Source organism: Thermocoleostomius sinensis A174 (assembly GCF_026802175.1).
GTDB classification, from domain to species: Bacteria; Cyanobacteriota; Cyanobacteriia; order Elainellales; family Elainellaceae; genus Thermocoleostomius; species Thermocoleostomius sinensis.
Window position 1 is genome coordinate 1,957,561 of the sequence record NZ_CP113797.1, and the last position, 461,373, is coordinate 2,418,933.

General features: G+C 48.8%; 397 protein-coding genes, 2 tRNA genes, 2 pseudogenes and 1 CRISPR repeat array (2 of these 402 cut by a window edge). Of the genes and pseudogenes, 208 read left to right on the forward strand and 193 right to left on the reverse strand.

Annotation, left to right across the window (positions count from 1 at the left end):
* From OXH18_RS08470 to OXH18_RS08485, 4 genes are all read left to right on the forward strand, one after another.
* Window positions 1-483 carry the end of an S-(hydroxymethyl)glutathione dehydrogenase/class III alcohol dehydrogenase gene (locus OXH18_RS08470; protein ID WP_268612086.1) on the forward strand. 630 nt of this gene lie to the left of the window's left edge, so the window shows 483 of its 1,113 coding nt (coding positions 631-1,113); its start codon lies beyond the left edge, outside the window; the stop codon is at window positions 481-483.
* Window positions 484-497: 14 nt separating this feature from the next.
* Window positions 498-1,349: an S-formylglutathione hydrolase gene (gene fghA, locus OXH18_RS08475; RefSeq protein ID WP_268612087.1), complete on the forward strand. Its 852-nt coding sequence runs from the start codon at window positions 498-500 to the stop codon at window positions 1,347-1,349.
* 117 nt (window positions 1,350-1,466) lie between these two features.
* Complete coding sequence (gene purS, locus OXH18_RS08480) at window positions 1,467-1,736, forward strand: phosphoribosylformylglycinamidine synthase subunit PurS (RefSeq protein ID WP_268612089.1); 270 nt, start codon at window positions 1,467-1,469, stop codon at window positions 1,734-1,736.
* 111 nt (window positions 1,737-1,847) lie between these two features.
* Window positions 1,848-3,098 (forward strand): cysteine desulfurase-like protein, encoded by a 1,251-nt coding sequence (locus OXH18_RS08485; protein WP_268612090.1) that lies wholly within the window; start codon window positions 1,848-1,850, stop codon window positions 3,096-3,098.
* A gap of 34 nt (window positions 3,099-3,132) precedes the next feature.
* On the opposite strand, the gene OXH18_RS08490 is transcribed toward OXH18_RS08485, so the two are convergent.
* Entirely contained in the window at window positions 3,133-3,690 is a 558-nt protein-coding gene (locus OXH18_RS08490; RefSeq protein ID WP_268613148.1) for a DedA family protein, read from the reverse strand.
* A gap of 709 nt (window positions 3,691-4,399) precedes the next feature.
* Here OXH18_RS08490 and OXH18_RS08495 point away from each other — a divergent pair.
* Complete coding sequence (locus OXH18_RS08495; RefSeq protein WP_268612091.1) at window positions 4,400-4,906, forward strand: hypothetical protein; 507 nt, start codon at window positions 4,400-4,402, stop codon at window positions 4,904-4,906.
* 81 nt (window positions 4,907-4,987) lie between these two features.
* On the opposite strand, the gene OXH18_RS08500 is transcribed toward OXH18_RS08495, so the two are convergent.
* The 5 genes and pseudogenes from OXH18_RS08500 to OXH18_RS25485 all read right to left on the reverse strand — a co-directional run bounded on the left by OXH18_RS08500 (window position 4,988) and on the right by OXH18_RS25485 (window position 7,092).
* Window positions 4,988-5,869 (reverse strand): LysR family transcriptional regulator, encoded by an 882-nt coding sequence (locus OXH18_RS08500; protein ID WP_315874691.1) that lies wholly within the window; start codon window positions 5,867-5,869, stop codon window positions 4,988-4,990.
* A 147-nt stretch (window positions 5,870-6,016) separates the two neighbouring features.
* Window positions 6,017-6,217 (reverse strand): hypothetical protein, encoded by a 201-nt coding sequence (locus OXH18_RS08505; RefSeq protein WP_268612094.1) that lies wholly within the window; start codon window positions 6,215-6,217, stop codon window positions 6,017-6,019.
* 183 nt (window positions 6,218-6,400) lie between these two features.
* Window positions 6,401-6,607, reverse strand: coding sequence for a hypothetical protein (locus OXH18_RS08510; protein WP_268613266.1), 207 nt, complete (start codon window positions 6,605-6,607; stop codon window positions 6,401-6,403).
* Window positions 6,558-6,817, reverse strand: a pseudogene (locus tag OXH18_RS08515) (tyrosine-type recombinase/integrase); the annotation flags it as partial. The pseudogene OXH18_RS08515 and the gene OXH18_RS08510, both read right to left, overlap by 50 nt.
* A complete protein-coding gene (locus OXH18_RS25485; protein WP_390904355.1) occupies window positions 6,763-7,092 on the reverse strand; it encodes a phage integrase N-terminal SAM-like domain-containing protein in 330 nt (109 codons plus the stop codon). The gene OXH18_RS25485 and the pseudogene OXH18_RS08515, both read right to left, overlap by 55 nt.
* A 267-nt stretch (window positions 7,093-7,359) precedes the next feature.
* On the opposite strand from OXH18_RS25485, the gene OXH18_RS08520 reads away from it, so the two are divergent.
* The 4 genes from OXH18_RS08520 (at window position 7,360) to OXH18_RS08535 (ending at window position 9,481) form a co-directional block, all read left to right on the forward strand.
* Window positions 7,360-8,151: an HNH endonuclease gene (locus OXH18_RS08520; RefSeq protein WP_268610731.1), complete on the forward strand. Its 792-nt coding sequence runs from the start codon at window positions 7,360-7,362 to the stop codon at window positions 8,149-8,151.
* Window positions 8,152-8,279: 128 nt separating this feature from the next.
* A complete protein-coding gene (locus tag OXH18_RS08525; protein ID WP_268612095.1) occupies window positions 8,280-9,014 on the forward strand; it encodes a peptidoglycan-binding domain-containing protein in 735 nt (244 codons plus the stop codon).
* A gap of 57 nt (window positions 9,015-9,071) precedes the next feature.
* Window positions 9,072-9,275, forward strand: a complete 204-nt coding sequence (locus OXH18_RS08530) for a type II toxin-antitoxin system HicB family antitoxin (RefSeq protein WP_268612096.1) — start codon at window positions 9,072-9,074, stop codon at window positions 9,273-9,275.
* A complete protein-coding gene (locus tag OXH18_RS08535) occupies window positions 9,272-9,481 on the forward strand; it encodes a type II toxin-antitoxin system HicA family toxin (protein ID WP_268612097.1) in 210 nt (69 codons plus the stop codon). The genes OXH18_RS08530 and OXH18_RS08535 overlap by 4 nt, the downstream gene beginning before the upstream one ends.
* Window positions 9,482-9,734: 253 nt before the next feature.
* On the opposite strand, the gene OXH18_RS08540 is transcribed toward OXH18_RS08535, so the two are convergent.
* Entirely contained in the window at window positions 9,735-10,991 is a 1,257-nt protein-coding gene (locus tag OXH18_RS08540; RefSeq protein WP_268608000.1) for an IS110 family RNA-guided transposase, read from the reverse strand.
* A 471-nt stretch (window positions 10,992-11,462) separates the two neighbouring features.
* Between OXH18_RS08540 and OXH18_RS08545 the strand changes: the two are divergent.
* Window positions 11,463-11,969: pseudogene (locus OXH18_RS08545) on the forward strand (Swt1 family HEPN domain-containing protein).
* Between the two features lie 203 nt (window positions 11,970-12,172).
* On the opposite strand, the gene OXH18_RS08550 reads toward OXH18_RS08545, so the two are convergent.
* The 6 genes from OXH18_RS08550 to OXH18_RS08575 form a co-directional block, all read right to left on the reverse strand.
* Window positions 12,173-12,550 (reverse strand): response regulator, encoded by a 378-nt coding sequence (locus tag OXH18_RS08550; protein WP_268612098.1) that lies wholly within the window; start codon window positions 12,548-12,550, stop codon window positions 12,173-12,175.
* Complete coding sequence (locus tag OXH18_RS08555; protein ID WP_268612099.1) at window positions 12,543-17,492, reverse strand: PAS domain S-box protein; 4,950 nt, start codon at window positions 17,490-17,492, stop codon at window positions 12,543-12,545. Before OXH18_RS08555 ends, OXH18_RS08550 begins: the two co-directional genes overlap by 8 nt.
* Before the next feature lie 4 nt (window positions 17,493-17,496).
* Window positions 17,497-18,072 carry a winged helix-turn-helix domain-containing protein gene (locus OXH18_RS08560; RefSeq protein ID WP_315874692.1) on the reverse strand — a complete coding sequence of 192 codons (576 nt, stop codon included), beginning with the start codon at window positions 18,070-18,072 and terminating at the stop codon, window positions 17,497-17,499.
* The gene (locus OXH18_RS08565; protein ID WP_268612100.1) at window positions 17,973-18,545 is read right to left on the reverse strand and encodes a response regulator transcription factor; all 573 of its coding nucleotides are present in this window, start codon (window positions 18,543-18,545) and stop codon (window positions 17,973-17,975) included. Before OXH18_RS08565 ends, OXH18_RS08560 begins: the two co-directional genes overlap by 100 nt.
* 630 nt (window positions 18,546-19,175) lie before the next feature.
* Entirely contained in the window at window positions 19,176-21,998 is a 2,823-nt protein-coding gene (locus OXH18_RS08570; protein ID WP_268612101.1) for a cyclic nucleotide-binding domain-containing protein, read from the reverse strand.
* 99 nt (window positions 21,999-22,097) lie between these two features.
* Entirely contained in the window at window positions 22,098-22,631 is a 534-nt protein-coding gene (locus OXH18_RS08575; RefSeq protein ID WP_268612102.1) for an META domain-containing protein, read from the reverse strand.
* Between the two features lie 443 nt (window positions 22,632-23,074).
* Here OXH18_RS08575 and OXH18_RS08580 point away from each other — a divergent pair, with 443 nt between their 5' ends.
* Together OXH18_RS08580 and OXH18_RS08585 are read left to right on the forward strand one after the other, a co-directional pair.
* On the forward strand, window positions 23,075-24,295 hold the full coding sequence (locus OXH18_RS08580; RefSeq protein ID WP_268612103.1) for an acetate kinase: 1,221 nt from the start codon (window positions 23,075-23,077) through the stop codon (window positions 24,293-24,295).
* A gap of 42 nt (window positions 24,296-24,337) precedes the next feature.
* Window positions 24,338-25,924 carry a metallophosphoesterase family protein gene (locus OXH18_RS08585; protein ID WP_268612105.1) on the forward strand — a complete coding sequence of 529 codons (1,587 nt, stop codon included), beginning with the start codon at window positions 24,338-24,340 and terminating at the stop codon, window positions 25,922-25,924.
* Window positions 25,925-26,092: 168 nt separating this feature from the next.
* Here OXH18_RS08585 and OXH18_RS08590 read toward each other — a convergent pair whose 3' ends face one another.
* Entirely contained in the window at window positions 26,093-27,538 is a 1,446-nt protein-coding gene (locus tag OXH18_RS08590) for a uracil-xanthine permease family protein (RefSeq protein WP_268612106.1), read from the reverse strand.
* A gap of 623 nt (window positions 27,539-28,161) precedes the next feature.
* Between OXH18_RS08590 and OXH18_RS08595 the strand changes: the two genes are divergently transcribed.
* The 3 genes from OXH18_RS08595 to OXH18_RS08605 all read left to right on the forward strand — a co-directional run bounded on the left by OXH18_RS08595 (window position 28,162) and on the right by OXH18_RS08605 (window position 30,558).
* Window positions 28,162-28,983: an antibiotic biosynthesis monooxygenase gene (locus tag OXH18_RS08595; RefSeq protein WP_268612107.1), complete on the forward strand. Its 822-nt coding sequence runs from the start codon at window positions 28,162-28,164 to the stop codon at window positions 28,981-28,983.
* An 82-nt stretch (window positions 28,984-29,065) separates the two neighbouring features.
* Window positions 29,066-29,881, forward strand: coding sequence for a YoaK family protein (locus OXH18_RS08600; protein ID WP_268612109.1), 816 nt, complete (start codon window positions 29,066-29,068; stop codon window positions 29,879-29,881).
* Between the two features lie 50 nt (window positions 29,882-29,931).
* Entirely contained in the window at window positions 29,932-30,558 is a 627-nt protein-coding gene (locus OXH18_RS08605; RefSeq protein WP_268612111.1) for a hypothetical protein, read from the forward strand.
* Between the two features lie 95 nt (window positions 30,559-30,653).
* Here OXH18_RS08605 and OXH18_RS08610 read toward each other — a convergent pair whose 3' ends face one another.
* The 3 genes from OXH18_RS08610 to OXH18_RS08620 all read right to left on the reverse strand — a co-directional run bounded on the left by OXH18_RS08610 (window position 30,654) and on the right by OXH18_RS08620 (window position 33,087).
* Window positions 30,654-31,490, reverse strand: a complete 837-nt coding sequence (locus OXH18_RS08610; protein WP_268612112.1) for a hypothetical protein — start codon at window positions 31,488-31,490, stop codon at window positions 30,654-30,656.
* A gap of 108 nt (window positions 31,491-31,598) precedes the next feature.
* Entirely contained in the window at window positions 31,599-31,850 is a 252-nt protein-coding gene (locus OXH18_RS08615; protein ID WP_268612113.1) for a hypothetical protein, read from the reverse strand.
* Window positions 31,851-32,208: 358 nt separating this feature from the next.
* Window positions 32,209-33,087: an AraC family transcriptional regulator gene (locus tag OXH18_RS08620; protein WP_315874641.1), complete on the reverse strand. Its 879-nt coding sequence runs from the start codon at window positions 33,085-33,087 to the stop codon at window positions 32,209-32,211.
* Window positions 33,088-33,399: 312 nt separating this feature from the next.
* On the opposite strand from OXH18_RS08620, the gene OXH18_RS08625 reads away from it, so the two are divergent.
* Window positions 33,400-34,209, forward strand: a complete 810-nt coding sequence (locus OXH18_RS08625) for a DUF928 domain-containing protein (RefSeq protein WP_268612115.1) — start codon at window positions 33,400-33,402, stop codon at window positions 34,207-34,209.
* Between the two features lie 99 nt (window positions 34,210-34,308).
* On the opposite strand, the gene OXH18_RS08630 is transcribed toward OXH18_RS08625, so the two are convergent.
* Window positions 34,309-35,682, reverse strand: a complete 1,374-nt coding sequence (locus tag OXH18_RS08630; protein WP_268612116.1) for a GH1 family beta-glucosidase — start codon at window positions 35,680-35,682, stop codon at window positions 34,309-34,311.
* 162 nt (window positions 35,683-35,844) lie between these two features.
* On the opposite strand from OXH18_RS08630, the gene OXH18_RS08635 reads away from it, so the two are divergent.
* The 3 genes from OXH18_RS08635 (at window position 35,845) to OXH18_RS08645 (ending at window position 38,478) form a co-directional block, all read left to right on the forward strand.
* Window positions 35,845-36,747 (forward strand): DMT family transporter, encoded by a 903-nt coding sequence (locus OXH18_RS08635; RefSeq protein WP_268612118.1) that lies wholly within the window; start codon window positions 35,845-35,847, stop codon window positions 36,745-36,747.
* Window positions 36,748-36,876: 129 nt separating this feature from the next.
* Window positions 36,877-37,140: a hypothetical protein gene (locus OXH18_RS08640; RefSeq protein ID WP_268612119.1), complete on the forward strand. Its 264-nt coding sequence runs from the start codon at window positions 36,877-36,879 to the stop codon at window positions 37,138-37,140.
* Window positions 37,141-37,350: 210 nt separating this feature from the next.
* Window positions 37,351-38,478 carry a HetZ-related protein 2 gene (locus OXH18_RS08645; protein WP_268612120.1) on the forward strand — a complete coding sequence of 376 codons (1,128 nt, stop codon included), beginning with the start codon at window positions 37,351-37,353 and terminating at the stop codon, window positions 38,476-38,478.
* Window positions 38,479-38,507: 29 nt separating this feature from the next.
* Here OXH18_RS08645 and OXH18_RS08650 read toward each other — a convergent pair whose 3' ends face one another.
* Window positions 38,508-39,041 carry a tetratricopeptide repeat protein gene (locus tag OXH18_RS08650; RefSeq protein WP_268612121.1) on the reverse strand — a complete coding sequence of 178 codons (534 nt, stop codon included), beginning with the start codon at window positions 39,039-39,041 and terminating at the stop codon, window positions 38,508-38,510.
* Between the two features lie 423 nt (window positions 39,042-39,464).
* On the opposite strand from OXH18_RS08650, the gene OXH18_RS08655 reads away from it, so the two are divergent.
* A complete protein-coding gene (locus tag OXH18_RS08655) occupies window positions 39,465-40,841 on the forward strand; it encodes a serine/threonine-protein kinase (protein ID WP_268612122.1) in 1,377 nt (458 codons plus the stop codon).
* A gap of 8 nt (window positions 40,842-40,849) precedes the next feature.
* Here OXH18_RS08655 and OXH18_RS08660 read toward each other — a convergent pair whose 3' ends face one another.
* Complete coding sequence (locus OXH18_RS08660; RefSeq protein WP_315874642.1) at window positions 40,850-41,761, reverse strand: c-type heme family protein; 912 nt, start codon at window positions 41,759-41,761, stop codon at window positions 40,850-40,852.
* A 222-nt stretch (window positions 41,762-41,983) separates the two neighbouring features.
* Between OXH18_RS08660 and OXH18_RS08665 the strand changes: the two genes are divergently transcribed.
* Window positions 41,984-42,889 carry a phosphate/phosphite/phosphonate ABC transporter substrate-binding protein gene (locus OXH18_RS08665; RefSeq protein ID WP_268612124.1) on the forward strand — a complete coding sequence of 302 codons (906 nt, stop codon included), beginning with the start codon at window positions 41,984-41,986 and terminating at the stop codon, window positions 42,887-42,889.
* A 14-nt stretch (window positions 42,890-42,903) separates the two neighbouring features.
* Here OXH18_RS08665 and OXH18_RS08670 read toward each other — a convergent pair whose 3' ends face one another.
* Together OXH18_RS08670 and OXH18_RS08675 are read right to left on the reverse strand one after the other, a co-directional pair.
* Entirely contained in the window at window positions 42,904-43,611 is a 708-nt protein-coding gene (locus OXH18_RS08670) for a class I SAM-dependent methyltransferase (protein WP_268612125.1), read from the reverse strand.
* 45 nt (window positions 43,612-43,656) lie between these two features.
* Window positions 43,657-44,538: a glycosyltransferase family 2 protein gene (locus OXH18_RS08675; RefSeq protein ID WP_268612126.1), complete on the reverse strand. Its 882-nt coding sequence runs from the start codon at window positions 44,536-44,538 to the stop codon at window positions 43,657-43,659.
* 139 nt (window positions 44,539-44,677) lie between these two features.
* On the opposite strand from OXH18_RS08675, the gene OXH18_RS08680 reads away from it, so the two are divergent.
* From OXH18_RS08680 to aspS, 3 genes are all read left to right on the forward strand, one after another.
* Window positions 44,678-46,498, forward strand: coding sequence for a hypothetical protein (locus OXH18_RS08680; RefSeq protein WP_268612127.1), 1,821 nt, complete (start codon window positions 44,678-44,680; stop codon window positions 46,496-46,498).
* Window positions 46,470-47,354 (forward strand): alpha/beta hydrolase, encoded by an 885-nt coding sequence (locus OXH18_RS08685; RefSeq protein ID WP_268612130.1) that lies wholly within the window; start codon window positions 46,470-46,472, stop codon window positions 47,352-47,354. Before OXH18_RS08680 ends, OXH18_RS08685 begins: the two co-directional genes overlap by 29 nt.
* 170 nt (window positions 47,355-47,524) lie before the next feature.
* The gene (gene aspS, locus OXH18_RS08690) at window positions 47,525-49,312 is read left to right on the forward strand and encodes an aspartate--tRNA ligase (RefSeq protein WP_268612132.1); all 1,788 of its coding nucleotides are present in this window, start codon (window positions 47,525-47,527) and stop codon (window positions 49,310-49,312) included.
* 754 nt (window positions 49,313-50,066) lie between these two features.
* Here aspS and OXH18_RS08695 read toward each other — a convergent pair.
* The 5 genes from OXH18_RS08695 to OXH18_RS08715 all read right to left on the reverse strand — a co-directional run bounded on the left by OXH18_RS08695 (window position 50,067) and on the right by OXH18_RS08715 (window position 55,010).
* Complete coding sequence (locus OXH18_RS08695) at window positions 50,067-50,264, reverse strand: hypothetical protein (RefSeq protein ID WP_268612133.1); 198 nt, start codon at window positions 50,262-50,264, stop codon at window positions 50,067-50,069.
* A gap of 253 nt (window positions 50,265-50,517) precedes the next feature.
* On the reverse strand, window positions 50,518-50,691 hold the full coding sequence (locus tag OXH18_RS08700; protein ID WP_268612134.1) for a hypothetical protein: 174 nt from the start codon (window positions 50,689-50,691) through the stop codon (window positions 50,518-50,520).
* A 931-nt stretch (window positions 50,692-51,622) separates the two neighbouring features.
* Complete coding sequence (locus tag OXH18_RS08705) at window positions 51,623-52,420, reverse strand: hypothetical protein (protein ID WP_268612135.1); 798 nt, start codon at window positions 52,418-52,420, stop codon at window positions 51,623-51,625.
* Window positions 52,417-53,505, reverse strand: coding sequence for a hypothetical protein (locus tag OXH18_RS08710; protein ID WP_268612136.1), 1,089 nt, complete (start codon window positions 53,503-53,505; stop codon window positions 52,417-52,419). The genes OXH18_RS08705 and OXH18_RS08710 overlap by 4 nt, the downstream gene beginning before the upstream one ends.
* Complete coding sequence (locus tag OXH18_RS08715) at window positions 53,502-55,010, reverse strand: hypothetical protein (protein WP_268612137.1); 1,509 nt, start codon at window positions 55,008-55,010, stop codon at window positions 53,502-53,504. Before OXH18_RS08715 ends, OXH18_RS08710 begins: the two co-directional genes overlap by 4 nt.
* A gap of 49 nt (window positions 55,011-55,059) precedes the next feature.
* On the opposite strand from OXH18_RS08715, the gene OXH18_RS08720 reads away from it, so the two are divergent.
* From OXH18_RS08720 to OXH18_RS08730, 3 genes are all read left to right on the forward strand, one after another.
* Window positions 55,060-57,120, forward strand: coding sequence for a hypothetical protein (locus tag OXH18_RS08720; RefSeq protein ID WP_268612138.1), 2,061 nt, complete (start codon window positions 55,060-55,062; stop codon window positions 57,118-57,120).
* A gap of 3 nt (window positions 57,121-57,123) precedes the next feature.
* Window positions 57,124-59,550 carry a glycosyltransferase family 2 protein gene (locus tag OXH18_RS08725; RefSeq protein WP_268612139.1) on the forward strand — a complete coding sequence of 809 codons (2,427 nt, stop codon included), beginning with the start codon at window positions 57,124-57,126 and terminating at the stop codon, window positions 59,548-59,550.
* A gap of 589 nt (window positions 59,551-60,139) precedes the next feature.
* On the forward strand, window positions 60,140-61,117 hold the full coding sequence (locus OXH18_RS08730; RefSeq protein ID WP_268612140.1) for a hypothetical protein: 978 nt from the start codon (window positions 60,140-60,142) through the stop codon (window positions 61,115-61,117).
* A 7-nt stretch (window positions 61,118-61,124) separates the two neighbouring features.
* Here the strand turns inward: OXH18_RS08730 and OXH18_RS08735 are convergent, their stop codons facing one another.
* Entirely contained in the window at window positions 61,125-61,910 is a 786-nt protein-coding gene (locus OXH18_RS08735) for a hypothetical protein (protein ID WP_268612141.1), read from the reverse strand.
* A 546-nt stretch (window positions 61,911-62,456) separates the two neighbouring features.
* Here OXH18_RS08735 and OXH18_RS08740 point away from each other — a divergent pair.
* The 6 genes from OXH18_RS08740 (at window position 62,457) to OXH18_RS08765 (ending at window position 74,483) form a co-directional block, all read left to right on the forward strand.
* Complete coding sequence (locus OXH18_RS08740; protein ID WP_268612142.1) at window positions 62,457-64,130, forward strand: carbohydrate porin; 1,674 nt, start codon at window positions 62,457-62,459, stop codon at window positions 64,128-64,130.
* A 64-nt stretch (window positions 64,131-64,194) separates the two neighbouring features.
* On the forward strand, window positions 64,195-66,507 hold the full coding sequence (locus tag OXH18_RS08745; protein ID WP_268612143.1) for a tetratricopeptide repeat protein: 2,313 nt from the start codon (window positions 64,195-64,197) through the stop codon (window positions 66,505-66,507).
* 16 nt (window positions 66,508-66,523) lie between these two features.
* Window positions 66,524-67,807, forward strand: a complete 1,284-nt coding sequence (locus OXH18_RS08750; RefSeq protein WP_268612144.1) for a glycosyl hydrolase family 8 — start codon at window positions 66,524-66,526, stop codon at window positions 67,805-67,807.
* A 225-nt stretch (window positions 67,808-68,032) separates the two neighbouring features.
* On the forward strand, window positions 68,033-70,390 hold the full coding sequence (locus tag OXH18_RS08755; RefSeq protein ID WP_268612145.1) for a cellulose biosynthesis cyclic di-GMP-binding regulatory protein BcsB: 2,358 nt from the start codon (window positions 68,033-68,035) through the stop codon (window positions 70,388-70,390).
* A gap of 41 nt (window positions 70,391-70,431) precedes the next feature.
* On the forward strand, window positions 70,432-73,044 hold the full coding sequence (bcsA, locus tag OXH18_RS08760; RefSeq protein ID WP_268612146.1) for a UDP-forming cellulose synthase catalytic subunit: 2,613 nt from the start codon (window positions 70,432-70,434) through the stop codon (window positions 73,042-73,044).
* Window positions 73,045-73,235: 191 nt separating this feature from the next.
* Complete coding sequence (locus OXH18_RS08765; RefSeq protein WP_268612147.1) at window positions 73,236-74,483, forward strand: PQQ-dependent sugar dehydrogenase; 1,248 nt, start codon at window positions 73,236-73,238, stop codon at window positions 74,481-74,483.
* Between the two features lie 148 nt (window positions 74,484-74,631).
* On the opposite strand, the gene nadC is transcribed toward OXH18_RS08765, so the two are convergent.
* Window positions 74,632-75,486 carry a carboxylating nicotinate-nucleotide diphosphorylase gene (gene nadC / locus OXH18_RS08770; RefSeq protein ID WP_268612148.1) on the reverse strand — a complete coding sequence of 285 codons (855 nt, stop codon included), beginning with the start codon at window positions 75,484-75,486 and terminating at the stop codon, window positions 74,632-74,634.
* Between the two features lie 204 nt (window positions 75,487-75,690).
* Between nadC and OXH18_RS08775 the strand changes: the two genes are divergently transcribed.
* The 4 genes from OXH18_RS08775 to OXH18_RS08790 all read left to right on the forward strand — a co-directional run bounded on the left by OXH18_RS08775 (window position 75,691) and on the right by OXH18_RS08790 (window position 79,949).
* A complete protein-coding gene (locus OXH18_RS08775; RefSeq protein WP_268612149.1) occupies window positions 75,691-77,199 on the forward strand; it encodes a UDP-N-acetylmuramoyl-L-alanyl-D-glutamate--2,6-diaminopimelate ligase in 1,509 nt (502 codons plus the stop codon).
* Between the two features lie 168 nt (window positions 77,200-77,367).
* Window positions 77,368-78,024, forward strand: a complete 657-nt coding sequence (locus OXH18_RS08780; RefSeq protein ID WP_268612151.1) for a response regulator transcription factor — start codon at window positions 77,368-77,370, stop codon at window positions 78,022-78,024.
* A gap of 790 nt (window positions 78,025-78,814) precedes the next feature.
* On the forward strand, window positions 78,815-79,186 hold the full coding sequence (locus OXH18_RS08785; RefSeq protein ID WP_268612153.1) for a PadR family transcriptional regulator: 372 nt from the start codon (window positions 78,815-78,817) through the stop codon (window positions 79,184-79,186).
* A 214-nt stretch (window positions 79,187-79,400) separates the two neighbouring features.
* Window positions 79,401-79,949 carry a cofactor assembly of complex C subunit B gene (locus OXH18_RS08790; protein WP_268612154.1) on the forward strand — a complete coding sequence of 183 codons (549 nt, stop codon included), beginning with the start codon at window positions 79,401-79,403 and terminating at the stop codon, window positions 79,947-79,949.
* 13 nt (window positions 79,950-79,962) lie between these two features.
* Here OXH18_RS08790 and OXH18_RS08795 read toward each other — a convergent pair whose 3' ends face one another.
* Genes OXH18_RS08795 through OXH18_RS08805 form a run of 3 tightly spaced genes read right to left on the reverse strand, consistent with a single transcriptional unit; the run spans window position 79,963 to window position 83,359 of the window.
* A complete protein-coding gene (locus OXH18_RS08795; protein ID WP_268612156.1) occupies window positions 79,963-81,177 on the reverse strand; it encodes a thiolase family protein in 1,215 nt (404 codons plus the stop codon).
* Between the two features lie 52 nt (window positions 81,178-81,229).
* Window positions 81,230-82,807, reverse strand: a complete 1,578-nt coding sequence (locus OXH18_RS08800; protein WP_268612157.1) for an AMP-binding protein — start codon at window positions 82,805-82,807, stop codon at window positions 81,230-81,232.
* Between the two features lie 18 nt (window positions 82,808-82,825).
* On the reverse strand, window positions 82,826-83,359 hold the full coding sequence (locus OXH18_RS08805; protein WP_268612158.1) for a biotin transporter BioY: 534 nt from the start codon (window positions 83,357-83,359) through the stop codon (window positions 82,826-82,828).
* Between the two features lie 480 nt (window positions 83,360-83,839).
* Here OXH18_RS08805 and OXH18_RS08810 point away from each other — a divergent pair, with 480 nt between their 5' ends.
* The 4 genes from OXH18_RS08810 (at window position 83,840) to OXH18_RS08825 (ending at window position 88,909) form a co-directional block, all read left to right on the forward strand.
* Window positions 83,840-84,790, forward strand: coding sequence for an ABC transporter substrate-binding protein (locus OXH18_RS08810; protein WP_268612159.1), 951 nt, complete (start codon window positions 83,840-83,842; stop codon window positions 84,788-84,790).
* Between the two features lie 74 nt (window positions 84,791-84,864).
* Entirely contained in the window at window positions 84,865-86,646 is a 1,782-nt protein-coding gene (locus OXH18_RS08815) for a sensor histidine kinase (RefSeq protein WP_268612160.1), read from the forward strand.
* 110 nt (window positions 86,647-86,756) lie between these two features.
* Complete coding sequence (locus tag OXH18_RS08820; RefSeq protein WP_268612161.1) at window positions 86,757-87,713, forward strand: arsenic resistance protein; 957 nt, start codon at window positions 86,757-86,759, stop codon at window positions 87,711-87,713.
* Between the two features lie 5 nt (window positions 87,714-87,718).
* On the forward strand, window positions 87,719-88,909 hold the full coding sequence (locus OXH18_RS08825; protein ID WP_268612162.1) for a substrate-binding domain-containing protein: 1,191 nt from the start codon (window positions 87,719-87,721) through the stop codon (window positions 88,907-88,909).
* Here the strand turns inward: OXH18_RS08825 and cruG are convergent.
* Window positions 88,904-90,103 (reverse strand): 2'-O-glycosyltransferase CruG, encoded by a 1,200-nt coding sequence (cruG, locus tag OXH18_RS08830; protein ID WP_268612163.1) that lies wholly within the window; start codon window positions 90,101-90,103, stop codon window positions 88,904-88,906. The two genes, OXH18_RS08825 and cruG, sit on opposite strands and share 6 nt — an antisense overlap.
* Before the next feature lie 8 nt (window positions 90,104-90,111).
* A complete protein-coding gene (gene cruF, locus OXH18_RS08835; protein ID WP_268612164.1) occupies window positions 90,112-91,053 on the reverse strand; it encodes a gamma-carotene 1'-hydroxylase CruF in 942 nt (313 codons plus the stop codon).
* Between the two features lie 249 nt (window positions 91,054-91,302).
* Between cruF and OXH18_RS08840 the strand changes: the two genes are divergently transcribed.
* The 7 genes from OXH18_RS08840 to proB all read left to right on the forward strand — a co-directional run bounded on the left by OXH18_RS08840 (window position 91,303) and on the right by proB (window position 98,392).
* A complete protein-coding gene (locus OXH18_RS08840; RefSeq protein WP_315874693.1) occupies window positions 91,303-92,469 on the forward strand; it encodes a F420-0:Gamma-glutamyl ligase in 1,167 nt (388 codons plus the stop codon).
* A 19-nt stretch (window positions 92,470-92,488) separates the two neighbouring features.
* Window positions 92,489-93,688 (forward strand): GNAT family N-acetyltransferase, encoded by a 1,200-nt coding sequence (locus OXH18_RS08845; protein WP_268612166.1) that lies wholly within the window; start codon window positions 92,489-92,491, stop codon window positions 93,686-93,688.
* Between the two features lie 11 nt (window positions 93,689-93,699).
* Window positions 93,700-94,236, forward strand: a complete 537-nt coding sequence (gene ruvX / locus OXH18_RS08850) for a Holliday junction resolvase RuvX (protein ID WP_268612168.1) — start codon at window positions 93,700-93,702, stop codon at window positions 94,234-94,236.
* A gap of 148 nt (window positions 94,237-94,384) precedes the next feature.
* Window positions 94,385-94,996, forward strand: coding sequence for a DUF3727 domain-containing protein (locus tag OXH18_RS08855; protein WP_268612170.1), 612 nt, complete (start codon window positions 94,385-94,387; stop codon window positions 94,994-94,996).
* A 51-nt stretch (window positions 94,997-95,047) separates the two neighbouring features.
* Window positions 95,048-96,154 carry an endolytic transglycosylase MltG gene (gene mltG / locus OXH18_RS08860; RefSeq protein ID WP_268612171.1) on the forward strand — a complete coding sequence of 369 codons (1,107 nt, stop codon included), beginning with the start codon at window positions 95,048-95,050 and terminating at the stop codon, window positions 96,152-96,154.
* Between the two features lie 247 nt (window positions 96,155-96,401).
* Window positions 96,402-96,965, forward strand: coding sequence for a YqeG family HAD IIIA-type phosphatase (locus OXH18_RS08865; protein ID WP_268612173.1), 564 nt, complete (start codon window positions 96,402-96,404; stop codon window positions 96,963-96,965).
* Window positions 96,966-97,282: 317 nt separating this feature from the next.
* Window positions 97,283-98,392, forward strand: a complete 1,110-nt coding sequence (proB, locus tag OXH18_RS08870) for a glutamate 5-kinase (protein WP_268612174.1) — start codon at window positions 97,283-97,285, stop codon at window positions 98,390-98,392.
* A 5-nt stretch (window positions 98,393-98,397) separates the two neighbouring features.
* Here the strand turns inward: proB and OXH18_RS08875 are convergent, their stop codons facing one another.
* Both OXH18_RS08875 and OXH18_RS08880 read right to left on the reverse strand, forming a co-directional pair.
* Complete coding sequence (locus OXH18_RS08875) at window positions 98,398-99,183, reverse strand: hypothetical protein (RefSeq protein WP_268612175.1); 786 nt, start codon at window positions 99,181-99,183, stop codon at window positions 98,398-98,400.
* A gap of 51 nt (window positions 99,184-99,234) precedes the next feature.
* A complete protein-coding gene (locus OXH18_RS08880) occupies window positions 99,235-99,762 on the reverse strand; it encodes a GIY-YIG nuclease family protein (RefSeq protein ID WP_268612177.1) in 528 nt (175 codons plus the stop codon).
* A 338-nt stretch (window positions 99,763-100,100) separates the two neighbouring features.
* Between OXH18_RS08880 and OXH18_RS08885 the strand changes: the two genes are divergently transcribed.
* Window positions 100,101-101,186, forward strand: coding sequence for a DUF1517 domain-containing protein (locus tag OXH18_RS08885; protein ID WP_268612178.1), 1,086 nt, complete (start codon window positions 100,101-100,103; stop codon window positions 101,184-101,186).
* A gap of 27 nt (window positions 101,187-101,213) precedes the next feature.
* Here the strand turns inward: OXH18_RS08885 and OXH18_RS08890 are convergent, their stop codons facing one another.
* Window positions 101,214-102,551: a sensor histidine kinase gene (locus OXH18_RS08890; protein ID WP_268612180.1), complete on the reverse strand. Its 1,338-nt coding sequence runs from the start codon at window positions 102,549-102,551 to the stop codon at window positions 101,214-101,216.
* A gap of 8 nt (window positions 102,552-102,559) precedes the next feature.
* Complete coding sequence (rppA, locus tag OXH18_RS08895) at window positions 102,560-103,264, reverse strand: two-component system response regulator RppA (RefSeq protein WP_268612181.1); 705 nt, start codon at window positions 103,262-103,264, stop codon at window positions 102,560-102,562.
* Window positions 103,265-103,339: 75 nt separating this feature from the next.
* Here rppA and OXH18_RS08900 point away from each other — a divergent pair, with 75 nt between their 5' ends.
* Window positions 103,340-103,729: a hypothetical protein gene (locus OXH18_RS08900; RefSeq protein ID WP_268612183.1), complete on the forward strand. Its 390-nt coding sequence runs from the start codon at window positions 103,340-103,342 to the stop codon at window positions 103,727-103,729.
* Window positions 103,730-103,732: 3 nt separating this feature from the next.
* Here the strand turns inward: OXH18_RS08900 and OXH18_RS08905 are convergent, their stop codons facing one another.
* The 4 genes from OXH18_RS08905 to minC form a co-directional block, all read right to left on the reverse strand.
* Window positions 103,733-104,605: an SDR family oxidoreductase gene (locus OXH18_RS08905; protein ID WP_268612185.1), complete on the reverse strand. Its 873-nt coding sequence runs from the start codon at window positions 104,603-104,605 to the stop codon at window positions 103,733-103,735.
* Window positions 104,606-104,700: 95 nt separating this feature from the next.
* Window positions 104,701-105,180 (reverse strand): cell division topological specificity factor MinE, encoded by a 480-nt coding sequence (minE, locus tag OXH18_RS08910; RefSeq protein WP_268612187.1) that lies wholly within the window; start codon window positions 105,178-105,180, stop codon window positions 104,701-104,703.
* A gap of 137 nt (window positions 105,181-105,317) precedes the next feature.
* Window positions 105,318-106,121, reverse strand: a complete 804-nt coding sequence (gene minD / locus OXH18_RS08915) for a septum site-determining protein MinD (protein ID WP_268612188.1) — start codon at window positions 106,119-106,121, stop codon at window positions 105,318-105,320.
* Between the two features lie 95 nt (window positions 106,122-106,216).
* Window positions 106,217-106,969 (reverse strand): septum site-determining protein MinC, encoded by a 753-nt coding sequence (gene minC / locus OXH18_RS08920; protein WP_268612189.1) that lies wholly within the window; start codon window positions 106,967-106,969, stop codon window positions 106,217-106,219.
* A 637-nt stretch (window positions 106,970-107,606) separates the two neighbouring features.
* On the opposite strand from minC, the gene ftsH3 reads away from it, so the two are divergent.
* The 4 genes from ftsH3 to OXH18_RS08940 all read left to right on the forward strand — a co-directional run bounded on the left by ftsH3 (window position 107,607) and on the right by OXH18_RS08940 (window position 112,797).
* Window positions 107,607-109,448, forward strand: coding sequence for an ATP-dependent zinc metalloprotease FtsH3 (gene ftsH3 / locus OXH18_RS08925; protein WP_268612190.1), 1,842 nt, complete (start codon window positions 107,607-107,609; stop codon window positions 109,446-109,448).
* 254 nt (window positions 109,449-109,702) lie between these two features.
* Window positions 109,703-110,581 carry a zinc metalloprotease HtpX gene (locus OXH18_RS08930; RefSeq protein ID WP_268612191.1) on the forward strand — a complete coding sequence of 293 codons (879 nt, stop codon included), beginning with the start codon at window positions 109,703-109,705 and terminating at the stop codon, window positions 110,579-110,581.
* Window positions 110,582-110,639: 58 nt separating this feature from the next.
* Entirely contained in the window at window positions 110,640-111,047 is a 408-nt protein-coding gene (locus OXH18_RS08935; protein WP_268612193.1) for a hypothetical protein, read from the forward strand.
* 85 nt (window positions 111,048-111,132) lie between these two features.
* A complete protein-coding gene (locus OXH18_RS08940; protein ID WP_268612194.1) occupies window positions 111,133-112,797 on the forward strand; it encodes a glycosyltransferase family 39 protein in 1,665 nt (554 codons plus the stop codon).
* 20 nt (window positions 112,798-112,817) lie between these two features.
* Here the strand turns inward: OXH18_RS08940 and OXH18_RS08945 are convergent, their stop codons facing one another.
* Entirely contained in the window at window positions 112,818-114,761 is a 1,944-nt protein-coding gene (locus tag OXH18_RS08945) for a heavy metal translocating P-type ATPase (protein ID WP_268612195.1), read from the reverse strand.
* A gap of 80 nt (window positions 114,762-114,841) precedes the next feature.
* Here OXH18_RS08945 and OXH18_RS08950 point away from each other — a divergent pair, with 80 nt between their 5' ends.
* Entirely contained in the window at window positions 114,842-115,933 is a 1,092-nt protein-coding gene (locus tag OXH18_RS08950; protein WP_268612196.1) for a precorrin-8X methylmutase, read from the forward strand.
* A 21-nt stretch (window positions 115,934-115,954) separates the two neighbouring features.
* Here OXH18_RS08950 and OXH18_RS08955 read toward each other — a convergent pair whose 3' ends face one another.
* Window positions 115,955-116,143, reverse strand: coding sequence for a hypothetical protein (locus OXH18_RS08955; protein WP_268612197.1), 189 nt, complete (start codon window positions 116,141-116,143; stop codon window positions 115,955-115,957).
* A 290-nt stretch (window positions 116,144-116,433) separates the two neighbouring features.
* On the opposite strand from OXH18_RS08955, the gene OXH18_RS08960 reads away from it, so the two are divergent.
* Together OXH18_RS08960 and OXH18_RS08965 are read left to right on the forward strand one after the other, a co-directional pair.
* Window positions 116,434-116,913 carry a tellurite resistance TerB family protein gene (locus tag OXH18_RS08960; RefSeq protein ID WP_268612199.1) on the forward strand — a complete coding sequence of 160 codons (480 nt, stop codon included), beginning with the start codon at window positions 116,434-116,436 and terminating at the stop codon, window positions 116,911-116,913.
* A gap of 559 nt (window positions 116,914-117,472) precedes the next feature.
* A complete protein-coding gene (locus tag OXH18_RS08965; protein WP_268612200.1) occupies window positions 117,473-117,883 on the forward strand; it encodes a hypothetical protein in 411 nt (136 codons plus the stop codon).
* Window positions 117,884-117,924: 41 nt separating this feature from the next.
* Here OXH18_RS08965 and OXH18_RS08970 read toward each other — a convergent pair whose 3' ends face one another.
* A complete protein-coding gene (locus tag OXH18_RS08970) occupies window positions 117,925-119,088 on the reverse strand; it encodes an ABC transporter ATP-binding protein (RefSeq protein WP_268612202.1) in 1,164 nt (387 codons plus the stop codon).
* A gap of 276 nt (window positions 119,089-119,364) precedes the next feature.
* On the opposite strand from OXH18_RS08970, the gene OXH18_RS08975 reads away from it, so the two are divergent.
* Together OXH18_RS08975 and OXH18_RS08980 are read left to right on the forward strand one after the other, a co-directional pair.
* A complete protein-coding gene (locus tag OXH18_RS08975) occupies window positions 119,365-120,966 on the forward strand; it encodes an ABC transporter permease (RefSeq protein ID WP_268613150.1) in 1,602 nt (533 codons plus the stop codon).
* A gap of 74 nt (window positions 120,967-121,040) precedes the next feature.
* Window positions 121,041-121,541 carry a pentapeptide repeat-containing protein gene (locus OXH18_RS08980; protein ID WP_268612204.1) on the forward strand — a complete coding sequence of 167 codons (501 nt, stop codon included), beginning with the start codon at window positions 121,041-121,043 and terminating at the stop codon, window positions 121,539-121,541.
* A gap of 20 nt (window positions 121,542-121,561) precedes the next feature.
* Here the strand turns inward: OXH18_RS08980 and OXH18_RS08985 are convergent, their stop codons facing one another.
* Entirely contained in the window at window positions 121,562-121,999 is a 438-nt protein-coding gene (locus OXH18_RS08985; protein ID WP_268612206.1) for a hypothetical protein, read from the reverse strand.
* A gap of 315 nt (window positions 122,000-122,314) precedes the next feature.
* Between OXH18_RS08985 and OXH18_RS08990 the strand changes: the two genes are divergently transcribed.
* On the forward strand, window positions 122,315-122,986 hold the full coding sequence (locus tag OXH18_RS08990) for a Fe2+-dependent dioxygenase (RefSeq protein ID WP_268612207.1): 672 nt from the start codon (window positions 122,315-122,317) through the stop codon (window positions 122,984-122,986).
* A gap of 172 nt (window positions 122,987-123,158) precedes the next feature.
* On the opposite strand, the gene OXH18_RS08995 is transcribed toward OXH18_RS08990, so the two are convergent.
* Window positions 123,159-124,235, reverse strand: coding sequence for a Fe(3+) ABC transporter substrate-binding protein (locus OXH18_RS08995; RefSeq protein WP_268612208.1), 1,077 nt, complete (start codon window positions 124,233-124,235; stop codon window positions 123,159-123,161).
* 238 nt (window positions 124,236-124,473) lie between these two features.
* Window positions 124,474-124,641: a hypothetical protein gene (locus OXH18_RS09000; protein ID WP_268612209.1), complete on the reverse strand. Its 168-nt coding sequence runs from the start codon at window positions 124,639-124,641 to the stop codon at window positions 124,474-124,476.
* Between the two features lie 180 nt (window positions 124,642-124,821).
* On the opposite strand from OXH18_RS09000, the gene fba reads away from it, so the two are divergent.
* The 3 genes from fba to OXH18_RS09015 all read left to right on the forward strand — a co-directional run bounded on the left by fba (window position 124,822) and on the right by OXH18_RS09015 (window position 127,183).
* Window positions 124,822-125,901, forward strand: a complete 1,080-nt coding sequence (gene fba, locus OXH18_RS09005; RefSeq protein WP_268612210.1) for a class II fructose-bisphosphate aldolase — start codon at window positions 124,822-124,824, stop codon at window positions 125,899-125,901.
* 119 nt (window positions 125,902-126,020) lie between these two features.
* Complete coding sequence (locus OXH18_RS09010; protein ID WP_268612211.1) at window positions 126,021-126,218, forward strand: hypothetical protein; 198 nt, start codon at window positions 126,021-126,023, stop codon at window positions 126,216-126,218.
* 131 nt (window positions 126,219-126,349) lie between these two features.
* A complete protein-coding gene (locus tag OXH18_RS09015; RefSeq protein ID WP_268612212.1) occupies window positions 126,350-127,183 on the forward strand; it encodes a sulfite exporter TauE/SafE family protein in 834 nt (277 codons plus the stop codon).
* Here the strand turns inward: OXH18_RS09015 and def are convergent.
* Window positions 127,127-127,708: a peptide deformylase gene (gene def, locus OXH18_RS09020; protein ID WP_268612213.1), complete on the reverse strand. Its 582-nt coding sequence runs from the start codon at window positions 127,706-127,708 to the stop codon at window positions 127,127-127,129. The genes OXH18_RS09015 and def overlap by 57 nt on opposite strands.
* Window positions 127,709-127,827: 119 nt before the next feature.
* Between def and OXH18_RS09025 the strand changes: the two genes are divergently transcribed.
* Window positions 127,828-128,490, forward strand: coding sequence for a molybdenum cofactor guanylyltransferase (locus OXH18_RS09025; RefSeq protein ID WP_268612214.1), 663 nt, complete (start codon window positions 127,828-127,830; stop codon window positions 128,488-128,490).
* 121 nt (window positions 128,491-128,611) lie between these two features.
* Here the strand turns inward: OXH18_RS09025 and OXH18_RS09030 are convergent, their stop codons facing one another.
* The 4 genes from OXH18_RS09030 to OXH18_RS09045 form a co-directional block, all read right to left on the reverse strand.
* Complete coding sequence (locus OXH18_RS09030; protein ID WP_268612216.1) at window positions 128,612-129,070, reverse strand: universal stress protein; 459 nt, start codon at window positions 129,068-129,070, stop codon at window positions 128,612-128,614.
* Window positions 129,071-129,340: 270 nt separating this feature from the next.
* On the reverse strand, window positions 129,341-130,612 hold the full coding sequence (locus tag OXH18_RS09035) for an HlyD family secretion protein (RefSeq protein ID WP_268612217.1): 1,272 nt from the start codon (window positions 130,610-130,612) through the stop codon (window positions 129,341-129,343).
* A 151-nt stretch (window positions 130,613-130,763) separates the two neighbouring features.
* Complete coding sequence (locus OXH18_RS09040) at window positions 130,764-131,588, reverse strand: cobyrinic acid a,c-diamide synthase (RefSeq protein ID WP_268612219.1); 825 nt, start codon at window positions 131,586-131,588, stop codon at window positions 130,764-130,766.
* A gap of 294 nt (window positions 131,589-131,882) precedes the next feature.
* Window positions 131,883-131,955 (reverse strand) — tRNA-Arg (locus tag OXH18_RS09045).
* 225 nt (window positions 131,956-132,180) lie between these two features.
* On the opposite strand from OXH18_RS09045, the gene OXH18_RS09050 reads away from it, so the two are divergent.
* From OXH18_RS09050 to OXH18_RS09065, 4 genes are all read left to right on the forward strand, one after another.
* Window positions 132,181-132,849, forward strand: a complete 669-nt coding sequence (locus OXH18_RS09050) for an Npun_F0813 family protein (RefSeq protein WP_268612220.1) — start codon at window positions 132,181-132,183, stop codon at window positions 132,847-132,849.
* Between the two features lie 110 nt (window positions 132,850-132,959).
* Entirely contained in the window at window positions 132,960-133,997 is a 1,038-nt protein-coding gene (locus tag OXH18_RS09055) for a hypothetical protein (protein WP_268612221.1), read from the forward strand.
* A gap of 159 nt (window positions 133,998-134,156) precedes the next feature.
* Window positions 134,157-135,173, forward strand: coding sequence for a helix-turn-helix domain-containing protein (locus OXH18_RS09060; protein ID WP_268612223.1), 1,017 nt, complete (start codon window positions 134,157-134,159; stop codon window positions 135,171-135,173).
* A gap of 169 nt (window positions 135,174-135,342) precedes the next feature.
* Complete coding sequence (locus OXH18_RS09065; protein WP_268612225.1) at window positions 135,343-135,864, forward strand: hypothetical protein; 522 nt, start codon at window positions 135,343-135,345, stop codon at window positions 135,862-135,864.
* 28 nt (window positions 135,865-135,892) lie between these two features.
* On the opposite strand, the gene OXH18_RS09070 is transcribed toward OXH18_RS09065, so the two are convergent.
* The 5 genes from OXH18_RS09070 to OXH18_RS09090 all read right to left on the reverse strand — a co-directional run bounded on the left by OXH18_RS09070 (window position 135,893) and on the right by OXH18_RS09090 (window position 140,212).
* Window positions 135,893-137,374, reverse strand: a complete 1,482-nt coding sequence (locus tag OXH18_RS09070) for a CoA-acylating methylmalonate-semialdehyde dehydrogenase (RefSeq protein ID WP_268612227.1) — start codon at window positions 137,372-137,374, stop codon at window positions 135,893-135,895.
* Window positions 137,375-137,549: 175 nt separating this feature from the next.
* Complete coding sequence (locus OXH18_RS09075; protein ID WP_268612228.1) at window positions 137,550-137,720, reverse strand: chlorophyll a/b-binding protein; 171 nt, start codon at window positions 137,718-137,720, stop codon at window positions 137,550-137,552.
* A gap of 88 nt (window positions 137,721-137,808) precedes the next feature.
* Complete coding sequence (locus OXH18_RS09080) at window positions 137,809-138,234, reverse strand: hypothetical protein (RefSeq protein WP_268612229.1); 426 nt, start codon at window positions 138,232-138,234, stop codon at window positions 137,809-137,811.
* A 368-nt stretch (window positions 138,235-138,602) separates the two neighbouring features.
* Window positions 138,603-138,857 (reverse strand): hypothetical protein, encoded by a 255-nt coding sequence (locus OXH18_RS09085; RefSeq protein ID WP_268612230.1) that lies wholly within the window; start codon window positions 138,855-138,857, stop codon window positions 138,603-138,605.
* A 182-nt stretch (window positions 138,858-139,039) separates the two neighbouring features.
* A complete protein-coding gene (locus tag OXH18_RS09090) occupies window positions 139,040-140,212 on the reverse strand; it encodes a M20 family metallopeptidase (protein WP_268612232.1) in 1,173 nt (390 codons plus the stop codon).
* A 209-nt stretch (window positions 140,213-140,421) separates the two neighbouring features.
* On the opposite strand from OXH18_RS09090, the gene OXH18_RS09095 reads away from it, so the two are divergent.
* Complete coding sequence (locus tag OXH18_RS09095) at window positions 140,422-141,153, forward strand: hypothetical protein (protein ID WP_268612234.1); 732 nt, start codon at window positions 140,422-140,424, stop codon at window positions 141,151-141,153.
* 163 nt (window positions 141,154-141,316) lie between these two features.
* Here OXH18_RS09095 and OXH18_RS09100 read toward each other — a convergent pair whose 3' ends face one another.
* Window positions 141,317-141,661 carry a BON domain-containing protein gene (locus OXH18_RS09100; RefSeq protein WP_268612235.1) on the reverse strand — a complete coding sequence of 115 codons (345 nt, stop codon included), beginning with the start codon at window positions 141,659-141,661 and terminating at the stop codon, window positions 141,317-141,319.
* Window positions 141,662-141,916: 255 nt separating this feature from the next.
* On the opposite strand from OXH18_RS09100, the gene OXH18_RS09105 reads away from it, so the two are divergent.
* The gene (locus tag OXH18_RS09105) at window positions 141,917-143,557 is read left to right on the forward strand and encodes a CTP synthase (RefSeq protein WP_268612237.1); all 1,641 of its coding nucleotides are present in this window, start codon (window positions 141,917-141,919) and stop codon (window positions 143,555-143,557) included.
* A gap of 628 nt (window positions 143,558-144,185) precedes the next feature.
* Here OXH18_RS09105 and OXH18_RS09110 read toward each other — a convergent pair.
* The gene (locus tag OXH18_RS09110; protein ID WP_315874694.1) at window positions 144,186-144,455 is read right to left on the reverse strand and encodes a Mo-dependent nitrogenase C-terminal domain-containing protein; all 270 of its coding nucleotides are present in this window, start codon (window positions 144,453-144,455) and stop codon (window positions 144,186-144,188) included.
* A gap of 532 nt (window positions 144,456-144,987) precedes the next feature.
* Between OXH18_RS09110 and OXH18_RS09115 the strand changes: the two genes are divergently transcribed.
* Window positions 144,988-145,521, forward strand: coding sequence for a hypothetical protein (locus tag OXH18_RS09115; RefSeq protein ID WP_268612241.1), 534 nt, complete (start codon window positions 144,988-144,990; stop codon window positions 145,519-145,521).
* 234 nt (window positions 145,522-145,755) lie between these two features.
* Here OXH18_RS09115 and OXH18_RS09120 read toward each other — a convergent pair whose 3' ends face one another.
* Window positions 145,756-146,115 (reverse strand): cupin domain-containing protein, encoded by a 360-nt coding sequence (locus OXH18_RS09120; RefSeq protein WP_268612243.1) that lies wholly within the window; start codon window positions 146,113-146,115, stop codon window positions 145,756-145,758.
* A 208-nt stretch (window positions 146,116-146,323) separates the two neighbouring features.
* Here OXH18_RS09120 and OXH18_RS09125 point away from each other — a divergent pair, with 208 nt between their 5' ends.
* Window positions 146,324-147,256, forward strand: coding sequence for a methylenetetrahydrofolate reductase (locus OXH18_RS09125; RefSeq protein ID WP_390904356.1), 933 nt, complete (start codon window positions 146,324-146,326; stop codon window positions 147,254-147,256).
* A 294-nt stretch (window positions 147,257-147,550) separates the two neighbouring features.
* On the opposite strand, the gene OXH18_RS09130 is transcribed toward OXH18_RS09125, so the two are convergent.
* On the reverse strand, window positions 147,551-148,093 hold the full coding sequence (locus OXH18_RS09130) for a DUF6335 family protein (protein ID WP_268612245.1): 543 nt from the start codon (window positions 148,091-148,093) through the stop codon (window positions 147,551-147,553).
* A gap of 241 nt (window positions 148,094-148,334) precedes the next feature.
* Between OXH18_RS09130 and OXH18_RS09135 the strand changes: the two genes are divergently transcribed.
* On the forward strand, window positions 148,335-149,945 hold the full coding sequence (locus tag OXH18_RS09135; RefSeq protein ID WP_268612246.1) for a cation:proton antiporter: 1,611 nt from the start codon (window positions 148,335-148,337) through the stop codon (window positions 149,943-149,945).
* Window positions 149,946-150,057: 112 nt separating this feature from the next.
* Here OXH18_RS09135 and OXH18_RS09140 read toward each other — a convergent pair whose 3' ends face one another.
* The 3 genes from OXH18_RS09140 to OXH18_RS09150 all read right to left on the reverse strand — a co-directional run bounded on the left by OXH18_RS09140 (window position 150,058) and on the right by OXH18_RS09150 (window position 153,163).
* Window positions 150,058-150,768, reverse strand: a complete 711-nt coding sequence (locus OXH18_RS09140) for a potassium channel family protein (protein WP_268612247.1) — start codon at window positions 150,766-150,768, stop codon at window positions 150,058-150,060.
* Between the two features lie 108 nt (window positions 150,769-150,876).
* The gene (locus OXH18_RS09145; protein WP_268612248.1) at window positions 150,877-151,389 is read right to left on the reverse strand and encodes a DUF4112 domain-containing protein; all 513 of its coding nucleotides are present in this window, start codon (window positions 151,387-151,389) and stop codon (window positions 150,877-150,879) included.
* A gap of 121 nt (window positions 151,390-151,510) precedes the next feature.
* A complete protein-coding gene (locus OXH18_RS09150; RefSeq protein WP_268612250.1) occupies window positions 151,511-153,163 on the reverse strand; it encodes a calcium-binding protein in 1,653 nt (550 codons plus the stop codon).
* A gap of 322 nt (window positions 153,164-153,485) precedes the next feature.
* Here OXH18_RS09150 and OXH18_RS09155 point away from each other — a divergent pair, with 322 nt between their 5' ends.
* Window positions 153,486-154,784 carry a cytochrome P450 gene (locus OXH18_RS09155; protein WP_268612251.1) on the forward strand — a complete coding sequence of 433 codons (1,299 nt, stop codon included), beginning with the start codon at window positions 153,486-153,488 and terminating at the stop codon, window positions 154,782-154,784.
* 74 nt (window positions 154,785-154,858) lie between these two features.
* Entirely contained in the window at window positions 154,859-155,245 is a 387-nt protein-coding gene (locus OXH18_RS09160) for a nuclear transport factor 2 family protein (RefSeq protein ID WP_268612253.1), read from the forward strand.
* Window positions 155,246-155,256: 11 nt separating this feature from the next.
* Here the strand turns inward: OXH18_RS09160 and OXH18_RS09165 are convergent, their stop codons facing one another.
* A complete protein-coding gene (locus OXH18_RS09165) occupies window positions 155,257-157,023 on the reverse strand; it encodes a lipase family protein (protein WP_268612255.1) in 1,767 nt (588 codons plus the stop codon).
* Between the two features lie 210 nt (window positions 157,024-157,233).
* Here OXH18_RS09165 and OXH18_RS09170 point away from each other — a divergent pair, with 210 nt between their 5' ends.
* Entirely contained in the window at window positions 157,234-157,716 is a 483-nt protein-coding gene (locus tag OXH18_RS09170; protein ID WP_268612257.1) for a hypothetical protein, read from the forward strand.
* An 11-nt stretch (window positions 157,717-157,727) separates the two neighbouring features.
* Here OXH18_RS09170 and lgt read toward each other — a convergent pair whose 3' ends face one another.
* Together lgt and OXH18_RS09180 are read right to left on the reverse strand one after the other, a co-directional pair.
* Window positions 157,728-158,588 carry a prolipoprotein diacylglyceryl transferase gene (gene lgt / locus OXH18_RS09175; RefSeq protein ID WP_268612259.1) on the reverse strand — a complete coding sequence of 287 codons (861 nt, stop codon included), beginning with the start codon at window positions 158,586-158,588 and terminating at the stop codon, window positions 157,728-157,730.
* 126 nt (window positions 158,589-158,714) lie between these two features.
* Window positions 158,715-160,271, reverse strand: a complete 1,557-nt coding sequence (locus OXH18_RS09180; protein WP_268612261.1) for a sulfatase — start codon at window positions 160,269-160,271, stop codon at window positions 158,715-158,717.
* Window positions 160,272-160,810: 539 nt separating this feature from the next.
* Between OXH18_RS09180 and OXH18_RS09185 the strand changes: the two genes are divergently transcribed.
* The 6 genes from OXH18_RS09185 (at window position 160,811) to OXH18_RS09210 (ending at window position 166,811) form a co-directional block, all read left to right on the forward strand.
* A complete protein-coding gene (locus OXH18_RS09185) occupies window positions 160,811-161,935 on the forward strand; it encodes an ABC transporter ATP-binding protein (RefSeq protein ID WP_268612263.1) in 1,125 nt (374 codons plus the stop codon).
* 32 nt (window positions 161,936-161,967) lie between these two features.
* A complete protein-coding gene (locus OXH18_RS09190; protein ID WP_268612265.1) occupies window positions 161,968-163,134 on the forward strand; it encodes an ABC transporter substrate-binding protein in 1,167 nt (388 codons plus the stop codon).
* Window positions 163,135-163,300: 166 nt separating this feature from the next.
* Entirely contained in the window at window positions 163,301-164,476 is a 1,176-nt protein-coding gene (locus OXH18_RS09195; RefSeq protein ID WP_268612267.1) for an ABC transporter substrate-binding protein, read from the forward strand.
* A gap of 5 nt (window positions 164,477-164,481) precedes the next feature.
* The gene (locus tag OXH18_RS09200) at window positions 164,482-165,396 is read left to right on the forward strand and encodes an ABC transporter permease (RefSeq protein WP_268612269.1); all 915 of its coding nucleotides are present in this window, start codon (window positions 164,482-164,484) and stop codon (window positions 165,394-165,396) included.
* A 269-nt stretch (window positions 165,397-165,665) separates the two neighbouring features.
* Window positions 165,666-166,472, forward strand: coding sequence for an ABC transporter permease (locus tag OXH18_RS09205; RefSeq protein WP_268612271.1), 807 nt, complete (start codon window positions 165,666-165,668; stop codon window positions 166,470-166,472).
* 117 nt (window positions 166,473-166,589) lie between these two features.
* Entirely contained in the window at window positions 166,590-166,811 is a 222-nt protein-coding gene (locus OXH18_RS09210; protein ID WP_268612273.1) for a hypothetical protein, read from the forward strand.
* A 126-nt stretch (window positions 166,812-166,937) separates the two neighbouring features.
* On the opposite strand, the gene OXH18_RS09215 is transcribed toward OXH18_RS09210, so the two are convergent.
* From OXH18_RS09215 to OXH18_RS09225, 3 genes are all read right to left on the reverse strand, one after another.
* Window positions 166,938-169,034: a helix-turn-helix domain-containing protein gene (locus OXH18_RS09215; protein WP_268612274.1), complete on the reverse strand. Its 2,097-nt coding sequence runs from the start codon at window positions 169,032-169,034 to the stop codon at window positions 166,938-166,940.
* 65 nt (window positions 169,035-169,099) lie between these two features.
* On the reverse strand, window positions 169,100-169,390 hold the full coding sequence (locus OXH18_RS09220; RefSeq protein ID WP_268612276.1) for a cupin domain-containing protein: 291 nt from the start codon (window positions 169,388-169,390) through the stop codon (window positions 169,100-169,102).
* Window positions 169,391-169,437: 47 nt separating this feature from the next.
* Complete coding sequence (locus OXH18_RS09225; RefSeq protein WP_315874695.1) at window positions 169,438-170,274, reverse strand: NAD(P)-dependent oxidoreductase; 837 nt, start codon at window positions 170,272-170,274, stop codon at window positions 169,438-169,440.
* Between the two features lie 441 nt (window positions 170,275-170,715).
* On the opposite strand from OXH18_RS09225, the gene OXH18_RS09230 reads away from it, so the two are divergent.
* Both OXH18_RS09230 and OXH18_RS09235 read left to right on the forward strand, forming a co-directional pair.
* Entirely contained in the window at window positions 170,716-172,020 is a 1,305-nt protein-coding gene (locus OXH18_RS09230) for an urease accessory protein UreH domain-containing protein (protein ID WP_268612280.1), read from the forward strand.
* A 14-nt stretch (window positions 172,021-172,034) separates the two neighbouring features.
* Window positions 172,035-172,664, forward strand: coding sequence for a hypothetical protein (locus OXH18_RS09235; protein WP_268612282.1), 630 nt, complete (start codon window positions 172,035-172,037; stop codon window positions 172,662-172,664).
* Window positions 172,665-172,811: 147 nt separating this feature from the next.
* On the opposite strand, the gene OXH18_RS09240 is transcribed toward OXH18_RS09235, so the two are convergent.
* From OXH18_RS09240 to OXH18_RS09255, 4 genes are all read right to left on the reverse strand, one after another.
* Complete coding sequence (locus tag OXH18_RS09240) at window positions 172,812-173,387, reverse strand: phycobiliprotein lyase (protein ID WP_268612284.1); 576 nt, start codon at window positions 173,385-173,387, stop codon at window positions 172,812-172,814.
* 134 nt (window positions 173,388-173,521) lie between these two features.
* Window positions 173,522-175,228 (reverse strand): hypothetical protein, encoded by a 1,707-nt coding sequence (locus OXH18_RS09245; protein ID WP_268612286.1) that lies wholly within the window; start codon window positions 175,226-175,228, stop codon window positions 173,522-173,524.
* Window positions 175,229-175,256: 28 nt separating this feature from the next.
* Window positions 175,257-177,056 (reverse strand): hypothetical protein, encoded by a 1,800-nt coding sequence (locus OXH18_RS09250; RefSeq protein ID WP_449369402.1) that lies wholly within the window; start codon window positions 177,054-177,056, stop codon window positions 175,257-175,259.
* Window positions 177,057-177,118: 62 nt separating this feature from the next.
* Entirely contained in the window at window positions 177,119-177,592 is a 474-nt protein-coding gene (locus OXH18_RS09255) for a hypothetical protein (RefSeq protein ID WP_315874696.1), read from the reverse strand.
* Window positions 177,593-177,975: 383 nt separating this feature from the next.
* On the opposite strand from OXH18_RS09255, the gene OXH18_RS09260 reads away from it, so the two are divergent.
* The 7 genes from OXH18_RS09260 to OXH18_RS09290 all read left to right on the forward strand — a co-directional run bounded on the left by OXH18_RS09260 (window position 177,976) and on the right by OXH18_RS09290 (window position 181,729).
* Window positions 177,976-178,116 carry a hypothetical protein gene (locus OXH18_RS09260; RefSeq protein ID WP_268612293.1) on the forward strand — a complete coding sequence of 47 codons (141 nt, stop codon included), beginning with the start codon at window positions 177,976-177,978 and terminating at the stop codon, window positions 178,114-178,116.
* A 289-nt stretch (window positions 178,117-178,405) separates the two neighbouring features.
* Window positions 178,406-178,918, forward strand: a complete 513-nt coding sequence (fldA, locus tag OXH18_RS09265) for a flavodoxin FldA (RefSeq protein ID WP_268612295.1) — start codon at window positions 178,406-178,408, stop codon at window positions 178,916-178,918.
* A gap of 161 nt (window positions 178,919-179,079) precedes the next feature.
* Complete coding sequence (locus tag OXH18_RS09270) at window positions 179,080-179,565, forward strand: DoxX family protein (RefSeq protein WP_268612297.1); 486 nt, start codon at window positions 179,080-179,082, stop codon at window positions 179,563-179,565.
* 75 nt (window positions 179,566-179,640) lie between these two features.
* Window positions 179,641-180,153, forward strand: a complete 513-nt coding sequence (gene fldA / locus OXH18_RS09275; protein ID WP_268612299.1) for a flavodoxin FldA — start codon at window positions 179,641-179,643, stop codon at window positions 180,151-180,153.
* 37 nt (window positions 180,154-180,190) lie between these two features.
* Window positions 180,191-180,496, forward strand: a complete 306-nt coding sequence (locus OXH18_RS09280; protein WP_268612301.1) for a hypothetical protein — start codon at window positions 180,191-180,193, stop codon at window positions 180,494-180,496.
* Window positions 180,497-180,508: 12 nt separating this feature from the next.
* On the forward strand, window positions 180,509-181,033 hold the full coding sequence (locus OXH18_RS09285) for a DUF2753 family protein (RefSeq protein WP_268612304.1): 525 nt from the start codon (window positions 180,509-180,511) through the stop codon (window positions 181,031-181,033).
* 78 nt (window positions 181,034-181,111) lie between these two features.
* Window positions 181,112-181,729 carry a superoxide dismutase gene (locus OXH18_RS09290; RefSeq protein WP_268612306.1) on the forward strand — a complete coding sequence of 206 codons (618 nt, stop codon included), beginning with the start codon at window positions 181,112-181,114 and terminating at the stop codon, window positions 181,727-181,729.
* Between the two features lie 198 nt (window positions 181,730-181,927).
* Here OXH18_RS09290 and OXH18_RS09295 read toward each other — a convergent pair whose 3' ends face one another.
* Window positions 181,928-183,574: a S8 family serine peptidase gene (locus OXH18_RS09295; RefSeq protein WP_268612308.1), complete on the reverse strand. Its 1,647-nt coding sequence runs from the start codon at window positions 183,572-183,574 to the stop codon at window positions 181,928-181,930.
* 173 nt (window positions 183,575-183,747) lie between these two features.
* On the opposite strand from OXH18_RS09295, the gene rpe reads away from it, so the two are divergent.
* Window positions 183,748-184,449 (forward strand): ribulose-phosphate 3-epimerase, encoded by a 702-nt coding sequence (rpe, locus tag OXH18_RS09300; protein ID WP_268612310.1) that lies wholly within the window; start codon window positions 183,748-183,750, stop codon window positions 184,447-184,449.
* A 188-nt stretch (window positions 184,450-184,637) separates the two neighbouring features.
* Window positions 184,638-185,204, forward strand: coding sequence for an NADPH-dependent FMN reductase (locus OXH18_RS09305; protein ID WP_268612312.1), 567 nt, complete (start codon window positions 184,638-184,640; stop codon window positions 185,202-185,204).
* A 51-nt stretch (window positions 185,205-185,255) separates the two neighbouring features.
* Here OXH18_RS09305 and ilvA read toward each other — a convergent pair whose 3' ends face one another.
* Window positions 185,256-186,767 carry a threonine ammonia-lyase, biosynthetic gene (ilvA, locus tag OXH18_RS09310; RefSeq protein WP_268612313.1) on the reverse strand — a complete coding sequence of 504 codons (1,512 nt, stop codon included), beginning with the start codon at window positions 186,765-186,767 and terminating at the stop codon, window positions 185,256-185,258.
* Between the two features lie 187 nt (window positions 186,768-186,954).
* On the opposite strand from ilvA, the gene thrS reads away from it, so the two are divergent.
* Genes thrS through OXH18_RS09325 form a run of 3 tightly spaced genes read left to right on the forward strand, consistent with a single transcriptional unit; the run spans window position 186,955 to window position 190,618 of the window.
* Entirely contained in the window at window positions 186,955-188,763 is a 1,809-nt protein-coding gene (thrS, locus tag OXH18_RS09315; protein ID WP_268612316.1) for a threonine--tRNA ligase, read from the forward strand.
* A 59-nt stretch (window positions 188,764-188,822) separates the two neighbouring features.
* Complete coding sequence (locus OXH18_RS09320) at window positions 188,823-189,899, forward strand: AI-2E family transporter (protein ID WP_268612318.1); 1,077 nt, start codon at window positions 188,823-188,825, stop codon at window positions 189,897-189,899.
* 59 nt (window positions 189,900-189,958) lie between these two features.
* Window positions 189,959-190,618 carry a hypothetical protein gene (locus tag OXH18_RS09325; RefSeq protein ID WP_268612320.1) on the forward strand — a complete coding sequence of 220 codons (660 nt, stop codon included), beginning with the start codon at window positions 189,959-189,961 and terminating at the stop codon, window positions 190,616-190,618.
* A 31-nt stretch (window positions 190,619-190,649) separates the two neighbouring features.
* On the opposite strand, the gene OXH18_RS09330 is transcribed toward OXH18_RS09325, so the two are convergent.
* Window positions 190,650-190,862, reverse strand: a complete 213-nt coding sequence (locus tag OXH18_RS09330; RefSeq protein ID WP_268612322.1) for a hypothetical protein — start codon at window positions 190,860-190,862, stop codon at window positions 190,650-190,652.
* An 850-nt stretch (window positions 190,863-191,712) separates the two neighbouring features.
* On the opposite strand from OXH18_RS09330, the gene gltB reads away from it, so the two are divergent.
* Complete coding sequence (gltB, locus tag OXH18_RS09335) at window positions 191,713-196,323, forward strand: glutamate synthase large subunit (protein ID WP_268612324.1); 4,611 nt, start codon at window positions 191,713-191,715, stop codon at window positions 196,321-196,323.
* A gap of 111 nt (window positions 196,324-196,434) precedes the next feature.
* Here gltB and OXH18_RS09340 read toward each other — a convergent pair whose 3' ends face one another.
* The gene (locus tag OXH18_RS09340; protein WP_268612326.1) at window positions 196,435-196,803 is read right to left on the reverse strand and encodes a four helix bundle protein; all 369 of its coding nucleotides are present in this window, start codon (window positions 196,801-196,803) and stop codon (window positions 196,435-196,437) included.
* A 90-nt stretch (window positions 196,804-196,893) separates the two neighbouring features.
* Between OXH18_RS09340 and gltD the strand changes: the two genes are divergently transcribed.
* Together gltD and OXH18_RS09350 are read left to right on the forward strand one after the other, a co-directional pair.
* Window positions 196,894-198,378 (forward strand): glutamate synthase small subunit, encoded by a 1,485-nt coding sequence (gltD, locus tag OXH18_RS09345; protein WP_268612328.1) that lies wholly within the window; start codon window positions 196,894-196,896, stop codon window positions 198,376-198,378.
* Between the two features lie 58 nt (window positions 198,379-198,436).
* Complete coding sequence (locus OXH18_RS09350; RefSeq protein WP_268612329.1) at window positions 198,437-199,495, forward strand: DUF1517 domain-containing protein; 1,059 nt, start codon at window positions 198,437-198,439, stop codon at window positions 199,493-199,495.
* On the opposite strand, the gene OXH18_RS09355 is transcribed toward OXH18_RS09350, so the two are convergent.
* Window positions 199,492-200,421: a DUF4432 family protein gene (locus OXH18_RS09355; protein ID WP_268612332.1), complete on the reverse strand. Its 930-nt coding sequence runs from the start codon at window positions 200,419-200,421 to the stop codon at window positions 199,492-199,494. The genes OXH18_RS09350 and OXH18_RS09355 overlap by 4 nt on opposite strands.
* Before the next feature lie 179 nt (window positions 200,422-200,600).
* On the opposite strand from OXH18_RS09355, the gene zds reads away from it, so the two are divergent.
* Window positions 200,601-202,067, forward strand: a complete 1,467-nt coding sequence (gene zds, locus OXH18_RS09360) for a 9,9'-di-cis-zeta-carotene desaturase (protein WP_268612333.1) — start codon at window positions 200,601-200,603, stop codon at window positions 202,065-202,067.
* A 71-nt stretch (window positions 202,068-202,138) separates the two neighbouring features.
* On the opposite strand, the gene OXH18_RS09365 is transcribed toward zds, so the two are convergent.
* The 3 genes from OXH18_RS09365 to OXH18_RS09375 form a co-directional block, all read right to left on the reverse strand.
* Window positions 202,139-203,164: an ABC transporter ATP-binding protein gene (locus tag OXH18_RS09365; RefSeq protein ID WP_268612335.1), complete on the reverse strand. Its 1,026-nt coding sequence runs from the start codon at window positions 203,162-203,164 to the stop codon at window positions 202,139-202,141.
* A gap of 351 nt (window positions 203,165-203,515) precedes the next feature.
* Window positions 203,516-204,493 (reverse strand): heme o synthase, encoded by a 978-nt coding sequence (locus OXH18_RS09370; protein WP_268612337.1) that lies wholly within the window; start codon window positions 204,491-204,493, stop codon window positions 203,516-203,518.
* Between the two features lie 93 nt (window positions 204,494-204,586).
* The gene (locus OXH18_RS09375) at window positions 204,587-205,552 is read right to left on the reverse strand and encodes a COX15/CtaA family protein (protein ID WP_268612339.1); all 966 of its coding nucleotides are present in this window, start codon (window positions 205,550-205,552) and stop codon (window positions 204,587-204,589) included.
* Between the two features lie 646 nt (window positions 205,553-206,198).
* Between OXH18_RS09375 and apcB the strand changes: the two genes are divergently transcribed.
* Window positions 206,199-206,708 (forward strand): allophycocyanin subunit beta, encoded by a 510-nt coding sequence (apcB, locus tag OXH18_RS09380; RefSeq protein ID WP_268612341.1) that lies wholly within the window; start codon window positions 206,199-206,201, stop codon window positions 206,706-206,708.
* Between the two features lie 122 nt (window positions 206,709-206,830).
* Here the strand turns inward: apcB and OXH18_RS09385 are convergent, their stop codons facing one another.
* The 3 genes from OXH18_RS09385 to OXH18_RS09395 all read right to left on the reverse strand — a co-directional run bounded on the left by OXH18_RS09385 (window position 206,831) and on the right by OXH18_RS09395 (window position 211,823).
* On the reverse strand, window positions 206,831-207,802 hold the full coding sequence (locus OXH18_RS09385; RefSeq protein ID WP_268612343.1) for an ABC transporter substrate-binding protein: 972 nt from the start codon (window positions 207,800-207,802) through the stop codon (window positions 206,831-206,833).
* A gap of 109 nt (window positions 207,803-207,911) precedes the next feature.
* Complete coding sequence (locus OXH18_RS09390; RefSeq protein WP_268612345.1) at window positions 207,912-210,494, reverse strand: TonB-dependent siderophore receptor; 2,583 nt, start codon at window positions 210,492-210,494, stop codon at window positions 207,912-207,914.
* A gap of 270 nt (window positions 210,495-210,764) precedes the next feature.
* Window positions 210,765-211,823 (reverse strand): helix-turn-helix domain-containing protein, encoded by a 1,059-nt coding sequence (locus tag OXH18_RS09395; protein ID WP_268612348.1) that lies wholly within the window; start codon window positions 211,821-211,823, stop codon window positions 210,765-210,767.
* A 199-nt stretch (window positions 211,824-212,022) separates the two neighbouring features.
* On the opposite strand from OXH18_RS09395, the gene ilvD reads away from it, so the two are divergent.
* From ilvD to OXH18_RS09420, 5 genes are all read left to right on the forward strand, one after another.
* Window positions 212,023-213,708: a dihydroxy-acid dehydratase gene (gene ilvD, locus OXH18_RS09400; RefSeq protein ID WP_268612351.1), complete on the forward strand. Its 1,686-nt coding sequence runs from the start codon at window positions 212,023-212,025 to the stop codon at window positions 213,706-213,708.
* Between the two features lie 218 nt (window positions 213,709-213,926).
* The gene (locus tag OXH18_RS09405) at window positions 213,927-214,826 is read left to right on the forward strand and encodes a S1 RNA-binding domain-containing protein (protein WP_315874643.1); all 900 of its coding nucleotides are present in this window, start codon (window positions 213,927-213,929) and stop codon (window positions 214,824-214,826) included.
* Window positions 214,827-214,862: 36 nt separating this feature from the next.
* Window positions 214,863-215,663, forward strand: a complete 801-nt coding sequence (locus OXH18_RS09410) for an SDR family NAD(P)-dependent oxidoreductase (protein WP_268612356.1) — start codon at window positions 214,863-214,865, stop codon at window positions 215,661-215,663.
* Window positions 215,664-215,950: 287 nt separating this feature from the next.
* Entirely contained in the window at window positions 215,951-216,442 is a 492-nt protein-coding gene (locus OXH18_RS09415; RefSeq protein ID WP_268612357.1) for a VOC family protein, read from the forward strand.
* A 593-nt stretch (window positions 216,443-217,035) separates the two neighbouring features.
* Complete coding sequence (locus OXH18_RS09420) at window positions 217,036-217,257, forward strand: hypothetical protein (protein WP_268612358.1); 222 nt, start codon at window positions 217,036-217,038, stop codon at window positions 217,255-217,257.
* Between the two features lie 17 nt (window positions 217,258-217,274).
* On the opposite strand, the gene OXH18_RS09425 is transcribed toward OXH18_RS09420, so the two are convergent.
* Entirely contained in the window at window positions 217,275-217,799 is a 525-nt protein-coding gene (locus tag OXH18_RS09425; RefSeq protein WP_268612359.1) for a response regulator, read from the reverse strand.
* A gap of 661 nt (window positions 217,800-218,460) precedes the next feature.
* On the opposite strand from OXH18_RS09425, the gene cobW reads away from it, so the two are divergent.
* On the forward strand, window positions 218,461-219,495 hold the full coding sequence (cobW, locus tag OXH18_RS09430) for a cobalamin biosynthesis protein CobW (protein WP_268612361.1): 1,035 nt from the start codon (window positions 218,461-218,463) through the stop codon (window positions 219,493-219,495).
* 64 nt (window positions 219,496-219,559) lie between these two features.
* Here cobW and OXH18_RS09435 read toward each other — a convergent pair whose 3' ends face one another.
* The gene (locus tag OXH18_RS09435; RefSeq protein ID WP_268612362.1) at window positions 219,560-221,281 is read right to left on the reverse strand and encodes a sensor histidine kinase; all 1,722 of its coding nucleotides are present in this window, start codon (window positions 221,279-221,281) and stop codon (window positions 219,560-219,562) included.
* A 633-nt stretch (window positions 221,282-221,914) separates the two neighbouring features.
* Here OXH18_RS09435 and OXH18_RS09440 point away from each other — a divergent pair.
* The 11 genes from OXH18_RS09440 to tsaB all read left to right on the forward strand — a co-directional run bounded on the left by OXH18_RS09440 (window position 221,915) and on the right by tsaB (window position 232,773).
* Window positions 221,915-225,682 carry a DUF4347 domain-containing protein gene (locus OXH18_RS09440; RefSeq protein WP_268612363.1) on the forward strand — a complete coding sequence of 1,256 codons (3,768 nt, stop codon included), beginning with the start codon at window positions 221,915-221,917 and terminating at the stop codon, window positions 225,680-225,682.
* A 287-nt stretch (window positions 225,683-225,969) separates the two neighbouring features.
* Window positions 225,970-227,565, forward strand: coding sequence for a gamma-glutamyltransferase family protein (locus OXH18_RS09445; RefSeq protein WP_268612365.1), 1,596 nt, complete (start codon window positions 225,970-225,972; stop codon window positions 227,563-227,565).
* 110 nt (window positions 227,566-227,675) lie between these two features.
* Window positions 227,676-228,041, forward strand: coding sequence for a 50S ribosomal protein L19 (gene rplS / locus OXH18_RS09450; RefSeq protein WP_268613152.1), 366 nt, complete (start codon window positions 227,676-227,678; stop codon window positions 228,039-228,041).
* Between the two features lie 176 nt (window positions 228,042-228,217).
* Window positions 228,218-228,290, forward strand: a tRNA-Trp gene (locus tag OXH18_RS09455).
* A gap of 101 nt (window positions 228,291-228,391) precedes the next feature.
* Window positions 228,392-228,667, forward strand: a complete 276-nt coding sequence (gene secE / locus OXH18_RS09460; RefSeq protein WP_268612366.1) for a preprotein translocase subunit SecE — start codon at window positions 228,392-228,394, stop codon at window positions 228,665-228,667.
* Window positions 228,667-229,299: a transcription termination/antitermination protein NusG gene (gene nusG / locus OXH18_RS09465; protein ID WP_268612367.1), complete on the forward strand. Its 633-nt coding sequence runs from the start codon at window positions 228,667-228,669 to the stop codon at window positions 229,297-229,299. The genes secE and nusG overlap by 1 nt, the downstream gene beginning before the upstream one ends.
* Before the next feature lie 7 nt (window positions 229,300-229,306).
* On the forward strand, window positions 229,307-229,732 hold the full coding sequence (gene rplK / locus OXH18_RS09470; protein WP_268612368.1) for a 50S ribosomal protein L11: 426 nt from the start codon (window positions 229,307-229,309) through the stop codon (window positions 229,730-229,732).
* Between the two features lie 139 nt (window positions 229,733-229,871).
* Window positions 229,872-230,588 carry a 50S ribosomal protein L1 gene (gene rplA / locus OXH18_RS09475; protein ID WP_268612369.1) on the forward strand — a complete coding sequence of 239 codons (717 nt, stop codon included), beginning with the start codon at window positions 229,872-229,874 and terminating at the stop codon, window positions 230,586-230,588.
* 289 nt (window positions 230,589-230,877) lie between these two features.
* The gene (gene rplJ / locus OXH18_RS09480; protein ID WP_268612370.1) at window positions 230,878-231,417 is read left to right on the forward strand and encodes a 50S ribosomal protein L10; all 540 of its coding nucleotides are present in this window, start codon (window positions 230,878-230,880) and stop codon (window positions 231,415-231,417) included.
* Window positions 231,418-231,541: 124 nt separating this feature from the next.
* Entirely contained in the window at window positions 231,542-231,937 is a 396-nt protein-coding gene (gene rplL, locus OXH18_RS09485) for a 50S ribosomal protein L7/L12 (protein WP_268612371.1), read from the forward strand.
* A 152-nt stretch (window positions 231,938-232,089) separates the two neighbouring features.
* Window positions 232,090-232,773 carry a tRNA (adenosine(37)-N6)-threonylcarbamoyltransferase complex dimerization subunit type 1 TsaB gene (tsaB, locus tag OXH18_RS09490; protein WP_268612372.1) on the forward strand — a complete coding sequence of 228 codons (684 nt, stop codon included), beginning with the start codon at window positions 232,090-232,092 and terminating at the stop codon, window positions 232,771-232,773.
* 76 nt (window positions 232,774-232,849) lie between these two features.
* Here tsaB and OXH18_RS09495 read toward each other — a convergent pair whose 3' ends face one another.
* From OXH18_RS09495 to OXH18_RS09505, 3 genes are all read right to left on the reverse strand, one after another.
* Entirely contained in the window at window positions 232,850-233,545 is a 696-nt protein-coding gene (locus OXH18_RS09495) for an HAD family hydrolase (RefSeq protein WP_268612373.1), read from the reverse strand.
* A 90-nt stretch (window positions 233,546-233,635) separates the two neighbouring features.
* Window positions 233,636-233,986 (reverse strand): phenylpyruvate tautomerase MIF-related protein, encoded by a 351-nt coding sequence (locus OXH18_RS09500; RefSeq protein ID WP_268612374.1) that lies wholly within the window; start codon window positions 233,984-233,986, stop codon window positions 233,636-233,638.
* A 75-nt stretch (window positions 233,987-234,061) separates the two neighbouring features.
* Entirely contained in the window at window positions 234,062-234,541 is a 480-nt protein-coding gene (locus tag OXH18_RS09505; RefSeq protein WP_268612375.1) for a flavin reductase family protein, read from the reverse strand.
* A 234-nt stretch (window positions 234,542-234,775) separates the two neighbouring features.
* Between OXH18_RS09505 and OXH18_RS09510 the strand changes: the two genes are divergently transcribed.
* Window positions 234,776-235,183, forward strand: a complete 408-nt coding sequence (locus OXH18_RS09510) for a Fur family transcriptional regulator (RefSeq protein ID WP_268612377.1) — start codon at window positions 234,776-234,778, stop codon at window positions 235,181-235,183.
* 8 nt (window positions 235,184-235,191) lie between these two features.
* On the opposite strand, the gene OXH18_RS09515 is transcribed toward OXH18_RS09510, so the two are convergent.
* A complete protein-coding gene (locus OXH18_RS09515; protein ID WP_268612379.1) occupies window positions 235,192-236,088 on the reverse strand; it encodes a CoB--CoM heterodisulfide reductase iron-sulfur subunit B family protein in 897 nt (298 codons plus the stop codon).
* A 239-nt stretch (window positions 236,089-236,327) separates the two neighbouring features.
* Between OXH18_RS09515 and OXH18_RS09520 the strand changes: the two genes are divergently transcribed.
* Complete coding sequence (locus OXH18_RS09520) at window positions 236,328-236,648, forward strand: hypothetical protein (RefSeq protein WP_268612381.1); 321 nt, start codon at window positions 236,328-236,330, stop codon at window positions 236,646-236,648.
* Between the two features lie 52 nt (window positions 236,649-236,700).
* On the opposite strand, the gene OXH18_RS09525 is transcribed toward OXH18_RS09520, so the two are convergent.
* The 9 genes from OXH18_RS09525 to OXH18_RS09565 form a co-directional block, all read right to left on the reverse strand.
* Window positions 236,701-236,826, reverse strand: coding sequence for a hypothetical protein (locus OXH18_RS09525; protein ID WP_268612382.1), 126 nt, complete (start codon window positions 236,824-236,826; stop codon window positions 236,701-236,703).
* Between the two features lie 3 nt (window positions 236,827-236,829).
* Window positions 236,830-237,114 carry a Uma2 family endonuclease gene (locus OXH18_RS09530; RefSeq protein WP_268612383.1) on the reverse strand — a complete coding sequence of 95 codons (285 nt, stop codon included), beginning with the start codon at window positions 237,112-237,114 and terminating at the stop codon, window positions 236,830-236,832.
* Window positions 237,111-237,299, reverse strand: coding sequence for a hypothetical protein (locus OXH18_RS09535; RefSeq protein WP_268612385.1), 189 nt, complete (start codon window positions 237,297-237,299; stop codon window positions 237,111-237,113). Before OXH18_RS09535 ends, OXH18_RS09530 begins: the two co-directional genes overlap by 4 nt.
* Before the next feature lie 24 nt (window positions 237,300-237,323).
* On the reverse strand, window positions 237,324-238,544 hold the full coding sequence (locus OXH18_RS09540) for a class I SAM-dependent methyltransferase (RefSeq protein ID WP_268612386.1): 1,221 nt from the start codon (window positions 238,542-238,544) through the stop codon (window positions 237,324-237,326).
* A 57-nt stretch (window positions 238,545-238,601) separates the two neighbouring features.
* Window positions 238,602-239,456, reverse strand: a complete 855-nt coding sequence (locus tag OXH18_RS09545) for a hypothetical protein (protein ID WP_268612387.1) — start codon at window positions 239,454-239,456, stop codon at window positions 238,602-238,604.
* A 52-nt stretch (window positions 239,457-239,508) separates the two neighbouring features.
* Window positions 239,509-240,477: a M28 family peptidase gene (locus tag OXH18_RS09550; RefSeq protein WP_268612388.1), complete on the reverse strand. Its 969-nt coding sequence runs from the start codon at window positions 240,475-240,477 to the stop codon at window positions 239,509-239,511.
* A 267-nt stretch (window positions 240,478-240,744) separates the two neighbouring features.
* The gene (locus OXH18_RS09555; RefSeq protein ID WP_268612389.1) at window positions 240,745-243,573 is read right to left on the reverse strand and encodes an AAA family ATPase; all 2,829 of its coding nucleotides are present in this window, start codon (window positions 243,571-243,573) and stop codon (window positions 240,745-240,747) included.
* A gap of 27 nt (window positions 243,574-243,600) precedes the next feature.
* On the reverse strand, window positions 243,601-244,911 hold the full coding sequence (locus OXH18_RS09560) for an ATP-binding protein (protein WP_268612390.1): 1,311 nt from the start codon (window positions 244,909-244,911) through the stop codon (window positions 243,601-243,603).
* A gap of 129 nt (window positions 244,912-245,040) precedes the next feature.
* The gene (locus OXH18_RS09565; RefSeq protein WP_268612392.1) at window positions 245,041-246,144 is read right to left on the reverse strand and encodes a sensor histidine kinase; all 1,104 of its coding nucleotides are present in this window, start codon (window positions 246,142-246,144) and stop codon (window positions 245,041-245,043) included.
* 318 nt (window positions 246,145-246,462) lie between these two features.
* Here OXH18_RS09565 and glgA point away from each other — a divergent pair, with 318 nt between their 5' ends.
* Window positions 246,463-247,938 carry a glycogen synthase GlgA gene (gene glgA / locus OXH18_RS09570; protein ID WP_268612394.1) on the forward strand — a complete coding sequence of 492 codons (1,476 nt, stop codon included), beginning with the start codon at window positions 246,463-246,465 and terminating at the stop codon, window positions 247,936-247,938.
* Between the two features lie 108 nt (window positions 247,939-248,046).
* Here glgA and OXH18_RS09575 read toward each other — a convergent pair whose 3' ends face one another.
* The 5 genes from OXH18_RS09575 to OXH18_RS09595 all read right to left on the reverse strand — a co-directional run bounded on the left by OXH18_RS09575 (window position 248,047) and on the right by OXH18_RS09595 (window position 255,154).
* Window positions 248,047-250,284, reverse strand: coding sequence for a type IV pilus secretin family protein (locus OXH18_RS09575; protein WP_268612396.1), 2,238 nt, complete (start codon window positions 250,282-250,284; stop codon window positions 248,047-248,049).
* Window positions 250,285-250,438: 154 nt separating this feature from the next.
* Window positions 250,439-251,248 carry a GspMb/PilO family protein gene (locus OXH18_RS09580; protein WP_268612398.1) on the reverse strand — a complete coding sequence of 270 codons (810 nt, stop codon included), beginning with the start codon at window positions 251,246-251,248 and terminating at the stop codon, window positions 250,439-250,441.
* Window positions 251,245-252,048 carry a PilN domain-containing protein gene (locus OXH18_RS09585; protein ID WP_268612400.1) on the reverse strand — a complete coding sequence of 268 codons (804 nt, stop codon included), beginning with the start codon at window positions 252,046-252,048 and terminating at the stop codon, window positions 251,245-251,247. The genes OXH18_RS09580 and OXH18_RS09585 overlap by 4 nt, the downstream gene beginning before the upstream one ends.
* Before the next feature lie 10 nt (window positions 252,049-252,058).
* Window positions 252,059-253,183: a type IV pilus assembly protein PilM gene (gene pilM, locus OXH18_RS09590; protein ID WP_268612401.1), complete on the reverse strand. Its 1,125-nt coding sequence runs from the start codon at window positions 253,181-253,183 to the stop codon at window positions 252,059-252,061.
* A gap of 717 nt (window positions 253,184-253,900) precedes the next feature.
* Window positions 253,901-255,154 carry an FIST signal transduction protein gene (locus OXH18_RS09595; RefSeq protein ID WP_268612402.1) on the reverse strand — a complete coding sequence of 418 codons (1,254 nt, stop codon included), beginning with the start codon at window positions 255,152-255,154 and terminating at the stop codon, window positions 253,901-253,903.
* Between the two features lie 451 nt (window positions 255,155-255,605).
* Here OXH18_RS09595 and OXH18_RS09600 point away from each other — a divergent pair, with 451 nt between their 5' ends.
* Window positions 255,606-255,833 carry a Calvin cycle protein CP12 gene (locus OXH18_RS09600; protein WP_268612403.1) on the forward strand — a complete coding sequence of 76 codons (228 nt, stop codon included), beginning with the start codon at window positions 255,606-255,608 and terminating at the stop codon, window positions 255,831-255,833.
* Between the two features lie 290 nt (window positions 255,834-256,123).
* The gene (gene tsaE, locus OXH18_RS09605; RefSeq protein ID WP_268612404.1) at window positions 256,124-256,615 is read left to right on the forward strand and encodes a tRNA (adenosine(37)-N6)-threonylcarbamoyltransferase complex ATPase subunit type 1 TsaE; all 492 of its coding nucleotides are present in this window, start codon (window positions 256,124-256,126) and stop codon (window positions 256,613-256,615) included.
* Window positions 256,616-256,682: 67 nt separating this feature from the next.
* Here the strand turns inward: tsaE and OXH18_RS09610 are convergent, their stop codons facing one another.
* Together OXH18_RS09610 and OXH18_RS09615 are read right to left on the reverse strand one after the other, a co-directional pair.
* The gene (locus OXH18_RS09610) at window positions 256,683-257,378 is read right to left on the reverse strand and encodes an SDR family NAD(P)-dependent oxidoreductase (RefSeq protein ID WP_268612405.1); all 696 of its coding nucleotides are present in this window, start codon (window positions 257,376-257,378) and stop codon (window positions 256,683-256,685) included.
* Window positions 257,379-257,396: 18 nt separating this feature from the next.
* Window positions 257,397-258,077 (reverse strand): GNAT family N-acetyltransferase, encoded by a 681-nt coding sequence (locus tag OXH18_RS09615; RefSeq protein WP_268612406.1) that lies wholly within the window; start codon window positions 258,075-258,077, stop codon window positions 257,397-257,399.
* A 153-nt stretch (window positions 258,078-258,230) separates the two neighbouring features.
* On the opposite strand from OXH18_RS09615, the gene OXH18_RS09620 reads away from it, so the two are divergent.
* The 6 genes from OXH18_RS09620 to OXH18_RS09645 all read left to right on the forward strand — a co-directional run bounded on the left by OXH18_RS09620 (window position 258,231) and on the right by OXH18_RS09645 (window position 265,256).
* Complete coding sequence (locus tag OXH18_RS09620) at window positions 258,231-258,836, forward strand: TetR/AcrR family transcriptional regulator (RefSeq protein ID WP_268612408.1); 606 nt, start codon at window positions 258,231-258,233, stop codon at window positions 258,834-258,836.
* A 200-nt stretch (window positions 258,837-259,036) separates the two neighbouring features.
* Complete coding sequence (locus OXH18_RS09625) at window positions 259,037-260,572, forward strand: phytoene desaturase family protein (RefSeq protein ID WP_268612410.1); 1,536 nt, start codon at window positions 259,037-259,039, stop codon at window positions 260,570-260,572.
* 191 nt (window positions 260,573-260,763) lie between these two features.
* Window positions 260,764-261,627, forward strand: a complete 864-nt coding sequence (locus tag OXH18_RS09630) for a sigma-70 family RNA polymerase sigma factor (RefSeq protein ID WP_268612412.1) — start codon at window positions 260,764-260,766, stop codon at window positions 261,625-261,627.
* A gap of 524 nt (window positions 261,628-262,151) precedes the next feature.
* Window positions 262,152-262,727, forward strand: a complete 576-nt coding sequence (locus OXH18_RS09635) for an FHA domain-containing protein (RefSeq protein WP_268612414.1) — start codon at window positions 262,152-262,154, stop codon at window positions 262,725-262,727.
* Window positions 262,728-262,786: 59 nt separating this feature from the next.
* Window positions 262,787-264,751 (forward strand): FHA domain-containing protein, encoded by a 1,965-nt coding sequence (locus OXH18_RS09640; protein WP_268612416.1) that lies wholly within the window; start codon window positions 262,787-262,789, stop codon window positions 264,749-264,751.
* An 88-nt stretch (window positions 264,752-264,839) separates the two neighbouring features.
* On the forward strand, window positions 264,840-265,256 hold the full coding sequence (locus OXH18_RS09645) for a hypothetical protein (protein ID WP_268612418.1): 417 nt from the start codon (window positions 264,840-264,842) through the stop codon (window positions 265,254-265,256).
* A 198-nt stretch (window positions 265,257-265,454) separates the two neighbouring features.
* Here the strand turns inward: OXH18_RS09645 and OXH18_RS09650 are convergent, their stop codons facing one another.
* Both OXH18_RS09650 and OXH18_RS09655 read right to left on the reverse strand, forming a co-directional pair.
* Window positions 265,455-268,004, reverse strand: a complete 2,550-nt coding sequence (locus OXH18_RS09650; protein ID WP_268612420.1) for a glycogen/starch/alpha-glucan phosphorylase — start codon at window positions 268,002-268,004, stop codon at window positions 265,455-265,457.
* A 600-nt stretch (window positions 268,005-268,604) separates the two neighbouring features.
* Window positions 268,605-269,189 carry a DUF2854 domain-containing protein gene (locus tag OXH18_RS09655; RefSeq protein WP_268612422.1) on the reverse strand — a complete coding sequence of 195 codons (585 nt, stop codon included), beginning with the start codon at window positions 269,187-269,189 and terminating at the stop codon, window positions 268,605-268,607.
* A gap of 57 nt (window positions 269,190-269,246) precedes the next feature.
* Here OXH18_RS09655 and OXH18_RS09660 point away from each other — a divergent pair, with 57 nt between their 5' ends.
* The 4 genes from OXH18_RS09660 (at window position 269,247) to OXH18_RS09675 (ending at window position 271,381) form a co-directional block, all read left to right on the forward strand.
* Window positions 269,247-269,435: a hypothetical protein gene (locus OXH18_RS09660; RefSeq protein ID WP_268612423.1), complete on the forward strand. Its 189-nt coding sequence runs from the start codon at window positions 269,247-269,249 to the stop codon at window positions 269,433-269,435.
* A 112-nt stretch (window positions 269,436-269,547) separates the two neighbouring features.
* Window positions 269,548-269,886, forward strand: coding sequence for a 2Fe-2S iron-sulfur cluster-binding protein (locus OXH18_RS09665; protein ID WP_268612424.1), 339 nt, complete (start codon window positions 269,548-269,550; stop codon window positions 269,884-269,886).
* 107 nt (window positions 269,887-269,993) lie between these two features.
* The gene (locus OXH18_RS09670) at window positions 269,994-270,227 is read left to right on the forward strand and encodes a hypothetical protein (RefSeq protein WP_268612425.1); all 234 of its coding nucleotides are present in this window, start codon (window positions 269,994-269,996) and stop codon (window positions 270,225-270,227) included.
* A gap of 101 nt (window positions 270,228-270,328) precedes the next feature.
* Window positions 270,329-271,381 (forward strand): DUF3326 domain-containing protein, encoded by a 1,053-nt coding sequence (locus OXH18_RS09675; protein ID WP_268612428.1) that lies wholly within the window; start codon window positions 270,329-270,331, stop codon window positions 271,379-271,381.
* A 35-nt stretch (window positions 271,382-271,416) separates the two neighbouring features.
* Here OXH18_RS09675 and OXH18_RS09680 read toward each other — a convergent pair whose 3' ends face one another.
* Window positions 271,417-271,602: a hypothetical protein gene (locus OXH18_RS09680; RefSeq protein WP_268612430.1), complete on the reverse strand. Its 186-nt coding sequence runs from the start codon at window positions 271,600-271,602 to the stop codon at window positions 271,417-271,419.
* A gap of 80 nt (window positions 271,603-271,682) precedes the next feature.
* On the reverse strand, window positions 271,683-272,192 hold the full coding sequence (locus tag OXH18_RS09685; protein ID WP_268612434.1) for a GrpB family protein: 510 nt from the start codon (window positions 272,190-272,192) through the stop codon (window positions 271,683-271,685).
* A gap of 214 nt (window positions 272,193-272,406) precedes the next feature.
* Here OXH18_RS09685 and OXH18_RS09690 point away from each other — a divergent pair, with 214 nt between their 5' ends.
* Window positions 272,407-273,870 (forward strand): 1-acyl-sn-glycerol-3-phosphate acyltransferase, encoded by a 1,464-nt coding sequence (locus tag OXH18_RS09690; protein ID WP_268612437.1) that lies wholly within the window; start codon window positions 272,407-272,409, stop codon window positions 273,868-273,870.
* A gap of 238 nt (window positions 273,871-274,108) precedes the next feature.
* On the opposite strand, the gene OXH18_RS09695 is transcribed toward OXH18_RS09690, so the two are convergent.
* From OXH18_RS09695 to OXH18_RS09710, 4 genes are all read right to left on the reverse strand, one after another.
* Window positions 274,109-275,365: an SH3 domain-containing protein gene (locus OXH18_RS09695; RefSeq protein WP_268612441.1), complete on the reverse strand. Its 1,257-nt coding sequence runs from the start codon at window positions 275,363-275,365 to the stop codon at window positions 274,109-274,111.
* Window positions 275,366-275,596: 231 nt separating this feature from the next.
* Window positions 275,597-276,001: an ExbD/TolR family protein gene (locus OXH18_RS09700; protein ID WP_268612443.1), complete on the reverse strand. Its 405-nt coding sequence runs from the start codon at window positions 275,999-276,001 to the stop codon at window positions 275,597-275,599.
* The gene (locus OXH18_RS09705) at window positions 275,985-276,632 is read right to left on the reverse strand and encodes a MotA/TolQ/ExbB proton channel family protein (protein WP_268612444.1); all 648 of its coding nucleotides are present in this window, start codon (window positions 276,630-276,632) and stop codon (window positions 275,985-275,987) included. The genes OXH18_RS09700 and OXH18_RS09705 overlap by 17 nt, the downstream gene beginning before the upstream one ends.
* Window positions 276,633-276,818: 186 nt before the next feature.
* The gene (locus tag OXH18_RS09710) at window positions 276,819-277,610 is read right to left on the reverse strand and encodes an LmeA family phospholipid-binding protein (RefSeq protein ID WP_315874644.1); all 792 of its coding nucleotides are present in this window, start codon (window positions 277,608-277,610) and stop codon (window positions 276,819-276,821) included.
* Between the two features lie 308 nt (window positions 277,611-277,918).
* Here OXH18_RS09710 and OXH18_RS09715 point away from each other — a divergent pair, with 308 nt between their 5' ends.
* The 6 genes from OXH18_RS09715 (at window position 277,919) to OXH18_RS09740 (ending at window position 282,819) form a co-directional block, all read left to right on the forward strand.
* On the forward strand, window positions 277,919-278,836 hold the full coding sequence (locus OXH18_RS09715; protein WP_268613153.1) for an NAD(+) kinase: 918 nt from the start codon (window positions 277,919-277,921) through the stop codon (window positions 278,834-278,836).
* 175 nt (window positions 278,837-279,011) lie between these two features.
* Window positions 279,012-279,701, forward strand: a complete 690-nt coding sequence (nblR, locus tag OXH18_RS09720; RefSeq protein ID WP_268612448.1) for a response regulator transcription factor NblR — start codon at window positions 279,012-279,014, stop codon at window positions 279,699-279,701.
* A gap of 109 nt (window positions 279,702-279,810) precedes the next feature.
* Window positions 279,811-280,425, forward strand: a complete 615-nt coding sequence (locus OXH18_RS09725) for a DUF192 domain-containing protein (RefSeq protein WP_268612450.1) — start codon at window positions 279,811-279,813, stop codon at window positions 280,423-280,425.
* Between the two features lie 716 nt (window positions 280,426-281,141).
* Window positions 281,142-281,342 (forward strand): DUF2949 domain-containing protein, encoded by a 201-nt coding sequence (locus tag OXH18_RS09730; RefSeq protein ID WP_268612452.1) that lies wholly within the window; start codon window positions 281,142-281,144, stop codon window positions 281,340-281,342.
* 399 nt (window positions 281,343-281,741) lie between these two features.
* Entirely contained in the window at window positions 281,742-282,380 is a 639-nt protein-coding gene (locus OXH18_RS09735) for a lysophospholipid acyltransferase family protein (RefSeq protein WP_315874698.1), read from the forward strand.
* 145 nt (window positions 282,381-282,525) lie between these two features.
* Entirely contained in the window at window positions 282,526-282,819 is a 294-nt protein-coding gene (locus tag OXH18_RS09740; RefSeq protein ID WP_268612456.1) for a DUF2288 domain-containing protein, read from the forward strand.
* 664 nt (window positions 282,820-283,483) lie between these two features.
* Here OXH18_RS09740 and OXH18_RS09745 read toward each other — a convergent pair.
* Window positions 283,484-286,015: a glycogen/starch/alpha-glucan phosphorylase gene (locus tag OXH18_RS09745; RefSeq protein ID WP_268612458.1), complete on the reverse strand. Its 2,532-nt coding sequence runs from the start codon at window positions 286,013-286,015 to the stop codon at window positions 283,484-283,486.
* A 430-nt stretch (window positions 286,016-286,445) separates the two neighbouring features.
* Here OXH18_RS09745 and OXH18_RS09750 point away from each other — a divergent pair, with 430 nt between their 5' ends.
* The 3 genes from OXH18_RS09750 (at window position 286,446) to ftsY (ending at window position 289,443) form a co-directional block, all read left to right on the forward strand.
* Window positions 286,446-287,066 carry a hypothetical protein gene (locus OXH18_RS09750; protein ID WP_268612460.1) on the forward strand — a complete coding sequence of 207 codons (621 nt, stop codon included), beginning with the start codon at window positions 286,446-286,448 and terminating at the stop codon, window positions 287,064-287,066.
* 54 nt (window positions 287,067-287,120) lie between these two features.
* Window positions 287,121-287,750 (forward strand): transcription antitermination factor NusB, encoded by a 630-nt coding sequence (gene nusB, locus OXH18_RS09755; protein ID WP_268612462.1) that lies wholly within the window; start codon window positions 287,121-287,123, stop codon window positions 287,748-287,750.
* Window positions 287,751-287,889: 139 nt separating this feature from the next.
* Window positions 287,890-289,443 (forward strand): signal recognition particle-docking protein FtsY, encoded by a 1,554-nt coding sequence (ftsY, locus tag OXH18_RS09760; RefSeq protein WP_268612464.1) that lies wholly within the window; start codon window positions 287,890-287,892, stop codon window positions 289,441-289,443.
* Window positions 289,444-289,568: 125 nt separating this feature from the next.
* Here the strand turns inward: ftsY and OXH18_RS09765 are convergent, their stop codons facing one another.
* The 3 genes from OXH18_RS09765 to OXH18_RS09775 all read right to left on the reverse strand — a co-directional run bounded on the left by OXH18_RS09765 (window position 289,569) and on the right by OXH18_RS09775 (window position 292,296).
* Window positions 289,569-290,240, reverse strand: a complete 672-nt coding sequence (locus tag OXH18_RS09765) for a hypothetical protein (RefSeq protein WP_268612466.1) — start codon at window positions 290,238-290,240, stop codon at window positions 289,569-289,571.
* Between the two features lie 407 nt (window positions 290,241-290,647).
* Window positions 290,648-291,412 (reverse strand): hypothetical protein, encoded by a 765-nt coding sequence (locus tag OXH18_RS09770; RefSeq protein ID WP_268612468.1) that lies wholly within the window; start codon window positions 291,410-291,412, stop codon window positions 290,648-290,650.
* A 203-nt stretch (window positions 291,413-291,615) separates the two neighbouring features.
* Window positions 291,616-292,296, reverse strand: a complete 681-nt coding sequence (locus OXH18_RS09775; protein WP_268612470.1) for a hypothetical protein — start codon at window positions 292,294-292,296, stop codon at window positions 291,616-291,618.
* Window positions 292,297-292,589: 293 nt separating this feature from the next.
* On the opposite strand from OXH18_RS09775, the gene OXH18_RS09780 reads away from it, so the two are divergent.
* Entirely contained in the window at window positions 292,590-292,880 is a 291-nt protein-coding gene (locus tag OXH18_RS09780; protein ID WP_268612472.1) for a hypothetical protein, read from the forward strand.
* Between the two features lie 44 nt (window positions 292,881-292,924).
* On the opposite strand, the gene OXH18_RS09785 is transcribed toward OXH18_RS09780, so the two are convergent.
* The gene (locus OXH18_RS09785) at window positions 292,925-294,295 is read right to left on the reverse strand and encodes an 8-oxoguanine deaminase (protein ID WP_268612474.1); all 1,371 of its coding nucleotides are present in this window, start codon (window positions 294,293-294,295) and stop codon (window positions 292,925-292,927) included.
* A gap of 232 nt (window positions 294,296-294,527) precedes the next feature.
* Between OXH18_RS09785 and OXH18_RS09790 the strand changes: the two genes are divergently transcribed.
* A complete protein-coding gene (locus OXH18_RS09790) occupies window positions 294,528-294,962 on the forward strand; it encodes a gamma-glutamyl-gamma-aminobutyrate hydrolase family protein (RefSeq protein WP_268612476.1) in 435 nt (144 codons plus the stop codon).
* 168 nt (window positions 294,963-295,130) lie between these two features.
* On the opposite strand, the gene bicA is transcribed toward OXH18_RS09790, so the two are convergent.
* The 3 genes from bicA to purD form a co-directional block, all read right to left on the reverse strand.
* Window positions 295,131-296,816: a bicarbonate transporter BicA gene (gene bicA, locus OXH18_RS09795; protein ID WP_268612477.1), complete on the reverse strand. Its 1,686-nt coding sequence runs from the start codon at window positions 296,814-296,816 to the stop codon at window positions 295,131-295,133.
* A gap of 322 nt (window positions 296,817-297,138) precedes the next feature.
* A complete protein-coding gene (nblS, locus tag OXH18_RS09800) occupies window positions 297,139-299,082 on the reverse strand; it encodes a two-component system sensor histidine kinase NblS (protein ID WP_390904390.1) in 1,944 nt (647 codons plus the stop codon).
* A 399-nt stretch (window positions 299,083-299,481) separates the two neighbouring features.
* A complete protein-coding gene (purD, locus tag OXH18_RS09805; RefSeq protein ID WP_268612480.1) occupies window positions 299,482-300,756 on the reverse strand; it encodes a phosphoribosylamine--glycine ligase in 1,275 nt (424 codons plus the stop codon).
* Window positions 300,757-301,228: 472 nt separating this feature from the next.
* On the opposite strand from purD, the gene OXH18_RS09810 reads away from it, so the two are divergent.
* Window positions 301,229-302,542 (forward strand): tetratricopeptide repeat protein, encoded by a 1,314-nt coding sequence (locus OXH18_RS09810; RefSeq protein WP_268612481.1) that lies wholly within the window; start codon window positions 301,229-301,231, stop codon window positions 302,540-302,542.
* Window positions 302,543-302,584: 42 nt separating this feature from the next.
* Here the strand turns inward: OXH18_RS09810 and OXH18_RS09815 are convergent, their stop codons facing one another.
* A complete protein-coding gene (locus tag OXH18_RS09815; protein WP_268612483.1) occupies window positions 302,585-302,761 on the reverse strand; it encodes a hypothetical protein in 177 nt (58 codons plus the stop codon).
* 253 nt (window positions 302,762-303,014) lie between these two features.
* Here OXH18_RS09815 and OXH18_RS09820 point away from each other — a divergent pair, with 253 nt between their 5' ends.
* From OXH18_RS09820 to OXH18_RS09830, 3 genes are all read left to right on the forward strand, one after another.
* A complete protein-coding gene (locus tag OXH18_RS09820) occupies window positions 303,015-303,374 on the forward strand; it encodes a rhodanese-like domain-containing protein (RefSeq protein WP_268612485.1) in 360 nt (119 codons plus the stop codon).
* A 212-nt stretch (window positions 303,375-303,586) separates the two neighbouring features.
* Window positions 303,587-304,678, forward strand: coding sequence for a heat-inducible transcriptional repressor HrcA (hrcA, locus tag OXH18_RS09825; protein ID WP_268612487.1), 1,092 nt, complete (start codon window positions 303,587-303,589; stop codon window positions 304,676-304,678).
* A 67-nt stretch (window positions 304,679-304,745) separates the two neighbouring features.
* Window positions 304,746-305,681 carry an FTR1 family iron permease gene (locus OXH18_RS09830; protein WP_268612489.1) on the forward strand — a complete coding sequence of 312 codons (936 nt, stop codon included), beginning with the start codon at window positions 304,746-304,748 and terminating at the stop codon, window positions 305,679-305,681.
* A 162-nt stretch (window positions 305,682-305,843) separates the two neighbouring features.
* Here OXH18_RS09830 and cysC read toward each other — a convergent pair whose 3' ends face one another.
* A complete protein-coding gene (cysC, locus tag OXH18_RS09835) occupies window positions 305,844-306,404 on the reverse strand; it encodes an adenylyl-sulfate kinase (RefSeq protein WP_268612491.1) in 561 nt (186 codons plus the stop codon).
* A 385-nt stretch (window positions 306,405-306,789) separates the two neighbouring features.
* Between cysC and OXH18_RS09840 the strand changes: the two genes are divergently transcribed.
* Both OXH18_RS09840 and OXH18_RS09845 read left to right on the forward strand, forming a co-directional pair.
* Window positions 306,790-307,641 carry a hypothetical protein gene (locus OXH18_RS09840; protein ID WP_268612493.1) on the forward strand — a complete coding sequence of 284 codons (852 nt, stop codon included), beginning with the start codon at window positions 306,790-306,792 and terminating at the stop codon, window positions 307,639-307,641.
* Window positions 307,642-307,721: 80 nt separating this feature from the next.
* Window positions 307,722-309,035, forward strand: a complete 1,314-nt coding sequence (locus tag OXH18_RS09845) for a M16 family metallopeptidase (RefSeq protein ID WP_268612495.1) — start codon at window positions 307,722-307,724, stop codon at window positions 309,033-309,035.
* An 87-nt stretch (window positions 309,036-309,122) separates the two neighbouring features.
* On the opposite strand, the gene OXH18_RS09850 is transcribed toward OXH18_RS09845, so the two are convergent.
* On the reverse strand, window positions 309,123-309,482 hold the full coding sequence (locus OXH18_RS09850) for a hypothetical protein (protein WP_268612497.1): 360 nt from the start codon (window positions 309,480-309,482) through the stop codon (window positions 309,123-309,125).
* A gap of 559 nt (window positions 309,483-310,041) precedes the next feature.
* Here OXH18_RS09850 and OXH18_RS09855 point away from each other — a divergent pair.
* Both OXH18_RS09855 and OXH18_RS09860 read left to right on the forward strand, forming a co-directional pair.
* On the forward strand, window positions 310,042-310,482 hold the full coding sequence (locus OXH18_RS09855; RefSeq protein ID WP_268612499.1) for a DUF1824 family protein: 441 nt from the start codon (window positions 310,042-310,044) through the stop codon (window positions 310,480-310,482).
* Between the two features lie 27 nt (window positions 310,483-310,509).
* Complete coding sequence (locus tag OXH18_RS09860) at window positions 310,510-311,064, forward strand: thermonuclease family protein (RefSeq protein ID WP_268612500.1); 555 nt, start codon at window positions 310,510-310,512, stop codon at window positions 311,062-311,064.
* A 94-nt stretch (window positions 311,065-311,158) separates the two neighbouring features.
* On the opposite strand, the gene OXH18_RS09865 is transcribed toward OXH18_RS09860, so the two are convergent.
* Entirely contained in the window at window positions 311,159-312,034 is an 876-nt protein-coding gene (locus OXH18_RS09865; RefSeq protein ID WP_268612502.1) for an MBL fold metallo-hydrolase, read from the reverse strand.
* A 193-nt stretch (window positions 312,035-312,227) separates the two neighbouring features.
* Here OXH18_RS09865 and OXH18_RS09870 point away from each other — a divergent pair, with 193 nt between their 5' ends.
* On the forward strand, window positions 312,228-312,782 hold the full coding sequence (locus tag OXH18_RS09870; RefSeq protein ID WP_268612504.1) for a sensor histidine kinase: 555 nt from the start codon (window positions 312,228-312,230) through the stop codon (window positions 312,780-312,782).
* Window positions 312,783-312,886: 104 nt separating this feature from the next.
* The gene (locus OXH18_RS09875; protein ID WP_268612505.1) at window positions 312,887-313,441 is read left to right on the forward strand and encodes a pyridoxamine 5'-phosphate oxidase family protein; all 555 of its coding nucleotides are present in this window, start codon (window positions 312,887-312,889) and stop codon (window positions 313,439-313,441) included.
* A gap of 23 nt (window positions 313,442-313,464) precedes the next feature.
* Here OXH18_RS09875 and OXH18_RS09880 read toward each other — a convergent pair whose 3' ends face one another.
* Window positions 313,465-313,647 (reverse strand): hypothetical protein, encoded by a 183-nt coding sequence (locus OXH18_RS09880; protein WP_268612507.1) that lies wholly within the window; start codon window positions 313,645-313,647, stop codon window positions 313,465-313,467.
* Between the two features lie 439 nt (window positions 313,648-314,086).
* On the opposite strand from OXH18_RS09880, the gene OXH18_RS09885 reads away from it, so the two are divergent.
* The gene (locus tag OXH18_RS09885) at window positions 314,087-317,293 is read left to right on the forward strand and encodes a hypothetical protein (RefSeq protein WP_268612509.1); all 3,207 of its coding nucleotides are present in this window, start codon (window positions 314,087-314,089) and stop codon (window positions 317,291-317,293) included.
* Window positions 317,294-317,359: 66 nt separating this feature from the next.
* A complete protein-coding gene (locus tag OXH18_RS09890; RefSeq protein WP_268612511.1) occupies window positions 317,360-318,577 on the forward strand; it encodes a sensor histidine kinase in 1,218 nt (405 codons plus the stop codon).
* 460 nt (window positions 318,578-319,037) lie between these two features.
* On the opposite strand, the gene OXH18_RS09895 is transcribed toward OXH18_RS09890, so the two are convergent.
* The 6 genes from OXH18_RS09895 to OXH18_RS09920 all read right to left on the reverse strand — a co-directional run bounded on the left by OXH18_RS09895 (window position 319,038) and on the right by OXH18_RS09920 (window position 326,051).
* On the reverse strand, window positions 319,038-320,333 hold the full coding sequence (locus OXH18_RS09895) for a valine--pyruvate transaminase (protein WP_268612513.1): 1,296 nt from the start codon (window positions 320,331-320,333) through the stop codon (window positions 319,038-319,040).
* A 104-nt stretch (window positions 320,334-320,437) separates the two neighbouring features.
* Window positions 320,438-321,823 carry a chromosomal replication initiator protein DnaA gene (dnaA, locus tag OXH18_RS09900; RefSeq protein ID WP_390904358.1) on the reverse strand — a complete coding sequence of 462 codons (1,386 nt, stop codon included), beginning with the start codon at window positions 321,821-321,823 and terminating at the stop codon, window positions 320,438-320,440.
* 420 nt (window positions 321,824-322,243) lie between these two features.
* A complete protein-coding gene (gene rnhA, locus OXH18_RS09905) occupies window positions 322,244-323,173 on the reverse strand; it encodes a ribonuclease HI (protein ID WP_268612515.1) in 930 nt (309 codons plus the stop codon).
* Window positions 323,174-323,392: 219 nt separating this feature from the next.
* Complete coding sequence (locus tag OXH18_RS09910; RefSeq protein WP_268612517.1) at window positions 323,393-324,415, reverse strand: spore photoproduct lyase family protein; 1,023 nt, start codon at window positions 324,413-324,415, stop codon at window positions 323,393-323,395.
* Window positions 324,416-324,814: 399 nt separating this feature from the next.
* Window positions 324,815-325,546, reverse strand: coding sequence for an alpha/beta fold hydrolase (locus OXH18_RS09915; protein ID WP_268612518.1), 732 nt, complete (start codon window positions 325,544-325,546; stop codon window positions 324,815-324,817).
* Window positions 325,547-325,595: 49 nt separating this feature from the next.
* On the reverse strand, window positions 325,596-326,051 hold the full coding sequence (locus OXH18_RS09920) for an SRPBCC family protein (RefSeq protein ID WP_268612520.1): 456 nt from the start codon (window positions 326,049-326,051) through the stop codon (window positions 325,596-325,598).
* Between the two features lie 144 nt (window positions 326,052-326,195).
* Between OXH18_RS09920 and OXH18_RS09925 the strand changes: the two genes are divergently transcribed.
* A complete protein-coding gene (locus OXH18_RS09925; RefSeq protein WP_268612521.1) occupies window positions 326,196-326,792 on the forward strand; it encodes a DUF2808 domain-containing protein in 597 nt (198 codons plus the stop codon).
* Between the two features lie 90 nt (window positions 326,793-326,882).
* Here the strand turns inward: OXH18_RS09925 and OXH18_RS09930 are convergent, their stop codons facing one another.
* From OXH18_RS09930 to OXH18_RS09955, 6 genes are all read right to left on the reverse strand, one after another.
* The gene (locus OXH18_RS09930; protein WP_268612523.1) at window positions 326,883-327,146 is read right to left on the reverse strand and encodes a DUF3146 family protein; all 264 of its coding nucleotides are present in this window, start codon (window positions 327,144-327,146) and stop codon (window positions 326,883-326,885) included.
* Window positions 327,136-327,459, reverse strand: a complete 324-nt coding sequence (locus OXH18_RS09935) for a hypothetical protein (RefSeq protein ID WP_268612525.1) — start codon at window positions 327,457-327,459, stop codon at window positions 327,136-327,138. The genes OXH18_RS09930 and OXH18_RS09935 overlap by 11 nt, the downstream gene beginning before the upstream one ends.
* 83 nt (window positions 327,460-327,542) lie before the next feature.
* A complete protein-coding gene (locus OXH18_RS09940; RefSeq protein WP_268612527.1) occupies window positions 327,543-329,150 on the reverse strand; it encodes an MFS transporter in 1,608 nt (535 codons plus the stop codon).
* A 207-nt stretch (window positions 329,151-329,357) separates the two neighbouring features.
* Window positions 329,358-331,319: a 1,4-alpha-glucan branching protein GlgB gene (gene glgB / locus OXH18_RS09945; RefSeq protein WP_268612529.1), complete on the reverse strand. Its 1,962-nt coding sequence runs from the start codon at window positions 331,317-331,319 to the stop codon at window positions 329,358-329,360.
* Window positions 331,320-331,400: 81 nt separating this feature from the next.
* A complete protein-coding gene (locus tag OXH18_RS09950; protein ID WP_268612530.1) occupies window positions 331,401-332,198 on the reverse strand; it encodes an SDR family NAD(P)-dependent oxidoreductase in 798 nt (265 codons plus the stop codon).
* Between the two features lie 115 nt (window positions 332,199-332,313).
* Window positions 332,314-334,236, reverse strand: coding sequence for an acetate--CoA ligase family protein (locus OXH18_RS09955; RefSeq protein WP_268612533.1), 1,923 nt, complete (start codon window positions 334,234-334,236; stop codon window positions 332,314-332,316).
* Window positions 334,237-334,491: 255 nt separating this feature from the next.
* Between OXH18_RS09955 and OXH18_RS09960 the strand changes: the two genes are divergently transcribed.
* Together OXH18_RS09960 and OXH18_RS09965 are read left to right on the forward strand one after the other, a co-directional pair.
* Complete coding sequence (locus tag OXH18_RS09960) at window positions 334,492-334,725, forward strand: hypothetical protein (RefSeq protein ID WP_268612535.1); 234 nt, start codon at window positions 334,492-334,494, stop codon at window positions 334,723-334,725.
* Between the two features lie 164 nt (window positions 334,726-334,889).
* A complete protein-coding gene (locus OXH18_RS09965; RefSeq protein ID WP_268612537.1) occupies window positions 334,890-335,789 on the forward strand; it encodes a cyanophycinase in 900 nt (299 codons plus the stop codon).
* Here OXH18_RS09965 and mnmH read toward each other — a convergent pair.
* The 10 genes from mnmH to OXH18_RS10015 all read right to left on the reverse strand — a co-directional run bounded on the left by mnmH (window position 335,786) and on the right by OXH18_RS10015 (window position 346,465).
* Window positions 335,786-336,841 carry a tRNA 2-selenouridine(34) synthase MnmH gene (gene mnmH / locus OXH18_RS09970; protein ID WP_268612539.1) on the reverse strand — a complete coding sequence of 352 codons (1,056 nt, stop codon included), beginning with the start codon at window positions 336,839-336,841 and terminating at the stop codon, window positions 335,786-335,788. The two genes, OXH18_RS09965 and mnmH, sit on opposite strands and share 4 nt — an antisense overlap.
* Before the next feature lie 105 nt (window positions 336,842-336,946).
* Window positions 336,947-339,289, reverse strand: a complete 2,343-nt coding sequence (selD, locus tag OXH18_RS09975) for a selenide, water dikinase SelD (protein WP_268612541.1) — start codon at window positions 339,287-339,289, stop codon at window positions 336,947-336,949.
* 47 nt (window positions 339,290-339,336) lie between these two features.
* Window positions 339,337-339,765, reverse strand: a complete 429-nt coding sequence (locus OXH18_RS09980) for an FKBP-type peptidyl-prolyl cis-trans isomerase (protein WP_268612543.1) — start codon at window positions 339,763-339,765, stop codon at window positions 339,337-339,339.
* Between the two features lie 114 nt (window positions 339,766-339,879).
* Window positions 339,880-341,448: a B12-binding domain-containing radical SAM protein gene (locus OXH18_RS09985; RefSeq protein ID WP_268612545.1), complete on the reverse strand. Its 1,569-nt coding sequence runs from the start codon at window positions 341,446-341,448 to the stop codon at window positions 339,880-339,882.
* A gap of 468 nt (window positions 341,449-341,916) precedes the next feature.
* Window positions 341,917-342,681, reverse strand: coding sequence for a carbon dioxide-concentrating mechanism protein CcmK (locus OXH18_RS09990; protein ID WP_268612547.1), 765 nt, complete (start codon window positions 342,679-342,681; stop codon window positions 341,917-341,919).
* A gap of 164 nt (window positions 342,682-342,845) precedes the next feature.
* Window positions 342,846-343,481: an LbetaH domain-containing protein gene (locus OXH18_RS09995; protein WP_268612549.1), complete on the reverse strand. Its 636-nt coding sequence runs from the start codon at window positions 343,479-343,481 to the stop codon at window positions 342,846-342,848.
* 120 nt (window positions 343,482-343,601) lie between these two features.
* Window positions 343,602-345,356, reverse strand: a complete 1,755-nt coding sequence (locus OXH18_RS10000) for a ribulose bisphosphate carboxylase small subunit (RefSeq protein WP_268612551.1) — start codon at window positions 345,354-345,356, stop codon at window positions 343,602-343,604.
* A gap of 47 nt (window positions 345,357-345,403) precedes the next feature.
* On the reverse strand, window positions 345,404-345,706 hold the full coding sequence (locus OXH18_RS10005) for a EutN/CcmL family microcompartment protein (protein WP_268612553.1): 303 nt from the start codon (window positions 345,704-345,706) through the stop codon (window positions 345,404-345,406).
* Between the two features lie 16 nt (window positions 345,707-345,722).
* Window positions 345,723-346,064 carry a carbon dioxide-concentrating mechanism protein CcmK gene (locus OXH18_RS10010; RefSeq protein ID WP_106173690.1) on the reverse strand — a complete coding sequence of 114 codons (342 nt, stop codon included), beginning with the start codon at window positions 346,062-346,064 and terminating at the stop codon, window positions 345,723-345,725.
* 92 nt (window positions 346,065-346,156) lie between these two features.
* Window positions 346,157-346,465 (reverse strand): carbon dioxide-concentrating mechanism protein CcmK, encoded by a 309-nt coding sequence (locus OXH18_RS10015; RefSeq protein ID WP_268612560.1) that lies wholly within the window; start codon window positions 346,463-346,465, stop codon window positions 346,157-346,159.
* A 926-nt stretch (window positions 346,466-347,391) separates the two neighbouring features.
* On the opposite strand from OXH18_RS10015, the gene OXH18_RS10020 reads away from it, so the two are divergent.
* The 3 genes from OXH18_RS10020 to OXH18_RS10030 all read left to right on the forward strand — a co-directional run bounded on the left by OXH18_RS10020 (window position 347,392) and on the right by OXH18_RS10030 (window position 352,126).
* Window positions 347,392-349,260 (forward strand): NAD(P)H-quinone oxidoreductase subunit F, encoded by a 1,869-nt coding sequence (locus OXH18_RS10020; RefSeq protein ID WP_268612562.1) that lies wholly within the window; start codon window positions 347,392-347,394, stop codon window positions 349,258-349,260.
* A gap of 107 nt (window positions 349,261-349,367) precedes the next feature.
* Entirely contained in the window at window positions 349,368-350,915 is a 1,548-nt protein-coding gene (locus tag OXH18_RS10025; protein WP_268612564.1) for an NADH-quinone oxidoreductase subunit M, read from the forward strand.
* An 86-nt stretch (window positions 350,916-351,001) separates the two neighbouring features.
* Window positions 351,002-352,126 (forward strand): CO2 hydration protein, encoded by a 1,125-nt coding sequence (locus tag OXH18_RS10030; protein ID WP_268612566.1) that lies wholly within the window; start codon window positions 351,002-351,004, stop codon window positions 352,124-352,126.
* A 64-nt stretch (window positions 352,127-352,190) separates the two neighbouring features.
* On the opposite strand, the gene OXH18_RS10035 is transcribed toward OXH18_RS10030, so the two are convergent.
* Together OXH18_RS10035 and petH are read right to left on the reverse strand one after the other, a co-directional pair.
* On the reverse strand, window positions 352,191-352,391 hold the full coding sequence (locus tag OXH18_RS10035; RefSeq protein WP_268612568.1) for a hypothetical protein: 201 nt from the start codon (window positions 352,389-352,391) through the stop codon (window positions 352,191-352,193).
* A 382-nt stretch (window positions 352,392-352,773) separates the two neighbouring features.
* Complete coding sequence (petH, locus tag OXH18_RS10040) at window positions 352,774-354,006, reverse strand: ferredoxin--NADP reductase (RefSeq protein ID WP_268612570.1); 1,233 nt, start codon at window positions 354,004-354,006, stop codon at window positions 352,774-352,776.
* Between the two features lie 804 nt (window positions 354,007-354,810).
* On the opposite strand from petH, the gene OXH18_RS10045 reads away from it, so the two are divergent.
* Window positions 354,811-355,824 carry a phosphoribulokinase gene (locus OXH18_RS10045; RefSeq protein ID WP_268612572.1) on the forward strand — a complete coding sequence of 338 codons (1,014 nt, stop codon included), beginning with the start codon at window positions 354,811-354,813 and terminating at the stop codon, window positions 355,822-355,824.
* Between the two features lie 215 nt (window positions 355,825-356,039).
* Here OXH18_RS10045 and OXH18_RS10050 read toward each other — a convergent pair whose 3' ends face one another.
* From OXH18_RS10050 to purC, 7 genes are all read right to left on the reverse strand, one after another.
* The gene (locus OXH18_RS10050) at window positions 356,040-356,477 is read right to left on the reverse strand and encodes a CAAD domain-containing protein (RefSeq protein WP_268612574.1); all 438 of its coding nucleotides are present in this window, start codon (window positions 356,475-356,477) and stop codon (window positions 356,040-356,042) included.
* A 241-nt stretch (window positions 356,478-356,718) separates the two neighbouring features.
* A complete protein-coding gene (gene lpxB / locus OXH18_RS10055) occupies window positions 356,719-357,900 on the reverse strand; it encodes a lipid-A-disaccharide synthase (RefSeq protein WP_268612576.1) in 1,182 nt (393 codons plus the stop codon).
* 3 nt (window positions 357,901-357,903) lie between these two features.
* Window positions 357,904-358,737 (reverse strand): acyl-ACP--UDP-N-acetylglucosamine O-acyltransferase, encoded by an 834-nt coding sequence (gene lpxA / locus OXH18_RS10060; RefSeq protein WP_268612578.1) that lies wholly within the window; start codon window positions 358,735-358,737, stop codon window positions 357,904-357,906.
* 99 nt (window positions 358,738-358,836) lie between these two features.
* Window positions 358,837-359,367, reverse strand: coding sequence for a 3-hydroxyacyl-ACP dehydratase FabZ (gene fabZ / locus OXH18_RS10065; protein WP_268612580.1), 531 nt, complete (start codon window positions 359,365-359,367; stop codon window positions 358,837-358,839).
* A gap of 42 nt (window positions 359,368-359,409) precedes the next feature.
* Complete coding sequence (lpxC, locus tag OXH18_RS10070) at window positions 359,410-360,246, reverse strand: UDP-3-O-acyl-N-acetylglucosamine deacetylase (protein WP_268613156.1); 837 nt, start codon at window positions 360,244-360,246, stop codon at window positions 359,410-359,412.
* Window positions 360,247-360,514: 268 nt separating this feature from the next.
* Window positions 360,515-362,953, reverse strand: coding sequence for a BamA/TamA family outer membrane protein (locus OXH18_RS10075; RefSeq protein WP_268612582.1), 2,439 nt, complete (start codon window positions 362,951-362,953; stop codon window positions 360,515-360,517).
* A gap of 138 nt (window positions 362,954-363,091) precedes the next feature.
* Window positions 363,092-363,844: a phosphoribosylaminoimidazolesuccinocarboxamide synthase gene (purC, locus tag OXH18_RS10080; protein WP_268612584.1), complete on the reverse strand. Its 753-nt coding sequence runs from the start codon at window positions 363,842-363,844 to the stop codon at window positions 363,092-363,094.
* Window positions 363,845-364,516: 672 nt separating this feature from the next.
* Between purC and OXH18_RS10085 the strand changes: the two genes are divergently transcribed.
* Together OXH18_RS10085 and OXH18_RS10090 are read left to right on the forward strand one after the other, a co-directional pair.
* Window positions 364,517-364,858, forward strand: a complete 342-nt coding sequence (locus OXH18_RS10085) for a hypothetical protein (RefSeq protein WP_268612586.1) — start codon at window positions 364,517-364,519, stop codon at window positions 364,856-364,858.
* 193 nt (window positions 364,859-365,051) lie between these two features.
* Complete coding sequence (locus OXH18_RS10090; RefSeq protein ID WP_268612588.1) at window positions 365,052-366,524, forward strand: AAA-like domain-containing protein; 1,473 nt, start codon at window positions 365,052-365,054, stop codon at window positions 366,522-366,524.
* Between the two features lie 69 nt (window positions 366,525-366,593).
* Here the strand turns inward: OXH18_RS10090 and OXH18_RS10095 are convergent, their stop codons facing one another.
* Both OXH18_RS10095 and OXH18_RS10100 read right to left on the reverse strand, forming a co-directional pair.
* Complete coding sequence (locus tag OXH18_RS10095; RefSeq protein ID WP_268612589.1) at window positions 366,594-367,313, reverse strand: phosphate ABC transporter permease; 720 nt, start codon at window positions 367,311-367,313, stop codon at window positions 366,594-366,596.
* A 426-nt stretch (window positions 367,314-367,739) separates the two neighbouring features.
* The gene (locus OXH18_RS10100) at window positions 367,740-370,727 is read right to left on the reverse strand and encodes a glycerol-3-phosphate acyltransferase (RefSeq protein ID WP_268612591.1); all 2,988 of its coding nucleotides are present in this window, start codon (window positions 370,725-370,727) and stop codon (window positions 367,740-367,742) included.
* A gap of 355 nt (window positions 370,728-371,082) precedes the next feature.
* On the opposite strand from OXH18_RS10100, the gene OXH18_RS10105 reads away from it, so the two are divergent.
* The gene (locus OXH18_RS10105) at window positions 371,083-371,409 is read left to right on the forward strand and encodes a hypothetical protein (RefSeq protein WP_268612593.1); all 327 of its coding nucleotides are present in this window, start codon (window positions 371,083-371,085) and stop codon (window positions 371,407-371,409) included.
* A 92-nt stretch (window positions 371,410-371,501) separates the two neighbouring features.
* Here the strand turns inward: OXH18_RS10105 and psbA are convergent, their stop codons facing one another.
* The gene (gene psbA / locus OXH18_RS10110; protein ID WP_268612594.1) at window positions 371,502-372,584 is read right to left on the reverse strand and encodes a photosystem II q(b) protein; all 1,083 of its coding nucleotides are present in this window, start codon (window positions 372,582-372,584) and stop codon (window positions 371,502-371,504) included.
* A 257-nt stretch (window positions 372,585-372,841) separates the two neighbouring features.
* Here psbA and OXH18_RS10115 point away from each other — a divergent pair, with 257 nt between their 5' ends.
* Together OXH18_RS10115 and OXH18_RS10120 are read left to right on the forward strand one after the other, a co-directional pair.
* A complete protein-coding gene (locus tag OXH18_RS10115) occupies window positions 372,842-373,306 on the forward strand; it encodes a hypothetical protein (RefSeq protein WP_268612596.1) in 465 nt (154 codons plus the stop codon).
* A gap of 66 nt (window positions 373,307-373,372) precedes the next feature.
* Window positions 373,373-374,368 carry a glycosyltransferase gene (locus tag OXH18_RS10120; RefSeq protein WP_268612598.1) on the forward strand — a complete coding sequence of 332 codons (996 nt, stop codon included), beginning with the start codon at window positions 373,373-373,375 and terminating at the stop codon, window positions 374,366-374,368.
* A gap of 308 nt (window positions 374,369-374,676) precedes the next feature.
* Here OXH18_RS10120 and OXH18_RS10125 read toward each other — a convergent pair whose 3' ends face one another.
* A complete protein-coding gene (locus tag OXH18_RS10125) occupies window positions 374,677-375,438 on the reverse strand; it encodes a hypothetical protein (protein WP_268612600.1) in 762 nt (253 codons plus the stop codon).
* Window positions 375,439-375,567: 129 nt separating this feature from the next.
* Window positions 375,568-375,951: a NirD/YgiW/YdeI family stress tolerance protein gene (locus OXH18_RS10130; protein ID WP_268612602.1), complete on the reverse strand. Its 384-nt coding sequence runs from the start codon at window positions 375,949-375,951 to the stop codon at window positions 375,568-375,570.
* A gap of 473 nt (window positions 375,952-376,424) precedes the next feature.
* Between OXH18_RS10130 and OXH18_RS10135 the strand changes: the two genes are divergently transcribed.
* Entirely contained in the window at window positions 376,425-377,318 is an 894-nt protein-coding gene (locus tag OXH18_RS10135; protein WP_268612604.1) for a PEP-CTERM sorting domain-containing protein, read from the forward strand.
* A gap of 59 nt (window positions 377,319-377,377) precedes the next feature.
* On the opposite strand, the gene OXH18_RS10140 is transcribed toward OXH18_RS10135, so the two are convergent.
* The 4 genes from OXH18_RS10140 to psbU all read right to left on the reverse strand — a co-directional run bounded on the left by OXH18_RS10140 (window position 377,378) and on the right by psbU (window position 382,309).
* Window positions 377,378-378,814 carry a TldD/PmbA family protein gene (locus tag OXH18_RS10140; RefSeq protein WP_268612606.1) on the reverse strand — a complete coding sequence of 479 codons (1,437 nt, stop codon included), beginning with the start codon at window positions 378,812-378,814 and terminating at the stop codon, window positions 377,378-377,380.
* Window positions 378,815-379,184: 370 nt separating this feature from the next.
* Complete coding sequence (cobO, locus tag OXH18_RS10145) at window positions 379,185-379,871, reverse strand: cob(I)yrinic acid a,c-diamide adenosyltransferase (RefSeq protein ID WP_315874645.1); 687 nt, start codon at window positions 379,869-379,871, stop codon at window positions 379,185-379,187.
* A 48-nt stretch (window positions 379,872-379,919) separates the two neighbouring features.
* The gene (gene nadB, locus OXH18_RS10150) at window positions 379,920-381,632 is read right to left on the reverse strand and encodes an L-aspartate oxidase (protein WP_290428449.1); all 1,713 of its coding nucleotides are present in this window, start codon (window positions 381,630-381,632) and stop codon (window positions 379,920-379,922) included.
* Between the two features lie 248 nt (window positions 381,633-381,880).
* Window positions 381,881-382,309, reverse strand: a complete 429-nt coding sequence (gene psbU / locus OXH18_RS10155; RefSeq protein WP_268612608.1) for a photosystem II complex extrinsic protein PsbU — start codon at window positions 382,307-382,309, stop codon at window positions 381,881-381,883.
* A gap of 196 nt (window positions 382,310-382,505) precedes the next feature.
* Here psbU and OXH18_RS10160 point away from each other — a divergent pair, with 196 nt between their 5' ends.
* Window positions 382,506-383,321 (forward strand): LmeA family phospholipid-binding protein, encoded by an 816-nt coding sequence (locus OXH18_RS10160; RefSeq protein WP_268612610.1) that lies wholly within the window; start codon window positions 382,506-382,508, stop codon window positions 383,319-383,321.
* Between the two features lie 30 nt (window positions 383,322-383,351).
* Here the strand turns inward: OXH18_RS10160 and OXH18_RS10165 are convergent, their stop codons facing one another.
* Window positions 383,352-383,699: a hypothetical protein gene (locus OXH18_RS10165; RefSeq protein ID WP_268612612.1), complete on the reverse strand. Its 348-nt coding sequence runs from the start codon at window positions 383,697-383,699 to the stop codon at window positions 383,352-383,354.
* Between the two features lie 300 nt (window positions 383,700-383,999).
* On the opposite strand from OXH18_RS10165, the gene OXH18_RS10170 reads away from it, so the two are divergent.
* Window positions 384,000-385,346 (forward strand): PrsW family intramembrane metalloprotease, encoded by a 1,347-nt coding sequence (locus OXH18_RS10170; protein WP_268612614.1) that lies wholly within the window; start codon window positions 384,000-384,002, stop codon window positions 385,344-385,346.
* A 4-nt stretch (window positions 385,347-385,350) separates the two neighbouring features.
* On the opposite strand, the gene OXH18_RS10175 is transcribed toward OXH18_RS10170, so the two are convergent.
* From OXH18_RS10175 to OXH18_RS10185, 3 genes are all read right to left on the reverse strand, one after another.
* The gene (locus OXH18_RS10175; protein WP_268612616.1) at window positions 385,351-386,331 is read right to left on the reverse strand and encodes a hypothetical protein; all 981 of its coding nucleotides are present in this window, start codon (window positions 386,329-386,331) and stop codon (window positions 385,351-385,353) included.
* Between the two features lie 185 nt (window positions 386,332-386,516).
* Window positions 386,517-387,182: a flavin prenyltransferase UbiX gene (locus tag OXH18_RS10180; protein WP_268612618.1), complete on the reverse strand. Its 666-nt coding sequence runs from the start codon at window positions 387,180-387,182 to the stop codon at window positions 386,517-386,519.
* A gap of 223 nt (window positions 387,183-387,405) precedes the next feature.
* Window positions 387,406-387,606: an NfeD family protein gene (locus tag OXH18_RS10185; RefSeq protein WP_268612620.1), complete on the reverse strand. Its 201-nt coding sequence runs from the start codon at window positions 387,604-387,606 to the stop codon at window positions 387,406-387,408.
* A gap of 878 nt (window positions 387,607-388,484) precedes the next feature.
* On the opposite strand from OXH18_RS10185, the gene OXH18_RS10190 reads away from it, so the two are divergent.
* The gene (locus OXH18_RS10190; RefSeq protein WP_268612622.1) at window positions 388,485-392,111 is read left to right on the forward strand and encodes a WD40 domain-containing protein; all 3,627 of its coding nucleotides are present in this window, start codon (window positions 388,485-388,487) and stop codon (window positions 392,109-392,111) included.
* 21 nt (window positions 392,112-392,132) lie between these two features.
* Here the strand turns inward: OXH18_RS10190 and OXH18_RS10195 are convergent, their stop codons facing one another.
* Window positions 392,133-394,004, reverse strand: coding sequence for a hypothetical protein (locus OXH18_RS10195; protein WP_268612624.1), 1,872 nt, complete (start codon window positions 394,002-394,004; stop codon window positions 392,133-392,135).
* Between the two features lie 182 nt (window positions 394,005-394,186).
* Between OXH18_RS10195 and pgm the strand changes: the two genes are divergently transcribed.
* On the forward strand, window positions 394,187-395,848 hold the full coding sequence (gene pgm / locus OXH18_RS10200; RefSeq protein WP_315874700.1) for a phosphoglucomutase (alpha-D-glucose-1,6-bisphosphate-dependent): 1,662 nt from the start codon (window positions 394,187-394,189) through the stop codon (window positions 395,846-395,848).
* Between the two features lie 198 nt (window positions 395,849-396,046).
* On the opposite strand, the gene OXH18_RS10205 is transcribed toward pgm, so the two are convergent.
* Window positions 396,047-397,984 carry an ATP-binding cassette domain-containing protein gene (locus OXH18_RS10205; protein WP_268612628.1) on the reverse strand — a complete coding sequence of 646 codons (1,938 nt, stop codon included), beginning with the start codon at window positions 397,982-397,984 and terminating at the stop codon, window positions 396,047-396,049.
* 297 nt (window positions 397,985-398,281) lie between these two features.
* Between OXH18_RS10205 and OXH18_RS10210 the strand changes: the two genes are divergently transcribed.
* Together OXH18_RS10210 and OXH18_RS10215 are read left to right on the forward strand one after the other, a co-directional pair.
* Window positions 398,282-399,982 carry a GH3 auxin-responsive promoter family protein gene (locus tag OXH18_RS10210; RefSeq protein WP_268612630.1) on the forward strand — a complete coding sequence of 567 codons (1,701 nt, stop codon included), beginning with the start codon at window positions 398,282-398,284 and terminating at the stop codon, window positions 399,980-399,982.
* Window positions 399,983-400,016: 34 nt separating this feature from the next.
* Window positions 400,017-400,772 (forward strand): aspartyl/asparaginyl beta-hydroxylase domain-containing protein, encoded by a 756-nt coding sequence (locus OXH18_RS10215; RefSeq protein WP_268612632.1) that lies wholly within the window; start codon window positions 400,017-400,019, stop codon window positions 400,770-400,772.
* 84 nt (window positions 400,773-400,856) lie between these two features.
* Here the strand turns inward: OXH18_RS10215 and OXH18_RS10220 are convergent, their stop codons facing one another.
* A complete protein-coding gene (locus tag OXH18_RS10220) occupies window positions 400,857-402,077 on the reverse strand; it encodes an MFS transporter (RefSeq protein ID WP_268612634.1) in 1,221 nt (406 codons plus the stop codon).
* A gap of 332 nt (window positions 402,078-402,409) precedes the next feature.
* Between OXH18_RS10220 and OXH18_RS10225 the strand changes: the two genes are divergently transcribed.
* Complete coding sequence (locus OXH18_RS10225; protein ID WP_268612636.1) at window positions 402,410-403,549, forward strand: aromatic ring-hydroxylating dioxygenase subunit alpha; 1,140 nt, start codon at window positions 402,410-402,412, stop codon at window positions 403,547-403,549.
* A gap of 298 nt (window positions 403,550-403,847) precedes the next feature.
* Window positions 403,848-405,134 (forward strand): aminotransferase class I/II-fold pyridoxal phosphate-dependent enzyme, encoded by a 1,287-nt coding sequence (locus OXH18_RS10230; protein WP_268612638.1) that lies wholly within the window; start codon window positions 403,848-403,850, stop codon window positions 405,132-405,134.
* Between the two features lie 88 nt (window positions 405,135-405,222).
* Here OXH18_RS10230 and hisA read toward each other — a convergent pair whose 3' ends face one another.
* Complete coding sequence (gene hisA / locus OXH18_RS10235) at window positions 405,223-405,996, reverse strand: 1-(5-phosphoribosyl)-5-[(5-phosphoribosylamino)methylideneamino]imidazole-4-carboxamide isomerase (protein WP_268612640.1); 774 nt, start codon at window positions 405,994-405,996, stop codon at window positions 405,223-405,225.
* A gap of 130 nt (window positions 405,997-406,126) precedes the next feature.
* Window positions 406,127-406,789 (reverse strand): response regulator transcription factor, encoded by a 663-nt coding sequence (locus tag OXH18_RS10240; RefSeq protein WP_268612642.1) that lies wholly within the window; start codon window positions 406,787-406,789, stop codon window positions 406,127-406,129.
* A gap of 549 nt (window positions 406,790-407,338) precedes the next feature.
* Here OXH18_RS10240 and OXH18_RS10245 point away from each other — a divergent pair.
* Complete coding sequence (locus tag OXH18_RS10245; protein WP_268613159.1) at window positions 407,339-408,328, forward strand: Gfo/Idh/MocA family protein; 990 nt, start codon at window positions 407,339-407,341, stop codon at window positions 408,326-408,328.
* A 364-nt stretch (window positions 408,329-408,692) separates the two neighbouring features.
* On the opposite strand, the gene OXH18_RS10250 is transcribed toward OXH18_RS10245, so the two are convergent.
* Window positions 408,693-410,042 (reverse strand): ATP-binding protein, encoded by a 1,350-nt coding sequence (locus tag OXH18_RS10250; protein ID WP_268612644.1) that lies wholly within the window; start codon window positions 410,040-410,042, stop codon window positions 408,693-408,695.
* Between the two features lie 87 nt (window positions 410,043-410,129).
* On the opposite strand from OXH18_RS10250, the gene OXH18_RS10255 reads away from it, so the two are divergent.
* Window positions 410,130-410,441, forward strand: coding sequence for a TMEM14 family protein (locus OXH18_RS10255; protein WP_315874646.1), 312 nt, complete (start codon window positions 410,130-410,132; stop codon window positions 410,439-410,441).
* 35 nt (window positions 410,442-410,476) lie between these two features.
* Here OXH18_RS10255 and OXH18_RS10260 read toward each other — a convergent pair whose 3' ends face one another.
* Together OXH18_RS10260 and mazG are read right to left on the reverse strand one after the other, a co-directional pair.
* Window positions 410,477-411,613, reverse strand: coding sequence for an ABC transporter permease (locus OXH18_RS10260; protein WP_268612646.1), 1,137 nt, complete (start codon window positions 411,611-411,613; stop codon window positions 410,477-410,479).
* An 83-nt stretch (window positions 411,614-411,696) separates the two neighbouring features.
* A CRISPR array of direct repeats spans window positions 411,697-412,959; the repeat unit is 37 nt; unit sequence GTTTCAATCCCTGAAAGGGTTTTGAGTGAATTGAAAT.
* Between the two features lie 300 nt (window positions 412,960-413,259).
* The gene (gene mazG / locus OXH18_RS10265) at window positions 413,260-414,120 is read right to left on the reverse strand and encodes a nucleoside triphosphate pyrophosphohydrolase (protein WP_268612648.1); all 861 of its coding nucleotides are present in this window, start codon (window positions 414,118-414,120) and stop codon (window positions 413,260-413,262) included.
* A 340-nt stretch (window positions 414,121-414,460) separates the two neighbouring features.
* On the opposite strand from mazG, the gene OXH18_RS10270 reads away from it, so the two are divergent.
* A complete protein-coding gene (locus OXH18_RS10270) occupies window positions 414,461-415,663 on the forward strand; it encodes a hypothetical protein (RefSeq protein WP_268612650.1) in 1,203 nt (400 codons plus the stop codon).
* A gap of 82 nt (window positions 415,664-415,745) precedes the next feature.
* On the opposite strand, the gene OXH18_RS10275 is transcribed toward OXH18_RS10270, so the two are convergent.
* Entirely contained in the window at window positions 415,746-416,729 is a 984-nt protein-coding gene (locus OXH18_RS10275) for an alpha-ketoacid dehydrogenase subunit beta (RefSeq protein ID WP_268612652.1), read from the reverse strand.
* Between the two features lie 356 nt (window positions 416,730-417,085).
* Here OXH18_RS10275 and OXH18_RS10280 point away from each other — a divergent pair, with 356 nt between their 5' ends.
* The 7 genes from OXH18_RS10280 (at window position 417,086) to OXH18_RS10310 (ending at window position 426,873) form a co-directional block, all read left to right on the forward strand.
* Complete coding sequence (locus OXH18_RS10280) at window positions 417,086-418,024, forward strand: N-acetylmuramoyl-L-alanine amidase (RefSeq protein WP_268612654.1); 939 nt, start codon at window positions 417,086-417,088, stop codon at window positions 418,022-418,024.
* Window positions 418,025-418,120: 96 nt separating this feature from the next.
* Window positions 418,121-418,576, forward strand: a complete 456-nt coding sequence (locus OXH18_RS10285; RefSeq protein ID WP_268612656.1) for a hypothetical protein — start codon at window positions 418,121-418,123, stop codon at window positions 418,574-418,576.
* Window positions 418,577-418,708: 132 nt separating this feature from the next.
* Window positions 418,709-419,542 (forward strand): tRNA 2-thiocytidine(32) synthetase TtcA, encoded by an 834-nt coding sequence (gene ttcA / locus OXH18_RS10290; protein ID WP_268612658.1) that lies wholly within the window; start codon window positions 418,709-418,711, stop codon window positions 419,540-419,542.
* A gap of 156 nt (window positions 419,543-419,698) precedes the next feature.
* Window positions 419,699-421,447: a helicase HerA domain-containing protein gene (locus OXH18_RS10295; protein ID WP_268612660.1), complete on the forward strand. Its 1,749-nt coding sequence runs from the start codon at window positions 419,699-419,701 to the stop codon at window positions 421,445-421,447.
* Between the two features lie 897 nt (window positions 421,448-422,344).
* Entirely contained in the window at window positions 422,345-423,340 is a 996-nt protein-coding gene (locus OXH18_RS10300; protein ID WP_268612662.1) for an RNA polymerase sigma factor, RpoD/SigA family, read from the forward strand.
* Window positions 423,341-423,590: 250 nt separating this feature from the next.
* Window positions 423,591-425,933 carry an amylo-alpha-1,6-glucosidase gene (locus tag OXH18_RS10305; protein WP_268612664.1) on the forward strand — a complete coding sequence of 781 codons (2,343 nt, stop codon included), beginning with the start codon at window positions 423,591-423,593 and terminating at the stop codon, window positions 425,931-425,933.
* Between the two features lie 739 nt (window positions 425,934-426,672).
* Window positions 426,673-426,873 carry a hypothetical protein gene (locus OXH18_RS10310; RefSeq protein ID WP_268612666.1) on the forward strand — a complete coding sequence of 67 codons (201 nt, stop codon included), beginning with the start codon at window positions 426,673-426,675 and terminating at the stop codon, window positions 426,871-426,873.
* Window positions 426,874-426,934: 61 nt separating this feature from the next.
* Here OXH18_RS10310 and OXH18_RS10315 read toward each other — a convergent pair whose 3' ends face one another.
* From OXH18_RS10315 to trpB, 3 genes are all read right to left on the reverse strand, one after another.
* The gene (locus tag OXH18_RS10315) at window positions 426,935-427,564 is read right to left on the reverse strand and encodes a ribonuclease D (protein ID WP_268612668.1); all 630 of its coding nucleotides are present in this window, start codon (window positions 427,562-427,564) and stop codon (window positions 426,935-426,937) included.
* Between the two features lie 27 nt (window positions 427,565-427,591).
* Window positions 427,592-428,122 carry a CAP domain-containing protein gene (locus tag OXH18_RS10320; RefSeq protein WP_268612670.1) on the reverse strand — a complete coding sequence of 177 codons (531 nt, stop codon included), beginning with the start codon at window positions 428,120-428,122 and terminating at the stop codon, window positions 427,592-427,594.
* A gap of 365 nt (window positions 428,123-428,487) precedes the next feature.
* Window positions 428,488-429,732, reverse strand: a complete 1,245-nt coding sequence (trpB, locus tag OXH18_RS10325; RefSeq protein ID WP_268612672.1) for a tryptophan synthase subunit beta — start codon at window positions 429,730-429,732, stop codon at window positions 428,488-428,490.
* Between the two features lie 133 nt (window positions 429,733-429,865).
* Here trpB and OXH18_RS10330 point away from each other — a divergent pair, with 133 nt between their 5' ends.
* Window positions 429,866-430,231 (forward strand): translation initiation factor, encoded by a 366-nt coding sequence (locus tag OXH18_RS10330; protein ID WP_268612674.1) that lies wholly within the window; start codon window positions 429,866-429,868, stop codon window positions 430,229-430,231.
* 112 nt (window positions 430,232-430,343) lie between these two features.
* Here the strand turns inward: OXH18_RS10330 and holA are convergent, their stop codons facing one another.
* Window positions 430,344-431,336, reverse strand: coding sequence for a DNA polymerase III subunit delta (gene holA, locus OXH18_RS10335; RefSeq protein ID WP_268612675.1), 993 nt, complete (start codon window positions 431,334-431,336; stop codon window positions 430,344-430,346).
* Window positions 431,337-431,454: 118 nt separating this feature from the next.
* On the opposite strand from holA, the gene OXH18_RS10340 reads away from it, so the two are divergent.
* The 3 genes from OXH18_RS10340 (at window position 431,455) to OXH18_RS10350 (ending at window position 434,736) form a co-directional block, all read left to right on the forward strand.
* Window positions 431,455-432,246, forward strand: coding sequence for an AKAP7-like phosphoesterase domain-containing protein (locus OXH18_RS10340; protein WP_268612677.1), 792 nt, complete (start codon window positions 431,455-431,457; stop codon window positions 432,244-432,246).
* 188 nt (window positions 432,247-432,434) lie between these two features.
* Window positions 432,435-433,781 carry a type IV pilus twitching motility protein PilT gene (locus OXH18_RS10345; RefSeq protein WP_268612679.1) on the forward strand — a complete coding sequence of 449 codons (1,347 nt, stop codon included), beginning with the start codon at window positions 432,435-432,437 and terminating at the stop codon, window positions 433,779-433,781.
* 154 nt (window positions 433,782-433,935) lie between these two features.
* Entirely contained in the window at window positions 433,936-434,736 is an 801-nt protein-coding gene (locus OXH18_RS10350) for a circadian clock KaiB family protein (RefSeq protein ID WP_268612681.1), read from the forward strand.
* A 77-nt stretch (window positions 434,737-434,813) separates the two neighbouring features.
* Here OXH18_RS10350 and OXH18_RS10355 read toward each other — a convergent pair whose 3' ends face one another.
* The gene (locus tag OXH18_RS10355; RefSeq protein WP_268612683.1) at window positions 434,814-435,263 is read right to left on the reverse strand and encodes a Fur family transcriptional regulator; all 450 of its coding nucleotides are present in this window, start codon (window positions 435,261-435,263) and stop codon (window positions 434,814-434,816) included.
* 313 nt (window positions 435,264-435,576) lie between these two features.
* Here OXH18_RS10355 and ribE point away from each other — a divergent pair, with 313 nt between their 5' ends.
* The gene (gene ribE, locus OXH18_RS10360) at window positions 435,577-436,275 is read left to right on the forward strand and encodes a riboflavin synthase (RefSeq protein WP_268612685.1); all 699 of its coding nucleotides are present in this window, start codon (window positions 435,577-435,579) and stop codon (window positions 436,273-436,275) included.
* A gap of 43 nt (window positions 436,276-436,318) precedes the next feature.
* Here ribE and OXH18_RS10365 read toward each other — a convergent pair whose 3' ends face one another.
* From OXH18_RS10365 to OXH18_RS10380, 4 genes are all read right to left on the reverse strand, one after another.
* Window positions 436,319-437,803: a DASH family cryptochrome gene (locus OXH18_RS10365; protein ID WP_268612687.1), complete on the reverse strand. Its 1,485-nt coding sequence runs from the start codon at window positions 437,801-437,803 to the stop codon at window positions 436,319-436,321.
* Between the two features lie 180 nt (window positions 437,804-437,983).
* Window positions 437,984-438,682, reverse strand: coding sequence for a diacylglycerol/polyprenol kinase family protein (locus OXH18_RS10370; RefSeq protein ID WP_268612689.1), 699 nt, complete (start codon window positions 438,680-438,682; stop codon window positions 437,984-437,986).
* A gap of 165 nt (window positions 438,683-438,847) precedes the next feature.
* Window positions 438,848-440,437, reverse strand: a complete 1,590-nt coding sequence (locus OXH18_RS10375) for a protein kinase domain-containing protein (protein WP_268612691.1) — start codon at window positions 440,435-440,437, stop codon at window positions 438,848-438,850.
* Between the two features lie 285 nt (window positions 440,438-440,722).
* Window positions 440,723-441,811, reverse strand: a complete 1,089-nt coding sequence (locus tag OXH18_RS10380; protein WP_268612693.1) for an AOC03_06830 family ribosome hibernation factor — start codon at window positions 441,809-441,811, stop codon at window positions 440,723-440,725.
* Between the two features lie 180 nt (window positions 441,812-441,991).
* Here OXH18_RS10380 and rseP point away from each other — a divergent pair, with 180 nt between their 5' ends.
* Both rseP and nth read left to right on the forward strand, forming a co-directional pair.
* Window positions 441,992-443,086: an RIP metalloprotease RseP gene (rseP, locus tag OXH18_RS10385; protein ID WP_268612695.1), complete on the forward strand. Its 1,095-nt coding sequence runs from the start codon at window positions 441,992-441,994 to the stop codon at window positions 443,084-443,086.
* 14 nt (window positions 443,087-443,100) lie between these two features.
* Window positions 443,101-443,820 (forward strand): endonuclease III, encoded by a 720-nt coding sequence (nth, locus tag OXH18_RS10390; RefSeq protein ID WP_268612697.1) that lies wholly within the window; start codon window positions 443,101-443,103, stop codon window positions 443,818-443,820.
* Here the strand turns inward: nth and OXH18_RS10395 are convergent.
* A complete protein-coding gene (locus OXH18_RS10395) occupies window positions 443,817-444,320 on the reverse strand; it encodes an NUDIX domain-containing protein (protein ID WP_268612699.1) in 504 nt (167 codons plus the stop codon). The genes nth and OXH18_RS10395 overlap by 4 nt on opposite strands.
* 467 nt (window positions 444,321-444,787) lie before the next feature.
* On the opposite strand from OXH18_RS10395, the gene OXH18_RS10400 reads away from it, so the two are divergent.
* The 8 genes from OXH18_RS10400 to OXH18_RS10435 all read left to right on the forward strand — a co-directional run bounded on the left by OXH18_RS10400 (window position 444,788) and on the right by OXH18_RS10435 (window position 454,319).
* Window positions 444,788-445,852 (forward strand): fatty acid desaturase, encoded by a 1,065-nt coding sequence (locus OXH18_RS10400; RefSeq protein WP_268612701.1) that lies wholly within the window; start codon window positions 444,788-444,790, stop codon window positions 445,850-445,852.
* Between the two features lie 84 nt (window positions 445,853-445,936).
* Entirely contained in the window at window positions 445,937-446,098 is a 162-nt protein-coding gene (locus OXH18_RS10405; RefSeq protein ID WP_268612703.1) for a hypothetical protein, read from the forward strand.
* Window positions 446,099-446,394: 296 nt separating this feature from the next.
* Complete coding sequence (locus tag OXH18_RS10410) at window positions 446,395-447,354, forward strand: orange carotenoid-binding protein (protein ID WP_268612705.1); 960 nt, start codon at window positions 446,395-446,397, stop codon at window positions 447,352-447,354.
* 96 nt (window positions 447,355-447,450) lie between these two features.
* Complete coding sequence (locus OXH18_RS10415) at window positions 447,451-447,780, forward strand: hypothetical protein (protein WP_268613161.1); 330 nt, start codon at window positions 447,451-447,453, stop codon at window positions 447,778-447,780.
* Window positions 447,781-448,003: 223 nt separating this feature from the next.
* Window positions 448,004-449,458, forward strand: coding sequence for an SLBB domain-containing protein (locus OXH18_RS10420; protein WP_268612707.1), 1,455 nt, complete (start codon window positions 448,004-448,006; stop codon window positions 449,456-449,458).
* 23 nt (window positions 449,459-449,481) lie between these two features.
* Window positions 449,482-451,689: a GumC family protein gene (locus OXH18_RS10425; protein WP_268612709.1), complete on the forward strand. Its 2,208-nt coding sequence runs from the start codon at window positions 449,482-449,484 to the stop codon at window positions 451,687-451,689.
* A 1,134-nt stretch (window positions 451,690-452,823) separates the two neighbouring features.
* Window positions 452,824-453,651 (forward strand): WecB/TagA/CpsF family glycosyltransferase, encoded by an 828-nt coding sequence (locus OXH18_RS10430; protein WP_268612711.1) that lies wholly within the window; start codon window positions 452,824-452,826, stop codon window positions 453,649-453,651.
* A 485-nt stretch (window positions 453,652-454,136) separates the two neighbouring features.
* Window positions 454,137-454,319: a YqaE/Pmp3 family membrane protein gene (locus OXH18_RS10435; RefSeq protein ID WP_268612712.1), complete on the forward strand. Its 183-nt coding sequence runs from the start codon at window positions 454,137-454,139 to the stop codon at window positions 454,317-454,319.
* A 204-nt stretch (window positions 454,320-454,523) separates the two neighbouring features.
* On the opposite strand, the gene OXH18_RS10440 is transcribed toward OXH18_RS10435, so the two are convergent.
* Complete coding sequence (locus OXH18_RS10440; RefSeq protein WP_268612714.1) at window positions 454,524-455,513, reverse strand: zinc-dependent alcohol dehydrogenase family protein; 990 nt, start codon at window positions 455,511-455,513, stop codon at window positions 454,524-454,526.
* A 440-nt stretch (window positions 455,514-455,953) separates the two neighbouring features.
* Between OXH18_RS10440 and OXH18_RS10445 the strand changes: the two genes are divergently transcribed.
* The 5 genes from OXH18_RS10445 to OXH18_RS10465 all read left to right on the forward strand — a co-directional run.
* Window positions 455,954-457,294: an FAD-dependent oxidoreductase gene (locus OXH18_RS10445; RefSeq protein WP_268612716.1), complete on the forward strand. Its 1,341-nt coding sequence runs from the start codon at window positions 455,954-455,956 to the stop codon at window positions 457,292-457,294.
* 42 nt (window positions 457,295-457,336) lie between these two features.
* Window positions 457,337-457,822 carry a peptide-methionine (S)-S-oxide reductase MsrA gene (gene msrA, locus OXH18_RS10450; protein ID WP_268612718.1) on the forward strand — a complete coding sequence of 162 codons (486 nt, stop codon included), beginning with the start codon at window positions 457,337-457,339 and terminating at the stop codon, window positions 457,820-457,822.
* 123 nt (window positions 457,823-457,945) lie between these two features.
* Window positions 457,946-459,277 (forward strand): hypothetical protein, encoded by a 1,332-nt coding sequence (locus OXH18_RS10455; RefSeq protein WP_268612720.1) that lies wholly within the window; start codon window positions 457,946-457,948, stop codon window positions 459,275-459,277.
* Between the two features lie 154 nt (window positions 459,278-459,431).
* Window positions 459,432-459,701 (forward strand): GlsB/YeaQ/YmgE family stress response membrane protein, encoded by a 270-nt coding sequence (locus OXH18_RS10460; protein WP_268612722.1) that lies wholly within the window; start codon window positions 459,432-459,434, stop codon window positions 459,699-459,701.
* 383 nt (window positions 459,702-460,084) lie between these two features.
* On the forward strand, window positions 460,085-461,373 hold the 5' portion of the coding sequence (locus OXH18_RS10465; protein WP_268612724.1) for an alpha-amylase family glycosyl hydrolase. 676 nt of this gene lie beyond the right edge of the window; the window shows 1,289 of its 1,965 coding nt (coding positions 1-1,289); its start codon is at window positions 460,085-460,087; the stop codon falls past the right edge of the window.

A 461,373-nucleotide genomic window follows, 5' to 3' on the forward strand; every position in this document is an offset into this window, starting at 1 on the left:
GCCGATAGAATTGTGGGCGTCGATCTCAACCCCAGCAAGCGATCGATCGCCGAGCAATTCGGCATGACCCATTTCGTTAACCCTAAGGAAATTAGGGGTGATCTGGTGGCGCACTTAATCGAACTGACCGATGGCGGAGCGGATTATTCCTTCGAGTGCATCGGAAATGTGCAGGTAATGCGACAAGCGCTGGAGTGTTGCCATAAAGGCTGGGGCGTTTGTACCATCATTGGAGTTGCAGGAGCAGGCGAAGAAATCAGTACACGGCCATTTCAACTGGTGACAGGTCGGGTGTGGAAAGGCAGCGCCTTTGGAGGGGCCAGAGGCCGCACCGATGTACCGAAGATCGTGGATTGGTATATGGATCACAAAATCAACATTGACGATTTGATTACGCATACGCTGCCGCTGAACCAGATCAACGACGCCTTTGACCTGATGCATCACGGCGAGTCGATTCGCAGTGTCGTGTTATTTGATTAGGAAAAACCACCATCATGTCTGATGCTCTAACCGTGATTAACCAATATGCTTGCTTCAATGGCACCGTTGGTTTTTATCGTCATGCGTCCCAGGTGTGCAACTGCGAGATGCGATTTGCCGTGTTTGTGCCACCGCAAGCGAAACAAGCTTCTGTGCCAGTGCTCTATTATCTGTCGGGGCTGACCTGCACCGAAGAAAACTTCACCACCAAGGCTGGAGCGCAGCGCTATGCGGCAGAGTATGGCTTGATGTTGGTGGCTCCCGATACCAGTCCCCGAGGAGAAGATGTACCCGATGCGGAGGATGCTTGGGACTTTGGCAAAGGGGCCGGATTCTATGTGGATGCAACGGAATCTCCCTGGAATCAGCACTATCACATGTACAGCTATGTAGTAGACGAACTGCCCACCCTGATTCACGCTAATTTTCCCGTGCAGCCCGATCGCACTGGAATTTTTGGGCACTCGATGGGTGGCCATGGAGCACTGATCTGTGGACTCAAGCATCCCGATCGCTATCGTTCAATCTCCGCCTTTGCACCAATCTCCGCCCCTAGCCAATGCCAATGGGGACAAAAAGCCTTCTCTGGCTATCTAGGAACCGATCGAGCCGCTTGGCAAGATTATGATGCCACTGAATTAATCAAGCGTGGAGCACGAATCGAGCGAGCGATTTTGATTGATCAGGGGACCGAGGACACTTTTCTGGCGCAACAGCAACTCTTACCAGAAGTGTTTGCCGCCGCCTGCGAGCAGGCAGGTCAGCCCGTCACCTTGCGAATGCAGCCAGGCTATGATCACAGCTACTACTTTATTGCCACCTTCATAGGCGATCACATTCAACATCATGCCGCCGCGTTGACCTAACCCAACGGGCGTGAAGGGGGGTTCCCAGGATTTCTGCTTGTGCCCCTTTCTCTCACTCCGCCTTCCCCGTACAATAGCGTTGATTATTCTCTCTAACCGTGTCTGGCTGGAATCACCATGACTCGAACCTACCACGCTCGCATTTACATCACGCTCCGCCCTTCTGTCCTTGACCCAGCCGGAACCGCTGTGCAATCCGGGTTACAACATTTGGGCTATGACAACGTCGAGCAAGTGCGCATCGGTAAATATGTAGAACTGATGTTGCGAGCAGACGATGAAGCCACCGCACAAAGCCAACTCGATCGCATTTGTGATCAGCTTTTAGCCAATCCCGTAATTGAAAATTATCGATTTGAACTAACCGAAGTAGAAGCGGTTGTGTAATTTAGCAAAATTATTATGAGATTTTCTGTAGAATTTGATTGTGAACACTACAGATACTCAACTGTTCCGACTCCTGACTCCCGACTTCCGACTCCCCACCCCCTATCCCCCATGCCCCTCGCTCCCACCCAATCACTTCAGCTAGAGTATGTACGTCAACAGTTCCCGGCTCTACTAGGGGACTGGATTTTCTTTGACAATGCAGGCGGCTCGCAAATCCTCAAGCCAGTTGTCGATCGCATCAGCGAATATTTGCTGACATCGAATGTGCAACTAGGAGCCAGCTATGCTATTTCGCAATTAGCCGGAGAGCGAGTTTTGTGTGCCCGAGAAGCGGTTGCCACGCTGCTCAACGCCGCCAGTTCGACTGAAGTTGTCATGGGCGGTTCCACCTCATTGCTGCTACGAATTCTATCGCTGTGTTTGGTACAGAACTGGACAGTAGGCGATGAAGTGATTGTCACCAATACCGATCATGAAGCGAATGTCAGCCCTTGGATGGACTTGAAGCAGCAGGGCATTGTTGTAAAAACCTGGCGACTTAATCCTGATACTCTAGAACTTCAGCTAGATGATTTAGAAGCCTTGATGACACCCCGCACCCGCTTGGTCGCTGTCACTCACGCTTCGAACATTCTTGGCACAATTAATCCTATTCGCCAGATTGCCGATCGCGTTCACACCTACGGAGCCATGCTCTGTGTGGATGGCGTTGGCTATGCGGCCCATCGCTTGGTGGATGTGCAGGCGTTGGACGTAGACTTCTATGCCTTCAGCTTTTACAAAACCTATGGCCCGCATTATGCCGTGCTGTATGGTAAGCAAGCGCATCTGTTGTCGTTGCCAAGCATTAATCATTACTTTATTGAACAAACCGACATTCCTTATAAGTTTCAACCTGGTAATGTCAATTATGAATTGAGCTATGGAGTGCTGGGGCTGTGCGATTATCTCAGCCATCTGGCGACGTTGCATGACCCAACGGCGATCGAACAATCTCCACGACAGCGCATGGTGCAAGCCTTTGATCTGATCCGGTCTCATGAAGCCATCCTGGGCGATCGGTTGCTGTGCTATCTCAACAGCCAGCCCAATGTCCGTATCATCGGTCATCCCCGCGCGAATCCAGACGATCGAGTCCCCACGATTTCGTTTGTGGTAGATGGCATCGATAGCGCCACGATTCCGCCACAGCTTGACCCGCACCGCATCGCCATCCGCTATGGTGATTTTTACGCTAAACGTCTGATCGAAGAGTTGGGATTGACTGCGCAACATGGTGTGGTGCGCGTTAGTATGGTGCATTACAACACCCTTGCCGAAGTCGATCGCCTTATCGAGTGCTTCGATCGAGTATTTTGATTTCGCTGAAGTTTAGCGCCAGAGCCGCTAAACTTCAGCGAGTGCGCGCTCGCTTTTTCTGGCGCTTACGTTGAAGTAGCCAAATACTGACCCCGATGGCGAATGCAATTAAAACGATCGTAGACACTGGCCCGAAAAACTGCTCCACCAATTGATAGTTCTCTCCTAACACATAGCCAGCATAGGTGAGAAACGTCACCCACAGCAGCGTGCCAGCGAAAGAGAACACTAAGAAAGGGAGCATTCCCATTTCTTCAAACCCAGCGGGAATGGAAATATAGGTACGGATACCTGGAACGAAGCGACCAAAGAAGACCACTAGGCTCCCGTGGCGATCGAACCAGCGTTTTGACCGATCAATGTCTTCTCCAGTCAGACTAAGCCATTTGCCATGTTTATCGACCCAACGGCTCATGCGTTTCTCTCCAACCCATCTGCCTAACCCGTACCACAGCAAGGTGCCCAATATCGTTCCGCAAGTTCCGGCTAAAACCGTCAAAGGAAAGCTCAAATTACCTTGTTGCACTGTAAATCCGGCAAGTGGCATAATCAATTCTTCAGGAACGAACGGAACAAAGTTTTCCAAAAGCATTAAGCACAGAATGCCTACGTAGCCCAGAGAAGAAATAACTGTTGTCAACCAATCGAGCATAGAGTTTGAGTTTGCAGAAGAATTGCAGTCCCATCATTGTTTTGTATTTCTCTAGCCGTTGGCATCTCACTAATTATGTATCTTTACGTGTATTTTTCAAGGTGTTTAGGTAGAGAGGGTAGTCATTCGGCGGGCGGTATAGCTTATATCGTAAGGTGCTGAGGGTATCAAGATACACTTGACCCGTCTAACACCTTCCTTAAGTAGATGAAGATACCTTAAAAAGTTTCTATTTCTTTCATCAGGGTAGATGCGAGTAATCGCTTCTGCTTCTATGGTTTTAAGATGGTGCGAACAGTTGCGATTGTGCTTAGGTTCAGATTTCATCGTCATGACCATGCTCACCTATCCAAGCTTTATGGCTGGACACGCGCTACAGCAATTGTGATGATGAATTGGCAGTGACCTACGGCGGGCTATCCATGAGCGCATCAGTAAGTGACCAACAGATAAAGATACGGATAGAGATACAGAATCTCTGGAGATCTATAGAGATCTATGGAAGAGATCTATAGATCTGAACTATAGACGGGTGCACATGAAAAGGGCGCATTTTCCATCACTCAAACAGGCAGATCAATTGTTTCAATTGTTTGAGATGGTAATGAGGTAGAAATACCCTGCAAACGTCTCTGGAGGAAAAGCAACGATGGTTTTATATATTAGTGAAGCGCTGAGGCGAAGCACTCCTTATCGAGCCGCTTCTGCGATCGAAGAACACCGACGGGTGATTGGGATTTCTCTAATTGCGGGTTCGATTGGGTTTTGGTGTATGCAATTGGGAACAGAAAAACAAACCTACACCGTGACTTTGCCACCGAATTCTTTTAGTACAGGAGAAACGCATACCGCCGAAAAGTACATTGATTTTCCCAAGGAAGACTTCAAGATGGGAACTGTAGTCGAGCCTATCCATACGATCGAAACTAGCCGGGGCGATCGGCTTGCTTTTCGTCCTACGCAATACCCCCTGACAGTTGACACAAAGCTAGCGGGTTTTTTACTGCGACAATCACAAATTTTAGTAAATGTCGTTGAAGTGTGGATTAACGGCGAGAAGCAAGGCTACTTTGATTTCTATCAAGATCGGTTTGTGACATCAAATACGGAAAACGCTAAGCAACAGACGATCGCCGATTTAAGATTTGAGCGTTGAAGCGAATGCGAATTTCTTAGACAAACCTGTGGTGCATCACCAAACTATATTTTATAAGCAAAAATTTGATTAAAAGATGCGTTATAGAATCAATTGACGAGCAATTTCTAGAAACCGTTCAACAATTGGAGAAACATCCGATCGTCGCCAAGCAATAGCAATTTCAGCTTTCGGTGTAGGCTCCTGTAGCGGTTTATAAATTACGCCTGTACGCTGCAAATTTTGTAGAGAAATTGGAACAATCGCTACCCCAATTTCAGCCGCCACTAAACTCACAATCGTCTGCATTTGAATGGCTTCCTGCACCACATTCGGACTAAAGCCAACCTGTTGACACAAACTAATGATTTGATCGTACAGTCCGGGAGCCAGCGGTCGAGGAAACAGCACAAAGGCTTCGTGAGCAAGCTGTTGGAGTGAGACATGATGCTGACATGCTAGCGGGTGCTGTTCTGGTAAAGCCACCACTAGTGATTCCTGCAAAATAGTGAATGCGGCAAAGGTTGGATCGTCCACTGGCGGACGGATCAATCCCACATCCAAGCGCCGATCGTGCAACCAGTGCAATTGTTGATCGGTCGTGAGTTCATGCAATTCCAAACTGACTTTGGGAATCTGCATCCGAAACGATCGCAACAGTGTTGGCAAGACATTGTATGCAGCAGAACTGACAAAGCCAATCACCAACTGCCCCAACTCGCCTCGACTTACCTGTCGCCCCATTTCAATTGCCTGATCAAGTTGCCGAAACAGCCGTTGACACTCTTGCAGGAAAACCTGCCCGGCTTCCGTGAGTTCGACCGATCGCTTCGTACGATAAAACAATTGAAATCCTAGTTCAGCTTCTAATTGCCGAATTTGCTGGCTCAGTGGTGGCTGGGCAATGTGCAACCGTTCGGCAGCGCGTCCAAAATGCAGTTCCTCTGCTACTGCCATAAAGTATCGTAAATGTCGCAAGTCAATCATGAAGTTGTACGAAGATCTGGCACAACAGTACAGCAATTCTTTCTCAGCGATTGAGAAGTCCTCCTCAAGGTAGAGCAGGAGACATGCATGGTTTGATCATGCCTCCTGAGATTGCTTTCTAAATAACTATCGCACTAACTTTAACTACCGCACCAGCACGGTCATGTACTTGCCTGTGGCAAACGGAGCCGGAACGATCGGCGTAAACTGCACTCGGTCGGTGGCAATCTTGCGCACATAGAACTCATTGATCTGATGTATCACTTGGTCGCGTGTTCCGATAATCCAAATCTGTACCCGATCGCTTTCCTGAACGCGCAACTCAGTATTCCATTCTCCAGTCATTGTTTTGTTCCTTGCTGATGTTTTCTATTGGGTTAAGAACGGCCCAAGGCATGGGTGTCACCCAACCATGCATCAGCAAGGTGTGCCGATCGCAGACACCTGGTCTACAATCAACACAGCCTAGCCTCCTGTTGTCGTCAGGAAGTTAGGTTAGCTGGTTAGGGTTGTTGGACGCTTCCCTAATCAGCGCCAGTACCTTGAGCCGTTCAGCCGTTCCTCTCGTCCTGCGAAAGAACCAGCATCGCCATAGCATAAACCAACTCGATCGGGTTGCACAAGCGTATCGAGCCTTTTTTTGTCAGCAATTTTTGATGATGAGGCAGGAGAGGGCGATCGAGTTTCACGCATCGAGGGGACTGCGAACACCCCTGCCACCGCGATTGAGCACATGGGTATAAATCATCGTCGTCTTCACATCTTTGTGCCCAGCAACTCTTGCCCCGTGCGGATGTCGTAGCCGTCTTCCAGTAAGTGGGTGGCAAAACTATGGCAAAAGGTATGGCACCCAACTCGCTTCGCAATGCCCGCTACACGAACCGCTTGCTTTAGCGTTTTCTGTACCCCACTTTCATGCAGATATGGAAGAGACTGTACCTGCGAATCCAGCCAACATAACTTTGCTCGGTTCGATAGGAATAATGTTTCAGACGAATCGTATCGCAAACTTGGTCAAGCAGTTTTCTGGATCGGGATGCCATCGCGAGGCGGGTAGATGACAGTAGCACTTGTGTGCTAAATGCTACATCTCTTGCCTGCCTACTGACCATGAAGATTTGCTGAAGCGATCGGCATATCCCCTTCAATGGGCGTATTATGCAGAACAAGATCCAGATAAACACCTCTATCAGGGTAATTATCACCATCCCATTCGGCATAACCTCTGAGTTCGAGTAAGTAGCTCGATAGAGTTCTGTATAACATTCCGATTTGGGCAGTTATGCGGATGAGATTCGGTATAACTACCCCCAGAGGAGGTGATATGCAACTTTGATTCTGGTTAACTACCTTGCTACAGGGTGTTAGGCGGAATTTAGGCAGGGGAATCAGCATAAACAGTAGTTAGGCGGCTCAAGGTTATCTGTGGGGGCGCAGCCGAAAGACCATGAGTGTGACACTTAAATCACAATCAGCAAGTGCCTGGTATGGGTCATGTTTTCAAACCAAGTACAATACCAACTGTTGACGAGTATGTGTCCGGTTTATCTGCGCTCGGTTCTCGTATCAATGAATTACAGCTTCGTTTACTACAAGAGCAGTATTACGCCCCAAATCGCACTGTTACAGCGACCCAACTTGCAGAGCTAATAGGCATTGAGAGCGGACGTGGCATGGTCAATCTGCTATACGGTCGGCTAGGACGGTTATTCTGCGAAGCAACAGGATTTGAGCCAAGTCAGCGAGAAATTGGTACACATCGATGGTGGTCTGTCTGGTCGAGCGGATACGAAGAGCGTAATCCCTATCGATTTTTCTGGGAAATGCATCCAGAAGTTGCAGAAGCTCTCGAAGCTTTGGGTTGGGTTACGCCTGAACGTTCTTCATCGGTCACGTTTCCTGATGAAGTTGATGAGACTACAGTTTTCCGCGAAGGCGCAGTCTGCAAAGTTTCAGTTAATGCTTATGAACGCAGCCCTCAAGCTCGTCAAAGATGCATAGCTTACTATGGAACAAGTTGTTTCGCTTGTGGCTTCAATTTCGGTCAGGTTTTTGGAGAATTAGGCGAAGGTTTTATTCACGTACACCATCTCTGTCCCATTTCTGAGATTGCCGAAGAGTACGAGGTTGATCCTGTCAAAGATTTACGTCCCGTGTGTCCTAACTGTCATGCCATGATTCATCGCCGCTCTCCTCCGTTGAGCATTGAGGAGCTTCAAATTTTGTTGAGCAGTTCTAAAGTTCAACCGCCTCCTAACAATTCGGGTGCAGCGGATTGACCGAAGCCGCTTGGGTGAGTTGCAAAGTTCTCGGCAACCGCTGACCAGAACCGTTAACCCTCAACTTCTTCATGGAAACATAGTTAGAATGTACTCGGTATACTGGTCTTGATGAGACGAGCATTGTAATGATCGGTTATCAAAATCTTTTGTTTGCTTATGCTTCTGGAGAAAAAATGAAAACTGCTCAAAATTATGACGATAATGCTAAAGAAGCCAAAAGAATTAAGGAAGAGGCTAAAAGACTAAAGTTTTTCGGATATTCTTTTTCCGCAATAGCTTTCCTGATATTTGCGTATATACTTCTATTCTCAGTTGAGAAAGAGCTTAAGCAACAGGCAATTTACTGGTTTGGATTGTCTTTCATAGCAGCAATTATTCCAAATGTTAAGCAGTTCAAAATTAAGGATATTGAAGTTCAATTACAGGAGATATCGGAAAAAGTAGAAGATAACAAGAAACTAATAGAGCAAAGGACTGAAGAATTAAAAGAAAGCTTATTCTTAAGCCTTGAATCAGTAAGAGAGCAAGAACAGTCTTTGTTAGAAGAGTATAAATTAAAAAGAGCGGCTGTAAATCAAAGCTACGCAGAGAAGCTAAAAAAGGTTACTCCAGAAGAGAGATTAAAAGGACAGAAAAAATATACTCGTCTTCATTTAGCTAAAATAGACATAGATATAGCTGATTTGAAGAAAATGCTTCAGGAAGTTAAGTTTTATCGAGGTGTAGTAGATGAAGTGTTCGATGAGCAGCTAGCACGATCAATTAGTGATTTTCAGGAGGTATATAAGATAACGCCAGTTCATGGAATTGCCGGACCTCAAACTTTAAGTAAGCTTAGTGAAGTAAGAAAGCAGAATTAAGTGAATCAGTTAAGGTACATATGTTAGTATGTTTTCAGCAATCAGCTTGATAGGCATATGAAAATTAGGGCGATTATTCATCCAGCGGAAGAAGGTGGTTATTGGGCAGAGGTTCCTGCACTTCCCGGTTGTGTCACTGAGGGAGACACGATGGAGGAGGTAGTGGCAAATTTGAAGGATGCTATTGAAGGGTGGCTTGATGTTGCCAATAGTCGTAATGCAATTGAGTCAACCGATCAAGTTATCGAAATTGCTGTATGAAATCTATTTCTGGCAAGCGATTGTGTAAGATTGTGGAGCAAAAAGGTTGGGTTTTACGAAGAATTACTGGCAGTCATCACATTTACGAAAATCCTGAAGTAGAGCAAATCCTATCAATTCCTGTTCATCGCAATCAAGATCTGAAGCTTGGAACCTTGAGAGCCTTGATGAGAATCGCTCAGTTGTCTGAGAACGATTTACTTTGAATATAAATTATTGAGGATTGTGAGCGGTTGCGGAGGGCTAACATAGCCTCTGAGGAGGATGGGGTCAAGTAAGTTTTTGAGTCTTTTTCAGTTGGCTTCTCGGCTTTTGAAACTTAGACAAACGATTGTAGGTTGGCTCTGAAAATGTGCATAATAGTATGCTTCAGAATCAACCATTCGTTCCTATTTTTGTTGCATTTTCTATCTCTTTAATCTTTCCTACTTTATCTCCAATAAAAACTGAATTTCCTTCTCAAATTGCCCCCAGCAACTTTACAATTGGCGAACCCTTACGCTGTAATGCTGCAACATACTTCGCCTCATCATATGGCTCTCGATTCTTCCAACAACCAAACAGAATCCGTATCCACTTGAACGCTAACGACCGCATCGCTGCTGGATGAGAATTGCCCTTGGCTCGCTGCATTCGATAATAGGCTTGTGCCCAAGCACAATGATGTCGGCTTTGATTGACCCACTCTACAAACGTCTGTCGCAAGAAGATCGGACAACTCCATCGCCAATGCACCCAATTCTTCTTGCCACTACTCTCTCTAACAGGGGCAATGCCAAAGTAACACATCATCTGCTGGGCACTGTCAAAACGCGATCGCTCTTCCCCAAAGGCTGCAAGTAATCGGGGAGCCAGATGTTCTCCAGCACCAGGAAGGGCTGCAAACCAACCTGCATCGGGAAGTGCCGTGAAACAACGATCGATCTTGAGCGTCAGTTCCGTTAAGCGTAGGAGTAACGGCTTTAACTGACCGATCAAGGTTTGCACGAGCCATTGCATCGGTTCGACAATGCCTGGGTCTTCGGTTAAGGAAATGCCAGAGGCGGCAATTTGTGCAATCCGACGAGTGATGGCACTACGACGAATCACTTGATGAGAGCGGAAAAACTGAGTTAATTCCTCTGGGGGCGCCGCTTGAGCGTCCTTGAGCGTGGGGTAACGTTCAACAAAAGCGCAAAATACCTGAGTATCCTTGTCCTCAAACCAATCCAACACTTGAGGATAGTAATTCTTCAGCGCAGCAATCCTGCGATTGCTCAGACGGACCTTCTCACCGACCAACATCCGTCTGGATTCAACCCACTGCCTTAATGCTCGCATCTGAGCACTTTCCGGCTGCCAGGCTGGAAGTTTGTCCTGGTGCTTTTGCAGCAGTTCGACCAGGATGCGGGCATCAATTGGGTCTGACTTGGCACGAGACGGCTGAAAGGCTTTGCGGTAGTTGGAAACGGTGCGTGGGTTGATCGGATAAAGCACCAAGTTTTCGTACTGGCAGAGCGCATAAATCAGTGGACCGCGCTTCTGCTCTAAGCACACTGCCAACAAAGCATTGCCGTATCGCTTTCGTAATCCCTTGACCCAAGCAGCAATGGCATCCGGTTGTGCGCCAATGACAGACTCTTCTATTTCACCTGTGGTGCAATCGTAAAGATAAATGTCGTGTTTGCGGTCAGACCAATCAATCCCGATGTAGGCAGCGTACACGTTCTGATTCATGATGTTATTCTCGAACTACAGTTGGTGATGCAACTGGGACTGCTTCTGCTCAGGCGAAAAGATTATGGCAGGTGTAGTCGCACCGTCCTCTGAGGATTCGTTATCGAGAGAAGCACAGGGTGGGGCGAGTCGATATGTTAGTAGACATCAAGTGTCACGCGATGCATGGTCGTCTCCCACCCTGTCTCCCAGTCCTGAGGCTGAGCTTACACCCTCTGCTTCAGTCCTGTCCCCCCATAATTCAAATGCAGCGGACGGTTGAAAATCTCTGGTGCTGAGGTCAAGGTTATCTGCCGCCGCTGCACTTCACCGTTAGACCTCACTCTGTTTAGGGAATTCTAGAGACAGCCCACCTATCTCTCTTATGGTTGGGTTGCAAGGAGATTTTGTATGGGAGTCAGTAATCGGGAGCGCATTGGAAAAGCATTAGACTCCCTACGCCAAGGTTTGTATCCCTATGTTGAGCAGAAGATGGAAGCAGTGCATGGTAGCACATGGTTAACCAAAGCAACCTCACATTTGCGAGATTTCCAAAAAGCAAAACAGCAAGCAGCCGATATTATCTAGGAAGATGTATCTGCACTGTTAACAGTAGTAAACAGAGAATGGGATAAGGTCTTTAAAGGGAGCCTCAGTCAACCCGATCGCGCTCTTGTCAATGAGCTACTTGAAGTTCGTAATCAATGGGCACATCAGTCAACATTTTCAACAGATGACACATATCGGGCTGTAGACAGTGTACTTCGGCTACTCAAATCCATTGCAGCCTCTCAAGCAACAGATGTAGAAAAGCAGCGACAAGACGTTCTTCGTCTTTTATCACAGGAACAGGCAAGACATGAAATACGCACCATACCAGTTTCACCTGCCGAGGAAGCTCGTATCAGACAAAGGCTAGATGGATTACTGAAGCGCTTGCCATTTCAGAATGCTTATCTACTAAACCAAGCTTTAACACACACCTTTATTAGCTTTTAACCACTTCTGTCAGGCAGCCAGCCAATAATCTTGCGCGATCGACCTTGGATTCAAAATGTGTAGCTTCTTGCAGATTCAAGAGTACATTCGGAACATGAAAACAACAGGTGTCACCATGACAATCATCGCAAGCCCCTCGTCTGCTCTAGCAGAGAAATTGGGGTAAGGGTAGTGCGAGGTTTGTTACTTAATCGGATCAAACTTCACACATTCCAATCTAAGAGTGCTGCAACCTGTTGCCAAATTGTCATTGGATCGAATGGTTTGATGATGACACCTGCAACATTCAAAGCTGCAAAGCGCTGTTGATCGCTTGGTAAGGCCTTAGCCGTCAAAACGATTACAGGAATGGTTCGAGTTTTGAAATCTGCTTGCAAAGCGTCTTGCATTTGAAATCCATCCATATCTGGCATTGAGATATCGAGAAGAATGGCATCAATCGCCTCAGTTTTAGCAAGCTGCAAGCCTTCCATTCCTGATGCAGCTGTTAAAGTTTGCCAGCCCCCAAATTCTTCCAACGCGGCCTGCACCACATCCCGAATTTCATCGTCATCGTCCACAATCAAAATCCGTTTAAACATAATCGCGGTTCCTGCTTATAGGCAACGTAAAGTAAAAAGTGCTTCCCTTGCCTAATTCACTTTCTACCCAAATTCTTCCGCCATGTTGTTGCACAATCTTTTTGCAAATGGCTAATCCTAATCCGGTTCCTCCTTTGTTGCGAGAATCAGATACATCCACTTGTTGAAATTGTTCAAAAATGAGGTCAAGCTTGTCTTCAGGAATCCCTCGTCCTTGGTCAGTAATGGAAAAGATAATAAAGGGAAGTCGGGAATTGGGAGTTGGGAGTTGAGAGCCGGAGAGGAATGTTTCTTCGTCTGATCCCTGTTCTCGATTTCCCATTTCCACCTTCAGCCATACTGTAGCGCCTGGAAATGAAAACTTGATGGCGTTACTGAGCAGATTCGTTAAGGTTTGAACGATAGCATCTGGTGCAGCCCATAGGGTGACAGCCACTGGCGTGACCACAAGTGTGACATCAGCTTGATCGGCGATCGTCTGTACACTGTTTACGGCTTGTTGCAACAAATCGGTAACTTGGCATGGTTCAACTTGAAGCGGAACCATACCAGATTTCAATCGCTCTAATGTTAGGATATCGTTCACTAATCGTACTAATCGTTCGCTGCTGCTGATGGCAATTTGCAACATGTGTTTTGCTCTTTCAGGTCGATCGTCAAATACTCCCGACGCCAACATACCTAGAGCACCCCGGATTGAGGTTAGTGGCGTGCGCAGTTCATGACTGACAACTGAAATGAACTGGTCTTTCATTCGTTCTACTTTCAGTCGCTCGCGAATATCTTGAGCATGTCCCACACTATATAGTGGTTGACCGTCTTGATCGCGAATTAACGCCACATGGATCAGCACAGGAACGATCGCGCCTTGTTTCGTGATGTATCGTTTTTCTAATTCAAACGAAGTAATTTCCCCAGCGATCATGCGACGAATTCCTGCTAAATCCTCTTCTAGATCAGCCGGGTGAGTAATTGTTTGAAAGGTCAGAGACAGGAGTTCGGCTTCGGTATAGCCAACCAGATCGCAATAGCGCGAATTCACCTTGACAAACTGTCCCGTCATTGTCACCAGCGATACACCAATGGGGGCCTCATCAAAGGCTCGGCGGAATTGTTCTTCACTGGTACGCAGGGCAGCCTCTGCCTGTTTCAGGTCAGTAATATCCACCTCTACACCGTCCCAAACTGTGCGGCCATCTTCTAAGCGCCGAGGAATCGAACGAATTGATGACCAGTGAATTTCTCTGGTGGCAGTGCGATGCCGCATTTGCAATTCAATAGGCGTTAGGTTTTCCAGCGATTCTTGCGCAGCTTGATCAGCACGAGCCAAGTCTTCCTCAAACCCAATCGTGCGAGTCAGTTGGGGATTAGCCAAAATATCCTTGGCCTTCAAGCCTAATAGCTGTTCAACCCCAGCACTGACATAGGAGTAATAAAACCCTTTACCTGGCTCATACACGCGCTGATAAATGAATCCTTTGGGTAAATTATCGCCAATGGCCCGCAGCATCGCTTCTCGTTCTTGCAAAGCTTGTTCTGTGCGTTTGCGATGGGTGATGTCGAGTGACGTGCCAATCAGTTTCATCACCTGTCCCTGCGCATTAAACAACGGTTCACCTCGCGAATCGAGATAGCGAATGGTTCCATCTGGATGCACAATCCGCAGATCTAACGTATAGGGAATTCCCTGAGTAATTGCTATTTTGACGCTTTGTTGCAGGGCGGCGCGATCGTCAACATGCACCCGTTGCAGCAGATCAAACAAATTGGGAGGGGGCTGAGTTGAATCGAACCCCCAATGATGAAAGATAGCATCGGAACAGGTAACTTCCTGACTTTCTAAATCAAGCTCCCAATTCGCTATCTGCGCCACCTGTTGCGCGATGGCTAACCGTACTTGGCTTTGCCGCAAGGCTTCTTCAGTTTGCTTATGCTCTGCTAGTTCGGTTTGCAACTGCTGATAGAGATTCGATTGATCAATGGCAATCGCCAACTGGTCACTAATTCGCTGCAAAAATTCTGCTTCCGATGGCTGCCACTGCCGATGGTGAGCACAGGCATGAACGATGAGCAACCCCCAAACCACCACCTGCGAGTCTGTGTGAGTCTGCACGATCGGAGCCACAACCTTAGATTTAACCCCCACCGATTGCATGAATTCTGCTAAACAAGCAGCCCAATCATCCGTTGCTACATCCGGCACAATGCGAGGCAGTCCCTGCTGATAGTGCCGCCAGCATGCTTCTGAAAAATGCTCATCTTCCCAGTGCATCTGATTGATGATTGGGTAGTTTGGCACGACAGCTTCCTGGATCACCTGTCCCGAACCATCGGGATGCAGACGAAAAATTAAGGCACGATCGGACTTGAGGGTTCGTTGCACTTCCGTCACCGTTGTGGCCAAAATTCGCTCTAAGTCCAGTGATTGCCGAATGGTTTGCGTAATTGTAGTCAGTAACCGTTCCGCTTCTGCCTGCGATCGTAGCGATTGTTCTAGCCGTTTGCGATCGGTAATATCGAGAGCCGTGCCATAGAGCTTGAGCACCTGTTGCTGATCATTAAACACCGCCTGACCTTTGCTGACTAGATAGCGAATGGTGCCATCAGGACGACAGATGCGATGTTCAACCTCGTAAGGCGTACCGTCTGCGATCGCTTGATCAATGGCTGCTTGCAAACGGCTGCGATCGTCAATCGGGAGCAACTCCATCACGGCGGCATAGGACAACTGCCACTGGGTGGGGGCTAGCCCAACGATGTGGAAAAGCTCTTCTGACCAAGTAACAGTTTGAGTGGTGAGGTTAAATTCCCAACTACCCAACTGCGCAATGCGTTGAGCTTGCAGCAGGTTGGCTTCGCTGTTCCTCAGGGCTGCTTCTGTTTGCTTTAATGTCGTAATATCCCGGCCAACCGACTGCAACTCTGTTGCATTTCCATGCGCATCAAATAACATCCGATTAATCCATTGTGTCCAGTGCACTTCGCCATTGACTACCACGCGGTTTTCGTCAACGGTGGTAGGGTTCATAGGACTCATGGAGCGTAGCTCTTGCGTGACTTGCTCTTGATCGTCTGGGTGAATCAGGGGGAGATAACTCTTGCCAAGGATATCCTCTTGGCGAACGTTGAAATAACGACAGTACGCATCATTGACAAACAACAGAGTTGTGTCTGGTAACGATCGGGTAATTAGTTCGGTTTGATCTTCCACAATGGCACGATATCGAGCCTCGCTTTGTTGCAGTGCCAGTTCAGCCACCTTTCGATCGCTAATATCTCGATGTACTACAATCACACAGGGTTGCCCTTCTAACATCCGCACTTCCGCCGACAGCAACACCGTTTTGACAGTACCCAAGTGAGTATATAGCTGAATTTCTAAGTTACGCACGCGCCCCTGCTGTTGCAGTAAGGTTCGGTATTGATGACGCTGGTTTAAATCATGCCAAAAGTTGAGTTCAACGGTCGTACGTCCAATCATCTCGGAACGGGAATAGCCAAAAAATTCAATTAAACTATCATTTACCTCCAGCAAACGCCCTTCTTCTAGGCTGGCGATTGCCATCGGATCAGGGCTGTTGCGAAAAACCGTCGTGAATTTTGCTTCCGATTCCGCCAGTGCCGCATGAATCCGATCGAAGGACTGTTGCAGTTGGTCTGCCATTTGGTTGAACGTCTGTGCCAGTTCATTCAATTCCTTAATGAAGCTATCCATTGGCAGCTGTTGATCGAGATTGCCCCTTGCCAGTTCTTTGCTAACCCGATTTAATTGCCGCAGTCGGGCGGTAAGTCGATGAGCCGCCAGTAAGCCTAGGGTAATTGCGACTCCTAGCGTCAACAAACATAGCAATAAGGCTTGCTGAGCATGATCTTGAATGGCTGCCAGAAAATGAGACTGGGGTACGACGGTAATAATGCGCCAATTCAGCCCGTATGGGTCGCGAAATGGTGTGATTTTGACGTATTGCTGATCGCCGTTGTAGCGAAAGTGTAGAGATTGATGGGAATTGGATTGAGTCAGTGAGTTGGGTCGATCGCGCAAGTATTCTCCCAAGGCTCGCGTCAGATCGTTCTGACTTTCCTGTATCTGCAACTGCCGAAATGGCCGCTGATATCCAGAACCAGGTTCCAGCATGTAGGGTAGCTCTTGGGTAGAGGTCGCAATCAGTGCACCATGGGCATCGGTGATTATAACTTGACCAACCTGGCTAATATCTAACTGGCGCAGAAATTCGCTCAAGTAATCGAGCCGAAGATGAACGGCAAATACTCCTAGTAACTGTTGGGTGTTGCGATCGTAGACGGGTTGAGAGGCATCTAAGGTCAGCAACTCCTGTGAGCCATACTGGGAAATAAGATTCCATCCTGGCTTACCAGTGGTCACGGCTCGTTGATACCAAGGCCGATCGAGGCGCACATCGAACCCTGTCTGGGTTGTCACTAGATTGCCGCGTTTTCCATCTTGACCCACTTGGTAAATCAGTAGTTCATCGGGACGCGGGGGGTTGGCAGCCACTAGGTATAACTCCTGAAACAACCGATCGACTAATCGAAACCTGCCCTGTGGATCAACAAACAAGACCGCCGACACCTGGTCAAATTGCTGTAGTCGATTGAATAGCATGGCTTCCAAAGCAGGAAGATCTTGTAAATCCAGTTGTTCCTGATTGACAGCATCAACGTTCAATCGATTGATCAGCATCGGCGCTTGCACATAGGATTTCAGTTCTTGGGCCACGCGATCGTTCGTTTCGGTGACAAGTTGCTCTCCCAAATTCGCTAAAGCAGCTTGTCCATTGCGATAGGACCAATAGCCCACAAGTGTCACTGCTCCAATCGTGGGCAACACAAACGGAACAGTTAAAACCCAGCGCAGGGGAATCGTGGCTAAGGAAAACTTGGACACCCTTCGTCGCAGAGCTTCAGCCAAGGCGATCGACATCCGGTTATCTCCTGGCAATGTTTGGTTCAGCCGCCTCTGCGAGAGAGGCTGTCAGAGCTTGCTGTAAATCCTCTAGGCATTGAGAAAACTGCTGAGCCAACTGGGTTTCTTGGTTGATTGGAGCCTCCAATAAATGTTCAATCGCTTCGGCAATCTTTGAGGCTTTGACATAGCCAAATGTTCCCAGTCCGCCAGCTAGTTTGTGGGCTTGCAGACGGGCAGCAGTTTGTTGCTGTGCACTGAGGGTACCAGCTTGTAGCGATCGTTCGACAGATTGCAACACCGCCATCCGTTGTTCCAGCGAGACCTGAAAGCGCTCGGCGACTTGCTGAATGATGGTTCTGACCCGTTGCTCTCGATCGTTCCAATCATCCTCTGGTACTGGTCTTAGACGATAGCCCATACCGTAGACTGTTTCAATCAATTCGGCTGTCAGTCCGGCTGCCTTCAACCGATGGCGCAAATCTTTAATTAAATTTGTCACCGATCCTTCCACTGGTGTTTCCTCAAATGACCACAGATGGTCGATAATGGCTCCTCGGCTGAGGACGTGTTGAGGATAGCGCAGGAACAGTTCCAGTAAACAATATTCTTTGGGGCGAATGCTATCTCCTGTTGCTTATACATCACCTGTGCCCGCGCCGGATCAAGGCTCAAGGCTCCCCAAGTCAAGATTGGGGACGGAACAGCGTGACCACTGCGACGTAGCAAGGCCCGCACCCGCGCCAAGAGTTGCGATGAACTACAGGATTTGGCAACATAGTCATCCCCCCCAGCATCTAGCCCAGCAATAATATCTTCGTTCGAGTCTTTCGTCGTCAGCATCAAGATCGGGGTTTGGCAACCTTGAGCGCGCAAACGATGGCACACTTCAATTCCGTTAATGTTGGGCAACAAAATATCTAACAAAATGAGATCGTAACTCCATCGGATTGCCATCTCTAGCCCTGCTAAGCCATCTGCAATGACATCAACAGCATAGTGATGCTCAGAAAGGGTAGCAGAAAGTAATTCACTGGTATGATGGTCGTCTTCTATCAGAAGGATTTTCATAATGAATCCTCTCCTGTTAAGGGTACGTTTTCAGGAAACAACTTGTAAAAGTACAGTTTAAATAAACTCCTTTGCCCAGCATCCTAGCGTTACAGCCCCTACCGAATACAGGCATGGCCTCATCAAACTTACGGTTGCAGTGCTGCTAGCCGAAGTGCTGCTAACCGATAGGAAATCTACAACTCAGGTGCGCCTTCACCAAAATTAACGCCTCCGAGTTTAGCCCCAATCACGCCTACCAATCACTACGAATAGATAATGCAACGTCAACGCCTAAGAACGCCTGGAAGCATTCGGTTTTGGGCGTTGCTGCATTCAAGTCGGAAAGGGTATCCCTCTCAAGCTCCGTTAGAGCAATCAGTAAAACAATAAACAGTCAAATACCAGCGTTCTAATACTCTTACCATCTCTAGTCTATTTTTGGCAGCGAAGATCTGATGATTAAAAAAATTAGAAAATTGGGCAACTGAATATCTCGTCTTTGCCCGCTTCTCCTCTATAGAGGGATTGTTCTGTCACCGTTCAACGCAGCCTACTGATTCATTTAACTGTTCAATACGCATAATTGTTCAATACACATCTTGCCTGTCTTGCCGTATCTTGCAAGGTCTTGTTGCGATCTTACAACCATCACATCGGTTGCATCACTTGCTGCAAGCGTTGGCTTTCCAGTTCCAACACGCGACGGGCAAAATCTGGATCATGGTCGAGAAGATCATCAAAGGTATCAACTGGTACAGCCAGAATGCGAGTGTTTGCAGCATCTGCAACAATGGTATTTTCTAGATGGCTATGGGTTAACACTTCTAGTTCATCCAATGCTTGCCCCGGATGCAGGCGTTCAACAGCCACGGCATTAGCTTGTTGATAGTGAATCTTGGCATCACCTTCCATCAGCAACAGCAACTCTCGACAGGTATCGCCGGCTTCAGTAATGACATCTCCAGTGGAATAGGCTCTCACTTCAGAGCGATCGGCTAACGCCATTAACGTATCAGTATGCATTTGATGAAAGAAATCGCTATTAAATAAGTAAATCATTTTCTCTAGCCGTGGAAAGGCTGTTAGCGATTGAGGCGATGGTGAAGCAAGCAGTTGGGCGATTGTTTCCTGAATAATAGGATGATTAAACTCAGCTTGATTCGATTCCGAAAGATGGCGAGCGATCGTTTCAGCCCGTCTTGGATCAAGATGGGCAATGACATAAAGGGCAGTTGCTTGCACTAAGGGTTCGCTTTGCTGCAATAGGGATTCGATGTAGCCAACAATTTCTTCAGAGGATTTCATTGAGCTAACAACCGTCGCCGTTTCGGGTTCAAGTAGCGTTCTAACCACGTCCGGAGGCAAGCGTTTGATGAGACGATCGGTTTCTTCTGTGCGCCAGTCTGCTGCTTGCAAATGTTCTGCTGCAATATCGCCAGCCAGTTGTTTCAATGATTGCACCAGTGGCATCATTGGGGTATTCGTAGGTAGAGTCGTCAGCGTTTCCAAAATTGTTTGCACAATCAATTTTTGTTTTTGATAAACACTTGCCTCTAATAGAGATACTGCCGATCGAGCTTCTCGCAACACAAGTTGATTCAGAGCACGATAGCAGGCTACCCAGTCTGTCAAGCGAGCTAACAGCGCTTCAATTTTTGCCACACCCCCTAAATCAGGAGACAGTTCTCTGACTAGCCAATCTTCTTCAGAGGCAGTGATGGAATATTCACGCCGTAATGCCTGTAGCTGGGTAGCATCCCACGCCTCAGCACCCGATCGATCGGTCTGCTGTTGGCGCAATCGCATCAGTCGCTCTAAGGATTTTTGATATCCGCTTAATCGAATTTGATTTTCTAAACTGCGCTGGCGATGGGGATTCAGCAACTCTGAATCTTCGATACCCAGTTCTTCCAAAACCTCACGGTGTTCATCATCACTGATGTCGAGTTCGTGCCGCATTTGCTGTAACACCGCCAAACTATTGGAATAGTTCACATAGCCTTCTTCCAGCGCCTCCCGAACAACCCCTTTATAAGCTTCATGACGTTTTTCGCGGGTAAAGCCGGGTAACACCTTGGCTAACACATAGACTTCGTTAGTGTGTAGATCGTCCAGAGAGCGCCCTTCTAGATATTGAGATACATCAAGCTGTAATTTCTCTAGCTGTTTTCGGAACCGACTGGCCAAATTTTCTCGTGAATAGCGATCGGGGCTGCGATTCCATGTTTTTTGTAGCCATAGCGTACTGAAAAAAACCAACACTAAGTCGTAAATATATTGCACCCATATAGGGGTCAACAAAATTAAAGGACGCGCCGCAAAAATAAAGAAAAAATTGAATATCGCAAAGGTGCACAATGCAAAGATGCGGTGTCGAATGACATCTGGCGAAATATTTGCCTGCTGATACCGGGCTTGAATATAAGATTCGATAGCGCGTCCTACTCCATAGCCGATTGCAGTGAATCCACCTAATACCAACGGCACCGCCAACAGTTTCGGAATGTTAATGGGTTGACCAAATAGATATAAGCCTGGATTCAGTAAAGCTGCTAATTGATTGGGATCGCGATTCCAAATTCCTGAAAAGTAATAGTTCCAGTTACCAGCATAAAGATAATAGTAAAGGAAATAACCAATCACCAACCCAACATAGCCATAGCGTATAAGCGACGTGGCAGGCTTGTTTAAGCCATCCCAGTAGCTACGCTCAGAATCAATATCAAAACAAGGGCTTTGACAGGCGACGCAAGCGCTTTGTTCGTTGCCATCGGGTAGCACAGTGCGGCACATAGACTGCGTAATTTTTCGATCGCTCATGTGGGCTTTGCTGCCCAACAGGCCTCCCGGTTCACTAAAAATCGTTTGGACTGGAGCCATCGGACAGAAATAATGACACCAAGACTTACCGCCGTACCAGTAACCAACCGCGATCGCCACTGCTATTGTGAACAAAAGCCACAATCCTAAAATCAAGCGATCGGCATTAAAAAATAGAATACGTCCACATAAACCGATGAACAACCAAGCGAATTGAACATAGAGGTAATTTCGACCCAGCCAAGAATTTGGATCGACTTTGGCCAGTTCATAGCGAACTTTACCAGTTTTTGGATGCTCTCGCTTAAATTGGCGCTGCCATCCTAACGCCCTTGGAATTTGAGAAAGGAACGACAACGGGCAAATCCGTCGCCATAGCTCATGCCCAAACACCAGCAAAACAAAAATGGCAGACGGAACAATTGCACCCCAAAACAAGGTAGCCCCGATTGGATAAGGTTGTTCGACCAAGCATTCACCCTGTACTTGCACGCATTGATCTGTGAGGCGCAGTGGACTCCAGGGATGATTGGGTTCTGTGAGAACGGCTGTCCAGGGGTCATAGAACAATGACGCAATCAAAAGCAGCCAGCCGATCGTCAACACCCAGCGAACCCAATGCATCTCGCGTTCTGGAAAGTTGGCAAACATAGACTTTTCTCTCAATAATCCAGGGTTATACACGGGCTGTGGACGGTGGTTGCTTACTGTTGCGGCACAGGCAGACGGGGCAGAGCGGTAGTTTTAGCTTTACCACAACGCCCTGACTGTTTGAGACACAAACCGCAAAACCCCCGACTCTTGCTCAGTTTGATACACGATTGTCAATTGTTCCTGATCGTCGAGTTCATAGCGTTGTGCGCCCTGCAATGCGTTGAGATAGCGTATCTCTTGACTCATGATCGGTTCTTCGCAAGCCTTAAATGTGGATGCCAAGGGGCTAATCGTTAACCGATCGCCATCCAATTCGTAACCGCCCATAAAGCGATTACAGCCGCCTGATCCAGTAACGCGACCATCGGCAAAGTCGGCAGTAAGTTCGATTCCTTGAGATGGAACCATCGGTGTAGGAGTGTTATCTGCGGTCATGTTCACGAGCCGCCAATTGCCTACAATCGAAGACGTTTGAGCCATTTGTAAAGAGATATTTCTAGAAGGTGCTTGAGCAATGGCTGGAAGCATAACTACGGCTCCACTGCCTGCTATTGCCATCATCACAATGCAACGAATGATCTTTGGAGTAACTATCTGATTCAATGAATCGATACCATTCAAACTATACATGGAACTACCTGAAGATTAAATTCAAGAATTAATACTAGCTGATATAGCCCTGTTATAAACCTTGACTGAGGTACACCAACTTGAAATGAGGATAGCCCTCTGCAACGACGATCGCCTCCTTGGATGGAGACGTGACCGTGTAAGACAAGCTTTAGTTTGCTCTAGAAAAACTATGAATTTGATATGAAAGGATGAATTGATCCCGTTAGAGCGTACCCTCAAACGATTAGCCTAAATGCCGTCCTAATCATACCGTAGACGCTTGCCAACCCACTGCATGTCTAAGTCAATGCATGTCATTTCAACAAATCAGACCTGGAATACTGCAAATACCTACCTAATTCACAGAAAACTTTAAGATTGATTGCAATCTTGCAAACTTTATTTCTCAGTCAGTTTCCGGCACACTGAGGAAAACACCCAGAGTTAATGCTATAAATGCAATGAAAATCTTGATCCTGAATGCCGGATCTAGCAGCCAAAAAAGTTGTCTCTACGACATTTCCCGTGATGTCTTGCCAGATGACCCACCAGAGCCAATTTGGGAGGGGATGATCGATTGGACGCATCAAGCCGGGATCGCTGAGATCCAGGTCAAGACCGTGGCACAGGAGGTGACAAAAACGGTGCCATACACCGATCGCCCCCCGGTGGTAGAACAGATGCTAGCAACGATGTGGCAGGGGGAAACCCAAGTGCTGAGCACCCCTAGCGAAATTGAGGCGGTGGGGCATCGAGTGGTGCATGGCGGGCGGAAATACCACGACAGCATTCGCATCACCTCAGAGGTGAAAGCTGCGATCGCCCAGTTGTCCGAACTGGCCCCGGTGCATAATGCTGCTAATCTAGAGGGCATTGAAGCGGCGGAGGCCATTTTGGGTGAGCAAGTGTTACAGGTAGCTGTATTCGACACAGCTTTTCATGCCCAAATGCCGGATGCTGCTGCCATCTATCCAGGGGCGTATGACTGGATTGAGAAGGGTATTTATCGCTATGGATTCCACGGAACAAGTCATCAGTATTGTGCCGAACGAGCGGCGAGTTTGTTGGGGCAAGACTTACAAGATCTGCGCTTAATTACCTGCCATTTGGGCAATGGAGCCTCGCTAGCTGCCATTCGCAATGGGCGCAGTATTGATACAACGATGGGATTTACACCGCTGGATGGCTTGATGATGGGAACGCGATCGGGCGCAGTTGATCCTAGTATTCTGATTCATTTAATGCGGCATGAAGGGTATGATGCCGACAAACTTGACCATTTGCTCAACAAACAGGCAGGACTGCTAGGTATTTCAGGCGTTTCTAATGACATGCGGCAAATTATGAAGGCGATCGACGCGGGGAACAATCGGGCTAAACTGGCGATCGATATTTACATTCATCGCTTGCGAGCCTATATTGGCTCAATGCTGGCTAGTTTGGGCGGTCTGGATGGGCTGATCTTTACAGCAGGCGTCGGAGAAAATTCTCCGCTGATTCGGGCTGCGGCCTGTGAGGCGTTTGCATTTTTAGGACTCAAGCTAGATGAAGAAAAGAATGCAGGTCGTCCCCGCGATCAACTGATTTCTACGCCTGATTCAACCGTGAAGGTATTGGTCATTCATACGCAAGAAGATTGGACGATCGCCCGTGATTGTTGGAAGCTATCGCGACTCCATTAAACTGAAAATAAAGTGAGAAGCTGTTTGTAGCAGGATTTCATCATGCAATTTGTGTCGGAGCCATCCACCGCCGTCAAGATCCAGAAAATGAAGCAACGAGTGCGGTGGCAAGACCCTTTGATTCAAGAACGGCAAATTGATCAAACTCAGTTTATTTTGGATGATGGCGCTGCCTCCAGCGAGGATTCAGAATTCTCGTTTCTGGTAATTGGCGATAGTGGTGCGGGGGCCCATCTCAGTCAAAACCCCCAGCGCCAAGTTGCTGAACTAATGGCAGAGCACCGGGACGAATGCCGCTTTGTGTTGCACACTGGAGATGTGGTTTATTTGGTGGGGTCTAAGGAGTTCTATCCCAGCAACTTTATTGAACCCTATCGCGAGTTTTTAGTTGGTGGCGATTATCCTGCTCAAATCCGCTACGATCGCATGGTCTTTAAGGTGCCGATTTTGCCTGTGCTAGGTAATCACGATTACTATGAACTGCCGATTGTCTATGGCGTCTTATCCCAGCTTTCCTTGCCAATTCGTCGCCTATTTCGCTCCAGAATTGATTTTGATGTAGGCTTTCATGGCTCTGGCAAAGGCGATGCTTATGCCCGCGCTTTTCTCGATTATCTCTGTGGAATTGCCAATCGCCAGGAATTAGCTCGCCATCTTGATCGGCGTTATACAGGGCAAACTCGAACTGGACGCTGTTTGCGCTATCAGCCCAAGGAATTTACGCGCTTACCCAACCGCTACTATGCGTTTCACTATGGGGGGATAGATTTTTTTGCTCTGGACTCTAATACGTTTAATGCGCCATTACCTCTGTCATTAGATGCAGAAGGAGAAAACCATCGCCATCGATTAGCAGAAAAGAAATTAGAAGTTGAACAACAAAAAGAAGATGCGATCGAACAATCAACTCAGCTAAACCCCAATGATCCGATTGAAGCAGAGCAACTCGATGACTTGCGTACCAAAATCGAACATTTGGAAGAAATGGAGCGTGATATCGATAAGCAACTACAAACAACAGAATCACCAGATGTCGATTATGAACAACTAGAATGGTTACAAGATCGTTTAATTGAATCTTGGCATACCCAATCTGTGCGAGGACGAATTATTTATTTTCATCATCCTCCCTATGTCACCGAAGCAACCAAATGGGAGCAGTCGCAAACATTAGCCGTGCGATATCGGTTACGGCACGTGTTCGATCGAGTCGCAGAGGCCGTTGGTGAACAGGCTCAGCATCGTCCTTTGGTGGATTTGGTCTTGAATGGACATGCTCACTGTTTGGAATATCTTCGCACCACGACGACAGGTCATGCAGATGCCAACATTAACTGGATTGTGTGTGGCGGTAGTGGCTATAGTTTGCGACGACAGCGCCCCGAAGGAACGGACTTAACCGAAACGGTTGAACAACCAGGACAACCAGAACCTCGCCTAGTCGCCCGATCGCACTTATTCGTAGGTCGCACGGGGCAAGGTTCACGCAAACGGCGTCCCTACTCGTTTATTCGCATTGATGTGAAGGCAGGGCAACCGTTGAAACTGGTGGTGCGCCCCTATGTGGCAGAACGCTATCAGCGCACTTGGTCAAATCAAGTTCTACCAGCGATCGAGCTAGGTGGATGATCGGTGTAAGGGGAATCGGACGATCGCCCCTTACACAAACCGACCTATCACCTAGAGAGGAGCGCAATTAGAAACTAAACTGCATTTGCATATTGCTCACAAACACCGTCGGATTGCTGTCAAATTGCTGTCAAAGTCGTTGGGAGACCTCCCCTTTTGCAAAAGCTTTTAGCTTTGAACCTCTTCCGCAGTTGGCTCAACTTCGGCTCTGTGAACAGGTGCACTGTGGGGCAATAACCAGCTAAGTAAAATCGCTGTTAAACCACCTGTGGTAATGCTAGAGCCAAATACGTTCTTAATGAACGCAGATTGATTCGCCAAGATGTCAGGGACAAACGCAACGCCCAAGCCCAACCCCAGCGACACTGCGACAATAATTGCTGCCCGTCGATCGATTCCTGCCGATGCCACTATGTTCAATCCGGCCACCGCGATCGAACCAAACATCACCAACGTCGCTCCACCTAGAACGGGTTGGGGCAACGCTTGGAAAATGCCTCCAACGATTGGCAGTAATCCCAACAGTGCGAAAATCCCTGCCACGTAGAAACCCACGTAGCGACTGCCTACGCCTGTCATCTGAATGACCCCGTTATTTTGGCTAAAGGTGGTATTGGGAAAAGTATTTAAGACGGCTGCAATGGCAGAGTTGACACCATCGCCCATAACTCCTCCCTTGATGCGACGCAGATAAACTGGGCCTCTTACGGGTTCTCCTGACACCGCAGAAGTGGCCGTTAGGTCGCCAACGGTCTCAATTGCTGTGAGCACATACAGCAGAATGAATGGTAAGAAAGCACTAAAATCAAAACTCATGCCATAGCGAAAGGGAATGGGAAGGCGAACGATCGGTAAACTGCTCAAGGCGCTGAAATTGACAATACCTAGAAACAGAGCAACAATGTAGCCAACAACTAACCCGATCGCAATTGCTCCCATGCGCAGAAACCGATTGCGCGACATGGTGAGGATCACAACGATCGCCAATACCAGACCACCCAAGGCTAAATTTTGGGGACTACCAAATGTACCGTTCTGTTGAGCAATGGTTCCTCCCCCCAAGCTGGTAATTCCAGTTCTGATTAACCCCAAACCAATAATCATCACGACCGTACCAGATACGATCGGCGTAATGATTCTGCTCATTAAATGCAAAAACCGACTGAGAATAATCTCAACGGCTGAGCCAAAGAAGCAAAGCCCAAAAATAAGCGCCAAAGCCTGCTCTGGCGATTGTCCAGCAGCCGTCGCGGCTGTACCTACCCCAATGATAGGGCCAAGAAATGCAAAACTGGTTCCTTGTAAACTCAGCAAGCCCGAACCTACCGGCCCAAACTTGCGACACTGAATAAAGGTACAAAGCCCCGAAGCAAACAGCGACATGCTGATGATATAGCTAGTGTTAATTGGATCGAGTTCAAGGGCATTACTGATAATTAAAGGCGGGGTAATAATTCCAACAAAAGCAGCCAAGACGTGCTGCAAGGCGACAAAAATCGATTCGGCAACGGGTGGCTTGTCTGTTAGCCCATAGATTAAATCTGATCGCAGTCTTGGTTCTTCGATCGTCTCTTGAGCGTCTTCTAAGGTTAGCTCACGGTCTGCCTGCGTCATGTCTCCTCCGAATAGGGTTTAAATCGTATATCAACATTTGCAATCAACAGCAGTTGTTTTTGTCGTAATTGCTACTAATGCTCATTGGTCTACCGCTATTTAGGCGATTTTCAACAAAATTTAGGATTCACGCATTCTGACAGAAGATAAATCACTGACTTGATTTAACATGCTTTAGTGTGTGCGGCATACTGTATACAATACAATTGTTAACGATAAGAAAGTCTAAGCAGAAATTCTGTGTTCAAAGGCACAAGTTGCTGCAAGGATCGCCCGCTTTATCGGTGAGGCTCCTGGTAATTTGTATCAGAACGTACATAACATTCAAATTTATTGGAGCTAGGATGTTGAGCCTGAGGCAACCCTGATCAACCTGATTGACTGACAATCCTCGATGACCCTCACCCTACATTCCTCTCCCCGAACCGGAGAGAGACTTTAAAAACCCTCGATCGTCTCGACCCTCTTCACCCCATCTGGGAGAAGGGGTTGGGGGATGAAAGGGTAACGATGTGTCAATCAATCAGCCTGATCAACGATAGCTTGGCTGGCTGTTAATTGATGACTCTATCTTCAAGTTGATCTCGTTCAAAACTAAACTTCAGGAGTTCGATCGTTTGATTATGTTCAAATTGTTGAAGGTTTTAGGTCGCAAGCTGGGTGTTTTGGTTGTATCGACCGTCCTTGGATGGGTAGTGCTGCTGGGAAATCCGCTGTCTGCAACTGCCGACAAAGCTCCGCAATCTATGATGTTTGATGCGACCACCGATGGAGTAACCATTGCCGCTATCTATGAAACAACTCCGGATACTCAGAAAGAGATTGTCTCTAGCGTTTTGAAATCAAGTAAATCTTTCTTTAAAAAAGCTCCTGGATTTAGTAGCTTCTCGGTTCTGCAAAGTGAAGATGGTACGCGCGTTATTGCGTTGACTCAGTGGCAAGATGCAGCTAGTTATGAAGCATCGCTGACTCAATCGACAGAAGACTATGCTGCCAAGTACTCCAAGAAAGAGAAGTCGAAAGACAAAGTCACCGCCGAACCGACCAAAACAATCATGTTCAAAGTGGAACAAACCTTGGCTCCGCCGGGAATGAAAGCGGCAATCCGCGGTAAAAATGCCCTGGTGCAGTTCAGCGAGATCACTGCCAACAGTCCTGATGACATAACCACGCTGTTGACCGCTGCCGAAGAACAATTGCCTCACATTACAGAGATGTATCCGGCTCCACGATCGGCAGTTTTGCTGAAAAGTGTAGACAGTGCAGATTTGGCAATGTTAGCAAGCTGGGGCTATGTTGAAGAGTTTGATGACCTGACCTTGGTTCCCACCCTTGCTGTATTGCCCGACGATGTAAGCACGCTGACAGCGAATGATGAACATCTCTACGAAGTGATGAAAATTATTGCGGCAAAACCGGAAAAAAGTGAAGCCAAGGACGATTAATCGATTAATCGATCGTTATCTTATCTGAGACCGTTATCTAAGACCGTTATCTAAAACCGGCACGGCGATAGGAGAATGACCCATGGTTGCCAGTTCACGTTCCAGTCCATCATTCAGCCTCAGCGCTTTTTTGATCAGCGACGGCCCAGCCGGATTTTTGCTGAGTTGGGTGGCGGGGTTTGTCGATACCTCAGCCTTCATCATCTTGTTTGGAATCTTTACAGCGCATGTCACGGGTAACATTGCACTGGCTGGTTCGTCATTTGTGAGCGCTGATGAAGAAACCACGATTACCCGTTTGTTGATGTTGCCGATCTTTATGGTGGCAGTTGCCTGTACGTCATTGTTAGCTCGCTATTCTCGGCGACGAAATTGGCCTGTGTTTGCTGTGCTGCTGACCGCTGAAGCCATTGCTTTGGGAGTGTTCTTGATTGTAGGTGCATCTCTATCGCCGTCTCTGCTGCTTGATGTGCAGGAAGAATACATTTTGCCGATCGCCATGTCGGGTGTGGTGGCAATGGCGATTCAAAATGCCTTGATGAAGGAAGCCAAGGGTGTGTTTAAGAGCTACATTCCTACGACGGTCATGACGGGCAACACCACACAACTGACGCTGGATTTGGTGCAGTTTTTTAGTGCCAAACTATCACCGAATGACCCTGCCTCGAAACAGGAGTCCGCTGAAGCCCAAGAGCGCATGAGTCGGGTTTTTCCAACCATCGCCGGGTTCGCGCTGGGTGGGTTAGGAGCCGCCTACTTTGTCTTGGTTTCAGAAACATGGTGGAGTTTAATCATTCCTTTGATTGTGATTTCCAGCTTGGCGGTTGCGGCCTTTGTGCAACACCGAGCCACAACGGTCACGCAAGACTCAGGTGCAGCAGGGGCTAACCCCCATTAATTGAACTCTTTTATAATTTTGAACCATTCTTACCTGGAGGAAACCTAACCATGAAACGTATAATCGTCGTTTGGTTTACTAGTTTGATCCTACTTCTAAATGTTTTGATCGTGCCAATAGCCCAAGCCCAACCGCTAGCAATCAAGCTTTCATTGCCAGGCTTTTCACAGCTTGAACTGACACCAGAACAAAAGAACATGCTGATGGAACTGGAAGACGAACTCATCCCTCAGTTTGAATCAATACTTACTCCAGAACAACGTGATCAGTTTATTCAGTCTGTGTCAGATGGCAAAAGCTTCCGTAAAGCTTTCAAATCCCTGACCTTATCTCCAACACAGAAGTCCCAGTTAGCGAGTCTATTTAAAGCATTACCGAAACAGGAGATTTTCGCAGCCTTGACACCTGAACAGAAAAAAGATTTCTTTATGAAGAAAAAAGAAATCTTTATGCCAACTGCTGAAGAGATTCAGGCAAAGATTGATGCAGGATTGAAGAAGAAAGAAGCGTTCTCGCCTGAAACATCAGAGTTTTCTCCGTCTGCGGATGAAATCAAGGAAAAGATTAATATTGGCTTGAAGAAGAAAGAAGCCTTTAAACCAACCTTAGAAGAAATTCAGGAAAGAATTGCTGAAAAAATGGCCGCTATGAAAGAGTCTGTAGCAGGCGAAGAGTAATCTTGGACTGACTCAGTCGCTTGCAAAAATCTGCTGAACTTGAGCCACTTTGCTTGGCTCATTTTTTATTTCTTATGCCAGGTTTTATGCACTTTCTATGGCACTGAGACAACAATTGGGCGAATGACGTGTCCGCGTCCTGCCGACGGATCGACCACAAACTGTACTTGTCCATCTGCAAATGGAGTTGGCAGCAAGAATTCCAGTCGCTGATTCAACCAAGTTGCCACAAACTCTGCCTCTTGTTGCGAACCGCTTAAAGGTAAGTCAGTGCGGTTCGCATAGCTGCGCTGCGATCGGGCCAATATTTCTTGCAAAATCGATCGAATGTCTTCTGCGGAAGTAAACGATTCTCCTTGCAGCAACAAGCTCACCAAGCTGCTGAATGCTAGCGTTGCTGATTCTTGATGTACTGAGGAGCGTAGATCAATGCCATAGGTCGCATAATAATTTGCCCGCAAAATTACCTCGCTAAATTCGTTTTCAATTCCAGCCAGCGACAAGGTACAGGGCGTTTCATAATCACCAATCACATACTGATCTGCTAGCCGCACCGTTGCATGCCCAGTGCTGCCATCAAACCAATTTTGCGCTTCGGAATGTGCTTGATAGAGTTCCTGTTGCGAGACAACCTCGATCGTCAGTTGACGCAAAGATCTGCTAGTGAATGCATCCGACAAAGCCATTTGCAGATGTGTATCTAGCGTAAAAAAATATCCTAGCCTGCGGGCAACCCTGCTATCAAAACGATCATGAATAATTTGAAGAGATGAATGATCGAATAGTGCTGTGATTGGTTGAGCTTGTTCAAAGGATGCCAAGTTACAACGATCGGGCAATGCTTGTGATATAGAAATAGGTAATGACAGCGATGGCTGTTGTAACACTACTAATTCTTGACCTAGAACACCTAGCCAAAACACGATCGCCATCCTTAAGAACTGGCACTGATAATGGAAATAGCAATTGCGTAACCATTTCGGTAGATGAGTAGATGGATCAGAGATTGGTTCATCCACTCATCCACTTTGAATTATCGATTACCGATACTCAATATAGCGCTTATAGATGCGCATAATCTCTCCCGGTTCTCGAATGGTAGCTTGCTGAATCTGGGCATAGGGCAAGGCCCGCGACCAGTGCTCCACCCGGCAAAACCCACAGTGATACAGATGGGCGATCGTGTGCTCCACCTCTTCGGGTGGTCCAATCAGCAGCATTTTCACCGATCGCCGAGACGACGCCACGGGGCGATCGCAGTCGGTCGGCGGGGTCATAAACTCATCAGCCATGCTTAAACTCCTTTAGGTCTAGGGTAAGAAACCCTAGAGACTCGCTCTCAGCAGACTCAGACAGCACCAGGCCGCACAAGCTGAAAGCAGGGGCGCTATAATGCACCCTAGCCTTTAGACTAGTGGACATAGTCTGAGGTTAGCTAGCTCAGGTGTTTTGCTTGGTCGGCGGACACCTAGCTAGCGCTAGAGAAGGGGATCTCTAGGTAGCCCGGTTACTCTTCCTCTAACAGATGAATAACCATAGTCACCCACCCTAGCAGAAGCTGATTACAGAATCAAGTCATATTTGTTACCGTCTCAGTAAACTCGATGCCGCTATATCGGTCAATTCCACTTGAATTCAGTCACGCCTGAGTTATTGGTGGCTTGTTCTGTAGGCTTTCGGAGTCATGCCAGTCTGTTGCCGAAACTGTTGACTCAAATGGCTATGGCTGTTAAAACCGCACAAGAAAGCGATTTCTGTAATCGATCGATCGCTTCGATGTAAGAGTTGTTTTGCTCGTTCGATCCGTTGCCGCAGTAGATATTGGTAGGGAGCAATTCCAATCGATTGCTTAAATAAATGACTAAAATGATACTGGCTGATACCAAGCAGTGATGCTAAATCGGCAAGTTTAATCTCTTGATGGAGATGATCGTGAATATAATCCAACACATGCCTTAGCTGCCGCGATGGCAACCCACCTGTATAGTCAGAAAACTGAGGTTTTGTAAAGGTATAGTGTCTGAGCAAATGTACCGCCAAAACATTGGTCAGCGAATCAACATAGAGATGTTCACCTGAATGTTCGTGTTGCAATTCAGTCAACAATAATAAACCGATCGCTTCAATTTGTGGATCGCGAATTTGACATTCAGGGACGATTTCTAGTTGATTGAGGTTGATATTTAGTACTTCGCTGGCGATGGCTTGCACAAACGAAGCGGTAATCCGAATCTGTAAGAAGCGATCGTCACTGTCCCAGCGAGCGAAAAACGGCATTTGAGCCGGTGTAAGACAAATATCTCCCTGGATGTAAGCCCCCGTTTGGGTTCTATCTCCCTGGATTTGCAGCAATTGCACTGGCCGAGATGCAAGCGACAAACATATCGAATGATCGTCGTGGTAATAGGTGCTTCCCTCGCCAGCGGGGTGATGAAAATATTCGACCAGAATATTGTTCCAACCCCGACTTCGACTTGACAAACTGGGCGCACGACTGCATTCCATTTGATTAGGCATAGGAGCTTGCATCAGGTTATCACCCAACTCGTCTAGTTTTGATTGTATTGCTGTTTGGTCTACTTCAGTGAGCAATGACGGCAATCAAGCACGATCGCAGTCTAAAAACCTACACGGTGGTGCTGTAATAAAGTCACAATTCATCTATTGAGCAATTTAGCGGTCAAAGTTGAACCACTTGAGCCAGTAGTTCACATAAAACTGTCATTGCAATGTCACCTTTGGGAACGGAGATTGACACAAATCGTGAGTATCTGGTTTCAATTTTGCCCTTATTCTGAAAGTAAGGTTAAGCCCCATAACTCTTGGTCTTAGGAGCATTCCATGAATAGCAATCAGGTTAGTGGCGTATTGCTCGAAAAACACTGGAGTCGTAGATTCGTTGTTGGACTGGTGGCGCTTTCCCTTAGTCTGGCTTCAGGTCTAGCTTCAAGTCTGATTTTAGGTTTGGCTCCAGCCGCGCTAGCACAATCGGGAACCTATGTGCCGCCTCGAACAGGTTCTCCTCCAGATGCCCGCACGATCGCCGGGACACGCGGCGGAGAATGTGCTCAGAACCTGGACACCGAATTGACCGTACTTGCCCCCTATAGCCATACTGGACAAACTGCATCGACCCATCCTACCTTTGCCTGGTATGTTCCAGACAATCAACCTCTGTCCGTCGAGTTTCGCCTCTATGCTCATGGTGCAGATGGACATTTGCAGCCGCAACCCCTGTATGAAGTGATCTTAGAAAGCTCACAGGGGATTATGTCCCATACCTTGCCTGCCGAGCAAACAGGGCTATCGATCGGGCAATCTTACTATTGGCAAGTGGCACTCTTGTGCGATCCGGCCCATCCCTCTGAAGACTTGGTGGTAGGGACAAAAATTGATGTGGTTGCTTCAGCCGAGCCTGGTAGCTTGTGGTATGACCTGTTAGGACAAGCCTTGACCCAAACAGAAAATCAAGAAGTTGTACTCAATTTATTATCTGACTTAGCCACGATCGAGCAAATGGCCAGTACTCAGGTGAGTGAATCCAATGATCCTTCTGACGTAAATCAAGAAGAGAAACAAGCCGATCAGCGCAGAGATTTTATGCGTCAAAGTCAACAACTTCTACAAATTGTCGAAGTAGAACAACAGTAAACTAGGCTAAGGGATGGGAGATGTAGGATGAGGGGTGAATAGGAAATGGATGAGTCGATGAGATAGCCCATCCATCCCGACTCCCAACTCCCTATCCGCCTACACCACACAATTTTGCGCAATGCACTCAGCGTACCAACGAGCGCTAGCTTTAGGGATGCGGGTTTGAGTGTCGTAATCGATATATATCAATCCAAATCGCCGATCGTATCCCCATGACCACTCAAAATTATCCATCAAGCTCCAAACAAAATATCCCTTCAGCGGCAAACCTTCGTTCACCGCGCGGTGAGCCGCTTTCAAATATTGTCGTAGATAAAAAATTCGATCGCTATCAATCACTTCCCCTTGAGCATTCAACTGGTCTTGTGCAGCGCAGCCGTTTTCTGTGACAAAAATCGGTAATGTTGGTTGCCCTACGGTTTCACTAATGTGACGCACCCCCCAATACAGCGCTTCGGGTACAATATGTAACCACGGCATGTGTAGTCGTGGATAGCCCGGTGGAAATTCTAATAGTTCATAACCAGGTTCTTGATCAATCGATCGAACATACACGCCAGAGTAAACATTAAATCCCAACGCATCCAAGGGTTGGTGAATAATTTTGAGATCCCCCTCCTGAATATCGGGTGCAGCATCACCCAATTGTTTAAGAAATAAGCGACTATAGGCTCCGGTTAGGGCTGGAAACAACAACCCACCGTTGGGGCCACAGACGTGAAAGGCTTTGCGAGCCGCTGCAACGTGGGCAGGGGCTTCCCCAATCGGCACAGGCACTGCAAAATTATCCACCAACGCCACAGAACAAGAACGAGGAGAGGCGGCACGAATCGCTTGACAGCCTAATCCGTGGGCTAGCAGAGCATGATGTGAGGTTTGCCATACCTGCTTTGGTGTGGATACGATCGTTCCCGGTGCATGAACAGGCGGTGCATTCACTCCATAGCCCATATGCGTAAAGCAGGTGATTTCATTCATAGTCATCCAATGGGTAATTCGATCACCCAGACGGCTGACAACGGCAGTGACATAATCGGCAAAATCAATGGCTATTTCTCGACTGCGCCACGACCCGTACAAGTCTTCTAAGGCTTGAGGGCTGTCCCAATGAAACAAAGTGGCGTGGGGCGTGATGCCATAATCGAGCAATGTATCAACCAAGCGCCGATAAAAATCAACTCCTGCTTCATTCACCTGCCCACGTCCGTCGGGAATAATCCGCGGCCAGGCAATGCTAAAGCGATAATGCTTGATGCCTAACGCTGCCATCAGCTTGATATCGTCGAGATAGCGATGGTAATGATCGCAGGCAACTGCCCCCGTATCGCCATTGAGGGTGCGATCGGGCGTAGCGCTGAAGGTATCCCACACGCTGGGCTTGCGTCCGTCTTTGTCAACCGCTCCTTCAATTTGATAGGCGGCCGTAGCAGCCCCCCAAAGGAAATCATCAGGAAATTGATAGCTCGTCATATAGAAATGAAAGTAAAAGATGTAAGGGTTCCGTAGAGGCAGGAGAGGAGGAATTCACAACTCTTGCCGGGTGCATAGCAGAGAACCCAATCGATCCTAGATAATCATCAAGGAAACAACGTTAATACTCGGTTGCCCCATCCCGATTGCTAGAAGTTCTGCATGACCTTATTCCTCACGACCTTTCAGGGAGAACTAGCGGCGTTGAGTGCCGCCTTCATTTGGGCGATCGCCTCTTTAGTGTATGCCAGTTTTGGTAAGCAAATGCCGCCGCTGCTGCTCAACTTCCTTAAAAGCAGCATTGCCATTCTTCTAATTTTGCTGACGCTAGGACTACGGCAAGAAATGCCAAGCCTAGAGATGAAACCATTGGTACTGCTGTTTGTCAGTGGCTCGATCGGTATTGGCATGGGCGATACCGCTTTCTTTACCTCCATCAACTGCATTGGCGCTCGGCGCTCGTTGTTGTTGGAAGCTCTGGCTCCACCCCTGACGGCCTTGCTGGCGGCTATCTTTCTACAAGAGCAATTAGGAATCAGGGCTTGCTTGGGCATTGCGTTGACGATCGCGGGCGTCACTTGGGTAATCATTGAACGGATGCCTGATAGAGACGTGAGCTATCAGCGACCGCAGCGAGGCATTCTGTTTGGGGTACTGGCGGCGTTCTCACAGGCTAGCGGAGCGGTACTGTCGCGGGCGGCTTTTGTAGAAACATCCGTCAGTCCGCTGTATAGTACGTTAATTCGGCTAGGAGGAGGAGTCGCTGTGTTACTGCTGCTGTTGTTACTTCAACGCCAACATTGGCAATGCTTGGCTGGGTTGCGATCGAGACGCTTCCTGGCGGCCATTACCGCCACGTCGTTTGCCGGAACCTATATGGCTATCTGGTTGCAACAAACCGCCTTGAAATACACCAAAGCAGGTATCGCCCAGTCGCTTAGCGCCACTAGTCCCCTGTTTATTTTGCCAGTCGCTTGGAGCATGGGGGAGCATCTCAGTTTTCGGGCTGTATTAGGAGTTCTGATTGCATTAAGTGGCGTGTGGTTGCTGTTTAATTTCAGCTAGGAATGCAGTAGGCTTGTAGTCTAACCTGGCATTTAGTCCAACATCGCATCTACAGTTCTTGATTTGGTGGGTCGCATCGATGGTATAGGTTCGTTGTTGAGTTGATGTGAAGCGTGAAGGGTTTGGGGAGTGGAATTTCAATCCAATCAGGTAGAGACGGTTGTGTTACAAATTGGAGAAGCTGTGCTGGCCACCACAGAAATGGTGGAGCGGCTTGCGGCGCAGGTTGATACGCTGGCAGCCCAGGTACAGCAGCAGGGATATCAGATTTTTGCCTTAAGTGATGCCGTGCAAACCTTGGCAGATAATCAAGACAATGCCCTGGATCGTTTAGGAAGGTTGACCGATACTTTACAGCGCTTAGTGGAGGCGATCGAACGAACAGACGAATGAGTCAGCAGAGACGTTAGACGAGATTGTGAGATGGGATATAGTTGGGGCAGAACTGGATTTTTCTAACGTTATCCGCCTCCATTGCTTGGCACTGAGCACGGTTTGATTTTTTGTACAATGCCCCACGTGGGTGACTCCGTCCCATAAAATTTAAGACACACTTTTTACAGGAGTATCAATTCAAGGAACTTCACAAGGTTGACACTATCAATGGCATTGGCTGAGGAACTCCGACAATCCTGGCGATCGCATCTCCAGGCTAGCAATCCTAACGTCTCTCCTCGCGATCGGGAAAGTATCATCTCCTGGTTGTTGGGAGAGGACGTGCAGCGGTTTGATGAGATGGACTCGGCTCAATATGCTGTGGCCAAACAAGCGATGGACTATCGTTATCGAATTTTGCAGCAACGGTATCTGGGTGTACAACCCGAACGCGCCTATCGCCAGTTGCTACAACGCCTCAGTAGCCTATTTCTGATTCGCAACAAAATTAAGGCATGGGTGGCCCTGTCTCGCGATCGGCAGCGGACGGTGATGGATGTGTTACAAGAAGTGATCCAAGAGTTGATGCAAAGCGATAACTACATGCGCCAGCAAACTGTATGGATTGCTCAATGTACAACCAGTACCAGGCTGCGAAATTCGCTCCTACTGGCCAGCATTGAAGAATATTGCCTGCGCCCCATTCGCAATCAACCGCTGCTAGTGTATCGTTTTGTGAACTATCTACGACGCTCTCAACGGGCCGGCATGACCCAAGTGCCGACGGGGGATTTAATTCGGTTGGTTTCCGAGGAAATCACGCCCGATGATGCCGACAATCCCGTCAATCTCCTAGATGCTCAGGCGGTGGCACAATATCAAGACACTCAAGCGTGGGAAGAACAGCAAGCGTTGCGCGATAAGGTGATTCAGGAATTTACCGCCTACTTAGAAGAAAATGTCGAGCCATTAGCGGCAGAGTGGCTACGGCTCCATTTGAAGGGACAATCGCAAGAGGCGATCGCTCAAGCGTTAGATCTTCCCATTAAAGCCGTATATCGTCTGCGCGAAAAAATTACCTATCATGCTATTCGCGTATTTGCCTTCAAGCAACAGCCTGATCTGGTAGGGGTTTGGCTAGGAACCACCCTGGCCGAACATCGCCTAGGGTTAACCCAGTCCCAATGGGAGCAATTTTGGAACGAGTGTTCGCCTGTGCAACAGCAGATTTTGGAGCAGCTTCGAGCGGGCTTGCCGATCGATGCCATTGCCAAGAAGCTTGGGTTGAGAAGCAACCAAGTCATGAGTGAATGGAGCAAGCTCTACTTAGCGGCTCAAACATTGCGATCGACCTAGCCATTTTCCCGCTCTAATGGGTCCTAATTTTAGGAAGAGGGAACTAAACGCTTCCGTAACGATTCAGACCGTCGCTTGGCAGTTGCGTTTTTAGGGTCAATGCTCAAGACCTGATCATAGACCTCTAGGGCTTGAACAGTGAGTTGCTTCTTTTCATAGGCAAACCCTAAGTTATTTAAAGCTGTTGGATAGTTTGGTCGCCGCTCTAACGCTTCTTTGTATTGCTTGATGGCTAGATCAAATTGTTCTTGAGCCGCATAGGCAAACCCCAAAGCGTTGTAGATTAGCGCTGCATTCTCGTCATCGGCTAAGTCTTTAGCTTTGAGCGCTTTCTGAAACTGAACGATCGCTTGCGAATAGAGGCGCTTGTCTAAGAAAATGCCACCTAACTCGTAATGCTCCTGCGCGGTTCCTTTGCCTTGGCTCAGCTTAGTTTGAAGCCGCTTCAGCGTTCCCTCGGTTCGCCGCGATTTTAAGATTTGTCGAAATAAAAACCAGCTTGCTGTGGATAGCAGAACAACCAAAATCGAGAGATAAATCACTGGGAGTAGATCGTTATCCATAACCCTCAAGCAATCGCACGACACTTCGCTTTCTTCAGCCTACAACAGAACTACAAGTGAAGAAGCTGAAAGCCGCAAGGTCAAAGTTGATTGCCTCGGCGGAACTAGCCTAGGATTGCTGAAGATACCGCTAGAGCATAATAGCTATCCTCAGCAGTCCTAAATGAATGTGAATTATCACAAAGGAGGTTGTAATAGAAAATCGTGCGATCGATTTAGGCGCATAATCTTGTTAATTTCTGCAAAATTGTACGGTTTGGTAAGCGTTATGATACAGCTATTACTGATTAGGTCATACTGATTGAATACTAGTCGAAATCGATTCCTGACGCTGTCTCCTGACTCTTCATTGATTGGTCAGGTGAATCTAAGTTGATAGATACGATCGAATAACGCTTAGGTTAGTGAATGGCTCTCTAGCAAATGGACATCTATTGCACTCGTCCAAACTGTCCAGATCCGATTAATGCCTTCCCAGTTTTGGATGACAGCATTTTTCGGTCTGTGCAACAGCGGTACTGTGCGGCTTGCACCATGCCTTTAATTTTGGATGGGCGCTACTTGCCGCTGACTCGCTTAGGCGGTGGGGCCTTTGGTACAACCTTTCTGGGCGTTGATTTGCGATCGGCCAAGCAACGTCACTGTGTGATTAAGCAACTGCAACTGAAGCCTAACCTGGCAGCCAACCAAATTGAAGGTGTGAAGCGGGCCTTTCGTCGGGAAGCCGAAATCTTGGAACTGTTGGGTGATAATCATCAACAAATTCCGACACTGTATGCCTATTTGGGGCTAACGGCTCCTGCGTTCGGAACTGGTCGGCAATCAGACTCAAATCCTCAGGCTGCGGAAGAATACATTTATCTAGTCCAGGAATACGTCAAGGGGCAAGATCTCGATAAAGAGTTGCGACGCAATGGGCCGTTTCGTGAATCAGACGTTTTGGAAATTGCCGAACAAATTCTGCCAGTGTTGCAGTTTATTCATCAACACGGGGCCATTCACCGTGACATCAAGCCTAGCAACATGGTGCGCGATCATACGAATCGGCTGTACTTAATTGATTTTGGGGCTGTTAAGCAAGTCACAACAGGCGTGCCTTTACACAGTAATTCGCTGGTATTTGGTACGTTGGGCTTCGCCCCGCCTGAACAAATTGCCGGCAAGCAGGTGTATCCCTCGACCGATTTGTACTCATTTGCGGTTACAATCCTGTGCTTATTGACCGGCCATCCGCCCGAAGCGTTACTGGATGCCGCAGGAGATGGTTGGAACTGGCGATCGTTTGTGCAGGTCAGCGATCGGCTAGGGGCGGTGCTAGACAAAATGCTGGAGTTCATTCCAGGGCGGCGTTTCCCTTCGGCGAATGCGGTGCTAGAGGCATTGTTTTACCCCGAACCTGTTGAACTGAAGCCTGTTGTCCAAACCGAGGTTGCATCACATCGAGAAACCGATTTGCAGGCCGCCGATGTAGAGACCTTCTGGCCCAACGTTGGACGCACAGACCTAGGGAATGCTGAAACGATTCTCAGTCCGCCGTCTCATCCACCTTTGCCGCTCCCCCAGCCCGTTGTTCAACCAACGAATGCTCCAAGCCGCCCTCCAGCTACGCTAAATCCGATGTTTGTCACTCAATGTCAACAGGAATTAGCGTATTTTATTGGGCCGATCGCGGGGTTAGTCATCGAAGAGGCGATTACACAGCACTCACCCGCTTCCCTACACCAGTTAGTTGATCTGCTCATGCAAGAGATCCCTGATCCCGAAGCTGCTCTAGAGTTTAGACGCCGCTTGCTTTCCTAATTTCATCGTTACGCACCCGTGCCGCCATGTGTACTGCGGCTTAAGCGTCTCAGGGCAATGTCCAGGCTCAGTTGCATCCGCTTAAAGGCTTTAGCCAAGTTGCCAATTTCATCGTTAGATATTGCCTCGAATTCAACATTGGTGTGTCCGGTACTGACCTCCTCGGCAACACGGGTCATGCGCTTCAGCGGTCGAATAATCTGGCGATTGAGCAGAATATTGACCAGCAAAATTACCCCAATGAAGATGGTTGAAACAATGCTTAAGACAATCAGAGACGATCGATTCGCTTTAGTAATCACCCGACTTGCAGGGACCGACACGACTCTAGCCCCTACAATTTCATTTAACTGCCAACCAAATCCTCCACTGGTGCCGTAGCGTTCAATCAAGCTTTTCGGAGCAGTGGCTGGCGATTGATGGCACTGTAGGCAGCTTTCAGCAGAAACGCTGAGAGGGCGAGCAATGTAGAATACTTCACCACTGGGGACGGTACGAAACCCACTCAGTTCCTTCAAACTAGTATTCTGCTGAAAATTTCTGACTAATTGCGCTTCAAACTCATCGGCTTTGTCTCGTAAATTTGTCGGATTTAAAGTTGCTTCTTTATAAAAGAAATCTCGATACTCTGGATTGTTGCGCAAGTTTTCAAATACTTCGCGAGCAGAATAAGCGGGAATGGTTTGAGGTAAAAATTTTGTTTCTAATTCATCAGACAATTCGGGATTAATTTGACTGCTGGTGTAGTCTCGAACAGATCCCATCGTCTCCATCAAGATTAACGCCGTAGCGGCTACGTCATTTCGCGCATTTTGTCGCAGGACAATTGACAGCGCAATTCCACTCAATATCAGTCCCATTAATAATATTAGGCTTAATAAAATTGTAAACTTTCGTCTTAGACTAAGATTCTTTAACATAATAAGAGGTTGCGAATTTTTAACTGCTTCAACCAGATCTTTCACTAATTAAATCATCGATCTTGAGGCATATTTCGAACCGTAAGCTTTATATTATTTATGAAAGAAGCGATAAAAGTTGAGCTTTAATTGCGCTTTGATTACGATTAATTTGACTTTATAAAATCTTAATGTTTGTTGTTCAATCGATTTGCATCCTAGTTTATTCTTTTGTGAATCACCATGCTTTCTAGCCGCTTCTGTTGGTCTCTTGTTTTATTCTTGATTGGAACCTTGGGAACTAGCTGTAATTCCCAACCGGAAGCCACGAGTTTGAATGAAATTACGATTGGCATTGTTGGGTATGACGAGGGCGATCGATCACTACAGCAATATGAGCGATTGCAAACCTATCTGTCTGAACAAACCAAAGCCATCGTGCAAATTGAACCGGCCTACAATGAACTGCAAGCGATCGAACAAATTCACCGAAAACAGTGGGAGATTGTGTTTGCACCCCCTGGGTTAGCTGCGATCGCCTTGGATCAAGATTTGTATCTACCGTTGTTTGCTCTAGAGGAATTGGACAGTGAACGGCGATCGCTGTTGGTCGTGACGGAGGACAGTCCGGTGCAAAGCTTGGCCGATCTCAGCAATCGAGTGGTGGCGCTTGGGGCACCTGGCTCGGCTGCTGGCTACTATTTGCCCGTGTATGATCTCTATGGCTTAACGTTGGCGGAAGCGCGATTTGCCCCCACTCCCAAAACGGCCTTACAGTGGCTCAGCGAGGGCCGTGTAGAGGCAGCAGCATTGTCAATGGAAGACTTCGATCGCTACCAACGAGACTTTTCCACGACCTCTTTCCGCGTGTTGCACACCAGCCGTTGGATTCCCCCCGGATTAGTGCTGCTTGGGCCCACGGTTGAGCGCAACTTGCAAGAACAAATTGAGCGGGCTATGCGAGATGCACCTCCCGACATTACGGCCGATGCTGGCTATGTTCCCTCGGCTCCCTTGCCCAATTATGATCCATTTATTGAACTGGTGGAAAAGGTATTGCCCTTGCGAGAGTCAGTGCAGCAACAACCCGCTGTCTTGCAGTTTGAATACACTCCTCCAGAGGAACCCCCTCCAGAAACTCCTCTGTGATCAATGGCTTGGCGTCAGCACTCCCCAAGCTCAGGATTGATTGCCACCGCAAACAACGACAACCCAATCGGCAAACTTCCCCACGATTCAAGCTTCTGCAACAGTGGAACCAGTCGATCGAACCAGCCAATTTGCTCAGCCGGGGGCGTAGTACGCTGTAGAACCTTGCCGTTGAACCACCAACCGGGAATACCAGCCGCATTGAAATACCACACGGTTGGGTTAGGAAATTCTGCCTGTTGCAAGGTTGCTGTCAAGCTGCACTTGTTGTACCGACGATAGTGCCCGATTGCTCGATCGAGGGGACCATACAGACAGTTCAGTGCTGGCACTTTCACAATTAGGCGACCGCCCGGTTTCAGCCCTTGCTTGAGGTGACGCAGCAATTGCTGATCCTGCTCAATATGTTCCAACACATCCAGCAGAATGATGGTGTCAAACGATCGCGTCCAAACGAGTTGGGTTGCATCTGCCACCATCAAGTTGACATGCGGGTAGAACTGCAAGCGCGTCTTGGCTTGTTCAACAAACCTTGCATTCACATCCACCCCTGTCAAATTTGCGCCCGTTTGCGCCAACAGCTCGGTCAAATTGCCCGTGCCACAGCCAACCTCCAACACGTCTTGACCCAGGTGTGGCAATACTTGTGAGACAATCCAACAATTGTAATGTCCGGCCGACTGGAGATGGTCGAGCCAAAACGCCTGCGCCCGATCGTTCACACCTTTTCTCCTGTTACAGGTTTTTTACCACGCCGAAACTCACCCTCAACTGGCAAATCGAAAACGAACCACATACCAGAGCGCCTTCAGTCCATCGCGCCAGTTAATCTTCTTACCCTCCTCATAGGTACGACCATAGTAGGAAATGCCCGCTTCATACAGTCGCCATTTGCGCGGCGATCGACTCATTTTTACTGTAAACTCGACTTCAAAGCCAAAATCGTTGCAGGTTAGGGTCAACTCCTGCAAGACTTCACAGCGAAACATTTTGTAACAGACTTCAATATCGGTAAAGGTGGTGTTGCATAGTAAGTTGGTGAGGGTGGTAATGGCTTTGTTGCCCAACAGGTGGTGAAAATAAAGAACGCGGTGTGGTTCCCCATAGAACCGGGAGCCATAGACTACATCGGCTCGACCGTCTGCAATCAACTGCCACATCCGCCCCCAATCCTGCGGTGTATATTCCAAATCCGCATCTTGAATTACCAATACATCCCCTGTAGCAGCTTGAAATCCACTGCGCAGGGCAGCCCCTTTGCCTTGATTGCGATCGTGCCACAACACCGTTACAGCAACGGGCAGAATCGGTTGTGCGATTGGTGCATTCAGCGTGGTAATAGTCCCATTTGTGTGGTCAACTGCCTTGTCAATGGAAATATCCATTGTCGTCACATCTGCGTTCTCTTGGTTATTTTCATCGTTGTCTAAAAGAGCGATTAGTTGCTGATTTGCATTCAGTGTTAGATACGTCAGCGACGTATGTGTTTGGAGTGTTCGGGTCAGCCATTCTCGGGTTCCATCGGTGGAGCCATCATCTACAATGACAATCTCTTTCGATACATGAGGCAACGCCTTTACCACTTCAATCAGTGTACTATCGATCGTATGAATTTCGTTGTAAACCGGGATGATGACGGATAGCTTCACTCCCACACTCCTTGCCCAAAAAAGGATGAATCCGCTTCTGCCTCACGGTGTTTCTGCGGCGGTTGCTAATCTGTTATAAAACGAATGAGTCGTGAACGATCGAAATTTCATATAAACTTATGGCAACGCAGCGGATCGAGTGTTATCTTTTGCATTCAAACGATCCTATCTTTCTATCAAACAACGCTTGAAAGCCTTACTGTTTCAATCCAACTCGTCTCGTATCCACCAAACAATTTGGTTAAGTTTAAGCCTGGCAATTTCTTTGTACTTTGGTGGGGTTTCCTTACACTATGCCTTCAGCCAACCGCATATTGTGCAGGATGATGTCCGTATTCACATTGTTTGGTTTCAGCGCTTTGTTGATCCCCAATTGTTTCCCAATGATTTGTTTGCAAGGTATTATCAAGCCATTCAACCGATCGGCTTCAAAGGTTTGTATTGGGCTGTGGCACGGCTTGGCATTGAACCCCTGTGGTTTGCCAAAATTTTACCCTTATGCTTAAGTTTACTTACAACGAGTTATGTATTTGGAGTCTCACTCCAATTTCTACCAATTCCGTTTAGTGCATTTTTGTCTACGCTGATTTTGAATCAGAATATTTGGCTGAAAGATGATTTAATTTCTGCAACACCTCGATCGTTTAACTACTTGTTGCTGGCTGCTTTTTTATATTATGTACTCAATCGATCGCTGTTTTCCTGTCTAGTTACACTAGCCATCCAAGGGGTATTTTATCCCCAATTGATGTTAGTTGAAATTGGCATTTTGGGATTGCGATGTTTATGTTGGCAAGGACGATCGATCAAATTAGTTAACGATCGTTCAACTTGGATTGCAGCGTTGACAGGATGCGCAATTGGAGCGACGGTGATTCTATTATTTTTCACGGGAGTTACTCAAGAATTTGGTGATTTGGTGTCAGCCGCAGATATGCAAACTATGCCCGAGTTCAACTCGAACGGCAGACGCGCCTATTTTGGAGTTGATCCGCTTCGGTTTTGGTTGGCCGGTGCTAGTGGGCTGCGGTTGCCCTTATTTCCGCCTATCATTTGGGTCAGTTTAGGATTACCGTTTCTCCTCAAAGCCCGATCGCCCTTGACTCGATCGATCGCTCACCTTGATCTCTTAGAACAATTGGCCCTTGCTTCACTAGGGTTATTTGCGTTAGCACATCTAGTATTTCCTACCCTTTATTTACCCAGTCGCTATACATTTTATAGCGCTCGATTGATCATGGCGATTGGGGCTGGACTAGTTTTATTTGTACTAATCAAAAAAGGCTACATTTGGTTGCAAGCAACACAACGCAACGCGCAAAAACTGACGATTCAACAACAGATAGTTGTAGGTTTATGCAGCTTATTCGCTGTTGCTGTGTTTGTGATTCCTGCTATTCCCAGTTTATTTTTAGATTGCCAGAATTGGGTTATGGGAACCGCACCCGAACTCTATCAGTTTCTACGCAATCAACCTCCGACTACTGTGGTGGCCTCTCTCACACCAGAAGCCAATAATATACCTGCTTTTACGGGGCGATCGGTATTGGTAAGCCAAGAACTAGCCATGCCCTATCATGCGCGTTTCTATCAACAGGTGCAACAGCGATTGAGTGATTTAATTCGCGCTCAATATAGTTCAAACCTAGCAGGAACTCAAACAATGCTTAACAAGTATCAAGTTGATTTCCTGCTAGTTGACGATCGTTTTTTTGAGCCAAGTTATTTGCTTAAACAAGATTGGTTGATCCACAGTTCGGTGCAGCCCGTTGTGAGGCAAGCCGTGACTCAGTTACAGCAAGGCGCAACTCCCGCCATCGTCCCAACGATCGATCGCTGCACGGCCATTCAAGAGCGCAACCTGATTTTATTGGAGATAAGGTGTATACAAACGCTCGCGGCAGCGAATCAAGCAGGAGAAGTCACCCCCGTTGAAACGACGATCGAATCTACCAAATAAGCTCTCAACTCGTAAGCTCTCAACTCGATTGGTCTTGTGGCTCAGCAGCGGGTTGATAGGGCTATATCTGGGACTCTGCCTGTTGCTGCGGGTTGGACAATCGCACCTAATCTTTCATCCACCATCAACGCTGGCAGCGACACCTGCCGATGTCGATCTCAACTATGAAGATGTGTACTTGACCGCAGATTCTGGTTATGCCCATGCTTGGTGGATTCCGTCTGCTACACCTAATGCTCCAGTGCTGTTGTATCTCCACGGCAACGCCAGCAACGTTGGCGATTTGGTACATCGCGCCGATCGCTTACATCAGCTTGGATTTTCTGTCCTGCTGCTTGACTATCGCGGCTATGGATTCAGTTCGCCTGGCTTACCCACCGAAGCAACTGTCTACGAAGATGCACAGTTGGCTTGGAATTACTTGACGCAGGCTCGACGTATTCCTCCTCATCAGATTGTGGTGTTTGGTCAATCCTTGGGGGGAGCGGTGGCGATCGAACTGGCAACACGCCAACCTGACATGGGCGGCATCATTCTTGAGAGTACCTTCACCTCCATGCGAGACATGGTAGACCACACGAACCTGTCGCGCCTGTTTCCCACAAATTTGATCTTGACTCAGCAGTTCGATTCCCTCGCCAAAGTACCCACGCTGCAAGTCCCCAGCCTGTTCATTCATGGTGCAGCCGATAACACAATTCCTGTACGCATGAGCCAAGCTCTATTTGCCGCGGCTCCTCAGCCCAAGTATTTGTTGATTATTCCCGCTGCAACCCACAATGATGTAGCTCAACTGGGTGGTTCTTCCTATCTGGAAACGATTCAGGAGTTTGTGAATCAATACACACAGCTATAACCGGTCTCTAGTTAGGATGAATCAGATGTCCGAGAGCCTTTGTATGGCTCAGTCAGGACTCTCATATCGCTTTAAAACGAGAGGAGTCGCCAGTCGTGGCTCGGAATACTAGATAATATAAAAGTTTTATCCCACCCCTCAGTTTATTCACTACGTCATTATTTCAAGCCATGCGAACTTATTACTGTGGACACCTGCAATCGGCACATGTTGGAGAGACAGTCACGCTGTTTGGTTGGGTCGATCGTCGTCGCGATCATGGAGGGGTGATTTTTGTTGATTTACGCGATCGCAGTGGAACCGCCCAAATTGTCAGCGATCCAGAGCGAACGCCCAAGTCTTATCAAATTGCTGCCGATCTGCGCAATGAATATGTGGTCAAAGTTACTGGTCGGGTTTCAAAGCGCCCACCCGAATCCCTCAACCCTCGTATCCCTACTGGCGAAATTGAAATTTATGCTGACGAGATTGAGTTGCTGAACTCGGTACGAAAACAATTGCCGTTTCAAGTTTCTACTGCCGAAGAAGAACCAGTGCGTGAAGATTTGCGCTTGAAATATCGCTACCTAGATCTGCGGCGAGAACGCATGAGCCGAAACCTACAGCTTCGTCATACGGTGGTCAAAACCCTCCGTCGTTATTTAGAAGATAAAGCCGGGTTCATTGAAGTCGAGACGCCAATCTTAACAAAATCGACGCCTGAAGGAGCAAGAGATTACCTAGTTCCCAGTCGAGTCAACCCAGGGGAGTTTTTTGCGCTGCCTCAGTCGCCTCAACTCTTCAAGCAGTTATTGATGGTCTCGGGGGTCGATCGCTATTACCAAATTACGCGCTGTTTCCGCGATGAAGATCTGCGCGCCGATCGCCAGCCCGAATTCACTCAACTAGACATGGAGATGAGCTTCATGTCTCAAGCAGAAATTTTTGACCTTAATGAAGCCATGTTGGTGCACTTGTTTCAAGCCGTCAAAGGGATTGATCTACCGCGTCCATTTCCGCGCCTTACCTATGCAGAAGCGCTCGATCGCTACGGCACAGATAAACCTGATACACGCTTTGCTCTGGAACTGGTGAACGTATCAGATCTAATGAAAGACTCTGGTTTTAAAGTCTTTTCGGGGGCGGTAGCAACAGGCGGCATTGTCAAGGTTCTACCGATTCCTGGCGGCAATGAAGCCATTTCTAATGTTCGCATTAAACCCGGTGGCGATCTGTTCAATGAAGCGGCAACGATGGGCGCTAAAGGGCTGGCTTATATCCGAGTACGCGACAATGGCGAAATCGATACAATCGGCGCCATTAAAGATAACCTTTCGGAGGCGCAGAAGCAAGAATTGCTGCAACGCACGGGAGCAGTTCCCGGCCATCTGCTGCTGTTTGGGGCAGGTGAAACAGCCGTGGTCAATAAAACGCTCGATCGATTGCGTCAAGTAATTGGTAAAGAACTGGGGCTGATCGATCCCAATCAAGTGAATTTACTTTGGGTGACGGATTTTCCCATGTTTGAGTGGAACTCGGACGAAAAACGCCTAGAAGCCATTCACCATCCCTTTACCGCGCCGCATCCAGATGATCTTGATGACCTGAAGACAGCCCGGGCCCAAACCTACGATCTGGTCTATAACGGCTATGAAATTGTCAGCGGCAGTTTACGAATTTATCAGCCTGAAATTCAGCAACAGGTGCTTGAAATCATTGGACTGTCTCTGGAAGAAGCTCACAGAAAATTTGGGTTTTTACTAGAAGCGTTCGAGTATGGGGCCCCACCCCACGGGGGCCTTGCCTATGGACTCGATCGCCTGGTAATGTTGCTGGCGGGTGAAGAATCCATTCGGGATGTCATTGCCTTTCCTAAAACCCAACAGGCTCGCTGCCTGCTGACAAATGCTCCCTCACGGGTTGACAATCGACAACTGAAGGAACTATATGTTGCTTCAACCTATCAACCAAAACCGTAAGAATTCTCCCGCTCTTTCGAGCGCCTGTCTCGGACGCCCAACACCGAAAGAGCGCACATTCACACAGTTAGGGTTGATACATCGAAATAGGTAACCCCGAAGGATTGCCTAGATAGTTGTCATGTCACTGCTTATGGATCAGGAATACTCTATTTTAAGCAAGGAAGCTGCTAGGTCAAGGAAAAACCTGCCAGTCCTTAAACATCAACCAAAACCAATTTCAGCTAGGTCAAAAAAAATGTCGATTCTCAAATATTTCTAATGTTGTGATAAGTTTTTTTGCTGGTTTGGGCACACTACTACTACACTGACTAGGACTGTACTCAATGATCTGGATTCTATCGCTGGCGGTTTGGTCAATTAGTCTTTTGCCACTATTTTGCGTATTCTCTAAATCTAAATCCCCCATTTGGGATCGAATAGAGCAGCGATGGCGAGAAGATGACGAACCCAATTACTACTATGACTTTGAAGCAAGGAATATTAAGCGTCGGCTACGCTAGAGACACGACGATGCTCAGTTTCAAGCAATCGACTTGCAGGTAGACCGCGGCCGCTAGCTGTTAGCTACATTGCTTCGCGCTCTGAAGCAATGTAGCTAACAACCAGCGATCGCTTGTAATAGTTCCTACAAGTTGATTTAGTGATCTCTGCCCAAAACTCTTGCACAAAACACAAAATTGGGTTTAGATATGTAAGGGCAATTTTGCAGGGCAGTCATCGAACTTCACACAACTTTAGGTATGGTATAAATTTAGACTTGGTGCACTACCTCTTTTCTGCTGGGTTCAGCCACATAACCTGACTTGATCTGAACTGCACTGAGCTTTTTGCCTTGCTTCTCCAATTGACGATGGATGGAAAACGCGGCAACACGATCGGTGCCAAAATCGTACAGGATCTTCTGGTTATCTGGAGAAAATTCGTAGAAGAAGTATCGAAGGGAACGCATCTGCGAGGCTCCTTAAGCTAGCAACTGAACAATAAAGATGTTGAATGAAATGCCTCATTTCTCTCTAACCATGAGAGATAGGATATTCGCCATAGTAAAGCTAGATAAGCATCACCATGAACGGTAGAATCTCTCAGTGTGCCGAGTCAGGAGAGAATTCTGCTCTCGTTAAAACCAGCAATGGGGCTGAATGGTAGCTAGAAACTTGGTTGGATGACGTAAAGTCTATTGTAGATGTAGAAGCTTGAAAGACTTAGGCTGCTTGTGGCGTAGATGTCCGTTTGATCTGTACTGCACTCAACTTTTTGCCTTGCTTTTCTAGCAGCCGATGCTTGGCAAAAGCAGTAACGCGATCAGTGCCAAAATTGTACAGCACGCTTTGCTGATCGGGATTGAATTCGTAGAAGTAGTACTGAAGTGAACGCATGACGGGAACTCCTGATAATCAACACATCAAACACATCGACAAACAACTGGTAGATAGCGCATGTTCCGATTCTGAACACCTGATTCTTGCAAATGTCTAATCTCTACAATGGTGCTAGCTCGCTTTCCGTAAACTTGCAACTTTTTCAACTCCCTAAAAAGTTAAGAATTGTAAAAGCTCATCAAGTCATACAGTTTATAGAGAACACACTGCCGACAGATGAAATTCCGAATAGCTTAAGAAAAAAGCGGACAACCAGTGAGATGGTTTTATGGCTGCATCTTCACCATAGCGATTTGGATTCGCAATGGTGGATTCCCATGATCCGCCCTCTTAATTGTCACATTCGGTTGGGGCTAGATGTTAACCCTCAACTTCAGTTAAATCAACGGAGTCACTTCAGAAGGAGTTAACGACTACCCTATAATAATCAGGTTGCCAGAGCTTTGCCCAATCAGTTTTATAGAGACGAGCCACTCAGGTCACCTCTAGATTACCCCTGTTGGAGCTTATACTCTCAGATTTCCTTCTGAATGCTGGTTGATTCAAATTTGCCCTCTCGCTCAATTAACGGCGAATTCACCCCCACCCCATAGCAGCTGAAAAAACGACTTGAATAAAAAGAACAATCTCCACTGTGAATGAACTTCCTGTACACATTGACAGTATAGATCTGACTCACAGCGTCCAAGACTCATTGCAAGCTGCAAAAGTCAAAAAAGCCAGTATGATGCGCCCCTGATTAGATGAGGCAACGTAGAGGGCCTCAATATTAAGCGGACATAGGAAATGTCACGCAGACCAGCCAAGTAAACTTAACCCTATATCTATAAAGTTTAATACTCCACCTCGCAGTTTCATCTTCCAATTGGAAGAACCTCATAAATCTTTAGCAAAGCAGTGCTATATCATAGAACGACGGGTAGAACGGCTAGAATTGATACCAAATTCTGCCTTCTAATCCACCTCCATCAGAACCAGCAATATTAGTATAACCACCAAAGACAAAGGTCAATCGATCGGTGGCACGAAACCACACTTGTCCTGTAAGTTTTGTAAAGCCACTCTCATCATCGCGAAATTGGTCATTTTCACTGAGGGCGATCGATTGCTCAAGCTGAGCAGCCACGGCAATGCGATCAATAATATCTTGACTGACTTCGCCCAGTAGGCGGATTTCATTGCTAACTCCGCTATCAAAATATTGGCGATAGGCGGCTTCCACTGACCAATAGCCATTGCGGCCGGCTAGTTGATAGCCTTGGCTGACGGGAATGCGAACTTCTACACCCACCGCGCCGCGCCCTAGGGGCAGTTCCGCGTCAGCATCATAGCCCATTGGAATCAAAACGGTGCCCTGCAAAGACGTAGCGATCGATGAGTCTAGATCATTGAAGCGCCAGCGCACGCCTAGTTCGGCGTCGGTAAATCCAGAATTATCGACGCGATCGCCATTGAATTCATCTTCGATCCAAGCATAGGGAATTTTGAGAATCAACGTGACATCGTCCTCTAGTCCGTACTCAACATAGGCTTCCAGTTCGATCTTCTCGAAATCATCTGCTTCAAAGGTACGGACTGTAAAGCCTGTAAATGTACTGCCTTGAGGTTGAGTGAAGGCATTCGCCCAGGCGCTTTTGGCGCTCCCTAAGCACAACATTCCTGCCAGACCGATCGAGGCTACTCGTCGGCCATAGGTTTGAATCTGATGCTGTATCCAAATTGTCATCCAATCTGCCTCACCGTTTGCTGAAACGTCGTTGCTGCGGTTAATGCCCCATAGGGATCATCTTTATACAGTCCGTAGTGCATTAAGGAGAACTTGTTGAGTCCTAAACTCATGGCGTAGTGCAACCACTCCGGCTGCATCATGCGTTGGAAATCATCTGCCACCGTATCGGCGCGTCCCCCATTTGGGTGATTTTCTTTAATGCACGGTTCATAGTGCGACACCATGAAGGAATTGTGATAGTGAGAAAAAACTTCACAACACTGTAGGATTTGGGCGGGATTTCCCGGATCTGGAAGATTATTGCTGGGATCAAGTTCATCCGTGCGACGAGGGCGCATTGACTGAAACGCGATGCCATCCATTTCACGGAGAAAAGCTGCGAACGGTGGAATCATACTACGTCCCCAGCCCCGAAGTGGATCATCAAAGGTGACAATCCATCCACCCCAGCTAGGAGCAACCCATGCGGTCGGTAGATAGTTCTTAATGATGCCGCGTGCTCGCCGTAAGTTTGCCATCAAGGCTTGATAGTAAGGAGCCGTGGTGTCGTTATAGGTATCTGCGGGTAGCCGCCAGTAGGAAAACTCGGTAGCTAAAGTCCAATAGGTGACTCGGTGGTCAGGGTTGGCTTGACGCACATACCGGGCCAGTTGTTCGATATCATCCAGGTACTGCTGCGAGATGTGATAGTCTCCAGCCGGTAGCGACTCATCATTTTCCCAGGTGATGATGTGCAAGGTGTAGCCATGATTGAACCAGGTGGAAAGCTGTCCAGAGTGATGGAGTTGTCGCCAAGGATGCAAATCTCCTTGGCGATTGTCGTAACTATTGAGCCAAGCTGATAGAAACTGGGGCGACCACGATTGAGCGATCGCCTCCACTAGAGGATTACTTTGCACTTCTCCAAGAAACCGATAGGGATCTGCCCCAAGTCCCAAAAGCCATTTGGGCTGTGAATTAGCAGCATTGGCAGGAATCACGTTGTTACGGCAGTTAGCAGGAATCAGAGTGGAAACCAGAGACGTTGCCAATAAGGTACGGCAGAATTTACGTCGGGAAGAACGGTTCTGCAGAAACGTCATAGTCCTCGTTGTAGAAGTTGAAAGAACGGGTTCTCACGAATGACTTGAAACCCAGGGAGAGTTTCTGGCGATCTTTGAGACCAAAACGCTCCTACTCTATCTCGGTCTGCCACCGGAGAAGAAGGCCCCGCCAGTAATATGAAGTCTGTGTAAATGCCAGGGTTCTGTAAAGCCGGAACAAATTCAAATTGATAAGGCAAGATGAAGGCATCAGGACGACGAACTCGATAAAGAATGCCAGAGCCAACCGTATCGTCCACTAATAGGCGGCTGGGGCCGGTGAGGGTATTGTCGAGCAGATCGGCAATGTCGCGTTCTGCTTGGCAAAATGCCAACGATTGCTGTACTGCTGGAGTTTCAGGAATAGGTTGACCACTCAATTGTCGCCACAGTAGGGTCTCCTCAGGGACAAACTCATTCTGCTGAAGCCGATAGCCGGTATAGAGCAAACTAGCGACCAACGTCACTGTAATCAAGATCCGGCTCAAGAGTCGCCGTGGTGGTGCGTGCCACCAGATCACAGGCAGTAACCCTAAAAAGAGTCCAAGTTGACTCGCCGACGGAAAGAACAATCCTTTCCAAAAGGAGATAATCAACATAAACACTGGCAGCAGCAAAATTAAGATTAATCCGGCTCGGTGTTTATTGGCGCTGAAGATAACACCCAGAATCGTCACCAGATAGACTGGGACGGTGGTAATTAGCCATTTCAGCGCGGCTATCACACTGGAGTCAATTTTTTCCTGCTGCACAAACGCTAAGTTGCGAGCTTGTTGCAGCGACCCATTGGAGCTATTGACGAAATAAAAGGCATCATCGGTCGTGATCCAGTTGAAATACAGGAACGCACCAACTGCCACCAAACTCATAAATAGCACAACTAATGCAGCGGAAATCTGGAATCCAGGGGGTTCAGTGTTGTAGAACGTTACGAGAATGGTGACTGCCAAAATTGGGAGCAGATACCAGGCTTCGAAGCGCACCAACATTAGCGGTGCCAAGACGAAGCCCAACAACACAAGAGCCAGACCGGTAGACAACAACCGCTTATCGCGCTCTTGCGCTAGATCAAGCAGTAGGGTCATTGCCCCCATTAATAACAGCGTGGCAGTGGCCCAATCGGGACGGTATAACGCCATCAAACCAAAGCTAGGATGTATAAAAATTAACAACGTCCATAGCACTTGCCAAAGGCGAGAAACGGAAACCCGACCCATTTGCTGCATAATAAGACCGACTAGGCTACCACCCACTAACGCCTGAAATGCGATGGGAGACGTTCCAGTCAGCAGAACGCCGTAGATAATCAACGGTGGAAAGACGTAACCAAATGATTCAAATCGTGGTTCCGGTCCTGAATACGCTAAGAGCGCTTTTGCCCCTAAATAGGGAAATTCTTGGGAAATACAACCAGTTTGGTAGAGCCAAGTTAAGACTAGCGCTATACTGGCCGAGGAAAGGATACCAATACAAATTGTTACTACTGCTGTAGAATGCTTAACCATCTTGAGGGTGCAAAAACCTAAAAATGAACCTCATTCAAACGGAAGACAGATGGTGCCGACTCCGCAATTCAAAGAACTATCGCGAATCATAAGATACATTAACCCGGCTTCTCCGTTGAAGCAACTCGCTGTTCCAATTCTCAGTTCTTTAACCGTTTTAACAGCCGCCACGGTTGCAAAAGCAGAAATTATTCCTTTTGAAGCCCTTGGCTACGATCAATCGGTAATTCTGAGAGGGGTGAGTCCGGAATTTAACGTGGGAGTTCCCTATCCAACGGGAGGGATTAATCCAGACAATAGCTTTGTGCGGTTGCGACTTGAACCATCTCCAGCACTGAACCCTGAATCTACGGTGCGATTGTTGGTGAATGGCGAAATTGAACAAGTTGTGCCAGTTCGCACCTTGCTGGAAAACCCGATCGTGACAGTTCCCTTACGATCGCTGCCACCCGAAACCCAGTTTATCAATCTGGCGATTCAACCATTCTTATACATCAGCCGCAACTACTGTCAGGATTTGCCGACTGGAAATTTATTTTTGACTGTTGGTAACGACAGTTTCTTCGACATCAACCCGTTGCGGCAAGATGAGAGCATTCTGGGGTTCTTCCGGCCGTTCTACAGTCAGGTGGTGTTTAATGTGCCCTCGAACTTGAATGAAGAACAGGCGGAGGCGGCTCTGGCGCTTTATAGTGCCGTCACCTACCAATTCCGCGATCGCAAAACCCCGATTTTGTGGCGACAGGGCAACGCCCAACCAGCCGGGGCCGAGGTTATCAATGAACCCGCCAACCCAGCCAATACCGCTGCGCAGGTCTTCCTTCGGACTGGGGCAGACAGCCCAGAAATTCAGCGTAACGGCTCGACGTTGGAGGTTCGGGCGGATATGCAGGCCATTCAATCATTGCTGGAGTTAACAGCTAACCCGGCCTTGGTGAGTCAAGGTCTGAATGTAGAAGCGGTTGAGAACCTAGAAGAAACCACATTGCCGCTCTCTCGCTCCTTCCGCATTTTGGGATTTCGAGATGGCCCGCGTCGCTTCTTCGGTACTCAGACGATCGACGTGCCCTTTACCCTGGCCCAATTAGGAGGGCGCCCCAACGAACTCATTACCAACATCAAAGCCACCTGGACGCCAGTCGATCGAGATTTACAAGAGCGCCTTACCGCCCAGGTATATTTCAACGACACGCTGGTTGAAACCTATGGGCTGAATGATACAACCCGACTGGATGAGACCATCATCCTACCAGTCAACCAACTGAATGCCAATAACAATCTATCACTGGTGGTGGCTTATGTGCCGTCGGAGGGCAATTGTTTAGTTAGCCCCACTGAAATGACTTTCCAACTGCACGGCGATTCGTATTTTAGCTGGAATGGGTACCAAGATCCGGCTGGAGATTTCAGCGACTTGCCCTATTTGTTCAGCCAGCGCAATGGGCAAATTGTTACAGATATTACTCAGCCTGATGCCTTAGCCTCGGCAGCCTACATGCTTGGAGCAGTGACGCGCTTAGCCCGCCAGCCTCTATTGCCACAACTGGTGGATGCTCGCCAAGTGCAAGACTGGTCAAATTTACCTAGAGAAGGAAACTCCCCGGCTTGGCGATTGATCGTTGCTCCTCCTGAGCAAGCGTCGTTGCCAGCACCAGTCCGCTTGGAAGACAATTTCGAGATTTATAATCCGGTCAATGACAATCGGCTCTTTGTGGTCGATCCTACTGAAGATTTGGGGATTCTTCAGTACTTCTCCTATCAAGATCGACCCACCGTTTGGTTGTCGTGGTGGGGCAATAATCCCCAGAGTGCGACTCGACTGTCGGCATCTTTGGCTGATCCCCGCACGTTGCTATCGGCTCAACTGAATGGCAATGTTGTCACCTTTACCAACTCAACGGGAATTCAAAGCTGGGATTTGCGCCGCCGTACCCTACTGGTTGATTATCCCAGTGAATTTAAGTGGTCGATCTTCCTACGGCGCTATCGAGTCCCATTAATTTTCCTGGGACTGGCTCTGGGTGCAGCCTTAATTTGGTTGGTTTATCGACGGCTGGGACAAACGCCCACGCCACCAGCGGCTGAACCTGGTATTGGGGGTGAGGAGTAACTAATGACACCGTTTGAACTACAGCTTCAAGAACAACTCGTCAATGAACAGCGGTTGACCGCTCAACAGTTTCAAGATGCCTATGCTCTGAGTCAAACGACGCCTTGCTCGCTTGCTCAAGCGTTGTGGCGACTGAATTTGATGACGCCAGATGCATTTTTGGAAGTGGTCTCCCGGTTGACGGACTATCCCCTGTTGAAACGATGGCAAGAGCGTGACCGTGCGATCGATTTTGCCCTCTCTCGTCAGTTTGATCCAACCGATGAGATGAGTCGATTCAACTTCTTCCCCTGTCAGCGGTTAGATGACGGCACGATCGCCGTGGCCCTGGAAGACTGGGACAATCCGGCTGTCACCGAAATCATTCATCGGGTCTATCCAGGGGCACCCATTCAGATTTTGTTGGCGACTCAAGCCCAGATTCGCTCGCTGATTGTCGAATCAGGGCTGGAAATTCAACTGCTAGAGTCGCAGGTACTGACAGATCTTGAATGGCAAGATGCTTTAGCGACGGCTCGCTATACCGATGTGCCTGTGGGGCAGGTGTTGATTACCCAGGGCTATGTCAAGGGAATTGATTACATGGAAACCGTTGGTAACTTGCTAGATCTCCCCTTGTTGTTTCGCTATGACAAGGCTGATTTAGCGGAACCCGATGCGGAATTGGTGCAACAGTTTGATCTGCAAACCATGCTAGCGCATCTGTTCATTCCCTATGCCTGGGTGGGCGATCGAACCATGATGGTGATTGAGCAAAATCCGCTTGATACTACGGTAGAATCGCTAATCTATGCTAGGCATCCTGGCATTCAATTGTTCAAAGTGCTGGGAACAGAGCGCGATGTGACGCATCTAATTGATCAGCTTTACCAAAACCGATTCAGTTGGCGTGCCACCTATCACCTCATGGCCTATGCTCCGGATATTTCGGCCGCACGGGTCTTTACCCCTACCCAAATGATTGCGATGTATTTTGTGTTGGGGGTGGTTCTGTGGGGGCTATTGTCCGACTGGTGGCTAACTTTGGCCATTCTCATGGCCATCCTCAACTTGTTCTTCATTGCTTCAATTGGGTTCAAGCTGGTACTGAGCTTAGTGGGCGCACTCGATCAGCTATACCGAATCAGCGACGAAGAGGTGGCGGCCGTAGACGATCGCACGCTGCCACTCTATACCATTCTGATTCCGGTCTACCGCGAGCCGGAAGTGCTGCCTATCTTAGTACAAGCGCTCGATCAATTGGATTATCCCAAAGAAAAACTCGATGCGCTGCTGCTGCTGGAAGCAGATGATACGGAAACGATTGAAGCGGCTCGAGAACTTGACCCCCCGCGCTATATTCGGTTTATTTACGTACCCGAAAGTCAACCCAAAACCAAACCCAAGGCACTGAACTATGCGTTACCGTTTGCCCGTGGCGAATACCTGACCATCTATGATGCCGAAGACATTCCCGAACCGGATCAGTTGAAGAAAGCGATTATTGCCTTCCGCACCAGTTCTCCCGATCTGGTCTGTGTGCAGGCGGCGCTGAATTATTTCAACTACGACGAAAACATTCTGACACGGATGTTTACGCTGGAATATTCCTACTGGTTTGACTACATTGTACCGGGCTTGCAAACCCTACGTTGTCCAATTCCGTTGGGGGGAACTAGTAACCACTTCCGCCTCGATCGCCTGCGGGAACTGGGGGGGTGGGACCCGTTTAACGTCACCGAAGATGCAGATTTGGGCATTCGTGCCAGCGAACGTGGCTATCGGATTGGGGTGATCAATTCTACCACCTTTGAAGAAGCCAATGTCGAACTGAAAAACTGGATTCGGCAACGCTCGCGCTGGCTTAAGGGCTACATGCAAACATGGCTTGTACACACCCGCTTCCCGATTCGATCAATTCGTCGGCTAGGGTTTCGTAAGTGGGCTGCGACCCAACTGTTTATGGGTGGCACAATTTTATCGTTCATTACCACGCCGTTGCTTTGGGCGCTGTTTATCTATTGGTTGGTTACCCGCGCTTCCTGGCTCGATCGATTATTTCCTGAATGGGTGCTGTACATTTCGCTGTTCAATCTCATCTTTGGTAATGCGCTGGGCATTTACCTCAACATGATTGCGGTATTCCGTCGGCGCTACTACAAGCTGATTTTCTATTCATTACTCAATCCTCTCTATTGGCTCCTACATTCTGCCGCTGGCTACATTGCCCTTTGGCAACTCTATGGCAATCCGTTTTATTGGGAAAAAACTCGACACGGATTGAGTAAGTTTTTCCAAGAAAATGGCAACGGCAATGGTAATGGCGTCCACACTGTTAATGGCAACGGCAACGGCAACGGCAACAGCAGGGCTAATGGTGGTAACGGCAATGGTCGATCGAACGGTCGATCGAACGGTGGGTCAAATGGTGGATCGAATGGCACACCCTAGGAATGACTCGTTAGGACAGACATAGAGACAAAAAGAAGTAGGGCGCTAGTCAAGTCAGAGTTGCCGTCACCAAACACTGCTCTCATCTGACCCCTCTCCTGCAAAGAGACGAAACCAGCGCTCTAACTGCCTCCTCTCCGGGGAGACGGGTTCAGCAGTAGGGAAAATCCAGTGTCAATCCACCAACGCCAGCAGGCACTCCTAGATCCTCGTCTCGATGACGCTTTATTGAGAAGCCACCTCGTTTTGTAATCATCGCTACTGTACATGAGCCAGAAAGTGCTCCTGTCAATAGCCGCGATGGTGAAAATGCTTAATTTTCACACTTGCTTCAATAAAATTTACATTCCTTGACAGAATTTACACGACAAATACGGTTGAAGAAGGCTAGTTTAATACAAAACCGGCCATTTTCTATTGTTGCAATATCCTCTAGACACACGTTAAAGAATTTCCCTGAAGCAAGACTACTCCGGCTGGGTTTATGTTTTTGCGCTAGTCGATCAACGCTAGCCACCATCAGACGAATTTTGATGCCATCGTGGGTGCTCAACCGGATTAATGTTGTTCTCCTAAATTCTTGCTAATCATGAATTTGTCACATCGCTTACTGTCTTCAGCGCTTTTGGCGGGAGCAGTTTTGTCAGCAGCCCTGCTTCCGCTTGCCACGGTGGGGGCAAAACCTGTCACCATTCAGCTTGAGGAAAGACCCGTCTTTGTTGGACAGCTTCGAGAACTAGCTGCACCCTATATTGCTTTGGCAACAGGCTTAAGTTTAGGTGTAGGGGCTGTGAGTCTATCTGTATTGAGTTGGCAACAGGCATCTCGTAAACTGTCGCGCTATGAAACCGATATGTCCGCTCTGCGGCAACAACTGGCTGAACAAGAGGCACTCGTCGAGCGGCTGAAGTTCTCAGAAACGAAGCTGCAAACGTCTGGCTTAGAACAATTTTTGCAACCTGCTTCGGTAGCTGCCCATGCTGCATCGACGGCTTCTCTGCCAGCCGCCACCCGATCTACTTTTGCTCCCGATCGGGTTTCTCTAAACACGGCTTCTTCGGATAAAGGAGTGTTAGAAGGAGAATTGCTCGAAACGTTTGTCGATCGCCCTCAGCCAGTTTCTCAACCAACGGTGCCCGATCGTAGACTGGTGACGCCAGTTACTAGGTCTGCACAATCGGCAACCAGTTCAGGCTTTTCAACGGCCGGTCTGGAGTTTTTCCTCGATAACTCCACAGCAGCCCTGTCTGAACCACCTACCCAATCCACTCCGTCTTCCTCGCCTATGCCTGCAATGGCTACTGAGAAGCCGATTACGGTGACGCCTATTACTGAGCCGGTCAAAATTCAAGCACTCACTGCTCTGCCAGCAGCCCAAGCCTTCAGTGGATTTGTTCGTCGCTCATGGCAGGATGCGGCTGATTCGCGATCGCCCCTAACGCCGATGGAGACTTCTGTACAGTTGCAAGAACTTCTGAGCCATCTGAAACAGGTGACAGCCCAGATTGAACGTTTGCAAACCACTCAGAATTCCGCATTGGGCAACGGCAGTGGCAACCGCGCTTGAAATAGACCTAGCGCAGCACTCGATCGGACGGTAAAGGAGCCGTAGTTTGACGCCAGCCTTCGGTTGTGGCGTTAGCCGGACGAGGGGTTACATCCACCGGAGCGCGACTAGTCCGTATGGGAATTGTTTCAGCCGGAGGCACCGTGGAACCAGTCGGCAAATTAATGTCAAAGCTTTTACTGGTTTGCACATATAATTCCCCGTCGGTGGTAAATGCCATCAAGGCGGCTTGCACATCCTCATCGAGTTGTTCGACGCGGGTTTGAAAATCCTTAGGCTGAGCTACTGGATCAAGCGTTGCCAAAAACGTTACAGATGGACTGGGTTCGTACTGGATGCCAGTATTCTCTTGATCCATTTGCCATGCTTCTTGAAACTGACCGTTGGCTGCTACTTGCCACAGGTTGACTCGTGTTTGCCACTGGTTTTGATTAACCTCAGCAAACTGTCGATCGAGAATCACGTAGGCGGGGGAGGAGACGGTGGAGGAAGATAGACGCACGTCGGGTTGGAGGTAGCGAACGGCAGTGACGGTAATGCGAGTAGTATCAGGTAACGTAGCCCGACCCGACACTGTGTAAACACCAGACTGGCTGGTTGGCTCGACTTGATTAATGGTGAGTTCGAGAGGAGGTGTCAAAAAAGTGGAGTTCACGCGATTCAAAGTCGTTGTGCAACCGCTGAATAAAACGACTACTGGAACCACGATCGTTAGGATGATTAGCTGCTTTTTTGTTAGATACCACTGGCAGCAAGCTTGACGAAGTGTGTTAAAAAAATCACCTGGCAGCATACGTAAAATATGGTATTGTTTGACACTAAGTATACACGTCAGTATTTCTCATCGTTGTAGCATTGCTCAGATAGAATTCGAGGGAAATTTAAAAAATCAGGCTTAGCATCTCAAAATCGTCCGTATTTCCTGACTGTGACCTTGAAACTTAGAAAGAATTTAACTGACAATCCCTGCTGGTTCTATTGGTTTTAACTGGATTTTCGAGAGTCACCCCTTGTCGCTGATGTCGCAGGCTTAGGTCTTTCTTAAAATCTTCGATCGCTGGCAACGATGCTGTCTTAAGTGAAGAAACAGTTTCTTCTCTGATCCAGTCCTGACTTGTCGCTTACAAACAAGTTAGTCCGACACTAAAACCGGTTTCTTCTCCGAAATAATGCTATTCAGGGTTGATTTTAACCGTTGGTTAAATCGCTGCTGGTTCCAGGTTTAGATGTCTGATTGGTGCTCGCTGATTGGTGATTCCTGGGTCAACCTTAGTTTTGAGACAACCGTCAATTTTCGGCTTCAGCCGATTTGCACCCGCTCTTATGGTGTGAGTATTCTATGTTCAGCTTATTTCACGATTCTTTCCTGAAAAATTGGCGAATGGCTAGCTTCTCCCTAGCCGTTTGGTTGGGGCTTAGTCTTATTGTCAATCACTCGCCAACTGAAGCGGCTACCGCTCCGAAGCCTCAATCAGATCAATCAATTTCTGACCCAATTTCTGATGCGACATTGGCTATTTCATCTCAATCTCGCTCAGGGCTAGAAGCGGGTGAGGCGAGCGGCGATACTATTGTCGCTTCTGGTGTTGCTTCTAGCTCCTCAGAGTTCGACTGGGTCGAAGCCTCCGAATCGTCTGCTGACATAGCTAATGCGGTGGCATCAGTAGCGACAGAAGTAGAGACAGATCGAGCAGACGTAATCGCGCAAGGCACAGTCCCGTCGGACCCGAGTTCCCCCATTCCCATTCCGACTTTTTCAGACGACCCCAACGTTTGTTTTGCCGATTGTAATCCTTCTGCCCGCTTTGACTTCCGCCCGCCCGATCGCTTCAGCTTAACCCCAACCCCTCCTAGTTCCAACCTGGTGCAGGTGCCCTATCCTGCTCCTCCTACTGACCCAACCTCACCAGTTCCCGCTCCTCCGCCCGCGATCGACCCAGTTCCGGTATCTCCGGGTTTATCCACTGCCCAACCCCCTCAACCCACCCCGGTGACTGCTTCAGAATTAGACTCGCCGCTGCCCAGTACGGCTTTGACACCTCCAACACTTCAGTTGCAAGGAGTGTATTTGTATCAAGGTGATGAAGGAGCGGCGCGGGCCCGTATTCTTGGTGTTTATCCGATTACTCCGCGTTTGCAAGTGGGTGGCAGTGTGGATATCACTGACGGCGAGGTGTTCAGTGAAGGTGGCAATGATGGCGTTAATCTCAACGAACTATATCTAACGGTAGCTCCGCAGGATCTGCCAAATTTGCGCCTGGTGGTAGGACAACTGGATCTTACGTCCTATTTCGATCGCAACAGCTTCGCCAAAGATGCAGCCACGCAGTTTTTCAACCCGGTTTTTTCCACCAATCCAGCCTTGTCGGCGGCTGGCATTGGCTCGCGGCAAGGAGCACTGGTGAACTGGACAATTACTGACAATGTGGAAGCTCGCGGTGTAGTTTTTTCGTCCGATCGCAGCATCAGCAATTTTGACTTGAATGGCTTTGCGGGCGAAATTGGTCTGCGGTTCGACAATTTGATTGTACGTGGTACGTTTGTAACCTCGGAAGACAGCGGTAACGGAGACGGCTTCCAGGAAATTTTCAATATCGATCGCGGCAATGGGCAATTTGGTGCTCAGGAAGGCGATCGGGAAAATGCTTATGGCATCAACGCCGAATATTTTATTCCAGCTATTAACTTAGGTATCTTTGGACGCTACGGCTACTACGAAAACACCGACCTTGACGAAGACGGCGACACGTTCAACTTTGGAATTAATGTCTATGACCTGTTTATGGAGGGCGATCGGATTGGGCTGGGCTATGGTCGCGCTCTGTCGAACCAAGGCTTGCGTCGGGATAACGGCGATCGGGTACCTGATGTACTGGAAGTGTTCTATGATTTCCGCTTGTTGCCCGGGTTGCGAGCCGGTCTGACGTATCAAGCCCTCGAAGAATTCAGCGAATCGATTGCCGGATTTCGGGTTCGCACCGAGTTTGACCTGATTCCCCGTCAAACCCCCTAACAATGGTTGTCCTAAAAATTATCGCCATGAGAATAACGCCATGAATGTGAGGAGAACGAAACCAATGCAAACCGGCCAACGGCGAACATGGCAGCGTAGATTGAGTAGTGTGTTGGCGCTTGGATTATTTACCGGTTCATTGATGCTGAGTCTGGCGTTGCCCGTGCGATCGCAAGTGCCGATCGATGTGCGCGAAGCCTATACCCTGATGGATCAGGGCTTGGTCAATCAAGCCATTACTATCTTTGAAAATGCGGTGCAGCGCTATCCCCAGTCTGTGGAAGCCCGGTTGGGACTGGCCATTGCCTACCGGCGGGCCGGACGCGATGCCGATGCGTTTGCCACCTATGAACGGGTCTTGGAAATCGATCCGAGTAACCGCTTGGCACTGTTAAGCTTGGGCACCTTAGCAGGATTCCGAATTGATTGGCAAGATCGAGGCATTGAGGCTTTAACCACGCTGCTGGAACTTGACCCCAACGATACGCAAGCACGGGCCCAGCGGGCACTGCTGTATGGCTATCAGGGGCAGTTTGGGCGAGCCATTGCCGACTATGAAATTGCACTGCAAGCCAATCCGACGCCAGAAGTCGTGCTGGGAGCGGCACAAGTCTATGCCTATAGCGGCGATTATGAACTAGCGATCGCTCTGTTCAATCGTTATCGGGGCACAGGCGGTGAAATTCGCGGCAGTGCGGCCACAGCCTATGCGGTGGCGTTGCGAGAAACGGGCAATCCTGACCAAGCGGCTCAATTATTACAAGCAGAACTCCAGCGCTACGGCAATGTTCTAGACGGCACGACGATCCGAATGCGAGCCGAACTGGCGATCAACTATGCGGCGATCGGGCAAGTCAGTCAGGCAGAATCGGTTTTAGCACGGCTGCAAGGACGCCGAGATTCGCGCATGATTTTGTCGCGCTCGTATTTGGCCTTGGCGCGATATACGGGCAATCCAGTCTACGTGAATGAAGCGATCGCCCTGTATGAAGAAGTGCTGACGCAAGAACCCGTGTACCTGACGGTAGGGATTGGGCGCGAAATTGCCGATGTGCTGACCGGGTTCCCGCAGTACCGCACCTACGCCCTGGAAGTGTATCGCCAGTTAGCCGAACAACAGCCCAACGATCGCAGCTTGCAAATTCAGCAGGCGTCTCTAGAGCGAGAATTGGGGCAAATTTCCAGTGCGGAACTGGGTCAACGAGTCGCCACCGCCCTGCAACCGTTGCCATCTGATCCTTATCAGCAGCGCATTATTGCTCAATCCTTGACCCGCCTCGACTCGCCCGATCCGGTGCTGTTACCCTACTATCAAACCCTGCTAAATGCTGGCGTGAATGAACCGTTGCTGTCGTACCGCATTGCCCAAATCTATGTACAGCAAAACGATTTTGCCACCGCCCGATCGGCCCTCAGCCAATATGCGGCGACGCCGATGGGACAGCGCGAATCCTATGCCAGCGAAATATTGCTAGCTGAAATCGATCGACGAGAAGGCAACTTGGAAGGGGCCGCCCAACGCTATGAACGAGTGATCGCCAGCAATCCGCCCGACAGCGGCGTGTTGAGTGGGGCGTTTCAGGGACTCGCTGGCATTCGCCAAACTCAGGGTCGCTTGCCAGAAGCGATCGCCCTTTATGACCAAATTATTCAACTCAATCCTCAAGATCCAACCAAGCCACTGGGGCGCGCTAGTTTGGCGTATCAAGGCGGATTGATTTCCGAAGCCGAAGCCGAAACCGTGCTGAATACGTGGCTATCGACCCAACCGCCCACCTACACGCCACCGGAACTCTATAGCTTAGTGGGGGCCCTGCCAGCTAATCCACAGCGCCAACCGCTCTATGCAACGCTGCTGCAAAATGACCCCAATAACATTCCGATCCAACTACGACAGGTGGAACTGATTGCTGCCCGTGACCCTAATGCGGCCGAAGCCTATGTGAATGAATTGATCGCCCGCGATCCAAATAACCTCGGCGCGTATTTTGTGCAAGGACAACTGGCTCAAAATGCGGGTAACTTGCGTCGGGCCGATCGCGCCTACAGCACCATCCTCAACCAAGACCCCAATAACGTGGATGCGTTGGCGGCGTTGGGTGGGGTGCGCTTCCAACAGCGGCGTTTTACCTCAGCTTCCCGGATCTACAACGAAGTGCTGGAACTGGAACCAAACAACCGCGTTGCTCAACGCGCGTTGATCGATCTCACGGCGGTGCAGGGCAATCGCCTAACAGCCTTGCGCCAACTGGAACAAATGCAGCTTCAAGCATCAGCGACGGGGGGAGTCGATGCAGAACTGTTGCAGCAGCAGCGGCGGATTGAAGAAGGATTCCTGCAACAGCGGGGATTTCAACCTCCTTGGGAGCGGTACTAACAGTAGGTGATCAACCATGAATAAAGTTCAGCGGTGCTCCACTCCTCGATCGATTCGATCCTCTCGTAGGATCACTCATTTGGGTCGATCGGTCAGTTTCTTCAGTCTCTTGCTCTTGAGTACGATGCTGTTGGGCTGTGTGTCTTCATTTCCCTCGCTCGGCTCTGCCTCTGAAACCACTGACGCTAACGCAGCGGTTCTGTCTACCGAAGACCTGTTGCAGCAAAGCTGGCAAGCTTATCAACAGCGGTTCATTCAAGCCGACGGCCGGGTAATCGATCGCGAAAGCAACGATCGTTCTACCTCAGAAGCCCAAGCCTATGCTCTGCTGCGGGCCGTATTTATGGACGATCGCCAAACCTTCGATCGGGTTTTGCAATGGTCAGAAAATAATCTACAACGCCGCAATGCCAATGGCAGCCGTCGCGATCAGTTATGGAGTTGGAAGTGGGGACGCAATGATCAGGGGGAATGGACGACGATCGACGGCAATTTTGCCAGTGATGCTGATGTCGATGCTATTACTGCCCTGATTTTCGCTGCTCGTCGCTGGGGAGACCCCGCCTATCTGGAGTTGGCGCAAACCAAACTGCCGGATTTATGGAGATTGTCTACGGTGTCCATTGAGCTAGAAACCGGGGAACCCATTCGCTATTTTCTGCCTGGACCCCTCGAAGCGTTTCAGCCGCAGCCCGATCGCCTCTACCTCAATCCGTCCTATCTGGCTCCCTATGCCTTTCGTCTGTTTGCTCAGGTTGATCCCGATCGCGATTGGCTCAGTTTAGTAGATAGCAGCTATGACGTGTTAACTCGATCGGCGGAAGTGTCAGACATTGGCTTGCCCAGTAACTGGGTGGCACTCAATACCGAAACTGGCGAATTTCAACCTGTGCCTCGCACTAGCCCCCTACAAAGTATCTATAGCTTTGATGCCTATCGCGTTTGGTGGCGCATTGCCCTGGATGCGACTTGGTTTGAAGAACCCCGGGCGGAGCAGTATTTGCAGCAGCATCTGCAACCGCTTAAGTCTAAATGGCGATCGACCCGCACAATTCCGGCTCAGATTAGCTTGCAGGGCAAACCGCTAGTAAATTATGAATCCACCGCCCAGTACGCCATGCTATATGCAGCATTTCGCATTGTTGATCCGGCAATTGCAGAACAAATTCGACAGCAAAAGCTTGTGTCTTCCTACGAAAACGGGTTTTGGGATAATGATTCTGCCTACTATTCGCAAAACTTGAGTTGGTTTGGGTTATTTCCTTCAGAGTCCATTCGTTCCGAATGGTTGCTGCCATGATTCAATCTTCTGTTTAAGCCACTATTGGTATCCGATCATCTATCTATGCTTCGGCTCTCACCTTCTTAATTCTCTCAGCTTTTCACAAGGTAAACTCGCCCTATGTCATCCTGGAAACGTCATATTAGATCCCGATATTCTTGGCTTTATCGCTCGTTTATTAGCTTATTGTGTCTTGGACTTATCAGTTTCGTCTTTATTCCAGTCTTCGTTCGCGCTCAAAACGTGACCCAACTGGAGCAACAGGAAAATCAGGTGATTCGGGAATTGGTTCTACCAGAAGCCCCTCCCCCACCGGTCTATGTGCCGCAGCCAGAAGGGCCCGCTTACAGTGCGCCTGCCTTTGTGCCCGAACCTGCTCCGGATACAGCCGATCGAGCACCTGCCGACCCAGCCCAAGCAGATACTCGCCCCCAACCTGGCAATCAGTCTGGCAATCAATCTGGCAATCAGCCCCGACAAGCCCCTACCAAAATTACCTATGCACTGACCCTAAACCGTAGCCCTGTTGTTGGCAATCGCTTGCGGCTCCAGGGTGTCTATCCCGAAACCCGCCTGGGATTTACTCGACCTCAAGGATGGACGGTGGAATCGGCCAAGGCTATCATCCGTTATCAACACTCTCCCTCGCTGCTAGCCGATCGATCGCATTTAACCGTGCGAGTCAATGACACCAGCGTTGGGAGTGTGCCGCTCGATCGACCTGATTCGCAAATTGGGCAAGCCACCTTTAATATTCCTGCCAACTTAATTCAGGACTCTAACGAACTTTCGATGCTCGCGGAGCAGCAAACCTCAGATACTTGCTCGAATCCTACTGATCCGACATTGTGGACAGAGATTCTGCCCGATTCCAAGCTTGTCTTTGAGTTTATTCCCAAAGCCACCACACTCAACTTCAGCCAATATCCCTATCCCTTCTTGGACGAATTCGGGCTAGAACCAAACCAACTTGCCTACTTACGACCTCAATCGCTTAGCGCTGATTGGTTGACTGCCGTTTCTCGATTCCAAGCTTCAGCCGGTCGCTTGTCCGATCGTCAAATATTGGATACACGATTGGTTACGAATGTCGATCAAATTTCGGCAACTGAAGGATTAGTGGTGATTGGCACACCCGCTGATCAACCAATTTTGTCGCGGCTGGCGATGGGCTATTCGGTGCAAAACGGTCAACTTCTAGACGGCAGCCGTCAACCCCTGCCCAATGATGTTGGCTTGCTAGCCGTTGCTACAACCCGCAATCAAGAAAACCGCGATATTCCTGTGCTAGTGGCAACGGGTAACTCAGCCGAGGGGGTATTAAAAGCAGTGCAATATCTGGTGCAAGCGCCCGATCGTCAGTTGGCTACGGGGCAAGCCGTTACCGTCAGCAACGTCGCTCAAGTGCCCACTCCTGAACCTCGTTCTTGGTCTGGCTATTTGCCTACGCAAAATGAGTTTCAACTGCGGGAATTGACTACACTCGATGGGCAACCCTACAGCGATATCACTGTGCATGGTACAAACGCTCCCATTATTGAAGTGGGCTTCCGCGCCTTACCAGACGATCGCCTGTTGCAGGGTAGCACCATGACCTTGCACTATAGCCACAGCCCACAATTGAACTCCAATAATTCGGCTGTAGAAGTAATGATTGATGGGGTGACGATCGGCTCTAAGCGCTTAACCGGTAATGGTCAAGACAATACGTTTAACGTCAACCTGCCACCTCACTTGATTCAACCCGATTCTACCTTGGGTGTGCACTTCATCCTGCAACCGGAACAACCAGGGATCTGCGGGTTAACCGCCGATCAACAACTTTGGGGAACTCTACACGCTGATACTCGGTTTAACCTCAACCGAGAGAATGTTGTGCAAGTGCCGAATTTAGAATTGCTGAAAGCCGGTTTTCCCCTCGCCTCGCCTCAAGATCTCTCAACGACCGCGATCGTATTGCCTAATAATCCCACTGACACCGATGTCGAAACGTTGCTGTCCTTCAGCGAGCGTATGGGGCGCGTCAGCCGATCGGATTCAGTCAAACTCACAGCCTATCTAGCCAACGCCGTACCTACCGAAGTCCGCGATCAGCAAAACTTAGTGGCGATCGGTGCTCGCGAACGCTTCCCGTATCCAGAAGTCTTCGAAGCGTCATCATCAGGGCTATCGCTGGCAACGGGCTTCTTCCGCCAGTGGGAGCAAAGCCAAGCTCAAACCTTGCCCGATCGAGAAGGCGTCATCAAAGCCATTCCTTCGCCCTGGAGTCGCGATCGGGTGTTATTGGCGCTAACTGGACAAACCGATGAAGGACTGCGGGAAGTGCAGGATTTGTTCAACCGCGATCCCTTGTTCTCGCAACTGCGCGGTGACACGGTGCTAATTAGCCGCAACCAAGCGACCCCCTCTCCCTACGATGCCAGCGGCTATAACCTGGAATTTCTCCAGCAAACCCAGCCCCGCCAGATTCGCAATACAACCCTTTTGCGACGAATTGTGCTGTTCTTGCAAGATAACTGGTGGCTGCTGCTGCTCGGTATGGTGCTTCTAGCATTGCTGCTATACAGCTTCTCGCAGTTGTTCATGAACCGCGTTGCCTAAGTTAAGAAAGCATGAAGTTCGCCTTTTTTCCCTCCCTTGCCATGACTCCCCAAGTTCAACCCCGACAACCCCGACAATCCCGACTAATTACCTGGCTTCTTGGCTTACCAGACTGGTTCGAGTCGCTGATGCCCTGGGCTGGTAAATGGCACTTGTTTTGGCTAGTGATTCTGCTGCTGGTGCTGTCTGTGCCGCTAATCATCACGCCTTTAAGTCTGCCACAGCAGTTGCTCCTAGCCGGTATTTTGATTGGGCTAAGCTGGCTAATTGTTAAATCTGAACAGCGACAGGCGCGACAACATGCCAGCCAAGGACTGCATCTGTTTTTGGCCTGGCTCAGCATTGTTGCCACCTTCCGGTACTTGTTCTACCGCTTCAGCTATACTCTCAACTTGGATGGTTGGGTCAACGGCTTTTTCAGTATTCTGTTGTTTGCTGCTGAGTTGTATGCTGTGGCTACGCTGCTGCTGTCGTATTTTCAGACGTTGCAACTTAAGGAACGCCGTCCCATCGACCTCTCTGCCTTTCCCGTCGATCGCTGGTTTACGGTGGATGTATTCATCCCCACCTACAACGAGGATGTGGCGATCGTGCGCAAAACAGCCCTAGCTGCGATGGCAATCGATTACCCAGCCGACAAAAAGCAGGTATATGTGCTGGATGACGGTCGCAAATTTCCCGAACGGCGGGCCCAGTTGCAGCAGATGTGCGATGAAGTGGGGTGTATCTTGCTCACTCGCGATAACAACGATCATGCCAAAGCTGGCAATATCAACACAGCCTTGCAGCGCACCTTCGGTGATCTAATCTTGATTTTGGACTGTGACCATATTCCCTCGCGGCAATTCTTGCAAGAAACCGTCGGGTTTTTCTTTCAGCCCAACGTTGCGCTAGTGCAAACACCCCACTGGTTTTATAATCCCGATCCGTTTGAGCGCAATCTCCTCACCCAAGGGCATGTGCCCGCCAGCAACGAACTGTTTTACAAAGTGATTCAAAAAGGCAACGATTTTTGGAACTCGGCCTTTTTCTGCGGATCGGCGGCGGTTGTGCGACGGCAACCCCTCATGGAAGTGGGCGGCATTGCGGTGGAAACCGTGACAGAAGATTGTCATACCTCGCTGCGGCTGCACTCGAACGGTTACGACTCGGTGTATTACGACAAAATTATGGTAGCCGGACTGGCTCCCGAAACCTTCTCGTCCTATGCAGGACAGCAGGCGCGCTGGGCCCGAGGCATGGCGCAAATTCTGCGGATTGAGAACCCGTTGCTGAACCCACGCTTAAAACTGACGGTGCCACAGCGGTTGTGCTATTTCTCGGCCACAACGCACTTCTTCTTTGGCTTTCCTCGCATCATGTATGCGCTGGCTCCAGCTTTGTTTTTGCTGTTTGGCATTAACCTCGTGCGCGGATTGGGTGTTGAAACGCTAGCCTACGCCTTTCCCCATATTGTCTTGGGGTTACACGCCAACTACATCACTAACAAAACGGCTCGGTTTTCGTTTTGGAACGAAATTTTCGAGTACTCGTTGGCTTTTCAAGAGGGAATTGTCACGCTACTGGCGGTGCTGAACCCCAAGCTGGGAAAATTTAACGTTACAGATAAGGGATTGTCGGTGACAAAACGCCAATTTGATTGGCGATCGACTCGCATTTCCCAACTTCTGACATTGCTGCTGATTGTGGCCTTGCTGGCAGTTCCTTTCTGGTTAGTGCTGCGTCCAGAAGAAACCGAACCTGTCTTAATTAACGCCTTTTGGGCCATCTTTAACCTAGTGTTAGTTGCTGCGGCTCTGCTGGTCGCGTTAGAGCAACCGCAACTGCGCCGGGCCCATCGGCTGTCTCGATCGTTGCCTGTATTGGTGCACAGTTCTGAACAAGCCACCCTGACTGGACAAACGATCGATATCAGTGAAACCGGAGCGCGGATTCAACTAGATCAGGCGGTGAATTTACCTGATTTGGTAGATCTAGAGATCAGAGGCGATTTTGGTCGGCAAGTACGCTTAAACGGAGTGATTACTCGCCTCAATACCAGTGGCAATCGATCGGAAATTGCCGTTATGTTTGTGGATGTTTCTGCCCGCCAATATGATGATTTGGTACTGGTGCTGTATTCGGACGTGAACCAGTGGTATCGGCAACAGCGACAGGAAATCGATCGGCCTTGGGACTCGCTGCGGTTCATCGCCACTGGGCTGTTTCGAGCCTTCCGCGATCCTAAGCCTGCCACTCCCACCAAAGTTCGCAAACGCATTCACGCCGCGGCTCAGTTCTATTGGCAAGAACAATTCTACCCGGCCACAGCCGTTGCGCTCAGTTCTCGCACCTTGCGGTTGGAACTGAACGCTCGATCGATTCCTGGTTTAACGGCTCAAGCAGTGCATTCAGCTGTAGGATTGCTTCTCAGTCAACATGCTGATGATTCAACTCCTACCCGATTAATTGCTGAGGTGGAAGCAATCGAGACAATTCCCACCCATGAGCCAGTCTCAGCCACCAGTTTTGATCCGGCTCGCTATCCTAGCAGCTACTCGAATGCGGTTCCGACCAGTGCCGCCCAAATGCTGGCGATCGAACTGCGCTTTCCAGAACAGTTAGACCCCCAGCAAGGCGCTAAAATTCGCCGATTGTTGCAAACATTGGAATAAAAACCATGATCATATTATTGAATGACCGTATATTGAATGAGTCAACCGCCGGAAGCAGTTAGGGCAATGTACTCCTACTTTTGTCCCTACTTTTGTCCCTATGCTTGCCCCTACTCTTGATAGATGTCATAGATTCTGCCAACCCTTGACAATAGGCATTTATGTCGTGAGTAAAGGGATTGATTCATCACATGACTATCCGATTGCAGCAGATACCAGTGTTGTCCCTTGCCTTGGTGCTGGGTGCGGCTTGGACGATGCCCGCGATCGCCAACTCAACTCACTCCAACGAGTCCTTGAGGGCACAAACAGCGGGGACAACCTTCCGGGAAGTTGCTACGGAAGACACTCAATACGAAGAGATTCGCATTGTGGAAATTGCAAGTGGTTTAGAGCACCCGTGGGCATTAGCCTTTCTCCCGGATGGACGGCTTTTGGTGACCGAGCGCCCTGGACGACTCAATCTGATTGACAATGGCGAAGTTGTCGAAGTGTCTGGTGTGCCTGAGGTCAATGTTGAACGACAAGGTGGACTTTTGGATCTGGCTCTGCATCCCGATTATGAAACCAATGGTTGGATTTACATGAGCTATTCCAAGCCGAATGGAAATGGCGAAACGGCAACGGCTGTAGCACGGGGCCGGCTTGAGGGGAATACATTAGTTGATGTCGAAGATGTGTTTGTTCAAAATCGCTATTCTGAACCCGGACAACACTATGGCTCACGGCTTGCCTGGACGAATGATGGCAAATTGTTGGTAACAATTGGCGATCGCTGGTTCGAGCCACTGCGGGCCCAGGATTTGAGCGATCATGCTGGCTCTGTCCTACGGTTGAATGAGGATGGTTCAGTGCCCGATGACAACCCATTTGTGGGGAATCCAGAGGTTGCAGGTGAACTTTATACCTACGGCAACCGCAACATTCAAGCGTTAATGGTGAACTCGGCAACGGGTGAAATTTGGGCGGTTGATCACGGCCCCCGTGGCGGAGATTTAATTTACCAGCTTGAAGCAGGTAACAACTATGGCTGGCCGCTTGTTACCCGTGGACTGGACTATGACACCGAAGGTCCCATTCCTGAATCGATCGCACGGCGCATGGAGAATGTCACCGAGCCGTTCCATGAGTTGTTGCCGACTCATGCCCCCTCTGGGGTTACGCTAGTCACTGCCAATCAATTTCCGGCTTGGCAAGGCAATCTGCTAGTGGGCGGACTTGCCAGTCAGCGCATTCGTCGGATCGTTTTTAATGACCAAGAAGTGCTTCACGAAGAAGAATTGCTGTTGCAAACGGTTGGGCGCATCCGCGATGTGCGTCAAGGACCGGATGGCTATCTGTATGTTCTCACCGACGAGTCTGATGGAGGACTCTACCGAATTGAACCGGCCAATCTCACTGAGAACGGTGACGATGAAGAGAATATTGAAAGTGTCTGATACTGTAAGCTAGGGAACGTTTGAAATCGATCGTTGGCAAACAATGATTGAGGTAGAGTTTAACCGGATTCTACCTCGCTTTCACTTTAAAGCACGGCCAACAAACGATCGAGAAACCTGAAAGCAATAAATTTGTCTGTTGTCCATCCTACATTTTCATACTTAAATCGAGCCAGGTTGATCGCGTGATTGGGGCACTGCTGGAAATGTAATCTACCCCAGTTTCAGCAACGGTGCGAATGGTTGATAACGTGATATTACCAGAGGCTTCAATCTTAATACGATCGTTAGTTTGGCGAATGAGGTTCACCGCCTGACGCATCAGGTCTGGAGCCATATTGTCCAACATGATGATGTCTGCTCTGTGCTGTAACGCTTCCTGCACCTGCGATAGAGTTTCTGTCTCCACCTCGACGGTCAGTGGATAGGGAATGCGGGTGCGAATTTGAGCAATTGCGTTGGCAATGCCACCAGCAGCGGTGATGTGATTGTCCTTAATCATAACGCTATCGTCCAACCCCATGCGATGATTGATGGCTCCGCCGACTTGGGTTGCATATTTTTCTAATAGCCGCAAGCCTGGCGTAGTTTTGCGCGTATCGACAAGTTGCGTGGGCAAATCGGCAATTGTCTCGACAAATTTGTGGGTGAGGGTGGCAATACCGCTAAGCCGCATCACCAAATTTAACGCGACCCGCTCACCTATCAGCAACGCATCTAGCAATCCTTCTAGTTGGGCGATCGGTTGACCTGCCTCGCACCATTGGCCTTCGCCGACCAGCGAGGTAAATTTCATTTGATGATCCAGCAGTTGAAATACCCGCGCCGCGATCGGCAACCCTGCCACGATCCCTGCTTCTTTGCATCTCCACTCCGCCTTACCTGATTTCAGTTGATCAGCAAACAACGACTGCGTTGTGCGATCGCCACGACCAATATCTTCCAGCAACCAGTCTTGCAAAAGCCGATCGAGAATTAAGGCAGGAGGCAGAACAGCATTCATGAGGTTGACAATCAGGATTAAGGGTTAGATTAATTTTGTTACACAGCACTCTATCTGAAATCTCAAAAAATAGTGCAGAATAAGCCCAAACCAAACATGAAAGGCGAGGGGATAGGACTGCATATCTTTCAATCTCTCTCATCCTTCATTCCCCATCCCTCATCCTTCCATCCCCCTTCTCATTGGTGTTAGGAGTTGCGATCCATGAAACTAAGAGATTTATTATCAACTTTACCCGGCTCACCCGCCTTGCCTAACCATCCAGCCTTAGAGGCAGAGGTGCGAGGACTAGCGACGAATTCTCATGCTTGCCAGCCTGGAGACTTGTTTATTGGAATGCCGGGAACACGGGTAGATGGTGGAGAATTTTGGTCGAGTGCGATCGCTGCTGGGGCCATTGCCGCCGTTGTTTCGCCGACTGCCGCCCAAAAGCCAGCCCCCTCCTCAAGTTTGCAAGACTCTTGCCTAATTCCTGTTACCGATATGACCCAGGCTTGTGCCCAACTAGCCGCTGCGTTTTATAACTATCCTACCCAAAAGCTCAAGCTCGTTGGCGTCACGGGAACTAACGGCAAAACAACAACAACACATTTAATTGAATTTCTGCTCAATCACGCCCAACAGCCTACTGCCCTAATGGGAACTCTCTACACTCGATGGGCAGGGTATCAGCAGACAGCATTGCACACCACCCCCTTTGCTGTAGAGTTACAAAAACAATTTGCTGAAGCAGTGGCAGCCGGCTGTCAGTATGCTGTGATGGAAGTTAGTTCCCATGCCCTAGCGCAAGGTCGGGTTATGGGCTGCCCGTTTGAAATAGCCGTATTCACCAATCTTACCCAAGATCATCTGGACTATCACAAAGACATGGAAGACTACTTCCAGGCGAAGGCGCTATTGTTTAACCCGAATTATCTAAAGGGACGAGCCCTTGTCAACTTGGATGATCCTTACGGCCAGCGGCTCATTGCGCAACTGCCGATCGATCAAGTTTGGTCTTACAGTGTTCAAAATGAGTCCGCTGATCTGTGGACAAGCAACCTAGTTTATGAATCCGACGGGGTTCACGGTATTCTGCACACGCCCAAGGGGGAGATTGCCTTTCAGTCACCGCTGGTCGGACAGTTCAACATTGCCAACTTGTTAGCCGCCGTTGGGGCTGTCCTAAGTTTAGGCTTACCACTCGAGCCGATCGTTCAAGCCCTACCTGCCTTTACAGGTGTTCCTGGTCGCATGGAGCGGGTGCAAATCACTCCTAATCAAGACATCAGTGTAATTGTCGATTATGCCCATACCCCCGATAGCTTAGAAAACTCACTGCGAGCCGCCCGACCGTTCATTTCCGGTCGCCTCATCTGCGTATTTGGCTGTGGTGGCGATCGCGATCGCACCAAGCGTCCCAAAATGGGAGCCATTGCGGCCGCCCTGTCTAATTGGGCAGTTGTCACCTCCGATAACCCCCGCACCGAAGACCCCGAACGGATTTTGCAAGATATTCTCGCAGGCATCCCCGAAACTACCAACCCTACTGTCATTTGCGATCGGGCAGAAGCCATCCGCGTTGCCATTCTACAAGCCCAACCCGGAGACGGTGTGCTAATTGCGGGCAAAGGGCATGAAGACTACCAGATTTTGGGCACTGAAAAGGTTCACTTTGACGATCGAGAACAAGCTCGTGCCGCCCTTGAAAAGAGAATGAAGGATAAAGGATAAAAAAGGCGTGGGTAAGTAGATGAGAGTAGATGAGCCAACCGCTTACCCATCTACCCCCAACTCCTAATTCCCCAGGTTTGCAATAATTGAAGCAGCGAACACCTCGGTAAAACCTAACTGAGGGCATTTTCTGCCAAAATCTACCCAACTATCCCCAAAAACTTTGCTATGTCAACTTCTTCTGGATCTTCGATTCGGGTCTTAATTGTTGAAGATGACCCAATGATGCAATTGGGCTTGGAGCAGTCCTTATCAACCGCTCCGGGTATTACTGTAGTAGGACAGGCGGATGATGGGTATAGGGCAGTAGAAGAGGCAAAGCGACTGAAACCGGATGTGGTAGTAATGGATATCGGACTACCGCGGTTGGATGGAATTGCTGCCACTCAGCAAATCAAAGCGGCTATTCCAGAGATTCATGTGGTGATGTTGACTTCGCACACCACCGAAAACGAGGTAATTGGGGCCTTGTCTAGCGGGGCAGACGCATACTGCGTTAAGGGCACAACAGTCGATCGCTTACTAACTGCCATTGAAGCCGCTGGCGAAGGAGCTAGCTACCTAGATCCACTCGTAGCACGTCAGGTCATGGATCACCTGAAGCCTGCTACCACGACTGAACCCAGCATTGTAGGACAGCTATCGCAACGGGAGCTAGAAGTGCTGAAACTGATGGTAGAGGGACTCAGCAATCCCGAAATTGCGGCTGCACTTTATCTCAGTCCCAATACCGTAAAGACGCATGTTCGGGGCATTATGAATAAACTGGCTGTGGACGATCGAGTGCAAGCAGCAGTCGTGGCTCTGCGAGCGGGACTTGTGTAGAGCACAGCACTCGAAATTGAGAAAAATTTACCTATAAAAAGTTAATTTTTGTAAAAAATCGAGGAACTCTGTAGATAGTTGCGCTAAAAACTATTTCCTTTTTTGTGACGCTACCCGTGGCGTAAGACAAAATCAAAATAGGGGTGTTGGCGACGAGCACGACGCTTGAAAGCTGCATTTCATGGCACTTTTGGCCAGTCCAGTTTGAATTAGGAACAGACAAACTGCCCCGGTCATGACTACAATGTGATTATTATCTGGCAGCAAGCAATCAAAATCTGAGTCACCGATCGGCTGTTTGCATTTGCAAAATAGTCGTCCTTTTGCTCATACCTCCACGTTATTCCTCTCTAAATCTCACGTTCTCTTGTGGTGGGTATGAGTCGAGAAGGTTGGTTGAGTCAGTTGATTTATCCATGATTGAAGCAGCATAGATTCGGCCGTTAATCAATCGATCGGTTAATGGCACAAACGACAACCCTTGACCCGGGAGAGTCAGGTTAATCGTTACGGCTAAAAAAGCTAGCCCAAACGCAGCACGCAGTGTCAATAAACAGGTGCATCTCAACGTACCTAAGTCACTGATAAGCACTGGTTGATAGTAAGGGTGTGAGTGAGGATGTTGTTAGAAACAACCCGTTGGAGACGACAAGTTGACGGCAACAAGTCGAAAGCAACAAAGTAGAGGCAACAGATAATTCAACCGGTTTTTTGATAACTGATTGAGCAATTGCCAGAGGAACTGCTGCATCAATTTATCCATTGATCAATCACCGGGATGATGAATGATATGACTACTTTTGAGGACATTTATCAGTTTTTTCGTAATCCTCCTCCGTTCTATCTTAATAAGGAATTAGCCGTTTGCTACGTGCTGGCGGTCCTGTTACACCGAGATTCCTACGGAACGGAACTGATTAATTTGTTAGAGCACGAATACCCAAACTATCGGCTCTCGGATACGGTGCTCTATAGTGCTCTGAAGTTTCTAGAGGATGCTAATGCCATTACAGGCTATTGGAAGAAAGTTGAGGGCCGAGGACGCCCGCGTCGCATGTATCAAATTTGTCCAGATTGGTATCAACAAGCGCAGGAATTGGCTCGGCTTTGGTATGGCTATGTGGGGCGCTCGGAACCTATTCAAGTATCTTCTCATCGCTAAGGCAATATGTTTAGGCTCACTGTCTACCTCGATGATAGCGATTGAGTAGACCTCCTTGTTGGATGCTGGCTAAAGCTACCCTGACAAGAGCGCTACGTTTTTAACAAAAATCGCCGAAGTCTCAATATCAGGTATAACAAACAACGTTCGATCGCGGTCTCTGGGTTGCCGTATACTCAATTTTGTTGCCCAGTTTGCGCCGTGCCTTTTTGTGATGCAAAACTCAGTTCTTTTATCTACTGCCCTACTGACATTACTATTGTCAATCGGGCTGTTTTTCTTTATTCGTGCCTCCACCAAAGATCGGACTCAAATAAGCAGGTTCGTGACTGAACAACGGGCAGAACCCCTGTTTGAGCAGCTTCAACAGTACTTTACGAGACGCGCTTACCGACTCACAGATGTTGATGCGGCTCGAAATCAAATTACATTTGAGGGATTGGTTCGACCTAGCGCTTTTTTGGCAGTTTTTCTGACCCTTCTAGCGGCGATCGGGATTTTTTGCCTATCGCTAGTATTGTCGCTGTTGTTTCCTAAAGCGGCCTCGTTGTTTCCGCTGCTTGTGTTGTTTGCACCGATTGCTGGTATTTTCTACTGGCAAAAGGCTGGACGATCAGAACAAGTACTGCTGCGCGTAGAAACCTTAGAAACCACTGAAACTAATCCACAAAGTCTTCTCACCGTGACTGCCCACCGGGATGAACTGGCAGAAATGCGACGACTATTGGGGTTTAAGGAACTGGAAGAAGATGCGATCGGGTAATTGGCGATGGGAGTTATGACGCTTGATAGCGCTCGACCAGCGTGGCAATGCCCAACCCGCCAGCAATCCCCAATGTGGCTAAACCCAAACGAGGCGCTCTGGGCAGGATTGGCAGGATTGGCAGGGCAGAAAAGTGCACGATTTCGGTGAACAATCGCGTCATCAAAATTGCACCCGATGCGCCATAGGGATGCCCCAAGGCAATGGCCCCACCGCCCACATTCACTTTGTCTTCAGGAATTTCTAACGCATCTAAACTAGCTAACACCTGGGCGGCGAAGGCTTCATTAAACTCTACACGATCGATTTGCTCGAGTGTGATCTGGTGGGACTGACGCTTTAGTAGAGCTTGAATGGCTGCAACCGGAGCAATACCCAATACCGTTGGATCGACGCCCACCGCGGCCGCATCGACCACTCGTAACCCTTGAGTTAACTCCAGTTTTTCAAACATTGACTGAGACACCATCAATACTGCCGCTGCTCCATCGTTAATTGGACAGGTGTTTCCTACAGTAACCGTACCTTGTTCTACAAACGCCGATCGCAGTTTTGCTAGCCGTTCTAGGGTCAAGTTCGCACGGGGACATTCATCGCGGTCTACGACCGTGGTACTGGAAATGGCAACAGGCACAATCTCTAATTGAAAGCGTCCAGACTGGATTGAAGCAATGGCCTTGAGGTGGCTATTCAAGGCAAATTGATCCTGGCGATCGCGGCTAATACCAAATTTCTGGGCTACGGTCTCGGCGGACACTCCCATCTCTGGATCGCCCAATCCATCCGGTGCAAATCGGGCCCGATGCGCAAAACGCGGCAGTTCATACAGCGATTGAGGTTTTTCAATACGCCAAGGGGCTGTACTGACGCTTTCCATCCCGCCCGCAATGATCACGTCTGCGGCTCCAGCTTGAATCAACCGTGCTGCTAGATTAATGGCTTCTAGCCCAGAACCACACTGGCGATCGATTGTGACTCCGGGAATTTGCACCGGAAACCCAGCAGTCAGGAGAGCCAAGCGAGCGGGGTTTCCCCCTGGGCCAATGGCATTGCCCAAAATCACTTCATCTACTTGATCGGGAATTAGCCCCACATCTGCTAACACTGCCTGCAAAACAGGAGCCATCAAAGCGTCTACGGGCAAAGTACGCAGCGATCGCCCCACCCGCCCGATCGGAGTACGACGAGCCGCTACAATCAATGCTTCTTGTCTCTGCTGATGTATCACTGCTCTCTAGCTTTTAAAGCCTGTAGATTTAAAGCCGATGCTGTCCTGCCCCCTAATCTTGCACCTCAAGCGAGCCTGTTATACGAGCCAGAGTTTCTTTTAGGGCAACTCGGTTGATTTTGCCACTTGTAGTTAGTGGAAATTGATCGACGGTGATCACGTGGCGTGGGAATTTGCTTGCTGGTAGTTGAGGCTGAAGCCGCTGTTGTAACTGTAATCGTGTCAAGGGACGATCGCTCCAATCAGGGGCCCAGCGAATGGCGGCGCAAAGCACTTGTCCTCGATCGGCATCGGCTAGCCCCCAGACCACGGCTTCCTCGACTTCGGGTAAACCTTGCAGCGCTTTCTCAACTTCCAAAGGATAAACATTCAGTCCACTTGTGATCACCATATCTTGTTCTCGTCCCACCAGATACAGATAGCCGTCAGCATCACGCCAACCCCAATCCCCAACCGTTGCCCAGCCGTTGACAATGCGAAACCCGCTGCTTGTTTCAGCCTGCCAATATCCAGAACAGAGCATAGCGCTTTTGACACTAATCCATCCCATTTCTCCGATCGCCGCTTCTCCAGAGCCATCTGTGCGCTGAATTGACAATGCCACACCATGGAATGGTCGTCCTACAGACTGGGGTGGAACCGGGTTATGGGAAGACGCCACCGTAATAAAGCTAAGTTCGCTCGCACCTAAGTATTCCAGAATTTCAGCCTTGGGAAAGACGATCGGTAGCTCGCTGCGTAGGGTCGTGTCTAGTTTGGAGCCACCGGCAATTACTCGCTGAAGTGATGGATAGATTTTGGTTTGAGTCTGGGCTGCTTTGGTGATCGTCTTCAACAGCGTTGGCACTGCCACTAACGTTGTGATGGCATCAGTATGCAAACCATCCAATACCGTTTTAGCGCTGAATTTAGGCAACACCGTCACCGTTGCCCCTGCATTTAGCCCTTCAAGCACCGCATACAGAGACAAGCTATGTATCAGCGAGCCAGGTATCAGCAGGCGATCGTTCTTTGTGATTCCAAATTCAACTCGGCTAGCAGCAAAACTCTGCACCCACGATCGGTGACTGCGCACGACGCCTTTAGGTGTGCCAGTTGTACCAGAGGTAAAGCCAATGTAAAAAGGGTCTGTATCTGAACAAACCGATGAGATTGGGGAGGCGGTAAAAAGCTCTTGCCTCCATGAATGTCGCCAATCCACATAGTTGCCCCGCTGGACTGCGCCTTGCCCAGCGGGAACCATGATTGTTTCAGCACAAGGCAGGGAATCAATGGCAGTTGCTAGCTTTGCTTCTAGGGTTGCATCCACAAATAGCCAATCGAGCGACTCTTGGCATACCTGCTGTAGGATGTCAATTGACCATTGCGGATCAAACACCAACGCGACCCCACCCGCCAAGGCCACGCCCAAAAAAATTTCTAGAAACTCTAAGCGGTTCGTCAACCATAGACCAACCAGCGGCGAGGGATGGCAACAATGATGTCTGATAGCACCAGCGACCTGCTGAGCGGCTGTCAGCAATGCTCCATAACTGCATGTTTGCGTCGATCGGGATGATCGAATACAAATAGCGGCATGATGTGGGCGCTGTTGTGCTTGTTGAATAAATTCATCTGCAATCAACGTCATTCGCATGTACGTGACAGCCTAGCGCGCTGAAATTAGAGGATACGATCGCTTTACTATCACCGCCACTAGGGACGCAATCCCAACTTTGATCAAGTCACCTGGCAAAAACGCTACGGCAGACAGGGCGGTTTCACGACCTGCTAATACAGCTAACCACGGTAATCCGATCGCATACACCACGGCAATGCCGCCAATGGCATTTGCCAACATGGCATTACTCAGGCTCAACTGCCGCCAGAACCGCTCTGTGAGCCAGCCGATTGTAAAAGCTCCCAAGGGAAATCCAAGCAAAAACCCGCCTCTGGGGCCCAAAAACACCGCCAAGCCACTGCCTCCGGAAGCTTGGGGAATGCCAATGGCAATTAACAGCAAAAACAGCATCATGGCCAACCCACCTCGTTTGGCTCCCAATAGCGACCCGGACAGCATGACACCCAGCGATCGGGCTGTAATCGGAACTGGAATGAATGATAGGGGAATTGCTGGAATTAACCCGAAAACAATGGTCAGAGCCGCAAAAAGAGCAATATAAACTAGATCACGGTTGTTCATCGTCAGTTAACGCTAATCGTGCCAAAGAACATTAAAGAATTGTGATAACAGAGGACAAAAACTGCTGAAATTCAACCTCTGCAATCTCAGAGCATACCGCAGGAGATGAAGGTTGAGAATGACGATTCTAGAAAAACGAGGGGCGATCGATTGTTCGATCTAGAACGGGCTTGGGAAAACTGTAGATAATCTGGTTTCAGCCATCTTGCGGATTACAAATTCTACGTGAGTCCAAAAAACCACTTGTATAACGGTGCACAACGTAATTATCGATGATTCAGTTGCTCGCGATTAGACTGGCTCATTTCAATTGACAGTTGCTCTCAAGCCCGTGAATTGCCAAATTCTCCAAGACGCTCAATGTCACACACGAAGCTAAACAATTCTCCTGTCCTAATCTGTTTCCTATTGCTTGGATGTCAGTTTTTCAAATATTGGTGGCAAAGATTTCATCGAAGTATTCATCAATATAGAGCTTTTGTGGTCATCGCCTTTATTGCGAATTCGCTCGTACTAATCAGTTGTGTTCCGCAGATCAATGCACCGCTGCTGCGCGTAGGCATTCCGAAGTGGATTGGATTTACGCCGTTTCAGCTAGCTGAAGAACTACAGTACTATCAAGACACCTCAATTCGTTTATTGGAATATCCATCTGGACCAGACCTCATTCAAGCATTTCGCAATGGTGAAGTGGAAGTAATGGGTACCACAATGGGGACATCCATGTTGCTGTCCGAGGCCGATCCAACATTGAAGGTGATTTTAGTAACCGACAGTTCACATGGAGCTGATGTCATCCTCTCTAAACCGTCGATCGCCTCACTCAAAGATTTAGCCGGACAACGGATTGGGCTAGAAGCCTCAGAAGTAGCCGCCTTTATGTTGAACCGTGCTCTAGAACGAGTGGGGCTTTCTGTCAATGATGTGCAGCTTGTGCTGCTTTCGCTATCAGAACAAGAAACTGCTTTTGAGCAAGGCAAGGTAGATGCTCTTGTTACATACGATCCAACTCGATCGCATCTACTGGCGCTCGGAGCTAAGCAATTATTTGACAGTAGCCAAATTCCAGGAGAGATTGTGGATGTAATCATTGCGCGTGACACAGTATTATCTCGCCAGCAGCGTTCGGTTCAATCGCTGGTGAATGGCTGGTTCAAAGCCCATCGCTATTTTCAACAGCGGCCCAAAGCAGCCGCCAGTCGAATTGCTCCATTGCAAAATCTCTCCTCTGAAGAGTACCTAAATTCGCTAAAAGGGCTTCAATTCCCAAATCTTGCTAAAAATCAGCAACTATTGGGCAACCCTAACTCCACGCTGATTAAAGGCGCTAAACAACTGAGCGAAATTATGCAGCGTCAGAATCTATTGAAGACTTCCGTTGACCCAGCCAGCCTGATTGACGATCGGTTTGTTAAAAATCTGAAGCTGTAGGGCCACCACACTAGTAGCTTGGTTTGATTTGACCCCTGAACCGCATGGTTCTCACCTATGCACCTGATTCATGTATGCTTGTATTTCCGATCAAACGCGCGTGGAAGATTTCATCGATTGCGAAGCGGTTCCCGCCCCCCCTGCGCTATTCCATTCCCACAACGTTGTTGATATTAGGAAGTTTGTTAGGTATTTACTCGTTTCAACGAGAAATCGCTTTAGCAAACTTGCGCAACGAAGAAAAAGCAATTGATTATGTTCGCTTCATTGGCGATCGCACCTCTGGAATTTTGGCTTATCTCTATCGTCAATCTGGTGGTACTGGCACGGATTTGGTGATTAGTCAACTACAAGACGAAACGTTTCTCAACGTGGCAGTTGTGTTGGATGAAACTGACCAGGTTATTATTTCAACGCAACGAAAATTCTACAAGTTGTTCCTGTCTGAAACCACGATTGAAATTGATCCAGGTGTGGTGCAGTCGGTACGGCAAACCCTGATTGGACAAGTCAACCTATCTCGCGATCGAAAATCAGTTCAAGCTCTCTACCCTGTGGTGTTTCCTCCTGCCCCCGGAGAAATTCTATCGTCGCGTGTTGGGGTTTTATTTTTAGAATACAATCAACTATCTGCGTTACAGTATCAAGCGTGGAAAGATGCCTTACAGCGATCGATTGAGTTCATTTTGTTTTTAGGACTGTGCTGTATCGGCATTTGGTATTTCTTTGACAAGGTGCTGACCCTAAGGGCGAGACGTTTGGTGGAAGCCAGTAATCGCTTTTCTGAGGGAGATTTGAGCGTTCGTGCTAGATTGTCGGGGTCAGATGAACTCGCTAAAATTTCGGCAGCGTTCGATCGAATGGCAGGTCTGATTCAACGCAATACAGAAGCGCTGCAAAGCAGCCAAATTAGCTTAGGAGAGGCCCATGCAGCATCCCTGCGCCAAGCTGAGCAACTGAGCCAAACGCTGAAAGAATTGCAAACTACCCAAACTCAACTCATCCAGACTGAGAAAATGTCAAGCTTAGGACAGCTTGTGGCAGGTATCGCCCATGAAATTAATAATCCGGTTAACTTTATTCATGGCAATCTGTTTCCCATATCGGAGTATATTCAGAATCTGTTGGCACTTGTGTCCTTGTATCAACAAGAATTCACTCAATCTAGCCCAGCTATTGACCAATTCATCGAGACAATCGATCTAGATTTTATTGCTGAAGACTTGCCAAAAACTTTGATATCGATGCGATCGGGAACTGAAAGAATTCGCCAGATTGTTCTGACTCTACGAAATTTTTCTCGATTAGATGAATCTGATATTAAAGCTGTAGATATTCACGAAGGAATCGATAGCACTTTGGTGATTCTGCAACATCGATTCAAGCCAAGACACGATAAAGCAGAAATTGAGGTCATTAAACACTATGGAAAGTTACCCAAGGTTGAATGCTTTGTGGGTCAAATCAATCAAGTATTTATGAATATTCTGAACAATTCGATCGATGCATTGGAAGAGCACGAGTGGACGAAGGATGAAGCCCCGAAAATTCAGATTTGTACTCGATTGAAAGACTCGAATTGGATAGCAATTCATATTTCAGATAATGGGCCTGGCATTCCAGAAGAAATACAACAACGATTGTTCGATCCGTTTTTTACAACGAAACCCATTGGCAAAGGAACCGGGCTAGGGATGTCAATCAGCTACCAAATTGTAGTCGATAAACATCACGGCTCGTTGCAATGCTTCTCGACTCCAAACCAAGGAGCCGAATTCGTGATTGAAATTCCTGTGTGTTACTCACGGTTGCAATCCCCTGATTCAACCATTGCTTCATCAGTTGTCCTAACGTAAGTTCGGGATTGACCAGTGAACTGCTACGACTGATAGATTGTAGTGAACAAGATGAGTGGAAAGGTATAGCCCTGCCCCTGCCCTTGTTCGCAACATATCATCTGGCTGCAATGTCTCTATTCGATAAACTTCAGCCCTTTTTTGTTCTACTGTCTGTTCTAGTAGGGTTAATTCTGGCTCAAATTGCAGAGTTGGCACCAATGGCTAGCGCTCTCATTGTGCCGCTGCTAGCAATTATGCTCTATGCAACTTTTCTGCCCATGCCTCTGCAACAGGTTGGACACGCAATCCGTAATCTTAATGTCACCACTGCCAGCTTGGGTATGAATTTCCTGTGGACACCCGTTCTAGCTTGGGGCCTAGGGGCGGTATTCTTGCGAGATGCGCCTGATCTATGGGTGGGCTTAATCATGCTGATGGTTACACCCTGTACCGATTGGTATCTCGTTTTTACCAGTGTAGCGGGAGGAGATGTCTCGTTGGCAACCGCACTCCTACCGTTTAATCTGATTCTGCAAATCATTCTGCTACCACTCTACTTGCTGGTGTTTACAAGAACCCTAGTCGAGTTGAACCCGGAGGCTCTTTTCGGAAGTATCCTTTGGATACTCATGCTGCCGTTACTGATGGCAGTTGTGTCACGGCGGTGGGCAAGCCATTGGTGGGGAAAAACGTGGCTCCATCAACAGGTTCCCAAGATTACAGCCCTGCAAGTCATATGTCTTAATGTTGCCATCATTGCGATTTTTACCGCTGAAAGTGGAGCCTTGTTTGAGCGTCCTGTGTTGCTGTTACAATTACTACCACCTGTAGTCCTATTCTTCTGGATTAATTTTTGGATTGCTCAGGCGCTAGGACGGCGGTTGCAGTTATCCTATGCCACAAGGGTTTGTTTAATTTACACGACCTTAGCACGCAATTCACCTCTGTCTCTAGCGATCGCGGCTTCTACATTTCCCGATCGCCCCTTAATCAGCCTCACCCTCGTCATTGGTCCCTTGATTGAGCTACCCATTTTAATGGTGATCTTACAGCGATTACGGGTTCTCAGAAACGTTCAGGAATGACCCAAATGAAGCAAGACCACGACCTCCGCAATAACCTGAAGCAAATTCGGCTGCGGTTGGGCATGAGCCAGCAGGATTTAGCCGTGATCGCCGGAGTCTCTCGCCAAACGATCGGTGGTGTAGAGTCGGGTCAGTATGCTCCATCAACCACCGTAGCGCTACGGTTGGCCAAAGCCTTGGGGTGTCAGGTTGAAGATTTATTTTGGCTGGAACCAGACAGCGCAACGATCGAGGCCGTGCCAACCGAGGATACCCCAGTGGGACACCCCCTGCGCCTGAGTTTAGCCCGCGTGGGTGGGCGGTGGATCGCTCATCCCTTGATTGGTGCTCAAGCTTTTCGGCTAGAGATGGTTCCGGCAGATGGGGAGGCAACTTACGAAGCCAATACCCCTAACCTACACGTAGCATTACTGGACGATTTAGAAAAGTTGCAACAGACCGTTGTTCTGGCGGGCTGTACTCCAGCGTTGTCGCTATGGGCCCGGGCTGCTGAACGGTGGCATCCAAATCTACGGGTGCATTGGACATTCGATAACAGCATCAGTGCTTTGGAACGGCTCTGTCGGGGGGAAGTGCATCTGGCTGGAATGCATTTATATGATCCTGTGACGCAAGACCACAATGTTCCGTTTGTGCAAGCGGCATTACGCGATATTCCAGCCGTATTAATTAATCTAGGTAGTTGGCAAGAGGGGCTATTGGTTCAGTCGGGAAATCCCTTAAATCTTCAAACTATCGCTGATTTGACTCGCTCTGATGTAACAATTGTTAACCGCGAAGTGGGAGCGGGCAGTCGGCAGGTGTTGGAGCAATCGCTTCAGCAACAGGGAATTGATTGGCAAGCGGTTACAGGATTCGATCGCATTGTTTATGGACATCTAGACGTGGCGCAAGCAGTCCGCACTGGCAAGGCCACGACTGGGGTGAGTACGGCCTCAGTAGCGGCAGCCTTTGGGCTGGAGTTTATTCCTCTGCGGTGTTCTCGTTATGACCTAGTTGTGTTAAGGCCATATCTAGACGAAGCGCCTGTCCAGCAACTCCTCGGTACGTTGGGGCATCGGCGAGTTCTATCCCAGCTGACAGCGTTGGGTGGTTATGACACCAGTCAAACGGGTGAGGTCATGGCTACGGTCAATCCGCCCCTGCTTAAAAAACGCCGCAACCCTTCTAGAGCAAGCATAGGCTCAAACTCATGAATAGCTTCTACCGCGCCATTGGGTGGGTGTCCGAATTGAAGATAGGTAAATGCGATACACCGCCAGCGGATCAGCGAGGGGAGAGAGCCAAAAACTCCAGCTAGCCTTCGCTTGAGTGAAATCGTAGGACGGTGCGATCGCCCACAGCAGGGCAACGCGCATCAGAAGCAACAGACTGTTGAGAACCAAGACCGCCATCACAGGAAGAGATGTGTATCCCAAGCGAAGGCAGATGGCAAATCCCAGCACAGACAGCAAGGGTAACCCTTGAACCGCTACCAGGAAGCCCAAATCCCCCCATTTTTGACCGATGGACGATGCATCTTTGAGATCAAGCGATCGCCCCCATTCACGCCAGGTTTCGACTGCCCCTTCATACATCCGCACCTTCAGAAGTTGGGAGCCATCTAAGAAGCCGACGGTTGCTCCATGACGCGCCGCATGACGTGCCAGAGTGACATCATCACAAAACGACGATCGTGCCGATGTATATCCGTCTAGTTCCACCAACAGCGATCGTTTACACAGAAAGCATTGCCCATTGGCCATGACTCGATCGGCTCCAGCCAAGGTTCCACCCGCTGGGCCAAAGCGATACACCAATGTCATCAGCAAAGCTGGCTGTAGCCAAAACTCACCTAGCTCTTTCAAAATAAACTGAGGAGCCAGCGACACAAGATCATAGCCTTGCCGTCGTGCAGTTTGAATCAGACTGCTGACTAATCCTGGTTGCGGGCGCGTATCGGCATCGATGCCCAAAACCCACTGACTGTCTGCGGAACTGTGCAGAAACCCGGTGTGCAGGGCCCAAGGCCGCCCCACCCATCCTGGCGGTAAGGGATCATCGGTGATTAAACGAATACGCGGATCTTGCTCTCCTACGGCTTTAACCAGTTCTGGCGTACCGTCTTGCGATCGGCTATCGACCACAATGATTTCCCGTACCTCATAGCTTTGACGACTCAACCCATCCAAACACGGGCCAATTCGAGCCGCTTCGTTCAAGGTGGGAACAACGATGCTAACGGTTCCCAGGAGGTCAGAAAGAGGAGGTTGGGGCTGTAGGGGGGAGTGGCGGCGCGGCCCTTGCAATAAGCGAGAGAGCAATACGGCCAACGCCGGAACCTGAATCACGAGCAGAAGCAAGGCAATCGCAGCGATTGCTCCATTCAACTCAACCGATAAACTTTGCACGATCGCGGCTACTTAGTGCTAACAACAACAGGTGTGTGAGTAGTCGGTTTATCCAGTGAGGACGCCTGACTAGATGAAAGCATTACATCTGCTGCATCAATTCCCGTCAGCGATCGAACCTGGGCTAGCTTCCAGCAGACCACCGCCGGAACGACTCCTACTAATAAACCCAACCCAATGGGAATCCAGAACCCTGCCGCCATACTCATAATCATGGCGAAAGCAAAGTTGCCTAAGTAAACTACCAGGGGAAAGTCTAGTTGAGACGCTGGAAGCACGATCGACCGCTTACGCCAGAATAGCGCTGCCACCGTCATGAATATGATGCCTGTGCCCAACCAGCCCGCGAAATTTTGATAAGGCATGCCAAAAAACGCACCGGGTTGATGCCAGTACCAGAAGGGCATGGCCGTTTGGCTCATGGCTGGATCGAGGACAAAATCCCAAGAGGTAAGCAACAACGCGCCCAATGCGATCGCGCTAACTTGCCATAACCATGGGCGATTGGCAAACAGCCGACCCAAACCAGCCCGCGCTAATACATAGGACGAAAATCCTAAGTAGAACCAAGAGAGAGGAATCGTGAACGGAACCAGTCCGGCAATTTTGTAACCCAAGCCACTCAAATAGCTGTAGTCACCAAATGGAAAGCCCGTGCTTGTCCCCAATAATTCGCTGCTAAGAGAAATCAGAACGGCTGGTAGCATGAAGGTCAACCAATTGCGCCAGCCTAGCATGCGGTAAGCATAAATGGCTACCGCGATCGTACCTAGCAAAATATAGGTAACTCCCCCTCCAGCCATACTCCAGCGAAAGAGCGTTTGTCCGGCTGGCACAAAAGATAGAAACTCTGGATGCGGCATCACCAGCAATAGCCCCGCCAACCCAAATCCCATCGAAATTAAGTGTCCAACCAAGCAAAATCGCTCAATGTCAGCCAACCGCTTCATGACAGATTCCCCAGCATCTACAGTGTCTACGGAGCAGACACATCGGCGTAAACCCATAATGTCTACTCAGCTTCGGACAATTTAATCTGACTACAAGGTTACTGCAAAATTATAAGATTTGTAAATGAACCTTAATCCCTGGCGATCGAAGTGAGCCACTTCCTAAAAATCCGCTAAAGTTTGTGGCATTATCCGTCCACTTTGAACCCACTCCTTAAAAATTGGCTGGCAACTGTGACGATCGCAACTATGATTGGTATCATTTTCAGCATTTTTGTCCTGCTCATTCTTCTGGCTCTACTGGTTGTTGAGGTGCAGTTTCGTCGTCGCCCTGGAAACAAGCTAGAGCTAACCGCCGGAGACTGGGACATTACTACCTACGATCCCGATCGCTACTTCATTGAAGGCGAATTAGAGTTAATCAATTACACCAAACGCTTTGAGATCATGGTGCCAGAGCTATGGGCAGATGTAAAACTGCTCTCTAAAGAGAGCTTGGAGGATATTACAGCTAAGGTTTGGGTGACGCCGCAACATGCTGACGCGGATGCCCGCGCCGATGGCTACTGGTTTGCCTACATTGTCAAACGAAAGCCGACTCGGTTACGGGTTTCGGTCGATATTCGCGGCAAGGATTTGTCGTCGCTGCAATCTGCTTGGATTCGCGTTCATTACGTCACCTATGGGCCACAAGGACGAATTCCCAAGCTGCGGCATGTGATTGTGCCCTTGAAGTTTCCGACAGTTGAAGATTCTCACCGCTGGCGACCGGCTACCAATGCTGACGTTTTGCCGATTCGCACGCACTTGTTGACACACTTAGATGATCCAGTGGAGATTGTAAAGCGCTATGTGTTACCCCACGCCCAAGCCGGAGATGTAATTACGATCGGCGAAACTCCGGTAGCGCTTATGCAAGGACGATTTCGACATCCCACCGATGTACGTCCGGGCTGGTTAGCTAGGCGGCTGTGCTACTACTTTATGCCTACGTCTAGCTTAGCAACTGCTTGTGGAATGCAAACCCTCATCGATATAGTTGGGCCTTGGCGAGTTTTATCTGCCTTTCTGCTGGGAGCGTTGGCCAAAAAGTTTCTAGGCAAGCCAGGGCTATTTTACGTACTAGCTGGGGAACAGGCCCGCCTGATTGATGATGTCACAGGCACTCTGCCTCCCTATGATCAATTTATTGTTTTGGGCCCGGAAAACCCCCAACAAGTCGTGAATCAGATTTATCAAGCGACTGGTTTAGGAGCCGCGATCGTTGATGTGAATGATCTGAAAGCGGTTAAGATATTGGCAGCAACGCCGGAAATTTCTTTAAAATCGTTAGAGCAGGCTCTTGTAACCAATCCGGCTGGCAATGCCGATGAGCAAACTCCGTTGGTGCTAATTCGCCCGACTTCAACTGCGTAGTTCATTCCCGGTAAGGCTTATGACCTCAGTGTCTCCCCAACATGCAACCGTGTCCGTTCGCCCATTTCAGTATCGTGATTTGGACGAAGTCTCTCGCTTGACGGCATCTGAGGCAGATGTGGAAGAAAGCGGCAACTTGGTCGACCTAGGGCGACAAATTCAACAAATTCGACGGTGGTATGGCCCGCTGAGGTTCCTAAGCTTGTTTCCCAATCCACTCCAGCATTTTTTCTGCACCTATGTAGCTGAACAGTCTGGGCGGCTTTGTGGACTAATTCAAGTGTCGCCCTTTAACCGCACTCGCAGCACTTGGCGGGTCGATCGAGTCATTGTGGGGTCGGTTCTACCCGCATCCGGCGATCAACCCCTGTCGATGGATGTAGGCTCACAACTATTGCGGCATTGTTTTCAGGCGATCTGGGAAGCCCGCACGTGGTTGATCGAGGTGGATGTGAACGACACAGCCACCCTCGCGCTCTATCGCCACAATGGGTTTCAAACGCTAGCAAAAATGACCTATTGGGAAATTAACTCCGAACAACTGTCGGTGTTGGCAGAGCGAGAACCTGACCTACCCAACTTCTTGCCGGTTGGCAACGCTGATGCCAGTTTGCTGCATCAACTGGATACGGTTTCAATGCCGCCCTTGGTACGACAAGTGTTCGATCGCCATGTGATTGACTTTAAAACGAGTTTATTTAAATCGGTCTTAAGTACTCTCAAGCATTGGGTAAGCCATACAGACGTTGTGAGTGGGTATGTGTTTGAACCTCAACGCAAAGCGGCGATCGGCTATTTTCGATTGCGTCTCTGTCGCAATGGTAAGCATCCTCATGCAGCTCAACTAACCGTTCATCCAGCCTACACTTGGCTGTATCCGGAATTACTAGCCCAGATGGCTCGCGTTACCAAAGATGTACCCTCTCAATCGCTGTGTGTAGCCTCTGCGGATTATCAACCGGAACGAGAAGAATATCTAGAGCAACTCGGAGCTGCTCAAATTGGGCATACGCTAATGATGTCGCGATCGGTATGGCATAAACTGCGGGAATCAAAATTTAGCGCGCTAGAGGGGTTGCAACTGTCGGATGTTTTGCAAAGCCTTCAGCCGTCTCGTAAGCCTGTGCCTGGTCGCTTTTCATTACAATCCAACCTAGAAAACCACAACAGTGCTAATAAAATCACACCGCCTGATCGGGCGGAAGAGGGAAAAAACTGAGCACCCAAATTATGACCTTCACAGCCTCCGATCGAATCTCTGCCCTGGGTCTTGACATTGGCAAGAAGCGGATTGGTGTGGCAGGGTGTGATGGTACAGGATTAATTGCAACGGGGCTGACTACCATCGAGCGGCGATCGGTGCAGCAAGATATTGAGCAACTGCGGCAGCTTGTGCAAGAACGGCAGGTACAAGTGCTTGTGGTGGGCTTGCCCTATACGCTGGACGGTAACTTGGGGTTTCAAGCTAGACAGGTACAAAAATATGCTAAGCGCCTCAGCAAGGCATTGCAGCTTCCGGTAGACTATGTCGATGAGCGGCTGACCTCCGTGCAAGCTGAGCAGTTGCTTCAGGCTGAGCATCGCGCTCCTTCGCGCCACAAGGACTTGATCGATCGCAAAGCGGCAGCCATCATTTTGCAACAGTGGTTAGACGATCGCCGCCATCGGCGAACTCAATCGGTTGAAACCGTAACCCTTGAGCCAGCGACTGTGGCAACGTTGCAAACCCAAAAAACGACGCAAAATCAAAGAGCGACCGATCCATAGAATTAGCACTAAAGCAAAGAATCAGGAGAGAACTTCATTATTCTCTGGAAGCAAAATACTGGGTAAAGTATGATTGGCAGTGGTGTATCGTGTCGTATCGCTAATAATCGCGAATAATGTCGCGTTTTGGCAAAACAGGATTGAATGAATGGATAGAAAAGATTTGGGAATGGACGAAACCGAGATGGAAGACAATGCTCAAACGGTAAGTTTGACAGACGAAGAAGGACGATCGCTGCTGTGTTATGTTGAGCGATCTTTAAATGTGCAAAACCAAGAATATGCACTGCTGCTGCCTGTTGATGCACCGATCGAAATCTTCGCTTGGGCGGTGGATGAAGAAGAAGAAGAAGAAATGTTGATGGATATTGACGAAGAGGAACTAGAAGATATCTTTACCACAGCCAGAGCCGTGCTGGCAGAACAAGATTTGATTTTGCATCGAACTGCCCTCACCCTAACGGCTAGCGGCGACCTACCCGAAGTTGAAGAAGATGACATCATTTCCCTCGACATTGAGCAAGAAAACGGGCAGCCGAATCTAGAGCAGTTTCAACAGCTTGCTTCTTTCTTCTTTGAGGAACAGGAGTATGTGGTGTGTACACCGCTTGATCCGCTGTTGTTCTTTGCTCGTCTCGATGAAGGACGACCGGAACTGCTCTCTCCAGAGGAGTTTCAAAATTTGTTAGACCTAGAAGAATTTCAAGAGATTCGAGCACAATTGGAACAACAAAACGAGTTGGATGACGACATTGAGTAGGCAGGAGGTTGAGCCTGCCTTGCTCTCTAGCCCTTTAGCCCTCTAAGTGTAATGACAGTAGCTTCACGCCTCTCCAAATGGTTTTTCTATCTGCTGCTTCTGCCAGCTACGATTGCCCTCTGCGGATGGCAAGGTTGGTCTTGGTGGAGTTGGGCCAGTGCCCCTGTGGCAGCCTCTAATCCGTCGGGAGCTAGCACGAGAGACAATGATGCAGTGCAGATCCGAATTCCACCGGGCAGCACAGCCGAAGAGATTGGCGAAACCCTGAAAGACCTTGGATTAATTCGATCGCTGACCGCCTGGAACCTATGGACACGCTGGCAAACCCTCCAAGACGGTAACGGCAGCTATCAAGCCGGCACCTATGCGCTTTCTCCCTCCGACTCGTTGCAGGAGATCGCGGGTACGATTTGGGGAGGACAAGTGGTTGAACGCAGCTTTACCATCCCAGAAGGCTGGTCAATTCGCGAAATGGCAGCCTATTTCGAGGAGCAGGGCTACTTTAGTAGCGATGAGTTCATGGCGGCAACTCAGCAAATTCCCCGCGAGCAATACCCTTGGCTGCCGGACGGACTCCCGCATCTAGAAGGATTTTTATATCCTGATACTTATATTGTGGCAGGAGAGGTGACGCCTCAGTCTGTGATTGATCAAATGCTCGATCGCTTTGCTCAGGTGGCATTGCCAATCTACGAGCAAGGTCAAGCAACTACGCCCTATAGCTTCTTAGAATGGGTAACGCTGTCTAGCATTGTGGAACGCGAAGCCGTCGTGGCTGAAGAACGTCCTCTAATTGCAAGTGTGTTTGCCCGACGCTTAGAGGAGGGCATTACCTTGGGAGCCGATCCCACGGTGGAATATGCCCTCGGCATTCGGCAGACAGAAGATCAACCCCTGACCTTAAACCAAGTAAATACACCATCGCCATACAATACCTACATCAATCCAGGGCTACCTCCAACCCCGATCGCCAGTCCTGGTCGCTCTAGTTTGGAAGTCTCCCTTAATCCAGCCGATACCGAGTATCTTTATTTTGTAGCCCGCTATGATGGCACTCATGTTTTTAGTCGTACTCTGGCTGAGCATGAAGCTGCCCAAGCAGCTATTCATGATGGTCGTGCGGCGCAAAGTGAATCAACCTCGGAAACCACAAACTAAGTTCACTGATTAGTCCATTTGCGTCTACTCACTCACAGGGGTTGGCTCACGGGTGTTTGCAACTTGGATGGCAACCCAACCGACAGACGACATCAGCGAAGGCAGCTAAACGACTACGGTTGCTAAGATTCATTCTCTGCTTTGTGCGTTTAATGCGTTGATGTCCCTATACAATTTGTTTAACTTATCCCACCGTTCCTCGCTCGTTGCTTACCCCGTTCCCTTTGAATGCCTACCCATTCCTACTATGCCTTGGTCTCCTCTATCCTGGTCAACCCTGCTGCAACCAGATCTGATTCTAGGGACTTCAGTTCTTGGACTGACGCCTGAACTCCTAGAGCATTATGGGCTAAAGGGTTTAGTGTTGGATGTGGATGAAACGCTCGTACCCGTCACCATGGCCGAGGCTTCGATCGAGTTGCAAGAATGGGTAGCGTCTGTGAAGCAAACCACCGATTTATGGCTAGTGAGCAATAACATCAGTCAAAATCGCATTCGTCGTATTGCTGAGTCGTTGTCATTGCCCTACATTTTAGGGGCCGGTAAACCCTCGCGTCGCAAGTTGAGACAAGCGGTTCAAGCGATGAACTTGCCCTCTGACCAAATCGCGATGGTGGGCGATCGGTTATTCACTGATGTGATTGCAGGCAACCGCTTGGGCATGTTCACCATTTTGGTAGAACCGATGATTAACCCAGCTAAAGAAGGACAACGGTATCTATTGCGCGATATTGAGGTTTGGTTGTCACAAATTCTGGGGGCAACCTTACCCCTGGAGAAACAAAACGCAACAAATTTAGACAAATCTTGAGGTAGCACAACAAATATAAAAAAACTTAAGGTTTTTTAGCCTTCCAATTTTTCCTGTTAGCTTTAAAAAGAGTTGAATGGGGTCAGCCAATATAAAGACCCTAGTCGATAAATCCTGTGAATACTTACTGAAGCGCTGATCTTCGTTAATAGAAGGTCGGCGCTTCAGCATATTCGCTTCAGTCTTGTGCTTAAACAAATCAAACAAGAGAAAATAAAAACTGCCTCTTCATTCCCCCGTTCGACAAAACGGACAACGAAGTTGATCTACTAATTCACCCTCTACTTCTCTTTTAGTCTTTAGCTCTTTCTCCCTCCATGCCTCAAACTCTCGTGATTAAAATCGGCACCTCCAGCTTGACCCATTCGGAAACGGGCTTCTTGGCACTAGCCACGATCGCCCAGCTAGTGGAAACCTTGAGCCAACTACGGCGGCAAGGGCACCAGGTGATCTTGGTATCCTCTGGGGCAGTTGGTGTGGGCTGTGCTCGCTTAGGACTGACCGAACGTCCGCGTACTATTTCTATGAAACAGGCCGTGGCAGCCGTCGGGCAGGGGCGATTGATGCGAGTGTACGATGATCTGTTCAGTTCCCTGCAACAACCGATCGCCCAAGTGTTGCTAACACGTAGTGACTTGGTACAGCGCAGTCGTTATGTCAATGCCTATCGCACGTTTCGGCAATTGCTTAAGCTGGGGGTAATTCCCATCGTCAACGAAAATGATACGCTGGCGGTGGATGAACTGAAGTTTGGGGACAACGATACACTGTCGGCAATGGTAGCTAGCTTGGTCGAAGCGGATTGGTTGTTTTTGCTCACCGATGTTGATCGACTCTATTCCGCTGATCCACGCTATTATCCGAATGCTGAACCGATTGTGCATGTTGATCGCATCGACTCTTTAAATGCGCTGAATGTGGAAGTGGGCGATCGAGGTACTACCTGGGGAACCGGGGGCATGATGACCAAAATTGCCGCTGCCCGCATTGCCACCACTGCCGGAATTCGGACTGTGATTACGGAAGGCCGATCGCCTCAAAATATCTTCAAAGTTTTGAAAGGAGAACAGGTAGGAACTCAATTTGCGCCCCAGCCCCAGCCTGTCAACGCCCGCAAACGCTGGATTGCGCATGGACTCGTTCCTGCCGGAAAGCTATACCTGGATCATGGAGCCGTGAATGCGATTCGCCAAGCAGGAAAATCGCTGCTGGCGGCTGGAATTACCGAAGTTGAAGGTGAGTTTCAAAGTCAGGATGCCGTACAACTCTGTGATCCGGTTGGGCAAGAAATTGCTAGAGGACTGGTCAACTACAACAGTACAGAATTGCAGAAAATTCTCGGTTGCCATTCAGACGAGATTCCTCACATTTTGGGCTATGCTGGGGCCGAAACCGTAGTCCATCGAGATAATTTAGTACTGAGCTAGTTTGGCTAACTCGATCGCTGTTGTAGGAAGGCTTGAATGCTAAAAATGGCTTTCCGAACTGGCTGTTCTTGGGCGAAGTCTTGCATGAGAGGAATGCGCTCAGCCGCCAATACCAACACTGGGCGGTAGCGCTTGCCGTATTTGCTCCGTCTTTCTTCAATATCAACCACCAGAATTCGGTTCAGTGGACGTTCGATCGTTTGTGTCCTGCCCTGCCAACGACTATGTCGGACAACAACTTTATTCAGGCGCTTGTAAAACGTGCAGGTGGTCGCCGGAGCCAAGGTCATTGATGTTCCAAACCCTACCCCTACTAGCCCAAAAATTCCAGAGAGAAGGGCATTGGTTCGTCCACTTTGGTAAAGCTGCAAGATGGACTGAGCAACCCCTCCAGCCTGAATAAACTGATTGATGCGATCGGCTATGGCGTAGTGCTCCGCAGAATTTTGATCAGCATCCTTCAGCAGAGGAATCTGCTCGATGCCATTAAATAGCTCAATGTAATAGTACTGTCTGCCCTTATGCCCCGATCGCTGAATGACTGTTGCAGATTGTAGATCGTAAATTTTGCGAATATACATGCTGCCAATTAAGGTATGCTGCCGCAATTCGCAGCTTGTCTGCGATGGTAGGTTATGTTGGCAACGCAAACTGACTGATATCGGCTTGAGACTCACTAAATAGAGTAAACTGCTCAGGCAAAAGCAGATTAACATTCCGCCACTCAGCCAGTGCATAAACGGAACATGTCGAAGTTTGAGACGATGCGGGGTTTGTTCTGAGACTTTCATGAACGCCTTTAATACCCTCAGTACTAGTCTCAGCCTTCCCAAACCTTGATTTTATTTCAACAGCAGTAACCCTTCTTCTTTTGCTTTAGGGTCAAACCGAAGCGGCATTTTGACACCCCGTGCCTCTAATTGCGCCAAGACATCCTCTTCGACACGGCGAGCAATTTTTTTCAGCACCTTCACTTTATCTAGACCATCACTGGCTTCGTATACTGCTTGTTCGGCGGCGGTCATTTGTGCTTTTACATCGATCGCCTGACTCCAGGCAGCTGCTTCCTCGGCATTACCAGGAGGAATAGCACCATTTTCACTAATCCAACTGGCACGAATTTCTTCTAGTGCCGTGCGGTTAGGACGATCGATTGTTTGCACCTTAAACCAATAGCAGTGATGGGGCTGGCGAATAAGATGCTGTTTGAGACTAAACGATACATCGCGGGAATAACTAATATACTGAAGTGTTTGCGCGTGATCAAAAATGGCATATACTCCAACCTTGCCACTGAATGCATCAGTGACCTGTCCGGCGTCGTCCAAATAGGGGTAATAGGTTAAATCCGCTAGCAAAATTGATGTCATAACCCATGTCAGTCCTTCAATGTCCTACCAATTCTCTTATTAGGTTGCACAGTACGCCCACCCCTTCCAACCTTCCCTTAACGGTGGGGTAAATTCTATACCCATTTTGGTAGAGAAAACGATCGTGACAATAGAGTTTAAGTCGCAATTTTAGCGTTCTATCTCTCTCGCAGAAAAGGGGGTAGGATAGGCGTAGTTCTCCTAGCATAAAAGTTGTTTGCGCTAATACATCAATTCACCTGAAACTAGACTCAACTTTTTTATTAAAAAATTTCAAAATTATTCAGGCAGAACACCCCATCAATCGAAGCATTTATTTTTTTAAGGATGACTGGCTCATGCGAGGTTTTTCTAAGATTCAACTGCTAACGGCAACCGCGTTTTCTTTTGTTCTCCTGAATGCGTTGGGAGTGAATTTTCACCAAGGTGCATTATCTGAGCAAAGCATCTTACAAGGCGATCGGGTTGAAGCAAGAAGTTCGGGTGGCTCGGGTCGAGGCGGTTCCTTTAGTCGTCCATCAGGAGGAGGCTCAGGGGGTGGTTCCGGGTCTTCTGGAGGAGGCTTCAGCGGTGGCTCGGGCGGCTCAGGTGGCTATCGTGATCCTTACTATCGTGACTATCCTAGCGATCCTTACTACCGCGAGCGTCCATATTCTAATCCTGGTCCAGTGATTGTACCGGTTCCCGGTGGGTATGGTGGCGGATATGTCGCAACAGGTGGGGATGCCTTTTTGCCGTTGCTGGTGTTTTTAGTGCTGTTCATGATATTTCCGATCGCTGCCATGTATATGGCGCGGAACAGTCGCAGTCGCAACCACTATGGGGGCTATCCAGTCGCAGGAGGCAATCGAGAGCTAGCTAATGATATTGTCACCGTTACAATGTTGCAAGTGGCATTATTGGCTCAAGCTCGTTACATTCAGGAGCGACTGACAGAATTGACCTTAAGCGCAGACATGGAGACGCCGGAAGGGTTGGCGGATATGCTGAAGGAAACGGTTTTAGCTCTGCTGCGATCGCCCGAAAACTGGTCTCATGTTCGTGCTATGTCTCAAACGGTGAAGAGCCGAGAAGAAGCCGCACAGTTGTTTGAAAAACTTTCGGTAGTTGAACGCAGCAAATTTAGTAGTGAAACCTTGGCTAGGGTTGGTGGACGCATTCGTCGGCAGGAATTGCGCCCTGGTGACGATGGCCCCGCAGCGTTTATCGTGGTGACGCTGTTAATTGGCACTGAAGACGATCGTCCCATCATCGATCAGACTATCCACTCAGCCCAAGAGCTACAAGCGGCTTTACAGCGAATTGGAGCCATTACGCCAGAGTATCTGCTAATTTATGAATTGCTGTGGAGTCCTCAAGATGCTAGTGATAGTCTGACCTATGATGAATTGCTGGCAGAGTATCCTGATCTGGTTCAAATTTAGGACTCTTTTCAACTTAGGCAGATAGGTCTAGTTGCAATTATTGCTTGCTTGCTTTTCATCCTTGATTCTTTTTATTGGTAGCTCAATCTGAAAGCACGATCCTTGCCCTTCTTGACTGGTGACGCTAATGTGCCCCCCATGCGCTTGCACAATCTGTTGCACAATCGCCAACCCTAATCCAAAGCTACCTGGTTGGCTCGATCGCCGGTCGGGAGTGCGGGCCTGATCAACTCGGTAAAAGCGATCGAAGATATGTGGTAAATCTGCTGCCGGAATACCGATGCCACTGTCCTCTACACGGATCACAGCTTGGCGTGATTGTAGCGTCAGGAATAACTGTACCTTGCCACCGGCTGGCGTGTATTTGATGGCATTGCTGAGCAAATTGATCACAGCTTGCCGCAATAGTTCTGCATCCGCTTGCAGATTGATCGATCGCTCTGGTAAGTGGCTAAAAAATATTAAACCATGAGTGGTTGCTTCGGCAGCATAGATCATCGCTACGTCCTGTAGCAAGGCAACCAAATCGATCGGTTGCAAAGAAGCTGGCGATAGTGCACCCTCGTGTCGAGCTAAAAACAATAGATTGTTGACCAACGCATTCATTGATTTGGTAATGTTTGCCAATTTGTTCAGGCGCTGCTCTTGCTGTTGGCGATCGGTGGCGGGCTTCAGCAAGCCCAGTTGAATAGTGCTGAGCATGGCAGCCAGAGGAACGCGCAGTTCGTGGGAGGCGTCAGCGGTGAAGCGCTGTAGTTGTTCGTAGGAGCGACGAATGGGTTGCATGGCATAGCCTCCTAGAACCCAACCTGTCAGCCCAATGGCACCCAGTGAGAGCGGTACTCCGATCGCCAAAAATAGACGTAATTGCTGTAGGCTTGTCAGCACTGGCGTTAAGGGAACTGCTACTTGTAGATATCCAAGCAGCACATCATCCCGATAGACTGGTAACGTTGCTTGACGTACCAGTTGTGGCTGAAGCGTGTCAGATTCATCAGATGTAGAAAGACGCAATGTCACAAAATTTGCAGAGGTTGCTAACTGCTCAGGCGGCACTATACCCGTGAAATGGGTCAACTGTCCTGCCTCGTTGTACCAGCGCACATAAACCACCTCATGATCAAACGGCATGGTTTTCCGTCCCAAAATTGGAATTTCGTTGAGGTTTACCTGCCACTGTCCGCGACGTAGCTCATATTTCACCGACGATGCCATTGTTTGCACTTTGTTGTACAGCACTTGATCAAACGATCGCATTTGATCTTGAGTTTCAAGCCAGAACAAAGCAGCCGCAAACAGAACCAGAATACTACCCATCGATCCAGTAAACCAGCGAGCGAGCATTCGGCGACTGTGACGAAACATAGCAATCCCTATTGATCAGGTTGTTGATCAGGTTGATCAGGGCTAGGTGGGTTGAGCCGATATCCCAACCCATAGACCGTTTCGATCCAATGGTCGGCATGAAGCAATCGAAGCCGTTGACGCAGACGACGAATCAGGGTGGAAATGGCGTTGCTCTCCGGTTCTTCTCCCCAGGGCCAAATGGCTTGTTCAATTTGCTGACGTGACAAGACTTGATTGGGGTGACGCATGAGGTACTCAATTAGCTGAAATTCGCGGTTCGACAACTCTATCTTTTGATCATTTCGTTCCAAGGTGAGAGAGTTCACCTGCAATTGCAGGTCTGCCACCGTTAGGACATCTCCTCGCCAAAGGGGCGATCGTCTGCCCAACGCCCGCACTCGCGCCAAAAATTCCATTAAATCTACAGGTTTGACTAAGTAATCATCGGCTCCAGCATCTAGCCCTGCTACTTTGTCAAAGGTGGTATCTTTGGCAGTCAACATCAATATAGGAGCCGCTTTACCCAAGTGCCGATAGTGCTGACACAGTTGCAATCCAGACACTCCAGGGAGCATCCAATCCAACACTAGCAAATCATAGTCTTTCTCGGACATCAGCCATTGCGCCACATCTCCCGTGTCAATCGCATCCACCACATGCCCAAACTCATTGAGTGCTTCTTGAAGTGGCTCTAGCAGATCCCGATCGTCTTCAACTAATAAAATTCGCATGGTGGCGTCCTAAACCCTCATTTTCCTGTCACGATAGTACCGAGTACAGTGAAGAAGAAGAATCAGATCAGAATCATGCGATCGTCTGAATGGTGGAAAGCGTTAGCCGCCTTAGGTTTAGAGTTTTGGTTGCCGTTACCACTTCTGGGGGTGCTGTTTTGGCTTGGCGGTGGAACGGTGATCAACTATGCTATTGAACAGCCCCAAGAAACCGTTGCGCAACTGCAAGCAAACAGCCAACTAGAGACCAAGATTCCCATTGCAATTGTGTCAATTGAAGCAGAGATTCATCGCAATCAGGGCTTTTCAAAGGTAGAAGTACAGACTATTAATCCGAATCTCAAGAAGCTTGAGTATGAATTCCGCACCTTGGAATTTAGCCAAGTAGAAGCTGCAATTGCTCAGGAACTGGGGTTGACTCCCGATCAAGTCCGTCCCTTGATTCGCTATGAGATCAAGCGCTGATTTTTACAATCGATCGACAATGGACTCTAATTCATCCTTCACCAGCCCAGGAGCATAACCCAAACTAAAAGCCAGCGAGCTATCCATGGAAACGTCGGGTGCTCTGGGGGCTGCCATCGGCACATCGGATTGGTAGCAAGGATTCAGTTTCACATCTTGCAGTTGCAACACCTCAATCAGAATCAAGGCAAACTCGTAGCGAGACAGTCGTTCTCGTCCCCCCAAATGCAGTAGTCCTTTTGCAGTTTGTAGGGCTAACAGCAATCCTTGGGCCGCTGATGTGCCGCTGACGGGTGTTCGGACTTCGTCTACAAACAAATTCAGCACTTGTCCAGTGCGGATGCGTTCAATAAATGGTTGAATAAAGCTCGGAGCCGTGGGGGCTGCCCCAAACATGAGCGGCATTCGGCAAATTGTGGCATCTGGATAACGCTGCCTCATGCCTGCTTCGGCGGCAACTTTCTGTTCTCCATATAGATTAATCGGGCAGACTGGATCGTGTTCTCGGTAGGGAGGATTGCATCCATCAAATACGAGTTCTGAAGACGTGAATACGCAGGGAATATTGGCGTCAGCGCACAAGCCTGCAATATCACAAGCGGCTACTACGTTGATGCGATGGGAACTATCTGGATTAGCTTGGCAAAGATTTGGCTGTGATAGAGCGGCGGTGTGAATGACTGCATCCGGTTGCAGGGTTTGAAACAAATCACTCAACGCTGAAAAATCAGTTAGATCGATTGCAAATAAAGTGGTTCCAGGCATTTCGATCGGGTGAGCATGATAGGTGCCATAGACTTGCCAGGTTTGTTGCGCAAGCTGGCAAAGGTGCCATCCCAAAAAACCACTTGCACCTGTAATCAAGAGTTTCTTCATAACCATTAAACTTTGCCCATCCCCATTGCTGTAATGACGGTTATGCCTCCTACTTCAGAGGTGCACCGCTGCGCTCATCCTGTCATCGGTTTGCGTCATGGGTTTGCGTCGCGATCGTTGCCTGTGTTGGTTGCATCCGATTCAGTGAAGGCGGTAATCGACGGATTTGATTCGTTGACCCTAGAAGGATTTGGGGCTGATTCGGCTTTAGGTTCAACTTTTGTCGTCTCATTGCTCGATTTTTCAGTACTCAATTTCTCAGCAGTAGAAGAGGAATGAGGCGCAGGTTCGGCGGTAATATAAGCTTCGGGCTTGATCGCCCGAATTGGTAAGTTAGCAATTAAGGCCGTTGTTCGTTTATCACTTTCAAGAAAGAACTCGGCTTCTTGTGGATCAATTTCGACATAGCGAGAAACCACCTCTAGAATCTCCTGACGCATTTTATCGACGGTGGCAGGGGTGAGGTCAGCCCGATCGTGCGCTAAGACAATTTGTAGTCGTCGTCTAGCTGCTTCCCGGCTGCTCTTAGGAGATGCACCGCGAGAGAAGATTCGTTCAAGGAGGTCAGTGATCATGGAACATCGGAAGAAATGGGCAAAGATAGTCAAGGCTCAGAATGCTAATGAAGAAGGTGAATGGTTTAGGGTTAGGTAGTTTTAGACAGAGAGGCTGGTTTGATAATCTCAAGTTGAATGATGGAGTTTGGATGATTCTAGTTACGCGATCGAAACAAGCGAAGCAACCGAGAGAGCAAATCATCATGAGAGGCCGTCAGGTCTAAGAAGGGTACTTTCTCTCCTTCTAAGCGCCGCACAATATTCTGAAAGGCAACTCCTGCCAATGATATGCCTTGAGATAGCACCAAGGGTTCCCCTTTGTTGGTGGAAACAATGACTCGTTCATCGTCTGGAATAACGCCAATTAACGGAATTGCTAGAATTTCCTGAACATCTTCGACTGACATCATCTTATCTTGCTGAACCATCGCTGGTTTAATGCGGTTAATAATCAGATGTAAGTCTTTAATGTCATTGGCTTCCAGCAATCCCACGACTCGATCGGCATCTCGAACCGCGGCAATTTCTGGAGTTGTCACCACAAGCGCTTCCTTAGCGGGGGCAATCGCATTCAAAAAGCCGTTCTCAATCCCTGCCGGGCTGTCAATCAAGACGTAGTTGAAGACTTTTGTGAGCGCATTCACCAGTTTCCGCATTTGTTCAGGCGTTACCGCTTCTTTAGTGCGGTTTTGAGCGGCTGGCAACAGCACCAAGTTGGGCTGTCGTTTGTCTTTGACCAGCGCTTGCTCTAGGCGACACTCGCCTGCCAACACCTCAACCGCCGTGTAGACAATGCGGTTCTCCAGTCCTAGTAAAAGATCTAAATTGCGTAAGCCAAAGTCTGCATCAACAACAGCGACCTTGTGCCCGCGTTGCGCCAACGCCATACTTAAATTAGCGCTACAGGTCGTCTTCCCGACCCCTCCTTTACCCGACGTGATAACAATAATGCGACTCATGTGTTGCTGTCAGTGGTGTGAGATAGTGATGTTAGGTTAAATGATGTTGGATACCGTTAAAAAACGTTGATGAACCCCGATCGATGGGCCATTGGTTAGGGCACAATTCGATCTCTAGAGAAATCCGAGGCTTTGGCAATGCGAATTCCATCGGATGCTACATAGGCCACCTCAGGGTAGTACTGGGATGGAGGTGTTTCAGGCGCACGAGCTACAAAGTCCGCAATACGAATTTGAGTTGGGTCGAGCCGCAACGCCATAATCATACAGCGGCTATTTCCAGTCGCACCTGCTTGAGCCACACCCCGCAAAGCCCCCCAAACTAGCACATCTCCATCGGCAATGATGCTGCTACCGGGATTGACATCTCCTAAGACAATCACGGTTCCCGGATGGCGAACTTCCATGCCCGATCGCAGTGTCGATTGGATGTACAATGGCTCAGCCAAAGCCTGACCGGCTGGGTCTGATGACTGAAGCGTGAGTTGCCCCACGGGTGCTTGTTGTTCTACCGACAGCCCGGCGGTCGCAGCGGCTACAGCCGTTTGACGACGGCTAGTATAGACCCGTTTCAGTTGCAGTTGCACCTCTGCCAAAGCATTCACAATATCCTGTAACTGTCTGCCGTCCAACAAGCGATCGCGAGCCATCAGATGAACAGGAGTATTGGGTTGCCAAAAGCGCTCCCCTGCTCCCAGTCGATTTTTGAATTGAAACCAAAGATCAGCCCAGGTCAGAGCCGACGGTGTATCGACCTCTGGTGGCAACAACAGCAACAGCCGCCCATCTTCGCCTTTAAAGCGAACTTGTGGAACGGCAGCCCCTCCTTCGTCTGGAGATGACGACATGGGGGGTATTGAAGCAGATACGGGAAGTTCAGAGTTCATGCAAGACAAGCTTTAAAGTCGTTTTGAGACAGTACAAAGACTAGCAAGAACCAAATTAACTTTCCATGGTAGTCGCCTAGTTACAATCAAACACAGGTTCATCGTAAAACTTTAGCCATACTCTGTGGCAACCAATGCCATCGAGCCTCGATCGCCAACATTTCCAGCCATGTAAGGTCAGCCAGATTTGCTGAACCCTTTGCCCCGCTGTCAATTTTAGTCCTCACCCTCAATCCCTTTCCCACGTTGAGAGCGGAACTTCAATCTGGCTCCCCGTTGCCCAAAAAGGGATAGGGATGAGGGTGGTTCAGGATATGAGTGTTCGGGCTATTGCATTAAATAAAGTTGCCATCAAAAGTAAAGAGCTAAATTCCCCCCTCAACTAGATGAAGATGGCAAAATAGGGGTATTACAACAATCCAAATCCTGGATATCAGCGAGGCAACTAACTCTTCTCTTGAAAGCTCGTTACATCGGAATCTGCGCCAACTGGGGCGACAAGCGCATCTGCATCCGTGTATGATGAGTTACATTAATAAATATTAAGAAGTTAAGAATTTGCCCCTGAGATTGGAAACGTTTAGGAGGAACAACCTCGGTGAATAACAAGCGGTGGAGAAACGCGGGACTGTATGCCCTCTTGGTAGTGGTTGTCATCTTTTTGGCAACTGCTTTGCTGGATAAGCCATCTCAAAATGCAACGTTATGGCGTTACAGCGAGTTCATTGACCGAGTGGAGACAAACCAAGTTGCGAAGGTCATTGTGAGTGCCGATCGGACGCGGGCGCAGGTTACAACTAACGATGGGCAACGGGCACTTGTCAATCTACCCAATGATCCAGAACTGCTGAACATTTTGCAGGAGAATGAGGTCGATATCTCAGTTTCTCCCCAAGCGGACGATAACGTTTGGGCCAGAGTATTAAGTACGCTCCTCATTCCTTTCTTGCTATTAGTAGTGCTATTTTTCGTGCTACGCCGCGCTCAGAATGGCCCGGGTAGCCAAGCCATGAACTTTGGTAAGTCAAGAGCCAGAGTTCAGATGGAGCCACAGACCCAGGTGACGTTTAATGACGTAGCGGGAATTGATCAGGCTAAGCTGGAACTGGCCGAAGTGGTCGATTTCTTGAAGAATGCCGATCGCTTTACCGCTGTGGGAGCCAAAATTCCTAAAGGGGTTCTCCTCGTTGGGCCACCGGGAACGGGTAAAACGCTGCTGGCTAAGGCTGTTGCAGGCGAAGCGGGGGTGCCCTTCTTCAGTATTTCTGGCTCTGAATTTGTGGAAATGTTTGTGGGTGTTGGTGCGTCTCGCGTCCGTGATTTGTTTGAGCAGGCGAAAGCCAATGCCCCCTGCATTGTGTTTATCGATGAAATTGATGCAGTCGGTCGGCAACGCGGGGCGGGGCTTGGCGGCGGCAACGACGAGCGCGAACAAACCCTAAACCAGTTACTCACTGAGATGGATGGGTTTGAGGGTAATACGGGTATCATCATCATTGCGGCTACGAACCGTCCCGATGTACTAGATGCTGCACTGCTACGTCCGGGTCGCTTCGATCGCCAAGTGGTGGTCGATCGCCCTGACTATGCCGGTCGCTTGGAGATTCTTAACGTCCATGCACGCGGCAAAACGCTGTCGAAAGATGTGGATCTCGAGAAAATTGCCCGTCGTACCCCTGGTTTTACAGGCGCTGACTTGTCTAATTTGCTCAACGAAGCGGCGATTTTGGCGGCCCGTCGTAATCTGACTGAAATTTCGATGGATGAAGTCAACGATGCCATCGATCGGGTATTGGCAGGGCCAGAGAAGAAAGATCGCGTAATGAGCGAAAAGCGCAAACAGTTGGTAGCGTTCCACGAGGCCGGTCACGCACTAGTTGGTGCTCTCATGCCAGACTATGACCCAGTGCAAAAGATTAGCATTATTCCGCGTGGTCGGGCAGGGGGGTTAACTTGGTTTACTCCCAGCGAAGACCGGATGGATTCTGGGCTTTACTCCCGCTCCTACTTACAAAACCAGATGGCTGTAGCCTTGGGTGGCCGCCTAGCTGAAGAAATTGTCTTTGGTGAAGAAGAAGTGACAACGGGTGCATCCAATGATCTTCAACAAGTGGCGCGGGTGGCCCGTCAGATGGTGACACGCTTTGGCATGAGCGATCGCCTTGGTCCGGTGGCACTGGGTCGTTCGCAAGGTGGAATGTTCTTGGGCCGCGATATCATGGCAGAACGTGACTTCTCGGAAGAAACTGCGGCAGCGATCGATGACGAGGTTCGCAATTTAGTGGATCAAGCCTATCGTCGGGCGAAGATGGTGCTCATGGAGAATCGCGAAATTCTTGATAAACTTGCAGAAATGTTGATCGAACGCGAAACGGTAGATGCTGAGGAACTGCAAGAACTGTTAGCCAACAGTAACGTCAAGATTGCTTCGATTGCTTAAAGTCCCTCGAATTGTCCCGTAATTTAGATGCAAGGGCGGCTTGTGACCGCCCTTTTTATGTATGAGCCTTAGTTGGCCCTAGGGAGGGAATCCACACCTGAAGTTTAAGGGTTTCTTCTAACCGGAACGCCGATCGCCGCCGCTACAATGTGAATAAAAATTAAATTATTTTGAGGCTGAGGTGTCAGCAAAGCGACTGGCAGTTTTTGGTTCATCATTCACCTAAAGTCGCCTATACTAAGGAACTATTGACTATGAATCAAGCTAAAACACTGGCCCTACTGGCATTATTGAGTGGGATATTAGTTGCCATTGGCTATGCAATTGGAGGCTCAACTGGGGCACTGATTGGATTAATCATTGCAGCCGTAACCAATTTCTTCTCCTGGTATTCGTCTGACAAAATTGCGCTCGCTGCCTATCGTGCCCAGCCGCTGAGTCGGCAACAAGCTCCAGGACTGTATCAAATGGTTGAGCGCTTGTGCCAACGGGCAGATCTACCGATGCCAAGGCTATTCGTGATTCCTAGTCAAGGGGCGAATGCATTTGCCACAGGGCGCGATCCTAAGCACGCAGCGGTTGCCGTCACGCAAGGGATTGTTAACCTACTGTCAGATGAAGAGTTGGAAGGGGTTATTGCCCATGAATTAACTCATATTCGCAATCGAGATACCTTAACGCAGGCAGTGGCCGCAACGATCGCAGGAGCGATCTCTTACATGGCTCAAATGTTGCAATATAGCCTTTGGTTCGGTGGTGCTCGCAACCGGGAGGGTGGCAATCCGATTGGTATGCTTGTTGCCATTTTTCTGGCCCCCTTGGCTGCCACCGTTGTCCAGATGGCTATTTCGAGAACTCGCGAATTTGAAGCAGATGCCGGAGCGGCCCGCATTACTGGCAACCCACGAGCGCTGGCCAGTGCGTTACAAAAACTGGACGCTACAGCTCGCCGCCTGCCTTTGCAAGCGAATCCTTCGTTTGAACCGCTGCTAATTATCAATTCCATTTCAGGTCAGTTTCTGGGCAGCTTGTTCTCAACCCATCCTCCTACTCAAGCTCGTATTCAAAATCTTTTGCAAGTTGAGCAAGAATTAGCAGGGCGATCAGGTGTGCGTCGCAAGATTGGATTCTAGGTTGGGTTGAGTATGCAAACGGATTTCTAGTGTCGTCAAACATGATGGAGGCATTTGCATGAGTTCTGAGTTTAATACTTCCGAAAATTCCCCGTCTGATACCTCTGCAATCGTGGAAGTTAACCAAACCGATGCCTTGATTGAATCGGAACTAGCAGGGGAGTCAGATGAAATTAAGCGCGAGACAAAAGCGTTGATTGATGCCATCCGGCAACGGGCCCAAACTGAAGCGCAAACCGCAGGTGAATTTACTCGCGAGACGTATCTGAGGCTAATTCGTCAAGCGCGAGAATCGATCGAACACAATAAGCTGTTTGATCCAGATCAAATTGAACGATCGGCTGAAACACTGAAATTAGAAGCAGAGAAAAACTGGAATGCGCTGGTACAAGAAGTCACCGAGATCAGCGATCGATTATCAGAAGCTGCCAAAGCGGCTTGGGAGAAGCTAACGGCTCCCAAATAACACTCCCAAATAACAATTCATTCCTTGTTATCAATGGATTGAAGCTGAGGCATAATGGTCAAACTGAGCCTTCAGCTTTTTTATTGTGAACACCTGCGATCGGCAGTATCGCGCAACTGCTCCGTTCTGGTTACGGCAACTGACCATTGGATTCCTGGTTTTAGGAATCTTTTTTCGCACATACAATCTCGGCGATCGTCCCTACTGGGTGGATGAAGTTACCACATCCATTCGGGTAGCAGGCTACACCAAGCAACAGGTGATCGCGCAACTGGCAGACGGACACGTGCGCACTGTGGCCGATCTCCAACGCTATCAACGGCTTGATCCAAATAAAGATTGGTCTGATACCTGGGCGGCTTTGATTCGCAGTCCTGAACATGCTCCTCTTTACTTCCTGTTGGCTCGGCTTTGGTCTCAAATCTTTGGCTTGTCGGTTGTGGCGATGCGATCGCTTTCAGTGCTGTTGAGTGGAATATCCCTATGGTTGATGGGGAGATTCGGACAGGCATTGTTTACATCAGCTAGCACGACCCAACTGGTTGTGTGTTTGTTTTCAGTGTCCCCTTTTTTTATAGCCTATGCGCAAGAAGCCCGTCCCTACAGTTTGTGGGTGTTGGTATTACTGAGTCAATGCATTCTGCTGCTGCGGGCTGTGCGCTTTTCCGATCGGTTGAGTTGGCTAAGCTATGGTCTCAGTGCAGTGGTGGGGCTTTATACTTCACTGCTGACTGGGCTGGTGCTGGTAGGACATGGCGTGTATGTGGCGTGGTTGGCAGGCTGGCAATTGACCCGAACTCTGCGCTGGTTTCTGTTGATATTGACCGCAACGATGCTGTTATTTTTGCCGTGGTTGTGGGTGATTGTCCAACACTGGCGATCGCTGCAAGCAAACACTACTTGGATGCGAGAACCAATCAATCCCTTAGTACGGGTAGCAGTTTGGTTATACAGTCTCGCTCTTGTGGTATTAGATGTTCCGCTTTCTACCTCATTTGGTGTTGATACAATTGTTCAGACTTTGGCTGCCATTTTGATTCTTGGATTAATCAGCTTTGGCATCTATCATCTTTATGCCCATGGTTCCAAGCAAGTGAGCTTATTTGTGCTAACGACGTTCACATCGGTTCCATTGGCATTAATTGCAATTGATAGCTTAGTGAATGGACAAGCAGCAGCTACTCCACGGTATTTAATTCCTTCCCAATTAGCAGGATTATGGGCAATGGCCGCTTGGTTGGAAAACGATCGCCATCCAGAAGCGGCCCGATCGGCGAAGGAGGCTAGTCTTCGACAAAGAATTATCAGACGATTTCTTATCGCCTTAATGTTTACTATTAGTATCTATTCCTGTATCAACAACTTAGACCGCTCGCCGGACTACCTGAAAGGACAGAATTGGAATAATGCAGCCATCGCAGCCATTATCCACCAAGCGCAACCTGTGCAACTTTTAGCAGAAGCAGAAACCACGATCGATCTAGTATCGTTGAGTCATAATTTGGTTCCATCGATCGACATCCAAATCTTGCCTTCAGTAGAATGGCTATTCACCCATTCGATTCAACCAGAAACCTGCCGAAGCTTACTTCTGATCAACCCTTCAGACCCACTGAAGCAAACGCTACAACACCAAGATTGGAGCTTAGATAAGCAGTATCAATCGCCTGCAAAGCTGTTCCATCCAACTGAGTTTACCTTGTGGCGACTTAGCTATCCTCAGACAGATTGTCGAACCGGTTCTCAGTGATCTTCTATCGCAGTAATCTTCTATCGCAACAGTCGCAGGCCGCTAAGCGTCACCAAGACGGTTGAGCCTTCGTGCCCAATCACGCCCAATGGTAAATTGATGCCACCGACAAAATTGGCGACGATCAGCACGGCAATGAAGCTGAGGGCAAAGACAATGTTTTGTTTCACAATGCGTTGCGATCGCTTACCTAGTTGCACCGCCGCCGCAATTCGTTCGAGGCGATCGGACATCAGCACAATATCAGCCGTTTCTAGGGCCACATCACTGCCCGCTACGCCCATGGCAATCCCCACCGAGGCTTGGGCCAACGCAGGTGCATCGTTGATGCCATCCCCCACCATCGCCACCGCGCCATATTGTTGCTGAAGTTGGCGGATTAGAGACAGTTTGTCTTCCGGCAACAGATTGGCATACACGCGATCGATCCCTACGGTTGCTGCCACGCTATCTGCCGTTGCCTGATTATCTCCAGTCAGCATGATTGGCACAAGCCCAAGCGTTTTTAAGTGCGTAATGGTTCCGGTGGCTTCCGGTCGCACCCGATCGGCAATGGCAATTAGCCCCAATATCTGATCTGCTTGCGCCACCCACACGACGGTTTTTCCTGCCTGCTGCAATTGCTCGCTTCGAGCTTGCAACGTTGGGGGACAGGCTGAATTGTATGCCTGCACAAATTGCCACTGCCCTACCGCTGTCGGTTGGCGATCGAGCCATCCCAAAATCCCCTGACCGGGAAAAGCCTGAATAGTGGTTGGGGTATCGAGCTTGGTTAACACGGTGTCTGGAGACGAGAGTTGTTCCTCAAGCTGGGTTTGAGCCGCCGTCACGATCGCCTGCCCGATCGGGTGTTCTGAATAGGCTTCCAGCTTGGCTGCGACTTGCAACACTTGACATTCCGAGTAGCCAGGGGCAGGAATCACCTGATCCACATCCGGTTGTCCGGTGGTCAGGGTTCCAGTTTTATCGAAGGCGATCGCCTTGATTCGGCCAATTTGCTCTAATTGCGCTCCGTTTTTAAACAAAATGCCTTGTTTGGCTCCATTGGCTATTCCTGAAAGCAGCGTGGGCATAATGGCTGCCATCAAGGCACAGGGCGAGGCCACTACCAAAAAAATCAGGGCGCGATAGATCGTTGTTTCCCAATTCCAGTTCCCCAGCAGCGGCGGCAATACGGCCAATAGGATGCCTACGATAACAACGACGCGAGCATAGCCGCGTTCAAATCGCTCGATGAATTGCTGTGAGGGGGGCGTTTCGGTTTTAGCTTGCTCTACTAAGCGAATCACTCGTTGAATCAGGCTACTTTCTGGCGGCTGATGCAGCGTTAGTTTGAGGGCACCGTTGCCGTTCAATGTGCCGGCAAAGACTTCATCGCCGATCGTCTTTTCGACAGGAATAGATTCCCCGGTAATGGCGGCTTGGTTGAGAGTGCTATAGCCTTCGCTGATGTGGGCATCGGTTGGAATCAATTCGCCTGGTCGTACCAAAATGGTGTCACCTACTTGCAATTGGGCAATCGGTACCTCTTGCGTTTGTCCATTCGGTTGGAGTAACCGCGCCGTATCAGGTGTTAAACTCATCAACCCGCGGATACTACGATCGGTCCGCTGCATGGCATAGCCTTCTAAGGCTCCGCTGATGGCAAAAATTAAAATCAGCACTGCTCCGTCAATGATCAAAAAATACTCCTGCCGCCACACCCCCAGTCCAGCGGCTCCCAAAGCAGCTACAATCATCAACAAATCTACATCCAGTTCTTGTTCCTGAACTAGCGTTGTTACTCCTGCTCGCGCACTGTCATAGCCTCCAATCACATATGCTGCCGCCAGAATGAGCAACGCTAGCCCGATCCAGTTGGCATATAGCGCCAGCCACCCGAAAGCCACCAAGACAGCACACAAGATGGCTGCCAGCGCATCGGTATGATTCGTTGCAAATACTCTGAAGCGAGAGAGAGTCATGAGCCATATAAATGCAATCAACTCTCTTACGCTAAACCTTGACATTAATGTTAAGGTCAAGCAATCAGGACAGGAGAATCATGAACGGATTAACCATTACGCAACTGACACAAGCAGTGGGTAACGTCACGCCTCGAATGGTGCGGCACTATCACCAGTTGGGGTTGATGCCCCAACCTAATCGATCGGACAGTAACTACCGTTTATATTCCCAGCAAGATGTGCAACGGCTGAAGCGAATTGTGGCCTTGAAACAGCAAGGGTTTCAACTATCGCACATTCGCAAATTGTTAGAGGCGGATGCCGAAATTGAACCGACTCAACAGTTAATGGATCAGTTACAGCAACAATATCGCACGGTGATTCAACAGATGACTCATCTACGCCAAACGGCAGCCGCCTTGGAAGGACTGTTGGGGCGCGATCGATCGTGTCAAACCGTACAAGCAGAAGCCATTGCTCAGCTAAAACAATTGGAAGTGGAAACGCAAGCAGGTCTAGAGGAACTATGGAATGGCTTGGATGCGCAGGTGCATCAGCATCCTGAACAATTTCAGGAGTCATTGCAGCGGCTCTTGCCTCTGAGTCGATCGGACATTGAAACCGATTTGTTGGCAAACTTGGTGCTGGCCTGTGGTGATGTTAGTTTGGTGTCGTTTGTGCGGCTGAGTCGCGAACCAGAACGCCATGCCATTGCGGCTGCCCGATCGGCGCTCAAAGCAGGCTGTTCAATCATTGTAGACAGCGCGATAGTAGCCAGTGCCCTCGATCAAACTCGTCTAGCCCATCTAGGCTGCACCGTCACAGCGCTGATCAATAATCCTCACATCCACAGCGCAGACGAGGCAGAACAGGCGTTTTGGCACGATGTCACGCTGAAACAACAGCTTCGGCAGCTTGCCAATGGAGCAATCGTGATCATTGGTTATGCTCCTTCGGTTCTTTTAGCGACCTGTGAAGCTATTACTCACCAAATTCAGCCTGCTTTAGTTATTGGCATGCCGATCGGCTTTAGTCATGCTCCTGCGGCAAAGCGTCAACTAATGCGACTGCCAGTTCCTTACATCACGATCGAAGGGACGATGGGCGGTGGGCTATTGGCGGCTGTGGCCTTGAATGCACTAGTACAGTCCTTGATGGAGAAACCTGATTGTCATTGTTATTTAAGCTGATTGCCCTCAATTAGTTTCTCTCTAGTCTGCATCCGAGGCAGGTCGATCGCGTTCTTCTCCGGTGGCTAAAATCTGAAAAACTGTCCAACCAATGCGAGCAATTAAAAAGACAGCGGCAATCAGAATCAGAGGAGCAAGAGCAGAAAAAGGCGCAACCAGCAGCAGGAGCAATAATCCCAGCAGGGCGATCGTTGTAATGGAGTTTCGCATGACCAGATTTTCCAACGCTTTTTTCAGCCTAAACAGTGGAAATTACACTGACCTCCTACTTAGGGACTGTTTTAAGTGGCTATTTGGGTAACGACTGGCTTGATCACTTGAACGGTTTTATCAAGATGATAGATTGAAGACAACATGAATTTGATGAATTTGTCTACATCACAAACTGTAACGGCTTCCGAATAGAAGCTTAAACTTGGCGGTGGTCTTGAAAGGGCATGGTAACGTGAAAATGACAATAGGATTCTGCTGTTGATTGAAGCTTGCAGGAGGCTTTACTTATGGTTCAAACTCCACCCCCTCCCTCGATAACACCGCGTCAGATGAACTTGTTGCGCATTGTGACGGCTATGGCGTGGTCGGACGGAGAATTGGCGCAGGAAGAAGTAGATGTGATGCTCGATCGCTTCAGTGGATTGTTTGCAACCGAAGCCACCCAGCAACAACAGTTACGCCAAGAACTGCGCGATTATATGATGCAGAACATCCCGCTAGAGGAATTAACCGCTAAGCTGCAAACTCAAGAAGAGCGAGAACTAGTGCTGCGTTTAGGCTATGAGGTGATTTGCTCGAGCGCTCGCACTCCTGACGAAGACAATATTAATGATGAAGAAGCGGCTGCCTATCAAAAACTGGTAGATTTGCTAGGGCTATCTCCTGAAACCGCCCAGCGAGTGATTGCTGAAGCAGAAGAAATCCTCAACACGGATGAGAACCTCATCGATAGCCTAACTCGGCAGTTACAGCAGTTCATGCAATAGCAAAATCAGCGCCACTACAGCGCCACTAAATGACAGATTAGTCAGAAGTGTTGAGGAAAAGGTGAGAGTCTATGCTGCTGGTTCATAATTGGATTGGCAGCCCTCGATTAACTCTCGATTAACTATTGAGTTAAATCGGCAAATATTGCGACTCTGTGCTCGCTACGTTGGTTAATGATTTGTCTTGGCATAGCTGAATTGCGATACGAATCTGACTTGCCCTTCACTCTAACCCTCTCTCAATAAGGCGAGGCAGCGATCCGGTTCTCTTCTGCCGGAGGAGAAGGGTTGGGGATGAGGGCAACTCCAACGTGAATTCGGCCACGCCTCTGTTTGAAATTGACCTCTTTAGTTGACCTCTGTCTCACTTAGATGATGTTTGTTAGACGCGAGTTAAATATTTGCCAGAATTTAAGCGATCGGGTTTAACCGTTTAACTTAACAATAACCTTAACAATAGTCCATACAAATGAAGACCATCAAGAACATTTATGTTAATCTATATCACACTTCACCAAGGTTAAAAAACGTCGTTAATAAGTTTGAGTAATGTCAAGTGATGGACTTTCTCATTCCCATTTTCAACACCATCGTCATTGCCGTGGCTGTCATTTTGCTGATGGTGGGATTGATGTCGGCTCCGTGGCCAGTGCTGCTATCCATTCTGGCGATCGGAATTTGGCTGAGTAAATGGCTAATTCGGCAGAGTCAACTGCAAGACACGCTGGATGATTTGGAAGGATTCGATCCAGCCCCATTCAACCCATCTCAGCCGTTAGCAGATGCAGATGTAGAAGTGTCATTGCCTTCTAGTGCAGAGTCGATTGACACCACGACTCTATCCTATCGAGGTGCAAGCTACAGCCCATCTCAGAATCGATCGGCAACGACGGCTCAAGACGGCGAGAATAAAGATGCGCCTGAGACAGTGCGTTCTGGCAAGTATCGCGGTGGGGTTTGGACAGCCTGAGACAAGCTGTAGGGCTTATGAGGCTGATGTGTTGCTGTCACCTACCTCACGGGTATATTCGTCTGTTTTGCCATTGTTCGATCGGGTTCAGTTTCTCTAGCGGACAACGGCACAAATACTTGCAGCCGTTGGGTGTTGATGGTGACTTGTACCCGAGTGTGAATGGGTAACCTCAAACTCGCAGCGGTTCTTGCTACTAGTTCCTGTCCAGCCGAGGTTTGTAACCAGTAGCGATATTCGCGGCCCAAAAACTGCCGATCGCGGACAATAATGTCGCTAGTTTCGTCCGCCTCCAGGCTCAAATCTTCTTGTCTCACCATGAGTTCAACCTGCTCAAGCTGATCTTTCGAGCGATTACTCTGCGCTTCGATGGCATCGACGGCCGTCAGAGTCACTGGAATTTTACCAAGTACCGTTTGCCAGACCTGGTCTTGACGACAGGCTGACAAGAAATTGGCTTGCGTTACAAACTCTGCCACGAATCGCGAGGCAGGCTGTCGATAAATCGCTTCGGGAGTGTCCAGTTGCTCTAGTTGACCGTGCCGCATCACCGCGACTCGATCGGCGATTGACAATGCCTCTTCTTGGTCATGGGTGACAAAAATAGCAGAGGTTCCTGCCGCTTTCAAAATCTCTCGCAGTTCTTGCCGCAGCCGTAGCCGCACCTGCACATCAAGGTTGCTTAGCGGTTCATCGAGCAACACCAAAAATGGATAGGGAGCCAAAGCCCGTGCTAGGGCCACCCGCTGTTGCTGTCCTCCTGACAGTTGATGAGGATATCGCTGTTCCATGCCTTGTAGACCGACGAGGGCGATCGCCTCTTGCACTCGTTGGCTGACAGTTGACCCAGGTTTTTGACGCAACCCAAACGCGATGTTTTGCTGAACGGTTAGGTGTGGAAACAAGGCATAATCTTGAAACACCATCCCCACGCCACGTTTTTCGGGAGCGACCCAAGTCCCATTTCCAGCTACAATTTGTTCGGCAATAGTGATTGAGCCGCTTTGAGGTTGCTCAAATCCAGCAATTAAGCGCAGCAGGGTCGTTTTGCCACAGCCTGATGGCCCTAGTAGTGCCAGCAAATCTCCCTGTTGCAGGGTAAAGCTTACCGATGAGACTGCCGGACTTGCCGCAGAGGAAAATTGCTTGGTAATAGCATCTAAGCACAGAACGGCGGCTGATTCTTGAGAACTTGGATCTGTCATTGATTGAATGAAATGAGTGGGTTGAAGTAGAGGGTGGATTGGAATAGATCAATGTCAAAATAAATATCGCTAAGCGGGCGATGTTCACCATCTCGTTTTATAGTTTAAAGGCATTTGCAACTCATTCTCATTAAGCAACTTGATGCAGTTTATTTAGTTTAGAAGTGATTTCGCGTGTCAAAAGTATTGTCCCCTTCTCCTCAAGCGATCGGTTCGCGATCTGCGTTGCAATCAGTCTTGTCCAACCTTGGGCTGAATGGTTGGAGCCTACTGGTGATGGTGATTGCGGGGTTAATTACCATCCCTATTCTGGTGATTCTTAGCAGTGTGTTTTTGGGCCCTAGCGATGCTTGGAGTCATTTGGCTTCTACAGTTTTGCCTCGTTACATTACTAGCTCTCTTTGGTTAATGCTAGGGGTAGGAGTGGGTGCGCTATTGATTGGCGTCAGCACGGCCTGGCTAGTAACAATGTGCCGGTTTCCGGGGGTTCGATGCTTTGAGTGGTCGTTGCTATTGCCATTAGCAGTTCCCGCTTATTTATTGGGCTATGTTTATACTGAACTGCTGGAATTTTATGGCCCAGTGCAAACCAGCCTACGATCGATTTTTGGCTGGACACAGGTGAGCGATTACTGGTTTCCCCCAATCCGCTCAATTGGGGGTGCCATTGCCATGCTCAGCTTGGTGCTCTATCCCTACGTGTATTTGCTGGTGCGGGTAGGGTTTCTGGAGCAATCCGTTTGCATGTCCGAGGCTAGTCGATCGCTGGGCTGTGGGCCATGGCGTAGTTTTTTTAAGGTGGCATTGCCTTTGGCTCGACCTGCAATTGCAACGGGGGTAGCGCTGGCTTTAATGGAAACGCTGAACGATTTCGGCACGGTGCAATATTTTGCGGTGGATACGTTTACAGTCGGCATTTACCGCACATGGTTTGGCATGGGCGATCGAACGGCGGCGTCCCAACTGTCGGCGTTGCTATTGGGGTTTGTGTTGCTGTTGCTGTTGCTAGAACGTTGGTCGCGATGGCAAGCCCAATACTATCAAGCCACAAGTCGCTATCAGCAAGCATCTCCCTATTGCTTGACGGGTTGGCGAGCCGGGTTGGCCGGGTTGGTCTGTTTTTTGCCAATCGGGTTGGGGTTTCTAGTTCCAGCTGGAGTACTGCTACGGATGGCTTTCTCGAATGTCACCCGCAATTTCAGTCAGCAGTTTTGGCAACTGGCAAGTCACAGTTTTATTTTGTCGAGTGTAACGGCGATCGTGGGTGTGGTGCTGGCTCTAATCATGGCTTATGGTCTGCGGTTGCGCCCTAGCCCCATAATGTCTTTAGCGACTCGTGTGGCGTCAATGGGCTATGCGATTCCAGGTACTGTAATTGCTGTGGGGGTGCTGGTTCCGGCGGGTCGGTTTGATAATGCTGTTGACGCTTGGATGCGATCGACGGTTGGTATTTCTACCGGATTGTTACTCAGTGGTTCGATTGCAATTTTGGTTTTTGCTTACTTGGTGCGGTTTTTGGCAGTTTCGTTGGGAACGGTTGAATCCAGCTTGGGACGAATTAAACCTAGCTTGGACGATGCTGCCCGATCGTTGGGGCACAATTCCACCAGTACCCTGCTGCGAATTCACGCACCATTGATTGGTGGGGGGTTGCTGACGGCGGCAATCTTGTTGTTTGTGGATGTGATGAAAGAACTGCCCGCTACTTTAATTGTGCGCCCCTTTAACTTTGATACGCTGGCGGTGGAAGTGTACCGTCTGGCTTCAGATGAACGTTTGGCCGAAGCAGCCGCCCCAGCATTGGCGATCGTAGCGGTAGGAATTTTGCCAGTAATGGTCTTGAGTTGGCAAATTACCCGGTTTCGGCAAAGTCAATAGCGGTTGGAGTGAGCCGGGTAGATAGGTAGATGGGTGCTTGGTTATCCGTTGTGTTGATTTTTTGAAACCGAGTTATGAAACAATACGCATGTGTCATGAGTCTTGTAGCGGGGGTTGTTTGCGTTAGTGCAATTGGTTGCACCCCCCAAACAATCGATCCTCAGCAACAGGTTTTACAAGAAAAAGACTGTGCCAATTGTGTGCTGCAAGGGGCTGAACTTAGCCAAAAAGACTTGAAATCGGCCCAATTGAACGGGGCCGATTTAAGCCAAGCTAATTTGGAACAAACAGATTTAAGCGGGGCATTTTTAGATAGTGCCAATCTCAGCGAGTCCAACCTGAGTCAAGCAAACTTAACTGGCGCTGGGCTGTCGTCTGCGAACCTCAGTAATGCAAATTTACAAGCGGCCAACCTCCAAGGAGCCTACCTCAGAAATGCCGATTTGAGTGGAGCAGATTTAACCAACGCCAACTTGGAAAATGCTGATCTCAGCGGCACGAATCTCGATCAAGCAACGCTAGACGGAGCTAATTTACAGGGAGCTATCTTACCGGATGGCAGCGTGCAAAATTAACCCGACTGCGATCGCGCTAATTACACACCTTCACCGCCTTCACCGCCTTCACCGCCTTCGCCCCCTTCGCCCCCTTCACCGCCCATTGGTTCAGTCAAGACAGGTTCGGTTACTGGCTCATAAATGGTATAGCTTTCAATGTCTCCGGTGGGAGAGGTTGGAGGAATGACTTCACTGCCTCTGGGCACAAAGATCAGGATGTCGCTCTCGTCAGAAGCGTCGCTTGGTGGCGGCGTCACGGGGGCTGTTTCTGTTCTCCCTTGCCCTCCAGAAGCGGGGGTCACAGGGGTTGTCCCTTCGCCGCCTTCGCCACCTTCACTTCCCTCCCCGCCTGGTTGTTGGGTATACAGTTGAGGGGTGGAAGCAGGGGAGACGAACTCAGGGGATGCAATCGCCCCACCTACGCCTGTTAGCACAAATGTCCCCACGCCAAACCAAAGTTTGATGGTTTTGTCCATGTTGCAAGTTCCTCAAGTTTCTAAGGTAAACATTCACAATCAACTCACGTTGCCGGTCTTGGTAGTATTCCTATTGATGTAGGAATCCTTGCTAAACATCGATCTGCTCTTCGTGCTGCAAGTTTAACCGTTCATACTAGTTGTTGCTGTCTGGATGATGCTATTTCATACGATTTTCTGCCATCAATTCATACGATCGATTGACAGTAGCTATTTACTTTACCACATCCTTGATTCTTTCAAACTCAGTTTCATTTGCATTCTGGTTTACAGTTTTTATTTAATCCCTATGCACGGAAATAAAGGTTGCCGTTTATGATTCTTTGTATTGGTAACGTTTTAACGCCTGACGAGTTGAAAACAATCGGTTCTGCTTTAAACGCAACCGAGTTTGTGGATGGTCAAGCCACTGCGGGATGGCACGCCAAGCTAGTTAAGCAAAACCTGCAAGCCAAAGCCGATGCTCTCCCGCTTCAGGAAGCCCAATCGATTGTCCAAACAGCACTTCATCGGAATGCACTATTTCAGATGGCGGTACGACCCAAGGCGATGCGACCGCTTCTATTTAATCGCTATGACACTGGCATGTTCTATGGTTCTCATATTGATAATGCCATCATGGGCGATCGAAATCAGGTACGATCGGATGTTTCAATGACCCTATTTCTCAGTTCCCCGAGCACCTATGCAGGTGGAGAGTTAGTCATTGAAGATACTCAAGGCAGCCATGCTTTCAAACTTGATGCAGGTTCAATGATTGTGTATCCGTCGTCTACTCTACATCGAGTTGAACCTGTGACTCAAGGTATTCGCTTAGCTGTTGTCACCTGGATTCAAAGCTTCATTCGCGATGCCAGCGATCGGGAACTCTTATTTGATTTAGATACGGCTCGCCAAGCTATTTTTCAACAGCAGGGCAAAACCCAAACCTTTGACCTCCTGACCAAAGTTCACGCCAATCTCATACGCAAATGGGCAGAGCTATGACAAGGCAAACGAATCTAGGGATAAAGGTAAAACATAGGGTAGCAGCGTGTAAGACTTCAGAAAATGGCAATTGCTAATGAGTCACTGAGTTATCACCAAATCCCAATTACCCATCAGCAATTACCATCATTCTTGAGTCACTACAACTGCTAGCTTCAGCCTTTGTCCATCCTTACGGCCAACCAACTCGATCCATAATTCGTAATGCTTCTTCGTTGTTACGCCCAAAGACCGACGCATTCAAGCTGTCTTCTTTAAATTCACCGAAGCTAGCCAGGATCGGATCAAGTTCTACGCCTCGCACAACTGGATATTCGTTATTGCCTTGGGCAAAAATTTCTTGCGATTCGGTGCTAACCAAGTGCTCCAGGAAGCGAACGGCTGCTTCTTTGTTGGGGGCGGTTCTGAGAACGCCAGCACCGCTGATGTTAACATGGGTGCCTCGATCGCGCTGGTTTGGGAAGAAAACCCCAATTCGTTCGGCGGCTTCGCGTTCGGTTGGGTCTTCGGACTTTAACATCCGGACTAGATAGTAGGTATTGGAAATCGCCAACGATCCTACGCCAGCCGCACAGGCTTGAATTTGGCTTGTGTCCCCTCCCTCGGGCGGACGAGCAAAGTTAGCCACTATACCACGTGCCCACTCTTCGGTTGCTTCAGGGCCATTAGCTTCCAATATCGAGCCTACTAACGACTGGTTATAGACATGGGTAGACGATCGCACTAGAAGTTGTCCTCGCCATTTGGGATCAGCAAGGGCTTCATAGGTAGATAGCTCGGCTGGATTGACCTTGGTGCGGTCATACATAATCACTCGCGCCCGCTTAGAAAGCCCATACCAAAGCCCTTGCGGATGGCGAAGATTTTCGGGAACGGCTTCTTGCAGAGTGGCAGAAGTGACTGGTTCGAATAAACCATCCTGCTCAGCGCGCCATAAGCGACCTGCATCTACCGTAATCAATACATCAGCAGGACTGTTGCTGCCTTCGCTTTTGATTCGTTCGATTAACGGATCAGCTTCCGCTTCAATCAAGTTGATTTGAGTTCCGGTTGCATCTGTAAAGCTTTGGTAGAGTTCATTGTCGGTGTCATAATGGCGGGCTGAATAAAGGTTTAAAGTGCCGCCTGCTTGCGCTAGTTGTGTCGGGGGCTGTTGGGCCCGAGTCGATCGGGTTGTCGATGGCCCAATGATGACAGCGGTGATAGCCGCACCAGCAAACAAAAAGGTGCGTCGAGTCATCGTTCTCATAGTCACATCCTCTCCTAAGAGCTTAAAATTCAGCGGTTCATTAACACGACTGCTGAAACCTTATTTTAAGCTTATTGCAAGTCATTCTTATATGGAAGTTTATTTTTTTAGATTTCTAAGCCTGTTTCTTGTGAAGCTCACTTCTAACAGCCAGCGATATTGCGGACTCTACAGGTTGATTTAGCTCGTTTCAACCTTGATCAGGTCAAGGCTTATTGAAAAAAATTGACACTCGTGCTTAACCAGATTCAAAGCTAGCGACGATCGCTTCATGACTAGTCATGACCAACAGTTGTTCAAATGGTTGTTGAGCATTTATACTTAATACAAAACAACGTGATAGGGTAATCATCGATTTTGATTGAATGGCTTCACCCAAGCTCACAACCTGAGCTAGTTCGGACACTGCTAATGGGGCTAGCAGTTGTACCAATCTGCTTTAGAACAAGTAGACAGGTTCAGCGGTGGAATTGTAAATCAATTGATACAGTTCGCCGCAGAGGGCAAAATATCTTAAGATTATCCTAAGCATTTCTGTTGTCCCAACGCTGAAGTTAGCTGATCACACCAATTAGGAGGAATCCCTATGGCACTTGTGCCAATGCGACTGCTGCTAGACCATGCAGCCGAGAACGGTTACGGCATCCCTGCTTTCAACGTCAACAACATGGAGCAGATTCAGGCAATTATGCAGGCTGCTCATGAAACAGACAGTCCTGTGATTCTGCAAGCCTCTCGTGGTGCTCGTAAGTATGCTGGCGAAAATTTCCTCCGCCACCTGATTCTGGCTGCGGTTGAAACCTATCCTCACATTCCCATCGTGATGCACCAGGATCACGGCAACGAGCCTGCTACTTGCTATTCTGCCATCAAGAACGGATTCACCAGTGTGATGATGGATGGTTCGCTTGAGGCAGATGCCAAGACTCCAGCTAGCTATGAATACAATGTTGCTGTCACCAGCGAAGTCGTGAAGGTAGCTCATGCGATCGGCGCAAGTGTTGAGGGCGAACTCGGTTGCTTGGGTTCTTTGGAAACGGGTAAGGGTGAAGCGGAAGATGGCCACGGTTTTGAAGGCGCATTAGATCACTCCATGCTGCTCACCGATCCTGATGAAGCCGTTGACTTTGTAGAACGGACTCAGGTTGATGCGTTGGCTGTGGCGATCGGTACTAGCCACGGGGCTTACAAGTTTACCCGCAAGCCAACGGGTGAAATTCTAGCCATCAGCCGCATTGAAGAAATTCACCGCCGTCTGCCCAACACTCACTTGGTGATGCACGGCTCGTCTTCGGTTCCAGAAGATTTAATCGCGCTGATTAACCAATATGGTGGTGCGATTCCTGAGACCTACGGCGTTCCCGTTGAGGAAATTCAAAAGGGTATTAAGAGCGGCGTCCGTAAGGTCAATATCGATACCGATAATCGCTTGGCAATCACGGCGGCGGTTCGGGAAGCGTTGGCTGCTAATCCGAAGGAATTTGATCCGCGCCACTTCCTTAAGCCATCTATCAAGTACATGCAGAAAGTGTGTGCCGATCGTTATCAGCAATTTGGTACGGCGGGCAATGCTAGCAAGATCAAGCAATTGTCTCTGGAAGAGTATGCCGCTAAATATGCAAAGGGCGAATTGAATGCTGTCACCAAAAAGACGGTGGTTGTCTAAGTCAATAGCCTTCATCTAGTTTGATCAATGGAGCCGGAGGGTCGTAAACCTATCCGGCTTTTCCCTATGTCTTTCTTTTAATTGACATTCTTCATATCATTCTTTAAGCAAACAACAGTGTGCACAACTCTAATCAAATTCGAGCGGGAAATCGCGTTGAAATTCTGCAACCTCTGTATGTGTCTGGACGGATTGGCATTATTCTAGCACCAGAGGAATTGGTGGGTCGGCAACCTACCGATCGCTGGATTATTCAAGTTGAATCGGATGATGTGCTGCTGTCGCTAAACCCAACGGAATTTCGGCTGTTGTCTTGAGATAGTTGATTCGCTAGCGCGATGCACAACGCTGGAGGCAGTTCTTAATCGAGCCAACACAACGCTGATCAACTTGTCTTGACATGGTGGGCTGATACAGTGACATAGTTGGGTTTGGAGTAAATCAATCGATGCTAGAAACTCCCCTAGGTTGGGCAATTTTATTGATATTGGGTATGTTTACAGGGGTTTTGTCAGGGTTATTGGGGATTGGAGGGGGGTTGCTCATGGTTCCTGCCCTAACCGTATTTGGTGTGCCGCTGGTGCAGGCAACGGCGACAAGTCTGGTGGGAGTATTCCTCAGTTCTGTATCAGGTAGTTTGCGTAACTTCAAGGCAGGTGAACTGAATTGGCGCGTGTCGCTGCTACTGGCCGCCTTTGGCATCGTGACGGCTCAGGTGGGGGCTTGGTTGGGCGATCGGCTTCCGGATGGGGTACTGTCGCTAGCGTTTGCGGGGTTGCTGCTAATTACCATCTATTTGATGCGTCTGCGGCAACGGTTGAAACAAGCTCAACGTGAATTTATAGAGACAGACAGGGAACTACCACAAACTACTGATTTATCTGTACTATCAGGGCTATCCATGCCACTACAACTTGGACCGATCGCTGGAATTGGATCGCTGGCGGGTTTGCTATCGGGCCTATTTGGTGTGGGCGGGGGGGTTGTAATGGTGCCGCTGCAAATGTTGTTTTTAGGCGAAACCATTAAGACCGCTGTGCGCACTAGCCTAGGTGCGATTGTAGCCATTGCCATTTCTGGACTGGCCCAACACACATGGAACGGTAATGTACTATGGATTCCGGGGCTGTGCCTGGGGCTGGGTGGCATGCTAGGCGCACAGGCGGGAACACGCTTATTGCCGCGCCTCTCCGATCGCACCGTAAATGTGCTATTCCGCCTGTTTTTAATTGGACTCGCGGTTTATATGGCTATTCGAGCCATTAGATACTGGGAAGGGTGAGGCTACAACCCGCATCAGATACTCTTGATCAGTGATAATGTCTTGTACACTTTCCAGCCGATCGAGAAATACTAAGCCATTCAAGTGATCAAACTCGTGCTGAAAAATGCGAGCAACAAAGCCTGTCAGTCGCTGCTGCTGCAAGGTACCATCTTGAGCCAAGTACTCAACGTCAATGGTCGTATATCGGGGAACTAGACCACGAATGCCCGGAATACTAAGGCAACCCTCCCAATCGCGCGCGACTTCGCCTGAGTGGGCCACCAAGCGGGGATTGATCATGGCGGTTGGTTCCATCTCTGGTGCATGGGGATACCGAGAATTAGGGCGCGAGGCTACAATCAGCAGTTGCAGCGATTGTCCTACTTGAGGAGCCGCCAGCCCGACCCCATTTGATTCAACCAAGGTAGTCATCATGTCTGTAACCAACGTCTGTACGTGCGCATCGTGAACGCAGTCGATCGGCTGAGCCAGTTGTCGTAGAACAGGATCTCCCAATTGTGAGATGGTCAGTCGTTTTGTCATGGTTGATTCTAGTAAGTAAATTGATTTAAGAAAATTGATTGAATTCGATAGGAATCGTTTAAGGGTGTTTCACCCAGAATTTAAAACCTGAAGCTCAAAATTTAACACGTAACCATTTTATGCAGTCAAAAAGTAATGCAAATTTAAGTGCCATTGTATTGGCAGGTGGACAAAGCTCTCGCATGGGGCAGGATAAAGCACTCATCGCTATTGGTCAGCGCACGTTACTGCAACAGGTTTGTGAGGTGGCTCAGCACTGTGCTGATGTAGTTTATGTGGTAACACCGTGGATCGATCGGTATCAACCTTTGCTAGGCGAGAGTTGGGAATCAGCCAGTAGCCATAGGTCGGAAAATAGCACTAAGATTCGGTTCATTCAGGAACACCCCTTGTCTCAAGATGACATCATGCACGGACCGTTGGTGGGCTTTGCGCAAGGACTAGTGCATGTTGAGACAGAGTGGACTCTGCTATTGGCGTGCGATTTGCCCAATTTGCGAGTTGAGGTGCTGCAATCATGGTTAATGATGCTACCTAATGTGGATGCACAGACGATCGCACTGCTGTGTAAAAATTCCAATGGCTGGTGGGAAGCGCTTTGTGGGTTTTATCGCCGTCGCAGCCTTGAGAAACTGAAGCCGTTTATTGAGCAGGGTGGACGATCGTTTCAGCGCTGGCTTGATCAAGAACTTGTGCAAGAACTGCCGATTTCTCAGCCAGATATATTATTTAACTGCAACACTCCGGCCGATGTGGAGCAGGCCAGAAAATTAGCGCGCTAGTTCGATCGCGAGTCTTCGATCGCGAGTCTTTGTCACTGTGTGCGAAAGCAGTGGGCTTGAAATTGTTGTAGATGCCCCATTGTAAATGCCCCACTCTGAGGCACCCAGTTCAAGATTAGGATTAAGCCGTCGTTTCACGCTTAGGAGTTGTAGGAGTTGATTGAGAGGTAGACTTTTTCTCTTGTACAACTAAAACTGCACAGGGAGCATGATGCAGCACATAGTTACTGACGCTACCATGAAGCAATTCTCCTAACCTGGATAAGCCACGCCGCCCCAGCACAATTAAGTCTGCATCCCATCGCTGAGCAATGGCACAGATATCGGCAGCCGGATCACCTAAATGCTCGGTAAAGTCTGCTTTTACACCTGCATTGTTCGCTTGCTCAACTAACGATCGAAGCCGATGGGGGTTGGGTTGGTTAAAGGTGTATGGCTGAGCATAGCCTACATCACAAGCAGGTACTACGTATAGTAACCGCAGATGAGCGCCGGTCGCCTTGGCCAGAGCCAGGGCTTCATCAAAGACATGCGTATCCATTTTGGCGTTATCTAGCGCCACTAGAATTTTTTGAAACATGATATTTTCTCGAGGTGACGATTAAGGAACATTGAAACCAATAGCTATTCAACCAACAGCCACTGTTCGATAGTTGATAATTAATTCAGCTAACGTGAATTAACCCGATATAAGCAACATACGGTATCTTTACGGTCTAATTTTAGACTAAGCAAGAAAGCTGAGGAATTGGTGAAGGATTGTACGTTGTGCAATGCAATCGCCATTTTTACGGTAATGCACCTGTAGAGCAAGTAGATGCGATCGCTGACTTTGGTTGTTTCAATCCTCTCAGTTTTCGATCGAATTTTCAACAGATGTATCTAAAAAGACAATCTCTCCCTCGACGGCTGTGCCGGGTGCAATTGTCCAGTCGGGGTCATTAATGCCAAGATGGATGACAATACTGGAGGCTGCATCAGAACCATTGTTAGAAATATTGTTAGATTGATCGGGCGTATCGGCGGGGCGATCGAGGGATAGGATTTGGACATCGAATGATTGACTGGGTGCTGTATTGAGAAACACTCTTGCCTGCTGATTCGATTGCGCTATATCAAGTGCTTCTGGAGGAAGATGTGCTTCCAAATACAGCGTTTCAATGGCTGCAATTGACAACAATGGCTCTCCCACTCCTACTGCATCGCCTGGTTCCACCAACCGCTTGGTAATAATTCCGTCGATTGGACTAGCAACAGTCAATCGATCGAGACGGGACTCTAGCACTTGTTGCTGCATCCTCAGTTGAAAAATAGTTTCTTTGGCATTCGACAGTTTGTCTAGCACTTGCACCCACTGTTGACGCAATGCATCTAGTTCAGGACTGTGAATGTAGGGACTTAATCCAGTGCTTACAGCCCGCACCCAAGCCCCCCGTGCTAGCCTTAACTCGTGCTCTAAACCACGAACTTGAGCCTCAAGTTGATGGATGCGTTGCTGTTGGCTTGGTGTGCCTTGAGAGAAGCGCCGAGGGAGGCGATCGGCCGGGTCGGGGGTTGTGACTTCACCTTTAGCTCGCTGAAGTTCGGTTCTTGCGGTTGCCAATTGCCTTTCGACGGCAATGATATCTTGATCAGCGTTCCGAACTTGTTGATCTAATTCGCTTTCTTCTGGATGCAGTTTTAGATAAGCCGCCCAAAGTCTTTCTCGAATTGCTTCCCGTTCTGCTTCTACCTGTTGTTGATAGTCTTCTGCGGCTGCCAGTTGTGTTTGAATGTCCTTTAACTGTGATTGTAGTTCTTCACTACTGAGTTGAAGCACTATCTGACCTTGATCAACTTGATTACCTGGATAAACTTCAATTTTTTCTACTTGACCTGATACAATCGCTGCAATCTCTGATTCTTTCCCTTTCACTTCACCGGTTAAGGGAAATGTTTCTGTAGATGAAACTGGACATAGGTGTGCTATTCGTGGACGAGATAAAGAATAGGTAAGCGATAGTCCTGTCCCCGCTATCAATAGCCCTAGTATGACTGCCAAATCACGCCGACGGGGTCGGTGTGGCTTCTGGGATATTTGCGGTAAAGAACGTTCATTAGTTGACAAGGGACTTGATTTCACGAGCACTACCCTCCTCTTCAAAGACACCTGCTTAAAGAAACATTTAGCTCAGATCAACGATCATGATGTGTGGCGTTAGCCGTTGATCTCGCCCTATTTCAATTCTAGAGAAACTAGATGAGAAAGTTGTGAAGGAGAGTCAATGAGTGCATTAGGAGAAAATGCCATCTGGTTCTGGTTCAAAAATATAGTCATAGTCAAAATGCAACGAGTTGGGATGGCGAATAATAGAGAAGCCAAAATCGATCGTTGCTTCTGTTGTGAAAGTGGCTATGACTAATTCAATCAGTTTCTTTGTTTGAATCTCTGGAAGCTGAACATAGTAGCTCCGCTTGGCGAAAAATACTCCTTCATCTTTGGGAATAATAATATTATTAAGGCGATGAGCATGTTGAATTGGTTTGATATACGTATTAATGAAGTCTTCCTGGTTACGCTGAAGCCGATATAGTTTCTCATGCTGAAGCCAACTCATACAAAACATCATCTTTAGCAGTTCAAATCCTAGAATATAACTGAAGACATTGTTGCGCTCTTCAGTGCTAAAGACGAGTTTCAAGGCAGACTGTAAGTACAGATCGGGCTGTCGGCGAGTATCCTGAGCGGAATGTGTGTAGAACTGTCGAATATAGGTTCTCAGCACGGTTTCACTTAATTCTGTCTCAATATGAAAATCTTTTAGGTATTGCTTTACTCGTTGTTTTGTTTCTTGATCTTCAAGTTTGCGAGTCACGAGTCCATCGGCTGTATAATCATCCAGAAATTCGGCTTGTACTTCTGGTGGAGCCGCGCAGATCAAGTGACATAGAGATAGCATATAGCGACGCTGTTGCCAGGATAAACTTTCGACCCAGGCTCGCGCTTGGGGTGGCAATTTGTCTAGAATGCTATCAATACTACTGAGTCCATCAGTCCAACCGGGTTCTAGTAGATTTGGCAAGTCTTGAGCATTGGAAGTAAGGTGAGAGAAATTCATCGTTCAACTTCACATCGACTTTAGAAATTCTCTTTAGAGCTTTTCATTCGTTGGTTCTTCCACTATAAAAAGTCGATTGCATGAAGAACGATGCTTGATTCTGGGATTTTTTTGATTAAGTTCCAACAATGCAGCCAGTGATCTTACGCAATCATACGGAGCACCACTGATCTCTGAACTGCTCGCAAGCCGGATGTCGTCGATTCGATGTCACTAAAAACTTCGATCGAGCATTCCAAGCACCTACAACGACGGTTTCTTCTGGCAAGAAGATCTGATTATCAACCTTGTTTACGCTCCAGGCAGGGATCGAACCTGCGACCGACCGCTTAGAAGGCGGTTGCTCTATCCACTGAGCTACTGGAGCAGTCTTAGCAACCCTACTCTAGCAAACCATGACCATTCAAACCAACAGACAGCATGAGACGAGCCAAAACCAACGATCTCCCGTTTCAAACCTCGTTATAGTTTCCCTAAATCTTGGGAAAAATAAATCTTGGGAAAAATAGAGTCAGTTTGCCTTGCCCAGACCTGGTTTTGTCCATCCAAATATAACATCCCCCACCCTGTCTAGGAGTGAATTGGTAGCTTCATGTTTATCTTAAAGCGGCAGGATGTTGACATTACAACAATTCAGCATCCCAAAAAAGATCAACCGATTCCGATTCTTCATTACCAGGGACAGACGTTTCGGTTACTTAGCATCTTTAATGCAGTTCAAGAGGAAGAGGCCAAGGCATTTTGGCGAGAGCTAACCGATCAGCGGGGTAAGTCTTGCGTGCTGCTGGAAGAACCAGAGCGCTACAGTGTTTGGGGCAAAGTGCGCCTACAGGCAGTAGACGAAGTAGAACCAACGCTTGAGGAAACAAGTACCACGCCCACCTATGTCCAAGCCTGTCTCCTGCTGTTGCAGGCCGTCCATATTGATATTGAAGATTTGTTAGGAGCCAGACAAGCAAGTGCGTTTCAAAAAGAACTGTCGAATGTTTTCAAGCAGTGGCGTTTTCCTCAAGCAGATTCTCCGGCAGCGGTTCAACAATGGCTGACGATCGATCCCCTAGCATTGGTGCAGGTTCCCCCATGGCAAGAACATCATTTGAATACGCTGCTTCAGGAACTCTATCGCTTGGGTAAACAGCATTTTGGCAACGCCAGTTTTACTGAACGAGTCATGAACGCGCTACAAGACATCCCTACCAGAGAGCGTCAGGATTTTTTAGCCTGGCTAGAGCAATCCCCTACTGGAAAACTTTGGCAATAGCAAGCCGTTCATTTGTGCATGAATCTTGAAGGTTTTGGGGAATGCTGAAATCAACCTTGAGCAGACGATCGCCATTCTCTGCTGACTGTTAAGCCGGGAGGAATTGTCCGTTGAGCAAGAAAATCGTCACTGCCAAACCAATCCTGTCAGTTCAAATTATTGTACTGACAGCGCTCGCCTGGTCAGTTGGAGCATTATTGTTTTTCCTGCTGTTTAGCGTAGCACCCACTCAAGGCGAACGTCCCCAGTGGTATGGAACGACGACCTATGTTTTAGAAAATATAGCGTTTCTGGGAGCCGGACTGTTGTGTTTTCGCAATTGGCGTAGTTCGCTGATTGTTAGCGGTCGAACGGTATGGCTAGCGATCGGGTTGGGGATGTTCTCTTACTTCATCGGCAATTTGATTTTGGCCTACTGGGAAATTGGCTTAGGGCTGAAGCCTGATGTATCACCCGGCGATCTCTTTTTTGTGCTGACCTATCTATTTTTAGCGTGGGGAATGCTGCAAGCGGTGCTCTCGAAGCAACTGAACCTTTCTTTGTTGCAGTGGATGGTGCTAATGGCGATTGCGGTCTCTGGAGTAACGATCGCGTTGTTCTTTGCACCCATCTCGGAAGACGTTTCGACAAATCCAGCAAATCCGGCTTCAGTAGCGATCGAGGAAACCGTTTCCATCTCTGGCGTTCAACCCAGTTCTCAGCCCAGTCCTCAACCTAGTTCTCAGCCCACCGCCCAGCCTACTATCCCAGACAACACATTGGTTCCAGCTAGTTCCTCTGCGCCTACAATCGAAAAGTCAATGCCAAGATGGGTCACACTTTCAGACCGTGCGCTAGCCCCTTTGGCTACGATAGTGTCATGGTTGTACATTGTTGGCGATGTCACCTTGGTGGTGATGGCAACAACCCTCCTGCTGGCATTCTGGGGTGGACGATTTTCGCAATCATGGCGATTTATTGCAGCGGCCGCTTTCTCCTTTTATATTGCTGATATTTGGTTTAACTACGCCATCAACTACATTACCAACTATCAAACTGGTGCATTGCCAGAAGTATTCTGGATTTTTAGTGGCTGTTTGTTTGGTATTGGGGCAACGCTAGAATATGACCTATCTACTCGACGCCGAACCGTCCGTCGTCGAAGTTAGCTCTGCTTCTGGAGATATCGTCTACAGTGAGAGAAGAATTCATCAAGATTCGTTAGCCTCTAACCAGGTTAACGTTGTAAAATGCCATATTTGTTACAGACCAGTGCGTCTGTTTCGTCTGTTCATTTATTCAAATCCGGGTTGAGGAAAACTGCTGGGATGGCTCCTAAAAAACTGTCTGACGCTGATAGACAAGATATTCTCACGCGCTACCGTCAGCCAGAAGAGAACACGGTAACGATCGCGAACTACTATGGGGTAAGCACAAGCACAATTAGTCGTATTCTGAAACAGAATTTATCAGAAGCAGAATATGACTCCTTAATTCAGCAAAAGCGATCGGGGCTGCAAAAATCCTCTGATCAACCCGATCAGATTGTTCTACCCGATGTAGAAGCGGCCGAGCCAACCTCGCTAGTTGTTGAAGTAAGTCGTGAAGCCGAACGAACGAACGAACGGCCTACTCCGGCGGCCCCACGGCGGCGTCAACGTAAGTCTACAGTAGAAGCACAGTCATTGTCGGAGCCTGATCCGCTTGAGATTTTAACGATCGCACCGCCCCGTGCTGCTAAGTTCGATCCGCCACCTACACCATCGTCTGTCCCACCAGCCATTGAGAAAGCAGAATTGGAAGCTATCGAAGCAGAACTCGAAGGAGCAGTGAATGAAGAGATTCCTGTTCTGGCAGGTCCGTTAGATGAAGAATTATCCGACGAGCTTGAAGACGATTTGGATGATGAACTTGAAGATGAGCTAGACGATCTAGACGATGAGTTAGATGATGAGTTAGACGATGAAGACTTTGAGGATGACGATGAGCTAGCGAATGCACAAGGGTTTTCATCTGTGCAATTGCCCAGTGGTGAGTTTATTCAAGTGCTGCCGCTGACCGAAGCCAACATTCCTAAAACTTGTTATGTGGTGGTCGATCGATCGTCTGAACTCATTACTCGACCTCTAAAAGATTTTGCTGATTTAGGACAAATCCCAGAAAGGGAAACCTTGGAACGTACCCTGCCAATTTTCGATAATCATCGGATTGCTAAACGATTCACGCGGCGGATGCAACGGGTGGTGAAAGTGCCGGATGGCCGGATTTTTCAAAAGGTGAAATCCCACCTACAAGCTAAGGGAATTACTCGTTTGTTGATTGATGGGCAGGTTTATTCGCTCTAGGTCAGACGGAATTCTGAAGGGCAACCTCAACCGATCGGCTTAATAGAGTTACCTCAATGGGTGAAACCATAGGAGGATGATCTGTCTTTACCCAACGTCCTATTCTGAAGACAAGCTCAAAACGGCTCGCTGAGCCAATTAGGGCATCCGAGGTTTAGGAGAAGGCATCATGACACAGCAATTTGCTCACAAGATCGACCGAGTACTTGGTGGTCTGTTAGTTGCATCTAGTCTGACTATCAGCGGATTCATGCCTCTTAGAGCAATTGCATCCGACGCCCCTCGTAATCTACAAACCGAACAAGCACCAGATGTGATTGCGTTGCAAAATCAGTCGTCGCTGTCGAATGGTGTTCATCTCTATGGTGAAACGCTTTTGCCTGATCAACTCGGAGCCACTTATATGGTGTTTGAGGTTGACAATAATCAAGTAACGGGTGCCTTCTATATGCCTCGCTCATCGTTTGACTGCTTCCAGGGTCAGTTCGCGGGCAATCAGCTAGACCTTACAGTTACAAATAGCTATGACCAGATGGCCCACAACGTCTCATTAATACTGGAAAACGACAGTTACATTGCCTCAATCGGTGATCCAATGACAGTCCCGGCAAGCCTGAATGGACTGCACAATCTTGCCACAATAAGTGAGAACGACTACCGTATCTTGGAGACCTGCAAGGCTGATTTCTAGGTCTATTTCTAGGTCTAAATTTCCAACGCTAAAACTTGCGAGACCAATCTTCTCGATTCCACCGTTCTATGACCACTTTGGTTTGAGTGAAGAATTCGACAGCGTGTTGTCCTTGTCCATGTAAATCACCAAAGAAGCTATCTTTCCAACCACTAAACGGGAAGAAGGCCATTGGAGCCGCTACTCCGATATTGATCCCAATGTTACCAACTTCGGCTTCATAGCGAAATTTGCGGGCGGCTGCCCCACTGTTGGTAAACAAACAAGCCATATTGCCATACTGTCCGCTGTTAACGAACTCAATCGCTGCCTCGATTGTTTCTAGATGAATCAGCCCAAGTACTGGCCCAAAAATTTCGGTTTTCGCAATTTCACTGTCTGGCTGCACATTTTGCAAAATGGTAGGACGAATGAAATTACCACGTTCATAGCCAGCAATGCAGGGCGATCGACCGTCTACGAGAACGGTTGCTCCTTCCTTGGCTCCTTGAGCAATAATTTGTTCAATCCGCTGTCGGCTCTGAGGTGTGATCACGGGGCCCATTTGCACACCTGTCTCTAACCCGTACCCTACCACTCGATTTGCCGCTGCTTCAGCGATCGCCTCCGTATAGGTTTGTTTAGCCTCACCAACCGTAATAGCTAGGGAAGCCGCTAAACATCGCTGCCCAGCGCAGCCAAACGCACTATCGGCTGTGATACGAGTAGTCATCTCCATGTCTGCATCCGGAAGAATAATTACCGGATTTTTAGCCCCACCTTGGCACTGTACTCGTTTCCCGTTGGCTGCCGCACGGCTATAGATGTATCGGGCAACTGGGGTTGACCCAACGAAACTAATCGATCGAACAATGGGATGCTCCAGCAAGACATCAACGACTTCCTTAGCCCCATTGACCAAATTAATTACTCCTTTGGGAAAGTTAGCTTGAGCAAGCAGTTCAAACACCTGGTGCATCGTCAATGGCACTTTTTCGGAAGGTTTGATCACACACGTGTTTCCGCAAGCAAGCGCATAGGGCATAAACCAAAACGGGATCATGCCAGGAAAGTTAAAAGGGGCAATTACGGCTGTCACTCCCAGTGGCTGCCGGATCATCATTTCATCGATGCCAGTCGCAATATCTTCTAGGGTTGTTCCCTGCATCATCATAGGAATGCCGCAGGCCACTTCTACATTCTCGATCGCTCGGCGTAGTTCTCCTCTAGACTCGTCTAGCGTCTTGCCACATTCACGGGTAATAGTTTGTGCAAGGTCTTCTAAGTGTTCCTCTAAAAGCATCTTAAGGCGAAACAGCGGCTGAATACGCTGCGTAGGCGGCATCCTGCGCCAAGTTTGAAACGCAATCGCAGCAGACTGTACCGCTTGATTCACCTCAGCCGTCGCCGAGAGAGGCACCTGTGCCAAGACTTCGGCTGTGGCCGGATTAATAACATCCAGATGGTCACTTGCTTGGGAAACACACCATCGACCGTCAATATAGTTCTGTAATGGTTTGAGTTGAGTCATGAACCTAACAACTGGATTTTCAGTTTAAGCCTTAGTTCATTGTCTAACTCAATGCTCAAATCAGGGATAGAATTCCAAGGCTCTCGGTTCTGCGATCGAACCAACCAATCTTAGGTTCGCGACTCTATTATGGCAGGCTCGGTATTCTGCTAAGCACTGCGCAAATTATTGCGCTTTAGTAAAGTCCTAACCAAGATAGCAACCCTTGCCCGGTCACATACTCAATGATTAACGTAGCCACAAACCCAATCATGGCAGCACGGCCGTTTAATCGCTCTGCATAATCATTAAAACCAAACTTGGGTTCTTCAAACTTAGGCGTTACGGAAGGTTGAGGCTGCGTCATGGCAATAGATACAAATCTTTACAATACACCTATTGTAAACGGAGATCGACGATCGTCAAGTATCGGCTAGGCTTCAAGATACCATTTTTCAAACTTGGGTAAAGCGGGACTCTGACTTCAATAATGCTAGTTCAAAGTTTTGGGCCCACTGAATGAAATCGGACGAAACAACGGCATCTGCCTGAAGCAAAACCGCTAGATAGTTAGACGGTTGTCGCACGACGAGCACCTGACGATCTTCACCATGAATTATGGCATGGCAAAAACCTTCTAACTGCAAGGATGAAGCTAGCAAAGATTGAAGTCCCAATGCTTGAAAGCTAGCCTGTATCCAGTTACCGTTCACACTTTTGCTTGTAACAAAGTACTCTTTCGGTAGTCCATTGAGGTCAAAGGTGGCGACCCCAATCACCAAGTTGACATAAGTCAGGTTAAGCTGTTTCGCTTCCGAACAACTTGACGGAGATCTCGACCGAGAATGGATACTAACAACGCTAGAACGGACTTGTAGCATAGCAATAAAAAATAAAGAATCAGAATACAAAACTTGGCGCTAGTATTCGAGAAGGCTGTTTGGGCCTTGCTGAACGGATAGATGGGTCTGATCAGGTTGTTTCGTAAAACACCGTGACAGTCGGGAGCAAGGCTGGCAAATCACGCCTGAATTCAGTCATGCCAAGAGGTGGTTTGAAACACAGCAACAGTTAAGCAAGCTCTCATTTTTAGTCTAAAGAACTTGCCCAATTGCAGACCACCGTGCAACTGCTCCGCTTGGAATAAAAAGTTTGTGAATTTAATAAATCAAATGTGAAATTTAGGACGGACCTGTCAAATTCGTCATCTGTCTTTAGATAGAGTTAATATTCGAGGTTGCACTGCGCTTTAAAGTTCAGATGGGGTATCTGGTGCAATCTCAATGCCACCTACTTGCCGAACGACTTGCTGTTCTGTAATCAGATCGCTCAATTCAGTGACTTCAATACCAATTTGCTGACAGGCTTGGCGAAGTTCCTGCTGAAACGTTGCAACATCTTGACCATATCCACACAGATCAGCCGCAACCGTTGGACCTTGTGCTGCATTAGCCTTCGCGCAATCAACCAATTCAATGCCTTTAAGAGGTACAGAAGATGCCATAGTTCAACGTGATAGTTTCAACGTGATGGGATTGACGACCGATCGCAACTTGCTGGTTAGAGATAGAAACATCCAATTGAAAGTCAGTCTATTGCAAGCCAGTCAATTTTTAATACCCTATCAGATTGCAGAGTGGGGATGAATCTACCGCAGGTCAAGTCAACCCTGAAATGGGTAGGATGCTATTGCCAATATTTACAAGCTGCATAGGCCATTGTGACGACCCCTGTCAAGATAGACGCTTCATTGACGTGAAATTGAGGGTGGTGCAGCGGGTAATTGGGTTGATCTGGAAAGCCAACCCCCAAGCGAAACATGGTTCCAGGCGCATGATCGAGATATAAGGAGAAATCTTCTGCCCCCAGCGACGGTTCCAATAGAATTTGCACGCGATCGCTTCCCCAGGCTTCTTCGGCCGCCGCTTCCACAATTTGGGTCAGGGCCGCATCGTTTTGCACGGACGGGACACCGCGCCGATAGTTCAAGTGATATTTAGCGCCGTAGGATTGGCACACGTTAGCGACAATATTTTCAATCCAGTTGGGCAGTGCTGCACTGGTTTCAGGATGCAACGATCGCACCGTTCCTGACAAGCGCACCTGATCAGCAATGACATTGGGGGCACGTCCACCATGAATTTGCCCAATGGTTAAGACAACGGGACGCAACGGATTTTGGGTGCGACTGATGGCTTGCTGGACCATTGTGATCACCTGTGAGGCAATCCAGATGGCATCGATCGCCTCGTGAGGACGAGCACCGTGTCCTGATTCGCCCTGAATAATAATCTCTAAATCATCGGCGGCAGCGGTTAACGCTCCATAGCGAATCCCTACCGAACCACCTGGAATGCTAGGAAACACATGCACTCCAAAAATGGCATCAACTCCTTCCATCACGCCATCTTGAATCATCCAATTCGCTCCTTGCGCTGTTTCCTCGGCTGGTTGAAACAAGAAGCGAATTTTTCCTGGCAACGGTTCACCCAATTGCGACAGCACCATCGCCGTTCCTAACCCCACCGTTGTGTGCACATCATGACCACAAGCGTGCATAATACCAGGCTGGTGCGAAGCATAGTCTAAATTACTACGTTCTTGAATGGGCAGGGCATCCATGTCAGTACGGATGGCCAATAAGCGCTTATCATCTCCTAACCCTGGCAGTTCGCCTACCACGCCTGTTTTACCGACCAACTCTTGCACATGGAGACCGCAAGATGATAAGACCCCAGCAACATAGGCAGCCGTTTGATATTCCTGTCCGCTCAATTCGGGATGACTGTGGAGATGGCGGCGAATTTCAATTAATCGAGGCGCAAGATTGACTGCAATATCTTTTATCCGACTTAGCATTAGAAAAAATTAAGAGACTCTTAACTCATCATAGTTTCCCAAGTTTGTCTGCTTTCGTTGGATCTGGCTCTGATATGATGCGAATTATACACAGTACTGAAATTTTTACTGAAATTTCAAGAAGTTTTAATCAATTTTTACCATCTGGAAACAAATTGTCTGTACGACGCTTCACAAGATTGAAGGAGGGAGCAAGGGAGGGGCAGGATATGAAATTAGGTTATGTAATTGGCAGTTTTGTGGTTTTGGTGGTCGGCGTTGGCTGGCGGCTGGGGATTGGGCGTGAGGACGCCCCCATGCATACGGTGCAAATGCGTGCTCCTGATGAGGCGATCGTCCAAAACAAAATGGAGTTAAACGCTAGCTTGATTGAGCTTGCATCGGTAGAGTCTGGTTCTGAACCGATCGCGTCTTCCTCGGTTCATGCTTCTATTAGCGAGCCGCTTGAACCAGCACCCTCTGCTAGCACTCCTCAAGTTGAAGTATCTACGACGATTGCTGAGTTCGACTCACTATCATATTGTGACCAGATGGATGCTCTCGATCGGGCGGGCAAGTCAGTTAGCGAATTTGTTCTGAACAGCGGGCTGTTTTCTCAATATGATCAGGCACAGCAATCTGAGTGTCCGTGGCACCGATCGCAACTTGATTTAGCCTATCAAATTCTTTATCCGCCCTTAATTGCCGCAGCTTCAACCACAGATACTAGCGGATCTGGGGATAGCGTTGAGGTGAATCGTAGTAACGATAAGACCATCGCCTATGAAGACGGGTATAACAACCAAGCTGAATTTAACGCTCAGCTACCATTGATGCCGCCTCGGTATCGTCTATCTAGAAGACAGTGGTGGAGATATCAGCAAAGACGGGCCAACCAATGGCGTCAGTCAACTTGGAGGACCTCGGACAGTTGGCCACCTGGGGAAACCGCGCAACCCTAGATTAGGGGATGGTCAGCAGCATCCCCATCATCCGCCATACTTGGCAGAACATAATTGCCATAAAAATACGGGCACGATCGGCGCGCCCGTATGAGACAAAGTCCCAGAATATTTCAGGTAAACCAACGTCATTCAGTCTATTCAAACTAGTCAAATTCCAGCATTAACCAACCGTGACTTGGCTAGCATCTACCTCAGTGGCTCCTTTCACGCCTTTGGCAATCGAGGTTGCTTTGTTTAAGTAATCTTGACTAGGCACTTTTCCCTTCAGCACGACCTTGCTACCCAGTTGAGCAACCCAAAGTGTACCGACATCATCTAACTGTGGATCTTGGTCAAAAGCCAAAGCCACGCGCTTGGCTAATCCACTTTCGTCAAACTCGCCATCTAAACCAACTTTCTCGGGAGGAATAGTCGCTCCGCCGGATGGTTTGGCAGCAGGGGCAGATGCCGCAGGAGCATTTTGCTTCTTCTTGCTACCGGGAAAGAGTCTATCTAACCAACCCATGGGTATACCTCGTCAAAATAAACTAATGCATCACCCTGATCAAACCCTGATTCATCGAACGATGAACCAATTGAGGTCAATTAAATCAGGAGGGGCAATTGGAACACTCCTCATTATATCGATCGTCCTTCACTCTTAAAACGCCCTTTAAATAACAGAGCGGTTGCCTTGATTTCCCCTTCTTCCCCTCGTCCGAAATGCTGAACCCTATGCCAGAATGAATTGGGTTGAGTGGCAGTGGTATCAGCAATCCCTATGACTAAGTTTGTATTTGTGACCGGTGGCGTCGTCTCCAGTATTGGCAAAGGCATTGTTGCAGCAAGTCTGGGGCGCTTACTCAAGTCACGTGACTATTCTGTTTCTATTCTCAAGCTTGATCCCTACATTAATGTTGACCCAGGAACGATGAGTCCGTTTCAGCATGGTGAGGTGTTTGTAACGCGGGATGGAGCTGAAACCGATCTAGACTTGGGACACTACGAACGCTTCACTGATACATCCATGTCCCGCCTTAATAGTGTTACAACTGGCTCGATCTATCAGGCGGTGCTAAACAAAGAACGTCGAGGAGATTATAACGGTGGAACCGTGCAAGTCATTCCTCACATTACCAACGAAATCAAAGATCGGATTCATCGTGTTGCCAAAGATACTAATGCTGATGTCGTTATTACTGAAATTGGAGGAACCGTTGGCGATATTGAATCTTTACCTTTTTTAGAAGCGATTCGTCAATTTCGCAAAGACGTAGGACGAAAAAATGTGCTGTATATGCATGTGACGTTGATCCCCTGGATTCCAGCCGCAGGAGAAATGAAGACTAAACCGACGCAACACTCGGTGAAAGAACTCCGATCGATCGGAATTCAGCCGGATATTTTGGTTTGTCGCAGCGATCGGCCGTTGCCGCCAGGCTTGAAGGAGAAAATGTCGGAGTTTTGCGATGTGCCAGTGGAATGTGTCGTGACGTCTCAAGATGCTAGTAGCATCTACGAAGTGCCATTGAATTTGGAGCGGGAAGGCCTAGCGAATCAGGCGTTAGAAATCCTGCAACTCGATCAACGCCAACCTGATCTGAGTCATTGGAAAACCTTAGTCGATCGCCTGCATCAACCCAAACAAGCGATCGAGATTGCTATTGTGGGTAAGTATGTCCGTTTAACAGATGCATACCTATCGGTGGTAGAGGCTCTACGCCATGCCGCGTTGGAAAATGGCGGTGATCTAAATCTCCGTTGGATTAACTCCGAAGATGTCACCGTGCAAACTGCCGATCGCTACCTAGCTGATGTGCAGGGTATTGTCGTTCCGGGGGGGTTTGGACCACGCGGCATTGATGGCAAAATTGCAGCTATTCAGTATGCTCGCGAACGTCGAATTCCATTCTTAGGCTTATGCTTAGGAATGCAATGCTCGGTAATTGAATGGGCCCGCAATGTAGCCAAACTAGATGGAGCGAACAGTGCTGAATTCGACCCTACGTGTTCTAATCCAGTAATCAACCTGCTGCCAGAACAACAAGACGTGGTTGATTTAGGTGGCACCATGCGGCTAGGACTGTATGCCTGTCGGTTAGCTCCTAATACTTTAGCTGAGAGGTTATACCAAGAAGAAGTGGTATACGAACGCCATCGCCATCGCTATGAATTCAACAACGCCTACCGCACGCTGTTTCTGGAAACGGGCTACGTCATCAGCGGCACTTCTCCGGATGGACGGTTAGTGGAAATGATTGAACTACCCAATCATCCCTTCTTTATCGCTAGCCAATTCCATCCAGAGTTTCAGTCTCGACCCAGCCATCCCCATCCCCTGTTTCAAGGATTGGTACAAGCGGCGATCGCTCTGATGAGTCCAGTAGTACAGCCTTCTGAACCGTCCCTAGAATTAAACTAAGATTAAACTAGATAGACCACCTAACCAGGTGAGCTTCAGAGGCTAACGAGGTTGCAGCTAATCGCATCAATGTTGCGATCAATTTCTATCAGGATAAAAAACGATAAAATCGATCGACATACTACATGATCTTTACTGCATTCTGCTGATACCTCGGTCCTCTTACAAGGTATTCTTGTCAATCTTCATCTACCCTTTATAGAAATTTTAAGAAGTTTGAATGAATGGGCGCAAGGCATTGCTCTGCTGCCACCTCCGCAGTATTCTCATGATCAATTTCAGCAACCATCAATCCATCAACCATTGGTGATCAAGGGTGTCAATCTACGCATGAAGGAGGTCTATGCAAACGTTGGAATGATTAGGAGTCGGGCAAGGGCGATCGAAACCGCCCCTCTTAACGTCCTCACCATAGCCCTGAGCTAAAACACTGTGCCGTGCGATGGAACAGGCAAGTTTAGTCGCTGCTCTTTGCATCTAGCTTGTAGCTAGCATCGATGAGTTCAGACCACAGGGTTCTGTGTTTCTCATTACATTCCATATCGTTACTATTTATCGGTTTACATTTATTCGCTAGATCATTTATTAATCGGGGCTGCTGCCTCATTGCGGTTCTATCAGCAGGTAGCTAGCAGTAGCCACGAACATCTTCGCCACATTCATCCGCTAAGAAACAGAGGGCACGAAATCGTAGTCCTACAACCTCTTCGTAGAGGGGGTTGAGTTTGCATAGCGGTGGGATGTGGGCAATCTTACGACCGAATAGGTAAATATCTCGCTCGAATGGACACTGTATCGGAATCATGCGACATATTGCGTGAGCGATCGGAGTGCTGCGGATTTGTATGCCATTAATCCAATATCGTAGCGGGTATAGCCAGTCGATCGATTGGAGCATTGCAATCGCAGAACTGAGAAAGTGATGGGTGGTTGTAATGGAGCCAAACATAATGCTGTGTGTCTTTGTGCTAACTGTCTACTATTAGCTTAGTCATAAAAAGGGTAAATGCAAATAGAGCAAAAATATAACTTTCATTTATAATCCATAATCTTCGCTTAAGTGTCTCTGCTTGAGTCTATACTTCCCATTCAGTGGAACCTTGTTGCGCAGCGTTCAGTAGTTTCACGGCTTTGTCCTTTAACTATTAGCTTCTATAATTCACTAGCATTCAACTTCTTATAGAAGATTGATTGTTTGCTCGTTCGCGAATGCGATTATCAACTGGTTGACGTTATGATTCCATTGGCATGAGTGCTCAATAGAAATAATTCAGTGTTTTTTATTTGTCAAGAATAGCTTCGTTCAAAAAGTAAGTATCGACTCAATTCCTTTGAAAATGGGGGTTTTGCCCCTCTGGTCAACACGTCAAATCACAAAATATGATTCAATTTGGCGAGGAATATTCGGTGGCAAAATAACGAGGAAAATAATGACTTGGCTCTACACAATACTTAGTTTAGTGGGTTTGTTTCTTGCCTATAGAGTGTTATGTGCCGTCCTAGATTTTTACATTGCTGCAACGAACCAAACGAAACGGGGAATGTCGGTTCTATTAGAGACGATCGGCGGTAATCTCATAATTTTTCTTGGGTTCTTGGCATTTCTCTGTGTCTACTTGACCCAGCCTCCAATCAAGTTTGATGTCTGGGAGTCAGCCGGATGGCGGACAGAGGTGATTGAATCTACCAATATAGATGGAATTTTGACGGGAATTAGTCAGCGATATCGGGATCAACGTGCTTCGGCAACTTACCTGTGGAACAATGCCAAAGCGTTGTCTCGTCAAGCCCAGAGATTATCTCGTAGCAGCCAGGGTAGTGCCTGTTCTAGTATGACCTCCGACTCTAAAGACCTGGTGCTTCAGTTTTGTGTACAGGGAGATGCTTCCCGCTTTGAAGTGACCTATCCAAAGCCTGCTGCCCCTGCTTTGGCACAAGTTTCGCAAGAGAAAACGTCGCAATAGCAGGTGAGTAACCCCTGCAAGCTATTTCAGTTGAACTTGCTGCTCAAACTGAATCAACGCTAACACGCGATAGTATGGTTCTAACGCGACAGAGCCGTATTGTTCAGTTGCAACGTTGCAGCTACGGCAATAGATAGAACTGCCGGGAGCGTTTCTTGAATTTGCTTCCTATAACCTGACAGTGTTAATTGTCCTCATTGATTGTCCTCACATTGCCATCTGCTGCCCCGGATGTCACAAATTTGATGTTTGTCGAGGTGGGGTTCGCAGCCCAAAATAGGTTAGCACTAACTCATTATTTCCCTGATTTATCACCTCGTGCATCTCTCCCGGTTCTACTACAATACAAACGCCAGCTTCTAGAGCATAGGATTGCTCATTGACGTTCATGACGCCTGTCCCCGCTTCAACGAAAAACACTTCGCACATATCGGTATGAGTATGGGCTGCTGCCACTTGACCGGGGGCAAACCGAGCTTGAGAAAAATTGGTTAAATGGGGCAGTTCTCCCAAACGTAGCATCACCTTCTTTTGAATTTCGGGATTGTGGGAAACGGGTTCTTCAGGAATCTGACTTAGGGTAACGTATTTCACACTCACTCCTTGTGGTTCGCTTTAGTTGACTTGAGATCCGCTTCATGCATGATGCTACTGATTGCAAACTGAGTCATACTGACAATGATCCCTGATCAATCGGCAATGAGGCAGTTCTGATCGAATAGTCCGATCGGCAATGCAAACATTGATGGTACTCAGTCTTTTAGTTGCAGCGTCTCGATTCAACCTCTGTTCAATTTAGCGTATGTTCGATTCACACCAGCAGCCCCCCACCTTATCTTCATCTCCACGGCGACTTCGCCAAGCCTGTACGGCTGGTGAGTTTTTAGTGACAGCAGAAGTGATGCCACCCAAGGGAGGGAACCCGGCTCATATGGTAAGCATGGCCAAGCAACTAAGAGGACGGGTGCATGCCATCAATGTTACAGATGGTAGCCGTGCGGTATTGCGTATGTCATCGCTTGCAGCTTCAACGGTATTACTTCAGCACGGACTAGAGCCAATTTGTCAGATGGCTTGTCGCGATCGCAACGTCATTGGACTTCAGGCAGATTTAATGGGTGCCCAAGCCTTAGGCATTCGTAATATTTTGGCGTTAACAGGCGATCCGGTCAAGGCTGGAGATCATCCCTCTGCTCGTAGCGTGTTTGAACTAGAATCGGTACGGTTGCTGAAGTTAATTGCTAAGCTGAACCAAGGGCTTGATTTCAACGATAAGCCCTTAACGGATGGAGCCACTGAATTATTTGTTGGAGCGGCGATCGATCCACAGTCTCAAAGTTGGTCTGGGTTACAGCGTCGCTTTGAACGAAAATTGGCAGCAGGAGCACAATTCTTTCAAAGCCAATTGATCAGCGATTTTGATCGACTAGAAAAATTCATGAATCAAATTGCCGCAGGGTGTCAACGGCCGATTTTGGCAGGAATTTTTTTGCTGAAATCTGCCAAAAACGCAAATTTTATCAATCGCAATGTTCCGGGTGTTTTTATTCCTCAATCCATCATCGATCGGCTGGAACAAGCCGCTGATCCTTTGGATGAAGGAATTACGATCGCTGCTGAGCAAGTTCGCATGGCCAAGCAATTGTGTCAGGGAGTTCATATCATGGCTGTCCGCCGTGAAGACTTGATTCCCGAAATTTTGAATCGGGCTGGAATTTCAGCAATTGGGGAGTAGGAATTGGCAATCGGGGAGATAAAAGGAAAAGAGACAAAGAGGTAATCGGCAAAATAACGTTCTCCCTCTTTTCCTGTTTTCACCCACTCATCTGCCCTTGATGCCCCCTTTCTATCTCGTCTACCCCACCTCTGTGGGTTTTATGTGGGGTTTCGCCCCTCTTGTATTTTCCGCTGGAGGTTGTCATGATCGGCTCAGTGACGATTTTCAGGAACTCCAAGCCCTCAAATCAGACCGGTTGGGGGCTTTTTTGCGTCTTTCAATCTACTAGCGATCGGTTCTTGCTGCTCTTTATTATTCTTGGTGCTGTTCATAATCTTCAGCGGATTCAGGATTCAGTTCCCAACGCCGATCGTCTCGTTCCTCTAGCAAGTCATTGATCCTAACATCGGTACGATCATCAAGTTCCACACCAGCGGCGGCAGCTAAGTTTTCAACAATGTCTTGATCAGGTGTTGCGGCTGTTCCCCCGACAGCTTCATCTCCAACCGCACTAGCTTCTTCATAGTTAGCATCGATGTCGCCTCCTGTCAGGACTGAATCACTATCATCCGCAAAAGGAGCATTACTGTGTCGAGAATACCGTCCGGCTCGATCGGTAGGTTTTCCTTGCACTCCTGTGCCATAGGAGATATTGGAGGCTTGAGAGCGATCGTCAACGTTTTTGTCGTCTTCTGGTTCCTCAAAAGCACTACCAGCCTCCACTTCAGCGCTGTTAACTAGCTCGTCTACGGCAACTGTGCCAAGAATGTCTTGCTCAAGATTGGTTGATTGGTTGGTTGTACGTTGAGCGCCTTCAGTTGATTGATTTTTTGATGAACGGTTTTTGCTGTCCATAAAGACTCTCCCCTACTATAGAGATGTATAGTGATAGCCATCCGCTTCACTGTGCTATATCTGCAAAGTAGCTAACTTGACGACAAAACCGAATCATCACATAGGTAGACCTTCGGTAACTCAGCCATCAGGGGCCCCTGTATGGCAAAAGCAGAACTCATACTGGGAGTTGACAAGTTTTAATATTTAGTGACAACAAGCTAAAAAGATTCTACCTGTCCGCTTACATTATTCACTGCTCATGCGTTGTCAGTTTACACAGTGGGTTTTAGCACAAAGTAGTCTAGAGATTCAGGTTGCTGGAGATTTATCAGGTCTTGCGACAATTCTAATCATCTTGTTACTGGTTGCGACAGCCGTCGCTTTAATTACTCAAAAACTCCGTATTCCCTATGTCACAGGGTTAGTTCTAGCAGGATTGCCCATCAATGAAGTTTTGTCTCGTCGCATTGGTTTAGATCCTGACCTTGTTCTCAATCTTTTCCTTCCTATTCTTATTTTTGAAGCTGCGATCAACACAGACATCAGCCGTTTACGCAGTACGTTTAAACCGCTCGCCCTTCTCGCAGGGCCGGGGGCTATCCTTTCTTCTGCAACCATTGCGGTTCTGCTGAAATTTGGATTAGGGCTAGCTTGGATACCCGCATTGCTGATGGGGGTTATTCTAGCCAATACAGATACTGTCTCTATGATTGCGGTCTTTAAAGACATTCGTGTGCCTTCTAGACTTTCCACAATTGTGGAAGGAGAGACCCTATTCAATGATGCGGCTGCTCTAGTGTCATTTAACCTAATCCTAGCGGTGTATGAAACAGGTTCACTAACGTTCCTAGAAGGAGTTCAAGAACTACTGCTGGTTGCTTTGGGCGGTAGTTTAGTCGGTTTAGTCATTGGTTACTTGAGCCTACCGATATTTGTTCGTTTAGATAATCCTCTCAGTAGTCTTCTATTAACTGTTGCCATTTCTCTCGGAACTTTTCAAGTTGGGCAGTTTTTAGGAGTATCTGGCGCAGTAGCAGTTGTTATCGCTGGATTAATTTTTGGCAACCTTGGGCTGTCTCGCAGCACCTCTGCGTCCGATCGTATAACTTTATTGAGCTTCTGGGAATATGCGAGTTTTGCAGTTAATACATTCATTTTCCTGCTGATTGGTATTGAGATTAACCCGACGATCGTGTGGAGACTCTTGCCAGCAATTTTGTTAGTGATTTTTGCCTATCAAGTGGGACGAATTCTTTCGGTCTATCTGCTACTATCGGGGGTGCGCTGGTTCGATCGCCCTATTCCTCTCCGCTGGCAACACGTTCTGTTTTTGGGCAACATCAAAGGCTCGCTGTCAATGGCGTTGGCACTCAGTATTCCCCTAACTCTGTCAGGGCGGGGAGAAATTATTACGCTTGTCTTTGGAGCAGTCTTATTTTCTCTAGTTGGGCAAGGATTACTCTTGCCGTGGCTGATCAAGCGGTTAAATCTTTCTAAGGTTTCAGATGTCAAACAAAAAGCTGAAACCTTGCAAATTCAGCTAATTGCCTCTAAGGCTGCTCAGGACGAATTAGATAGCTTGTTGAAATCTGGCGTTTTATCAAAGACGATCTATGAAGAAATGTGGGCTGCTTATCAAACAAGGGTAGCAGCGTCTGAAAAGATTCTGCGTGACCTATATAACCAAAGCTCTGGACGATCGGCCACTGAGTCTGGCAATCGATCATTAGATGCCATTCGTCGTCGCTTATTGCTTGCTGAGAAGGGAGCAGTAAATGAGGCACTACGCAAACGCATTATTTCAGAGGACTTAGTGCAAACTTACATAAAAGGACTCAACGAACAGCTTTTAAAGCTGGAAGATGATTAATGACAGCTTTGAGTTAATCATCGCGAGTAGCTGAATCACTTTTTAAAAACGCTATTGATCTAATTATTCTTCCAATCGTTCTTGGCAAAGTAGAGTTTCGAGTCATTACAAACTACTGGTGAATAATGCCGGTACTCTGAGCCTCATCTCTACAAACCTGTATGAAATCAATGACTTGGTGCAATGTCTCTGGTTTGGTAACAACAAGCACTGTTGAAGCAGGTTCAAGTACCGTATTGCCATTGGGAATCGTTAAATCCATGTGTGGATGAGGTTGATAGCCAATGATCAATGAACTAGGAGGGAATCGAGGGTCTTGTGCCACATCTGAAAGCTTGCGGCCTACGACATTGCAACGATCTGAGATTGAAAGTTTGAGAACTTCAATCTGACCTTGCTCAAAGTGCATCATTGATTCCACTTGCGGATATTCAATTGCATTCACCATCGTAGATACTGCTAGATCAACGGTACTGATAATGTGATGTGCTCCTGCCAAGCATAAGGGGTTCGCAAAATCACGATGGCGCATCCGAGAAATAATATGGGGAACTTCAAAATGCTTTGCCAGCGTTACTAATGCCAAATTAATCGCATCTTCTCGCAGAACCGCTGCAACTGAATCAGCCTTGCGAATACCTGCTTCTATTAATACATCTGTGTCCACAGCACTTCCCTCAAATGCCATCACTCCCAAGCGTTGACGCACATGATGACAAGCTGCCGGATCAATATCAACAATGGCTACTGTGTGTCCCAACTCCAGTAAACTTTGTGCCAAGCTGAGTCCAACTAATCCTGCACCGCCGATCAGTACATACATCGTCTTCTCCTTTTACGCTTCAGTGACTACAAACACTGCCTTACAGGCTCAGCAAGCCTGAGGTTTATAGTCTACAGTATCTATGAATTGGTAACGTTAACTGGAGGATTATTGTGCTATGGTACCCAGCATTTGCAGCAGCCAGCGCAGCACCAGCACTGAAATCGTTAGACACGCTGCAAATACTAAAAACAAGCCAATCAACAGCAATACGGCAAACCAACGGTTTTGAGGACGAGTCGATCGCTCAATCTCTAAATACTTTTCCAGCAGCACAATATTTCGCACATTCGACTTCCACGTAACGTCGAAAATATCGCCAACAACCGGCACAATTCCCGCCACAGTTTCCAGCAAAATGTTAAACGCCATTTGACCCAGTAAGGTCTTAGACGCTCCCATACGGGCTGCCTCTAGCACAATAGCAGAGGAGAAAATCATTCCTACTGTGTCACCACCACCGGGAATCAGTCCAATAATTGGATCAAGCCCAAACCGAATGCGTGTGCCTGGAATGCCGATGGCGTTATCTAGAATTTGGCTGAGGCGGCGCAACCGTTGAAATCGCACAACTCGAGAATCAGCAGGCACAGCAGATGGACGGGGTGAGGAAGGCGGCATAGCGATTGAACCAATGTTGACCTTGGGTGCATTTGTTCTTTGGTTCTACCGCACCTTCCCTTTTTTCTCAACTGCTTTCTCAACTGTGTCACTCCTGATTGTTGAAATGATTGTTGAAAAACTAAGCTCTGATTGTAAAATCTGTAGCGATCAGAGTGGGGGCACCTGTTAATCGGGCAAAGAGATCGCCACTGCCTAAACCTGCTTGCTTGCCATTTGCGTTATAGAACAATTTACCATTATCGGCGTTGTAGACAATCAATGCCCTGCTTCTCGCAGCATCTCGATCGCGTTCTATGATGGCAAATTTTTGAGTTCTGATGAATTGCCGTGTCGAGATTTTGCTCAGGGCCGTAAACGTCGTGCGATCGAGTTCAATTGTGTCTTGCCCCGACTGGAACTGCCGAATGATATCGAGTCCAAATGCTGGCTGTGAAAAGGGAGCTTCCGCCGTACACAAAAATACATCTTTGCCCTTGCCGCCGATCAGCACATCACTACCCAGACTGCCCACCAGCGTATCATTGCCGTTACCACCGATCAGCGTATCATTGCCTGCGCCGCCGTTGATGGCATCATTGCCTGCGCCACCCTCTGCGCGATCGTTACCTGCTTCACCAAACAGGTGATCCTTGCCTGTACCACCACTAAGGCGATCATTGCCTTCATTGGCAAACAGGCGATCGTCCCCATTTCCACCAACCAACTGATCATTACCGAATTCGCTGAACAATTGGTCGTTACCTGTTCCGCCGAGCAGGGTATCATCGCCTAGTCCACCGTAGAGAAAATCATCCCCCTCCTCCCCATCCATTCGGTCTGCTTCAGCACCGCCGTGCAGCGCGTCATTGCCATCACCGCCAAATAGATAATCACTGCCAGCCTCACCAAATACTTGATCTGCGCCGTCCTCTCCATGGAGAGCATCATTGCCATCCCCGCCGTGCAGGGCATCGTTGCCTGCATCACCAAGAAGGACATCATCTCCCGTTTCACCATAGAGTTTGTCCATTCCCGCGCCGCCATACAGCGAATCTATTCCCGCGCTGCCATACAGTTCGTCGTTTCCCTCCTCCCCCGACAGGATATCATCGCCGTTCTCGCCATACAGCCGATCGTTGCCGTCTCCACCATTGGCAATGTCATTTCCCTCACCTGTGAAAAGCTCGTCTTGTCCGGCTCCTCCATCCAGTGTGTCATCCCCCGTATTACCATTCAGTCGATCGTCCCCTGCACCGCCCAGAAGCACATCATTGCCATTGCTACCCGACAGGACATCATTGCCCCATTCACCAACTAGCGTATCGTTGTCAATACCACCATCGAGGGTATCGTTGCCTGCACCACCCAACAGCGCATCATTGCCTGCCTCCCCAAACAGCGTATCGTTCTCGTCGTCACCACTCAGGGTATCGTTGCCCTCAGCCCCATACAACTCGTCTGCTCCCAGTCCACCCACCAGACTGTCGTTACCCGCATTGCCATATAGTTTGTCGTTGCCCTCCCCACCCTCTAACGTGTCATTGCCCTCCCCGCCATAGAGTAAATCGTCGCCTGCTAGTCCCAATAGGCGATCGTTGTTACCCTCTCCAGAAATCGCGTCAGGTCCGGGTGTACCGATTAGGGTTTCGGCCAAGGGGGTACCGTTGATAGCGAGCATAAATTCGGCCTTTGAAGCGAAGTAGGGAACAGATTGAATGCAATGAAACGTGGCGATCGCAAATCCTGATTTGGGGAGCTTGATTCGGTAAGCGTTGAGGCTACTTGTTTGCAACTATGCTGATCCTAGCGATCGCGGTTTCTGGTTTTGTGAGGAAATCAAGAGGTTTGAGGCTGGACGTGTGAAGAGTTTGTGTGTGAAGTATGGGGAGTGGAGAGGGGGGAGTCGGGAATAGGGAGTTGGGAATAGGGAGTCGGGAGTGGTAAGTAGGCAGATGTAGAAGAAAAATAAAGTGCAATGCTTTGGGTCTTTAGTCTTGGATATGTGAGTCTTTCTCGAATTCTCACATTCCTGCCTGACTACAATGAAGAGACGATCGCCGCGAAGGAGAGCAGTGATGAGGCTAGACGGTCCCCAGACGCCCCGCGTTCTCAGAATGATGAAGTTGATCGCTCGTCCATTGGAGTACTTAGAAGACTATGGCCAACGCTACGGTGACATGTTTCGAGTGGGAAACAGCCGACCACCTGTGGTATACGTGAGCAACCCGAAAGCCATTCAGGAAATTTTTGCAACGAGTCCTGATTGCTTTCAAACTGGCGGCGGCGGTAAAGTGCTCCAGCTTTTGTTGGGGGAACAGTCGGTGGTGTTACTAGATGGCGATCGCCATCAGCGACAGCGCAAACTATTGATGCCACCGTTTCATGGCGATCGACTGCGGGCCTATAGTCAACTGATCTGTGATACAACCCAACACGTGACAACGGCTCAGTGGCAGACTGGAAAACCGTTTCGTGTGCGTTTGACGATGCAAGAGATCACGCTGCGCGTGATTTTAAAGGCGGTATTTGGCATCAGTGAGGGTGAGCGTTATGACCAACTGCGAGTCCTGTTAAGTTCATTGCTCGATTCGATCGGCTCTCCCTTAAGCGCCAGTCTGATCTTCTTTGGAGCACTTCAGCAAGATTGGGGAGCCTGGAGTCCGTGGGGACGGTTTCTGCGGCTGAAACAACGGGTCGATCGCCTTCTTTTAGATGAAATTCACGATCGGCAAACCAGTCAGGTAGTGGGTGATGATATCTTGTCGCTGCTGCTGTCAGCCCGTGATGAAGCCGGACAACCGATGACTGACCTGGAACTGCGCGATGAATTGGTAACGCTATTACTGGCTGGACATGAAACCACAGCTTCTGCTCTAAGCTGGGCGCTCTATTGGGTACACTATCTGCCAGAAATTCAGGAGAAACTGCGATCGGAATTGGCGAACCTGGGGCCTCAGCCTCAACCCAGCGCCCTTGCCCGTTTGCCCTATCTCACTGCTGTTTGCCAAGAAACGCTGCGGATTTACCCAGTCACATTGACCACCGGAGTTCGGGTTTTAAAAGCACCAATGGCTATATTGAACTATAACATTGAAGCAGGCACTGTGCTGTTTCCCTGTACGTATCTGCTGCACCATCGCGACGATCTCTATCCTGATTCCAAACAATTTCAGCCAGAACGATTTCTAGAGCGATCGTTTGCAGCGCACGAATTTATTCCCTTTGGCGGGGGGCATCGCTATTGCATTGGGGCAGCCATGGCCATGCTGGAGATGAAGCTAGTGTTGGCTACGGTGCTTTTAAACTGGCAACTATCGTTGGTAAATCCGCGATCGATTCGACCAGTGCGACGGGGGCTGACGGTGGCTCCACCTGCGAATTTGCAACTAATAGCAATATCTAGCTTGCATTGATAGCTTGACGTATAGCCTGCGATACAACTTTATTGTTTACTTAAACTTTATTGTTTACCTAGAATAGACACCATATGAATACTCTTCACGAAACCGAAATCATTGCTTGTGAAACTGCTCTCTTGACGGCAATGAAAACCAATAATGTTGAATATTTAGATCGGTTGCTCCACGACAATCTTTTATTTAATGGGCCAACGGGTGAAACGATTACTAAAGCCATAGATTTGAATAATTATCGTTCAGGCGACATTAATCTGCATACGATCGAACCCAGTCATTATCAAATAAGTGCGATCGAAGATAATATAATTGTGACTGTCACTGTAGAAATTCAAGGAAATTATTTAGGGCAGGAAATTAATGGTAAATTTCGCTACCTCCGAGTGTGGAAATGGTTTGAAACTACTTGGAAAGTAATTGCAGGCAGTGTTGTTAGGCTGAATGCTGAGATGGAGTAAAATCAAATCATTTATTCTTGCTCTTGGGTGGCTGCTAATGCTTTTTCTAGGTTGGTGATGTAAAACTCAAGCCGATGATCGTTCACCATGTCGAAGCCAGGTTCTAGGACATCTCGCAAAAGACCAATCGCTCGATCAACTAACCAAACGATCGCATTGGGTTGCAGTATCAGTTGCCCGCGTGTGTTGAAATACAGTAATTGCCCAAGATGGGCATAAATTCGCAGCGGATTCCAGAACGAATAGGGCAGTGGGACATGCGGCACAATATCATTATTGTTAACAAATCGAAAAACCTTGCCCTTGAGCGCTTGCCCTACATCGAAAACAAACACTAAATCACCAACTCTGGGTTGTCCAAACGTATAAACACCCTGAATATTAAGATGCTTGCGCTTCACCAAGGATGCTGCTGCAACGGTAGCTAAGGCTCCTCCCAAACTGTGTCCGGTGATGAATAAGGGTAGAGGAGCAGACCGATCGGCGTTCCATAGCCGAATCTGTTGAATGATGGGTGTTTCAATAGTATTCCAGGCCGCTTGAAACCCTGAATGCACCATTCCGATCGGCGGAGTGGTATCTTCGTCTAGGGGTTCCATCGACTGATGACAGGCAAAATTTTTCAGCTTGAATTTAAAGTTGGTGTGCCAATCTTTTCTTTCTTGGCTACCGCGAAAGGCCAATACAATACAGGAATCGGTTCTAAATAAAAATGCTTGCGTGTCGCGTTTGGCTTCGTCAAAGTACTGCGAACTGTCTGTGCCGATCCTCCAGCGTTGATGCGTGATTTCGTCAACATATGTTTCATCTTGATATATCAGATAAGCAGCCTTTGCCAAACTTAACGCCATTTGAATCAAGTGCCGATCGATCGATCGAGAACACGGGTACATGCCAACTATTGCCCCAAAGGACAGGTGCATCGAGTGTGCCGCTTGGCGTTTTTGAAAGGCATCATCCAGTTTTTTGAAATCATCTTCTTGATAGGGCGTTGGCAAAATTCGATAGCCAAACCGTTCAAATAACTGAATGACACCTGCAAACCCATATTCATGAATGTAGTTGTACAACTGATCATAGAATTTGGAAGCTCCAGGACGTTTGTAGTGGCGATCGGCAATTAAGCGAATCCAATAAATCATCCAAGGGCGAATTTCATTTACGGTAAACAGACCGGATTCTACAAAGTAACCAAAATGTTCTAATCCATTCAATAACTGATTAAACCAATCGCGTAATGTTGTTTCAATTTGATATCGTTCTAGCTCTTCTTCGGTCAGACATCCAGTTGCCTTCAGTGCATCAATTTCCTGCTTGCGAATGATTCGTTCTTTGTGGCTGGCCAACGCTGCACACAGTAGCTCATTGGTGACTTGAAAGACGACCTGCTTGTTGCCCAATATCACTTCATAATCTCGGTATTCTTCGAAGTCTAGAATCTTTAACGCGCGCCAAATATTGGGTTCTTGTTCAAATTCCTTTACCGTTTTACGCAGAAACTCAATGCGATGCCATTTCTGATTTTGGCTATATTGATACACTCCAATTGCCAAAGCAACAGCAGTGACAATCAACGCACCCATTAAACTGCCGTTTAGAATCCAGTTCAGGCTCCAGCGAGAATCCACATGCCATAACAGCCGAGTTTGATGGCTGGCATCGCCGCTAAAGGCAGGAGGAACAGGTGCAATAGCGGCCGGAGTCGGTAAGATCGGTGAAATCAATTCGATCGAACTGGTGACAACCAAGGATACCCAAACTACGGTGAAGAATTTCATCCCCATAAGCCTCAGTACGGATCTTGAACGTAACGCCGGATACTAAAAATGTGTTCCGACTCTAGCCTCTGCGGAGAACGACTGAGAAGTGGATGATCCCCCCTACTGGGACAACTCTCGATTGGGCGATCGGGTCGATCTTGTCAGGTATTTTGTTTTAATGAAGAATTGTAACTAGTATGCGCGTTTCTTTATCAGCACTGCTGCATCATGATCGATCGTCCATTTGGTAAACCGCGTCCCCTTTGGCGCGTAATGCTGCTCTCGGCTGTCACAGGTTTGGCTTACTACGGCTATTACAAATGGGTCATTCAGGATGAACTGAGGCAATATAATGGCAAGGGTTGGTCTGGAGCGGTTTGTATTTTGCCGTTTGGTTTCGGCGTGTTAATTCCGCAAGCGTTACGGCTGTTTGATCCAGATGTACCGGGGTGGTTTGGCTGGTTCTCGCTGCTGGGAGTCGGTTGGATTTATATCGTTCAGTTGCGGCTTTATCGCACCGTTAACACCCTCTATCGCGAGGCAGGTTGGAAACCTCCGCTAATGGTTTGGTGGCTTGTGGTGCCTGGTTTGAATTTGATTGTGGGACTCAAGCAAATTCATTGTCTCAGCGAGTATTGGGCCCGCCAGCAGGGTAATGTTATTGAAGACCCAATCGTCAAATTCTTGCCGTTCCTATGTTCCCAAGGTTAAGTATGAACTAGTCAACTGGTGCGATCGCCTTCATTTGCCCTTTCCAAGCGTTTAGGCTGACGATGACGCCAATAAAGCGCAATACTTGCGCCCAACACAGATATGGCACATAGTACATGCACCACATTAAACGGTGTGCCCGGAAAAAACCAGGAGTCTGTGCGCAAAAACTCGATAAAAAACCGACCAAAGGGATACCAAATTAAATACAGCAGGGTGATATCGCCATCCCGCAACGGCGATCGAAACCGACGCGAGATCCAGAAAATGAGACCAAAACCAATCAAATTCCACAGCGATTCATACAAAAACAGCGGATGAAAACGGGTACTGTCGGGATATTGAGCGAGGTCGTTGTAGGGTGGAATTCGGTGGGGACGATCGATGCGCAGCCCCCAGGGCAAGGTAGTGGGTGGGCCATACAGTTCTTGATTAATAAAATTCCCCCACCGTCCGATCGCCTGTGATAGGGGCAGCGCTAGGGTAATGGCATCCAAAAAGACCAAGGGGGGCAGGCGGCGAACCCGGGTATATAACCATAGGGCAATCCCACCAAAAATGAACGCTCCAAAAATATGAATCCCCCCTGTCCAGATTTTGAAAATGTCCAAGGGGTTCTCAAGATAGTGACCAAACCCGTCTGCTGTCCGCGGAGACTGAATAAACACATAATAGAGCCGCGCCCCAATAAAGGCGGGAATCAGCACCCAAAACAACATGTCCCAAAAATCATCCGCTTTTTGCCCTCGTCGCTCTACCTCACGACTTGCAATCAACGCCCCCACCAGTACGGCGGTGGCCATCAGCAATCCATACCAACGTAGGGCGATCGGGCCAAATTCAAAAATGATTGGGTCAACAGGAGGATACATAGAGATTACAGGAAAGTGAGGGATGCAATGTAAGGATAAAGAATGCAGGTTAAAGGATAACAAGAACAAGCCTGAGGTTTTAGCCGTTATATGTTGCCTTTGGCCGGTTAACTTGGTCTTTTCCCACTAATCCTCTAAGTATCCTAGATCGCGCAAACGCCGCTGCACTTCTGGATCGTCAAATCCAGGAGCGCGGGTGGTTCCGGCAGTAGCTCCTACCAATCGATCGGACTGACCGGCAAAGACTTGAAGACATTCCTGTAAAGCTTCCACGTTTTCGGGCAGGATGTCACTGAGGTTCAGACTTTCTTGGGGGTCTTCGTAGACATCGTACAGTTCCAAAAACCGATCGCCTGTTTCAATGAGTTTGTGATTGCCAATCCAAACAGCACGACGGGGGACATCACAAGCTCGATCGCGAATTAATTCAGGCTGACGCTTTAACAGTAAATTCAAAACATTCTGCGGCGGAATCGCTTCCGAAAACACCTGACGCTGGATTCGCTCGGTGGTTGGGCTATGCACCAAGCTTTGGGCCGTTTCGGCTTCGTCACTCAGTCCAGCAGCGGTCAACACTGTGTGAAATAAATGACAGGTAGACACAACCGTCTCTACAGCCGTCTTACGCGGCAGATGATTATACGGATCGCGAATAATTAGCGGCACTTGCACCAGTTCGTTGTACAACGTCAGCGAATGTCCAATGAACTGCTTTTCTCCTAAATGCTCGCCGTGATCCGAGCACAAAATCACCAGCGTTTCATCTAACACCCCTGCTTGTTCAAGTCGGCTAAAGAATGTGCCAACTTGTTCATCTTGATAGGCCACTTCTGCATCATACATCCCATCGAGAGCAGCTTTTTGTGGCTCATCCAGCGCCCCTGCCAACGGCGCCAACCAGCCATAGACATCGCTATTAAAGCGACGTAAATAATGCTGAGCCGATCGATCGCGCAACACATGGGGCGCAAATCTCTCCATATATCGACGCGGCGGGTGATAGGGCATATGGGTTCCCATCAAGTTAATGAACGTAAAGATTGGTTGATCGGCATCGACACCTTTCCGATGGATCAACAATTGCGCAGCATCATCAAGGGATTTCACAGTATTTCCTTTAAAGCTGAGAGCGGTCTGCCACAGTGGCAGCATCAAAGGCGTGAAGGAAAGTTCCAGTAGTGCTTCAGAGCGAGCAAAGGAATCTTGCACTTGATTCAAGAGTTTGGCTAATAGCTGCTTAAATCCTTGACGATAGCGATCGAGTAATCCTGAAGGAACACCGGCTTGATTAGGATGGGAGGTTAGCAAACCGCTGTAGTTAAGGAAACTGTAGAAACCACGTCGCAGTCCATTGTTGATCACCCCTACTAGTGGGTTGTTGCAAAATCCTGCCGTAAAATAGCCACCCGCTTTCAGCCTTTCTGCCAAGGTGGGAAGATCGGCCGGCAAAGTTGAGTAGGATTGCACCGTTTGATGCACCGATGGATATACTCCGGTGAACATAGACGCATGAGAGGGAATGGTCCACTGGGCCGGAGCAATGGCGCGTTCAAATACCGTCGCGTCCTCGGCTAGGGCATCGATGTGGGGCGATGTGGGCAACGGGTAGCCATAGCAGGAGAGGCGATCGGCGCGTTGCGTATCCAGAACGAGGAAAATAATATTGGGACGACGGTTCACCATAACAAAACTCGAAATGAGGGAGCAAGAGGGCTGGCAAACTGCGAAGCAGGGCTATATCAAATCAATAGCTTGCAGATTGTCCAACGCCTGAAGGTAACTAGTTACTCAGGGTAACAGTTCGAGCGTAGCAACGGAGTAGCCCTCAATAAAACCATCTTTGGGCGGGTCTATCTCTCTCTTTTGCTAGAAGGCAAGATGAAAAAACTAAGAAATGGGATGAAGAAGATGAACAAGAAATGCCAGGAATGAAACGATCGGACACAGACTCTTAAGCGATTGCCTCCCAACTATCCATGCCGCTTGGCAAACTGGGTAGCCTGATAGTATGCAAGGATGACTTACGCTATGCTATGGAACAAAAATCAAACTGTAGCAAACTAAACCATTGTCTGTGAACCACTAACCCGAACATAGGAGATGGGTAGCAGCATGGAAAAGATTGTCCAGGTTCTGTTGTCAAAACCTAGTCACATCTGTCCGATACTATCTGTTAAAGCGCATATTTAGCCACTTCGCTTGGTTTCATCTGGATGCCAACTATGTCTCAAACTGTTCTACAAGATCGAGGGTTTGCTGAAACAAATACCCGGCTAGATGTTGAACTGCGAAAAGTATTCAAGGTCTTTAATGGGGACACTGCCGTGCGCGGCATTGACTTGGATATTCACCAAGGGGAGTTCTTCAGCATTTTGGGGCCATCAGGCTGCGGCAAAACGACGACATTACGGTTAATTGCTGGGTTTGAAGAACCAACGGGTGGAGAAGTGTTAATTCGGGGGAAATCCATGATGCATGTGCCCCCCTATCGGCGCCCTGTGAACACCGTGTTTCAAAGCTATGCCCTATTTAATCATCTCACGGTCTGGGAGAACGTTGCCTTCGGGTTACGCTTGAAAAAATGTAGCAAAGCTGAAGTTCAAGAACGGGTGGCTAATGCATTGCAGTTGGTGAAGATGGACGCATTTGTTCGCCGCTATCCTGCTCAGCTTTCAGGAGGGCAACAGCAACGGGTAGCTTTGGCGCGAGCGCTGGTCAATCGTCCGGCAGTAGTTTTGCTAGATGAACCCTTAGGAGCACTCGATCTGAAGCTACGCAAAGAGATGCAGGTGGAGCTTTCTAATTTGCATCAGGAATTGGGCGTGACGTTTGTGATGGTGACACACGATCAAGAAGAAGCCCTGAGTTTGTCCGATCGCATTGCGGTGATGAATATGGGCAAAATTGAGCAAATCGGCACGCCCAGTGAAATTTACGAATCGCCCAAAACTCCATTTGTAGCAGACTTCATTGGGGATACCAACTTGTTTCAAGGGCGCGTGGAAGCGACTCAGACCTCGGCGTTGCAGGTTGTTACCCAAAATGGACTCAAGATGTGGGTCAAACTTCAAGACACGTGGAATGGCTCGCTTCCCAGTGAAGTGGTGATTAGCGTTCGTCCGGAAAAGATTCAGGTAGGGACAACTTCAACGACAGACGCCATTAATGCCTATGAGGGTACGCTCAAGCATGTGATGTATTTAGGAACCCATGTGCACTATGTGGTTGAACTGCTGACCGGCGATCGCCTGACGGTGCTGCAACCCAATCGTTCAGAGGCATTGCCACTCCATGCACCCGTTCAGGTTTATTGGGCAGCCAACGATTGTTTAGCTCTGACCACCTAGATGTGTTGAAGTTTGTTGATTAGGAGAAATCTATGCCTCCCCAAAATCCTCGGATATCTCGATGGCGTCAGGGCCGAGCGTCTACTGGAGCAGTATTCACCCGACGACGATTTATTCAGGCTTCGGCCGCGGCCGCTTCTGGAGTCGCGCTCTCGAATTGTGCCCGCAATCTGTCAAATAATCAAACCCAAGCTCCTCCCACTAGTAGCCCCACGGCTGCTGACCCTAATACCCTCTATGTCTATACATGGGCGAATTACACCGATGATGAACTAATCCAAACCTTTCAAGACCAAACGGGTGTGCGGGTGGTAGTGGATCTATACGACTCGAATGAAACCATGTTAGCCAAGCTAGAAGCAGGCGGAGGCAGTCAATACAGCGTGGTATATCCTTCGGACTATGCCGTTACGCAAATGCTAGAGAGCAATCTGCTGGCAGAACTGGATCAATCGCAGTTACAAGGATTAAACAACTTACGCGAACCCTGGCAGAACCCCAGCTATGATCCTGGTAATGCCCATAGTATTCCAACGACGTGGGGCACAACTGGGCTAGCGTATAACCCTGAGACATTGGGAACTGATATTCAAGGCTGGGATTATTTGTTTGACAATGTTGACTCGCTCAGCCGTCAAGTTACCCTACTCAACGATGTGCGCGAGGTATTTGGGGCAATTTTGATGCACTTGGGCTACTCGCTCAACTCGACCAACCCGGCTGAAATTGAAGAAGCTTACCAAGCACTGGTGCAACTGAGACCAACGATCGCCTCTTTCCTCACCAACGGTTGGGAAGATCAGTTGGCCAGCGGCGATTTCTCGATTTCTATGGCTTATTCCACTGATGCCATTGCTCTGATTGATGACGCTCCAGAGTTAACCTATATTGTGCCTGAATCGGGGTCGTCAATTTGGACGGACACAATGGCCATTCTAAAAACAGCTCCAAATCCTGATGCCGCTTATGCGTGGATCAACTACATTTTGACTCCCGAAAACTCTGCCAAGTTAGCCGAACGCCTCAAGTTCGCCACCCCCAACAAAGCCGCCTTCGAGTTGCTGCCAGCTGATCAACAGCAAAACAAAAATCTCTATCCTCCAGAAGCAGTAGTGGCGAAGGGAGAAGGTGTGACGAACGTCGCTCCAGAAATAGCCGCCTTGTACGATCGCTACTGGACGCAGTTGACAAGTAGCTAGTAACCAGTTCTCTCTAGTTGAATATCGATACAAGTTACTCCTGATCCTGCTCAAGTCGTATGACAGAATACCTCACTCGGTTAGTAACTATGGCTCAGTAGGACTAGTATGGCTAGCTCATCGACTAGCTTACAGATTGTCGTTTCATGCCGTGAGGGTGTAATCTATGCCTCCCCAAACCTCTCGATCGCCTCAGTGGCGATTGGCAAACAGATTTTCAGCTACAACCCGTCGCCGTTTTCTCTTGGGTTCTGCCGCCGCTGCCTCTAGCATCATTCTCAGCAATTGCGCTCGCAGCATTGGTACAACTGGTACGGATGATGCCACAGAGGGGTCACTAACCGCGACTTCAACTGCAAACGCTGACAATAAAACGCTTTATATCTATAGTTGGAGCAGTTACATTGATCCGGACGTGATGCAAGCATTTGAAACCAAAACAGGCATCAAGCCGATCGTCGATACCTACGATTCTAACGAGGCGATGCTGGCCAAGTTGCAGGCGGGCGGTGGCAATCAGTACAGCATCATCTGTCCCTCGGATTACATGGTGACGCAGATGGTGGATGCGGAGATGCTACTGCCGATCGATCACACTCAGTTAAGCGGCTTAGATCAACTCAAACCTCAGTGGCGCAACCCCGGCTATGATCCCAATAATGCTCACAGTGTACCATTGGCTTGGGGAACAACCGGATTTATGTACAATCCAGACAAAACCGGAACAACGGTGCAAGGCTGGGAGTATGTCTTCGAGAACGCCAACGCCCTGACGCGACAAGTAACCCTGCTGAATGACGTGCGCGAGGTATTTGGCGGCGTGTTGATGCACTTGGGCTACTCGATTAATTCCACTGATCCGGCTGAGATTGAAGCCGCTTATCAAGCCCTGGTCGATCTAAAACCCGCGATCGCTGCTTTCATGTCGTTTGGCTGGGAAGATCAGTTATCCAACGGAGATACAACCATCTCACAGGTGTTTTCGGTAGATGCCATCGCCTTGGCCGATGAAAATCCTAACTTGACCTACATCACGCCAGCTACAGGCACGTCGTTATGGACAGACACGATCGCCATTCCTAAGACGGCTCCCAATCCAACTGCTGCTTATGAGTGGATCAACTTTATGCTAGCTCCAGAAAACTCGGTGGGATTAGTCGAACGATTGAAGTTTGCCACTCCTAACCAAGCCGTGTTTGAGCAGCTATCCGCCGACCTCAAGAGCAACACCAATCTATTTCCGCCCGACGACATCTTAGCCAAATGCCAAGGATTGGCCCCCCTACCTCAAGAAGCCGCTAATTTGTACGATCGCTATTGGACGCAATTAACCAGCAGCTAGCTGACATGTCTACCACTACCCCTACCTCTCCTCTTACAGAGCAACCCAAATTTAGGTCGTCTTGGACGCAAAAACTGTCGAGATTGGTGCAGCCGTTTGTGCTATTGGCCCCAGCCGGAGTATGGCTATTGTTGTTATTAGTGCTGCCCGCGCTGCTGATTCTAGAGCTAAGCCTAATTCCCGGCTTTCGTCTAGGCCAAGCGGCTGGAGCCTATGGCTTAGGAAATTATTTCGATATTTTTCAGTTTACCTATCTTCAAGTCATTGGGCGATCGATCTACTTTGCCCTGGGAGCAACGACGCTGTGTCTGCTGCTGGGCTTTCCCGTCGCCTACTGGATTGCGCTCATGGCTCCCAAACACTGGCGTAATTTGTTGTTGGTGGCGTTTATTTTGCCTTTGTGGACTTCGTCGCTGCTGCGGGCCTACGCCTGGATCACCATCTTGCGACCCAGTGGGGTGCTGAATTCTATGTTGGCGGCACTGCATTTGCCCACTCAAAATTGGTTGAATCAAAGCCCTGCGGTCTTCATTGGCATGGCCTACAGTTTCTTACCCTATATGGTGCTAATTCTGTATGCTTCCCTAGAGAAGCTAGACACTCGTCTGTTGGAAGCGGCGGCTGATCTCGGAGCTACCCCTCAACAGTCCTTTTGGAAAATTACTGTGCCTCAAACCTTACCCGGAATTGCCGCAGGGTGTCTCCTTGTTTTCATTACCAGCGTCGGTGATTTCGTAGTTCCAGAACTACTAGGCGGCGCTTCTAGTATGACCATGTCGCGCTTGATTTATAACCAGTTTTTGGGCGCAACACGCAACTGGGGCTTTGGTTCTGCCCTCAGCATGATTATGATTTTGGCTGTCAGTTTGGCAATCGCGCTGTTGTTGCGATATGGCGATCGAAACAGTAGCCTGAGTTAGGGAATAGGGAATCGGGAGTCGGGAACAGGAAACGGCGTGGCTGCATTCAAGTCGGAGTTGCCTTGCTCCCCACCCCTGCTTCTGGAGGGAGTAGAGAGCCAGATCGCTTCCTCGCCCGGTTGGGAGAGAGCGAGGATGAGGGGGGCGGTCAGACTTAGATCTCGATTCAGCCATACCTAGGAAAAACCTCTAGTCCTCTAATCCCTAACACCCAGCACCTAACCTCAACTCCTAATCCCCAGCACCCCATCCCTAATCCCCATTCACTTATGTCTCAACCCGCTTTAACCAAACGAACTTCCTGGCAGATGATTGTGACGCTGCTGCTGTTCGGCTTTATGTACTTCCCAATTTTGGTGCTAGCATTCTACAGTTTCAATGCGTCGCGTTATAGTTCGCGTTGGGAAGGGTTCAGTCTGCGCTGGTATGAAAGTCTGCTGAATGATTCGCGCATTCTATCGTCGTTGCAAGACAGTTTGTTTGTAGCGTTTTGTGCGGTGGGGGTTTCGGCAATTCTGGGCACGATGATGGCGGTAGGATTAGCCAAATACCGCTTCTTTGGCAAAGGAGTCTATCGTGGCGTCTCATACTTACCTTTGATTATCCCTGATATTGCGATCGCTGTGGCAACGTTGGTGTTTTTGGCGACGCTGGGTGTTCGGTTAAACATTTGGACGATCGTGGCAGCGCATGTGGTGTTTTGCTTGGCGTATATTGCGGTGGTGGTGTCGTCGCGGTTGGCAAACCTCAATCCCCATCTGGAAGAAGCGGCGTTGGATCTAGGAGCGACTCCGCTGCAAGCGTTCATCAAAGTGTTGTTGCCTGAACTCATGCCCGCGATTGTTTCAGGGTGTTTGCTAGCTTTTGTGCTGAGCATGGACGATCTGTTGATTGCCAGCTTCACCGCTGGAGGGGGAGCCAATACCTTACCCATGGAAATCTTTAGCCGTGTGCGCACGGGAGTGAAACCCGATATTAATGCTTTGAGTGTGGTGCTGATCTTGTTTTCAGGAGCCTTGGCTTTTCTGGCAGAGTATCTTCGCTATCGCAGCGATCGGCGACAATTCCGGCAATAACCTTCGATAAAACCCGCTTATATATATTCCACGATACTTAGGAAGTTTGTAGGTCTCGGTTACAATGCCAAGTGAATCAGGGTGCCATGACTACCTGAGGTAATCGGAGAACGACTCATGGCTTACCGAGATCAGCTTTATCCTTGGTGCATCGTCCATTCGGTGCATGGTGCTCAATCTACTGTAGTGGCTCGATTTCGGCGTCGGACAGATGCAGAGGCCCATCTGAGGATTCTGCGTCAGACTCATCCTAGCTTCACGTATCGTATTTTGTTCGAGAAAGCCCCTGCCGACCAGCCTTCCGAGCCGCCGATCGAAACCCCAACGGATGATATTTAATGCAATGGTGATTTTAATTTAAATCGATAAAAACCTCAGCTAGCGGCGGCGGACGACTGGTGATAGTCGAGGATGATAGCTTGGTTGCAACGAGCGGCGACAAAGATCGGCCATAAATGCAATCGGCTATAAATGCAATAACCGACGCAGGCGCGGCTCCAACTCAGTCGGAATCATGCGATCGCCCCGCTCTAGCTTACCAATGTAATCAGCGCTAATGTTCAAAAACCCTCCCAGTTGTTTTCGGCTCCAACCTAACTTTTCGCGTCCCTCTCGAAGTTGTGCTCCTATGAGTTCATTTCGAGGGGCGGATTCCAGACGTCTGGGAACTTTAGGCTCTGTGATTTTTGCCAGGAGACTGGGGATCGGATGGGGAGGTTTGATCGTTAATTTTGCTTGAAGTAGCCGCTCAATCACTTTGATCTTGCGCCAATCATCTGGTTTGGCAGCCATACTGCTGGGTTGTAGCCAATCGGGATATGTGACTGGATCAAACTCAATTTGCCAACCCAAATTCATCAATAGTTTCAGCGCATTGTTCCACCGACTTTTTAAGTCTCTGGCTTTGTGCTTATCCAGCAAAGCTTTGTCAATTTCGGTTCTGGGTAATACATCTTCCAATAAGCTTAAAACGCGATAGTCATAAGGATTTTGGTTACGAACGCGAACACGAGCATCTAGCGTGAGTTGAATCGCTAGTCGTAACGCAATCTCATTGTGGTACGGATCAATCCGCAGAATGTCTTTGGCCAAATAGCCAAACTGATATAGGGCTTCTTTGGCCTTACTGCCGGCTCGATTGAGAAAATGCTTTGTCCATAAGCCGGGACTAACCGTGATATACACCTCATCAGGACGCTCAATTTTTCCTGTCACCCAGTCGATTTGACCATGTGGATCAATCAACACGTCCCACATGCGCCCGATCGGTGTACTGGCATCAACGGTACGTTTGCCCCGACCTTCCACCCACACTGACTTCACAAGCAAACACGACAGAGCATGAGCCGTGCTGGCTACAGCATTGCGCTTTTCCGGTAAGCTGGTACTGTGATTGCGATCCCATCCCAAATAGCGGATTATGTCTGTCGCTTTCAAGGTGAAGGTACTATTCCACGGTTCCTGTTCTTCCATTGCGCGCGCCGCAAAAATCAGTTGTAATTTGACGGTATCAAATCCAAATTTATTAATGATTTGTTCGGCGGCCTCCCACGGTAACAGAGCCACATCTCCCAAATTCGTAATGTAGTGTTCAATATAGTTATTAGGATTAGTCTTACTTCGGTATCGAAAGACTGCTAGGGCAGCGTCACTCTGTTGCCACAAATCGGGTCGTAGTTGAGCACGAATGCTACTGGCGATCGGAATTGCGGTTGGCATTAAGATAACGGGATCAAGACTAAGACTAGTGTGAGAGCTAGCGACAGGGCGTTGCCGCAATCCCAACAGCTTTTCTATCTCTTGTGGAGAACAGGTAGGAAGATGAAATCCTTGAATGATATTGCGCGTAATATCGTGAACATACACTTGCACAAAGAAATTAAGCTGCTCCAGCAGGACTGACGCATCTAAACTAGCTAACTCTTGCTTGACCGATCGAACCAGCGATTCTGGCGGCAAGGTGTCGAATGTTTGTGTACCTAATTTAGTTTCTAAACGAGCGATTGTTTGTAGAACTAAATTAACTCCGATCGTTTTCGCTAATTCGTGCCAAAACTGAGTATGATTAAAAAAATCTGCCAGTGATTTTCTTAGATAATTTTTTATCTGTTGATCGTCAAACACCAATTCTAAAGTTTTGTGTTTCTGACTGCGATGAGTGACTAATTTAAAGTGGGGCAAGCTGATATCGATAGCGTCGATGCCGTCCGTTTGAATCAGTGTTTCAACTTTGTGCCGATAAATCTTTAACAAGTGCTGAAATAGTTGATTGGTGACTAGATTTAATAACACCGATCGATCGCGCAAAAAATCAGCTAACTGCGCCTGATAGTTAGCTGTTAAAATCTCTTCAACTAGTTTCATGCCTGGATGGCCCTGATGGGCCAAGTCCAGTTGATCGCCAGGTAATGGGTTAATGCCTGCCATTGCAACAACGGGTTCAAGCGAATTGTCGGTTGGCAGCGCAATTGAACGAGATGGCGGCTGTAGAACTGTGTGCAAATCGTATTCGTAGAGATTTTTGTCGTACTTTGTCTCCCAACGATTAAGCGGTTTTACCATCTGCGTTACTGGAGGGTTCTCTAAAGAATAGATTGAGTGTTGCTTGGTTTGAACTCATCGACTAATCAACCAAAGCGATAATGCTTCCGTACAGGTTGTAAAATTTTCCAGGTACAAGACATGCCTGCTGGAAATGTCACTAACTCTCCTTTACCCATGCGCACCGGAGTTCCATTCACTAGTGTCACAATTACATCCCCTTCGAGGAAATAACAGGTTTCAGTTTCATCATAGGTCCAAGGAAATTCAGATACTTCTTTCGTCCAAATTGGCCAATTAAATACACCGAATTGTTCAAGCTGTTCTGAACTAGGAGTGCGATCGATCGTGATTTCTGTTTGCGATTGAGTCGTCATGGTCGTATGAGTTAGGGGTTGAGTCTTAGAGCATATGGGGTTGGGGGTTAGGCTTCATCCTTTCCAATTACGGCTTCAAACAAAGCGGAATAATCAGACTCGGACAAACCCGCGTCGCAAGCTATCTCCAAGATTTTACGCACTCCGTCTAAACTGTCAACCCGTAAGCCTGCGATCGTCGCTTCTTGCAGGAACAAATTCATATCTTTCAACAAATGCTTGGTAGGAAAGTTGGGATTGGTATAGTCGTGATCTACCATGCGCTGGAGTTTTTTGTCGAAAGTGGGAGCATAGAGGGCGCTGTCGCGCAGAATTTGCATAAATGTATCAACATTGCCGCCTTGCTGTTGCACAAATCCTAGGCTAAGGGCAAAGGCTGTGGTGAGGGAACCAATCAGTTGATTTAGGGCGAGTTTCAGGGCGGCTGCGGCTCCAACGGGGCCAATTAGTTGCGGTGTGCCAAATGCTTGCAACAGCGATCGCCACTGTTCAAACTGTTCTGGCGATGCCCCCACCATAACTTGCAAACTACCTTGCTGCACTTGAGGAATGCTACCCAATACAGGGGCTTCTAGGTAATCACCCCCCGCCGCAGTGATTGCTTGCTGAAGTTGACGGCTTTCACTGGGGGCGATCGTGCCCATTTGAATCACAGTGCGATCGGCCAAGTGCGATCGGGCAGCATCCGATAGTAGCGTTTCTTGAATAGCAGTCGCATCAGTCATCATCGTGATCACGACTGAACATGATTGCAGCAAGTCGGGTACGGTTTGGGCAATGGTGGCATCGGTCGATCGCAGGGGTTCGAGTTTGGCGATGGTGCGGTTATAGGCAACGATGGGCAACCCTGCGGTCAGCAACCGTTGGGCCATGGGCAAGCCCATCAAACCAGTTCCCAAAATTCCGATCGTTCCAGTATTGGTTTCATTCTTGATCACTTTCAGTCAATCCTCCCACCCAGGTGTATTGATCCTTCGATCCAGTTCAACCCGGCTCAACACCGCTTCCTCAGCATACGGTAAACCCACAGAAACAGCGACGATCGAATTAGCACTTCATCTAAAACTCTAGGTGGGCGTTGCTGAACAGAAGTATGATTCTCGGGCTGGCGCTGCTTGCAGTCCTCACCCTAGCCTTCTCCTAAAACGGCGAAGTAATTCCAATAGTCCGGACACTTTTATCTTCGAGCCTAACTATGCAAAGCCTATAGGGTGGCGATCGCTGGTTTGACAGGCTGTCGTTTGACGCAATCGATCGCCCTGCTCAACAATAAGGCAGGATGGTAAGGCGGACATGCCTATCCTTTGCTGTCGAACGGGTAAACAATGCTGGATCTGCTACTGGTTGCAAGTTTGGGCTTTCTGGGCAGTTTTGGGCATTGCGTGGGCATGTGTAGCCCGATCGCAGTTGCCTTTTCGCTATCTCAGAAGCCGCAATCGTCAACGTTTTGGAAACAGGCACAGTTTCATTTATGGCTTAACCTGGGACGCATTCTCAGCTATGCCTTGGTGGGGGCTGGGATTGGGCTGCTAGGGTCGGTGTTGCTGGCAAGTGGGCAATTGGCAGGCATAGGCAGTCCCTTTCGACGGATTATGTCACTGGTGACGGGTGGCATGTTAATTTGGCTAGGGCTAACGCAAGTGAAGCCGGGCTGGTTGCCATCGTTGCCGGTTTTAAATCCAATGGCGCAGAGGAGCCTGCACGATCGCCTTGATCGAGCGATGGTGAACATGTCATTGCAGAGCCGCTGGTGGACACCCGCCTTACTGGGCATGACGTGGGGCTTGATTCCCTGTGGCTTTTTATATACAGCGCAAATTAAAGCAGCAGAAACGGGTGAACTGTGGCGGGGGGGCTTGACTATGCTGGCATTTGGGCTGGGCACGGTTCCAGCGATGTGGAGTGTGGGGGTATCGGCGTCGGCACTCAGTCGCGATCGACGCAGTCAGTTGTTTCGCTTGGGTGGTTGGATCACAATTGCCATCGGTGTCCTGACCCTGCTGCGAACGGGTGATACGATGGTGGACTACACCGGACACGCGGCCCTGCTTTGCCTGATGCTAGCTTTGATTGCTCGACCCATGAGTCGCATCTGGTCGGCTCCGTTACAGGTGCGTCGTGCGCTAGGGGTAGGGGCCTTTGTTCTCTCTGTGGCCCATCTACTGCATATGGTTGAGCATAGCTGGGGCTGGAATCTGCGGGCGATCGGGTTTATGTTACCGCAGCATCAGTGGGGAATTGGTCTCGGAGGCATGGGCTTCGTGTGCATGATTCCGGCCGCATTAACAAGTTTTGATTGGGCCCAAAAGCGCTTAGGCTCTCTATGGCGATCGATTCATCTTCTCTCGGTTCCGGCTCTGTTGCTCTGCACGGCTCATTGTATCTTGGTCGGTTCCCATTATCTGGGACGATTGCAACCCACTGAGTGGAACTGGGGCTGTACGATCGGGCTAGTGGCAATTGTGCTGGGTGTGCTGCTGCTGCGAACCCAATGGCTTTGGTTTCGGCTAGGGCTGGAGTCCTATTATGTACCGCCACGCCTTGGTTTGGGGTTGACTAAGCGGGCTGATGATGGCTGCGGACACGGCGCAAACCTACTGTCGAAGAGCAGAACTGAAGAACAGAAATAAGGTGAAAGAAGGTGATGCGAAACAAAATGGCGATCAAGCTAGGGACAGTAGGAGCGATCATGGCACTAGTCGGCACGGGAGTTCCAGTAATCGCGCATCAGGTGCAAGTTGTGGGCGAAGTTGGCGGCACACTCCACATTGAACCCAACGACAATCCGCGTGCGGGAGTTCCCAGCCTCGCTTGGTTTGCATTGACGCGCCAAGGTGGCGAACTGATTCCACTAGAAGCTTGTAATTGCCAGCTTTTCGTCTATGCTCAGCCCTATCGATCGGGGGAGGCTCCAGTACAAGTCCCTGCTCTAGAACCCGTCTCCGCAGAAGGATATGAAAATGTGCCCGGAGCCGAGATCACCTTTCCCCAAGTCGGCGCCTATGAACTAGTACTACAAGGTGAACCCCACACGACCAAGGGATTTGAACCGTTTGAACTACGCTTTAATGTTACCGTAGCTGCCGGACAATCGACTGCTTTGCCGACCTCACCTTCGACTGATGCTTTGGATACACCAGACTCTAGCCCGATCGCTACTCCCTCGGAGAGTGAAGCAGCGTCCGATCGTGTTCCTTGGTTTGTGTGGGTCATACTATTGGTAATTTTGGCAATTGCTCTGCCTTTGGTGCTCGCTCGTGCCCGCAAGAAGTAGGGAGCATTTCAAAAAGCTAGGGGTTCGTAACAAACAGTGGCACGCACACCAGATGGTTCTACGCCTACTCCGTACCTCCCTTGACTCAAAGTTGGTAGAGGTCTCATCTGGCGTAGGTCGTATTCGCAATTTTTAATTTAGTATTACCTAACTAGCAGACGTGGCAGAACTAGCTGAGGAACTCGCTTGCGTGTCTGCCGCCTGAGTTACCCCCATACGAATTTCCGAGCAAAAAGACGCCATGCTGAAGCCACCAAACCGCTTGAGAATGCTAGTGCGTAGGCGCAAATTGGGACTAGCAAACCACAGCCGCTCTTCCGAATACATGGTTTCATACTCGGTAATCAAGGTCAGCGCTTGATCCTCACCTACAACATACCGTCCCGCTACCGAAGCCTTCTCGGCATAGCCCTGATCGCGCAACAGCTTGCCTTCGTTGGGCTTGTCAGGATCGGCGATCGGCACTAGCACGGTTGAACCTGTATGCTTTTCCTCATCCCATTCCATTGTGCCGTTCCACGTGACGCGAGCACCGCACAACGCCAACGCCGGATCAACTTCATACTGCTGACAAAGTTGTACCACCGCTGGATCATCCTTGGCCATCATTTCAATCACAATATCAGACTTGCCGGATTCTGATTGCTTGAATGCTAGATGATGACTTGTCCGTTGGGAGAACCACTTACCAGCACTTTGCTGGAAAAATTCAACTATATCCATGAGGGCAATAATGTAGAACAACGCGCGTTTAAACGAATTCTTTCTGTTTATCCTTTTTGATCTTACACGGGGAGAGGGAGGAGGGAATCGGGAATCGGGAATTGGGAATTGGGATGAAACTTAATTCCCTTAAATCATTGAATGGTGCACTGAGCATCTAATAGCAGTAAGGAGCGTTCTTCAAATACAGTACAGCGCTGAATCGATCGCCTCAGCACGGGTCTGCCTTGTTCTAGATTTTGCAGGGCGGTTTGGTGAGCATCGGGGTATTGCTTCACCCAGTTATCGGCTAGGTTATCAGCATTAAAGATCTGACGATTGACCAACCAAAAATCGATGCTATAGGTTTGGGTGAAGTTAGCTAATTCGGCCCGATCGAGGCTGTACTGGGCCCGCACTAGATCGCTAATTTGTTGACGAAACTGATTGGCATAGCCGAGGTGGTAAGGGATAGCAAATTCTCGCCCGACTAAAACCGAGCGATTGGTGAAGCTGGGCAAATCGTTGATTTCTTTCAGAATTCCGGCCACAACTGTGTCGTTAGGCTGTTCCGAGAGAAATTCATACAGCCCTGTGGCCTTGCCGACTTGGTAATTGGTTTTTGGGAAGTCGGGAATAGTGCTGGGATAGATCAGCAGCGCCAAGGTGAAAACAGAAGCCACGCCCCACACCAGCCCCCGTTGCCAGTCCGATCGCCCCTGAGACGTTTGCCGCATCCACTGAAGCGACGCATTTAACATCAGTGACACACTGATTGCGGTGGCAAAGGCCAGCACATAGCGCAGGGTGTAAGCGGTATAGCGGCTGGGCAAATGCAGCTTGAATAGCACGGCATGGGCAATGAAGAATAATCCTAATGCCACGATCGGGATGTGCAACAAAATCCGCAGATGTTTAGTGAGGTGTTGGGTTAGGGGAAAGTAGCGGTGAAACGCCAGCAGTACTGGCAGCAGGAATCCGATCGCCAATGTGCCAGGGCGAAAGTTGGGGAACAGGCCACTCCGTTCGCCATAGAGCCAAAATGCCAATGGATCGTCATTAAAGAATTGGCTGCGACCTCGATGGTTGAATTCTGGTAGAGTGCGCGCCTCGGCAGCAGTGATTGTGGGGCCATAACTAGAGTGGAATAGAGCATAGGGCAGCATCACCAAAACCGCCACGGCTAGCGCCACAGCGCAAAATCTGTATTCTTTGCGATCGGCCGATAGCCCCAATCGTCCATTTTGCCAACGTACAGGTTGCAGCAAAATCAGTCCGGCAAACACAAACACATACTGTGGGTAAAACAAGCCCTCCAGAACGATCGTGATCAGGCAGGGCCAGATCTGGCGGCGCAGCAGGTAATGCAGAAACGCTAGAAAAATTGCGGGCATGAAGGCTCTGGGCGTAGCGGAGGCGATATCATCGTGCGTCCACAGCACTTGTTGAATCATCAGCGACGACAGAAAGGCCGTAAACGGTATAGGCAACAGTTGCATGGACACGGCAAACCCGTAAGCGGCGGCGATGATCCCCAGTGCGATCGGCAGAATTTTAGCGAGCCACATCGGGTCAACGCCCAGTTGGGCAAACACCCAGTAAAAGCCCGTGTATCCAGCCGGAGCCACGGATTGGAAGTAATCGGCAATCAGGTTATTGGGAAACAACGCTGGATCGAGAAATCGCCGCATCCAAAAAATATGTTGTCGCGCATCGTCCTGCACCACATACTCACTGCCAAACGCTTGTTGCAGCGCTAATAGTCCGTATAAAACTGCGATTGTCAAACTGAGGCAAACCCAAAAAATTGTGTGCGATCGGGCAGGTTTGGCCGATGTAATCTGCTCTAACAAGTTGCTCATGCGTCACTCCTCACTCAACGGGCCCTCTCTACTCAGCGCCCAGCACACAGACGGCATCAACGACGGTAAAGGTTTCATTCTGAAACACCGTACACGACTCAGCCATTCGTTCTAAGGCGGCTCGGCGCACACGCGGGCGAATCTCGGCGGTGGTATCGGCAAATTCTCGAAACACGGGATTGGTTTCTAAGTAATTTAGGCGAAACGATCGCGCTTCCAGTAGCCAAAGATCTACCCCATAGGTTTGAATGAACTGCTGCACCTCAGTCAACTTGGGGCTATATTGCGCCCGCATTAAATCAATTGTGCGTTGGCTAATCTGCTGATAGTAGCCCAAATGATAGGGCAAGACAAAGCCGCGCCCCCCCACCAAAATCGAGCGCTGGGCAAAACTGGGAAGGTTGTTGATTTCGCGATCGATCGAAGCAATTACGCTGTCTTTGGGCTGTTGGTACAGGAACGCATACAGATCCGGGTGGCGACCCGTCGAGTATTGAATCACCGGAAACGACACATCTTCAAACCGCAGCAGCACCGGGTAGAGCAATAGCCCGATCGCCACGATTCCCGTGATAGCTAACATCACTGGATTTTTCGGTTGTTCGTTCCGCTGTGTCATCGAATTAAATAAGCCTTGCAGCAAAATCGTCAATGCTAGTCCTGCGGCCAGCGCCGCCACAATCCGAAAACTGTGCTCGGTGTAGCGATTAGGTAAATGCAGCTTAAAGATCAGCGCATGCGCCAAAAAGAACAAACTGACAGACACCAGAATCATTTGTGGTAACACCCGCACCTTACGACTAACCAGCGCCACCAACGGCAAGCGGGTGAACTTCAGCAAAAATGGTAGTGACAGCGCCAACCACAGATGCGGCAACAGAAACATCCGCAGCGGATTCGGCGGCAGATTATCGACTTCCGGCGTAAAAACTGAATTGGCCGTACACCATTCAAACGGCAACATGCCGCTCCGCTTACCGCAGAACCAAAACTCCAACGGTCGATCGCTAAAAAACGCCGACCACCCCATTTCTGACAAGGTGAACATCGATCGTGCTTCTGCCCCACTCAGCACGGGCCCAAAGGCTGACGACTTGAGCGCATAGGGCAACATCACCAAAAACGCCACCGCCAAGCCTAAGCCTGAAAACCAGTAATCGCGCCGATTGTCCGATAACCGCAAATTGCCCGATTGCCATTTCAGTAGTTGCAACAGCAGCACACCGGAATAGATAAACACACACTGAGGATAGAACAATCCTTGCAGCGCAATCGTCCCTAAGCAGGGCCAGAGCGATCGTTTCAGCAAATAATACAAAAACGCAAAAAACAGCGGATAGACAAACGCCACCGGGGTAGCAGAAATAATATCATCCCGCATCCATAGGCTTTGGTTGAGCAGCAGCGTGGTCAAAAATCCGGCAAAGGGAATCGGCAACAGTTGCAGTGTTGCGCCAAAGGCATAAACCGTGGTGATCCAGTAGAGAACGATCGGCAAACATTTGTGCAACAACAGCGGCGCAATCCCTAGCCATGCAAACGCTCGATACAGCGTGCTATAGCCCCAGGGAGCCACTGACTGAAAATAATCGGCAATTAAATCTCCTGGAAACAAGCCTGGATCAGCAAAGCGGCTCATCCAAAATACATGCTGTCGTGCATCGTCCTGCACCACAAACTCGCTACTGAAGGCTTTCTGCATGGCTATCACCGGACAAATACTGGCGATCGCCAAACTCAGCAGCAGCCAAAACCACAGACGCGATCGATCGGTTTTTTCGGCAGGGATGAACAGGAATTGATGCAAAGAGTGATGCAAAGCGATCATACGCCCAATTCGGTAACGCAATTACGCTTCATTAAATCACTTGTTAGCTTGCTTAGGCAGTGCTAGCCAGCTTTAGTTTTCCGTGGGGTAATAGCCTGAGGATTTTCTGTCGCACCGCTTTTTATAACTAGATTGAACACCTGAAGGATTTGCAAACAGATCTGTCTGAGCTTTTGTTCAGCATCCGGCAGAGGCAATACGGTTCCCCAAAATTCCCAGCGTCCAGCAGTCGCAAAGCGCCACTGTTGCCCCATATAATCATGTCCAGAAAGTTCTACGCCAATAACTCGTTGTGGATTTGCGATGGTAGTTCCTGGTAGCCGAATTTGCATCAAAATCGTTTGGCTTTGGCAGACAAAACTGCGTCGAGGGAAATGAAAGGCAAAGTCGATCGAATCGGGATCATCAAATTTTGCGGTATTTTCATCTTTTACCCAGGGACTGAGATTGACTGAACTATCCGGAAACTGAGATTTGAACAGATTTACCACAGCCCCAATTTGACTGATTCGCTCGATAATATTGGCTTGTTCCATAGCATTCACAGCTTATACTCCTAATTAACTCAGAATTGCCCTGGTTCACTATTGAGAATATTTACTGAAGTTGGCAATAGGTAAAAGAAGAGGATTCGCGTTGACATTTTCCAATTTGCCTACCCTCTGTGCATTCTCTTCAGCAGATAACCTAAAAGTCTCTCAATTGTGCTAGTCAATTTAGACCCAATCCATACCTTGTATCAGCAATAGGTAAGCGGCGCGACCCCAAACCTGCACATTAAGAAATGCGAAAGATGCGAGTCAATTAACTCACACACCAAAAAAATAATTACCCAAAAAACAATCATGTCGATTATAGATTTATTGAAAAAGATTTGCAATAATGATCTCGTTCGACATCGTCATTTGGAGGCATCGATATGAGCATCTATGCTCAGGACTTGAGCGCTACTGCCCAAGCTATGGTAGCTCCTAGTAAGGAGATTCCGGCAATGGATGAAAGAAACAGCGCCCACAACAAGCGGTTTGAAAAGCTGGGAATTCCTACCTACCTTTTGTAGATTTCTCGAGATGTGATGACGATTTGTCCTTGTTATTCTGATCAGTTATTGCGCCATGTACGTCAGTTCAAGGTTTATTGGTTTTGTCCAGTTTGTCGGCAGGAGATGCCTAGCCTGGACAAGCTTCAGCCCACAACTGATGTCCACTGTAGAAATGAACAACTTGTTCAAATGTTATTCAAATGCCATAGCTAGATGACACAACTATCGATTCGCATGAACCGCTCCTTGAGTTGAGAGAACACAACAGCTTACGATTTGCAATTGCATGACTTGAGAAGGAGCAAAAATGTCTCAAATCGGTTTGTTCTATGGAACACAAACAGGAAATACCCAAACCATTGCAGAAACTATTCAGAAAGAGTTTGGTGGAGATAGTGTAGTAACACTCCATGATATTGCCGATGCTGACATGGGTGATTTTGATAGCTATCAGTGCATCATCATTGGTTGTCCCACTTGGAACGTTGGTGAGCTACAAGCGGACTGGGAAGGGGTATACGATGAATTGGATACGGTAGATTTTAGTGGGAAGAAGGTTGCTTATTTTGGACCTGGTGATCAAGTAGGCTATGCCGATAACTTTCAAGATGCAATCGGTATTTTGGAAGAAAAGATTTCAGAGCGAGGCGGTACTACGGTTGGGCATTGGCCGACTGAGGGCTACGAGTTCAACGAATCAAAAGCAGTCAAAAACGGCAAGTTTGTCGGTCTAGCATTGGATGAGGATAACCAGTCCGAATTGACCGATCAGCGGATCAAAACCTGGGTAAGTCAGTTGAAATCAGAGTTTGGTTTGTAGAGTTCCTCCCAAGGACAAACCAAAAGGAGTTGTGAGTATTGCACTCTGGAATAGATCCGTTCTCCAACTCCTTTTCCTGATTCAACATAATCAATGCAATCGCTTACAGCCTCATGATTATTCAACTAGTTTGATTTTCTGAATATTCAGGAGATTCATCCATGACTGTGACTCAGGATACTGATTCGGTTCTCTCTAACATTCCTTTTCTTATCAGAAGCCTCAAATTCACTCAGTCGGAAAATGTTTGGTTTCAGCTTACCTGGACACTTTTGCGGGTTGGGGTTGGTCTATTGATGATTCACAATGGTCTAGATAAACTTGCTGATGTACAGAAGTTTGCCGACGGAGTTGTATCGTTTATTGGACTGCCCTATCCTGTATTCTTCACCTACTGTGCTGCCTATGTAGAACTGGTAGGTGCAATTTTATTGGCTGTAGGATTGCTGACTCGATTCAATGCAGCGGCTCTATTTGCCACAATGCTAATCGCAATCTATTTCCATTTGAAAGGAAACGGTTTGCAAGTGGCGCCCCTAGAAATGGCATCCCTGTATGCACTGTGTTTCTTATTGTTTCTGGTCAACGGTGGAGGTAGGTTAACCATTGATGCAAGGCTGCTCCAATGGTTAACAAAGGCTGAGTAAATCGATGCTCTTAGCCAACATTGTCCATTGTCCCAAAACTAACGCTGGATTTGAGACTGAATAGGAAGCAGGAGAATGGTAAAGATTGGTCTATTCTATGGAACTGAAACGGGAATTACGGAAATCTTAGCAATCTGCATTCAGAAAGAATTTGGTGGAGATAAGATTGTAGATTTGCATAATGTGGTGGGAACTACGTTGAACGATTTTGAAGAATACGATCGCTTGATTATTGGCTGCCCTACCTGGAACATTGGCGATTTACAAACCGATTGGCGAGTGCTTTATAACGAGTTGGATGCGGTTGATTTTTCCGGAAAACAAATTGCTTATTTTGGCGCAGGGGATCAACTCGGCTATGAGAACAATTTTGTCGATGCGATTGGTATTTTGGAAGCGAAAATTTCGGCATTAGGCGGAGTCACTGTCGGCTATTGGTCGATCGATGGCTATGACTTCTGCCAATCAAAAGCGGTCAAAAACGGTAAGTTCGTTGGTTTGCCGCTGGACGAATTGAACCAACCTGACTTGACCCAAGAGCGGATCAAAGCCTGGGTAGCTCAATTGCAGCGGGAGTTTGGGTTGTAATGTTTTTTCCGAAGATGTCTCACTGAGGTAACACCCAATGATAGAGGCTTCTCTAACAAATGCGTTTTTAGTGATAGGGGCATCTTTGTGTCCACTATTGCTGATGGTGTTATTGATTGGGTTCTTGTGGGCAGTAGGAACGGCGGTTCGCCAAAGTATTGCGCGGCTGCAACGGCTGCATTCGATTCCGTGCGACCAATGTGTTTATTTCACAGGTTGCCATCACTTGAAATGCACAGTTCATCCCTGTAAAGCGCTGACTGAAGATGCAGTAGATTGTCTTGACTTTGAACCTGCCCTGTATAGTAAATCCTGTTGTTCGAGTCGCTGCAAGCCCCAATGAAAAGGTATTCCTATGGCACTTCCTCAAGATTCCTATGAAGCGCGTGAATTGCAATGGCAGCTTTATACCAAAACAGGCAATCAGCGAATGCAAGCAAATTTATATCACGAAGCACAACAGGCATATCATCAAGCATGGGAATTAGCTGAATGGCTGCTAGAAAAAGCTGAGAAGAATGCGACACATCCAGATGCGATTCATCTTTATGTTGTCTCTTGTCATAACCTTGCGGATAATTGGTTAACCTTGGGTGATGCACAACAAGCAGAGATGATACTTCGGAAAGCATTCGATCGAGTGATTCAAATAATGACAGACAAAGGTTCATCTAATCCACGCAGGTTAGAAGCATTTAAAGCACTAAAAGCAATCAGTTTTGAGATAGACAGTTTTTATCGAAAATTGGGTCAAATTGCCCGAGCAGAACAGACATTTGAACGAGCGATTACCCTAGCTCAAGATTTTCTAGCACAATTTGAATTTCCCCGAATCGTCAGCTTGAAATATCGTCAGCAGAACCATTCTAGTGAACGATGAATAGCTTTCTGCTCGAGTTACATAGATTTCAAATTGTCTGGATTTAACGTTGTAACTTAACTCAAGAGGAGAAGACTCATGCCATTTGAATTACAACCCCTACCCTATGCCGAAGATGCACTGGAACCCTACATTGATGCTCAAACAATGCGAATTCACCATGACTTTCATCACGGTGGCTATGTCAACAATTTGAATAACGCGATCGAAAATTATCCCGATTTACAGCAACGGTCGATCGATGACCTAATCCGCAACTTGCACACATTGCCAGAAGCTGTCCGTACTGCCATTCGCAATCACGGTGGTGGACACTTCAATCACTCTATCTTTTGGTCAGTGATGGGGCCGAATGCAGGCGGAGAACCAACCGGAGAGGTTGCCACGTTGATCAACGATGTGTTTGGTAATTTTGAGAACTTCAAAACTCAATTCAATGATGCAGGCGCGAAACATTTTGGCAGCGGTTTTGTCTGGTTGGTGAAGACAACGAATAACCAGTTTGAGATTATCAGTCAGCCCAATCAAGATTGCCCTTGGTCAGATGGACATTATCCGATTCTTTGCAATGACGTGTGGGAACACGCTTACTACTTAACCTATCAAAACCGCCGCCCAGAATATCTCAAACAGTGGTGGAATACTGTGAACTGGAATGCGGTGAATGAGCGATTGGCGATCGCGCAGCGCCTCTAAAAAACTCACTCACCATATTTGTTTTGATTCCTCCATTGGGTGAAGGGAATATTCAAACCCTTCACCTCTTCTTCAGTTTGTCGTTTCTAATCATCCTGATCGACAGCATTCAAATCAGGCTTGCGAGTGTCTTTGACTCCAGTTCCACAAGTTTGGCAACTCCTACCCATCCAAATTCCCCGCCCCAACCCCTAACCCTTAGCCTCTATTCGGCATGGCCCACCACGCCAACGCATAGGGCTGAACAGGTTCATTGATCTGATCGCGATAAACAACTCGGATTTTGTAACGTCCGGTTTCAGGAATTTGATGAAACAAGTGTTCAACGCTGTCTACTTGGCTATCGGATGCCCAAATGCGGTTCCGACTATCGGTGTCTTCAGCACGCATGAGGTACATATCCAGATTGTTTAAGCCGCGATCGCGGAAGGTTTCGCCAATGTCATACTGTCCGTTTGCGTTGCGGTCTTGCAGTTCGACAAGGCGATTCCAGGTTAAGGTTGCTGCAATAAAACTACCGCCTTGCAGCGGATCTGCAAACACATAGTCTTGGTATTTGGAGGTATTTGCTGATGGTGCTGCGCTGACCGCCCGATAGTCCCAGCCGATCGCGGGTGTTTCTTGATCAGGACGCCATTGCCCCGGTCTAAACTGTTCATAGGCACGAAACGCATTAAGATGTCCTGTTCCCATTTGTGCATCGAGCGGAAGGCGGGTGGATTGATGGGCGTCTGAGTCTAGCCAAGTGCGGTTGCGTTGGGTGAGTACCGTTCGAGTCATGCCCAAATTCAAGCCGTCTCCTTGGTCTTGCAGTTTATCTGCCGAATTCATTAAGACTGCTTTCATCACCTCTTGTCGGCGTGCATCCAATCCCCAGTGGGACACTTCCGGCGTTTGTTTAGACTCTAGGGCTTGACGAATCGAGCGATCGCCAAACTCTTGCAGCAGCGCCACTGTCGCCACCACATGCGGAGTCGCAAAACTAGTGCCAGAGTCGGCTGGGGCCGCTGTTCCGTTGGGAGTTAGGGTTTGAATGTCACTTCCGGGAGCTAGCAGCGCCACCGATCGCCTTGGGCCAACGTTACTTTCAGTAGCCGGATCGCGCCCGATGACCACTTCCGGTTCGCTGCCCAAACTGAAATAGTCAACTTTGCGAAATTCTCCCCCAACTCGCATTGAGTTGGCGATAATCATGCCGTTGAAAGAATCGGTAGGAATGGGAAAGCCACCGCGCCCTTGGTTCCCAGCAATCACTTGCAGCACGTTATTGGTTCGAGCTAGCCAATCCACACACTGGGTTAACAGAGCATTGCCGTCTAGGACTGGGTTGTCGCGCGGATCACGCATCAGCGACTCGCCAAAGCTGTAGTTAATTGCCCGCACATCTCCACCATTTTGCAGCGATACAGTTTGAGCGGCTAAACACTCTTCGGGTTGTTCGCTGCGGCTTTCGGCTCCCACCGCAGAAGCATACAGCGTGGCTTCTGGGGCTACTCCAGTTAAGGTTTTGTCTCGGCTAATCAAAATGCTAGCTACACGAGCAGCATGGCTATCTACCAATGAATTGGCTTCTGCGGGCGCATCTCGAAAGAATAGGCGATTGGGCCGAACCGATCGATTCGTCGCTCCAGCTTTGTCTAGACCAAACTGAGCCGGACGGCCAATTTCAATTTGCCCGATCGCAATTTTGCGTCCAGTCAAGTTCAGTGGCGGCTGATGCAATTGATGAGCATGAATGCCGTTTTCACCAACCGAATCCATCAATGCCATTACTGGCACACTGAATAACACTAAAGCGACAGTCGCGATAAACCACGCCAACTGCCGAATTCGACGCCGTATCATGGGCATTCTCCTAGACCTAATTGCCGACGATCGTAGCCTCAACCAATCGAATTTCCCAATAATTGTGCCCGACTCATGATGAATTTGTGCAATCGCAGGGGATCATTAAGGTAAGGGGCAGAGACACACTTTGTTAAACTATTTACAAGAGACGCAGGAGAGTAGAAATACCTATGAGCCAATCCCCTAAACCCATTGTGATTGCTCCCTCAATCCTATCGGCAGATTTTAGTCGTCTGGGTGAAGAAATTCAGGCAGTGGATCGAGCTGGTGCAGACTGGATTCACGTCGATGTGATGGACGGGCGGTTTGTTCCCAACATTACGATTGGCCCGCTAATTGTGGATGCCATTCGTCCCTATACACAGAAGCCGCTCGATGTCCACCTGATGATTGTGGAACCAGAAAAATATGTCGGCGACTTTGCCAAAGCCGGAGCCGATCACATCTATGTCCACGCTGAGCATAATGCATCTCCGCACCTGCATCGTACATTAGGACAAATCAAAGAATTGGGCAAAAAAGCAGGCGTAGTGCTGAATCCCGGTAGTCCGCTTGAGTTGATTGAATATGTCTTAGAACTGTGCGATCTGGTGTTGCTGATGAGTGTAAACCCTGGGTTTGGTGGACAGAGTTTCATTCCCACTGTGGTTCCCAAGATTCAGAAATTGCGCCAACTGTGTGACGAGCGCGGACTTGATCCTTGGATTGAAGTAGACGGCGGCTTGAAAGCCAATAATACTTGGCAGGTGCTCGAAGCTGGAGCCAATGCGATCGTGGCAGGTTCTGCGGTCTTTGGAGCAAAGGATTATGCAGAAGCGATTGCCGGTATCCGCAACAGCAAGCGCCCAGAGCCGGAATTGGTTACAGCCTAGAACGATCGAATTTTTTGAGTTTTTTCAGGGTGGGCACTGCCCACTTTTTTATTGATCGCTTTTTATTGATCATTTTCTTGCCTGCGCCGCCCCGAAGCCCTCCCTTGTTCAAAGCTGTAGTCATAATGAGTACGATTAAGCTATACTGTAGATTAAATGAAACATTTCTTAAGGTAATAGGGACTCCAATGGTCAAGATTATCGGGATGGCTGGAAGTTTGCGACCCGGTTCGTATAGTCAACAAGCCCTAAAAGTTGCGGCAGAGCGAGTTAAAGCGTTAGGGGTAGAGGCTGAAGTGCTGGATCTTCGATCGTTGAACCTACCCTTTTGTGATGGCGGCGACGATTATCCCGATTACCCCGATGTGGCAAAGCTGCGCCAAGCCGTACTGGAGGCAGATGGAATTATTTTGGCAACCCCAGAATATCATGGCAGTGTCAGCGGGGTGCTGAAAAACGCGCTAGATCTGATGGGTTTCGAGCAGTTCTCAGGCAAAGTCACGGGACTGATTAGTGTTTTGGGTGGGCAGTCTAACAGCAATGCCCTGAATGATATGCGCACAATCATGCGTTGGATTCACGCTTGGACAATTCCTGAACAAGTGGCGATCGGGCAAGCCTGGAAAGCCTTTGATGAGAATGGCAATTTGGTAGACGAGAATTTGTCGAAACGCTTTGATGTCTTTGCTCAGAGTTTGGTGGAAAACACTCGCAAACTGCGCGGCGTGAGCGATCGAGAAGTAGCGACTGTGTAAGGTAATTCTCCGAAAACCCAGCTAGCAGGGCAGTGCTCGCCTCACTTCGACCTAACCCAGAAATAACTTATAGGCTGGGTTGTGGTTTTCGTCCCAGTAGCGATAGCCCAGTGTATCAAGAAACGCTTGCCATTCTGGCATTTCGTATGGTGGCACCTGCATACCCACGACAATGCGCCCATAGTCTGCACCATTGTTGCGATAGTGGAAGAGGCTGATGTTCCAGTTGGGACTCATGGAACTGACAAAGCGCATCAAGGCTCCCGGTCGCTCGGGGAACTCAAACCGATATAGCAACTCATTGTGGGCTAGGGGCGATCGACCCCCCACCATGTGGCGTAGGTGTAGTTTTGTCAGTTCATCGTCGGTGAGATCGAGGGTTCTGAATCCGGCCGCTTCAAACGTACTGGCCATGTAGGCAGCATCGGCCCGGTTGGCGATTTGTAGTCCCACAAAGATGTGGGCTTCTTGATCATCGGCAATGCGGTAGTTAAATTCGGTGAGGTTGCGTTTACCAATACATTCGCAGAATTTGCGCAAACTTCCCCGTTCTTCGGGAATGGTGACGGCAAAAATAGCTTCGCGCTGTTCCCCCAATTCTGCCCGTTCGGCCACAAACCGCAGACGATCGAAGTTCATATTTGCTCCACAGGCCACAGCGACCAGAGTTTGTCCTTGAATTTGCTCTCGTTCTACATACGCCTTGGCCGCTGCAATGGACAAGGCTCCCGCTGGTTCCAGAATCGATCGCGTGTCTTCAAACACGTCTTTGATGGCAGCGCAGGTGTCATCGGTTCCCACTAGCATCACCTCGTCTACATACTGCTGACACAAGCGGAAGGTTTCTTCGCCCACTTGCCGCACCGCCACGCCATCGGCAAACAGTCCCACCTGGGGCAACCGCACTCGCTGTCCAGCTTGCAGCGATTGATACATAGCATCGGCATCGACGGGTTCTACACCGATGATTTTGATTTCGGGACGTAACCGCTTCACGTAAGCTGCAATGCCAGAGATTAAGCCACCTCCCCCAATCGCCACAAAAATCGCATGAATTGGCTGTTGATACTGCCGCAAAATTTCCATGCCGATCGTCCCCTGTCCGGCAATCACGTCCGGATCATCAAACGGATGAATAAAAGTCAACCCTTTCTCAGCTTCTAGCTGGCGGGCATGGGCATAGGCTTCGTCAAACGTGTCGCCATGCAGCACCACCTCGCCCCCTTGTGCTCTGACCGCATCAATCTTGACCTGCGGTGTGGTAACAGGCATCACGATAATGGCACGGGTTCCCAAGCGATAGGCGCCCAAGGCTACTCCCTGTGCGTGGTTGCCAGCCGACGCCGCTATCACCCCTTGCTGCAATACATCCGGTGGTAAATTCACCATTTTGTTATAGGCACCACGCAGCTTGAAGGAAAACACCGACTGCATGTCTTCTCGCTTCAGCAACAGGCGATTGTTCAGCCGCGTGGATAAATTCGGGGCCACCTCCAACGGCGTTTCTTGGGCAACATCATACACACGAGCGGTCAAAATCTGTACTAGGTAATCGCAGTACATGGGCCTGGGGATTAGGTAGAAATGCAGAGCGTGAACAAATTTTACTGTACGGCTGCCTCAACGGGATAGCAGAACCGATCGCCGCGATCGCGCAGAATTCTGGCAGCAGATCGGTTCGGGCCGACAATGCCTACAATAGAGATTGCACGTTTTGTCTATACTCTTTATTCTTTTTTACCCTCAGCCGATGTCTCAGTCAGCGTCTCAGTCAGTTCCAGCCGAAAAAATCCATCTGCCTAAGACCAGCGAATCGGAAAATTTGAAAAAAATTCGCCACACCGCGTCGCACGTCATGGCCATGGCTGTGCAAAAGCTGTTTCCCAAGGCGCAGGTGACGATCGGCCCTTGGATTGAAAACGGGTTTTATTATGACTTTGATAGCCCAGACCCCTTTACAGAAAAGGATCTGAAGGCAATCAAAAAAGAGATGACTAAAATTATTAAGCGTAAGCTTCCCGTAATTCGAGAAGAGGTGACACGGGAAGAGGCCGAGCGCCGGATTAAGGCGATCAATGAACCCTATAAGCTGGAAATTCTTGATGACATCAAAGGCGATCCGATTACGATCTACCATTTAGGTGAAGAGTGGTGGGATCTGTGCGCCGGGCCGCATTTAGAGAGTACGGTTGAATTAAACCCAGAGGCAATCGAACTAGAAAGTGTCGCAGGGGCTTATTGGCGCGGCGATGAAACCAAAGCCCAACTGCAACGGATCTATGGCACGGCTTGGGAAACGCCAGAACAACTAGCGGAATATAAACGTCGCAAAGAGGAAGCTTTGCGACGCGATCACCGCAAGTTGGGCAGAGAACTAGGCTTGTTTATCTTTGCCGATCCGGTGGGGCCGGGCTTGCCGCTGTGGACACCCAAGGGAACCGTACTGCGATCGACCCTGGAAGAGTTTTTGAAGCAAGAGCAACTAAAGCGCGGCTATTTGCCCGTTGTCACGCCCCATATTGGGCGGGTGGAACTCTTCAAACTTTCTGGACATTGGCAGAAATATCGAGAAGATTTGTTCCCCATGATGGGCGAATCGGAGGACGAAGGATTTGTCCTTAAGGCGATGAATTGTCCCTTTCATGTGCAAATTTACAAGTCGAGTTTGCGATCGTATCGGGAACTGCCGCTGCGCTTGGCTGAATTTGGCACGGTGTATCGCTATGAGCAATCAGGGGAATTGGGTGGACTGACTCGTGTGCGTGGCTTTACGCAGGATGATGCTCACTTATTTGTGATGCCAGAACAGTTGGATGACGAGTTCCTCAAAGTGGTTGAACTAATTCAAACCGTGTTTCGATCGCTGCAATTAACGAACTTCAAAGCTCGGCTCAGCTTCCGCGATCCTGCTTCTGACAAATATATTGGTTCTGATGAAGCTTGGAACAAGGCAGAGAGTGCCATTCGTCGGGCGGTGGAAACGCTGGGCATGGATCATTTTGAGGGTGTAGGTGAAGCGGCTTTCTACGGGCCCAAGCTCGATTTTATGGTGCAGGATGCTTTAGATCGCGAGTGGCAGTTGGGAACGGTGCAGGTAGATTACAACTTGCCGGAACGCTTTGATTTGGAATACGTTGCTAAAGATGGTTCGCGCAAACGTCCGGTCATGATTCACCGGGCCCCCTTCGGTTCCTTAGAGCGATTGGTTGGGATTTTAATCGAAGAATATGCTGGCGATTTTCCGCTGTGGTTGGCCCCGGTACAAATCCGTCTGATTACCGTCACCGAGGAACAATTACCGTTTGCCCGTCAGGTGGCTGACCAAATGCGAGCGATCGGCATTCGCGTGGAAGTAGACGAAAGCGGCGAACGCTTGGGCAAAATGATCCGCAATGCCGAGAAAGAGAAAATTCCGGTGATGGCTGTCATTGGAGCGAAGGAACTGGAAGCGAACGCCCTCAGCATCCGTACTCGCACCGCTGGCGAACTGGGATCAATTGCAGTAGACACTGCGATCGATCGCTTGAAAAAGGCGATTGCCCACTACTCTGACTTTTAGTTGGTGCATTTGGCTATTCTATCCCTTACAACTAGAGTAGCCAGCCAACCTTTCCCCCTATGAGCCGCCCATCCACCAAGCATTGGGTCGATCGCCTCGACAACTCCCGCTTACTGCGCTATGTCCTGCTGTTTGCATTGGCATGGGCGATCGTGCAGGTATTGGCTTACTTTGCCTCGGTCTTGATCATCTTCACTTTTTCAGCCATTTTGGCCTTTATTCTCAGCTTCCCGGTCAAGTGGCTGCGTCGGTTTTTGCCGCATGGGCTATCAGTCTCGATCGTGTTTCTGCTGAGTTTAGCCATTTTGGCTGGGTTAACTTTGACGATCGGCTTTGCCACCTTGTCTCAGGCGCAGCAGTTCGTCAACAATGCTCCTGCTCTCCTCGATGATTTGATTACCATTATCAGCAATTTGGAAGATTTTTTGCAGCAGCGCAACATTGAGCTAAACCTAACCGTCCTAGAAGAACAGCTACGCAATCAAGCCTTATCCAGTTTGGGATTTGGGTTAGTGACGCTGCAACGGGTACTAACCAGTCTTTTAGACCTGATTTTGATTGCCGTAGTCACGCTATTCATGCTGTTGGATGGGGCGCGGCTGTGGAAATTTTTTCTGCGCCTGTTTCCTCAATCAAAGCGAGAGCGGCTCACAGTTGCCATTCAGCGCAACTTCCTCGGTTTCTTTTGGGGGCGATTTTTGCTTTCCGTCTTCTTTGGACTTTCGTCCTTTGTGGTGTTTCTGATTCTGAAAATTCCCTATGCGCTAGTGTTAGCGATGATCGCGGGCATCTTTGACTTGATTCCTGGCATTGGGGCCACCTTAGGCATTGGGCTAGTTTGCTTAATTTTGCTGCCGCAAGGCATTTGGCTGAGTCTGAAAGTTTTGATCGGCTGCATTTTGCTGCAACAGGTGGAAGAAAATTTGCTGATGCCGCGCATTATGCAAGGGTCAGTCAACATCAACCCGGTCGTGATGTTTTTTGCGCTATTAGTGGGGGCCAGAATTGCTGGATTGTTCGGTTTGTTTCTGGCAATCCCGATCGCTGCCACCTTGGTCAATCTATTTGAAATTGATGAAATGAAGGGAGAAGCTCTGAAAGACTCCTTGTTGTCTTCAAAGTCTGACCCTTCGTAGACGTAGACCGTGCTCTACCCAATTTGTTTTCTCTCTCTTTGTTATGGTTTCCACCAATCATGAATTACTATCACCTTGGAGGAGCTATTTTGTGGCTATGGCTAAGCCTAGTCGGCTGTCGTTTGATTGAGCCGCAAACCCGTCAGCCAAACACCACTGCCACAGATGCCACAGAAACGTCTTCAGCATCCTCTACCATAACCGAAACAACCGATCGATTGTCCAGTGAGGCTACAGTCAGCACTATGGTGGCACAATTTCATCGCGATCCCAATAACCCAAATTTGCTACGAGACTATGATCCAACGGCTCCTATTCCGGCCACGGGTCAGACGACCATTCGTGGCAGCATTCGCAACTTAAACACAAACCGCATGATTGCCGAGTGTCCAGCAGATTCTGCGCCCTATGCCTATGCGGAAAGCACCAATCATCGGGTGCAAATTTGCTCGGCGGAGTTTGATCCGTGGCTACCGAAGTACTTTATGGGTCAATCCAAGGATGGCAGCAGCGACATTCGCATCACCAACGAAGAGCTGGAGAGCGCTCAACAACTGGTCTTTAATAACGGCGATCGAACTTATGCGCTGTCTGGTAGTCGCGATCGTGCGGGTGATACCAATGTGTATCTCGAAATTCGCAACCCCGACGGCACAACCTATGCCGAAGCGCTGCTGTATTTCTACGAACAAACCGATCGACCAGTGCCTGAAACCTAATATCTATGGCAATGAAGAGTCCGTTGGGGCGCTAGTAACTATCATCTTTACCCACCGTCAACATAGCCAGCAAATGATTCGCTTGTTGTAACCGCTCGGCGATCGCTTGCCGCCAACTGAGACTGACCTGTGGATCACCAATTACATCCTGAGCCAATTGACGGTACAGCGCACTTTTAACGACATCGCCCTGTTCTAGCAACCTAAGATTGTCATAGATCGTTTGAAGAGAAGTTAGTGCCATAACTGATTAAATTCTCAGTGAAAGGTCAAGCGGACGATTGATTGTATACGCCATCTTGATATATGTATGTCATCGAAGAGGCAATCCACCTAATCGATATGAGCCTCTTCCCCCCCCAACGTCTGCTCCCAGACAGCGGAGGAGTCGGAACGATTGAGTGATTTTAACGTCCCTCTCTGGCTTTGGGAGAGGAATGTAGGGTGAGGGAAATCTACAAGATGGCAACAAAACCGGAACAGCAGATCGAAAATTAGTGAATAAACGAAGTAAGTTTTCGGTTGAATCCTTCGTCGAGTCTCTATGTATCAATCTTGTTTCTTTCCCGGTAAAGTTACTTCTATTTTGAACTGAGTCGCCGCGATCGCCGAGCACAAAGTTATGAAGTGTTATGGCGAGGTACACATCGTCTTAATTCTTTACAATTATTAAACCCAAGATGAGTCAATTCCTTGCAAGTATGTTAGCTTAGTTAACTAATCCTCTATTAGATTTCGTGCAGGAATGCGTCAGCGCCACATTCTCTTGATCGCCTTTTAAAGTACTCAATTTGCGTCTTTTTCAAAAACTATCCAAACAATAATGCCCCAGTGGTATATCGTTTGACAGCTTTTGACAGTCTATTTAGAAACGTTTTTGCAAACATTACAAAACTGTTTCAAAAGATCTGTCATTTTCCTTAAGACTTCACAGCGGTTTGGTTTCTTGTTAGAGAATTCAAAGTAGTTTTAGTTGTCACTTCACAACGCCTAATATTTGTGTTGAATTCATGACATTTGCCAATAACTTAATGTCATTCAATGATTCAGTTTTTTGTTTTACCCTTCCCTTCTTTGCCACCTTATAACTATCAATGAACAGCCATCAATTGCCATCTAAACAAGGTCTCTACGATCCGCAATTTGAACATGATGCTTGCGGCGTCGGTTTCATCGTGCATATGAAGGGCACGCCGTCTCATGCGATCGTGGAACAAGGCTTAACGATTTTGCTGAACCTCGATCATCGCGGCGCAGTGGGAGCAGAAACCAACACAGGCGACGGTGCAGGTATTTTGATGCAAGTGCCGCATAAGTTTTTGCAGAAAGTTACAGCCGCCGAAGGCATCACCCTTCCTGAAGCCGGACAGTATGGCGTTGGCATGATCTACGCATCGCCCGATCGGGCTGTTCGTGAGGCGGGTCGGCGGAAATTTGAAGAGATTGTGACAGCGGAAGGCTTACAGGTGTTGGGGTGGCGCGATGTACCAACCGATCATTCGTCGCTCGGGAATACAGCTAAAGCGAGTGAGCCGTTTATGCAGCAGGTGTTCATTCAGCGCAGTCCTGAAATTACAGACGATGTGGCGTTTGAGCGCAAGCTGTATGTGATTCGCAAAATTTCTCATAGCGCCATTCGTACATCACAAGTGGATACCTATTGGTATTTTTCCAGTTTGTCGGCTCGCACAATTGTCTACAAAGGCATGTTGATGCCTGTGCAGGTGGGGCAATATTATCTGGATTTGCAAGATCCCGATTTGGAAAGTGCGCTGGCGTTGGTCCATTCGCGCTTCAGCACCAATACCTTTCCCAGTTGGGAGCGATCACATCCCTATCGTTATATTGCCCACAACGGCGAAATTAACACCCTGCGCGGCAACATCAACTGGATGCACGCGCGGCAATCGCTGTTTGAATCTGAGTTATTTGGCGATGATATTCAGAAAGTGCAGCCCGTGATCAACATTGAGGGGAGCGATTCGCTGATTTTTGACAATGCTCTGGAACTACTGGTGCTGGCAGGTCGATCGCTACCCCATGCCGTAATGATGATGATCCCAGAGCCGTGGACAGCCCACGAATCGATGAGCGATGAGAAGAAAGCATTCTATGAATATCATTCCTGTTTGATGGAACCGTGGGATGGCCCGGCGTCGATCGCCTTTACCGACGGTACGATGATGGGAGCCGTGCTTGATCGCAATGGCTTACGTCCGTCTCGCTATTACGTCACGAAGGATGATCTGGTAATCATGGCCTCGGAAGCCGGGGTGTTGCCGATCGAACCAGAGCGAGTAGCGCTGAAGGGACGGTTGCAACCCGGTCGTATGTTCTTGGTCAACATGAAGGAAGGGCGCATTATTGCTGATGAGGAGATTAAACAGGAGATTGTCACAGCCCAACCCTACCGCGATTGGTTAAATCAACATCTGGTGGATTTGGCAGATTTACCGGCTGCCCCCGAATCGAATTCTGTAGGGGCGTTGCGCGAGACGTCCTTGCAAGACCTACCCCTAATTCAACGACAAACAGCGTTTGGTTATACGTTTGAAGATTTGCGGCTATTGATGACGCCAATGGCTCGCGACGGGGTGGAAGCAGTGGGAGCAATGGGTGCAGATACGCCCCTATCGGTTCTCTCCGATCGTCCCAAGTTGTTGTACGACTATTTCCAGCAATTATTCGCACAAGTAACAAATCCACCGATCGATTCCATTCGCGAAGAGATCATCACTTCGGCGCAAACGACAATCGGATCAGAGCGCAATTTGCTGCAACCGGAACCAGAAAGCTGTCATCTGATTAAGTTAAAAACACCGATTCTCAGTAATGCTGAATTAGCAAAACTGAAGCATCTTTCCAATGGGTTTCAATCTGTCACGATTCCGATTTTGTTTAACCCCAAAAACGGGTCTGCGGGTTTGGAGCAAGCTATCACTGAAATTTGTGCAGAAGCCGATCGCGCGATTGCTGAAGGTGTAAATATTTTGATTCTCAGCGATCGAGGAGTAGATGTCGATCGTGCTGCGATTCCTGCACTATTAGCCGTATCCGGATTACATCACCATTTAATTCGCACTGGTACACGCACTCGTGTCGGACTTGTATTGGAATCGGGTGAGCCGCGTGAGGTGCATCATTATGCACTGCTGATTGGCTATGGTTGTGGAGCCATCAATCCCTACCTGGCCTTTGAAACCATTCAGGACATGATTCACGAAGGCTTGTTGGTCAATGTGGATTATGCGACAGCGTGTAAGAACTATATCAAAGCGGCTACGAAGGGTGTGATCAAAGTAGCCTCAAAGATCGGGATTTCGACGCTGCAAAGCTATCGGGGGGCGCAGATTTTTGAGGCGATCGGACTCAACCACTCAGTGGTGGATAAATATTTCACCTGGACCGCTTCCCGGATTGAAGGCGCCGATCTAGAAGTTATTGCTAAGGAGGCGATCCTGCGACATTATCATGCCTTCCCCGATCGGCAAGTCAATGGACACACCCTGGATGTAGGTGGTGAGTATCAGTGGCGCAAGGAAGGCGAAGCCCATCTGTTTAGTCCTCAAACGATTCACACGCTGCAATCGGCGGTGCGGCAGGGCAATTACGATCTTTATAAGCAGTACGCCGCTCTTGTTAACGAGCAAAATCAGAAATACTTCACCTTGCGTGGCTTGCTGAAGTTTAAGCCCCGTCAGCCTGTGCCAATTGAGGAAGTAGAGCCGATCGAGTCAATCATGAAACGTTTCAAAACAGGCGCGATGAGCTATGGTTCCATTTCCAAAGAAGCTCACGAAGCGTTAGCCATTGCCATGAACCGAATTGGTGGCAAGTCTAATACGGGCGAAGGAGGTGAAGATCCGGAGCGCTACACCTGGACGAACGAGCAGGGCGACTCGAAAAATAGTGCCATTAAACAGGTGGCATCCGGGCGATTCGGCGTCACTAGCCTGTATCTCTCCCAAGCCAAAGAATTGCAAATCAAAATGGCCCAGGGGGCAAAACCCGGTGAAGGTGGACAGTTGCCCGGTGGTAAGGTCTATCCCTGGATTGCCAAAGTCCGTCACTCGACGCCTGGTGTGGGTTTGATTTCGCCGCCACCGCACCACGATATTTACTCGATCGAAGATTTGGCAGAACTGATCCATGACCTCAAAAACGCCAACCGCAATGCTCGCATCAGCGTCAAACTGGTGTCAGAAGTCGGTGTGGGCACGATCGCCGCTGGGGTGGCCAAAGCGCACGCGGATGTGGTGCTAATTTCCGGCTATGACGGCGGCACAGGGGCCTCCCCGCAGACCTCGATTAAACACGCGGGCTTGCCCTGGGAATTGGGATTAGCCGAAACCCATCAAACCCTGGTACTGAATAACCTGCGATCGCGAATTACGGTAGAAACCGACGGGCAGATGAAAACCGGGCGCGATGTCGTGATTGCGGCGCTGCTGGGTGCGGAAGAATTCGGTTTTGCAACGGCTCCACTGGTGACGTTGGGCTGCATTATGATGCGCGTTTGCCATCTCAACACCTGTCCGGTAGGAGTGGCAACACAGAATCCGCAACTGCGCGAGAAGTTCACTGGCGATCCAGAGCATACGGTCAATTTCATGAAATTCGTTGCTCAGGAAGCGCGAGAACTAATGGCCCAACTTGGCTTCCGTACCCTTAACGAAATGGTGGGACGCACAGATGTTTTGGAAGCGAAACAAGCGATCGCCCATTGGAAAGCGAAAGGACTGGATCTTTCCAAGATCTTGTATCAACCCGACGTGGGGCCTGAAGTCGGACGCTATTGTCAGATTCCTCAAGATCATGGGCTAGAGAAATCCCTAGACATGACCGTGTTACTGGATTTGTGTCAAGGAGCGATCGAACGGGGTGAACCCGTCAAGGCGACCCTGCCGATTAAAAACGTGAATCGCGTTGTTGGTACAATTCTTGGCAACGAAATCACCAAACGCCACTGGGATGGTCTTCCGGAAGACACGGTGCATTTACACTTTCAGGGCAGTGCCGGACAAAGCTTTGGTGCGTTTGTTCCCAAAGGTATAACGCTGGAACTAGAAGGTGATGCCAACGATTATCTAGGCAAAGGGCTGAGCGGCGGCAAGATCATTCTCTATCCACCTGCTGGATCGACCTTTGTACCGGAAGAGAACATCATTGCTGGAAACGTTGCCTTCTACGGAGCCACCAGCGGTGAAGCCTACATTAGCGGCATGGTAGGTGAGCGCTTCTGCGTCCGTAACTCCGGTGTCAATGCGGTGGTGGAAGCCGTAGGCGATCACGGCTGCGAATATATGACCGGCGGTAAGGTGGTAATTCTGGGCGCAACCGGCCGCAACTTTGCCGCAGGCATGAGCGGTGGTATTGCCTACATTCTCGACGAAACAGGTGACTTTGCCACCCGCTGCAACACGCAGATGGTGGGGTTAGAAACGTTGGAAGACCCCGAAGAGATCAACGAGCTTTACCAGATGATCGATCGCCACGCACAATACACCCACAGCCAAAAAGCCGTCAAAGTCCTGGCGAATTGGGATGAGATGCTGCCCAAATTTGTCAAAGTCATGCCGCGAGACTATAAGCGAGTTCTGCAAGCCATCAAAGAAGCTTTAGCATCGGGGCTAAGCGGTGACGAAGCCCTGACGGCTGCCTTTGAAGCTAATGCCAAAGATGTAGCGCGGATTGGGGGAGGTTAAGAGAAGGAGTAATGTGTAATGGGTAGTGAGTAATAGGTAATGGGTAATAGATGGAAACCAATCAACTAATCGCCAATCAGCAATTACCGATTACCAATCACCCTTTACCAATCACCGCTCCAACGATTTCAGATACGCATTCAACTTAGGCAGTAGTTGATCAAGTACAGGTTTGAGTTGACTGGATTGCTCTTGAGTTAGTAAGTGTCGCGCATAGGCCAACCTCAACCAACTCACTGTCTCGTACAGAGAACCTCTTGCAATTCTGATGTAACGCTGATGGTCTTTAAAATAGTAACGTCCCCGTCCCTCTGCAATGTTGGCACAAATACTATCCGCCGATCGCACAATTTGTTTTCCGATCGTTTCCTTTGAAAAGAGATCCCAATGCTTGACTAGTTGCCAAATCTGATTTGCAAGATTCTCCGCTAACCGATAAACCTCCAAATTCTCAAAATCTGGTCGTGTCTCTCTACCCATTACCCATCACCGATTACCAAACCCCACTCTTAACTTCCTCCCTTAACATACCCATCACCGATTACCCACTACCGATTACCACTTACCACTATGGGAAAACCAACTGGCTTCATCGAATTTCTCCGCGAACTCCCCTCTGAAGTCGCCCCGATCGATCGCATTCGCAACTGGGATGAGTTTCACTTGCCGATGCCGGAAGAACGATTGCGAACTCAAGGCGCACGCTGTATGGATTGTGGCATTCCGTTTTGTCATACGGGAACGCTGATTAGCGGCATGGCCAGCGGGTGTCCGATCAATAACCTGATTCCAGAATGGAATGATCTGGTTTATCGTGGGCTGTGGCAGGAAGCGCTCGATCGCCTGCACAAAACCAATAACTTTCCAGAGTTCACCGGGCGCGTCTGTCCGGCTCCTTGCGAAGGCTCTTGTGTCTTGGGCATCAACAACCCGCCTGTGACAATTAAGAATATTGAGTATTCGATCGCGGAGAAAGGCTGGGACGAAGGCTGGATTACAGCCCATCCGCCTACAAAGCGCACGGGCAAAAAAGTGGCAATTGTCGGATCGGGCCCGGCTGGATTGTGTGCTGCCGCGCAACTGAATATGGCTGGGCATTCGGTAACGGTGTTTGAACGGGCCGATCGACCGGGCGGGCTGCTGATGTATGGTATTCCCAACATGAAGCTGGACAAAGAACAGGTGGTGATGCGCCGCCTGAAAATCCTGGAGGAAGAAGGCATCAAGTTTCTGTGCAATACGGAAGTGGGAAAAGACTTTCCCGCCGAGAACCTGATGCGCGAATTCGATGCAGTGGTGCTGTGTACTGGAGCAACTCGACCCCGTGATTTGCCGATCGAAGGTCGCAATCTAAAGGGCATTCACTTTGCAATGGATTTTCTTACCGCCAATACCAAGGCGATTTTAGATCAACAGCAAGGCCCTGATTTCATCTCAGCCACAGGCAAAGATGTGGTGATCATCGGTGGAGGCGACACCGGAACTGACTGCGTAGGAACCTCGATTCGCCATGGCTGCAACAGTCTGATGCAGTTGGAGATTATGCCGCAGCCTCCCCTGGAACGTGCTGCCAACAATCCTTGGCCAGAATGGCCCAAGGTGTACAAGCTGGACTATGGGCAAGAGGAAGCGGCAGCCAAGTTCGGTGGCGATCCCCGTGTATATCTCACGACAGCGACGAAGTTTGAAGGCGATGAGAACGGACAGGTACAGGCTGTACATACAGTGCAGATTGAGTGGCAGAAGAATGAGAAGGGCCAATTTACCCCTCAACCCATTCCCGGTACAGAGAAGGTGATTCCGGCGCAACTGGTGCTGCTGGCGATGGGATTCCTGGGGCCAGAACAGCCGTTGCTGGATGCGCTGGGATTGGAGCGCGATGCCCGTAGTAACGTCAAAGCCGATTATGGCCAGTACACCACCAGTATTCCCGGTGTGTTCGCGGCTGGGGACTGTCGGCGGGGACAAAGCCTTGTAGTCTGGGCTTTCAACGAAGGACGAGAGGCCGCCCGCGAGTGCGATCGCTACCTGATGGGCAGCACGGATTTACCCTAAGCTACCGTTCGTACTAAGCTGTGAATAACAGCTAGGCGTAGACGCAGGAAGGAAGTCCATGCTAGGTAACGGGAAACTGCGGATTTTGGGGCTAATTGCCGTTCTTTTCATTGCCGTTAGCAGTATGCGGTTTTATCAGTTGTTGCACCCAAGGCCATCAGCGTCCAGTGAGGTGTACTCGGCTCAGCCAGAATCCTTGTTGAGCGATCGCAATCTGACAGAATCCAGCATTACAGGTGGACGTGCACGCGGTGGAACCTTGGATCGCCCAGCCCCCACCTCTCCGGCTCCTCGATCGCCCGGCTATTCCGGCGGTTATGGTGTGCCCAGCCGTCCCTACTCCAGGCCGTACTACGGCGATCCTTTTCCAGGGCCAGTGATTGTTCCGGCTCCCTACCCGACCTATATTCCCAGTCCCGGCTACTCGGTTCCGATTGGTGATACCGGAGGAGGTGACATTGAATTTTTGCTGGTGCTGCTGGTACTTGGGTTGATTGTGTTACCGATCGTCATCAATTTTCTGCGATCGGCCTCAACGGCTTCCAGTAGCGACCAGTCCGATCGCGTCACAGTGACCCAATTGCAGATTGGTCTTTTGGCGCAAGCGCGAGACCTGCAACAAGACTTGACCCGACTCACGGCCAATGCTGACCTCAGCACCCAAACCGGACTGACTGAACTACTGCGGGAAACGGTGTTAGCTCTGCTGCGATCGCCCCAGTATTGGACTCATGCCCTGTCCAATTCCCAAACCTTACCGCGAGAGGCTGCCAGCCGTTTATTTGAGCAACAATCGATCGAAGCACGCAGCAAATATAGCGTTGAAACGCTGGTGAATGTGCAGGGAACGGTGCGACGGCAAGCTTTTTCAAGTGCTGACGATGCCGATCCAGCCGCTTATATTGTGGTGACGCTACTGGTGGGCACAACTGACGATCGCCCCCTGTTGGGGCAGATTCATTCCACCCACGAACTACGCGCCGCCCTTCAGCGCTTGGGAAGCATTGCCCCAGAAAACTTGCTCGTCTACGAACTAATTTGGACACCACAAGCCGCTGGCGACAGCCTTAGCCACGATGAGTTGATTGCCTATTATCCAAACTTAGTGCAGCTTTAATGCTGTAATTGCAGCGTCAGTCTGCGGCGTTGTTTCTCTTGGGGGGGTAAAATGGCGATCGTTTGGCGACGGACTGCCTCTTCCAAATCAAACGGCATCGTAGTGCAGGGTTCTACGACGACGACATAGTGATTGCGCCAGCCGCCATAGCTTTGAAACATCCAGACAAAGGGAAACTCAGCCGGATCGAACGTCATCATCAGCGAAGATTGGGTGCGTTGGTTGCGAATGCCGCAAAAGCCGCTGGCCAGATCGAAACTATAGTAAAACTCCTGAAGCTGCGACGAGGGAGGTGGAATTCTGCGAAGATCGATCGCCTCTCCATTTGTCCCAATCGCCTGGGGAAAGCGAGTTTTTCCCGGTTGACCAATCAGCTTGCTGAATTCTGGGAACGCTGGCTCGACCCAACAATCGGGCAAGAGAATTTCGTCTCCTGCTTCAATGGCGATCGCCGCATGGTGCTTAAACAGAAACGGGATTTCCTCTTCCGACTGATTCTCAAACCCATAGATGAGCTTTGCTTCTGGGCAACTGGGATCAAGCTGAATCGTCTTCTCCACCCGCACGGGCACTGTCTGACATTGGTAGCCCAGCGTGATGCTGAACGGCAAGCATTGCAAAATCTGCCACCGTTGCGACCACAACTCGCCGTGATCGACCAAGTTCCGTCCCTGGAACGCGCCCGCCGCATCATTAGGAAACACTTCGTCCCATCCCCCCGTCCATTCCTCATCAAACGAAGCTCCAATGGGCAGCGATCGCGTCGCATCGGGGGTATAGTTGGAGGGATGCCAGAGCCAGGAATGCCCAATTTGCAAGTCTTCGAGTTGGTCAAGGCGTCCCCCCAAATCTGGGCGAATTGTCAGCCGCATTGCAGCATTTTCCAGGACTAAAATTTGAGTTGGCTCGATCGCTTCCCGTGCCATTCCACTGCTGCCCCTGCGTGTCTTTCACCCCCAAAGATACAGCGCTGCCTGACCCCGTCTCTATGCCCAAAGGGATATCTTTTTGCCTGGCTGAAATTCCAAAATTCTAGCCGCACCCGCCATACTTCCCACCTCCTTCCTTTAAACTATGTAAAGCAAGGATTCAGGAAAGGACAGGAATGCGAGTTGCGATCGTTGGTGCGGGTTTAGCGGGTTTGGCGGCGGCGGTTGAATTAGCGGATGCCGGACATGAGGTGGAAATCTTTGAAGCCCGATCGTTTGTCGGTGGCAAAGTAGGCAGTTGGGTCGATGCAGACGGCAACCATATTGAAATGGGGCTGCACGTTTTCTTCAATAACTACTACAATCTGTTTGCTTTGATGCAGCGCGTGGGTGCATTCGAGAACTTGTTGCCCAAAGAGCATGTGCATACCTTCATCAATCGCGGCGGCGACATTGGTAAGCTGGATTTTCGCTTTTTGTTAGGTGCCCCCTTTCACGGGCTGAAGGCGTTTTTTACCACCGAGCAACTGACGCTGGTGGACAAGCTGCAAAATGCCCTGGCGCTGGGCACAAGTCCGATCGTCCCCGGTTTAGTGAATTACGATTTGTCGATGAAGTGGATTCGATCGCTCGATCGAATCAGCTTTGCCGAGTGGTTTCGCCGTCACGGTGGCTCTCAAAATAGCCTTAAGCGCATGTGGAACCCAATTGCCCTGGCGCTTGGCTTCATTGATACTGAAGAGATTTCGGCTCGGTGTATGCTGACAATCTTTTTGATGTTTGCCACCAAAACCGAAGCCTCGCGGCTGAACCTATTAGCGGGATCGCCGGATGAATATTTGCACAAACCGATTCTGAAATACATTCAGGAACGTGGAGCGAAGATCCATACCCGTCGCCAAACTCGCCGAATTTTGTTTGAGGAGAATGGGCAAACCAAAGTAACGGGATTGGTCATTGCCAACGGGGACGCAGAAGAAACGATCACAGCCGATGTGTATCTAGCGGCGTGCGATGTGCCGGGCATTCAACGGTTGTTGCCAACCGAATGGCGCAAATGGCAGCAGTTTGACAATATCTACAAGTTAGAGGCCGTTCCCGTGGTGACGGTGCAACTGCGCTTCGACGGTTGGGTGACGGAAATGAACGATGCCGATCGACGGAAACAGGTGCATCACGCGGCTGGTATTGATAATTTGCTCTACAGCGCTGATGCTGACTTCTCTTGCTTTGCCGATCTGGCCCTTAGTAGCCCCAGAGATTATTACCGCGAGGGACAGGGATCGCTAATGCAGGTAGTGTTGACGCCCGGTGACCCGTTTATCCGCATGAGTAACGAGGAGATCGCCCAACATGCCCTCAAGCAGATTCACGATCTCTTCCCCTCGTCACGGGAACTGAACATGACCTGGTTTAACGTCGTCAAACTGGCGCAATCGCTGTATCGCGAAAACCCCGGCATGGAGCCATACCGTCCACCGCAAAAAACCCCGATCGCCAATTTTTTCTTAGCTGGCAGCTATACGGCCCAAGACTACATTGACAGCATGGAAGGAGCCACAATCTCTGGTAAACAAGCCGCTGCCGCCATCCTAGAACCCACCGGATATCAAGTGCAGGGAACTGGATTGTTTAGATACTAGCTGTTACAAAACAAAATTACGCCGATAATTCACCGCCTCCACCCGCCACAGACTTCCTACGTCGATCGCTTCTACTTCTGTCGCATACTTTGTTTACGCTCTGCTTTCGGATCGCGTGTACCCGCTGCCGCCAGTTCTGCATCCATTAAGGTTTGTCCGGTGGCAGCCAAGTACACATCATCTAAACTAGGACGGGATTGAGAAATACCAAATGTGGGCAGTCCGGCTTCTTTGAGGGCCTGCTGAATGGTAATTAGAGCGTCGCTTTGCGGTGTTACCACTAGGTTTAGCGAATTGCCCTGAGCTGCATTGATGATGACTTCTTGCACAAACGGCATTGTCTGCAACATGGATTTGGCTGATTCGGCTTCATCAGGAGGAGTAAATTCGCGAATGCGCAGCGTTACCCGATCGCCGCCCACTCGATCTTTCAATTCTGAGGGTGTGCCAGAGGCAATAACAACTCCTTTATCAATAATGGCAACGCGATCGGCCAGGGCATCGACTTCTTCAAGATAATGGCTGGTGATTAAGACCGTCGTGCCGTTGGCGCGCAATTGGCGCAGAAAATCCCAGACCACCACTCGGCTTTCAATGTCCAGTCCGACGGTGGGTTCGTCTAACACCAGCACATCTGGTTGGTGCAATAGTCCGGCGGCCAGATCTAGCCGCTTCTTCAAACCACCAGAATAGGTGCCTGTGCGTTTGTCAGCCCAGTCTTGTAACCCCAATAGCTCAATGGCATTGCGGATGCGATCGTTAGAGATTGATCGAGGAATATGGTAAATAGCGGCTTGCAGTTGCAGCAGTTCGCGCCCGGTCAAGACTTTGTCGAGTGCTACTTCTTGGGCCACATAGCCTAACTTTTGCCGCGCTAGTTTGGGATTGTCTAATACCGAAATGCCAGAAACGGCGATCGTGCCTGCATCAGGTTTTGTCAACGTGCACAGGCAGCGCAAGGTTGTGGTTTTTCCGGCTCCGTTGGGACCTAGTAAGCCAAAAATTTCTCCGGGTTCCACTTGCAGCGAAACGTCTTTTACGGCTTCAACAGTGCCATAGCGTTTCTGGAGTTTTTCAATGAGAACGGCAGGAGTCATGTGTATTTCTTCGTGCCAAGAATGGGAATTTCTTTCTATTTTAAAGAGTTTGAAGGACCTAGCATGGTGCTAAGCCCTAAGTTGAGATCGGGTTTAAGGTGTAGCTGGGGCATCACGTGCTGTCTAGTTAGGTCAACCAGATATTAACCCAGCAATATTTGTGGCAATAATTTTGATCTTGCCTTCCGAACCCCCTCATCCCCCAGCCCCTGCTCCCAGAAAAGGAGAAGCGGAGCCGGATCGGAAGTCCCTCTCCTAGAGGGCGAGGGATTGAGGGTGAGGGCAGATGTTGTGACAACAGTTGCCGGGTTAATAAGTCAGGATGGCAAACAAAGCCAATACTCAAGCCCATTAGCTGATCGCCAGATAGCTGATAGCGTGATTCAAACCATTGCTGAGGCTACTCATGAGTTGATGGGTAATGGGCAAGCTATCGACAGCCATTCCGGCCGACAGCAACATCATATAGAGGATGGAATACTTAAACAGCGATCGTGCTGCCACTTGATCTAAGGGATTTTCTAGCAGGGCCCAAGCTTTAGAAAGGAAGATGCCACCCAACAGCAACGACGACAGGGTGTAGAACAATCCCATCACGTGCAACGGATAAACTAACAGCAACGTAGCAGGCAGCATCAGCAGCGTGTAGATCCAAATTTGTTTAGCAGTGGTTACTTGTCCAGACACAACAGGCAGCATGGGGACGCCCACCTTAGCATAGTCTTGGCGAATCATCATCGCTAATGCCCAGAAGTGGGGAGGGGTCCATAGAAAAACAATGGCGAAAAACACCCAAGCCGCCCAGCTTAACTCGCCGGTGACAGCCGCCCAACCAACCAACGGTGGAATGGCCCCAGCCGCACCCCCAATGACAATATTTTGAGTACTATGCCGCTTCAGCCAATGAGTGTACACCAGAACATAGGCCACAATGCCAGACATAGCCAAACACGCACTGAGCAGGTTGGCAAACACAGTCAACAGGGTAAACGAGACGATCGCCAATGTAACTGCAAAAATCAGGGCATCGCGGGGGTGAATGCGTCCTGACGGCAACGGTCGATGGCGAGTCCGCTCCATGTCGTAATCAATGTCTCGATCGTAAAGGCAGTTGATGGTGTTTGCAGAAGCGGCTGCCAACGCTCCACCTAACAAAGTAATTAGCAGGAGTACCGGATCTACTTGTCCTTCAGCCGCAATCCACATGCTGCCAGCGGTTGTAATCAACAGCAGCAAAATAATACGAGGCTTGGTGAGTTGCAAGTAGCTCTGGATCACCTGCCAAAAATTCTGATGGTGACGGGTTGTAGGAGACAGCGTTTCTTGCATTACAAAGAGTTCCTATAGGAAATGTAGGTTGTTGTAGAGGTGTAGCTTGCACAGAATCAGCGCGAAAGGGACACCGCATGATTGGAGCCAGTGCTAGACAACACCAGTCACAATCGGAGCTAAACGACGATCGCGCCAGGCTAAAACAGTGAAGCAAAGCAACGTGCCTAGTAGGGCGGCTCCAACTGCTTGGTGAGCTACGGTCAGCAATTCCACTTGCAAATGAAGGCGGAATGTGGAAACGCCCAAAATTACTTGCAGCAGCAGCAGCAAGCCAGCCGTTTTAGCCAGTTGCCGCAATGCCATACTCAACGCTGGAGTGCGCCACGCCCAAACGACTACGAGTAACGTGGCCAGGCTGGCTGGAACAACGCCAAATAGGTGCACATTCATAACACTACAAAGCTGAGAGCCAAACAAACACTGATGCAGCGCCCATCGTGACCCAACTAAAGCACCCGAAAGACTTTGTAGATAAATCAGCCCTATGGCCACAGCGCCAATCCATGGCAATTTTGCGGCGGTCCCTGTAGCTTTGTAGGGCAACAACAGTACGCCCATGACCAGCAAGGTTGAGAAAAACAGCAGAGCAGTTCCCAGATGGGCTGTCACGATGTCAAACCGCAGCAGTTCAGTGACGGTTAAGCCACCCAGCACCCCTTGGAAAACAATCAGCCCTAGCGCCAGTAACGCTACCCAAGGGGTCCAAGCTGGAAGCTCTCGCCGCCGCCACCAACATAGAATAACCAATGCGATTGTCATCAACCCAATTAGGGCAGCATCTAGGCGATGAAACCACTCTAGAAACACTTGTAAGTTCATTTGCTGACTGGGAAACAGTGTGCCATAACAGAGCGGCCAGTCCGGACAGGCTAATCCGGCATTCATGACCCGTGTGGCACTACCGATCGCCATCAAAATAAAGGTGGCAAGAGCAATTTTCCAAACTAACCGCCGAACAAGTGTTTGAGCCGAAGAAGCAGTTGAAGCAGCGATTGCAGTGGAACCAGACGAGGAATTGGAATTAAAGACAGTTGGATGCATGCTGGAATCAGCCATCAGCTATGCCCTCTTGTAACGACTATGAACGACTTTTGCACCAGGCTTTGGACAGACTTTGAACAAAATGTGGAACCTTGGCTGAGATTTTCTGTAGCCTAAATTACTTCACAGTTTAGATACTTTGTATACATAAGTTTAACAAATGCAAGCATGGCTGTGAGTAAGCACTCTAGCTTCTACTCTAGTGACGAGAACCTAAAATCGAGCCAGACTTAGTTATTTCTTTGGATTGTGGAGAAGCGTCGGGAAAAAGCACGAAGCGCGAGCACCAATCGACCTGCTGACTCAGCTTGGGTGTCAAGTTTTACGATCGATTTTTCTGCTGCTTGAGCAGATTGTGTTACGATTGATACGATCTCAATCTAGCAAGGAGACACAGCATCGGCCGATGGCGACCGTCGTCTGCTCTGAATCGCAGCAGTAATTTGGCCAAGCTGGCCAAGTTTGTCAAGTTTCCAGTGAGGTTCTCAAACTTATTGACTTGGCTGATCGAGTGGCAGTCAGAGGTGGACGATATGAAACTTAACAATTAGAAGCCACTTTCAAGCGAGTTTGGGTCAAATTCTGTCAAACCCTGCGTGATAAACTGGATGGCGAAATAGCAAACAAACTACTGATAGAAACGTTTGGGAGACTAGATTTCATGCGGGATGCGGTGACCAGTTTAATTAGAAACTACGACAGCACAGGCCGATATCTCGATCGAGATGCCCTGGATACCCTCAAATCCTATTTCGCTTCTGGGACAGCACGGGTACAGGCAGCCGCTATCATTAATGCCAATGCAGCGACGATCGTGAAGCAGGCAGGCTCTCAGTTGTTTGAAGAGATTCCAGAGTTGATTCGTCCTGGCGGCAATGCCTATACCACTCGTCGCTATGCAGCATGTCTGCGCGATATGGACTATTACCTCCGCTATGCCAGTTATGCGCTGGTGGCAGGCAGCATGGATGTCTTGGACGAGCGAGTGTTACAAGGCTTACGCGAAACTTATAATTCCTTGGGTGTGCCGATTGGTCCTACGGTGGTTGGCATTCAAATCATGAAGGGCATTGTCAAGGATCAAATTGAAGCAGCCGGAATTATTGATAGTTCCTTTATTGATCAACCGTTTGATTACATGACTCGTGATTTAAGTGAGCAAGACGTTTAGCCGATAGCTGCTGGTTCGCTAAGCTGTCAGTCACCGTTTTTAGAAAGAATCTGTTGAATCGATTTTGATGGGTTGCCGGGGAGGTGGGAATGTATCCACTTTCTCGGCACTTTAGTCATAACCTATGGAGAGGAAAGTAGTTGCTGTTTAAGTTCATTGAGATAGAGATCTGTACCGATCGCGCCTGGCAACCCCAAGCACAGATAAGCGGGAATAAAATAAACCCGTCCCGATTGGGCCGCCTCTGAAGATTGGGCGATCGGATTCTCTTGCCACCGTTGTTTAAGAGGATTGAGTTGAGATTGCTGAAACTGCTCTGAAGTGTCAAGTTGATTGGGAAGATTCCAGTTAAATCCTAGAAGAAGAATGAAATCGGCTTCGTTCATCAGTTGTGGCAAGATTTCTAACGAAACGGGGGCAGGAACGCGCAAGTCGGACTCACTTAAGCCGGGTGGGTAAACTAGCTGAAATCCCAGTTTTTCGATCGCGGCTCCACACTGACTGTTGAAGGCTGTGGCGAGATAAAACTCTTGTGCATCGGACGAAGTCAAAGCTAAAACCCGAGGATGGGCGGCGACGATCGGCGCGAACGATTGCTTAGCAGCGGCAAAGGATTGCTCAGTGGTGGCAATCAGTTGTTCGGCTTGCTCTGATCGATCGATTGCCATGGCTACTGTGCGTAGATTGGCTTGAGGATCAAAATTTTTCAAGACTAGCGTTGGAGCAACATCACTCAATTGTTGATACTGAGCGGCATTTAGTTCAGTGGCCAGAATTAAATCGGGTTGCACTCTCAACAACGACTCAAACGCAGGACTGTAAGCCAAACCTACATTCACAGGTTGGGTGGTAATGCGAGCGCCAAGGTAGGGAATTTGTGCGGTTGGGTTATTGTAATCTCCTTGATGCAGTGAGATGTGATCGGCAAATCCGGCTGGTTGTTCCCCCAAGCTCAGTAATAGTTCTAGCACGTAGGGCCCCAACGCTATTATGTTCTGTGGTTGACCACAAACTTCAGTCTTACCCATTTGATGAACGATCGTACGACAAGTAGCACTCTGGTTTGTTGATGATTGCTCAGAAGTCGATCGCATTTGTCTTGTACAAGACAACATAATCAGTGCAGAAAAGAAAATTAGAGAAAATTGTGAACAACGCCTAAATGCATTCATGAATTTATCCTTTCCTCTTTCAAAACTGGTTCTAAAACTGCACCGAGATTGAACCAACAATAGATAGCGGTGATCCTGGCACGATGCCATTGCGACGACTATTTGACACGCTGCGAATATAGTTCACGTCAAACAAATTGTTAATGTTTAGTCCAATTCTCCACCGATCGCGCACATAGAAAATAGCGGCGTTGGTGAGAAAATAATCGTCTACTTCAAAACTATTGGCTAAATCACCGGCTCGATCGCCCACATAGTTGACACCGATACCAAATCCTAACCCTTCAAAATCCCCAGCTTGAATCTGATAGGTTGTCCATAACCCAGCACTGTGATAAGGCGCATTAAACAAACGATTACCAACAGGAATGACATTATCTTCAGTAACTCTGGCATCGGTATAGGCATAGAAGCCAATGACATTCCATCCAGGTAGGATTTCTCCACTGACGTCTAGCTCAATTCCTTGGCTACGTTGTTCTCCAGTGGCGGCTGAAGCTCCGGTCAGTGGATCAACAACCGTTGCTACGTTCTGTTTGGTGATATCAAAATAAGCGAGGGTCAACAACAATCGATTAGACAATAGTTCGGTTTTAAGTCCAATCTCAAATCCTTCAGCCGATTCTGGGTCTAGAAAATCGCCGTCAATTCCCTGAACCAAATTGGGCGTAAATGATTGGGCATAGCTGGCATACAGCGAAATGGTGTCGAGTGGTTGATAAATCAGACCGATGCGAGGACTCCAAGCACTGTTAGACTGTCCTGTCCCTTCCTCGGTATTGCGAAAATTCACGCTGTCATAGCGCAAACTACCGACCAGAATCACATGATTACCGATCGACAGTTGATCTTGGAAGAATACCCCTACTCGGTCATATTCGGTGTCGAAAGGAACGAGTGGTTCAACCTCGTCAAAGTTGGGTCGCGGGACAAGCCCATAGGTAGGGTTGAAGATGTCCAATGGTGAAGGATTGGCAAGTGCAACTCTTGTGAAGGCTTCATCAAATCGATTCCAGTTCAAATCAACGCCAGCTAATAAAGTGTGCTCGATTGGTCCAGTGGTAAAGTTGCCTGTGAAGCTGGTTTGTACTGAGAAATCATCTGAATAGTATCGTCGCTCGGCAGGAAACCGGGTAATGGTGCCTGTGGTGTCATCGATGATAAATGGTAAAAATACCTCAACGTGATAGTCCTGATGCACGTATCGCAGGGCATTTTGTAGACGCCACGCATCGCTGAACTGATGATCTAGGTTATAGCCAACACTGAGAGAGCGGGTGTGACGACGATCGTCGGGTTCCGTAGTAATGCGATCGAAAGGAACATCGACAACGCCATCGCCAATGGCAACTAATCCTAAATCAAATGGGCTTTGATCATCTAAATATTCCACCAGAAGCGACAAGGTGGTGCGATCGGTAATATCCCAACTAACCACAGGAGCAATAAAAAAACGTTCCACGTCGGTGTCAAAGTTCCGAAACCCCTCTTCTCGCTGATAGGCGGCGTTGAGGCGATAGCGGAGAGAAGGATCATCGGTTAGGGGCCCAGACAAATCAACGCTAGGGCGAACTAATCCAAAGCTGCCTGCCTGAAACTGCAAGTCGTAGAATGCCTCAAACAGGGGTTGTTTCGTGACTAAATTAATAATGCCGCCAGGCGCACCTTGCCCATACAGCACCGAAGCAGGGCCCCGCAAAACCTCAATTTGCTCTAAATTGGCTGTTTCCTGGAAACCCAGGTTGTCGTATACGCGAAAACCATCCCGTAGGATTGGACCCGCTGTAAAGCTATCGGCTGTGAACCCACGCAGCGTCAAAGCCGAGCCGCCGAATGGATCAAGACTCCCCACAACGCCGCTAACGTTCTGCAACGCATCATCGACCCGGAGAATTTGTTGATCTTCTAAAATTTGCGATGGAATCACCTGAACCGAGGCAGGTGTATCCAAAATCGATGTATTGGTGCGGGTGGCAGTGCTGGCCTCTGGAACAAAGTAATCGGTTTCTGCCTGGTCGCCAGTCACAATAATCTGAATGCCGTCGGTGGCGTCTTCTGCTGTTTCTGTGCCTGGAATTGCACTCAGCTGTAATCCGGTAGAATCAACCTCCAAATTGACTGCTGGGGGGGCACTGGTTCCGGTAATGGCGATGCGCACTCGGTTGTTGGGGAGTGGGGAGACACTAATCAGGGCAATTCCCTCTACCGGACTGGCAACAGAAACTTCGTCTCGATCGGGTAGGTTTAATGTAGCATTGTCTAGATCTGCAATCGCTGCATTGCCGACGATCGTCGTTGTGGGAGGGGGCAATTCGTCCGTTGTTTGCAGTCGTAACGTTAGCCCTTCTGGTGTCACGTTCAACTGAATGTCGGTAATTTGTACAATCGAGGAATCTAGTTCTGGAATTAAGTCTGGAATTGAGTCGGGAACTAAGTCCTCCTGCCCTTGTCCCACGAGCGGGAGGTCAAACAGAGTTGCCGCCTCTTTAGTCGATGACTCTTCCAGTTCCGTGGATCGATGCTCGGCAGCGATCGCTGTTGCACTTAATAGCATCATCCAAGTCACTAGCAAAGGACATACCGTTTCTGTTATCCAACCTATCAACCGTTTCACATCCATCTCCTACCGTGCACTGATCTCAGCAATTCACTGTTATGATTGCTGCTTCTTAAGAAGTTTTTGCAAAAACACAACAGGGATAATAGGAGGGTAAGGACGCTTGTTTCTTTGTGAAACGGACTTTTTCCTTTGCAAAACGGACTTTCTAAAGCTAATACCGCTTTAAGCCATCTCTGCGACAGATGAACCGCTCGTAAGGGCGATTCGCGATTCGCCCTTACCCGATCTGCCACGTTCTCAATTTAAATTGGTATAACTTTCTATTCAGAAACCCGATCGAGTGGAGCGGCAGTGTTGCAGTTGATACGCTTTAGGACTCATGGCAAATTTGCGACGAAAGGCGGTGCTAAAGGCTTCTGGATTGCGGTATCCTACAGTTGCAGCAACCTGGGCAATCGTTAGATGCGGCTGTTGCAGCAGATGTCGTGCCTGTTGCATTCGATAATCTTGTAAGCATCCAAACACTGTTGTTCCAAAGACTTGACGAAACCCTTGTTTCAATTTGCGATCGTTTAGCCCCGCTTGACGCGCCAATTCCACCAGAGAGGGTGGATTGGTTGCATGGGCAATGAGGAAATCCCTAGCATAATGCAGGCGCTCTAGGTCATCTGGTTGAAGTGTCACTGAATTAGTTGACGGAGGGGAGGCATCTAAGCAGGCAAACTGAAGAGCAATCAACTCTAACGCTTTACTCTCTAGATAAAGCTGCTGCGTCAACCCCTGATAGGGACAGTGAATAATTTGCCGAAGCACCTGCATCATTGTTGGAGAAACCTTACCCAGAGATTGATGGAACTGCCCGGAGCCTTTCATCAGCTTTTGCAATGAGGGCGGTAAGGTTTGGGTGGGACTGAAGCTGCGGAAAAAATCGTTGTGCGCGTACACCATAACGACTTGAATGGGAATGTGAGCTCGCCACTCTTCCACCTCAGTCAGGTTTGGCAAATGATACAAGTAATGACAGCCAGCGGTTTCTTCATAATCTGGTTCAATTCCAGGCACTCGCTGTGTTTTCATGCGCGAAGACCCTGATAGGTAAAACTTTGCTGTCAGTGGAAAGGTTGGTTCGTGCTGCTGTTCAACCGCAATATCCTGCCAAAGCCTAGCATTGCGGATATGGATGGTTAACCCGTGCCGTAGCGTAATGTCGCGCCCACATCCTTCCCCCAATGCACTGGGAAGATTGATCCGCTGCTCTTGATCCATGTGTTGATAGATGCATTCACCTTGTTGATGTGCCTGGTCAAGCAGAATTTGGAGGTCTGTTTGATTCAATGTCAGCAGGTTATTTCCTGTGGAATGGTTTTGTGCCAAAGTCGTCATCTTCGATCGATCATGCATCCAGTTATCTAAATGCTATTTAATCTCATTAAGATGCTTTTGTGCTTGAACGCCCGGATCTATCAAAAGCGATCGGATTGACAATCGTTGTGGATCATCGATGCAAACCCATTGGAAATTGCTAGGTTCACTTGTTCTGGCCATGCTCTAAAATTCAGAGTCAGTCTTAGGAAAGGGCGAGATGTCGGAAAATCGCAGAAGTCAGGTTGTGACTCAAGGAGTGCAGCGAACCCCTAATCGGGCCATGCTGCGAGCGGTAGGGTTTCAAGATGAGGATTTCACTAAGCCGATCGTCGGTATTGCCAATGGTTTCAGTACCATCACCCCCTGCAACATGGGGATTGATGGATTGGCAAAACGGGCAGAAGCCAGCATTCGGGCCGCTGGTGGAATGCCGCAACTGTTTGGCACAATCACAATCAGCGATGGCATTTCCATGGGAACTGAGGGAATGAAATACTCGTTGGTGTCGCGAGATGTGATTGCTGATTCGATCGAAACCGTGTGCAACGGACAAAGCATGGATGGGGTGCTGGCGATCGGCGGCTGCGATAAAAACATGCCCGGTGCGATGATTGCCATGGCGCGGCTGAATATTCCTGCAATTTTTGTCTATGGCGGCACCATCAAGCCTGGACACTACAACGGCACAGATTTGACAGTTGTCAGCGCCTTTGAAGCAGTGGGGCAATACAGCGCCGGCAAAATTGATCAGGCAACTCTCACCGAAGTCGAGCGGCGTGCCTGCCCAGGGGCAGGATCGTGCGGCGGGATGTACACCGCTAATACAATGTCATCGGCGTTTGAAGCGATGGGCATGAGTTTGATGTATTCCTCGACCATGGCAGCAGAGGATGAAGAGAAAGCGATTAGTGCAGCCAAGTCTGGTGAAGTGCTGGTGAATGCCATCCGTCAACAAATTCTGCCGCGAGATATTTTGACCCGTCAAGCCTTCGAGAATGCGATTTCGGTGATTATGGCGGTGGGTGGTTCAACAAATGCCGTCCTGCATCTGCTGGCGATCGCCTCGACGATCGGCGTTCCCCTGACGCTGGATGATTTTGAAATGATTCGCGCCCGCGTGCCGGTTTTGTGTAACCTGAAACCCTCTGGACAATATGTGGCAACTGATCTACACCAAGCCGGTGGCATTCCCCAGGTGATGAAAATGCTGCTGACGCATGGATTGTTGCACGGTGATGCCCTCACCATTACCGGACAACCGATCGCCGAGCTACTTTCTGCTGTGCCTGATGAACCGCCTGCTAATCAAGATGTGATTCGTCCCTGGAATAATCCCATGTATCCCCAAGGGCATTTGGGCATTCTGCGGGGCAACCTAGCCGAAGAAGGTTCGGTGGCAAAGCTAACCGGAATTAAAAAGCGCCACATCACTGGCCCGGCACGGGTGTTTGAATCAGAAGAAGCGTGCTTGAGTGCGATCCTAGCGAACGAAATTCATGCAGGCGATGTGCTGGTGATTCGCTATGAAGGACCCAAGGGCGGCCCCGGAATGCGGGAAATGTTGGCTCCCACGTCGGCCATTATTGGCACGGGCTTGGGCGATTCAGTGGGACTGATTACCGATGGGCGCTTCTCTGGCGGGACTTATGGCATGGTGGTAGGACATGTGGCCCCAGAAGCGTTTGTGGGTGGGACGATCGCCCTCGTGCACGAAGGAGACTTGATTACAATCGATGCCGATCAGCGCCTGCTGCATTTGCACGTATCGGAGGAAGAATTGGCGCAACGGCGGGCCCAATGGCAACCTCCAACACCTCGCTATCAACGCGGAGTACTAGCGAAATATGCCAAGCTCGTGTCCTCCAGCAGCCTGGGGGCCGTTACAGATTTGGATCTGGTTTAAGTAAAGCGCCCAGAAGCAACAGAATCCGGCAATGATGGGTTATAAAACGGTTGTCGAAACCCTATAAAACCGCCTAAGCTAATAAGTCCTACTCTCTATGCCGTAGGCCGTTAAATGGTCTGTCTGTAAACTCTCAGCCCTATTTTTCCCTGCCACAACTTGGCGGAAAGAGTACGATAGGTCATGGAGTATGATAAACGCTCCACGGCGACTGATTGATGAACTCTAGGAGGCCCACTTTGTCCTTTTCCACTGACGACTTTGCTAAAGCCCTTGAGCAACACGACTATCAGTTCCAAAGAGGTCAGGTGGTTCGAGGCAAAGTGGCAAGCTATAGCTCTGACGGCATTTATGTGGATGTGGGTGGGAAGGCGGCGGCCTTCTTGCCCATCGATGAAGTGTCGCTGCAACGAGTGTCCGATGTTGAGAAAGTGCTACCAATCGGCGACGATCGCGAGTTTTTGATCATTCGAGAACAAGACGCAGACGGACAAGTAACGCTTTCCCTGCGGCAACTGGAAATTAAACAAGCTTGGCAGCGCTTAGGCGAACTGCAAGAAGCGAATCAAACTGTGCAAGCTAGAATCAGCGGGGTGAATAAAGGTGGAGTCACAGCGGATGTGCAAGGCATTCGTGGCTTCATTCCCCGATCGCATTTGGTCGATCGAGAAGGACTAGATGTACTGATTGGTAAAGCCCTCACCGTCAGCTTAATTGAAGTTGACCCCAGTCGGCGGCGGCTGGTGTTGTCACAACGGCTGGCCACCCAAGCGGCTAGTTTAGGACAGTTAGAAATTGGTCAACTGGTTGAAGGTAGAGTCGTCGGCATTAAACCGTTCGGTGTGTTTGTGGATTTTGATGGCACAACTGGGCTGCTGCACATCAATCAAATCAGCAAGAACTATGTTTCCTCACTAGAGTCAGTGTTTCAGGTTGGGCAACCCATTAAAGCCTTAATTATTGACATTGACGAATCAAAGCGGCGCGTGTCGCTGTCCACCAAAGTTCTAGAAAATTTTCCTGGCGAAATGCTAGAGAAAATGACCGATGTTATGGCAGATGCTGCCGATCGGGCGGAAAAAGCTCGAAAAACCCTGTCTTCCAGAGGTGCAGACTAAACTTCCTCCTCTCTTTAACCCTTCTTCCTCCCTCCTATGCCTTCGGTTCTGATTACAGGTGCGTCTCAAGGGAGCGGTAAAGCCACCGCTCTACGGTTTGCTCGTCAAGGCTACGATGTGGTGTTGGCGGCTCGGCAGGCCGATCGTCTACAAACTGTAGCCAAAGATATTAGTGCATTGGGACGACGGGCAGTGGCCATACCAACCGACGTGGGACAACTGGAACAAGTGACAGCGCTGGTCCATCATGCCCTTGAGCAACTGGGCGCGATCGATGTTTTGATTAACAATGCCGGCATTTGTCTGACGGGAACAATGGCGCAGACCAGCATAGACGATTGGCAACAGTTGATGAATACTAACTTCTGGGGCTATGTCTACACCATTCAAGCTCTGTTGCCCCATTTTCTTGCCCAAGGACGAGGCACGATCGTCAATGTTGGCTCGTTTGGGGGCAAAATGCCGCTGCCCTATATGACCGCCTACTGTGCTAGTAAATATGCGGTGACTGGACTAACTGAAACACTGCGGTTGGAATTGCAACCCCGAGGTATTCACGTTGCGGCAGTGCATCCGGGGGTAATCAACAGTAGTTTTATGGAGCGCGCGATGTTTCGTGGTCAAGACGATCAAGAAACGCAGTCCCGCCAAAGCCAAATGCAGTCAGCTTTAAAAGGTGCTTGGGTAAGCCAACCAGAAGATATTGCTAACGCTATTTGGGAGGCAGTAACGAAGCAACGAGCAGAAATCATTGTCGGACCAGTAGCGATCGCGACAGAAGTGTATCGCCTCGCCCCTGGGTTAGCGCAATGGATGCTAAGCCAATCAACAAGATAATTAAAACAAGATAATTCAAATAGTACGATTGTTCTATTTTGGCGCAGATGTGGTAATTTAATAGAGCGGATGTACTAGACGCACTTAGGCAATGCAGTCCACTACAAACGCTCCTACATACAAAGGTACACACCTGGGTTAAGTCTGTAGAGGCGCGGAATCATCTCTTGTTTACAGCAAGCAACTTCGCGTCTCTGCACTTTATTGCATTTTTTGCCTATTCCCAATATTCAATCAAGCCTTTGCGACCAAAGCCCCACTAGGACGAAGTTTCAAGGAGATTTGCGATGGCCCATAATGCGATTACAACCAAACGCTATCACACCATTACCCCCCACATCACCGTTCGCAATGCCGATGCGGCGATCGCCTTCTACAAAGCAGCCTTTGGAGCCGAGGAAATGTATCGCATGGCGGCTCCCAACGGTAACGGAATTTGGTACGCGGAGCTAAAAATTGGGGATTCGTTCATTTTCCTCAACGACGAATATCCAGATGCAGACATGGGTGGCATTTCGCCTAATACCTTGGGCGGCTCGCCTGTCATCCTTCACTTAGAGGTTGATGATGTGGATGCTTGGTTTGAGCGAGCGGTGCGCACGGGGGCTTCTATCGCAATGCCATTAGAAAACATGTTTTGGGGCGATCGCTATGGTAAGCTAGTTGACCCATTTGGACACCAGTGGTCTTTAGCCAGTCCGATCGAGCCTCTGACTCCCGAACATCGGCAGTCTTTAAACTGGATGACTTCTGATTCGTCAAGCGTCGAAAAAGGATAACCTGTATCTTTAGGGTTGATGACTTGAACCGTTCACGCTTCAGTTTTTCAATTCCCTTTTTCATCCCTCGGCGGTACGTTGGGGGATTTTTCATTAGCCAATGCCCTGACAGATCAAGGGGGCGTTCATGTTTTCCTGTTGTGTTTTCATGGCTCAACTCAGATCTTTTGACAGCGCTCAGTAGCTATCTGGGTTAAAATGGCGACCTCTATTACAAGCATTCTCTTAAACACAACCACCACTACTTGTGCAAGCAAACTTAGTTTAACTCTGGTTGAAACCTGTTTTCATTTCTGCAACGAGGTCAATCCAAGCCTGAAAATAAGTAATATTACTACTCGCATTAGTCAAAAAAGATACTGTTCTATATCCGTGCTATACTTTAAATCAAAACCAAAAGGGTATATCACTGCCTAGTTCTCTGGACTAATCTTTGACATGCCTTAGAGGAGAATCGCTGTGAGTTCTAACCTAGATAGTGAAGAACTTGAAATGAGCGTTCTTCTTCCAAGTTGAGCGATGCGAGTGATGGGTGTATCTATGGTTCTTTATTGTGCAAACTGCGTGTTCGATCGAACACTCCTCGTGTATCTATGAATCTTGATGAATTTGAGTTACAAACACGGCGCTCGATTGAGCAAGCCTTAAATCAACTTCAAGCAGCTATTCTGCAAGTGGCTCAACTGGAAATTCAGCTTTCTGAAACAGGTAGGGCAATTCAAGGGTTATCTCAACAAGTTGAAGAGTATCTATCGCAACAGCGAGGAGCCGACAATGCGCCAGGTAATAGTTCCAACGGGCAGGAAACGCCCTAGTTCATTGTTCTGCTTTGTTAAGGGTGCGACACAATTACGAGGCTAAGCTCATCGCGAATCGCATTTCTTAACTGAGATAAGTTTACAGGTTTGACAAAATATCGCTGTGCTCCTAAGTTCAAGGCACGCTGCTGGTCTGCTTGAAAGGCAAAGGCTGAAACAATAATAATTGGAATCCTTTGCCACTCCGCGCGCTGTCGGAATTGTTGTAACAGTGCAAACCCATCCATATCGGGTAACTTTAAGTCAAGCAAAATAATTTGAGGACAAAACTGTTCAACGGCGTCAAACAATAAACTGCCCTGCGCTAGACCAAGCACGGTGTAGCCATAATATTCTAGGTAGTCACTCATTAGCTGGCGACTGGTAGCGTTGTCTTCGAGTAGTAAAATTCGAGCAAGGGGCACCGCCGCCGATTGAAGGGAATTTGGCTCTGTTGCCGGCTCGATGCCCAGCTGCGGACGATGATGGCTCCATCGCAGTGGATTAGATGAAAAGGGGTGCTCTTCACTGCCCAATGTCAGCAAGCTCCAAGTATCCATAGGTAACAGAGTCGGTGAAACTAAAAGAGTCGAGATGCTAAATACGCAAAGATAGCTCAGTTGACGGCTATAAACTCGCGATCGCCTCTGCAAAAATTTACAGTTAACAATCCTTCGCACAGTTGTTGTGAAGTTGTTGTGAAAACGCTGAACCCCCTCGCCATGCCGCTGGTTTTAGCCCTCACCCTCAATCCCTCTCCTATATTGAGAGAGGGACATTGATTTAACTCCCCGTTGCCCTGTTTGAGAGCAGGGGCTAAATGTCCGGACTATTGAGTAATTTACAGTTAAACTGTGATCAACGAGGCCTGATTTCACTTAATTTCAATCTACTACGCCACAAAGCTGCCTTTTGTTTGATCAATAGCCGATATCAAAATCTAAGCTAAGCAGCAATCCTAAGAATCAAGACTAATCAGAGGATTTAACTCAGTCTAGGGCAGAGATGCAGCCGCGATCGTAAATTTTTTATGTTCAAGTTTGTGTCAGGTTTGGATAAGCATGATAGGTTGGGAACTTGCAGGTTGACCTACCTCCGATTGAATTGGAGATAGAGCAAGAGTCTGATTGGCGAATTGACGAAAGACAAGGCGACTGATTTCTGTATGGGATGATACTACGGCCTGTCACGCGAGATGTTATTGGACACGTAATCGTTCTTATGCATAAAATTCCTGTTACGGTAATCACGGGTTTCTTAGGAGCAGGCAAAACCACACTAGTACGGCATCTGCTGCAAAACAATGACGGGCGACGGATCGCGGTGCTGGTGAATGAGTTCGGTGAAGTTGGCATTGATGGCGATCTGCTGCGCAGTTGTCAGGTGTGTGAAGATGCCGACCTAACCCCCATTGTGGAATTGGCGAACGGTTGCTTGTGCTGTACGGTTCAAGAGGAATTTTTGCCCACGATGCAGGAGTTGCTGAAGCGCCGCGAGCAACTCGATTGTATTTTGATTGAAACGTCTGGCTTGGCACTCCCCAAACCCTTGGTACAAGCGTTTCGTTGGCCAGAAATTCGCACTGGGGCAACGGTAGATGGAGTGGTGACGGTTGTAGACTGTGAAGCGATCGCCCGCGGAGAACTGGTGGGAGATTTAGAGGCATTGCAAGCACAACGGCAAGCCGATCCAACGTTGGAGCATGAAACTCCGATTGAGGAACTGTTTGCAGATCAATTGGCCTGTGCCGATTTGGTGCTGTTGACAAAAACCGATCGCGTGGCAACGCCCGATCGCCTCAAGGTTGAGCAGTGGTTGCGACAAGAACTGCCGCCGGGGGTGAGACTGGTCCCGTGTCAACAAGGACAAATCAGTCCAGACTTGCTTTTGGGGTTTAATGCGGCTGTTGAAGACGACTTAGACAACCGTCCAAGTCACCACGATGCTGAAGAAGACCACGAGCACGATGAAGAGATTGATTCGGTACAAATTTTGGTCGATGCTCAGTTTGAGCCGTCCACCTTGGTACAGCGATTACAACAACTGGTGCAACAGCAGGAAATTTACCGAATTAAAGGTTTTGTGGCGGTTCCTCAAAAGGCGATGCGGCTGGTGCTGCAAGGGGTGGGACAGCGATTTGATTATTTCTACGATCGTCCGTGGCAGCCCGCCGAACCTCGGCAGACCAAACTAGTTGTCATTGGACGCCACTTGAAGCAGGCGACCATCACCGCTGCGTTGTTACCGGAAACTTGATCGTAATGGCGTTACTGTGAGTTCGCGACCTTGCGGTTGAAAGCCAGTGGCAACTAGTTTTTGACTATTTGCGCCACCAAAAGCGAAAAGTGGTTCCAAGGTTGAGGTGCGATTCTACTTGAATGCGTCCTCCTTCTGTATCAAGAATTTTTTTAACGATCGATAGCCCCACTCCCGTATTGTCCTGTCGATCGCCGGTCTTCAAGGTTTGAAAAATGGTAAAGATTTTGTCGTAGTATTGTGGTTCAATGCCAGGTCCGTCATCAGAAACAGCAAATTCGTGGAAGTCTCCCGTGTCTTGCCAGGCAACGACGATACGGCCATCCGGTCGGGTATGGTGCTTGATGGCATTGCTGATTAAGTTGCTGAACACTTGATTCAATAGCAACCGCTTAGTGTTGAGCCTGGGTAGATCGGAGGGGATGATGATGGTGAAGGAGGGCGGGGGCGAGAGGGAATCAATCACCTCGGCTAGCAATTCGTTGACATCGACGGGTTCCACGGCTACCTCGGTTCGGCCCACACGAGAGTAGGTTAACAAGCCATCAATTAGGGCTTCCATCCGTCGCACCCGCGATCGTAATAGCTCAAGTTGCTGTTGATTTTCAGCAGGAATATGCCCAGATAAGTCTTCTTCAATCCATTCAGACAAACTAGAAATAGCACGTAGAGGAGCTTTCAGATCGTGAGAAACGATGTAGGCGAACTGATCTAAATCTTGATTTCGTTCCTGCAAAGTAGACGTTGTTTGGGCCAACCTAGCGTTGAGCCGCGCTAATTCAGTTGCTCGATCTTGCAACGCCTGTTCTGCCAGTTTGCGATCGGTTATTTCCTGGGCAGTAACGTTAATGCCCAATACCTCCTCGTCTTGACTGCGTAATGGATAGTAGCTCACAAGCCAGTCACGTTCAACCCCTGGCTGGGCGGGGGTGGTTCCGTGGACTTCTACATTAAGAATTGGGTTGCCAGAGGCTAACACTTGTTGAAAAATCTGTTCTTGGACTTCGCCTAATTCTGGCAATAGTTCGCGTACGGTGTGCCCAAGGTGATCGGCAACAGCTAATCCATTGATTTCGGCTAAATATTCATTGATGCGCACATAGCGAAATTCCGTATCTAGAACGCACAACCCAATAGGAGCCGTAGCATAAATCGCTTCAATTTCAGCCAGTTGTCGTCGGGCCATTTCTTCACGCTTTTGAATCTCTACTTTGGCGGCTTCTGCCTGTCTACGTGCTTCCTGTTCCCGCCGCAATAAGTCTTCCATTTGCCGATTAGAGTCTGCTAGTTGGGCCGTGCGATCGACCACTCGTTGTTCCAGTTGACCTTGATAAGTCTTCAATTCCGCTTCAATTTTCAACCGCTCGGCGATTTGCTCTTGTAGAGCTTGATTGGCTTGCACAAGTTGCTCAGGGCTGGGCAATGCGAGGGCTTGGGGCACGATCGGAATTAACTGAATTGCGGTAAAGACAGAAACCGTAGCCGTAATAGCTTTCAAAATACCTGATACCCAATAAACGGGATGCCAAAGCGTCCATACGTTCATTAAGTGCGTTGTGCCACAAGCCACAATAAACAAACAAAACAGCAAAAAAATTCGGTTAAATGGTAAATCTGGTCGATTTCTCACGAAATAAAACAGCGTGATCGGAATCGAGTAATAGGCGATTGCAATCATCAGATCAGACGTGAGATGCAGCCCTACTAGTTCAGGTTTCCATAGGTAGCAATGTCCATGAGGAATGAATGAGCTAGTCTCAAAATGGTTATTCCAGAATTCCAACATGGTTTGTGCAAGCAGATGAAGATTAGTTTAGTGATAGCAAACAACCAAAACTCGTGAATGGTTTAGGTTAACGACCGCGATCGTTCTAACTTAAACGGTACAACGTTTATTACAATCCTTCGGACAGTTAGTGTGAAAATGCTAAACCCCCTGGCTATGCTGCCAGTTTTAGCCCTCACCCTCGATCCTTCTGCCACGGTGAGAGCAGGACGTTGATCTGGCTCCCCGTCGCCGAACGCATCAACCAGCTACTCAGGGAATAATATCCTTTTGTAAATAAAATTAAATTGAAGTGCGTATTTTCTGGTAAAGTTTGCATTGAAATCTCCGATTGCCGGCAACAATCCTTGGATCAAGGGGGAGATTTCTGAATTTATCGAATTCCCTCTTGAAAAAGACTTAAAATTTGCGTAAAGTTTGGGCGTACTCGCATCGATGTTTGAGCAGATGTTCGAATCACAGCACGAAAGCTGAGAAGCCTCACCTTGAGAAATTGTGGTAAATGTTACACAATTTTTGAAACAACAGAAAATATACTGACTGAGATTTACTGCCTGGTGATATTCCTGATCCATCGCTTGGGTTTAGACAGCCTCACTTGACACGATTTTTGGAGCCTAAAGAAATCAAGCCATGACATCCCTCTACCCCTCTACAACCCTGGTTGTAGTTGATTCAACTGTTAGAGACTATCAGGGTCTAGTTGATTCCATCAGCCCCGACACTGAGGTTATTGTTCTCAATTTTACTCAAAACGGAATTGAGCAAATCACCAAGGCCCTCGCCAGGCATCGTAATCTTCGCAGTCTTCATATTCTTTCGCATGGCGAAGCGGGTGCACTACGCTTAGGCAACACTTGGATAACGTCCGAAACGTTAGAGCAGTATGCGAATTCGCTTCGGGCTTGGGCAAAAGCCCTCGCGGTCAATGCCAACATTTTGTTGTACGGCTGTCGTGTTGCGTCTAGTGCGATCGGGCAAGCGTTTGTGCAGCAGTTTAGTCAATTGACTGGGGCAGTGGTGGCTGCCTCTACAACTCTGACCGGGAACCGTGCCTTAGGGGGGGATTGGTGCTTAGCGTTCACAACGGGAAGTTTGGAGGTGTCACTGCCTTTTTCTGAGGAGGCGATCGCGGCTTATCCTCATATCCTTGCTGATTCTCGGCGTCTCTATACAGAGACCTTTAGGGGAGATGATGTCGTTGATCGAAGATGGTTGTTTGGAGTAGGCGATCCAGGCAATCCAGTTCAAGTAAATCCGTTCCTAACGGCTCGGGATGATCCAAATCCCTCTACTGGGGCTGATCCATCGATCGGAGGCGGTCTGCCAGGAAATTCTGGCGCCTCTCCTAACCCCCCAGTTGATCCAGATGGCGAAGGCGCGTTGCGCTTGACCAATTCTACGAACAACCAAGCGACCTACGTTCTTTACAACAACCCAATTCCGTCTAGTGCGGGGTTAGTCATTGAGTTTGACTTCTATGCTTATGGTGGATCAACGCCAGGAGCCGATGGTATTAGCTTCTTTCTAGCTGATGGCTCAAACCCACCTCGCCAGGCAGGAGCGTTCGGTGGTTCTTTAGGGTATGCCAACAACAACCAGCCGCCAGCCGCTGGGCCGGGCGTGCAAGGGGGGTATTTAGGTATTGGCTTCGATGAGTATGGCAACTACTCGAACCCAACTGAGGGACGCCTGGGCGGGCCTGGGTTTACTCCAGATGCGATCGCCGTGCGTGGTAGCCAAGCTAATAACTATGCCTATTTAACCGGAACTGGAACCCTTCCCTATAGCATCGATGTTCCTACCGCAACAAATCGCGAACAGGCGCGTCGCCGTGCTCGGATTGTACTGACGCCAACGGGGTTACTGTCCGTCCAGGTCGATGCGAACAGTGACGGTGATTTTACGGATGAAGGGGAAAGCCCAGACTCTCTGCAAAACTACAATATTGTGGCAGCGAATGGGGCATTGCCAGACACCTTCACGTTTGGCTTTGCCGGAGGGACAGGTACGTTCCGCAATGTTCACGAAATTCGTACCCTCGAGGTTTCCACCTTCACTGCCCCACCGATCGTTGCCGATGTCACTAACAATGTTCCGTCGGGCACCACAATTAACTTGACTGGGCTTTCCGCGACTGATCCTGATGGCACGGTGGAATCATTCACGATCGTGACGTTGCCGCCTGCCGAACAAGGCACTTTGTTTTTGGGTAATCCAGCCGCTGGTGGGACAGCAGTAACGGCTGGACAAGAACTTACCCCTGATCAAATTTCACAGCTATTTTTCCAACCTGGCCCTGGGTTTACCGGAACCACCTTTACCTACAACGCCACCGATAACCTGGGGGCCGAAGCGGCCGTGCCTGCGACTGTGACCCTAGCGCTGCTTACGGCAGATAATCAACCGCCGACGGCCGGTGATGTCACGGTGACTGTCACTGATGCTGCCTTGACGGCTATCCCCGCTCTGCCTGTGGCTGACCCCGATGGTACGGTAGCGTCCATTACGATCGTCACCTTACCGACGGATGAACAAGGCGAGCTATTTGTCGGTGATCCTAATGCAGGTGGACGACTGGTGACAGCGGGTGAAACCTTAACCCTGGCAGAAGCAAATCAGTTGTTCTTCCGTCCGGTGGGGGGCTTTACGGGAGATAGCTTCACCTATTTCGCTCGTGATAATGATGGAGCCATTTCTTCCATTGCCACGGTCACCTTCAGCAGCGATGGTACAGGAGTGAACCAACCGCCGATCGCCAACAACCTCAATGTACCAGTCAACGAGGGAGCAATCACGCCTCTGTCTACATTGCCTGTCAGTGACCCCGATGGCACCGTTGAAACGGTGACGATTCTGACGTTGCCGCCAACTGAGCAAGGGGTGCTGTTTGTGGGCGATCCGCTGACCGGGGGGCGTCCTGTCACCGCTGGTGAAACGTTGACCTTGTCAGATGCCAATCAGTTATTCTTCCGTCCGGCAACTGGATTTACTGGTGGCAGTTTCACCTATCAAGCAACTGATAACAGCGGCGCAACCTCAGGCGTGGCAACCATTACCTTCTCTCAAGGTGGTACTGCAACGAATCAACCGCCGATTGCTAGTGATTCAACCGCCCGCTTTAATCCTGATTCAGTGACACGAGTTCCGGCCCCTGTAGCGACTGATCCAGACGGGAGTGTGGTTTCATACACGATCGTGACGTTGCCCGCTGCCGAACAAGGTCAGCTATTTGTGGGTGATCCACGGGCGGGTGGTCGGCCAGTATCGGTTGGAGACGTATTAACCCCCGCTGAAGTAGATCAGCTTTTCTTCCGAGCCGTTGATGATTTTAGTGGTGGCGCTTTCACGTTTTTTGCCACGGATAACTTGGGGGCAACCTCTAATACGGCAACGTTTACGCTAGCCAGTTCAGCAGGCTTGGAACCTATTCCGCCGAACGGCGATGATTGTGTTCCTGGCATTCGCCGGGAAGGAACCAGTGGCAACAATTTGCTGCGGGGAACCCCCGACCAAGACACGCTGATTGGTGGTGGCGGCAATGATACGCTACGCGGTTTTGACTGTGATGATACACTCAGTGGCGGGGCTGGGCGCGATCGGATTTTTGGTGGCAATGCTGGTGATACGATTAACGGTAATCAAGGCAACGATCGCCTGTTTGGGCAAAACGGTGACGATACGATCATCGGCGGTTTGGGGAACGATCGCGTCAACGGTGGCCGGGGTGATGATCTCATCTTCGGTCGGCGCGGTAACGATCGATTGAATGGTCGGTGGGGCAACGATACCATCGTCGGTGAACGTGGCCGAGATCGAATCAACGGTGGAGCCAACAACGACTTTCTGCAAGGGCGACAAGGCAACGATCGCATCAATGGTAATAACGGCAATGACCTGATCTTCGGCAATTTGGGCCGCGATCAACTGGCTGGTGGTCGAAAGAATGACACCATTTATGGCGGTCGTGGTAACGATCGGTTGCGCGGACAAGGCGGCGAAGATGTGCTGTTCGGACAGCGCGGCAATGATCGACTGTTGGGCGGCTCTCAAGGCGATCGTCTAATTGGGGGTGGTAATCGAGATACCTTGATTGGCGGTGGCGGTGCTGATACCCTCACGGGTGGGCCTGGCCCCGATCGCTTCGTCTTCAGAAACATCAATCACGGTGGCGACATCATCACTGACTTCCAGACTGAGCGCGATCGACTCGACTTCAGCAGAATCTTTTCCAGGCCGGGCTACGGCAGTTCCCGTACCTTTGCGTATATTCAACGCATTCAGTCTGGAGCCGATACGCTCATCCGAATTGATTCGAATGGTCAAGGCAATTTCATCGATTATCTAACAATGCTGAATGTAACAGCCGGAGATCTAAGCGCACGCAATTTCATTGTTTAATTCGTTGTCTAATTCATTGGCGAAATGCGCTTACAGTTGCGACTTCTCTGAAGTGCTATGTAGAGTTTGCATTATCCTCGTCCTCAATTCTGCTTCTGTCATTGACAGCAGAAAGTTAGTAAATTAAACCTGCATTCAACAACGTCAGAGTCGATCGAGAGTTGATCCCCCGTCAGGTATGGAAATTGCAACGAGGGCTTGGGTTTCTGCCTAGACCGCCCCGTTAAACTTCACGACCTGACGGTTCCCTTTCGGTTGAGTTGATTTCAGCCAAGCTTACTGTCCCCATGCCCTTTGATCTCACTCACTATCCTTATGCATCTTCCCGACGGGTCGTCATGGGAGGTAACTATGCTGCCGCCACTAGTCAACCTTTGGCGACCTTGGCAGGCATGGAGATGTTTTGGCGAGGAGGAAATGCCATTGATGCTGCGGTGGCTATGGCCATTGCACTGACAGTTGTGGAACCGACCTCGAATGGCATTGGTTCCGATGCCTTTGCCTTGGTGTGGGATGGACAATTACATGGACTCAACGCTTCGGGAAAGAGCGCTCAAGCGTTTAGCCTCGATCGGGTATCGGGGTTAGACCAAATTCCGCCATTCGGCTGGCTGCCCGTTACCGTGCCCGGAGCCGTATCCGCCTGGCAAACGCTCTGGAATCGCTGGGGAGTATTGCCGTTCGAGCAACTGTTTGAGCCAGCCATTCGCTATGCCGAGCAAGGGTTTCCGGTTTCCCCCGAAACAGCGCGAGCATGGAAAGCCGCCGAGTCTTGGTTTTTGCCACAAGCGGGAACTACCGTCGAACCGTTCAAACAAATCTTTTTTCGGGGCGATCGAGCACCAAAAGCGGGTGAACAGTGGGGAAGTCCTGCCCATGCTGCCACCCTGAGAGCCATTGCCCAAACCGAAGGAGAAAGTTTCTACCGCGGAAAATTAGCTGAACAACTCGCTGCGTTTGCCGCTGCCACCGGAGGGTTGTTAACAACAACCGACTTAGCAACCCATCAACCGCTATGGGTGCAGCCCATTTCTACCACCTATCGCGATCTCACAGTGTGGGAAATTCCACCCAATGGTCAAGGGATTGCGGCTCTGATAGCACTCAATATTTTGGAAGGCTTTGACCTCGATCGCTATCCCCGCGATTCTGTCACGAGTTTTCACTGGCAAATTGAAGCGATGAAGTTGGCGTTTGCAGATGCCTATCAACAGGTAGCCGATCTAGACTGGATGCAAGTGTCAGTCGAGCAACTGTTAGATAAAACATATGCCGCGCAGCGCCGAGCATTGATTAGCGATCGGGCAATCGTAGCTCAAACAGTCCTGCCAACGAGTGGTACCGTTTATTTGGCAACTGCCGATCGTGACCTAATGGTGTCGTTGATTCAGTCCAACTACGCGGGCTTTGGCAGCGGGGTCTTGGTTCCTGGAACGGGCATTGCATTGCACAATCGGGGACTGGGGTTCTCGTTGCAATCCGGACACCCTAACCAAATTGCGCCAGGCAAACGTCCCTTCCACACCATCATTCCAGGGTTCCTTACCCAAGGCAATCAACCTCTGGGCCCGTTTGGCGTTATGGGAGGGCATATGCAGCCGCAGGGACATGTGCAACTGGTGGTGAATTTGGCAGACTATGGCATGAATCCCCAAACCGCTCTAGATGCCCCCCGCTGGCAGGTGACGGCTGATATGAAGGGTGTTGTCCTAGAACAAACGGTTTCTCGTGCTCTAGCCTTGGCATTGAGCGATCGAGGACACACCGTCCAGGTGACTCCTGAAAGCCGTAGCTTTGGCAAGGGACAAATCATTCTGCAACAAGGAGATGGGTTTGTGGCTGCCTCTGAACCAAGAGCCGATGGCTTAGCGCTAGCGGGATAACTGCTTTAGCTCGTTTCAGGACGCTCTTTTCTCATTTTTTCTCGTGTCCCCCTAGACTATTGAAGTTTCTCGCGTTACAATTATCGATCGTGAGTTTTGCTAGGGTTGGGATGAAAGCTGAGGAATTAATCCGTTCAATTGAAACGGAATATCTAAAGTCGGATCTTCCTACCATCCATGTCGGTGATACCGTCCGCGTGGGGGTACGAATTCAAGAAGGCGGTAAAGAGCGAGTTCAGCCTTACGAAGGCACTGTCATTGCGATGCGCAATGGCGGCATCAATGAAACTATTACCGTTCGACGAATTTTTCAAGGTGTTGGCGTGGAGCGGGTATTTTTACTTCATTCTCCCCGTGTTGCTAGTATCAAAGTCTTGCGACGCGGTAAGGCACGGCGGGCGAAGCTCTACTATCTGCGCGATCGGGTTGGTAAAGCGACTCGTTTGAAGCAGCGCTTCGATCGTCCCCTAGACTAGAAGTGAATTAGTTATATAAGTTTGGTTATCAATCTCTAGATATTGAAGGTACAGAACTGAAGAGATAAACAAAATTGATCTATTCAGTCACCCGAAGTAACAAACGATCAACCAACAGCGAATGACTAATGACCTGCTAGACTAGGAAAGGACAAGCAAACAATGCCTCCATTCGTGCGTCCTTAGTTCAGTTGGTAGAACGCAGGTCTCCAAAACCTGATGTCGGGGGTTCGAGTCCTCCAGGGCGCGCTGTTATTTACTTGCTAAGCGAATAGCTCTAGCGTAAGGATTATTCAGTTTAAGCGCACTGACGCAATCGTGGAAGTTTTATAGCGAGGCAGTAGGGAACCGTGGCGAAGAAGAACGAACCAACGGCGAAAGATACTAAAGAGCCGAAAGAATCGAAGGAGCCGAAGGACGCCAAAAAGGCCGAAGCGGTAGACTCTGGATTCAGTCCCGTCTCGTTTCTTCAAGAAACCCGTGAAGAGCTTGGAAAAGTTGTCTGGCCCAGCCGCCAGCAGCTAATTAGTGAGTCACTTGCGGTCATTCTCATGGTTACTCTCTCAGCCACACTTATCTATTTGGTCGATAACCTATTCAGTTGGGCCGCTAGGCAGGTGTTCTAATGTCGTTTGCATCAGACGAATCAGACAATTTGATGCCAGTGGAAGGCGAGGAATCGGGTGTTCATCCTGGTTCGGCTCGATGGTATGCAGTTCAGGTCGCCTCTGGTTGTGAAAATCGAGTCAAAATCAATCTGGAGCAGCGCATCGAAACTTTGGATGTTGCCGATCGCATTCTTCAAATTGAGATTCCTCAAACTCCCATCCTGAAGCCTCATAAAGGCGGCAAACCGAAGGAAATTGCAGAGAAGGTTTTTCCCGGATATGTTCTTGTGCGCATGGTAATGGACGATGACACATGGCAGGTGGTGAAAAATACTCCTAATGTCATCAACTTTGTGGGGGCCGAACAAAAGCGACGGTATGGTCGAGGTCGAGGACATGTGAAGCCTGTCCCCTTGGGGGCTTCGGAAGTAGAGCGCATCTTCAAGCAGTCTCAGGAGCAGCGCCCCGTGATCAAAATTGACATGGCGGCTGGTGACAAAATTGTTGTTCTGTCAGGTCCCTTTAAGGACTTTGAAGGTGAAGTAATTGAGGTCTCTCCTGAGCGCAGCAAATTGAAAGCATTGCTTTCGATTTTTGGACGAGATACACCCGTCGAATTGGAATTCAATCAGGTACAAAAGCAGAGCTAGTTTCGCAATGGCAAAAAAGGTTGTAGCAATTATTAAATTGGCAATTAATGCAGGTAAAGCCAATCCTGCCCCTCCGATCGGACCAGCATTGGGTCAGCACGGGGTCAACATTATGATGTTCTGCAAAGAATACAACGCCAGAACAGCTGATCAAGTTGGGCTTGTGATCCCAGTAGAAATCTCGGTCTATGAAGATCGCAGCTTCACCTTTGTCCTCAAAACCCCTCCAGCGTCGGTTTTGATTTGCAAAGCCGCAGGAGTTGAGCGTGGATCGGGTGAACCGAATAAAAAGAAGGTTGGTTCTATAACTCGGGCCCAACTCCAAGAAATTGCCCAAACTAAAATGCCAGACCTCAACGCCAATGATATTGAGGCTGCTATGCGAATTGTGGAAGGCACAGCCCGCAATATGGGCATTACTGTTAAAGATTAAAGACTAGTGGATTAGCGCAGTCAGAAATAGAAGGACAGCTTTGCCGAAACCACTTTTTCTGCGTTTGTATCCTATGTTTTGATGTTCACCCAAGTCGGGGGAGAGGGAAGTCCTCGTTATGACCCCAGGAGATGAAAAAATGGCAAGAAAAGTATCACGACGCCTACAAGAACTGCAAAGCAAGGTTGAAAATCGAGCTTATGCACCCCTTGAGGCATTGGAATTACTCAAGGAAACAGCAACAGCCAAGTTTCCAGAGTCGGCTGAAGCTCATATTCGCTTGGGTATTGATCCGAAGTACACTGACCAACAGTTGCGCACTACGGTGGCGCTGCCGAAAGGAACTGGACAAACGGTTCGAGTTGCTGTAATTGCTCGCGGCGAAAAGGTGACAGAGGCAAATACCGCTGGTGCGGATATTGTCGGTTCTGAGGAACTGATCAACGAGATTCAGGGCGGCATGATGGACTTTGATGTCCTGATTGCAACACCTGACGTGATGCCTCAAGTGGCGAAGCTAGGACGATTATTGGGCCCTCGTGGGCTGATGCCGTCTCCCAAGGGCGGAACTGTGACCTTTGATATTGCTCAGGCAATCTCTGACTTTAAGGCAGGGAAGCTGGAGTTTCGGGCCGATCGCACTGGAATTGTCCATGTCATGTTTGGCAAGGCTGCTTTCTCGGCTGAAGATTTGTTGATTAATCTGAAGGCCCTGCAAGAGACGATCGATCGCAATCGTCCTTCCGGTGCAAAAGGCCGCTATTGGCGGAGTGTGTATGTAGCGGCTACAATGGGCCCTTCGATCGAGGTGGACGTTAATGCCCTGCGCGATTTGAAGCTAACGGATGCTGCCTAACGTCATGCAGACTGTGTTGGAAATAGGTAAACCATAGTGGGGGGGAGTAACGCACACCGCGAACAAGTTTTCAACTGAATAGCCCAAGCCAGAGACAGCAGGTGCAAAAAGGCTTAATCTCCTGCCGAGGTTTGCTCAAGTTTTCTGCAACGGCTTCACGATTGTGTGAAGTAGCGTCAGAAGCTTAGTTGAACCCCGGCCTTCTACACCGGGGTTTTGCACGTCTAGGGTTTGAATCAGTTGGAGGGACAAACTGTTGCATTGTCAGGCTTTAAGGAGGTGATACTGAATGGGTCGAACACTAGAAAATAAGCGAGAGATCGTGGCGGAGTTGAAGGAGTCGCTGACTGACACTCAACTCACAGTTGTGATTGACTACAAAGGATTGACGGTTGCTGAAATTACTAATTTGCGCAAACGTTTGATTCCAGCAGGCGCTGAGTGCAAAGTCACTAAAAATACGCTGATGCGGATTGCAGTTCAAGACGATCCCAATTGGCAACCGATCGCTGACCTCTGTAAGGAATCTTCGGCTTTCTTATTCTTGCGAGATGACTTAGGAGGGGCACTCAAAGCCTATCAAGAGTTCCAGAAAGCCACTAAGAAGACCGTGATTCGCGGTGGTGCGATGGAAGGTCGCTTGCTGACTGAAGCAGATGTTAAGGCGATCGCCGATCTGCCTTCCAAAGAGCAACTGATGGCTCAGATTGCTGGAGCAATCAATGGTGTGGCCACCAAGCTAGCCGTTGGCATCAACGAAGTGCCCGGTTCTTTAGCGCGGGCGTTACAGGCTGTTGCTGATAAAGACAAACAAGACGAAGCGGCCTAATCGAAGACGTGCGCATTGCTGTCTTGTATAACCGTCTCGATCGTCTGGCAAGTACGGAGCGATGACTAGTCTAGTTCTTCGCTGTCTACATTAACCACTAACTATCCATTAAAGGAGTTGATTCATGTCTGCAAAAACTGATGAAATCTTGGAACAGCTTAAAACCCTAACACTGCTAGAAGCTTCTGAGTTGGTTAAGCAAATTGAGGAAGCATTTGGCGTGAGTGCAGCCGCCCCAGTGGGTGGCATGATGATGGCGGCCCCGGCAGCGGGTGCAGCGGCCCCGGCAGAGGAAGTTGAAGAGAAGACTGAATTTGATGTCATTCTGGATGAAGTTCCAGCAGACAAGAAGATTGCAGTCCTCAAGGCGGTGCGTGAATTGACGGGTCTGGGTTTGAAAGAAGCCAAGGATTTGGTGGAATCTACACCCAAGCCGATCAAAGAAGGCATTGCCAAGGAAGTGGCTGAGGAAGCGAAGAAGACGATCGAAGCCGCTGGTGGTAAGGTTTCTATTAAGTAAGTCCGTTTTTGTTAGAGGAGTACCTTCGGTTTATTAGAGGAGTACCTTCGGTTTAAATTTCTCTTCAAAACATCGTTTGTTGAATGAGGGACATGGTTTATCCGTGTCCTTTTCGTTATTGCATGGTCTCTGCGTTTCAGCAAATAATTCTCATGATGTACTCGACTGAGCAAGAGCCACCCTTCGATTCTCAAGCCTATGCTTTGGCAATCCATACAACCAGCACTGATCTAGGACTCGCTTTGGGTCAGTTCTCCAGCGATCGACGGCAGCAAGTTTGGACAGGATTAGGACAAAACGCTTCTACCTTACTGCACAATTACTTAGCTGAGTTTATGCGGCCGCAAACCTGGACAGATCTAGCCTTTATTGCCGTTGCTATTGGCCCAGGTGGATTTACCGGTACGCGCTTAGGCGTCGTGACAGCCCGTACTTTGGCTCAACAACTCAACATTCCGTTGTTTGGTAGATCTTCCCTCGCCATCGTGGCTTGGCAAACCCATACCTCAACTGTAAACAGCCAAGCTGTCAATTCAGCGATTAACGCAGATATTGCTGTACAGATGCCTGCCCATCGCGGCAAGCTGTATGGAGGCATTTATTCAGTTGACCCAAAACTCGGCGTCAATGCCAAGCTGGTTGATACAGTACTAGACCCCGCCCAGTGGCAAGAAACGCTCGATCGCTGGCATCACCCCTATCAGTTGGTGCAAGCAGAAGGGGGACTAGGCGCAACAGCCAGTTCCTTACTAGAGTTAGCCTATTTAGCTTGGCAGCGGGGTGAACGCCCCCATTGGGATGCCGTTTTGCCATTTTATGGTCAAAGTCCGGTGTAGGACTTTTGATTGAGCAGAAATCAGCAGACTGCTTTAGCGAGTGTCATGACCCATCACCCACTACCTACTCAATTACCTATTCACTGTGACCGATCGCCACTTCAAACGGCCCTAGCATTCGATCGCGTTTTAACCATTTCCAGAGTTGCTTGTCGGTGAAATCAGCAATCACGAGCGATACTCCGAGATCATACAGTTCGGCAGGTGAGTGAGTTGAAGCAATTCCCACCGTTGGAATCCCAGCACCCCTGGCCGATCGAATACCAGAGGGGGAATCTTCAAAGGCGATCGTCTCAGCAGCAGAAACCCCTAATTGCTCTAAGGCTAGCTGATAGGGCAACGGATCAGGCTTGCCCTTGAGCAGTTCGTCCCCCAGAATCACAACTGGAAAAGTCGCCTCTAACTGCAACACTCGCAGCATAAATCGAGCATTTTCAACGGGCGCATTTGTAACAACGGCTTGCTTTAGATTGTGCTGTGCTGCCCAAGCCAAGAGTTCTGCCAAACCTGGGGTTGAGACAAGCACCTGTTCTGCCCGATCGCGAAAATTCGCCTCCTTTTGCCAACTTAACTGCTCTCCTGCTACATCCGAGAGATGAGGCAACAAGTCTTTGACAATTTCTTGATTTCGCCGTCCGCTAAAGTTTGTCTGATAAAAATCTAGACTAATGTCTAGCCCTTGATCTAACAGTAGTTCGCGCCATGTTTCAAAGTGAATGGGGTCAGTGTTGGCAAGCGTTCCATCCAAATCGAACAGCAGTGCCTTAAGCATGAAGTTCCTCAGCTACTCGCTTCGTTGCTTTGTAGAACGGGGTTGTTCTGTAACAAAGTGTAACAGACGAATTGCCACCATACTAGTGGATTAGAATGTTGAGCCATTCCAGCCCCACATTGAGCCTTTGGCATCAGCAAACTCGATATAGATGCGGTTAGTGGGCACTCCCAGTGCTTGGGCGATCGTTTGGCAAAACTCCTGACTCATGGCTTTAGTTTGAGTGGGATTTATGCTGCCAACGCTTTTGATTTCGATGTAACAAACGGGGTCGGTTGTCCCGGCGAAGGTCATCGCCACTCCAGGTTCAAATGCCGTTATCACATAGGACTCTGGCTTGCCTAATTGCTTAGCTAAGCTGGACGATAGCTGCTTCAGTAAGGACTCAACGCTGTCCTGAGCAGGAGCAGCAACGGAGGTTTGAACTTTAATCAATGGCATGGGAAACGAGAGAAAAAAGGAAAGAAGGAGAAAGGCTAGGAGATGAAGGATAAAAAGTATTTACTTTCGTTGCAATTATCCGCCGTACTGCCAGCCCGTACTCTCTAGGAGCAGCGGATCACCCTCACGATGAATGCCTGCCGCAATGACTTCGCCTACGAAGACGGTGTGATCGCCCTTTCCCACTGAGCCAACCACTTGACATTCTACATAGCCGATCGCATCAGAAATGATGGGACAGCCCGTTTCACCCAGGTAAAATTCGACATCTTCAAACTTGTTGCCAACACGTCGCTGGGGTTTGAAGAATTTTTGTGCTAAGTCCTTTTGTCCCGCTTCCAAAATGCTGAGGGCAAACACTTGGCTAGACTGAATCATGGCGTGAGAGCCGGAATCTTGGCGTACACAATTCACGACAAGGGGGGGTTGAAACGATGCCTGCATGACCCAACTGACTGTGAAGCCGTTTACTTCTTCTCCGTCCTTGACTCCACAGATGTAGAGACCATGAGGAATTTTGCGCAGCATGGTTTTCTTAGCCTGTTCGTCTAGCAAGAATCTATCCTCTTTTTACGTGCGTCACGTTGATTAGTGTATCGCCAATTGTCAGCAGAATGAACCATCCTAGCGATAGGCGAATGATTGCTCACCGGATTCCTCACACCGTTTATGAATCGGACGTTGCTGATTGGATTGCGATCGAATTGGGTGCAACTCTCGATCGGCTGAAGCCATTGGGGTTTTAATCAGAGGTTTGGGAAAATAGAAAAGAGATACCATAAAGCAATTATGAAGTCCCACTATACTCGCAGCCAAGAGCGCATTCTCACATTGCTGAAGTCCCTCAATCGGGCCATTTCCGCCCAGGATATTTATGTGGAAATGCGCAATCGTAATCAGAGTATGGGGTTAGCAACGGTGTATCGATCGCTAGAGGCCTTGAAACTAGAGGGAGTGGTACAGGTGCGTACGTTGGCGAACGGAGAGTCGCTGTATAGCCTGATTCAGGAAGATCGTCATCATCTCACCTGTCTTCAATGTGGAGCCTCTATTCCCATTAATGAATGTCCAGTGCACGAACTGGAAAATCAACTGCACCAGTCGTATCAATTCAAGATTTTTTATCACACCCTCGAGTTTTTTGGCTTGTGTACACAGTGTCAAGTCGTTCAAACCAACGGCAGCAGTGCCGAGTAGTGTTTATCTTATAGCCCTAGTTTGTCTAAGACTGGACGGGTGGAAACAATGTGACGGTCTAAACCCAGTTCCTGGGGGGCAATGCCTACAGCTAATCCGACGAGTTGCGGCAAGTGCAGTACGGGCAAGCCCAACCGCTCCCCAATTACTTGCTCGACTTCTGGTTGACGTGAGTCCAAATTCAAATGACACAGCGGGCATGGTGTCACCATACAGTCGGCTCCAGCCGCGATCGCTTCCTGGATATGCCCACCTGCCATTTTGAAAGACTGAGTGGTGGCATAGCTAGACAGGGGCCAGCCACAGCATTGGGTACGTCCACGATAGTCTACTGGCGTGGCTCCTACGGCTCGGAACACATTTTCCATCGACTGCGGATTGTACGGATCGTCGTAGGGTAAGTGTTTTTGCGATCGCAGCAGATAGCAGCCATAAAACGAGGCGCATTTCAGCCCTTCTAGCTTGCGCGTTACCTTTTGTTGTAGGCTTTCTAAGCCAAAATCCCCGACCAAAGCCCACAGTAAATGCTTAACTTCACTGCTGCCTTTGTAGGGAGAGCAACCTTCTTGTTGCAGCAATCCATTGATTTTCTCTAAATAAGCGGGGTTGGATTGATGGGCAGCTTTCAAGCGTTCGTCTACCTGACCAATGACGCCTTGGCAAGTACTGCAATGGGTCAACAGCGGTAAGTTCAGCGATTCTGCTAGGGCAATGTTGCGCGCATTGACGGTATCTTCCAGCAGCAGAGAATTTTCTTTAAACGTACCCGAACCGCAACAAGCCGCTTTCTTCAATTCCACTAATTCAATTCCCAGAGCTTGCGTTAAGGCATGGGTAGCCATATACAGTTCTCGGCAAGCACCCTGAGCCACGCATCCAGGGAAATAAGCATACTTAAGAGTCATGATTTAACGAAATGGAGTCTCAAAGATTAGAGTCCCAAATCCGATCGTAAGGACAGATCACAGGACGCTATCTTTATCATCGCTTGCACAACCAGAACGATCGCGAACTTCTTACACTCCTTTAAGGAGATTAGCAAAAGAAGATCCACCCTAGAAGATAAGGCAGCAGAGATAAAGATCAAGAAGTTTCCGCTTTCAAGCTATACTCAGCAACACTCGGTAGCGCGATCTTCACGGTTATGTTTTCTGAAATCTTCTATGTCATTCGTTCTAGACGCGACGGTCAGTACATTATGGCTCGTCCCATGCAAGCAACGGACAGCGATGGTCAGCCAGCCCCAATCCCAACGTACTTGCTGTTATTTAAGGAACATTTTGACGCCCTCACTTATCTGAATACCCATAGCCCAGAACTCGCGGATCAATTCACCGTAGAGTCAATGGCGAGCAATCAATTGGGAAGCGTACTCCAGCGATGGGATTTCACAGGTATAGGAGTGGTACAAGATCCGTTATTGCCACAGATTGATATTATGGATACACAAAATCCTAACGGCTAGCTACGGTTGCTCTGCTTTGGATGAAGCGCTCTAGATGAAGCGCGATCGAACCTCAAGCGTGATTGCTGGCACGAATTGCCTGAAGAAATTCTTTGATAGCTGGCGGTTGGTCTTGAGGACGAATAAATTGAGCAAACAGCGTCCAGTCTAAGTCTGGAAAAAACTGGCTACGAGTCATCGCTTAGCATTGCGCTTGACGCAAATCATGAAGGGTTAACTGCTGATTCTGCCAAATCAATACTTCTGGTACACCCAGCCCTTGATACACCGCTAGCTTATCTACGCCTCCACCGGTCAAGTTCACTTCGATAGCAAAATCAGGAAGCTCTTTAAGCATACCTATGCAATAACACTCATCGGGTTCCAGTCCACGCGCTTCAGCTTCCCGTCGAAACATGGTAGAGCCATAGTCATGTAAAGCAATATCTACTTCTTCGGCATAGCGTTCTAGAAGTCTGGCAATCACCTTTTGATCAGTTCGTGTTCAGGCGAGGGCATAAAAATTTCTAGCATTCCCTCTAAATAAATCAGCCGTAAGCCAGGATAGTCGCCGAGGGTTGCCAGAAGATTCTTATACTGTTGCCACGTCACGCTTGGTAAGACAACTCGTTGTTCTGCAATAGTTGACAGTGATGGAGTTGAGGTAGTCATGATGGAGAAATGGCTGATTGGCGATTAAAAAAGCGGCGGAATATTGAATCCTTTCAAGGTTTGTTGTTGTTCTGGCTCACTCAGTTGCTTCGCTTGCACTAACACCCCAAAGTTACCCAATCCCATCGGGTCAGCCAGAGCATGAAGGGTTTCGCGACGCTGCAAAATGTCTTGGAGCGATTGATCTGGTTCTGGGGTAGACAGGGCGGCTATTCGATCGCTCAATCCCAGTGCCATTAGAAATAACCCCTGTTGTGTAAACCCGATCGTCTGCAAGCCCAATCGTTCGCCCTGTCGCTCTAAGGCCGTAAAGTCCACATGGGCGGTGATGTCCTGCTGCCCAATGGCCACATAGGGATCAGAATGATGGTGATGTTGGTAATAGCACTGAAGTGTGCCCTCGGAGCGAGTAGGACTGTAATAGCGATGGGCGGGATAACCATAGTCGATCGTCAACACATAGCCGCGCTGCAATCGATTGCTGACTGTCTCTAGCCAATCCAACGCCGCCAAATTGACTTCACTGCGGTAGCCATCGGCATAGCGATCGGACGGAAAAGGCAAATCAATTAAATCAAAATACTCCACGAGTTTTGGGGTCGAGGGAGCCGCAATTACTTCCTCAAATCTTGAACCCGCTTTCCCTGCATCTGCTGCCACTGTGACGTACACTTCCTGCAATTGCCCTGCGTCGATCGCAATTTGATGCACGGGCAACGCATCGACCAGTTCGTTAGAGAAACAGCAGCCAATAATGGAATCTTCAGGAATCTCTTCCCAAGTGCGCCAATACAAGTGACTCCAGGAACGAGTTAACGGCTGCAATCGCTGTTGTTGTTCAGCAATCAGGGCGGCTGATTTCTCAATAATGAAATAATTCAGGGCAGCAAAGCACTCGAAATGATGGCGATGCAAATACCGGACGATATCTTGAACGAGCAAACCTTGTCCGGCTCCCATTTCCACCAGCGTAAAGGGATGGGGGCGATCGAGGATTTGCCACATCTGGGCAAACTGCTCGGCTAGCAATTCGCCAAAGTCTTTGCCTAAATGCGGTGAGGTGAAAAAATCCCGTTGAATGCCTGTGCGGCGAGTGGAATAGTAACCATGCTGCGGATGATACAGCGCTAACTCCATGAACTCAGCGAATGCGATCCGCTGCTGTGGGGTAGCGGCAATGCATTGGGCAATGATGTCACACAAGTCAGAATTGCTGTCAGCGATCGTCAGGGGCGGATGGGTCATGGAATTTGGCCATACGAATTCATTCTGATCTTACGAATTGCTCGATGGCTTGTGACATTATCCCTGTTCCAGTTGGGGAATATACAGCCCACGCTGGTAGCTCCAGGCAATACCATCGGGGTCTAAGCGTTGCGTCCATTCGCTGAAATCGGGCGCATACTTGCGACGACGAATGGCTCCTTTGGCAGTCTTCAGCCGGCGAGACAGTTGACTAGTGGAGTGCGCTTGCATGGGGCTGCGATCGGCCTCTTCGAGCAGCGACAGATAGGTATCCCAAAATAGAAACAGGCTGATAAAAAATAGAAAAATAACCGATTCTGGTCGTCTCAGCAGATCGGGCGCATGGCGTTCGTGAGGATTTTCACTTGCAGATGAAATTTCACGTGCGGGTGCGGTCTCAGTCTCTTGTAGGACAATTGCCGAAGTCTCAGTCTCGTTAAGCGCTAGAGGAGCTTCAGAGGATTCCATGGCGGGTATTGGGTTCTCGCTAGAGGACAGAGGGATTGGTGCTACTGGATTCTCTTCAACGGATTTTTCTTCAACAGAGAGGGGGACGAACCGATCGACCAGCCCAGTTAAAGAAGCGTGATGTTTCCAGCAGGATTCCGTTTCAAGATAGATCGTTTTTTGCCAAGCGGGAACCCAATTTCCCTGTTGCCGACCATAAATATCCACCGTTGTAATCTGCTCAACATTCAGAATCTTCATGCTGTGTTGCACAAACTCGATCGCAGCCGGCATTGGTGGAACTTGTTGACTCTCCAACAGCATCTGAAGTCGATCGTCCTGACGGCGCACCCGCAGCTTGATGCCGTGCGGCTGAGTTACATAATTTAACAACGTGGCAATGGCGATCGGATGTCCCTGACGAGCCAGGGACAGAATCACATAACCAAATACGTAACCAGACATAGGCAGAAGGATAGAGCCTAAAGGCTAAGTAATGAGGGATAAAGCAACAACGTTACGACAGTAATAACGCTAGAGTGGCATTGATGACTCGTTGGGCAGTTCCGGTAAAAAAGTTGCGATCGATTGTGTCGAAGGTGTCACTGGGCTGATGGTAATGGGGGTTGCGAAAGTTGGCGGTATCAGTAATTAAAACGGCTCCTAACCCCTTGCGCCAAAACGGAACATGATCGCTGCGCATAAGATCGGGGGTGAGGCGGCCAAAGGTGGGAATTGACAAGGTGAGAACGGGTGGCCCGTTGACTGAAGCTTGAGTCAAGCTGTCGAGTAATTCGGGATGATCGCGATCGCCAATGGCGGCAATAAAATCCCCGCGATTGGTTTCGGGCGTGACGGGTAGCGGCGGAAACGACTGGCAGCCGTCAACGTAGCAAGCATAACCCATCATATCCAAGACGATCGCCCGCAGGGGTTCGTTACCCGTCAACGCTTCAGCAAAGGCGGTACTGCCCACCAGTCCCACTTCTTCTAAGTCAAATAGGGCAAGCTGTAGCGTTTGAGGAGTGGGATATGCTCCCAACAGCCGCGCCGCTTCAAGTACTGTTGCAACGCTGGTGGCATTGTCGTCGGCTCCGGGGGACGGCTCTACGGTGTCATAGTGCGCTGCCAGTAAGATTGTGCCAGCGGTGGAATCTGTACCCGGTCGCATAGTTACCAAATTGATGCCTTGGTGAGTGCCGTCGTCCAGGGACTGCTGGTCTACCTTCCATCCGGCGGCTTCCAGAGCCGACACGATGTAATCACGGGCACGGCGGCGATCGGCGGTAGTGTAGCGAGTAAAGGACAACGCTTCTACATCCGCTAGCAAGCGTGACGGTTCCACGCTGGGAAACTCCGTTAGAGTAGTAGGCTGGCTGCGAGCCACGATTGTTGCCGGGGATTGCCCGTGATACCAATACCACCCCGACACCACCACCACGATCGTGGTGATAAAGAGCAGGAGCCACAGCCATTGTTTCTGCATCGTTGCCAGCCTAATCTAATTGTCCTAAATTGTCTAATAACGATTGGTCAATTAATGATTGGTCAATGATTGGTGCGATCGAATCTTTAGTGGGCTAAATGAAATAGCCTCACTGATATCTTCTCGCGTTTACCGATGGTTAGACCAAATTTTTTTGGCTTTTGTAGCAGGACTTGTCCAGTTTTGTTAACAAGTCTCGCAAAACTGGGAAAGCTACTAGCAGTAGCACACCATTGGACGTTCCCCGGTAATTTTGCCGGGGTTTTTTTATGCGCCACGGTCGATCGATTGAATGAAGCGGTACATCCAGTGGGCGAAGGAGGGGAGATGGGAAATTGAGGGTTGGGATGGCGGGTTGGTGTCAGTCATTGGCAGTGGTTGGATGGTCGGCAGCAGGGGAGGAAGTCCCCAGGAGAGCGTTGATTGCGGTTCGTTGGAGCGATTAGACCGCAATTGCTGAATTAACCATCCTTCTAAAGCAGAGGCGGCAATCGAAAAGCGGGGGGGGGCAGCAGTCCTGTCCTGGCGCAACAAGCCGTCGGCTTCTAGGCGCATTAGGGCTGATTCGTATTGGGGTGAAATGGCGCTGATTGGGCGGTCAACCGTGGGCGATCGCTCCCAAAAACCCTGCGACTCTAGAACCAGAAGCTGTAGCAGTGCTTGGTCTTGGGGATGCAGTTGTGACCACATTGCTTGCAAGAATGGAGCGGCTCGTTGTTGAAATGCAGGAACAAACTGCTGCAAGGTAGGAATGTGTCCGTTGCGCAGTTCTGTGTAAAGGAACGATCCAGCTAGTTGTAGCAGGGCGGGATTGCCATCGACCAGTGCCAAAATGCCCGATTGCAGTGTAGAATCCGCAAGCGTTACCCAGTCCAGCAGGGTTTGGGCTTCCTGGACAGAGAAGGGCGGCAAGGGCAGCAATAGATAGTGACGGAACAAGTCCGCAGAGGACGACTTGGGACACAGTTGATCCAATCGCTGCGAGGAGGCTACGACGGTTGCGATCGCCGGATCTGCGGCAGCGGCAACCCATTCTCTTAGAAACCAATCAATTTCAGCTTTGTGGTAGCTTGGGTTGGGTTGCAGGGCGATGTCGTAGTCGTCGATTAACAACACCAGGTTTTTGCCGTGTCGCGCCAATTGTCGGGCGATTGAGTGCAGGGTTTGGGCAGAGGTGGACTGCTGCTGAAGGCATTGTTCCACTTGCTGCATTAGGGAAAAGTCTGGCTCAGAAGATGCAGTCAATCGATCGCCCAAGCGTTCAAACACGTCCAACCAAAAGCCTTGCGAGGTAAAGGTAGGCATGATGTGGCGACAACTAACTAGTACCATCACTGGGTGCGCATTTCCTCTCCATGACTGCGAGCCTGAGAGACAGGCGAGTTGGTGCAAAAACGAGGTCTTGCCGATGCCTGTTCCGCCCCAAATGGCTACGTGGCCACCTCGTTCGATCTGTTCGATGGCGGTGGACAGCTCAGCCTGTCTGCCAACAAATCGATCGATCGGTGCAGGTTGCCCCACCGTGAAGGGATTGCTGGCAGCTAAGAAGGTTTGGCTAATCTGGGTTTCTGCCCTTTGTAGCCAGTGCTGAGCCAGTGAGTGCTGCGGCTCAATGTCTAAGACTTGCAAAAACTGAGTTCTCGCTAGATTAACCTTTCCTTGCTGCATTAGCGCTTGCCCATAGCCCAACCGCGATCGGATCAGTCCCTCCTGCGATCGAATTGGCTCTAGTTTGAAAATCCGTTGGTAAAGGGAAACAGCTTCTGCCCAATCTTGCGCTTCCAAGTAAAGCTCTGCCGCTGCCAGCCCGGCGCTGAAATGATTGGGGTTGTGATGGAGGGCTTGCTGGTAGGACTGAAGAGCCGTGGGTACATCCCCTGCTTGCTGCTGTTGAACGGCTGCGTCATACCACCGTTGCGCTTCTGGCGAGAGGCGCTCCAACTCCCAAGCGGCGTTCGTCAACGGGTAAGCCATCAGCAACCATTGCCGCACAAACTCGATTTTGACGCGATAGTGGGCGACTGTTGCATCGTTCTTACAGATGGGCATAGTCTCCAGAAACCCCCACTTTACCAACCGATCGCCCGATTGTTGCAGGGCTGGAGTTGGCTCAATGCCACAGGCTTTCAGTCGCTGTATGGGAGATGGAATCAAGGAGGAGGTACGAGCAAGTTCTTGGGCTTCGGCCACGGCTGAAAACATCACTCGTTCGGGAATGGGCAAACTATCGCGAAACCAGGTTAGTCCTGGACGGCTACTGTCGATCGCTCGGTTAACGCTCTGGGAAACATCGGCTGCGGTAACTGTCCAACGATCGTGCTGACGAGCCTGTCCAAATAAGTTAAAACAAACGACCTGTGTGAAATAGGGATGCCCTGCTGTTAGATGGAGAATGGCAGAAATCGCAGCGGGTTCATACTGCAATAGCCCGATTGCCGGACGGGTAATTAGTTGAATAGCGCTGGTTTCATCCAGCAGTCCCACTTCTTGGGCGGGGGCGCTTTTGAAGAAATTGAGCAGAGTAGGTAGCTCTTCCGGGCGGCGGCCAATGGTAGGAATTAGGTGCAGGCGGGGAGAACTAGCAGTCAGGGAGTTTAGATAGGGCAAGATCTGATCGATCGCCGCATTGGCGGTGTCATCTGCCAACACATCGAACTCATCCAGTAGCCATACCAATCGTCTAGGAGCCAGATGAGTCATCACCTGCGGCAAAAACTCCTGCGAGAAGCGCGTTGGTGTTAGGGTCAAATCCGCTGCTGTTGGAATGGGGATTGTGCCTAAAAAGTCTGCTTCTAGCTGTTCAACGATCGCGGTAGCTAGGGCGTGCAACACGTGACCCAACGGGCGGTTGCCTTGATTCTGCCAATCAAACGACACCCAGCAGAACTGCTCGGAGCCGATAAACGCGGGAATTTGAGCCAACACTGACGATTTGCCAATCCGTCGTTGCCCATACAGCAAAATCATCGTTGTACCCTGCCGCAGATTGTCCTCAATAAACTGCAACAGGACTTCGCGCCCAAAAAATAGTTGACGATCGGCAATTGGAACTCCAATGACGTAAGGATTGCGTTTCCAGGGGCTGGCTGTAGACATTGGCTGTTTCTCCTGCCATGCAAACCTTTATCGTTGCGTCCATCCTTTACCAAAGGCTCCGGCTAGTTTTCCCAACCACTCCACCACTGCCGGGATGTCTTCGCGATGATCCCATAGATATTGAATGACGCGCATCACTTGCGCCGCCTGCTTTTTGCTTAATAGATTCAGGAAGATTTTTTGCCGATCTTCCAGCGAGGTGTGTGGATCGGCGGCGATCGCTTCAATTTCTTTGATCACCCACCATTCCATGATTGAAGAGCCAAACCGGTAGGTGACGTTGCCCTGATGCAACTGCCGCACCACCACGCCCCAATAGCGCAGATCAATCAGTTCTCGCTCTCGCTGGCTGAAAACGCGATTGATATCCCCCAAATCATAGTGTTTGTTGCGCAGACGCCCCTTCAAGCCTGACAGCGCAATTAACATGAGCAGCGATCGTTCCATTTCCGTAGTTGCCGCCCACGTTGCCCGAAAGAAATACTGCGTGCGAGCTAAAAACTCATCAAAAAATTCTGCGGCGGTGGGCACATCGCCAATGCGAAGTTTGCTATACAGAACATACCCGGCATTTTGCAGCAGCGTCGGATTGCCGCCGGCAATATCCTGAATCACTTCTTTGAGGGCTGGCGTCATCGGCATTCCTTCTAACAGCAACTCGGTTTCTGCTTCGGACAACGGCCCCAGCGGTAAATAGAGATAGTGATTGAACCAGGGAGATGTATCGGCTGTTAGGGGGGGGCCTAATGTGTCTAGGGGGCGCAGCGATGTGACCACCATCGAGAAGTTTTTCTTTTCACGGTGATGATAGGCCAAATTGCGACAGTCGCTTAAAAAGTTTGCCATCTCTGCCTCACTGTAGTCGTCATTGGGACGCAGCGCTGCATCATAATCGCCCACCAATAGCAGCAGAAATTTGCCATCTTTACCCAATTGCCGCAGCACCTGCCGCACATCATCTTTGCTAGATGTTCTCTGCACTAACAAGCCGTCAATCTGTGAGTGCAAGGGGTTGTCGGCACTCAGTTCCTCTTGCAACAACACCAAAATTTCGCGCCAGAAAGCGGCGGGGGTAAATGGTGTCAGCGCTTGGCAACTGAAGCGAACAATATAAGCGTGCGATCGATCTTGCTGATATAGCTGCCAGGTTTGGGCAGATGCCAGCAGTTCCAGAAACGATGACTTGCCCATGCCCGGTCCGCCCCAGATGGCCAAATGTCCACGACTTGCCCCGCTGCCAGAAATTTGATCAAACGCGGTAGCAATTTCTGCCGATCGCCCCACAAACTGTTCAGGTGGTACAACCTGGCTGGGAAAGAAAAGCACTTCTTGGAGCATGTCATCTGTTCCCTCGTCACTTATTTCCTTTCTTCACCCGTCATGGCACTACTCCGTATAGATGGATACACGGATACACCAACGGAATCGATACATGAGTCTTGGCGCACCATCCGCTGTCTTTCCTCATTACCCCCGCTGGGCGATCGGCAACGAGAATCGAAAGATACTGCCTACGCCTAATTCGCTGTCCACTTCAATCGTGCCGCCTTGCAGTTCCACCAAGCGCCGACAAATGGCCAAACCGATGCCTGTACCGCCAGAATTGCGATTGCGTGATCGATCGGCGCGCCAAAACCGTTCAAACACGTGGGGCAAATCTTCACGAGCAATGCCCTGTCCAGTGTCAATCACTGCCACCCACAGTTTGTTGCCTTCGGAGCGCACACGAATCGTTATCGACCCAGCGGGGGTATAGCGCAAGGCATTGCCAATTAAGTTGACCAAAATTTGCTCGACTCGCTCTGGATCAGCTAAGACGGGTGGTGTATCGAGTGGATAGTCCAGCAACATCTGGGGACTGCTTTCAGCCACCAACTGATCGGAGAATTTTTGAATGATTCCAGTTAGCAGCGGGTACAGGTCAAACGATCGGGCGTCGATCGGCAAGTAACCCGCCTCCATTTTGGAAAGCTCTTGCAAATCATTGACCAAGCGCTGCATCCGCGACACTTCGTTGGATAGCCGGAGATAAATATCTGTAGATGGCTCGATCGTTTCGTCTGCTAGCCCTTCTAAATACCCTTTCAGAATGGTCAAAGGAGTGCGCAGTTCGTGCGTCATGTCACCCACCAGTTCCCGACGACGGCGCTCTACATCGGCCAAACTAGCCGCCATGCGGTTAAAACTAGTGGCTAGCTGATCGACTTCGGGAATTTCATTGGGCGGGACACGCTCATTCAAATGCCCTGCCGCAAACTTTTTCGTGATTTCCTCCATTTGGATCAGGGGTTGTACAATGCGCTTTGTTACCAGATAGCTCAACCCACCTGCCGCAGACGCTCCAATCACCACCGACCAAAAGGCTCCTTGGCTCCAAGCATCTTCAAAACTTTGCATTAATTGCGTCCGCACTTGTCTGACGCTGACGCCACCCACTTCAATTTGCCTGAGATAGACCACAAAGAAGCGGGGAGACGAAAACTTGCCGATCGCCAGTAAGGTTAACAGTCCCACAACCATGACAATGACATGGGAGAAAAATAGGCGCGATCGCAACCCCATTTTGGACATGACTAAGCTCCACTCATGCGACGTATCTAGCGCGTTGTACCCTCCAAAACCAGCAGGTGAATCATGCAATAACGCCAAATAACCTAAATGATCCTATGCTGACCCTAGCACATGGAAAAAAGGATAAAGGTCGAAGGAGAAAGGATAAAGTTTTGGTGGGGCTGAGTCTAAGAATCTACCCCTACCTACTTGTTACAGTTCGTAAAGTATAATATGCTCCCAATCGAGATGCCTGCGGAACGGCTCGATCGAGTCTCCCATACGGTGTTTTGCCTGTGTTAACCCCACGTTAGAGTTTCTGTTTAACAAGAAGTCATCATGTATATCGTCCAGATTGCGTCTGAATGCGCTCCCGTAATCAAAGCTGGTGGATTGGGGGATGTCGTTTACGGTCTCACCCGTGAGCTTGAGATCCGAGGACACACCGTTGAGATTATTCTGCCCAAGTATGACTGTATGCGCTATGACCATATTTGGGGGTTGCATTATGCCTATTGCGACCTGATGGTGCCTTGGTATGGGGGGGAAATCAAATGCCAGGTGCATTGCGGTTGGGTACATGGACGGCTGTGTTTCTTCATTGAGCCACAGTCCGATGACTTGTTTTTTAATCGGGGGGTGTACTACGGCTGTGCGGACGATACGATGCGGTTTGCCTTCTTCAGCAAAGCAGCCTTGCAATTTTTGCAGCATACGGGCAAACGTCCAGACGTTCTGCACTGTCACGACTGGCAAACAGGACTCGTTCCGGTATTGCTGTACGAAATTTATCAGTATCACGGCATGGGCCATGTTCGCGTTTGTTACACCATCCACAACTTTAAGCATCAGGGCATTGCGGGGGCAGAAATTTTGCAAGCAACTGGGTTAAACCGACCCGACCACTATTTTCAGTACGATCGCCTGCAAGATAATTTCAACCCATTTGCTCTCAACCTGATGAAGGGCGGCATTGTCTATTCCAACTTTGTCAATACGGTGTCGCCGCATCACGCTTGGGAAGCACATCATGGTGAGTTTGGCTATGGGCTAGGGCATACGCTGCATGTACATCAGGGCAAGTTTGGTGGCATTCTCAATGGCATTGACTATGATGTCTGGAACCCAGAGATCGATCGCTACATTCCCCATCCATACACCTCAGACGATTTGACGGGTAAAGCCAAAAATAAAAAAGCACTGCGCGATCGGCTGTTGCTGCGGGACGAAGATAAACCCCTAATTGCCTACGTCGGGCGCTTGGATCAGCAGAAAGGAATGCATTTGGTGCATCATGCCATCTACTATTCGCTGTATCGCAATGCTCAGTTCGTATTATTGGGGTCAGCTACAGAACCCGGCATTAACAACTGGTTCTGGCACGAGAAAAACTTCCTCAACAACAACCCTGATGTGCACCTAGAGCTTGGCTTCAATGAGGAGCTATCTCACTTAATCTATGCCGGAGCCGATATGATTGTCGTGCCCAGCAACTTTGAACCCTGTGGATTGACGCAAATGATCGGACTGAAATATGGCACCGTGCCCATTGTCCGGGGTGTAGGCGGGTTGATCAACACCGTGTTCGATCGCGATTACGACATGACTCATCCCTCAGAAGAACGCAACGGGTATGTTTTCTATCAAACCGATAACCAAGCCCTTGAATCCGCGATGGATCGGGCGATCGGGCTGTGGTCTTACTATCCCGAAGAATTCGAGAAACTGGTGCTGCAAGGTATGAGTTACGACTATTCCTGGAATCATCCTGGTACGGATTATTTAGCTGTTTATGAACATATTCGGCATAAGTAGGGGAGTCGGGAATCGAGAGTCGAGAGTCGGAGGAAAGTTGGGCGTTGCTAAATTTAAGGATGATTAACGGAATTTGTTTAATCCCCAACCCCTAATGCTCCACTCTCGCTACGGCCATTGAATGTTTTGCTGCTGAATGTACTCTTGTGTTTCGGCTTGCGGCACATAACGATAGCCAAAGGTTGAGGTGTCTGAGTCATCTAGAATGTGCGGGGTCAGCAGGACGATCACCTCTTGTCGTTCGTTGCGACGCTCGGTACTTCTGAACAAGGCGCCTAAGATGGGAATATCTCCTAAAAGTGGAACTTTGGTGACGGTGGCCCGATCTTGGTCTTGGATAATGCCCGACAGAATCAAGGTCTGTCCGTCGCGAATTCGCAACAGTCCTGAAGAAACCCGCCGCACTGCTAGTAGGGTAATGGTTTGTCCACCGCCACTCAGCCCAATGTTGATGGTTTGGGTAGCCGTGGGGGCCGAAATCGACGGAGCCACCGAAAGAGAGACAAAACCGTTATCATCAATGCGATCGACCCGCACATCTAAGATCAGTCCAGCAGGCGTGCGCTCGACTTCCACGGTTTCGGTGCGAACTCCTTCCGAGGTTTCAATTTCTCGCGTAATGTTGGTGATCACATCTTGGGTTAGCTGCACCTGTGCGGCCTGTCCTTCCTGCACCACCAATGTCGGATCGGTCAAAATTTTGGCATTGCCACTGGTGACTGCAAACCGTAATTGAGCCAGGAAATTGCGAACGAAATTGTAATTGCCAGCACCTATAGGATTAATAAAGCTATCGACGCTATCGGCTCCCACGCCTAGCCGCGAGGGTAGATCTTCTGGTGTGGTGCTGCCAAAGTTGATTACGCCCACCCCGCTATCCACAATAACTCCGGTATCGTTAATGCCAAACGAGAAACTAGTGGAAACGCGATCGACTCCCAGCAAGTTGACATCAATCACCCGCACGTTGATCGCCGCTTGTCGCCGCCGAATATCCAGTTGTGACAGTTGTGCCGCCGCAATTTCAATTTTTCGGGGTGCGCCCACCAACGTGACGGAATTGGTGCGGGCATCACCTGTCACCTGCAAGCCACGCAGTAGCGGTTCCGAGTCTTCATAGTCCACCCGTTGCACTTCTACCCGGCTTTCCTGTGCTTGCGTTGTCACGGTGGGCTGCTGGGCGGTGGTAATTCCTTGGGTTGTGATGGGGGCGGCCTGAACAGTAGTAATGACGCGATCGCGCGTGACCGAAGTTTCTGCCCCTAAACTCACCAAAAATGCCACGGCCGACTCCACTGGCACTTGATTCAGCCGTAGGGTGCGCGTCACCAACTGACGGGCTGAATTGGGCAACCGTGGCCCGACAAAAATGGTGCGTCCTACCCGATTCACATCTAAATTGGCAATTCGGATGACGTAGTTAAACACGTTTTGCACAGGTTCATTTTCAATATCGAGCGAGATCCGAACATCGCCTGCTGGATCACCTTCATCTGAAGCCCCCGTATCGCCCACATAGGCCACGTTTAGCCCGGCTGCTCGCCCTAACAGCGATAGTACGTCCCGCACTGGGGCCTCTCGCAAAACTAAGCGCGGTACTACTTCAGTTGTTCCCAAATCAATTTCAAGGGGCGAGGTGTCGATTGCCGAGGTGGCAATATCGCCGATCGGCGGCGGCACGGGGGCCGGCAGCGTGGGGGGCACATAGGTTCGTGACGGTTCCACCACTGGCACCCCATCGATTGTCACACCCGGATTCGGCACTAACACCTCGGATGACACATGAGGCGGTAGCGCAAACGATTCATCGGGGGGTGCTTCGGTGGATGGAACGGAGGCGTTCAGTGGAGCCGAAGAAGAAGCCGGAGCCTCAGGCGTTGCAGGCTGTGTAGCTGAAGGAACGGATGCTATTTCTCCAACTGGAGCCACATTCAAAACCACCTGATTGCCCGCCGTCTGCACGTCTCCACTGGGTGGGTCTGTTTGTCCAGTTACGACCACTCGCACACTGTTTTGGTCAAGCTGCGTCACACTCACCGATGTAATTCCAGGAGCCGGGTTATTTTGCACAAACCCATTACTGCCGTCTAATTGCAATTGTGTGTTGATAATATCGGCTACCAAGGCATTGCCTCGGCTAACGGTGAAGACCTGGGGACGATCGCCGCTGCGGGTTTCCATCACTACGGCTGCACCCGATTCACTAGGATTCACCTGCACATGGGTAATACGAGTTGGAGCCGCCTGTGCCGATTGACTTGTCATCATCACGATCGCTGCCCCGGTCAAGACCCCTCTGCCAAACAGTCCACCTGTGATGAATTTATTTAGAAATACTCGTTTCACCGCTCACACCTCCACAAATCTAGCTTGAGTTTGGAATTAAATTTTTGTAAAGAAAAATAAGTTACCAAGAACGACCAAACGTTGATTAAATTATCAGTTATGCACGTCGCTCGCCTGCTAATTTTCATGAGCGGCTGACGATCGGGCAATATCTCTATGGTGCAGGGCTAGGAGGCGTCTCTGCTGGTTCTGCCTCTGATTCTGCCTCTGGGCTAGCCGCTTGATTGGCATCAGAAGTCGCCCCGGTTGGCACCAAGGCTTCTAGGCGAAAGTTTGTGGTGATTCGGGGTTCCGGTTGGGCCGTGGAGACCGCTTGCCCCTGTCCATTGATCACCAACCGCTGAGCCGAGGGATCAAGCTGAGAATTGAGATTGCTCACCACCAACAAGGGCTGTAGGCGCTCGATGCTGCGGATGATTGAAACCACTTGGGGAAATGAGCCTTGAATGCTGACGTTATACACGCGGCGTTCTAGCTTGTTGTTGACGGCTTCACCATAGGTATTATCATTCACCACCCCCGATGCATCTGGATCTAAATTAAACCGGGCTAAAGTAGCACGGCGATCGGGATTTTGCACCCCTGCATTTGCCGATTGCACCCGCTCATTCACATCCAGTAACAGCGTATCCAAGCTGCGTTCGGTGGCAAACAAACTCAAGACTTCTGCTTGCAACTGCTGAGCTTCAGCTAATTCGGTTCTGGCCTCTTCAATGCGCTGCTGGGTTTCCGCCTGGTTTTCCAATTGCTGCTGTTTAGCGGTCACATCCTGCCTCAGTTCTCGATTGCGTTCCAACGTAGGCTGTACCACACTGATCCATAGCCAGATTGCTGCCCCTAAGCCCAAGAGCGCCACCAACACACCCCCAACTGTAGGAGTCAGGGTCAAGCCAAACAATTTGGGATAATTTGGCTCTTCCAATTCATTGGGATTACCTGGAACAAAATCACCACCAGCCGTCATGGTTGTATTACTCCTCTGTCGCGAAGGGCCTGAATCCGAGTTGCCAATCCCACAGACAAGGTTCGCTCTAAATCCTGCAACAGCGCCGATGCGGGCAGGTTTGTCAAGCTTCCCTCGATCGTGTACTCTACCACTCGTGGCAGTTCCACCTGAATTTCGCGATCGGGCAATTCATTGGCGATTTCCACCTGAGTGGGATTGTCAATCAGTTGAGAACTGCTGAGTTGAACCGTATCAGTATTCAAGAACGGCGATCGCTTGAGCGTCAGCACAAAGTCATTGACATCATTAAACGATCGAGCATATCCCCGAATTCTGACCCGCGATGGTGACGGCTCGGTCGCCGCAGACTGAAGGCCATTGTCGTCAGTTGGCGGAGGGGATTCTGCCTCTACTTGCAATTGCTCAATATTGCTGATTTGTACATTGCTTGGCACCCGCCCCCGAATATCTTGCAGCACCGCGGACCATGGCTTAATGCGATCGAACACGGTAGCCAAAGCTCGGTTTTCGGTGTCAATGGCTTGAATTTGAGACTCAATAGTATTGATCACCTCTAACTGGGCATTCAGCGCCGTCAGTTGGCTATCCAGTTCAGCTTGTTGTTGCTCAAGCTGGCGATTTTGGCTTTGCAACAGGAGCCACACCCCTCCGACCATTGCTGGCAAGGCAATAGCAACGGCAAGCCCAATATAGAAGGGCAGCGGACTCTCTCGTTGACCCCGGCGAGGCCTGCTTACGCTTGCTTCAGTGGGGCGATCGTGGCGATCATTGAGAAAATTGATGTCTAAGCTATACATATCCCGATCCTCATCCTCCTCCTGCCTCGCGTAGCCCCAACCCCAGTACAACGCCCAATCCCACCCGTTGTGAAGATGGAATCTCTTGATCAATTTCCAGCGAAAGGGCTGAAACCGGATCAATTTGGCTAGCCGGCAAACTAAGCCGCTGTGAGAAAAATTCGTCTAATTGACCGATTGCCCCACCCGGCCCAGCCAGCAACAGTTGAGCCACTTCTGTATTGTCGCCCTGGTTGTGATAAAAATCGATCGATCGGCGCAGTTCATCGGATAATTCACCTAAAACCCGGAGCATGGCGGCGGTGCCAGGATTGGTTGTTCCCGGCTTTGGCGTCGTTGCGCTCATACTATCCATTGGCACAACGGGCACAGTCATCCCTTGTAGCAGTTCGGTATTGCGAGACGGCGGCAAATTCATGGCTCGACTGAGGGCACTTTGAATCTGATAGGTTCCGATTGGCACAGTGCGAGAAAATTGCGGCACTCCTTCTACCACGATCGAAATTTCAGTGCTCTCAAATTCAATATCTACGATCGCTGTGGCTTCCTGCGAGGTAAACTGCCGCAACTGTTGGCGAAGGGTGCGGATCAACGAAAAGCTGCTGATTTCTAGCACATCCAGCAATAGCCCTGCCTGACGAAATGTATCAAGGTAGGTATCAGTGACTTCTTTACGGGTTGCGACCAACAACACCTGAACCTTTTCAATGCCGTCTTCATCGAGAAAAAACCCCAGCTTTTGATAATCCACGTCGGCTTCTTCGCGAGGAAACGGCAAATATAGTCCTGCTTCTTGATTTAGCACCATTTCCCGCAGTTCACGATCGTCCAACTCAGCCGGAACGGAAATAATGCGTGTCACGGTATCCCGACTGCCGGGAATCGCCGTGGCGACATGTTTCACCTTCAACTTGGCTTCTATTAAGACTGACTGAATAATTTCAGCCATCGCAGCCGAGTCGGTAATTTGTCCTTCCTGAAAAACACCTTCCGGCACTTCAGCCGAAGCCAAATTAATCAACTGAAACCCTTGTCCTTTCCTTTTCAAACGGGCCACATTGACGCGATCGGGAGCCAATTCCACGCCAATTCCGTTTGGTTTTTTCGCAAATAGATTTTTAAGACCACTAGCCACAGTTTTTGTCCGTTGATTCGGAAGTAGAAAAGAAGCTTATCTATGTGAGGTAGAGGCAAAAGTTACGAAAAGCCAAGATCGACACAAATAAGCTCACCCATGAGTCTTCTGCTATTGATAATAGCTAATCCACCCATTCTTGAACCGATCGTCTTTGTTTGAGCAGAGACACCAATATTCTCGAAACCCTATCCTAAAACGCTAAATATCGCGCCTCCTTTTCTTTTCTATAGAAAAGAACCTTTAAAGAATTGGAACATCACCCAATTTCAAACGTGCGTGTATTTGTGCTCAATTTCTCCACTGTTTTGATTCCATCTTGAGATTGAATCACCATACAGCAACTTCTTCAAAAGGATAGTCAGACAAGCACAACGCCAAAATAAGTGTGCTCAAGAGAAATTCTAGGCAAAATAAAGGCAAATGCTTGAGCGAAAATACGCAAATCACACTCATATAACTTAACACAAGAGCTGGAAAACTACTACAGGTAGAGTGATACGGCAAAATACTACTCAATCTGTAGAGGTGCTATGATTGCAGGTGAATTAGTTTAAACACAGTAACTTTCTGTTTACTTCTCCATCATCATCGAGTTTGAGCAGTCTTCCGAGTAGACTTTTAGTTGCTCAACTTGTCACGCTTCGTCAAGCGTTGGTGACGTACCAATGTCAGGATTGCTGATGGATTGTGCTCAGATTGTTTAAGTTATTTGCGCTATGTTTCATTCTGCGTTCGCGGACGACAAATACCGAAAACAGACGTGTAGCCATGCAAAAATGTTGTTCCTTCTACCGGACCAATTTCGCCGTTACAGAAGAAGCCGCTGAGGGGAACCGAAATGAATTGATTGAATAGTTGCGAATCAAAATCTGGCTCATTGTATAAGCCTTCACCACGTCCCAAGCAAGAAAACATCAGCGCACCCACCGGCGAAGTTGATAAGGACTGACTCTGATAGCGTTGCAACAGAGTTGTGAGATCGGCTTCAGAGGCCTTGGCATCCCGCAAGTGAAATTGAATGCGCTGCCCCGGTCGCACTCGATCGCCAATGGCAATGGCTCCAGTTTTGGGATCGACCCCCAGCAAATTGCGAATCAGAAAATCTCCCTGTTCCAGATGCTGTTTAAAAGCGCTTTGGGCAACCCCCACAAAGAGCGCTCGTTGCGCTAGCAGTCGATCGTCTTCGCTGAGGGTTTGAAATAAGTTTTGCAAAACTTCGAGCGGTGTTTGGGGCAGTCCACAGGAAGACCCATCCTCATTGGACTGTTCCTCTAGCTGCGTCAAAATATTGCGTTCTCCTTCCACCACACGATAGGTATGCCCAATCGGCCGACACCCTTGAGCCACGATCGTCTCTAGCACAATATTGCCACTGAGGGCCACACCCACTACCCCATCACGCCGTTGTTGATAGTCGCAAAATAAACAGCCGTAGCGAGAGGCAGAATCCACGCTTGCGAGTCCACCAATTTTGGTAGATCCTGGATAGGCATAATCTAATCCTTGCAGCACTTCATTAAGTCCCGACGCGGTGGGATCGCCCAACAAAATAAATTGTGGATTGTCTTGTGGTAAAACCCCAATGCGATCGATCCACGCATCGGGTGGCCCATCCAAATCTGGTAGGCGATCGGTAGACAGATGAAACGTCTGCACCGTAACGTCTGGTAGATATGCCAATGTTAGCCCCAGGGCAGCCGTATCTTCTACCTCGCGTACATGCCCAGCCGAATTCACACCAATCACCCCGCCACCACTACAGCCAATCAAGGCAGGCACCGACAACCGCTGTTGCAGTAGGGGCATTAATCGCGAAAACTCACTGGCAAAAGCCGACGAGATAAACACAAGTCCGAGATCGGGTGGAGCTTGAAGCAACTGCTGTGCTTGAGTTGCAACTTCCTCAACAGCAGCTTCCAACGAGGGGCGGGTTGAGAGCGCACTGGCCCACTTCATAGCATTCATCATGAATCTACCAAGCCAAGGTTATCTGGCGACTTCTTTTATCCGGCAACGTAATGGGCAATGAAATATTGGCAACGATATTTCAAAGGCTTTCCATAAAAATAATCAATCATAGTCTTATTATCCCTTGTTTGGCTACAGCCACAGCGGATACTGAATACCGAACTATGGCTTTCCGGTGTTCAGTAACAACGCTCACAGGCAGTTACCCGTATCTAACTTTATGATGAAAAAGAGTGCCCCGAAAGCAATCGAGTGCTATGTCTGGGATATGTTGCCTGCTTTTGGCAGTGGCTAGCTTGGTTAGCGATCGCTCTAACCGTATATACTCATAGGTTAGAGGGTTGCCGATTAAGACCACCCAGAAGGATGACTTACGGAGGCTTCTCGTTGGGTTACTCTTACAATTAGTAAAGTTCTGTACTTTAGCAGAGTCGATAAAAACAGGAAGTCCATGAGCAATATTCAAGATCAAATCGAGAAAGAGCGTACCGAAGCCCGTGAAGTTTGCGGCGTCAAAGGCGCAGAATCTGCAGAATGTGCAGCTGCTTGGGATGCTGTTGAAGAACTGCAAGCAGAGGCATCTCACCAAAAGCAAAAGGCCCAGCCAGAGAAAAACTCTTTTCAACAGTACTGTGATGCCAACCCCGATGCTGATGAATGCCGGGTATACGACAACTAGCCTTCACTGCTCTGGCGATGTTTCTTGGTCCGCAGCACCAGCACGCTGACTTCATGGAAATGAATTCGATCGATTCATGGATTCAGGCAGGTTAAGCTGATGTAATTAATGCTACGGTAAAGTCACGTGGGGTATCCGTTCGGGTGCCCCCTTGTTGATCAACGGGGCTGGGACTGAAGCAATCAGCAACCTCGATGCCAACGGGTGATGCCAATGAGCGGTGCTGTGGAAATCATTTGGCACACGTTCAAGTTGCTAACCTTGATAGTAGATAGGGGCAGAAATGGAGTATGGTGCTACAGCAATGGCAGGTGAGACTGACTGATACGGCTGCTACCCATCAGTTAGGCATCCGCTTGGGGCAGTGGCTCAGTCCTGGTCAGGTGCTCTTGCTTCAAGGTGACCTTGGTAGCGGCAAAACCACCCTGGTGCAGGGAATAGGCACAGGATTGGGAATCCAAGATCCGATCGTCAGCCCAACATTCATCTTGCTCAATGAATACTTGGAAGGACGGATTCCACTCTATCATGTTGATCTGTATCGCCTTAGCCCTCCAGAAGTTGAAGCACTTCAGCTTGAAAGGTATTGGGACGGGGTTGAAGTGATACCAGGGATTATGGCGATCGAATGGCCAGAAAGGTTATCGTATAAGCCTTCTAGCTATTTGCATATTCACCTGTCTTATATAAACAACGGTCAACGACAAGCAACGATCGAATCAGTGGGAACCGATTCTCCTGCATTGAATCAGCTAATATCCAGCATTGACACTACTAATTAAACTACTAATTAAACATTCAGTTAAACATTAGATCGGGCATCAGATCGGGTTAGCTTTCGACAATGCATTAAGCTCCTTCACCCAGCATGGCAGGTACATCGATCTCTTTGATGCAGGTGGCCCGCGATAGGGAAAGCACACAATCAATGATACGGAGCAGATCGCTGAGAGGAATCGCCTCACCCCCTAACAAGTGATCGGCAGCCAGATCCGCTAGAACCTCCGGTGTGCCGACATTGCCGGGATTGATCACTGTTACTCCAATCTGCTGCGATCGCAACTCTTCCCGCAAGGAATGCACCACCCCCCGCAACCCAAACTTCGAGGCAGTATTGGCTACTTCTCGGCCAGAGAAATTATCTCGCCCTGATAGGGAACCCATGAAGACAATTTTAGGATTGTCTGATCGCCGCAACGCAGGCAGCAATGCTTTTACTAAGCGAATAGGAGCCACTAGGTTGACGACAAGAACTCGCACAATATCTGCATCGGAACAGGCTTCAAAGCGGTATTGGCTCGTGAAGGCATGGGTTTCCCACGTGCCGCCCATATATAGCAACGCATCGAGGGGCGCTTGTCCGATCGCGCTTGCCACTGTTTCCACCCCAGCCAAGTCTGCCAAATCTGCCTGAATCCATTCCCCAATGGGTGATTTAGTGCGAGATACCGACAGTAAGCGATCGGTCTGGGGGGCTAGATGTTCTGCGACAGCAAGTCCAATGCCACGGCTGGCTCCAGCAACAAGAATGGTTTTGAATGACATGACAGTTCTCTCAATTTACTAAGATTGGGTTAGCCGAAGACCGAACTTCGTTACGCCTGGAAAATCACTATTGAATTGTTCGCTGAAGTACGCCGCATGGAAGGTTTGATAGGGCTTAAACCCGATCGCCTCATAGGTACGACGTGCTACCTCGTTGCCGTTGATGATCATGATTCCGGCATGAGAGTGCTGCTGCGATCGGCCTTCCTCCAATAAGGCTTTGAGTAATACCTTGCCTAGACCACGCCCTCGAGCCTCTGGCAACACAGCCACATTTTCAATAATCCAGGGGGCTTGTGGCGTCAGGAAAAACGGTCGGAGATCCCCGCCCCACAGTTGTAGATAGCGATCGCGAAAGGTCGTTGTTATCTCCTCAGACCAATTCAACTCTTGGGCAACCTTGTTAAGACTAGACAGACGAAATGGACAGTAATCCTCTAAGTTGGGAATGTAGCCTGCGGCAGCAGCCACAGGGTTTCCCTGCTCTTCTAGGACTACGAAATCTGTTACGCCACCCCAATTCGATGCATCGGCTCTCAGCACTGCTTCAATAAATTGCATAGCTCTTATTCCAGTGCCTTGAAGCAAGTCTTCCCAAAAGCAACGATTCAGTGGCGGCAGGGAGACCTCATAGTCAATTCGGGCTAAGAATGGGATATCTGCGGTTGTGGCTTTGCGAGTCTTTAGGACGGCATCCATCACAGTCTCCTCGAAGAGAGTGTTTATAAAAGATACAATCTGTATGCATCTAAAATACAGGGGTTCAATTCTATTCGTCAAGATACAGACTGTATGAATGTTTATGCAAATGTTAGAAATGTTAGTGATATGCTCGATACGTACAAATAAGCTATGCCTGCCAAATTAACCAAGGCGGAGCAAACCCTGCGTACCCGCCGTGCCATTCTTGATCGGGCCCGTCATTTGTTTGCAACAAATGGGTATACGGCCACCGGAACCGAGGAAATCATCAGCGAATTGGGGATTACTCGAGGAGCGTTGTATCACCAATTCCACGACAAGCTGGGCGTGTTCAAAGCCGTAGTGTCTGAAGCCTATGATGAGATAGCCACCTACATCAGCAGCAAGGTACAGTCACTGGATGATCCGTGGGATCAGTTAGTGATTGGCTGTCAAGCGTTCTTGGAAGTTGCTCACCAAGAGGAATTACGACGACTAGTGTTCATCGAAGCTCCAGCCGTGTTAGCAGCAGATACCTTAGTTGAGTTTGATCAGCATGGCTTTGGTCTATTGCATGAGGCAATTCAAACAGTCGTTGCGCAAGGAAAGCTGAACACAATCGATGCAGAGGGGTTTGCCCATTTAGTGAATGGTGCGCTGAATGAATTGGCGGCATGGATAGCGCAATCCAATGATCCCGATCGGTTAAAGACGGCTCAACAGTTAGTTGAAACCCTATTAATTCGGCATCAGAATAGTCCTGAGAACAGTGCTTGACGTGGCTGAATAACGCGATGATGTTGAGAGGATGTCTAGATATGATCTAGAGGATATTTAAGCATTCTACGCTAGCTTTCCCCCATGGCGGCAACCAGAAGCTCCCGTTCTCTTTTCTCGGAAAAAAGTTGGAACTAGGGCAAACCCTCCGGTTAAGCTCTAGGGTATCAGACACATACGATCGCCCAAAGTTCACCCCCATGAACCAAACAGTCATTATCATTGGCAGCGGCATCGGTGGTTTAAGCTGTGCTGCCTTGTTAGCCCGTTATGGCTTTAACGTCACCGTTTGCGAAAGCCACTCGATCGCTGGAGGAGCCGCCCATGCCTTCGAGCGCCAGGGGTTTATCTTTGATTCTGGCCCATCTCTCTATTCTGGGTTGTCCTATCGCCCTTCACCCAATCCCCTACGGCACGTGTTAGACGCGATCGGGGTTGATGTAAATTGGGTCACGTACGACACCTGGGGCTGTTTTTTGCCAGAAGGAGACTTTGAAACCTCTGTAGGAGCCGATCAGTTTTGCCAAGTATTGTCTCAACTACGCGGTTCCACAGCAGTCTCCGAATGGCGTTACCTTCAACAGGTGATGGAACCGTTGGCCAACGCCGCCGTTGCTATGCCTCCAGCCGCCGTGCGGTTTGATTGGGGAGCCGCTTTGACGATCGCCCCGTTTGCGTGGTCATTAGCGAGCCACGCTCCCAATATTTTGAAACTGACTGGACCCTTTAGTCGGATCATGGACGGCATCATCCATGATCCGTTTTTGCGCAACTGGCTGGATCTGTTGAGTTTTCTGTTGTCGGGGTTACCTGCCAACGGTACAAGTGCGGCTGAAATGGCGTTTATGTTTGCCGACTGGTATCGCCCCGGTGTCAAGCTCGATTATCCGATCGGCGGCAGTGGAGCGTTGGTGAATGCGTTGGTGCAAGGCTTGGAAAAACACGGCGGCAGAGTGTTGCTGAATGCGCATGTTGAGCAGATTGTAGTCGAGGACGATCGGGCGGTAGGGGTGCGGTTGCGCACGGGGCAAACGCTGCGAGGGCGAGCGATTATTTCTAACGCTTCGGTGTGGGATACGCTGAAGCTATTGCCAGAGGGGGCTGTGCCTAAACAGTTCGTGGAAACGCGACAAGCCACACCTGAATGCGACAGTTTTATGCATTTACATCTCGGCATTGATGCGACTGGACTATCCCCGGAGCTAGCGTGCCACCATATTATTGTTAACGATTGGAGCCAGGGCGTTACGGCTCCTCAAAATGTGGTGCTGATTTCAATTCCCTCGTTGCTTGATCCCGCTCTTGCACCTCCCGGCAAACACACCATTCATGTCTATACTCCTGGCAATGAACCCTATGATCTGTGGCAGGGGATGGATCGTCATCGTGAAGCGTATACCCAACAGAAACATGCCCGATCGCAGGTGATGTGGCAAGCGCTGGAACGAGTGATCCCTGATATTCGATCGCGCTGTGAAGTTTCACTGGTGGGAACGCCTTTGACCCATGAACGCTACTTGCGTCGCCATCGGGGATCATATGGCCCGGCCATTCGCGCTGGTGAAGGAATGTTTCCTGTCCCCACTACTCCCTTAGCAGGGTTACTATGCTGCGGGGATTCAACGTTCCCTGGTATTGGATTGCCAGCGGTAGCCGCTAGCGGCATGATTGCAGCGAATACGCTGGCTCCGGTTTCCAAACATTTGGACATGCTGAACGCGCTCGGCTATCGGTGATGTTTGCGGGGCGATCCACTGACTGAAATTGCTAGCCCCTTGCTTCAACAATTTTCGATCAAGTGGGGGCAATCTCGATCGAAATGCTATCGTGACAAGAGGCCCTGATTATCCTAGAATGAAAACCCTGTGTCTACCTGCGCTCAAAGGGGCGTGGTTTTGTACTGCTGTCTAAACTTCCTGTTTCTCCTATGACTATTGATCCTATCCAAGCCTATCTCCGCTCCATCGGCAGAACGTCTCTACTCACTCCTGCCGAAGAACTGGAACTTGCGAAAGCGGTGCAAGCCATGTTGCCGTTGCTAACTCTGGAGTCGCCTACAGCCGAAGAATTAGCAATCATTCGTCGGGGCAAACGCGCCAAAGATCGCATGATCCAAGCCAATTTACGATTAGTGGTGACGATCGCCAAAAAGTATCAAAACCGAGGACTTGACCTGCTAGATCTCATTCAAGAAGGCAGTCTTGGATTGGAACGAGCGGTTGAAAAATTTGATCCGACTAAAGGTTATAAGTTTTCCACCTATGCGTACTGGTGGATTCGTCAAGGTGTAACACGAGCACTGCAAACGGATGCCCGCACAATTCGTCTTCCAGTTCACATTCAAGAAAAGCTGAGTAAAATTAAGACCACCACCAAAGCCTTAGCCGCACAAACAGGACGAAAACCGACAGCCGACGAGCTAGCGGCTGCTCTGGATATTACCCTGGAAGAACTGCGCAGCCTATTAGCCCAACAACGTCGCTGTGCCTCGCTAGATGCGTTTGTAGGACAAGAACAGGAAACGCGATTGGGGGATCTGATTCCCGATGAACAACAGCAATACCAAATGGAAACGATGGCGCTGCAAGATCAGTGTCAGCAGTACTTAGCGTGCTTAACAGATAAAGAGCGTCAACTAATTTCACTACGCTTTGGACTAAAAGATGGCAAACGCCATAGCTTAGCCGAAGTCGGTGAGGTGTTTGGCTTCTCTAGAGAACGGGCCCGCCAAATCGAGGTGAAGGCTATGCGCAAACTACGGCAAACGGCTAATGCGTCTGCTTATGCTTGATAGCGTGCTTTGAGCAGCATTCCTGAAGGAGGAAGTCGATCGAAAGGTAGAACAGATAGTAAGGCAATCTTCTACTTTCGGAAAATGCTGGGTGTCCCGTGTAGTTACTATCATCGACTATATAGTAAAGCTCTATCAACACTGCCCTCTGGTTCTGCTAGAGGGCTTATACCTTTTAAAGGGCCAAGACCGATTAATTGAGAAAAGGTTTCTGCTCTCACCCCACATTTCGTTTCCTGAGCAGTAAAGATGAGTAGTAAAGAAACGTTGAAACCCACTCGATCGTTTCGACTTCCCTTTGCCCCTCTCTGGAAGAAGTTGGAGGATGAGCAGTCAAAGATAAGCACTCAAAACAAAGCGTTAATCAATAGCAAATTTTTGAGGAATTGCCCACCGGCCAGCGACCTACAATGTTTAAGATTCGCCCCAAATTCAAGGGTAAACATCAAGGACGTGTTAGAAATCAGAGATATAGCCGATGTAGTAGTTTTTAGCATTCATAGCAAGATATAGGGCCTGTAGATATGAACCAACTGACACTGGAATGGCTAGAGGCAGGTCAGGTTAGAACCCATACAATTCAAGCTCAACAAGCAACGAAGCAACCAGGAAGTTTTCGCATTGGTCGTGATCCAAGCCAGTGTGATTTAGTCATTCAACATCCGACGGTTTCGAAACTGCATGTCGAAATCTTTTTTGCGCCTCAACAGCCTGGGTTCTTTTTGCGCAATCTGCGCGAACCAAATCCACCGTTGGTCGATCAAAAGCGGGTGATTCAAGGAATTGCTCAACTACATCAAGGTAGCCAAATTCGGTTGGGGGAACTGGATATAACGGTGCAGTCAGTTGAAGTGGCAGTGGTATTGCCAGCAACCGTGGTGGCTGTTCCCCAACCGCGATCGCCCCAACCTGTTCATGCCCATCGATCGCCCCAACCGCAACCCGACCCAGCACCTCAACCGGTCGTCAATCTCTCCTATGGGCTGCAATGTCCCAAGTGTCACCACGTATCCACCTATGACCGGTTGCAAGTAGGTTGTGCCTGGTGTGGAACATCTTTAGCTGCCGCTCCTAGTGTGCTACTAGCTCCGGGTAGTTAAGTGGCTCAACTCCCATCATTTTTTCTATTCACCACGCGCTTAACCGAAGGGATCGCATTATGCAGATTCAATTGACCTGGGAAGATCCGGCTACCGGAGAGCGACGATCGCCAATACTATCGGTTCCTATCGCGTTGGGGCGCGAGTTTGCCCGTTTACCCGATACACTCAACCGTCAGCGGGTGGCACGCATTGTTCTAGAAAGTGGGCAGGTGTCTCGCTATCATGCCCTGATCGAGCAAGAAGGCACGGGGATTGTCATAACGGATCAAGGCAGTTCCAACGGTATTTTCATCAATGGCACTCGGCAGGGGCGCAGTTTTCTGTCTACAGGCGATATCGTGCAAATTGGGCCCTACCAAATTTCCATTGCCTTAGCGGGGGCCGCCACACCTCAACCTCGCAGTGGCTCTACGATTATTTTTCATCCCGAAACCGATCTACCCGTTCCGGCTTCCCCTGCGCCGCCCGTGTCTCCCACAGCCCCCGCGTTCCCGCCACCGCTGTTCCAAGCACAACAGGTCTCGATTCAAGACCTGTTGCATATAGGCTTTCCCGTTCAAGAATTTGACTATGCTGCATTGGGGGCTGGGTTGGGCAGTTTCATCTGGGTCGATTTATTGCGAATTGGTGGCGTTCGTACTAGTCAAATTGTGGCGCTGGGTATTGAAAAGGTTCCGTATGCGCGCTATCAGCGGCTCTGTGTCAATTCTCAAATTCCGCCCCATGAACGCTTGCGATCGAATTCTGATTCCTGTCCTGACAATATTTGGGGTTGGCCCAGCTATGCTCTGCGTGAATCTTGGCATGATTTTTGGAAGGGTAACCTCGGAGAAGCGTTCAAGCATTTGTGGCAAGTATTCGGTGAACCCACGTTTGCTGAAACCTATACCCCCCGATCGGGCAATGTATTTGCCTCAATCGATCGAGAAGCCAAGCGCATTGGCTGGGATGAAATCTATCGCTATGGACGGATTCGGGGCATTCGCAAAACGGATGATGGTCGCTATGTCATTGCCTATTCGCAAGCCTCGGCGAACCGTCGCGATTATGGCTTCATCGTGGCGCGGTATGTGCATTTAGCCACAGGCTATCCTGGCATTCAAGTTCTGCAAGATCTCCAGGATTACCGCGAACGGACAAAAGATTTCAAGACCGTTGTTAATGCTTACGAAGAACACGAACACGTTTACAAGCACCTAGAGCAACAAGGCGGTACGGTGATGATTCGCGGTCGGGGCATTGTGGCGTCGCGCATCGTGCAGCGAATTTATGAAGTTCGCAAAAACAATCCCACCGTCAATGTAGCGCTGCTGCACTTGTTGCGATCGGCAAAACCACAGGGCAATCGCTTTGGCAAAGCTCAACGGGCGGTTAAAAATTACTATGAGCTACAGCCCTTTAATTGGCCCAAGGCCTGTTGGGGGGGGGATTTGCGCGTCATGTTGGAGTCGGCCAGCCCCGCAGAACGGCAGCGGCTTTTGGCAGACTGGGGCGGCACCACCACCGCCGATCGAGTGGACTGGCAAACCATTGCCCGGCAAGGTCTCGAGCAAGGATGGTATCAGATTGTATTTGGTGATGTGGAGAAGGTAGAACCTAACGGACAAGGGGGAACTATTACCTACATTAAGGAAAAAGAGTTTAAAGGCAAGCTGGAACTGAACGCTGACTTTATTATTGATGCGACGGGATTAGATGCCAAGGTGAAAACCAATCCACTGTTAGATGATTTAGTCAATCACTACCAATTACCCATTAATCCACTGGGACGGTTAGCTGTCTCGAATGACTTTGAGTTAACCGAGATGCGATCGGGGGGGCAAGGACGCATGTACGCGGCTGGAGCGATGACATTGGGCGGACCCTATGCGGCTGTTGATAGTTTCCTAGGTCTGCAATTTGCAGCACTGCGATCGGTAGATGACCTCGCCAAACATCGCGCTCCGCGCCTGCATCGCACCAATGGCGTAGGGTCAGTGGTTCAGTGGTTGAAGTGGGTATTCAATCAGTCTCCAAATTGAGTGGTTTGGTTCAATTCACTCGTATCAGTAATTGTAGTGATTGATTTTGATATTGGTTCAATAATCCTATAGTGTTAATCTAGCTCTTATGACTCCTACTCTCATCGGACGCTGGCAAACTCGGATTCTACTATTTGCGATCGTTGGTTCATTGGTGTCGCTACCTTTTTTTCTAATAACTGGTAACGATCCTATCTTTTTTATTATCTTGCTGTATATTGCTGGATTCGGTTTAGTTTGGGATGTTCTGTATAACTACTTGCAGCAGTTTCGCTGGGATCACGATTGGCCAGCCGCGTTACAGGTACTTGCGGCCCTTTGGGAGGGTATCTTTTTTGCAATTGTGTATAAGCTAGTGCCGCTACCTGGTGTAGAGCGGCAGGCTCCACTGTGGCTCTTTGCACTGCATTATGGTTTAGCGTGGTTGGCCATCTTCATTGCCTCTCAGAGTATTATGCGAGTCATTTTTCCACGCTGGCGCTTTCACGGTGGGCAGTGGCTCTGAATGGGTGACAAATAACGGGTAAAAGATGAGGAAGGGGGGGAGGATGGATGCGGCACAATCTTAATCAGAGCGTAGGAGCTAGAAAAAGTCGCATATTGCGTTAATCAGAGGCAACGTTCAAACCCAAAAAAGGGCGGTTTTCCGCCCCTACATGTCTACATCTAGAGTATTTGAGCATAATTTGCTCGGTATTTTCTGCTAAACCACTTCAGACACCACTTTTTGCACCTTCAATCCGGCTCGCTCTTGCGAGTAATGTTCTAGCTCGATATGAACGGGTTCGACCTTCCAAATCTCGCGGCAGTACTGAGCGATCGTGCGGTCAGATGAAAACTTGCCCATTCGTGCCACATTCAAGATCGACATGCGAGTCCAGTTATCTTGATGGCGAAAAGCTTGGCTGACCTGTTCCTGACAGTCTACATAGGACTGGTAATCAGCCATCAACATGTACTGATCGTAGTTGAGCAAATCATCGACAATGCACATAAACAGGCTCGGTTCCTTGGGCGAGAAGAAGCCCGATGCCAACTGATCAATGACGCGCTTTAGTTCGGGGTTGGAGTTGTAATACTCCATTGGCTTGTAGCCCCTTGCTTTCAGATCCATCACTTCTTGGGCCGTTAGACCGAAGAGGAAGAAGTTTTCTGCTCCTACTTCTTCGCGAATTTCTACATTCGCGCCGTCAAGTGTGCCGATCGTCAACGCTCCATTCAGGGCAAATTTCATATTGCCAGTGCCAGAGGCTTCCTTACCAGCCGTGGAAATCTGTTCCGATAAGTCGGCGGCCGGATAAGCAAACTGTCCTAACGACACACTGTAATTCGCCAAAAATGCCACTTTGATGCGTCCAGCAACATCCGGATCGTTGTTGACGACATCTGCAACCGAATTAATCAACTTGATGGCCATTTTGGCCATGAAGTACCCTGGAGCCGCCTTACCGCCGAAGATGATGGTGCGTGGCACAATGTCTAAACTGGGGTTCGCTTTGATACGGTTGTACAGCGTAATCACATGTAAGGCATTGAGGATTTGCCGTTTATATTCATGAATTCGTTTGATCTGCACATCAAACATGGAATTGACATCCACGTCCAACCCATTGTGACGCAACAAGTATTCAGCCAACAGCTTCTTGCGATCGAGTTTAATTTGTCGCCAGCGTGCCCGGAAAGCGGCATCGTCTACAAAAGCTTCCAACTTGCGCAATTCGTCTAGATTTTTCAGCCACCCATCGCCAATTTTTTCGGTAATTAAATCAGACAGCGGCGGATTACTCATCAACAGCCAGCGACGAGGCGTAATGCCATTCGTTTTGTTTTGAAATTTGTGTGGCCACAGTTCGTAAAAATCGCGCATCAGTTCTTTTTGAATTAGCTCTGTATGCAACGCTGCTACCCCATTCACTGTGTGACTACCCACACAAGCCAAATGGGCCATACGAATCTGTTTTTCCTCGCCTTCCTCAATCAACGACATCCGCGTCAGCTTACCCGCATCACCCGGATAGCGGGACTGGATCTCGGTAAGGAAACTATGATTAATACTGTAGATAATTTCCAAATGGCGCGGCAACAGCCGTCCAAATAGCCCCACTGGCCAGCGTTCCAATGCTTCTGCTAACAGGGTGTGATTGGTGTAGGCAAAGGTACGGCGGGTAATATCCCAGGCTTTATCCCACTCCAATCCATATTCATCAATCAACAACCGCATCAGTTCTGCCACCCCGATCGCCGGATGGGTATCATTCAACTGAATCGCCACCTTGTCGGGGAAAGCATCAAACGTATCATGTTGGCGCAGATACAAGCGAATAATATCTTGCAGGGAACATGACACAAAGAAATATTGCTGTTGCAGGCGCAGTTCTTTGCCTTGAGGTGTATCGTCTTTGGGATACAGAACCTTCGAGATATTTTCAGCAAAAGTCTTGGCCGAAACAGCCTGGGTATAGTCTCCGGCGTTGAACACCTGGAAGTCAAAATCCTCGCTGGCTCTGGCCGCCCATAACCGCAGTGTATTCACCGTATTGCAGCCATACCCCGGTACTGGTGTGTCATAGGGAGTACCATATACCGTCACGCGAGACACCCAGCGCGATCGATACCGCCCTTCAGCATCAGTGTAAGACTCCGTATGACCACCAAATTTCACCTCGACCATATAATCAGGGCGGGCAATTTCCCAAGGATTGCCCCGGCGCAACCAATTATCTGGGTGCTCAACTTGCCAACCGTCACGAATTTCTTGGTCAAAGATGCCAAACTCATAGCGAATACCATAGCCAACGGCTGGAATTTCGAGCGTGGCAAGAGAATCCATGAAGCAGGCGGCCAAACGCCCTAAACCGCCATTGCCTAGCCCTGGTTCTTCTTCACGCTCTAGGAGATCATCTAGATTTAAACCAGATTCTTTCAGTGCTTGATTAATTTGGTCATACAAACCCAGGTTGATTAAGTTGTTGATCAGCAGACGACCGATGAGAAATTCTGCTGAAAGATAATAAACAACTTTGACATCACGATTGAAGTAGGTTTGGGCGGTTTTAATGCGACGATGCACCAGTCGATCGCGCACCGTATAAGCCAGTGCCATATAGTAATCGTAGAGCGTCGCAAAGTTCTCATCTTTCCCTTGAATGTAGTAGAGGTTGTCCGCAAGGGCGCGTTTCAACGTTTCTACCGTTGTCCCAGTGCGATCGTCCTCTACGTGGATATGAACATCATTAAATGGCTGGCTATTCATAAGCTCAGATTCACCAATACGTGGTAAAGAATCAATCTAACCTGTGTTCTGACAGTCTATGCACCTTACAATCTAAGCTAGCAAAGGGTCGCATTCAGCGATACAGTTAGCCTTAACCTTTGGAAAGACTTAAGCATTGCCGCGGGTTGCTGCCAGAACTCTAACCATGAGGAATCAGACAGACAAGCCAATCAACCTATCAACTCCGAATTGAACAAGAGCCGCATTGGGCTGCAAGGATCTGCACTAATTTGCCTAAATTTTCGATTCAACGGCGACACCAGTACGGCAGCTTCACTGTTAATTCTCTAGTTCATAAAGAGTTGGTCTAGTCTAAACCTCAAGGTTCTAGTTCAATCTCGATCAGGCAGTTTCTTCAAACTAACACAGTAAATTGAATTCCCTTGGACTATTAACAATTGCTGAATAATGAACACAATTTTTAACTCCAATCGACGAACTGTGACGCCGTTCTTGGAAAAGTTGTGAGGGAACCTGACTTAGAAGCAGGTTAAGGTTGAGAGAGTGACAGACAGAGCAACACTGCCATCGCCCATTAGCGATTACCCAAACCCAATCATCAATCGCATGACATTGAGCTTAACCCAGCGACTCTGTGTTGCCAGCAGCATCAGGAGTCGCAATTAACGTGACATCTACCCGATTCTCATCGGGTGATCCTGATTGATGAAGCTCCACTCGTAAACCGGGTCCAAAAAAGCGCTCAATCTTTTCTCGTTTTTTCTGCCAATCTTCAAATTTGATCAGCGGGGACTCAAACTCTAGCACCAAGGCATAGGAACCATCGATCGCCTCTTCTCGAATGGATTGCAACACAGGGCGTTCTTCGTCGGATGGATCTAAGCCTAAGTACTTCAAAGAGCTATCGAGATGTGCTTCTTGTCCATAACGGTAGCGGGTCACATCTTTACGAATTTGATTTTGCGTGGAGGTGGCCTGTTGTTCTCGCAGGCTCAAAATCGCTTCTGGTGTCGGTTGCGAGAAGGGAACTGGCTTTAATTCCGCCGCTTTTAGGGCCAGCCCACCTAAAAGTAACGGGATACCATAGAAGAAGCCAACCAGGTTGAGAGTGGCATTGTCGAGGAAGTAGGCCGTGAAGCCGACGATCGACAAACCACCCCCTACAACTAAACCCACTGATCCAAGAGAGATTTGGCGTAACATAGTCCTTGTGCCAAGACTGCTCTTTACAATTATTCACCATCTTGGGGAGTTTCGCTTATGTCTGATACTCAGCTTGACCTTGATAAATTGCGCGAGCGGATTAAGCTTGTCGAAAGCAAGCGAGAATCCCTACTACGGCTTCTTGAACAACCTGACCTAGGAACCTTACGCATTGATGTGAATCAGGCTCTTGAAGAAATTGACGAATTGCTGGAAGAATTTAACCGCACGTTTCCCGAAGGCTAGACGACGGAAGCAAGATAAATTCCTTGTGTTCGATCGTTTAGCGACTCTCAATCTGCTATAGGTAGAAAGTCGGGGATTACGTCTGCGAGAAAGTCCCGATCGCACGATTATTATGTCAAATACCTATACTGTTGAAATTCATCATCAAGGCAACACGCACACCTTAACGGTTCCTGACACTCAAACCGTTCTATCGGCTGCTCAAGATGCCGGACTTGATTTGCCGTACTCGTGCAGCGCTGGAGTTTGTACCACCTGTGCTGCTCAGATTTTAGAAGGCTCGGTCGATCAAACCGACGGCATGGGTGTCAGTCCAGAACTGCAAGCCCAAGGGTATGCGTTGCTTTGTGTTGCCTATCCTCGATCGGATCTTAAAATCGAGACTGAGAAAGAAGATACTGTGTATCAACTTCAATTTGGTCAGTTTCAAGAAAGCAAAGGCAGAAAGTGAGAAGGATAAAGGAAAAACACAAAAACACAAAGGATAGAAGGATGAGAAACGCGAGTAGATGAACCACTGATCCCCTTAATCCCACTCCCTACCCCCAACCCCCAGGTATGGTGACGCACTTCATCACAATTGACGTTGATCTACCCTCCTCGGCTATGCCCTCTCGATCGGCGATAGATACCCTACATCGATCAATCTTGACTGAGCTTCAGCAGTGGGGAGAACCACTGCGGTGGGCAATTACAGACATTGACATGGAAAGGCAAAAAGCTCAGATTGAAGCCATTGTCACCACGACAACAGATCTACTCATTCCTGGTGCGACCGTTCGTACCGTTTAACGGTTTAACCTCAAGGTTTCCCAGTAGGGGGGCAACATTTGCTTGCAAAAGGGGATTTGAACTCTTACAAGTCACAATACCTACTTCGTTTGAAATCCACTTTGAATCAACGTCCTTACACAGTTGTTTTAATTGTGCCCACGGGCATTGGAGCCGCGATCGGAGGCTATGCTGGAGATGCCTTACCCGTGGTGCGGGCAATGGCTCAGGTGTCTGATCGCTTAATTACCCATCCCAATGTCATGAACGGTGCACAGCTTTACTGGCCGCTGCCCAATGCCTTGTATGTTGAGGGATACGGCTTAGATCAATTTGCCGCTGGTCAGTGGGGGCTGCGTCCAGTTCATCAAAATCGCGTTGGGCTAGTGTTGGATCAGGCGATCGAACCAGAGTTGCGCTGGCGACATTTACAGGCTGCCGATGCCGCTAGGGCAACCCTGGGGTTGAATTTAACCGAGTACATGGTCACCGATGCCCCGCTGGGTGTGGAACTGCGGACGGCTGCTTCTGGAGCCACGTGGGGCACAATCCAGAACCCCGACAGTTTGCTGAGAGCCGTTAAAACCCTGATTACCAATGCCGACGCCGAGGCGATCGCTGTTGTAGCTCGGTTTCCTGATGATTTGGGTAGCGAAGCTCTGTCTCGCTATCGCCACGGGCAGGGAGTCGATCCACTCGCGGGAGCCGAAGCAGTAATTAGCCATTTGATTGTGCGCACCTTTCAAATTCCCTGCGCCCATGCTCCAGCGTTGTCTCCTCTACCGCTTGATCCTACCTTATCGCCCCGATCGGCGGCTGAAGAGTTGGGCTACACGTTTTTACCCTGTGTGCTAGTAGGGCTGAGTCGGGCCCCACAGTTTGTACTACAACGAACTAGCCTGGATGAAATTTGGGCCGATCAGGTCGATGCCGTGGTGATTCCAGCAACGGCCTGTGGCGGCAGTGCTGTATTAAGCTTTAGCCAAACTTCCACGCAGATTATTACCGTGAAGGACAATACAACCCGGTTGAATGTAACCGCAGCCCAGTTAGGACTTTCGGTGCAAGCAGCCAGTTCTTATTTGGAAGCATTGGGTATGTTGGTGGCTCATAAAGCTGGAATCCAAGCCGATGCCCTGCGTTCAGACATCGATCGGCTTTCGCTCTTCACATAAACCACCTACTATAAACCACCTACTAGTATCATCGGTTAGCTATCATCCTCATCATCGTTATCATCCTCTTGGTCTTGTCTGTCGTCGTCCTCATCTTCAACAGGTTGCGTTTGGGTTGGTCCGTCGCTGTCTTCAATTTCATTACTTGCACCACCACCACACGCCGCTACGAGGGCTGTCAAACCTAAAATCAACAGTAGAGAAATTGCTTTACGTTGCATGTCGAACCTCTGCTCAAATCGTTCCAAATTTCAAAATATCAGTGAAGTAGACCACGTGGAGTAGCTATTTCCCGTATTGCTCATGCTTTTGCCACGATCGCATCAATGAATCCTCGTTTACGCTCTGTATAGGCTTCTCGATCGGTGCGAAATTGCGTAGCTAGTTGACGTTTCAGCGCCTCATAATCTTGTTTGTCGGCAGGATGCGATCGTAAATAATCCCGAAACAGCAAGCGTCGCTGCCACAATTCGCTATTGACCTCAAAGACATGGATATGATGAGTTCGCCGCGCTCCATAGGGCGGCATTCCCTTCACGAAAAATAGCCGATCGCGGTGTGGATTCTCAGACCAGTACACATAGCCAAGTCCCTCTAGCAGTGGCACAAATGCCTGAGCCGCCTCAATGGAATGAACACCTACCATCACATCAATAATCGGTTTGGCCGCCAATCCGGGAATTGCTGTACTGCCAACATGCTCGATCGCTGCTATTCGATCGCGATCGAGTACTCCAAGAATTTTTGCGGCTTCTTGTTCATACTGCTCCGGCCAGGTTGGGTCATAGTCAACAATTTCAATCTCGTCCATGTTTTCTCCTCACGAGCAGATTGAGCAAAGTCAAAACCCGTCCTTTTTAGGGTAGTGCTTGATCTCTTACCTTGATTTCTCAAAAAGATTTCTAACTAAAAGCAGTGAAAAACCTGAAAACCGGGCAGCCTGACCTTCAGAGCCGATTACCATATCAGAAAGTAGCTCCCCTTCCGGTCGGTTATCTTGTCTTAGGTTATCTTCTCAGGTCATCATGCCCAACTCCATCACCCAAGCGCAACCACCTCTCGAATTCATTCCACCTGCCTACAACCCAGTCGTTAACCGAGTTGCCAAGTTGGTGTTGCCCAGTTGGACTCGTTGGCGCGTGCATCTCAGCGATATTCAAGTGAACCGAGCAGAAATACTCGTCGATCTCTATCAACAGTTTCAGGCGGGCAAGATTCGCTTCATAATGGCGTTTCGTCATGCCAGCGTCAACGATCCCTTCTGCATGTATCACTTGGTGTCTCGAGCGATCCCTAAGGCGGCCAGACAGCAAGGTGTGGCGTTAAAGCAACCCGTTCATGCCTACTTTATGTACGATCGCGGCATTCCGCTGTGGGCAGGGCGCTGGGTAGGCTGGTTTCTGTCACAAATGGGCGGTACTCCCATTCGGCGTGGCAAGCTAGATCTACAGGGATTGCGATCGGCGCGGGAGTTGTTTGTCAATGGTCAGTTTCCGATGGCGGCGGCCCCCGAAGGTGCCACAAACGGACACAACGAAGTCGTTAGCCCGATCGAGCCAGGAGTTGCCCAACTCAGCTTTTGGTGTGTGGAGGATTTGCAAAAAGCTGACCGCAACGAGCAAGTTTTAATTGTGCCGATTGGGATTCAGTATTACTACATCACCCAAGATTGGCGACGCTTGGAAGAACTTTTGAGCCAGTTAGAGTCTGACGCGGGACTATCACCCTCTAAGCCCGATTGCAATGGGCGTGATGAAGACGTACCGCTTGACAATCAAACGCAACTGCAATTGTATCAACGGTTAATTCGATTGAGCGAGTTCCTGTTATCTCGCATGGAAGAATTCTATAGCAAGTTCTATCACTACAATCGCGATCGTTGGAAAGACACACCGGCATCGACCTTAGATCCAGCCCTAAATCCAGCCCTGCCCTCTTCGCAACTCCCCGATAGCTTGGCCGTAAATCAACAACTTGCTCAACGCTTACATGCCCTGATGCATAAAGCCCTAATGGTGGCTGAAGACTATTTCAACCTTCAACCCAAGGGCAGCTTTACCGATCGCTGTCGGCGCTTAGAACAAGCAGGCTGGGACTGGATTTACCGTGAAGATTTGAAGCACTTGGAAACCTTGCCTCCTGTGGAACGAGGACTAGCCGATCGCATTGCCGAAGAAGCCGATTTGCGCTTGTGGCATATGCGCCTAGTCGAATCCTTCGTCAGCGTCACCGGATACTATGTAATTGAAAAACCCTCCTTTGAGCGGTTTGCAGAAACATTGCTTTTGCTTTGGGAAATGGTGACTCGGATTAAAGGGAAACCATCCTTCCAACGTCCCAGTTTAGGTACGCAATCGGTGCAAATTACGATCAGTCCGCCTTTGTCGGTTAGCGATCGGTGGGATGCCTATAAAGCTAATCGTCGCCAAGCTGTGGCGCAACTGACGCAAGAACTGCAACAGGCTCTAGAGAAAATGATCCTTTCCTGAAAAGGCGATCGAGTACCTAGCGAGGATAAGTGATTGACCAACGAATTACCGAGCGGTAAAGCTAGTTCTACCTCCTCCAATAGGGACATTATGGATAACATATGGACAGTTATCTCGTGAATAGTACACACCATCAAAAGCTAGGGATCAAGCCAAAGCGTTTGTCTACAACCCCTAGCTTCCGTGCGCATAGATCTGGATCATGTTCACTTGAACGGCTGGTCTAGATTCTACTTTCTCAGACTCCATTGAGTAGATCGCCCCGTACCCAGCCAACCGCACCCGTTTCTAGCTCGACCTGATACCAAAGATAGCCATCTTCGCCTTCAACAGTATCAATCACTTGGACTGAATCCCCCGCAAAGCCAATATCTTGAATGTCAGCGGCAGTGCTGGCATCATTGCGGACATTGATCCGGGCACCAGGATTTTCGCTCCGTAGCGTAGCATAGCTGCCAGCACCGATCGAGGCTTCTGCCGCATACTCATCTTCAGTAGAGGAGCGATCGGATTCTAGATCTGCATCAGTTGAGTAAGATGTGGTTGTCTCTTGTACAGACGTAGACGAGCGATCGGAAGCAGCATATCGATTGGTTTCCTCCGCTCTGGAAGCAGAGGAGTACGAATCGGCCGAATAGCTCGACGATGAATTACGGTTGCCATTATCGGTTACAGCCCCGGTGGGATAGCGCAGATCTGATGAGGTGCTGCTGGAGTTCGACGATGGCGAGGAATTGGCGTTGGTATTAAAGGATGAGGACGTGCTAGAGGCAGTACTCGTCGTGCCAGTCCCATTCGCCGCCGTTTGCCGTGACACAAAGTCACTGCGCACCCAACCTTCCGTTCCCGACTCCAGCACCACTTTGTACCATGTGCGTCCGTCTTCTCCTTGTTGTTGTTCCGAAATGCGCACCTGCTCACCCGCTCGCCCCGTCTGCCGAATACCAGCTGACGTACTTGCCCGTTCGCGGATGTTAATCAACGATCCAGGATCGGTCGCGGTTAGCGAAGCCATGTCAGTGGAAGCAGACGGATTTGTTTGAGCACTCGTGCTACCATTAACGCCAGTCGAGCTAGGTGAGGTTCGATCGACCACAGTTGTTTCGACTTCACCCCCCACCGCCGTAGCCAGCTTCAATGCTTTGCCATAATCTGTGAGACTGGCAACTTGAACTGTCGGTGCACCTGTACCATCCCGCACGGTGCCGATCGCATCTCGGCAATATTCGCGACGGACTTCGTCTGGATTAGCTCCGTCAATGTACACCACGTACCACGTACCCCTTGGCTCGGTTGCTTGCTCGCCACAGGAAGTTAGCGGAAAATTGAATTCGGCCGCTAGCGCGGCTGGATCGGCGGTCTGAGCAGTTTGTGACTCAGATTCTGATCCAGATGAGTAGCCCAGATTGGAACAACTGGCCAACAGTGCCGATCCGACACCGACCAGAAAAAGCGATCGAACCGCGCGCCAACATTGAAAATGAGACATATTCATTGAGATAGGTTCCACAGAGAGAAACCTCCACGGGAATGCAATGATGAATAAAAGATCGCTGCTGATTAACTACCTACGCTATCAGTAGCGTTGATAAGAGAATAATCTAGCGGATTTCTCTTACAATAGAGTAGAACATATGATCTATTCTGCTCTAGCTCCTAACAATATAGATCGCGAATGCTGATTCGACGCAAAAATTTTCTTGACAAGTAGAATTTTGCGAATAAATTAGGGACGCTGGGTTGCAATCGCCATGCGGACCCCTTCAATACTACGTAAGCGATCCATCACTGCCACGACATTTCCATGGCTTACTGCTGCATCTGCGTTGATGACTACAAAGGGCTGTTGTCCAGTTAACGCCAATGCTCGGATTTGCGCCACCAGGGCCTCTAGTTGAATGGCTTCTCGATCTAAGGTAAGGCGGCCATCGCGATCGATTGTAACGACCAAGGGGCTTGGGGCGGCGGTTGGTTGAGATGTATTGGCTTGGGGTAGATCGACAGGCAACCCCTCAGAGCGGGACAGAAATAGCGTAGACAGAATGAAAAAGGCCAGGATCGCAAAAATCACATCGATCATCGGCACAATGTTGATTTGAAACGGGCGATCAGAGTCATTGGGAAGACGCATGGCTGCCTCTGCGCTCAAAGCGACGACGATAAATCAACTCTAACTGACCGCCATACTCTTGAATTAAGGCAATTTGCCGCTGATATAGCCCGCGAAACAGATTGGCAAACAACAGCGTCCCGATCGCCACCATCAAGCCCGCGGCGGTGGAAATCAACGCTTCACCAATCCCGGCCGACACATTAGCTGTGTTGGTGCCACCCAAATCCCCAAGACGCAACGATGAGAACGAGCCAATCAGCCCCAAAATGGTTCCCAATAGCCCCAGTAACGGAGCCACGCTAATGATGGTCTCGAATACTGTGTTAAAGCGCTTCAGCACGGGAATTTCAGCTTGGGCTGCACTCTCTAGCGCTAGGCGAAATTCCTCTGGCGTGGCCTGATCGAGTTCTAGAGCCGCCAAGAAAATGCGGGCGATCGGCAATTTGCTGTTCTGTTCCAGCTTATAGATAGCATCCTTAGCGCTGCGGCGATAGACCGACAAAACATCCCGCACTACTTTATCTTGGCGTTTTACTACCTGTGTCCAGAACAACATTCGTTCTAAAATGAGTGCCACTGCCAAAATTGAAAGCCCTAGTAGGGGCCACATGACGACCCCACCTAGGGCAAAGAGATTACCAGTTGGCATGGTTTCCGTTGGTTTGAGCCGTAGTTACAAAGATTCCGCTATCAGCATAGCGAGATTTCGTCAGATGAGGCAGGTTTAGCCAAAGCTAATTGCTTTTATCAATCTATTCCCTCTATTCCTCACAAATCCTGGCGTTACACGAGGTTAACCACTTCTTTAGGTTCCTAAAAATTATGTTCCTGGAAATTATGTTCCTGGAAATCGTTCGATCTGAGCATAGCCGCTGAAGATTAGCTGAGTTCCCTGGGTTTCCAACCGATTAATTCGCATCATGACTCCATCAAGATCAAAGCGATCGAGATCTACCATGTTGTCCAAAACCTCAGCAAAGGCCTTAGAGAGTGACTCGGAAATTCCCTGAACATCAGGCGCAATCCCATCTGGTTGAAACTGTGGTTGTTTGAAACAGATACGGCGGCGTTTTTCTACCCCTAAGGTGGCTATTAATTGAATCGGAATGTGACTACGATTGGGCAAATCGGTTTCGGCTGAAATTTTGACTTGGTTATCTGGAAGCAGCCGCAGTTGTACATGACGGAACGACACAGGTTCACCACCCGATAGGTTGGTTAACGCCTCTTGGTCAACGTTCTGTAAGCGTTTTTGCACCAACTCCGCTTCAAAGGCCCGGTTAATTGCATCTTCCGAGAGAATCACCTGAGCCACGGCTTGGGTAGGTTGTTTCAGGCGAAGCTTGCCGCCTAGGACGGAACTAAAGTCGATCGACACAGCGTCGGTTTCAAACGACATCTCCTCAACTTCAAACTGGCGACGAATCACCAACCCACGGCCGCTCATCTTAAAGCTATCAATACTGCCCTGCAACAACTTGCTTGAGGGATAGCAGCGCACATCCACTTCAACCACATCGCTCTTCGTAAACAAGTGGCGGATAGATTGCGCCGCAACTGCGTTGAGCATCTGCTCACCAAAGTCGGTGCCAGAAGGGCTTTTTGAACCTAAAAGACCACCAAACATGCAGTCACTCGTTTACGTGTTCTTGTTCTTTGTAACAAAATATGAAAGTGGCGACAACCCACATAAATTTTTATTAACTTGATTCAAGTTTTGCAAATCAATCAACCATCTCGATTAAAAGCAGTAGTTCTTCAGTTTTAAGTGTATGTCCTCAAGGATGCCGTCATTCTTCAATTGATTTCCTGCCAAGCAACTGTTCAAAGCAGACCTGATGGCCCTAATCTAGATAGGGAGTGGCGCGGAGGATTCGTTGCTGGTTTGCTCCTTCCATTCGCTTGTTGTTTCAGTCTTTAGGATTCGGATTGAGTGTGCCCAAAGCTGGCATTATCTACAACGATATCAAGCCTGTTGCTTGCCGTGTAGCGAGAGAATTACAAGAGAAGCTAACGGATCACGGTTGGGAAGTGTGCCTAGCCACGGGTATTGGCGGCATTTTGGGCTATTCTCAGCCTGACCGTCCTGTTTGTCATACCCCCATTACCCAGTTGGCTCCTCCCAATTTTGATGCTGAGATGGTTTTTGCGATCGTCTTAGGTGGCGATGGCACAGTGCTATCAGCCTTTCGGCAAGTGGCTCCACTAGGTATTCCGCTGCTCACGGTTAATACGGGACATATGGGGTTTTTAACCGAAACCTACCTCAACTACCTACCCCAAGCGATTGATGCCCTATTGTCCCAAACCTTTGAAATTGAAGAACGTGCCATGCTGTCGGTGCAAATGTGGCGACAATCCGCTTTGATTTGGGAGGCGCTGTGCCTCAACGAGATGGTGATTCATCGCGAACCCTTGACCAGCATGTGCCATTTTGAAATTGAAATTGGGCACCATGCCCCTGTAGACATTGCGGCGGATGGTGTCATCATCTCGACACCTACCGGATCAACCGCCTACTCCCTCTCTGCTGGCGGACCCGTGATTGCCCCCAGTGTGCCGGTCTTACAGCTTGTTCCCATCTGTCCCCATTCTCTTGCCTCCCGTGCCTTGGTCTTTGCTGACACCGAACCCGTCGTTATTTCCCCAGCCAACCACCATCCCCTAGTCATGGTTGTCGATGGTAATGCGGGCTGTTGCGTCCTGCCTGACGATCAGGTGCGCGTAGTGCGATCGCCCTACTCGGCTCGCTTTATCCGGTTGCGAACGAATGAATTCTTCCAGATTCTGCGCGAAAAACTTGGCTGGGGGTTGCCCCACGTGGCTAAACCTACCTCTGTCGAACTACCGTAGGAAGGCAGAAGGGTGGATGAGATGGAGAAGATCGAGGAAGATGAGAAAGATAGAGAAGCAATTGAAACCGCTTTGAACTCCCCTCTATCGCCTCTAACTTCCCAATCCTCATCCTATCATCCCCATCTTGCCGCTTCCTTGCTACAACAGAGTAGTAATACCTATCTAGCTTTTTATGCATACTACTGATCACAGCCCTCGCGTCTTGGTGATCGAAACTGACGAAGCGTTGGCTCAGCATGTGAGTTCAGACTTGAAAGAGGCAGGTTATGAAACAGCGATCGCGCTGGATGCAATCAGCGGACTTCGCCAGGCGAAAGAGTTTCAGCCGTCCTTAGTTGTGGTCGATCGCATGTTAGCTGGCGAATCAGGATTGTCGCTGTGTACGCATCTGCGCTCGGCAGGGGCCCGCATGCCAGTCCTACTACTGATGGCCCGCGATGCGGTCGAAGATCGGGTTGCTTGCCTACAAGCAGGAGCCGATGACTATTTTCTCAAGCCTTACCGAACCGACGAGTTTCTGAAACTGGTGCGGCTCTATCTTCAATCGGATGCACCTAGTAATGAGCAACTGCGGTTTGGCGATCTGGTGCTAGATTTGTCCACTCGCCGGGCAATTCGCCACGATCGAATCATTGATTTGACCATGAAGGAATTTGAGTTATTAAAATATCTGATGGAACACCCGCGTGAAGTGCTGACTCGCGAACAAATTTTAGAAAACGTATGGGGTTATGACTTCATGGGCGAATCTAATGTAATTGAAGTCTATATTCGCTATCTGCGTCTCAAAATCGAAGATGAAGGCGAAAAACGGCTGATTCAAACGGTGCGAGGTGTTGGTTACGTGCTGCGAGAATCTTAAACCATTAGAGATGAGCTACTGGGATACAACCGGGAATGTCTACGTCTACTGATTAACAGTTTTTACTATCAGCCGCCTTTATCGGACAGATGCAGTCGTGAAGAACGCTATGAACTTTCGACAAACTTTGAGGCAATCGCTGGCACAGCTTAGCATGATGGCGATCGGAGCGAGTTTACTATTGGGTTGTACATCGCCTGTAGTTTCATCAGCCGATGCAAACTCGCCAGAGGCGACCCGTGCCCCAAACACCAACTCCTCTAGGTCAACCAAAGTTGTTGAATCCGATCGCGCTCAGACGGAAGGGGAATCTGTGCCAACGCTGCGCACCAACGGTCAATATTTGCCCATTTCAGCCGCAACCGAGATCGGAGGACAACGCATTCAACTAGAAGTGGCTCGAACTCCGCAAGAACAATCTAAGGGGCTAATGCATCGTCCTCCGTTGCCAGACGATCGCGGCATGTTATTTGTCTTTGATCCACCGCGCCCGGTGCAGTTTTGGATGAAAAATACTCCTTCTCCGCTGGACATGGTATTCCTTCGCAATGGCGAGGTGCAGGCAATTGTTGAAAACGCCTTACCTTGCGAAGCCGATCCTTGCCCCACCTATGGCCCGGATCGCTCGGTTGTGATTGATCACGTGATTGAGCTACGCAGCGGTCGGGCTGCCGAGTTGGGACTCACGACTGGCGATCGGATTGTCATTGAGTTTCTGGAATAATTCAGTGTTTGACGTGACTTCATGACTTCAATTAATGAACAACGTTCACAGTAAGATCAGATTCACAAAAATTATTGACTTTATCAAAGAAATTTAGTGCGTTTGATCTGTATTAGAATATCGCTGATCTGCTATCATGCTCCTCCTAGAACCAGCAAAAATAGGAGGCTATTAATAGCGCAAACACGGAAGCAACTCTGGATTAAAAAGAACGGCTTGTGGGAAATCTACGGGAGTATCTACGGAAATTGCATTGACGAAGAACTAAAAATGGGTGAATTCTTTTCAAAAGAGTCAGTTCAATTTTTGAAATTTCATCTATCCTTGATACTGTCCTTGGCAAGTCCGTTTGCTCTCAAGGCAACAGATTAATTGAGTTCCAAGGGAGTTCAGCCGAAAGTGAGCGGGGTTAACAGAACTACACCAGAAAGAAACATTACTTTTTGTTTCTGGGTATGGCACTTGAGCGTTTAGGCAGGTGCCTCTGCTAACCCAAGTTTGGAGGTAGTTCGAGAAATCGCCCTTGCAGCGCTAGATAAGGTTTGTTGGATAGAGATAAAGCGAAAGTTGGGAGCCGTCGTCGCGGCTTCAGCGCACGATCGCCATCGCTCCAACGGTTTAACGTCCGGATTCTACGCTCTAACATGATTTTGATCAAAATAACTCGATAGCACTATGAAGAAGTTATTGATAGACCCAAGGAGGTGAAGATTGATATGACGCCTGCAACCTATTCTCGATTCATTCGGTTTTTACAAGAAGATTTGGCTTTATCGTCCTCATCGATCGCCATTGCACTACGCTACCGTGAGCAAGATCCGGGACCATTGCCGATGATTCTTTGGCAGTACGGATTAGTAACGCTCGATCAACTCGATCGGATTTTTGATTGGTTGGAAACGGCCCAGTCTACTTAAGCTCTACTTAAGCTATGTACAGTTCAGGAGTAGCCTACAGATGTTGACCGTTCAACCAAGTGCGCTTGATAATCTGAAGGACATTAACAGCAGTTGTTATCATAGTCAGTCACTATCTCAACAACATTTTATTGATTCAATATTAGATTCAATATTATTAGTCTCTTCACACCTATTTGTATTGTTCTTTGTATTATCTCGAAACCTATTGGTTAATACAGGCAGCAGCAGGGCGAGTCGATGCAAGACTCGCCTTTTTAATTAGATTAGGTAAGAAAAAGAGGTCGTCTGCGTTCATTTGCAGGCATACTCTAAAGTGTGTATTTTATCCCCAACCCTCGTTTTGCAGCATCGTTTACAACGAGTTTCCTAGCAATGAGCCGCGATAGTCAGTACTCCATCGATCGCCAGCGCGAACCCGCCATTAGTCTTGCCCTCTACCATCTCTTCAAATGGTCGGTGGTTAGTCCCATGCTGCATACTTATTTTCGGGGGCGAATTTATGGCGCAGACCATGTACCACCCACAGGTCCGCTAATTGTGGTGGCTAACCATGCCAGTGACTTTGACCCGCCGATCGTCTCGAACTGTGTGCGGCGTCCAGTTTCCTACATGGCCAAAGAAGAATTGTTTAATGTGCCTGGGCTGGGTCGCGCAATTCGACTGTATGGAGCCTATCCAGTGAAGCGAGGATCGGCCGATCGCAGTGCCATTCGTGCTGCACTGGCGCAATTGTCGAACGGGTGGGCCGTTGGGGTGTTTTTAGAAGGAACCCGCACCGCCGATGCTCGGATTCATCATCCCAAACTGGGAGCTGCCATGATTGCCGCTAAGGTGCAAGCGCCGTTGTTACCCGTTAGTCTGTGGGGAACTCAAGCCATTATTGCCAAAGGAAGCAAACTGCCGCGCCCAGTCCCTGTAACCGTCCGCATTGGTGAACCGATCGCCCCCCCTAAATCAGGCGATCGAGCGGAATTGGAAGCGATTACGCAGCAGTGCGTTGACATGATTCATGCCATGCACGATCTAGGACGATGATTGCAGATAGAATGGGGTGATCCTTCCACATTGGTTTCAACTACAACCGACCTGATTGACTACGATGTACCTAAAATCTGCGCGAGTTTGCCTTCTGTGCTATGGTAACGAAGCTGACTTCTAACTCGACATAACAACAGAACTCATGCAGAATTTACACACCGAACTGGCGGCCATGGTTGATGAAGCGGAATGGGAATGGCTCATGCCCCATGCTCAGCGGGATGCCGTTGTGATGGTGACTTCAGAGTTGGATCTTGTGGATGTGGGGGTTGCCATTGCCAGCGACAACGTACCAGCCGTCCAGCGGTGGATTAGCGAACAACTGATTTACAAACCGTCTTCGGAGCAATTGTCCGATTGGGCCAGCAATCGAACTCGCCGCTTTAATGCTTTAATTGTGCAACCCTATGTGTTGGTGCAAGATTTGGCTGCCTAGGTGCTACTCTTCCCTTGGGCTAAAGCTCTAAAGCAATATCTAACAAAACACCCAAGACTTGAGGTTATTCCATTGTGGCGATGCCCAGAAACCCAAGAACTGGCACACCAACAACAAACGACAGCAATGTCAAGATGAGATTTGAGTTCTCAGAGTCGAGTTCAGAAGTCAGCAACCAGCAGAATAAGCAAGTTGAGATTAGCAACACTCCGAACAGTTTGACAATTCTTAGAATTTCTTCCACTTTTCCCTCCCGCTATGTGGAGTCGGGTAATCTAGATCTACGGTAGCGCCGCTCCTGTCTATGTACCTTCGCCACATTGGTTCATCAGTCCAGATGATCTTGGATGATTTTTAATAATGAAATTTAACTCAAGTCAACAAAAGTTATATTCAACCATGGATTATTAAATAGTGTAGGCCATTTTACAGCAGAAGCAAGGGCGACCCGTGAAAAAGTTCGTAGGAAACAGTTTACGATCGCCCTATGTCAACGGATTAACCCGATTTCTGTTTAATTTTTTCGACTCATTGCACTAGTACGCAGAGCAGCCGTGGAGCGAACCGAGTCCGCCCGCACAGCCGCCTATTAGAACAGGCTGAAACCCGATCGAACCAACAAATCGAACCAACAAAAACAACAAGTAGATAACCAGTAATCTAGCTATGGCGTCAGTTGACCGATTGCCTCCTGTACATATTCCTTCAAGCCAATCTCAACCGATTCCACATGCCACACGTCTTGGCAGTAATCTCGGATAGAGCGATCGGAGGAGAATTTACCCATCCGCGCCACATTCAAAATTGCCATGCGCGTCCAATTTTCAGAGTCGCGATAGGCCTGGCTAACCTGATCTTGGCAGTCAATGTAGGATTGATAATCTGCCAACAGCAGGTAGGGATCGTCATAGAGCAAGTTATCGACGATCGGCTTGAACAAATCACAGTCGCCGCCGCAGAAAAACCCAGAGGCAATGCGATCAATTACGCGCTTCAACTCAGGATTGCTGTGATAGTACTCCATCGGGTGATAGCCCGCTGCCTTCTTGGCATAGACTTCTTCGGTGGTGAGTCCAAACAGGAAAAAGTTTTCTGCCCCCACTTCTTGACGAATTTCTACATTGGCTCCGTCGAGCGTGCCGATTGTCAAGGCTCCGTTCATGGCAAATTTCATATTGCCTGTGCCTGAGGCTTCTTTACCAGCCGTGGAAATCTGTTCCGACAAGTCGGCGGCCGGATAGACTCGCTGGGCAAACTTAACATTATAGTCCTCTAGCCACACCACTTTGAGGCGATCGCGCACATCCGGATCGCGATTGACCACATCGCCAATGGAGTTGACCAACTTAATGATCAACTTAGCCATGTAATAGCCAGGAGCCGCCTTGCCGCCAAATAAGAAAGTGCGTGGGGTAATGTCAATGTCTGGGTTAGCTTTAATGCGGTTGTACAGGGTCACAATGTGCAAGGCGTTGAGGTGTTGCCGCTTATACTCGTGGATACGTTTGGATTGAATGTCAAATAGCGAGTTGGGATCGACCTCAATATTCGTCTTGGATTTGATGTAACCTGCCAAATCTTGCTTGATGGCGTGCTTGATTTGCCGAAATTCCTGACGAAAAGCTGGATCATCAGCCAGGGGTTCCAGTTTGTGCAATTCGTCTAAATTCTTAATCCAACTGTCACCAATGCGGCGCGTAATCAACTGGGTTAAGCGGGGATTGCTTAACACCATAAAACGGCGCGGCGTAACACCATTGGTTTTGTTGTTGAATTTCTCTGGATATAGCTCGTAGAAATCGCGCAGCACATCACGCTTGAGTAATTCGGTATGCAACGCTGCCACTCCATTGATAGCAAAACTACCGACACAGGCCAGATTGGCCATGCGCACATACCGCTCGCCGCTTTCATCAATCAACGACAGACGACGGAGGCGATCGACATCATCGGGATATTTCAGGCGTACGTCGTTTAAGAAGCGACGGTTGATTTCAAATACAATTTCCAGATGGCGCGGCAACAATTCACCAAACAGACGTAAGGGCCAGCGTTCAAGGGCTTCTGGTAAAAGGGTGTGGTTGGTGTAGGCAAAGGCGTGGGTGGTGATGTGCCAAGCCTGCTCCCAGTCTAGATAGTGCTCATCCAACAACAATCGCATCAGTTCAGCCACAGCGATCGAGGGATGAGTATCGTTCAACTGGATTGTGAACTTTTCGTGGAAGCGCTCTAGCGGCAAGCCCTGTCTCAGCAAAATTCGGATCATGTCTTGCAATGAACAGGAGACAAAGAAAATCTGCTGTGCTAGCCGCAGTTGCTTGCCCTGAGAGATGTTGTCGTTGGGATAAAGCACCTTCGATAGGTTTTCCGACATCATCTTTTGCTGAACTGCCCCGATATAATCTCCAGCGTTGAAGGCGTCAAAGTCAAACGATTCGGGAGCTTGTGCCGACCATAGCCTCAGCGTATTGCAGGTGTTCACCTTATAACCAGAAATGGGGGTGTCGTAGGGGATGCCTTTCACCACTTGGAACGGAACCCAGCGTACACGATATTGCCCTTGCTCATCGGTATAGGATTCGGTGTGACCGCCCAGTTTCACTTCTACTTCCCATTCGGGCCGAATTACTTCCCAGGGATTGCCATAGCGTAGCCATTTGTCGGTGATTTCTACCTGCCATCCATCTTGAATGCGTTGGTCAAAAATACCAAACTCGTAGCGAATGCCATAGCCCATTGCCGGCACTTCAAGGGTGGCCATAGAGTCGAGGTAGCACGCGGCTAGCCGTCCCAAACCGCCATTGCCTAAACCGGGTTCCTCTTCCTGCTCTAGCAATTCTTCTAGGTTGAGTCCCATTTCTTCGATCGCCTGCTTCACCTGATCGTAAATGCCCAAATTAATCAGGTTATTGCCCAAATGTGGGCCCATCAGAAATTCGGCAGAAAGATAGCAGACAGTGCGAGCAGCCTGCTGGGAATAGGTCTCGGCCGTTGCCAACCACCGCTGAAACAGCCGATCGCGCACAGTATAGGCTAAGGCGTTGTAGTAATCATTTTTGGTAGCAATCGCAGGAAATTTGCCCTGAATATAGAATAAATTGTCTAGAAAAGCGCGTTTTAAGGTTTCGATGCTTAACCCTGTGCGATCGTCTTCTACCCGAATAGCTTCCTGCCTTGGATTAGGGATCGTTTGCATGAGTATAACTCCTAAGATTGTGGCTGCTTGAGCAGCTTGAGCAGATGAAAAATGGTTGATTGGTTCTAATGCAGACTATTCCTGGTTCACAGCCAATAGATACCGGTGTTCTAACTGCTGGTTGTCAATCTTATGTGGCTTAAAACTGGCTGAAATTCATGGTTTGGGAGACCCAGTCACCCAGCAGACGTGCAGCTAAGTAGTCTGGCATGTTCTCATGCTAGTCATCCGCCATGCCTGATACAAACAGTCCTCGATACAAACATTGTTAAATTCAACCTTAAGATTCAAAATTCAACGTTAAATTCTTCCAACTCAAAAACTTTGTTAGAAACTCATCTTCACCCTCCCCCAAAGCTTGGCTCACTCTCTAGAGTAGAGATAGAGACCGTGAAGATTGAAAAACGATGACAGTAGAGGAGCGGGGGTTGTGACGAACGATTTAAAGCTAAAAATATACCCTGCGGTGATTGGTATTTTGGGGCTATGTTTGATTGCATCGCTGTTTGCCAATGTTGAAATTCAAGTAGCACGCAATGCCCCAACCGATCGTAGGCAACCGGCCAAACCAGACGAATCGCCGATCGCGTCGCCTGTACCCGCGCCAACCCAAGTTCCGACCCCAGTCCCGACCCCAATTCCATCCCCCATTGTCAGCGCCACGCCTCTTTCTCCCGACGTTTTGGCTACGGCCCAGGGCAGTTTGCGCGTCAGCAATCAAACTGAATATCCGCTGCGAGTGGCTCTGTTGCAACCTGTGCCTGTGGAATCGGAACCGGAAGCAGGCGCAGAGGCAGCCGAACCGAGCGAAACAGACCCAATAGAGCCAAACCAACCCGTTCATTGGGATTTTGCCCCCCGCGAAGGCAGCAATCGAGGGTTAATTTTGTCATTGCCTAATCAAACCTTGCAACTTCAGCCGGGGGATGTGCTGGTGGCGTTCGCTCAAGATGGATCGCGTCGCTATTGGGGGCCCTACATTGTGGGTCAATCCCCTTTTCCAACCTGGAATGCCGAAGCCAAGGAATGGCAGCTAACCCTACAGCCCTGATGTTACAATAACCAAGCTTTGAACCTTGTCAATGAATCCGCCCTGTAATCCGCCATGCAAGCTCGTCGAATTGCCCGTGAACTGGCTCTCCTCAGTATTGCCCAACTGCCTGCCAAGCCAGACCGTCTTCAAGCGCAACAGCTACAAGATGTTGTGCTGGCAGCTATCCGCACCCTCACCACCGAAGTGCACGACACCTTGGAAACGGCGGCAGCAGAACTGAATCGCAGCAGCGATCGACTGCTCAGCAGCGAGACTCGAACTACCGATGTGCAAAGTGCGAAAGCGATGATTCGCGAGGCGATGGATCTGACGCAAACAGCAGTGAATCGGTTGGGGTCTGCACTGGAATTACCTGAATTCATTCAACTGGCCAATCAGAAAGAAGTACGCGCCTACACTATAGAGTTATTAACTCAAGTAAAAGCGCATCAAGCTGAGGTGGATCGGACGATCGAACAAGCCATGGTTGATTGGCAACTGCGGCGACTGGCCCGCATCGATCAAGATATTTTGCGGATTGCTGTCACTGAAATGAGTTTTTTGGGTGTACCGCAACAGGTGGCGATCAACGAGGCAGTCGAATTGGCAAAACGATATAGCGGTGAGGATGGCTACCGCTTTATCAACGGAGTCTTGCGGCGAGTTGTAGAACAATACAAGTCTGAATCCTCAGTGACTTAATGAAACTGAGAATGAGAAGGACAAACCAGCCGTTGCAAACTAGTGCAAGTTCGATGATCTGGATAGCTAGGATTCTGAAATAGCTAGATTCTAGAATAACTAGGTGTGAGTGTCATATTGGATAGCGGGTTCAGGTGTTATGGCTCCTTTTAACTGGTTCAATCGTCAACACAGCGATCAACCCTCCGCCGAGGAGGAAACTGTCTCAAGCGCATCCTCTCCTGAAGCAACAGCACCAGCGGTTACAGAGCCAGTATCTGAAGCTGCTCCTCCTGCCGTTGCCCAAGATCAATTAGCATGGGCTAAAGCTGCTTACGAAAATATTCGCAAGCGCAAACAGGCAGAACAAGCAGACGCTTCGAGTGAACCTGCAATCGAGTCGTCTTCCGAAGCAGCAGAATCAAGCAAGGATACACCCGATTCTGCACCCGTGGAGGTGGTTGAACCTGCTGCCATTGAAGCCACGGAACCAACAGTTGGCGAGCTAGACCCTCAACTAGACCCTCAACTAGACCCGATCGCAGATGTTGCTTCGAGTCAACTTCCTTTTTGGGCCAAGGCTGAGGCCGATCGTTTAGAACGTCTGGAACGACTGCGCACAGAAGCAATCGCCGCCGAACCAGAACCATCTGCCACGACTGAATCCCCTACGGCTGCGGCCGAGGTAGAACCGATTCCTGATTTTGTTCTCGACGAAGCCTTTCTGTGGAGTACAGAAGTGTTGGCTGCTCAAGGCCGCCGCCCCGACGATGTCTCGATTGAAGAAATCACCTGGCTGAAACGCTTGCGGCAAGGATTGGACAAAACTCGGCGCAATTTGGTGAATCAATTGCGGGCGATCGTCGGGCAAGGGCCGCTCAATCAAGATGCGGTGCTGGAAATTGAGTCCTTGTTGCTGCAAGCGGATGTGGGCATTGAAGCTACCGATCACATTATTGAATCGCTGCAATCGAGACTGCGCCAAGAAGCCCTGCCTCCTGCCGAAGCGATCGCCTATCTAAAGCAAATTCTGCGAGATATGCTCGATCGGCCACTGGGAGGGTCTCACACGCTATCCTTCGTGCCAGAGAAAGACAAGCTCAATATTTGGTTGATTACAGGAGTTAACGGAGCCGGCAAGACCACAACGATCGGCAAATTGGCACACATTGCCAACAAATCTGGCTACCGTTGTTTGATTGCGGCAGCCGACACCTTTCGAGCAGCGGCCGTACAGCAGGTGAAAGTGTGGGGCGATCGTAGCCAAGTAGAAGTCATTGCCAATCCTGGCAAAAATACCGATCCAGCAGCGGTTGTGTTCGATGGCATTGCCGCTGCCCAATCGAGGAACACCGAATTGCTACTAGTAGATACAGCAGGTCGATTGCAGAACAAAAAGAACCTGATGGAAGAGTTGAGCAAAATCCGTCGTATTATTGACAAAAAGGCTCCCGATGCCAACGTAGAGTCGCTGCTGGTTCTGGATGCCACGCTGGGTCAAAATGGGTTGCGCCAAGCTGAGGTGTTTTCGGAGGTGGCAAAACTCAGTGGCGTGGTGTTGACCAAACTGGATGGTACAGCCAAAGGGGGAATTGCGCTGGCAGTGGTGCAACAGCTTGGTCTGCCCATTCGCTTCATTGGTGCTGGAGAAGGCATCGAGGATTTACGGCCGTTTTCGAGTTATGAGTTTGTAGAAGCGCTATTGAGTGGTTAAGAATAAGACGATAATCGTGTCCTTGGGAAGAAGAAAACTTGCCGGGTATGATTGACTGAACACCGAGGGCAGAGGGTAGATGGATCGGTCTGATCTTCTAATCCGATGCATCCACCCATCTACTTCTACCAGAGGGCCGGAACCGGAGGAGCCGGAGCCGGGGCTGGAGCTGGTTGCACTTGCGGGACTGGCGCCGGAGCCGGAGCCGGGGTTGGGATTGGAGCCGGAGCCGGAGCCGGAGTTGGGATGACTTGCTGTTCAATCACCGTCACACGCGATCGTTCAATTTCTTCTAGAAGCGCCAGGGCCTCTGCCTCAGATACCTCTACCAAATTGATGAGGTTACCATTGGTGACAACTCCGGCTCCACTGATCGCAATGACATAATTGCCGGGAGTAAGTTGCCGTGCCGAGGGAATATTGATGATATCAACTGCCAACCATTCATCCTCGTCAAAGTCTCCATCATCATCGTAATCTGTCCGAGTGAGCACATCGATTTCTGCAAAGTCCTCATTCTTAACGAGGCGCTCTAACCGGGCAGGCGTACAGAACCGCTCAACACGACCATCCCCATCGGGGTCTGCATCTGCACCGTCTACCGTAATGATGCGACCGTCATTGGTCAAAATAGCACAGTTATTAGCTTCTAGCAGATCCACAACGACATCATCGTCAATGGTGTCTACAGAAGTAGTTTGCGCCAAAAGTGGAGCAGCTACTATCGCGGCGATCAAATTCACTCCAACTGCCGTAGCAAACACAGTACTAGCCAATACTCTGATCTGTAATGACATAATTAACTTCCTGTTTAAGGATTTTGTGAAGGTTTTCTAGCACTTCAGACGTTGCTAGAGGCTGTTCTAGACATTACTTTTCTAGAATGCTTGCTGAACTCAGTTTTGCAAGCACTGAACGAAGTACCAACAGGAACCAGCTTTTTAAATCAATAAAGAAACCAACTAACAATCATAGTATATGATGTGAAATCGACGCAAAGTTAAGAAAAAACGAGGGTTCTTCGCGCTATATGGTCTTTTTTTGGATGGCGATCGTCAAAAATTTCAGTGAAGCAAGCGATGAATCACTGAATGACCAAACTATAGAAATATTAAACCAAGAAACTCACCACTTGTGTTTAACGGTTTGTACTTATCCTGATAATCAATCTACTGGCGCAGCATATAGATTAACGAACCGGAAATTAACCACGCAGTTCCCCAACAATTAGATGTAGTTGATCGAACGCTATAACCATTAGTCCCATCATGCCAGCAACGATTGCAGTTCCCCACAATTCCATCCTGAGTGATAGTGATGATGTACGATGCGCTGGCTGTAACCAAAAGTTGAGCGAATGAATTACCAGCGGCATGATGAGCCAGGTCAAAATGCAAGTTGTAATCAGGTTATTCACAAACATCGCGCTGGCAGGCGACCACGAGTGCATTATGCCCAACTGATCAAACACCAACGATTGCAGCATGACGATCGGATATAAACCTAGCACTATCGATAAAATTTGTTTCCAAGATGGTGGGCCTAGACTGGCGAGTTCTGAACCAGCCTCACGGGAAAACCATCCTTCCAGCCCAGTCGTTAAGGACTTAAATTTGTAGCTTTCAAAAATTTGCTGTCCTCGCTCTATTAAAGCTTCTCGTTCTGCCGAGGCTAACCAATCGTTCAGATGCTCTGGCGTGTCAAAGTGAATAATAGAGTACCACTTCAATACTCCATTTTTGCACTCTAAGGGGCGACAACGGTCGGCTCGGACAAACCCCTCAAACTGTTTAGTCGCAGACAATAACTCGGCATACCATTGCTTAAACGCATAGCCCTTGCCCTTCGGCACAATATGCTCAATTACAACACTAGAGTAGAAAACTTGATCAGCATCAGCATCAGCATCAAGCTGCATCCAGTCGCTAGAAGCATTGCGAATATGGCGAATTACTGGCTCTAAAATCATAGTTAGATAAGGTTAATAGAAAGCAATACGCAACGTTTACGAGGATCTGTTGAGCATTAAGCCCAAAGACCCGTATAGAACCCGCTGAACGGCTGCTTACTATCATTCTTCGTTAAATTCGCCGCCTTTAACACTATCAAAGGTTGTATTCTGTATACAAAAATGCGGTTTTATCATTTCTAAAGTTTTCTCCAGTGTTATCGTCAATGCTGCCAGTAGTTGAACAGTGACGCCATCAGTACCAATGCCATCAGCACAATTGCCGCTCCCATCGCATCGGTTTGCAGTGTCGAAAGTCGATAGGCAGGGCGTAACCAAAACCGTAAGCAGCGTGTTACAACTGGCATCACCAGCCACGTCAGCACCGAAGACGTGATGAGATTGTTGATGACCATGGCACTCGCTGGTGGCCACGATTGCATCACACCAAGGGTAGTGAAGATCATGCTTTGCACCATCAGCGTTGGGTATAGCCCCAACACCACAGCTAATACCTGCTTCCAGGCAGGTGGCCCAAGTCCTGCTTGCTCTTCAGAACCTGCGGCACGTGAAAACCAACCCTCTAAACCAGTGGTAAAGGATTTAAACCGATAGGCCTCTAAAATCTCTTGCCCTGCCTCTAAAAACTGTTGGCGATCGTCTGACTTCACCCACTGCTCCAGATGCTCTGGTGTGTCAAAGTGCATGATGGAGTACCACTTGACCACATGATTAGCACAGCGCAGTGGTGGGCCCAAATCAGTGCGCACATAGCCGTCATAGCGTTTGGCTACCCGAATCAAATTGGCATACCACTGTTTGAAAGCTTGGTCTTTGCCGTTTGGAACAATGTGCTCGATCACGACACTAGAGTAAAACAACTGATCCTCGTGAGGACTAGACATGGGAGTGCCTGGTTAGTTTTTGCATTCAGTATACAGTCTAAGAATCTGCTACAATCAAACAGTGACTACAAAACAGTGATGTAGGCATGGAAAAAGATTCGGACATGCAGCTTGCGTTGAGTCACTGGGTAGGGACTTGGTGATGCGAGTTGAGCAATAGCTAGAAACTCTATTTCTCTATCTCGCAACTCATTCAGCCAAGTATCAACTAATACAAGTGTCAACTTAAGAGCGAAACTGCATGGTGACAGGTTTGGACGTGCCTCCCAGATAATTGATTGTGGAGGTTAGTAGTGAAATATTCAAGTGATTCAGTTTTAAGCTATTCGGTCAATGGCGATGCTCTATGCCATGCTCACCAGCAGTTAACCTCATCCTCTGATTCAGTACAACAGTTTCGTTCTAACATTGCTAGCAAACTGTGGAGTGCGAGTTTTTTAAAGCGATCGGTACTTATCTTGCTGCTTAACGAATTAGACAGCGGGCAGCAAATTGCTTACTTAGAGCGGTGTTGGACAGCCGATTCATCAAAAACAGCCAAGCCTGCCAGTTTCTGGCGATCTGTCTGGCGGCTGTTGCGGTAATCAAACGCAGGAGAGGGGGAATGGGTAATTGGGTTAATCTCTCCCTATTCTCTGTTCCCATTCACCAATTCATACGCCATTCGATTCGTTTGTTCAATCAATCGATCGAGGTCTACCGTGATCAAGTGCCCTTGATCAACGACACGCCTGCCATTGATAAAACTGTAGTCTACGCGATCGACATGGCAGAAAATTAAAGCTGCCACCGGATCATGCCAAGCGCCGGCAAACTGGGGGCGATCGAGGTTAATTGCAATAAAATCAGCCGACATACCGGGTGCGATCGCTCCAATATCATCCCGCCCCAAGACTCGCGCTCCTCCTAGCGTGGCGATGTCCAGAATTTGCCGGGCCGTCATGGCTGACGCATCGCACTCACGCACCCGCGCTAACAGAAACGCTAAGCGAGCTTCCTGAAACAAATTGCCCGTGTCATTCGAGGCCGATCCATCGACGCCCAGCCCCACGGGCACACCCTGATTCAGCATCTTACGAATGGGAGCAATGCCGCTGGCCAACCTCGTGTTGCTGCATGGGCAATGGGCTACCCCTGTTCCCGTTTTGCCAAACTTAGCAATGGCAGCTTCATCGAGTTGTACACAGTGGGCGTGCCAAACATCGGTGCCTAGCCACCCCACCGACTCGGCATATGCTCCGGGCAATAAACCAAATGTTGCCAAACTATAGTCCACATCGGATTGATTTTCAGCTAAGTGCGTATGTAATCGCACTCCCGGATACGATCGCGCCAAGGCTGCCGATTGCCGCATCAAATCCGGCGAGACAGAGAAAGGGGAGCAGGGCGCTAGGGTGATTCGCAGCATCGAGTGGCGAGTATTGTCGTGATACTGCTCAATCAGACGTTGCGAGTCGTCGAGGATTTTGGCCTCTGATTCGACAAGAGTGTCTGGTGGTAACCCTCCCTGACGTTCACCCACACTCATGCTGCCTCGACTGGCATGAAACCGTAGCCCGATCGCGGCAATGGCATGAATTTCATCATCTAATGTGCAATCGTTCGGAAAAATATATAGATGATCGCTAGCTGTGGTGCAACCAGAGAGCATTAACTCAGCAGCGGCCATTTGCGCACTGACTGCAATGGCTTTGGGTGTCAGGTTTTGCCAAATTGGGTAGAGGGTTTTCAGCCAGGTAAATAATGTACCATCTTGGGCAGCTGGCATCACCCGTGTCAGACATTGGTAGAAGTGATGATGAGTGTTGACCAAGCCTGGCAGTACAAGGTGGCGATCGTGCAAATCCAACACTTCATCGGCCGTGGCAGGTAGCTCTGCGGTGGTTCCCACTTGCTCGATCACCTGATCACGCACCCAGATCGCCCCATGACGAATTTCGCGGCGCTGGGCATCTTGTGTCACCAGAGTATGAATATTTTTAACCAGAAGCGTAGGCATTAGCGATAGAATCTAAAGTTTGATGAAGAGGCTGAAAGGCTTGGATGATTGAAAACTTGATTGGCGCCTGAAAAACTAACCAAACAAAGTCAAACGCTGCCAGACTTTTATTGCACAACTGTTATCGGCAAACGGTAGCTTAAACTACGTAAAAATCGGCACTCAATCTAAAACAACTAACTGATGCATTATTCGATTGATTGTGAACAAAGATCAAACTAAATTATGAACCATGAAGGTAAAGCGTTTGAATACACAGGTGAATCAGCAATTGCCCATCATTGGAATTACGACGTATCACCGCAACGAACTAGGGGATTTCCACTTACCAGGAGCTTACATTGAAGCTGTCGAGCATGCTAATGGTATTCCTGTGTTATTACCACCCACTTCAGGAGATTTGCGATCCTTGCTCGATCGCTTGGATAGTTTGATCTTCTCTGGTGGCGGTGACATTGATCCCGCACTTTACAACAGTCCTGGACATCCCAGTATTTATTTAGTTGATCCGGAACGAGATAGATTTGAACTGGCGCTGGCAAGGGTAGCACTTACGCTGGACCTTCCCATACTTGGCATCTGTCGCGGCATGCAACTGCTCAATGTTGCCACAGGAGGAGATTTAATTTCTCATGTGCCTGAGCAGTATGGCGATCGCCAATTTTAGGTGTACAAATCCTGAATCAGGCAAAGAACAAAAAAGTAATGGAAAGCAATAAATTGCATTGACTAACAGATATCACGGAAAGGAATAATTAAGACAAAAGGCGATCGGTTTCTCTAGCTTCTCTAGGGATGAGCTTGTTCCATAACGATGAACCGATCGCCTTTTGATTTAAGGAAGTGTGATAAATTCGCTAGCACTGGTTGATACAGATCCACGAACCAGCGCTGTAGCGGCTTGTAAAGCTGCCAACCGCTCGTCCATTACCCGCTCAGGTGGAACCAGATCCAACACCTTGAGTTGCTTCAAGCGCTTCTGGGTTTGACCGGGAGCACAGACAATAAATACTGGACGCTCTTTGCTAACTGCCTCTTTCACCACATTTTCAACCGCTAGGGAGGCGGTCACACCCAGCAGTGGTACATCTGTGAGATCGACAATCAAGACATCTGAGTCTTTCATCGCCGATTGTTCGCGAGCGATCGCTTTGGCGACTCCAAAAATCATTGGTCCGCTGAGGTGGAACAACAGCACTCGACCATTGGCTTCATCAAGCAACAGTTTTTCTTCACTGCTCAGTTGAATTTTGTCGTCCACATCCGTGATCGTTTTGACCGATTGGGATTGCAGTTTAGACAACCGCTCGATTGTAAGAATGTTGGCAATGAAGACACCCACACCCACCGCAACAATCAAGTCCACTAGAACCGTCAACAGCATAACGCCGTACATGATCAACGTGCCCTTGAGGGAAACATGGTGAGCACGTTTGAGGAAACTCCAGTCGAGAATATCAATCCCCACCTTGAGGGCAATTCCAGCTAACACTGCCATTGGAATCGATTGCGTTAGCGGAGCCGCCCACAATACAACCACTAATAAAATGAGCGCGCGCGTTAATCCTGACAGAGCCGACTTCGCACCCGTTTGAATATTGACCACCGTTCCCATTGTGGCTCCGGCTCCGGGCAATCCACCACAGAGACCCGAAACCAAGTTGCCAATCCCCTGTCCAATTAACTCTTTATCAGACTGGTGTTGTGTGCGCGTTAAACTATCAGCAATAACGGCTGTTAACAATGTATCAATACAGCCCAACAAGCCCAGCATTGCCCCATCAATCAGCATTCGTGTCATTTCCGACGCTGTAAACACAGGTAGCTGAATCGTGGGCAACCCCATGGGAATCTCACCGATCCGACGAATCTCAACATTAGAGAATAGGGTCAGCGACACAATCGTTCCCACAATCAGCGCCAAAAGTTGAGGCGGTATCAAGCGCTTGAACTTGGACGGCATTAAGAAAATAATGGCAAGCGTCAACACGCCCAGAGACGTTTCCACTGGATTCATGTTGGCGACTAATTGGGGCAGCGCTTGCAGAGTGCCCAACACACCGCCCTTAGGAGCCGCTTGTCCCAGAAATGGCGCAATTTGCAGGATAATTAGAATGATACCGATGCCCGACATGAAGCCCGAAATGACACTGTAGGGCATCAGGGTAATGTATTTACCCAGTCGGAACACCCCAAACAAAATCTGAAAAACTCCCGCTAACATGACCACAGTAAAAGCCATAGCTAGCCCATGGTCTTGATTGGCAGCCGTCAAACTGGCGACCACGGCTGTCATCACCACGGTCATCGGACCGGTGGGTTCAGAGATTAATGTGGGGGTCCCACCAAACAGGGCCGCAAAAAATCCAACACAAACGGCTCCGTACAGTCCAGCCACAGGGCCAGCACCCGAAGCCACACCAAAAGCTAGAGCGAGGGGTAAAGAGACGATCGCCGCTGTAATCCCTCCAAATAAGTCACCTTGTAGATTTCTAAAATGAATGCGATTGGTTAGTTGCATGATTCGGTGAATGAGCTATGAAAGCAAATAAAGGAAGCGATTATGTAATAAAGTGGGTTTCTATAGATTTTAATCTATTAATACTCAAATTAAAATCTAGAAAAATCTATGATTAAGATTAAAATAACATAAACCTTGTGATAAAACTCGATTAATTGATTAGCAATTCCAATGACTTTCTGTGCAATTTGCTTATGGATAACTGAGTGAAATGGAACCAAAGGCACAACGCCGTATCTTGGCAAGTAGAATAGCGAGCCATCAGCTTATCGATGACGAGTCAAATGCTTGCACTACGAATTTCCGTTGAAGGTAGTTACGGTTAACTGTCGGGCAGACCTTGGCTTAAAACCAGATGATCGGGGGCTAGATCGGTTGCGGGAGGTGCAACCGCATCATCAGCAGGCAGGGGGATTTCAGCCAGCACAGGCGCGTTTTCCTGATAGATCGCCAAGTCAAACCAGAAGGTTGTGCCGACCCCTACCTCACTGACCAGATGAACTTCGCTGTGATGCTTTTCGATAATATTGCGTACGATCGACAATCCTAGTCCCGTTCCTTCCAGCGTATGCACACGGTTTTCGACTCGGAAAAAGCGATCGAAAATGGCCTGTTGATCTTCAGGATCAATGCCAATGCCAGTATCAGCAACTTCAATGCGCACATGGGTGACGGGTTGATGATAGCCAGCAGGGTCAAGCAAGTAGGCACGAATGGCAACTCGACCGCCCGCAGGCGTAAACTTCAAGCCATTGCCCACCAAATTAGAAAACACTTGCAGTAGCAGATCATAGTTACCCAACACTGGCGGTAAGTCTGGTTCAATATCTTGAATCAGTTCAATGCCTTTGTCACGAGCGTTGAGTTGATGAGTGCGCAACGTTTGCTCGATCGGCTGAACAATTTCAACTGCTTCAAAATGATAGCGCTTGTTCGACTCTAACCGAGATAAATCTAAGACATCATTCACCAATCGCGTGAGGCGATCGGTTTCACGATTGGCTGTTTCCAAGAACTCGCGCCGTTCTAGTTCACTCAGGCTATCACCATATTCATGTAACGTTTCAATAAATGATTTGATATTGAACAGAGGTGTTCGCAATTCGTGCGACACGTTACTGATAAATTGACTCTTGGCTTCGTTCAGTTCTACTTCGCGGGTAATATCTTGAACGGTAATCGCAATGCCCCGTACATTTTCCCGATGTTGGTCTAAGACTGTGTTCAGTAGCAGTCGAACAGTTCGGTTACTGGGATCAGGGAGAGTCAAGCGAAATTCAGCCCCTTCGCGCAGTTCTGCAGGCGGATCGCCAGACGCAAGCTGATACAACGGCCGTGTTAATTCCACCTTGACACTATCTGGCAAGTGATGCAGTACATTTTCGCCTAACAGGTGCTCGTTTTCGTCCCAAGCAAAAATCCGTTGTGCGGTGGGGTTCACCAAGATTACCCGCATATGTGTGTCTAGTAACACCGCTCCATCGGCGATCGTTGAAACTAGAGTTTCCAGCTTGGCTTTTTCGGCCGTCAATTCTTCAATATTTTGTTCTTCATAGCGTTCCAATCGCTCGGCCATTTCGTTGAAATTGAGAATTAACTCGCCCAATTCACCCCGCACGGGGAGATCAATGCGCTGCTTGAAGTTACCGGCTGCAATATTTTTGACGCCTTGCAACAATTCCTTGATGGGTTTGGTGATGATTAGGGCATTAAACACGGCTCCCAGAATTACCATGACCCAAATTGAGATGAACACAGCGATCGTCACGTCTCGCGTGAGGTGGGACGATGTTACTACCGTTGGATTTGGGTTAATGCCCAACGCTAACACGCCCAAATGTTCCCCATTGTAAATCAGGGGGATGAACACATCGGTGACTTCTCCATCCGGCGTAATATGTTGCCGCACCATGGGTTCTTCTTGGTTCTCGGCATAGTTCTCGGGAAGTTGCATCCGCCGCCGAATTGTCAACGAATTCTGTACTTCGGACTCTGAGAAAGGGATGCCAAAGAAAATTTCTCCATCGTTGTCGGCATAGAGCATGTAGCGAACGCTGGAGGTGCTGCTGTAGAAACTGTGGGAAAACCGAGCCAGTTCAGTGCGATTGTTTTCTCCTACCAACGGAGCTACATTGGCTGCCAACAGCAAGCCCAAATCGCGACCGAAGCGTGTATCATTAAGGCGAGCATCTTGCTGAATGGTATTCACTGCCCAGAAGGTGAGACCACTCATCAGCAATGAGACAACCAGAGTGGCGGCTGCCATCAAGCGGGTCTGGAGAGTGAACTCTGACCACCATCGGGCAATGATGTCTCTAATTTGGTTCAGCAAGTTTAACAAAGCAACCAAGCACCTAAGAATTAAATGGCTTTAACAACTTTCGTTGAACACAGTTCCACTAAATCTCTCTATTTTACAATTCGAGTCTAAGTATTTACTACTGCTCTCGATCGCAACCTTGGATTTATTCTATCGGTATTGCGGCATTGACGCCTCGTGAAAGATTCCCAGATCTCCACTTCAAGGCTTGGTCCGCTGAGTGAACCAAGCTCAACCCTGCTCTAATGTCTCTTCAGCCATTCAATAGATAGAGTGGTACGCAATCTAGTTCTAAGGGAAACAATAACAATTCAGTTTAGTTACCAGCAGGATTGTAACCCTACCCTATTCGATCGCTCGATGCCCAATATCTCGACGGTAATACATGCCCTCAAATTCAATGGTTTCCACCGCTGCATAAGCTTGAGCAATCGCTGCCTTAAAGTCTTCGCCCACAGCCGTTACATTGAGAACTCGCCCCCCATCGGTGACCAACTGGTTTTGCTTGAGCTTTGTACCCGCATGAAACACGATCGCTCCAGTTGCTTCAGCTTGGGCAATACCTCGCAGTGGCAAGCCTTTCTGATATTTTTCCGGATAGCCCTTAGCCGCAATCACCACACAAGCCGCAACGCCCGGTTTCCAACTTAACGGTGGAAATTCATCCAATCGTTGCTGCACACAGGCCAGCATTAGCGCATCCAGTGGTGTGTCAAGCAAGGGAAGCACAGCCTGAGTTTCAGGATCACCAAACCGGCAGTTAAATTCGATCACCTTCGGATCACCCGCGGGTGTAATCATCAATCCGGCATAGAGCACTCCGCGATAATCAATTTCCTGCTGCCGGAGTGCGGCGATCGTCGGCTCCAAGATCTCTTGCTGAATCCGCGCCATTAGGGCAGGGGTCACAATGGGAGCAGGTGCATACGCTCCCATACCGCCTGTGTTGGGGCCGGTATCACCATCGCCAATCCGCTTGTGATCCTGAGCGGGCAGCAGCGGTCGAATGGTTTTACCATCTGTGACGGCCAAAATCGACGCTTCTTGTCCGCTGAGGTATTCTTCTACAACCACCGTATAGCCTGCTTCACCAAATTGCCCTGCAAAGGACGCTTCGATGGCCGCAATGGCGTCAGACTCAGTTTCAGCGACGGTGACACCCTTACCCGCCGCTAAGCCGTCTGCCTTGACAACGATCGGCGCTCCCTGCGCTTTTACATACGCGATGGCCGCCGCTGCATCTGTAAATACCGCTGCTGCCGCCGTTGGAATGTTGGCTTGCTTCATCAACGCTTTAGACCAGGCCTTACTAGCTTCAACTTGCGCACCAGCTTGGCTGGGGCCAAACACCATCAACCCCTGTTGCTGTAGATAGTCTGTGATACCAGCCGCTAGGGGCACTTCTGGTCCGATAACAATCAACGCCACATTGTTGACCAAGGCAAACCGACCAATGCCCTCAAAGTCGCTAACGTTCAATGCCAAATTCCGACACCGCTCTAGCCTAGCTGTTCCACCATTGCCAGGAATACAGAAGACTTCTTGTACTCGTGGAGACTGTAGCAGTTTCCAGGCAAGGGCATGTTCGCGCCCTCCACTGCCGACAACCAAAACTTTCACGCTTTACTCACCCTTGGATAACGTTCTAATTGCTTAACGAAAGTTCAACTCATTATGTCATACCACTGTCAAAGCCTTGTGCCTCTGTCAAAGTTTTACTCCGCTTTTGGTAGGAACGTTTTTGTATTTTTCGACTCATTCATTTATGGGGTTAAGTCTAGGCGAGCAGCCCCTTGGCAGCCGTATTCTAGCGGTTAAACTGTAGAAGGCAAATTTGCCCGATCGCCTGACAACTGGCAACCTATGACAAAGAAAAATTCGTCAAGAACCAAGATTTAATCTGTAGCTTGTTACTCCCTATTTCTCATACCAACTCTTTGTCATGCTGCATCGCATTCACCCAACGCCTGCGCCTCCTCTCCTTGTTAAGGGGAGGTTAGGAGGGGTCAGTATACGGTGCAACCAGATAGAGCATGGGTATCAGCACCTTTCTATTTCTACTTCCATTCAAGAACTGTCAAGACATTGAGCTATGAGCTTCTCCATACATGAGTCAAAAAAATACTCCCTGCCGTTTCCAATTTTATTTTTAGCTGTTTTACCGATTTTTCTACCCATCTTCCTCGTGTTTCCAGCAGTGGCTCAAGGAGAGAGTGCTACCGAGGAGCCAGCGGCCATACCCGAATTGCCAACCGTACCATCTACCTTTCCCGAACCGCCCTCGGAGGCAGACATTGAGGCAGGAGCCACGGTCAACCCGTTGGAGTTGAATCAACCTGATCCGCTGTTACCAACCCTAGCCGTCGATCGCCCCTTGAGTCCGCAAGAACGCAGCATTCTAGATACGTCCTTGGATGAGTTGAATCGCCAAGCTCAAGCGCAGCTTCAGTCGGGAGATTTAGCAGGGGCCTTGCAAACCTGGACACGAGAACTGCGGCTACGGCGCTTTTTGGGTCCAGCCGAGGAGGTGGAGTCGCTGAGCCGGGTGGGAGAAGTGGCCTGGCGCGAAAATCAAGTCACAGAAGTCCGGTTCATTACCCAGCGGTTGCAGGAGATTGAGCAAGAGATCGAGACCCGATCGCCTGTTGACTATGATTTACTGCTGCAAATTGCTCAGGCCTATCAAACGCTGCGGGCACGGGATCAAGCCGTGGAATTATATACGCAACTGTTGCAGCAAGCTAGGCAAGAGCAAAACGTCGATCGCGAGCAACAAATTTTGGTAGCACTGGGCAGCATTCACCTCGCTTGGTTTGACTTTGCCAATGCGGCCACTGCTTACGAGCAACTGCTGACGCTGGCCCAATCTCGCAATGATGCCGCTACCACCATCGAAGCGCTGACTCAGCTATCGCGCATCTATCAAGATAACAATCAGCCTGAGCAGGCGATCGCGGTGCAGCAACAGTTGGTGGAAATCTACCAGCGGCAGCAGCGGTACGATCGCATTACCGAATTGAAGCAATCGATTGGTGATAACTATGTCGCCCTCAACCGCCCAGATTTAGCCGCCCCCAATTATCAGGAAGCCTTTGCTGTAGCGCGATCGGCACAGCAGTACGCTTATGCTGGAGATGCTTTGCAACGGTTGGCAAATCTCTACGTGACCTTAGAGCGGTTTCAAGATGCCTTAACGGTCTATCAACTGCTGCTGGATGTGCGACAACAGTCCTATGACACCCTCGGCATGATGAACACCTATGACCAAATTGGGCAACTACACCAAACGATGGGTAACGAGGCACAGGCGATCGCGGCGTTTCAACAGGGTTTACAGCTAGCTCAGCAGTTAAATTACAAAGTGAGTTACTTCAATACGCGCCTTCAAGAACTGGGGAGGCAGTAATAGCACCTATCCGCGCCACATTCTTCGCCCCAAATTTTGAGGCTACGGCTTCGTCCCGATCAACTTCACCCACTGAGGCAGCCGTTTTACCTGATTTGGCAGCGATGGATGAAGCATCGTAGCTTCAGATGAAGTGCGAGCAGTCGTTAACAGTTTCAAATTCACAATTAAATATAGGCATACAGTAATTGTGATGGCTTGGCTCAGCTTAGTCAGCATTTTTCTCATCCTCACGCATAACGCTATTGTGAGGAACACCCTACTTGATGGCATCCGAAATTTATCGAGACTCATTCGCTGAAGTCGGCGATCCGCTCTCAGGTTTTTTACGCAATTCATCCCATTGCTGAACCAATCCAGCCAACCCAAATCGCCCTTGCAGGATTGAGCATCCCTCGATACCTTGAAAGAAAGCCAAATTAAAAGAGCTATTTTCTAATTGTTTTTTTAGCGTCGCTATTCTATGCTTTCTATGCCTGATTACGGTTTAAATTCATCGATCGCCCCTATCAGTGTTGAGGAGCTAGCTAACCGTTTGGCTGATTCCTCAGCACCGCTACAGTTAATTGACGTGCGCGAACCCGCAGAACTGGCGATCGCCAAAATCGAAGGATTTATTAATCTACCCTTGAGTCAATATAAACACTGGGCTGAGCAAGTTCCTATGCAGTTTGATCTGCATACAGAAACGATCGTCCTTTGCCATCATGGCGTTCGATCAGCCCATATGTGCGATTGGCTACAGCAGCAAGGATTTACGCACGTAAAGAATGTAATGGGAGGCATCGAAGCCTATGCCATCAAGGTTGACCCTACGATCCCGCGCTACTAATTTTTTAGATGTCTAGTTAATTTAGTTGAAAAAGTAACGGGTCAGATTGAGACAGCCTGATTAAGTTATCGTTATATTACAGTTAACTTGACCTCGATTGATCTGGTGATTGATCTGGCGGGTTGATTGATCAGCCTTCTTCTCCATACCTTATAACGTCAATCTATAACGTCAATCGTTTAGCCAAGCAGTTCAGCCTAACTATTTGCGCCATGTCCATCCGAGTGAAGCTCAGTCCGCGACAGCAACAGGTTCTGGGAGCGACGGTTCGCCACTACATTGCAACGGCTAGGCCAGTAGGGTCTGAGGCGCTGGTCGATGAATTTTACCCCCGCGTTAGCTCTGCTACGATTCGCAATGCCATGGGATATTTGGAAAAAGCGGGGCTTTTGTATCAACCACACACCTCGGCAGGGCGAGTTCCGTCTGATTCAGGTTATCGAGTGTATGTTGATCACCTAATCACACCCTCGGAATCGCTTTCTCGACAGGTCGATCAACTGCTATCTACTCAGTTGAATCCAGAAGAACTCCGTATTGAAGCCCTATTGCGCGGAGCGGCTCAGATTCTGTCTACCCTCAGTGGCTATATTGCCCTAGTGACGATGCCACAAACGGGAGCGGCGCAACTTCGCCATCTTCAACTTGTACAAATTGATTCGGCTCAAGCCATGCTGATTGTGGTGCTGGATTCCTATGAAACCCAGTCTACGTTGATGGCCTTGCCTACTGGTCAAGATGGAACAACAGACCCAGAGCACCTCGATCGGGAACTGCAAATTCTTACTAATTTTCTCAATGCTCAATTGCGAGGTCGATCGCTTCAAGAAATTGCCTCGTTGGATTGGAGCGAACTTGGACGAACGTTCGATCGCTATAGTAATTTAGTGCGTGCGTCCCTTGCCGAATTGAACCGTCGCAGTCAACTGGCTATCTCAACTCAAATCTTGATTAACGGTGTCGCCGAAGTGTTGCGCCGTCAGCCGGAATTTTCAGAAATTCAGCAGGTTCAAACAATTCTCCAACTGTTGGAATCAGAACAAGATCAACTGTGGTCATTGATCTTTGAATCGGCTGAGTTGGACAACACAGGCAAGCGCGTTACGGTTCGCATTGGCGCAGAAAATCCCCTCGAACCGATTCGCAGTTGTGCATTGGTGACAGCAACCTATCAGCGAGGGTCGGTGGCAGTAGGCAGTGTGGGTATTTTGGGGCCAACACGCATGGTGTATGAAGATGCGATCGCAATGGTAGAAGCGGCAGCGAACTACTTGTCGGATGCCATGAATCAATCGCTAAATTAAATAATCGCTAAATTAAATAAAGATAGACGCCTTCTAGTACACCCTTTTGTAGAGGTCACATTCACGCATGGATATCAGTGCAGCCTTGCCCACCTTTGTGGTCACGCTTCGCGAAGGAGTTGAAGCGGCGTTAGTGGTTGGCATTGTCTTGGCTTACCTCAACAAAGCAGAGCAAACTCGGCTTAATCCTTGGGTGTATGGAGGAATTGCAGTCGGTGTTGCAACCAGTGTGCTTGTCGGTATTGTGTTTAACGGCGTACTGTTGGCCCTGGAAACCTCCGATCGCCCGTATGCGCCTGTGATTAAGCAGTTCATGGAAGCGGGATTTGGGGGAGTGGCGATTCTGCTGCTCAGTTGGATGCTGGTTTGGATGACACAGCAAGCCCGATCGATGAAGGCAACCGTAGAAGGCGCAATCACAGTTGCGCTCAATCAATCGACTCGGGCCGGCTGGGCAGTGTTTGGACTAGTGACAATCGCAGTATTACGAGAAGGGTTTGAAACGGTAGTCTTTATTGCCGCCCAAATTCAGCAAGGGTGGATTCCGGCGATCGGTGCACTGGCAGGTTTAGTGGGCGCAGTCATCATTGGCGTATTACTCTTTCGCTTAGGCGTCAAAATCAATCTGCGCCGTTTCTTTCAAGTCATGGGTATATTGCTGTTGTTAATTGTTTCAGGTTTGGTCGTCGGCGCTTTGCGGTATTTGGATCATGGCGTTGCCCTGCTATCTCAAATTAATCCAAACTATGCCGCACTTTGTCCCAGCACTGACTCCTGCATCTTAGGTCCCTTAGTCTGGGATACCAGTGGTATTTTGCCCGATCGTCAGTTTCCTGGTGTTTTGCTCAAAGCCTTGTTCGGATACACCCAGCGATTGTATTTAGTGCAGGCGATCGGCTATCTCATCTTTTTGCTAACGGTGGGCGGGCTATATGTTCAGACCCTCACAGGTTGGAACCTGTCACCCTCACGCCCAGACGGGTTCCCCCAACCAGACAAGTAGAAACAGGCAAAGGTGCAGCGCAAGTTAAAGACTAGATATTTTATTTATAAACACAAGATCAAGATCAACTAACTACCCAATACAAATGGGCGAGATGCTGTCCCGCCCGTTGTTGTAATCCTGAGTAAAGATGCGGTAGAAATGCAGTGAATCAGCCGTCGTCTAAACTTTACTAACGGTAGAATTACTGGGCAAGTATCCTAATTCTCTGAGCGCACTAATCACCTTTGTCGTGCTTTCTTCTAGCGTTTCAAGATCTGTTCGGCATTCCACTTCTGGAGTGAGGGGCGGCTCATATGGATCATCAATACCGGTAAATTGCTTGATTTCTCCGGCCCGTGCCTTTTTATATAATCCTTTTACATCTCGTTCTTCACAGACAGACAGAGGCGCGTTCACATAGACTTCAACAAAATCGCCAATGCGGGCGCGGACCTCGTCACGAATATCGCGATAGGGAGAAATAGCAGAGACCAACACAATCACTTCATTGCGGGTTAGCAGATGAGCGACAAACCCGATGCGACGAATGTTTTCGTCCCGATCGGCCTTGCTGAATCCTAAGCCTTTCGTCAAGTTTTCTCGCACCACATCTCCGTCTAGAACTTCCAACTTATATCCTTGGGCGCGTAATTCTTGTTCGACTGCCATTCTGATCGTGGTTTTGCCAGCACCGCTTAAACCTGTGAACCATACGGTTACGCCACGTTGCGTTTTGTTCATAGTTGCTCTCTGCGTACTTATAAATTGGGACAACGAAAATAAGGACAACGAAGGAGTTATAAACTGTGGATGCTTGCCAAAAACCTCCTCAAGTTGTTCCAAATCAACTAGACTCGCAAAGAATCAAGACCCTATCAGTTCTGAAAGGGTAGCTGAATTAGACCTCACTTTGGAGTTCGGGCCGCTCCAGACCTATTATGGAAGTATCCGGAGAATTGTTGCTCACTCTATCAAAGTTTCAACAGCCCGACCGGTTGGATTGAAGTCACTTTATCAAAGTTTTAAGACTATTGCGAAGATTTACGGAGAAAAAACAAGAAATTTACACCCACCGAACTCAAGCAGACCCAGTAGACCATAGGCTTTGCAGCGCAGAGAGGTTGCCATGACCAAACGACGATCGACCAATTTAAACACAGCGAATCAAAAATCCGCAGACGCTACTGAAACAGGGCAACCGGGGAATAGCCCGCAAGCATCCAGCAAAGCATCTAAACCCGTCGTAGAACGACTTGCCAAGGAGCAACCGAACCCAATCGCCACGGAACCGATCGATGTTTCGAGTTCACCCATAGAAGACGAAATAGATTCGTCAAAACTTCACACATCAAAACTTCAACCATCGGCTGCATCCAAGGCGAACAATAAGATGGAAATGAAGCTCGAGAAAAAATCAGACCTTCAGTTAGAATCCCAGCCAGAGAAACAAACGGATGCGAAGTCGGACACCCCCACGACGGAGCTAGAAGTGACGATCGCTGAATTAAAAGCGCACTTGATCAGCGTGCAACAAACCGCCGCTCGACGAGAAACCGAACTGCAAGAACAAGTCGCTCGACTGCAAGCAGACTTGCAAACCAAACAAACGCAAATCAGCCAGCTTCAAGCGGAGTTAGACCAAACCCACCACCTCAAAGCAGAATTGGAAGACGCCAAGAAAATGATTTTGCAACTTTCGCAAATGAATGCTCAACCAGCTCCACCAGTTCCGTTACCCAAAAAACAACCCGCTGAACCTGAATTTTCTACAACGTCTCAGCCTGTCCGCTCTCAGCCTCTATCTTCAACCGCACCTCCTGCTAGGGAGTCGCGTCCTGCTTATCCTCTCGTAACGCGGCAGCCGGAACGGCCAGCTATTGCGCGGGGAAGCCTACCAGCCATGTCGTCTGAGCCACCAGAGACCCCATCTGGTCAAGGTAGCAAACTCTCAGATATGGATTTAGGGTGGGTTGATTAAGTTGAGAATCATGGCGATCGGCGGCTGACAGGATTAAGATAGATGAAGAATTAAGCGGTTAATTAATAAAATCTATTTACATGCCCTCAATCTTCACTCCCCTGTCTTCCCGCCGGAATGCTCCAACGATTCATCGCCTTGCTAACGGATTGACCATTGTTGCTGAACAAATTCCCGTTGAAGCCGTTAATTTAAATCTGTGGCTTGGAGTTGGTTCTGCGATTGAAACCGATGACATTAACGGCATGGCTCACTTTCTCGAGCACATGATCTTCAAAGGCACTGCCCGCCTCACCAGTGGTGAATTTGAACAGCGCATCGAACAACGGGGAGCCATTACCAACGCCGCCACTAGCCAAGACTATACCCACTACTACATCACAACCGCGCCTCAAGATTTTGCCGAGCTAGCACCACTACAGATGGAAGTGGTTCTCAACGCTGCGATTCCAGATGCGGCGTTTGAGCGAGAGCGGCTGGTTGTCTTAGAAGAAATTCGCCGTTCTGAGGATAATCCTAGACGCCGAACATTCTATCGATCGATGGAAGCAGCGTTCGATCGGCTGCCCTATCGTCGCCGGGTGTTGGGTCCCGCTTCCGTAATCGAGCATCTTCGCCCCCAACAAATGCGCGACTTTCATGCTACTTGGTACCGCCCTCAGTCCATCACAGCAGCAGTCGTGGGTAACTTGCCCGTTGAACAGATGATTGACATTGTGGCTGAAAGCATGATTTCGTCTCCAGAAAGCGTCGTCAAATCTAGCGATGCTTATTCGCCAGCGTTCCCAGATTCCAATCCAGAACAACCCTTCACCACCATTCAACGTTACACCTATGGCGACCCCAGCTTACAGCAAGCCCGATTAGTCATGCTATGGCGAGTGCCGGGCATGGCAGATTTGCCCCAAACCTATGCACTGGATGCATTGGCAGCTGTTTTGTCTCAAGGGCGTACTTCTCGATTGGTGCGAGATTTGCGAGAAGAACGGGGACTGGTGTCGGGAATTTCTGTCAGCAACATGACTTACATCCACCAGGGTCTGTTCTATATTTCAGCCCAACTTCCCAGCGAAAATTTGGACGCGGTGGAAGCTGCGATCGTTCAGCACATTCAATCTCTGCAAACTACACCCATCCATGAAGCAGAGCTACGACGGGTACAAACGCTGGTTGCCAATCGATACATTTTTGGAAACGAAACGCCTAGCGATCGAGCCAATCTCTATGGCTACTACCAAGCTGTCATGGGAGATTTAACTCCCGCCTTTGACTATCCCGATCGAATTCAACAATTGACGGTAACGGATTTACAAGCCGCTGCACAGTCCTATCTACCCACGACAGCTTATCGCATCATTACGACTAAACCTGAAGCATCCGACAATTGCCATTGAGATGACTGATTGATAAAGACAATCAATTCAGATTGGTCAATATCAATTCAAATCAGGTTCGATCGAATCCAGTTATCCATCTCCTGCTTAGGCTGATTCATTTTGGGTTAGTTCATAGCAAGGCAATTGCGCTGGTCTATCCAAGGTCAGTCGTTCGGAAGAAAAAGACAACTGAGTTGGTTGCAGACCGTCATCCGATCGCTGGTCATCTAGCAACAAACTTTCTGATTGGTGGTTTGCAGGTCGCTGTCCCTCAAAGGCTGGAAGCGTCACCAGTCGCTCTAACTGATGCCAGCTCGAAGCAAACGGCGGAGATGCAAGAGAACAAACCTTCCACCTGCCCTGAACAGACACTCCCAATTGCCGACAGTGCCCGCCCCGTCGTCCCTGCATTTCATAAAATACACAGTGACGACAAGAGGAAATAGTGTGTTTTACATGGCTCATAGCAGGTGGAATTTCCAAAAGCGTTCTTCATCTTTATTCTCATCTGCGGTTTATTAGCAATGATTGGATAAAAATTGCCATCAAATGGTTTACAGCATTGGGTTTTAGCGATCCCAAAGAGAAAAGAATCATTTAGATTCTTTTTATACTCTTGTTAAATTGTGGATACATTTTTGAGAAACATTGTGGATCGACACTATGGCGAATAAACAAGTGATCTTCGCCTAAAACCCAGTGGGGATCAACCGAAAAACTAAGCGATTGCTAGGCCTTTAAAAAAATTGGCTTCCACAGAAATCCGTAAATTTCAAGTTGTAATATCCGTATATTGTTGCTAACTATCCGTGGAATTGCCGATGAGAACTGCACGAGAAATATGAAGATACATGACAAAACATTATGATTCAACATTAAAAATTTACTAATTGAAATTCTGCATTTTTCCCAAAGAAATCCCAAAGAAATAGATAAATCGCAACAGTGGGTGGTAGTTTCAAGCTGAAAACTGACTTTTCAACCATGATCTCAGTCCTCTTTGCTCTGAACGTACTAGTCCTTCATGAACAAGACATCGCACAAACCATCACACTATTCCCAGTCCATCGAGGAAGCTCGTCAGTTACTTAGACAATTTGACTGTCTGAATTCAGGTTTACCTTCAACCACACCAGCATCAATCGATCGACAGCAGCTTCGACAGGCACTTTTACAAGTAGCGTGCCAATCTGAGTATCAATTATTGGGAATTTGCGCAAACAACTTTGCCGAGGCACAACAAGCCCTAGTCAGCTATGCCACGGCACTTGGCTATGTCCTCAATGCAGAGTTAGTGGCGATCGACGGTCCGGTTTATATTAAATTCAATCCTAAATCAGGCGGATGCTATGTTGCCCCCTATGTAGGTAGCCATCGCGGCGTCTTAGTCTCTTGCCAATCAGCCTATGAAACCGATCTCAATGAGATGTACGGCCATTTGCCGTTGGACTTGTTTTTGGACTAAGCTGATCTGGTATCTAGATTCCGAACCATGAAACGCTGGGTAATCATATCGCTGAAAATCTTACCGCCATTACTCAGCGCGATCGTTTTGTTAGGTTGTCAATCGTGCAGTTGGTGGTCGCAGCCTTCAAAACCATCTTTACCGGCGGCCATTGAGGCGCAAGTGGTCAGTGTTCATGATGGTGACACAATGCGCGTTTTGCTCAATGGTGAAGAGGAACGAATTCGCCTTTGTGGGATTGATGCCCCAGAACTAAAGCAACGGCTTGGAGAAGCTAGCCGAGACCATCTTCGATCGCTTGTTAATACTGCCAATCAGCACGTTATAGTAACCATTGTTGACATTGATCGCTATGGTCGTAAAGTAGCAGAAGTTTCCCAGCACAACGGCAAGATTTTGAATGTAGAACAGATTAAAAGTGGAAACGCTTACCTTTATCGGCAATACGCTTCCCGCTGTCCTCACAACCTGCAAATGGAGCAAGCAGAATTCAGTGCTCAACGTTCCCGAATTGGAGTCTGGAAATATCCAAACGCCCTTAAACCTTGGGAGTATCGCAAAAAACAGCGATCGATTGTCTGAACGCAGCGCTCCATCCAGTTTTCTCAGGTTTTCTATCCCACAGCATTCATCCAAATTCCCGACTTCCTATTCTCTATTTCCTCCCCCTGACTTCCTATCTCTGCCGTTCCATCCAGTTCAAACATTGCTGCATCTGCTGTTGCATTATCGTGCGATCGGCATGATAACGTCGTCCATGACCAGGTAGTACCCACTCAAAGGAATAGTTGGCTAACTTATACATCGATTTAATCAGTTCGCTCCAAGAATACCAACAGGCCCGCCGAAAGGCATACAGATGCTGCAATGAATCTGACCAAGCCAGGTGATCTCCCGTGAATAGAAACGTGTTGTTATAAAGCAACACCGTATGACCTTTTGTGTGACCTGGAACTGGAATAATGAGTAGATCTGTTTCTAGCTGCATCGGTTCCAGTCCAAATAATTGAATTTCCACACCCTGAGTATCATAACTGATCTCATCTTGGTGCAAAATTCGATCGCAACCAAAGTGCTGATGAAATCTAGCGTGATCGGCTACATCATCACGATGCGTTAAGTATAGGTAACGAATTCCACCTAATTGTTCAAGGCGTTTGACCAAAGGTGGCGTAAAACGAGGGGAATCGACTAACACATTTCCGTCTGGGCGTTGGATTAAATAACTGGCAGCCCCAAACGAATCTTCGGAGTGGTAGCCACAGTGGTACACCGTTTCAGCGATCGGAATCGGAAAACTGGCCTGCGCTTGCCGAATGTCGGTTGGTTTTTCTACCGTGCCGATTGAAGCAGTAGGACAAGATAAAAGAGCTTGCATGGCTCGCAGACGCGCTTGTTCGTCGTTGGGTTGCTGATAAACGGCTGATTGACTGCCCACCCGTGAATAGATGTCTGGAGCCATCCAACGGCAAGTATCACAATCAATACAAGTTGAATCTACATAAAAGTTGCCGCTTGCATTTTCTAATCGTCGTCGATTTAAAGTTGCCATCGATCGTCCTCTAATCAAGTTTTTCAATATCGTAATGACTACGACTTACTTCTCCATTGTGACGTTGTCAGGCGTGAATGGGGAGAAACAGCCATCTGGAAGTTTGATTGCGGGTAATGAATAGCTAGTCAATGATGAAGAATGCTTAAGCCTCTAGACGGTTCTCATCATTCAATTTGGAAGCTCGTTTGAGATGAAACAAATGGAGCGGTTGCATCAACTTCAGCAGCCTGAAACGGGGCATAAGTCTGTCGCCGATCGCACCGTCGATAGCGTTATTTATGCGATCGAGCCAGTACAAATTCAAGGAAAAACGCAAGGTATATTCATGGTTGCCTACATCACAGCCGATGAACGCTGTTGCAACTGTGTGCTAGAGCATAAATCCTTTGGGATCGTTCGTATCGATCGCCAACGCATCACACAAGCAGTCATCAATTTGGTAGATAATACTAACAAGCACACCCCAATTCATGGAGTTATTGCCTTGGGTTCCGGATTAACCCATGACTCTGTTCGGTTCTGGGTGCGCGACACAGGGAAGGGGATTGATCCAACCGATCAAGAGCGGATTTTTGAACGGTTTGCCCAGGCTACCAAAGGACTCTATCGCTCGGAAGGAACTGGCTTGGGGTTGGACATTGTGCAAGCAATCGTCACGGCGGCTGGCGGCAAGGTACAGCTTGAGAGCCAACTGGGTTGTGGCTCTACCTTTTCGCTGGTACTACCAAGAGTCTTGCCCCAATGAGGACTTCATCGCGATCGATGTTGGTGAGAAAGCTGCGATTCACGCCGATCTATTAAGATGACAACGGTCACCTACAATCTATCATCCAGTTATCGGGGGGCAAAATGGCTAAGGTGTTTGATTGCATCACCGATGAATTGCAACAATTTATTGCCAAACAACACATGTTCTTTGTGGCAACGGCTCCGCTGAGTGCAGCCGGACACGTAAACCTTTCACCCAAAGGATTGGATAGTTTTCGGATTCTTTCCCCTAACCGAGTTGCTTACCTTGATTTGACCGGTAGCGGCAATGAAACATCCGCTCACTTGCATGAAAATGGGCGAATTACGTTTATGTTTTGTGCCTTTCAGGGCAAACCTTTGATTTTGCGACTGTATGGGAAAGGCCAAACGATTCTATCGACCTCCCCCGCGTGGGAAGTGCTGCTGTCACACTTCTCAGATATGCCCGGTATTCGACAACTGGTGGTAGCAGACATCGATCGCGTGCAAACGTCCTGTGGTTCAGGGGTGCCACTCTACGATTATCAAGCTCAGCGCCAAGCCTTGCTGAAATGGGCAGAAACTAAAGGACCTGACGGATTGCAGCAATACCATCAACAGAAGAATTTGATCAGTATTGATGGACTACCAACACCGTTGGGAATGGAAGGTTAGGGAGTAAGAATTGAAGTTATGAGTTATTTCTCTTGTCTGGGTGAAATTTTAAGGATAGGCAATCGATCGCCTCGAAATATCTCTTCAGACGTCTGTCCCATTTCTTGAAGCCAATGGGCAATGGTTCGACTGCTGATTAGTATCAACAACAGAGGAGCCGTGCTCAAACTTAACAAAATTCTAGTGGGCATCTGTACGGGTGACATGAGTTTAATGGCAGAATAATGCAAATAGGTGTATAAAATTGGGTTGTGTGCTGTTTGAACACTAGAGCTACTACTCAAGATTATAAAGACTCTGGATGGTTAAAGGCTTTGGACATCTAAACGGAATTAACTGTTTGACGTGCCATTGTAGGTGATATTTGGGGTGCTATTTAGGATACAGAACAGGTCAACGAATTTTTGTATCGCTCAGTTTAGTGTGTTCAATTTTGGTATCTTTACCGAATTTTCAGTGACCCTGTACGGATAGTGACGAGGCTAGACGAAAAGTATTGTTGTTGCGGTGATTGAAGAATCGTTAAGCAAAAGGGCATATACATCGTTACAATGGCATGGGCCATTTCCTCAAAGTGCGAGTATGCTAGGTGCTCAGAAGTTGGGCGTGCCTGAAACCTTAGCGAAACGAACGCCGGGGTACTGAATGACAAATCCTGTGGAAAAATATCCTCCTTCCAGTTCTGAATCTACCCTACGTCAATGGCTGCATCAAGCGGTTGGCTTGGATGGCTTGCGGTTCAAACTTCAAGTACGTGGCAACAATCTGCATCTTTTGTGTGAAGCCGACCCCAGTCCCGATCGATCGACTGTTCTTCATCGATTGCTGCCTGCACTTCAGCAAACCGATCTAAATTCGTTGCTTCCTGACAATGCCGCATCAATCTATCAAGTACAGGTGTATGGTGGGCAGGCGGGGAATCTTCACCCGGACTGGGCCTTTACGATTTACTTGAATCAGTTAGATGAGCACATCACCCAGCTTCAGCAAGAGCAGCCTGCTATGGCGTCCTCTGTTCCGGCAACGGCTCACTCTTCTGGCCCTGTAATACCTCCTGAAATCACGGGGCTGGCGGTGTCGAATCGCAGCTTGGCTAAACAAGGCAATGAAATGGCGATCGCATCCTACCTAAGCGAGACGCTGAGTGATTTGGGCATTGCGGTGCGAGTCAGTGTCAAGAGCATTGCTTGTCCAATTAATTCCAACGTCTATTCCACAGATATTATCCGTACCGTCTCCACGTCTAAGCGGCTGTGGATTGCTTGCCAGGCTTCCTACAAGCCCGACCCGTCGCTAGTGTGCGACTCTGTGACTCAAAAACTGCGCGACCTTGAAATCGAAGGCTATCGTGATGCTGTCATTCTGTTTCAGGTGGCAGGTGAAACTCAACCCGATTGGCTTTTGCGCGTAGACCTGACGCCACCGAATGAAATGTTGCGCGACTGGGGACGTTGGGGGGATGTAGAAGCGATACAACGGCTGATTAACCAAGCGATCGCCCCCTTTGGCGCTTACGTTTCCACCGCATCGTTAAAGGAATCCAGTCTTCACCTGGTTTGTGCCGTTATTCCCCGTACTCCTGCCGACATCAATCCGGTTCCCGATCGCCAATCCATTCAGCAACAAGTCTTGCCCTTACTAGACTTGCTAGCCCCCCAAGGCATTCATACCGCTACCCTCTATGGACAAGTTCCTTACCAAGCTGCTCCGGCTTGGGTTGATTGGATTGAACTGCCGGCCGCCTCACATCCCGCGTTGGCTGATTCTCCGTTAACGCTAGCTCTTCAGGAAGATTGGAGTGCTGTTGCGTTTTTACTGCACCGCTTGCTAAATCCAGATCTAGATCAGTACCTCCTGACTGGAGGCATTCGGCTGCAACTGCTGCCCAAGCAGGATCTGCTGCACATCATGAGCGAATCAGTAAGGTGCCCAGAGCAACGCTATGTCAGCCAAACGATCGTGCGGTTCTTGAAGCAATTGAAGCTGCCAGATTTGGCAGGGGTGCGCATCTACGGACGCCGCGCTGGGCAAAAGCAGCCGATGTGGAGTTATGGGGCTGATTTTGTTGCAAGAGAGAGAATTATACCGGAGCCTGCTCCCGAATTTGCCGCTAGTGACGCCTATGTCAATGATCTAATTGCTCAGCCGACTGACGCCGTTGTTCGGCCGGAGTTAACACCCGAGATAGTACAGTCTGTCTGGAAATCGGCACGCGAACGTGCTTTGCACTGGCTTCAGCAGGCATTGATGCGAACACAACTCTTGGTTCCTATTAACGATCGCCCGAATTCTCCTGCTCTACCTGGCTCAAGTGCCCAAGGCTATGGAGTGGCGATCGTATGGGGATTGGTAGGAGCGCTGGTCGTTGTGCAAGCAAACTGGCTGCTGGAAAGTCTTCTCCGCCAAAAACCTGCCACGGTTGCCACTCAGCCTACCCAGATGGCTGATGCAGCAACGTCTACCGCTGTGGTGTCTTCTACAACGCCTGTGGAAACTGAAGAACTGTCTGAATTCCCCTTCGCCGATGTCAAACTGCCGCGATCGAGTCCAACAGATAGAACCGCGTTTGATGCCGACAAATTTACCGAATCAACAGGCTCTTCCCAGGCAGCCGCTGAGCAGACAGAAGCGCAGAAGACACCCCCGCCAACCAACTTGCCTTATACCCCTCAAAACCTGGCTGTCAATTTAGCGCTAGCTCAAAGTTTGGAGGCTGAATCGTTTGCGCCAGACTTCAACAGCCGCCAATTTAATGACAAGCTGCAACTTTACTACCGAGTGCTGGAAGAGTTGGGTCCGCCCAATGTGTTAATTGTTGGTAGTTCGCGGGCACTGCGTGGCGTTGATCCAACCGCGTTAGAACAGGCGTTGGCAGACCTAGGACATCGCGATGTGCAAGTCTTCAACTTTGGCATCAATGGGGCAACCGCTCAGGTGATTGATTTGCTATTGCGGCAGTTATTAACGCCAGAGCAATTGCCCGATCTGATCGTGTGGGCTGATGGGGCACGTGCGTTTAACAGCAACGCTATAGATGTGACCTATAACGGAATGACGGCATCGCTTTCCTACCAAGAGTTGGCCCAAGGACGACTGCAATTGCCTCAAGTTGGGATCGCCTCGTCTGGTGCTGAATCTGTGGCACCATCGGCAACGGGTATTAATGTGACGCTGACAGACAGTTACCAAGCCCTCGATCGCTGGCTCAGTCAACAGGTGGCTCAGGTGGTGCGCCCTCATCAAGAACGCGATCGGCTCAAACAATTGATTCAGTACCAGATGGCCCGGGTGCTTCCCGCCACAGAACCTGCCTCTATCCCAAGCGAATTGCTGGCTTCTGATGGCAATTTGGCCTTGTCTAAAACCACCACTGCTTTTCCTTCCCAGTATGAATTTGTCGATGCGGCTGGGTTTCTCTCGTTGGGGGTGCAGTTTAATCCAGCCACCTACTACCAAAAATATGCTCGGGTTTCAGGAGACTACGATCGGGATTATCTAGATTTTCAAATTACTGGCGTCCAAGAACAAGCACTACAAGCTTTGCTGCAATATACCCAACAACAGCAAGTGCCAGTGGTATTCGTTAACTTGCCGATGACCGATGAATATCTAGATGCCACTCGCAGAGGATACGAGCAACAGTTTCAAGCGTACATGATCCGTCTAAGCTTACAGCAGCCAGGACTTTCCTTTCATGATCTCAGCGAAGCCTGGCTAACGAACTATGAGTATTTCTCCGACCCAAGCCATCTAAATCGCTATGGCGCTTATGCCGTTTCCCAGCGGCTGGCCCAAGATCCACGTATTGCCTGGCCACAGTCGGTCAATACAAATAAAGAACCGCTAGACTAGTGAGATTGGATCAAAACTTGGTTTGATCACCTGACTATACTTCTACGATTGCTCTAGCTTCACGACATGACAGATTTTGCTCAATTGTTAACAGAGCGCTCTGAGACGATTACCAATCAGTGGATTGAAGCCGTGAGTAGCGATCGGCAGATTCAATCGACTGAAAACCTTTCTCGAACTGCCATTCGCGATCACATTCCGCACGTACTCAAGGCCTTGGCCACTGTATTGTCTCACAAACAAGACAGCGACATCGCGACCATTGCTCAAGCGAGTCTACAGCACGGCACCTTGCGCGCCGAACAAGGATTTGATCCAGCCGAAATTACGCGAGAGTATCATCTTCTGCGCTCCACAATATTGAGTACCTTGCGAACGGACCTGCTACAGGGTACGCCAGAAGAACTGTTTCGAGCCATGTCGTTGATTAATGCAGTCGTTGATACGGCGATCGCCCAATGCTTCAAAAGCTACATGCAAGAGCGCTTGCGAGAACTAGAACAGCTTCAAAATCAACTAACCCTAACTAATCAAGAATTAAATCGGTTGATTCGAGCCAGTCAAGAAAATCTGGCTATGTTGGCCCATGAACTGAAAACGCCGCTGAACTCAATTATTGGCTACTCTGACTTATTTTTGCGGCAACAGCGCCAGTCAGAAATGCGAGATACAGTTGCCAGTTTAGAGCACATCGAGCGAGTGTTGCGGAACGGTCGTAAACTGTTGCGTTTAATTAACGATGTGCTGGAACTGTCTCGCTGCGATGCAGGTAGGATGACGCTGCAACTTGCTGAGACAGATGTAGATGCAATCATTGCATCTGTCCTGGAAACTGTGCATCCCCTAGCTGATTCGCGTGGGTTAGAGCTTGTGATGGACTGCAACTTGGCACCCAAACAAGTGACTGTTGATTCGCTGCGACTACAACAAATTCTCACCAACCTAGTGAGCAACGCGATTCGCTACACTGTTACAGGTAGCGTAACTATCTATGCTCGCTCGATTGGCTCTAGTGAGTGGGAAGTTTCGGTAACAGACACAGGTATTGGCATTCCTCCTGATGATCAAACTCGCATCTTTGATCCATTCGTACAACTGCGTTCTTCAGAATCTCTGGTTGCATCAGACGGCACAGGATTGGGCTTGGCGATCGTTGCTCGGTTGGTGAACCTAATGCAAGGTAGGATTAGCCTAACATCTCAAGTTGGCATTGGCACCACGGTCACTGTTGTCTTACCCATTGAAGTACGGCAACCAGAAGACGCAACTGCCTCAACGGTATAGTAATACCTGAAGTTAAGATTGTGACTACTTGCTCTATATCCGCGCTCTGTGTCCACAAATTGAGGAAAAATCCTCGCCCATGTTGATAGAGGGATTGAGGGTGAGGGTTGCTGATCTGGAATTAGACAGTCCCAGGTCAAGTCCTGTCATCAGCTTTCAGACACTAATGTTCGTATTAATGTGAAGGCTCTAGATTCCGTTTTTTGTTATCAAAATTTTTGTTGTCAAAGTATATACCCTCAGCTAGAGACTAGCTGAGGGCAGCTTTCGATATAGAGTTTGGGCTATAGGGGGTTCAATGTATTACTACTTACTTTATCTGTATTTTGCTTCTATTCCATCAAGAAATCATGAAGCAAGCTAGAAAAAGAGTAAAATCTACCACAAGATGGATGGACTACAATCGATTTTCTCCCTATAGCGTCTTAAAAAGATTGTAACCACAGCAATTGAATGCTCCCTACATCCCCGCTTTGACTGGGACGTTTGCCGTGCAATAGATTCGTTCAACCACTTGAGCCAAGCGCTGCATAGCCGTAGCAAGCTCCTCATCCGTGGCAGTGAGGCTAATGCGCAAGCACTGACGAGTGTGGTCCCAGTCCTCCTGCAATCCGGGGAAAAAAGCACTACCCGGAACCGGAATTACCCCGACTTGCTTCAAACTCTGATACAACTCCCAGTCAGTAATGGGCAACTCGTCTAGCCACAGCCAAGCAAAAATTGCGCCTTCGCCCCGGTGGAGATACCAGGGTAAATCTGTGGGCATGGCAGCCTCCAGAGCGGTTTCCAGAACGGTGAACTTAGCTTGGTAATAAAGGCGAATCACTTGCGTGGAAATGTCCGCTAACGCACCCGATCGAATAGCTCGAGCGGCGATCGCTTGTCCATAGCGGGACGAGTGAATGCACAGATTGGTCTGAAAAGCCTCCAGCACTTGAATGATTCGTTCATCGCCAATGGCAATTCCTAAGCGTTCACCGGGCAATCCCGCTTTCGATAAGCTCATGCAATGGACGATATTGCTGCCAAACACGGGCGTCATTGGGGTAAAATTGAGGGCTGGGAACGGCGGAGCGTAGGCTGAATCCACTAGCACGGGTACGTTGTAGCGATTAGACAGCGCGGTGATTTGCTTCACCTCTTCATCTGATACCACATTTCCCGTGGGATTGCAGGGACGAGAAAACAGCACAAATCCAGTCGATTCATTCACCTCCAACTGGCTGAAGTCGGGACGATACTTAAAACGGTGTTGAGTTTCATTGCGATCGATCGTTGGTTTATAGGCTTTCAGTGCTTCAGCAATCAGGGTTACGCCGCCATAGCCTGTATAGTCGGGGCTGAGAGGCAAAACAATTTGCTTCAACCTGCCTTCTGCGGTGTAGCCTCCCAGCGCATTGGCTGCAAAAAAGTAAAGCGCTTGGCTGCCGGCTGTAATCAGCACATTGCGATCGGTTAGATTCAAACCATAGCGCTGATTAAAATCGGCTGCCACGGCTGCAATCAACGGCTGATAACCCTGACTCGACCCATAGCGACACACCACTTCGCCGTATTCAGGGCTGGCCAATAACTCTGCTGTACACTCTCGCCACAGTCGCTCTACTTCCGGCAAAATTACCGGATTGCCCGCACTCAAATTAATGAAATCCTGCCCGTGACCAGATCGGAGCGTTTCAATGATGTCCTTCATGATCGCCCGCACTCCAGTTAGGTGGGTCATGCGATCGCCAAATTGAGTTAGAGCCGGGTTCATAGGAGGGTTGAGGGTTGAGAATTAAGAGTTGAGGGATGGGCCATCATGCCATGAAAAAAGCATAGAGGATAAACGGGAAAATGTAGGGAACTATTATCTACGGGTTATTTACGGGGGTGTTTTTGGGCTTGGCTAGAAACGCTGATTCGATCGCTTAACTGGCGCAAATTTCTAGCTAGGTCAGGATCGGTCTCCTTCTGTTGCGAAATTTTCTCGCAGCTATACATTACCGTAGTGTGATCCTTACCGCCAAAAACTTCACCAATTTTGGGCAAACTTAAATCTGTATGTTGCCGCATGAGATACATCCCGATCTGCCGTGCCACGCTGATTTCGCGCCGCCGAGAACTGCCCTTGAGGTCTTCGATTGACACACCATAGACTTCAGTGATCGCCTTGAGTACCGTATCAGGAGAAGCCTCTACCTGATCGCTAGGAGGATTCAAGACGGGGGCAATATTTTCTACCGTCATGGGTAGACCCGAAATTGAGGTATAGGCCACAGCGCGAATCAGGGCCCCTTCTAGCTCACGGATATTCGAGGTGTAACCATTGGCAATATATTCAATCACCTCGCGCGGCAGGCGCATATTCTCGTATTCGGCTTTCTTTTGCAAAATGGCCATTCGGGTTTCCAAGTCCGGTGGCTGAATATCGGCAATCAACCCCATCGAGAAGCGAGAGCAAAGCCGTTCTTGTAAGCGAGGAATGTGATTTGGAGGACGATCGGACGCCAGCACTACCTGTTTTCCTGCTTCATGTAACGTATTGAACGTGTGGAAAAATTCTTCCTGTGTATACTCCTTTCCTTCAATGAACTGAATATCGTCCACTAGTAGTACATCCACCGCGCGGTAATGTTCCCGAAAGCTCTGCATACTGTCTTTGCGAATGGCTGAAATCAGATCATTGGTGAACTGCTCAGTCGAGACGTAAAAGATCTTGGAATTGGCGTCAATTTCTAAGCGATAGTGCCCGATCGCCTGCATCAGATGAGTTTTGCCCAACCCCACTCCGCCACAGAGAAACAAAGGATTGAATTCACGTCCGGGTGATTCGGCTACGGCCAACGAAGCAGCATGGGCCATGCGGTTATTTGCCCCTACCACGAACCGTGAAAACACATATTTGGGATTCAGTTCCGTCTGTCTCAGCTTTTGCAGACTCGCTTGACCTACAGGTGGCACTTCCGCAGGCAATGGCCACAGCATCTCATTGCCCTCTGAGGAACCACCTACTTCGGTTTCTGGTTTCACCGTAATTTGAATTTCTACAGCATGACCCAGAATCTCCTGCGTGACCTCGGCGATCGTTTTGACATAGTACTTTTGCAGCCAGTTACGGGCAAATGGATTGGGGGTGCAAATGACGAGACAATGGTCGTCTAAGCGCTCAGCAGCGGCCGGTTTAATCCAGGTTTCGAAGGTAGGACGACTCAGTTGAAGCTCTAACCGCTCCAACACCTGATTCCAGAGATTTTCCAGGGTCATGTCCACTACTCACCTCGATCCCGAATTGTCACAGGGTAGACTCAACTTACAACTAGTAACCAGCCCAACAAGGAAACCGCTAGGGATAGCGGCGAGATCAAGCGGTGGTCAACGCAAGATGAATGTGCTGAACGTTGCTTTTTCTTAACACCGTCGATTTCTCAGCCATTTACTTCTAAGAACTGGCCAAGAAGTTTACTCTAGATGTTGCGTATAGAATGCCATATAAATTTCAATCTGGTTATTTTCTCCGAACAAAGTAATTGGAGAAATATTAAATGAAAGGTTAAGTACTGAAGGACAAAGGATAGAGGGGAAATCAAGAGACAAAACTTCGAGGCTAGACAGGCAGTTCCAGCCGTTGTTTCCGTTAGCCGTTAGCTCTGACTAGCCTTCATCCGTTAGCCCTTGCCCTCAGCCCTAATCTACTCGTTCAAGTTGCCACAGAATCTGGTTGCCTTCTCGACGCACCCGCGAGACAACCCAATTTCGCCAAACCCAGTTATCACCACGACTGGTAACAGCGCTGGCATTGACATCCATTAAATCGGCCAGTTCGGAACTGGTAATGAGGTATCCTTGGCGAGCAATTTCGTCTGCCATGTGCAGGGTTTCCACCAAATTTCGGAGTTGCGTTACCCTGACTTCGCGTGGCAAATCTGATGCGTCAGCGATGGAAGAAGCGGTGGAGTCTATCATGGCTGAACTAGAGGCGATGAGTGCATGGCGATCGTGATTACCTTCGTCAGAGGATTGTATCGCCTTCGACTGAATTCCGTCAGTGGCGTGGGTATCTTTTTCTAGAACTGATTCTGAACCGGAAGTGTTTGGCATGGAAGCAGACCCCGCTGTCACCCAATGGAGGTGCTGATGCAAGGCTGGAGTTTGCCCAAGTGCAAAAGCGCGGGCAATTGCATCACAGCGATCGTTACCTACGTCTCCGGAGTGCCCTCTGACATATTCCCAGGTTGGAACAATGCCACTAGCACGTAGTTGATTCATCAAACTATCCAGGGTTTGCCAAAGGTCTTGGTTAAGAACGGGTTTACCAGTCGAAGTCTTCCAAGCCTTGCTTTTCCAGTTTTTTATCCACTGGGTGACGCCATTTTTGACGTATTCGCTGTCGGTATAGAGGGTAACAGGTTCTGTCTGATTCGCCTGGCAGAGAAATTCAAGGGCGGCGATCGCCGCTTGCATCTCCATACGGTTATTAGTGGTTTGATGGGCGGCTCCTCCAAGTTCGTGAATCGAGCCATCCCTGAAATAAACAACCGTTCCCCAGCCGCCGGGTCCGGGATTGCCAGAACACGCGCCATCGGTATAGATTTTGTGGATTGAGCGATTCGTCATGCAATTATGTTCACTGAGTTACGTTCGTTTGAACCTCCTGAACTATTAACTATGGCTTAAAGTTGGCAAAGATCACTAGCTGATTGACTGACCCAACTGGATTCCCCTCACCCTCAATCCCTCTTTCATAGCCGGAGAATGATATTGAAACCCCCTCCATCATTTCGATTCCCCTGTTCCCCGATGGGAGCAGGAGTTGGGGGATGAGGGGGGACAGAGTTAGGTCCAGTACAAAATTTGTGCTTGAGGGAAGCGCCGATCGATCTCGCGCTCAAAGAATTGACGTAGCGCTTTCATCGTGCTGGAATCGTACACATACTTAATACCGCCGAACTTGTTGCGCTTAACACTGCGCTGGGTTTCGTCCATATCCAGCTTACTGTTGGGATACCACTGGTTTAGCACGTCCTTAGAACCGGGCGTAAAGCGATGAGAAATCAACTCCACGGTTAAGTCACAATCAAAGTCGATTGCCTGACTCACCTCATCTAGCAATTCCGTGTAGTGGGTTTGCCAATGTTCGATCGCCATAATGGGTGCGATTACAAGTCCGATCGGATAGCCACCTCCTCCTTGCTGACGGGGCAACCCCAGCTTTCGTAAGGCTTGTAGGCGCTGGGGAACAGAGGCAGTGCCGCCTTCTAGTTGCTTAGAGATAACCGCAGCATTGACGCTAACTCGGCAGCGCGTGTGTCCATTGTGCGGCAAGTCTAATAATTCATCTACCTGATCAAACTTGGAGACCCAACGCAAGTAACCCTCTTTGCGAGTTCCGAAATAGCGAACACACTCAGCCAAACTGCCGGTCAGATGCTCAATACCCAATGGATCAGTGTAGCAACTGACTTCAAATGAGGTGGGCTGTCCCGATCGCTCATAGTTTGCTAAGTTTGCCAACGTCTGTGGTAGATTGGCAAACACCCGAATGACAGGTGGGCCTTGCAAGCTACCTGCTAAATAACAGTATTGACAGTGGGCTGGGCAACCTTCCGCCACATGAAACTGCCAATCTGCCGAAGGGGGAATGGGGCTAAGTTTGAAACTGCTCGGAGGAGCCGTCACGACTGCCAACGTGCGCTTGGAAATCCTGTAAGTCTCACGTTCAGTTTCGCCACGTAGCCCCGTCAAACGATTGCGCGGCAACTCTTCAATCGGCAAATTCAATGATCGCACTCGCGACAAGATCTGTTGTCCCCACGGCTCATCGAGTGCGGCTGGCGTTACTACAACGCGCTCTGGCATCCACAACCGCGTTTTGCGAGTGTTAGCTTCTGTTACCCGATCACTTACGTGAGTATTCGGTTGTATTGGTAATGAAGAAGTCGTTTCAGATCTAGTTTGGGATTTAACTACTGAATCAGTTGTGGAGTCTGTTGAAAGGGTGGGTGGGGTAAACACAACATTCCGAACTCATGCTTCAGTTCTCATTGTGGCGTGAAGTTCGATCGCAAATAGTCCTTCTATAGAGCGGGTTCTACTCTATCATTAGTAGCGTTATTGCGATCGGGTAACCTCGGCTTTCGTGGGGCGGTTTTCATTATTTGTCTTATCTTGCCTGCTATGTACCTCATTTGTATGCTGCTCTATATTGCGACGTTCTTGATTGCAGCGTTCTTGTCATCCTTCTAATTTTGTGACGCTTTACGATACCGTTTCATGTTCAATCGCCGCCTCCACTTCTTTCCCCACAGACTCTTTTACAGCTTCCTGAGCGTCGGGGGTCACTTGGCTGAGGATTTGAAGTAGAGCTTTAGACACTTCATCTGCATGATCGATTACCATCAAATGTCCTCCGCGATCGATACGATAATCAGGTTTAGCAGATCCCATCAACAGCAATCGATCGGAGGTACCGTGAATTCGCACCAAGTTTTGCAGCATATTGCGGTTTTGCCACGTGATAATTTTGTCGATCGCCCATTTCAAAAACTGCTCATCAGTGCGTTGCAAAATTTCAGCTAGCTGCTGTTTTTCTTCACGAGTTTTAACGCCAAAAAACCAATAAGTAATGAAATTGGCACGTTTCAGGAGCCATGCAGGGACCAGTTTATGTAGACATAACATGCCAGCCAGCCTAAAATACCAGGGAATTTCGTCGCGGTTCGTGATGCTGGAAATCAAGATTACTTTAGCAGTTGGAATACGGTTCGCAATTTCGATCGCCACGATGCCACCAAACGAGAGACCCACCAGTGTTGGTTCATCTGACTGGATCTGCTCAATTAGCCGCCCAGCATAATCCTGTAAGGATTCTCCAGCTAAGGGAGGCAACCACTTTACATGCACTTGTTGATACCCTTGCAAGTTTAGAAACTGAAAAACACTGGAATCGGCTCCAAGTCCACTGATAAAGTAAATTTCCTTCTGAGTCATCGTCTCCTTGTTTAGAATGTCAAGCTCGTTTAGAATGTTGCCATTCACGTCACTCCATGCCTCGATAAACGTCCTCTGCTACTCGTTTTAGCCGTCGCAACTGAGCTTGCATATCTTGCTTAGTCCAGTTGAGTGCAAAGGTATTGAATCCGTAGCGCACCAGCGGGTTTGGAATCTCAAACTCAAACCGATTGAGCAATGTTGTGCCTTTATTGTTCGGTTGGCATTCCCAGCGATCGCGCCCTTTGAAAAACCCATCAAATTGCCAGACAATTAATCCTGGTTCTCGCTCCACTACTGTGCTTTTGAGAGATGGTTGTAGCACTGGAATCTGAATAATAAACCGGCTCTTACCACCTTTATCGGTATTCCATTCCCCAATCGGATCACAGCGTAAAGCTGGATTCAACCAACGATGCATCAAAGCTCGATCGGTGATACATTGCTCAACCGCCGTAGCGCTAGCATTAATTTGAATGGTTTGCTCAAAAATTTGAGGGGTCATTCGATCTCGCTACAATCAATCAACAATCAATAAGAAGTATGAAGATTCCAGTTCTAATTGCATTCTAAATGCAAATGACAGAACTTGCTGTCGCGCTAGGATGGAAACAGTCGATCGCAACAGGCATCAAACTGGAGTTTTTGTATGCGTCCCTTAACTTGGCTAGGAGTGGCGCTTGCCGCTTCATTTGGATTGAATTCAATTCTCTGGACACCTGCGTGGACAAATGACCCGTCTGCCCATGCAGCCGAGGTGCGAGGACAAATTTATTTCACCCGTCCGCCTGCGTTGGTAGGAGCTATCACAACCCACAACGCCGTATTTTTTCGCCATCCAAGTTATTACTTTACACTAGAGGTGCCGACCGATGCTGGAGAACCATTGGGACAAGTTGTAATCCAACAACAAGACGGAGGAACAGCCGCCCGCCGAGTGCGCTATCGTCTAGACGCCACTCAAGCCTTTCTGGGGACGCAAGGCAATCGCGGCGACGCCTTAGCCTTGAGTGAAACTCGCTTCGATCGCGATAACCAAACTGTTACGGTTCGTTTTGATCCGCCTGTGCCGCCTGGCAACACCGTCACCATCCGGCTGAGACCGGAGCGCAATCCCCGCTTGGGCGGGGTGTATTTATTTGGCGTGACAGCCTACCCTGCCGGTGAAACACCCTATGGGCAGTTTTTAGGCTATGGGCGTTTCAATATTTATGAGCGTGACTACTTGCCGTTTCCATTTTTCTAAAAAGCTTGACAAAAACTGGGCAAAAATTAGTTGCGTCACTTTTGTTTCCTCATGTTTCCTCATGTTTCCTCACATGTAGTTCACTGCTGTTTAAAGCTCTGCCCGGATCGTGAAGCTGTAGTCTCCGCCCGGTTCAAGTTGATAGTCGCAACGCTCTAGAAATCGGGTCAGCGGTTCTTTGATGAGGGCACGACCAAGGGACGGTTCAACGGTTAGCTTTCCTTGTTTAAACCGCCATTGAAATTGCCACTCATAATCACCTGCCCGCACGTCTCCTTCAATCTTGCCCTGTTGCCAAGATTGGTATGTGATGCGGACATAGGCTACCGTTTCAGGCAGACGCTTAGAATTCACGATCGATCTTCCCAATTTTGCGCTTCACTGGGCAAGCCCCAGGCTCAAGCACCCACAACACCAAACCTTTGGGCACTCTCGTTAAAACTACCGTACTTCCGCGTTGATACATGAGCAACGCTTTTCGGTGGGCCGCTTCCAGGGTTGAGAAAAATTTAACATAGACGTAAAACTGATCATCGTAGCAAATGGCACTCGTCGATCGAGATTCATCGGGTAGCATGACTCGGACGCGATCGACCGCTTTCTGAGCAAAGATAGGAATTGAGGTGGCTGCTAGTTGCTGCTGGCCCATACTAGAAACATGAATCATGCTAGTGGTTTGTACGCTGACTTTGTGCTGATATTAATAGGACAGTGGCTCTCGAATTTAACATTGGCGCTGGTGCTTCTTCCTCAGAACTGTTGCGGATTTTGAGCGTTGCGGGTGCTTGAATGACAAGTAATGTTGCCGTCATGCTTGGCGTTGGACGCGAAGAGAGCCACGGTAAACCCAATCCAATGGTTCAAGGAGGAACGGTTTGGTTCATGAATCAGCAATAAGGGGAGCAAGGCAGCGAATCGCAAAATTCCAGAGAGGACAAATACTCCCCAAAAACCCGCCTGATGCCAATACTGTACCAAGTAGCCCCCTACCGTTGCTCCTAGTGCACTGGTTAATCCCACAACGGCCGCCACTATAGCGAAGTAAGTAGCCTGATTTTGGGTGGGTGTCACGCCAATTTGTAAGTTGTTTGTGCAGAGATCGATCGCTGCTAATGTGCCGCCCATCAGCACATGCAGTAACGGTAACCACAACCAATTTGACAGGCTATTGGCGCTGGGAATTAGCCACAGCAGCGGTGTTATCCCTACAAGCAGTCCAACGCTGAGTAAAATCACCCGATTGCCCACGCGATCAGACAACTTGCCCCACACCATCAGCATGAATAAATTTGCACCCGCCGTCAGACTGTTATAGAGCGTTACTTGGCTCATATCCAATGCCAGCCGATCGAGCATGTAAAGATTGAAAAACGGTGCACTCAAGTTTAGCGCAAACATGGATAGGCTGAAGTAGAGCAAAAACAGAAGAAAGTTCGGGCTAATGCCCCCCTGCCATCTTGTTGGCGTGGTTTTGCTGACCTTTGTCGAGGAGGGCAATTGGTTTTGCGGAGGGACATCGGCAATGAACTGTTGAAAGCCTAAGCTAATTAGACCGAAGCCAATGCCCACACCCAGTACGACACCATACCCTTGAACGGTTCCCCCAAACCCGTTTGCAACTGCATAGCCTAACAAGGGCAGACTAAGCAAGTTTGCCAAATTGGCAGCACTGTTACGCAACCCAAAGTAGCGCCCTCGCAGTTGGCGCGGCACGAGCATCGCCATCCAACTCAGCCACGGAGCACTGCCCATCGCCCCCAACACACAGCTAGCCAGCGCAACCATTAGGGTGAGTGAAATCAACTGTTGGTTGAGATCCAGCGGCGCGATCGGTTGCCAAGTGAGCCAAAAAATCGCTGCGACCAGAACTAGCCACAGCAACCGCGAAATGCCGTAAATCCAAAAGCAAAACCACCGACGGCTAGAAACTTGCTCTGACCAGTAGGCTCCGATCGGTTGAATTAGATTGGCAATCATGGGAATGGATGCCAGTAGCCCAATTTGCGACGGACTAGCCCCCAACTGCATAAGAAACCCCGTCAGCAGTACGCCGCCTGTCACATTTGAAAAGACGGTGGCAAATACCCCATCGATGGTCGAAGCTTTCAGGCTAGCGCGAAGGGCATCTTTTGCTGGGTGGAGGGTCAGAGTAGACAGCCGTCGAGCATTGGTGGTGTTCCTATTCGGGAGCAGATGCGCCAACTCAGAACTAGGGACGCTAGAAATCGCCGCATTTAATTCGAGCCGATCGAGTTCTGCTAGTTCTGCCACAGAGTTTGTGATGTTAACAGGAATAGACACAGTCGCAACCTCTGCTGCTACGGTGGATGGAGACAATTCAAGGGAAACAGAATCCACGTATCACCTCATCGAGCATAAGAAACATGGGTAGAGTTTCCAAGGAACACAGATCTGGATGAAATACGCCGTTTATCTAGCGTTGTTGCCATGAAAGGACGAAATTGAGCACTGCTCAACTCCGCTAGTATTGACAATCTCTCGATCCCTTCGTTTTTAAGGGTTTCGAGTGACGAACCCTACGGACTATTAATGTTCATGCAACCCTCAACGATACAGCCCTGCTGGTGAGTCCGTTTCTGCAACGGATTGTGGTTTAAAGAAGGCCACCGCCAGCGGCGGCAAGGATAGCTCGATCGAAAATTCGCGATCGTGACAGGGAATGGATTCAGCATTCACGCCACCATAATTCCCCACTCCACTGCCGCCATACTCAGTCGCATCGCTGTTGAGTAGCTCTTGCCAAAATCCGCTGATGGGCACACCCACACGATAGTGATGGCGTGGAATAGGGGTAAAGTTACAGACAACCAATACCACGGCTTCCGGGTGTCGGCCCAAGCGTAGAATGCTGAAAACGCTGTTCTCAACGTCGTTGCAATCAATCCATTCAAACCCAACTGGTTCACAATCTAGTTCATGAAGCGCAGGCTCATGGCGGTACAACGCATTTAGGTCAGACACCCAGCGGTGCAATCCGGCATGAAACGGTTCTTGTAATAGATGCCAGTCCAAGCTTTTGTCGTGGTTCCATTCCGCCCACTGACCAAACTCGCCGCCCATAAACAGTAGCTTTTTGCCTGCCTGAGCATACATATAGCCATAGAGCGATCGCAAATTGGCAAACTTCTGCCAATAGTCGCCTGGCATTTTGTTGATCAACGACCCTTTGCCATGTACCACTTCATCATGAGACAGCGGCAACACAAAGTTTTCGTGAAAGGCATAGAGCAGACGGAAGGTAATTTGGTTGTGATGATGTTTGCGATAAATCGGATCATAGGCAAAGTAGTGCAGCGTATCGTGCATCCAACCCATGTCCCACTTCATACCAAAGCCTAGACCACCAACATAAAGTGGGCGCGACACTAAGGCAAATGAGGTCGATTCTTCCGCGATCGTCTGTACATCAGGGAAATTAGCATAGACCGCTTCATTGAACCGTCGCAGAAACGAAATAGCTTCTAAGTTTTCATTACCACCGTGCTGATTAGGAATCCATTCGCCATCACGACGGGAATAATCGAGATACAGCATTGACGCCACGGCATCTACGCGCAGACCATCAATGTGACACTTATCTAACCAGAAGAAGGCACTGCTAATTAAAAAGCTGCGCACCTCATGGCGACCATAATTGAAGATAAAACTGCCCCAATCGGGATGAAACCCCTGACGTGGATCAGCATGTTCATACAGACTGGTGCCATCAAAATAGGCAAGCGCATATTGATCAACCGGGAAGTGCGACGGAACCCAGTCTAGAATCACACCGATCTGATGTTGATGCAGGTAATCAACCAAATACTGAAAATCTTGTAGCGTTCCAAAGCGGCTAGTGGGAGCAAAATATCCTGTAGTTTGATAACCCCACGATCCATAAAATGGATGCTCGGTGATTGGTAATAGTTCGACGTGCGTAAAGCCAGTTTGCTGAACATATGCTGCTAATTTCGGAGCCAGTTCTCGATAGGAGAGCGATCGATCACCCGCTTCAGGAACATGCATCCACGATCCTAAGTGCACTTCGTAGATAGCGATTGGCGCATCAAGGGCGTTGTGCTGTTGCCGGGTCTGCATCCAGTTGGCATCATTCCAGTCATATGCTGCTTCCCAAACCACTGAAGCGGTTCTGGGAGGCACTTCATAGGCCAATGCCATTGGATCAGCCTTCTCAACCTCATAGCCGTTGTGTTGCGAGACCACGTGATATTTGTAGATTGCACCATGGCTAACCCCCGCCACAAACCCTTCCCAAATGCCAGATCCCCCTCTTAGGGTTAGCGGGTGGCTATCTCGATTCCACTCATTGAAATCCCCTTTGACAGATACATAAGCCGCATTGGGGGCCCAAACCGCAAAATACGTGCCCTTTACACCATTTTGATGCATCGGATGAGCACCCAACTTTTCATATAGGTGAAAATGCGAACCCTCATTGAATAGATAGAGATCGTCTTCAGTGAGTCGAGTGGTTTGAGCTTGCGGGTTAGGATAAATGACTGTCATAGTTAGAGATTAGAGATTGGGGATTAGGGGTTGGTTCGCGATCGTCCATTTGTTAGAAAGACATTCGATCGCTTAGAAGGGTCACAGGCTGGCAACTGAACCGCCATCGACGCGCCAGTTGGCTCCAAGAACAAAGCTCGATCGCTCGGAGCACAAAAATCCAATCACATCAGCCACTTCTTCAGGGCGACCGCGCCGTTGCAACTCTAGAGTGGGGCGATTGTTCTGCAAGAACTGCTCGATCGCTTGATCAAACGGAATACCTTCTTGGTCAGCTTGTGTTTTCATCATGGCGTCGGTCATGGGAGTTGCGATGAAGGCCGGCGAGACGGAATTCACTAACACACCATCTTTGGCATACGCTTTCGATAGCCCTTTGGCAAGGTTGAGAATGGCAGCTTTACAAGCGCAATAGGGCAATTCTTCCGGATAGGGTTGCAAAGCATCTTCAGAACTAACCAAAACAATCCGCCCCCAACCGGCCGATCGCATCAGTGGCAAAAACGCCCGACAAGTGCGCACAGCTGCCATGAGATCGACCTCGATCGTTTCTTGCCATTCCTGATCGCTGATTTCCAGAAAATCTCCGGTGGCTCCGGTAATACCAGCCGCATGAACCAAAATATGTACAGTTCCAAAGCGATCGAGGATCTGCTGTTTAGCCGCTTCTACCTGTTCTCGCTGAGTCAGATCTGCTTGAACCGCTATAACCTCACCGAGGGATTGAATTTTTTCAGTTGTGCGGGTCAAAGCATCTGATGTTTTATCAATTAGCGCCACCTTGGCACCTTCTCGTACCAAGCGTTCGGCTGTGGCTTTACCAATTCCAGAGTCACCGCCGGTAATGACTGCTACTTTGTTGGTTAGACCGAGATCCATAAATTAACTATTCTTCATACATCATTCATGTAATGACAGATTTTGTGACCAGATTAAATCTGTCACGCGGCAGATGTTGCGCTCACTATCAGAAATGGTGATAAATGCCGTTGTCCTAGAGAATGGAGCTAACTTCTTTGAGAAAGACGCGAGTAAAGGGTTCCTCCTCTCCAAGCTGATATTGCTCAATCAAACCAGCACGACGAATTGATACGTCCTTGTGCTGACGAGTGACTACCACCGATTGTGGAAACACATCTCGCGCGAGCATTGTTTCGGTAGCCGTAGGATTATCTAGCACTACTAGATTGCTGCCATAGTAAAACATGCCTTGTTGTTCTAATATTGCTTCGGGATATTCCGCTACTAACAGATCTAGTTTCGGGTTGCGCAACAAATTAGACACGTTGGTATTGTAATTACGATGCAATACCTTCTTCGAGCGATTAATGAAAACCCCCTCTTGGCAGACCGCCCCAATTACCCAATCTGGGTGCTGTTGCAGAATGTGATCAACAAGTTCCTGCAAATCAGAAACGCTGATGTGATTAAAGGTCAGAATTGGAATGCGGGCGCTATCGTTGGTCTCAAAGAATGTGTCAAGGATAGCCGAGGTGACATCAACCGGATTGCCAATCGCCGGTCGCAGGTGCATGGAAATACCTGGAGCCGAGTTGATTTCAATGATGCCAAAATTCCCGTCCTTCCACGATCGTGAAACATCTTCTGCCACTAAATCGATGCCTAAGCAAGTCAACCGAAAATGTTGGGCAATGTCTTGTGCCAAGATGACGTTATCTGGATGCAACGTCTCGGTTGCATCAATACTAAACCCGCCCGATGACAGATTAGCAACCTTGCGTAAATAGATAATTTGATCAGGATTGGGAACGGTATCAAGGGTAAAGCCTTGTTGTTCTAGGTACCGTTCCATCGCATCATCAATTTTGATTTTTCCCAAAGGTGAAGTTGGGGTATCGCTGCGTGAGGGCGATCGATTCTCACGAGCAATTAATTCAGCAATGGTCGCGTCACCATCCCCCGTAATAAAGGCAGGTCGGCGTTCGGTAGCTGCCACAAACCGCCCATTCACGCACAGTAAGCGAAAGTCTTTGCCGGTAATGCTGGTTTCTACAATGACATCGATCGGCTGATCGTCCGGAATCGCGCGCACTGCCCGTCGGTACGCTGCTTCTAATTCTGCAACATCCTGCACATTGGCTGTGACACCAATGCCTTTGTGCCCCACCACAGGCTTGACAGCAACAGGATAACCAATTTGGGCGGCTGCGCTAAGGGCTTCCTCGAACGATCGAACCACACTACCAGTTGGTACTGGAAATCCGAGCGTATCTAAAAAGGCTTTACAATCATCTTTGCGCGTGGTGAAGTCTGAATCAAGGTGACTATCGCAATCAAAGGTAGTGGCCGCTCCGCGCACCAGTCGCTTGCCATACCCATACTGCATCAGACCTTCGTCCCATAGATAGAACGTAGGAATGTTCTTTTCGTAGGCCGTTCGTAGTAAAGCATAGGTCGTCGGACCACCATACACCGATCGCCGAAACAATCCTTGCGCCACTTCTATATCATCATCAATTTGAAACGATTTACCTCGTGTGATTGCTTCAAACCAATCCCATACGCTGTACACCACCGATCGACAGGTGCGAGCATGAAGGCTTTCTATGGCAATGCTATCAAACTTCTTGTTGTCAAGCTGAACAACGGGTTGAACACTCCAATGATGAAAATGCAAATCCATATCCAACCGATTGACTTCTGAAACAGTACGAGCAAATAGCTGGGCATGAGAATCGTACCGATCGTCAGCAAGGTGAGGATAACGTTCACTAATGACTGTAAGATAATTCTCGATCGGCAATGGATCGCTATAACTAGTTAACGCAAAGTCAAAGGCAAAGGCTGCCGTTTCAAGATAAGGATTTGGACCTTCATAAAAACGACTATTGAATATATCAAATACATCGGTTTTTCTAGCGTTGATTCGAGAGACTTCGATTTCACTAAATACCATTGGAAGTTTTGAATGCTATAGAGTTCAGCTATAAACCTAGATGACTCTACAAAATATTGTGGGTGCATCCCTCTATCACGGGAGGGACTTGTTGATTAAATCATAAAAAGAATTATTAACATCAATTTAGATTCAGAACTTGATTAACTAAATCCTTCAATGATATGAATTCTATTTGCTAAGTTCGATCTTTTGAGGGGTGCAATACACTATCAAATTCTGTATAACCATGAGCAGAATGAGGAGATACACCCTATGTATCAATCAACAAGTAGTGCACTTAAACAAAAAATTGAAATACTTGCAGAAAAGGCGTTTCGGCAACATTTAATTTCTGGATACGGCGATAGTGAGTTTCCTAATCAATACCAGATTGTCTATCAAGGAAAACCAAGACATTTTTCGCTAGATCATGCCTTTGCGTTCCTCAAGACATTAGTGGACTTTAATTTGGCAACGGCTGAGTCACTCATGGTTCATAAAAAATAACCGATGCTTGGTTTACCTGACCCGGCATATCCTATTCCCCCCAAAGACTGAGAGGCACGATCGGCATTTTGTATCAAATTCTACCGTTCGGCAGGTATAACGGCTCCCGAAATCGTGATTGACTTAAGTTCAGTCATAAATCATTCTATGAATTCGAGGTAGATATGGTAGCTGTTAACAATGCTGGGGTAGACCAGGAGCATCCTCAAGCCAGTTCCACTGAGCAAGCACAGAGTGATACAAGTGCAGCGCAAATTGCCGAGCTAGAACGGAAGCAGGGTCAACTCGTGATTATTGGTGGGGCTGAGGACAAAGAAGGTGAGTGCAAAATCTTGCGAGAGTTTTTGCGGCGGTCTGGCGGCATGGAGGCACATATTGCTGTCATGACTGTGGCAACTGGCTTACCAGGGGAAGTGGGTGCTCAGTATATTGAAGTGTTTGAGCGGTTAGGGGTCGGTCGCGTTGAAGTCATTGATACGGCTCGCCCGGAAGACGGCAGTGACCCCCGTGCTCTGGAAATTCTCAGCGAAGTTACAGGCGTCTTCTTCACAGGTGGAAATCAGGCACGCATCACCGAATTGTTGAAGGGAACAGAGGTCGATAAAGCCTTGCACAAACGTTTTGCTGAAGGGGTGGTAATTGCAGGAACCAGTGCGGGGGCGGCGATGATGCCAGATGTAATGATTGTAGAAGGTGAGCCAGAGACAAATCCTCGTGTGGAAGTAGCACGGATGGATGAAGGCATGGGGTTTTTACCTGGTGTTGTAATCGATCAGCATTTTGCTCAACGGGGTCGGTTGGGACGGCTCATTTCTGCCGTGGTGCAACAACCTGTTGTACTGGGCTTTGGCATTGACGAGAACACGGCGATCGCCGTTAATGGGACAGAAGTCGAAGTAGTGGGCGAAGGGTCGGTGACGGTGTTGGATGTATCCAATATTGAACACTGTAATTTAGACGAACTACTTAAAGACGAACCCTTAGCCCTGTGTGGAGCTAAGTTGCATATTCTGCCACATGGATATCGGTTTGATCTGAAGAAGCGAGCAGTGATTCTGGACTAAAACTCGCAACTGTTCGGACTCGGAAAAGGTGGAGCGAGCTTGTATTGAACAAAATCCAACAACCGATCGGCGCTTTCCGCTGGCGTTAAGCCTGTCACATCCAGCACGTGAATCGGAACATTGCGACGGTGCAAATCGTAGGTATAGGTTTTGTCGTAGTAGTCGAGAATAATGTCACAGGCAGCAGGTAATTGATTTTCCTGAATTAATTTCACAGCGGTTTGTGTGCGCAATCCACCTAACCGTTTACGAATGCGTTCAGTGGCGTTAATTAGTTCTTGGCGATCGGCTAGACCATACAAGTTCACAAGCGCTTGCAAGCGCTCACTGCGGGGGCGCGTTACTTCTATTACAGGCGAACGCTCCATTTGCTGAAACAGAGCTTCCGGGATGCGGCAAATGCCGATCCGCTTACTTTCGGCTTCAATCCAAACTGGTTGCGACAAGTTAAACCTAGCCCATTGCATAGCAATTAAATTCTCAAACTGCTCTGTGCTGGGCTGTTTGGGTAAACCCAAATTACCATAGCTGCTGCCGCGATGATTTGCCAGATTCTCTAGATCAAGCACTTGTGCTCCTCGATCGGTCAACGCGGATAGAATATCGGTTTTGCCCATGCCCGTCATACCACCCAATATCAGGATTGAGCGGGGAACTTGAAACTGCTCTAAAACCCAGTGGCGAAACGCCTTGTAGCCACCAACCAAGACTGAGACATCTAGCCCAGCCATTTCCAGAATCCAGCTAATTGCTCCACTGCGCATTCCCCCACGCCAACAATGCACCCGCACTCGTCGATCGGGCGCAAGCGATTTAGCCTGTTTCACAAAATCGGCACATTTGGGGCCAGCAATTTCAAATCCTAGTTCTACGGCCTGATCGCGCCCCTGCTGCTTATAGTGCGTGCCTACCTTAGCTCGTTCTTCGTTGGTGAACAGCGGAAAACTCACTGCCTCGGGAATGTGTCCTTGCTCATACTCCCCTGGACTGCGTACATCCAGAATTACACCGGGAGCTTGCAAAAATTGCTCAACGGTCAGCGATCGAACCATACAAACTTATCACCTAGCGATCGTGGCATCCCACCTGACTATTAGAAAGTCTACTTGGTAGTCCTCCTCCCCTAACACGACCCGCGGCATCGAAACTCAGAGTTTTTACCGAATCTCAATGCAAGGTGTTTCCAAACTAGGCAGAACTACGCCAATCGCTCGACTTTGGTCATAGCCTAATGCTTTCAGTGCAAACAAGCATTCACTCGTACAACTGGCGGCAACCGTTGCCAGCAATCCCCCAGAGGTTTGTGGATCAAACAACAATGGATAAAGCGGATGCCTAGTGGCGGCATCTAGGTTTTTGATTAAGTGGCTAGCTTGTTGATTTTGCAGATGCAGAGAACTGAGGATACCTTGTTGCGCCGTTTCCTTTGCGCCCTCCAAAATTGGCAAAGCATTTAGATCCAGTCCTACCGACATGCCCGACGATCGCACCATTTCGGCTAAATGACCCAATAGCCCAAACCCTGTCACGTCTGTACAAGCAGTTGCCTGATACTCGCGTAAACAATCGGCTGCCGCTTGGTTCGATTGCAGCATTGAGTCGATCGCCCCTTCAATCCAGCGTCCCTTTGCCTGCAAGCGCATGTCTGCCGCAAATAATGTGCCTGTGCCGATCGCTTTCGTCAAAATTAAACTATCACCGGGCTGCATTCCGCCTTTGCGCCACAGGCGATCGGGAGTGACCAACCCATTACAGGACAATCCGAACGATAGCTCTGCTCCTTCAGTGGTGTGCCCGCCAATCAGCACAGCATTAGACTGCTGCAATACCTGCACGGCTCCTGACAAAAGCTGATACAAGGTTTCTGCCTGCTTTGACTCCAAGCCATAGGGAATTGTTGCCACGGCCAGTGCACTCTGCGGATTTGCTCCCATTGCGAATAAATCGCTCAAGCAATGGTTGGCAGCAATTTTTCCGAACACAAACGGATCGCTCAACAGCGCCCGAAACTGATCGATTGTTTGTACCATGACCTGATCGGCTGGCACAGATACCACTGCCGCATCATCCGGAGTATCTAACCCCACTAAAATATCGTCGCGCGATCGATCGGGTTGCTCTTGACGAATCCGTGCTAGCACCCGCTCCAGTACCGAGCTACCTACTTTGGAGCCACAGCCTGCGCAGTGCATCGCAGGAATAGATGGATAGGCTTCCGTCAGCATCGGCCGAACGGTGGCTATTTTCCCACTCCTGTCTCCCGCCTTCCGCCTCCCTAGCCTCCCATTTCCCATGTCCAACTTGGAGAATTTCTCCATGAACCGTCGATCGATCCGCTCTTTCCAGCGCCAAATCCAAGAGTAGGGGCCCAAGCCAAACCGACCGCGAGAAGCCAACGCCGACCGATCGCCCATTCCGATGAGAATCAAAAACTCTTTTTGCGGCACAAATGGCTGTGGCGCTTGGTTCAGCAATAAACGACGCAAATTTTGATATAACGGTTTGCCATGTCGCACGGCGAAGACACCAGCCTTGGGACGGGGATAATTGACCATCGTCGCGACATCTCCCGCTGCCAATACTTGAGGATGTGATAAAGATTGCAATGTATCACTGACTTGAACAAAACCGCGATCGTCTGTATCTAAACCGGAGTCACGCAACCAAGGAGCCGCCGCCGCTTGTGTCACCCAAAACACCACGTCGCAGGTTACTACCAAGCCTGACTCACAGTGCACCGTCACGGCTTCCCCAGTTTCCAATCCCCCATCTCCACTCCCGGCTATCCCCTCCAGCCCACACACTGTCTCTTGCAAGTGCAACCGTACACCGCGCTGCTGCAACAAATGCTCTAATCGATCGCCCAACCAACGCCCGCGTTCTGGCAGTAAGCGCTGACCGCGATGAAATAAATGTAATTCCAGCAAGCTAGGGGGACTGTGAGACGCTTCATATAAACGCTGCAAACGGGCTTGCACTGATAATGCAAGTTCTACCCCTCCTGCACCACCGCCCACAATGGCAATCCGCAAGAGACGCTTCGGGCGTTGCTCTACTTGGGCAACCAAAGTTTCCCAGCGTTGCAAAAACTTTGAGATTGGTTTGACAGGAATTGCATACTTAGCCGCACCAGGAACCGTTAGGGTGGATGGAGTACTGCCAATGTCAATCGAGAGTAAGTCAAAGCTAAGCGAGGGACGATCAATCAGTAAAACTCGTTGAGATTTTAGATCCAGCCCCACTGCTTGACTGGCAATCATCGTTGCCCCGGCGAATTCAGCTAGGGGACGCAAATCAATGTGGCAGTCGTCAAAGTTATACAACCCGGCTACATACCCCGGCAGCATTCCCGAATAGGGCGTGTGGTACACGTCGGTAATCAGCGTCAATCGGACTCCCGGCAGGGGATTCATACCAAATTGCTTGAGGGCGATCGCATGACTGTGACCGCCCCCTATCAGCACTAAATCTTTGACAATTGGCTGAGATGTAGACTGCATGATTGCCAGGAACGGACGAGCGGAAACATTATAGGCAAGTGAACTGCTTAAGCAATCTCCATCAATTGAATCTCAAACGTTAAATCTTCACCAGCCAGCGGATGATTGGCGTCCAACGTCACCTGTGAGTCAGAGACATCTGTAATCATGACAGGAATGGACGCACCACCTTGCTGTTGAATCTGTAGCTGTAACCCAATTGAAACGGGAACTTCAGACGGGATCTGCTGCCGCTCTACTACCAACACCATCTCCGGATGGTAAGAGCCATAAGCTTCATCGGCTGGAATCTGAGCCGTTTTCGACTCGCCCGGAGCCATTCCAATCACCGCTTGTTCAAATCCTGGAATGAGTTGTCCGCTACCAATGGAGAACTGCAACGGATCACGCCCCTCCGAGGAATCAAATACAGTACCATCCTCCAGCTTGCCTGTGTAGTGCACGCTGACGGTATCACCCATTTTTGCTTGTGCCATTTGTTTCTCCTCGGCGTCTAGGATGCTTTTCGTCCAGTTTACCGAGGATCTGGAGTGGTTGACAGCGAGGAATTCTTAGGAAAGGCTAAAGGATGCCAGAGGATAATCGTCTCTTTAGCTGGCGATCGCTTCTACTTTTTTCGGCTGTTGTTGCTCAACTTGAAATTCTGCTAGCTGCGTTGCAATTTGCTCGCGGACAATTTGGCGATACTCAATGAAGTGTTCTGCGTGGGCACAGACCGTTAAATAGTGATCCCAAACGCCGGGGTTGCGTCGCATCATGCTAAACAGGTGATGCCAAAATTTCCAACGAGTGCTGCGTTTGAAGCCCTGTCGCCAAATAATAATGGCCAAGGCTCTCAATTCGGCACGGCTAGGTATTTGTCCAGGTGGCTTGCAGCGTGGCGGTGTCATAGTCAGAAAATGGCGATAGACCCGATCAAGAAATCGCTCCGGCTCGTACAAGGTGCAAAAGGCATTGACATACTCCTGGGCAATATCTTCTACCGGACGAGTGGGCTGAAAATTCATCAAAGCCATTTGATTCCCATCAACACTGGTATTGAGTAACCGCCCTTCTTTTTCCAAACGATACCAAAGGGCTGTGTGGGGTAGGGCTTGCAGAATGCCAAATACAGCGGTGGGAATGGCAGTCCGCTCAACAAACTCAATGATGCGATCGCCCGCCCCTTTCTTTTCGCCATCAAACCCAATAATAAAACCTGCCATCACCCGCAATCCTGCCCGACTAATGGCTTGCACCGATTCGGCTAGCGAAGCGCGAGTATTTTGAAACTTCTTGGTCAGTTCCAGACTGTCTTCATCAGGTGTTTCAATGCCCAAGAACACAGCGTTGAAGTTGCACGCTAGCATGAGTTCTATTAATTCTGGGTCTTGAGCCAGATCTACTGACGCTTCCGTATTAAACGAGAAGGGATAGTCATGCTCGGCCATCCAGCCTTTTAATTCCTTCAGCAGCAGTTTTACGTTGCGCTTGTTGCCGATGAAGTTATCGTCCACCATGAAAACTGCCCGTCGCCAGCCCAATTCGTAGAGACGATCGAGTTCTGCCAAAAGCTGTTGAGGCGTTTTGGTGCGGGGTTTGCGACCATACAGGACAATGATGTCACAGAATTCACACTGAAACGGGCAGCCTCGCGAAAACTGCACCGACATCGAATCGTAAGCGTTAAAGTCCAACAAGTCATAGCGTGGAATCGGCGTCTGCGTCACATCGGGCTTTTCGCCATTAGCCCGGAAAATCCCCTGCGTGTCACCCTGTTCGATCGCCTCCACAAACTGAGGCAATGTCATTTCGCCCTCATCCAGAATCAGGTAGTCGGCTCCTGCTTGCAACGATTCATCGGGAACAGACGTTGGATAGGGCCCACCCACCGCCACCCGCTTACCCCGGCGCTTCGCTTCGCGAATTTGCTCTAGCAAGTCTTGTTTTTGCACAATCATCGCCGAGAGAATCACCATCTCCGCCCATTCCCATTCAGTGTCTGTCACTGCTCGAACATTGCGATCGACTAGTTTAAATTCCCATGTTTGAGGCAAAATGGCTGCTACTGTTATGAGACCTAATGGTGGCAGCAACACCTTGCGATCAATCAGTTCTAGAATCTTCTCAAATGACCAAAAGGTTTTGGGAAACTGTGGGTAAATCAAGAGCGTTCGCATAAATGACTTGCCTCATATGTTATTTTTTATACTTATTTGCACCGCTAACGTTAAGCACTAAAACGTTAAGCACTAAAAATAAATACACTCCAGTTTGCCTTTTATTGGCTGGACTGTCCTCTCCGAAGGGACACTTACTTTCTGCCTCATTCTACAAGGGATGTAATTTTAGCGCTGCTGATTGGATCGCTTGCGTAGAGGCGTTCCGCAAAATCCGCTTATGGCCAGGCTCAACGTTGGTCGATTCTATCCTGAATTCAGCAATGCCGTAATTTTTATACAACAAGCTTGCCACTCGCTGGCTAAGCTACACGGCAATCATATTCACTATTCATGTTTGCTACTCACATTGAGTTGCTTCTGCAAGAAGCAGAAACGTCACTTCGGCTTACTAAGGCAGAAGGGTTAAGGCTAGGGGTGCTCTTGCTAAGATTTAGCAATATTCAACGCCAACTATTGCAAACTACTCTATGTTTCGTCAATTCGCACTTCATCTGGCACCGGAAGCTGGCGAAGATCGGGAAGTTCGATCGCTTCTTCTTGTCCTGCCAACTCCTTCTGCGTTTCTTTGAGATCCAAGGGAAAGGCGATCGGTTGTTTTTTCTCGATCCAACAGCTTGCCAAGGGCAAGGTTGCTTCCAAATCTTCTAACGGTCGAGGAATCACCATAACGGCATGAAGTTCGCCAATGCGATCGGCTTCGTGCATTCCCGCTTCTACGGCCACGACCACATCCGAAACCCGTCCTCGAATAATGGCGGTACACAACCCATCCCCCACCACTTCGTAAGCTGCTAACTGTACCTCTGCGGACTTCAGCATGGCATCGGCTGCTCCAACCATGGCTGGAAACCCTCGCGTTTCTAGCAGTCCTACAGCTTGATTACTTAGACGGCTATGGCTATTTTCGTCTAAATACCGAGCCAATCGACCACTGATTGGCAGCACCATTTCTAGATTGGGTAAGGGGCGGGGGATAATAGTTTTGGACACCAGTTGTCCAAATTGCTCAGCCACATTTGCCCCTTCTTCGACGGCAATTCGCACGTCTGAAATACGACCGCGTACAACAGCCGTACAGTAACCGCTGCCAATTTTTTCATATCCAACTAAACGCACAGCGGCAGATTTTAACATCATATCGGCTGTTCCCACGATCGCAGGAAAACTCCGAGTGCAAACCAACCCCAACGCGCTTTCACTTGGGATAGGGGCATAGCCTGATGAATTCATAATAATCTGACTAAGGCAGACCTCTGTGTTGTGTCTGCTTCCTGACTCCAGTATAAGCGCTGCTACTCATGCAAGCAGTTAGACAGAAGGCAGAGAGCAAGTTCAATTTTTCAAGGTTAAAGGCTGTGAGCGAGGAAATGGCAGACGATGGGGCTATCCCTGCTTTAATCCTCCCCCTTCTTTTCGTCAGTTGGTGACGACTGGCGATGGGGAAACATCGTGACCATCATGCGCTCAATGTAGGCTTTTCCATACACAACGCGAGACTGATTCGATGTTGCTATCGGCGAGGAGTTCGGGGAGGGTGGCTCATTAATTGACGTTGGTGATGACACGGTCGAGCTTGATTGGGCGGATGACACAGAGGGCGTTGGGGAAGGTGGGGAAGGAATCGATTCAGTCGCGATCGGCGGAGAAGACTCTACCTCAATGACTTGTCGGCTACCATCTCCAATTAATGAACCAGGCGGAACCATCTGGTGTGGCAAGACAGAACTATTGATGATGGTACTCATCGGACCAACACAAGCATTTACCCCAATCCTGCCATGACCAATGATCAAAACCCCGCTGCCCAGTGTCACCCCCGCTTCTAACTCTAACGTGCCTTGATAAGCATGAAGCACACAACCCATGCCCACACAAACATTAGCTGCCACAATTAGCTTGCTGCCCGGATCAGCCTGAAGCAGAACGTTGGGTGCGATCGCTGCACTCGGATCAATTGTGACAGAACCACTGATACAAAAGTGTGCGTCACGAATGACAGCGGGTGAAGACGATCGAATTAAGCTAGACATTTTCAGTTCAGCGATGGGAATGTAGATCCTGGACGTTAGATGTGCGTCAGACTAACTGACTCCGCTTAGACTAGCAACAACGAAGCAAGTCAGCCCTTTACAATCTAAGCGCCAGTATCACTAGGGGCGTTGCACAATCATCTCGGCTACGCGCCGCTTTGACTTAGTATCGATACCAATCACACGAACATACTCACCGCTGTTTTCGGCCAAACAACTTTCAAGGGCCGCAATCACGTCAGATGAATTGCTCGATTGAATCGGAGCACAACTCTTCCAAGAAGAAGTTTGGAACCGTCGTACATCGGCGTGCTCAGCCGACACTCGATAACCTTGTGATAAAAGCTGGCGAATTTGCTCGACGGTTTCAGCGTTAAGATGTCCTGACCCGTTGCGATGGTGGCTATAGCCATTGCTGGTATTCGATCGCGGAGGAGTGTAAGCACTAGACGGATAGGGCGATCGGGGAGCCGATGGCGCAGTCCCATTTGTATCTCCCGGACGTTGAATAATCAATTCTGATACACGCCGCTTTGCCTTTGGATCAATGCCAAACAAGCGGACGTACTCACCTCGATGCTCCGCCAAACAGCTTTCAAGGGCTGCGATCGCATCAGATTCGCGGGTAGTTTCAATGGGTGAACAAACTGTCCAAGAACTGGTTTGAAATCGACGTTTGTCAGCGTGTTCGGTACCAATCTTATAGCCTTGCGACAAGAAATGGCGAACCTTTTCCATCACCTCCGAACCCAGCGATCCGCTTCCAGAAGAAGCATAACTCGACGAATACCCAGAGGAATAACTACTGGTCTGTCTGGAAGAACTGTTGGAAGAACTATAGTTACTGCCACTGTAGCTGCTAGTTGTGACCCGAACCGAACTGCCTAGGGCGGATTCTCCCGGGCGTTGAATGATCAACTCCGACACACGCCGCTTTGCTTTTGAATCAATGCCAAACAGGCGAACATAATCGTTAGCATGTTCATTCACGCACGCTTCAAGCGCATGAAGCACATCTGCTTCGCGATTGCTTGAAACAGGAGTACAGCTAGTCCAGGAACTAGTTTGAAACCGGCGTTTATCAGCATACTCAGTACCAATGTTCAAACCTTGAGAGAGGAGTTGACGAACGTGCTCTACAACTTCCGGGCTAAGACGAGTATTAACCATCTGACTATTGCTATGACGTTGACTAGGGGAACTGGAATCGTTAGAGGAATCGGCAGAACTATTCTGCTGATAGACTCGCTCTAATTGCTTACGAATAGGGGTAACGCAGGTAACTGTGTCAGCACTGGGATATCCAGAACGCAGCGCTTGATTAACACCCACAACATGGGCTGCAAAGGTTTGATCGACTTCTTGAACATCGGGCAGTCGATCGGCCTGTTCCTGCGAGGTGACAATGCTTCCGGACGGAACATATTTTCCTGGTGGAATGGCAACATCTTGAATCAAGGCGTGCATCATCACGATGCAGTCGTGTCCAATCCGGGCATTAAAGACTGTCGAGCGAAAGCCAATAAAGCAGTTATCACCGATATAGGCAGGGCCATGAATCAAAGCCATGTGGGTAATTGATGTATTGTTCCCAACCCAAACCGAGTAAGGGACTTGATCATCTCCAACGACCCGTCCTTGCTCTAATCCATGAACAACAACCCCATCCTGAAGCTTGCTTCCATGGCCGATGTGAAAGGGACCTCCCTCGTCAGCGCGAATGGAAGTCCCGGGGGCAATCAATACATTGGTACCGATCGACACATCCCCCATCACACTGGAAAAGGGATGAACCTTGGCAGTCTCATCAACTTTAGGTTGCGTCGAACTCTTCGACCAAGAAGTGGGCGGAGCAGCAGAGCCACGGACTACCATAACGATTTCTCCTATGAGCAGTAGGAGCTAGAGTCTTTGCGATACTCCTATCGATCTTGCTCTCGCTTGTTATATAGGCGCTGGTTATCGACGCTAACGGTATCAATAATTCCAATCACCAAGGCATCTAGAGGGCGAGATTCACTGCCGGGAGACTGGCGGGCAGCACTGCCATAGCTGACAAGTACCCATTCGCCCACTCCTGCCCCAACGCTATCAGCCGCAACCTCATAGCCTGGAACAGGCTGACCCTCTTCATCTATGAGTTGAATGACTAGAAATTTGACTCCTGTAAGACTAGACTCTTTCTGAGTGCTAACAACCGTACCGCAGACTCTAGCAATTTTCATCAGGCTTCAAGCGCAACTAGGAGCGGCTAATCGGACGAATTCCACTCACGCTCTCCCGAAATGCCTCAACTGCCTCAGTGTAACGAATGGGCAGCACATACTCCAGGTTTTCGTGAGGACGAGCAATAATGTGAGTCGAAAGAACCTGTCCTCCATTGACCCGCTTCACATTCTCAATTCCGGCTGAAACCGATGCCTGCACTTCAGAGACATCACCGCGAACAATCACCGTAACCCGACCACTACCAATTTTTTCGTAGCCAACCAGGGTCACACGAGCAGCCTTTACCATGGCATCTGCTGCCTCAACAACAGCAGGAAAGCCCAACGTTTCTACCATTCCAACTGCGATCGCCATCGTAAAATCTCCCTTCCAGTTAAACGTGCTAACAAAACAAACTCACTGACTGTTCAGTCACTCAAATTGCCTAGTCAAATCCAAGAATTCAACTAAGCTCGAAACTGCTCTACGGCCTCGGTGTACCGAATGGGTAGAACATACTCTAAATTCTCATGCGGTCGAGCGATGATATGAGTGGAGACCACCTCACCACCGTTCACTCGCCTGGCCGCTTCTGTGCCTGCTTGCACCGATGCCTGCACTTCAGAGACATCACCGCGAACAATCACCGTGACCCGACCACTACCAATTTTTTCGTAGCCAACCAGGGTCACACGAGCAGCCTTTACCATGGCATCTGCTGCCTCAACAACAGCAGGAAAGCCCCTTGTTTCAATCATTCCTACAGCAATCGGCATTACCTATCTCCCGCAAGAGAAGTCGTTCAACAACTAGAAACCACCGTCTATGGAATTAGTCACGGAATTACCAATTCTATCTCTAGTAAAGGCATCTTTAGAATTCCCAAACTAAGAATACAGGGACGAGATTCACCTTGGCAATATAAAGCAGAATGATTATTTTTATACAACGTATAAATCGAGATTATCGATACCCGATCCTACATGCCAGATTCTACAACGCACTCTGGATACACGCTAACCCAGGAAACTAAATCTAATAGCTAGAACTAGTTGGAGAGAAACGTTCAATCCTCAATCAACCTCACGAACCCACATATTTCCTATGTGATCCTTTGGTGTACTTTTTTGGTGTATTTTGCAGCCAAAATTAGCGAGCGCTGACATTTCCTCCTCTTCGACAAGTACAATCTTCAAGCATTGAATAGCGATGATTTTTCAGATCTCCTATTCAATCAATTAAACCGAAACAGAGCGGTAGCGCCTCATACGGTTGTTGCGAGTGAAGTTGATCACAAAAGCTACGCTCGAAAATTTATTAACTCTAATTATATCATTCATAAGCAAGATTTTATATTTCAAACCAGGCAGGAGCGTTTGGATGAAGATTCTTCAACAGCATGACAAGGGATTCAGCAAAACGAAGAATGATGAAGCCTTCGTTGATAGATGCTAAAGTTTCCTTAAGCAAAATTAACAGTTTAGATGTAGCCACTGATTGCTCTCGCTTTGTCTTGCTTTTGCCGGTCCTAAGAAGCTGTTCTTTGTGCAATGCAGCCTTTCGGCTTGGTTTCACGATACTTTCTTTCGTCTGGCTGATTTAGTCATCCCAAATTGTCACAGCCTGGGTAGGTTTCGGTTTAATATCCAGGTAGGTTGCGCTGATCAACCTGTGTCTTTACTTAAAGGAAAGCCGCATTGTGATGACTCAGCTTCTCGCTCAGACTAGCTGGTGGGTTCCTGTTTATGGACTGGTAGGTGCTCTTCTGACTCTGCCTTGGTCGGTGGGGTTGGTTCGCCGCACTGGCCCTAGGCCGGCTGCCTACTTCAATATCCTCATGACCGTGTTTGCGCTAATTCACAGCGTGGTATTGCTGTGGGCAATTTGGGAGTCTCCCCCCACCCGATCGCTGATTCCGTGGCTGAGTGTTCCAGGATTTGATATTTGGCTAACGCTTGTCACCTCTAAAACTAGTGTTGGAGCAGCGGTTTTTGTCTCTGGTCTGAGTTTGCTGGCTCAGGTATTTGCATTGGGCTATTTAGAAAAAGATTGGGCATTGGCCCGCTTCTATGCATTAATGGGCTTTTTTGAAGCCGCCATGAGCGGGATTGCCCTCAGCGATTCGCTATTTCTCAGCTATGCGCTGTTGGAGATGCTAACGCTTTCCACCTATCTGCTAGTCGGCTTTTGGTATGCACAGCCGTTAGTAGTGACGGCAGCACGGGATGCATTTTTAACAAAGCGGGTTGGGGATTTACTGTTACTGATGGGGGTTGTGGCGCTGTCGGCGATCGCCGGGAGTTTAGATTTTACCCACTTAGCTCGCTGGGCAGAGGTGGCACATCTCCCTCCGTTAATTGCGACGTTGTTAGGACTGGCGTTGCTAGCAGGACCAGTGGGCAAATGCGCCCAATTTCCGCTGAATTTGTGGCTAGATGAAGCCATGGAAGGCCCCAATCCTGCCTCAATTCTACGAAACTCGGTGGTGGTGGGTTGTGGAGCCTATGTCCTCATTAACCTTCAGCCAGTGCTGGCACTATCTCCTACGGTACTTACGGTACTAATGGTACTCGGAGGCTTAACAGCACTGGGGGCGTCGCTCGTTTCGATCGCTCAAATTGACATTAAGCGTACTCTGTCTCATTCGACGAGTGCCTATTTAGGGCTAGTGTTTCTGGCAGTGGGAATGCAGCAAGATGAGTTAGCGTTGCTGTTTCTACTGGTACATGGGTTGGCCAAGGCCCTATTGTTTATGAGCATTGGCTCGATCATTATGACCACCAGTACGCAGGATTTAACAGAGATGGGCGGGTTGGCGTCACGAATGCCTGCCACTGCGACAGCGTTTGTCATTGGCGGACTGGCCTCAGTGGGATTATTGCCCCTCGGAGGATTTTGGGTGATGTTGGCATGGGCGCAGCAGGCTTGGCAGACATCGCCGTGGCTACTGGTCATTTTACTGTTAGTCAATGGGCTGACAACCTTTAATTTGGTTAGGGTATTCGGCTTAGTATTTTGGGGAAAGCCTCAACCGAAAACGCGCCGCGCTCCCGAAGTGCCGTGGCTGATGGCTGTGCCCATGGTGACATTAACGATTTTCAATTTGATGTCTCCTGTGCTGCTACAACGGCTTGGATTGCTGTCAATTCCTGCCTTAACGGCTGCTAGCCGTAATCTGGCAGTGTTGCTTGTGCTCTCTAGTGCGATCGGAGCCGGACTTGCGGGACTGCTTTACCTCAGTGCTCGATCCTCACGGCCAGTCGATTTGGTTTGGAAATCGGTGCGGGAAGTGTTAGCCTACGATTTCTGCATCGATCGACTTTATAAAATCAGCGTTGTATTCGGAGTCGTCCAAGGATCACGATTAACGGCATGGTTCGATCGCTATGTGGTAGATGGGCTGGTTAATTTTGTTGGAGTTGCTTCTATTTTTGGTGGCGAGAGCTTAAAATACACGGTTTCAGGGCAATCTCGCAATTATCTACTTAGTCTGTTTGTGGGGCTAGTGCTAGTGCTAGTAGCAGTAAGCTGGGCATTCTTGAACTGGACACTGCGATTTTCTGCTCTTTAGCTGCTTTATCTCTAAAAGTGCTCATCGTGTGTGATGCTCTAGCATCACTGTCCTACCTAACGTGCCTGCTTTTGTGATTCGGGATTTGTTGTCAAGGAGCGATCGCCATGCTAAGTGTTCTCGTCTGGCTACCCTTATTGGGTGTTCTTCTGATTACGCTGCTTCCTGCTGCACTGGTTGTTGGACGCATTCGTCAGATTGCCCTTGCGGTTGCTAGCTTAGTTGGACTGTGGACTATCTACTTGGCTACTCAATTTGTAGTGACCGATGCTGGCTTGCAATTTCAGGAATCAATACCGTGGGTTGAAAGCCTTGGCCTCAACTATCAACTCGGCGTGGATGGTCTATCTATGCCACTGATCTTGATCAACAGCTTGCTGGTTTGGATTGCCATTTTCAGCAGCAATCCCGCGATCAACCGCCCTCGCCTCTACTACAGCCTTATTCTCATTCTTGGCGGAGCCGTTGCCGGCGCATTCTTGGCCCAAAATCTGCTGCTATTCTTTCTGTTTTATGAGGTAGAACTGATTCCGCTCTACTTGATTATTGCCATTTGGGGTGGAGCGCGACGCGGCTATGCAGCAACCAAATTTCTTATCTATACCGCTATTTCTGGGATCATCATTTTGGCGGCATTCTTTGGGTTAACCATTTTAGGTGGCTTTGACAGCTTTAATTATGAGGTTGTAAAAAACCAGACGCTACCGATCGCTACTCAACTGCTGCTGCTCGTGACGTTACTGGTTGGCTTTGGCATTAAAATTCCGATCGTACCGCTGCACACGTGGTTACCGGATGCCCACGTGGAAGCCCCCACTCCTGCTTCTGTTCTCCTAGCCGGAGTATTGCTGAAACTGGGAACCTATGGGCTGCTTCGATTTGGACTACAACTGTTTCCAGAGGCATGGCGAGTCCTAGCACCAGGATTAGCCTGGATTGCCGTTATTAGCGTGATCTATGGCTCCTTTGCTGCGATTGCCCAAACTGATATGAAAAAAATCGTTGCCTACAGCTCAGTCGGACACATGGGCTACATCATTCTAGCCAGTGCCGCAGCCACACCGTTAAGCTTAACGGGGACGATCGCCCAAATGGCAAGCCACGGCTTAATTTCAGCGCTACTGTTTCTGTTGGTTGGAGTGGTGTACGCCAAAACGGGAACTCGTGATGTCAATGTCTTATGCGGATTGCTGAACCCTGAACGGGGACTGCCGCTGATCGGCAGCTTGATGATTGTGGGAGCCATGGCTAGTGCTGGTATTCCCGGCATGGTGGGCTTCATTGCAGAATTTATCGTCTACCGCGGCAGTTTTCCAGTCTTTCCGGTGCAAACGTTGCTGTGTATGGTAGGAACTGCTTTGACAGCGGTGTATTTTCTCATTTTGATCAATCGCGTATTTTTTGGTCGCCTTCCCGACACGTTATCCAACCTACCGCGAGTGCGTTGGCAAGATCGCATTCCTTCGGTAATTGTTACAGTCTTGATTGTGCTGTTGGGGCTGCAACCCAACTGGATAACCCGCTGGAGCGAGGGCGTTGTCTTGACATTAGCTATCGACAATACCACACAGATGACCGTGGTAGGGATTGAGCCTGCCCCTGCCATCCCAACAGCGTTTCACATTGAGTCGGCGATTGGCTGGTCTCCGAATTAAGTCTCTAATCATCTCATTGTTCAATTTAGTGTTCTCTCGTATTCGATTTTTGTCTCACCTTTATTTCAATTCGCTCTTCTGCTGCTATGGTCACGATCTCTTCTCCGTCTACCCATCCCCTGGCTAGTATCATTCACCGCATAGAGTCGGGTGAAGCACTACTCCCTGATTCTCCTAGCAATGTGGTAGAGGTAGTGGGGGTGCTCAAGAGCTATGGCGTGGTTCTGGATGCCTATCAGCGCAACCTTACCTACATTGCTGAGCACCAGTTCTTGGTGCTATTTCCCTTTTTCAAATACTTCAACGGAGACGTGACGTTACCCAAGCTGCTGAAACATTGGTGGCACGATCGCATTAATTATGAATACGCTGAGTACTGCATGAAGGCCATGTTTTGGCATGGAGCAGAACAAGTCGATCGCTATTTGGATAGCGAAGAGTTTAAGCAGCGGGCCATAGCTGCGATTCAAGCTAAGGTGCGAAACAATCTATTCCTACAAGGACTGGGGCGACTGTTTCCAGAGTTTGCCCTTGAACAGGTGCGGCTGCTGGTTTACTACAGCATCTTAGGACAGTTCTGGAATGTGATGAGCCGTATGTTCTTGGAGTTGTCCGATCGCTACGATCGGGGAGAAATTCAAACCATTCCTCAAGTCGTCGAGCATATCCTACAGGGATTGGTCGCCGCTGCCAAGCAACCCATCACTTACGCAGTGCCAATTCAGCAAGTGTCCTATGAAATTATTCCGGAATCTGTAGGGCTAACGTTTCTTATGGATGCAGCCGTTCCCTATGTCGAGGCGGTATTTTTCCGTTCTTTCCCCTTTTTTGGCACAGTGTCTTATAACGCTCAAGCGGGTCAGGTTCCCAAAGAGCAATCAGGGTTTGCCTACGGTGCTCTCTTTGCTGATGCCTTGCCCATTGGTGGGGCCGGAATCCCGCCAACCCTACTGATGCAAGATATGATTCATTACCTACCTGATTATTTGCAAGATATCTATTTACAGGGCTTACGGGGTCAAGACGATTTGCGCGTCAAAATCTGTCTTAGCTTTCAAAAATCAATGTTTTGTGTGACAACGGCGGCTCTACTAGGATTGATGCCCTATCCGCGTACTACAACTGATTCAGAGCAACAAAAGGCTAATCGCGCCTACTTGGAAAGCTGGATGGATCGACTTCTGCACACGCAGCTATTGAATGTTCAGTAAAGTAAATGCTGCCTAAGAAGGGACAACAAACACTCTAGACAATGCTCATTAACGACAATGCTCATTAACTAATCTCGCGAATTAGTAACAGCCGAGAATAGATGTACCTTCTGGCTTCTGCTTCTTCTTCCCTGTTAAGGCGACAGCGTTCTCTGAGTCGTTGAACAAGCCAATGAACCAGACTGTGATCGTCTAGCTCATGGAGCAGTTCAGATGAGTTAGCTTCAATGAGTTGCCAAAGTTGACGAAGGTGATGAGCCGTCATAGCAGACACCTGACATGAGAGGACATGATAGGGTGTTGTCTTGGCAGAATTTAAGACTTTTTTTATATTTCGCTACTCTTCAGCTTAGGGATCAAATCTAACTGCGTCAAGCTTTTCAGCAATACTTGTCAATAAATATAAAATCAATACATATTAATAAGTTCTGTTATTGTTTTGATGCATTGAGCGGCGACTTTAGGCAAGGAGAGGGGGACTTGTTTCTCGATACTGCCGATCACCGATCGGGCTTACTGAGTTTTAATTAGGTTAATCCTCTAGATTAATCGCCACGAAAAAACCAGGAGAAACGCTCCCCTGGTCATGCCAACATCGAGTTCACTAGCTGCAACTCAAAAAGCTAAGTGAGCTTGCGAATTCGCAATTAGTAGGTTTCAACATGCCAACGTTCTTTAATCGATCGTTGGTATTCTTTCCAATTAATGCCTTCCTTCTCAGCGGCTGTTGACATGGCTTCGTCAATGCCATCCTCCATGCCTTTCAGCCCACAAATATAGACATGTGTTTTTTCATCCTTCACCAGATTCCAAATTTCATCAGCATGTTCAGCTACCCGGTGCTGAATATACATTCTGCCGCCTTCTGAGTTTTGTTGCTCTCGGCTGATCGCATAAGTGATCCGGAAGTTATCCGGGTACTTCGCTTGAAGTTCCTCTAGCTCCTCTTTATAGAGAATATTCGGTGTTGTTGGAATGCCAAAGATGAGCCAAGCAAACCCCTTGAATTGGTAGTCAGGGTTAACCGCCCTTTCGTTATCCTTAAACATGCGCCAGAGGTAGGCACGGAACGGAGCAATGCCAGTACCAGTTGCCATCATGATGATGTTGGCGTCCTCATCAGGTGGGAGCAACATTTCCTTACCAACTGGTCCTGTGATTTTGACATCAGCACCAGGCTGAAGATTGCAGAGGTAGGTCGAGCAAACGCCGTAGACGGTTTCGCCCGTTTCAGGATGCTTATACTCTAATTGACGAACACAGAGCGACACCGTTTTGTCATCCACATCATCGCCATGACGAGTCGAGGCGATCGAGTATAGTCTTAACTTGTGGGGTTTCCCTTTGTCATCTTGACCTTCGGGAATGATGCCGATACTTTGACCTTCCACATAACGAAGATCACCGTCTGACAAATCAAACTTGATGTGCTGAACAATGCCGATCCCACCTTCTTGGACTAGCGGCTCATTCGAAATACATTTACCAATAAACGGAGCATTGGGACGGTAGGTGTTAACAGGAACATCTGCCTTTGCTGCTTTTGCCGATTTTTCCTTCGCTTGAGCCATAGGTTTGGTTGGTTCTGCTGACTGCACGTTAGACGACCCTGTGTCAGAGGAAACTGCCTTGCCGTTAGCTGTGTTGTCTGCTGTAACCGGGCGAATACTGACAATTCGACCACCCATTCGAGTGATGCGCTGCATCTCCTGATTCATGCGCGAGTAGGGCACGGTGATGAAGACGTTACCACTCCGCCGAATTTCATAGTCCATCTTGTCCGTTTCGGAATTTTGGCGCAAGCCTTCCACTTCGTAGACGAAGAGACGGTTGCCATAGTCTGTGTTGGGAGTACCACCCGCTGCGCTTGGAATGTACATTCTACGAACTATTCTCCTGAGCCAACTCGAATCGACACGTAGGGTCACGTGCCATTGCCACCACAAGCCAAACTAAAACACGGATTAACTATCCGCAAAGTTAGACCTGACCTGTACTAGCGTAACATTGCTGTGCGATCCTCTGACACAGATAGGAACAGGTTTTGGGAAGCCCGACTGCTCCTACCTCACCATACTGGCGCTGCCACCGAATAGACTGTCAATCAAGGAACATTAAAGAAACATTTCAGAATAATTTCACACTTTGCCAGAGTTCATGGTTCGCAGGTGCCAAATTACCCTTAGCATAAGAAAGGGATCGTTCTAGTTGACCATGCATCATTTGTGCCCCAGGGCGCGATCGCCTGCTCAACTGGCTGCGTTGCCAACTAAGTCGTTGGCCGACGCTTCATTTGTTAATGCTGGTAACTGCTTATAACTGCTTATCTTCTGTTCCTGTTGTTCGTCAAATTGTTGAGTCAAATGCTTTGCTTGTAGGGATGATCACGTTTTGATAAAATTCGGGATAGTGGATAGTATTAAATACCTAGACTATCTTCATTCGGTTCAAATCAATGGCTCGATTTGAATCACTGGCAGCCCGACTGAACCTAGGTTGCTCTGATTTTAGTTTTATGACTGTTTCACCTTCCATCACGACTGGATGCCCCTATCTAGATATCTTTGTTAATTTCTGGGTTGATTTCTGGTGCGGCAGTTGTAATGGGGTACTCAGGTGGCGAACCTCAAAATTTGCTTGCAATCGTTGCTTAACCAATTGTTCATTTGTATTAGAGGAAACCTATGACCAGTAAGCCAGACCGCGTGGTATTAATCGGTGTTGCCGGAGACTCCGGATGCGGCAAATCCACCTTCCTGCGTCGCTTAACCGATCTGTTTGGCGAAGAGACAATGACTGTGATCTGCCTAGACGATTACCACAGTCTGGATCGAAAGCAACGTAAGGTCGCTGGAGTGACTGCGCTGAACCCAAAGGCCAACAACTTCGACTTGATGTATGAGCAGGTCAAAGCGTTGAAGAATGGCGAAGAAATCATGAAACCGATCTATAACCACGAGACGGGTATGATTGATCCGCCGGAACTGATTAAGCCCTCGCCCATTGTCGTTATTGAAGGGTTACATCCAATGTATGATGAGCGGGTGCGGGAACTCTTGGATTTCAGCGTTTATCTTGACATTGACGACGAAGTCAAGATTGCCTGGAAGATTCAGCGTGACATGGCAGAGCGCGGTCATAGCTATGAAGACGTATTAGCTGCCATCAATTCTCGCCGCCCAGACTTCAATGCTTATATTGATCCGCAGAAACAATATGCCGATGCGGTCATTCAAGTGCTACCAACGAATCTTATTCCCAACGACACCGAACGTAAGGTACTGCGGGTGCGCTTAATTCAAAAAGATGGCGTAGAAGGGTTTGAACCGGCCTATCTGTTTGATGAAGGCTCAACAATCGACTGGATTCCCTGCGGACGCAAGCTGACCTGCTCCTACCCTGGAATCAAAATGCACTATGGACCTGACAACTACTACAACAACAGCGTATCGGTGCTGGAAGTAGACGGGCAGTTCGATCGACTGGAAGAAGTGATCTATATTGAAAGCCACCTCAGCAACACCTCCACTAAGTTTTATGGTGAGCTAACAGAACTGTTGCTGAAGCACAAAGAATATCCTGGCTCTGCTAATGGCACTGGCTTGTTCCAAGTGTTGGTTGGGCTGAAGATGCGAGCAACCTACGAGCGCTTAGTGGGTTCTGAGGCAAAAATGGCAGCGAAAGCCGTTTCTAATTAATTGTGGCTTCAGGTCGATTGAGTTTTGAAGGACAGGATCACTCCTGTCCTTTTGTTGTTTGACTTGGTTTTTTGACTTGGTTTAGGGACAGGACGACAAGAGTCCATCCATCATAAACAATCTCCCTCTCCCGATAGGAGAAGGAGATGACGGGTAAGCTGGCGCATCGAATAGTTAAGAGCGCATTGAGAAAATGAGCACCGAGACTCTAACGCCTAAACGGTTTTCTGACCAAAAATTTGGGCTTTCAGCGCATTGAAATCTCTAGATAGTTCTTGACGACTCTCTGCCTTCCACACATAGCGATAGATGAACCAAGCAGAATAACCCATTCCTACTAGCTCAAACAGGGAAGACATTAGAGGAATGTCGTTAATGGCATCCAGAATTGCTAGCAGCAGCTTGACTGCAATCAGCGCAGCAATAATTAAGCTGACGGTGATAATCGGGCGTCTATACTCGCCGAAGAAATCGGTGAGATATTCTGGTAAATCAGCCAAAAATGCGGAAATTCGATCGCCTACCCGCTTCCATTGCTCATTAGAAGGGGTAGAGACTTGAATCGTAGTTGGATCTTCGTTGTTCATGGTCACGCTCAGCTTCTCTGTTGTGTACTCTGGGGGGGTAAGGTCTTGCGTTGCTTCAGGCTCCATAGTCACACCTTGGAACTAAACGACGGCTTTAATAAAAATATCCCAGTCTAGGATAGACCTAAATCGGAATTCTAAAATCTACTTTCAGGATTAAGACTATAACTCCAGGATTTTAAGAATCCACGAACATACTTGACACTAAATCAGACTGTCCATAATTGCAATAGGAAATTAGGAAGTGAGTGTAGAAAAATAGCTAGATCTAGAGCGATCGTAGCCGCAACAGACCACCAGTTCTGATTTATGCTGTTGTCTGCACTGAACGATCTAGAAGTTGAAAAATTTCTTTAGCCGCTCGATCGCACACGCCTACTTCACCAAGTTTTGTGCGCATCCGCTCATAGTCTCGTAACATTTGGTCGCGTCGAATGCAATTCAGGAGGAGATCAAGCGCTTCTTGGGTAATTCGTTCAGGAGTAGCGTGTCGTTGCAGCAATTCTGGCACGATCGGCTCCATCATCACTAAATTGACCGGGGAGATGAACGGTGCAGAAAACTGAAGCAGATGTTCAGCAATCCAAGCGGTAATCGGATTGAGCCGGTATAGCACCACCTGTGGTACATTCAGCAACGCCGTTTCCAAATTGACCGTTCCCGACTTTGCAATAACCAAATCGGCCGCAGCGATCACGGTTTGCGATGGGTCTGTCACCAGGTTAATGTCTAGGTGATAAGGCCTGATTGTTTGCTCTATTGCCGATCGATACGTGTCCAGAGACAGGGGTAGCCAAAATTTCACATCGGGTAGTTGAGCTTGAATCTGCCGCGCGGCTTCACAAATCACAGGCAGAATGTATTGAATTTCTTGATGGCGCGAAGCAGGGACGAGGGCAATGACTTGCTGCTTCGGTGCAATCCCCAACCTTTGCCGAGCTTGGTCTCGGACAGGAGCCTGCTGCATGTGATCAACCAAGGGATGCCCCACCCAAGTGACATTGCCGCCGCGCTCTTGGTAATAAGTTGCTTCAGCCGGAAAGATAGCTAGTAGCCGATCGCTGATGCGCAGAATTTCGCGAGTATTGCGACTGCTAAGCGACCAGACCCACTCTTGAGGCGCGATGTAATAAACGGTTGGCACTCGGGGAAAGTGGGATCGTAAAAACCCACCCAACGCTAGATTGGGGCTGCCGTAGTCAATCATCACCACCAAATCGGGAGAATGTTGCCGCAGATATTGCCGCACCTGGCGCTGAATTTTCAGGGTTGAGCGAATGTAGGGCACCGACTCTAGCAATCCGATCGAGCCGATCGAACTCGTGTCAGACAGTAATAATGCTCCCGCTGCGGCCATGCGCGGCCCGCCCAAGGCCACAATTTCCAGCGTTATGCCCAACTCATCCGATCGACGTTTCAACGCCTCAATCAATAATGCCCCTTGCAGATCGCCAGACACTTCGCCAGTGCTGATAAAAATGCGTTTCATCCTTCATTCACCAGAGGCTTCACTCTTGGCTTTCCGCTTGCCTGGAGTCAGTCCTCGCCGTTCGGGTGATTGACTCATGCGCAAAAACTGTCGTAGGTGCTGCAAATGCTCGCTATCAGGCAGCAGATCGAGTTGCTCTAGGGCTTGTTGAAAAGAGAGATTAGAGCGGTAAAGCAGACGAAAGGCTTTCTTTAACGTTCGGAGCGTTCCACCATTGTCTTCATCGGCAAGTCCAGCCCGCTGTAGCCCGACTTGATTGAGTGTGCGAACACAGGCGGGATTTCCATCCACGCGCATAAAGGGTGGTACATCCCGAACTATTTTGCTCATCGCGCCAATCATGGCGTACCGGCCGACATGAACAAATTGGTGAATTCCTACCATGCCGCCTAAGCGAGCGTTCGACTCAATGCGAACATGGCCCGCGATCGAAACCGCGTTTGTAATAATCACCTGGTCTTCAATGACGCAGTTATGCGCCACATGGGCATAAGCCATCAACAAATTACCATTACCAATGATCGTGGCTTCACCAGCGGCTGTGGCTCGGTTGATTGTGACATATTCCCGAATTGTATTATCGTCACCAATTTTAACCAGCGTCAGCGATCCATCATATTTTAGGTCTTGTGGTTCCAGCCCGATCGCGGCTCCGGGAAAAATTTGATTTCGCGCCCCAATTTCAGTATTACCGTCTAGGACAACGTGATGACCAATCACCGTATCTGGCCCTACCCGTACTTGCTCTCCAATGACGGCATAGGCTCCAACCTGCACCGAAGGATGGAGTTCTGCACGGGGATGAATAACAGCCGTTGGGTGAATCAGGGTAGTCAAAGGGTAAACCGTGGAGAAAGGACAAAGGGGAAAGGATAAAGGTCAATCGCAATGAAATAAACTGGGGCTTCACCTTTATCCTGGGGTATTGAGCCTTGTTTACGGATCGACAAGCGAGAACATGAATTCGCCGCCTGTAACAAGTTGACCATCCACTTCGGCGCGGCCCTGCATCTTGCCAAACCGACGCTGCTTAACGGAGAGCAGTTCCACGGTCATAATTAACTGATCGCCCGGCACAACAGGACGCCGAAAACGAACTTTGTCGATCCCAGCGAACATAAAGAGTCCATCTTTGGGAAACTCTGGCATTTGGGTCAGTACAACGCCACCCACCTGGGCAATGGCTTCTACAATCAGAACCCCTGGCATAATCGGTTGTCCCGGAAAGTGGCCCTGGAAGTGAGGTTCATTAAACGTTACGTTCTTGAGTCCCACGGCCAGCTTTCCAGGCACATACTGAATGATGCGATCGACCAATGCAAAAGGATAGCGATGGGGCAGCAGCCGATGAATGTCTTCGACCGCCAGAACGGTGGAATTGGGACTGGGCTTGCCGTCTTCATCGGAGTGATGCAATTGCGCTTCTGGATGGGTCGTTGTGGTATGGTCGTCAGTCAATGTAGCCATGAGTAATCGGTAATAGGACTCAAGAGTTAAACAAATTTTGCTTTAAGTGAAAAGGACTGGAGCTAGCCGCTGAGCTAATTGAGTGTGTAACCGATGACTCGCTTTATAGGCCAGCACATGCACACATGGAAAAGCGCCTAATAAACTCAAGTCCCCTATTAAGTCTAAAAGTTTATGGCGCACTGGTTCATCTGAAAACCGAAGCGGTGGATTAATCCATCCCTGGTGATCACACACCAGCGCATTATTTAAACTACCGCCTTTGATCAACCCATTGTGCTGAAGTTGTTCAATTTGATGAGCCAATCCAAAGGTGCGAGCCGGGGCAATGGCTGTCGTGAAGGGTTCTGTATGGGGCGACCAGCTATACCATTGATTGCCGATCGCTGGTATATCAAAATCAATGCCATAGGAAAAGCGTAAGGTATCCGCCGGCAAGGCTGCCACAAACGCATCGCCCTGATGTATCCAGATCGGGGCATTGAGCCGAGGTTGAAGCCGAGGAGCGTCCTGTGCCACAATTCCAGCTTGAGCAATAGCTTCGACCCACAGCCAAGCCGAGCCATCCAACAAAGGAACTTCAGCTTGATTAATTTCAATGCGTGCATTATCGATGCCCATGCCGCTAAGGGCTGCTAGCAAATGTTCGACGGTACGAATACTGGCTTGCTGATGAGATAGTTCGGTAGAGAGCACCGTTTGGCTGATGAATGCGATCGATGCTGGAATGACGGGTTGATGCGGCAGATCGATGCGTACAAAATAGCGACCTGTGCCCGGTTCAGCCGGACTAACCCGCACAGTTGACTCTAGTCCTGAATGCAGACCTATCCCCGATCGCTCAAAATGAGTCGCCAGGGTGTGCTGCTGAGAGTTCAGCAGCGTTGAAGATGATAGATCAAGCTCTGCAAGCCAAGGGCGTTGTGTCAAGTGCGCTTGAAAATCGAGCGTGTTTACGTTTGTGAATACTTCTGTCAACTTTCACCCCCACCAGACAGACTCCTCTATTTGCTCACCCTACCGAATTTAGTAGGATCAATTCACCAGAATTGTGCCAATTTAGCGATCGACAGAATTGTGCCCTTCGTGCTGCTCTTGGTCTTGGCTGATTTTTGGCTGAGAAGTTTTTGGTTGAGATCGCCTTGGACTAGAACCGCTCACCAATTCCAAAGTGAATTTGGCTACCTCCTTCATCATTGATGGCATAATCAACGCGAATTTGCCCCAAGGGTGACTGTACCCGCACACCCACGCCGTAGCCAAAACCGCTGCCGGGTTTATTCAGAATTTCAGACGGGTTTCCAGGAATATCATCCCCGGTTCCTAAATCGGTTCCTACATCAGCAAACAGGGCGCCGCTAACAATCGAGAATACAGGGAAGCGATATTCCACCGTTGCTTGCAGAAAACTGCGTCCACTGGCCAGTTCACCCGCACCATATCCTCGCACCGAATCCGTACCGCCCAGAGAAAATGCTTCATACGGTGGTAAATCGCCCAGAATGGTTCCCCCTTGCACATTAAACGCCAAGGTTTGCGGACAATCGACGGGCGACGGATCATCTAGCCGACATCCTTCCGTAAAGTTGGTGAATCGTACTGGTAAGAAGTAGCTGTAGCTAGCACGTAATCGATTGAGGAAGATATTGCCGTTGCCAATTGGAATGGATTGCTCGGTGCTAAATCGCAAGAAGGACCCGCTGGTCGGCTGTAGGGGATTATTGCGCTGATCCTGCGAGGCGGTAAACTGCACCGTGAACAGATCATCTTGTCCAGAGTCACTGAAGCTCAGAGGAGTACCAAACTCACTGCGTGGTTCCAGATTGCCGTCGAGATCGCGAATCGAGACGCGCTGGTATTGTGCCCCCAAAGACACGCGCCAGCCGTCATCCAGCGGGCGCCCAAACGTGACACCGCCCCCGAAGCGTCGTACCCGTGGACGATCGCCGTTGGGCAAGCGAATGTCTTCATCATCTCCTTCAAAGACCAGCGATCGAGACTGCCGACCGAAGGCATTGACCGTGTAGGAAGTGCGGTTGGGATCGCCACCAATCCAAGGATCAGTGAAACTGATATCAAACAACAGATCCCGTGAACCAATTTGCAGTTCTGCATTCAAGCGCTGATTGTTACCACCTAAGTTTTGCTCTTGGAAACTCGCCGTCCCAAAAAAGCCACTGGCAGAGCTAATTCCAATCCCTGCGGCAAATGAGCCAGTATTACGCTCAGTGACATTGACAATCACATCTACCTGACGCGGATCTTGCCCCGGATTGAGGGAAATATTGAGATCTTCAAAAATTCCCAAAGCAAAAGCTCGCTGCAAATCTGCTTGGATTTGCTGACGATTGAAGACATCACCCGGCTGCGATTCAAACTCACGGGTAATGATGAAATCGCGAGTGCGGCCGCGAATCGGTTCTCCTTCATCATCCTCGGCTTCCCCATCGCGATTGAGAAAGCGAATTTGAATGTCTTCAATTACCCCTTCTGCGACTTCTAGCGTCACAACGCCATCCGGAGAAATTTGCGGTGCACCAACCACCTGTGCCAAGACATATCCATTGTCTTGATAGAGTTGATTGAGTTGCTCGACCCCAAGCTGTAAATTGCGTAGATTTAAAATTTGCCCGTACTGAGGGCTAAAAATATCATCTACCGCGGTTTGCAAGGGCACTTCTTCCTCGTTGTAGACGATCGTCTCTAGCACACTACCCGATAGTTGAACCGATTCTAAAACTGGGTTGGGGGCAACATCAAACGTGACCCGTACACCCAAGGGAGTATCCTCTGGTACCGCTCGCACACTGGAGAAAAAGCCCGTGGCAAAAATGGCATTAATATCTTCTTGCAGTTGCGATCGCGTCGTGGTTCGCCCTGGCTGAGTTTGAATGACCCGATACACTTCATTTTGCAGATCCCCCTCTGCACCCACAACTAGCACTTCCGAAACCAACACCCGTGGTTCTGCGCCCGGTTGTTCAGTGGCAGGAGATGTGGCAGGAGGCGTAGCCGGGGGTGGAGCAACAGGCTCCGCATCGGGGCTAGCGTCTGGCTCATCCAGTTCAGCATCAGGAGTCACTGGTTCGGGCGACTCAACTTCGGGAATATCGCTTTCAGGAGCGGCGGGAGGAACATCGAGATCAGGAGGTTGATCTAGCTGAAATTGCAGTTGATTGGGAGTTTCTTCAGTTGGGGTTTCACTCCCAGCTGGCACTTGCGGTGCAGGCGCATCGAAGGGGGTGTCGCTGGGAGGATTACTGGGAGGGGTTTGCGCCAAGTCATCTAGCGCCACATTTGTAAACTCGATCGCGGTTGAATCTGCCCGCGGCTCTACCGACAAGGAACCGTACAACTCATCGAGCGAGAGTTGCGTTTCCAACTCACCTTCAGCCACATCAGCGACGGTTACTTTCGAACCAGTCACTTCCAAACTATCTGACTCAACAGTTTGGTCTGGATTTGTTGCCTCTGCATTGGCAGGATGAGCTAAACCAAGGGTGGTCGAAGCAGCGACAACTGCTAATAAAACTGGAGAAAAACGCATACTGTCTAAACCGTTTGGCACTTCCACACACCACGACACAAAACTATCTGCAAGGGTTTCAACGTTAAGTAGGCAATCCAACTGCTCCAATGGATAACAACGGATCAATGCGCATTAAAAAATGATCCCACATTGATCCCAAAAAGTTTTAAAAAGTTTAAATTTGACGGTGCAATTCTACAGCATGGCTTTGCCTGATCCATCGATCGATTGTGCCAGTACTCTTTCTAGCACTTGACGATAGCCCTCTTCTACTTGACCTAAATTTTGACGAAACCGATCTTTATCCATCACTCGTTCAGCCGGATCGGTGGTGGCTTGGTTCCAAAGCCGACAGGTATCGGGACTAATTTCATCTGCTAGAAGCAAGGTTCCGTCGGGTTCCATTCCAAATTCCAATTTAAAATCTACCAGGGTAATGCCACAGGATTGGAAGAACGCTGTAAGATGCTGATTGATTTGCTCAGCCATACGCTGTAGTTGGCTTACTTGCTCGGGCGTAGCCAAGTTAAGCACCCGTAGCCGATCGAGAGTCAGCAGCGGATCGCCCAACGCATCGTTTTTATAATAAAACTCGACCAGTGGTGGACTGAGTTCAGTTCCCAGCGGTATCCCCGTTTGTTGACAAAGGCTGCCAGCAGCCAAGTTACGCACAACGACCTCCAGCGGCACAATTTTGACCGATCGAACTCGCATCTCGTTGGGGGACGACTGTTCAATCCAATGGGTGCGAATGCCATGCGACTCTAGCAACTGAAATAAATGGCTGGAAATGGTGCAGTTAATTTCGCCTTTGCCCACAATACGCCCTCGCTTTTGAGCATTAAAGGCGGTTGCATCATCCTTGAAATGAGTCAGCAGGATGTTTGGGTCTTCGGTAGTATAGAGGATTTTGGCTTTCCCTTCGTAAAGTTTTTGACCAGCAACCATGAGTGTCTGTTGACCAATTGAAACGAGGTCTCATTATTGTACCGGGCTGACGTTCCCGATTGACCAATCTGATATACAGGGAAGACTTTTTGGCAACCCAATAAAATAGTTTGCTTAATTGCTTTCCAATGATTTCAAAATTTGATCTTATGGACACTTTTTAATATCTGAAGGAAAGAAAGTATTTCTATTCTTGATAGGTTTTTGTATTCCGAAGCCATTGTTTCTACTGTGTTGGTCTCCAAAGCGTGCTATAAAATACAGTTTTCACTTCCAGTAGATCTTTTCAGCAAAACCAGGTAAAGTGGGGGGAGTTTCGGTAGTCAGCACGATTTCTATTTATTCTGTTTATTGCTGATCTTATTGCTGACAATCTGTTTTACCGTTAGCCACACGGTTGGATGTTTGGTTTAGTGCATGAGGACTCAGCCCGCTCATCTCAAGTTAGCCAACTAGTCTTTACTGATTCAGCAAGTCGTTCACCAAGCTAGTCGATTTTTCAGTTTCTTTAAGCTGATGTATCGATTGGAGTAAACAAATGTTGCGGTAATGGGGCTAGAATGTCACGTAATCGAGCGATTCATCGTCTTTTTTGTTCACGCTGAATTGAACCGCGATCGATTTTTCTCAAAGCTACTGATTGGCTGTAGTTTTTACCGTCATATATGTCCAATGGCTCGTTACACCAACCTTTTTACAGTTTCAGCTTCCACTCAAGACCTCCGACGGTCTGTTGTTCGAGTGTTTCAAGCATGTAATTTGAATTTGGTTTATGAAGCAGCAGATTACCTGGTGGCGAAGGAAAAGCCCGGACACGTAACCTACTCACAGCTTGCTACGGTCGAAGTACTCATCAATTCTCTGCCTAATGAGGAAAGCAGTGCCCATGTGAACCTGGTAGTGAAGAATGAGGAATTACCCCTGAAGACCAATAACCATTGTCATCGGGTTTTTACATTGGTGAATCAAACCATCGTAGACACGCAAAACTGGCAGTCTGTACAACTGACCTAGTCGTTGAATCTAACGCCGAGATGGATCGACCTAAAAGCAATGGCGGCTGTGCTTAAACTACACATGATGTTGAAGTATAGTCGCTTCTGACGTTCTCATCTGTTTGTTCATCTATATTTCGTTAAGCCATTTTGCTAAGCCAGCGGAGTTATCTATGATGGTTTAAGCAACTTGGCTTTTTTAGATCCTGCTCATGAGTTTTGATGACATCCTTGATGCTGTAGAACAATTACTGCCTGCCGATCGCTTAGGGGCAATCGATCGCTTCATTTTTCGCCAATCGTGGTTAGGGCGAACCTACACAGAAATGGCCCATATGTCAGGATATGGCAATGACTATATTAAGGAAGTCGGATCGCGCTTATGGCATGACTTGTCCGAGGTAACGGGTCAGCGCGTGACCAAAAAAAACTTGCAATTAGTGTTTAGTGATCACCTTGAGCCAACCTTGGCTAGCATCGCGTCGGTGGAACTAGCCGCTGAACCAGTCTTGTCTGAATCAGCGTCCTCCGCTCAGCATTGGCAAGATCTAGTGGTCTTGCAGCCACCTCGTACCATTGATCGGGTAATGCTACCGCTAGCCACTCGAATGGGGTTTCCTGGTGGGCCAATTCCGCTAAACTCACCGTTCTATATCGAGCGCCCCCCGATCGAATGGCTATCCTATGCAGAATTGGAACAACCAGGAAGCTTAATTCGCATTCGTGCCCCCAGACAAATGGGCAAAAGTTCTCTGATGCATCGGTTGCTTGCTCATGCCGACATGCTAGAGTATCGAACCGTCCATTTAGATTTTCAAGAAGCCGATCAAGGAGTATTTTCTTCGCTCGATCAATTTTTGCGCTGGTTTTGCGCCAATATTAGCCGTCGCTTGCAGGTTGCACCCCGTCTAGATGACTATTGGGACGAAGATATGGGCAGCAAGGTGAGTTGTAAAGTTTATTTTGCTGGCTATTTGCTTAAACAGATTGAGCGTCCGATTGTCATTGCGCTGAACGAAGTCAATCGAGTTTTCGAGCACCCCCAGATTGCCCAAGACTTTCTGCCAATGCTGCGCGTTTGGCATGAGCAAGCAAAACATGATCCGGCTTGGCAAAAGTTACGGTTGGTGCTAGCCCATTCTACTGAAATCTATGTACCTCTTAATCTCAATCAATCGCCGTTCAATGTGGGGTTATCAATTCGTCTACATCCCTTCAATGTTGAGCAGGTGCAAGAACTGGCACAACGCTATCACTTGGACTGGAACACCCCGATCGGCTGTGAACATGCAGCAGCGCTGCAAATGTTAGTAGGCGGCCATCCCTATCTAGTTAGTTTGGCGCTGTATCATCTGCGTCAAGGCGACATCGCGATTGAACAGTTGTTAGAAACGGCCGCTATGCCTTCTGGTATCTACGCCCACCATCTACGAGGGCTATTAACTACCCTTCTGCAAAACCCAGAGCTGATTGGGCCATTTCAACGAGTTGTAGCAGCAGATGCAGGTGTGTCCCTCGAAGCGATTGCTGCCTATAAGTTAGAGAGCATGGGTCTAGTTCATCTAGATGGTAACGTTGCCAAACTCAGTTGCGAGTTGTACCGATCGTTCTTTCAAGCACAGTTTGCTATGCATTCGGTGCTCCAGCCTGTGATGAATAGTATGAGAGACAAGGAGCAATGGTGAGTCAATGACAACACAAGATGAATGATTTTTCTTGCGGTCAACCGGAACTACAAACAATGAGATTTCCCGTCAAGTGTACTTTCGCGATCGCTTTTTGCGGGGGCTTGTGCGTGGGTGAGGACGTTCTGGTGTGCTCATACGAGCCGTAGGTTCGCTTAATCGTCGGCTCACCTCCACAAAGCTGTCGCGCCGCAAGTACGGATAATCAGACACCCACAAATCGTAGTCAGATAAATAAATATCAGATACCTGGGAAATTCGGCTTAGATCGGAGCGATTCGATACTACTACCATTTGAGCCACATCCCCTGGACGAATAGCTCGATGCTCCCGCTTGAGTGGAACTTGCAAGTTAGTATAAAACCCAGTTTCATCGCCCACTTCTAAGTTCAGACAGCGTTCGCGATTTTCAACCAGCACCAATTCGCCTCGCTGATTCACGGTTTCTTCTGTACCAATCAATTCTTCGGTAACAAAAACGTCTTGCACTTCCCCCTGCCAAAATCCGCTATATGGATAGCGTCGCAACAATCGATTGCGTTGACTGGCCAAATAAACCGGCCCCCACAACCAGTAAAACCCAGCCGAAAACCCCAGTAAGAAAATCACAATATTAAAGGCTTGTCCCAGAAACGAGCGCAAAATTACCACTGCCACAACTCCAGCAATAGAAATTAACAAGCGCCGCAACAGATCAGAAAACTTGCCCCAGTAATACTTATATTGATCGCCTGTGGCAACCAAAGGAACCAATTCTTCAAACGTTTTACGAGTTAAAGGAACGAGCATAGAGGTTGAATAAAAGCACTCCGCTAGCAGCAATTTGCATCGATCGTATGAACTGCTTTGAGCCTAACACTTGTGGCTCATTTGTTACAAAGCCATCTTCATGTCTGTTTGAGTTCTCTATTGAACAGGGTGTTGGGGTTAGACAAAAGGTGAATCTACGGATTTTTTTGCTTTTTCCAAAAGTGCCTCAGTCTAAAAGTTCAGTACATCTCTCGACGCTCATCCTGCCATGCAAACGGCACAATCAGAGTTAACTTCTGGAGAACGCCTTCGGAAGAACTAAACAACTAGGGGGCAATTGGGTTGTTTTGGTTCTTCTAGTTAGGAAAGCGTCCTTACAGGTGACTTGCCTGACCTTGGGGGCTTTAAAGGTCAGGCAATTTTTTATACAGGTTCTATTGCGTTTAGCAGCTAACCCATCCTTTCTCAATCTAACAGTTCTACAATGCCGCGTTGTCCATCTAAGCGAATGCGTTGCCCATCTTGAAACCGTTGAGTAGCTTGTTCGACATCCATCACAGCAGGAATTTTGTACTCTCGGGCCACGATCGCTCCGTGTGACAATTGCCCACCCACTTCAGCCACCAGCCCTCCAGCTTGGGCCAACAGGGGTGCCCAGCCCGAGTCAGTATAGGGCACCACGAGGATGGTTGTCTTAGTAATCTCAGAGCTTTGTTGTAGCGATCGTAGGACTTTCACTTGTCCTTCGATTTGTCCTGGGCTTGCACCAATTCCTTGCAGTTGCTTGCCGCTCGAAACACGGTCATGCGCGTTGGGCTGAGAAGGTGGGGTGTTGCCATACACCAACATCGCAGGAGATCGTTGTCGATCGGACTCTAGTTGTGCTCGACGTTGACGAATCAAATCGGGAATTTGCCGCCTCAACTCTGAACGAGTTCCTGTGACTAAGTGTTCAATTTCATCAAAGGTTAGGAAAAATAGATCGCCTGTCTCTGCAAGTAATCCAGTCGATCGCCAATGCTCTTCCAAGGACACCACACTCCAGCGCAATTCAGCCAACAATCGACTATAAACCGCCGTAACCCGTCCTTTTAGATCTAACCGACGTTGTACCTGCCGGGTTTTCCAGGATGGAGCGTTGGAGGCGTCTGTCCCAGAAGGATGGAGCGATTTAGGTGGATTGAACACAAACTGGGTGAATAGGTCTCGAGCAGGTTGGGGATTTTCCTTCCAAGTGGGTACGGCAATATCGGTCGCCACTTCACTCAAGTAGCCATACTGCTCTAGAAACTGATTGAACTGTCGCACAATTGCTTGTCCGCTTGGATGAGCAGACAGGGTCGAGAATACAACATCGCTAGTTTGCGGCGTCACCTGCTGCAATGACGGTAATACTATTCGCGCCTGGGCTGCCAACTGCTGTAGCGCTTGTAGAGAAGCAACTTCAGGCATCAAGTTGTAAGTTAGCTGTGATTCGGGCACGTTGAACACGGCTTGCCGCAAGGCCGCACTTAAGGGAGCCAAGATACTGTAATAGGTTGCTTGCTTCAACAGTTTCAAAATCCGGTAAATGCGTCGCAGTAATGCGTCTGCGGTAAGTTGATCGATCGACTGTCGGGTCAACTCATCTAAAGACGGCTCGAATCCGTGCGCCAGATCTTGCTCAAATTCTTTTTCTAATTTAAGTTCCTGTTGCAAAAGCCGCAGCAGTCCAGGGAGGTTACGCAAGGTAGAACGGAGAGGGGGTTTTGTAAATTTAGCTCCACGGGTGAGAAACTCTAAACTTTCAGGTGGCAGTCCCATGCGTCGAAAGATTTGCCCCAACAGTGACGCATTAAAGTAGGCGGCGGAATGATGTAAGGTAGCTGTGTCATTAAAGTTTAGATCAGAGGCGCGATCGCCTAGGACAAGGCTGAATATCTCTCCCCACACGCCGCAGGTCAGCGGGCGATTGATTGACCATGTCAGGGGATGAATATAACCTGGAATGACTTCAGCGGCAATTTTACGAGTCCAAATCGGCAGTAGTGTTGTAATGGGTCGCGCTTGCAGTATCCACACTTGTTGGCCATCGTAAGTCCATTCAATATCCTGTGGAACACCGTGAAATCGGGCTTCCAACTGACGAACAAGAAAAGCGACTTGCTGAATTAACCAATGGGGTGTTTGCCCTTCTCCCTCAACTCGACAGGTTATGCTCTCTGGCAGCGAATCAGGGTTCCAGCTAGCAAAGGTTTGAGGATTGCAACCCTGCTGATTAGCTGGTTGCCCTTGGCGAATTACAGAAAGAATCGATTCTGTTCCTTCTAACCACACTCGATAATATTGTGGAGTAAATTGTCCAGACACAACCCGCACTGCCATACCGGGTAGGGCTTCAATTACGATCGCCTCTGTGTCTCGCATCACGGGATCTCGACTGAAGGCGACACCCGAAACCACTCCTTGTATTTGTCTCTGCACCAGCACAGCCATTTCGGTATCTGCTAACCCTCGATCATGCCGATAGCGTGCAGCAGAGGGCAAATTGTAGGAGGCTTGGCAATGAAAAATGGCCTGCTCTAACGCGGCCGAACTAGTGATGTTGAGAATAGACTGATACTGCCCGGCCGCCGAAGCGGTTTCTGAATCTTCACCAATAGCAGAGGAACGCACAATTAAGGGACGTTCTGGCAACGGTTGTGCCACTTCAACAAGAGTGGACGGATCATCCCCCGCTCGCAGCACCCAGCCATCTGGCACCGCATAACCCCAGCGTTTAAGTTGAGATAAGGTTGCAGCTTTTTGCCCGACTTGGCTAACTTGCAGCGGTTGATTAAGAGTGAGGAGCGATCGATCGCCTTGGAAAAAGCGAAAGAGCTTACGAGAGCTAGTTTGCACGTTGGAATCTGATAATTCTAAATCGTCTGGAATTGTTTGATAAATCCACGCAATTAATCCACACAGGACAATCGTCGCAACAATGAGTGGTCCATTTTGAGGATGGCGCAATACTGTCATCAACGAGAGCAGCAGTAATACGCCTAATTTACCCGATCGACGTTCTCGTAAGATCGTAAAGCTAATGCCGCCCACAAGGAAAACCAAAGCAGCGGTCACCCAATCGTGGACTAGGTATCCCCAGACTACATTCGTTGTTCCCGCACCACGTCCAAGCCAATAGCGTCCTAACACTAGCGCGATCAGCGCAATAATTTCCCACTGTGGCTGTGTAGGGAAAAACTGTCGAGCGAGTAGAACGGCTGCAATCCCTTTCAGGGCTTCTGATAAAACGGCTAAGACACCAACTAGAGTACCGCCGTGATAAAAGGCGGCCGAAACGCTAATATTCCCCGTTCCCAATTGCGCCAAATTGCGTCTAGTTAGACCATAAGTAATCCACTGAATTAGTGGCAACCCACCCAGCAGTGGACAAATGATAAAAATCAACAGGGCTCCCCAAACTTGTGTCATGGTTCTGGGCGAACAAAAACAGTAACGTGGTTATGATAGTGCCTTCACATAAGTAAGTAGTAACTCTACAAATGTTGTAGAACAAAAGGTTTAACCTGTTACTCATAATAATTCTCTAAATCCGGACTGAACTGCTCCTTTGGTTGCGGTTAGTATGCTCAATCTTGTATCAAAATTATTCTGTTCTGCCATATTACTAGGATGACCAGAACCAGAACACTTGTTACAGATCTCAGCTAAAACATTTGCTATCTCTCTTGATGTTTCTTATCAATCAAATCCTAGAGGATGTTGCTTAATTGAGTTAAATCGTGTTCGATTGCAAACTGTCTTACACAACACTGAGAGGCTATTCATGGTGAAATATAGCGTTGCCGTCGTTACCATTTTGTCTATGGGTGCTGCCACTAGCCTGAACCTACCAGTTGCCGCCGAACCTGCTCAGGGCAGTGCCTCTGATTTAAGACTCGCTGAAGAAGCAACGATCGAACCATTTGAATTTAATGCTGAAGAACTAGATCAGCTATCCACCCAAATTAATCACAGCGTTAATACTGACATGAGTCAAACTCAGCAGGTTCAAATACTGCGCCGCTCGCAGGAACTTGAACCTCCCAGCAATCGAATTGTGATTGATTCCAGTAATAATCCAGCCACAAGTAGAGAAGCTCCGTTGCCTTAATCGGAAAGAGTTAGATCGAGATTCAAGCCAAAAGCGTTCCCCATCAAGAGGAACGCTGTTTGCTAAGCTACATTTAACCTAGTGCAACTAAACTAACCGTTGATTTGAGGAGCCGACAGCGCTACCGGAGCCGCCTCACCCGCCGCCAAGTCCAGCGGGAAGTTGTGCGCATTACGCTCGTGCATCACTTCCATCCCCAAGTTCGCACGGTTGAGAATGTCCGCCCACGTGCTCACCACACGCCCCTGCGAATCGATGATGCTCTGGTTGAAGTTGAACCCGTTCAGGTTGAACGCCATCGTGCTGATGCCCAACGCCGTGAACCAAATGCCAACTACCGGCCACGCACCCAAGAAGAAGTGCAAGCTCCGCGAGTTGTTGAAGCTGGCATACTGGAAAATCAGCCGACCAAAGTACCCGTGCGCTGCCACGATGTTGTAGGTCTCTTCTTCCTGCCCAAACTTGTAGCCATAGTTCTGGCTCTCGTTCTCGGTCGTCTCACGCACCAGCGAGGAGGTCACCAACGACCCGTGCATGGCGCTGAACAAGCTGCCGCCGAACACCCCAGCAACCCCCAGCATGTGGAACGGGTGCATCAGAATGTTGTGCTCAGCCTGGAACACGAACATGAAGTTGAACGTGCCGCTGATGCCCAAGGGCATGCCGTCTGAAAATGACCCTTGCCCAATCGGGTAGATCAAGAACACGGCTGTCGCCGCTGCTACTGGAGCCGAGTATGCCACGCAAATCCACGGACGCATGCCCAGGCGGTAGCTCAACTCCCACTCCCGTCCCATGTAGCAGAACACGCCAATCAAGAAGTGGAACACCACCAACTGGTACGGTCCGCCGTTGTAGAGCCACTCGTCGAGAGAGGCTGCTTCCCAGATCGGGTAGAAGTGCAAGCCGATGGCGTTCGATGACGGCACCACTGCACCAGAGATGATATTGTTGCCGTACATCAACGACCCTGCCACGGGTTCGCGGATGCCGTCGATGTCTACCGGAGGAGCCGCGATGAAGGCGATGATGAAGCAGGTGGTAGCAGCTAGCAGGGTGGGGATCATCAGTACGCCGAACCAGCCTACGTACAGGCGGTTGTCGGTGCTGGTCACCCAGTTGCAGAACCGCTCCCACACACTGGCGCGTTCGCGCGTCTGTAATGCTGTTGTCATGGTTCCTATGAGTGCTATGTGAACAACAAATGATGTATGTATCTACTTGCTTGTATGTGCAAGTTACTAAATACAGTAGAGGAAAAATTAAGGATTGTAAAGAAATATAATAAAAAGTTTGCTGATATAATGTATAAACAAAACTTATATCATTGGTATTTTTGTTGTGCCTAATTACCGTTGGCGTCAGTGTCTGGATCGCTTCTGCCGATATACTGGCCGTGTTCGACGATCTAGCCCGCTTGGATTAAGAATCTATGGATAAGCCACTCGATGAGTCACGTTCAAAAGATATAGCTAAGCAAGTGAGCAGCAAAGCCCAAAGTCCCTTTGTTAATGCGTACAAAGCCGCATTAGTTCTTGAGAAGGCGATGTATGTTCAGGGGTTTCTGGTGATTGCGGGTCGGTCTTACCAACCGATCGAACACAGTTGGCTGGAGACGGAAGAGTATCTTATTGATCCAACATTGCCCCATCTTCACAGTGCTGTCGAAAATCTGTACTATTTTCCGGCTCAACGTTTGACTGTCAAGCAACTGAAGGCAGCGATTGAAGAAGCGGAGGAAGATTATCCTGATGATGATCCGCTACCAATTTATGGTTCTGCTCCTTACGACTATTACGGAGATGTAATGTTAGGAGGAAAAGAGTATTCACAAGCCCTTCAAGCTGCTGCTGCAAAATGTAAAGACTTGAATCAGCATCTAGCAGAGCGAAACTAACCCTTTTGTTTGTTTAATGCTCTGTAAGCGATCGTCGGAAAAGTTAGTGAGTGCTTTGTAACTCCTATGAGAAAACTCTATTTTCTGGTTCCTGGAACTGGAGGGCAGTTTGCCTGTGGTGGACTGTGGGCAGAGCTTAAAACCTTGAAATTGGCTCAGCAAATTTGTTCGGCCGAGGTTGTTACGTACCGGCAGCGCGAGTCTAGTGTACTGTTTTTGGAAAACGTACTGCGTGGCCCAGCATTAGAGGCGAGCATTTTTGTTGTCAGTTGGGGGTTTGATGTACCCAAGCTTGTAACTAAATTGCAACGCCACAATCCAAAGCATCACATTATCTATCATGCCCATAGTGCCGGCTATGGGTTTAAGCTGCCTGCTAGCATTCCGATTATTACTGTGAGCCGTAATACCCTAGGATATTGGGGTCAACGATCGCCCCATGCTTTGATTTATTATTTACCGAATCAAATTTCCGATGAGTTTTGCAATTTAAACGTAGAACGAGATATTGATGTTTTGGTGCAAGCTCGTAAATCATCGGAATATTTAATGCGGTGTTTAATTCCAGCGTTGAAACAACAGTACCATGTGCATGTTGTAGATTCCTACGTTCAAGATTTGGCAGAATTGTTTAATCGATCAAAAGTTTATTTATATGATTCGGCAGAATATTGGGCACAACAAGGTGTGAGTGAGGGCTTTGGGCTTCAACCCATGGAAGCAATGGCTTGCGGTTGTCAAGTTTTTTCTAGCGTCAATGGTGGTCTATCTGATTATTTAGATCCTGGGTTTAATTGCTATAAAATTGCTGGCTATTCTCAACACTACGATGTACAGCGAATTCAAACAGTGCTTGCAAATTTCAAGCCGCTGAATCTTCCTGACTATTTTCTTAAGGAGTATCGATCGACTGCAATTCAACAGCGTTTTCAAGTCATTCTAAGTGAGTTAAATGATTTTTTTGATCACAAATCGAATCATTTAGACACTATTCCAGATCTCACTAGATTTCGGTTACTAAAACTAAAGGCACAGCGACTTGTCAACAAGTTGAAAAGTTAATCTTAGGGGTTAACTATCTCCATCAACTTGCGTATTGCTGTATCGTGATTGACTGACAACACTCGAATTGCCCTTACCCCAACCCTTCTCCCCGATCTGGAGAGGGGCTTTCGTTCGGGGGGTCGCTTTGCTGTCCCTTCGCTCCTCGTGGGAGCAGGGATTGAGGGATGAGGGAAAAAGATTGGTCAGCCAATCAGGCTATACCTCTCAACAAAAACGAATTGCTTGGTCATAAATGCCCATCTGGTGTAGACCATGACCAAGCAAATACAGCAATATTCTTAGAAAGATGGAATAGCTGTTAAAAATTAAAACCCTCGATCGGCTTCCATGAGGTGAACCGCAGCCCTAGCTAAATGATCAGCCGCACGACTCCGAGCCAGTTCACTAAAATTGTAAGCACTGATCGGTTGAGCTTGTGCTTGGGTTGTAGAACTTGCTAAATCGATGGCGCGTTGAATTAAGTTAGAGACCATCGGGCTATTAGATCGGTAATACTCCATTTCAGCTTGAGCTCGTGCGATGCGTTCTTGAGCGCGATAAGGTGCTTCGTAATAGCTACGACTGGGACCACTCGGACCCCGCCGTCCCATCACATAGCCAAGTTCCGCTTCATAGAGAGATGAGGCTGCTTCATAGGTATCTTTTGCTGCTTTGGCTTCTCTTTCTGCTCTAAAGAATTGACCTGACCTATAGCTCGCTTCGGCTTGCTGTAGGATGTCTGCGGCAATCATGGCAACGTCAGCACCATCCGGTGATGATATTTGATCCGCTAAGAACTGCACCGAGAATGCTTTCTCTTGTGCCTTGCGAATTTCTCGATTGGCCTTTTCTGCTTGTCGTGCATCGAAAAACTGGGCTGGACTGGGGCGTCCAGGCTGCACTTCTAAGCTAGGAGGAGTAACTGAAGGCTGTCGGCGTGGCGTTTGGGCCAGTAGGTGATTTCCTGAATGAGGTGATCGTTGCGAAGATGGCTCTGAATTTAAGGCAATGGCCACTGCTGGGGTCGCTAGCAATACTAGAGTTGTGATGGTCCAAGTTTTCAGGTTGGAATGCTTAAACATGTTCATTGGCTTATCCTAATTTGTGGTTTTCAAGGTAAACAATGCGAGTGCAAATGGGTGTAACACTGGATAGATGAGATAAATCAGTCATTCCCGATCGCGCTCTCTCTCCTACAATCTCTTCTACCAAATCGGTTAGTTTCGACGATTTGGGCCGCCTGCCCAAGGCGGCGGACCTTGCGATGGACGGATATTCATAACACTGCCGTCACTGCGAACGATCGAAAAGGCATCTAACTCGCCGCTTCGCCCTACTTCACCTGTCACAGTCAACTCTTCGCCTTCAGAAATTTCAATCTCTTGCCACCAGCGTGGCCCGGCATCGACAATGATTTGCCCCGTTCCATCATCGAGAATAAAATCATTGCCAACGACACTGACCACTCGACCGGAGAGAGTAATGCCGGGACTGCTTTGCCGAAGCTCGTTAATGGAAGTTTGACGTTGAGCCAAACTGGGCATAGCAACGACTGGAAGCGTAGCTGCGATCGCTAATCCCAGGAAGATGCCAAATTTCATGGGTCGTTTTCTCCTGACTCGTGCTTCATCTTTACTATGACAAGAAAAAATGACATGAAAGTGTCAAAGTTAAGAGTGATGGATTGGGGTTAGTGACTGGTCTTTTGGTTGGACAGAATAGGCGAGTGATCAATAATGACGCCTTCCAGAATAATGACGCCTTCCAGTTTTCAGGCAGTTTTCAAAGAAAACATCCCATCGATCGAGCTTTTGCTCCTTATCATTCATAAAAGCGTTATCGCAATTCGCTCTTTTATACGTATATACACTTAAGTTTAGTAGCTTATACTACTTAATATGCAAGATTCACTCTTAAAGTGAGACGCCTTCACGTGTTTTTTCGAGTATGTCAAACCGTCTTTCGATCAAATATAAGCTTTTAAAAATTCAGTTAGATGCCGGATGCAAAAGCTTAGCTTTAGAGGTAGTTTTTTATACAGAGTTATTTTTTGATTTAGTGAGTTCCAAATAGCATGAGCACTTCTTTCCTGACCAGAGTTTTTTCATCTACTGCGGCAACTGCTAGTCTGCTTTTGCTTTCGTCTTTTTCATCTGCTGAAGCCGCATCGTTTACCTTCAACACAAGTAACTTCACAGGGGCAAATGCAAAAGTATCAATTACCCTAGATGATAAAGCTGCTGGAGAGGGCAACATTCAGTTCACTGTCAAAATGGCAGCCGATGCTACGACGATCGGTGACATTCGCGGACTGTTCTTTAATATTTCGGATGATTCGTTATTAAGCGGTTTGCGGGCGACAGGTTCCCATGTCACGACGACGGCTTATGGGGCAGGTAAAATTAGTTCCGTCGGCAAGGCCAACCTCAACGGAGATGGTGGAAATCATCTCTTCGACTTTGGAATTGAAATTGGTGAAAACGGGTTAAAGGGGGGCAAAGACGATATTCAAACGACAACCTTTGTCCTTTCCCATACATCGCGTGCCCTTGATTTAAGCCTATTTGCCCAGCAAGATTTTGGAGTGCGGTTGACCAGTGTTGGAACAGTTGGAGGCAGTCGCGAATTAAGCAGCAAATTGGTTGGAACTAGTCCTTTACCGCCCATCCAGGTAAATCCGCCATCACCTTCTCCTAGCCCATCACCTGCCTCTCCCAGTCATAGCTCTAGTCCTAGTCCGAACCCCAGCCCTTCTCCTGTATCCTCCAGTCCGGCTCCTGCCCCGGCTCCAGTTGTAATTACACCTCTACCCTCCGCATCCCCGATGCCTGCGCCTGTGCCTAGCAGTTCTACTGAAATCCCTGAACCAAGTATTACAGCAGGGCTGGTATTGGCAACAGCCGGAGCAATCAAATGGTTGAGGAAGAAAGGTGCAACAGTTCAAACAGAAACCGATTCGCTAGCCTAGCAGCCTATCGACTCAAGGTGGTAGGTTTGAGCGAGACCAAACCCCACCCTGAGGACAGCCTAACCACCGCCAAAAATTTCTACCTCTGTAAACACACAAACAGGAGAACCGTGACCGACGCGAATGGCTTGGTTGGGTTCTCCTTTGCCGCAATAGGGCGTACCGTACATTTGCCAGGTCGATTCATCGCCAACTTGCGACAAGCGATGCCAAAATTCAGTAGTGGTCGATCGATAGTTAGGATTCCGTAATGTTTTCGTTAGTTGACCGTTTTCAATTAATTTGGCGTACTCACAGCCGAACTGAAACTTGTGGCGCTGATCGTCAATTGACCAAGAGAGATTCGACTCCATGTAAACACCGTGCTCAATCGCAGCAATGATTTCCTCAAACGAGTTTGTTCCTGGTTCCAAGTTTAAATTGGCCATGCGATCGATAGGTGGACGATTCCAAGATGATGCCCGAGCACAGGACACCCCTGGTATGCCCAGTCGTGCTTGACTTTCCAAACTGCCCAAGCCACGCAACAGTACCCCTTCTTTAATCAGATACTCGCGGGTAGCAGGAGCACCAATGTCGTCAAAATTGTAACTGGCAAATTCGCCCAGTACGGTGGGATTGAACGTAATGTTCATCAATTTAGAACCATAGACCAACTGGCCAAAATCGCTGGGCTTCACAAAACTGCCGCCAGCGTAGTTACGCTCGTCGCCTAAAATTCGATCGAGTTCCAAGGGATGCCCAACACTTTCGTGAATTTGCAGCATCATTTGGTCGGGAGCCAGTACTAAAGTTGAGGCGATCGTGGGGCATTCCTCAGCCGTCAGCAGTTCCACCGCTTGTTCTCCAATCCGTTGAGCTTGTGCCCACAGATTCACTTCCGGAAATAACTCCCAACCGCCTTGGTAGCAATGTGCTAAATGACCATTGTGGCTACGTTGCTGAACAATCGCCCCCTCTTGCGCCGTGACCCCATAATGGGTTTCCAGCATGAGAAAGTGTTGATAGACATCAGAACCGTTGCTGCTGACGAACCAAGATTCGGTCTCATTCGTGATTGCCAGGGCATTCGTTTGAACAATCTGATCGGACACTTTTAAACTACGACAAAGACGAACGAGTAGATCATTCACCTCACCAGGTGTGAGAGCATCAAAAGGCTTCGTGAAAGGTGAGGTGTAGCTGCCTACGACTTTGGGACGCACGGTTGTCGTCATGGGATGAATTCCCCACCGACTGGCAGCGATTGCCTGTTGATAGGCAGTTTTGGCAGTTGCATGAATGTGATCAATGTGCAGCGAATTCGTGGCAGCATAGCCGATTTGTCCATTGACCAAGACCTCGACCATCACCCCGTGGCTTAGGGATTTGCCGTTATTTTGAGGCACTTCATCTCGAACAGACCGATACGCCATCGTTTCTTTGACAGCCCGCAACCCAACCCAATCGACTGGAAGATCTAGCGTGGCGATCGCATGATTTAAATCAGAGTTCATAACTTTAATGATTTGGCAGAGCACTGAAGCGTGAGACAGCCATTATAGGCGTAAGACAGCCTCGGTTTTGTCACATGGCTGGCTGCTCTAGAGGGAACAGTTGCCCCAAATGGATAGCGTTTCAGATGTATGGCTTCCATGCCCCCGGCTGTCGCCGTCCCCTTAGTCAGGGGAGTATAGGGGGGCATCGGGAGATGTCACCAGGTTTGAAACACCGTCCAAATAATATCTAGACTATGATACCTAGACTATATGTAGCCTTGGATACCTAGACTATATGTAGCCTTGATATGGGCATGAACCTAAACCAGCCGCTAGAGAAAAGCACCTCGTCCTTATTTTAACCAGTCTCCTGTGGGAAGCAAGCGAACTAAAACTCGATGCCAGGTTGTGCTTTCACACCCTGTTCTCGAAACGGATGCTTAATCAGCGTCATTTCTGTCACCAAATCAGCCTGATCGATCAGTAACTGAGGCGCTCCGCGTCCTGTTAAGATCACATGTGAGGCGGCTGGTTTTTGCTCTAAACCTGCCGAAACTTGTTCTACTGACAAATATCCTAACTTCAGCGCCACATTAATCTCGTCTAAAAGCACCAGCTTGAATTCAGGATTGCCAATAAATGTCAGGGCTTTGGCCCAAGCTTCGGTTGCTTTTTGCATGTCTCGCGATCGATCTTGGGTTTCCCAGGTAAAGCCTTCGCCCATTGCATGAAATTCCAATTGCTTTGGCCATAGGCTAAATACTCGCTTCTCGGCAGGCTCCCAACCGCCTTTAATGAATTGAACAATTGCCACCTTATAGCCATGTCCGAGCGATCGCAGCACCATTCCCAATGCGGCCGTAGTTTTGCCTTTGCCATTGCCCGTATGCACAATAATCAACCCTTTTTCCCGATTGCGTTCGGCTAGACGTTGCTCCTGGACTTCTTTGCGCCGCTGCATTTTGCGGTGATATTGTTCATCCGTGAGTCCGGGAGCGGTGGCCTCTTCATCAAGACGGGTGGCTTCTTGATCCTTTGATACATTCGAAAGAGAGTTTTCAGAAGTGGTAGTCATGGGTCGTTCAATTCCAGCAAAAAACTGATTAAGTTTACAGCAGAGCGATTACACGGACCTTGATCGTCGCCAGGTTTGGTGTTCAACCAGCGTATGCACTTGCCATTTCGGATCGACCGCAGGATAGTCCGATCGATAGTGTCCTCCTCGGCTTTCAGTCCGTAAGACTGCACTTTTGAGGATCAGATCAGCCACATCCAACAAGTTGCGCGTTTCGCCCCACAGCCGCAGTGATTGGCTTAGGGTGGAAGAACTTAGTGATAGCGGCGCTCGATTCGGTGAATTGAGCAGGTGCACCAGCGTTTGGCTCAGGGGCAGTGCCATGAGTTCCTGTTTCCAGGTTTCAACCTGAGTGATGGCGGCATTGAGCGATCGATGTTCACGGCAAATTCCGGCACTCTGCCACATCAAGCGGGGTAACTCCTGTCGCCAATATTTAATTTGAGCCAGTTCCTCCAATGCTCGTTCCAGCTTGTTTGCATCTCGATCTGAATCAGCATCAGAAATGGGATCTGGCGGCAAATCAGATAATTCCAGCGATCGCAGTTGCGCCCCAAACACCAAACACTCCAAAAGAGAGTTACTAGCCAGACGATTGGCTCCATGGACTCCGGTGCTGGCGGTTTCGCCAACGGCATACAGTCCAGCAAGGGTCGTGCGACTAAGGGTATCGGTAGTGATACCGCCCATCCAATAGTGAGCAGCGGGGGCAACAGGAATTGGTTCCTGTAGCACATCTATTCCCCAGGTTTGACAGACGTGAATAATATTAGGAAAACGCCGACGTACGGTTTCTGGAGCGATCGGACGCAGATCAAGCCAGACATGGGCAGTAGTTGGATCGGGGGTGGTTTGCTGCAAGTGGTTGAAGATGGCACGGCTGACGACGTCTCTAGGAGCTAATTCACCTGCTGGATGATAGTCAAACGCAAACCGCTTGCCTTGGGCATCAATTAAATGCGCTCCTTCGCCCCGAACCGCTTCGCTGATCAGAAAACGCGGAGCACCTGGTTTTGTCAGGGCTGTGGGATGAAACTGAAAAAACTCTAGATCGCGGAGTTGCGCACCAGCTCGCCATGCCATTGCCACGCCATCCCCCGTGCTGAGAGCAGGATTTGTAGTTTGGGCAAATACCTGTCCTCCCCCTCCTGTGGCTAGCACCACCGCTTTAGCCGTCAGCCATCGGATTTCGTTGGACTGAACAACGATCACACCTCGACAGCGTGGTTCCGCCTGCCGATCGCCCCCTTGACAACTCACCCACAAATCCAACACAAAGGCTTGTGGCAAAACCCGAATATTAGGACGGTTCAGCACATGAGCTTGCAGCGTCGTCACCATTGCCCGCCCGGTGGTATCTGCTGCATGAAGCACCCGCCGACGGGAATGGGCCGCCTCCAGGGTCAGAGCCAACGAATCGCCATGCCGATCGAACGCGACGCCCATATTGACCAACGACTGGACACATTGAGGAGCTTGCTCGACTAACAGGTTGACGGCCTCGACATCGCACAATCCGGCTCCAGCTTTCAGCGTGTCTTCTACATGTAGCACAGGAGAATCATCGGGGGCGATCGCTGCCGCAATGCCTCCTTGGGCCCAGTCACTTGCCGACAACGCCAGTGTATCTTTCGTGATTAAACCCACACGATAGTGGTCAGGCAAGCAAAGGGCAGCATAAAGTCCAGCGGCTCCACCGCCAATCACCAAAACATCAAACAACTGAGACGTTGCAGTCGAGGGTACAGAAATGGCAACCAATGGAACATCCTATGTAGAGAGCAAAACAGGGTAGTACCACAGTTTAATCCATAGATTTAATCAATGTGAGTCAATCAAAATCTGTAAGCGAACAGCCGCGACTCACACCAGAACCAAATAAAAACAGAGTCCGCCGGAGCGGACTCGTGGAACTGCTCGTAGAACTGTAGGATGAAAATGCTTGAAATCAGGCCTAGCTTTAAACCTAAGAACTGGAAAAAGTTTCTAATGAGCAACGACTTACAGCGTTATCGATAAATGCCATTGTTGAATCGATCGCCTCCTTCTACCAGAGCATCTTCTGGAGGAGTCACCGTAAAGTTGCCTAAATTAGCTTGCAGTACTTGTTTTTGTCGATCGGTTAAACCGGGCATATCCAGCACATCTTCTACGTGCTCAAACGGAGCATATTTGAGGATTTGGCGAGCCAAGGTTGGATATAAACCTGGGTAATCCATAAATGCACGGACATTCGTATTATTTAAATCAATTTTTTGACCAAACTCAGTGCTGAGCTTATCGTCCATAACATTACGAAATTCTGCCAGCACGGTGGGCGATGTCTTGAAGGATAGTGTGCTTAAGTTGGCTGCCATGGCTGACTGACCTTGCCCAAACCAACCCAAGCTGCTAATCATCAACCCCAACGCCATGATGATACTAACCAGCCGTCTCATCCGTAAGATCCCTCCCAATTTCAGCGAATCAAACTTCATATACCGCTCGAATACACAGCTTATATTTAGAGACTACCACTGAAAGGGGTATAAGTAATGCAGAATGCGCGAGTATGCTCGATACAACAGAGTTTGATTTGCCTTTTCATCGGTATCTACCCAGTGATCAAATTACCGTCGCCTGTAGGATTAAGGAATGTACACCCGTTGGAGCCGTATGAATTTGGAGCAGAATTCCTCGTTGCCCTCAGTTTCGCGCCGCCGATTCATCAGCAAAGTGCTTGGCTCGGCAGTACAGTTATGGCTTCGATCGCAAGTAGAATCGGCAGAGACCTTACAGGTTCAGATTGAGGGGGGCGATTGGCAGATTTTATCGGGATATATCCCTACGGTAACAATCGCTGCTGAGGACGTGGTTTATCAAGGCATTGCTCTCCATCAAATTTTTCTGAGAGGAACAGACATTCGAGTCAATTTAAAGGATGTTTTGCAGGGCAAACCGCTACAACTCCTGGATGTTGTTCCTGTGCAGGCAGAAGCAACGCTGAATCAAGCTGGGATCAATACTTCGCTGCGATCTCCCCAGTTGGCAAGTACTATCAAAGCGTTGGTGATAGAGTGGCTGCGGTTGTCAGCCGAGGAATTGCCTACGGCTCTTCAGTTGCTGTTACGAACCAATCCGATCGAGGTAGAACAGCCTCAACTGGCTTTCCATGGTGGACACCTGCGACTTTGGGGACGACTAGTTGCCAACGGTTCAGCATCTCAACCCTTACAACCCCAAGACCGATCGCAGCCGTTTGCCATCAAGACGGGCCTGAACGTGATCGAGCGATCGAAGATTCAACTTGATCAGCCACAATGGCTTTCCCACCCTAACGCCATACAGGGAGAAGATTTGTCAACCTTACAGAATTTTGAAATCGATCTGGGCACAGATGTCTGTATCCACAGACTTAGCCTGGAAGCCGGGCGACTTGTTTGCGGTGGCATCATCAACGTGATTCCCTAATAGGCAGTCTGTCCTAGACAGTTGGTTGCATCACACATCGTAGTTCAGCAAAAACTCGAACTCTGCTCTCAAGGCCTCTACATCTCCCACCCTAGCCACCAATAAATTCTCGGTTCCAGCCTCGCTTAGTCGCTGTTTCCAATGAGAGATTTGATCGGCGTTGTTCAGCCAAAAATTAATGACGCTATCAACAATGCGATCGAGCCGCCAATTTTGACGCATGGGCAAGTCTTCAATCGAAGTGATGAATGCATCTAGGGTGCATTGATAGCTTCCCAAGTACTCTGCACCCGCATGGCGTTGCTGTCGAATGGCCTGTTGATGATTAAAAAATTCTAAAACAGGCGATACTCCAACAATTTCAAACGAGTATTCCATATGCGCCTCTATTCTGTTTTGATCGATACAAATTCAGATGAAGTTTCCTAACTCAGAAACACGTTTAATTGTGAATGTTTGAGCAATCTTAACAAGATTGGGTAGAAAGATCGGGATGTTTAAACATAATTTTTCATCTTGTCGATCGTCAGATCTGTAGCGCTAATTGCAAACGGATTGCAGTACCAGATTTAATTGGTATTGGCCATGTGATATGGTAGTTTTTGATTTCAATCTCCCGTTCATCGTAGGCTATGCTGAGTAAATCTCCTCTGGTGCAGGTGCAGCAGTCGCATCGGTATGGCTCAATCTGATTTGCTCAAACTAGCTCAACGAGGTGATCCAGGAGCGATCGCACTTCTGCTTAATCGTAAGCTTCAGCCCAGAGGTGTCACCGCCAAGGTGGTGTTCAAGGACAACTGCCTCAAAATTTTGTTGACTTCGACTCGCCCGCTGGAACAGCAGGCATTCATACAGTTTCTAGAGCAGCAAGTTGCCAGTCTGGACATTAACAACCTGGAGTCGGTGAAAGTATACAGTCAGCAAACTGGCGCCGTTTCCCCTGCCTGGACTCAGGATTTTATTCCCACGTCTGTTGCCACGCTGAACTCATCAAACACCACTACTCAAAATCTGCGTCTGTCCTCTCTAACCCGCCCACCTGCTCAGTCTAGCCCCAGCCCAGCCCCAAAGAGTTCTACCGCAAGTAAACCGTCTAGTGCAATCGTTAAGTACAACAAGCCCAATCCATCCAACCCAATTGGGTTTTGGCAAGCCCTGCGTAGTTTTCAAATCAAGACGATTTTTCCCTATCGCGATGTTTTAAGCCGTGATCTTTACCGCAACTACACGGTTCGGTTGCTGCTATTTTTAGGGGTGTTTCCTCTGGTAATTAATCTGTTCGCTGAGCAGGCCACTCTAGCACAAACCGCTTGGCTATTGGGCATTTACTACGCTTCGATTTGGGGCGTGGTGCTGTATAACCTGATTCGGCCGCCGCAGTTCTCATGGAGCAACACCCTCAAGTGCACCCTGTTTACCACCTTTATTGGCATTCCGACACTACTACTCTTTCAACGGGTTCCTCCGTTTAATACCTTGTATGATGCGGTCAATGGTGGGTTAGTGGCGCGTACCGTTGGTTTTGTGTTTGGTGTTGGGTTGCTCGAAGAAATCTGCAAAGCACTCCCTGTGTACTTATTATTATTGCGACCGGGAAAACTCAACGATCCGCAAACGTCCGCTTTCTATGGAGCGATGTCGGGTCTGGGATTTGCGATCGCAGAAGGAGCAGCTTATTCGCTGCGCTATGCTTTTGGTCTTTCGCGAGGTGAAATTGGCTTGGGGTCTTATGTGGCGGCCAATACCATTCGGTTTGTCTCATTGCCGCTATTTCACGCCATCCTAGCAGGCATTGTGGGATATTTTATGGGGCTAGCCGCCATTAATCCGTCCCGACAAAATGCCATTTTGTTGATTGGAATGACGATCGCCATTGTACTGCATGGCTTGTACAACACCTTTGCTGGCGGCATTCTGGGACCCTTTATCATTGGGTTTACAATTCTGCTGTTCGTCAGCTACTTGCGCCGCAGTAAACAAATGGTAGATGAGATGCAACAGGCAGAACGAGAGCATTTTAAGTGAGAGGTTAGGAATTGGGGCGATCGGTTAAGTCATCATCCTCTAAATCTAATCCCCAGTCGTCATCTCCCCAGTCGTCATTGTCACGACTGTCAGCCAGACTAACGTCATTTGTGGGCGGCGGCACTTCTTCGAGATCTGGGCGGTAAGGCGGCGTGATCACGCGATATTCGGCGTCATACACCTCACTGGGTTTAGAAACTGAGTTAGGATTGGGACGCGGTGGCGGTGGTGGCGGCGGCGGCAGCGGCGATGTAGAACCATCTGCTCGACGATAGCTGACGGAATAGACCGAACCAGATTGGCGCTGCGTTTCCGGTTCTTGTTTGGCCTCAAAATCTGTGCGGCGAGGCCCAGCATCGGGATAGGCATTTTGCGAGGCACGATGGCGATCGACCACCTCATCCTCGAATTCATCAAATTCATCCGATGGAGTGCGCTTACCTAGCTCTAAGTCTTCATAACCGTCCCAGTTAGCCCAAGCTTCATCTTCTGTGTCACGCACTTGAGTATTGGAATTCGGCACTGTTTGGCGATCGGTTAAATCGGCAGGCGCCCCCCAATCGTTCCAATCATCCCGACTCTGTTGAGTAGTCTCCCAGTCATCGCCAGTACGAGGAGCGGTTGAGCCAGGTGATCTAGTATAGCTGCCTGTATAATCTCCAGTTGAGCTAGCTGGTTGCCGAGTTTCGCCAGACCTTCCGCCAGACCAAGGTGTCCGAAAGCCAGTTGTTGTCGTGCGATTGGTGCTGCGGGGGGGAGTACGCTTAGACCGAGCCGATGCCGATGTAGAGCGACCCACTCCCACTAATCCCGCCATTAACAGTGTTGTCAAACCACCCAGGATAACCGCCAGCACAACCCATAGTCCTAGCGGGAGGGATTGTGTCGTAAAGCCCAAAAAATTTAGGGCAATTGGCGAGAAATTAGACAACACCAGCACCACAAACGCGGCAACGATCGCTAATAACAGTGCAACTCTGACCATAACTTTCCTCTGAGACTGGAGGCTTCTAGAGCCTAGGTGTAAGCTTTTCTCTTTCTTTTCAATACTATCGATCGTGGCTTCAATTGGTTCATATGAGATGGTTCATGCAAGGACTGCGATCGGGCGACGCCATCATCATCACCATCAACACGGTTTTTACAATCTTTGCCTGTCTCGTTCCTCCCCTACGCTCCTTCCTTGCTTCCCCGGTCTGCCTCCTTTCCCAAATGTCCCTGCCACCGTCGCAGCGGTACACAATCAATTTCAAATTGATCGAGGGCCCGCGCTACTACAAAATCAACCAGGTCTTCGATGGTCTGAGGATGGTGATACCAAGCGGGAATCGCGGGAACAATTCTGGCCCCGGCTTCTGTCAAGCTGGTTAAGTTGCGCAAATGAATGAGGCTAAATGGTGTTTCACGCGGCACAATCACCAGTTTACGCCCTTCCTTGAGTTGAACATCGGCCGCTCGTTCTAGTAGATCAGAACTAAGACCAGCAGCCAATTTGGCCACCGTGCTCATGCTGCATGGAATGATCACCATGCCGTAGGTGCGAAAAGACCCGCTGGCGATCGTTGCACCCACATCGCCCCACGGATGACAGTGCAACTTACCACCCGTTTCTACACCGGCTTGCTGTCGCCAAAACTGCTCTTGTTGTTCTGCTTCGATAGGCATCCGGATACCATGTTCGGCTTGCCAAACCATATAGGTTGACTTGGAAGCCACAAGTTCGATGGCATAGTCGGCTTGTAGGAGATATTTCAGCGATCGTACGGCATAAATTAGCCCCGACGCGCCAGTGACGCCAAGAATCAGAGGGCGAGAGGTGGAATAGGGTGTAGACACAGAGAGAACCTAGAAATGAGGAATGACGAGGCTGTGATTTTCATGGCAACGGAAGAAAAGATAGTACTATCCAACGTTGCCAGAATCAATAGCCGTTAGACAGTGAAATCGAAAGACGGACATCGTTTTCGCGGTCTGTTTATGGCTATAACATTCGCTAGAAAATCACCACTCTGTTGTTGAGTGTAGGCCAACCATCACGTCAGCGGTGTGTCTAGTTACATCAGGTGTGATGACAGGGAAGCACCAATAAGGTAATTCCCTGAATGGCAAGAATTTCAACAGAATCGCCAGGCATCAACACTGTATGGCGATCGGCATAGTAGAGCTTTGCAAACCAATAAGAGCCATTAAACTTAACGCGCCACAGGCGACCTTGCACAATGGCTTTATCAACTGTTCCGTAGTTTGGTTCAGGAAACATTCTAGATGCTTCAGAAAAGAACAAGCTATTCAAGGTGTCACCTCTTGTCATGTGAGTTGCCGGTTAACTGAACAACACTCACCCCTCCAAGAACCCATCTGTCTATAAACCGTTGAACATTCAAACACAAACAAGAAATCTGTCAGTTCGATCGAATCTCAGATAGGTTCTGACCACTAACAGTCAGTACTGCCAAGTCCTGACATGACTCCTTTCAAGCTTTTCTATCTCCAGGAGCGTTCTCAAAAAACTCCACAGAACCTCACAAAAGTGAGATACGATCAATGAACCAGTATTCAATTCTGTGGAATAGCTAGAGATAAAAATCGTGTGGAAATCCTCAATGATATTGGCGATACTGACCACTAACATGACTTGGTTAAGATCAATGTCAGTGTTTTGCGCTTAGTTGGAAAATACGGAATGACCTTCAATTACCTGTCAATTTGGGCAATATAGACGATTCAATAGAAAGCGCCCTGCTAGGCGAACATGTGTATTGAGTTCCTGGTTGTGTTTGCGCTTGCTCTGTTCGACTTTGCCCTGAACTTAGCCCTGCCTCGTGCTTAGCTCTGGTTCTATTCGACCTTTTCTAGTTATGTGAGAGTCGTTGAGATAACCATATCTCACATTTGTGAGAAAATCAAGTTATCGGTGCAAACGTAATGCAATAGCTGAACTACTAAACAATTAACTTTGTCGGTAGCCATAGAAAAGTTGATTTTTAAGCTTTTCCTACTGTTCAATTTGCCGATGGTCTACAGTAAGATGAAACAATGTTGAAAAAAATAAAATCACATAAGTGAACAGTGTGATAAAAGTGGGTATTGGCTGATGTGAGTTGATTGCTGCTTGTTTAGAAATGTGAGTGTATAATCGTGATTCCTCAAGACGCTCTAAAAACTCTCGCGCGATCCTATGGCGTGTCTGATACTGAATTGGAAGTGCTGTCCTTAGCCATTGAGGGACGCTCTCTAGATGCCATTGCTAAGCAGCTACAAATTAGACCGGATGCCACTCGCAAACGGCTTGGGGAGGTATATCGCAAATTTGAGATTACTGGCAGTGGTCCTGGCAAACTGGCAAAGCTGCAAACGAAGCTACAGAAAATTCTGGCGTCCCACTCCACTCAGATTGGGGTGAACGAGCTATCGGCTACAAGCGATCTGGATCAATTTCAACCGCTGCCTCGCCCAAAATATCGAGATTGGGGAGAAGCGATCGACGATTTGCGAGGGTTTTATGGTCGTGAGTCTGACCTCGCTCAGTTACACCATGCCATTGTCACCGAGCGCTGCCAATTGGTGGCCATCCTCGGCATCGGCGGCATTGGCAAAACAGCCTTATCTTTAAAACTAGCGAAAGATGTAGAAGATGAGTTTGATTATGTGATTTGGCGATCGCTGAAAAATGCAATTCCGATTCAAGATCTCTTAGCAGATTTGATTCGATTTCTATCTCAGAATCATTCGATTGATTTACCCATAACCTTGCAAGGTAGAATCACGCTTTTGTCAAACTATTTACGTCAATATCGTTGCCTCATTGTTCTGGATAATGTCGAAACAATTCTGCAAAGTGAGGCACTCGTTGGCCAATATCGAGAGGGATATGAAGGATATGGGGAACTGTTCGAACGCATCGGCCGGGGGCGATTAGGCGAAACACCCTCACAAAGCTGCTTGTTGCTGACCAGCCGCGAAAAGCCGATCGAGCTTTCGGGGCTAGCCGAAATTGACTTGCCGGTGCAACTGCATCACTTAGAAGGATTAAATGAAAGTGATGCCAAGAAAATTCTAGAAATTAAGGGATTCACCGGAACCGAAGCGGGATTAGATCAACTGATTGAAATTTATCGCGGTAATCCCCTTGCTCTGAAAATTGTTTCTACCACGATTCAAGAATTGTTTGGGGGCAATATTCGCGAATTTTTAAGTCAAAGCACCACGGTGTTTGGAGAAATTCGCAGTTTATTAGCTGAGCAATTTGATCGGTTGTCTGAGCTAGAAAAAAACATTATGTATTGGCTAGCGATCGATCGAGACTGGGTGACGCTGCCCGATCTACGAGGAGATATGGTTCCACTGCCTTCACCGCCTGCCCTACTAGAAGCTCTAGAGTCCTTGGGCAGGCGGTCTTTAATTGAAAAGAATACCGTTGGGTTTCAACAGCAACCCGTCGTTGTGGAATATGTGACCGAACAATTTGTTGAATGCATTTGTCATGAAATTTGTACTGGAGAAATCTCGCTCTTTAACAGCCATGCCTTAATTAAGGCTAAAGCGCAAGATTATATTCGCCATACCCAAATTCGCTTCATTCTTGAACCCATTGTTAATCAACTATTGAGTCAAATTGGCACAGTAGAACGAGTTGAATATCATCTCAGAAAGATTTTGATGGCACTGCAAGATAGCCCCATGCTGAAACCAGGGTACGCTGGCGGCAATATTTTGAATTTGCTAGTGCAAATGGAAGTGGACTTAGAAGGCTACGATTTTTCCGATCTCACCGTGTGGCAAGCTTATCTGCAAAATGTAGACCTGCACCGCGTTAACTTTACCCATGCCGATCTGTCGAAGTCGGTATTTGCAGAAACCCTCAGCAGTATTTTGGCGGTGTGCTTTAGTCCTGTCGGAGATTGGATGGCGATCGGAGAGGCTAGCGGCAAGGTGCGGTTGTACAACTCAGAAGGCGAGTTATTCATCTGCGAAGGGCACATGGGTTGGGTGCGTTCGGTTAGCTTCAGCGCGGATGGTGAACTGTTAGCCAGTGCTGGTGATGATCGCATCATTCGCCTCTGGAACGTCCGCACCGGGCAATGCTTGAAAACACTGTCCGGTCATACCGATTTAATTCGATCGGTATGTTTTGCTCCCCAGAGTCTCTTGTTGGCAAGCGGTGGTGACGATCGCACCGTCAAACTTTGGAATGTGGAGACGGGTCAGTGTGTGACGACGCTCACGGGGCATGAAGGACGAGTGCTCTCGGTGGCCTTTAGCCCCGATGAACAGCAGCTAGCCAGTGGCAACAGCGATCGCACCATTCGCCTGTGGGATGTGCAAACGGGCAAAAACTCTGCTATTTTTCGAGGCCACAGCGCCAAAATTTGGACGGTGGCCTTTAGCCCCGATGGTCTACACCTGGTCAGTGGCGGGGCTGATAAAACCGTCAGACTGTGGGATCGTCAAACGGGGGACTGTCGCTGGGTTGTCCGCGACCATATCAAGGCCGTCCTCTCTGTCTGTTTTAGCCCCGATGGTTCTGTCGTCGCCAGCAGTAGTGACGATCAAACGGTGAAACTATGGAGAGCCAAGACGGGTCAAGCGATCGCAACCTTGGAAGGGCACACCTGCCGCGTGTGGTCGCTGAGCTATAGCCCCGATGGTCAAATCGTAGCTAGTGGCAGTGATGATCAAACTATCAAACTCTGGGATGTGAACAGTCGCGAGTGTCGGCAAACGCTGCAAGGGCATACGCGCGGCATTCGGGCAGTGGGTTTCAGTCCAGACGGGCAAACCTTGGCCAGTGGTGGAGAAGATCAACTGATCCGGCTGTGGGATCTCAGTGACGCTCGTCTCACTGCAATTAGAAATCAGTACAGTTACCCGGTTCAGAAAGTACTGCGGGGGCATCTCAGCCGCATCTGGTCATTGTCCTTTAGCCCCGACGGACAGCTACTAGCCAGTGGCAGTGACGATCGCACTATCAAACTGTGGCAATGTCCAACCGGGTTTTGCTCTCGTACCTTGTTTGAAATTTCGCAGGAGCATGCTGATTGGATTCGGGCTGTTACTTTTAGCCCCAACGGAGAAATTTTAGCAAGTGGGACAGATGATACCACTATCAGCTTGTGGAATGTGGCAACTGGAGAGCTATTGCGGCGGTTACAGGGACACGAACAATCAAGTTGGGTTTGGTCGGTTGCCTTTAGCCCCGACGGAGCCATGTTAGCCAGCAGCAGTAGCGATTGCACGATCCGTCTGTGGCAGGTGAACACAGCCGAGTGTTTGTCCATTCTGCGGGGACATAGCGATACGGTGTTTTCGGTCGCCTTCAGCCCAGATGGTAAAACCCTGGCCAGTGGCAGTCGCGATCACAGCATCAAACTCTGGGATGTGGAGACTGTCCGTTGCCTGCAAACTTTGCAAGAACACACAAGTTGGGTGCGATCGGTGGCCTTTAGTCCCGATGGCACATGGTTAGCCAGTGGCAGCAATGACCAAACCGTGAAGCTATGGAACTTAAAAACTGGAGGCTGTCGCACCCTAACAGGACACACCGATCGGGTCCGATCGATCGCCTTCAGTCCTGACGGACGATGGCTAGCGAGTGGTAGCGGCGATGCCTCGATTCGCCTCTGGGAGGTTGAGACTGAGCAGTGCCACACCGTCCTAAAAGTTCGCAGTCCCTACGAAGGCATGAATATCACTGGAGCCAAAGGACTCACCACGTCTCATCGCGCTACTCTAATTGCGTTGGGAGCGATCGATCAGGGCTTGTGAGGACAGCAGCGCTGAGCAATTCTATTCTTGACCTGCTGCTGCTTTTCCTCTGGATGTCACTATGATTTTGAGCGAGTATTGTTCTTCCTCGATGGAGTTATCAGCCAATCGCAGTCGAAAGTTCATGCGATAGTGCCCCGGTTGTCTAGGATAGCGAATCACCCCCAACGCCATCCCTTCTGCATTTGGCTCTACCATACCTTGCAAAAACAGGCTGCCTCGAATGCCGTTCACGGTAAATACTTGGTCTTGTTCATCCACAAATGAAACGCGAACAGACTGCACGAGTTGCGAACCGGGACCCACATCATAGCCAAACCATGTAGACGATCCAGTGTTGCGCAAGGTGGCATACAGCAGTGCTTCTTGACCAGCACGCACCTGCTCCAAATCAGCCAAAATCTTGCCATCTCGATCGTGCACCGATTCTATCTTGCCGGCCAACCCTTGCTGATAGGCATTCACATCGGTGGTGACTGGAAAAATTTTGTGGTAAACCTCCCAACTGGTGCGAGTCACAATATTATCTTGCACATCCCAAATCCGGGTCTTTTGCGGTGTCGGGGTTCGGTTCCAGGTATGATCACCAAATGCCCCAATCAACTGAACGTAGGTTGAAATACAAAGTGCTATCAAGAAAACAATAAACGATCGATGAAATAGTCCTCGTTTGCCTTGATTAACTTGAGAAAAATGTTGATATAGAAAATAGTTAATTAGAAAGCAAAGCACCGGAATCGTATCAATTAAGAACCTGGAAGGGCCATACACAAAAATGCCCGGCCAGCGAGTGTAGAACCAGTAATGAACATATAGAATTAAACAGGAAATTGTCAAACCAGCTAGTAACTTTTCCTCATGTTCTGCTCTCCAGCGGGCAATGTGTCGTACCCCTGGAATGGCAAACAGCAGCACCGGGCAGAGTGTAATTAAACCACGATTAGGACTAAACAGTAAACCGACGATCGCTTCGGGCACATTCCTTAAACCGTAGGGAGATTGGCCAAAATGATCCGAATAACCACCACTGAAAGCGCTACCAAAACCAAAGTAGTAGACATTCCAAGCGATATTAAAAAGAATCGAGAATAGCCCTAAGCCAAAGAAAATAGCTTGCTGACGATAGACAACAATAGCATAAATCACAAACGGAACCAGAAATACCAAGCTGGTTGGGCGACTGCCGGGCAATAAGCCACAAAAGAATCCGGCCGTAATCACCAAAAGAATTTTGACGGTTCCCTGCGATCGATTTGCTTTCAGAATGGCTAATAGGGTGGCTATTACGACAACATTGGAGATGGTATTTTGTCGAATGCCTTGCGAACAAACAACCCAAGTAGAGGTGGCAAAGGCATACACAAAGGTAGAGACTATTGCTGTCACGCGGTTGAATTTGAGGCTGGAAGCGAGGTAAAACAAAACAGCCGACAGCGAGGTAATAATCGATGCAGCTAGTGTGTCAAATTGGCGGCGATCGTTGCGTAGAAAAGTTTCGCTAGTTAAATCAAGAGGCTGAATAGAATAATTAATTGAATCAATGGCGTTTGTGCCTAGTAAAGACAGCCATGCTTGTAATTTCAAATACAGAAAAAAACTAACATAAATCGGAAATGTCACAATTGCTGGACCGATCGGATACGGAGAACTGACATGTCCATTTTTAGCTTCTATAAAGAAATAGGGCGACTCTGCTTCTAAATTGATGCGGTTGGTATAGAGAGACGATTCTCTAAAAATATCAAAATTTAACTCCTGATTTTCTAACCAATTAAATGCCAACAAGGAATTCGCAATATCATCATTCGATGTCAGCGCTTGTCCATTCGCTAAATACACGAACAAGCAAGTACAAAAAATTAACAAGCAAATCAATCGTTGGACGGGCTTCATTGCCAAATCTCTGGAAGCTGTTGAAAAAGTATAAAGGATTATGCTGTTGTCGATATCGGCTTCTGCCCCCAGAGAACTTACGATAAAGTTCCGAGGCGAAGTGAGTAGGGGCACTTAGGATTCGGAGGATTTCACGTTATTCTGGACATGGCAAAACCATGACGGGATATGGAGACAGCGACATGCAGACAGTCGATGAAAAGATTAGCCCCCTTGCAGGCAAGCCTGCCCCCGCCGATAGCTTGATTGACGTTGCCAAGCTGTTGCAGGAATACTACACCATTCATCCTGAACCAACCAACCCCCTACAAAAAGTGAGCTTTGGTACGTCAGGGCATCGAGGTTCGGCTGCCAACGGCACATTCAACGAAGATCACATCCTGGCTGTGTCGCAAGCGGTGGCAGAATATCGTCGCAGCAAAGGCATTGATGGGCCACTATATATGGGGATGGATTCCCATGCCCTTTCCGGCCCTGCCCAAAAGACGGCTTTGGAAGTACTAGCAGCACACGGCATTGACGTCTACATGGCTCCGACAGAGGGCTACGCGCAGTATACTCCTACCCCGGTTGTGTCTCATGCCATCTTGACCTATAACCAAGGTCGAACCAACGGCTTAGCGGATGGCATCATCATCACGCCCTCCCACAACCCTCCGAGTGACGGTGGCTTTAAGTATAATCCATCCTCTGGTGGCCCAGCAGACCCCGAAATCACGAAATGGATTCAGGAACGGGCCAACGAGTTGATGGCAAACGGCAATAAAGAGGTGCAGCGGATGCCTTATGAATCGGCACTGAAGGCTTCCACCACGCACATTTATGACTACATCACGCCCTATGTGAATGATCTAGAGACCATTATTGATCTCGAGGCGATTCGGACAGCCGACATTCGCATCGGGGTTGATCCGCTCGGTAGCTCTAATATTGCCTACTGGGAGCCGATCGCCAATCGATATGGACTCAACCTGACCATTGTCAATCGCACGATCGATCCCACCTTCAGCTTCATGACCGTAGACTGGGACGGCAAAATTCGCATGGATTGTTCTTCGCCCTACGCTATGGCTAGCTTGGTGAACGTGAAAGACGACTATGATATTGCTTTTGGCAACGACACCGATTCCGATCGCCATGGGATTGTTACCCCCAGCGTGGGCTTAATGAACCCTAATCATTTTCTGTCGGTGGCCATTCGCTATTTGTTCACCAGTCGCGCCAATTGGCCAGCTAATAGCGCCATTGGGAAAACCCTTGTCAGTAGCAGCATGATCGATCGGGTGGCGAAGGACATTGGGCGACAACTCTGCGAAGTGCCAGTTGGCTTCAAGTGGTTTGTAGCAGGACTATTGGATGGCTCCTTTGGGTTTGGGGGCGAAGAAAGTGCAGGAGCTTCCTTCCTGCGGAAAAACGGCACGGTTTGGACGACCGACAAAGATGGCATCATCATGGATCTGCTAGCGGCCGAAATTACGGCTAAAACAGGCAAAGATCCAGGGCTACATTATCAAGACCTGACCGATCGTTTGGGCAAACCATATTACACCCGCGTAGACTCGCCAGCTTCACCCGAACTAAAAGCCAAGTTGAGCAAGCTCTCTGCCGAAGACGTGAAAGCATCAACGCTAGCAGGAGAGCCAATCACGGCCAAATTGACCAAAGCCCCTGGCAACGATGCGGCGATCGGCGGCTTGAAAGTCACCACCGACAATGGCTGGTTTGCTGCTCGCCCGTCTGGGACTGAAAATGTTTACAAGCTGTATGCTGAAAGCTTTAAGAGCGAGGAGCATCTTAGCGCAATCATCACCGAAGCCGAACAGATTGTCAGCAGTGCCATGTAGGCAATTCAGCATCCAGCTAATGGGTTATCCCATTGATGCTTCATCTATTTCGCCTTCCAGATCGGAAAGTGGGCTATATTTCAATGTCCCTCTCCCAAAGCCAGAGAGGGACGTAAGGTGAGGGCAGTATGAGGTTGGCTAGTTAATCAGGAGTTGGCCGTCAGCCCTCACTCCCTACCCTTGCCAGCGCCAACCTCTTCAGCCCAAATACGACTTCACATCCTCTAGTGTGCCCTCTGCTTCAATTCGTCCATCGCTTAGCACGATGATGTGATCGGCATGATGCAGAATGGTAGGGCGGTGGGACACGACCAGACAAGTAGGGTTCCAAGCTCGATCGACCTTCGAGGCTGAATTTACAGATGAGGACAGTCCAGGCGTTCGCCTGGACAAAAGGCGAGACCACAATTGCGCCTCGGTGTTCACATCCAATGCACTAGAAAGATCATCAAACACCAGTAATTCCGATCGGCGCACAAACATCCGTGCCGCTGCTGCCCGTTGTAACTGTCCGCCAGACAGCCGCATTCCTTTTGGACCCACTGCGGTTTCTAATCCATGTGCCATCGTTGCCAAGTCAGCATCAAACACGGCTAACTCGATCGCCTCTTTTAAGGACGTATCATCCCGATGCAACCCCAGTAGCAAATTCTCCCGAAGCGTATGGCTAAACAATTGCGGCACCTGTGGTGTATAAGCACTGCGGGGCGGCACAAAAAAAGTAGCCGGATCGAGAACCAACCGTTGATTCCAATAGATCTCCCCTGCCTGCTTTGGTAATAATCCTAACAACACCCGCAATAAAGTCGTTTTGCCTGAGCCAACTCGTCCCGTAATCACCGTCAAGCTACCGCGCTTCAGGGTGAAATGAATATCAAAAATACCGCGATCGGGCGATCGAGCAGCAGAGTAACGATAGGTGAGATTTGTAACCACCAGTTCTTGCAACGGCAATGTCTCGTCTTCGAGGGGTTGATCTAGAGGTGGCAACCCAGGAGAACGCCCCCACAGATCGTTGAGATAAAGTGGTTCAGGAGCAACAAGTGCCAGGTCGGAAGTTGTATCTTTTTGGGTATTTGGTTTAGTTAACACTGTATCTTGACTAGGAGAGGGGTGATTGCTTTGCGATGGTTGAAAAGAATTATCTGCTGTAATCAACGCAGTCATCCGCTCAAAGGATACTTCCGTTTGCTTTGACAATGCCAAAAAGCCACCGAGGTACCACAAAAACTCGGTCACAAAAGACAGATAGTAAACGAATAAGGCAAAATCTCCAACGGTTAGCGTTGCCTCGCCCCTCGCCAGAAATTGAGCCGCGATCAACAGAATTAGCCCTGTACCTACATTGACCAAATTTTCTAGAACGGAATTTAGTAGAGCCGTGAAAACGTGATCGCGTACCATCACTTGGCGGCGTTGCTCGTTTAGTTGTCGCAAGCGATCGAGCACAGCGACTTCAGCCCCAGCTACCTGAATCGCTTGGATGGCATTAAACATTTCACCGATGTGCCCCGTCACTTGCTGCGTGGCTTGGCGGCTAACCCGACGATAGTTTTTAATGCGCAGTTCGGCTCGTTGGACAATTGCAGCAATCGCCACTAGTGGCAAAACCACAAACAGCGTCAATTGGACATTCACGCTCATGAGAATCAGCAGTGATATAACGGCAAATACGCCATTACCAAACACTTCATTGGTTCCCACCACATTGTCTTCAATTTGAGCCGCATCTTCTCGAAAAAAGCTGATCACTTCACCTAGTGCAACAGGTTTGCTGTGATTGGGTAACACTAGCGGTTGTGCTCCAGGACGCCGTAGCAACTGAGCGAGTAAGTTGTGCTGCAACAGGGAACTCATGGTGAAGCGATGCTGCGTTTTAGTAATACGTCCAATAAAAATGGCAACGATGCGGGCCAAACCTGTGGCAATGAAAAGAGCAATTAGGGCGATTGGTGATAGATTTAATTGAGATTCACCAGTGAGCGTATTGAAGAAGGCTTGAATGATTAACCCAGGAATGGCAGGCAACCCCATAATAAACATCCACAGGAAGCTATCTAGTAAATACAGCTTCAGGGCATAGTGAATCATGTGCCACAGCAGTTGCCAGATCGGGACTCGATGAGTAGGGGTCATTCCTTAGCCTATTAAATGAGAGTAATTATCAAATGTTTGCGATCGAGCGTCAATGGTATCTCCCCTATCTCTGATCTCTCTTCCTGCTTTCGTTAACCTCTAGATGCTTTTAGGACGTTGGGTTCCCGACAGTTTCTGACAAGTTTCCGACAGTTTATTTTGTGTCTACTCGCGGCTTGCATTAGTCCATTCTTCTACTACGCTTTTTTAGTATTAAACGTATAAAAACCTGGTAAAAACCTAGAAGTTTATGCCAGCCATTGCCGTGTGTTCCCCTTACTCCAAGTAATTCATCTCATGTCCACGTTGATGCTATCGTTGGCGGCAGCGGTTTCTAAACAAGTCAAGACACGGTTTATTCGTCAAACTCATCACGCCGAAGCCGCTCAAGATGCTTTTTTGCGCACATTGCTGCAAGCACACTGCCAAACGGAGTTTGGACGTGAACTAGGGTTGGTGGACATAAAAACGATCGATCAATTTCGCGATCGCGTCCCCATTTCTTCCTACAGCGACTACGAACCCTACATCGATCGCATTGCCAAAGGCGAGCGCAATATCCTGACTCCTGATCCGGTGATTTACCTGAGTTTAACGAGTGGCTCGACTGGAAAGCAGAAGCTGATTCCGATTACGCCCCGATCGCGACGGTTTCGCAGTTACGTCAATCAAGTCAGTGCCGGATTCATTGCTGAAGCAGCCCAGCGTCATCAGCGCCCCTTGGGAAAAATGCTGTTGACTAGTTCGTTGCAATTGGTGGGTCACACCAGCAGCGGTATTCCTTACGGGCCCATCAGTGCGGGAGATTTACGCCTCAACAGCACGTTATATCGTCAAGTCTTTGCGCATCCATTTGATGCGCTGAAACCTGCCGATAGCTTGGCGCGTCATTATGTCTGCCTGCTATTTGCCCTTGGCGATCCCCAGACTCGCGTGATTGGGGCTAATTTCCCTGTGTTAGCCCTGAGATTAGCCGATTATTTGGAATCCTATGCCGACGACTTGATTCACGATCTCGAAACGGGAGAAATTGCCTCCTGGTTAAAGCTAGAGCCGGAACTACGAGCCAAGCTAGAGCGACGGTGGTTTCCCAACCCCAACCGCGCTGCCGAACTCCGGCATATTCTTAAAACTGAAGGACGTTTAACCCCGCGATCGGCTTGGAACTTGTCACTGCTTATCACTGCACGGGGCGGCACATCTAATTTCTACTTTGAGCGCTTTCCCGCTTATTTTGGAAATACTCCAATTTTTGGCGGGCTATATGCCTCGTCTGAAGCCGCTTTCGGCAGCTATTACGACTTCAACCAAGATGGAGCCATTTTGGCGATCGATACTGGGTTTTTTGAGTTCATTCCCGAGGATCAGTGGTACGTTAGCCAACCTCAAACGGTGTTAGCTAGCGAAGTGATTCCCAGCCAATGCTATCGAATTTTAGTCACCAACTACAACGGGCTTTATCGCTACGACATTGGCGATGTGGTGGAAGTATTAGGGTTCTACAATCAAGCCCCCATCATTGTGTTTCGGCATCGCTTGGGCGGAATGCTGTCATCGATCACCGAGAAGACAACTGAATTTCACGTGATGCAGGTCATGCAACAACTTCAGCAAGAATTTCACGTCACGTTGGAAAACTTTTGTATCACCTTGTCTGAACAAGACATTCCCCCCCATTACTTGGTCAATATTGAACTTGCACCCGGATCGCTGTTACCAGATCCAGTCAGCTTTATTCACCAGTTCGATCGCCATTTGCAAGCCATTCATACCTCCTATGCTATTAAACGTCCCGATCAAATTCCCGCACCCCGTTTGCGCATTTTAGCCCCTGGTAGTTTCGCTATCCTTCGCCAACGGTTACTACAACGTGGTATTCCCGAATCTCAATTGAAGTTTCCTCACATCAGCAACGATCGACAGTTTCTAGCGGGATTGACAATTGAACAAGAGGTGGAGGTAGAAGAAGTTAAAGATGATTGGGCCAGATACTTTTAGCTTTTAGCCTGTTTAATCACACAGTGAGGAGTTTATGAAAGGAATCCTACAAGAGAAACTAAACAAAATTGAAAGTATTCGCCCTGAGAAATTTGCTTTCGTTAAAAAGATAGAAGCCCTAGTTCCACACTATTCGCTGGTTGGCGATTCCGTGTTCTTTTCAAAGGACTATTTTCCGTGGGCAGAAGAGCTAGAAGCCAACTGGCAGGTCATTCGTCAGGAACTCGACCAAATTATGGTCTATGCCGATGCATTGCCCAACTTTCAAGACATTTCACCTCGGCAACACCGCATCTCGCCAGATAATCTGTGGAAAACATTTTTCTTCTGTGCTTTTGGCTATCGATCGCAAACAAACTGTGAGCGCTGCCCTGAAACGGCCAAGCTGCTACAAAAAATCCCCGGATTGAAGGTGGCCTTTTTCTCCATCTTGGCCCCTGGCAAACATATTCCTGAACATCGCGGCAAGCACAAAGGACTGATTCGCTGTCACTTAGCCCTGAAAGTTCCTGAGCCTAAAGAAAACTGTTGGATTCGCGTTGCCGATCAGATAGCCCATTGGGAAGAAGGCAAAACCCTGTTCTTTGACGATACCTTTCCCCATGAAGTCCGCAACGATACCAACGATTATCGTGTTGTACTATTTCTAGACATTGCCCGGCCGCTAAAATTTCCGCTGTCATTGGTGAACTGGCTTGTAAATAGTCTGGTTGGCATTTCGCCGATCGTTCAAGTTGCTAAGGGCAATCACGAAAGTTGGGAACAACAATTTGAAAAAATGCTGCGATAGGGAAGCCGGGAACCGGAAAAAGGATTAGTGCCGGCGTTGCTGATCGAAACCAACCCCAATCCCTGATCCCCAGTTCCCCAATCCCTACTTCTTTGCCTGCGCCAAACTGACAAAGCTGGCAGCCGCTGCAATCACTCCAGCCGCATAAAACACAGGTGGCAAGCCAGCGTACTTCCAAATGGGACCCAAAATGACAGGGGAAGCAAATTGCCCCAAGGAATTAAACCCCGTGCCGATCGCTAGCACGGTTGTTTTAGAATCTGCAGGGGATAGATCTGCTAGCTTATCGTAGAGATTAGGAGTGATGATGCCAAATCCGGCTCCAAACAAAATGGCGGTAGGGAGGATCAGATAAAGTTGGGTGAGGAAGGGAATCGTTACTAGGGTCATCGACATGAGGCTGAAGCCAAATGCAATGGCACGGTTTCGTCCCATACGACGGGCAATGCGGCTGGCTCCAAACGCTGAAACGATCGCCGCTCCCACCAACCGAACGGCTAGCACTAGGCCATTTAATTCTGGCTCTGCACCAATGGCTTGCTTTAAATACAGCGGTGTATAAATGACAACTGCATAGACAATCATGGCGGCTGCACCAATAAATAGGTACAGCGCGATGATGTTAGGATTGCGGAGCAGTTCTTGCAATTGCTGGGTCTGGTTGCCATCACCCAGAATGGAGGGCGATCGCCCCCGCCGCTCCCTCAAGCTGAAGGCAGCCACAACCGCCAGCGGCAGCCCCAGCCCATAAAGATAAAAAGCATACTGCCAACCCATACCCCCAGCCCAACCCCCCAATAGCGGAAAGAAGATTGCCGAGGTCGTCATGATACTGGTGGCATAGCCCAAAATTCGCGATCGAGCTTCTCCGTCATACATACCGCCCAGTAAGCCGATCGTTGCCGCCGCTACTCCACCGCTGGCTGCTCCCAACAGCCCACGACTTGCTAGCAACAGGGGCATGTGCGTAAAAAACGCCGTCGATACGCCAAATACGGCATAAAGCATCAGGCAAGGAATCAACACTTTCAACTTACCGACGCGATCGGCCACAAGACCCATCAACGGTGTACAAAGTGCCGAGGTCAGGGCATGAAGACTAACCAGGGTTCCGGCCCAGCGTGGATCAAGCTGAAGCTGCTGCACCATTTCGGGCAATACTGGAGAAACTACCCCACCTGTCATAGTGGTTAAGCAGCCGGCCGCCAACAAAATTAGAAGCTGCTGGCGGTGGTTCCAAGCAGCAGTTCTGAAGATTCCTGTTCGAGACGTTTTACCAACAGGGAGCATAACCCATTTTTTCAAGAGTACTCCTACGATAGAAGACTGGGCTGAACTCTCTGTTCCGCCATAGGACAGTAATCGCAATCGGTGACGAGTGTCCTAGTCAAGGTGCAGTGGCGGTTTAGAACCAGATGCAAGAACTATTTCAAAATCTGGTACAGAAGAACAAAATCGCTTTAGCGGATGTCATAAAGATAGAGGTTATAAGAATATCTTGAGAGTTTGTGAGATGCAGCAAGAATGAACTGTTCAGATGCATAAGGTTCGTAGTAAAGTGGCACACAGCCGTCTAGGGGACAGAACTTGAAGCGGTATTGTAAAGATCTCTCACGTTGGGTTTAGGTTAAGCATCGATGGAACTGGCAGTCACCCTTAAGAGTCAGACAATCCAGAACAAAGTTCGTGAGGTTGGTATTAATGAAAACAATTGGTATCCTGTCGCTTGGGCTAATACGCTAAAGCCAGGTGAAGTGATACCTGTGACAATTTGGCAAAAATCGATCGCCGTTTATCGAGACAATCACGGTCAGGTTCATGCCCTGGAAAATGCCTGCCCCCACAAAGGCATTGAACTGCATCTCGGCGAGATTCAGGGCGATCGAATTGTCTGTCCCTATCACGGTTGGGAATTTGATGGTGACGGTCAATGCGTCAACATTCCCTATTTCCCCAAGGAACAGAAGCTGCCATGCGCGCAGGCGCGTAGCTATCCGGCAGAAGACCGTTACAGTGTGATTTGGGTGTTTCCGGGTGATCCAACCTTGGCAACCGAACGGCAAATTCCAGATGTGCCGGAATATGCTGATCCAAATTGTCTGATGATTCCCATCACGGGTGTATTCAGGGCGCATTTTTCCATCTGTAACGAAAACACTATGGATGTGTTTCATGGGTTCTTGCACAAAAACCTGCAAGGTTGGTTTGATCCAATCTTGCTGAAGTTGCAAGACGGTGATGATTTTGTCAAAGCTGATTATCGCGTCTCCTATCAGGGAATTCTCACCCGCTTTTTGGGGATCGATCGAGATGGATCAGGCGTAACCACTCGCACCGTTTCAATTCACTATCAATATCCGCACTACCACAGCACAATGGAAGGGGTGTCGTCGCTCTATTTGATGCGCTTGCCCGTTGGCCCAAACGAAACGCGATCGTTCTCGCTGCTATTTTTGCCCAAGATTCGCCTGCCAAAGTGGTTGCTTCGTACAATCAAGCCAGTGATGGTTCCATTGGTGCGACGGTTCTTATTCATGCGGTTTTTGGAACAAGATGTTGGCATGATGGAAAGTGAACAGCGGACATATCGTGCTAACCCCAATCGCCGTTATGTAGAGGTGAACCCAGCGATTATCGCGCTTCAGCGAATAATTGTCCGGCAATATGAAACTTTTGTGCAACAATCTAGTCAATCGCCATTTCATTCACAGCAGAGTTCACACACCTCTGCACCGATCGCTGGGTTGGCAACATCTGTTTCCACAGAGCGCGGTTGACTCATGAGTTGTTGACAAGCTGAATTGATAGAGCGATCGTTGGATGTGACTGTGGTGTAACTGTACCAATACAAATGTTTGAGGATTTCAATCTGTGGCAATCTGGTGAGTAAATTTTTTTGCATTGAGACTTCATAACTCAGTAGTGACGAAGTGACTCCAACAGTGAGGATATTGATCTTTATATAAGTCTGGCGATGGGCTTCGATCTGAATTGCTGTGCCTCGTTGAGATGGTTGCAGTTCAGTCACCAACGTAATCAGCGGTTTCAACGAACTTAAGGTGAGGGGAGTTTACTGTGCAAGTTGTCAAGGAATACATTCAGCGCGTAGACGAAAACGGGCTTTTACCAGATGAGTACGTCTGCTATGCCAGACAAGGAAATCTGGTTGATATTGAAGAAGCAGCCACCAGCACTCGTCGAACGGTTTTAACGTTTTGCACCAATGACGTTCTGGGGTTAGTTCAAAACAAAGCGGTTCAACAAGCTGCGATTGATGCCATCATGCAGTATGGCACGTCCAACAGCTCTACCGGCCCCCTCAGCGGTCGCATCGATCTGCATCGTCAGCTTGAGCGAGAAATTTCTGCCTTCAAGCATTTGCCCTACACTCAACTATTTTTGAATGCTTGGATGGCGATGCAAGCGTTGATGGATGCCTTTTGTCATTTAGCCATTCCGGTGCCCGGGTTTCAAAATACTCGTGAGACATTGATTCTAACGGATGTTTTAAATCATGGCTGTATTGTCTCCGCGCTGGCAAATGCCGGCAATCGATCGGGTAAGCTGTTTAGCCACAGTCCTCGTGTGCGGATTCGTGCCTATCGCCATTGTGATATGGAGGATTTTGCTCGCAAGCTAAAGCGCTATGCCCGACCGGATGACCGGATCATGGTTGTTTCGGATGCGGTCTTCTCGATGGATGGTGACATTGCGCCATTGCCCGACATGATCGATATCCTGTCGAACTATGATGGCAGTGTGTTAGTGATGGATGAGGCCCACGCTAGCGGGGCGTTGGGGGCGTCAGGCGGTGGGATTTATGAGCACTTTGGGCTGTTGCCGCAGCAGGCGATCGAACGCGGTATTTCTCCGCTCATTATGACCACCTTCTCTAAGTTCGCAGCCTCGGCCGGGGCCGCCATCAGCAGCCATGTAGCCGAACTGATTCCCTTACTCAACTGTTCGCCGACCTCGATCGGCACCATTTCTTTGCCAGCGCCCACCACCGCCGCCGCCCTAGAAAGCATTCGCCAAGTGCGGCAGCATCCTGAATTGGTGCAGCGTCTCCAGGAAAATACCAAGTACCTCCGCGCGCTGCTGCTTGAACATGAGTTTGATGCGATCGGCGAAACCAATGTGATTCCTGTGATTTTGCCGCCCGAAATCAATCCCAAGTACTTCGCTCGCAAGCTGATGCATGATCATGGCATTTGGGTGTCACCAATCTGGTTTATTGCCAAGCCTCGTCTGCGCATCACCGCTAATGCGTTGCATACGAAAGATGAAATCGATCGGTTGGTGGCGGGCATGGCTGAAGTACGCGATGCCATTTATAACAAAACTACGACCATTAGCGCCTGAAGCAGGGGCGAAGCATTGGTAGCAGCCTCTCCATAGCACCCATTCCAATAGTTGCAGCTATTGCGGTGTCACGCTTCGCCTCTCTGGATCAGGTCAACGTTGAGGAGCCAAAATCAGGGGGCACATCCTGCCAACGGCCTTGCCCCACGGCACGGATTGCTTCTTTCAAAGAAACCGCCCCCGTATATAAAGCCCGGCCGACGATCGCCCCCGTCACACCTAACGGCTCCAGCGACAAGAGGCTGAGGAGATCAGAGGTAGAACTGATGCCGCCCGACGCAATCACAGGAACAGCCACGGCACTGGCTAATGCGCGCAAAGCACCCTTATTGGGGCCTTGCAGCGTTCCGTCTCGGTGAATATCTGTATAAATAATGGCAGCCACTCCGGCGGCGGCCATTTGCTGAGCCAACGTTACGGCTTCAACGTCTGAGGTTTCCAACCAACCCCGAGTCGCTACCTTGCCGTTGCGGGCATCAATGCCTACCACAATTTGACCAGGAAATTCTTGGCACAGGTGCTCGACTAATTCCGGTTGCTCTACAGCCACGGTTCCCAAAATGACTCGACGCACGCCCAGCGCCAGCAGATCTGCCACGGCCGATCGATCGCGCAAGCCCCCCCCCACCTGCACAGGGATCTCAACCGATCGCACAATTGCCGCGATTGCCTGCTGGTTCACTGGGTGGCCAGCTTTTGCTCCATCCAAATCTACTAAATGCAGCCAAGTCGCGCCCTGTTCTGCCCATTGCTGGGCGACTGCCACCGGATTGTCATCAAACACCTGTGATTGCGCATAATCCCCTTGATACAGCCGCACACACTGGCCCTCTAGCAGATCGATCGCGGGAATAACATCCATAATTTACGTCCTAAGTTTCACTTTCCCTACTGTATTCACAAAGAAGGTAAAAGGTAAAAGGAACCCACCACTGGTTAGAAATAGGGCAGAAATAGGGCCGTCCACCCTCATAGCCTTCATCCTTTTCCCTTTACTCCACCAGATGATGCTCAATTGCATACCGCACCAACTCTGCCCGGTTGTTGGTATCTGTTTTGCGAAGCAAGCTACTGACATGTTTTTCGACGGTGCGCGGGCTGAGGTGAAGTCGTTCGCCAATTTGAATGTTGGATAAGCCTTGCACTAGCACCGCCAGCACTTCTTGTTCTCTGGGGGTTAAATCCAACGTTAGTAATGCAACCTGTGTAGCGATCGCATCCGGCAGACGCGGTTCTTCAGAGTCATTGGGTCGCACTCGTAGCCGCCATTCCGACTCAATCAACTGAGAGCGTTCCAATAGATTACGAACGATTGCACCCAACTCCTCGAGTTCAAACGGTTTGGGCAAATAAACATCACACCCCAATTGGTAAGCCCGAATCCGTTCTTCTACATTGGTCCGCGCTGTCAAGAAAATTACGGGCAACAGACGAAAGGTTGGCTGTCGGCGCACTTGTCGTACCAACTCATAACCATCCATTAACGGCATGGTGATGTCTGTCACAACGAGATGCGGCTGATATTGCTGCACCATTTCCAAAGCTTTTCGACCGTTTTCTGCGGAAACGACCGAATATCCACACAGCTCAAGGTAGTCGCTAATCGACAGTCGCGTTCCCAGGTCATCATCAGCAACAAGAATGGTCAGTGGCATGGAGGTAGCAAACGCGATAGGAAGACGTAAAAGAGCACAAAGGCTCAGCAAATTCAGAGTTAGATGCTTTGACTTGGCACAACCCAAAAGACTCGTCTCTGTATGAGTTCTAATCCTAGCCTAAGCCAATATCAACCGATTCGGTTTCCTTCTATCTGTAGAGGCGTATTAATTAGAAACGTTATTCAATAAAGTTAGTTACGGTATTTGTATAAATATTAAGAAATAACAAAGTTTTCGATCGTTAGAGAGACCTGAAATGCGATGGACAGGAGAAAAACTGACACATTTGCCTCTGTTGCAGGGTCGAGCAACAACGAGAATGAGGGCGATCGCAAGCCATTACCAACCTAGACATACTGTAAAAATTCTTTACATGAGAACGGACATAGTACTATCTGGTTGGTTTTCGACGGCTAGAAATTAACCCAATTGGTTTCTGTGGTGTAGGAGATCGCAGGCGTGCAAGACAATCTTTCGCTAGAACAAACGAGCGCTCATCGCCATCATCCAGATCCCATTCGGATTGGTGTTATTGGCGTTGGCAACATGGGTCAACATCATGCTCGCGTCCTCAGTTTATTGAAGGATGTTGAGCTAGTTGGCATTTCGGATATTAATGTGGAACGCGGTTTAGATACAGCCAGCAAGTATCGCGTTCGATTTTTTGAAGATTACCGTGACTTGTTGCCTCATGTGGATGCGGTGTGCGTGGCTGTTCCCACCCGGTTGCACTATGCCGTAGGAATGCACTGTCTGCAAGCGGGGGTGCATGTATTAATTGAAAAACCAATCGCCGCTAGCATTGCCGAAGCCGAGTTACTGGTGAATGCAGCTGCTGAATCTCATTGCATTTTGCAAGTGGGTCATATTGAGCGCTTCAACCCGGCGTTTCAAGAACTCAGCAAGGTTTTAAAAACAGAAGAACTGTTGGCCCTTGAAGCTCAACGCATGAGTCCATATTCCGATCGAGCGAACGATGTATCGGTCGTGCTGGATCTGATGATTCACGACATTGATTTGATGTTGGAGCTAGCGGGTGCGCCAGTGGTGAGACTAACTGCCAGCGGTAGCCGTGCCGCTGATTCAGGATATTTAGATTATGTCACCGCCATTCTAGGCTTTGCGAATGGTATTGTTGCGACCCTGACCGCCAGTAAAGTTACGCATCGCAAGATTCGCCGCATTGCCGCCCATTGCCGCAATTCTTTAACTGAAGCTGATTTTCTCAACAACGAAATCCTGATTCATCGTCAAACCACGGCAAACTACTTAACCGATCATGGGCAGGTGCTCTATCGCCAAGATGGATTAATTGAGAAGGTTTACACCAGCAATATTGAGCCACTCCACGCCGAACTTGAGCACTTTGTCCATTGTGTACGAGGTGGCAATCAACCCTCGGTGGGCGGCGAGCAAGCTCTTAAAGCGCTGCGTTTGGCTAGTCAAATTGAGCAAATGGCTTTAGATGGGCAAGTGTGGCAACAACCCGACCTTAGCGATATGTATGCCAATGTTTCAAAGGTGACGGTTCCTTGAGCCTCGTTCATCTTAATACACGTTCATCTCAATGCACTAGTTCGGACACTTTTTGTGCCAGATCACCCTCATTCCCCAACCCCTTCGACCCAAAAGGGTGAAAGAGCGCCAGATTGAAGTCCTCCTTCCACGTTGAGAGAGGGGTTTAGAGTGCGGGCTGAAATTTGTAGTGTGGCAAGGGTCTTCAGCATTTCCACGCAAACTGTTTAAAGGATTGTTATTGTTAATAGTACTCATACCGGACTACCCCACTGCTGGCGGCACCTCTCCTGACTAAGGGAAGGCTAGGAGAGATCTGAATCTGTTGCGGTCATCATTTCTTTTGGTATGAGAGGCATTTACCGTTCATTCGTATAGATCGCCTTTAAGCTGTGGGTGAGATAGCAGTTTCCGAGCACAGAAAATCTACAAACTGTCGCGCTGTGCGGCCCGATCGCCCATTATGACGAGTGGCCCACTGCAATGCACGAAATTCTAATGCTTGTGGACCAATCGCGAGTCCTGCCTGCTGAGCCAAATGCTGAACAATCTCTAAATACGTAGTTTGATCGACTGGTTCAAAGGTGAGGGTGAGACCAAACCGATCGCTAAACGACAGCTTTTCTTGCACGGTGTCCCACTGGTGAATTTCATCAGCCTCACTGGGGCGGGGGCGATCGCTAAAGAACTCGCGAATTAAATGGCGACGGTTGGAGGTGGCATAGACGACGACATTGGGCGGTCGGGCAGTGAGATTTCCTTCCAGCACTACCTTTAGGGCTTTATAAGCATCATCGTCTTCTTCAAAGGACAAATCATCCACAAAAATAATGAATCGTTGCGGTACGTTGCGCAGAATATCTACGATCGTTGGCAAATCCTTCAAAGCAGCTTTGCTCACTTCCACTAGACGTAATCCACTGGCCCCATAGGCGGGCAACAGCGCCTTTACCAGCGACGATTTACCAGACCCGCGACTGCCATACAGTAACACATGTAGGGCAGGATAGCCACGTAGCAAGGCTTCGGTGTTTTGCAGTAACGTTGCTTTTTGCTGCTCGTAGCCGACGAGTTCATTCAAGTGAATCGGGTCAGGATACGCAATGCCAACTAGCTGCCCGTCTTGCCAGCGAAATGCTCGATAAGACGCAAACACGCCACTGCCAAATTGATGATAGTGGGCTGCTAACGCTTCAATCAGCGTTCCCCAGTCGTGACTGATTTGCAACTGTGCCCAAATTGGCTGCTGCCGTAATAAAGAGAGGGTTGGTTCAAGTGGCGTTGTTGAGGAAGGTTGCCAGACGATCGGTGCAGTTAGCAGGTTGGCTTGGGCTTGCACCCATTGGCTAATCTGAGTTCCATCGCAGCGATAGAGTTGATGGAGCGATCGGAGATCCTGCTGAGCGGCAGCAACCAAGCTAGGAGCGAGTTCGGCAAACTGATGGCGATGTGCCTGTTGCGCAAACGGATTGTCGGCGGTGAGAAGTTGCCCAATGAGATGCTCTTGCCAACTGAGTTGCTCGCTTGCCTGTGCATGGAACCAATCACCATAGGCGCGTAAACAGGACAAATCTGGCTCGGAGGTTGCCAACAATTGCAATAAATTAAGAAACGTTTGAGCGATCGGACTTTGCAAAACAGCCTGATACAGTAGCAGAGAAGCCGCATGACGCTGGAGATCGATCGCCGCAACAATGGGAACGTGCACCGGAGGAGGAGGCGTAAAGTCGGGCATGGGTTTCGGAACGGATAACGGTATTCACCGCGTAGACGCAGTTTGCACACTGCCCTTTAGGGTATCAGTTAAGCAGGATGAGTGAACATGATGAGTATCAGTAGTATTGCCGCGATCGCCTACGGGCTTTTGGCCGCGGTGGGTGGCATTCTAGGATACGCCAATGCCAGAAGCAAACCCTCGCTGATGGCTGGATTAATCAGCGGGGCGCTATTGATAGCTGGCGGTGTGGCCCACGCACAAGGACTCGGCTGGGGTTGGCCGTTATCGCTGGTGATTACGATCGTTTTGTTAATAGTGTTTGCGGTTCGCTTCTGGAAAACTCGTACGTTCATGCCCGCTGGGTTGATGATCCTGGCAGGGGTGTTGGCGCTGATTGGGTTATGGGTGGGGCAATAAAGGGGAGTCAATTGTGGCGTACTGTTTGCGTACTGCTATTGTTGCGTACTGCGCGGGTCGAGGGCATCCCGCAAGCCGTCCCCCAATAAGTTAAACGCTAGCACCGTCAGGACAATCAGCACCGCTGGTGACCAAACTAACCAGGGCTGAAGCACTAGAATGGATGCATTCGACGCTAGCGACAGCATATTTCCCCAGGATGGATCAGGTTGCTGAATTCCTAATCCAATGAAGCTTAAGGTGGCTTCGGCAATGATGAAACTGGGGATGGCCAGTGTGGCCGCAATGATCAGATAGGTTGCGGTTTGGGGCAACACATGCCGCAAAATGATGTAAATCGATCGCCCACCCATTGCTTCGGCCGCTTGCACAAATTCACGCTCTTTAATGGAAAGTACCTGACCGCGAATGACGCGCGCCAATCCGGCCCAGCCAATGAAGGATGTAATCAGAACAATCAACAAAAACCGCTGGGTATTGGTCAACTGCGGCGGCAACACCCCGGCCAATGCCACTAGTAAATAAATCCCCGGAATGGTCATCAGCACTTCTACGATGCGCATGAGTCCAGCGTCTACTAACCCGCCAAAGTAACCGGAAATGCCTCCAACTAACATTCCGAGCGGGAAGGAAATGAGAATACCGACAATCCCAATGCTGAGGCTAATGCGACCGCCATAGATCAGCCGGCTGAACTGATCGCGCCCTTGTTCATCTGTGCCCAACAGGTTAATGCGGGCTGGGCCATCTGTGCCAAAGAGCCGTAGGTTTCCCCGAATGCCAGGGAATAATGTCACGTCCTGAAAGCCTGGATCAGTGAGGGAGAACCGAGTGGGAATGGGCAGTTGCAGTCGCAGAAAGCGATATTCTTCGCCTGGCACAAACAAGCGGAGCCGCGAGGGTTGACTGCGATCGACCTCTAGCAACCGATCGCCTGTGTCAATGTCCACTGGCCCTTGGGTTGTGGGATAGACGTGCGGACCAATGAATTGTCCGGATTGATCGCGCCAATAAATTTGAGTCGGAGGCAGCAACGAGCCGTCTGCTTGTGACCCATAGGGATCATAGGGAGCGACAAACTCGGCAAAGATGACGGTTAGATAGAAAATCAGCAGGACAATGGCCCCAAACCGAGCTAACGAGTTGCGTTTAAGCTTCTGCCACCACTTCATAAGTTCTAGGTCGTAATGAAAGAACGATCACTGATGTTGACGTTGATCTTAGTGTGAATCTTCATGACTTGCCAGAACAAAATGTTTCAATCCCTGAAAGGGTTTTGAGTGAATTGAAATGCCGTTGCTGAAAATATGCCGCCTCAAGCTGGCGGTTTCAATCCCTGAAAGGGTTTTGAGTGAATTGAAATCCCCCCCTCCAAATACTCATCTAGCTCACGGTAGGAGTTTCAATCCCTGAAAGGGTTTTGAGTGAATTGAAATCATTGATTTTCCACTTCAGCAAACTGCGTCCTTTGGGTTTCAATCCCTGAAAGGGTTTTGAGTGAATTGAAATGGTAGCAGAAACCAGGTGAATCCCAAATTTACGAGTTTCAATCCCTGAAAGGGTTTTGAGTGAATTGAAATCGATCGCTTCTCTTTGTCTTTTTTTGCTAGATCGGTTTCAATCCCTGAAAGGGTTTTGAGTGAATTGAAATACATCCATGTATGGCAATATGCGCCCGGGCGATCGTTTCAATCCCTGAAAGGGTTTTGAGTGAATTGAAATAAGCCCAGTGTGGCAAAGTCAGCCCCCAGATAAAGTTTCAATCCCTGAAAGGGTTTTGAGTGAATTGAAATGCCGCTCCACCTCCGCCCATTTCTCTAGCACCTCAGTTTCAATCCCTGAAAGGGTTTTGAGTGAATTGAAATCAAAACCGGATATGTCTGAGAGTCATATCTGATTTGTTTCAATCCCTGAAAGGGTTTTGAGTGAATTGAAATCATTTCCGTACATTTCTTCAATGTCGGCAGGGAACGGTTTCAATCCCTGAAAGGGTTTTGAGTGAATTGAAATCTGGCTTCACTTCCAAGTTGCCTGCAATATCAGCAGTTTCAATCCCTGAAAGGGTTTTGAGTGAATTGAAATTCGCATCATCCGAAAGCATATACCACAATGCCCCGGTTTCAATCCCTGAAAGGGTTTTGAGTGAATTGAAATCGATCGAAAATTTTTCTAGCTGCTCCCACTCTGCTGCGTTTCAATCCCTGAAAGGGTTTTGAGTGAATTGAAATGCCCGGATGCTTGCCAAGCTACCGGACTACCTCATTTCAATCCCTGAAAGGGTTTTGAGTGAATTGAAATTTCCCTCTCCTGTACCTGTTCGTCCAATGTTGAGGATTTCAATCCCTGAAAGGGTTTTGAGTGAATTGAAATAGGGTCAATTATTGAGCACCTGCTAGAGAGCACAGAATTTCAATCCCTGAAAGGGTTTTGAGTGAATTGAAATAGACCCTGTTGTTTAACGGCTGTCACTACGTCATCTAAATTTCAATCCCTGAAAGGGTTTTGAGTGAATTGAAATAGGGCAGGCTTCTGGAAGCCGGACTATATTTAGTTTTCCAGGTTCACTTGCGCGGATTTCTCTCATCATAGCATCGCAGCCCTCAATCGATGCAACTTTTTTAAAAATCGATCGCCTCAACCCCAGACTTGACAACCGTTTCCAGCCTTGCGCGGATCGGTTAATTAGTCTCGATCGGTTCAAAGCCTTGTGTCTTCTGGGCTGAAGTGCCCTGCAACTGCCCTCATCTTTTAAACACCTACCCTTCCGCGCAAACTTGCCCTTTTGAGATTGTTTTGACATCAAATGTTTCAGAGATATCTACGGTTGATCGACATTCATTAGACGAACCGCATCATTCGCCAGTTGCGCTTTTGCCTGTTGCCAAAGAGCATCCAACTCTTCACTACTGTAGTCCGACAGGGGGCGATCGGCCACCGTCTCAATGCACATTAACCGTTTAATAAAGCGCTGATTAGTGCTGTTCAACGCCTCATCCGGATCAAGATCGTACCAGCGAGCCAAATTCACAAGCGTAAATAACAGATCGCCCAGTTCCGCTTGTTGATGGGCTTTTGTTTCCGTTTGCAGTGCCTGTTCAAACTCAGCCAATTCCTCGTGGAACTTGTCCCACACCCCCTGTACAGTCTCCCATTCAAACCCAGCCGCCGCCGCCTTGCGTGAAATTTTCATCGCCGCTGTCAGTGGAGGCAGCGATCGAGCATAGCGACTGAGCCGAGGAACCAACGAAGTTTCACCCGTTGCCGTTTCTGAGAGCGATCGATCTTGTTCTTCCGTCGCTTTAATGGCTTCCCAATTTTGTTTAACCGCCTCCACATCGGCCACCGCCACATCACCGAACACATGTGGATGCCGACGAATCAACTTTTCAGTAATGCTTGCCGCCACGGTTGCCAAATCAAATTGACCCGCTTCACTAGCAATTTGCGCTTGCAGAACCACCTGAAGCAACAAATCACCCAACTCATCAGCAATAGCATCCGGGTCTCCTTGCCGCAGCGCATCCACCACCTCGTATACTTCCTCCAGCACATAGGGAATGAGCGTCTGTGGTGTTTGGGCTAAATCCCACGGACAGCCCTCATCAGGCGATCGCAACCGGGCGACCACTTGAATCAAATCTTGCAATTTTTGCAACACAGCAAGAGACGAATTTTGCATCGTGTGGCCCCACCGTTTCTTAAAGATTTGTGTTGAACCCGCTTTGGATTGTACCGTTGTTCGCCTGCCCTCAGCGCAACATTCTGCATGACATTGCCACCCGCTCTTCCTTTAATTGCACTAGTCCTGTATGTCTTAATAGACGTTTTAATCAATCGTCTTTATTGTCCTGTTTATTGTCCTGGGTTGCTCACTTAGCAGTCCTGACGCCCGATCGCTCCCGTGGAAGAGTATTTCATCAAAGATTTATAGAATCCTGTCCCAGATGCCGCCGACAGTTAGCAACTTTCGCTAGCCTAAGCATAGAATCTTTGAGGTGGATGATTTGCGAAATCGGTCTATGGCTTCCTCTACTCCAATCAAACAGCTAACTCCCGGGGTGCGTCAGGTGCTTCAGCAACCAGCAGCCGTCTCAGCGATTGCATCCTTTGGGGTACATTTACTGCTATTTGCCGTGCTTCCTGTTTTGCCCCACGCTGCTTTTACCGAATCTGAACCCGATATTCGGCGATCGGTCGAAGTAGTAGAATTGACCCCCGAAGAACAAAGCCGCCTGCCAGAATTTTCCAACGACCGCCTGGATTTACCGCCCCTATTTCAAGAGCCATTGCCGGGAACATTGACACCCCTGCCGATTCCGGATGCCTCTAAAACACCTCCTCCGGCCGACGGGTTATTCTCCGATCCACTGTTTAACGTCCCCTTACCGAACTTTTCTTTCCCAATTTTTCCACAGACTGTTCCAGTGCCGCCGCCCGTTGCTCAGCAGCCTCCAGCAGACACTAAACCACCAGAACAACCACCCGTTGTACCGGAAACCGAAGCGGAAACCACTGAAACCGACGATGCCCCTCGTCGCATTACCCTAAGCCCAGGGGGATTGCCAATTTTGCCAGAGGGCAGTGAAGCGTTAGAAGTTCCATCTGAACGCTTGAACCCACCTCGCGGTGACGATCGCATCGCTGCCAATCAGGAAGCCACCGAGTCAGATACCACCGAGTCTCCTGTGCCAGAAGCCCCAGCCCCAGCCCGCTCTAACGAAGAGATTATTGCCGCCTTGCGCCAAGATGTAGAAGCACGACGACGAGAGATCGCTATTCAACGGCAGCTTGCCTATAACCCCTCGGGAACCGAGCAAGATCCAAATTATCATGCTGGATCAGCTTGGGCCCAGTGGATGCAAGGGCTAGAAGCAGCAGGCGTGAACCTCTCAAACGTAGGCGAAAACAACCAATTTCCTAGGACGGCGATCGAACTCCCTTTTCCTGCCGAAGCGTGTGAAGTGGTTCAGCGCACGGTCAGTACCGATATTGGCGTCGTGATTGATGCAGAGGGTAAACCCGCTGGTGATTTTACGGTTCTGCGCAGTTCGGGCTATGAATTTTTCAACAATGTAGCTGGTGAATCTATTTTAGCGAGCACGTTTGAAAACCCCACCGGCAAAAACATACCCTACCAAATTACGGCGACCTTTTCCTATACCGGTGAGTCTTGCGCGGGCAACACCGAGAGCATCACCGCCGCTCCTAATCCAAATGGATAGAGACAGAAACGTGAGGGGCAAGGCCTCGCTGCATTCTATGCCCCCGCCTAGCTAGAATAATCGGGTGTGGTGGCGATCGTGCTTACACCCGTAACGCCATCATTTTTTGGACAGCTTCTACAATTTGCGGTGGCTGCACGATTGTCAAATTTTCCAGCGTGCCATTGTAAGGTGTGGGAATATCTTGAGACGCCAACCGCAACACCGGGGCATCGAGTTCATCAAAAAAGCGATCGTTGATCGAAGCTGTCAGTTCCGCCCCAATCCCACCCGATCGCATACACTCTTCGACAATGATGACCTTATGAGTTTTGGCAACTGAAGCGCCGATTGTATCAAAATCCAGCGGTTTCAGCGAAATTAAATCAATGATTTCTGGATCATATCCCTGCTGCGTTAGCGTCTTTAAAGCCGTGGTGCAATGATGCCGCATCCGCGAGTAGGTGAGGATGGTGACATCTTTGCCGTGACGCACAATTTCTGCTTTGTCAAGCGGTAAGATATATTCCTCTTCGGGCAGGTCTTCTTTGAGGTTGTAGAGCAGTACATGCTCAAAAAACAGCACTGGATTGTCATCACGAATGGCGGCCTTCAAGAGTCCTTTAGCGTTGTAGGGCGTCGAGCAAGCCACCATTTTCAGCCCTGGTACGCCTTGGAAATAGGCCTCCAGCCGTTGCGAGTGCTCGGCTCCCAGTTGGCGCCCCACGCCGCCTGGACCACGAATTACCATCGGAATTTTGTAGTTACCGCCAGAGGTATAGCGCAACATCCCGGCGTTGTTGGCAATTTGATTAAATGCTAACAGCAGAAAGCCCATATTCATGCCTTCAATAATGGGCCGTAGTCCGGTCATAGCGGCCCCAACCGCCATCCCTGTAAAGCTGTTTTCGGCGATCGGCGTATCCAGTACCCGCAGTTCTCCATACTTTTTGTAAAGATCTTTGGTGACTTTGTAGGAACCGCCATAATGCCCTACGTCTTCGCCTAAGACAAAAACCGTAGCATCACGTTCCATTTCTTCATCGATCGCAGCCCGGAGTGCATTAAATAAAAGGGTTTCTGCCATGTATATAACCAGGAAAGTTAGAGTTGCCCGTTTCACCGTTGAAAGGTTGTTTAAACAAGCATCTTAACTGCTAAGGGGGCAAGATTGGTACAGGGTGATCGCTGCTCTCGGCATGACACAACATCTGTGTAAAGATTTTGTGTAAAGACTTTAGAAGCAAGCCGTCGGTTAAGTGGCCATTTTCTCATGAATGAACGGTCGTCGGTTAGAGGTGTCCGATTGGATCAACGGATTAAAGTAATAAAGAAGTAATGCAGTATGGGTGTGAATTGGCACTGAATTTCAACCAACCTGTAACTCAGCAGACCACTGTCTTGGGTGAAGTGCGGCATGATCAAACAAATTGGTGTGAGGGTATGAAATTTAACATTCGACTTAATAGTCAACCGATCGCAGTGCGGATGTTAGGGTTGGCGCTAGCCACACTGCTGGCGGTTGTCGCGATCGGCGGCATTCGGGCGATTGCTCGCGGCGATGCCACTGACCGTGATCAATCAACTCCACTTGAGGTACAACCTCCTATGCCCATGAACGAGTGGGACGAAACCCTGAGTCCGGTGTCTCCTTCGGTTGCTCCACCAGTGACCCCTGAATCTCCCGCTTCTGCAACACCCCCTCCAGCCCAACCTGCGACCAGTTCTTCGCTTTCTCCAGTGCCGACGACAACTGTACCAGTGCCCACTGCCATGCCAGCCTATACCCCGCCCCAGGAAACAGCCGCGGCCGATCCAACCAATTACGGCGATCGGTATGCGACAGATATTTTTGGGAATCCTGTCAGCAACGATTGGTTAATTGTGCTGCACGAAACCGTTGGTACGGCTGATAGTGCTATTCAAACCTTTCAAACCCCCCATCCCAACGAAGCAGATCAGGTCAGCTACCATACTGTCATTCGCCGTAATGGTGGCGTCGTTTACATTGTTCCTCCCGAAAAGCGGGCCTATGGAGCGGGCAATTCGGTCTTCAACAGCAGCAGTGGACCTGAAGCGGTTCGCACTGACCCTAAGTTTCCACCTTCGGTGAACAATTTTGCTTATCACATCTCCCTCGAAACTCCGCCGGATGGACATAATGATGCCCAAAGCCACAGTGGCTACACCCGCGAGCAGTACCAATCTCTTGCGTGGCTGATTGCCCGAACCTCTGTTCCCGAGCATCGCATCACAACCCATCAGGCAATCGACCAGTCAGGATCACGCATTGACCCTCGCAGCTTTAACGCCCAGCAATTTCTTACTTATCTCCATGCCTATCCCAATCGTCATCCTGCTACAGCAAATCAGGCGCAATGATATTTGGAAGGAAATATTCATATCAAGCTGACTTGGATAATTGTGAGCTATGTAATAAATAGCCGCATGGTCAATGATTAAAACAAGGAGTTAGATATGGAGCTTACGGGGTTTGAGTTGGGCGTTTTTGGCGCTGGCTTGGGGGCGGGGTTGGTCGTCGCGATCATCGTATGGATTGGGAAACTTGCTGTGCGATCGTCGTTGCAGAAAGAAATCGAAGGCCTAAAAAGTCACCTGCATACTCAAATGAGCATTAATGCCAAGGGATATGAAGAACTGCAAAAAGAGGTAGAAACCCTCAAACATCAGAATGAAAATCTCCGTATTACTGTAGCCACGCTGTCAAATAAACCCGGACGGGCAGAACTCAAAACCTTACACATTTGGGATAAAGCCATTCGCACCTTGATTTTAAATTCGCCGGCCTTTGCCCCTGCTTGGGAAATGGCGATCGCGGAAGCCAAGAAAGAAACCGAAGAGGCAGATACTGGCGTTAAAGCGTTGGTACGTCGAGTGTTTTCAGTGTTGCCACAAGATCAGTTGCAACAGTAGGGCGGTGGGGGTTGGAAATTAGGTAAACCTGACGCACTTGCCCCCTCACTGCGCACATATCTTCCTTAGGCTGACTTTCGTTCAGCCTTTCGTTCAGCCTACAATAGCCTCGGAGGACAAAAATCTAGGGGTATGGAAGCCAACCACTGTTCTCAATCGCTGCCAGCTTCCCGTTCATCTAGAGCGCTGCAAACTCGTTTGCGATCGCTTGTCGGCAAAGCCATTCAGGATTACCACATGATCGAGGCGGGCGATCGGGTCATGGTGTGTTTATCGGGTGGCAAAGATTCCTACACGTTGCTGGACATTCTGCGAGAGCTTCAGCGTCGCGCTCCCATTTCGTTTGAGCTTTTGGCAGTCAATTTGGATCAAAAGCAGCCGGGTTTTCCAACCCATGTGTTGCCAGCCTATTTACAGGCGATGGGGGTGCCCTATCGGATTGTCGAGCAGGATACCTACAGCACGGTGAAGCGGGTGATTCCCGATGGCAAAACCCTCTGTAGCCTCTGTTCTCGATTACGGCGCGGGGTGCTGTACCGGGTAGCGCGTGAAGAAGGAGCCACTAAACTTGCCTTGGGACATCATCGCGATGACATTGTAGAAACGCTGTTCCTCAATCTGTTTCATGGGGGCAAGCTCAAAGCCATGCCACCCAAACTAGTGAGTGATGAGGGCAACCAGATCATTATTCGGCCCTTAGCCTATTGCTCAGAAGCAGACATTGCACAGTATGCGATCGCTCGGCAATTTCCTATCATTCCCTGTAACCTCTGTGGCTCTCAGGAAAATTTGCAACGACGCCAAATTAAACAAATGCTGCAAGCGTGGGAGCAGGACGATTCCGGCCGCATCGATCGAATCTTCCGCAGTCTGCAAAACGTTGAACCCTCACACTTAGCCGATCCTCACCTGTATGACTTTGCCAATCTCGCCGCTTTCTCTGCCCCTACTTCAACCGACTTTTAGATTCAATTGAGTGAACCGCAATTAAGACGGTCATTCACGGCTGTAATTATTAGAACAAGAGTATTAAGATAGAGCAGATGGATTCTATATCAATAGATTCCGTCTATCTAGCGTGGAAGCATGGTTTAACTAGGCTCATTGGCTCGATCGTCCATCATGACTTCAGACACCCCCCTCGGTTCCGTCATTCAAGGTTCACTCAGCCAAGGGCTGGAAGTGCGGCTACATCCAGATGTTTCCGTAGAAGATATGCGAGTGGGTAAGTTTTTAGTAGTGCAGGGGCGGCGATCGCGCTTCTTCTGCATGTTGACAGATGTGGCGCTGGGAACTTCTAGCGCTCGGATCTTGGCCAATCCACCTGATCCTAATAATTTGTTTTTGCAGGAAGTGTTGGCTGGCAGTGGCACCTATGGCACGGTGAATTTAACACCGATGCTGATGTTTACGCCCAAGGATGGGGAGTCGGCAAAGCAAGGGGAGTGGGGAGTCGAGAGTGGAGAGTCGGCGAAGAAAAAGGCGAAGCAAGGCTCAAAATCCAAATTGGCGTCCTATGAAGCGAATACGAATGCGGTAGAACTGTTGCCTGTAAAAACAATTCCCAGTCACTTCAGCCAAGTCTATGATGCTTCAGAACGAGATTTTCGGGCAGTGTTTGGCTGGGAGGATGACCCGCATCGCCGCAATTTTGCCATCGGTGAACCGATCGACATGAATGTGCCCGTTTGTATTGACCTCGATCGGTTTGCCGAACGCAGTAATGGGGTATTCGGTAAATCGGGAACGGGAAAATCGTTTCTAACCCGCCTGTTGCTGTCGGGCATCATTCGCAGACGAGCGGCGGTGAATTTGATCTTTGATATGCACTCGGAATACGGCTGGGAGGCGGCTAAAGAAGGTAAGCAGTTGAGTACTGTCAAAGGGTTGCGGCAACTTTTCCCCAGTCAGGTGCAGATCTATACCCTTGATCCCGAATCCACGAAACGACGAGGAGTGCGCGATGCCCAAGAGCTTTATATTAGCTATGACCAAATTGATGTAGAAGATTTGGCACTGGTACGGGGCGAACTCAATTTATCGGAAGCCAGCTTGGAAAATGCCATTATTCTTCGCAATGAGTTTGGTAAAGCTTGGATCAATCGACTGTTAACGATGAGTAATGAAGAAATTCAGGAATTTTGCGAAGTCAAAATGGGCAGTAAGTCTTCAATTATGGCGCTGCAACGTAAACTCACCCGATTGGATGACTTGAAATACCTGCGCAACACCTGTCCGAAAAATTATGTGGGGCAAATTTTAGAATCACTAGAAGCGGGAAAGCATGTGGTGATTGAGTTTGGTTCTCAGTCCAACATGTTGTCTTACATGCTGGCAACCAACGTTATTGCCCGCCGCATTCATGCTAGTTATGTGCATAAAGCTGAGAAGTTTTTGCAAACGAAAAATCCTAGCGATCGCCCCCATCAATTAGTGATTACGATCGAAGAAGCTCATCGGTTTCTTGATCCAGCAACGGTGCGACAGACGATTTTCGGTACGATCGCTCGCGAAATGCGCAAATATTTCGTCACGCTCTTGGTGGTCGATCAACGCCCGTCTGGGATTGATAATGAAGTTATGTCTCAGATTGGGACTCGTATTACGGCATTGCTGAATGACGAGAAAGATATTGATGCTATTTTTACAGGGGTTTCGGGCGGGCAAGCGCTGCGATCGGTCTTAGCTAAGCTGGATTCTAAGCAACAAGCCCTGATTTTGGGTCACGCTGTACCTATGCCCGTCGTCATTCGCACACGCCCTTACGATGAGACCTTCTATGCTGAGATTGGCGAAACCCCTTGGGAAGATCTGCCATCTGAGGACATCTTTAAAGTGGCTGAAACCGCCAAGGCAGACCTAGGGTTTTAGCCATCAGGCTGCTGGGGTGAAAGGGGCGAAACAAAACTGGTGGTTCGTTCGTCTGAAGCTGAAACGGTTGGCGGACAACTCACCAATCAGACTGTTGCAACCTATTTCACCGCGAATGAATGGTACGGTTATTTCGCTAGGATCTCCGTACTTGTATAACTCATCAAGCAAGGCATAGTAATAAAGCAGCAAGTTCTATCCCTGTATAAGCATAAGAAATTTGAACACGAAGAACTTGGACAGTTGAACGCATCGACTGTTGCCTTAGGTAAAGAAGCAAATGCTAATCGCTCGATCGTTGAAGAGAATCGCTATGATGGATCGCTCAAGATCCAAGATCATCCAACTGGATGAATTGCAAACGCTTTACTCGAACTTAAACTTATACTACCATAGTAAATAGATTGAACTCATAACGGTTCCGGCTTACGTAGCTCTGCAACTTAAGTTCATTACACAAGTTCATTACTCAACATCGATGACTGTTCATCGATCGTAGTGTTATTTTTCTGGTCCGCTGGTTCCTGTAATTTGTTTGCTAGTCGATTGTTGAAGTGTAGTTACTTGTCTATTGCTTGCCTAGTCCTAATCGTCAGTTTCTAATGGTTGTTCTTCGATACGATTTTTGATGTTGAGTTGAATCGTTTAGCGGCCGCGTAGTGATGGCCACCTGAGATAGCCCCCAAGCTTGCTCGCATTCACTGAAATTTTCACCTGTTTTCGATTTTAGTAGCGATAGACTGCTGGTTCACGCTTCGCTAGCACAACTAAAGGCAGGGATTGGATTCCCTCCTTTGATGGTTAAAGCCAGCGCGCTACCTATCCCAAGATGAGGGAAACCATGGTTTCCCCGAACTCGTAATCTCTGTATCCCTGTCCATAGGAGTTCACTGCCCCATGCCAACCGCAAATACTGAAGCCAAAACATCAAAAGCGAAAGCCGCTCCCACCTTCACGGCAGATATGGTTCGCACCTATTTGCATGAAATTGGTCGAGTGCCGCTGCTGACGCATGAGCAGGAGATTGTCTACGGTAAGCAAGTCCAACATATGATGTCGCTGTTGGAAACCAAAGAAGCGCTAGCAGAAAAGCTTGATCGCGAACCTACCAAAGCCGAATGGGCAGAAAAAGCCAAGCTGAGTGAGGCAGAGCTAGACAAGGCAATGCGTTTGGGTCAGCGAGCTAAGCAAAAAATGGTTGAAGCCAACCTCCGTTTGGTCGTGGCGATCGCTAAGAAGTATCAAAAGCGCAACCTGGAATTTCTGGATCTGATTCAAGAAGGTACGTTGGGTCTAGAGCGCGGTGTTGAGAAGTTTGATCCAACTCGCGGCTATAAGTTCTCGACCTATGCCTATTGGTGGATTCGTCAAGCCATTACACGGGCGATCGCTCAGCAAGCCCGCACGATTCGATTGCCCATTCACATCACCGAGAAGCTCAACAAGATCAAGAAAGTGCAACGTGAGTTAACCCAAACCTTGGGTCGTAGCCCCAATCCGGCTGAGATTGCCGAGGCGTTAGAATTAGAGCCTGCTCAAATTCGCGAGTTCTTGATGATGGCGCGCCAACCTGTCTCATTGGATTTGAAGGTAGGTGATAACCAAGATACCGAATTGCAAGATTTATTAGAAGACGAGAATGCATCGCCAGAGATTTATGCTACGCAGGAATCCTTGCGGCGCGATTTAGAGGGGATGTTGTCTGAACTAACCCCTCAGCAGCGAGAAGTGCTGGTGCTGAGGTTTGGTCTCAACGATGGTAACGAATTATCCCTAGCCAAAGTTGGACAACGCATGAACATCAGTCGCGAGCGGGTGCGGCAGCTAGAGCGACAAGCTCTGGATCATTTGCGTCGTCGTAAAGCTAACATTCGAGGGTATTTGGCGAGCTAGTTGAGCATACACAACCAATTATCTCTGTGCATTTACACGGAGACAGGGAGACCCGGGGGCATGAGTTCTATGCTCCCGCGTTTCTTTTTGAAGAAGCAGGTCGATCGTCCCAACAACCCATGAATCGTTAGTGATCAACACAAGAATTCATCTAGCCCGAAAAATTTTAACAAAAACTCAAAGCAATCTGTGAAACAAAGATCGAGATCCTGTATCTAAGATCCTAAAGAGGAAGCATTTTACGTGAGTCATGGCAGAAATCGTTGTAGATGGCAGAGTTTATGTTCCAGCCGATGAATTGCCCATTCCAGGCTGGGCTTGTATTGAAACAAGCAAGTATTCGCCAACCCTAACCCTGAAAGATGATGATTTGTTTTTAATTACCGACACCTTGGGCAACATTGGTGGGTGTTCAGACGAAGAAGCCATCAGTAGCCTAGGATTGTTCTGTCGGGACACACGATTTCTCAGTCGGTTAGAGTTACAAATCGAAGGACGGTTGCCGATTTTGCTGAGTAGCAATGCTCAGCATGGTTTTGCGCTTTCGGTGCTTTGTTCTAATCCTCGGATTGACGATCGCATTCCGGCCGAAACCCTCAGCATTCAGCGGGAAATTTTGCTAAATGGTGGACTGTTCGAGGAATTGACCATTACTAATTACGGGACTCAACCCGCTCAATTTGAACTGAGCCTCAGCTTCGATGCCGATTTTCTCGACTTGTTTGAGATTCGCGGATTCGATCGCAAACAACGGGGGCGACTGCTGCGACGGGTAGACCCAATGGCTCACCAAGGAGCACACCGAGAACGATCAGAGATGTCACAGTCGGAGGGCGGAGAACCCAACGAAAACGGCAACGTCCAAATTGACACCGACCAAATTGTATTCACGCCCTATTCTGCCCTCACAGAACTGTCTTTAGCCTATCAGGGGCTAGACGACGGCATTATGGAATCGCGGATTGAGTTTCGCCATCGTCCCCCTGATTTTATTAAGGGCTACACAGCCATTTGGCGCATCGAAATTGCCTCCCATGAAACCGAACGTTTGGGCTACCGCCTGGAGATGTTGACCAATAACCGTCCGGTATCACGGGTCAATATTCCCATGACGCTGATGCAGGCTAAAGCCGCCGAGATGATGGAGGAACAAGAGTGGCGGGCTAACATCACCCAAATTCGATCGGATAACCGCACGTTTAATCAGGTGATTGAGCGAGCCGAACAAGACATTTACCTGTTGCGGCAAACCTTTACTCAGGGAAAAATTCTCTCGGCTGGGGTTCCTTGGTTCTGCACCTTATTTGGTCGAGACTCAATTATTGCAGCGTCTCAGACCCTCATTCTCGATCCAGCCATTGCCCGCGAAACGCTGACAGTCCTAGCTCATTATCAGGGCAAAGTCGATGACGAATGGCGCGAAGAGGAGCCAGGCAAGATCCTGCACGAACTGCGATTGGGTGAAATGGCTCGCTGTCATGAGATTCCTCATACTCCCTATTACGGCACCGTGGATGCAACGCCGCTATGGATTATGCTCTACGCCGAATATTATGCGTGGACGCACGATCGCGAAACCTTAGAGAAATTATGGGAACCTGCATTGGCGGCGATGGAGTGGATCGATCGCAGTTGTAAAGAAACAGGATACCTCAGCTATGATCGTCGATCGCGGCGGGGGCTGAAGAATCAGGGCTGGAAAGATTCAGGCGATTGCATTGTCGATCGCAACGGTCAACAGGCAGTGGGGCCCATTTCCCTAGCGGAAGTACAAGCCTATGTTTATGCCGCCAAAATCCGCTTGAGTGAAATTGCCCGGCTGAAGAAACGCATTGACCTCGCCGATCGGTGGTTGGAGGAAGCGCATGATCTGAAAGTGCGGTTTAATCGCGATTTTTGGATCACCGATCTGGATTACTGCGCCCTAGCCCTTGATGGGGAAGGCAATCAAGTAGACAGTATTACGTCGAATCCTGGACATTGCTTGAATTATGGCATCTTCCCTGCCGAGCGAGCCAAGAGCATTGCGGAACGTTTACAAGCACCTGATATGTTTAACGGTTGGGGCATTCGCACCCTCAGCAGCCTATCGCCAGCCTATAACCCGATGGGCTACCATGTTGGTTCAGTCTGGCCACACGACAACGGAATCATTACGCTGGGGTTGCGATCGTTGGGTTTAGTCGATCAAGCGCTGGAGGTAGCTCAGGGGTTGATTGATATGACCATTCAGCAGCCCTATCAGCGCCCACCCGAGTTGTTCTGCGGCTATGAACGCAATGGTGAGAGTGGCCCGGTTCGCTATCCGGTGGCCTGTTCTCCGCAAGCATGGGCAACTGGAACCATTTTCCAACTGCTGCAAATGATGGTGAACCTAGTGCCCGATGCGCCTGGCAACCATGTCCGCATTATTGATCCAGCGCTGCCACCTTCGATTCCGCATCTGTCGCTGAAGAACTTGAAAGTGGGATCGACCCTCCTAGACCTGGAGTTTGTCAGAGAAGGAACGTCCTTGAAGGAGCGATCGGGCGCAACCACTGCCTGCCGGGTTGTCAAGAAGCGGGGCAACTTGCGGGTGGTAATTGAGGCATAGCAGAGAGCGAATGATGCAACGACTGGTTTCATGAGACGAGTTCCATTCAAACAATGCGGGGGTGCGGATACCGTGCCCCTTTTTGACGTGAAGCTTACGGCTCTGGTGAGGATCGGAATCAGATAGACCGCTATTGTCCCCCAAAACGTACCCATTTCCCTTCAGCTTGACCACCATTTTTTGTGAACGATCGTCATTAGGTGTGAACAGAAGAAAAATATAATTCAATTTTCTTAACGTTGGTTATTTTTGAAAAAGGCGTGTTATAAGAATGGGGAAACAGCTAAACAGTAAATCTTGAAGTTGCTGCACAGGATCTCACGGTATGCGATTTACAATTCATGTCTACTCATAACCAGTTGAGTTCCTCTGGCATTTCGGTTTATTGAATTAGCAATCGTCCCTTTTTAAGGTTGACCTATTGCCTTTCCATAGGGGAGAAATTGCTGTGCTCTCTGCTGAGAAGCAGCAAACAGCAGATAGCTGAACCCGTTTAACCTTTCGACGTTGTTCGTTTCAAACAGTCAGATCTAATTCGCTCAAAACGCCTCTAGAATCCCAAGTTATCTTTTCAGCTTCTAGAGAGTTGGTAGAGGGGATTTGATAGGTTTTGCATAGTATTTCTCAGCAAATCTATTGGAGATCTTGCACGTTTTGAAATGGCGCTTTGTTGCGATCGAAATTGTTATTGCTCGAAGTCATTGTTTAGCCCTTATTCGCATTAATCCAGAGGTGTCGTATGCAGTATTTATTGATTGATCCCCATCAGCGTTTGCTTGGTACGCTTAACAGTGAGAAAGTGTTGTCCGTTGGTGACACGTTCGAGAACCACAATGCTCAGTTTTATACTGTGATTGGGTTGAACTGGTTTAAACAGCGTTCACAGGCTCAATCGCTGACAGTCATTCCAGCGAAACCTGCCAAAGCGGTGGCACAGTAGAAATAACAAGAAATAACAGTTTGGCAGGGGTGATTAACCAATCGCCCCTACCCAAAACTGGCTAATGCTCGAATATATTCTGGTATTGCAACAGATCAAGGCTGACGATCGTGGGTAAACAGTTAAAACACTGTTGGGCCAGTTCCCAGCGCCCCTCTCGTTGTAACATCTCCATTAGCCGCGATCGGGCGCTAATCAAATAACGTACATCGTTGGCAGCATAGCGCAACTGTTCAGGTGTTAGGTTGGCAGGATTGCCCCAGTCGGATGTTTGAGCCGTTTTGTCAAGTTCTACGTGCTCCAATTCCAAAATTAAGTCTTTCAGTCCGTGTTTCGGGGTGTAGGTGCGGGCTAGTTTACTGGCAATCTTAGTGCAAAACACAGGAGCCACCAGAATGCCGAGATGATGGCGAAGGGTCGCTAAATCAAATCGGGCAAAGTGGAAGATCTTCAGCACTGTGGGGGCTTCCAGTAGTTGCTTCAAGTTGGGAGCGGCCGTTTGCCCCATGGCAATGCGAATGACGCTGATTCGTCCTTGCGGATCACAAAGTTGCACCAGACATAGGCGATCGCGCTGCGGCAAGAGTCCCATCGTTTCTGTATCTACCGCTAGGGCATCGGCTTGCTGATAGTCCGAGAGGGCCGTATCGCTGAGATCGCGATCGAATACCTGAAAGTCTTCTAGGGGCATAGGGTTGATGGGCGCATCAAATCAGCGCTAGCGAAGAATAAAGATTTGCGTAAAGTAATACTCGCCCTGTGGGGTGCGAACCACGCCAATGCCAGTGGCATCATAGGTTCCCTCAATATTCTGGCGATGACTAGGGCTATTTAACCAACCGTCGATTGCCTTTTCTACAGGATCAGCATATCCCTGATTCGATGCAACATTTTCTGCCGCACTGCGATGAGTAACGATCTCGGCAATTCGGGCAATGCGTTGCTCAAACCCATCATGACTAATGGCGTCACGGTTGGCCATCTCTTGGCTATGTAAGCGAGATTGTTGGGTGATAGCTGAATCAAGGCTCAAAGGAGACAAGCCCCGCGCTTGGCGATATTGATTAATTCGTTCAAACACTGCCTGTTCTATGGCTACCGTTTCATTCGTTGAGGAAATCGAGCTAATTTGGTGGGGGCGAGACGGACTAGTTGCCATCGCAGCCGATCGTTCTAAAGCACTGAACCACAGAAGAGGCAGGACGCCTCCGCACAGGGTCAAAGTGGTGAGCAAGCGTGACTTCAGCATCCAGGTTCTCCTAGAAAATTGTTCAAATCAGTGCAACTTCACTGAGGTTGATTTTGTCCTAGGAGATTATAAGGAGGGAGACGATCGAAAATCTTGCTCTCGATCACAGTTCATCTATCTTTCTATAGGTTTTTAAGTTTTTTGGCGTTCAATCAATCTATTGAAGTTCTATTACAAGGTCATAGGGGTCAGCATGGCGTTGCTGAACAGAAATATAATTCTTGTGCTGGCGCTTCTTGCAGTCCTCACCCTGTCCCTCTCGCAAAGGAAAGGGAACAATAAGTCTGGCTCCCTGCCCCCTAGGGAAAAGGGTTGGGGATGCGGGCAATTCACATCTGCGTTCAGCAACGCCGGGGTCAGCATCCCTAAAGCTCGGAATTTAAGTGTTTTGCCACGGTTTGCACATCTTTGTCGCCTCGCCCAGAACAGTTGATGACAATGCGAGGGCTGCCAGCAAGTTGGGGACAGAGCACGTCTAAATAGGCGATCGCGTGGGCAGTTTCAAGGGCTGGAATAATACCTTCTAAGCGCGACAACCGTTGCAGTCCTTCTAAGGCTTCGCGATCGGTCACACTGTAGTATTCTGCTCGACCCAAATCTTTTAAATAGCTATGTTCTGGACCCACACCGGGATAATCTAAGCCAGCGCTGATGGAATAGGGTTCAATGACCTGTCCGTCTTCGTCTTGCAGCAAATAGCTCATGGCTCCGTGCAGAACACCAACCCGCCCTCTGGTTAACGTGGCAGCATGTTTTTCAGACTGTAAGCCTTCCCCCCCCGCTTCAATGCCAATCATGCGCACGCCAGCGTCTTCGACAAACTCATGGAACAGTCCCATCGCATTAGAACCGCCACCGACACACGCCAGCAGAATATCCGGCAAGCCGTTCCATGCCGCTTGGCACTGTCGCCGCGTTTCCTGTCCAATAATGGCTTGGAAATCGCGCACAATCATCGGGTATGGATGTGGTCCGGCGACTGATCCCAAAATATAGTGTGTAGTTTCTACATTTGTCACCCAATCGCGAATGGCTTCCGATGTAGCATCTTTCAAGGTTCCGGTTCCCGCTGCCACAGGACGAACTTCTGCCCCCATCAGCCGCATCCGAAACACGTTGAGCGACTGTCGCTCCATGTCGTGGACACCCATGTAAATAACGCAATCTAACCCAAATCGCGCACAAACAGTCGCGGTAGCTACGCCATGCTGTCCGGCTCCAGTTTCGGCAATGATGCGCTGTTTACCCATGCGCTTGGCTAGTAACACTTGACCCAGGGCATTGTTGATTTTGTGGGCCCCAGTGTGGTTCAGATCTTCGCGCTTTAAGTAGATTTGGGCGCCGGTACCATCAGGACGAGCATAATACTGCGTCAGACGTTCGGCAAAATACAGCGGACTCGGCCGTCCCACATAATCGCGCAGTAAACCTTGAAACTCTTGTTCAAAGTCTGGATCATTACAGTACTGGTGGAAAGCGGTTTCTAGTTCACTCAAGGCAGGCATCAGTGTCTCAGGGACGTACTTACCGCCAAATTGTCCAAAGCGACCTTGGGAATCAGGGCGTGGCGCGATCGAGGGGGAGGGTGCTTGAGAATCCGTTGTCAGCATGAGACTAAAAAAAGAAAGAGCAGATCTCGATAGGATAGAAATTAGTCTCCTCATTGTATCGGCAATGGCGGAACCGGAGAATAGGGCAAAGCAGGCAGTTGATTTTGTTGCGGTGTTTACGATAGGAAGCAGTATGAGTTCTAAGAAAAAGCCGATCGATCGAAGCAAGGCAGAAAACCGAGTAGTTTATTCCGAGTTTGGCCCTGCGGCAAATTCAGACGCTACTGCCCGCCCGATTTCTGAACTGCCCCCGAATCAGCAAAACCTGCGAGTGCAAGCCTCACGCAAAGGTCGCAAAGGCAAAACTGTTACTGTCATCAGTGGGTTTCAAGCAAAGCCTGAGACCTTAACAAATTTATTAAAACAACTCAAAACCCAATGTGGAGCCGGAGGCACGATCGAAGAAAATGAAATTCTGATTCAAGGCGATCATGCCCAAAAACTGGTGCAGCTACTGACGCAGATGGGTTACAAGGCCAAGGTCAGTGGCGGCAAGTGAACAAGGTTCCTAGGGACAGGACAACACTTCGCTCCTGGTAATGGATGATCCAGTGATGGAGATCTGATCGTCCACCTTTCGTCCACCTTTCATCTATTTTCCGTTCTTGCCCTCAGCTTTTAGCCTTTTGAAATAGCTGGCACAACTCAATCACCTTCGTTTGCAACAGCGCGATCGGTTCTTTGCCAGACTTTAAGCCAAACTCCAGATCTAGCAGCAACGACAGGCTTTGCTCTAATCCTGCTAATGGCAACGCAGCCACTTCTTGACGCAGAAAGTAAATACGTTTCGGATTTGCCACTTCGGCAGCACGGGCAATTTCCTTTTCGTCGCGTTCTTTGGCGTCTACCATCACTTTCACCCACAACCAAGTGCGAAACTGACCGACCAACGTAGCAACAATCCGTAGCGGCGGTTCGTTGTGGTTCAGCAAGTCAGCAATCAGTCCTAGCGATTCGGCAGTATCACCTTGGCGAATGGTAGCAGCTAGTTGCAGACTGGTTTGAGTCGAGGCTGTCACTAGGGTACGAACGGCGGCCGCATTGAGGGGGCGATCGTCTGTGAAGCCATAGAGCAACAGCTTTTCCAGTTCATTGTACAGTTGGCGTGAGTTGTTGCCCACAGAATCGGCTAAAAGCTGAATGGCGTCATCCGTAAGCTTGACACCTACTTCCTGAGCGGCTCGACGAACCTGTTGCACCAGCAGATCGGTTTTCCAGGGTGGAATAGGAGAAAATTCTTGAATCTCACCATACTTTTGCAATAGCTTGGTAGATTTAAGACGCCCATCGGGTTTGTGGCTGTGGGTCAGCAGTAACACAGATGAGTCTGGTAGATGGGGCAAGCTGCGATCGAGTTCGCGCAGGATCTCGTCAGAACAGCGCTGAAATAACAGAGTATCTGCGAGCCAAACCATCCGGTTGCCTGCGCCAAACGGAGGCGTCAGCGCTAAATTTAGGGCTTGCACCACCGCGTCTGGTTGCTCTGAAGAAAGTTTGTCGTAGTTAAAGCTGACCCAAGCCGGATCAAGGGTGCGATCGCGCAGCGCTTGTACGGCTCGATTGAGGGCAAACTCGTCTTCTCCCCAGAATAAATAGATTGGCATTCTCTTTGAACCTCACCTTTCATCCTTTATCCTGTATGCTGTATGCTTGTATGCGTTTGCCGCTACATTAAAAAAATCTCTATTGTTGCTCCCACGTTAAGGTACGAGGTAAGCGAGATTGGACGACACTTACCAAGTTTATGTAAATCGAGTGGCACGGATGACGCTCCCCGAGGCGTTTCAGTCTCAAGTGCAATACATTCAGCTTTCTCCCAAATTTCAAACGCTTTCTGATGGAACCATTCAACCCGCTGCATTTCCCGGCTATACAGTAATCAGTCCGCCCTACATGGACGACGATAGAAATACTGCTTTCTATCACCATCTTCAGCACTATCAGCAACGTGTATTAGAGCAGCTTGAACCAGGCTTGCTCATTCCCGTACCCAGCAACAGTTTTCACTTTACCCTCAGCGATTTAATTTGGGCGAGTGCGTTTCGGCATAGTCAAGATGAAGATCCAACCTTCGAGCAGCGCCTACAGGATTGTGTTGCTCAGGTGTTTCAAAAGTGTGAGCCAATGGTGCGAGCGGAAAAGCCCATTTATTGGCAGGTCATTGGGTTGTTTCTAAGAACGCGGGCCTTGGGCGTTTGCCTGGTTCCTAAAGATGAAGATTCCTATGAGCGGGTCTTGCAGTTGCGACGCATGGTATATCAGTCGCCAGATTTGATTGCCCTAGGAATTGAGCAGCAATATAACTTCACGGCTCACATTACCCTAGGATATTTTGGGGAGCCAGCTACCACGGCCGATCACGATACGCTCGCTCAATCACTGATTGTCCTCAATGATTACTGGCTAGAATCGGCAGAACCCGCTGAGATATGGGTCCATCGGGCTGAATTGCGCAAGTTTGACGATATGACGCGCTACTACCGCGAACCCTCCTGGCCGGTACTGGAATTCTAATCCTAGATTTGGGAGGCGAAGGGCATCCATACCTGCTATTGACTTCACGGCTTTGCTATGGCACTGATAGCCATAGGCAAGTTTTGGGCAATCTGTGCAATATAGCCACAGCTAGGAAGAAGCTCAATTGTCCGCATTTGTGCGATCCTTCGTGGCGCAATTTCTGCCCTTTTGTCGATCAGTGGTCTATGTCAGAAACCCAACGTCCGCCTACTCCTCAACCAGCGCCTCGTGTGCCGCTGCCACCACCACCCCGCCCGATCGCGGCTACTGCTGGCGTCACTACACAAAGGATGCCGTCTCAAACGGTACCAACTCCGTCTGTCCCTCCTCCTCCCCCTGCACCCATCTCCCCTACCAGTCCGGGCCTCAGCAACCGAGCAGCCCCGCCCCCCCCTGCCATCCCTCCTGGACACCGCGCCCCTGCACCTGCGCCTCCGGGTCGTGGAGTGTCCCGCAGTCAGCCTAGCGCAGGTCAACCTATGCTTGAACAACTGGTCCGTGAAGCCTTTGACAAGGGGTTTTCAGATATTCATGTAGGGGTGGGCGAACCACCGCGTTTTCGCAACCGGGGTGAGATTGATAAAGCCGATTATCCTATCACCGACAGTGATACGTTCCTTAGTTGGCTGAAAGAAGTCCTCAGCGACGACGATATTCAAACATTTCAAAATACGCTCGACTATGACGGGGCAACTCAGTATGAGTTTGCGCGAGTCCGCCTCAACATTTTTGATTCGTTGCGGGGTCCGGCGATGGTGATGCGCCTGATCCCGCTGAAGATTTTAACCATGGAACAACTGAATCTACCAACGGTTTTCAAAGACGTTTGTCATTATCACAAGGGTTTGATTTTAGTAACAGGACCCACTGGCTCTGGGAAATCGACGACGATGGCCGCCATGATTGATTACATCAACACTGAGATGCCCAAGCACATCATCACCATTGAAGACCCGATCGAGTTTATCCATCAAAGTAAGCGATCGCTCATTAAGCAACGGGAAGTTGGAATTCATACTCGTAAATTTGATAATGCCCTAAAAGCTGCCCTACGTGAAGATCCAGATATTATTTTGGTGGGTGAAATGCGCGACAAAGAAACGGTCAATACCGCCCTAAAAGCAGCACAAACTGGACACTTAGTCATGGGAACGCTGCACACTAATAGCGCTGTCAAAACGATCGAACGAATTCTCAGCCTCTATGAACCTGATCAACAGGGGCCGATGCGAATTGCCCTCGCTGAGTCACTGGTGTCTGTCATTGCCCAAGGTCTTTGTCGAACTACCGATGGTAAGCGCGCCGCATTCCATGACATTATGATTAACACGGATGCCATTAAAGATTTCATTCGTCGGGGCGAAATTGATGAAATTGAAGCTATCATTCCCCGTTGCACCTTTGACGGGATGTGCACTATGAACCAGTCACTATACAAGCTTTACGAAGCCGGACGAATCACCGAAGAAACGGCGCTAGAACAATCCCCCAAGCCAAACGAAATGGCACAAATTCTTCGAGGTCGCGTCTAGATTTCTTCTATTTATTAATATTTATTAACTAGAAAAACGAAAAACGGGTGGGGTGGGAATTGCTCCCCCTACCCCAATGTTTAGTTTGGAGTGTGAACGGCACAGTCAAGCTTTTTTCGTTAGGCTCAGTAGGAGGATAAGGAACGTTGCACCAATGACCGCCGATTCAAACTTCACTCCCCACACTCTAGACCTGTTCAAAGGCATCGCCTTGTTTACGCCAGGCGGCGATCTAGTTTATTGCATCGATCCACAGAAGCAAAGTCGGTGGCATTTGCAGCTTTGTGCCGTCTTGCAGGAAATGTTGGGGTTATCTGAACCTCCTCATTTTTTGGTGCCTTGCTATACAGCGACGATCGATCGGTGGTTTAATCCTCGTACCCAGCAGCTACAGACCTTTGCCGAAGCGTGTCCGTCGGTGTTGCGCTATCAACCGCTTTTGAATGCAATTTTTGGGGTAGAAGATTTAGACTGGCAAGCAGTCACATATCCAGAGGGGGTGTGTGATCCACGGGTTTTGAACTCCTATCGCAATCAGTTCCCGCAGCTTTGGCAAGACCATGATTTAGTGATTCGCTACGAAAAAAATGAGACGCGATCGCTGTCCACGGCTCAAGGTAATTCCGTGTTATCTTGGTCGCCCTCTCGCCAGGATGATGAGGCCGAGGGCTATGTACTGCGGTTGTTTGTGGCGGGTAATAATCCAGCCACCGCGCACATTTTGAAGAATTTGTATGAACTGCTAGAACGATCGCTCCAACGTCCTTATACCCTGAAAGTTATTGACATCCACAAACATCCAGAACTAGCAGAATTAAATCAAGTCACGGCTACTCCGACCCTAGTAAAAGTTTGGCCACGACCCGTCCGACGAATTATCGGAAACTTAGATGATTTCACTACCATTGCCAGAGTGCTGCAACCTTCTCCAACGAACTATAGGCAGCGAAACTAGCAGTGCATCCTAGAGAGCGTCTGCACTGCTACAGCCCTCTGTCCTGAACCATTTAGCTGTCTACACACTCATATTGCCTACATGGGTAATAATGAGCGCTGGCAACTAGGACACACCGCATGAACAATCAGTTGACAATCAAGTAGGTGGTAACCCTCTTTACGAGCCGTTTTAGCTCCCATCTTTAGAATGGAATCATTCTTGAATTCGATGGTTTTGTTACACCGCACACAAATTAAGTGGTGGTGGTGATAAGGTGAGGGTTGGTTGATTTCGTAGTGCTTGTGCCCTTCAGCTAGCTCCAACTCTCTCAAAATGCCCATGCGTGCCATCAGCTTCAAGTTGCGGTAAATGGTGGATAAGCTAATCGCTTCACCGTCTTCATGCAGCCGATCGTGCAAATCTTCGGCGCTAAGATGCTGTCCTTTGGGAAGATTTTGAAAGACCTGCAGAATGGTTTCTCGCTGGGGGGTCAGACGCCAGCCTCTCTCATTCAATTCAGCTTTAAGGGAGGATACGCTGTACATCGCTGGCTCACCTTTCTCAATAATGCCGTCTTAATGAGAATGATACACAATCCTCCCTGCAATTTGCAAGAAACTAGGCTTATTGAGAATAATAACTAAAAGATGTAGAGGATGACTTGACTAAACTGCTACTCTAATGCTGCGAAGTTACCTAATGCTGCGAAAAGAGAAGAAAGGTTGAAAATATCAAGAATGGTAAACAGTCGCAGCAGATGAGAATTGCTTGCAGTTTGTTGTCTATTATCGGCAGTTTCACCTGCTAGTTTGATGAAATTTTATAGAATCAAACCATTGAACTATCGCTATAACTGTTATGTTCACGGGACTGATTCGGGCGATCGGAACATTGCGCGCTATTGAAAATAACCAGGTGCAAGTCAGTTGCCCCGTTGCCGATTTACTGCCAGAGTTGGAGTTGGGTGACAGTGTGGCAGTAGATGGCGTTTGCTTAACTGTGACACAAATTCTGCCCACCGGATTTTTGGCAGCCGTTTCACCGGAAACCACCAGCCGCACAACCTTAAAACAGACTACTGAAGAAATTTACGTCAACTTGGAGCCATCGTTGCGAGTCGGCAGCAAATTGGGCGGGCATTTTGTGACAGGTCATATCGATGGGGTGGGATGGCTAGAAACCGCTGAGCAGACTGAAAACGCTTGGGAAATGAGTTTCCAAGTCACCGATCCTCGCATATCTCGATACATCGTTCCAAAAGGTAGTGTGGCCATTAACGGGGTCAGCTTAACCGTAGCAGATTGTAACGCCACAGGCTCCTGGTTTAAGGTAGCCGTGATTCCTCTAACCTATGCTGAGACAAATTTGCAGTATCTACAACCGGGAAATCTGGTTAATTTAGAGGGAGATGTCTTGGGCAAATATGTCGAGAAGTTTTTGCGGCTAGGCAGTCATAGCAATCCAGCCCTCGCGTCGTGGGCGGAGTTGAGTCAAACCCAAGCGGCGATCGAAGATCCTCTCACGCCTCAGTTTCTAGCAGAACATGGCTATCTTTAAACTCCACAGTTCTGCCATAGGCTGACGATACAGCAGCCTGCGGCTATCGCTTAGGTTTAGGGTTGCGTCCGATCGCAGCATTATAGAGTTTCTCGTTGGCTTCTGCGGATTTGAACAAATCAACGATCGGATTGGGATAATCCACTCCGATCTGCACCCCAAATCGTTTTTGCTCCACAGGCTGTAGCTTCCAGGGTTCATGCACCTTGCTGGACGGAACATTGGTTAATTCGGGCAACCAAAGTTTGACATATGCTCCTTGTGGATCATAGTCTCTGGCCTGCTTCAGAATATTGAAGAAGCGAAAGCCACGGGCATCATTGCCGACACCAGCCGTATAGTTCCAGTTGCCCCAATTGCTACACACATCGTAGTCAATCAGGAGTGACTCAAACCACTCGGCTCCCATGCGCCAATCAATGCCTAGATTTTTAGTCAGAAAGCTGGCCACGTTTTGGCGTCCGCGATTTGACATGAAGCCCGTCGCAGCAATTTCTCGCATATTGGCATCCACTAAGGGAAAGCCTGTCCTACCCTTGCGCCATAGATCAAACCGCTGCCAGTCTTGCTTCCAGGGAATTGGTATCCCCTGCAATCCAGACGGGTAAAAGATTTGGTTCCCGTGTTTAGCACAAATCAAACGAAAGTAGTCGCGCCACAGCAACTCAAAAATAAGCCAATAGGTGGAATCATTGCGGATGCGCTGATCTTCATAATGCTGAACTTGTTCGTAGACATAGCGAGGGGATAGACAGCCCAAGGCCAACCAAGGGGAAAATTTAGAGGAATAATCTGCCCCCACCATGCCATTACGGGTTTCTTTATACACCCGTAATTTGTCTGCCTGCCAAATGTAGTGCTCTACTCGATCGCGCCCTGCGGTTTCGCCCCCTTGAAACCGCAGCACTGCCCGATCGTCTAACGTGGGGCTTTCTAAACCCAAATCTGTCAATTGGGGAATGTCACCCACTGCTACCTCTGGAGGTAATGATTGCAGCGATCGCGGCGTGGGGAACATGGGATTAACTGTTGATTGTTTTTCTACCTGCTTGCGGAAATTCGTAAACACTTCTGGAATTCTTTGAATCTCAAACGGCAAATCATCCGGGTGATATAGGGTATGTCCCCAAAAGCGTTTTACAGAAACACCCAACGGCGCTAATGCTGCCTGCAACGCCGCCTCAACAGTCTGTTCTTCTGATGTGAGTTCCGTGTGATAGTAGACTGCTGCAATATCTAATGGCTGCACGAGGTTGGGAATTACCTGTTCTGGTTTACCCTGTCGCACAATTAAGTCACTGCCAAGCGATCGCAATGACTGTCGCAAATTTGCCACGCTTTCCAGTAAAAACTGGGCCCGAAACGATCCGGTTTTGGGAAAGCCAAATGATGTTTGCCCAAATTGACGTGGATCGAAACAGTAGACCGGAATCACCCGCGATTGATGCTTCAGCGCTTGGTGCAGCGGTTCGTGATCATGCAAACGGAGATCGGTGCGATACCAAATGAGAATACGCAGTTCGGCCACAAATTGTTCAGCGAATACGGGATATTAGAATTAATCAGGACACTGAATATAGTCTGCTGAATTTATTGTAAGTTCATTCTTCACCTGGGTAGTGCCCTTTTATCACAAGTAGAGGGAAAATAGGCAGTTGGATCTATCTCATCTTGATTCAATCTTGATTCAATGTTGTATCTCCAACCCCTACCCCCCCAGCACCGAATTCAGCCAAAACCCAACGATCGCACTACCCAACGGAACAGTAAGATTATCAATTCCTAAGCGCGAAAAGGCTTCCAATGCAGTCGCGATTAGCGCAATAGCAATCGACACAAGCCACGTTTGCCAACTGTTACCCTGTACATTCAGCAACAGGAGGCTACTGATGACAAAACTAACCCAACACATCGTGATCGAGCCTTCCCAACTTTTTTGAATGCCGCCCACTTTATAGGGATGTGTTCCCCAGCGCTGACCAATCAGGGCTGCCAGCCCATCTCCCCAAGTCATGACTAAGATGCCGATAACAGCATAGTATGGATACTGCTGCCAAAATATCGCAATCAGCACCCCGATACTGACGGCATAGAAAAACGTGCCCAAACTTTTACGACCAACACTGTCGATGCCGGGAAGGAGAGGAAATCGATAAGACACAAGCGTAACAATACTGAAGAAAATCGAGGCCGCAATGCCCAACCAAGCGGGGATTTGTAGCCACCACGCCAGCAGAATCACATTCCCCGTCCCAACATGAACGATTTTACGAACAATTTCGGCATCAGCTTGATTCTGACTTGCTCCCAGCGCCACCAACCCAACCACACCGACCCAAGCAGCAACGATCGCAATTTGCAGCCAAATGACAGGAAGATTCAGCGTATTAGACAGGGAATCAAGCAATGCCTACCTGGATCGACTAGATCCACCAACTCATCTGATTTTTATTCTAGTGATTTGTGTAACCTGCACCAAGCATTCAGCCATCCAGTGGTCTAGCCAGCGGCTCCTTCCCTTGGCAAGGCAAGGTTGGGAGGGATTGGCATCATGTGAAACCGGGGGTATCATCTACTTCAATCCGTTGCGCTCTTGATACTCTAGAATAATTTGCACATTCTGCTTTTCTAAGGTTGATAGCAACTCATTAGGAAATTCATCCGGTGAATAAATTGGGGTATACCAAGGGCGACTATTAAAGTATGCTTGCAATGCTTCGTCCATAAATCGACGCCCATGCATGGCAAAGATGGCATTGCGGAGGATATCGAGTTCAAACGCCGTCTTTCCTGCCAAATCGACATCAGTGACGGGTCGGGTGGTGAGCCAAGCGAACTCATTCGATGACATGATATCGGATGATGCAACGTTGGGGGATTCGACATCAGTAGCGTTCGATGTCGATGCAGGAGTGGGCTGAGGCAGAGAGGGCGTGGGAACATCCGGTTGTGGGATTGTCGGCGTCGGAATTGCCAGCGGCGTTTGACTTGAATTCGTAGTCGGATTGCTGGTAGGCGACGATGGCGCATCGATGGGTGACGGTGATGCATTCGCTGCATCGGGGAGAGGCGGTGGGTTGACAGCAGGACGCCGCAGCACCAACCCCAGTATCACAGCCGCTCCAATCAACCCACTGGCGATGAAACTGCCCAGAATAATGCCATTGTTGCGTTGCCCGGTGGCTGATGATTGAGACGACGGAGCTAGTGGAGTCGATGGTTGAGATGAGACAGCAACAGTGGAGGGCAGGGTGGATGGATGAGTCGAGGGCACAAACGCTAAATCAGCAGCCATCACGGTTGTAGCTAGTTCAGGACTAGATGACGCTTGCAAGCCTTGCAAGGCCGATCGCATGGTTGCTGCCGTTGGATAACGATTGCGGGCATGAGACTGAATCGCGCGATCAAGAACGTCCGCAAACTCAGGACTGATCTGAGGCGCATCAACTTGCCAGACATAGTCACCCGTTTGCGGATGCACCTGCAATTGCTGGGGCGCTTTGCCCGTCAGCAGATAGATTGCCGTCAACCCTAAACTGTAGAGATCGCTAGCAAAGACGGGTTTGCCCACAGCTTGTTCTGGCGGCATATAGCCTGGTGTGCCAATAATGATTGATTGCGTTGGTTGCCCTTGAGAATTTACCACCGTTTGTACCGTTTCTTTTACGGCTCCAAAGTCGATCAATACAGGCTGTTGCGTCGATCGGCGCAGCATGATGTTATCGGGCTTTATGTCGCGATGAATAATCCCTCGCCGATGGATATAGTCTAAAACCGTGAGCAGACCGATCAGTAAGGCTTTCACCGCTGCTTCGTGGTTTTGTTGAGGTTGCCCTGCTCGCAATTGCATCTGTTGAGTGAGGGTGACACCATCGATCCACTCTTGAACAAGATAAAACAAGCCGTCGGATTCAAAATAGGCATACAGTTTAGGAATTTGAGGATTGCCTTCGCCCAATTCCTCTAGAATGGCGGCTTCTCGCTGGAACCGTTCCTTCACCAATTGATACATTTGGGGCGGATCGACCACAGGCTTAAGCTGCTTGATCACACAGCGACGAGCAGAGGGTAGGTGAGTATCTTCTGCTAAAAATGTTTGACCAAACCCACCATCGCCGATCGTCTTCAGGATGCGGTAGCGGTGATTTAGCAGTTGTGTCATTATCCGAAAGCCTTTACTGGAAGCAGTTTCCTCTAGCGTAACCCAGCGAGTTGTTCCCACCCATTACGGCAGTTACCTAATAGAGAAGACGCAGATCTTAGGCCTTCATCCCCCATCCCCTTCTCTTGTGGGAGAAGGGGAGCGAGTTTCCGGTTTCCTCTCCTGCGGGTCGGGCAGTTTGAGCTATCGTTGTAAGCCAAAAATCGCTCAATCAGAAAATTCCTGCTTACAGACTGACTACCGTCCGCGACGATCGCCATCCGGGAAAGAGTTGGCAACCCGTCACTAATATCGCAAGATTAAGGCGACTTGTTGATGGTCTGCTAATGTTTTGTCGTCATCCACAAACACGACCTTGCCGCCCTTCGCCATCACTGACTCAATCAATTCATCAACGGCATCATCCATCACTTCAATGTCATCTAAATCGTCTGTTGCTATGAGTTTCATGCCGCTTTGATCGACTCGGGCCGGATAGTGAAACTCTGCATTCACCAACAAAAGTTCGCCACGCCCTTCTTGAGCCGCTCGCCAAGCCTGCTCAATTCCTGAGGCACAAAGCTGTGCCCCTACAGCATTCTCCAATTTTTCTAGAGCTTGTTGACGCTGCTCAGCCAGTGCTTCTTGGACTAGGGGATACACCAATTTGCCCAAATCGTGCGCAGAGGTTTTATCATAATTACCGCTTAACGTAGCAATGATTGCGTCTTTGTGCTCGGACACTTCATTAAAAAAGCTGAAGTAGCGATCAATGCCCACTAGCACCAGCGGCAGAGGATCGGTTGCCATAAATGGTTTCAACGCTTCATCTGCTTTGCGGAAAAACTGACGATGATGATCGTCCCGATAGGCCGAGGTGTTAATTCCTTCGCCGCCTGGAAGTTTGCTGCCACCGCCTGGTCCACCGTGAGTGAGTGGAAAATCCGGATTTCTTACTTCTTCTAGCTCATCTAGAATACCGGAGAACAAGCTCGTAGACTGTTCGCTTAAGCTGAGCACCCAATATCGAGGGGTGCGGTTAAGGGCAAAGACCAGATCGCGGGTAGCAAACGTTTCATCGACAATGACGCGATCGCGGAACGGAAAGGGATGATAGTAAACACGATGCAATTCATGATTGGCAAAAATCGCCAGTCCATCCAGTGTGTGAGGATAATCGATCGACTCTACGGCTTGCTCTAATTGCTTTAATACCGGACTTAATTCCCGATTAGAAAAATTTTGTTGCAAGCGTTCTTTGGCTTCGTCAACCAAGTTCTTGACTCGAATGGGATCTTGTTGGTTTTCAGGAGCCGTGCGATGGGTAGAGAGCAGAATCGAGACGGCTGGATAGCTCTGAATCGATTGCAGAAATTTCACGTCGTTATAGTTCATAACGGTTTTGGCGCTATTATCCACATCAACTATTATGTAAAGACTTTAGCAAACAGAATTTTGATTAAAATCGCTCAAATGTCGGTTTCTTGCCCAGCCAAATCTAGATAAACCCCTTAATTTCCGTCGCCCTTTAGAATAGTAAGGATATAGAACACCTATTTTGAGCGTTACGGGGTTATGTCAGTTTTAGCGGCGATCGCAGTTCTTGCACTTTTAATTGTGGTTCATGAGTTGGGACATTTTTTAGCCGCCCGGCTTCAGGGAATCCATGTCAATCGGTTCTCGCTTGGGTTTGGACCCATTCTCTGGAAGTATCAGGGGAAAGAAACCGAATACGCTGTTCGTGCCATTCCACTGGGCGGCTTTGTTGGGTTTCCCGATGATGACCCCGATAGCAATATCCCCCCCAATGATCCAGATTTGCTGCGCAACCGTCCGGTACTCGATCGGGCGATCGTGATTAGCGCAGGCGTCATTGCCAACCTTATTTTTGCCTACTTGGTATTCGTGGCACAGTTTGCAGGCGTGGGGATTCCTGAAAAGTTTGACTATCAACCGGGAGTACTAGTTTCCGAGGTGATTTCGCAAACGGCTCCGGCCGCTCAAGCAGGGCTACGATCGGAAGATTTAATTTTGGCAGTCGATGGTCGATCGCTCGGTTCGTCGGAAACGGCAGTCAGAACCCTGATGGAAGAAATTCAAGCCAGCCCGAATCAGCCGATCGATTTGACGGTGCAGCGTAACGACCAAGAGTTGACAGTAACCGTCACTCCAGAAGCAGGAGAAGACGGTGTGGCTCGCATCGGCGTTCAGCTTTTGCCCAACGGCAGTATTACGGAATATCGTCGTCCCAACGGCATTGGCGAAGTGCTGATTCTGGCAGCCGAGCAGTTTCAAAATACCTTTGTGCGGATTGTGCAAGGCTTTGTTACCTTGATCACAGATTTTGGCTCGGTCGCAGGTCAAGTGGCTGGTCCAGTCAAGATTGTGGAGCAGGGAGCCGGCTTGGCTGCTGCCAACGCCAGTAGTCTGTTTCCGTTCACCGCGATTATCAGTATCAACCTAGCGATTATCAATATCTTGCCGCTGCCAGCTTTAGACGGTGGACAGTTGGTATTTCTGCTGATCGAGGCATTGCGCGGTAAACCCTTGCCAAATCGGATTCAAGAAAACGTCATGCAAACAGGACTAGTGCTGTTGTTGGGGCTGGGGATCTTTCTGATTGTGCGAGACACGACGCAATTGGCTGTATTTCAGCGCTTGTTTCAGTGATGCCAGTTTTGAGGATGAAACGAAACTCGATCGATCCCCCTCGGAACCTGTCTGCCAAGAAACTAGCAGCCACTAAGCAGCGGGCGTTAGACATTCTGCTGCGCTTAAAGCAACTATATCCTGAAGCGCCCTGTACGTTGACTTACGAGACACCAGTGCAGCTTTTAGTTGCGACAATGCTTTCAGCCCAATGTACCGATGAGCGCGTAAACTTGGTGACACCCGCCTTGTTCCAGCGCTTTCCCGATGCCGAGGCATTTTCCAATGCAGATTTAAGCGAACTTGAAACCTTAATTCGATCGACGGGCTTCTACCGCAACAAAGCCAAAAACATTCAGGCAGCCTGTCGCTTGATTGTGTCGCAGTACGGGGGACGAGTGCCCGATCGGATGGAGGAATTACTAGCGCTGCCTGGTGTGGCCCGTAAAACCGCTAATGTGGTACTGGCCCATGCCTATGGGATTCATGAAGGTGTCACGGTTGATACCCATGTCAAACGCTTGAGCCAAAAGCTGGGGTTAACCGAGCACACCGATCCGATTCGAATTGAGCGGGACTTAATGTCCTTATTACCACAACCAGACTGGGAAAATTGGTCGATCCGGTTAATTTATCACGGTCGAGCCGTGTGCAATGCTCGCAAACCTGCTTGCGATCGCTGTCAATTAGTTGATTTGTGTGCCTCGGCTCATTTGGCTGAAGCATCTACGGTTGAGCATCAATCAATCGACTAATCATATAGTTCTGGGAGATGGTACCGATTTAGAAACGCTTGTGCTCCCCCTGCTAGCGTAAACTCGATTGTTGGACGCTGCCAGAAGTAAGTAAACCGCAGTCCGGCATCAAATCCGTCCCCATGAACTATGTGCTCCCAACCATTGGGAGTCGTAGATGGGGCTTCCAACAGAAAATAATGACGATAGGCAATGTGGTGAGTATCGAGCCAGCATCGCTGTGACGTACCCACTTTGCGAAGTAGCGTTAAGTTGGTGAGTCCACTCTCTTCATAAATTTCGCGATGCAACGCCGCTTCGATCGTTTCTTCAGGGTCAATACCGCCGCCGGGCAATTGAATGGGTGCTTCGCGACAATCTGGATGCCGAAATAGCAGCAATTCATATCGATCGACTTTGTTCTTGCGGATGATGAATGCACCGACTCGTTCCGGTAATTTGGAGATCAGATGAGTCATGTAATAGCGCTGAATGTAGAAGAATAGCTGATCTAGCTTCACGCCAATCTCCTATATTTTCGGATGTGGCGCTTCGATCAGTCTATTAAGGCGATGACTCGCTGTCCCATCGCCTCATCTTTATCAATCCGCGAATGTAGTGTAACAACGGTTATGTTTATCACGATCTACGTCATGTCTAGATGATTCTGCGGTGTACAAAACCGCCTAAACTATAGGCAATCTCGTCCAAGCACACTACGGATCGCAAATGGTATAGAAAAATTAGAATTTTTTAAGAGAAAAGCAACCCTCTAGGCATGTTATAAATGTAAAGGTTTTTAAAGTATTTCAATTCGGGAATGGTATTCATTGCCGCAGTTGAATTAAGGACCTGATGTAAATTCGCGCCAGCACACAAGGTAGCCTGCTACAGAACCTTCCTAGGCTAGCAGGTCTTTTTGTGTGAATTTTTTGCGAATTTATGACAAACCCGTTACTCGTTCCTGTACGGAGATTGAACTCTTTTCATGACTGCCACCACAGAAAAGTTCGCAACCCCATCGATATCCTCGGCCGACACGGCGCTTCGATTGAACAATGTTCAGCTAAAGGATATCATTAAGACATTGCCGCGTGAATGCTTTGAGAAAAATCGCAGAAAGGCATGGACTTCGGTTTTCATCAGTGTCCTCGCTGTAAGTGTTGGATACGTAGCCATTGCCACTTCACCGTGGTTTCTTTTACCCCTTGCTTGGTTCTTTACTGGAACTGCCTTGACTGGATTTTTTGTGATTGCCCATGATTGTGGTCATCGATCGTTTGCCAAACGTCGCTGGGTAAATGATTGGGTGGGACAGATTCTGATGCTGCCATTGATTTATCCATTTCATAGCTGGCGCATTTTGCACAATCATCATCATCTTCATACAAACAAGCTAGCAATTGACAATGCTTGGCAGCCTTGGACAGCAGAAGAATATACCGAAACTCATTTCTTCATGCGCAAATTCTACGAAGCGCTGCGGGGGCGTTTGTGGTGGTTAGCGTCGGTCGCTCATTGGGCCAAACTTCATTTTGATCTCACCAACTTTACCAAGCGCGATCGTCAGAAAGTAAAAACATCAATCATCGCTGTGGTACTGTTTGCGGGGGTCTTCTTTCCTACATTAATCGCCACAACCGGTCTTTGGGGCTTCATCAAATTTTGGCTCATGCCGTGGCTAGGCTATCACTTCTGGATGAGTACCTTTACGTTGGTACACCACACCGCCCCTGACATTCAGTTCGAGCCGATCGAACACTGGAACGCAGCCGAAGCTCAATTAGCCGGAACGGTTCACTGTACTTATCCGCGCTGGGTTGAACTTCTGTGTCATGACATTAACGTGCACGTACCGCATCATATCTCTGTAGCAATTCCTTCCTACAATCTACGGACCGCTCACCGTAGCCTCAAACATCATTGGGGTAGCCACATTCAAGAAGCTCAATTTTCTTGGGCGCTGATGAAGGTCATTGTAGAGTATTGCCATCTGTATCATCCTGAAAAAGCATATCAGCCCTTTCACGCTGTTAAGATTCCTGCGGAGTAAAGGACAATTTTTGGAACAATCCAAGGAATCCAAAAAGCAACGGAGCGCGTCACCATTTATAGAAACTACGTGGAGATCGCAACCATGTTTTCTAGACTCGATCGACGCGCTGCTGTTTTGGGTTTAGTTGGCTTGCTGTTGTTAACAGCAGCGTTTATTGCTTTTATCTACGTTGTTTCTCCGTTGCGCAAGCCGACATTTCAACCCAACAGTGCCAATGCAGGAACCTTAATCTCAGGATTGTAGGGGTTGCAAGAGGTCCATTGGCTACTAGCCGCAACCATCATAGCGGCGTACTATCTACCAATATTTCAGCAATACTCAGAGGAGCAGATTTCTGTCCCTAGGTTGGTTGCGTTTTGTCGCGTTTTTGTCACTCAACTGAAATCTTTACAGCTATAAATTGAACTCTATTCTTTGAGTTTGTAAAGATAATTTTACTAAACTTTACATTTTGTGATAATTTACTCATAAAGCTTCCTATAGGGCTTTGCCTTTTTATCTCTGCTTCTGTTGTAAATTTCGTCAGGTAGGTTTGTGACATGCCGTTTACTATTGATTCGGCCCGTGGAATTTTTCCTAGTACTTTGTCGGCTGACGCAGTACCGGCTACGATCGCTCGATTCAACTTGCTGAGTGCCGAAGACCAGCTTGCCTGGACTTGGTTTGCCTATCGGGAAATGGGAAAAACAATCACAATCGCGGCTCCAGGAGCGGCTAGTATGCAGTTTGCAGAAGCCACACTGAATCAAATTCGACAAATGAGCTTTCCTGAGCAAACGCAGGTAATGTGTGACTTGGCAAATCATGCAGATACGCCAATTTGCCGCACGTATGCAGCCTGGACTCCAAACATCAAGCTGGGATTTTGGTATCAGTTGGGGCAGTGGATGGATCAGGGAATTGTTGCTCCAATTCCAGCAGGCTATCAACTGTCTGCTAATGCTTCTGCGGTGTTGCAAGCACTGAGAGAGTTAGACCAAGGACAACAGATTACTGTTTTGCGCAGTGCCGTTGTAGACATGGGATTTGACCCAGACAAACTAGGTGATTATACAAGGGTTTCTGAGCCAGTGGTGCCGCCAAAGGATGCATCACAGCGCACTCAGGTAACGATCGAAGGGATCACAAATCCGACCGTTTTAAGCTATATGAACAACCTCAACGCTAACGATTTCGGAGCACTGATCGATCTGTTCGCGCCAGATGGGGCCCTTCAACCTCCCTTTCAACGCCCGATCGTTGGCAGAGATGCTATTTTGCGGTTCTTCAATGAAGAGTGTCAAAACCTCAATCTGTTGCCAGAGCGCGGGGTGTCTGAACCGGCCGAAGGCGGTTACACTCAGATTAAAGTCACAGGCAAGGTGCAAACTCCGTGGTTTGGTGCGGCGGTGGGCATGAATATGGCTTGGCGGTTCTTGCTCAATCCTCAGGGCAAAATTTTCTTTGTGGCGATCGATTTACTCGCCTCTCCCAAAGAGCTATTGAATTTAATTCGCTAGAGCGAGGCAAATTTGCAGATAGCCTTAAATGATTGAATGGAGAGCGCTCTCACCAAGGGCGCTCTGTTTTTGACCGAAGTAACAGGTGTGATTAACATGCAAGTGAGTGATGTGGAGTGGTCTCAGGCTGAACAAACGATCGCAAAAGCTGCGTTTGAGAAAGCCTATGAGCGGGAAATGAATGCGTTAATTGAGCAAGTACGTGGACAAGCCAGCACGATCGAAACGCTCAAGGATGTATGGCAATTACACGACTTTTTAAGTGCTAAACGGCACGATATGGATGGCAAATATGACTATCAATATGCCTCGCTGATCTTTGTGTTTGCAACATTGGTTAAAGAAGGATGGCTGTATCTTGATGAACTAGAGGGTCTAGCCGCGGATAAACTGATGAAAGTGGCTGTTTTGTCCCGCATGGAATAGGCTTACCAACGGTTCTTACTTCCTACTGCAAACTTTTCTGAAAAAGCCTGGGCTTACGAATCTTTATCCTTGGCAAAGGCAATTTTTAACATAAACTTCCGATAAAGTTCACCGAAGCGACAGATTTTTTCTCGGATCTTGACTCGAGAACTCTGCAAAGAGTATTCAGATCGAGTCTTCAACCGTGCTTCTGTCGAAATCCGTGAATGTGGAGTGCTCCCTTATGCCAAGCCAAGGTTTTCTGGGTTCTGCCAATCGAGTAGTGCCGTTTCTGGGGCTAGCGTTGGTGCTAGTAACAACAACGGCTCCGGCAACTGCGCAACCCTCAAATCTTCCTGTATTTCAAGGACCGATAGGAAGCCCGCCGCCTCAGCCCGACTCTTCCTATCGCTTGGGGGCTGGCGATCGAGTCCGCATTGACATTTTTCAGGTTGAACAATACAGCGGCGAAAATGAAGTGCAGCTTGATGGCACGCTGAACTTGCCCCTCGTTGGAAGTGTGTCCGTTGCAGGGTTAACGTTGTCTGAAGCAACCGACCTAGTTTCCAGTCGCTACAGTCAATTTCTGCGCCGACCGATCGTCACTGTCACCTTACTCAATCGACGCCCTCTGCAAATTGCCATATCCGGAGAGGTGATTCGCCCCGGTTCCTATGCCGTATCTCAACAACAAGGTGAACAATATCCCACCTTAACGCAACTGTTGCAAACCGCAGGTGGAATTACCCAAAGTGCGAATGTTCGGCAAATTCAGGTTCGTCGAACCACAACCGGAGAGGTCTTCAATGTTGATCTATGGGAATTTTTGCAAACGGGCGATCTTCGCTATGATGTGACGCTGCGCGATGGTGATACGATCGTGGTGCCTGAAACGACCATCGCTCTGAATGAAGCGCCAGTTCTGGCCGCGTCTAATTTTGCCCCCGAATCGGGACGCCCGATTAACATCGCGGTGGTGGGTGAAGTATTCCGTCCTGGAGCCTATACGGTAACAGGTGGAACCAGCAACACACAAATTGCCGGAGAAACAGGAAATATCACGATCGGTAGCGATAGCAGCCTGCCTACGGTCACTCGCGCCATTCAGATAGCAGGAGGCATCAAACCGCTTGCCAACATTCGAGATGTCGAAATTCGCCGCCTGACCCGCACTGGGCAAGAACAGGTATTTAAAGTCAATTTGTGGTCACTGCTGCAAGGTGATTTGCGGCAGGATGCCATTCTGCAAGAGGGTGACACGGTCGTCATTCCTACTGCAACCGCGATTAGTCCCGAAGAAGCTTCAACGCTCGGTGCAGCTAGCTTTTCACCGGATACGATTCAAGTCAACGTGGTTGGGGAAGTAAAAAATCCAGGTATTGTTAGCCTGCGACCTAACTCCACGTTGAACCAAGCAATTTTGGCGGCTGGTGGTGTCACCCCTCGCGCTAGCCGCAATTCTCTCGACTTCATTCGCCTAAATCCCGATGGAACAGTGACTCGCCAAGAGCTAGAGCTTGAATTAGGAGATGCCTTAGCCACGGGCAATAACCCGATCGTTCAAAATAACGATGTCATTGTTGTCGGCCGATCGGGCATTGCAAGAGCAGGCGATACCCTGGAAACGATTCTGGCTCCCTTGGGCAATGCATTCTCAATCTTTGAATTTCCGTTTAGATTCCTCAGGCTTTTCCGGTAACTCTCTCATCTGAAGGTTTAGGCATGAAGACCCAAGAATCCCTGCAACCCCTCCCGTTTGTTAATCCAACTCTGCCCAGCGAGAACGATGAAGGCGGACTTCACGTCGGTCAAGTCATTGCAACGCTGCGTCGCCGTCTGTTGCTAATTGTGGGTGTTGCGTCGGCAATTACCCTGGCAGCAGGACTAAAAGCCTTTACGGACACACCCGTCTATGATGCCAAATTTGAAATTTTGGTACAGCCAGATTCGGCCGAATCCCAGGTGATTTCTTCCCTTGACGAAACTGGAAACAGACCAACATCCAGACAGGCCGTTACCCCAGATGGAGTCAAGGCAGATTTATTGCAGATCCTGGCCAGTCCCAAAATTTTGGAACCCGTGGTACAAAAACTGCAAAATGAATCTCCTAATATCTGTTCGGAGTTACTGAATCCAGGTGCCGAAGATCCAGTGATTGATCCATCCCTATCGGAGGCAGAGGTGAGACGGCGTTGCTATGAGGCGATGGTCAATAACCTAGCTATTACGACGCTGGCAGAGGAATCCAACATTGTTCAGGTCAGTTTTCGCGGCAACAACGAAGAGTCGGTTGTGAAAGTTTTAGACCTAATTTCGGAAGCCTACCTTGCCTATAGCCTTGAATCACGACAAGCCGATATTCAACGAGGAATCAAATTTGTTGAGAACAAACTGCCAGATCTGCGCGATCGGGTGTCTGTATTGCAAGACCAACTTCAGCAACTTCGGCAACGCTATGTTTTGATTGACCCAGAGTCGAAGGGCAATGAGTTATCGAACCAGATTAGCGCCTTCTCCCAAGAACAGCTTCAGGCGCAGGTAGAGCTAGAGCAGTCGCGCACCCTTTCCTCCGATCTACAGGGACAACTTTCGCAATTACCCACCGAATTAGCCGCGTCCTCTGCCCTCAGTGAAAACCCACGCTATCAAAACCTGATCGCTCAGTTATTAGCTCTCGACGGCGAAATTGCGCAAGCTTCCACAATCTATTTAGAAACGGCTCCTGAAATGGAAGTCTTGCTAGAACAACGGCGCAATATCCTATCGTTGCTGACGCGAGAAAGTCAAGTGGCGCAGCGGCAAGTGGGTGGGCAAGTTCGGCAACTAGAAGTGCGCGATCGGGCGTTACAACAAACCTTGGGATCACTCAGAGCTGATGTCAATGAACTAGCACTAGTTTCTCGCATCTATACAGATATTCAGCGCGAGTTGCAAATTGCCACCGATAACCTAAATCAGTTTTTGGCTAAGCGCCAATTGCTTGAAATTGACGCTGCCCAGCGTGAAATTCCGTGGGAGCTATTAACCCCTACCACCGAACCTGAACCGACCTCGGCCAGTTTGCCACAAAATTTGGTTTTAGGAGCAATTCTGGGCTTACTGGTTGGGATTGGGGCCGCATTGCTAGCAGAACGCATGACAGATGTGGTACAAACACCAGAGGAATTGAAACGAATTACAGGCTTTCCTATTTTGGGTGCTATTCCCAATAACGATTCATTGCTGGGTGCGTCGGGAATTAATAGTTTTGCAGTGTCGCTGCAACGATTGGATTCTGCCATCCAGCAAAACCAGCAAAACCAGGATATTAACCGCGCTAGGTATAAAGACATCGATGCCTTTTCTGAGGCGTTTCGATCGCTCTATGCCAACATTCGCTTACTCAATTCTGATTCACCGATTCAATCGCTGGTGATTAGCTCAACCCAACCAGGCGAAGGAAAAACAACAACTGCTATTCACTTAGCGATGGCTGCATCAGCCATGACCCAGCGAGTTTTACTAGTAGAGACCGATCTACGCCGACCAAGACTCTATCAGTACCTCGGACTGCACCATTCAGGCGGATTAATTGATGTGATTTCTGGCGATCTTTCTGTAAAAGAAGCAATTCAGCGATCGACCTTTGAACCAAATATGTTTGTCCTGACAGCGGGTGCCATTCCCCCAGATCCCACCCGTGTGCTATCCTCTCAAAAAATGCAGCGCTTGATGGAGCAATTCCAAAACAGCTTTGATTTAGTGATTTATGATGCTCCTCCTCTAGTGAACTTCGCTGATGCTTACCTCATTGGGGCCCATACCAACGGCATGATTTTGGTTTCGGAGGTAGGTAAATTGAGACGATCGGCCCTGGAGCAAGGATTAGACCGAGTTCAAGTTGCAAAAACACCTGTCTTGGGGATTGTCTTGCAACGGACAATGTCTTAGTAGTATCTCAGCAGGGACAAAGCAGAAAATTCGTTTCCCGAATTTGCCCAACCACTCACTTTTATAACTTTAGAGAGAAGCGTATGCGGATGCGCTTCTTTTTCGTATCTTGCCAGCGTACAAAAACGATTTAGCGGCACTCTATTCAGGTTGTTGGATGGGCGATCGCAAAAGTCATCAATGTACAATACCCAGTCTCTATCCGGTTGTACAGTATGCCAACCCCTGCCAACCTCTTTTTGCTAAGGAGAGGAGCCGCCAGCGGTGGGGTGAATGCCGATGCAGCCTGAAAAAGAATTGGTGTAACCTTTCAGAAAAGTAGAAAGATCGTGAAGAATCAGGAAATTACTTTCGTAATCATTGCTTTTCTAGCAGGCATGTGCCAACCTATCCTAGAAAGAATGTAAATTTAAGTTTCGGTCGGCGCTATTTCCAAAATTGTCCGGATCACGCTGAATCTGCAAGTATAGTCTTGAATGCAGGCCGTTTTTTATCTGTTTTCTAGATTACTTGCTTATCAATTTGTTATCTACCCGGAGAGACCAGTTCTCTTCCAGAATAAGTCACTAGTGAGAGTCTCAGCAACGCGCAGGCCTGAATACACCCCGAAATCAGCTACATTGACATCTACCACTTAAGCAACCTGCGGAACGCTACAAGTCATCTACCAAAGGTCAAACACCAACGTCAGGTTTGAAGAGGTTAGTGCGTCCGACATCTACCATTGAAGCTGAATTGTAATCTAGTTGAACTTGCATCAGCTTACTCCTAGGCCGCACCTATACGATCAGGCAGACGCCAACTCTACCTTTTGCGTCTGTTCATAGCATCTATCGCATTAAGACTTTTTATTCGTTTGATGAAGTGTTGCAGGCTGGTTTCGCTGCCACATCTACCTTGAACACTGCTCAAGTCCGATCGATTCTGCACAGCCCAATTGCCTAGGTTTGCTTGCATGGAATCGAAGCACTGCGCTAATTCTCACTGGTTACAAGCTGAATTCGTTTGTTCCTCAATCGATCGGTAATCGATCGCATCCACACGGTTTCCCATTGAGGATACCTCATTGCCCCCGTGACATTGAACACGGATTGATTCGTGTATTCCTGTTGGACGTACTATTTTGAAAAACCTATGCCTCCAGAAATTTCGCCTCCAATTCAAAGCGTAATTGGATTTCCGATTACTGCTTTACCATTTGACGGACAAATTGCATTAATGATGAAATGGGCAAGTAAGCGGTTAAGCAAAACGGTTTGTGTCGCCAATGTCCACATGTTGATGGAGGCGCATACAAATCCGTCATTTGCCTCTATCTTGCTCGAAGCTGATTTAGTTACGCCTGATGGTATGCCACTGGTATGGTTGATGAATCTATTAGGCAATCATCATCAAAATCGCGTCGCCGGGATGGATATTCTGATGGCGCTGTGTGAGCAGATGGTATGCCAAAACATCAGTGTCTTCTTTGTCGGCTCTACGCCAGAGATTTTGAAGAAAATTCAACAGCATTTGTTTGAGGATTTTCCCACTTTGCAAATCGCTGGAATGGAGCCTTTGCCGTTTCGTCCACTGACTCCTGAAGAAGACAACGCCTTGATTCAAAAGATCAATCAAAGTGGTGCAGGAATTGTTTTAGTGTCATTGGGATGTCCAAAGCAAGAAATTTGGATGAACCAACACCAAGGCAAGATTCAAGCCGTTATGGTAGGCTTGGGCGGTGTGTTTCCTGTATACGCGGGCATTCATAAGCGTGCTCCCAATTGGGTGCGCCAGTTAGGGTTTGAGTGGTTATATCGCTTGATTCAAGAGCCGCGTCGCTTGTGGAAACGATACCTCAGCACCATTCCACCTTTCCTATACCTTGCTGGCGTTCAATTGACCAATTTTTGGTTAGGTCGTACGCACAAAGCCAAGGCATTTTACCAGCCCAAGCAGGTGAAGGAGCAAGTCAATGTCTAGAAGAGTTTAGCTTGATTGAAGCGATTCAGTGATTAGTTAAATAACTGCTAAGTGCTTAGAGGAGCTGCAATTTGCTGAACGATTTCAGCTTCACTCATTCACCTTGGTTGTTGAGCGTTGAGCGTTAGAATACTGAGGTGCAACGATCGGGATTATCAAGATCAGGTATCTAAAAGGTCGTCCAAGGGCTGAGAAAATGAACAATCTGTGAAGCCAACCTCTATGAAGGGATTGCCTTAGTTGACAGCTTGCTCAAGAGAACCAGTCGAGCTAACAAAATGAACCGATCGTGTAAGACGCATAATAACTGCCAGACTTTCGCTACAGCTAGCGCCGTATCCAGTGACCTTATTCTTTCCTAGACGATCGATCCTCTATTGAACAGCAGCATAAGCAGTCTGCTAATTTAGCTCTTAGGGTGGAGGAAATAAGGTCTGGCCTTACTGACAATAGATTTACGTTTAACTCTTTGACAGAAGCCGCTTATGACACTCCTACGAATAGTTTTAGCCATCCTCCTGCCTCCAGTGGGTGTTTTTCTCACCTACGGAGTAGGTCCCACCTTATTTATTAACATTTTGTTAACTTTGCTAGGCTGGTTGCCAGGCAGTATCCATGCTGTGTGGGCCATAGCCAAACACGAACAAAACTTGGGCCGTAGCCTCTAGACAGATTTGTTTAGCCAGTCGATGGCAATCACTACTGGCAATTTCATGATTTCATGTTTGTTCTGAAGACTCGATCACGACAGGGGTGAGCATATCCGAATGCTTGCCCTTGTGGCATTGGTTGGCCTAGTAAATTGGAAATTGAAAATAAGTAAGCAGGTAGACGCGGGAAGAATAAACTAGAAATAAAGGATTTTCTCGCGGTTAAGTATCGATTACCAACACCGCTGCTCCTTGGATTCTTCCGTGCCGCAGTGCCTCCAGTGCTTGATTGGCGGCCGTCAGCGGAAACGCTTCTACTTGAGTTTGCACTGGAATCTGAGGAGCTAAGGTGAGAAATTCTTCTCCATCTCGGCGCGTTAAGTTAGCAACCGATCGCACCATTCTCTCTCCCCACAAAATGTCATAGGCGAATGCTGGAATCTCGCTCATGTGAATGCCTGCACACACAACAACCCCACCTTTTGCTGTTGCCTTTAAAGCCGTCGGCACTAGGGCCCCAACTGGAGCGAAGATGATAGCCGCATCGAGTAACGTGGGTGGAAACTCATCAGAGCCACCAGCCCAGACTGCACCCAGATCACGCGCAAATTGCTGCCCTTGAGCATCTCCTGGGCGGGTAAAGGCATAGACCTGGCGATTTTGATGTCGTGCTACCTGAATTATGATATGGGCGGCTGCTCCAAACCCATATAGCCCCAAGTGCTTGGCGTCGCTGGTCATGCCTAGCGATCGATAACCAATTAACCCTGCGCACAGCAACGGAGCCGTTTGCAAATCAGGATAGCCGTCGGGAATACGGAAGCAAAAGCGAGCATCGGCCACCGTGTATTCAGCGTAGCCACCATTCAGTTGATAGCCAGTGAATTTGGCAAAATCGCATAGGTTCTCTCGGCCAGAAAGACAATACCGACAGTGGTTGCAAGTATATCCCAACCACGGCACCCCCACGCGATCGCCGATCTGAAACTCTGTTACAGTTGCACCCAGTTCGACAATGGTTCCCACAATCTGATGTCCCGGAATTAGCGGTAGTCTGGGGTCTCTGAGTTCTCCATCTATGATGTGCAAATCAGTGCGGCAAATGCCACACATCTGGACTCGAATCAACACTTGATCAACGGTTGGGGTTGGAATTGGCACCTCCACAGCCTGTAATGGTTGCTTCGGAGTTTCTAACAACATAGCCTGCATGGCTTCTTCTCTCTTTACTGTTTGCCTAGTTTTTGTTCTAATCGATTCCCTTTTTGATTAGAAATTTGAGCGTTAAGTAGGTGTAGGCAATATCTCCAAATAATATTTCATTCATCATAGAAATGATTCAACCTCTAAGTTAACCTCAAAAAACAAAAGCGTACTTATTTAACCAATTTCTGCAAAGAAATGCGACGAGCAATTACAGACAGTGAATAAGGTTGATGATAATAAAAGTCCATAGCGTTGGCTACAAACAAGCACCAAAGAGTATGAGAGAATCATCCTAACTTGATTCACTTGAATCCTCCGAATCAACACGGTTTCATTGCCCAATCAACAGCGTTAACCCAGATGGAGGACGATTTCCGAAGTTTCACCCAACTATACTGAGGCTGAACGCGATAGGTTGAAAACAGTTTAAGGATAAGAATTCTGGCATGGATAATCAAGTCTATGATGTGGTGGTTGTGGGCGGCGGTGTAGCAGGAACGGCGTTGCTGTATGCATTGGCTACGTTTACCGATTTAAAGCGTGTGGCACTAGTCGAAAAATATACCCAGGTTGCATCAGTTAATTCCAAAGCCACTAACAATAGCCAAACGATTCACTGTGGTGACATTGAAACCAACTACAGCTTGGAAAAAGCGCTAAAAGTGCGACGATCGGCGCAAATGCTTGTGCGCTATGCCAGTGAATTACCTGCTGCGCAACGCGATCGCATCATCTACCGCTTCCCTAAAATGGTGATTGGCGTGGGTCAAGACGAGTGTCAACGTTTGCGCCAACGCTATGAAACCTTCAAGCCACACTTTGGTGGGATGCAACTGCTGGAAAAATCACAAATTGCCGAGATTGAGCCGAATGTGGTGATGATGAATGGACAAGAGCGCCCAGAAGCATTGGTGGCGATCGCCATTCTCAATGAATATACCGCAGTGAATTACGGTACCCTGGCTCAATCGTTTGTGGAACAGGCTCAAGCAGTTGACCATAAAACCGTTGACTTGAGGCTGGGGCAAGCGGTGCAAGCGATCGAACCCGTGGGCAACTACTACCGCATTGTCACCCCCGATGGCGCTCTTACTGCCCGGTTTGTGGTGGTATCGGCTGGCGGACATAGCTTGCTATTTGCCCATCGGTTGGGCATTGGTCTGAATTATTCTTGTTTGCCAGTGGCGGGCAACTTCTACTTCACGCCGCAGGTGCTGAAGGGTAAGGTGTATACAGTACAAAATGATCAGTTGCCCTTTGCGGCTATTCACGGTGATCCGGATGTTACGATGCCTGGTAAAACCCGCTTTGGTCCGACAGCCCTGCCCTTGCCTGTGCTAGAGCGACGCAATTTGCAAACGGCGATCGATTATTTGGAAGTGTTGAAGCTGGATCAAACTGTGGCCAGCGTTCTATGGGATTTGTTTAAGGTGCGCGATATTCGCAATTACATCTTCAAAAACATGGCGTTTGAAGTGCCACTAGTGAATCGACGCTTATTCTTGAAGGATGCGCGGAAGATTGTGCCGTCTTTGCAACTACAAGATTTGACCTTTGCACAGGGGGTGGGAGGGGTACGCCCACAGTTGATCGATCGAACTCAACATCAGTTGATTTTGGGTCAGGCCGAAATTGATCCGGGTAACGGATTGCGCTTCAACATTACCCCGTCTCCGGGGGCAACGACCTGTTTGGGGAATGCAGAACAAGATTTACTGCGCATTCAACAACATTTGGGCTGTGAGGTCGATCGACGCTGGTTTGACGCAGAACCCGTTTTGGCATAGGTTCCGGGATCTTGATAGACAGGAAAGATAGTGTAACTTCTTATGGAGAAAGCAACGTTTGGGGCTGGATGTTTCTGGGGTGTAGAAGCTGCGTTTCGTCGAGTTCGTGGGGTGGTGTCTACATCAGTTGGCTATATGGGTGGACACTTTGAACATCCTAGTTATTTGGATGTGCTGTCGCGCATTACGGGTCATGCAGAAGTGTGTCAAATGGAATATGATCCAACAATCGTTTCCTACAAAGCCCTACTGGCTGTATTTTGGGCAATTCATGACCCCACTAGCCTCAATCGCCAAGGACCCGATCGAGGTGAGCAATATCGCTCGGTGATTTTCTATCACACACCCGATCAAGCAGAAATAGCACATTGGGACAAAGCAGCCCTCGAAACATCAGGCTGGTATTGTCAACCGATCGTGACACAAATTCAACCTGCTTCGGCTTATTGGCTAGCCGCAGAGGAGCATCAACAGTACTTTGAGAAACGGCTTAAAGCTCAGCAGCAACAAACAGCGATCGAGCAATAAATTAGGCGTTGCTGCATTCAGGCATGATTTGCCAACCTTGTATATTCAGTGCACATTCCCACCAAGAAACGTTATCATTCCTATTTTGATGATTGCCCTCAGATGGAGAATTACGTCTAAATCATGGATACCGTGCTGCAACGATCGCGAGAGTTGAAGGAAGCGCTGACTGATTTTGTGCTCGATGCGGAAGGAGAGTTAGCGGTGGCACTAGAAACCTTTAGTGCGGAGCAACTGACTCGCTCTCAAAAGCAGAATATGCATCAACGAACGCTGGTGATTGATCGGTTTATTACCGAAGGAAACGTGAATCAGCAGTCTCCCATTGATTTATTTTTGCAAAACGAGTCAGGGTTATCGGAAAGCGATCGACAGTTATTGTTGCGGTGGAAGCAAAGTTTTGTCGGATTATTCGCCATTACTAAAATTTTAGGTGATGGGTTCGAGTTAATGAATTGGACAACTGCCAAGTCGTATGTAGTGAAACCCAATGATGAAAAAGCGTGGCAGGATATGGCCCGCCTCAAAGAAGGGGAAATTATCCTGACACAAATTGCGCCAATCACTGATACTCTTTGGATTTTTTCCAGCCCTTGGACATCGCTGGGGAAACTTGGTAAACCCAAATTGGCCGTGGCGATTGGTAACTTTAAAGACAATTACAAACAGCATCTCTATAGCGATGCACCAGATTTGTTAGAAGAAGCATGGAATTCGGTTGAGCGCTATCATCACGATTTCGTCGAGTTTTTTGGTGGCGATGAAGTGACGATGTCTGGCTATGAATTGGGCAAACGTCTCACTGAATTTCAAGAAAAAATCACCCAACGCAATTTAGATGAAGCTGGAATCGATCGCTCTAAAACCCTAGAAGAAATTGCTCAAGAGGCAGGGATTTCGGAAGAAGAACTAGCCGAAACCGCAGAGGCAATGGGGACAGATGCCAAAACCATTTCGCAAGTTTGGAAGCAGCAAGCAAAATCGAAAATGGTGGCCCCGCAAGTCGAACTCCCTCCTAACTTGAAGAAAGCAGAACATGTAACTGCCATGAGTCACCCTAAGTGGGGGCAGTTATTTCTGCCCTACTATCGTCAATTGCAAACGATTTTAGAAGCCGATAATTGGACTAGTATTCCTAATGCTGAAGCGATCGTGCGGCGATCGTTCGATGAGAAAGATATGAACGCGTTTGTGTGGAAGCGACTGGCTCAGCAGTATCCGAAACAGTTGGAAACAGTACTGCGAGCCGTGTTCGATCGACCTAATTTCAAATTAGAAAATGATTTTGATGCATTACTACAAGAACACGATAAACCAATAGAACCTGAACTACCCGAAATTGCAAGTGTTCCTGTGCATCTACACGACTTATTTCAAGAAGCTGTTGTAGAAATTAATAAAAACAAATCAAAAAGCAAAACAAAGAAGAAAACGGCAACAGGATTTCAACGTTAATTTCATCCTCGTGTCTTATCCTTGATGAACCGTTACTTCGTCTCTATCTAAAGATTTGCTGAGTTCTATCTGTAGACAGAAGGGATTCTTTTCATCAAATCGATATCTTAGTTCTATAAGGATTAGATGAAAGAATTATTTGGAGGATCGAGGTATGAATATCATTGCTTGGATTATTCTGGGTCTGCTAGCAGGTGCAATTGCTAAACTAATTTACCCTGGTCATCAAGGCGGTGGTATTCTCGCTACAATCTTGCTAGGAATTATTGGTGCATTTCTAGGCGGTTCCCTCTATGCATTACTGACAACAGGCACGCTACAACTAACGGCAGCCGGACTTAGTATTCCTGGTCTAATTGTTGCTGTCATTGGAGCAATGATCGCGATTTTCCTTTGGGGTTTGATGACTCGCCGTACCGTCTAGTTTGTGTGAAAGGACTTAGCACTGTAGCGAATGTCATCGTAAAGCTTTAAATCTTGCTGGGTTTCCTCGCTATAGTCGTTTCAGATTTCTCCTTGATTACATTTTGTCAGCAATGTTTGGTTCTAAGTTTTGGTTTTACTCTGAGAAGCAACCTTGGCTACTACCACACTCTTAGCAGTGTGGTTTTTTATTGAAAAGACACAGTTAGATTATCATGGCATCTGTCTAACGATAGAAAATGGAGCTTGATAAGGATAGATGCGGCGTCTATGGAGAGACTTCATAATTTACGCGGATGGCTGTTAATTTCAAATCTTAGATAGCAGCCAAATTAGAGTTATATTACAAATCGTAACTGTAATCACTATCTACCTAAAACGCTCATGACGCAACCACCTGCTTCGTCAACCATTACCGACCCCCACAAACTTGCTCCGGCTCAAGCTACTAGTGAACAATACGAAGTAGCCGATCCACAAGCAGAGGTAGAGGCAATTGTTGAAGAACCGCGATCGGACACCGACGTTGATCTAGAGTTCTTATATACCCGTGATATTGAATTTCGCCAAGAAACCATCTATTTCTTAGTCGTCGATCGGTTTTATGACGGCGATCCTGAAAATAGTGAAGGTCCAAATCCCGAACTCTACGATCCCGATCGACAAGATTGGGGTAAGTATTGGGGTGGAGATTTGCAGGGCGTCATCGACAAATTAGATTACTTGAAGAATATGGGAGTGACGGCAATTTGGTTGACTCCCTTGTTTGAACAGGTAGAAGACTTATTCTGCGGAAATGCCGCGATTCATGGATACTGGACGAAGGATTTCAAACGCATCAATCCACGCTTTTTGGCGAACGGTGAAGAGAATTCACTTAACAAAACCCAAGACAGCCGCGACACCACCTTCGATCGCCTCATCGATGAAATGCACAAGCGAAAGATGAAACTAGTGCTGGACATTGTTTGTAACCACAGTAATCCCGATTTCAGTGGCGTTAAAGGTGAATTGTACGATGATGGTGTTAAAATTGCCGATTTCAACAATGACGAACGCCATTGGTACCACCATTACGGCGAAGTTCAGAATTGGGAAGATGATTGGCAAATTCAAAACTGCGAACTAGCTGGGCTGGCCACGTTCAACGAAAACAATACTGAGTATCGTGACTATATTAAATCAGCTATCAAACAATGGCTTGATCGCGGCGTCGATGCGCTGCGGGTAGACACCGTGAAGCATATGCCGATTTGGTTCTGGCAAGAATTTAACGCCGACATCCAAGCTCACCGACCGGATGTATTTGTGTTTGGCGAATGGATTTATAGCCATCCATCGGACGATCGATCGGTGGAATTTGCTAACCACTCTGGGATGACCATTCTCGATTTTGGACTGTGCGTTGCCATTCGTGCGGCTTTGGCGCAGGGGGCCGAAGATGGCTTTTACCTAATTCAAAACACCCTCGACCAAGACCATCGCTATAATGGCGCCACAGAACTCGTCACCTTCATTGACAACCATGACATGCCCCGGTTCCAATCGCTCAATCCCGATCCAGAGATGCTGAAAGTGGCAATGGCGTTGGTCATGACTACACGCGGCATTCCCTGTATTTACTATGGTACTGAGCAATATCTCCACAATGATACTGATGGCGGTAACGATCC

What these genes read in the sequence shown, in the direction of transcription:
- OXH18_RS10205 (WP_268612628.1), bottom strand. Translation starts at nt 397,984, where the DNA reads ATGACCCCTACTCATCGAGTCCCGATCTGGCAACTGCTGTGGCACATG.
- OXH18_RS10420 (WP_268612707.1), top strand. Translation starts at nt 448,004, where the DNA reads ATGCCAAGCCAAGGTTTTCTGGGTTCTGCCAATCGAGTAGTGCCGTTT.
- OXH18_RS09260 (WP_268612293.1), top strand. Translation starts at nt 177,976, where the DNA reads ATGAGCATCTATGCTCAGGACTTGAGCGCTACTGCCCAAGCTATGGTA.
- OXH18_RS09495 (WP_268612373.1), bottom strand. Translation starts at nt 233,545, where the DNA reads ATGCTTAAGGCACTGCTGTTCGATTTGGATGGAACGCTTGCCAACACT.
- OXH18_RS08950 (WP_268612196.1), top strand. Translation starts at nt 114,842, where the DNA reads ATGAACGGATTAACCATTACGCAACTGACACAAGCAGTGGGTAACGTC.
- OXH18_RS08700 (WP_268612134.1), bottom strand. Translation starts at nt 50,691, where the DNA reads ATGCGTTCACTTCAGTACTACTTCTACGAATTCAATCCCGATCAGCAA.
- OXH18_RS09340 (WP_268612326.1), bottom strand. Translation starts at nt 196,803, where the DNA reads ATGGGTAGAGAGACACGACCAGATTTTGAGAATTTGGAGGTTTATCGG.
- OXH18_RS10245 (WP_268613159.1), top strand. Translation starts at nt 407,339, where the DNA reads ATGGGTCAACATCATGCTCGCGTCCTCAGTTTATTGAAGGATGTTGAG.
- OXH18_RS09820 (WP_268612485.1), top strand. Translation starts at nt 303,015, where the DNA reads ATGCCTGATTACGGTTTAAATTCATCGATCGCCCCTATCAGTGTTGAG.
- OXH18_RS08645 (WP_268612120.1), top strand. Translation starts at nt 37,351, where the DNA reads ATGGCATTGGCTGAGGAACTCCGACAATCCTGGCGATCGCATCTCCAG.
- OXH18_RS08955 (WP_268612197.1), bottom strand. Translation starts at nt 116,143, where the DNA reads ATGCGAAACTCCATTACAACGATCGCCCTGCTGGGATTATTGCTCCTG.
- OXH18_RS09885 (WP_268612509.1), top strand. Translation starts at nt 314,087, where the DNA reads ATGACAAATCCTGTGGAAAAATATCCTCCTTCCAGTTCTGAATCTACC.
- nblR (WP_268612448.1), top strand. Translation starts at nt 279,012, where the DNA reads ATGCATACTACTGATCACAGCCCTCGCGTCTTGGTGATCGAAACTGAC.
- OXH18_RS09395 (WP_268612348.1), bottom strand. Translation starts at nt 211,823, where the DNA reads ATGACGACTTTGGCACAAAACCATTCCACAGGAAATAACCTGCTGACA.
- OXH18_RS09140 (WP_268612247.1), bottom strand. Translation starts at nt 150,768, where the DNA reads ATGTATGTACTGATCGGCGGTGCAGGATTAGTTGGACTCAGCTTGGCA.
- OXH18_RS10345 (WP_268612679.1), top strand. Translation starts at nt 432,435, where the DNA reads ATGTCAGAAACCCAACGTCCGCCTACTCCTCAACCAGCGCCTCGTGTG.
- OXH18_RS09790 (WP_268612476.1), top strand. Translation starts at nt 294,528, where the DNA reads ATGAAGGTAAAGCGTTTGAATACACAGGTGAATCAGCAATTGCCCATC.
- OXH18_RS09090 (WP_268612232.1), bottom strand. Translation starts at nt 140,212, where the DNA reads ATGCTAAGTCGGATAAAAGATATTGCAGTCAATCTTGCGCCTCGATTA.
- OXH18_RS09955 (WP_268612533.1), bottom strand. Translation starts at nt 334,236, where the DNA reads ATGGTATTTAGTGAAATCGAAGTCTCTCGAATCAACGCTAGAAAAACC.
- petH (WP_268612570.1), bottom strand. Translation starts at nt 354,006, where the DNA reads ATGTACATTCCAAGCGCAGCGGGTGGTACTCCCAACACAGACTATGGC.
- OXH18_RS09030 (WP_268612216.1), bottom strand. Translation starts at nt 129,070, where the DNA reads ATGTTTCAAAAAATTCTAGTGGCGCTAGATAACGCCAAAATGGATACG.
- OXH18_RS09060 (WP_268612223.1), top strand. Translation starts at nt 134,157, where the DNA reads ATGGCTCCTAAAAAACTGTCTGACGCTGATAGACAAGATATTCTCACG.
- OXH18_RS09445 (WP_268612365.1), top strand. Translation starts at nt 225,970, where the DNA reads ATGCCCTTTGATCTCACTCACTATCCTTATGCATCTTCCCGACGGGTC.
- fldA (WP_268612295.1), top strand. Translation starts at nt 178,406, where the DNA reads ATGTCTCAAATCGGTTTGTTCTATGGAACACAAACAGGAAATACCCAA.
- OXH18_RS10165 (WP_268612612.1), bottom strand. Translation starts at nt 383,699, where the DNA reads ATGGAATACTCGTTTGAAATTGTTGGAGTATCGCCTGTTTTAGAATTT.
- gltB (WP_268612324.1), top strand. Translation starts at nt 191,713, where the DNA reads ATGAACAGCCATCAATTGCCATCTAAACAAGGTCTCTACGATCCGCAA.
- OXH18_RS09670 (WP_268612425.1), top strand. Translation starts at nt 269,994, where the DNA reads ATGGTGACGCACTTCATCACAATTGACGTTGATCTACCCTCCTCGGCT.
- OXH18_RS10400 (WP_268612701.1), top strand. Translation starts at nt 444,788, where the DNA reads ATGACTGCCACCACAGAAAAGTTCGCAACCCCATCGATATCCTCGGCC.
- mnmH (WP_268612539.1), bottom strand. Translation starts at nt 336,841, where the DNA reads ATGGTTCGATCGCTGACCGTTGAGCAATTTTTGCAAGCTCCCGGTGTA.
- OXH18_RS09110 (WP_315874694.1), bottom strand. Translation starts at nt 144,455, where the DNA reads ATGCTCCAATCGATCGACTGGCTATACCCGCTACGATATTGGATTAAT.
- OXH18_RS08580 (WP_268612103.1), top strand. Translation starts at nt 23,075, where the DNA reads ATGAAAATCTTGATCCTGAATGCCGGATCTAGCAGCCAAAAAAGTTGT.
- hrcA (WP_268612487.1), top strand. Translation starts at nt 303,587, where the DNA reads ATGTCCATCCGAGTGAAGCTCAGTCCGCGACAGCAACAGGTTCTGGGA.
- OXH18_RS09515 (WP_268612379.1), bottom strand. Translation starts at nt 236,088, where the DNA reads ATGACTCTTAAGTATGCTTATTTCCCTGGATGCGTGGCTCAGGGTGCT.
- OXH18_RS08635 (WP_268612118.1), top strand. Translation starts at nt 35,845, where the DNA reads ATGACCTTATTCCTCACGACCTTTCAGGGAGAACTAGCGGCGTTGAGT.
- OXH18_RS08765 (WP_268612147.1), top strand. Translation starts at nt 73,236, where the DNA reads ATGACTATCCGATTGCAGCAGATACCAGTGTTGTCCCTTGCCTTGGTG.
- glgB (WP_268612529.1), bottom strand. Translation starts at nt 331,319, where the DNA reads ATGACAGTCATTTATCCTAACCCGCAAGCTCAAACCACTCGACTCACT.
- gltD (WP_268612328.1), top strand. Translation starts at nt 196,894, where the DNA reads ATGGGAAAACCAACTGGCTTCATCGAATTTCTCCGCGAACTCCCCTCT.
- ruvX (WP_268612168.1), top strand. Translation starts at nt 93,700, where the DNA reads ATGACCTTCACAGCCTCCGATCGAATCTCTGCCCTGGGTCTTGACATT.
- OXH18_RS08595 (WP_268612107.1), top strand. Translation starts at nt 28,162, where the DNA reads ATGTTCAAATTGTTGAAGGTTTTAGGTCGCAAGCTGGGTGTTTTGGTT.
- OXH18_RS08665 (WP_268612124.1), top strand. Translation starts at nt 41,984, where the DNA reads ATGCTTTCTAGCCGCTTCTGTTGGTCTCTTGTTTTATTCTTGATTGGA.
- purS (WP_268612089.1), top strand. Translation starts at nt 1,467, where the DNA reads ATGACTCGAACCTACCACGCTCGCATTTACATCACGCTCCGCCCTTCT.
- OXH18_RS08555 (WP_268612099.1), bottom strand. Translation starts at nt 17,492, where the DNA reads ATGTCGATCGCCTTGGCTGAAGCTCTGCGACGAAGGGTGTCCAAGTTT.
- OXH18_RS09535 (WP_268612385.1), bottom strand. Translation starts at nt 237,299, where the DNA reads ATGACTACCTCAACTCCATCACTGTCAACTATTGCAGAACAACGAGTT.
- psbU (WP_268612608.1), bottom strand. Translation starts at nt 382,309, where the DNA reads ATGAGACGGCTGGTTAGTATCATCATGGCGTTGGGGTTGATGATTAGC.
- zds (WP_268612333.1), top strand. Translation starts at nt 200,601, where the DNA reads ATGCGAGTTGCGATCGTTGGTGCGGGTTTAGCGGGTTTGGCGGCGGCG.
- OXH18_RS09685 (WP_268612434.1), bottom strand. Translation starts at nt 272,192, where the DNA reads ATGGACGAGATTGAAATTGTTGACTATGACCCAACCTGGCCGGAGCAG.
- minE (WP_268612187.1), bottom strand. Translation starts at nt 105,180, where the DNA reads ATGATCACTGACCTCCTTGAACGAATCTTCTCTCGCGGTGCATCTCCT.
- OXH18_RS09550 (WP_268612388.1), bottom strand. Translation starts at nt 240,477, where the DNA reads ATGCAGAAACAATGGCTGTGGCTCCTGCTCTTTATCACCACGATCGTG.
- OXH18_RS08530 (WP_268612096.1), top strand. Translation starts at nt 9,072, where the DNA reads ATGAAAATTAGGGCGATTATTCATCCAGCGGAAGAAGGTGGTTATTGG.
- OXH18_RS08615 (WP_268612113.1), bottom strand. Translation starts at nt 31,850, where the DNA reads ATGGCTGATGAGTTTATGACCCCGCCGACCGACTGCGATCGCCCCGTG.
- OXH18_RS09915 (WP_268612518.1), bottom strand. Translation starts at nt 325,546, where the DNA reads ATGACTCAGAAGGAAATTTACTTTATCAGTGGACTTGGAGCCGATTCC.
- OXH18_RS09220 (WP_268612276.1), bottom strand. Translation starts at nt 169,390, where the DNA reads ATGACGACTCAATCGCAAACAGAAATCACGATCGATCGCACTCCTAGT.
- OXH18_RS09225 (WP_315874695.1), bottom strand. Translation starts at nt 170,274, where the DNA reads ATGGGCTTGCCCATGGCCCAACGGTTGCTGACCGCAGGGTTGCCCATC.
- OXH18_RS09520 (WP_268612381.1), top strand. Translation starts at nt 236,328, where the DNA reads ATGTTTTCTGAAATCTTCTATGTCATTCGTTCTAGACGCGACGGTCAG.
- OXH18_RS08785 (WP_268612153.1), top strand. Translation starts at nt 78,815, where the DNA reads ATGACTACTTTTGAGGACATTTATCAGTTTTTTCGTAATCCTCCTCCG.
- holA (WP_268612675.1), bottom strand. Translation starts at nt 431,336, where the DNA reads ATGCCAATCTATTTATTCTGGGGAGAAGACGAGTTTGCCCTCAATCGA.
- OXH18_RS08705 (WP_268612135.1), bottom strand. Translation starts at nt 52,420, where the DNA reads ATGACAATTTGGATACAGCATCAGATTCAAACCTATGGCCGACGAGTA.
- OXH18_RS09705 (WP_268612444.1), bottom strand. Translation starts at nt 276,632, where the DNA reads ATGCCAACTGGTAATCTCTTTGCCCTAGGTGGGGTCGTCATGTGGCCC.
- OXH18_RS10280 (WP_268612654.1), top strand. Translation starts at nt 417,086, where the DNA reads ATGAAATTTAACATTCGACTTAATAGTCAACCGATCGCAGTGCGGATG.
- OXH18_RS08975 (WP_268613150.1), top strand. Translation starts at nt 119,365, where the DNA reads ATGGTGATTGCGGGGTTAATTACCATCCCTATTCTGGTGATTCTTAGC.
- OXH18_RS09875 (WP_268612505.1), top strand. Translation starts at nt 312,887, where the DNA reads ATGGCTAAGGTGTTTGATTGCATCACCGATGAATTGCAACAATTTATT.
- OXH18_RS08535 (WP_268612097.1), top strand. Translation starts at nt 9,272, where the DNA reads ATGAAATCTATTTCTGGCAAGCGATTGTGTAAGATTGTGGAGCAAAAA.
- OXH18_RS10435 (WP_268612712.1), top strand. Translation starts at nt 454,137, where the DNA reads ATGACACTCCTACGAATAGTTTTAGCCATCCTCCTGCCTCCAGTGGGT.
- OXH18_RS09595 (WP_268612402.1), bottom strand. Translation starts at nt 255,154, where the DNA reads ATGATGAATGCTATGAAGTGGGCCAGTGCGCTCTCAACCCGCCCCTCG.
- OXH18_RS08855 (WP_268612170.1), top strand. Translation starts at nt 94,385, where the DNA reads ATGGATAGAAAAGATTTGGGAATGGACGAAACCGAGATGGAAGACAAT.
- OXH18_RS09555 (WP_268612389.1), bottom strand. Translation starts at nt 243,573, where the DNA reads ATGTCTACAGCCAGCCCCTGGAAACGCAATCCTTACGTCATTGGAGTT.
- OXH18_RS09545 (WP_268612387.1), bottom strand. Translation starts at nt 239,456, where the DNA reads ATGTCTGGTTACGTATTTGGTTATGTGATTCTGTCCCTGGCTCGTCAG.
- OXH18_RS09615 (WP_268612406.1), bottom strand. Translation starts at nt 258,077, where the DNA reads ATGGATGCCGTCCTAAAGACTCGCAAAGCCACAACCGCAGATATCCCA.
- OXH18_RS09065 (WP_268612225.1), top strand. Translation starts at nt 135,343, where the DNA reads ATGACACAGCAATTTGCTCACAAGATCGACCGAGTACTTGGTGGTCTG.
- OXH18_RS10095 (WP_268612589.1), bottom strand. Translation starts at nt 367,313, where the DNA reads ATGCTCGTTCCTTTAACTCGTAAAACGTTTGAAGAATTGGTTCCTTTG.
- OXH18_RS09510 (WP_268612377.1), top strand. Translation starts at nt 234,776, where the DNA reads ATGAAGTCCCACTATACTCGCAGCCAAGAGCGCATTCTCACATTGCTG.
- OXH18_RS08540 (WP_268608000.1), bottom strand. Translation starts at nt 10,991, where the DNA reads ATGAATCAGAACGTGTACGCTGCCTACATCGGGATTGATTGGTCTGAC.
- OXH18_RS10250 (WP_268612644.1), bottom strand. Translation starts at nt 410,042, where the DNA reads ATGCCCGACTTTACGCCTCCTCCTCCGGTGCACGTTCCCATTGTTGCG.
- fabZ (WP_268612580.1), bottom strand. Translation starts at nt 359,367, where the DNA reads ATGGCTACATTGACTGACGACCATACCACAACGACCCATCCAGAAGCG.
- rseP (WP_268612695.1), top strand. Translation starts at nt 441,992, where the DNA reads ATGTCAGTTTTAGCGGCGATCGCAGTTCTTGCACTTTTAATTGTGGTT.
- def (WP_268612213.1), bottom strand. Translation starts at nt 127,708, where the DNA reads ATGACAAAACGACTGACCATCTCACAATTGGGAGATCCTGTTCTACGA.
- OXH18_RS10100 (WP_268612591.1), bottom strand. Translation starts at nt 370,727, where the DNA reads ATGACACAAGTTTGGGGAGCCCTGTTGATTTTTATCATTTGTCCACTG.
- OXH18_RS09965 (WP_268612537.1), top strand. Translation starts at nt 334,890, where the DNA reads ATGGTAGCTGTTAACAATGCTGGGGTAGACCAGGAGCATCCTCAAGCC.
- OXH18_RS09775 (WP_268612470.1), bottom strand. Translation starts at nt 292,296, where the DNA reads ATGTCTAGTCCTCACGAGGATCAGTTGTTTTACTCTAGTGTCGTGATC.
- OXH18_RS09415 (WP_268612357.1), top strand. Translation starts at nt 215,951, where the DNA reads ATGGCCCATAATGCGATTACAACCAAACGCTATCACACCATTACCCCC.
- OXH18_RS10115 (WP_268612596.1), top strand. Translation starts at nt 372,842, where the DNA reads ATGGATAAGCCACTCGATGAGTCACGTTCAAAAGATATAGCTAAGCAA.
- OXH18_RS08945 (WP_268612195.1), bottom strand. Translation starts at nt 114,761, where the DNA reads ATGACTCTCTCTCGCTTCAGAGTATTTGCAACGAATCATACCGATGCG.
- fldA (WP_268612299.1), top strand. Translation starts at nt 179,641, where the DNA reads ATGGTAAAGATTGGTCTATTCTATGGAACTGAAACGGGAATTACGGAA.
- OXH18_RS09350 (WP_268612329.1), top strand. Translation starts at nt 198,437, where the DNA reads ATGCTAGGTAACGGGAAACTGCGGATTTTGGGGCTAATTGCCGTTCTT.
- OXH18_RS10015 (WP_268612560.1), bottom strand. Translation starts at nt 346,465, where the DNA reads ATGCCGATTGCTGTAGGAATGATTGAAACAAGGGGCTTTCCTGCTGTT.
- OXH18_RS08520 (WP_268610731.1), top strand. Translation starts at nt 7,360, where the DNA reads ATGGGTCATGTTTTCAAACCAAGTACAATACCAACTGTTGACGAGTAT.
- OXH18_RS08965 (WP_268612200.1), top strand. Translation starts at nt 117,473, where the DNA reads ATGGACTTTCTCATTCCCATTTTCAACACCATCGTCATTGCCGTGGCT.
- OXH18_RS10140 (WP_268612606.1), bottom strand. Translation starts at nt 378,814, where the DNA reads ATGAACTCTGATTTAAATCATGCGATCGCCACGCTAGATCTTCCAGTC.
- OXH18_RS09180 (WP_268612261.1), bottom strand. Translation starts at nt 160,271, where the DNA reads ATGGTGAACCGTCGTCCCAATATTATTTTCCTCGTTCTGGATACGCAA.
- OXH18_RS09235 (WP_268612282.1), top strand. Translation starts at nt 172,035, where the DNA reads ATGCGAAACAAAATGGCGATCAAGCTAGGGACAGTAGGAGCGATCATG.
- OXH18_RS09100 (WP_268612235.1), bottom strand. Translation starts at nt 141,661, where the DNA reads ATGGGTTGGTTAGATAGACTCTTTCCCGGTAGCAAGAAGAAGCAAAAT.
- lgt (WP_268612259.1), bottom strand. Translation starts at nt 158,588, where the DNA reads ATGTATCCTCCTGTTGACCCAATCATTTTTGAATTTGGCCCGATCGCC.
- OXH18_RS09195 (WP_268612267.1), top strand. Translation starts at nt 163,301, where the DNA reads ATGCCTCCCCAAACCTCTCGATCGCCTCAGTGGCGATTGGCAAACAGA.
- rpe (WP_268612310.1), top strand. Translation starts at nt 183,748, where the DNA reads ATGAGCCAATCCCCTAAACCCATTGTGATTGCTCCCTCAATCCTATCG.
- OXH18_RS08825 (WP_268612162.1), top strand. Translation starts at nt 87,719, where the DNA reads ATGAAGCAAGACCACGACCTCCGCAATAACCTGAAGCAAATTCGGCTG.
- trpB (WP_268612672.1), bottom strand. Translation starts at nt 429,732, where the DNA reads ATGCTGACAACGGATTCTCAAGCACCCTCCCCCTCGATCGCGCCACGC.
- OXH18_RS09320 (WP_268612318.1), top strand. Translation starts at nt 188,823, where the DNA reads ATGAGCCGCCCATCCACCAAGCATTGGGTCGATCGCCTCGACAACTCC.
- OXH18_RS09170 (WP_268612257.1), top strand. Translation starts at nt 157,234, where the DNA reads ATGATCGATCGTCCATTTGGTAAACCGCGTCCCCTTTGGCGCGTAATG.
- OXH18_RS10410 (WP_268612705.1), top strand. Translation starts at nt 446,395, where the DNA reads ATGCCGTTTACTATTGATTCGGCCCGTGGAATTTTTCCTAGTACTTTG.
- OXH18_RS09245 (WP_268612286.1), bottom strand. Translation starts at nt 175,228, where the DNA reads ATGAGCAACTTGTTAGAGCAGATTACATCGGCCAAACCTGCCCGATCG.
- OXH18_RS08510 (WP_268613266.1), bottom strand. Translation starts at nt 6,607, where the DNA reads ATGTGCTCAATCGCGGTGGCAGGGGTGTTCGCAGTCCCCTCGATGCGT.
- OXH18_RS09050 (WP_268612220.1), top strand. Translation starts at nt 132,181, where the DNA reads ATGTTTATCTTAAAGCGGCAGGATGTTGACATTACAACAATTCAGCAT.
- cobW (WP_268612361.1), top strand. Translation starts at nt 218,461, where the DNA reads ATGCATAAAATTCCTGTTACGGTAATCACGGGTTTCTTAGGAGCAGGC.
- OXH18_RS09365 (WP_268612335.1), bottom strand. Translation starts at nt 203,164, where the DNA reads ATGACTCCTGCCGTTCTCATTGAAAAACTCCAGAAACGCTATGGCACT.
- OXH18_RS09740 (WP_268612456.1), top strand. Translation starts at nt 282,526, where the DNA reads ATGCAGAATTTACACACCGAACTGGCGGCCATGGTTGATGAAGCGGAA.
- thrS (WP_268612316.1), top strand. Translation starts at nt 186,955, where the DNA reads ATGTCTCAGTCAGCGTCTCAGTCAGTTCCAGCCGAAAAAATCCATCTG.
- cysC (WP_268612491.1), bottom strand. Translation starts at nt 306,404, where the DNA reads ATGAACAAAACGCAACGTGGCGTAACCGTATGGTTCACAGGTTTAAGC.
- OXH18_RS09075 (WP_268612228.1), bottom strand. Translation starts at nt 137,720, where the DNA reads ATGACGCAGCCTCAACCTTCCGTAACGCCTAAGTTTGAAGAACCCAAG.
- OXH18_RS09270 (WP_268612297.1), top strand. Translation starts at nt 179,080, where the DNA reads ATGACTGTGACTCAGGATACTGATTCGGTTCTCTCTAACATTCCTTTT.
- nusG (WP_268612367.1), top strand. Translation starts at nt 228,667, where the DNA reads ATGTCGTTTGCATCAGACGAATCAGACAATTTGATGCCAGTGGAAGGC.
- OXH18_RS10415 (WP_268613161.1), top strand. Translation starts at nt 447,451, where the DNA reads ATGCAAGTGAGTGATGTGGAGTGGTCTCAGGCTGAACAAACGATCGCA.
- bcsA (WP_268612146.1), top strand. Translation starts at nt 70,432, where the DNA reads ATGACTCCCCAAGTTCAACCCCGACAACCCCGACAATCCCGACTAATT.
- OXH18_RS08790 (WP_268612154.1), top strand. Translation starts at nt 79,401, where the DNA reads ATGCAAAACTCAGTTCTTTTATCTACTGCCCTACTGACATTACTATTG.
- OXH18_RS08575 (WP_268612102.1), bottom strand. Translation starts at nt 22,631, where the DNA reads ATGTATAGTTTGAATGGTATCGATTCATTGAATCAGATAGTTACTCCA.
- tsaB (WP_268612372.1), top strand. Translation starts at nt 232,090, where the DNA reads ATGATGTACTCGACTGAGCAAGAGCCACCCTTCGATTCTCAAGCCTAT.
- OXH18_RS09860 (WP_268612500.1), top strand. Translation starts at nt 310,510, where the DNA reads ATGAAACGCTGGGTAATCATATCGCTGAAAATCTTACCGCCATTACTC.
- OXH18_RS09830 (WP_268612489.1), top strand. Translation starts at nt 304,746, where the DNA reads ATGGATATCAGTGCAGCCTTGCCCACCTTTGTGGTCACGCTTCGCGAA.
- OXH18_RS10185 (WP_268612620.1), bottom strand. Translation starts at nt 387,606, where the DNA reads ATGTTTCCTGAACCAAACTACGGAACAGTTGATAAAGCCATTGTGCAA.
- OXH18_RS09660 (WP_268612423.1), top strand. Translation starts at nt 269,247, where the DNA reads ATGTCTGATACTCAGCTTGACCTTGATAAATTGCGCGAGCGGATTAAG.
- OXH18_RS09435 (WP_268612362.1), bottom strand. Translation starts at nt 221,281, where the DNA reads ATGTTGGAATTCTGGAATAACCATTTTGAGACTAGCTCATTCATTCCT.
- OXH18_RS09070 (WP_268612227.1), bottom strand. Translation starts at nt 137,374, where the DNA reads ATGACTCAACTCAAACCATTACAGAACTATATTGACGGTCGATGGTGT.
- OXH18_RS08890 (WP_268612180.1), bottom strand. Translation starts at nt 102,551, where the DNA reads ATGTTTCGTCACAGTCGCCGAATGCTCGCTCGCTGGTTTACTGGATCG.
- OXH18_RS09095 (WP_268612234.1), top strand. Translation starts at nt 140,422, where the DNA reads ATGAAATTAGGTTATGTAATTGGCAGTTTTGTGGTTTTGGTGGTCGGC.
- OXH18_RS09640 (WP_268612416.1), top strand. Translation starts at nt 262,787, where the DNA reads ATGCAGATTCAATTGACCTGGGAAGATCCGGCTACCGGAGAGCGACGA.
- OXH18_RS09960 (WP_268612535.1), top strand. Translation starts at nt 334,492, where the DNA reads ATGTATCAATCAACAAGTAGTGCACTTAAACAAAAAATTGAAATACTT.
- OXH18_RS10270 (WP_268612650.1), top strand. Translation starts at nt 414,461, where the DNA reads ATGGCTTCCTCTACTCCAATCAAACAGCTAACTCCCGGGGTGCGTCAG.
- OXH18_RS08880 (WP_268612177.1), bottom strand. Translation starts at nt 99,762, where the DNA reads ATGACATCAATTTTGCTAGCGGATTTAACCTATTACCCCTATTTGGAC.
- OXH18_RS08630 (WP_268612116.1), bottom strand. Translation starts at nt 35,682, where the DNA reads ATGACGAGCTATCAATTTCCTGATGATTTCCTTTGGGGGGCTGCTACG.
- OXH18_RS09080 (WP_268612229.1), bottom strand. Translation starts at nt 138,234, where the DNA reads ATGCTACAAGTCCGTTCTAGCGTTGTTAGTATCCATTCTCGGTCGAGA.
- OXH18_RS09765 (WP_268612466.1), bottom strand. Translation starts at nt 290,240, where the DNA reads ATGTCATTACAGATCAGAGTATTGGCTAGTACTGTGTTTGCTACGGCA.
- rppA (WP_268612181.1), bottom strand. Translation starts at nt 103,264, where the DNA reads ATGCGAATTTTATTAGTTGAAGACGATCGGGATCTGCTAGAGCCACTT.
- OXH18_RS09950 (WP_268612530.1), bottom strand. Translation starts at nt 332,198, where the DNA reads ATGGATCTCGGTCTAACCAACAAAGTAGCAGTCATTACCGGCGGTGAC.
- msrA (WP_268612718.1), top strand. Translation starts at nt 457,337, where the DNA reads ATGGAGAAAGCAACGTTTGGGGCTGGATGTTTCTGGGGTGTAGAAGCT.
- OXH18_RS08600 (WP_268612109.1), top strand. Translation starts at nt 29,066, where the DNA reads ATGGTTGCCAGTTCACGTTCCAGTCCATCATTCAGCCTCAGCGCTTTT.
- OXH18_RS10440 (WP_268612714.1), bottom strand. Translation starts at nt 455,513, where the DNA reads ATGCAGGCTATGTTGTTAGAAACTCCGAAGCAACCATTACAGGCTGTG.
- OXH18_RS10210 (WP_268612630.1), top strand. Translation starts at nt 398,282, where the DNA reads ATGTCCACGTTGATGCTATCGTTGGCGGCAGCGGTTTCTAAACAAGTC.
- OXH18_RS09290 (WP_268612306.1), top strand. Translation starts at nt 181,112, where the DNA reads ATGCCATTTGAATTACAACCCCTACCCTATGCCGAAGATGCACTGGAA.
- OXH18_RS10455 (WP_268612720.1), top strand. Translation starts at nt 457,946, where the DNA reads ATGGATACCGTGCTGCAACGATCGCGAGAGTTGAAGGAAGCGCTGACT.
- OXH18_RS09680 (WP_268612430.1), bottom strand. Translation starts at nt 271,602, where the DNA reads ATGCAACGTAAAGCAATTTCTCTACTGTTGATTTTAGGTTTGACAGCC.
- OXH18_RS09980 (WP_268612543.1), bottom strand. Translation starts at nt 339,765, where the DNA reads ATGGCACAAGCAAAAATGGGTGATACCGTCAGCGTGCACTACACAGGC.
- rplJ (WP_268612370.1), top strand. Translation starts at nt 230,878, where the DNA reads ATGGGTCGAACACTAGAAAATAAGCGAGAGATCGTGGCGGAGTTGAAG.
- OXH18_RS09130 (WP_268612245.1), bottom strand. Translation starts at nt 148,093, where the DNA reads ATGGACAGCAAAAACCGTTCATCAAAAAATCAATCAACTGAAGGCGCT.
- OXH18_RS10105 (WP_268612593.1), top strand. Translation starts at nt 371,083, where the DNA reads ATGGTGAAATATAGCGTTGCCGTCGTTACCATTTTGTCTATGGGTGCT.
- OXH18_RS09730 (WP_268612452.1), top strand. Translation starts at nt 281,142, where the DNA reads ATGACGCCTGCAACCTATTCTCGATTCATTCGGTTTTTACAAGAAGAT.
- OXH18_RS10225 (WP_268612636.1), top strand. Translation starts at nt 402,410, where the DNA reads ATGGAACTGGCAGTCACCCTTAAGAGTCAGACAATCCAGAACAAAGTT.
- OXH18_RS09630 (WP_268612412.1), top strand. Translation starts at nt 260,764, where the DNA reads ATGACTATTGATCCTATCCAAGCCTATCTCCGCTCCATCGGCAGAACG.
- OXH18_RS08485 (WP_268612090.1), top strand. Translation starts at nt 1,848, where the DNA reads ATGCCCCTCGCTCCCACCCAATCACTTCAGCTAGAGTATGTACGTCAA.
- OXH18_RS10405 (WP_268612703.1), top strand. Translation starts at nt 445,937, where the DNA reads ATGTTTTCTAGACTCGATCGACGCGCTGCTGTTTTGGGTTTAGTTGGC.
- OXH18_RS09325 (WP_268612320.1), top strand. Translation starts at nt 189,959, where the DNA reads ATGAATTACTATCACCTTGGAGGAGCTATTTTGTGGCTATGGCTAAGC.
- OXH18_RS09305 (WP_268612312.1), top strand. Translation starts at nt 184,638, where the DNA reads ATGGTCAAGATTATCGGGATGGCTGGAAGTTTGCGACCCGGTTCGTAT.
- OXH18_RS09990 (WP_268612547.1), bottom strand. Translation starts at nt 342,681, where the DNA reads ATGAATTCATCAGGCTATGCCCCTATCCCAAGTGAAAGCGCGTTGGGG.
- OXH18_RS10035 (WP_268612568.1), bottom strand. Translation starts at nt 352,391, where the DNA reads ATGACGGCTCATCACCTTCGTCAACTTTGGCAACTCATTGAAGCTAAC.
- OXH18_RS10320 (WP_268612670.1), bottom strand. Translation starts at nt 428,122, where the DNA reads ATGCTGAAGTCACGCTTGCTCACCACTTTGACCCTGTGCGGAGGCGTC.
- OXH18_RS09610 (WP_268612405.1), bottom strand. Translation starts at nt 257,378, where the DNA reads ATGTCATTCAAAACCATTCTTGTTGCTGGAGCCAGCCGTGGCATTGGA.
- minD (WP_268612188.1), bottom strand. Translation starts at nt 106,121, where the DNA reads ATGAGTCGCATTATTGTTATCACGTCGGGTAAAGGAGGGGTCGGGAAG.
- OXH18_RS09165 (WP_268612255.1), bottom strand. Translation starts at nt 157,023, where the DNA reads ATGAAATTCTTCACCGTAGTTTGGGTATCCTTGGTTGTCACCAGTTCG.
- OXH18_RS08935 (WP_268612193.1), top strand. Translation starts at nt 110,640, where the DNA reads ATGAGTTCTGAGTTTAATACTTCCGAAAATTCCCCGTCTGATACCTCT.
- dnaA (WP_390904358.1), bottom strand. Translation starts at nt 321,823, where the DNA reads ATGACCCTGGAAAATCTCTGGAATCAGGTGTTGGAGCGGTTAGAGCTT.
- OXH18_RS09655 (WP_268612422.1), bottom strand. Translation starts at nt 269,189, where the DNA reads ATGTTACGCCAAATCTCTCTTGGATCAGTGGGTTTAGTTGTAGGGGGT.
- OXH18_RS09895 (WP_268612513.1), bottom strand. Translation starts at nt 320,333, where the DNA reads ATGAACCCGGCTCTAACTCAATTTGGCGATCGCATGACCCACCTAACT.
- rplS (WP_268613152.1), top strand. Translation starts at nt 227,676, where the DNA reads ATGAAAGCTGAGGAATTAATCCGTTCAATTGAAACGGAATATCTAAAG.
- OXH18_RS08845 (WP_268612166.1), top strand. Translation starts at nt 92,489, where the DNA reads ATGACCTCAGTGTCTCCCCAACATGCAACCGTGTCCGTTCGCCCATTT.
- OXH18_RS09135 (WP_268612246.1), top strand. Translation starts at nt 148,335, where the DNA reads ATGCGTTGTCAGTTTACACAGTGGGTTTTAGCACAAAGTAGTCTAGAG.
- OXH18_RS09925 (WP_268612521.1), top strand. Translation starts at nt 326,196, where the DNA reads ATGCGTCCCTTAACTTGGCTAGGAGTGGCGCTTGCCGCTTCATTTGGA.
- OXH18_RS09985 (WP_268612545.1), bottom strand. Translation starts at nt 341,448, where the DNA reads ATGCGAACGCTCTTGATTTACCCACAGTTTCCCAAAACCTTTTGGTCA.
- OXH18_RS08900 (WP_268612183.1), top strand. Translation starts at nt 103,340, where the DNA reads ATGCGATCGTCTGAATGGTGGAAAGCGTTAGCCGCCTTAGGTTTAGAG.
- rplL (WP_268612371.1), top strand. Translation starts at nt 231,542, where the DNA reads ATGTCTGCAAAAACTGATGAAATCTTGGAACAGCTTAAAACCCTAACA.
- OXH18_RS09625 (WP_268612410.1), top strand. Translation starts at nt 259,037, where the DNA reads ATGAACCAAACAGTCATTATCATTGGCAGCGGCATCGGTGGTTTAAGC.
- OXH18_RS10330 (WP_268612674.1), top strand. Translation starts at nt 429,866, where the DNA reads ATGAGTTCTAAGAAAAAGCCGATCGATCGAAGCAAGGCAGAAAACCGA.
- OXH18_RS09190 (WP_268612265.1), top strand. Translation starts at nt 161,968, where the DNA reads ATGCCTCCCCAAAATCCTCGGATATCTCGATGGCGTCAGGGCCGAGCG.
- OXH18_RS10430 (WP_268612711.1), top strand. Translation starts at nt 452,824, where the DNA reads ATGCCTCCAGAAATTTCGCCTCCAATTCAAAGCGTAATTGGATTTCCG.
- OXH18_RS09635 (WP_268612414.1), top strand. Translation starts at nt 262,152, where the DNA reads ATGAACCAACTGACACTGGAATGGCTAGAGGCAGGTCAGGTTAGAACC.
- fghA (WP_268612087.1), top strand. Translation starts at nt 498, where the DNA reads ATGTCTGATGCTCTAACCGTGATTAACCAATATGCTTGCTTCAATGGC.
- OXH18_RS08905 (WP_268612185.1), bottom strand. Translation starts at nt 104,605, where the DNA reads ATGAAGAAACTCTTGATTACAGGTGCAAGTGGTTTTTTGGGATGGCAC.
- OXH18_RS08995 (WP_268612208.1), bottom strand. Translation starts at nt 124,235, where the DNA reads ATGAGAACGATGACTCGACGCACCTTTTTGTTTGCTGGTGCGGCTATC.
- OXH18_RS08570 (WP_268612101.1), bottom strand. Translation starts at nt 21,998, where the DNA reads ATGTTTGCCAACTTTCCAGAACGCGAGATGCATTGGGTTCGCTGGGTG.
- OXH18_RS09215 (WP_268612274.1), bottom strand. Translation starts at nt 169,034, where the DNA reads ATGGTAAAACCGCTTAATCGTTGGGAGACAAAGTACGACAAAAATCTC.
- OXH18_RS09375 (WP_268612339.1), bottom strand. Translation starts at nt 205,552, where the DNA reads ATGGCTGATTCCAGCATGCATCCAACTGTCTTTAATTCCAATTCCTCG.
- OXH18_RS09385 (WP_268612343.1), bottom strand. Translation starts at nt 207,802, where the DNA reads ATGCGATCGACTTCTGAGCAATCATCAACAAACCAGAGTGCTACTTGT.
- OXH18_RS09355 (WP_268612332.1), bottom strand. Translation starts at nt 200,421, where the DNA reads ATGGCACGGGAAGCGATCGAGCCAACTCAAATTTTAGTCCTGGAAAAT.
- OXH18_RS09440 (WP_268612363.1), top strand. Translation starts at nt 221,915, where the DNA reads ATGACATCCCTCTACCCCTCTACAACCCTGGTTGTAGTTGATTCAACT.
- OXH18_RS09405 (WP_315874643.1), top strand. Translation starts at nt 213,927, where the DNA reads ATGAACTCTAGGAGGCCCACTTTGTCCTTTTCCACTGACGACTTTGCT.
- OXH18_RS09560 (WP_268612390.1), bottom strand. Translation starts at nt 244,911, where the DNA reads ATGCTCCAAGAAGTGCTTTTCTTTCCCAGCCAGGTTGTACCACCTGAA.
- OXH18_RS09840 (WP_268612493.1), top strand. Translation starts at nt 306,790, where the DNA reads ATGACCAAACGACGATCGACCAATTTAAACACAGCGAATCAAAAATCC.
- OXH18_RS09425 (WP_268612359.1), bottom strand. Translation starts at nt 217,799, where the DNA reads ATGGATACTTGGAGCTTGCTGACATTGGGCAGTGAAGAGCACCCCTTT.
- OXH18_RS09420 (WP_268612358.1), top strand. Translation starts at nt 217,036, where the DNA reads ATGAATCTTGATGAATTTGAGTTACAAACACGGCGCTCGATTGAGCAA.
- OXH18_RS09145 (WP_268612248.1), bottom strand. Translation starts at nt 151,389, where the DNA reads ATGCCGCCTTCCTCACCCCGTCCATCTGCTGTGCCTGCTGATTCTCGA.
- OXH18_RS08605 (WP_268612111.1), top strand. Translation starts at nt 29,932, where the DNA reads ATGAAACGTATAATCGTCGTTTGGTTTACTAGTTTGATCCTACTTCTA.
- selD (WP_268612541.1), bottom strand. Translation starts at nt 339,289, where the DNA reads ATGCAGTCTACATCTCAGCCAATTGTCAAAGATTTAGTGCTGATAGGG.
- OXH18_RS09770 (WP_268612468.1), bottom strand. Translation starts at nt 291,412, where the DNA reads ATGATTTTAGAGCCAGTAATTCGCCATATTCGCAATGCTTCTAGCGAC.
- OXH18_RS09285 (WP_268612304.1), top strand. Translation starts at nt 180,509, where the DNA reads ATGGCACTTCCTCAAGATTCCTATGAAGCGCGTGAATTGCAATGGCAG.
- OXH18_RS08710 (WP_268612136.1), bottom strand. Translation starts at nt 53,505, where the DNA reads ATGACGTTTCTGCAGAACCGTTCTTCCCGACGTAAATTCTGCCGTACC.
- OXH18_RS08730 (WP_268612140.1), top strand. Translation starts at nt 60,140, where the DNA reads ATGAATTTGTCACATCGCTTACTGTCTTCAGCGCTTTTGGCGGGAGCA.
- OXH18_RS10460 (WP_268612722.1), top strand. Translation starts at nt 459,432, where the DNA reads ATGAATATCATTGCTTGGATTATTCTGGGTCTGCTAGCAGGTGCAATT.
- OXH18_RS09645 (WP_268612418.1), top strand. Translation starts at nt 264,840, where the DNA reads ATGACTCCTACTCTCATCGGACGCTGGCAAACTCGGATTCTACTATTT.
- OXH18_RS08820 (WP_268612161.1), top strand. Translation starts at nt 86,757, where the DNA reads ATGTCTCTATTCGATAAACTTCAGCCCTTTTTTGTTCTACTGTCTGTT.
- pgm (WP_315874700.1), top strand. Translation starts at nt 394,187, where the DNA reads ATGCAGACAGTCGATGAAAAGATTAGCCCCCTTGCAGGCAAGCCTGCC.
- OXH18_RS08990 (WP_268612207.1), top strand. Translation starts at nt 122,315, where the DNA reads ATGATTCTTTGTATTGGTAACGTTTTAACGCCTGACGAGTTGAAAACA.
- mazG (WP_268612648.1), bottom strand. Translation starts at nt 414,120, where the DNA reads ATGCAAAATTCGTCTCTTGCTGTGTTGCAAAAATTGCAAGATTTGATT.
- OXH18_RS08780 (WP_268612151.1), top strand. Translation starts at nt 77,368, where the DNA reads ATGTCAACTTCTTCTGGATCTTCGATTCGGGTCTTAATTGTTGAAGAT.
- OXH18_RS10445 (WP_268612716.1), top strand. Translation starts at nt 455,954, where the DNA reads ATGGATAATCAAGTCTATGATGTGGTGGTTGTGGGCGGCGGTGTAGCA.
- OXH18_RS10050 (WP_268612574.1), bottom strand. Translation starts at nt 356,477, where the DNA reads ATGGAGCCTGAAGCAACGCAAGACCTTACCCCCCCAGAGTACACAACA.
- nblS (WP_390904390.1), bottom strand. Translation starts at nt 299,082, where the DNA reads ATGGCAGCCGCCACTCTGGTTGTCTCATTGCTGATGAGTGGTCTCACC.
- OXH18_RS10025 (WP_268612564.1), top strand. Translation starts at nt 349,368, where the DNA reads ATGCTAAGTGTTCTCGTCTGGCTACCCTTATTGGGTGTTCTTCTGATT.
- OXH18_RS09580 (WP_268612398.1), bottom strand. Translation starts at nt 251,248, where the DNA reads ATGACGGCTGGTGGTGATTTTGTTCCAGGTAATCCCAATGAATTGGAA.
- OXH18_RS09200 (WP_268612269.1), top strand. Translation starts at nt 164,482, where the DNA reads ATGTCTACCACTACCCCTACCTCTCCTCTTACAGAGCAACCCAAATTT.
- lpxB (WP_268612576.1), bottom strand. Translation starts at nt 357,900, where the DNA reads ATGAAACGCATTTTTATCAGCACTGGCGAAGTGTCTGGCGATCTGCAA.
- OXH18_RS09370 (WP_268612337.1), bottom strand. Translation starts at nt 204,493, where the DNA reads ATGCAAGAAACGCTGTCTCCTACAACCCGTCACCATCAGAATTTTTGG.
- OXH18_RS08625 (WP_268612115.1), top strand. Translation starts at nt 33,400, where the DNA reads ATGAATAGCAATCAGGTTAGTGGCGTATTGCTCGAAAAACACTGGAGT.
- OXH18_RS08525 (WP_268612095.1), top strand. Translation starts at nt 8,280, where the DNA reads ATGATCGGTTATCAAAATCTTTTGTTTGCTTATGCTTCTGGAGAAAAA.
- OXH18_RS10195 (WP_268612624.1), bottom strand. Translation starts at nt 394,004, where the DNA reads ATGAAGCCCGTCCAACGATTGATTTGCTTGTTAATTTTTTGTACTTGC.
- proB (WP_268612174.1), top strand. Translation starts at nt 97,283, where the DNA reads ATGCCTCAAACTCTCGTGATTAAAATCGGCACCTCCAGCTTGACCCAT.
- bicA (WP_268612477.1), bottom strand. Translation starts at nt 296,816, where the DNA reads ATGCAACTAACCAATCGCATTCATTTTAGAAATCTACAAGGTGACTTA.
- OXH18_RS08960 (WP_268612199.1), top strand. Translation starts at nt 116,434, where the DNA reads ATGGTTCAAACTCCACCCCCTCCCTCGATAACACCGCGTCAGATGAAC.
- apcB (WP_268612341.1), top strand. Translation starts at nt 206,199, where the DNA reads ATGCGGGATGCGGTGACCAGTTTAATTAGAAACTACGACAGCACAGGC.
- OXH18_RS08725 (WP_268612139.1), top strand. Translation starts at nt 57,124, where the DNA reads ATGACACCGTTTGAACTACAGCTTCAAGAACAACTCGTCAATGAACAG.
- OXH18_RS08585 (WP_268612105.1), top strand. Translation starts at nt 24,338, where the DNA reads ATGCAATTTGTGTCGGAGCCATCCACCGCCGTCAAGATCCAGAAAATG.
- OXH18_RS08800 (WP_268612157.1), bottom strand. Translation starts at nt 82,807, where the DNA reads ATGACGTTGATTGCAGATGAATTTATTCAACAAGCACAACAGCGCCCA.
- psbA (WP_268612594.1), bottom strand. Translation starts at nt 372,584, where the DNA reads ATGACAACAGCATTACAGACGCGCGAACGCGCCAGTGTGTGGGAGCGG.
- OXH18_RS10305 (WP_268612664.1), top strand. Translation starts at nt 423,591, where the DNA reads ATGGCAGAAATCGTTGTAGATGGCAGAGTTTATGTTCCAGCCGATGAA.
- OXH18_RS08715 (WP_268612137.1), bottom strand. Translation starts at nt 55,010, where the DNA reads ATGGTTAAGCATTCTACAGCAGTAGTAACAATTTGTATTGGTATCCTT.
- OXH18_RS09855 (WP_268612499.1), top strand. Translation starts at nt 310,042, where the DNA reads ATGAACAAGACATCGCACAAACCATCACACTATTCCCAGTCCATCGAG.
- OXH18_RS08980 (WP_268612204.1), top strand. Translation starts at nt 121,041, where the DNA reads ATGAAACAATACGCATGTGTCATGAGTCTTGTAGCGGGGGTTGTTTGC.
- OXH18_RS09710 (WP_315874644.1), bottom strand. Translation starts at nt 277,610, where the DNA reads ATGTTTGGTGGTCTTTTAGGTTCAAAAAGCCCTTCTGGCACCGACTTT.
- OXH18_RS10380 (WP_268612693.1), bottom strand. Translation starts at nt 441,811, where the DNA reads ATGAACTATAACGACGTGAAATTTCTGCAATCGATTCAGAGCTATCCA.
- OXH18_RS10045 (WP_268612572.1), top strand. Translation starts at nt 354,811, where the DNA reads ATGACCAGTAAGCCAGACCGCGTGGTATTAATCGGTGTTGCCGGAGAC.
- OXH18_RS09665 (WP_268612424.1), top strand. Translation starts at nt 269,548, where the DNA reads ATGTCAAATACCTATACTGTTGAAATTCATCATCAAGGCAACACGCAC.
- OXH18_RS08735 (WP_268612141.1), bottom strand. Translation starts at nt 61,910, where the DNA reads ATGCTGCCAGGTGATTTTTTTAACACACTTCGTCAAGCTTGCTGCCAG.
- OXH18_RS08815 (WP_268612160.1), top strand. Translation starts at nt 84,865, where the DNA reads ATGCTTGTATTTCCGATCAAACGCGCGTGGAAGATTTCATCGATTGCG.
- OXH18_RS10240 (WP_268612642.1), bottom strand. Translation starts at nt 406,789, where the DNA reads ATGCCACTGACCATTCTTGTTGCTGATGATGACCTGGGAACGCGACTG.
- OXH18_RS08720 (WP_268612138.1), top strand. Translation starts at nt 55,060, where the DNA reads ATGGTGCCGACTCCGCAATTCAAAGAACTATCGCGAATCATAAGATAC.
- OXH18_RS10175 (WP_268612616.1), bottom strand. Translation starts at nt 386,331, where the DNA reads ATGGTCAGAGTTGCACTGTTATTAGCGATCGTTGCCGCGTTTGTGGTG.
- OXH18_RS10255 (WP_315874646.1), top strand. Translation starts at nt 410,130, where the DNA reads ATGATGAGTATCAGTAGTATTGCCGCGATCGCCTACGGGCTTTTGGCC.
- OXH18_RS09015 (WP_268612212.1), top strand. Translation starts at nt 126,350, where the DNA reads ATGCTAGAAACTCCCCTAGGTTGGGCAATTTTATTGATATTGGGTATG.
- OXH18_RS10285 (WP_268612656.1), top strand. Translation starts at nt 418,121, where the DNA reads ATGGAGCTTACGGGGTTTGAGTTGGGCGTTTTTGGCGCTGGCTTGGGG.
- OXH18_RS10355 (WP_268612683.1), bottom strand. Translation starts at nt 435,263, where the DNA reads ATGTACAGCGTATCCTCCCTTAAAGCTGAATTGAATGAGAGAGGCTGG.
- glgA (WP_268612394.1), top strand. Translation starts at nt 246,463, where the DNA reads ATGTATATCGTCCAGATTGCGTCTGAATGCGCTCCCGTAATCAAAGCT.
- rnhA (WP_268612515.1), bottom strand. Translation starts at nt 323,173, where the DNA reads ATGACGAATCGCTCAATCCACAAAATCTATACCGATGGCGCGTGTTCT.
- OXH18_RS09250 (WP_449369402.1), bottom strand. Translation starts at nt 177,056, where the DNA reads ATGATCGCTTTGCATCACTCTTTGCATCAATTCCTGTTCATCCCTGCC.
- minC (WP_268612189.1), bottom strand. Translation starts at nt 106,969, where the DNA reads ATGTCGTCATCTCCAGACGAAGGAGGGGCTGCCGTTCCACAAGTTCGC.
- OXH18_RS10310 (WP_268612666.1), top strand. Translation starts at nt 426,673, where the DNA reads ATGCAGTATTTATTGATTGATCCCCATCAGCGTTTGCTTGGTACGCTT.
- ftsY (WP_268612464.1), top strand. Translation starts at nt 287,890, where the DNA reads ATGGCTCCTTTTAACTGGTTCAATCGTCAACACAGCGATCAACCCTCC.
- OXH18_RS08565 (WP_268612100.1), bottom strand. Translation starts at nt 18,545, where the DNA reads ATGAAAATCCTTCTGATAGAAGACGACCATCATACCAGTGAATTACTT.
- OXH18_RS08505 (WP_268612094.1), bottom strand. Translation starts at nt 6,217, where the DNA reads ATGACTGGAGAATGGAATACTGAGTTGCGCGTTCAGGAAAGCGATCGG.
- OXH18_RS09910 (WP_268612517.1), bottom strand. Translation starts at nt 324,415, where the DNA reads ATGCCAGAGCGCGTTGTAGTAACGCCAGCCGCACTCGATGAGCCGTGG.
- OXH18_RS09410 (WP_268612356.1), top strand. Translation starts at nt 214,863, where the DNA reads ATGCCTTCGGTTCTGATTACAGGTGCGTCTCAAGGGAGCGGTAAAGCC.
- OXH18_RS09105 (WP_268612237.1), top strand. Translation starts at nt 141,917, where the DNA reads ATGACTAAGTTTGTATTTGTGACCGGTGGCGTCGTCTCCAGTATTGGC.
- OXH18_RS09040 (WP_268612219.1), bottom strand. Translation starts at nt 131,588, where the DNA reads ATGAATTTCTCTCACCTTACTTCCAATGCTCAAGACTTGCCAAATCTA.
- OXH18_RS08620 (WP_315874641.1), bottom strand. Translation starts at nt 33,087, where the DNA reads ATGCAAGCTCCTATGCCTAATCAAATGGAATGCAGTCGTGCGCCCAGT.
- OXH18_RS10315 (WP_268612668.1), bottom strand. Translation starts at nt 427,564, where the DNA reads ATGCCCCTAGAAGACTTTCAGGTATTCGATCGCGATCTCAGCGATACG.
- OXH18_RS10350 (WP_268612681.1), top strand. Translation starts at nt 433,936, where the DNA reads ATGACCGCCGATTCAAACTTCACTCCCCACACTCTAGACCTGTTCAAA.
- purC (WP_268612584.1), bottom strand. Translation starts at nt 363,844, where the DNA reads ATGGTTGCTGGTCAAAAACTTTACGAAGGGAAAGCCAAAATCCTCTAT.
- OXH18_RS08985 (WP_268612206.1), bottom strand. Translation starts at nt 121,999, where the DNA reads ATGGACAAAACCATCAAACTTTGGTTTGGCGTGGGGACATTTGTGCTA.
- fba (WP_268612210.1), top strand. Translation starts at nt 124,822, where the DNA reads ATGGCACTTGTGCCAATGCGACTGCTGCTAGACCATGCAGCCGAGAAC.
- OXH18_RS10120 (WP_268612598.1), top strand. Translation starts at nt 373,373, where the DNA reads ATGAGAAAACTCTATTTTCTGGTTCCTGGAACTGGAGGGCAGTTTGCC.
- OXH18_RS09920 (WP_268612520.1), bottom strand. Translation starts at nt 326,051, where the DNA reads ATGACCCCTCAAATTTTTGAGCAAACCATTCAAATTAATGCTAGCGCT.
- OXH18_RS10295 (WP_268612660.1), top strand. Translation starts at nt 419,699, where the DNA reads ATGACTTCAGACACCCCCCTCGGTTCCGTCATTCAAGGTTCACTCAGC.
- OXH18_RS09565 (WP_268612392.1), bottom strand. Translation starts at nt 246,144, where the DNA reads ATGTCCAAAATGGGGTTGCGATCGCGCCTATTTTTCTCCCATGTCATT.
- OXH18_RS09255 (WP_315874696.1), bottom strand. Translation starts at nt 177,592, where the DNA reads ATGGAACAAGCCAATATTATCGAGCGAATCAGTCAAATTGGGGCTGTG.
- OXH18_RS08550 (WP_268612098.1), bottom strand. Translation starts at nt 12,550, where the DNA reads ATGTTTAAACGGATTTTGATTGTGGACGATGACGATGAAATTCGGGAT.
- OXH18_RS10020 (WP_268612562.1), top strand. Translation starts at nt 347,392, where the DNA reads ATGACTCAGCTTCTCGCTCAGACTAGCTGGTGGGTTCCTGTTTATGGA.
- OXH18_RS09210 (WP_268612273.1), top strand. Translation starts at nt 166,590, where the DNA reads ATGGCTTACCGAGATCAGCTTTATCCTTGGTGCATCGTCCATTCGGTG.
- cobO (WP_315874645.1), bottom strand. Translation starts at nt 379,871, where the DNA reads ATGACTACCACTTCTGAAAACTCTCTTTCGAATGTATCAAAGGATCAA.
- OXH18_RS10125 (WP_268612600.1), bottom strand. Translation starts at nt 375,438, where the DNA reads ATGAACATGTTTAAGCATTCCAACCTGAAAACTTGGACCATCACAACT.
- cruF (WP_268612164.1), bottom strand. Translation starts at nt 91,053, where the DNA reads ATGAAGCGGTTGGCTGACATTGAGCGATTTTGCTTGGTTGGACACTTA.
- OXH18_RS10215 (WP_268612632.1), top strand. Translation starts at nt 400,017, where the DNA reads ATGAAAGGAATCCTACAAGAGAAACTAAACAAAATTGAAAGTATTCGC.
- OXH18_RS10130 (WP_268612602.1), bottom strand. Translation starts at nt 375,951, where the DNA reads ATGAAATTTGGCATCTTCCTGGGATTAGCGATCGCAGCTACGCTTCCA.
- nusB (WP_268612462.1), top strand. Translation starts at nt 287,121, where the DNA reads ATGCAAGCTCGTCGAATTGCCCGTGAACTGGCTCTCCTCAGTATTGCC.
- mltG (WP_268612171.1), top strand. Translation starts at nt 95,048, where the DNA reads ATGACAGTAGCTTCACGCCTCTCCAAATGGTTTTTCTATCTGCTGCTT.
- OXH18_RS09025 (WP_268612214.1), top strand. Translation starts at nt 127,828, where the DNA reads ATGCAGTCAAAAAGTAATGCAAATTTAAGTGCCATTGTATTGGCAGGT.
- OXH18_RS25485 (WP_390904355.1), bottom strand. Translation starts at nt 7,092, where the DNA reads ATGCCGAATGGGATGGTGATAATTACCCTGATAGAGGTGTTTATCTGG.
- OXH18_RS08750 (WP_268612144.1), top strand. Translation starts at nt 66,524, where the DNA reads ATGAATAAAGTTCAGCGGTGCTCCACTCCTCGATCGATTCGATCCTCT.
- OXH18_RS08610 (WP_268612112.1), bottom strand. Translation starts at nt 31,490, where the DNA reads ATGGCGATCGTGTTTTGGCTAGGTGTTCTAGGTCAAGAATTAGTAGTG.
- nth (WP_268612697.1), top strand. Translation starts at nt 443,101, where the DNA reads ATGAAACGAAACTCGATCGATCCCCCTCGGAACCTGTCTGCCAAGAAA.
- OXH18_RS09585 (WP_268612400.1), bottom strand. Translation starts at nt 252,048, where the DNA reads ATGTATAGCTTAGACATCAATTTTCTCAATGATCGCCACGATCGCCCC.
- aspS (WP_268612132.1), top strand. Translation starts at nt 47,525, where the DNA reads ATGCGAACTTATTACTGTGGACACCTGCAATCGGCACATGTTGGAGAG.
- OXH18_RS10030 (WP_268612566.1), top strand. Translation starts at nt 351,002, where the DNA reads ATGGTCACGATCTCTTCTCCGTCTACCCATCCCCTGGCTAGTATCATT.
- OXH18_RS08775 (WP_268612149.1), top strand. Translation starts at nt 75,691, where the DNA reads ATGAAACTAAGAGATTTATTATCAACTTTACCCGGCTCACCCGCCTTG.
- OXH18_RS09230 (WP_268612280.1), top strand. Translation starts at nt 170,716, where the DNA reads ATGCTGGATCTGCTACTGGTTGCAAGTTTGGGCTTTCTGGGCAGTTTT.
- OXH18_RS09995 (WP_268612549.1), bottom strand. Translation starts at nt 343,481, where the DNA reads ATGTCTAGCTTAATTCGATCGTCTTCACCCGCTGTCATTCGTGACGCA.
- OXH18_RS09085 (WP_268612230.1), bottom strand. Translation starts at nt 138,857, where the DNA reads ATGGCATCTTCTGTACCTCTTAAAGGCATTGAATTGGTTGATTGCGCG.
- OXH18_RS09815 (WP_268612483.1), bottom strand. Translation starts at nt 302,761, where the DNA reads ATGCTGACTAAGCTGAGCCAAGCCATCACAATTACTGTATGCCTATAT.
- nadC (WP_268612148.1), bottom strand. Translation starts at nt 75,486, where the DNA reads ATGAATGCTGTTCTGCCTCCTGCCTTAATTCTCGATCGGCTTTTGCAA.
- OXH18_RS09330 (WP_268612322.1), bottom strand. Translation starts at nt 190,862, where the DNA reads ATGGCACTAACTTCTCTTCAAACGATCTATGACAATCTTAGGTTGCTA.
- OXH18_RS08930 (WP_268612191.1), top strand. Translation starts at nt 109,703, where the DNA reads ATGAATCAAGCTAAAACACTGGCCCTACTGGCATTATTGAGTGGGATA.
- OXH18_RS09850 (WP_268612497.1), bottom strand. Translation starts at nt 309,482, where the DNA reads ATGAGCCATGTAAAACACACTATTTCCTCTTGTCGTCACTGTGTATTT.
- OXH18_RS09745 (WP_268612458.1), bottom strand. Translation starts at nt 286,015, where the DNA reads ATGCAAACGATCCCTAATCCAAGGCAGGAAGCTATTCGGGTAGAAGAC.
- OXH18_RS09280 (WP_268612301.1), top strand. Translation starts at nt 180,191, where the DNA reads ATGATAGAGGCTTCTCTAACAAATGCGTTTTTAGTGATAGGGGCATCT.
- OXH18_RS08650 (WP_268612121.1), bottom strand. Translation starts at nt 39,041, where the DNA reads ATGGATAACGATCTACTCCCAGTGATTTATCTCTCGATTTTGGTTGTT.
- OXH18_RS10260 (WP_268612646.1), bottom strand. Translation starts at nt 411,613, where the DNA reads ATGAAGTGGTGGCAGAAGCTTAAACGCAACTCGTTAGCTCGGTTTGGG.
- OXH18_RS08495 (WP_268612091.1), top strand. Translation starts at nt 4,400, where the DNA reads ATGGTTTTATATATTAGTGAAGCGCTGAGGCGAAGCACTCCTTATCGA.
- OXH18_RS09600 (WP_268612403.1), top strand. Translation starts at nt 255,606, where the DNA reads ATGAGCAATATTCAAGATCAAATCGAGAAAGAGCGTACCGAAGCCCGT.
- OXH18_RS09205 (WP_268612271.1), top strand. Translation starts at nt 165,666, where the DNA reads ATGTCTCAACCCGCTTTAACCAAACGAACTTCCTGGCAGATGATTGTG.
- ilvD (WP_268612351.1), top strand. Translation starts at nt 212,023, where the DNA reads ATGTCGGAAAATCGCAGAAGTCAGGTTGTGACTCAAGGAGTGCAGCGA.
- OXH18_RS09845 (WP_268612495.1), top strand. Translation starts at nt 307,722, where the DNA reads ATGCCCTCAATCTTCACTCCCCTGTCTTCCCGCCGGAATGCTCCAACG.
- OXH18_RS09540 (WP_268612386.1), bottom strand. Translation starts at nt 238,544, where the DNA reads ATGACCCATCCGCCCCTGACGATCGCTGACAGCAATTCTGACTTGTGT.
- OXH18_RS08655 (WP_268612122.1), top strand. Translation starts at nt 39,465, where the DNA reads ATGGACATCTATTGCACTCGTCCAAACTGTCCAGATCCGATTAATGCC.
- OXH18_RS09525 (WP_268612382.1), bottom strand. Translation starts at nt 236,826, where the DNA reads ATGACTCGTAGCCAGTTTTTTCCAGACTTAGACTGGACGCTGTTTGCT.
- OXH18_RS09700 (WP_268612443.1), bottom strand. Translation starts at nt 276,001, where the DNA reads ATGCGTCTTCCCAATGACTCTGATCGCCCGTTTCAAATCAACATTGTG.
- OXH18_RS08490 (WP_268613148.1), bottom strand. Translation starts at nt 3,690, where the DNA reads ATGCTTTTGGAAAACTTTGTTCCGTTCGTTCCTGAAGAATTGATTATG.
- OXH18_RS09125 (WP_390904356.1), top strand. Translation starts at nt 146,324, where the DNA reads ATGTTCGATTCACACCAGCAGCCCCCCACCTTATCTTCATCTCCACGG.
- OXH18_RS10135 (WP_268612604.1), top strand. Translation starts at nt 376,425, where the DNA reads ATGAGCACTTCTTTCCTGACCAGAGTTTTTTCATCTACTGCGGCAACT.
- OXH18_RS09690 (WP_268612437.1), top strand. Translation starts at nt 272,407, where the DNA reads ATGCCCAACTCCATCACCCAAGCGCAACCACCTCTCGAATTCATTCCA.
- OXH18_RS09115 (WP_268612241.1), top strand. Translation starts at nt 144,988, where the DNA reads ATGACTTGGCTCTACACAATACTTAGTTTAGTGGGTTTGTTTCTTGCC.
- OXH18_RS09160 (WP_268612253.1), top strand. Translation starts at nt 154,859, where the DNA reads ATGAATACTCTTCACGAAACCGAAATCATTGCTTGTGAAACTGCTCTC.
- ttcA (WP_268612658.1), top strand. Translation starts at nt 418,709, where the DNA reads ATGGAAGCCAACCACTGTTCTCAATCGCTGCCAGCTTCCCGTTCATCT.
- OXH18_RS08875 (WP_268612175.1), bottom strand. Translation starts at nt 99,183, where the DNA reads ATGAAAGTCTCAGAACAAACCCCGCATCGTCTCAAACTTCGACATGTT.
- OXH18_RS09240 (WP_268612284.1), bottom strand. Translation starts at nt 173,387, where the DNA reads ATGGATATAGTTGAATTTTTCCAGCAAAGTGCTGGTAAGTGGTTCTCC.
- ilvA (WP_268612313.1), bottom strand. Translation starts at nt 186,767, where the DNA reads ATGTACTGCGATTACCTAGTACAGATTTTGACCGCTCGTGTGTATGAT.
- OXH18_RS08745 (WP_268612143.1), top strand. Translation starts at nt 64,195, where the DNA reads ATGCAAACCGGCCAACGGCGAACATGGCAGCGTAGATTGAGTAGTGTG.
- OXH18_RS09725 (WP_268612450.1), top strand. Translation starts at nt 279,811, where the DNA reads ATGAACTTTCGACAAACTTTGAGGCAATCGCTGGCACAGCTTAGCATG.
- OXH18_RS09870 (WP_268612504.1), top strand. Translation starts at nt 312,228, where the DNA reads ATGAAACAAATGGAGCGGTTGCATCAACTTCAGCAGCCTGAAACGGGG.
- OXH18_RS10090 (WP_268612588.1), top strand. Translation starts at nt 365,052, where the DNA reads ATGAGTTTTGATGACATCCTTGATGCTGTAGAACAATTACTGCCTGCC.
- OXH18_RS08740 (WP_268612142.1), top strand. Translation starts at nt 62,457, where the DNA reads ATGTTCAGCTTATTTCACGATTCTTTCCTGAAAAATTGGCGAATGGCT.
- OXH18_RS10085 (WP_268612586.1), top strand. Translation starts at nt 364,517, where the DNA reads ATGGCTCGTTACACCAACCTTTTTACAGTTTCAGCTTCCACTCAAGAC.
- OXH18_RS08660 (WP_315874642.1), bottom strand. Translation starts at nt 41,761, where the DNA reads ATGTTAAAGAATCTTAGTCTAAGACGAAAGTTTACAATTTTATTAAGC.
- OXH18_RS10300 (WP_268612662.1), top strand. Translation starts at nt 422,345, where the DNA reads ATGCCAACCGCAAATACTGAAGCCAAAACATCAAAAGCGAAAGCCGCT.
- OXH18_RS08970 (WP_268612202.1), bottom strand. Translation starts at nt 119,088, where the DNA reads ATGACAGATCCAAGTTCTCAAGAATCAGCCGCCGTTCTGTGCTTAGAT.
- OXH18_RS09500 (WP_268612374.1), bottom strand. Translation starts at nt 233,986, where the DNA reads ATGCCATTGATTAAAGTTCAAACCTCCGTTGCTGCTCCTGCTCAGGAC.
- tsaE (WP_268612404.1), top strand. Translation starts at nt 256,124, where the DNA reads ATGGTGCTACAGCAATGGCAGGTGAGACTGACTGATACGGCTGCTACC.
- OXH18_RS08885 (WP_268612178.1), top strand. Translation starts at nt 100,101, where the DNA reads ATGCGAGGTTTTTCTAAGATTCAACTGCTAACGGCAACCGCGTTTTCT.
- OXH18_RS10375 (WP_268612691.1), bottom strand. Translation starts at nt 440,437, where the DNA reads ATGACACAACTGCTAAATCACCGCTACCGCATCCTGAAGACGATCGGC.
- OXH18_RS08805 (WP_268612158.1), bottom strand. Translation starts at nt 83,359, where the DNA reads ATGAACAACCGTGATCTAGTTTATATTGCTCTTTTTGCGGCTCTGACC.
- OXH18_RS08865 (WP_268612173.1), top strand. Translation starts at nt 96,402, where the DNA reads ATGCCTTGGTCTCCTCTATCCTGGTCAACCCTGCTGCAACCAGATCTG.
- OXH18_RS09785 (WP_268612474.1), bottom strand. Translation starts at nt 294,295, where the DNA reads ATGCCTACGCTTCTGGTTAAAAATATTCATACTCTGGTGACACAAGAT.
- OXH18_RS09155 (WP_268612251.1), top strand. Translation starts at nt 153,486, where the DNA reads ATGATGAAGTTGATCGCTCGTCCATTGGAGTACTTAGAAGACTATGGC.
- OXH18_RS10160 (WP_268612610.1), top strand. Translation starts at nt 382,506, where the DNA reads ATGTACACCCGTTGGAGCCGTATGAATTTGGAGCAGAATTCCTCGTTG.
- OXH18_RS09810 (WP_268612481.1), top strand. Translation starts at nt 301,229, where the DNA reads ATGAGCTTCTCCATACATGAGTCAAAAAAATACTCCCTGCCGTTTCCA.
- OXH18_RS09650 (WP_268612420.1), bottom strand. Translation starts at nt 268,004, where the DNA reads ATGAATAGCCAGCCATTTAATGATGTTCATATCCACGTAGAGGACGAT.
- OXH18_RS09935 (WP_268612525.1), bottom strand. Translation starts at nt 327,459, where the DNA reads ATGATTCATGTTTCTAGTATGGGCCAGCAGCAACTAGCAGCCACCTCA.
- OXH18_RS09295 (WP_268612308.1), bottom strand. Translation starts at nt 183,574, where the DNA reads ATGATACGGCGTCGAATTCGGCAGTTGGCGTGGTTTATCGCGACTGTC.
- OXH18_RS10170 (WP_268612614.1), top strand. Translation starts at nt 384,000, where the DNA reads ATGGCTCAATCTGATTTGCTCAAACTAGCTCAACGAGGTGATCCAGGA.
- OXH18_RS10010 (WP_106173690.1), bottom strand. Translation starts at nt 346,064, where the DNA reads ATGGCGATCGCAGTTGGAATGGTAGAAACGTTGGGCTTTCCTGCTGTT.
- rplA (WP_268612369.1), top strand. Translation starts at nt 229,872, where the DNA reads ATGGCAAGAAAAGTATCACGACGCCTACAAGAACTGCAAAGCAAGGTT.
- ribE (WP_268612685.1), top strand. Translation starts at nt 435,577, where the DNA reads ATGTTCACGGGACTGATTCGGGCGATCGGAACATTGCGCGCTATTGAA.
- OXH18_RS09880 (WP_268612507.1), bottom strand. Translation starts at nt 313,647, where the DNA reads ATGTCACCCGTACAGATGCCCACTAGAATTTTGTTAAGTTTGAGCACG.
- OXH18_RS09185 (WP_268612263.1), top strand. Translation starts at nt 160,811, where the DNA reads ATGTCTCAAACTGTTCTACAAGATCGAGGGTTTGCTGAAACAAATACC.
- OXH18_RS08840 (WP_315874693.1), top strand. Translation starts at nt 91,303, where the DNA reads ATGATTGGTATCATTTTCAGCATTTTTGTCCTGCTCATTCTTCTGGCT.
- OXH18_RS10425 (WP_268612709.1), top strand. Translation starts at nt 449,482, where the DNA reads ATGAAGACCCAAGAATCCCTGCAACCCCTCCCGTTTGTTAATCCAACT.
- hisA (WP_268612640.1), bottom strand. Translation starts at nt 405,996, where the DNA reads ATGGATGTTATTCCCGCGATCGATCTGCTAGAGGGCCAGTGTGTGCGG.
- OXH18_RS09865 (WP_268612502.1), bottom strand. Translation starts at nt 312,034, where the DNA reads ATGGCAACTTTAAATCGACGACGATTAGAAAATGCAAGCGGCAACTTT.
- OXH18_RS09890 (WP_268612511.1), top strand. Translation starts at nt 317,360, where the DNA reads ATGACAGATTTTGCTCAATTGTTAACAGAGCGCTCTGAGACGATTACC.
- OXH18_RS10005 (WP_268612553.1), bottom strand. Translation starts at nt 345,706, where the DNA reads ATGAAAATTGCTAGAGTCTGCGGTACGGTTGTTAGCACTCAGAAAGAG.
- rplK (WP_268612368.1), top strand. Translation starts at nt 229,307, where the DNA reads ATGGCAAAAAAGGTTGTAGCAATTATTAAATTGGCAATTAATGCAGGT.
- OXH18_RS09620 (WP_268612408.1), top strand. Translation starts at nt 258,231, where the DNA reads ATGCCTGCCAAATTAACCAAGGCGGAGCAAACCCTGCGTACCCGCCGT.
- OXH18_RS08695 (WP_268612133.1), bottom strand. Translation starts at nt 50,264, where the DNA reads ATGCGTTCCCTTCGATACTTCTTCTACGAATTTTCTCCAGATAACCAG.
- OXH18_RS09695 (WP_268612441.1), bottom strand. Translation starts at nt 275,365, where the DNA reads ATGAATATGTCTCATTTTCAATGTTGGCGCGCGGTTCGATCGCTTTTT.
- OXH18_RS10000 (WP_268612551.1), bottom strand. Translation starts at nt 345,356, where the DNA reads ATGGTAGTCCGTGGCTCTGCTGCTCCGCCCACTTCTTGGTCGAAGAGT.
- OXH18_RS10275 (WP_268612652.1), bottom strand. Translation starts at nt 416,729, where the DNA reads ATGGCAGAAACCCTTTTATTTAATGCACTCCGGGCTGCGATCGATGAA.
- OXH18_RS08590 (WP_268612106.1), bottom strand. Translation starts at nt 27,538, where the DNA reads ATGACGCAGGCAGACCGTGAGCTAACCTTAGAAGACGCTCAAGAGACG.